The 456059-nt window shown below is 58.6% G+C and carries 431 protein-coding genes, 10 tRNA genes, 16 pseudogenes and 1 riboswitch (2 of these 458 cut by a window edge); of the genes and pseudogenes, 249 read left to right on the top strand and 208 right to left on the bottom strand.

Annotation, left to right across the window (positions count from 1 at the left end):
* The 11 genes from rplF to rplQ form a co-directional block, all read left to right on the top strand.
* A protein-coding gene (rplF, locus tag RBH71_RS21725; protein ID WP_003516129.1) for a 50S ribosomal protein L6 crosses the window boundary here: on the top strand, positions 1 to 218 show its end. Its footprint begins 316 nt before the window's first position; the window shows 218 of its 534 coding nt (coding positions 317–534); the start codon falls outside the window, past its left edge; its stop codon occupies positions 216 to 218.
* A gap of 12 nt (positions 219 to 230) precedes the next feature.
* Positions 231 to 593, top strand: coding sequence for a 50S ribosomal protein L18 (rplR, locus tag RBH71_RS21720; protein WP_003516127.1), 363 nt, complete (start codon positions 231 to 233; stop codon positions 591 to 593).
* Between the two features lie 218 nt (positions 594 to 811).
* Positions 812 to 1381, top strand: coding sequence for a 30S ribosomal protein S5 (gene rpsE, locus RBH71_RS21715; RefSeq protein WP_003516126.1), 570 nt, complete (start codon positions 812 to 814; stop codon positions 1379 to 1381).
* A gap of 11 nt (positions 1382 to 1392) precedes the next feature.
* Positions 1393 to 1599 carry a 50S ribosomal protein L30 gene (gene rpmD, locus RBH71_RS21710; protein ID WP_003495212.1) on the top strand — a complete coding sequence of 69 codons (207 nt, stop codon included), beginning with the start codon at positions 1393 to 1395 and terminating at the stop codon, positions 1597 to 1599.
* Between the two features lie 16 nt (positions 1600 to 1615).
* Positions 1616 to 2095, top strand: coding sequence for a 50S ribosomal protein L15 (gene rplO / locus RBH71_RS21705; RefSeq protein WP_003516125.1), 480 nt, complete (start codon positions 1616 to 1618; stop codon positions 2093 to 2095).
* Between the two features lie 333 nt (positions 2096 to 2428).
* Positions 2429 to 3769, top strand: coding sequence for a preprotein translocase subunit SecY (gene secY / locus RBH71_RS21700; protein ID WP_003516124.1), 1341 nt, complete (start codon positions 2429 to 2431; stop codon positions 3767 to 3769).
* Complete coding sequence (locus RBH71_RS21695) at positions 3766 to 4356, top strand: adenylate kinase (RefSeq protein ID WP_003516123.1); 591 nt, start codon at positions 3766 to 3768, stop codon at positions 4354 to 4356. Before secY ends, RBH71_RS21695 begins: the two co-directional genes overlap by 4 nt.
* Positions 4357 to 4663: 307 nt before the next feature.
* Positions 4664 to 5032 carry a 30S ribosomal protein S13 gene (rpsM, locus tag RBH71_RS21690; RefSeq protein ID WP_003516122.1) on the top strand — a complete coding sequence of 123 codons (369 nt, stop codon included), beginning with the start codon at positions 4664 to 4666 and terminating at the stop codon, positions 5030 to 5032.
* 138 nt (positions 5033 to 5170) lie between these two features.
* Positions 5171 to 5560, top strand: coding sequence for a 30S ribosomal protein S11 (gene rpsK, locus RBH71_RS21685; protein WP_003495225.1), 390 nt, complete (start codon positions 5171 to 5173; stop codon positions 5558 to 5560).
* Positions 5561 to 5755: 195 nt separating this feature from the next.
* The gene (locus RBH71_RS21680; protein WP_003516121.1) at positions 5756 to 6766 is read left to right on the top strand and encodes a DNA-directed RNA polymerase subunit alpha; all 1011 of its coding nucleotides are present in this window, start codon (positions 5756 to 5758) and stop codon (positions 6764 to 6766) included.
* Positions 6767 to 6884: 118 nt separating this feature from the next.
* Positions 6885 to 7310, top strand: a complete 426-nt coding sequence (rplQ, locus tag RBH71_RS21675) for a 50S ribosomal protein L17 (protein ID WP_003495230.1) — start codon at positions 6885 to 6887, stop codon at positions 7308 to 7310.
* A gap of 257 nt (positions 7311 to 7567) precedes the next feature.
* Here the strand turns inward: rplQ and RBH71_RS21670 are convergent, their stop codons facing one another.
* From RBH71_RS21670 to RBH71_RS21655, 4 genes are all read right to left on the bottom strand, one after another.
* Entirely contained in the window at positions 7568 to 9223 is a 1656-nt protein-coding gene (locus tag RBH71_RS21670; RefSeq protein ID WP_323687488.1) for an IS66-like element IS66 family transposase, read from the bottom strand.
* Between the two features lie 45 nt (positions 9224 to 9268).
* Positions 9269 to 9616, bottom strand: a complete 348-nt coding sequence (gene tnpB / locus RBH71_RS21665) for an IS66 family insertion sequence element accessory protein TnpB (protein WP_323687553.1) — start codon at positions 9614 to 9616, stop codon at positions 9269 to 9271.
* Positions 9613 to 10020, bottom strand: a complete 408-nt coding sequence (gene tnpA, locus RBH71_RS21660) for an IS66-like element accessory protein TnpA (protein ID WP_040132299.1) — start codon at positions 10018 to 10020, stop codon at positions 9613 to 9615. The genes tnpB and tnpA overlap by 4 nt, the downstream gene beginning before the upstream one ends.
* A gap of 474 nt (positions 10021 to 10494) precedes the next feature.
* A complete protein-coding gene (locus RBH71_RS21655; RefSeq protein WP_003516116.1) occupies positions 10495 to 11367 on the bottom strand; it encodes a DUF817 domain-containing protein in 873 nt (290 codons plus the stop codon).
* A gap of 57 nt (positions 11368 to 11424) precedes the next feature.
* Between RBH71_RS21655 and RBH71_RS21650 the strand changes: the two genes are divergently transcribed.
* A complete protein-coding gene (locus RBH71_RS21650) occupies positions 11425 to 11853 on the top strand; it encodes a DUF2809 domain-containing protein (RefSeq protein WP_003516114.1) in 429 nt (142 codons plus the stop codon).
* Here the strand turns inward: RBH71_RS21650 and msrQ are convergent.
* The gene (msrQ, locus tag RBH71_RS21645; protein ID WP_003516113.1) at positions 11807 to 12454 is read right to left on the bottom strand and encodes a protein-methionine-sulfoxide reductase heme-binding subunit MsrQ; all 648 of its coding nucleotides are present in this window, start codon (positions 12452 to 12454) and stop codon (positions 11807 to 11809) included. The genes RBH71_RS21650 and msrQ overlap by 47 nt on opposite strands.
* Before the next feature lie 2 nt (positions 12455 to 12456).
* On the bottom strand, positions 12457 to 13398 hold the full coding sequence (gene msrP, locus RBH71_RS21640; RefSeq protein ID WP_003516111.1) for a protein-methionine-sulfoxide reductase catalytic subunit MsrP: 942 nt from the start codon (positions 13396 to 13398) through the stop codon (positions 12457 to 12459).
* A gap of 312 nt (positions 13399 to 13710) precedes the next feature.
* Here msrP and ilvD point away from each other — a divergent pair, with 312 nt between their 5' ends.
* Positions 13711 to 15546 carry a dihydroxy-acid dehydratase gene (ilvD, locus tag RBH71_RS21635; RefSeq protein WP_003516109.1) on the top strand — a complete coding sequence of 612 codons (1836 nt, stop codon included), beginning with the start codon at positions 13711 to 13713 and terminating at the stop codon, positions 15544 to 15546.
* A 264-nt stretch (positions 15547 to 15810) separates the two neighbouring features.
* On the top strand, positions 15811 to 16812 hold the full coding sequence (locus tag RBH71_RS21630; RefSeq protein WP_003516108.1) for a serine hydrolase domain-containing protein: 1002 nt from the start codon (positions 15811 to 15813) through the stop codon (positions 16810 to 16812).
* Positions 16813 to 16815: 3 nt separating this feature from the next.
* Here RBH71_RS21630 and RBH71_RS21625 read toward each other — a convergent pair whose 3' ends face one another.
* Positions 16816 to 17169, bottom strand: coding sequence for a lysozyme inhibitor LprI family protein (locus RBH71_RS21625; RefSeq protein ID WP_003516106.1), 354 nt, complete (start codon positions 17167 to 17169; stop codon positions 16816 to 16818).
* 174 nt (positions 17170 to 17343) lie between these two features.
* Here RBH71_RS21625 and RBH71_RS21620 point away from each other — a divergent pair, with 174 nt between their 5' ends.
* Together RBH71_RS21620 and RBH71_RS21615 are read left to right on the top strand one after the other, a co-directional pair.
* Positions 17344 to 18750 carry a DegQ family serine endoprotease gene (locus RBH71_RS21620; protein ID WP_003516104.1) on the top strand — a complete coding sequence of 469 codons (1407 nt, stop codon included), beginning with the start codon at positions 17344 to 17346 and terminating at the stop codon, positions 18748 to 18750.
* Positions 18747 to 20063: a replication-associated recombination protein A gene (locus RBH71_RS21615; RefSeq protein ID WP_003516102.1), complete on the top strand. Its 1317-nt coding sequence runs from the start codon at positions 18747 to 18749 to the stop codon at positions 20061 to 20063. The genes RBH71_RS21620 and RBH71_RS21615 overlap by 4 nt, the downstream gene beginning before the upstream one ends.
* An 81-nt stretch (positions 20064 to 20144) precedes the next feature.
* Here the strand turns inward: RBH71_RS21615 and RBH71_RS21610 are convergent, their stop codons facing one another.
* Entirely contained in the window at positions 20145 to 20459 is a 315-nt protein-coding gene (locus RBH71_RS21610) for a DUF1883 domain-containing protein (protein WP_003516101.1), read from the bottom strand.
* 251 nt (positions 20460 to 20710) lie between these two features.
* Between RBH71_RS21610 and RBH71_RS21605 the strand changes: the two genes are divergently transcribed.
* From RBH71_RS21605 to RBH71_RS21585, 5 genes and pseudogenes are all read left to right on the top strand, one after another.
* Positions 20711 to 22525 (top strand): methyl-accepting chemotaxis protein, encoded by a 1815-nt coding sequence (locus tag RBH71_RS21605; RefSeq protein WP_323687487.1) that lies wholly within the window; start codon positions 20711 to 20713, stop codon positions 22523 to 22525.
* 303 nt (positions 22526 to 22828) lie between these two features.
* Positions 22829 to 24097: an extensin family protein gene (locus RBH71_RS21600; protein ID WP_003516099.1), complete on the top strand. Its 1269-nt coding sequence runs from the start codon at positions 22829 to 22831 to the stop codon at positions 24095 to 24097.
* A gap of 401 nt (positions 24098 to 24498) precedes the next feature.
* Positions 24499 to 25321, top strand: a pseudogene (locus RBH71_RS21595) (sulfite exporter TauE/SafE family protein).
* Positions 25322 to 25425: 104 nt separating this feature from the next.
* On the top strand, positions 25426 to 26352 hold the full coding sequence (locus RBH71_RS21590; protein ID WP_003516095.1) for an ABC transporter ATP-binding protein: 927 nt from the start codon (positions 25426 to 25428) through the stop codon (positions 26350 to 26352).
* Positions 26349 to 27110: an ABC transporter permease gene (locus tag RBH71_RS21585; protein WP_003516094.1), complete on the top strand. Its 762-nt coding sequence runs from the start codon at positions 26349 to 26351 to the stop codon at positions 27108 to 27110. The genes RBH71_RS21590 and RBH71_RS21585 overlap by 4 nt, the downstream gene beginning before the upstream one ends.
* Positions 27111 to 27224: 114 nt before the next feature.
* Here RBH71_RS21585 and RBH71_RS21580 read toward each other — a convergent pair.
* The 3 genes and pseudogenes from RBH71_RS21580 to RBH71_RS21570 all read right to left on the bottom strand — a co-directional run bounded on the left by RBH71_RS21580 (position 27225) and on the right by RBH71_RS21570 (position 28929).
* A pseudogene (locus tag RBH71_RS21580) lies at positions 27225 to 27933 on the bottom strand (TIGR02281 family clan AA aspartic protease).
* Complete coding sequence (locus RBH71_RS21575; protein WP_003516090.1) at positions 27930 to 28124, bottom strand: DUF1289 domain-containing protein; 195 nt, start codon at positions 28122 to 28124, stop codon at positions 27930 to 27932. Before RBH71_RS21575 ends, RBH71_RS21580 begins: the two are co-directional and overlap by 4 nt.
* 19 nt (positions 28125 to 28143) lie before the next feature.
* Positions 28144 to 28929 (bottom strand): adenosylcobinamide-GDP ribazoletransferase, encoded by a 786-nt coding sequence (locus tag RBH71_RS21570; RefSeq protein WP_080580988.1) that lies wholly within the window; start codon positions 28927 to 28929, stop codon positions 28144 to 28146.
* Positions 28930 to 29060: 131 nt separating this feature from the next.
* Between RBH71_RS21570 and cobT the strand changes: the two genes are divergently transcribed.
* Together cobT and RBH71_RS21560 are read left to right on the top strand one after the other, a co-directional pair.
* Positions 29061 to 30095: a nicotinate-nucleotide--dimethylbenzimidazole phosphoribosyltransferase gene (gene cobT, locus RBH71_RS21565; protein ID WP_003516086.1), complete on the top strand. Its 1035-nt coding sequence runs from the start codon at positions 29061 to 29063 to the stop codon at positions 30093 to 30095.
* Positions 30096 to 30103: 8 nt separating this feature from the next.
* Complete coding sequence (locus tag RBH71_RS21560) at positions 30104 to 30508, top strand: diacylglycerol kinase (RefSeq protein ID WP_003516084.1); 405 nt, start codon at positions 30104 to 30106, stop codon at positions 30506 to 30508.
* A gap of 16 nt (positions 30509 to 30524) precedes the next feature.
* Here the strand turns inward: RBH71_RS21560 and pdhS2 are convergent, their stop codons facing one another.
* A complete protein-coding gene (gene pdhS2, locus RBH71_RS21555) occupies positions 30525 to 32060 on the bottom strand; it encodes a two-component system sensor histidine kinase PdhS2 (RefSeq protein ID WP_111801625.1) in 1536 nt (511 codons plus the stop codon).
* A gap of 108 nt (positions 32061 to 32168) precedes the next feature.
* On the opposite strand from pdhS2, the gene RBH71_RS21550 reads away from it, so the two are divergent.
* The 4 genes from RBH71_RS21550 to RBH71_RS21535 all read left to right on the top strand — a co-directional run bounded on the left by RBH71_RS21550 (position 32169) and on the right by RBH71_RS21535 (position 35206).
* Positions 32169 to 32762, top strand: a complete 594-nt coding sequence (locus RBH71_RS21550; protein ID WP_323687486.1) for a thermonuclease family protein — start codon at positions 32169 to 32171, stop codon at positions 32760 to 32762.
* Entirely contained in the window at positions 32755 to 33390 is a 636-nt protein-coding gene (locus RBH71_RS21545) for a uracil-DNA glycosylase family protein (RefSeq protein ID WP_003516076.1), read from the top strand. Before RBH71_RS21550 ends, RBH71_RS21545 begins: the two co-directional genes overlap by 8 nt.
* A 70-nt stretch (positions 33391 to 33460) precedes the next feature.
* On the top strand, positions 33461 to 33949 hold the full coding sequence (locus RBH71_RS21540) for an Lrp/AsnC family transcriptional regulator (protein WP_003507846.1): 489 nt from the start codon (positions 33461 to 33463) through the stop codon (positions 33947 to 33949).
* A 291-nt stretch (positions 33950 to 34240) separates the two neighbouring features.
* Complete coding sequence (locus RBH71_RS21535; RefSeq protein WP_323687485.1) at positions 34241 to 35206, top strand: aliphatic sulfonate ABC transporter substrate-binding protein; 966 nt, start codon at positions 34241 to 34243, stop codon at positions 35204 to 35206.
* Positions 35207 to 35301: 95 nt separating this feature from the next.
* Here RBH71_RS21535 and RBH71_RS21530 read toward each other — a convergent pair whose 3' ends face one another.
* The 5 genes and pseudogenes from RBH71_RS21530 to RBH71_RS21510 form a co-directional block, all read right to left on the bottom strand.
* Positions 35302 to 36126 (bottom strand): class I SAM-dependent DNA methyltransferase, encoded by an 825-nt coding sequence (locus RBH71_RS21530; protein ID WP_003516072.1) that lies wholly within the window; start codon positions 36124 to 36126, stop codon positions 35302 to 35304.
* 84 nt (positions 36127 to 36210) lie between these two features.
* Positions 36211 to 36477 (bottom strand): usg protein, encoded by a 267-nt coding sequence (locus RBH71_RS21525; RefSeq protein WP_003516070.1) that lies wholly within the window; start codon positions 36475 to 36477, stop codon positions 36211 to 36213.
* Positions 36478 to 36645: 168 nt separating this feature from the next.
* Entirely contained in the window at positions 36646 to 37476 is an 831-nt protein-coding gene (locus RBH71_RS21520) for an ABC transporter permease (RefSeq protein ID WP_003516068.1), read from the bottom strand.
* Entirely contained in the window at positions 37473 to 38276 is an 804-nt protein-coding gene (locus RBH71_RS21515; protein WP_003516067.1) for an ABC transporter permease, read from the bottom strand. The genes RBH71_RS21520 and RBH71_RS21515 overlap by 4 nt, the downstream gene beginning before the upstream one ends.
* A gap of 113 nt (positions 38277 to 38389) precedes the next feature.
* Positions 38390 to 39164 (bottom strand): annotated as a pseudogene (locus tag RBH71_RS21510) (ABC transporter substrate-binding protein).
* 341 nt (positions 39165 to 39505) lie between these two features.
* Here RBH71_RS21510 and RBH71_RS21505 point away from each other — a divergent pair.
* Positions 39506 to 41734, top strand: a complete 2229-nt coding sequence (locus tag RBH71_RS21505) for an OmpA family protein (RefSeq protein ID WP_003516065.1) — start codon at positions 39506 to 39508, stop codon at positions 41732 to 41734.
* A gap of 201 nt (positions 41735 to 41935) precedes the next feature.
* Here the strand turns inward: RBH71_RS21505 and RBH71_RS21500 are convergent, their stop codons facing one another.
* Both RBH71_RS21500 and RBH71_RS21495 read right to left on the bottom strand, forming a co-directional pair.
* Positions 41936 to 42859, bottom strand: coding sequence for a pseudouridine-5'-phosphate glycosidase (locus tag RBH71_RS21500; RefSeq protein WP_003516064.1), 924 nt, complete (start codon positions 42857 to 42859; stop codon positions 41936 to 41938).
* Positions 42860 to 42890: 31 nt separating this feature from the next.
* Positions 42891 to 43832 carry a carbohydrate kinase family protein gene (locus RBH71_RS21495; protein ID WP_003516063.1) on the bottom strand — a complete coding sequence of 314 codons (942 nt, stop codon included), beginning with the start codon at positions 43830 to 43832 and terminating at the stop codon, positions 42891 to 42893.
* A gap of 246 nt (positions 43833 to 44078) precedes the next feature.
* Here RBH71_RS21495 and recA point away from each other — a divergent pair, with 246 nt between their 5' ends.
* The 3 genes from recA (at position 44079) to RBH71_RS21480 (ending at position 48524) form a co-directional block, all read left to right on the top strand.
* Positions 44079 to 45170 carry a recombinase RecA gene (recA, locus tag RBH71_RS21490; RefSeq protein WP_003516062.1) on the top strand — a complete coding sequence of 364 codons (1092 nt, stop codon included), beginning with the start codon at positions 44079 to 44081 and terminating at the stop codon, positions 45168 to 45170.
* A 231-nt stretch (positions 45171 to 45401) separates the two neighbouring features.
* A complete protein-coding gene (gene alaS / locus RBH71_RS21485; RefSeq protein ID WP_003516058.1) occupies positions 45402 to 48065 on the top strand; it encodes an alanine--tRNA ligase in 2664 nt (887 codons plus the stop codon).
* Positions 48066 to 48140: 75 nt separating this feature from the next.
* The gene (locus RBH71_RS21480; protein ID WP_003516056.1) at positions 48141 to 48524 is read left to right on the top strand and encodes a VOC family protein; all 384 of its coding nucleotides are present in this window, start codon (positions 48141 to 48143) and stop codon (positions 48522 to 48524) included.
* A 77-nt stretch (positions 48525 to 48601) separates the two neighbouring features.
* On the opposite strand, the gene RBH71_RS21475 is transcribed toward RBH71_RS21480, so the two are convergent.
* Positions 48602 to 49228, bottom strand: a complete 627-nt coding sequence (locus RBH71_RS21475) for a glutathione S-transferase family protein (protein ID WP_003516054.1) — start codon at positions 49226 to 49228, stop codon at positions 48602 to 48604.
* Between the two features lie 335 nt (positions 49229 to 49563).
* Positions 49564 to 50778 (bottom strand): NADP-dependent isocitrate dehydrogenase, encoded by a 1215-nt coding sequence (locus RBH71_RS21470; protein WP_003516051.1) that lies wholly within the window; start codon positions 50776 to 50778, stop codon positions 49564 to 49566.
* A gap of 216 nt (positions 50779 to 50994) precedes the next feature.
* Between RBH71_RS21470 and RBH71_RS21465 the strand changes: the two genes are divergently transcribed.
* The 7 genes from RBH71_RS21465 (at position 50995) to RBH71_RS21435 (ending at position 57621) form a co-directional block, all read left to right on the top strand.
* Positions 50995 to 51525: a hypothetical protein gene (locus RBH71_RS21465; protein WP_003516050.1), complete on the top strand. Its 531-nt coding sequence runs from the start codon at positions 50995 to 50997 to the stop codon at positions 51523 to 51525.
* A gap of 174 nt (positions 51526 to 51699) precedes the next feature.
* Positions 51700 to 52542, top strand: coding sequence for an RNA methyltransferase (locus tag RBH71_RS21460; protein ID WP_003516049.1), 843 nt, complete (start codon positions 51700 to 51702; stop codon positions 52540 to 52542).
* Positions 52526 to 53347 carry a glutamate racemase gene (murI, locus tag RBH71_RS21455; RefSeq protein WP_003516048.1) on the top strand — a complete coding sequence of 274 codons (822 nt, stop codon included), beginning with the start codon at positions 52526 to 52528 and terminating at the stop codon, positions 53345 to 53347. Before RBH71_RS21460 ends, murI begins: the two co-directional genes overlap by 17 nt.
* 380 nt (positions 53348 to 53727) lie before the next feature.
* Positions 53728 to 53967 carry a DUF1127 domain-containing protein gene (locus RBH71_RS21450; RefSeq protein WP_035252161.1) on the top strand — a complete coding sequence of 80 codons (240 nt, stop codon included), beginning with the start codon at positions 53728 to 53730 and terminating at the stop codon, positions 53965 to 53967.
* Between the two features lie 446 nt (positions 53968 to 54413).
* A complete protein-coding gene (locus tag RBH71_RS21445) occupies positions 54414 to 55052 on the top strand; it encodes a LysE family translocator (RefSeq protein ID WP_003516045.1) in 639 nt (212 codons plus the stop codon).
* Positions 55053 to 55089: 37 nt separating this feature from the next.
* Positions 55090 to 55977, top strand: a complete 888-nt coding sequence (locus tag RBH71_RS21440; RefSeq protein ID WP_003516044.1) for an O-acetylserine/cysteine exporter — start codon at positions 55090 to 55092, stop codon at positions 55975 to 55977.
* A 126-nt stretch (positions 55978 to 56103) separates the two neighbouring features.
* On the top strand, positions 56104 to 57621 hold the full coding sequence (locus tag RBH71_RS21435; RefSeq protein WP_003516043.1) for an ATP-binding protein: 1518 nt from the start codon (positions 56104 to 56106) through the stop codon (positions 57619 to 57621).
* A 3-nt stretch (positions 57622 to 57624) separates the two neighbouring features.
* On the opposite strand, the gene RBH71_RS21430 is transcribed toward RBH71_RS21435, so the two are convergent.
* Together RBH71_RS21430 and RBH71_RS21425 are read right to left on the bottom strand one after the other, a co-directional pair.
* The gene (locus tag RBH71_RS21430; protein WP_003516042.1) at positions 57625 to 58143 is read right to left on the bottom strand and encodes a hypothetical protein; all 519 of its coding nucleotides are present in this window, start codon (positions 58141 to 58143) and stop codon (positions 57625 to 57627) included.
* 131 nt (positions 58144 to 58274) lie between these two features.
* Positions 58275 to 59258: a TerC family protein gene (locus tag RBH71_RS21425; protein ID WP_003516041.1), complete on the bottom strand. Its 984-nt coding sequence runs from the start codon at positions 59256 to 59258 to the stop codon at positions 58275 to 58277.
* Positions 59259 to 59709: 451 nt separating this feature from the next.
* Here RBH71_RS21425 and rpsD point away from each other — a divergent pair, with 451 nt between their 5' ends.
* The 5 genes from rpsD to RBH71_RS21400 all read left to right on the top strand — a co-directional run bounded on the left by rpsD (position 59710) and on the right by RBH71_RS21400 (position 64003).
* Positions 59710 to 60327 (top strand): 30S ribosomal protein S4, encoded by a 618-nt coding sequence (gene rpsD / locus RBH71_RS21420; protein WP_003516040.1) that lies wholly within the window; start codon positions 59710 to 59712, stop codon positions 60325 to 60327.
* Between the two features lie 69 nt (positions 60328 to 60396).
* Positions 60397 to 61326 (top strand): glutaminase, encoded by a 930-nt coding sequence (locus RBH71_RS21415; protein ID WP_003516039.1) that lies wholly within the window; start codon positions 60397 to 60399, stop codon positions 61324 to 61326.
* Between the two features lie 63 nt (positions 61327 to 61389).
* Entirely contained in the window at positions 61390 to 62304 is a 915-nt protein-coding gene (ttcA, locus tag RBH71_RS21410) for a tRNA 2-thiocytidine(32) synthetase TtcA (RefSeq protein WP_003516038.1), read from the top strand.
* A gap of 16 nt (positions 62305 to 62320) precedes the next feature.
* On the top strand, positions 62321 to 63148 hold the full coding sequence (locus RBH71_RS21405) for an inositol monophosphatase family protein (protein WP_003516037.1): 828 nt from the start codon (positions 62321 to 62323) through the stop codon (positions 63146 to 63148).
* A 30-nt stretch (positions 63149 to 63178) separates the two neighbouring features.
* Positions 63179 to 64003, top strand: a complete 825-nt coding sequence (locus tag RBH71_RS21400; protein WP_323571885.1) for an inositol monophosphatase family protein — start codon at positions 63179 to 63181, stop codon at positions 64001 to 64003.
* A gap of 74 nt (positions 64004 to 64077) precedes the next feature.
* Here the strand turns inward: RBH71_RS21400 and RBH71_RS21395 are convergent, their stop codons facing one another.
* The 4 genes from RBH71_RS21395 to RBH71_RS21380 form a co-directional block, all read right to left on the bottom strand.
* Positions 64078 to 65286 carry a multidrug effflux MFS transporter gene (locus tag RBH71_RS21395; RefSeq protein WP_026331057.1) on the bottom strand — a complete coding sequence of 403 codons (1209 nt, stop codon included), beginning with the start codon at positions 65284 to 65286 and terminating at the stop codon, positions 64078 to 64080.
* A 138-nt stretch (positions 65287 to 65424) separates the two neighbouring features.
* Positions 65425 to 65760, bottom strand: coding sequence for a Grx4 family monothiol glutaredoxin (grxD, locus tag RBH71_RS21390; RefSeq protein WP_003516034.1), 336 nt, complete (start codon positions 65758 to 65760; stop codon positions 65425 to 65427).
* 137 nt (positions 65761 to 65897) lie between these two features.
* Complete coding sequence (locus RBH71_RS21385) at positions 65898 to 66329, bottom strand: hypothetical protein (RefSeq protein WP_003516022.1); 432 nt, start codon at positions 66327 to 66329, stop codon at positions 65898 to 65900.
* Positions 66326 to 66577: a hypothetical protein gene (locus RBH71_RS21380; protein ID WP_013636391.1), complete on the bottom strand. Its 252-nt coding sequence runs from the start codon at positions 66575 to 66577 to the stop codon at positions 66326 to 66328. Before RBH71_RS21380 ends, RBH71_RS21385 begins: the two co-directional genes overlap by 4 nt.
* 109 nt (positions 66578 to 66686) lie before the next feature.
* Here RBH71_RS21380 and RBH71_RS21375 point away from each other — a divergent pair, with 109 nt between their 5' ends.
* The gene (locus tag RBH71_RS21375) at positions 66687 to 67835 is read left to right on the top strand and encodes a hypothetical protein (RefSeq protein WP_003516016.1); all 1149 of its coding nucleotides are present in this window, start codon (positions 66687 to 66689) and stop codon (positions 67833 to 67835) included.
* Positions 67836 to 67971: 136 nt separating this feature from the next.
* Here RBH71_RS21375 and RBH71_RS21370 read toward each other — a convergent pair whose 3' ends face one another.
* The 4 genes from RBH71_RS21370 to RBH71_RS21355 form a co-directional block, all read right to left on the bottom strand.
* Positions 67972 to 68205 (bottom strand): BolA family protein, encoded by a 234-nt coding sequence (locus tag RBH71_RS21370; RefSeq protein ID WP_003516012.1) that lies wholly within the window; start codon positions 68203 to 68205, stop codon positions 67972 to 67974.
* Between the two features lie 16 nt (positions 68206 to 68221).
* The gene (gene purL / locus RBH71_RS21365) at positions 68222 to 70456 is read right to left on the bottom strand and encodes a phosphoribosylformylglycinamidine synthase subunit PurL (RefSeq protein WP_003516011.1); all 2235 of its coding nucleotides are present in this window, start codon (positions 70454 to 70456) and stop codon (positions 68222 to 68224) included.
* A gap of 114 nt (positions 70457 to 70570) precedes the next feature.
* Positions 70571 to 71161, bottom strand: coding sequence for an acyloxyacyl hydrolase (locus RBH71_RS21360; RefSeq protein WP_003516010.1), 591 nt, complete (start codon positions 71159 to 71161; stop codon positions 70571 to 70573).
* Between the two features lie 107 nt (positions 71162 to 71268).
* Positions 71269 to 72687: a PLP-dependent aminotransferase family protein gene (locus RBH71_RS21355; protein WP_003516009.1), complete on the bottom strand. Its 1419-nt coding sequence runs from the start codon at positions 72685 to 72687 to the stop codon at positions 71269 to 71271.
* 93 nt (positions 72688 to 72780) lie between these two features.
* Here RBH71_RS21355 and RBH71_RS21350 point away from each other — a divergent pair, with 93 nt between their 5' ends.
* Positions 72781 to 73086: a DUF1127 domain-containing protein gene (locus RBH71_RS21350; protein WP_003516008.1), complete on the top strand. Its 306-nt coding sequence runs from the start codon at positions 72781 to 72783 to the stop codon at positions 73084 to 73086.
* Positions 73087 to 73218: 132 nt separating this feature from the next.
* Here the strand turns inward: RBH71_RS21350 and RBH71_RS21345 are convergent, their stop codons facing one another.
* The 14 genes and pseudogenes from RBH71_RS21345 to RBH71_RS21280 form a co-directional block, all read right to left on the bottom strand.
* Positions 73219 to 73626 carry a hypothetical protein gene (locus RBH71_RS21345; RefSeq protein ID WP_003516006.1) on the bottom strand — a complete coding sequence of 136 codons (408 nt, stop codon included), beginning with the start codon at positions 73624 to 73626 and terminating at the stop codon, positions 73219 to 73221.
* Positions 73627 to 73711: 85 nt separating this feature from the next.
* The gene (purQ, locus tag RBH71_RS21340) at positions 73712 to 74383 is read right to left on the bottom strand and encodes a phosphoribosylformylglycinamidine synthase subunit PurQ (RefSeq protein WP_003516005.1); all 672 of its coding nucleotides are present in this window, start codon (positions 74381 to 74383) and stop codon (positions 73712 to 73714) included.
* Between the two features lie 20 nt (positions 74384 to 74403).
* Positions 74404 to 74646: a phosphoribosylformylglycinamidine synthase subunit PurS gene (gene purS / locus RBH71_RS21335; protein ID WP_003495372.1), complete on the bottom strand. Its 243-nt coding sequence runs from the start codon at positions 74644 to 74646 to the stop codon at positions 74404 to 74406.
* 55 nt (positions 74647 to 74701) lie between these two features.
* The gene (purC, locus tag RBH71_RS21330; RefSeq protein WP_003516002.1) at positions 74702 to 75466 is read right to left on the bottom strand and encodes a phosphoribosylaminoimidazolesuccinocarboxamide synthase; all 765 of its coding nucleotides are present in this window, start codon (positions 75464 to 75466) and stop codon (positions 74702 to 74704) included.
* Positions 75467 to 75649: 183 nt separating this feature from the next.
* The gene (locus tag RBH71_RS21325) at positions 75650 to 76213 is read right to left on the bottom strand and encodes an alpha/beta hydrolase (protein WP_003516000.1); all 564 of its coding nucleotides are present in this window, start codon (positions 76211 to 76213) and stop codon (positions 75650 to 75652) included.
* A 69-nt stretch (positions 76214 to 76282) separates the two neighbouring features.
* Positions 76283 to 77590 carry an adenylosuccinate lyase gene (gene purB / locus RBH71_RS21320; protein WP_003515998.1) on the bottom strand — a complete coding sequence of 436 codons (1308 nt, stop codon included), beginning with the start codon at positions 77588 to 77590 and terminating at the stop codon, positions 76283 to 76285.
* Between the two features lie 107 nt (positions 77591 to 77697).
* Positions 77698 to 78234, bottom strand: coding sequence for a hypothetical protein (locus tag RBH71_RS21315; protein ID WP_003515997.1), 537 nt, complete (start codon positions 78232 to 78234; stop codon positions 77698 to 77700).
* A 61-nt stretch (positions 78235 to 78295) separates the two neighbouring features.
* Complete coding sequence (gene rpe, locus RBH71_RS21310) at positions 78296 to 78973, bottom strand: ribulose-phosphate 3-epimerase (RefSeq protein ID WP_003515995.1); 678 nt, start codon at positions 78971 to 78973, stop codon at positions 78296 to 78298.
* Between the two features lie 132 nt (positions 78974 to 79105).
* On the bottom strand, positions 79106 to 80233 hold the full coding sequence (locus RBH71_RS21305; RefSeq protein WP_003515993.1) for a branched-chain amino acid ABC transporter substrate-binding protein: 1128 nt from the start codon (positions 80231 to 80233) through the stop codon (positions 79106 to 79108).
* Positions 80234 to 81069: 836 nt separating this feature from the next.
* Positions 81070 to 81489 (bottom strand): NUDIX domain-containing protein, encoded by a 420-nt coding sequence (locus RBH71_RS21300; RefSeq protein WP_003515990.1) that lies wholly within the window; start codon positions 81487 to 81489, stop codon positions 81070 to 81072.
* Positions 81490 to 81521: 32 nt separating this feature from the next.
* Complete coding sequence (locus RBH71_RS21295; protein WP_111802482.1) at positions 81522 to 83036, bottom strand: DEAD/DEAH box helicase; 1515 nt, start codon at positions 83034 to 83036, stop codon at positions 81522 to 81524.
* A gap of 219 nt (positions 83037 to 83255) precedes the next feature.
* Complete coding sequence (locus RBH71_RS21290) at positions 83256 to 84572, bottom strand: M23 family metallopeptidase (RefSeq protein ID WP_323687484.1); 1317 nt, start codon at positions 84570 to 84572, stop codon at positions 83256 to 83258.
* 89 nt (positions 84573 to 84661) lie between these two features.
* A pseudogene (locus tag RBH71_RS21285) lies at positions 84662 to 85491 on the bottom strand (ferritin-like domain-containing protein).
* 14 nt (positions 85492 to 85505) lie between these two features.
* The gene (locus RBH71_RS21280) at positions 85506 to 85973 is read right to left on the bottom strand and encodes a peroxiredoxin (protein WP_035252191.1); all 468 of its coding nucleotides are present in this window, start codon (positions 85971 to 85973) and stop codon (positions 85506 to 85508) included.
* A 118-nt stretch (positions 85974 to 86091) separates the two neighbouring features.
* On the opposite strand from RBH71_RS21280, the gene RBH71_RS21275 reads away from it, so the two are divergent.
* Positions 86092 to 89475, top strand: a complete 3384-nt coding sequence (locus RBH71_RS21275) for a DUF3971 domain-containing protein (protein WP_003515980.1) — start codon at positions 86092 to 86094, stop codon at positions 89473 to 89475.
* 45 nt (positions 89476 to 89520) lie between these two features.
* Here the strand turns inward: RBH71_RS21275 and tyrS are convergent, their stop codons facing one another.
* A complete protein-coding gene (gene tyrS / locus RBH71_RS21270) occupies positions 89521 to 90774 on the bottom strand; it encodes a tyrosine--tRNA ligase (protein ID WP_003515978.1) in 1254 nt (417 codons plus the stop codon).
* Positions 90775 to 90924: 150 nt separating this feature from the next.
* Between tyrS and RBH71_RS21265 the strand changes: the two genes are divergently transcribed.
* Entirely contained in the window at positions 90925 to 92046 is a 1122-nt protein-coding gene (locus RBH71_RS21265; protein WP_003515977.1) for an anhydro-N-acetylmuramic acid kinase, read from the top strand.
* A gap of 242 nt (positions 92047 to 92288) precedes the next feature.
* Here RBH71_RS21265 and RBH71_RS21260 read toward each other — a convergent pair whose 3' ends face one another.
* Complete coding sequence (locus RBH71_RS21260) at positions 92289 to 92966, bottom strand: alpha/beta hydrolase (RefSeq protein ID WP_003507952.1); 678 nt, start codon at positions 92964 to 92966, stop codon at positions 92289 to 92291.
* 211 nt (positions 92967 to 93177) lie between these two features.
* Between RBH71_RS21260 and RBH71_RS21255 the strand changes: the two genes are divergently transcribed.
* The 7 genes from RBH71_RS21255 (at position 93178) to sufA (ending at position 100293) form a co-directional block, all read left to right on the top strand.
* Complete coding sequence (locus RBH71_RS21255; protein ID WP_323687483.1) at positions 93178 to 94347, top strand: cysteine desulfurase family protein; 1170 nt, start codon at positions 93178 to 93180, stop codon at positions 94345 to 94347.
* A gap of 200 nt (positions 94348 to 94547) precedes the next feature.
* Positions 94548 to 96017 (top strand): Fe-S cluster assembly protein SufB, encoded by a 1470-nt coding sequence (gene sufB, locus RBH71_RS21250; RefSeq protein ID WP_111801152.1) that lies wholly within the window; start codon positions 94548 to 94550, stop codon positions 96015 to 96017.
* Between the two features lie 72 nt (positions 96018 to 96089).
* A complete protein-coding gene (gene sufC / locus RBH71_RS21245) occupies positions 96090 to 96845 on the top strand; it encodes a Fe-S cluster assembly ATPase SufC (RefSeq protein ID WP_003507958.1) in 756 nt (251 codons plus the stop codon).
* A gap of 24 nt (positions 96846 to 96869) precedes the next feature.
* Positions 96870 to 98141 carry a Fe-S cluster assembly protein SufD gene (sufD, locus tag RBH71_RS21240; protein ID WP_003515974.1) on the top strand — a complete coding sequence of 424 codons (1272 nt, stop codon included), beginning with the start codon at positions 96870 to 96872 and terminating at the stop codon, positions 98139 to 98141.
* A complete protein-coding gene (locus RBH71_RS21235) occupies positions 98134 to 99384 on the top strand; it encodes a cysteine desulfurase (RefSeq protein ID WP_003515973.1) in 1251 nt (416 codons plus the stop codon). Before sufD ends, RBH71_RS21235 begins: the two co-directional genes overlap by 8 nt.
* A gap of 23 nt (positions 99385 to 99407) precedes the next feature.
* The gene (locus RBH71_RS21230) at positions 99408 to 99791 is read left to right on the top strand and encodes an SUF system Fe-S cluster assembly protein (RefSeq protein ID WP_003515972.1); all 384 of its coding nucleotides are present in this window, start codon (positions 99408 to 99410) and stop codon (positions 99789 to 99791) included.
* A 112-nt stretch (positions 99792 to 99903) separates the two neighbouring features.
* Positions 99904 to 100293 (top strand): Fe-S cluster assembly scaffold SufA, encoded by a 390-nt coding sequence (gene sufA / locus RBH71_RS21225; protein WP_003515971.1) that lies wholly within the window; start codon positions 99904 to 99906, stop codon positions 100291 to 100293.
* 21 nt (positions 100294 to 100314) lie between these two features.
* Here sufA and RBH71_RS21220 read toward each other — a convergent pair whose 3' ends face one another.
* From RBH71_RS21220 to RBH71_RS21205, 4 genes are all read right to left on the bottom strand, one after another.
* Positions 100315 to 100596, bottom strand: a complete 282-nt coding sequence (locus RBH71_RS21220; RefSeq protein ID WP_003515970.1) for a hypothetical protein — start codon at positions 100594 to 100596, stop codon at positions 100315 to 100317.
* A 62-nt stretch (positions 100597 to 100658) separates the two neighbouring features.
* Complete coding sequence (locus RBH71_RS21215) at positions 100659 to 101867, bottom strand: ABC transporter permease (protein ID WP_003515968.1); 1209 nt, start codon at positions 101865 to 101867, stop codon at positions 100659 to 100661.
* Entirely contained in the window at positions 101857 to 102576 is a 720-nt protein-coding gene (locus tag RBH71_RS21210) for an ABC transporter ATP-binding protein (RefSeq protein ID WP_003515966.1), read from the bottom strand. Before RBH71_RS21210 ends, RBH71_RS21215 begins: the two co-directional genes overlap by 11 nt.
* A 14-nt stretch (positions 102577 to 102590) precedes the next feature.
* Positions 102591 to 103889: an efflux RND transporter periplasmic adaptor subunit gene (locus RBH71_RS21205; RefSeq protein ID WP_003515964.1), complete on the bottom strand. Its 1299-nt coding sequence runs from the start codon at positions 103887 to 103889 to the stop codon at positions 102591 to 102593.
* A gap of 407 nt (positions 103890 to 104296) precedes the next feature.
* Between RBH71_RS21205 and RBH71_RS21200 the strand changes: the two genes are divergently transcribed.
* Positions 104297 to 105082 carry a DUF429 domain-containing protein gene (locus RBH71_RS21200; protein WP_236776084.1) on the top strand — a complete coding sequence of 262 codons (786 nt, stop codon included), beginning with the start codon at positions 104297 to 104299 and terminating at the stop codon, positions 105080 to 105082.
* Positions 105083 to 105089: 7 nt separating this feature from the next.
* Here the strand turns inward: RBH71_RS21200 and RBH71_RS21195 are convergent.
* Positions 105090 to 105166, bottom strand: a tRNA-Arg gene (locus RBH71_RS21195).
* A gap of 51 nt (positions 105167 to 105217) precedes the next feature.
* Positions 105218 to 105523: an ETC complex I subunit gene (locus RBH71_RS21190; RefSeq protein WP_003495468.1), complete on the bottom strand. Its 306-nt coding sequence runs from the start codon at positions 105521 to 105523 to the stop codon at positions 105218 to 105220.
* A gap of 265 nt (positions 105524 to 105788) precedes the next feature.
* Here RBH71_RS21190 and RBH71_RS21185 point away from each other — a divergent pair.
* Positions 105789 to 105865 (top strand) — tRNA-Pro (locus RBH71_RS21185).
* 54 nt (positions 105866 to 105919) lie between these two features.
* Here the strand turns inward: RBH71_RS21185 and RBH71_RS21180 are convergent.
* Together RBH71_RS21180 and RBH71_RS21175 are read right to left on the bottom strand one after the other, a co-directional pair.
* The gene (locus RBH71_RS21180) at positions 105920 to 107062 is read right to left on the bottom strand and encodes a ceramide glucosyltransferase (RefSeq protein ID WP_003515958.1); all 1143 of its coding nucleotides are present in this window, start codon (positions 107060 to 107062) and stop codon (positions 105920 to 105922) included.
* A 583-nt stretch (positions 107063 to 107645) separates the two neighbouring features.
* Complete coding sequence (locus tag RBH71_RS21175) at positions 107646 to 107915, bottom strand: DUF982 domain-containing protein (RefSeq protein WP_003515956.1); 270 nt, start codon at positions 107913 to 107915, stop codon at positions 107646 to 107648.
* Positions 107916 to 108126: 211 nt separating this feature from the next.
* On the opposite strand from RBH71_RS21175, the gene RBH71_RS21170 reads away from it, so the two are divergent.
* Positions 108127 to 108375 (top strand): BON domain-containing protein, encoded by a 249-nt coding sequence (locus RBH71_RS21170; protein ID WP_003515953.1) that lies wholly within the window; start codon positions 108127 to 108129, stop codon positions 108373 to 108375.
* A 59-nt stretch (positions 108376 to 108434) separates the two neighbouring features.
* On the opposite strand, the pseudogene RBH71_RS21165 reads toward RBH71_RS21170, so the two are convergent.
* Positions 108435 to 108919: pseudogene (locus RBH71_RS21165) on the bottom strand (DUF192 domain-containing protein).
* Positions 108919 to 109497, bottom strand: coding sequence for a cold-shock protein (locus tag RBH71_RS21160; protein ID WP_013636345.1), 579 nt, complete (start codon positions 109495 to 109497; stop codon positions 108919 to 108921). Before RBH71_RS21160 ends, RBH71_RS21165 begins: the two are co-directional and overlap by 1 nt.
* 190 nt (positions 109498 to 109687) lie before the next feature.
* On the opposite strand from RBH71_RS21160, the gene RBH71_RS21155 reads away from it, so the two are divergent.
* The 3 genes from RBH71_RS21155 to RBH71_RS21145 all read left to right on the top strand — a co-directional run bounded on the left by RBH71_RS21155 (position 109688) and on the right by RBH71_RS21145 (position 112429).
* Positions 109688 to 110128, top strand: a complete 441-nt coding sequence (locus RBH71_RS21155; RefSeq protein WP_003515949.1) for a VOC family protein — start codon at positions 109688 to 109690, stop codon at positions 110126 to 110128.
* 157 nt (positions 110129 to 110285) lie between these two features.
* Positions 110286 to 111542: a YcbK family protein gene (locus RBH71_RS21150; RefSeq protein ID WP_003515948.1), complete on the top strand. Its 1257-nt coding sequence runs from the start codon at positions 110286 to 110288 to the stop codon at positions 111540 to 111542.
* Positions 111543 to 111685: 143 nt separating this feature from the next.
* A complete protein-coding gene (locus RBH71_RS21145) occupies positions 111686 to 112429 on the top strand; it encodes a glycosyltransferase family 25 protein (RefSeq protein WP_003515947.1) in 744 nt (247 codons plus the stop codon).
* 11 nt (positions 112430 to 112440) lie between these two features.
* Here the strand turns inward: RBH71_RS21145 and RBH71_RS21140 are convergent, their stop codons facing one another.
* From RBH71_RS21140 to RBH71_RS21125, 4 genes are all read right to left on the bottom strand, one after another.
* Positions 112441 to 112920: a pyridoxamine 5'-phosphate oxidase family protein gene (locus tag RBH71_RS21140; RefSeq protein WP_236735593.1), complete on the bottom strand. Its 480-nt coding sequence runs from the start codon at positions 112918 to 112920 to the stop codon at positions 112441 to 112443.
* Between the two features lie 33 nt (positions 112921 to 112953).
* Positions 112954 to 113241, bottom strand: coding sequence for a hypothetical protein (locus RBH71_RS21135; RefSeq protein ID WP_157998942.1), 288 nt, complete (start codon positions 113239 to 113241; stop codon positions 112954 to 112956).
* 235 nt (positions 113242 to 113476) lie between these two features.
* Complete coding sequence (locus RBH71_RS21130) at positions 113477 to 114058, bottom strand: DUF1003 domain-containing protein (protein ID WP_003515941.1); 582 nt, start codon at positions 114056 to 114058, stop codon at positions 113477 to 113479.
* Positions 114059 to 114368: 310 nt separating this feature from the next.
* Positions 114369 to 114444, bottom strand: a tRNA-Lys gene (locus tag RBH71_RS21125).
* Positions 114445 to 114785: 341 nt separating this feature from the next.
* Here RBH71_RS21125 and RBH71_RS21120 point away from each other — a divergent pair.
* On the top strand, positions 114786 to 115532 hold the full coding sequence (locus RBH71_RS21120) for a cytochrome c biogenesis CcdA family protein (protein WP_025593718.1): 747 nt from the start codon (positions 114786 to 114788) through the stop codon (positions 115530 to 115532).
* Between the two features lie 35 nt (positions 115533 to 115567).
* On the top strand, positions 115568 to 116506 hold the full coding sequence (locus RBH71_RS21115) for an AEC family transporter (protein WP_003515770.1): 939 nt from the start codon (positions 115568 to 115570) through the stop codon (positions 116504 to 116506).
* Here RBH71_RS21115 and RBH71_RS21110 read toward each other — a convergent pair.
* Positions 116490 to 117698: a UbiH/UbiF family hydroxylase gene (locus RBH71_RS21110; protein ID WP_323687482.1), complete on the bottom strand. Its 1209-nt coding sequence runs from the start codon at positions 117696 to 117698 to the stop codon at positions 116490 to 116492. The two genes, RBH71_RS21115 and RBH71_RS21110, sit on opposite strands and share 17 nt — an antisense overlap.
* Before the next feature lie 209 nt (positions 117699 to 117907).
* Here RBH71_RS21110 and pcsA point away from each other — a divergent pair, with 209 nt between their 5' ends.
* The 10 genes from pcsA to RBH71_RS21060 all read left to right on the top strand — a co-directional run bounded on the left by pcsA (position 117908) and on the right by RBH71_RS21060 (position 129264).
* On the top strand, positions 117908 to 118633 hold the full coding sequence (gene pcsA, locus RBH71_RS21105) for a phosphatidylcholine synthase (protein WP_003515766.1): 726 nt from the start codon (positions 117908 to 117910) through the stop codon (positions 118631 to 118633).
* Between the two features lie 212 nt (positions 118634 to 118845).
* Positions 118846 to 120402, top strand: a complete 1557-nt coding sequence (locus RBH71_RS21100) for an ABC transporter ATP-binding protein (protein WP_003515765.1) — start codon at positions 118846 to 118848, stop codon at positions 120400 to 120402.
* Positions 120392 to 121483, top strand: a complete 1092-nt coding sequence (locus RBH71_RS21095; protein ID WP_003515763.1) for an ABC transporter permease — start codon at positions 120392 to 120394, stop codon at positions 121481 to 121483. The genes RBH71_RS21100 and RBH71_RS21095 overlap by 11 nt, the downstream gene beginning before the upstream one ends.
* On the top strand, positions 121483 to 122403 hold the full coding sequence (locus RBH71_RS21090; protein ID WP_003515761.1) for an ABC transporter permease: 921 nt from the start codon (positions 121483 to 121485) through the stop codon (positions 122401 to 122403). Before RBH71_RS21095 ends, RBH71_RS21090 begins: the two co-directional genes overlap by 1 nt.
* 37 nt (positions 122404 to 122440) lie before the next feature.
* On the top strand, positions 122441 to 123514 hold the full coding sequence (locus RBH71_RS21085) for a BMP family ABC transporter substrate-binding protein (RefSeq protein WP_003515759.1): 1074 nt from the start codon (positions 122441 to 122443) through the stop codon (positions 123512 to 123514).
* A gap of 232 nt (positions 123515 to 123746) precedes the next feature.
* The gene (locus RBH71_RS21080; protein WP_003515757.1) at positions 123747 to 124484 is read left to right on the top strand and encodes a FadR/GntR family transcriptional regulator; all 738 of its coding nucleotides are present in this window, start codon (positions 123747 to 123749) and stop codon (positions 124482 to 124484) included.
* Between the two features lie 206 nt (positions 124485 to 124690).
* Positions 124691 to 126052, top strand: a complete 1362-nt coding sequence (gene glmU, locus RBH71_RS21075; RefSeq protein ID WP_003515755.1) for a bifunctional UDP-N-acetylglucosamine diphosphorylase/glucosamine-1-phosphate N-acetyltransferase GlmU — start codon at positions 124691 to 124693, stop codon at positions 126050 to 126052.
* 203 nt (positions 126053 to 126255) lie between these two features.
* Positions 126256 to 128082: a glutamine--fructose-6-phosphate transaminase (isomerizing) gene (gene glmS / locus RBH71_RS21070; RefSeq protein ID WP_003515753.1), complete on the top strand. Its 1827-nt coding sequence runs from the start codon at positions 126256 to 126258 to the stop codon at positions 128080 to 128082.
* Positions 128079 to 128582 carry a GNAT family N-acetyltransferase gene (locus RBH71_RS21065; RefSeq protein ID WP_003515751.1) on the top strand — a complete coding sequence of 168 codons (504 nt, stop codon included), beginning with the start codon at positions 128079 to 128081 and terminating at the stop codon, positions 128580 to 128582. The genes glmS and RBH71_RS21065 overlap by 4 nt, the downstream gene beginning before the upstream one ends.
* A 13-nt stretch (positions 128583 to 128595) precedes the next feature.
* Positions 128596 to 129264, top strand: coding sequence for a DUF502 domain-containing protein (locus RBH71_RS21060; RefSeq protein WP_003515749.1), 669 nt, complete (start codon positions 128596 to 128598; stop codon positions 129262 to 129264).
* A 3-nt stretch (positions 129265 to 129267) separates the two neighbouring features.
* Here the strand turns inward: RBH71_RS21060 and RBH71_RS21055 are convergent, their stop codons facing one another.
* The 4 genes from RBH71_RS21055 to recG are packed head-to-tail and all read right to left on the bottom strand — an operon-like array spanning position 129268 to position 132350.
* Complete coding sequence (locus tag RBH71_RS21055) at positions 129268 to 129651, bottom strand: type II toxin-antitoxin system VapC family toxin (RefSeq protein WP_003515747.1); 384 nt, start codon at positions 129649 to 129651, stop codon at positions 129268 to 129270.
* Positions 129648 to 129905, bottom strand: coding sequence for a type II toxin-antitoxin system Phd/YefM family antitoxin (locus tag RBH71_RS21050; RefSeq protein ID WP_003515745.1), 258 nt, complete (start codon positions 129903 to 129905; stop codon positions 129648 to 129650). Before RBH71_RS21050 ends, RBH71_RS21055 begins: the two co-directional genes overlap by 4 nt.
* Positions 129906 to 129959: 54 nt before the next feature.
* A complete protein-coding gene (locus RBH71_RS21045) occupies positions 129960 to 130232 on the bottom strand; it encodes a hypothetical protein (protein WP_003515743.1) in 273 nt (90 codons plus the stop codon).
* A gap of 12 nt (positions 130233 to 130244) precedes the next feature.
* Entirely contained in the window at positions 130245 to 132350 is a 2106-nt protein-coding gene (gene recG / locus RBH71_RS21040; protein ID WP_003515741.1) for an ATP-dependent DNA helicase RecG, read from the bottom strand.
* 187 nt (positions 132351 to 132537) lie between these two features.
* On the opposite strand from recG, the gene RBH71_RS21035 reads away from it, so the two are divergent.
* The 3 genes from RBH71_RS21035 to RBH71_RS21025 all read left to right on the top strand — a co-directional run bounded on the left by RBH71_RS21035 (position 132538) and on the right by RBH71_RS21025 (position 137069).
* On the top strand, positions 132538 to 132849 hold the full coding sequence (locus RBH71_RS21035) for a succinate dehydrogenase assembly factor 2 (protein ID WP_003515739.1): 312 nt from the start codon (positions 132538 to 132540) through the stop codon (positions 132847 to 132849).
* A gap of 3 nt (positions 132850 to 132852) precedes the next feature.
* On the top strand, positions 132853 to 136350 hold the full coding sequence (gene mfd / locus RBH71_RS21030; RefSeq protein WP_003515737.1) for a transcription-repair coupling factor: 3498 nt from the start codon (positions 132853 to 132855) through the stop codon (positions 136348 to 136350).
* A 374-nt stretch (positions 136351 to 136724) separates the two neighbouring features.
* Positions 136725 to 137069, top strand: a complete 345-nt coding sequence (locus tag RBH71_RS21025) for a hypothetical protein (RefSeq protein ID WP_003515735.1) — start codon at positions 136725 to 136727, stop codon at positions 137067 to 137069.
* A 57-nt stretch (positions 137070 to 137126) separates the two neighbouring features.
* On the opposite strand, the gene RBH71_RS21020 is transcribed toward RBH71_RS21025, so the two are convergent.
* The 3 genes from RBH71_RS21020 to RBH71_RS21010 are packed head-to-tail and all read right to left on the bottom strand — an operon-like array spanning position 137127 to position 140666.
* Complete coding sequence (locus RBH71_RS21020; protein WP_003515734.1) at positions 137127 to 138059, bottom strand: DMT family transporter; 933 nt, start codon at positions 138057 to 138059, stop codon at positions 137127 to 137129.
* A gap of 51 nt (positions 138060 to 138110) precedes the next feature.
* Positions 138111 to 138779: a DsbA family oxidoreductase gene (locus RBH71_RS21015; RefSeq protein WP_003515731.1), complete on the bottom strand. Its 669-nt coding sequence runs from the start codon at positions 138777 to 138779 to the stop codon at positions 138111 to 138113.
* 39 nt (positions 138780 to 138818) lie between these two features.
* A complete protein-coding gene (locus tag RBH71_RS21010; RefSeq protein ID WP_003515730.1) occupies positions 138819 to 140666 on the bottom strand; it encodes an extracellular solute-binding protein in 1848 nt (615 codons plus the stop codon).
* Between the two features lie 322 nt (positions 140667 to 140988).
* On the opposite strand from RBH71_RS21010, the gene RBH71_RS21005 reads away from it, so the two are divergent.
* Complete coding sequence (locus RBH71_RS21005; protein WP_003515728.1) at positions 140989 to 141642, top strand: invasion associated locus B family protein; 654 nt, start codon at positions 140989 to 140991, stop codon at positions 141640 to 141642.
* Between the two features lie 127 nt (positions 141643 to 141769).
* Here the strand turns inward: RBH71_RS21005 and hspQ are convergent, their stop codons facing one another.
* The 4 genes from hspQ to RBH71_RS20985 all read right to left on the bottom strand — a co-directional run bounded on the left by hspQ (position 141770) and on the right by RBH71_RS20985 (position 145033).
* Entirely contained in the window at positions 141770 to 142099 is a 330-nt protein-coding gene (hspQ, locus tag RBH71_RS21000; protein WP_003515726.1) for a heat shock protein HspQ, read from the bottom strand.
* An 89-nt stretch (positions 142100 to 142188) separates the two neighbouring features.
* Positions 142189 to 143112: a DMT family transporter gene (locus tag RBH71_RS20995; protein ID WP_003515724.1), complete on the bottom strand. Its 924-nt coding sequence runs from the start codon at positions 143110 to 143112 to the stop codon at positions 142189 to 142191.
* Positions 143113 to 143210: 98 nt separating this feature from the next.
* Positions 143211 to 144620 (bottom strand): type I glutamate--ammonia ligase, encoded by a 1410-nt coding sequence (gene glnA, locus RBH71_RS20990; RefSeq protein ID WP_003515722.1) that lies wholly within the window; start codon positions 144618 to 144620, stop codon positions 143211 to 143213.
* Between the two features lie 74 nt (positions 144621 to 144694).
* Positions 144695 to 145033 carry a P-II family nitrogen regulator gene (locus RBH71_RS20985; RefSeq protein ID WP_003515720.1) on the bottom strand — a complete coding sequence of 113 codons (339 nt, stop codon included), beginning with the start codon at positions 145031 to 145033 and terminating at the stop codon, positions 144695 to 144697.
* Between the two features lie 89 nt (positions 145034 to 145122).
* On the opposite strand from RBH71_RS20985, the gene RBH71_RS20980 reads away from it, so the two are divergent.
* Both RBH71_RS20980 and RBH71_RS20975 read left to right on the top strand, forming a co-directional pair.
* On the top strand, positions 145123 to 145278 hold the full coding sequence (locus RBH71_RS20980; RefSeq protein ID WP_003515718.1) for a hypothetical protein: 156 nt from the start codon (positions 145123 to 145125) through the stop codon (positions 145276 to 145278).
* Between the two features lie 113 nt (positions 145279 to 145391).
* Complete coding sequence (locus RBH71_RS20975; protein WP_323687481.1) at positions 145392 to 146867, top strand: NAD(P)H-hydrate dehydratase; 1476 nt, start codon at positions 145392 to 145394, stop codon at positions 146865 to 146867.
* A gap of 161 nt (positions 146868 to 147028) precedes the next feature.
* Here the strand turns inward: RBH71_RS20975 and RBH71_RS20970 are convergent, their stop codons facing one another.
* Both RBH71_RS20970 and RBH71_RS20965 read right to left on the bottom strand, forming a co-directional pair.
* The gene (locus tag RBH71_RS20970; protein WP_003515714.1) at positions 147029 to 148066 is read right to left on the bottom strand and encodes a GlxA family transcriptional regulator; all 1038 of its coding nucleotides are present in this window, start codon (positions 148064 to 148066) and stop codon (positions 147029 to 147031) included.
* A 272-nt stretch (positions 148067 to 148338) separates the two neighbouring features.
* The gene (locus RBH71_RS20965) at positions 148339 to 148557 is read right to left on the bottom strand and encodes a hypothetical protein (RefSeq protein WP_003515713.1); all 219 of its coding nucleotides are present in this window, start codon (positions 148555 to 148557) and stop codon (positions 148339 to 148341) included.
* Between the two features lie 239 nt (positions 148558 to 148796).
* Between RBH71_RS20965 and RBH71_RS20960 the strand changes: the two genes are divergently transcribed.
* Positions 148797 to 149735 (top strand): LysR family transcriptional regulator, encoded by a 939-nt coding sequence (locus RBH71_RS20960; RefSeq protein ID WP_003515711.1) that lies wholly within the window; start codon positions 148797 to 148799, stop codon positions 149733 to 149735.
* 64 nt (positions 149736 to 149799) lie between these two features.
* Here the strand turns inward: RBH71_RS20960 and RBH71_RS20955 are convergent, their stop codons facing one another.
* Positions 149800 to 150693, bottom strand: a complete 894-nt coding sequence (locus RBH71_RS20955) for a methylenetetrahydrofolate reductase (protein ID WP_244420498.1) — start codon at positions 150691 to 150693, stop codon at positions 149800 to 149802.
* Between the two features lie 131 nt (positions 150694 to 150824).
* Positions 150825 to 151600: pseudogene (locus RBH71_RS20950) on the bottom strand (formyl transferase).
* A gap of 192 nt (positions 151601 to 151792) precedes the next feature.
* Between RBH71_RS20950 and RBH71_RS20945 the strand changes: the two are divergent.
* Positions 151793 to 151954, top strand: a complete 162-nt coding sequence (locus RBH71_RS20945) for an entericidin A/B family lipoprotein (RefSeq protein WP_003515706.1) — start codon at positions 151793 to 151795, stop codon at positions 151952 to 151954.
* A 134-nt stretch (positions 151955 to 152088) separates the two neighbouring features.
* Entirely contained in the window at positions 152089 to 152856 is a 768-nt protein-coding gene (locus RBH71_RS20940) for a phosphodiester glycosidase family protein (RefSeq protein ID WP_003515704.1), read from the top strand.
* 1 nt (position 152857) lies between these two features.
* Here the strand turns inward: RBH71_RS20940 and RBH71_RS20935 are convergent, their stop codons facing one another.
* Positions 152858 to 153208, bottom strand: a complete 351-nt coding sequence (locus tag RBH71_RS20935; RefSeq protein ID WP_003515702.1) for a hypothetical protein — start codon at positions 153206 to 153208, stop codon at positions 152858 to 152860.
* 390 nt (positions 153209 to 153598) lie between these two features.
* Positions 153599 to 153865 (bottom strand): hypothetical protein, encoded by a 267-nt coding sequence (locus RBH71_RS20930; RefSeq protein ID WP_019566127.1) that lies wholly within the window; start codon positions 153863 to 153865, stop codon positions 153599 to 153601.
* Here RBH71_RS20930 and RBH71_RS20925 point away from each other — a divergent pair.
* Both RBH71_RS20925 and RBH71_RS20920 read left to right on the top strand, forming a co-directional pair.
* Positions 153864 to 155267: an L-serine ammonia-lyase gene (locus RBH71_RS20925; RefSeq protein WP_013636313.1), complete on the top strand. Its 1404-nt coding sequence runs from the start codon at positions 153864 to 153866 to the stop codon at positions 155265 to 155267. The two genes, RBH71_RS20930 and RBH71_RS20925, sit on opposite strands and share 2 nt — an antisense overlap.
* A 65-nt stretch (positions 155268 to 155332) precedes the next feature.
* The gene (locus RBH71_RS20920; RefSeq protein ID WP_003515697.1) at positions 155333 to 155770 is read left to right on the top strand and encodes a DUF1489 family protein; all 438 of its coding nucleotides are present in this window, start codon (positions 155333 to 155335) and stop codon (positions 155768 to 155770) included.
* 95 nt (positions 155771 to 155865) lie between these two features.
* On the opposite strand, the gene RBH71_RS20915 is transcribed toward RBH71_RS20920, so the two are convergent.
* From RBH71_RS20915 to RBH71_RS20905, 3 genes are all read right to left on the bottom strand, one after another.
* Positions 155866 to 156474: a transglutaminase-like cysteine peptidase gene (locus RBH71_RS20915; RefSeq protein WP_019566128.1), complete on the bottom strand. Its 609-nt coding sequence runs from the start codon at positions 156472 to 156474 to the stop codon at positions 155866 to 155868.
* Positions 156475 to 157230: 756 nt separating this feature from the next.
* The gene (locus RBH71_RS20910; protein WP_003515693.1) at positions 157231 to 157848 is read right to left on the bottom strand and encodes a PilZ domain-containing protein; all 618 of its coding nucleotides are present in this window, start codon (positions 157846 to 157848) and stop codon (positions 157231 to 157233) included.
* Between the two features lie 183 nt (positions 157849 to 158031).
* Complete coding sequence (locus RBH71_RS20905) at positions 158032 to 158589, bottom strand: PAS domain-containing protein (protein WP_003515691.1); 558 nt, start codon at positions 158587 to 158589, stop codon at positions 158032 to 158034.
* A 359-nt stretch (positions 158590 to 158948) separates the two neighbouring features.
* On the opposite strand from RBH71_RS20905, the gene RBH71_RS20900 reads away from it, so the two are divergent.
* Positions 158949 to 159722 (top strand): rhomboid family intramembrane serine protease, encoded by a 774-nt coding sequence (locus RBH71_RS20900; protein ID WP_003515689.1) that lies wholly within the window; start codon positions 158949 to 158951, stop codon positions 159720 to 159722.
* Between the two features lie 154 nt (positions 159723 to 159876).
* Positions 159877 to 160311 (top strand): CBS domain-containing protein, encoded by a 435-nt coding sequence (locus tag RBH71_RS20895; RefSeq protein WP_003515681.1) that lies wholly within the window; start codon positions 159877 to 159879, stop codon positions 160309 to 160311.
* A 136-nt stretch (positions 160312 to 160447) separates the two neighbouring features.
* Here RBH71_RS20895 and RBH71_RS20890 read toward each other — a convergent pair whose 3' ends face one another.
* From RBH71_RS20890 to folE, 3 genes are all read right to left on the bottom strand, one after another.
* Positions 160448 to 161374 (bottom strand): patatin-like phospholipase family protein, encoded by a 927-nt coding sequence (locus RBH71_RS20890; RefSeq protein WP_003515679.1) that lies wholly within the window; start codon positions 161372 to 161374, stop codon positions 160448 to 160450.
* A 97-nt stretch (positions 161375 to 161471) separates the two neighbouring features.
* Positions 161472 to 161924, bottom strand: coding sequence for a phosphoribosyl-AMP cyclohydrolase (hisI, locus tag RBH71_RS20885; protein ID WP_003515676.1), 453 nt, complete (start codon positions 161922 to 161924; stop codon positions 161472 to 161474).
* A 27-nt stretch (positions 161925 to 161951) separates the two neighbouring features.
* Complete coding sequence (gene folE, locus RBH71_RS20880; RefSeq protein WP_003515674.1) at positions 161952 to 162578, bottom strand: GTP cyclohydrolase I FolE; 627 nt, start codon at positions 162576 to 162578, stop codon at positions 161952 to 161954.
* Positions 162579 to 162861: 283 nt separating this feature from the next.
* Here folE and RBH71_RS20875 point away from each other — a divergent pair, with 283 nt between their 5' ends.
* From RBH71_RS20875 to thrS, 4 genes are all read left to right on the top strand, one after another.
* Positions 162862 to 163308 (top strand): iron-sulfur cluster assembly scaffold protein, encoded by a 447-nt coding sequence (locus RBH71_RS20875; RefSeq protein ID WP_035252181.1) that lies wholly within the window; start codon positions 162862 to 162864, stop codon positions 163306 to 163308.
* A 3-nt stretch (positions 163309 to 163311) separates the two neighbouring features.
* Positions 163312 to 163671 carry a membrane protein insertion efficiency factor YidD gene (gene yidD / locus RBH71_RS20870; RefSeq protein WP_003515670.1) on the top strand — a complete coding sequence of 120 codons (360 nt, stop codon included), beginning with the start codon at positions 163312 to 163314 and terminating at the stop codon, positions 163669 to 163671.
* Positions 163668 to 164189 (top strand): DUF1697 domain-containing protein, encoded by a 522-nt coding sequence (locus RBH71_RS20865; RefSeq protein WP_003515669.1) that lies wholly within the window; start codon positions 163668 to 163670, stop codon positions 164187 to 164189. The genes yidD and RBH71_RS20865 overlap by 4 nt, the downstream gene beginning before the upstream one ends.
* 131 nt (positions 164190 to 164320) lie before the next feature.
* Positions 164321 to 166324, top strand: a complete 2004-nt coding sequence (gene thrS, locus RBH71_RS20860) for a threonine--tRNA ligase (protein WP_003515666.1) — start codon at positions 164321 to 164323, stop codon at positions 166322 to 166324.
* 57 nt (positions 166325 to 166381) lie between these two features.
* Here the strand turns inward: thrS and RBH71_RS20855 are convergent, their stop codons facing one another.
* Positions 166382 to 167362: a hypothetical protein gene (locus RBH71_RS20855; protein WP_003515664.1), complete on the bottom strand. Its 981-nt coding sequence runs from the start codon at positions 167360 to 167362 to the stop codon at positions 166382 to 166384.
* A gap of 110 nt (positions 167363 to 167472) precedes the next feature.
* Here RBH71_RS20855 and RBH71_RS20850 point away from each other — a divergent pair, with 110 nt between their 5' ends.
* The 3 genes from RBH71_RS20850 (at position 167473) to RBH71_RS20840 (ending at position 169929) form a co-directional block, all read left to right on the top strand.
* Positions 167473 to 168054 carry a nitroreductase gene (locus RBH71_RS20850; protein WP_323687480.1) on the top strand — a complete coding sequence of 194 codons (582 nt, stop codon included), beginning with the start codon at positions 167473 to 167475 and terminating at the stop codon, positions 168052 to 168054.
* Positions 168054 to 168665, top strand: a complete 612-nt coding sequence (locus RBH71_RS20845) for a flavin reductase family protein (protein ID WP_003515660.1) — start codon at positions 168054 to 168056, stop codon at positions 168663 to 168665. Before RBH71_RS20850 ends, RBH71_RS20845 begins: the two co-directional genes overlap by 1 nt.
* 109 nt (positions 168666 to 168774) lie before the next feature.
* Positions 168775 to 169929 (top strand): DUF2336 domain-containing protein, encoded by a 1155-nt coding sequence (locus tag RBH71_RS20840; protein WP_003515659.1) that lies wholly within the window; start codon positions 168775 to 168777, stop codon positions 169927 to 169929.
* Positions 169930 to 169932: 3 nt separating this feature from the next.
* Here the strand turns inward: RBH71_RS20840 and RBH71_RS20835 are convergent, their stop codons facing one another.
* On the bottom strand, positions 169933 to 170367 hold the full coding sequence (locus RBH71_RS20835; RefSeq protein WP_003515657.1) for a hypothetical protein: 435 nt from the start codon (positions 170365 to 170367) through the stop codon (positions 169933 to 169935).
* Between the two features lie 107 nt (positions 170368 to 170474).
* Between RBH71_RS20835 and RBH71_RS20830 the strand changes: the two genes are divergently transcribed.
* Positions 170475 to 170930, top strand: coding sequence for a GNAT family N-acetyltransferase (locus RBH71_RS20830; protein WP_003515655.1), 456 nt, complete (start codon positions 170475 to 170477; stop codon positions 170928 to 170930).
* Between the two features lie 154 nt (positions 170931 to 171084).
* On the opposite strand, the gene RBH71_RS20825 is transcribed toward RBH71_RS20830, so the two are convergent.
* Positions 171085 to 172323, bottom strand: a complete 1239-nt coding sequence (locus RBH71_RS20825) for an AI-2E family transporter (RefSeq protein ID WP_003515654.1) — start codon at positions 172321 to 172323, stop codon at positions 171085 to 171087.
* A 229-nt stretch (positions 172324 to 172552) separates the two neighbouring features.
* Between RBH71_RS20825 and RBH71_RS20820 the strand changes: the two genes are divergently transcribed.
* Positions 172553 to 174286: an ABC transporter ATP-binding protein gene (locus tag RBH71_RS20820; RefSeq protein ID WP_035252137.1), complete on the top strand. Its 1734-nt coding sequence runs from the start codon at positions 172553 to 172555 to the stop codon at positions 174284 to 174286.
* Between the two features lie 22 nt (positions 174287 to 174308).
* Here RBH71_RS20820 and RBH71_RS20815 read toward each other — a convergent pair whose 3' ends face one another.
* Entirely contained in the window at positions 174309 to 174533 is a 225-nt protein-coding gene (locus RBH71_RS20815) for a hypothetical protein (protein WP_003515649.1), read from the bottom strand.
* Between the two features lie 398 nt (positions 174534 to 174931).
* Here RBH71_RS20815 and RBH71_RS20810 point away from each other — a divergent pair, with 398 nt between their 5' ends.
* Complete coding sequence (locus RBH71_RS20810) at positions 174932 to 176257, top strand: Nramp family divalent metal transporter (RefSeq protein WP_003515647.1); 1326 nt, start codon at positions 174932 to 174934, stop codon at positions 176255 to 176257.
* Positions 176258 to 176381: 124 nt separating this feature from the next.
* On the opposite strand, the gene RBH71_RS20805 is transcribed toward RBH71_RS20810, so the two are convergent.
* From RBH71_RS20805 to RBH71_RS20785, 5 genes are all read right to left on the bottom strand, one after another.
* On the bottom strand, positions 176382 to 177125 hold the full coding sequence (locus tag RBH71_RS20805) for a hypothetical protein (protein WP_003515645.1): 744 nt from the start codon (positions 177123 to 177125) through the stop codon (positions 176382 to 176384).
* A 283-nt stretch (positions 177126 to 177408) separates the two neighbouring features.
* Complete coding sequence (locus RBH71_RS20800) at positions 177409 to 181227, bottom strand: vitamin B12-dependent ribonucleotide reductase (RefSeq protein WP_003515643.1); 3819 nt, start codon at positions 181225 to 181227, stop codon at positions 177409 to 177411.
* Positions 181228 to 181904: 677 nt separating this feature from the next.
* Positions 181905 to 182402, bottom strand: a complete 498-nt coding sequence (gpt, locus tag RBH71_RS20795) for a xanthine phosphoribosyltransferase (protein ID WP_003515641.1) — start codon at positions 182400 to 182402, stop codon at positions 181905 to 181907.
* Between the two features lie 113 nt (positions 182403 to 182515).
* Complete coding sequence (locus RBH71_RS20790) at positions 182516 to 183361, bottom strand: universal stress protein (RefSeq protein WP_003515639.1); 846 nt, start codon at positions 183359 to 183361, stop codon at positions 182516 to 182518.
* Between the two features lie 86 nt (positions 183362 to 183447).
* The gene (locus RBH71_RS20785) at positions 183448 to 184239 is read right to left on the bottom strand and encodes a competence/damage-inducible protein A (protein WP_065659320.1); all 792 of its coding nucleotides are present in this window, start codon (positions 184237 to 184239) and stop codon (positions 183448 to 183450) included.
* A 276-nt stretch (positions 184240 to 184515) separates the two neighbouring features.
* Between RBH71_RS20785 and wrbA the strand changes: the two genes are divergently transcribed.
* Entirely contained in the window at positions 184516 to 185115 is a 600-nt protein-coding gene (wrbA, locus tag RBH71_RS20780; protein ID WP_003515637.1) for an NAD(P)H:quinone oxidoreductase type IV, read from the top strand.
* A 510-nt stretch (positions 185116 to 185625) separates the two neighbouring features.
* On the opposite strand, the gene RBH71_RS20775 is transcribed toward wrbA, so the two are convergent.
* Together RBH71_RS20775 and RBH71_RS20770 are read right to left on the bottom strand one after the other, a co-directional pair.
* Complete coding sequence (locus tag RBH71_RS20775; RefSeq protein WP_003515635.1) at positions 185626 to 185871, bottom strand: DUF982 domain-containing protein; 246 nt, start codon at positions 185869 to 185871, stop codon at positions 185626 to 185628.
* Positions 185872 to 185954: 83 nt separating this feature from the next.
* Entirely contained in the window at positions 185955 to 186236 is a 282-nt protein-coding gene (locus RBH71_RS20770) for a hypothetical protein (RefSeq protein WP_003515633.1), read from the bottom strand.
* 698 nt (positions 186237 to 186934) lie between these two features.
* On the opposite strand from RBH71_RS20770, the gene RBH71_RS20765 reads away from it, so the two are divergent.
* From RBH71_RS20765 to exoR, 8 genes are all read left to right on the top strand, one after another.
* Positions 186935 to 187087 carry a DUF3309 family protein gene (locus RBH71_RS20765; RefSeq protein WP_003515628.1) on the top strand — a complete coding sequence of 51 codons (153 nt, stop codon included), beginning with the start codon at positions 186935 to 186937 and terminating at the stop codon, positions 187085 to 187087.
* A gap of 240 nt (positions 187088 to 187327) precedes the next feature.
* Positions 187328 to 187401, top strand: a tRNA-Cys gene (locus tag RBH71_RS20760).
* A gap of 244 nt (positions 187402 to 187645) precedes the next feature.
* Positions 187646 to 188317 carry a protein-L-isoaspartate O-methyltransferase family protein gene (locus tag RBH71_RS20755; RefSeq protein WP_003515626.1) on the top strand — a complete coding sequence of 224 codons (672 nt, stop codon included), beginning with the start codon at positions 187646 to 187648 and terminating at the stop codon, positions 188315 to 188317.
* A 355-nt stretch (positions 188318 to 188672) separates the two neighbouring features.
* Entirely contained in the window at positions 188673 to 189632 is a 960-nt protein-coding gene (gene popZ, locus RBH71_RS20750; protein ID WP_111801154.1) for a cell division protein PopZ, read from the top strand.
* A 194-nt stretch (positions 189633 to 189826) separates the two neighbouring features.
* The gene (locus RBH71_RS20745) at positions 189827 to 192670 is read left to right on the top strand and encodes a valine--tRNA ligase (protein ID WP_003515623.1); all 2844 of its coding nucleotides are present in this window, start codon (positions 189827 to 189829) and stop codon (positions 192668 to 192670) included.
* 449 nt (positions 192671 to 193119) lie between these two features.
* Positions 193120 to 194409, top strand: coding sequence for an outer membrane protein transport protein (locus RBH71_RS20740; protein ID WP_003515621.1), 1290 nt, complete (start codon positions 193120 to 193122; stop codon positions 194407 to 194409).
* A 269-nt stretch (positions 194410 to 194678) separates the two neighbouring features.
* Entirely contained in the window at positions 194679 to 194987 is a 309-nt protein-coding gene (locus RBH71_RS20735) for a hypothetical protein (protein ID WP_233283652.1), read from the top strand.
* Positions 194974 to 195768 (top strand): exopolysaccharide production regulator ExoR, encoded by a 795-nt coding sequence (exoR, locus tag RBH71_RS20730; protein WP_003515620.1) that lies wholly within the window; start codon positions 194974 to 194976, stop codon positions 195766 to 195768. The genes RBH71_RS20735 and exoR overlap by 14 nt, the downstream gene beginning before the upstream one ends.
* Before the next feature lie 129 nt (positions 195769 to 195897).
* On the opposite strand, the gene xth is transcribed toward exoR, so the two are convergent.
* Positions 195898 to 196695: an exodeoxyribonuclease III gene (gene xth, locus RBH71_RS20725; protein WP_003515617.1), complete on the bottom strand. Its 798-nt coding sequence runs from the start codon at positions 196693 to 196695 to the stop codon at positions 195898 to 195900.
* Between the two features lie 222 nt (positions 196696 to 196917).
* Positions 196918 to 197250, bottom strand: a complete 333-nt coding sequence (erpA, locus tag RBH71_RS20720) for an iron-sulfur cluster insertion protein ErpA (protein ID WP_003515615.1) — start codon at positions 197248 to 197250, stop codon at positions 196918 to 196920.
* A 229-nt stretch (positions 197251 to 197479) separates the two neighbouring features.
* Here erpA and RBH71_RS20715 point away from each other — a divergent pair, with 229 nt between their 5' ends.
* From RBH71_RS20715 to RBH71_RS20655, 13 genes and pseudogenes are all read left to right on the top strand, one after another.
* The gene (locus tag RBH71_RS20715; protein ID WP_003515612.1) at positions 197480 to 198697 is read left to right on the top strand and encodes a deoxyguanosinetriphosphate triphosphohydrolase; all 1218 of its coding nucleotides are present in this window, start codon (positions 197480 to 197482) and stop codon (positions 198695 to 198697) included.
* A gap of 76 nt (positions 198698 to 198773) precedes the next feature.
* A pseudogene (gene argS, locus RBH71_RS20710) lies at positions 198774 to 200532 on the top strand (arginine--tRNA ligase).
* Positions 200533 to 200598: 66 nt separating this feature from the next.
* Positions 200599 to 203607 (top strand): SPOR domain-containing protein, encoded by a 3009-nt coding sequence (locus RBH71_RS20705; protein ID WP_003515608.1) that lies wholly within the window; start codon positions 200599 to 200601, stop codon positions 203605 to 203607.
* Positions 203608 to 203849: 242 nt separating this feature from the next.
* Positions 203850 to 204866 carry a beta-N-acetylhexosaminidase gene (nagZ, locus tag RBH71_RS20700; RefSeq protein WP_003515605.1) on the top strand — a complete coding sequence of 339 codons (1017 nt, stop codon included), beginning with the start codon at positions 203850 to 203852 and terminating at the stop codon, positions 204864 to 204866.
* Positions 204867 to 204924: 58 nt separating this feature from the next.
* Positions 204925 to 205773, top strand: coding sequence for a segregation and condensation protein A (locus tag RBH71_RS20695; RefSeq protein ID WP_111801156.1), 849 nt, complete (start codon positions 204925 to 204927; stop codon positions 205771 to 205773).
* Positions 205763 to 206509: an SMC-Scp complex subunit ScpB gene (gene scpB / locus RBH71_RS20690; protein ID WP_003515601.1), complete on the top strand. Its 747-nt coding sequence runs from the start codon at positions 205763 to 205765 to the stop codon at positions 206507 to 206509. The genes RBH71_RS20695 and scpB overlap by 11 nt, the downstream gene beginning before the upstream one ends.
* Positions 206510 to 206639: 130 nt before the next feature.
* Positions 206640 to 206846: a twin-arginine translocase TatA/TatE family subunit gene (locus tag RBH71_RS20685; RefSeq protein ID WP_003515599.1), complete on the top strand. Its 207-nt coding sequence runs from the start codon at positions 206640 to 206642 to the stop codon at positions 206844 to 206846.
* A gap of 54 nt (positions 206847 to 206900) precedes the next feature.
* On the top strand, positions 206901 to 207629 hold the full coding sequence (gene tatB / locus RBH71_RS20680; RefSeq protein ID WP_003515598.1) for a Sec-independent protein translocase protein TatB: 729 nt from the start codon (positions 206901 to 206903) through the stop codon (positions 207627 to 207629).
* Entirely contained in the window at positions 207626 to 208429 is an 804-nt protein-coding gene (gene tatC, locus RBH71_RS20675; RefSeq protein WP_003515595.1) for a twin-arginine translocase subunit TatC, read from the top strand. Before tatB ends, tatC begins: the two co-directional genes overlap by 4 nt.
* Before the next feature lie 104 nt (positions 208430 to 208533).
* On the top strand, positions 208534 to 209817 hold the full coding sequence (gene serS, locus RBH71_RS20670; RefSeq protein ID WP_003515594.1) for a serine--tRNA ligase: 1284 nt from the start codon (positions 208534 to 208536) through the stop codon (positions 209815 to 209817).
* A 156-nt stretch (positions 209818 to 209973) separates the two neighbouring features.
* Positions 209974 to 210744 (top strand): 5'/3'-nucleotidase SurE, encoded by a 771-nt coding sequence (gene surE, locus RBH71_RS20665; protein WP_003515592.1) that lies wholly within the window; start codon positions 209974 to 209976, stop codon positions 210742 to 210744.
* A gap of 8 nt (positions 210745 to 210752) precedes the next feature.
* The gene (locus tag RBH71_RS20660) at positions 210753 to 211394 is read left to right on the top strand and encodes a protein-L-isoaspartate(D-aspartate) O-methyltransferase (protein ID WP_029658770.1); all 642 of its coding nucleotides are present in this window, start codon (positions 210753 to 210755) and stop codon (positions 211392 to 211394) included.
* Between the two features lie 345 nt (positions 211395 to 211739).
* Positions 211740 to 213305: a LysM peptidoglycan-binding domain-containing M23 family metallopeptidase gene (locus tag RBH71_RS20655; RefSeq protein WP_003515587.1), complete on the top strand. Its 1566-nt coding sequence runs from the start codon at positions 211740 to 211742 to the stop codon at positions 213303 to 213305.
* A gap of 188 nt (positions 213306 to 213493) precedes the next feature.
* Here the strand turns inward: RBH71_RS20655 and mobB are convergent, their stop codons facing one another.
* From mobB to moaA, 5 genes are all read right to left on the bottom strand, one after another.
* Positions 213494 to 214009 carry a molybdopterin-guanine dinucleotide biosynthesis protein B gene (mobB, locus tag RBH71_RS20650; RefSeq protein WP_003515585.1) on the bottom strand — a complete coding sequence of 172 codons (516 nt, stop codon included), beginning with the start codon at positions 214007 to 214009 and terminating at the stop codon, positions 213494 to 213496.
* Entirely contained in the window at positions 214006 to 214632 is a 627-nt protein-coding gene (gene mobA, locus RBH71_RS20645) for a molybdenum cofactor guanylyltransferase MobA (protein ID WP_003515582.1), read from the bottom strand. The genes mobB and mobA overlap by 4 nt, the downstream gene beginning before the upstream one ends.
* A complete protein-coding gene (locus RBH71_RS20640) occupies positions 214629 to 215828 on the bottom strand; it encodes a multidrug effflux MFS transporter (protein WP_323687479.1) in 1200 nt (399 codons plus the stop codon). Before RBH71_RS20640 ends, mobA begins: the two co-directional genes overlap by 4 nt.
* Position 215829: 1 nt before the next feature.
* Positions 215830 to 216798: a DMT family transporter gene (locus RBH71_RS20635; RefSeq protein ID WP_003515578.1), complete on the bottom strand. Its 969-nt coding sequence runs from the start codon at positions 216796 to 216798 to the stop codon at positions 215830 to 215832.
* 153 nt (positions 216799 to 216951) lie between these two features.
* Positions 216952 to 218049 carry a GTP 3',8-cyclase MoaA gene (gene moaA, locus RBH71_RS20630; RefSeq protein WP_003515576.1) on the bottom strand — a complete coding sequence of 366 codons (1098 nt, stop codon included), beginning with the start codon at positions 218047 to 218049 and terminating at the stop codon, positions 216952 to 216954.
* Between the two features lie 85 nt (positions 218050 to 218134).
* Between moaA and RBH71_RS20625 the strand changes: the two genes are divergently transcribed.
* The 3 genes from RBH71_RS20625 to RBH71_RS20615 all read left to right on the top strand — a co-directional run bounded on the left by RBH71_RS20625 (position 218135) and on the right by RBH71_RS20615 (position 221197).
* Positions 218135 to 218503, top strand: coding sequence for a gamma-butyrobetaine hydroxylase-like domain-containing protein (locus tag RBH71_RS20625; RefSeq protein ID WP_003515573.1), 369 nt, complete (start codon positions 218135 to 218137; stop codon positions 218501 to 218503).
* Between the two features lie 222 nt (positions 218504 to 218725).
* The gene (locus RBH71_RS20620) at positions 218726 to 220537 is read left to right on the top strand and encodes a monovalent cation:proton antiporter-2 (CPA2) family protein (RefSeq protein ID WP_003515571.1); all 1812 of its coding nucleotides are present in this window, start codon (positions 218726 to 218728) and stop codon (positions 220535 to 220537) included.
* 51 nt (positions 220538 to 220588) lie between these two features.
* Entirely contained in the window at positions 220589 to 221197 is a 609-nt protein-coding gene (locus tag RBH71_RS20615) for a pyridoxamine 5'-phosphate oxidase family protein (RefSeq protein ID WP_323687478.1), read from the top strand.
* A gap of 151 nt (positions 221198 to 221348) precedes the next feature.
* Here the strand turns inward: RBH71_RS20615 and RBH71_RS20610 are convergent, their stop codons facing one another.
* The 8 genes from RBH71_RS20610 to RBH71_RS20575 form a co-directional block, all read right to left on the bottom strand.
* Positions 221349 to 222419, bottom strand: coding sequence for a GGDEF domain-containing protein (locus RBH71_RS20610; RefSeq protein ID WP_003515568.1), 1071 nt, complete (start codon positions 222417 to 222419; stop codon positions 221349 to 221351).
* Between the two features lie 500 nt (positions 222420 to 222919).
* Positions 222920 to 224137, bottom strand: coding sequence for a gephyrin-like molybdotransferase Glp (glp, locus tag RBH71_RS20605; RefSeq protein WP_003515566.1), 1218 nt, complete (start codon positions 224135 to 224137; stop codon positions 222920 to 222922).
* Positions 224138 to 224629: a cyclic pyranopterin monophosphate synthase MoaC gene (moaC, locus tag RBH71_RS20600; protein WP_003515564.1), complete on the bottom strand. Its 492-nt coding sequence runs from the start codon at positions 224627 to 224629 to the stop codon at positions 224138 to 224140.
* Positions 224630 to 224636: 7 nt separating this feature from the next.
* Entirely contained in the window at positions 224637 to 225452 is an 816-nt protein-coding gene (trpC, locus tag RBH71_RS20595) for an indole-3-glycerol phosphate synthase TrpC (protein ID WP_003515561.1), read from the bottom strand.
* Positions 225453 to 225471: 19 nt separating this feature from the next.
* Positions 225472 to 226506: an anthranilate phosphoribosyltransferase gene (gene trpD / locus RBH71_RS20590; protein ID WP_003515560.1), complete on the bottom strand. Its 1035-nt coding sequence runs from the start codon at positions 226504 to 226506 to the stop codon at positions 225472 to 225474.
* Positions 226507 to 226522: 16 nt separating this feature from the next.
* Positions 226523 to 228415: a peptidylprolyl isomerase gene (locus tag RBH71_RS20585; RefSeq protein WP_035252130.1), complete on the bottom strand. Its 1893-nt coding sequence runs from the start codon at positions 228413 to 228415 to the stop codon at positions 226523 to 226525.
* A 270-nt stretch (positions 228416 to 228685) separates the two neighbouring features.
* Positions 228686 to 228820, bottom strand: coding sequence for a hypothetical protein (locus tag RBH71_RS20580; protein WP_003515556.1), 135 nt, complete (start codon positions 228818 to 228820; stop codon positions 228686 to 228688).
* Positions 228821 to 228861: 41 nt separating this feature from the next.
* Positions 228862 to 229041, bottom strand: coding sequence for a hypothetical protein (locus tag RBH71_RS20575; RefSeq protein WP_003515553.1), 180 nt, complete (start codon positions 229039 to 229041; stop codon positions 228862 to 228864).
* A gap of 418 nt (positions 229042 to 229459) precedes the next feature.
* On the opposite strand from RBH71_RS20575, the gene coaD reads away from it, so the two are divergent.
* The 6 genes from coaD to RBH71_RS20545 all read left to right on the top strand — a co-directional run bounded on the left by coaD (position 229460) and on the right by RBH71_RS20545 (position 234700).
* Positions 229460 to 229954, top strand: coding sequence for a pantetheine-phosphate adenylyltransferase (gene coaD / locus RBH71_RS20570; protein ID WP_003515552.1), 495 nt, complete (start codon positions 229460 to 229462; stop codon positions 229952 to 229954).
* A gap of 29 nt (positions 229955 to 229983) precedes the next feature.
* Positions 229984 to 230553: a peptidylprolyl isomerase gene (locus RBH71_RS20565; protein ID WP_003515549.1), complete on the top strand. Its 570-nt coding sequence runs from the start codon at positions 229984 to 229986 to the stop codon at positions 230551 to 230553.
* A 36-nt stretch (positions 230554 to 230589) separates the two neighbouring features.
* Positions 230590 to 231099: a peptidylprolyl isomerase gene (locus RBH71_RS20560; protein ID WP_003515547.1), complete on the top strand. Its 510-nt coding sequence runs from the start codon at positions 230590 to 230592 to the stop codon at positions 231097 to 231099.
* A 194-nt stretch (positions 231100 to 231293) separates the two neighbouring features.
* Complete coding sequence (gene queA, locus RBH71_RS20555) at positions 231294 to 232376, top strand: tRNA preQ1(34) S-adenosylmethionine ribosyltransferase-isomerase QueA (protein ID WP_003515544.1); 1083 nt, start codon at positions 231294 to 231296, stop codon at positions 232374 to 232376.
* Positions 232376 to 233506: a tRNA guanosine(34) transglycosylase Tgt gene (gene tgt / locus RBH71_RS20550; protein WP_003515541.1), complete on the top strand. Its 1131-nt coding sequence runs from the start codon at positions 232376 to 232378 to the stop codon at positions 233504 to 233506. Before queA ends, tgt begins: the two co-directional genes overlap by 1 nt.
* A gap of 36 nt (positions 233507 to 233542) precedes the next feature.
* On the top strand, positions 233543 to 234700 hold the full coding sequence (locus tag RBH71_RS20545) for an aminodeoxychorismate synthase component I (protein ID WP_003515539.1): 1158 nt from the start codon (positions 233543 to 233545) through the stop codon (positions 234698 to 234700).
* A gap of 113 nt (positions 234701 to 234813) precedes the next feature.
* Here RBH71_RS20545 and RBH71_RS20540 read toward each other — a convergent pair whose 3' ends face one another.
* From RBH71_RS20540 to RBH71_RS20520, 5 genes are all read right to left on the bottom strand, one after another.
* Positions 234814 to 236091, bottom strand: coding sequence for a type III PLP-dependent enzyme (locus tag RBH71_RS20540; protein ID WP_003515538.1), 1278 nt, complete (start codon positions 236089 to 236091; stop codon positions 234814 to 234816).
* The gene (locus RBH71_RS20535; protein WP_003515535.1) at positions 236075 to 237607 is read right to left on the bottom strand and encodes an AMP-binding protein; all 1533 of its coding nucleotides are present in this window, start codon (positions 237605 to 237607) and stop codon (positions 236075 to 236077) included. The genes RBH71_RS20540 and RBH71_RS20535 overlap by 17 nt, the downstream gene beginning before the upstream one ends.
* Entirely contained in the window at positions 237604 to 237867 is a 264-nt protein-coding gene (locus RBH71_RS20530; RefSeq protein ID WP_003515534.1) for an acyl carrier protein, read from the bottom strand. Before RBH71_RS20530 ends, RBH71_RS20535 begins: the two co-directional genes overlap by 4 nt.
* A gap of 88 nt (positions 237868 to 237955) precedes the next feature.
* Positions 237956 to 238714, bottom strand: coding sequence for a hypothetical protein (locus RBH71_RS20525; RefSeq protein WP_035252128.1), 759 nt, complete (start codon positions 238712 to 238714; stop codon positions 237956 to 237958).
* A 276-nt stretch (positions 238715 to 238990) separates the two neighbouring features.
* Positions 238991 to 240118 carry an S-(hydroxymethyl)glutathione dehydrogenase/class III alcohol dehydrogenase gene (locus RBH71_RS20520; RefSeq protein WP_003515528.1) on the bottom strand — a complete coding sequence of 376 codons (1128 nt, stop codon included), beginning with the start codon at positions 240116 to 240118 and terminating at the stop codon, positions 238991 to 238993.
* A 407-nt stretch (positions 240119 to 240525) separates the two neighbouring features.
* Here RBH71_RS20520 and RBH71_RS20515 point away from each other — a divergent pair, with 407 nt between their 5' ends.
* The 3 genes from RBH71_RS20515 to RBH71_RS20505 are packed head-to-tail and all read left to right on the top strand — an operon-like array spanning position 240526 to position 243036.
* A complete protein-coding gene (locus RBH71_RS20515; RefSeq protein WP_244420497.1) occupies positions 240526 to 241941 on the top strand; it encodes a pilus assembly protein in 1416 nt (471 codons plus the stop codon).
* On the top strand, positions 241928 to 242461 hold the full coding sequence (locus tag RBH71_RS20510; RefSeq protein ID WP_003515522.1) for a TadE/TadG family type IV pilus assembly protein: 534 nt from the start codon (positions 241928 to 241930) through the stop codon (positions 242459 to 242461). Before RBH71_RS20515 ends, RBH71_RS20510 begins: the two co-directional genes overlap by 14 nt.
* Positions 242458 to 243036 carry a TadE/TadG family type IV pilus assembly protein gene (locus tag RBH71_RS20505; RefSeq protein WP_035252125.1) on the top strand — a complete coding sequence of 193 codons (579 nt, stop codon included), beginning with the start codon at positions 242458 to 242460 and terminating at the stop codon, positions 243034 to 243036. Before RBH71_RS20510 ends, RBH71_RS20505 begins: the two co-directional genes overlap by 4 nt.
* Positions 243037 to 243079: 43 nt before the next feature.
* Here RBH71_RS20505 and trmFO read toward each other — a convergent pair whose 3' ends face one another.
* The 3 genes from trmFO to RBH71_RS20490 form a co-directional block, all read right to left on the bottom strand.
* Positions 243080 to 244537, bottom strand: a complete 1458-nt coding sequence (gene trmFO, locus RBH71_RS20500) for a methylenetetrahydrofolate--tRNA-(uracil(54)-C(5))-methyltransferase (FADH(2)-oxidizing) TrmFO (RefSeq protein ID WP_003515518.1) — start codon at positions 244535 to 244537, stop codon at positions 243080 to 243082.
* Positions 244538 to 244834: 297 nt separating this feature from the next.
* The gene (locus RBH71_RS20495; protein WP_003515516.1) at positions 244835 to 244978 is read right to left on the bottom strand and encodes a DUF1127 domain-containing protein; all 144 of its coding nucleotides are present in this window, start codon (positions 244976 to 244978) and stop codon (positions 244835 to 244837) included.
* 476 nt (positions 244979 to 245454) lie between these two features.
* On the bottom strand, positions 245455 to 245601 hold the full coding sequence (locus RBH71_RS20490; RefSeq protein ID WP_003502992.1) for a DUF1127 domain-containing protein: 147 nt from the start codon (positions 245599 to 245601) through the stop codon (positions 245455 to 245457).
* A gap of 659 nt (positions 245602 to 246260) precedes the next feature.
* Between RBH71_RS20490 and RBH71_RS20485 the strand changes: the two genes are divergently transcribed.
* Positions 246261 to 246343: transfer RNA gene (locus tag RBH71_RS20485), tRNA-Leu, on the top strand.
* A 240-nt stretch (positions 246344 to 246583) separates the two neighbouring features.
* A complete protein-coding gene (tig, locus tag RBH71_RS20480; protein WP_323687477.1) occupies positions 246584 to 248062 on the top strand; it encodes a trigger factor in 1479 nt (492 codons plus the stop codon).
* A gap of 139 nt (positions 248063 to 248201) precedes the next feature.
* Here the strand turns inward: tig and RBH71_RS20475 are convergent, their stop codons facing one another.
* Positions 248202 to 249191: a carbon-nitrogen hydrolase family protein gene (locus RBH71_RS20475; protein WP_080580983.1), complete on the bottom strand. Its 990-nt coding sequence runs from the start codon at positions 249189 to 249191 to the stop codon at positions 248202 to 248204.
* 299 nt (positions 249192 to 249490) lie between these two features.
* Between RBH71_RS20475 and RBH71_RS20470 the strand changes: the two genes are divergently transcribed.
* Together RBH71_RS20470 and RBH71_RS20465 are read left to right on the top strand one after the other, a co-directional pair.
* Positions 249491 to 250030 carry an AAA family ATPase gene (locus RBH71_RS20470; RefSeq protein ID WP_035252123.1) on the top strand — a complete coding sequence of 180 codons (540 nt, stop codon included), beginning with the start codon at positions 249491 to 249493 and terminating at the stop codon, positions 250028 to 250030.
* Positions 250031 to 250312: 282 nt separating this feature from the next.
* Entirely contained in the window at positions 250313 to 250936 is a 624-nt protein-coding gene (locus RBH71_RS20465) for a hypothetical protein (RefSeq protein WP_323687476.1), read from the top strand.
* 201 nt (positions 250937 to 251137) lie between these two features.
* On the opposite strand, the gene sthA is transcribed toward RBH71_RS20465, so the two are convergent.
* The 3 genes from sthA to RBH71_RS20450 form a co-directional block, all read right to left on the bottom strand.
* Positions 251138 to 252541 carry a Si-specific NAD(P)(+) transhydrogenase gene (sthA, locus tag RBH71_RS20460; RefSeq protein ID WP_003515506.1) on the bottom strand — a complete coding sequence of 468 codons (1404 nt, stop codon included), beginning with the start codon at positions 252539 to 252541 and terminating at the stop codon, positions 251138 to 251140.
* A 541-nt stretch (positions 252542 to 253082) separates the two neighbouring features.
* Complete coding sequence (locus RBH71_RS20455) at positions 253083 to 253616, bottom strand: DUF1003 domain-containing protein (RefSeq protein WP_003515504.1); 534 nt, start codon at positions 253614 to 253616, stop codon at positions 253083 to 253085.
* Positions 253617 to 253725: 109 nt separating this feature from the next.
* Positions 253726 to 255666: an LTA synthase family protein gene (locus tag RBH71_RS20450; protein WP_323687475.1), complete on the bottom strand. Its 1941-nt coding sequence runs from the start codon at positions 255664 to 255666 to the stop codon at positions 253726 to 253728.
* A 231-nt stretch (positions 255667 to 255897) separates the two neighbouring features.
* Here RBH71_RS20450 and RBH71_RS20445 point away from each other — a divergent pair, with 231 nt between their 5' ends.
* On the top strand, positions 255898 to 257577 hold the full coding sequence (locus RBH71_RS20445; protein ID WP_323687473.1) for an NAD+ synthase: 1680 nt from the start codon (positions 255898 to 255900) through the stop codon (positions 257575 to 257577).
* A 148-nt stretch (positions 257578 to 257725) separates the two neighbouring features.
* On the opposite strand, the gene RBH71_RS20440 is transcribed toward RBH71_RS20445, so the two are convergent.
* Positions 257726 to 258103, bottom strand: a complete 378-nt coding sequence (locus tag RBH71_RS20440) for a VOC family protein (protein ID WP_003515498.1) — start codon at positions 258101 to 258103, stop codon at positions 257726 to 257728.
* A gap of 192 nt (positions 258104 to 258295) precedes the next feature.
* Between RBH71_RS20440 and RBH71_RS20435 the strand changes: the two genes are divergently transcribed.
* Together RBH71_RS20435 and bluB are read left to right on the top strand one after the other, a co-directional pair.
* On the top strand, positions 258296 to 259126 hold the full coding sequence (locus tag RBH71_RS20435; RefSeq protein WP_003515497.1) for a TolB family protein: 831 nt from the start codon (positions 258296 to 258298) through the stop codon (positions 259124 to 259126).
* A 128-nt stretch (positions 259127 to 259254) separates the two neighbouring features.
* Positions 259255 to 259441: riboswitch (cobalamin riboswitch) on the top strand.
* Between the two features lie 97 nt (positions 259442 to 259538).
* Positions 259539 to 260255, top strand: coding sequence for a 5,6-dimethylbenzimidazole synthase (bluB, locus tag RBH71_RS20430; RefSeq protein WP_003515494.1), 717 nt, complete (start codon positions 259539 to 259541; stop codon positions 260253 to 260255).
* Between the two features lie 69 nt (positions 260256 to 260324).
* On the opposite strand, the gene RBH71_RS20425 is transcribed toward bluB, so the two are convergent.
* Together RBH71_RS20425 and RBH71_RS20420 are read right to left on the bottom strand one after the other, a co-directional pair.
* Positions 260325 to 261425: a DUF2865 domain-containing protein gene (locus RBH71_RS20425; protein WP_003515492.1), complete on the bottom strand. Its 1101-nt coding sequence runs from the start codon at positions 261423 to 261425 to the stop codon at positions 260325 to 260327.
* Positions 261426 to 261560: 135 nt separating this feature from the next.
* Positions 261561 to 263875, bottom strand: a pseudogene (locus RBH71_RS20420) (NADP-dependent malic enzyme).
* A 229-nt stretch (positions 263876 to 264104) separates the two neighbouring features.
* On the opposite strand from RBH71_RS20420, the gene RBH71_RS20415 reads away from it, so the two are divergent.
* Positions 264105 to 264941, top strand: a complete 837-nt coding sequence (locus tag RBH71_RS20415) for a UDP-2,3-diacylglucosamine diphosphatase (protein WP_025593573.1) — start codon at positions 264105 to 264107, stop codon at positions 264939 to 264941.
* A 245-nt stretch (positions 264942 to 265186) separates the two neighbouring features.
* On the opposite strand, the gene dgcA is transcribed toward RBH71_RS20415, so the two are convergent.
* The gene (gene dgcA, locus RBH71_RS20410; RefSeq protein WP_003515484.1) at positions 265187 to 266170 is read right to left on the bottom strand and encodes an N-acetyl-D-Glu racemase DgcA; all 984 of its coding nucleotides are present in this window, start codon (positions 266168 to 266170) and stop codon (positions 265187 to 265189) included.
* 143 nt (positions 266171 to 266313) lie between these two features.
* Here dgcA and RBH71_RS20405 point away from each other — a divergent pair, with 143 nt between their 5' ends.
* The 5 genes from RBH71_RS20405 (at position 266314) to RBH71_RS20385 (ending at position 271392) form a co-directional block, all read left to right on the top strand.
* Complete coding sequence (locus RBH71_RS20405) at positions 266314 to 267474, top strand: ABC transporter permease (RefSeq protein WP_003515483.1); 1161 nt, start codon at positions 266314 to 266316, stop codon at positions 267472 to 267474.
* Positions 267475 to 267484: 10 nt separating this feature from the next.
* A complete protein-coding gene (locus RBH71_RS20400) occupies positions 267485 to 268321 on the top strand; it encodes an ABC transporter ATP-binding protein (RefSeq protein WP_323687472.1) in 837 nt (278 codons plus the stop codon).
* Between the two features lie 8 nt (positions 268322 to 268329).
* Positions 268330 to 269700: an MCE family protein gene (locus RBH71_RS20395; RefSeq protein WP_003515479.1), complete on the top strand. Its 1371-nt coding sequence runs from the start codon at positions 268330 to 268332 to the stop codon at positions 269698 to 269700.
* A gap of 15 nt (positions 269701 to 269715) precedes the next feature.
* Positions 269716 to 270321, top strand: a complete 606-nt coding sequence (locus RBH71_RS20390) for an ABC-type transport auxiliary lipoprotein family protein (protein WP_019566194.1) — start codon at positions 269716 to 269718, stop codon at positions 270319 to 270321.
* Positions 270322 to 270423: 102 nt separating this feature from the next.
* A complete protein-coding gene (locus tag RBH71_RS20385) occupies positions 270424 to 271392 on the top strand; it encodes an alpha/beta hydrolase family protein (protein ID WP_035252178.1) in 969 nt (322 codons plus the stop codon).
* Positions 271393 to 271416: 24 nt separating this feature from the next.
* Here the strand turns inward: RBH71_RS20385 and RBH71_RS20380 are convergent, their stop codons facing one another.
* Entirely contained in the window at positions 271417 to 271851 is a 435-nt protein-coding gene (locus RBH71_RS20380) for a PACE efflux transporter (RefSeq protein WP_003515473.1), read from the bottom strand.
* A gap of 632 nt (positions 271852 to 272483) precedes the next feature.
* Between RBH71_RS20380 and RBH71_RS20375 the strand changes: the two genes are divergently transcribed.
* Positions 272484 to 272735, top strand: a complete 252-nt coding sequence (locus tag RBH71_RS20375) for a hypothetical protein (RefSeq protein WP_003515471.1) — start codon at positions 272484 to 272486, stop codon at positions 272733 to 272735.
* 73 nt (positions 272736 to 272808) lie between these two features.
* Here RBH71_RS20375 and RBH71_RS20370 read toward each other — a convergent pair whose 3' ends face one another.
* The 4 genes from RBH71_RS20370 to RBH71_RS20355 form a co-directional block, all read right to left on the bottom strand.
* Positions 272809 to 272997: a hypothetical protein gene (locus tag RBH71_RS20370; protein ID WP_003515469.1), complete on the bottom strand. Its 189-nt coding sequence runs from the start codon at positions 272995 to 272997 to the stop codon at positions 272809 to 272811.
* A 296-nt stretch (positions 272998 to 273293) separates the two neighbouring features.
* Positions 273294 to 273518, bottom strand: coding sequence for a hypothetical protein (locus RBH71_RS20365; protein WP_003515467.1), 225 nt, complete (start codon positions 273516 to 273518; stop codon positions 273294 to 273296).
* 195 nt (positions 273519 to 273713) lie between these two features.
* Complete coding sequence (locus RBH71_RS20360; RefSeq protein ID WP_003515464.1) at positions 273714 to 273965, bottom strand: hypothetical protein; 252 nt, start codon at positions 273963 to 273965, stop codon at positions 273714 to 273716.
* A 169-nt stretch (positions 273966 to 274134) separates the two neighbouring features.
* Entirely contained in the window at positions 274135 to 274467 is a 333-nt protein-coding gene (locus tag RBH71_RS20355) for a hypothetical protein (RefSeq protein ID WP_003515455.1), read from the bottom strand.
* 441 nt (positions 274468 to 274908) lie between these two features.
* Between RBH71_RS20355 and RBH71_RS20350 the strand changes: the two genes are divergently transcribed.
* Positions 274909 to 275355 carry a hypothetical protein gene (locus RBH71_RS20350; protein ID WP_323687470.1) on the top strand — a complete coding sequence of 149 codons (447 nt, stop codon included), beginning with the start codon at positions 274909 to 274911 and terminating at the stop codon, positions 275353 to 275355.
* 134 nt (positions 275356 to 275489) lie between these two features.
* Here the strand turns inward: RBH71_RS20350 and RBH71_RS20345 are convergent.
* Positions 275490 to 275565: transfer RNA gene (locus tag RBH71_RS20345), tRNA-Lys, on the bottom strand.
* A 155-nt stretch (positions 275566 to 275720) separates the two neighbouring features.
* Positions 275721 to 275975, bottom strand: coding sequence for a GlsB/YeaQ/YmgE family stress response membrane protein (locus RBH71_RS20340; RefSeq protein WP_323687469.1), 255 nt, complete (start codon positions 275973 to 275975; stop codon positions 275721 to 275723).
* Between the two features lie 123 nt (positions 275976 to 276098).
* On the opposite strand from RBH71_RS20340, the pseudogene RBH71_RS20335 reads away from it, so the two are divergent.
* From RBH71_RS20335 to RBH71_RS20315, 5 genes and pseudogenes are all read left to right on the top strand, one after another.
* Positions 276099 to 278769 (top strand): annotated as a pseudogene (locus RBH71_RS20335) (mechanosensitive ion channel family protein).
* Between the two features lie 255 nt (positions 278770 to 279024).
* Positions 279025 to 280332, top strand: a complete 1308-nt coding sequence (locus RBH71_RS20330) for a hypothetical protein (protein ID WP_323687468.1) — start codon at positions 279025 to 279027, stop codon at positions 280330 to 280332.
* Positions 280329 to 280652: a hypothetical protein gene (locus RBH71_RS20325; RefSeq protein WP_035252119.1), complete on the top strand. Its 324-nt coding sequence runs from the start codon at positions 280329 to 280331 to the stop codon at positions 280650 to 280652. The genes RBH71_RS20330 and RBH71_RS20325 overlap by 4 nt, the downstream gene beginning before the upstream one ends.
* Positions 280653 to 280921: 269 nt before the next feature.
* Complete coding sequence (locus RBH71_RS20320) at positions 280922 to 283435, top strand: GcvT family protein (RefSeq protein ID WP_003515448.1); 2514 nt, start codon at positions 280922 to 280924, stop codon at positions 283433 to 283435.
* A 162-nt stretch (positions 283436 to 283597) separates the two neighbouring features.
* Positions 283598 to 284431, top strand: a complete 834-nt coding sequence (locus tag RBH71_RS20315) for a response regulator (RefSeq protein ID WP_003515447.1) — start codon at positions 283598 to 283600, stop codon at positions 284429 to 284431.
* Between the two features lie 31 nt (positions 284432 to 284462).
* Here the strand turns inward: RBH71_RS20315 and RBH71_RS20310 are convergent, their stop codons facing one another.
* Positions 284463 to 286019 (bottom strand): phospholipase D family protein, encoded by a 1557-nt coding sequence (locus RBH71_RS20310; RefSeq protein WP_003515446.1) that lies wholly within the window; start codon positions 286017 to 286019, stop codon positions 284463 to 284465.
* 166 nt (positions 286020 to 286185) lie between these two features.
* Between RBH71_RS20310 and RBH71_RS20305 the strand changes: the two are divergent.
* The 3 genes and pseudogenes from RBH71_RS20305 (at position 286186) to RBH71_RS20295 (ending at position 287510) form a co-directional block, all read left to right on the top strand.
* A pseudogene (locus RBH71_RS20305) lies at positions 286186 to 286499 on the top strand (ArsR/SmtB family transcription factor).
* Positions 286496 to 286855 (top strand): SRPBCC family protein, encoded by a 360-nt coding sequence (locus RBH71_RS20300; protein WP_003515438.1) that lies wholly within the window; start codon positions 286496 to 286498, stop codon positions 286853 to 286855. Before RBH71_RS20305 ends, RBH71_RS20300 begins: the two are co-directional and overlap by 4 nt.
* Positions 286856 to 286898: 43 nt before the next feature.
* Positions 286899 to 287510 carry an ATP-dependent Clp protease proteolytic subunit gene (locus RBH71_RS20295; RefSeq protein WP_035252117.1) on the top strand — a complete coding sequence of 204 codons (612 nt, stop codon included), beginning with the start codon at positions 286899 to 286901 and terminating at the stop codon, positions 287508 to 287510.
* Between the two features lie 43 nt (positions 287511 to 287553).
* Here RBH71_RS20295 and parE read toward each other — a convergent pair whose 3' ends face one another.
* Complete coding sequence (parE, locus tag RBH71_RS20290) at positions 287554 to 289674, bottom strand: DNA topoisomerase IV subunit B (protein ID WP_013636223.1); 2121 nt, start codon at positions 289672 to 289674, stop codon at positions 287554 to 287556.
* A 209-nt stretch (positions 289675 to 289883) separates the two neighbouring features.
* Here parE and RBH71_RS20285 point away from each other — a divergent pair, with 209 nt between their 5' ends.
* The 4 genes from RBH71_RS20285 (at position 289884) to RBH71_RS20270 (ending at position 294112) form a co-directional block, all read left to right on the top strand.
* Complete coding sequence (locus RBH71_RS20285) at positions 289884 to 290765, top strand: dienelactone hydrolase family protein (protein ID WP_003515433.1); 882 nt, start codon at positions 289884 to 289886, stop codon at positions 290763 to 290765.
* A gap of 214 nt (positions 290766 to 290979) precedes the next feature.
* Positions 290980 to 291750 carry a triose-phosphate isomerase gene (gene tpiA / locus RBH71_RS20280; protein WP_003515430.1) on the top strand — a complete coding sequence of 257 codons (771 nt, stop codon included), beginning with the start codon at positions 290980 to 290982 and terminating at the stop codon, positions 291748 to 291750.
* A 115-nt stretch (positions 291751 to 291865) separates the two neighbouring features.
* A complete protein-coding gene (secG, locus tag RBH71_RS20275; protein ID WP_003515429.1) occupies positions 291866 to 292324 on the top strand; it encodes a preprotein translocase subunit SecG in 459 nt (152 codons plus the stop codon).
* A 150-nt stretch (positions 292325 to 292474) separates the two neighbouring features.
* The gene (locus RBH71_RS20270) at positions 292475 to 294112 is read left to right on the top strand and encodes a CTP synthase (protein WP_035198927.1); all 1638 of its coding nucleotides are present in this window, start codon (positions 292475 to 292477) and stop codon (positions 294110 to 294112) included.
* Positions 294113 to 294178: 66 nt separating this feature from the next.
* Here RBH71_RS20270 and RBH71_RS20265 read toward each other — a convergent pair whose 3' ends face one another.
* Positions 294179 to 295111, bottom strand: coding sequence for an alpha/beta hydrolase (locus RBH71_RS20265; RefSeq protein ID WP_003515421.1), 933 nt, complete (start codon positions 295109 to 295111; stop codon positions 294179 to 294181).
* Positions 295112 to 295319: 208 nt separating this feature from the next.
* Positions 295320 to 296711, bottom strand: coding sequence for a class II fumarate hydratase (fumC, locus tag RBH71_RS20260; RefSeq protein WP_003515419.1), 1392 nt, complete (start codon positions 296709 to 296711; stop codon positions 295320 to 295322).
* 498 nt (positions 296712 to 297209) lie between these two features.
* On the opposite strand from fumC, the gene RBH71_RS20255 reads away from it, so the two are divergent.
* Positions 297210 to 299057: a L,D-transpeptidase family protein gene (locus RBH71_RS20255; RefSeq protein WP_003515417.1), complete on the top strand. Its 1848-nt coding sequence runs from the start codon at positions 297210 to 297212 to the stop codon at positions 299055 to 299057.
* Between the two features lie 235 nt (positions 299058 to 299292).
* On the opposite strand, the gene RBH71_RS20250 is transcribed toward RBH71_RS20255, so the two are convergent.
* The gene (locus RBH71_RS20250) at positions 299293 to 299994 is read right to left on the bottom strand and encodes an HAD family hydrolase (protein WP_003515415.1); all 702 of its coding nucleotides are present in this window, start codon (positions 299992 to 299994) and stop codon (positions 299293 to 299295) included.
* Positions 299995 to 300186: 192 nt separating this feature from the next.
* On the opposite strand from RBH71_RS20250, the gene rpiA reads away from it, so the two are divergent.
* The 4 genes and pseudogenes from rpiA (at position 300187) to RBH71_RS20230 (ending at position 304648) form a co-directional block, all read left to right on the top strand.
* The gene (gene rpiA, locus RBH71_RS20245) at positions 300187 to 300882 is read left to right on the top strand and encodes a ribose-5-phosphate isomerase RpiA (protein WP_003515412.1); all 696 of its coding nucleotides are present in this window, start codon (positions 300187 to 300189) and stop codon (positions 300880 to 300882) included.
* A gap of 16 nt (positions 300883 to 300898) precedes the next feature.
* Complete coding sequence (locus RBH71_RS20240) at positions 300899 to 301465, top strand: DUF2059 domain-containing protein (protein ID WP_003515410.1); 567 nt, start codon at positions 300899 to 300901, stop codon at positions 301463 to 301465.
* A 168-nt stretch (positions 301466 to 301633) separates the two neighbouring features.
* Positions 301634 to 303022 carry a glutathione-disulfide reductase gene (gene gor / locus RBH71_RS20235; protein ID WP_003515404.1) on the top strand — a complete coding sequence of 463 codons (1389 nt, stop codon included), beginning with the start codon at positions 301634 to 301636 and terminating at the stop codon, positions 303020 to 303022.
* Between the two features lie 250 nt (positions 303023 to 303272).
* Positions 303273 to 304648, top strand: a pseudogene (locus RBH71_RS20230) (class II 3-deoxy-7-phosphoheptulonate synthase).
* 67 nt (positions 304649 to 304715) lie between these two features.
* On the opposite strand, the gene RBH71_RS20225 reads toward RBH71_RS20230, so the two are convergent.
* The 6 genes from RBH71_RS20225 to RBH71_RS20200 all read right to left on the bottom strand — a co-directional run bounded on the left by RBH71_RS20225 (position 304716) and on the right by RBH71_RS20200 (position 311358).
* Positions 304716 to 306455 (bottom strand): TadG family pilus assembly protein, encoded by a 1740-nt coding sequence (locus RBH71_RS20225; RefSeq protein ID WP_003515402.1) that lies wholly within the window; start codon positions 306453 to 306455, stop codon positions 304716 to 304718.
* A 1-nt stretch (position 306456) separates the two neighbouring features.
* Positions 306457 to 306879: a TadE/TadG family type IV pilus assembly protein gene (locus RBH71_RS20220; RefSeq protein WP_003515401.1), complete on the bottom strand. Its 423-nt coding sequence runs from the start codon at positions 306877 to 306879 to the stop codon at positions 306457 to 306459.
* A 146-nt stretch (positions 306880 to 307025) separates the two neighbouring features.
* The gene (gene radC / locus RBH71_RS20215; RefSeq protein WP_003515400.1) at positions 307026 to 307871 is read right to left on the bottom strand and encodes a RadC family protein; all 846 of its coding nucleotides are present in this window, start codon (positions 307869 to 307871) and stop codon (positions 307026 to 307028) included.
* Between the two features lie 12 nt (positions 307872 to 307883).
* Entirely contained in the window at positions 307884 to 308717 is an 834-nt protein-coding gene (gene map / locus RBH71_RS20210; RefSeq protein WP_003515399.1) for a type I methionyl aminopeptidase, read from the bottom strand.
* 31 nt (positions 308718 to 308748) lie between these two features.
* The gene (gene sfsA / locus RBH71_RS20205) at positions 308749 to 309468 is read right to left on the bottom strand and encodes a DNA/RNA nuclease SfsA (protein ID WP_003515398.1); all 720 of its coding nucleotides are present in this window, start codon (positions 309466 to 309468) and stop codon (positions 308749 to 308751) included.
* 30 nt (positions 309469 to 309498) lie between these two features.
* The gene (locus RBH71_RS20200) at positions 309499 to 311358 is read right to left on the bottom strand and encodes a PHA/PHB synthase family protein (protein WP_003515397.1); all 1860 of its coding nucleotides are present in this window, start codon (positions 311356 to 311358) and stop codon (positions 309499 to 309501) included.
* 138 nt (positions 311359 to 311496) lie between these two features.
* Between RBH71_RS20200 and RBH71_RS20195 the strand changes: the two genes are divergently transcribed.
* Entirely contained in the window at positions 311497 to 311919 is a 423-nt protein-coding gene (locus tag RBH71_RS20195) for a hypothetical protein (RefSeq protein WP_003515396.1), read from the top strand.
* 384 nt (positions 311920 to 312303) lie between these two features.
* On the opposite strand, the gene fnrN is transcribed toward RBH71_RS20195, so the two are convergent.
* The gene (gene fnrN / locus RBH71_RS20190; protein WP_003515395.1) at positions 312304 to 313029 is read right to left on the bottom strand and encodes a transcriptional regulator FnrN; all 726 of its coding nucleotides are present in this window, start codon (positions 313027 to 313029) and stop codon (positions 312304 to 312306) included.
* 212 nt (positions 313030 to 313241) lie between these two features.
* Between fnrN and hemN the strand changes: the two genes are divergently transcribed.
* From hemN to RBH71_RS20150, 8 genes and pseudogenes are all read left to right on the top strand, one after another.
* A complete protein-coding gene (gene hemN / locus RBH71_RS20185) occupies positions 313242 to 314591 on the top strand; it encodes an oxygen-independent coproporphyrinogen III oxidase (RefSeq protein ID WP_025593527.1) in 1350 nt (449 codons plus the stop codon).
* A 114-nt stretch (positions 314592 to 314705) separates the two neighbouring features.
* The gene (locus RBH71_RS20180; protein ID WP_019566223.1) at positions 314706 to 314990 is read left to right on the top strand and encodes an acyl carrier protein; all 285 of its coding nucleotides are present in this window, start codon (positions 314706 to 314708) and stop codon (positions 314988 to 314990) included.
* Positions 314991 to 315079: 89 nt separating this feature from the next.
* Positions 315080 to 315559: a 3-hydroxyacyl-ACP dehydratase FabZ family protein gene (locus tag RBH71_RS20175; RefSeq protein ID WP_003515392.1), complete on the top strand. Its 480-nt coding sequence runs from the start codon at positions 315080 to 315082 to the stop codon at positions 315557 to 315559.
* A 209-nt stretch (positions 315560 to 315768) separates the two neighbouring features.
* Entirely contained in the window at positions 315769 to 316965 is a 1197-nt protein-coding gene (locus RBH71_RS20170; RefSeq protein WP_003515391.1) for a beta-ketoacyl-ACP synthase, read from the top strand.
* A 12-nt stretch (positions 316966 to 316977) separates the two neighbouring features.
* Entirely contained in the window at positions 316978 to 318261 is a 1284-nt protein-coding gene (locus tag RBH71_RS20165; RefSeq protein ID WP_003515389.1) for a beta-ketoacyl-ACP synthase, read from the top strand.
* Between the two features lie 152 nt (positions 318262 to 318413).
* Positions 318414 to 319442: a zinc-binding dehydrogenase gene (locus tag RBH71_RS20160; protein ID WP_003515388.1), complete on the top strand. Its 1029-nt coding sequence runs from the start codon at positions 318414 to 318416 to the stop codon at positions 319440 to 319442.
* 4 nt (positions 319443 to 319446) lie between these two features.
* Positions 319447 to 320377: pseudogene (locus RBH71_RS20155) on the top strand (lipid A biosynthesis lauroyl acyltransferase).
* 279 nt (positions 320378 to 320656) lie between these two features.
* Positions 320657 to 321355 (top strand): hypothetical protein, encoded by a 699-nt coding sequence (locus RBH71_RS20150; RefSeq protein WP_003515385.1) that lies wholly within the window; start codon positions 320657 to 320659, stop codon positions 321353 to 321355.
* 43 nt (positions 321356 to 321398) lie between these two features.
* On the opposite strand, the gene RBH71_RS20145 is transcribed toward RBH71_RS20150, so the two are convergent.
* Entirely contained in the window at positions 321399 to 322202 is an 804-nt protein-coding gene (locus RBH71_RS20145; RefSeq protein ID WP_035252176.1) for a TSUP family transporter, read from the bottom strand.
* Between the two features lie 179 nt (positions 322203 to 322381).
* Here RBH71_RS20145 and RBH71_RS20140 point away from each other — a divergent pair, with 179 nt between their 5' ends.
* From RBH71_RS20140 to recJ, 5 genes are all read left to right on the top strand, one after another.
* On the top strand, positions 322382 to 323341 hold the full coding sequence (locus RBH71_RS20140) for a nucleoside hydrolase (RefSeq protein ID WP_003515380.1): 960 nt from the start codon (positions 322382 to 322384) through the stop codon (positions 323339 to 323341).
* A 300-nt stretch (positions 323342 to 323641) separates the two neighbouring features.
* Entirely contained in the window at positions 323642 to 324862 is a 1221-nt protein-coding gene (locus RBH71_RS20135; protein ID WP_003515379.1) for an LL-diaminopimelate aminotransferase, read from the top strand.
* 61 nt (positions 324863 to 324923) lie between these two features.
* The gene (locus tag RBH71_RS20130; protein WP_323687467.1) at positions 324924 to 326234 is read left to right on the top strand and encodes a homoserine dehydrogenase; all 1311 of its coding nucleotides are present in this window, start codon (positions 324924 to 324926) and stop codon (positions 326232 to 326234) included.
* 187 nt (positions 326235 to 326421) lie between these two features.
* Positions 326422 to 326646 carry a hypothetical protein gene (locus tag RBH71_RS20125; RefSeq protein WP_025593517.1) on the top strand — a complete coding sequence of 75 codons (225 nt, stop codon included), beginning with the start codon at positions 326422 to 326424 and terminating at the stop codon, positions 326644 to 326646.
* Positions 326647 to 326749: 103 nt separating this feature from the next.
* Complete coding sequence (gene recJ / locus RBH71_RS20120; RefSeq protein ID WP_080580966.1) at positions 326750 to 328558, top strand: single-stranded-DNA-specific exonuclease RecJ; 1809 nt, start codon at positions 326750 to 326752, stop codon at positions 328556 to 328558.
* A gap of 129 nt (positions 328559 to 328687) precedes the next feature.
* Here recJ and RBH71_RS20115 read toward each other — a convergent pair.
* From RBH71_RS20115 to RBH71_RS20090, 6 genes are all read right to left on the bottom strand, one after another.
* A tRNA-Glu gene (locus RBH71_RS20115) sits at positions 328688 to 328762 on the bottom strand.
* Positions 328763 to 329213: 451 nt separating this feature from the next.
* Positions 329214 to 329288, bottom strand: a tRNA-Glu gene (locus tag RBH71_RS20110).
* Between the two features lie 447 nt (positions 329289 to 329735).
* Entirely contained in the window at positions 329736 to 330509 is a 774-nt protein-coding gene (locus RBH71_RS20105; RefSeq protein WP_003515372.1) for an amino acid ABC transporter ATP-binding protein, read from the bottom strand.
* 12 nt (positions 330510 to 330521) lie between these two features.
* On the bottom strand, positions 330522 to 331679 hold the full coding sequence (locus RBH71_RS20100; RefSeq protein ID WP_003515371.1) for an amino acid ABC transporter permease: 1158 nt from the start codon (positions 331677 to 331679) through the stop codon (positions 330522 to 330524).
* Between the two features lie 3 nt (positions 331680 to 331682).
* Positions 331683 to 332879, bottom strand: coding sequence for an amino acid ABC transporter permease (locus tag RBH71_RS20095; RefSeq protein ID WP_003515368.1), 1197 nt, complete (start codon positions 332877 to 332879; stop codon positions 331683 to 331685).
* Between the two features lie 107 nt (positions 332880 to 332986).
* Complete coding sequence (locus RBH71_RS20090) at positions 332987 to 334009, bottom strand: amino acid ABC transporter substrate-binding protein (protein ID WP_003515366.1); 1023 nt, start codon at positions 334007 to 334009, stop codon at positions 332987 to 332989.
* Between the two features lie 376 nt (positions 334010 to 334385).
* Between RBH71_RS20090 and RBH71_RS20085 the strand changes: the two genes are divergently transcribed.
* A complete protein-coding gene (locus tag RBH71_RS20085; protein ID WP_323687466.1) occupies positions 334386 to 335573 on the top strand; it encodes a cystathionine beta-lyase in 1188 nt (395 codons plus the stop codon).
* A gap of 2 nt (positions 335574 to 335575) precedes the next feature.
* Here the strand turns inward: RBH71_RS20085 and RBH71_RS20080 are convergent, their stop codons facing one another.
* Positions 335576 to 336745 carry an FAD-dependent monooxygenase gene (locus RBH71_RS20080; RefSeq protein ID WP_003515362.1) on the bottom strand — a complete coding sequence of 390 codons (1170 nt, stop codon included), beginning with the start codon at positions 336743 to 336745 and terminating at the stop codon, positions 335576 to 335578.
* 29 nt (positions 336746 to 336774) lie between these two features.
* Positions 336775 to 337020, bottom strand: coding sequence for a zinc-finger domain-containing protein (locus RBH71_RS20075; protein WP_003495891.1), 246 nt, complete (start codon positions 337018 to 337020; stop codon positions 336775 to 336777).
* Positions 337021 to 337190: 170 nt separating this feature from the next.
* Between RBH71_RS20075 and RBH71_RS20070 the strand changes: the two genes are divergently transcribed.
* From RBH71_RS20070 to RBH71_RS20060, 3 genes are all read left to right on the top strand, one after another.
* Positions 337191 to 337967, top strand: a complete 777-nt coding sequence (locus RBH71_RS20070) for an alpha/beta fold hydrolase (protein ID WP_025593509.1) — start codon at positions 337191 to 337193, stop codon at positions 337965 to 337967.
* Between the two features lie 143 nt (positions 337968 to 338110).
* Complete coding sequence (cysE, locus tag RBH71_RS20065; protein WP_003515358.1) at positions 338111 to 338935, top strand: serine O-acetyltransferase; 825 nt, start codon at positions 338111 to 338113, stop codon at positions 338933 to 338935.
* 151 nt (positions 338936 to 339086) lie between these two features.
* On the top strand, positions 339087 to 339290 hold the full coding sequence (locus tag RBH71_RS20060) for a DUF3126 family protein (RefSeq protein ID WP_003515356.1): 204 nt from the start codon (positions 339087 to 339089) through the stop codon (positions 339288 to 339290).
* A 54-nt stretch (positions 339291 to 339344) separates the two neighbouring features.
* On the opposite strand, the gene RBH71_RS20055 is transcribed toward RBH71_RS20060, so the two are convergent.
* A complete protein-coding gene (locus RBH71_RS20055; RefSeq protein ID WP_323687465.1) occupies positions 339345 to 340739 on the bottom strand; it encodes a cytochrome P450 in 1395 nt (464 codons plus the stop codon).
* A gap of 111 nt (positions 340740 to 340850) precedes the next feature.
* Here RBH71_RS20055 and RBH71_RS20050 point away from each other — a divergent pair, with 111 nt between their 5' ends.
* Entirely contained in the window at positions 340851 to 341516 is a 666-nt protein-coding gene (locus tag RBH71_RS20050) for a TetR/AcrR family transcriptional regulator (RefSeq protein ID WP_080580965.1), read from the top strand.
* Between the two features lie 96 nt (positions 341517 to 341612).
* Here RBH71_RS20050 and fdhA read toward each other — a convergent pair whose 3' ends face one another.
* The gene (gene fdhA, locus RBH71_RS20045) at positions 341613 to 342803 is read right to left on the bottom strand and encodes a formaldehyde dehydrogenase, glutathione-independent (RefSeq protein WP_003515352.1); all 1191 of its coding nucleotides are present in this window, start codon (positions 342801 to 342803) and stop codon (positions 341613 to 341615) included.
* A 304-nt stretch (positions 342804 to 343107) separates the two neighbouring features.
* Positions 343108 to 343980: an ATP-binding protein gene (locus RBH71_RS20040; RefSeq protein ID WP_003515351.1), complete on the bottom strand. Its 873-nt coding sequence runs from the start codon at positions 343978 to 343980 to the stop codon at positions 343108 to 343110.
* 207 nt (positions 343981 to 344187) lie between these two features.
* Between RBH71_RS20040 and yajC the strand changes: the two genes are divergently transcribed.
* From yajC to RBH71_RS20015, 5 genes are all read left to right on the top strand, one after another.
* Entirely contained in the window at positions 344188 to 344535 is a 348-nt protein-coding gene (gene yajC, locus RBH71_RS20035; protein WP_003515350.1) for a preprotein translocase subunit YajC, read from the top strand.
* Positions 344536 to 344614: 79 nt separating this feature from the next.
* Entirely contained in the window at positions 344615 to 347179 is a 2565-nt protein-coding gene (secDF, locus tag RBH71_RS20030; RefSeq protein ID WP_003515348.1) for a protein translocase subunit SecDF, read from the top strand.
* Positions 347179 to 347571, top strand: a complete 393-nt coding sequence (locus RBH71_RS20025) for an Mth938-like domain-containing protein (RefSeq protein WP_003515346.1) — start codon at positions 347179 to 347181, stop codon at positions 347569 to 347571. Before secDF ends, RBH71_RS20025 begins: the two co-directional genes overlap by 1 nt.
* A 23-nt stretch (positions 347572 to 347594) precedes the next feature.
* On the top strand, positions 347595 to 348440 hold the full coding sequence (locus tag RBH71_RS20020) for a phytoene/squalene synthase family protein (protein WP_003515344.1): 846 nt from the start codon (positions 347595 to 347597) through the stop codon (positions 348438 to 348440).
* A 161-nt stretch (positions 348441 to 348601) separates the two neighbouring features.
* Positions 348602 to 349060: a hypothetical protein gene (locus RBH71_RS20015; RefSeq protein WP_003515343.1), complete on the top strand. Its 459-nt coding sequence runs from the start codon at positions 348602 to 348604 to the stop codon at positions 349058 to 349060.
* Between the two features lie 14 nt (positions 349061 to 349074).
* On the opposite strand, the gene RBH71_RS20010 is transcribed toward RBH71_RS20015, so the two are convergent.
* The 3 genes and pseudogenes from RBH71_RS20010 to lipB form a co-directional block, all read right to left on the bottom strand.
* The gene (locus tag RBH71_RS20010; RefSeq protein WP_162632360.1) at positions 349075 to 350010 is read right to left on the bottom strand and encodes a DMT family transporter; all 936 of its coding nucleotides are present in this window, start codon (positions 350008 to 350010) and stop codon (positions 349075 to 349077) included.
* A gap of 75 nt (positions 350011 to 350085) precedes the next feature.
* The gene (locus RBH71_RS20005; RefSeq protein ID WP_003515339.1) at positions 350086 to 351153 is read right to left on the bottom strand and encodes an NAD(P)-dependent alcohol dehydrogenase; all 1068 of its coding nucleotides are present in this window, start codon (positions 351151 to 351153) and stop codon (positions 350086 to 350088) included.
* A 69-nt stretch (positions 351154 to 351222) separates the two neighbouring features.
* Positions 351223 to 351953 (bottom strand): annotated as a pseudogene (gene lipB, locus RBH71_RS20000) (lipoyl(octanoyl) transferase LipB).
* Positions 351954 to 352142: 189 nt separating this feature from the next.
* On the opposite strand from lipB, the gene RBH71_RS19995 reads away from it, so the two are divergent.
* Positions 352143 to 352227, top strand: a tRNA-Leu gene (locus RBH71_RS19995).
* 216 nt (positions 352228 to 352443) lie between these two features.
* On the opposite strand, the gene RBH71_RS19990 is transcribed toward RBH71_RS19995, so the two are convergent.
* Positions 352444 to 352632: a hypothetical protein gene (locus RBH71_RS19990; protein ID WP_080580964.1), complete on the bottom strand. Its 189-nt coding sequence runs from the start codon at positions 352630 to 352632 to the stop codon at positions 352444 to 352446.
* A 196-nt stretch (positions 352633 to 352828) separates the two neighbouring features.
* Here RBH71_RS19990 and RBH71_RS19985 point away from each other — a divergent pair, with 196 nt between their 5' ends.
* Positions 352829 to 353254 carry a PAS domain-containing protein gene (locus RBH71_RS19985; protein WP_003515332.1) on the top strand — a complete coding sequence of 142 codons (426 nt, stop codon included), beginning with the start codon at positions 352829 to 352831 and terminating at the stop codon, positions 353252 to 353254.
* A gap of 76 nt (positions 353255 to 353330) precedes the next feature.
* Here RBH71_RS19985 and RBH71_RS19980 read toward each other — a convergent pair whose 3' ends face one another.
* Positions 353331 to 353498: a Thivi_2564 family membrane protein gene (locus tag RBH71_RS19980; RefSeq protein ID WP_003502827.1), complete on the bottom strand. Its 168-nt coding sequence runs from the start codon at positions 353496 to 353498 to the stop codon at positions 353331 to 353333.
* A gap of 121 nt (positions 353499 to 353619) precedes the next feature.
* On the opposite strand from RBH71_RS19980, the gene RBH71_RS19975 reads away from it, so the two are divergent.
* Positions 353620 to 354048: an OsmC family protein gene (locus RBH71_RS19975; RefSeq protein WP_003515329.1), complete on the top strand. Its 429-nt coding sequence runs from the start codon at positions 353620 to 353622 to the stop codon at positions 354046 to 354048.
* A gap of 3 nt (positions 354049 to 354051) precedes the next feature.
* Here the strand turns inward: RBH71_RS19975 and RBH71_RS19970 are convergent, their stop codons facing one another.
* From RBH71_RS19970 to RBH71_RS19960, 3 genes are read right to left on the bottom strand one after another with little or no spacing between them, the layout of a single operon-like run.
* A complete protein-coding gene (locus RBH71_RS19970) occupies positions 354052 to 354546 on the bottom strand; it encodes a peptide deformylase (RefSeq protein WP_003515327.1) in 495 nt (164 codons plus the stop codon).
* A 17-nt stretch (positions 354547 to 354563) separates the two neighbouring features.
* The gene (locus RBH71_RS19965; RefSeq protein WP_003515325.1) at positions 354564 to 354866 is read right to left on the bottom strand and encodes a hypothetical protein; all 303 of its coding nucleotides are present in this window, start codon (positions 354864 to 354866) and stop codon (positions 354564 to 354566) included.
* A gap of 13 nt (positions 354867 to 354879) precedes the next feature.
* Complete coding sequence (locus RBH71_RS19960) at positions 354880 to 357183, bottom strand: FdhF/YdeP family oxidoreductase (RefSeq protein WP_003515323.1); 2304 nt, start codon at positions 357181 to 357183, stop codon at positions 354880 to 354882.
* 370 nt (positions 357184 to 357553) lie between these two features.
* On the opposite strand from RBH71_RS19960, the gene mgtE reads away from it, so the two are divergent.
* Together mgtE and RBH71_RS19950 are read left to right on the top strand one after the other, a co-directional pair.
* Complete coding sequence (gene mgtE / locus RBH71_RS19955; protein ID WP_013636179.1) at positions 357554 to 358981, top strand: magnesium transporter; 1428 nt, start codon at positions 357554 to 357556, stop codon at positions 358979 to 358981.
* An 85-nt stretch (positions 358982 to 359066) separates the two neighbouring features.
* Positions 359067 to 359453 carry a MerR family transcriptional regulator gene (locus RBH71_RS19950; protein WP_003515319.1) on the top strand — a complete coding sequence of 129 codons (387 nt, stop codon included), beginning with the start codon at positions 359067 to 359069 and terminating at the stop codon, positions 359451 to 359453.
* 159 nt (positions 359454 to 359612) lie between these two features.
* On the opposite strand, the gene RBH71_RS19945 is transcribed toward RBH71_RS19950, so the two are convergent.
* A complete protein-coding gene (locus tag RBH71_RS19945; protein WP_003515315.1) occupies positions 359613 to 360578 on the bottom strand; it encodes a heparan-alpha-glucosaminide N-acetyltransferase in 966 nt (321 codons plus the stop codon).
* A gap of 69 nt (positions 360579 to 360647) precedes the next feature.
* Positions 360648 to 361340, bottom strand: coding sequence for a DUF599 domain-containing protein (locus RBH71_RS19940; protein ID WP_013636176.1), 693 nt, complete (start codon positions 361338 to 361340; stop codon positions 360648 to 360650).
* Positions 361341 to 361846: 506 nt separating this feature from the next.
* Between RBH71_RS19940 and cobU the strand changes: the two genes are divergently transcribed.
* The 5 genes from cobU (at position 361847) to ccoP (ending at position 366008) form a co-directional block, all read left to right on the top strand.
* Positions 361847 to 362368: a bifunctional adenosylcobinamide kinase/adenosylcobinamide-phosphate guanylyltransferase gene (gene cobU, locus RBH71_RS19935; RefSeq protein ID WP_003515311.1), complete on the top strand. Its 522-nt coding sequence runs from the start codon at positions 361847 to 361849 to the stop codon at positions 362366 to 362368.
* A 243-nt stretch (positions 362369 to 362611) separates the two neighbouring features.
* Complete coding sequence (gene ccoN, locus RBH71_RS19930; RefSeq protein ID WP_003515308.1) at positions 362612 to 364234, top strand: cytochrome-c oxidase, cbb3-type subunit I; 1623 nt, start codon at positions 362612 to 362614, stop codon at positions 364232 to 364234.
* Positions 364235 to 364244: 10 nt separating this feature from the next.
* Positions 364245 to 364976, top strand: coding sequence for a cytochrome-c oxidase, cbb3-type subunit II (ccoO, locus tag RBH71_RS19925; RefSeq protein WP_003515307.1), 732 nt, complete (start codon positions 364245 to 364247; stop codon positions 364974 to 364976).
* 12 nt (positions 364977 to 364988) lie between these two features.
* A complete protein-coding gene (locus tag RBH71_RS19920) occupies positions 364989 to 365141 on the top strand; it encodes a CcoQ/FixQ family Cbb3-type cytochrome c oxidase assembly chaperone (protein ID WP_003502810.1) in 153 nt (50 codons plus the stop codon).
* A 3-nt stretch (positions 365142 to 365144) separates the two neighbouring features.
* Positions 365145 to 366008 (top strand): cytochrome-c oxidase, cbb3-type subunit III, encoded by an 864-nt coding sequence (ccoP, locus tag RBH71_RS19915; protein ID WP_003515305.1) that lies wholly within the window; start codon positions 365145 to 365147, stop codon positions 366006 to 366008.
* Positions 366009 to 366056: 48 nt separating this feature from the next.
* Here ccoP and RBH71_RS19910 read toward each other — a convergent pair whose 3' ends face one another.
* Together RBH71_RS19910 and RBH71_RS19905 are read right to left on the bottom strand one after the other, a co-directional pair.
* Positions 366057 to 366413 carry a VOC family protein gene (locus tag RBH71_RS19910; protein ID WP_003515303.1) on the bottom strand — a complete coding sequence of 119 codons (357 nt, stop codon included), beginning with the start codon at positions 366411 to 366413 and terminating at the stop codon, positions 366057 to 366059.
* Positions 366414 to 366424: 11 nt separating this feature from the next.
* Positions 366425 to 366829, bottom strand: a complete 405-nt coding sequence (locus RBH71_RS19905) for a hypothetical protein (RefSeq protein WP_003515301.1) — start codon at positions 366827 to 366829, stop codon at positions 366425 to 366427.
* A gap of 120 nt (positions 366830 to 366949) precedes the next feature.
* On the opposite strand from RBH71_RS19905, the gene ccoG reads away from it, so the two are divergent.
* The 5 genes from ccoG to gndA all read left to right on the top strand — a co-directional run bounded on the left by ccoG (position 366950) and on the right by gndA (position 373062).
* On the top strand, positions 366950 to 368533 hold the full coding sequence (gene ccoG / locus RBH71_RS19900; protein WP_323687464.1) for a cytochrome c oxidase accessory protein CcoG: 1584 nt from the start codon (positions 366950 to 366952) through the stop codon (positions 368531 to 368533).
* Positions 368530 to 369030, top strand: a complete 501-nt coding sequence (locus RBH71_RS19895) for a FixH family protein (protein ID WP_003515295.1) — start codon at positions 368530 to 368532, stop codon at positions 369028 to 369030. Before ccoG ends, RBH71_RS19895 begins: the two co-directional genes overlap by 4 nt.
* The gene (locus tag RBH71_RS19890; RefSeq protein ID WP_323687463.1) at positions 369027 to 371318 is read left to right on the top strand and encodes a cation-translocating P-type ATPase; all 2292 of its coding nucleotides are present in this window, start codon (positions 369027 to 369029) and stop codon (positions 371316 to 371318) included. Before RBH71_RS19895 ends, RBH71_RS19890 begins: the two co-directional genes overlap by 4 nt.
* Positions 371315 to 371473: a cbb3-type cytochrome oxidase assembly protein CcoS gene (ccoS, locus tag RBH71_RS19885; RefSeq protein ID WP_003515291.1), complete on the top strand. Its 159-nt coding sequence runs from the start codon at positions 371315 to 371317 to the stop codon at positions 371471 to 371473. The genes RBH71_RS19890 and ccoS overlap by 4 nt, the downstream gene beginning before the upstream one ends.
* A gap of 158 nt (positions 371474 to 371631) precedes the next feature.
* On the top strand, positions 371632 to 373062 hold the full coding sequence (gene gndA, locus RBH71_RS19880; protein WP_003515289.1) for an NADP-dependent phosphogluconate dehydrogenase: 1431 nt from the start codon (positions 371632 to 371634) through the stop codon (positions 373060 to 373062).
* A gap of 68 nt (positions 373063 to 373130) precedes the next feature.
* Here gndA and RBH71_RS19875 read toward each other — a convergent pair whose 3' ends face one another.
* The 3 genes from RBH71_RS19875 to RBH71_RS19865 form a co-directional block, all read right to left on the bottom strand.
* On the bottom strand, positions 373131 to 373457 hold the full coding sequence (locus RBH71_RS19875) for an RcnB family protein (RefSeq protein WP_003515287.1): 327 nt from the start codon (positions 373455 to 373457) through the stop codon (positions 373131 to 373133).
* Between the two features lie 192 nt (positions 373458 to 373649).
* Complete coding sequence (gene mgrA / locus RBH71_RS19870; RefSeq protein ID WP_003515285.1) at positions 373650 to 374681, bottom strand: L-glyceraldehyde 3-phosphate reductase; 1032 nt, start codon at positions 374679 to 374681, stop codon at positions 373650 to 373652.
* 123 nt (positions 374682 to 374804) lie between these two features.
* The gene (locus RBH71_RS19865; RefSeq protein ID WP_035252173.1) at positions 374805 to 377270 is read right to left on the bottom strand and encodes a beta-mannosidase; all 2466 of its coding nucleotides are present in this window, start codon (positions 377268 to 377270) and stop codon (positions 374805 to 374807) included.
* Between the two features lie 499 nt (positions 377271 to 377769).
* On the opposite strand from RBH71_RS19865, the gene RBH71_RS19860 reads away from it, so the two are divergent.
* Complete coding sequence (locus RBH71_RS19860; protein WP_003515280.1) at positions 377770 to 378822, top strand: LacI family transcriptional regulator; 1053 nt, start codon at positions 377770 to 377772, stop codon at positions 378820 to 378822.
* Between the two features lie 21 nt (positions 378823 to 378843).
* Here the strand turns inward: RBH71_RS19860 and znuA are convergent, their stop codons facing one another.
* A complete protein-coding gene (gene znuA / locus RBH71_RS19855; protein WP_003515278.1) occupies positions 378844 to 379830 on the bottom strand; it encodes a zinc ABC transporter substrate-binding protein ZnuA in 987 nt (328 codons plus the stop codon).
* Between the two features lie 104 nt (positions 379831 to 379934).
* Here znuA and znuC point away from each other — a divergent pair, with 104 nt between their 5' ends.
* The 3 genes from znuC to zur are packed head-to-tail and all read left to right on the top strand — an operon-like array spanning position 379935 to position 382064.
* Complete coding sequence (gene znuC / locus RBH71_RS19850; protein WP_323687462.1) at positions 379935 to 380852, top strand: zinc ABC transporter ATP-binding protein ZnuC; 918 nt, start codon at positions 379935 to 379937, stop codon at positions 380850 to 380852.
* A complete protein-coding gene (znuB, locus tag RBH71_RS19845; protein ID WP_003515274.1) occupies positions 380845 to 381663 on the top strand; it encodes a zinc ABC transporter permease subunit ZnuB in 819 nt (272 codons plus the stop codon). Before znuC ends, znuB begins: the two co-directional genes overlap by 8 nt.
* Complete coding sequence (gene zur, locus RBH71_RS19840; RefSeq protein WP_003515273.1) at positions 381660 to 382064, top strand: zinc uptake transcriptional repressor Zur; 405 nt, start codon at positions 381660 to 381662, stop codon at positions 382062 to 382064. The genes znuB and zur overlap by 4 nt, the downstream gene beginning before the upstream one ends.
* Positions 382065 to 382103: 39 nt before the next feature.
* Here zur and RBH71_RS19835 read toward each other — a convergent pair whose 3' ends face one another.
* The 5 genes from RBH71_RS19835 to RBH71_RS19815 form a co-directional block, all read right to left on the bottom strand.
* Positions 382104 to 382637, bottom strand: a complete 534-nt coding sequence (locus RBH71_RS19835; protein WP_003515272.1) for a gamma carbonic anhydrase family protein — start codon at positions 382635 to 382637, stop codon at positions 382104 to 382106.
* A gap of 37 nt (positions 382638 to 382674) precedes the next feature.
* Positions 382675 to 383364 (bottom strand): fumarylacetoacetate hydrolase family protein, encoded by a 690-nt coding sequence (locus RBH71_RS19830; RefSeq protein WP_003515271.1) that lies wholly within the window; start codon positions 383362 to 383364, stop codon positions 382675 to 382677.
* A 347-nt stretch (positions 383365 to 383711) separates the two neighbouring features.
* On the bottom strand, positions 383712 to 384206 hold the full coding sequence (locus tag RBH71_RS19825; protein WP_003515270.1) for a ferritin-like domain-containing protein: 495 nt from the start codon (positions 384204 to 384206) through the stop codon (positions 383712 to 383714).
* A 370-nt stretch (positions 384207 to 384576) separates the two neighbouring features.
* Positions 384577 to 384981, bottom strand: coding sequence for a hypothetical protein (locus RBH71_RS19820; protein ID WP_323687461.1), 405 nt, complete (start codon positions 384979 to 384981; stop codon positions 384577 to 384579).
* Between the two features lie 8 nt (positions 384982 to 384989).
* Positions 384990 to 385832: a TylF/MycF/NovP-related O-methyltransferase gene (locus tag RBH71_RS19815; protein WP_323687460.1), complete on the bottom strand. Its 843-nt coding sequence runs from the start codon at positions 385830 to 385832 to the stop codon at positions 384990 to 384992.
* 560 nt (positions 385833 to 386392) lie between these two features.
* Here RBH71_RS19815 and dusA point away from each other — a divergent pair.
* Positions 386393 to 387409, top strand: coding sequence for a tRNA dihydrouridine(20/20a) synthase DusA (gene dusA / locus RBH71_RS19810; protein ID WP_111827992.1), 1017 nt, complete (start codon positions 386393 to 386395; stop codon positions 387407 to 387409).
* Between the two features lie 5 nt (positions 387410 to 387414).
* Here dusA and RBH71_RS19805 read toward each other — a convergent pair whose 3' ends face one another.
* Complete coding sequence (locus RBH71_RS19805; RefSeq protein ID WP_003515264.1) at positions 387415 to 388215, bottom strand: DUF72 domain-containing protein; 801 nt, start codon at positions 388213 to 388215, stop codon at positions 387415 to 387417.
* A 56-nt stretch (positions 388216 to 388271) separates the two neighbouring features.
* A complete protein-coding gene (uvrA, locus tag RBH71_RS19800) occupies positions 388272 to 391193 on the bottom strand; it encodes an excinuclease ABC subunit UvrA (protein WP_003515263.1) in 2922 nt (973 codons plus the stop codon).
* A 265-nt stretch (positions 391194 to 391458) separates the two neighbouring features.
* On the opposite strand from uvrA, the gene RBH71_RS19795 reads away from it, so the two are divergent.
* On the top strand, positions 391459 to 392034 hold the full coding sequence (locus RBH71_RS19795; protein WP_003515262.1) for a single-stranded DNA-binding protein: 576 nt from the start codon (positions 391459 to 391461) through the stop codon (positions 392032 to 392034).
* A 65-nt stretch (positions 392035 to 392099) separates the two neighbouring features.
* On the opposite strand, the gene RBH71_RS19790 is transcribed toward RBH71_RS19795, so the two are convergent.
* Positions 392100 to 393248: an HPP family protein gene (locus RBH71_RS19790; RefSeq protein ID WP_003515261.1), complete on the bottom strand. Its 1149-nt coding sequence runs from the start codon at positions 393246 to 393248 to the stop codon at positions 392100 to 392102.
* Positions 393249 to 393371: 123 nt separating this feature from the next.
* Complete coding sequence (locus RBH71_RS19785) at positions 393372 to 394001, bottom strand: MarC family protein (protein ID WP_323687459.1); 630 nt, start codon at positions 393999 to 394001, stop codon at positions 393372 to 393374.
* 217 nt (positions 394002 to 394218) lie between these two features.
* Here RBH71_RS19785 and gyrA point away from each other — a divergent pair, with 217 nt between their 5' ends.
* Positions 394219 to 397011, top strand: a complete 2793-nt coding sequence (gene gyrA, locus RBH71_RS19780; protein WP_003515259.1) for a DNA gyrase subunit A — start codon at positions 394219 to 394221, stop codon at positions 397009 to 397011.
* Between the two features lie 93 nt (positions 397012 to 397104).
* Here the strand turns inward: gyrA and RBH71_RS19775 are convergent, their stop codons facing one another.
* The 3 genes from RBH71_RS19775 to RBH71_RS19765 form a co-directional block, all read right to left on the bottom strand.
* The gene (locus tag RBH71_RS19775) at positions 397105 to 397365 is read right to left on the bottom strand and encodes a hypothetical protein (RefSeq protein WP_003515258.1); all 261 of its coding nucleotides are present in this window, start codon (positions 397363 to 397365) and stop codon (positions 397105 to 397107) included.
* A gap of 84 nt (positions 397366 to 397449) precedes the next feature.
* Complete coding sequence (locus RBH71_RS19770) at positions 397450 to 398964, bottom strand: D-alanyl-D-alanine carboxypeptidase family protein (RefSeq protein ID WP_003515257.1); 1515 nt, start codon at positions 398962 to 398964, stop codon at positions 397450 to 397452.
* Positions 398965 to 399112: 148 nt separating this feature from the next.
* A complete protein-coding gene (locus RBH71_RS19765) occupies positions 399113 to 399823 on the bottom strand; it encodes a hypothetical protein (protein WP_003515256.1) in 711 nt (236 codons plus the stop codon).
* A gap of 137 nt (positions 399824 to 399960) precedes the next feature.
* On the opposite strand from RBH71_RS19765, the gene RBH71_RS19760 reads away from it, so the two are divergent.
* From RBH71_RS19760 to RBH71_RS19750, 3 genes are all read left to right on the top strand, one after another.
* Positions 399961 to 400224: a hypothetical protein gene (locus RBH71_RS19760; RefSeq protein ID WP_003515255.1), complete on the top strand. Its 264-nt coding sequence runs from the start codon at positions 399961 to 399963 to the stop codon at positions 400222 to 400224.
* Between the two features lie 15 nt (positions 400225 to 400239).
* Positions 400240 to 400467 (top strand): hypothetical protein, encoded by a 228-nt coding sequence (locus RBH71_RS19755; RefSeq protein ID WP_035252110.1) that lies wholly within the window; start codon positions 400240 to 400242, stop codon positions 400465 to 400467.
* 584 nt (positions 400468 to 401051) lie between these two features.
* Positions 401052 to 401141, top strand: a tRNA-Ser gene (locus RBH71_RS19750).
* Positions 401142 to 401351: 210 nt separating this feature from the next.
* Here the strand turns inward: RBH71_RS19750 and RBH71_RS19745 are convergent.
* Positions 401352 to 401990, bottom strand: coding sequence for an acyltransferase family protein (locus RBH71_RS19745; RefSeq protein WP_323687458.1), 639 nt, complete (start codon positions 401988 to 401990; stop codon positions 401352 to 401354).
* Between the two features lie 700 nt (positions 401991 to 402690).
* Positions 402691 to 403029: a hypothetical protein gene (locus RBH71_RS19740; protein WP_003515252.1), complete on the bottom strand. Its 339-nt coding sequence runs from the start codon at positions 403027 to 403029 to the stop codon at positions 402691 to 402693.
* A gap of 319 nt (positions 403030 to 403348) precedes the next feature.
* Here RBH71_RS19740 and RBH71_RS19735 point away from each other — a divergent pair, with 319 nt between their 5' ends.
* The 9 genes and pseudogenes from RBH71_RS19735 to RBH71_RS19695 all read left to right on the top strand — a co-directional run bounded on the left by RBH71_RS19735 (position 403349) and on the right by RBH71_RS19695 (position 413555).
* Positions 403349 to 404437, top strand: coding sequence for a septal ring lytic transglycosylase RlpA family protein (locus RBH71_RS19735; RefSeq protein ID WP_025593441.1), 1089 nt, complete (start codon positions 403349 to 403351; stop codon positions 404435 to 404437).
* A gap of 76 nt (positions 404438 to 404513) precedes the next feature.
* A complete protein-coding gene (locus tag RBH71_RS19730) occupies positions 404514 to 405686 on the top strand; it encodes a D-alanyl-D-alanine carboxypeptidase family protein (protein WP_003515250.1) in 1173 nt (390 codons plus the stop codon).
* A 137-nt stretch (positions 405687 to 405823) separates the two neighbouring features.
* Positions 405824 to 406498, top strand: coding sequence for a dTMP kinase (gene tmk / locus RBH71_RS19725; RefSeq protein ID WP_003515249.1), 675 nt, complete (start codon positions 405824 to 405826; stop codon positions 406496 to 406498).
* Complete coding sequence (locus tag RBH71_RS19720) at positions 406491 to 407516, top strand: DNA polymerase III subunit delta' (protein WP_003515247.1); 1026 nt, start codon at positions 406491 to 406493, stop codon at positions 407514 to 407516. The genes tmk and RBH71_RS19720 overlap by 8 nt, the downstream gene beginning before the upstream one ends.
* A gap of 104 nt (positions 407517 to 407620) precedes the next feature.
* Complete coding sequence (metG, locus tag RBH71_RS19715) at positions 407621 to 409171, top strand: methionine--tRNA ligase (protein ID WP_003515246.1); 1551 nt, start codon at positions 407621 to 407623, stop codon at positions 409169 to 409171.
* A gap of 11 nt (positions 409172 to 409182) precedes the next feature.
* On the top strand, positions 409183 to 409965 hold the full coding sequence (locus tag RBH71_RS19710) for a TatD family hydrolase (RefSeq protein WP_003515245.1): 783 nt from the start codon (positions 409183 to 409185) through the stop codon (positions 409963 to 409965).
* 2 nt (positions 409966 to 409967) lie between these two features.
* A complete protein-coding gene (locus RBH71_RS19705; protein ID WP_035252107.1) occupies positions 409968 to 410798 on the top strand; it encodes an MBL fold metallo-hydrolase in 831 nt (276 codons plus the stop codon).
* Between the two features lie 21 nt (positions 410799 to 410819).
* A pseudogene (locus RBH71_RS19700) lies at positions 410820 to 412602 on the top strand (chloride channel protein).
* A gap of 178 nt (positions 412603 to 412780) precedes the next feature.
* A pseudogene (locus RBH71_RS19695) lies at positions 412781 to 413555 on the top strand (class I SAM-dependent methyltransferase).
* A 65-nt stretch (positions 413556 to 413620) separates the two neighbouring features.
* Here the strand turns inward: RBH71_RS19695 and RBH71_RS19690 are convergent.
* Positions 413621 to 414001 (bottom strand): RDD family protein, encoded by a 381-nt coding sequence (locus tag RBH71_RS19690; RefSeq protein WP_003515241.1) that lies wholly within the window; start codon positions 413999 to 414001, stop codon positions 413621 to 413623.
* Between the two features lie 118 nt (positions 414002 to 414119).
* Between RBH71_RS19690 and RBH71_RS19685 the strand changes: the two genes are divergently transcribed.
* The 12 genes from RBH71_RS19685 to RBH71_RS19630 all read left to right on the top strand — a co-directional run bounded on the left by RBH71_RS19685 (position 414120) and on the right by RBH71_RS19630 (position 426572).
* Positions 414120 to 414593, top strand: coding sequence for a ribonuclease H family protein (locus RBH71_RS19685; protein ID WP_003515240.1), 474 nt, complete (start codon positions 414120 to 414122; stop codon positions 414591 to 414593).
* Between the two features lie 300 nt (positions 414594 to 414893).
* Complete coding sequence (locus RBH71_RS19680; RefSeq protein WP_003515239.1) at positions 414894 to 415916, top strand: substrate-binding domain-containing protein; 1023 nt, start codon at positions 414894 to 414896, stop codon at positions 415914 to 415916.
* 119 nt (positions 415917 to 416035) lie between these two features.
* Positions 416036 to 417529, top strand: coding sequence for a sugar ABC transporter ATP-binding protein (locus tag RBH71_RS19675; protein ID WP_003515238.1), 1494 nt, complete (start codon positions 416036 to 416038; stop codon positions 417527 to 417529).
* A complete protein-coding gene (locus RBH71_RS19670; protein ID WP_003515237.1) occupies positions 417526 to 418470 on the top strand; it encodes an ABC transporter permease in 945 nt (314 codons plus the stop codon). Before RBH71_RS19675 ends, RBH71_RS19670 begins: the two co-directional genes overlap by 4 nt.
* A 1-nt stretch (position 418471) precedes the next feature.
* Positions 418472 to 419440 (top strand): ABC transporter permease, encoded by a 969-nt coding sequence (locus RBH71_RS19665; RefSeq protein ID WP_003515236.1) that lies wholly within the window; start codon positions 418472 to 418474, stop codon positions 419438 to 419440.
* Between the two features lie 3 nt (positions 419441 to 419443).
* Positions 419444 to 420466, top strand: a complete 1023-nt coding sequence (locus RBH71_RS19660) for a LacI family DNA-binding transcriptional regulator (protein ID WP_003515235.1) — start codon at positions 419444 to 419446, stop codon at positions 420464 to 420466.
* 33 nt (positions 420467 to 420499) lie between these two features.
* Positions 420500 to 421549 carry a sugar phosphate isomerase/epimerase family protein gene (locus RBH71_RS19655; RefSeq protein ID WP_003515234.1) on the top strand — a complete coding sequence of 350 codons (1050 nt, stop codon included), beginning with the start codon at positions 420500 to 420502 and terminating at the stop codon, positions 421547 to 421549.
* 11 nt (positions 421550 to 421560) lie between these two features.
* On the top strand, positions 421561 to 422730 hold the full coding sequence (locus RBH71_RS19650; protein ID WP_003515233.1) for a Gfo/Idh/MocA family protein: 1170 nt from the start codon (positions 421561 to 421563) through the stop codon (positions 422728 to 422730).
* A gap of 124 nt (positions 422731 to 422854) precedes the next feature.
* Positions 422855 to 423709 (top strand): sugar phosphate isomerase/epimerase family protein, encoded by an 855-nt coding sequence (locus RBH71_RS19645; RefSeq protein WP_003515232.1) that lies wholly within the window; start codon positions 422855 to 422857, stop codon positions 423707 to 423709.
* Between the two features lie 153 nt (positions 423710 to 423862).
* Positions 423863 to 425548: a GMC oxidoreductase gene (locus RBH71_RS19640; protein ID WP_003515231.1), complete on the top strand. Its 1686-nt coding sequence runs from the start codon at positions 423863 to 423865 to the stop codon at positions 425546 to 425548.
* The gene (locus tag RBH71_RS19635) at positions 425548 to 426108 is read left to right on the top strand and encodes a gluconate 2-dehydrogenase subunit 3 family protein (RefSeq protein WP_003515229.1); all 561 of its coding nucleotides are present in this window, start codon (positions 425548 to 425550) and stop codon (positions 426106 to 426108) included. Before RBH71_RS19640 ends, RBH71_RS19635 begins: the two co-directional genes overlap by 1 nt.
* 68 nt (positions 426109 to 426176) lie before the next feature.
* Positions 426177 to 426572, top strand: a complete 396-nt coding sequence (locus RBH71_RS19630) for a c-type cytochrome (protein WP_003515228.1) — start codon at positions 426177 to 426179, stop codon at positions 426570 to 426572.
* A 160-nt stretch (positions 426573 to 426732) separates the two neighbouring features.
* Here RBH71_RS19630 and RBH71_RS19625 read toward each other — a convergent pair whose 3' ends face one another.
* The 3 genes from RBH71_RS19625 to RBH71_RS19615 form a co-directional block, all read right to left on the bottom strand.
* Positions 426733 to 427893, bottom strand: a complete 1161-nt coding sequence (locus RBH71_RS19625; protein WP_003515227.1) for a glucoamylase family protein — start codon at positions 427891 to 427893, stop codon at positions 426733 to 426735.
* A 224-nt stretch (positions 427894 to 428117) separates the two neighbouring features.
* A complete protein-coding gene (locus RBH71_RS19620) occupies positions 428118 to 428501 on the bottom strand; it encodes a response regulator (RefSeq protein ID WP_003515226.1) in 384 nt (127 codons plus the stop codon).
* Positions 428498 to 430693, bottom strand: coding sequence for a GAF domain-containing protein (locus RBH71_RS19615; RefSeq protein ID WP_323687552.1), 2196 nt, complete (start codon positions 430691 to 430693; stop codon positions 428498 to 428500). Before RBH71_RS19615 ends, RBH71_RS19620 begins: the two co-directional genes overlap by 4 nt.
* Between RBH71_RS19615 and RBH71_RS19610 the strand changes: the two genes are divergently transcribed.
* The gene (locus tag RBH71_RS19610; RefSeq protein WP_236735600.1) at positions 430643 to 430804 is read left to right on the top strand and encodes a hypothetical protein; all 162 of its coding nucleotides are present in this window, start codon (positions 430643 to 430645) and stop codon (positions 430802 to 430804) included. The two genes, RBH71_RS19615 and RBH71_RS19610, sit on opposite strands and share 51 nt — an antisense overlap.
* 39 nt (positions 430805 to 430843) lie before the next feature.
* Here the strand turns inward: RBH71_RS19610 and RBH71_RS19605 are convergent, their stop codons facing one another.
* From RBH71_RS19605 to RBH71_RS19580, 6 genes are all read right to left on the bottom strand, one after another.
* Positions 430844 to 431269, bottom strand: coding sequence for a response regulator (locus RBH71_RS19605; protein ID WP_003515224.1), 426 nt, complete (start codon positions 431267 to 431269; stop codon positions 430844 to 430846).
* 11 nt (positions 431270 to 431280) lie between these two features.
* On the bottom strand, positions 431281 to 432390 hold the full coding sequence (locus tag RBH71_RS19600; RefSeq protein ID WP_003515223.1) for a PAS domain-containing protein: 1110 nt from the start codon (positions 432388 to 432390) through the stop codon (positions 431281 to 431283).
* Positions 432391 to 432622: 232 nt separating this feature from the next.
* Positions 432623 to 433399 carry an ABC transporter permease gene (locus tag RBH71_RS19595; protein ID WP_003515221.1) on the bottom strand — a complete coding sequence of 259 codons (777 nt, stop codon included), beginning with the start codon at positions 433397 to 433399 and terminating at the stop codon, positions 432623 to 432625.
* On the bottom strand, positions 433386 to 434153 hold the full coding sequence (locus tag RBH71_RS19590; protein ID WP_416349321.1) for an ABC transporter ATP-binding protein: 768 nt from the start codon (positions 434151 to 434153) through the stop codon (positions 433386 to 433388). Before RBH71_RS19590 ends, RBH71_RS19595 begins: the two co-directional genes overlap by 14 nt.
* A 63-nt stretch (positions 434154 to 434216) precedes the next feature.
* Complete coding sequence (locus RBH71_RS19585; RefSeq protein ID WP_003515219.1) at positions 434217 to 435218, bottom strand: ABC transporter substrate-binding protein; 1002 nt, start codon at positions 435216 to 435218, stop codon at positions 434217 to 434219.
* 48 nt (positions 435219 to 435266) lie between these two features.
* Complete coding sequence (locus RBH71_RS19580; RefSeq protein ID WP_035252102.1) at positions 435267 to 436349, bottom strand: 4-oxalomesaconate tautomerase; 1083 nt, start codon at positions 436347 to 436349, stop codon at positions 435267 to 435269.
* Between the two features lie 105 nt (positions 436350 to 436454).
* On the opposite strand from RBH71_RS19580, the gene RBH71_RS19575 reads away from it, so the two are divergent.
* From RBH71_RS19575 to RBH71_RS19530, 10 genes and pseudogenes are all read left to right on the top strand, one after another.
* A complete protein-coding gene (locus RBH71_RS19575) occupies positions 436455 to 437351 on the top strand; it encodes a LysR family transcriptional regulator (RefSeq protein WP_003515217.1) in 897 nt (298 codons plus the stop codon).
* Between the two features lie 633 nt (positions 437352 to 437984).
* Entirely contained in the window at positions 437985 to 439358 is a 1374-nt protein-coding gene (locus tag RBH71_RS19570; RefSeq protein ID WP_323686985.1) for an ISNCY family transposase, read from the top strand.
* Positions 439359 to 439467: 109 nt separating this feature from the next.
* A complete protein-coding gene (locus tag RBH71_RS19565) occupies positions 439468 to 439860 on the top strand; it encodes a hypothetical protein (RefSeq protein ID WP_323686986.1) in 393 nt (130 codons plus the stop codon).
* A gap of 293 nt (positions 439861 to 440153) precedes the next feature.
* Positions 440154 to 440363 (top strand): annotated as a pseudogene (locus tag RBH71_RS19560) (helix-turn-helix domain-containing protein); the annotation flags it as partial.
* Positions 440364 to 440508: 145 nt separating this feature from the next.
* Positions 440509 to 440796, top strand: coding sequence for a hypothetical protein (locus tag RBH71_RS19555; protein ID WP_075807477.1), 288 nt, complete (start codon positions 440509 to 440511; stop codon positions 440794 to 440796).
* A 554-nt stretch (positions 440797 to 441350) separates the two neighbouring features.
* Positions 441351 to 441917, top strand: coding sequence for a YceI family protein (locus RBH71_RS19550; protein WP_003513002.1), 567 nt, complete (start codon positions 441351 to 441353; stop codon positions 441915 to 441917).
* 110 nt (positions 441918 to 442027) lie between these two features.
* Positions 442028 to 442417 carry a hypothetical protein gene (locus RBH71_RS19545; protein WP_003513000.1) on the top strand — a complete coding sequence of 130 codons (390 nt, stop codon included), beginning with the start codon at positions 442028 to 442030 and terminating at the stop codon, positions 442415 to 442417.
* 5 nt (positions 442418 to 442422) lie between these two features.
* A complete protein-coding gene (locus tag RBH71_RS19540) occupies positions 442423 to 442929 on the top strand; it encodes a sigma-70 family RNA polymerase sigma factor (protein ID WP_003512998.1) in 507 nt (168 codons plus the stop codon).
* The gene (locus RBH71_RS19535; RefSeq protein ID WP_323687456.1) at positions 442926 to 443555 is read left to right on the top strand and encodes an anti-sigma factor; all 630 of its coding nucleotides are present in this window, start codon (positions 442926 to 442928) and stop codon (positions 443553 to 443555) included. Before RBH71_RS19540 ends, RBH71_RS19535 begins: the two co-directional genes overlap by 4 nt.
* 154 nt (positions 443556 to 443709) lie before the next feature.
* Positions 443710 to 444351, top strand: a complete 642-nt coding sequence (locus RBH71_RS19530) for a cytochrome b (protein ID WP_323687455.1) — start codon at positions 443710 to 443712, stop codon at positions 444349 to 444351.
* Here the strand turns inward: RBH71_RS19530 and RBH71_RS19525 are convergent, their stop codons facing one another.
* Positions 444352 to 445002, bottom strand: a complete 651-nt coding sequence (locus RBH71_RS19525; protein ID WP_013636066.1) for a pyridoxamine 5'-phosphate oxidase family protein — start codon at positions 445000 to 445002, stop codon at positions 444352 to 444354.
* Between the two features lie 297 nt (positions 445003 to 445299).
* On the bottom strand, positions 445300 to 445950 hold the full coding sequence (locus RBH71_RS19520) for a glutathione S-transferase family protein (protein ID WP_003512982.1): 651 nt from the start codon (positions 445948 to 445950) through the stop codon (positions 445300 to 445302).
* A gap of 268 nt (positions 445951 to 446218) precedes the next feature.
* On the opposite strand from RBH71_RS19520, the gene RBH71_RS19515 reads away from it, so the two are divergent.
* Positions 446219 to 446875, top strand: coding sequence for a peroxiredoxin (locus RBH71_RS19515; protein WP_003512980.1), 657 nt, complete (start codon positions 446219 to 446221; stop codon positions 446873 to 446875).
* Between the two features lie 63 nt (positions 446876 to 446938).
* On the opposite strand, the gene RBH71_RS19510 is transcribed toward RBH71_RS19515, so the two are convergent.
* On the bottom strand, positions 446939 to 447391 hold the full coding sequence (locus RBH71_RS19510) for a DUF5680 domain-containing protein (RefSeq protein WP_003512978.1): 453 nt from the start codon (positions 447389 to 447391) through the stop codon (positions 446939 to 446941).
* Between the two features lie 166 nt (positions 447392 to 447557).
* Here RBH71_RS19510 and RBH71_RS19505 point away from each other — a divergent pair, with 166 nt between their 5' ends.
* Genes RBH71_RS19505 through fghA form a run of 3 tightly spaced genes read left to right on the top strand, consistent with a single transcriptional unit; the run spans position 447558 to position 449565 of the window.
* Positions 447558 to 448013, top strand: coding sequence for a YaiI/YqxD family protein (locus RBH71_RS19505; RefSeq protein ID WP_003512976.1), 456 nt, complete (start codon positions 447558 to 447560; stop codon positions 448011 to 448013).
* Positions 448014 to 448038: 25 nt separating this feature from the next.
* Positions 448039 to 448698: a DUF1345 domain-containing protein gene (locus tag RBH71_RS19500; RefSeq protein ID WP_003512974.1), complete on the top strand. Its 660-nt coding sequence runs from the start codon at positions 448039 to 448041 to the stop codon at positions 448696 to 448698.
* Positions 448699 to 448731: 33 nt separating this feature from the next.
* Positions 448732 to 449565, top strand: coding sequence for an S-formylglutathione hydrolase (gene fghA / locus RBH71_RS19495; protein WP_003512972.1), 834 nt, complete (start codon positions 448732 to 448734; stop codon positions 449563 to 449565).
* A 108-nt stretch (positions 449566 to 449673) separates the two neighbouring features.
* Here the strand turns inward: fghA and RBH71_RS19490 are convergent, their stop codons facing one another.
* A complete protein-coding gene (locus RBH71_RS19490; RefSeq protein WP_003512971.1) occupies positions 449674 to 450072 on the bottom strand; it encodes a RidA family protein in 399 nt (132 codons plus the stop codon).
* 165 nt (positions 450073 to 450237) lie between these two features.
* On the opposite strand from RBH71_RS19490, the gene RBH71_RS19485 reads away from it, so the two are divergent.
* Positions 450238 to 450831, top strand: a complete 594-nt coding sequence (locus RBH71_RS19485) for a TetR/AcrR family transcriptional regulator (protein WP_003512968.1) — start codon at positions 450238 to 450240, stop codon at positions 450829 to 450831.
* Between the two features lie 24 nt (positions 450832 to 450855).
* Here the strand turns inward: RBH71_RS19485 and RBH71_RS19480 are convergent, their stop codons facing one another.
* From RBH71_RS19480 to crcB, 5 genes are all read right to left on the bottom strand, one after another.
* Complete coding sequence (locus tag RBH71_RS19480; protein ID WP_323687454.1) at positions 450856 to 451344, bottom strand: hypothetical protein; 489 nt, start codon at positions 451342 to 451344, stop codon at positions 450856 to 450858.
* Positions 451345 to 451404: 60 nt separating this feature from the next.
* Positions 451405 to 452199: an ATP12 family chaperone protein gene (locus RBH71_RS19475; RefSeq protein WP_003512964.1), complete on the bottom strand. Its 795-nt coding sequence runs from the start codon at positions 452197 to 452199 to the stop codon at positions 451405 to 451407.
* A 30-nt stretch (positions 452200 to 452229) separates the two neighbouring features.
* Entirely contained in the window at positions 452230 to 452898 is a 669-nt protein-coding gene (locus RBH71_RS19470; RefSeq protein ID WP_323687453.1) for an HAD family hydrolase, read from the bottom strand.
* 6 nt (positions 452899 to 452904) lie between these two features.
* Entirely contained in the window at positions 452905 to 453894 is a 990-nt protein-coding gene (locus RBH71_RS19465) for an RluA family pseudouridine synthase (RefSeq protein WP_003512960.1), read from the bottom strand.
* A gap of 66 nt (positions 453895 to 453960) precedes the next feature.
* The gene (crcB, locus tag RBH71_RS19460; RefSeq protein WP_003512958.1) at positions 453961 to 454338 is read right to left on the bottom strand and encodes a fluoride efflux transporter CrcB; all 378 of its coding nucleotides are present in this window, start codon (positions 454336 to 454338) and stop codon (positions 453961 to 453963) included.
* Between the two features lie 202 nt (positions 454339 to 454540).
* Between crcB and RBH71_RS19455 the strand changes: the two genes are divergently transcribed.
* The gene (locus RBH71_RS19455; protein WP_003512957.1) at positions 454541 to 454831 is read left to right on the top strand and encodes a hypothetical protein; all 291 of its coding nucleotides are present in this window, start codon (positions 454541 to 454543) and stop codon (positions 454829 to 454831) included.
* 117 nt (positions 454832 to 454948) lie between these two features.
* The gene (locus RBH71_RS19450; RefSeq protein ID WP_111802489.1) at positions 454949 to 455377 is read left to right on the top strand and encodes a plastocyanin/azurin family copper-binding protein; all 429 of its coding nucleotides are present in this window, start codon (positions 454949 to 454951) and stop codon (positions 455375 to 455377) included.
* A 62-nt stretch (positions 455378 to 455439) separates the two neighbouring features.
* On the opposite strand, the gene RBH71_RS19445 is transcribed toward RBH71_RS19450, so the two are convergent.
* Positions 455440 to 456059, bottom strand: partial view of a copper chaperone PCu(A)C gene (locus RBH71_RS19445; protein WP_003512953.1) — the 3' portion only. It continues 364 nt past the right edge of the window; 620 of the gene's 984 nt are visible here — the last part of the coding sequence; its start codon lies off the right edge, out of view — the gene reads right to left on this strand; it ends in the stop codon at positions 455440 to 455442.

The raw sequence follows: 456059 nt of genomic DNA, 5'->3' as shown, positions 1-456059 counted from the left end.
CTCTCGGTTTCAGCCACGATGTAGTTTACGAGCCTCCGGTCGGCATCACCATTGCCGTTCCGAAGCCGACGGAAATCATCGTTTCCGGCATCAACAAGCAGCAGGTTGGCCAGGTTGCCGCGGAAATCCGCGAATACCGTGGTCCCGAGCCCTACAAGGGCAAGGGCGTGAAGTACGCTGAAGAGCGTATCGTCCGCAAAGAAGGCAAGAAGAAGTAAGGATCACGCGAAATGGCTAGCAGGAAAGAAGCACTTGCACGTCGCGCGAGCCGTGTGCGCCGCCAGATCAAGGCGGTTGCCAATGGCCGCCCGCGCCTGTCGGTTCATCGCTCGTCGAAGAACATCTACGCTCAGATCATCGATGACGTTGCTGGCAAGACGCTTGCGTCTGCCTCCACGCTCGAAGCCGATCTGCGCGGCTCGCTCAAGACCGGCGCCGACGTTGCAGCAGCAGCTGTCGTAGGCAAGCTGGTTGCAGAGCGTGGCGTCAAGGCTGGCGTCAAGGATGTCGTATTCGACCGTGGCGCATTCATCTATCACGGCCGTATCAAGGCTGTGGCAGAAGCTGCCCGCGAAGGCGGTCTGAACTTCTGAGTGCTTGACCCTTTCGATTGTTCGCAATCGAGAGAAAGGGTCATGCACCACTCAAGATCCTGCAGCGTCCTTTGCGTGTCGGTTTCGACACGCGGCGCTGCAGTTTCCGCCCTGACAACGATCTGGGCGGAATTTCACCGGGCCATGCGGGTCTCTTCATCGAGGCCGGTGGTCTTTTCGTTTGCCGTTCCACCCGTAAAAGAAAAAGGACAAGGACAATGGCACAGGAAAAAAGAGGTTCTCGCGACGACCGCCAGAACCGTGAAGAACGCGATAGCGAATTCGTCGACAAGCTGGTCGCGATCAACCGCGTTGCAAAGGTTGTTAAGGGTGGCCGTCGCTTTGGCTTCGCCGCTCTCGTCGTCGTCGGCGACCAGAAGGGCCGCGTTGGCTTCGGTCACGGCAAGGCTCGCGAAGTTCCGGAAGCCATCCGTAAGGCAACCGAGAGCGCAAAGCGCGATCTGATCTTCGTTCCGCTGCGCGATGGCCGCACGCTGCATCACGACGTCAATGGCCGTCACGGCGCAGGCAAGGTTCTGCTGCGTTCGGCCAAGGCCGGTACCGGTATCATCGCCGGTGGTCCGATGCGCGCTGTTTTCGAAACGCTGGGCGTTCATGACGTTGTTGCCAAGTCGACCGGTTCTTCGAACCCGTACAACATGGTTCGCGCAACGTTCGACGCTCTGAAGCATCAGGTTCATCCTAAGGACATCGCTGCACAGCGTGGTCTCAAGTATGCGACCCTTCAGTCTCGTCGTGCCGCTTCCGGCAACGCTTCTGAAGAATAAGGAGCTGGATCATGGCCAAGAAGACTACTGAAGCCAAAAAGACTGTTACGGTCGAACAGATCGGCAGCCCTATCCGCCGCCCGGCAATCCAGCGTCAGACGCTGGTCGGTCTGGGTCTCAACAAGATGCACCGTCAGCGCACCCTGGAAGATACTCCTGCGGTTCGCGGCATGATCCGTGCGGTCCAGCATCTCGTTCGCGTCGTTGACGAGAAGTGAGACGGAGTAACCTATCATGAAACTCAATGAAATCAGAGACAACGAAGGCTCCACCAAGGACCGTATCCGCGTAGGTCGCGGTATCGGTTCCGGCAAGGGCAAGACCGGTGGTCGCGGTGTGAAGGGTCAGAAGGCTCGTTCGGGCGTCGCCATCAACGGTTTTGAAGGCGGTCAGATGCCAATCTACCGTCGTCTTCCGAAGCGCGGTTTCAACAACATTTTCGCTTCCGAATTTGCTGTTGTATCGCTCGGCCGCATTCAGACCGCCATCGACGCCAAGAAGCTCGACGCTTCCGCAACGATCGATGCTGCTGCTCTCAAGGCTGCTGGCGTTATCCGTCGCACCAAGGACGGCGTTCGCATTCTCGCTGACGGCGAACTGACGAGCAAGGTTGCTTTTGAAGTTGCCGGCGCTTCCAAGCCTGCACTCGAAAAGATTGAGAAGGCTGGCAGCTCTATCAAGCTTCTCGCAGTTGCAGCTGAAGCTTCCGAGTAATATATAGACTTCAGACGCCCGGGGCATAGTCGCTCCGGGCGTTTGCGCTCCCTGGCTTATGGTGCTCTCGATTTAAATCGATTTATTGTGGCATCACGGCAAACTCTTCGCGGTGCAGCTGTTATGCGCGCCACATGCGGCATAAAGTGCCGCAGGGAGAGCCTCACAGTTCTTGAACTTCCTTGAGGGAGGGGATAGGACATAAAAAAACAGGGTGAGGCATGATGGCGGCGCAACGCCGTGTTCGTCCGAAGCCCGTTTTTGAACCGGTATTTTTAGACCTTTCCGCATTGGCCGGTTTCGCTGGCCGGCAAGGGTCATTCGGAGAAATTTATGGCTTCAGCAGCGGAACAACTGGCTTCGAACCTGAATTTTTCGACCTTCGCTAAGGCGGAGGATCTGAAAAAGCGTCTCTGGTTTACTCTTGCCGCACTTCTCGTCTACCGTCTTGGTACCCACATTCCGCTTCCGGGTCTAAACCCAGAAGCCTATGCGCAGGCCTTCCGTGGCCAGGCCAACGGTATTCTCGGTCTTTTCAACATGTTTGCGGGTGGCGCAGTCGAGCGTATGGCGATCTTCGCCCTCGGCATCATGCCTTACATCTCCGCTTCGATCATCGTGCAGCTCATGACCTCGGTCGTGCCTTCGCTCGAAGCGTTGAAGAAGGAAGGCGAAGCCGGACGCAAGATCATCAACCAGTACACGCGCTACGGCACGGTACTGCTTGGCACCCTGCAGGCCTACGGCATCGCTGTCGGCCTTGAGAGCGGCAACGGCCTCGTTGTCGATCCTGGCCTGTTCTTCCGTATTTCCACCGTCATCACGCTGCTCGGCGGCACGATGTTCCTGATGTGGCTTGGCGAACAGATTACCTCGCGCGGCATCGGCAACGGTATTTCGCTCATCATCTTTGCCGGTATTGCGGCAGGTCTGCCCAAGGCGCTTGCCGGCACGCTGGAACTCGGCCGCACCGGTGCGCTGTCGACGACGCTCATCCTCATGGTCGTTATCGTGGCAATCGGCGTCATCGCGCTGATCGTTTTCGTGGAGCGCGCCCAGCGCCGTCTGCTTATACAATATCCGAAACGCCAGGTCGGCAACCGGATGTTCCAGGGCGATACCTCGCATCTGCCGCTGAAGCTCAACACGGCTGGCGTTATTCCCGCGATCTTCGCATCCTCGCTGCTGCTTCTGCCTGCGACGGCTGCCGGTTTTGCCGGAAACACCAACCTGCCGGGCTGGGCAACCTCGATCATCGCGTCGTTGCAGCATGGACAGCCGCTGTTCATGGCGCTCTACGGCCTGCTCATCGCGTTCTTTGCATTTTTCTACACGGCTATAGTCTTCAATCCGAAGGACACGGCCGATAACCTCAAGAAGCATGGCGGCTTCATTCCGGGCATTCGTCCGGGCGAGCGCACCGCGGAGTACATCGATTACGTTCTGACCCGTATCACGGTTGTCGGCGCTGTTTATCTTGTCTTCGTGTGTATCCTTCCTGAGACACTTATCGCACGTACGGGCATTCCATTAGCCCTTGGTGGTACTTCGCTTTTGATCGTTGTCAGTGTAACTCTGGACACGGTTGCGCAAATTCAGGGACACCTGATCGCGCAGCAGTATGAAGGACTGATCAAGAAGTCGAAGTTGCGTGGAGGAAAGAGGGGACGATGAGACTGATATTTTTAGGTCCGCCGGGTGCGGGCAAGGGAACCCAGGCCAAACGCCTGACTGACAAGTACGGGATCCCGCAGCTTTCCACCGGTGACATGCTTCGCGCTGCGGTTAGCGCGGGCACGGAAATAGGCAAGCGCGCCAAGGCCGTCATGGACGCCGGCGGGCTGGTTTCCGACGATATCGTCAATCAGATCGTTTCCGAACGCATCGAAGCTCCGGACTGTGCCAAGGGTTTCATTCTCGATGGCTATCCGCGCACCGTTCCGCAGGCCAAGGCGCTTGCCGAGAACATGCACAAGAAGAACGTCGCCCTCGATGCCGTCATCGAACTGAAGGTGGACGAGGAGGCGCTGATTCGCCGAATCGAAAATCGCGTTGCAGAGACCATCGCTGCCGGTGGCACGGTTCGTTCCGACGACAATCCGGAAGCCTTCCGCAAGCGGTTGACGGAGTATCGCGAGAAGACTGCGCCGCTGTCGCAATATTACAGCGAGCAGGGCGAACTTGTGACACTGGATGGCATGGCTGATGTCGATGCCGTCACTGCGGCCATCGAACGGGTTCTGGAAAAGGCCTCGGCCTGATGGTTGGAGCGGGATGGTGAAAACCGCAGGCGGTTTTCCCGGCAAATCCTGTGCTCCTGATACGGCGTATCCTTTGGATCGCAAAAGAATCTTGGCGGAGCCGGTTGCTTTTTAGCGCTGATTCCGTTAAACACCGCGCCAACTCGCGACATCCCAAGCGACTGGCGCGGATTTCCCTTAAGGGAGGGAAATCCGGGTTCGGTCGTTTTGACTTGTCACGGACATCAATTTTGAACTGGCGGTCGTGTCGGCCGCTCGAATGGAATCACCACTTGCCGGATGGCAACTGGAACCAAGGAGAAAAGACGTGGCACGTATCGCTGGCGTCAACATCCCGACTGCAAAGCGCGTTGTTATTGCGCTGACGTATATTCACGGGATTGGTCCGAAATTCGCGCAGGAAATCATGGACAAGGTCGGTCTTCCGGCTGACAAGCGCGTTCATCAGCTTACGGATGCTGAAGTTCTTCAGATCCGCGAAGCCATCGACCGCGACTATCAGGTCGAAGGCGATCTTCGTCGCGAGACCTCGATGAACATCAAGCGTCTGATGGACCTCGGCTGCTACCGCGGCCTGCGTCACCGTCGTGGGCTTCCGGTCCGCGGTCAGCGCACGCACACCAACGCCCGCACCCGTAAGGGTCCGGCGAAGGCTATCGCTGGTAAGAAGAAGTAATTTTCCGGTTCTCCGGAAAGGAGAGGCTGGTGCGGTCTGCGCCAGCCTTTCTGAGTTTGGCGTGAAGCTCGGAAACGGGTCGATCGCCGGTGTAGCCGCTGGTGTTACGGCGGTGAAGAGATCAATGAAAGGTATAAAATGGCCAAGGAAGCCGCACGCGTTCGCCGTCGCGAACGTAAAAATATCACGTCGGGCGTCGCGCATGTCAACTCGACCTTCAACAACACGATGATCACCATCACCGACGCACAGGGCAATGCTATTGCCTGGTCGTCCGCTGGTGCCAAGGGCTTCAAGGGTTCGCGCAAGTCGACCCCGTTTGCTGCCCAGATCGCTGCTGAAGATTGCGCGAAGAAGGCTCAGGAACACGGCATGAAGTCGCTTGAAGTTGAAGTTTGCGGTCCGGGTTCCGGCCGTGAATCGGCACTTCGCGCTCTGCAGGCTGCCGGTTTCATGATCACTTCCATTCGGGACGTGACGCCGATCCCGCACAACGGTTGCCGTCCGCGCAAGAAGCGCCGCGTCTGACGCGACCGTGGTTCGGAAATTCCGCCTTTCCTTCGGTCTGGCGGAATTTTCGTGTATCTGGCGTGTGCGCGTCGATTTCGATCGACGGACTTGCGCTCAAGAACCCACTGATGAACCGCGGAATTAGGTTCCTCTCAGTGTTTTCATGCTCGGTCCGTCACGATTGGATGGTGGCGGCGAACGGAAGGTTTAAAGATGATTCAGAAGAACTGGCAGGAACTTATCAAGCCGAACAAGGTCGAGTTCACCTCGTCCAGCCGCACCAAGGCAACTCTCGTTGCCGAGCCGCTGGAGCGTGGTTTCGGTCTTACTCTCGGCAACGCGCTGCGTCGCGTTCTGTTGTCTTCTCTGCGTGGTGCCGCTGTTACGGCCGTGCAGATCGACGGTGTCCTGCACGAATTCTCCTCCATCCCCGGCGTTCGGGAAGATGTGACGGATATCGTGCTCAACATCAAGGAAATCGCCATCAAGATGGATGGTGACGATTCCAAGCGCATGGTCGTGCGCAAGCAGGGTCCGGGTTCGGTAACCGCTGGTGACATCCAGACGGTTGGCGACATCGAGATCCTGAACCCCGACCACGTGATCTGCACGCTGGACGAAGGCGCTGAAATCCGCATGGAATTCACCGTCAACAACGGCAAGGGTTACGTACCGGCTGAGCGCAACCGCGCGGAAGATGCCCCAATTGGCCTCATTCCGGTGGACAGCCTGTATTCTCCGGTCAAGAAAGTGTCCTACAAGGTGGAAAACACCCGTGAAGGTCAGGTTCTCGACTATGACAAGCTGATCATGACGATCGAGACCAACGGTTCGGTTTCCGGCGAAGACGCCGTTGCCTTCGCCGCTCGCATTCTTCAGGACCAGCTCGGCGTCTTCGTCAACTTCGACGAGCCGCAGAAGGAAGCAGAAGAAGAATCGGTTACCGAACTCGCGTTCAACCCGGCGCTTCTCAAGAAGGTCGACGAGCTGGAACTGTCCGTTCGTTCGGCAAACTGCCTGAAGAACGACAACATCGTCTATATCGGCGACCTGATCCAGAAGACCGAAGCCGAAATGCTTCGCACGCCGAACTTTGGTCGCAAGTCGCTGAACGAAATCAAGGAAGTTCTCGCTTCCATGGGTCTGCACCTCGGTATGGAAGTACCGGCATGGCCGCCTGAGAACATCGAAGATCTCGCCAAGCGTTACGAAGACCAATACTAACAAACAAGAAGGCAGACCTTAAAGACTGCCTTTCCCCGTCAAACAGCAGATAAGTCATCTGCATGTGCCAGGAAACGGCAGGCCTTAGAGAAGGCACCTGCGTAGAAGGAGAATAGCAATGCGCCACGGTAATTCAGGCCGCAAGCTCAATAGAACCGCCAGCCACCGCAAGGCAATGTTTGCCAACATGGCTGCTTCGCTCATCACCCATGAGCAGATCGTCACCACCCTTCCTAAGGCGAAGGAAATCCGTCCGATCGTCGAGCGTCTCGTGACGCTTGGCAAGCGCGGCGACCTGCACGCTCGTCGTCAGGCGATCTCGCAGATCAAGGATCAGGACGCTGTTCGCAAGCTGTTCGACGCAATCGCTTCGCGTTACGCAACCCGCAACGGCGGCTACCTGCGTATCATGAAGGCTGGCTTCCGCCAGGGCGACAACGCGGCTCTCGCCGTTGTTGAATTCGTCGAGCGTGACGTTGACGCCAAGGGCGCAGCCGACAAGGCTCGCGTTGCTGCGGAAGCTGCTGCTGCCGAAGCTGCGTAAGGTCTGACGCCGTTCAGGCGTCGTGAATTAAAAAGCCGGGTGAGAGATCACCCGGCTTTTTTATTTTCCAAAAGAATAGTCATGAACGACGCAGATAGTAACCGTCAGTGCCGTCGTCACCTTCGATCAACTCGACTGTCCGATTGAGAAGCCATCTAATTCCCTTACCTTCGGCACCAAATTCAGCATTGGATGTGTTCCAAAGATCTCCAATCAAGCTATCTGAAACATCGTAAGCCTCCGGTGAAGGCCACAGGTCAGGCAGCTTGAGCGTTGACGGTCGGCGGCGTCCAATTCCACGGAAGCAACTGCTCCAGCCTGATAATCGGCGTGTCGGCGATGCGGGCAAGAACGTCGGCCAGCCACGCCTGCGGATCGATGTCGTTGAGCTTTGCCGTCATGATCAACGTGGCCATGAAGGCTGCACGATCCGCGCCGCGGTCTGATCCGGCGAAGAGCCAGGACTTCCTACCGAGTGCAAAGCCTCGCAGGGCTCGCTCCGCGGCGTTGTTCGTGAGGCAAATCCGGCCATCCTCCAGGAATGACGTGAAGCCGTCCCATCGCTTGAGCATGTAATCAATCGCCTCGGCGACCGGGGAACTGCGTGAGAGTTTTGCCCGCTCGGTTTGAAGCCAGACCTGCAGACTGTCGACGAGCGGCAGGCTTTCCTTGTGGCGATGCTCCAGGCGTTGATCGGCCGTAAGCCCGTTGATCTCCCGCTCGATATCGAACAGGCCGTCGATCCGTTTGACGGCTTCGAGCGCCATAGGCGAGATCGGCGCGGCGTTCTTTCCACGCTTGGCGTTCGCATTAATGTCTGCGAGCACGAAGAACTTGCGACGCGCGTGTGCCCAACAAAACGCCTGTCTTAGCGGATTTGGATCGCGATCGCCCTTGAACAGCGGATTGTAGCCGCCATAGGCGTCCGCCTGCAGAATACCGGTGAAGGTCTTCAGGTGGCGTTCCGGATGCTCCTGCCGTCGATCGCGCGAGGCATAGTAAATTGCGGCCGGCGGAGAGAGCCCTGCGAACGGTCGATCGTCCCGGACATAGGTCCAGATGCGGCCGGTATCGGTCTTTCCCTTGGCCAGGATCGGCACTGTCGTGTCGTCACCATGCAGGCGCTCAGCGGCAAGAACATGCGCTTCGATCAGAGAATGAAGTGGCTTCAACGTCGCGGCACATGCTCCGACCTGATCGGCCAGCGTTGACAAGCTGATGTCGACGCCCTCGCGGGCATAGCGTTCGCTCTGGCGATTGAGCGGCTGGTGCTGGGCGAACTTCTCGAACAGGATCATCGCCAGCAGGTTTGGCCCGGCAAAGCCGCGTGGCGTTACATGGAAGGGTGCTGGTGGCTGCGTGATCTTCTCGCACTCGCGACAGGTAAACTTCTCCCGTACCGTCTGGATGACCTTCCACTGGCGCGGGATGACCTCCAGGGTCTCGGTGATGTCCTCGCCAAGCTTCGACAATTTGGCGGAGCCGCAGCAGGCGCAATTGGCGGGAGCGGCGATGACGATGCGCTCACGCGGCAGGTGTTCAGGAAAGGGCTTACGTGACGGACGCCTGCGCTCGAAGGCTTTGACGGTTGACGCTTTGGCGGCGATTTCCGCGACCAATTCATCTTCACCGGCGTCTGCTTCGAGCTCCTCGAGCTGCAGTTCCATCTGCTCAAGGAGCCGCGCCTTGCGCTCGGACCGGGTGCCGTAGAGTTCACGTCGAACCTTGTCGATCTCCAGCTTCAGCCGTGCGATCAGCGCCTCGGAATGCGATACGAGTGCCTTTGCACTGGCGGCTTCAGCCTTGGCGGTCGCCGCTTCTGCTTCGGCTGCGACACGGCGAGCACGTTCCTGGGCCAGCAGTGCAAGCGCACTGGCAAGGTCGTCCGGAAGCTCTTCGGTCGCATTGCTCATGACAGGATGGAATCATATTCGAGCCTGTCATTCCAGTGTTTTTGCTTATCCGGCCGACGTCGGCCGCCAGGTCTTTTGTGGCATCCGCCAGTCGATGCCCTCCAGCAGATAACCGAGCTGCGCAGGCGTGATCACCACCGAGCCATCGGCCGCTGATGGCCAGATGAACCGGCCACGCTCCAGCTTCTTCGTGAACAGGCAAGCTCCCTGGCCGTCATGCCAGATCACCTTGATCAGGCCACCACCCCGGCCGCGGAATACGAACAGGTGCCCACACATCGGGTCACGCTTCAGCGCCTCCTGCACCATCAACGACAGACCGGGGAAGCCCTTGCGCATGTCCGTATAGCCCGTGGCCAGCCAGACCTTCACGCCAACAGGAACCGGGATCATCGCAGACCCAATACGCAATCGAGAATCCGGCCAAGCGCGTCCGTGTCGATGTCGCTTTCCACGCGGACGCGTCGGCCCCGACCTAGTTCGATTGTTACATCACTGCGCTTCCGACGAGGATGGAATTTGGTGGGTGGTTCCGGCTGAGCGGGGGAGACTGTCGAAGCGGCCTCGGACACGATTACCGGCACCAAAGCCGCAGTGTCAGATCTTGGCTCCTCGATCCGACAAAGCTCTTTGCGCCAACGGAACAACTGGCTGACATGGATGCCGGCCGCGCGGGCAATCTCCGAGATGACCGCGTCTGGCTCAAAGCACGCAGCGACGAGCCGCTCTTTATCTTCGCGTGACCAACGCCGACGGCGCTCCACAGACGTGATCACCTCAATTGGATGCTTCGCCATATGACTACTCCTAGTGTTACCACTAGGACTGGCAGTCAGCAGGCCGTCATCGCAAGACGGCCTTCACCGTGGGCTTACGAAACATCAGAGCGCAACAGGGATGCAAGGAATGTATTGAGCTCGTTTCGCTCCTTTTTGGTTAAGTGATACAAACCTAAAAGTAAGACGCCATCCAAGCTTTCGAACATTTCGAAGTCTTGGATCATATAGCCTGTAAATTTCAGGAATACGGGTGCGGGTGTAATGGTCTTTTTCACAATATCGGCGTTCCGAGGGTAAGCTGTATCAACATAGAAGCCATTAGGGCGGCTGGCGTCGTGAAAAATAAATACGCCAATTTCGTAATTTTCGCTTGTCTTGTATATCGCTCGATAGATTTTTGGCAGGATTTACTTAATGATATCTAAGTTATTACTCTCTATCGGCTCGATGTCCTGCAATCTTATTTTTTAACGATGCTTGGAAACGCTCGCTTCACTCCGGAACGTGTATACGGGCCTTGATGTGCTTGAGTTGCGCGACAATCGTAAACGTCATGATGACCAGCAGCGACCACGAACTCCACTTGCCGATATGCACCACGGACCAGGCGCCGATCTGATCGGGATATTTCCAGATACCGAAGAATGTGGAGATGTTTTCCGCCAGCCAGACGAAAAACCCTATCAGGACGAAGGAGAGAAGCAGCGGCATCTTTCGATCCCGATCATAGGGACGGTAGACCACTGTTGCGCGGGAATAGAGGCCGATGGCGCAGGCGGCGATGTACCAGCGGTAGTCACCGATAAAGTGGTGGGTGAAGAAGTTGGCGTAGATGGCGATGCCGATCAGCGTTGCCATCCAATAGGTGGGATAATTGCGAATGCGCACATCCAGCAGGCGCCACGCCTGGATGATGTAGCTGCCGACGGCGGCGTACATGAAGCCGGAAAAGAGCGGCACGCCGAGGACCTTGCTATAGGCGAAGTCGGGGTAGGACCAGGACTGGATAGCGCTTGACGTCTTGAACACCTCAAGCGCGAAGCCGACGATATGGAACAGCAGGATGGCCTTGGCCTCGTCAAGCGTTTCCAGCCTGCTCCAGATCATGAAGAACTGGATGCCGAGCGCGACGATCAGCAGCACGTCATAACGCGGAATGCCAAATACCCCACCATGCGGCACTACGAAGATGGAAATGAAGAACAATCCCGCAAACAGGCAGGCACGGGCTTCCTTGATACCGAAATAGAGAAATTCGATGACAAAGCGCCTGATGCCCTTGAGTTCGCCCCAAGGATAGGTATCGCACAGAAGATTGTCCAAAACCGAGAGGCGGGTTGCGGCTGGGCCTGTTGCTATGCTCATGTTCGCGCCTCGATTTGTATCCGTTAAATTTTCATACGAAAACCGGAAGGAACTCGCATGGGTCCGTCACGCCTTTCCCCGCCTTATTTTGCCCGCATCCGGCTTTTGGCGGCGGCCATGATTGTGATCATTGGCGGTCTTTGCTTGCGGGCGTTCGGCTACGAGGTGGGATTGCCGTTCGTGGCGGTAAAATATGGCGGATCCGTGCTCTGGGGGGCGATGGTCTATCTGCTGCTGGCGGCCATCCTTCCGTCCCGCTGGTACGGTTACGAGGTTCACATCGCCGTCATCGCCGTCGTCGTCGTGGAATTGATTCGGCTCGTTCATTTCCCGGCGCTGGACGCGTTTCGCGCAACGGCGGCCGGAGCTTTGCTGCTCGGCCGCGTTTTCTCGGTGTGGAATATCGTTTGCTATATCGGCGGGATCGCGGTGGCGTCCTTTACGTCCGGACGGGGCTTGCGCGCCTTGCCCTCTTCGCCGCCATGATCGAGGGCCGCACCAGCCGATACCCGAGCAACACCACCATCGTACTGATATAAAACACCGGCTCGAGCGTGATCGATTTTCGCGCCAACACGAAATGCAGTACGCCGACGATGAGCACGAGATAGACGAGCTTGTGCAGCGTGTTCCAGCGGCTGCCGAGCTTGCGGATCGACCAGCGGTTGGAGGTGAGCGCGAGCGGCAGCAGCATGACGAGCCCCGCCATGCCGAACATGATATAGGGCCGCTTGAGAATATCAGCGGCGATGGAGCTGAAGACCAGGCCGCGGTCCAGAACCAGATAGACGCTGAAATGTGCCAGCACGTAATAGAAGGCGATCAGTCCCAACGCCCGGCGATAGGCGATGAGGTTTATGTTGAAGAGATCGCGCAGCGGCGTCACCAGCAAGCCGAGGCATAGAAAGCGCAGTGCCCAGATGCCGAGCAGGTGCTCGAAATCCTTGACTGGGTTGAAGCCGAGGCCGCCGGTTGCGGCGAGGTAAAAATACCAGAGGCCGGGACAGAGGCCGATGACATAAAGCGACCAGATGGCTGCCGGCTGGTAACGCTTCGGCAGTGAGGGAAGCGAAAAGGCGAGGGCCATGATCAGTAATTCGCCTTTAGGTCGAGGCCGGTATAGAGGCTTGCCACCTCGTCATAGCCGTTGAACATCAGGGTAGGGCGGTTCTGGGTGCCAAAAAAGCCGCCTTCGCCGATGCGCTGTTCCGTTGCCTGGCTCCAGCGCGGATGGTCCACATGCGGATTGACGTTGGAATAGAAACCGTATTCGCGGGCGTTGGAGTTTTTCCACGTCGTGTCCGGCTGTTTCTCGACAAGCGAAATACGTACGATGGATTTGATGCCCTTGAAGCCGTATTTCCAGGGAACGACGAGGCGAATGGGCGCGCCATTCTGGTTCGGCAGGGTTTCGCCGTATAGTCCAACGGCAAGAATGGTGAGAGGATGGCGGGCCTCATCTAGGCGCAGACCCTCGACATAGGGCCAGGACAGAGGCTGGAACAGGCCGCTCTGGCCCGGCATTTCCTCCGGCCGCACCACGGTTTCGAAGGACACGTATTTCGCGCTGCCGAGTGGCTCCACCTTGTCGAGAAGCGCGGCGAGAGGGAAACCGATCCACGGAATGACCATCGACCAGCCCTCGACGCAGCGCATGCGATAGGTGCGCTCCTCTAGCTGATATTTCATCAGCTCTTCGATGCCGAATTCCTGCGGTTTGGAGACAAGGCCATCCACCTTCACCGTCCATGGGGTGGGCTTGAACTTGCCGGAATTTTCCTTCGGGTCGGATTTGCCCACTCCGAACTCATAGAAATTATTGTAGCTGGTGACGGCATCGAGCGGGGTGAGCTTCTCGTCCAGCTTGTAGGCGCCTGCTTTGGCAGCAAGCGGAGTGGCGACAGCCTCGCGGCCGGAAAGCCCGATTGCCGCAAGCCCCGCCGCCGTGCCCAGGAAGCCACGTCTCGAGAGGTAGATATTCTTCGGCGTGATTTCTCGTGCCGGGATGAGGGGCGGACGATAGGCGGGCATTTCAACCTCCACAAAAGCCGGTTGCATCGGCGATAAATCGATTATGATAGGCTATACGGCCGCTGCACAGATATGTTTCAGCACTCTGCGCAAAAACAGCGGCCGGGCGGCAAAAATCGCGCATTTGTGATGACAGGCGGCGCGAATTGCAACATTCAAACCGGGCGTACCGTACCGAACCGTACTGTTTTGCCCGAAGGTGACAGTGACAGGGCTTACGGTTTGCGCTAAAAAAACCGCAAAATAGGGCGAGGGCATTTTGACCGCGGTGCGGGAATGCGCTCTTTTGCCCAAGAGATCGAGGAAAACACCATGCCAGTCTATCGCTCCAGAACGACAACCCACGGCCGCAACATGGCGGGCGCGCGCGGCCTATGGCGCGCCACCGGCATGAAGGACAGCGATTTCGGCAAGCCCATCATCGCGGTGGTCAATTCCTTCACGCAGTTTGTGCCGGGCCATGTGCATCTGAAGGATCTCGGCCAGCTCGTTGCGCGTGAAATCGAAGCGGCCGGCGGCGTCGCCAAGGAATTCAACACCATCGCTGTCGATGACGGCATCGCCATGGGCCATGACGGCATGCTTTATTCGCTGCCGTCGCGCGAAATCATCGCTGACTCGGTCGAATACATGGTCAATGCCCATTGCGCCGACGCGATGGTTTGCATCTCCAACTGCGACAAGATCACCCCCGGCATGCTGAATGCGGCGATGCGCCTCAACATTCCCGCCGTATTCGTTTCCGGTGGTCCGATGGAAGCGGGCAAGGTCGTTCTGCATGGCAAGACGGTCGCGCTCGATCTGGTTGACGCCATGGTCGCAGCTGCCGATGACAAGATTTCCGATGAGGACGTCAAGATCATCGAGCGTTCCGCTTGCCCGACCTGCGGTTCCTGTTCCGGTATGTTCACTGCCAATTCCATGAACTGTCTGACCGAGGCGCTCGGCCTGTCATTGCCCGGCAACGGTTCGACGCTTGCCACCCATTCGGACCGTAAACGCCTGTTCGTCGAGGCCGGTCACCTGATCGTCGATCTGGCGCGCCGTTATTACGAGCAGGACGACGAGACCGTGCTGCCGCGCGCCATTGCCAACAAGGCTGCGTTTGAAAACGCCATGTCGCTGGATATCGCCATGGGCGGTTCCACCAACACGGTGCTGCATATTCTGGCGGCAGCGCATGAGGGCGGTGTCGATTTCGGCATGGAAGACATCGACCGTCTTTCCCGCAAGGTTCCCTGCCTTTCCAAGGTCGCGCCTGCCAAGCAGGACGTGCACATGGAAGACGTTCACCGCGCCGGCGGCATCATGCGCATTCTCGGCGAGCTGGATCGCGGCGGTCTCCTCAATCGCGATACCTACACGGTGCACGAGGCGACGCTGGGCGACGCCATCGACCGTTGGGACATCACCCGCACCAACAGCGAAACCGTGCGGCAGTTCTTCAAGGCTGCCCCCGGCGGCGTTCCGACGCAGGTGGCCTTCAGCCAGTCGTCGCGCTGGGACGATCTGGATACGGACGGTGAGAACGGCGTTATCCGCTCGGTTGAAAAGCCTTTCTCCAAGGATGGCGGTCTGGCCGTGCTTTATGGCAACATCGCTCTTGATGGCTGCATCGTGAAGACGGCGGGTGTCGACGAATCCATCCTGAAATTCAGCGGTCCGGCGGTTGTTTACGAAAGCCAGGACGCGGCGGTGAAGGGTATTCTTTCCAACGAGGTCAAGGCAGGTGATGTCGTCGTCATTCGTTACGAAGGACCGAAGGGCGGCCCCGGAATGCAGGAAATGCTCTATCCGACCAGCTACCTCAAGTCCAAGGGCCTCGGCAAAGCCTGCGCGCTTATCACCGACGGACGTTTTTCGGGCGGCACATCCGGCCTGTCCATCGGCCATGCCTCGCCGGAAGCGGCGCAGGGCGGCGCTATCGGCCTCGTGCGTCAGGGCGACTTGATCGAGATCGATATTCCCAACCGCACGATCAACCTCAAAGTTACGGATGCGGAACTGGCAGCCCGCCGCGCCGAGCAGGATCAGCTCGGCTGGAAGCCTGCGGAGTTCCGCAAGCGCAACGTCACGACAGCGCTGAAGGCCTATGCGGCTTTTGCGTCCAGTGCCGACAAGGGTGCTGTTCGGATTTTGCCGGAGTAATCTGGCGGGCAGGGTCCTACATTGCAGGCAGCCTGAGCCGCTCTTCTGAGCGGCTTTTTCTTGTTCTGACCCAGATTACGCGCGTCGTTAAGAAACAGATTCAATTGCCTCAGAGCTTGATTCTCCAAGCTCGCGCAACACGCTGTTTCTGCACCGCAAATTCTAAACCATCCGGCCGTCCACCCTCCATGCCAGCAGTCACATTGGAGTGATGTTCCGTCACTTGCCCTTTTCCAACGCGCCGCGATGCCTAACTTCAGCACCATGAAAAGACGAACCGCACTCGGCCTTATCGCATCTTTGCCTTTCGCCCGCCTTGCCCACGGGCAAACACCCGGCAACGGCGCCCGCTTCAGTCCATTGCTCAACGAGGCGGATGGGCTTTCGAGCCTGAAAGCCGTCATCGTCAGTATTGACGGCGAGGAGGTGGCCAGCCGTGCCTATCACGGCGCCAGCCTTATGGGTTCCACCAACATCAAGTCGGCCTCGAAATCTGTGATTTCCGCGCTGGTAGGCATGGCGATCGACCGCAAGATATTGGCCGGGGCGGATCAGCCGATTGCCACGATCCTGCGCAGCGATTTTCCGCCGAACCCCGATGCGCGTCTGGAAAGGGTGACCATCGGCAACCTGCTTTCCATGCAGTCCGGTCTGGAACGAATGTCCGGCCCGAACTACGGCCGCTGGGTCGCCAGCCGCAACTGGGTGCGAATGGCGCTGGGGTCGGGTTTTGCCGGAGAGCCGGGCGGTGGCATGCTTTACTCCACCGGTTCCACGCATCTGCTTTCGGCGATTTTGACCAAGGCATCCGGCCGTTCGACGCTGTCGCTGGCGCGCGACTGGTTCCGGCCGCTGGAGGGCTTCTCAATCGGCGGCTGGGAGCGCGATCCGCAGGGCATCTATCTCGGCGGCAACCAGATGGCGATGACGGCGCGGTCGCTGCTGGCTTTCGGCGAGCTTTACCGGCTGGGCGGGGTAACGCCAGGCGGCGAGCGTTTGATTTCGCAGAGCTGGATCGATCAATCCTGGCAACAACGCACCAATTCCGTCTTCAACGGCGATGGTTACGGCTATTGCTGGTTCATCAAGGAGATGGCGGGCGAGACGGTTTATTATGCCTGGGGCTATGGCGGGCAGATGCTCTATATCGTCCCCGCCAAACGGCTCTCGGTGGTTATGACGTCCCGTGAGGATGCGCCTTCGGCGAGAACCGGTTATCGCGACCAATTGCATGGGCTGATGGAGAATATCATTCGCGTTGCGTGAAAATCAGAGCGGTCTGTTTATGCTCTGGAAAGCTTCCCCGAGCCGCTTCATGCGCTCCTCATAGGCACTTGTGATGCAGGCGACATCCGCGTTGCATTCCTGGCGCTTTTTCAACCATTGGCTCTGTTCTTCGCGCAAGGTGTCGCGTGCGCCCATCGCCATCAGTTGTGTCAGGATGTCGAAGGTGGTGACCATCTTCACGTCCTGGTCGTTGAGGGCGCGGTTGTCGCAGATCGCCTTTTCATCCGCGGCCAGATCAGGCTTCGTGCAATCGAAGCTGGCGGCGTTGGCGGGCGAACCCAGTGAAGCGCAGGCGAAGAGGATGCCGGAGGCAAGGATTGTCTGTTTCATGTGCATGGGTCGTCTCATTTTGAGGACAGGCTCGTGTGGGGGAAACCGAAATGGGGTGCTGTTGGTTCCACCAGCACAAGCCGGTCATCGCATGAAAAAGATCGGCCATCATCTTGCCGCGCTTTGCTTTATAGGCTTTCACGTTATAACTCCATCATACTGATGAGGATGAGGAATCACATGCAGAGCGTGCTGAAGTATCTGTCCACCGGCTTTCTTGCGGCGCTGCTTCTCGTTCCGGTCGGAGCGCAGGCGCAGGACAACAAGACCGTGCCCGCAAGCCACACGGAAATGCAGCTTTCCTTCGCGCCGCTGGTCAAGCGTACCGCAGGCGCTGTGGTGAATGTCTATGCCGAACGCATCGTGCAGCGGCGCTCGTCGCCCTTTGCCGGCGACCCGTTCTTCGAACAGTTCTTCGGCCAGCAGATGCCGAACCGCACGGAGAAACAGTCCTCGCTCGGATCGGGTGTGATCGTAACCGCCGGCGGCCTCGTGGTGACCAATAATCACGTCATCGATGGCGCCGACGACATCAAGGTGGCGCTGGCGGATGGGCGTGAATTCTCCTCCAAGGTGCTGCTGAAGGACGACCGGGTCGATCTTGCCATTCTGCAGATCGACGCGAAGGAACAGTTTCCGGTGCTTTCGCTTGGCAATTCGGATGCCATTGAAGTCGGCGATCTCGTGCTTGCCATCGGCAACCCCTTCGGTGTCGGCCAGACGGTAACAAGCGGCATCGTCTCGGGGCTGGCGCGCAACCAGGTGACGCAGGGCGATTTCGGCTTCTTCATCCAGACCGACGCCTCCATCAACCCCGGCAATTCCGGCGGCGCGCTGATGAACATGGCGGGTGAGTTGATCGGCATCAATACTGCCATCTTCTCCAAGGGCGGCGGGTCGAACGGCATCGGTTTTGCCATTCCCGCCAATCTGGTCCGCGTTTTCGTTGCCGCCGCCGAGCGTGGCGACGCGAACTTCCAGCGGCCCTATATCGGCGCGACCTTCGATCCCGTCACCTCCGATGTCGCCGAGGCGCTTGGCCTGCACCGCGCGCGCGGTGCGCTCGTTGTCAGCGTCGTCAAGGGCGGCCCGGCGGAGAAAGCTGGCATCGAGCCGGGGCAGGTCGTAACGGCGGTCAACGGTTTGGAGGTGGAGCATCCCGATGCACTCGGTTATCGCCTCACGACGGCTGGCATCGGCAAGTCCGCCGAATTGACGCTGGTGGAGAAGGGTAAAGAGAAGAAGGTGACCATTGCGCTCGACACGGCGCCGGAAACCGCGCCGCGTGACGAACGGCTGCTGGAGGGACGCAATCCCTTGGCGGGCGCGACTGTCGCCAATCTCTCGCCGAAGCTTGCAGATGAACTGCGCATGCCTTCGCAGGTGACCGGCGTCGTCGTCACCGATGTGAAGCGCGGTTCGCCGGCCTATCGGGTCGGTTTCCAGCCGAAGGATGTCATCCTGTCGCTAAACGGCTCGGATATCGGCTCCACGGCTGCGGTCGAAAAGGCGCTGGATGACAATCCCGGCTTCTGGCGGGTGGAAATCCTGCGTGACGGTCAACGCATCCGGCAGTTCCTGCGATGAGCGATGACCTCTTTGCCCCACAGGTGCCTGTCGAGGTCGCCAACCGGCGGCCTCTTGCCGACCGCCTGCGTCCGAAGACGCTGGCGGAGGTGACCGGGCAGCCGTATCTGACGGGTGAAGAGGGCGTGCTACGCCGTATGATCGATAGCGGCTCACTCGGATCGATGATCTTCTGGGGACCGCCCGGTACCGGCAAGACGACGGTCGCCCGTCTGCTTTCGGGCGAGGCCGGGCTGGCTTTCGAGCAGATTTCGGCGATTTTTTCCGGTGTTGCCGATCTCAAGAAGGTTTTCGAGGCAGCACGCACACGCCGGATGAACGGCCGGCAGACGCTGCTTTTTGTTGACGAGATCCATCGTTTCAACCGTGCCCAGCAGGACAGCTTCCTGCCGGTCATGGAAGACGGCACCATCATTCTTGTGGGTGCAACCACCGAAAACCCGTCCTTTGAACTGAATGCCGCTCTTTTGTCGCGGGCGCGTGTCCTCACGTTCGGTTCGCATGACGAAGAGAGCCTGGGCGAGCTTTTGAAGCGCGCCGAAGAGGCGGAGGGCAAGCCTCTGCCGCTGACCGAGGAGGCGCGTGTCAGCCTGATCCGGATGGCCGATGGCGATGGCCGCGCCGTGCTGACGCTTGCCGAAGAGGTCTGGCGTGCGGCGCGCAAGGACGAGACTTTCGATACCGAAGGGCTGACGCGCATCGTGCAGCGGCGCGCGCCGGTTTACGACAAGGGACAGGACGGCCACTACAATCTGATTTCCGCGCTGCATAAATCGGTGCGCGGTTCGGACCCGGATGCGGCGCTTTATTATCTCTGCCGCATGTTCGATGCCGGCGAAGACCCGCTCTTTATCGGGAGGCGGCTGGTGCGCATGGCGGTGGAGGATATCGGCCTTGCCGATCCGCAGGCGCTTGCCGTCTGCAATGCCGCCAAGGACGCCTATGATTATCTGGGGTCACCGGAAGGCGAACTGGCGCTGGCGCAGGCCTGCGTCTATCTCGCCACCGCGCCGAAATCGAATGCCGTTTATACAGCCTTCAAATCGGCGATGCGGGCGGCCAAGGAAAACGGCTCGCTGGTACCGCCAAAACATATTCTGAACGCGCCCACAAAGCTGATGAAGGGCGAGGGTTACGGTGACGGTTACCGTTACGACCATGACGAGCCGGATGCCTTTTCGGGACAGGACTATTTTCCGGAAAAAATGGGGCGCAAGACGTTTTACGATCCGCCCGACAGGGGTTTCGAGCGGGACATCCGCAAGCGTCTCGACTGGTGGGCGAAGCTGCGCCGCGAGCGCGGTTCGCGTTAAAAAGCTTTCTTCACAAAAAGAATCAGGCGCTTGCCAAAGTGAGTCGTAAAACCGCGCCATCCAACTGTTTCCAAAGGGAAATCAGGATGCCTTTCGGTGTTGCATGACCTGCGACGGCGCAGGCAGCATCTTGACCGAGGATTCCGCCAGACCGCTATGCCCTTCGGCATCGATCACCAGATGCCAGTGCAAGGTCTCGGGAATGCTGATGCGGATCGGCGATTTTTTCGCGACGCCGCCGAGATATTTGAAATCGAGCAATTCGGTGAAACGCTGGAAGTTTGCGCCTGTCATCAGCCGTACATTGTTGACGGCCGACAGGGACACCTCAATGGTCGTCCCAGCCCGCAATTCCTTCAGGTCATAGTGTGTAAAGCGGAAATTCGGCCGTGACATTGCGCGTCTCCCTGTACCTGTATTTTGGCAAAAGAGGATAGGACGTCAGGGTTAACGAGCTCTTTAAAACGGCAGCACCCTGTAGAATTTCGGGTCGCTGCGCCGGCTTTTAAGGGCCGTGGAGAGTATTGGCGGGTTGGGAGGAGGAGGTCTGGAATAATACTAACGTATAATAAGCGTATTCAGTTATAATAAATTTTTTAACTCTAACATACGCTGGTCGAAGTGCCGTCAGCGGCGTTGGGGGGAATATGAAAAACGTCACGATATCTATGCGCCTTTATGCGCTCGTTGCATTGTTTCTGGCAATATTGACTGCGGCACTTACATTCAGCCTGTTCGAGACTTTTCATGAGATGGAACGCGAGCGTAAAGCGGGGCTCGCATCCATGAACGAAACGGCTGTCGCCATTCTTGAGCAATATTACCGGCTGGAGCAGGGTGGCACACTGACGCGTGAGGCTGCGCAGCAACAAGCCAAGACCACGATTGCGGCGATGCGCTATGGCAACGGTAGCGGCTATTTTTGGATCAACGACATGCATCCCAAGATGGTGATGCATCCGATCAAGCCCGAGATGAACGGCAGCGATCTCACTGCCAACAAGGATCCGAACGGCAAGGCGCTGTTCGTCGAATTCGTCAATACGGTGAAGGCGGGCGGCCAGGGCTTTGTCGATTATTATTGGCCCAAGCCCGGCGCGCCGGACCCAGTCGAGAAATTTTCCCATGTCGCCGGTTTCGCGCCCTGGGGATGGATTGTCGGCACTGGCGTCTATGTCGACGATCTTGAGGCGGTTTTCTGGAGCAATGCCTATTTCAACATCGCAGTGTGTGTTCTGTCCGGCCTTCTGGTGATCGGCGTGGCTGCAGCCGTCGTGCGCAGCGTGACACGGCCTATCGATCGCATCCGGCAGAGTATGAAGCGGATCGCTGATGGTGACGGCGAGGCGGAAATTGAATTCGCCGACCGTCGCAACGAAATCGGCGCCATTGCCAAGACGTTGCTGGTGCTGCGTGACAGCGTCAATGAGCGCAGCGCCTTGCAGGCCCGCGAGGCGGGGCAGCAGCGGGCGCTGGAGGAGGCGCGGCATGGCAACGAGATGGCGTTGCGCTCCGCATCCGAGCTTCAGGCTCATGCCATGAACGAGCTCGGCAGTTCGCTGGAAGCACTTGCCAATGGCGATCTGACCGTCGAGCTTGCCGATATCGGCGGCGAATATGAAAAGCTGCGCATGGATTTCAACCGCGCCGTCGGCGCGCTGCATGGGGCGATCGAGGCGATCGCCAGAACCGGCCATGTCGTCAACGATAGCGCATCTGACATCAGCGGTGCGACCGGCAATCTTTCGCGCCGGACAGAGCAGCAGGCAGCGGCGCTGGAGGAGACGGCGGCGGCTCTTGACGAAATCACCGCGACGGTACGCATCGCTTCCGAACGGGCGAACGAGGCCCGACAAATGGTGCAGGATACAAAAACGAGCGCAGGCCGCTCGGGCGAGATCGTGCGCAATGCCGTCGATGCGATGGGCCGTATTGAGGAATCTTCGCGGCGCATCGGGCAGATCATTTCCGTCATCGACGAAATCGCGTTCCAGACCAACCTTCTGGCGCTGAATGCCGGTGTCGAGGCCGCAAGGGCAGGCGAAGCGGGACGCGGTTTTGCCGTGGTGGCGCAGGAGGTTCGCGAACTCGCGCAACGCTCTGCCAATGCCGCCAAGGAGATCAAGACCCTTATCAATCGTTCCGCGGAAGAGGTCGGCGGCGGTGTCGCACTCGTTCGCTCCACAGGTGACGCGCTGGATGAGATCGTGACGCTGGTCAACCGGGTCGACGGCCACGTCAATTCCATCGCCACGGCGGCACGCGAACAGGCCACCGGCCTGCAGGAGATCAACACCTCCGTCAACCACATGGACCAGATGACCCAGCAGAACGCCGCCATGGTGGAAGAGACGACGGCGGCCAGCCAGACGCTGGCCGAAGAAAGCCGGCAGCTCCGCGCGCTGCTGTCCCGTTTCGAACTCGGGCACGGGGCAGGGCGTGAGGTTTCGCGGGCGGCTTGATTTTTCTCCGCTTGAGATAGTTTACAGGGCGCGGCTTTGGCTGCGCCTTTCTGTTTCGAGGAAGTGCGACAACCTATCCTCCGTCGTGCCGGACCCGTGGTGTGTCTGCGTCGTGAGAGGCGTTGGTTGGCGGAGCTTTGCTGACACCTTTGGTATGATTTCGCTCGAGGCTTCCGCATTTCCCGCTTCACGGAACAGCCCGGTTCGTTATTTCTCCCAACCAATAAGGATCCGTTTACCCCGTTTCTTTAAAATTTACCTGTATTGCCGCGGGTAGCGGCCGCTGAAGGTACAGGTTCTCGTATGGCGTATGTTTCCCTTCCGCGTCGTCTTGTGACGTTGTTGATGATTTCCACGGTCATGGTGTCGTGTTCGGCGGAGGGTCTTGTGCCGCCGGCCGAGGTTGACGGCACGACACGTGTCGGCGCCATCCGGTCGTCGCGACAGCAAGGCTACAGCGCGCCGCCGGGTGCGGTCTATCAGGCCGAGCGGACCGGGCAGGCCACCAATTATCCCGCAGCCGTGTCACAACCGATGCCGGAGCCTTATGCCTCGCAGGATCCCCTGCTGCAATCGCCACAGGGCGGCCAGGGCTATTCCACGCTGGATGGCCAGCATCAGGCGCGGATGGCCGCGAACGGCCAAAGTATGGCCTCCACAACCATGCCTAACCAGCAGGGCGCCGCAAATCAGATCGCCGAAGGCGAGGGCGGGGTGAACATGGATTCCATGCTGGGCGTGGAGCCGGTTCGCGGACTTGCGGAAGAGCAGGACGCCGATATTGCCGAAGGCGCTTCCGCCCAGCCGGTGGTGGACGGCATCGGCACCGACAATCCGGTTGCCGTTTCTCCCGCTCGCCGGCAACAAAGTGCGGGTCAGTCGCGGTTGATACCGCCACCGCCGCCGGGGTCTTCTTCCCGCCGCCAGCCGGTGGAGGAGGTCGCCATGCTGATGCCTAATGATCCGATGGCCCGCGACGGACTGCAAAGCAATCGCTCGGCCATGCCGCCCGGCGTCATGCCATCCTCGGAAGTGGCCTGTCGCTCCGAGCTGCGCCGTCTCGGCGTCGCCTTCCGCGATGTTGCGCGCATTGCAGATGGACCGACCTGCGGTATCGACTATCCGATCGAACTCAGCGGGCTTGCCAGCGGCGTTGCCATCCGCCCGGCAGTGAAGCTCAATTGCCAGGTCACGCTTGCCTTCGCCAAATGGGTAAAGTTCGAACTCGTGCCGTCCTCCCGCTTCCGTTACCTCTCAGGCGTCGGGCGCATCACGCCCATGGGCGGTTATTCCTGCCGCAAGATGAATTCGCGCTCCAGCAATCCATGGTCCGAACATGCGCGCGGCAACGCCATCGATATCGGCACCATAACGCTGAACAACGGCAAGGAGATCGACGTCCGCAGCAAGAACTTCTTCGCCTTCCGGGAAAAGGCGCTGCTGAAGGCAGTGAGGTCCGATAGCTGCAAATATTTCTCCACGGTTCTCGGGCCGGGCAGCGATCCCAACCACTGGAACCATTTCCACTTCGACCTGCGCACCCGCAAGTCCGGTTACAGGCATTGCGACTAGGGGGCGACGAGACGACACGGTGGTGCATGACGATAGGCGTGAGGCATTAGTTGTGGTGCGTCATATCGACCCGTAACTTCCCGTCCGTCCCGGCGCTACCCGGAATGACGGAGTGGGGGATGTGGCCACATTACAATTTGGGCCTGTTGGGTTTGGTGCTAGCCGCCCAAAAAAAGACCGGCCCTAAGGCCGGTTGAAGAAGACTGCCTAAATCGGGGGATATCGGCGTCTTTGCAAGGGCATGCAATGGGAAGAAATCCCATAAAACGGTCCATCCGGTGCGGATATCCGGCAAAAAACATCGCGCCGTACTGACCTGCGGCCAACATGGCTTGCCGCCCTTTTCTGATACGCTATGAGCGTCACATGTTTGTGACAACGGCCCGCTGGAGCCTGCTTTCATGCCCCCTGTTTCAGAGATACTGATCTTTGCTTCGGCGCTTGCGGCCGCGGGCGTGGTCGCTGGACTTCTGGCGGGGCTGTTCGGCATTGGCGGCGGTGCTGTGCTGGTGCCGGTGTTCTACCATGTGTTCGGGCTTCTGGATGTGCCAGAGGCGGTGCGCATGCATCTGTCGCTTGGCACTTCGCTTGCCATCATCGTGCCGACCTCCATTCGTTCTTTCCTGACGCACCGACAGAAAGGTGCCGTTGATATCGATCTCCTGAAGGGCTGGATCGTCGCCGTGCCGCTCGGCACCATCCTCGCATCTGTGGTGGCTGCGCATGCCTCGAGCGTCGCCCTGCGGCTGATCTTCGCTTTCATTGCGCTTGCGCTCGCCTTCCGGATGATCTTCAACCGGGCGAGCTGGCATCTCGGTTCAGACCTGCCGAAAAATCCGGTCCGCTTTCTGGTCGGCACCGGCATCGGCCTTCTGTCTGGCCTGATGGGTGTGGGCGGCGGGGTGATGAACAATACTTTCATGACGCTTTACGGACGCACCATCCATCAGGCGGTTGCCACATCCTCCGGTGTCGGAGTGCTTATTTCGCTGCCGGGTCTCCTCGGCTATATCTGGGCCGGCTGGGGTGATGCAGGTCTGCCGCCTTTTTCCACCGGCTTCATCAACTGGATCGCCGTCGCGCTGCTGATCCCCATCACGCTTGTCGTCGCGCCCTATGGCGCGCGGCTGGCCCATGCACTCAGCAAGAAGCAGCTGGAGCGGGCCTTCGGGGTGTTTCTGGCCTTCGTCGCGGCCCAGCTTTTTCTACAGCGTCTACAGCTGATTTTCCCTCCCCGCCGAATGCAGTGTTCAGGCCGTTGGGCTGGCAATTGCGGGTTGTACGGCCTATATGGCGTGCATCTTACTCGTTTTTTCGAAAGATTCGCGATGAATGCCATTGTTTCGATACGGAATCTGACCAAATCCTACTCAAATGGCTTTCAGGCGCTCAAAGGTGTCAGCCTCGATATCAGAGAGGGGGAAATCCTTGCTCTTCTCGGGCCTAACGGAGCCGGCAAGACGACGCTGATCTCTATCATCTGCGGGCTTGTCAATCCGGGTGAAGGCTCGGTTCTCGTTGGCGGATATGATGTGGTGAAGGATTTTCGCCAGACGCGTGCCCTGATCGGCCTTGTGCCACAGGAATTGACGACAGACCAGTTCGAGACCGTGTGGAACACCGTCAGCTTCTCGCGCGGTCTGCATGGGCAGAAGAAGAACCCGGAACTGATCGAGCGCGTCCTGAAATCGCTGTCGCTCTGGGACAAGAAGGACAATATGCTGCGGGAGCTTTCCGGCGGCATGAAGCGACGCGTGCTGATCGCCAAGGCGCTTGCGCACGAACCGAAGGTCCTCTTCCTCGACGAGCCGACGGCGGGTGTGGATGTTACCTTGCGCCGCGACATGTGGAATGTCGTTTCCGAGCTGCGCTCCAAGGGCGTCACAATCATTTTGACCACGCATTACATCGAGGAGGCGGAAGAGATCGCTGATCGGGTGGGCGTTATCAATGGCGGCCAATTGTTGCTGGTGGAAGAAAAGACCGCGCTGATGAAGAAGCTCGGCCGCAAGCAGCTTTTCCTTGAACTTTCGCACCCCGTGGAGGCGTTGCCGGACAGTCTGTCATCTTTCGGCCTTTCGCTCTCGGATGACCGCAACACCATCACCTACGAGATCGAGGACAACGGCGAGCAGGGGCGAATTGCCGATCTACTGACTGCGCTTTCCGGTGCCAACATCCATTTCAAGGATATTTCGACACGTCAAAGCTCTCTTGAGGATATTTTCGTCTCGCTGGTAGGAGACCAGAAATGAATTTCGAAGCTGTCAAGTCCATCTACCTGTTCGAAATGGCGCGCACCCGCCGCACCCTGTTGCAGAGTGTCGTGTCGCCGGTCATTTCCACCTCTCTCTATTTCATCGTTTTCGGAACGGCGATCGGTTCAAGGATTCAGGAGGTTGGCGGGGTTTCCTATGGCGCGTTCATAACGCCCGGCCTGATCATGCTGACGCTTTTGACGCAATGCATCAGCAACGGCTCTTTCGGCATCTATTTTCCGAAATTCACCGGCACGGTCTACGAGATATTGTCTGCGCCAGTGGCGATGACGGAAATTGTTGCCGGTTATGTCGGGGCGGCGGCGACCAAGGGGCTGATGATCGGCACGATCATCCTGATAACGGCCTCCTTCTTCGTGGATATCACCATCGCCCATCCGTTCATGATGATCCTGTTCTTTGTGCTGACGGCGGTGAGCTTCAGCCTGTTCGGCTTCATCATCGGCATCTGGGCCACGAATTTCGAGCAGCTGAACCTCATCCCGATGCTGGTGGTGCCGCCTCTGACATTCCTTGGCGGCAGCTTCTACTCCATCGACATGCTGCCGCCCTTCTGGCAGACGGTCAGTCATTTCAACCCGGTGCTCTACCTCATCAGCGGTTTCCGCTGGAGCTTCTACGAGATCGCCGACGTCAATCCCGTCATCAGCCTGGCGATGATCACGCTGTTCCTCGCACTCTGCCTCGGCGTCGTCGGCTGGATGTTCAAGACCGGTTACCGGCTGCGCAACTGACCGGAAAGAGGTTTGCCGTGAATGTGATACGCCCGGTTTGCACCGGGCGTTTTCGTATTCGGATAGCGAGACGTTATTTTTGATCGCGAGCAGGAACTGTCTGCCCGGCAGGTTTTACCTGTCTCGCAATCTCAACTCATCGGTCTGCATCTGCATCGAACCAAGCGTCGATAGGAAGCTCATGCCGAGCAGGCTCTGGCCCAGCTTGGCCATCCTGCGCGACGAGGGCGGGGATGTTGCTCCGCGCGATCGGGCCGATGCCGATCTCGGACAGGGTGACGGGCGCTGCCGCCGTGCGGCCGTTCGCGGTCATCACCGGCACGGTGTAGCGCAGTTTCGTGGTGTCGATGCCGATGGCGGCGGCATCGGCATTGGCCAGCACCACGGAGCTCGCGCCGGTATCGACCAGCATGTGGATCGTTTTGCCTTCAATACTGACATTCGCCTCGAAGTGGCCGCTCATCGATTTGTGCAGTATGATCTCCTGTTCGCCGCCAGCGGTCGTCACCACCACCGCGCGGCCGGGCATCAGGCCACCCAGCAGCCGGTCGGCGAAGGATTGCAGGTCGTAGCGATAGAGATAGACGGATACGAGGCCGAGGATGATCACGAGCCAGATGGCGAGTTGCCGGACAACGCTTGCGAAGCTGCCGCGGCTTCCCGCCAGAATGCCGACGGATAGCAATCCCGCAATCGGCAGGAGATAGACGATCTGTCCGAATTTTTCGTTGTCGATGCCGAAGGTGCGGCCGCTGTCGTGATTGACGAGAAGCAGGCCGAGACCCACGGCCAGCAAGAGGAGAACAAAAGTCAGCCTGTTCATGCGGTGTGCGTCTCCCTGGAGGTGTCCTTGCCTGTTTTTGCCAGTCTTTCGGGAAGCGCCTGCATGATCATGCGGCGCTTTTCGTCGCTATAGGTTGCCCAGCCGCCGATCTCGTCCAGCGTGCGTCCGCAACCGATACAGAGGGTGTTTGTGGCGTCGAGGGAGCAGATATGAATGCAGGGTGTTTCCATGGGGATCTATATCAGTCTGTCACGTCGCAAGGGCAAGAGCGACGAGAGTAACGATCTCCGTGATCTGCTGGCTGGCGCCGATTGTGTCGCCGGTGTGGCCGCCGATCTTGCTGACACAGAGCCTGCCGAACAGCATCGTCGCGAGGCAGGCAGCCGCCAGAACGACTACGATAGACACAAAGGGCAGGGCATGCAGCGTGAAAAGCACGAGCAGCAGCAACCCTGTTGCGAGCGCGATGTTGCGCTCGCTTTCCCCGGGTTGGCCGGCGCCGGCGGCGATGCCGGAGGTTTTGGCGGCGGGCAGTGACTGCCAGTGCCATACCATCAGGGCGCGACTCACCACCAGCGCGGCAATCAGGCAGGCGGCGGCGGTCTTGGCAGGCAGGGTTTCTATAAGCGATGCGAGTGCCGTGGCGCGCAGTGCAAAGGACAGGACCATGGCGATCGTGCCATAGCTGCCGATGCGACTGTCCTTCATGATCTCAAGCGTTTTCGGCTTGTCCTTGCCGCTGCCGAAGCCATCGGCCATATCCGCCAAGCCGTCTTCGTGCAACGCACCGGTTATGAGCGCGGTGACGGCGATGGCAAGCCAGCCGGTGAGCTGCGGTGAGGCGTCGAACTTCGCTAATGCCACCACGAGCACAGCAGCGGGCAGGGCGATCAGGAGGCCTGCGGCGGGAAAAGCGCGTGCTGTCCGGCGCATCGATGGACCGTCACCTTCACCGAAGAAGCGCGATGGGACCGGCAGGCGGCTGAGAAAGGCAACGGAATGCATGACATCTTTTATAAAATCCCCGGCCTTCATGCTCTCTCCGCTGCTGTGCTTGCATTTCCGGTTGTTCCGCGGCGCGTCCGCGATTATGAGAGGCGCAACAAAGACCGATTTGCCGGAAAACACAAGTTTCCGCCAATCCGACGACGAGAAAGACAGATACCATGAGCATGAGCGGATTGCCCTTCGACGATTTCCGCGCGCTGCTGCGCGAGCTTCCCGGCCCGGATACGCATGCGCTGGTCGCGGCCAAGGAGCGCAATGCGCAACTGACGAAACCGGCCGGTTCGCTCGGTCGGCTGGAAGAAATCGCCATGTGGCTTGCCGCATGGTCGGGTCGCTCGCCCGCCGTCACCCGTCCGCTGGTGGCGATTTTCGCCGGCAATCATGGCGTCACCCGGCACGGCATCACGCCCTATCCGACGTCCGTGACGCAGCAGATGGTGGAGAATTTTGCGGCAGGCGGTGCGGCGATCAACCAGATTTGCGTCACCAACGATCTCGGTCTGAAGATTTTCGATCTGGCACTTGACTACCCGACCGGCGACATCACCTGCGAGCCTGCCCTTTCCGAGCGCGATTGCGCCGCCACCATGGCCTTCGGCATGGAGGCGATTGCTGGCGGTACCGACCTTCTCTGCGTTGGCGAAATGGGCATCGGCAACACGACCATCGCAGCGGCGATCAATCTGGCGCTCTATGGCGGTACGGCTGAAGAATGGACCGGTCCCGGTACCGGCTCCGAAGGCGAGGTCATGGCGCGCAAGATCGCGGCGGTGAAGGCTGCCGTCGAGTTCCACAAGGACCATCTGTCCGATCCGCTCGAAATCATGCGCCGTCTTGGTGGCCGTGAGATTGCGGCGATTGCCGGCGCGATCCTTGCCGCGCGCGTGCAGCGCATTCCCGTGCTGATCGACGGTTATGTGGCGACTGCCGCTGCCGCGCTGTTGAAGGCTGCCAATCCTTCGGCGCTCGACCATTGCCTGATCGGCCATGTCTCCGGTGAACCGGGCCATCTGGCTGCCGTCGAGAAACTTGGCAAAACGCCGCTTCTGGCGCTGGGCATGCGGCTTGGCGAGGGCACGGGTGCCGCTTTGGCCGCCGGCATCGTCAAGGCTGCCGCCGCCTGCCATTCCGGCATGGCGACTTTCGAAGCTGCCGGTGTCGATACTGGTACCCATTCCCACACTGAGCATTGAGGCCCAAGATGGACGCAACGCCGCAGAAGAAGCAACCGGAACCTGCCTTTCGCAAGGAAAAGGGATGGCGGCATCTTTTTGCTGCTGCCCGCTATTCCTTGCAGGGGCTTGGACGGCTGTGGCAGGAAGCGGCGTTCCGGCACGAGGTTCTCGCCTTCGGCGTCGGCCTTGCCCTGCTTCTGGTCGCCCGCGCGCCGTTTGCGCATCTTCTCGTCTTTACGGTGCTGATGCTGCTTTTGTTCGCGGTCGAGGCGCTCAATACCGCGATTGAGGAGTTGGTGGATCGCATCTCGCCGGAAATTTCTTCCGTCGGGCGGCACGCCAAGGATCTCGGTTCCTTCGCCGTCTTCTGCCTTTTGACGGCAAACGGATTTTTCGTGCTTTATTCGCTGGTGACGACGCTGTTCTTCTGAACGGCAGATTTGACGCTTAGGCGAAGGACCGGCGGCGTGGCTGGATGGCGTGGGTTTCCTCCACGGCTGGCAGGCTTTGCAGCACGCGTTTTGCCGGCAGGATGGCGATGCCTTCGGTGCCTTCACGCAATTTCGATTTCAGGATGAACTGGCCGTCATGCTTGGCAAGGATGGCCTGAACGATGGGCAGGCCGAGCCCGGTTCCCTGTTCGGCGCTCTTGATCGCGATCGATCCCTGACCGAAGGCAGACAACACCACGGGGATTTCTTCCTCTGGAATGCCGGGGCCGTTGTCCTTGATCGACACATATTGCCCGCCACCCGCCGTCCAGCCTGCCTTCACGAGGATTTCACCGCCCTGCGGGGTGAATTTGACGGCGTTGGAGAGCAGGTTGAGGATGACCTGGCGGATCGATTTTTCATCCGCCCAGACCTGCGGCAGGCTGCTTTCAAACTGCTGCGAAATCCTGATGGTCTTGGCGCGGGCGCGAAGCTGGATCATGCCGATGCAATCTTCGGCGATTTCAAGCATCGAGACCGCTTCTTCATTGAGGTCGTAGCGACCGGCCTCGATACGCGACAGGTCGAGGATTTCGTTGATGAGGTCGAGCAGATGCTGGCCGGAACGGTGGATGTCGCCGGAATATTCCTTATAGAGCGGATTGTTGAGCGGACCGAGCACCTCTGCTGACATGACTTCGGAGAAGCCGAGAATAGCGTTGAGCGGGGTTCGCAGCTCGTGCGACATGGAGGCGAGAAAGCGCGATTTCGCCAGATTGGCCTCTTCCGCACGCCGCCGCGCCTCATCCGACATCGAGTTGGCGACTTCGAGTTCGGCGATCAGATCATCTTTTTCAGTCTGCGACGACAGCAGCTTGATGCTGGTCTGGTAAAGCCTGCTGGTGATGCGATGACAGAAAAGAATCGCCATGCCGAACATCAGGGCGAGGCCAACATCGAAGGGATCGCGGGAGACGACGGAGGTGACGCACAGCGCCGCCAGCACCGGCAGGAAGGTCATGAAGGTGGCCCGCCGCAGCATGAAATTGGCCATGGCGGTAAGCGAAAGCGCGATCAGCAGCGTCGCGCCCTTGAAGAAAATAACGAGTGTCGGGTTGTTGCGCACCGGTTCGGCCAAGGCGAACATTGCCCAGGCGCAACCGATGAGGATCTGCATGGCAAGGAAGAGATTGCGCCACTTCGGCAGATTTTCGGCCGTTATCCCCTGTTTGGCGGCTCTTTTGGCCAGCACCAGAGACATGGCATGGAAACTCAGCGCAATGAGCGACCAGATGATCAGCCCTATGTCACCCGTGATATACAAACCGATGATGGAGGCGAATACGATGAAAAGCGGCATGACCATCGCGCCCTGAAGGGCTTCTGCGATGTGCATCGTCAGCATTTCACGTTCATAGGCTTCGCTGCCGCCAGCGCCTTGCTGCAAGCGTTCACGCGTCGTCTTCACCGTGTCGAAAACAGCCTTGTTACGGTGCTTTCGTGAACGGTCGACGATGATCTTATCGGTGGACGTGCTGACGCTTTTACTCATTGTTACAACGCAGGTGACATGAACCCTTTGCAGGCTACGCACAAAATCTTAAGAAGATGCTGCCGTGAAAGGATTTGTTTGCCATTTCTGACAAGGGTTTGTTGTGACATGAGACGAAATGGAGGCAGGCGCGGCTTTTTCTCGACGTTTCGCGACGGCGGGCTTTTCCTTGCCACCGTTTTTCTCGGCATTCTGATTGCCGCCAAGCTCGATCAGATCAATAGCGAGACCCATACCGGCCGTTTCTTTGTGATCGATGGCGATACGCTTTCAAAGGGCGAGGACCGGTTCCGGCTGCTCGGCATCGATGCGCCGGAGCTTTCGCAGACGTGCCGGCGCGGCAGCGAAACCTGGCCATGCGGCGCGGAGGCGCGCCGCGTTCTGCAACAGATGATCGAAGGCACGACCTTTTCCTGTTCCGGCAGTTCCAGGGACCGTTACGGACGTCTGCTGGTCTATTGCTCGGCGGGAGACCGGGACGTGTCCTCGGAAATGGTGGCGTCGGGTTTTGCCATCGCGTCAGGTTATTTCCAGTTCTCCGGCGAACAGGGGCTGGCGCGCAAAGAAGCTCGCGGCATATGGGCTGGAGAATTCGAAAAACCGGCGGAGTGGCGGCGCGAACATCGCGCAGCGGATTTGCAAACGCCCGCCGCAGGTTTCCTCACCATCATCCGTCATCTTCTGGGATGGAATCATGGCTGAGGCGGATCGAGCCCTGCCGATGAATGACGACGGGCTGAGGGGCGCGATTGCCCTCTGTCGCATCTGTCGCGACACCCCGACCTACGGACGCCTGCCGCACGAACCCCGACCGGTCGTGGTGATGTCGACCAAGGCGCGTATCATGATTGCAGGACAGGCGCCCGGGCTTCGCGTGCATGAAACGGGTGTGCCTTTCAACGATGCTTCCGGCGACAGGCTGCGCCAGTGGCTGAATGTTGATCGTGAGACATTCTACGATCCGGACCGCTTCGCTATTGTGCCCATGGGGTTCTGTTTCCCCGGCTATGACGACAAGGGCAGTGACCTGCCGCCTCGACGCGAATGTGCGCCGCAATGGCGGGAGAAGGTGCTGGCGGCGATGCCGCAGGTGGAGCTGGTCCTTGCCATCGGTCAATATGCCCAGGCCTTTCATCTCGGCGAAAGACGGCGGAAAACCATGACCGAGACCGTGTACGACTGGCGCAGCTATTTTCATTCAAATTCGGGACCGGCCATTTTGCCGCTGCCGCATCCCAGCTGGCGCAACACCGGCTGGCTGAAGAAGAATCCGTGGTTTACCGAGGAGCTGCTTCCTGTTCTGCGAGAACATGTGGAAATGCGACTTTAGTGAAACAATTTTCTGTTTTTCTCTAAAAATTAGTGTATTGAAAGGAAATTAATTCAGGAGGGTAGACGCATTGGATCGCCTAGACCGTAAGATTTTGCGCATTCTGCAAGAGGATTCCACGCTGGCTGTCGCTGATCTGGCGAAAAAGGTCGGCCTTTCCACGACGCCCTGTTGGCGGCGTATCCAGAAGATGGAAGAGGACGGTGTCATCCGCCGGCGCGTGGCGCTGCTGGATCCGGTCAAGGTCAACACCAAGGTCACCGTTTTCGTCTCCATCCGCACTGCCTCCCATTCCATCGAATGGCTGAAGCGGTTTTCCGAGGTGGTGTCCGAGTTCCCCGAAGTCGTCGAGTTTTACCGCATGAGCGGCGATGTCGATTATCTGCTGCGCGTTGTCGTGCCTGACATCGCGGCCTATGACGCCTTCTACAAGCGCATGATCGCCAAGATCGAAATTCGTGACGTGTCGTCTGCCTTTGCGATGGAACAGATCAAATATACGACGGAACTGCCGCTCGATTACATGCTGCTGGATAATCCCAAATCCGGCGAGGAATGATCCCGGCTGATCAGGCTTTTTGAATAATGCCCTTTCCGGCTGCCGGGGAGGGCATTTTTCGTTGGGCAGTTTGCTTTTCCGCAAGCACTCAAGTCGGCCATCCGGCGGTTGTCCGGGGAATGCACACTCCTGGCGTGCCGAGGCGGCCAGGCAATCTTATTCCGCCTGCGACGGCAAATTAGCACATTCAATTCTCTTTGCACTCGTGCCGCGCAAAGTGGGATTTTGATAAAATCACTCGAATATCTACGCTTTGTATATCTGATGATGGCAACAGCGAAGGATATCCACATGCTCACACGACGCGGAACATTGGGACTGATTGCGGGTGCAACGGGGGCGGCGTTCCTGCCGCATATCCGGCGGGCTGGAGCCGCGACCACCACATTACGGATCGGCTGGCAGAAGAATGGCGTGATCGCGTTGGCAAAGAGCCAGGGCGCGCTTGAAGCGCTGTTGAAGGATCGCGGCATTGAGGTCAAATGGTCGGAGTTCTCCTCCGGGCCGCCGCTTCTTGAAGCGTTGGGCGCAGGTGCGCTGGATATCGGACCGACGGGCGATGTGCCGCCACTTTTCGCGCAGGCTGCCGGTGGCAATCTGCGCTATGTGGGAACTTACAAGGGCGCCGCCGGCGGATCGGCAATCCTTGTGCAGAAGGATCCGCCGCTGAAGACGCTGGCCGACCTCAAGGGCAAGAAGGTGGCTTTCAAGCGCGGCTCCAGCGCCCATAACGTTACTGTCAAAGCATTGCGAAAGGCCGGTCTGACGCTGAACGACATAACATCCATCGACCTTGCCCCGCCGGATGCGGCGGCCGCTTTCCGCAGCGGCAGCATCGATGCCTGGTCGATCTGGGATCCTTATTTTGCCGTGGCGGAAAAGGAGCCGACGACACGAGTTCTCGCGACTGCCGAAGGTATTGTCGATCCCTGGAGCTATTTCCTCGCCAATGGCGACTTCGTGGAAAGCAATCCCGACCTCGTGCCGCTGCTCCTCAAGGAACTCGCAAGCGTCGGCGCAAAGGCTCAGGCCAACATCGATGAGACTGCAAAATTGCTGGCGGCGATAACCGGCGTCCCGCAGGATGTAACCAAGGTGTCGCTGACGCGTCCGGGAGCGGATCTGGGGCGTGTCTCGCTGGTTTCGGATGAGGCCATCAGCTATCAGCAGGCGCTGGCCGACGAGTTCTACGATCTGAAAATCGTGCCGAAGAAACTCAAGGTTACCGATATCGTCTGGCGTCCGAAAGCGAGTTGATCCGGGCGAAAGCTGAGTCTCTTCAATCGTCTGGCTGTTGTTGCTGAGAGATTGATTCAGGCAAGCGCTCCATGTCAGGAGCGCTTGCCTCTACCTCAGCCCTTGAGCCTGGCAATCACCAGATGGCCGGGTGTGGGGTTGCCGTCCTGCATGCGCACGTTGATATCGGTGACTTCGACTATGTCGAAACCGGTCGCTGCCAGTCTTTCCCGAACATAGGTTTCGGCGTGGGCGAAACGCTGGTGCGGGCCTACCATATAGGGGCGTCCGGCCATGGTTGCTTCGGGCAGCGTTTCCGACGAGAAGATCAGCAGGCCACCAGGGACGAGGTTTTCAGCGGCGCCGAAAAACAGCGGTTCCAGCGCGCCGAGATAGGGCAGCACATCGGTTGCGGTGATGATGTCGAAGGGCTCGTCGTCATTGTCTTCGAGAAAGTCCTCGGCTTCGGCGACATAGAGCGTCTCGTAGAGGTCCTTCTCATGGGCGATCTCGACCATGTTTTCGGAAATGTCGATGCCGGTGATGTCATCAGCCATGTCGCGCAGCGCTTCGCCGGTGAGGCCGGTGCCGCAGCCGAGATCGAGCAGGCGCTTGAAGGGGCCGAGTTCAAGCGTTTGCAGGCGCTGGCGCACCATCATCGGCACTGCATAACCGAGCTGTTCGACAAGAATATCCTCGAAGGCTTCGGCGTGCTGGTCGAACAGGGTTTCGACATAGGCGTCGGGCGCTTTGGAAGGCGGTTCGCCGCGGCCCATGGCGGCGATGCGAACGGCTGCGCCACCGTGATCGTCCGGATCGATGGCCAGAACCTCTTCATAGGCCTTCACCGCCGCGTCAACATCGCCGGCCTTTTCATGCGCGAGCGCGCGGTTATAGGCTTCGGCAAGCGCCTCTTCGTCAATTTTCTGGTTCTTCGTCATCGTGCAGTATCCGTCAGCATCTTCAGTTGAAGTCTGCTGTAAGCCGCAAGACGGACGGGCGCAATGCTTATGTGGCGATGGGCCTCAGTGGAGAATGAACTCTCCTTTCAATGCGCGCCATTCCTGCGCCGAGATCACCTGCCGGTGCACATAGCGGACCGAGTGCAACGGACCGTCTAGCTTTTCCTGCCAGAATTTGAGGAAACCGTGCATTTCGGGGAAATCCGGGGCGAGATCATAGTCCTGCCAGACATAGGTCTGGAGAACCAGCGGATGGTCCGGCATGCGATAAAAAATCTGGGCGGTGGTGAGGCCGTAGCCCCTCAGCATCATTTCCATTTCCTTGTTCATGTCGGCTGTTCCCGTTCTCATGATTGCCGATCACAGCGTTGTCGCTGTATCTGATATGGGAACACGACAGGGTTAACCCAACCTTGTCAAAGGTCTGGGTTGTCACAAAATAGTTATATTTTTCAAAATGTTGGCAGTCTTCTCTGTTGAGTGCTGCCAACGGTGTCCCTAGCGCTTGAGATGGCGCGTCAGGCGGGCTTCGAGCCATGCCCAGACATGCCGGAGCGTCTCGACGATCGTCAGGTAGAAGATCGCCGCCCAGAGATAGGCCTGATAATCGAATGTGCGGGAGAAGGCGTAGCGCGTCTGTCCCATCAGGTCGAAGACCGTGACGATGGAGACCACTGCCGAACCCTTGATCATCAGGATGATCTCGTTGCCGTAGGGGCGCAGAGCCACGATGAGGGCCTGCGGCAGAATGACCTTGCGGAAGGTGATGAATTTCGACAGGCCGAGCGAGGCGGCACCTTCAATCTGGCCGCGTGGCACGCTTCGGATCGCGCCCCTCAGAATTTCGGCCTGATAGGCGGCGGTGTTGAGGGTGAGCGACAAGAGGCCGCAATACCAGGCCTCGCGGAAGAACCACCACAGGCCAACGGTTTCCAGCCCCTGACGGAAACTGCCGAGGCCGTAATAGATCAGGAAAAGCTGCGCCAGCAGCGGGGTGCTGCGAAAAACGTAGACATAGGCATAGGCCAGCGCGCTGATGACGCGATTTTCCGACATGCGGGCGAAGGCGATCGGCACCGAGAGAAGTGCGCCGAGGATGATCGAACTGCCAACTAGCGTAATGGTGGTGATGAGGCCATCGATATAACGCGGCCCGTAACGTTCGAATTTCGCCCAGTCCCAGCCTTCGATCATCGCAAAGATCAGCCCGGCGGCCAGCAGCAGCCAGAGCGTTATGACGGCGATGCCGACGACGCGCGATATGTTGAGGGGCTTGTCTGTGGCAACCGGCGCGGGGCGCGGCGGAATGAGTTCCTGAACATGGCTCATCGGCTTGCCTCCGACTTGCGCGACCAGCGATCGATGAAGCCGATGCCGATGGAGGAGAGCAGAGCGAGGATGAGGTAGAGCAGACAGGCGATGCCGTAGAAGAAGAAGGCTTCCTTGCTGACGCGGGCAGCGATGCCGGTCTGGCGCACGATATCGGCAAGGCCGATGATCGAGACGTAAGAGGTATCCTTGAGCAGGATGACCCAAAGGTTGGTCATGCCGGGCAGGGCGATCCTGACCAGCTGCGGAATGATGACGAGCACCATGGTGTGGCCGCGCGAGAGGCCGAGTGCATGGCCCGCCTCATATTGGCCCTTTGGGATGGCCTTGAAGGCGGATAGCAACACTTCCGAGGAATAGGACGAAAACACCACTGACAGCGCGACCATGCCCGCCACGAAGGCGTTGATCTCTACCGGGCCGGTTATCCCGACATAACCGGCGGCCGATTGCAGCAGCATCTGTATGCCGTAATAGACGATGAACAGCGTCAGGAGTTCCGGCAGGCCGCGGAAGATGGTGGTATAGACACCGGCCGCCAGTCGCAGCGATTTTTCCTCCGATTGCGCGGCGAGCGCAATGAGGAAACCGATCACAAGCCCGACGGGCAGGGTGGCGAGCGCCAGCGAGATCGTTACCTTGACGCCGAAGGCGATTTCGTCGCCCCAGCCGGCATCGCCACAGGTGACGAGGGTGCCGTTTCCGAAAAGCGTGAAGAGACCGACCGGCCCACAGAAAGGGTCGAGAAGTGTCGAGACATAGGTCCAGAACGCACCTATGGCGGAAAATGCTCCGCTCATGCCAGTTTTCCCCCGCGGTCTTAAGACGCCGTGATTGTTATGGTTACGTTTTCAAACAAAAATGGCGGAAGGGCAAGCCTTCCGCCACCAGATTTCAACAGGCGACGCGCCGCTTACTGGCCGTAAACGTCGAAATCGAAGTATTTCTTGTTGATTTCCTGGTACTTCCCGTTGGCGCGGATGCCGGCGATGGCAGCCGTGAACTTGTCGGCGAGCGCCGTATCGCCCTTGCGAACGGCTACGCCTGCACCATTGCCGTTGATCTCGACATCCACCGGAAGCGGCGTCAGGATCTTGCAGCACTTGCCTGCATCCGACTTCAGCCACTCCGACAGGACGACGATATCGTCGATGACGGCGTCGATGCGGCCGTTGGCGATGTCGAGTTTATATTCGTCGGCGGTCGGGTACATTTTCAGGTCGGAACCCGGGAAGTGCTTTTCGGCATAGTTGGAGTGGGTCGTGGAACCCTGCGCGCCGAGCGACTTGCCCTTGAGGTCGTCGACGGACTTGATCGGCGAATCCTTCGGTACGGCGATTGCCGGCGGGGTGTTGTAATATTTCTTGGAGAAATCGACCTTCTGGAGACGCTCCGGCGTGATCGACATGGACGCGATGATGGCGTCGAACTTCTTTGCCTGCAGGGCGGGGATGATGCCGTCCCAGTCCATTGGTGACGAAGGTGCATTCAGCCTTCATTTCGACGCACAGCGCCTTGGCGATGTCGATGTCGAAGCCGGTCAACGTACCGTCGGCTTCCAGATTGTTGAAGGGCGGGTAGGCGCCTTCCGTGCCGATGACGATCTTGTCCTGCGCGAGGGCCGCGCCGGAAAACAGGGAGATGGCGGCAATCGATACGGCTGCGAGCAGACGGGTGGAAATAGGCATTTCGATCCTCTCTTTTGGTCGTTCATCCGCAGTCTGTTGTTGTTTTCAGTGCGGACGTCGTGAGCGCAGGCGCAACAGAACGGTTTGACATTCGTGGCCTTCAGCGCGCGGCAATTATTCGTCCGGTTGGTCAAAAAATGCAACTGCAATATTAGCGCCCTCTTTTTCGTCGCGGAGCTTTCACGAAATGGCCTTGATCTGTTCATTTCCGGTACAGAACGCTTTGGTCATCATGGGAACCGAAGCGTATGCAAGGCGTTGACCAGCGCCTGCACGCGCGGCCGGATTCACAATGTCGCGGCATAAGCGGCGTACAACGATTGGCAGATGAGGAAGCACCGATGCTGAAGAAGAACACATTGCTGACGGGGGTGGTTTTCCCCCTCATGTCGCTGGCGATCGCGGTGGAGCCGGCCGCCGCCGGTTATGCCGGCGCCGCACGGACGCAAACGCAAATGCCCCAGGCACAGGCCCCCGTGATATTGGCGCAGGCGCAGCCGCAGGCGGAGGAGCAGAACCCGGAAGAGCTGCTGCGCAAGCAACGCCAGCAAGCAGAAGAGGCGCAGCCGAAACCAGAGCCAGAGCCGAAAAAGCAGGAGCAGGCTCCGGAACCGCAGCGCGAACAGCCGAAGGCTGAAGCCGCACCGGCCGAACCGCGTCCTGAACCCAAGCGTGAAGCTCAGCCCGAGCCGCAACGCGAGCCTCAGCCAGAACCGAAACGGCAACCGCAGCAGCGCGAAGCTCAACCGGAACCGGCGCCAGCTGAACAGCCACCCGCCCGCAAGCAGCGCCCGCAGCCTGAGCCCGAAGCCGCACCTGCACCCGCCGAGCAGCAGCCGCAGGAGCGGCCGCGCAAACCGGCTCGGGCCGAGCAGCCGGCAGGCGAGGGCGAGCAGCGCCCCGCACGTCCGCGCAAGCCGGAGCCGGCGGCCGAACAGCCAGCCGCACGCCCTGAAAATACCGAGCAGCCGGCGAAACAGCGCGAGCCCGCCGCCGAGAAAAAGCCGGTAGAGGAAAAGGCGCCCGCTCCAGCACCAGAACCGAAATCGGAACCCGCCGAAAAGGCCGTTCCGGAGAAAAAGCCAGCGGCTCCTGAGCCAGCTGTAAAGGAGGCTCCTGTTCCAACGGAAGCGCCGACACCGGCACGGCCACCGGCTCCGGAAGCTCAGCCCAATCCTGCGCCCGGCCAGCAGCCTTCTGAGAAGCAGCCGGTAGAAGGCCAGGGCAAGACGGAGCCTGCAGCGCCGCTGCCGGGTACTCCGACACCTCCGCCGCCAAGCGGTGCCACGACAGGACAGGCGCCTGCCGGCGAAGCCGTTCCCAATCAGGTCGCCATTCCGCAGACGGAAGCGCCTCCGACGACGAAGCAGGAACTGGACAAGGCCAAGGCTATCGCCAAGGACCCGTCCAAGACTGCCGACACCGTCATTCTGCCCGTCGACAAGGGTGCCGCCGTTCTCGACAGCGACAAGGAAGTGGAGCGCTCCGGTAACAACCAGGCACGCGAGCAACGCCGCCGCGAGCGTGAGCAGGCCGGTGACGTGAAGGTGCCGACTTCCGACGCCGAAGCGCAGCGCGCCGGTGCTGCCGGAGGCAAGGCTCCGCCGCCCGTAAAGATGGAGGCGATTACCTCTCAGCAGGGCGAGCGTGTCGACCGCCGTCCGCAATATGACCGGCCGGAAGGTGCGCGGGAATGGCAGCCGCGCGAAGGCGGCCGGCGCGATCAGGATCGCGATGCGCCGATCATCCTGCAATTCGGTGACCGCGTGGTTGTGCGCGGCGACGACAATCAGCGCTTCATCCGCGATGGCGGCGAGCCCTATTACGAGCGCCTGCCCGGCGGACGTGTCCGCGAGACCGTCGAGCGTCGCGACGGCACGCAGGTGGTGACGATCCGCAACCGCTATGGCGACGTCATCCAGCGTTCGCGCATCGATGACCGTGGCCGGGAATATGTGCTGTTCTATGCACCGGAGCTGATGGACGAACCGGACCGTGAATATGTCTATCGCGATCCCGGCCTCGATCTGCCGCCGATGCGTCTGCGCATTCCGGTTCGTGACTACATCATCGACACGTCGAGCGATCCGGACCGCGATTACTACCGCTTCCTGGAGCAGCCGCCGGTCGAGCCGGTGGAGCGTGTCTACTCGCTGGATGAAGTGCGTTATTCGGCCCGTATCCGCGACAAGGTGCGCCGTATCGACCTCGATACGATCACATTTGCCACTGGAAGCGCTGATATTCCGATGGCGCAGGCCCGTTCGCTGCGGAAAGTAGCGGATGCGATCAACAAGGCGCTGGCAAAGAACCCGGCGGAAACCTTCCTGATCGAAGGCCACACCGATGCCGTTGGTTCGGATGAAAGCAACCTCGTTCTTTCCGACGAGCGTGCCGCTTCCGTCGCCAATGTCCTGACCGATGTTTACGGCATTCCGCCGGAAAACCTGGCGACGCAAGGCTACGGCGAGCGTTACCTGAAGGTTCAGACACTCGGCCCGGAACAGCAGAACCGCCGCGTCACCATCCGCCGCGTGACACCGCTGGTAAGACCGGTCGCCCAGAACTGATAAGGTTCAGGAACTGAAAATGAAAGCCCGGAAAGCGCAAAGCTTTCCGGGCTTTTTTATTGGTAGCAAAGTTCCCAGTCCGACACATTATCCGTAACGCCGGACCAGATCCGGGGGCCAGCGTGATCAAGTCCGGCATGACTGGGATGCTTCTCACCCTGCCATCATCCTCAAATTTGAGGATAATCCAGCCTCTAACGCTTAGTTCAGCGCCACAGCAATCTCTGCTGCGAGCTGGGCATTGTTGCGTACCAGCGCGATATTGGTCGCGAGGCTGCGGCCGTCGGTCAGGCGGAAGATATCGCCGAGCAGGAAGGGCGTGACGGCCTTGCCGGTGATGTCCTCGCGCTCGGCGTGGGAAATGGCGCGATTGATGTAGATTTCCATCTCCTCGCGCGGAATTTCGTCCTCTTCCGGCACGGGATTGGCTATCAGCATACCGCCATCGATGCCGAGCTGTTCGCGGGTCGTCTGGAAATTGGCGATGGCTGCAGGGCTGTTGAGCGACAGCGGGCTGGGAAGGCCCGAAGAACGCGACCAGAAAGCCGGGAACTCTTCCGAACCGAAAGTCACGACAGGCACGCCGTTGGTTTCGAGAACTTCCAGCGTCTTCGGGATGTCAAGAATGGCCTTGGCGCCGGCGCAGACGACGATCACGCCGGTTTTGGCAAGCTCGGTCAGATCGGCGGAAATATCGAAGGTCTCCTCCGCGCCCTTGTGTACACCGCCGATGCCGCCGGTGGCGAAAACGCGGATGCCGGCGCGGGCAGCGGCGATCATGGTGGCTGCCACTGTCGTGGCACCGGTGCGGCGCTCGGCAATCGCAAAGGCAATATCGGCGCGCGAGACCTTCATGGCGTCGGTGGTCTGGGCAAGCGCTTCGAGCTGCTCCTTCTCGAGGCCGATATGCAGCGTACCGTGAATGACGGCGATGGTTGCCGGAACGGCTCCCTGATCGCGGATGATCTGTTCGACGCCTTCAGCCATCTCGATATTGCCGGGATAGGGCATGCCGTGGGTGATGATGGTCGATTCCAGCGCGACGATCGGCGCGCCGCGCTGTTTGGCAGCGGCAACCTCTTGCGAATAGACGATGGGCAGGAGCGGGGAGATGGGGCGGGTCATTCTGTTTGTTCCAGACTATAAAAAAACGGGTTCATGCCAGCATTTCGGCCTTGGGGACAAGCCCCAACATGGTCTCGACACTGTCTTTTGACAGGTCTTGGGCGGTGGCGAAAGGCGATTGCACGGTGATGGCGGCCGCCGCGGCACCCAGCCGCAGGGCCTCAGTGATGGCTTTGCCCTCCGTAATCGCCGCGAGATAACCTGACGCCATGGCGTCTCCGGCGCCGGTTACGTCTTTCACCTCGCGGATGATGGGTGGGTGGAGGCTTGCGGTTTGCGTCGCGTTGAAGGCTACCACTTCGCTTGCGCCACGGGTGATGACGCCGCCGGCAAGGCCTGCCCTGCGGAGAATGCCCGGCCAGTCGCGAACATTGTCTGCCGTCTGTCCCGTCAGCGCGCGCGCCTCTGCCTCGTTCATGAAGAGAATGTCGATATCGGCGAGCATGTCCTTCAGTTTCACCGCCTTGGCGGGCGAAATGGCGATGGCCGCGAGCGGCTTTTGGCAGGCGCGGGCAATGAGACCGAGCGCCTTCAACGTATCCTCCGGCAGATTGGCATCGCAAAGCAGAAGGTCGCTCGCGGTAATCGCGTCACGCACCGCGCGAACTTTGAGGCGGCGCGGCGAAAACAGCTTGTAAAGGTCCATATCCGCAAGTGCGATGACAAGATTGCCGTCGCGCTCCAGAATGGCGGTGTAGCTTGGCGTGCGGCGATCGAGGAAAACGAAGGGCGTATCTTCCACGCCCGCCTGCCTTGCTGCCTCTGCCACCGCTTCGCCGGTCACGTCGCCGCCGCGCGGTGCGATGATACGGACGGCAAAACCGAGCCGGGAAAGATTGCGCGCCGCATTGAAACCGCCGCCGCCAGCCTCTTCCATCCATGAGCCAGGATTGCTGGCGCCGGGCGCCGTTTCAGTCTCGATCATGCCGCGCCTGTCTATATGCGCGCCGCCCAGAACGAGTATCTTCTTCACGCTTGTGTTTCCCTCTTTCGCGGATGGAAAAGGTGGACGATCTGTCCCAATCTTCTGTTCGTTCCCCTTCACATCCGGTTCGCAGCGATAGGCCGGACCCGGAAAAACGAAAGCAGAACAAACCACTTATCGCTATTTGTTTTCAATATGCTGGCTGCGCCTTGCGATATGAGAACAAATAGAGTACATCCTATTTCCATACTGCTTCATTGCCTGTGCGGCTTCAATAACCTAAAGGTGGATCGGATGGCACAAAATTCTTTGCGTCTCGTAGAGGATAAATCGGTGGATAAAAGCAAGGCACTGGAAGCGGCGCTCTCCCAGATCGAACGGTCGTTCGGCAAGGGATCGATCATGAAGCTCGGTTCCAATGAAAACGTGGTTGAAGTAGAGACCATTTCGACGGGTTCTCTCAGCCTGGATATAGCGCTCGGTATCGGCGGCCTGCCGAAGGGGCGTATCGTTGAGATTTACGGCCCGGAAAGCTCCGGTAAGACGACGCTTGCGTTGCAGACGATCGCGGAAGCCCAGAAGAAGGGCGGCATCTGCGCCTTCGTGGATGCCGAGCACGCGCTCGATCCGGTCTATGCCCGCAAGCTCGGTGTGGATTTGCAGAACCTTCTGATCTCGCAGCCGGATACGGGCGAGCAGGCGCTTGAAATCACCGATACGCTGGTGCGCTCCGGTGCCGTCGACATTCTGGTCGTGGACTCGGTTGCGGCGCTGACGCCGCGTGCCGAAATCGAAGGCGAGATGGGCGACAGCCTGCCGGGCCTTCAGGCACGTCTGATGAGCCAGGCGCTGCGCAAGCTGACCGCCTCGATCTCCAAGTCGAAGTGCATGGTGATCTTCATCAACCAGATCCGCATGAAGATCGGCGTCATGTTCGGTTCGCCGGAAACGACGACGGGCGGTAATGCGCTTAAATTCTACGCCTCGGTGCGTCTCGACATTCGCCGTATCGGCGCCGTCAAGGAGCGTGAAGAGGTTGTCGGCAACCAGACCCGCGTCAAGGTCGTCAAGAACAAGATGGCACCGCCTTTCAAGCAGGTGGAATTCGACATCATGTATGGCGAAGGCGTTTCCAAGACCGGCGAGCTTGTCGATCTCGGCGTGAAAGCCGGTATCGTCGAGAAATCCGGTGCATGGTTCTCCTATAACAGCCAGCGTCTGGGACAGGGGCGTGAAAATGCCAAGACCTTCCTGCGCGACAATCCGGAAATGGCAAGCGAGATCGAACTGGCGCTGCGCCAGAACGCCGGTCTGATCGCCGATCGGTTCCTGCAGAATGGCGGCCCGGAAGCTGGCGAAAGCGACGACGGTCCCGACGAGGGCTGATGCATTCGAAGGTCCGGGCGTTCGCGTCCGGTGGCTTTGCCGGCATGAGCCGGTATGGATCAAAAGGGTCGTGCGATTTTCCTCGCGTGGCCCTTTTTCTTTGCCTAGACGCCTTGGTGCGCCTCCATGGCTGGACAGGGCAGGATGCGGACGATAAAAGCCTTTGATTTTGCAAGATAGCCATCATTCGGGATGGCGGTGATGGACTCCAGCTGTGAGCGGTGTGTGGGCATGAGCGGTGTGAATGAAATTCGGTCGACCTTTCTCGACTACTTCAAGAAGAACGGACACGAGATTGTGCCCTCCAGCCCGCTGGTGCCGCGCAACGATCCGACGCTGATGTTCACCAATGCCGGCATGGTGCAGTTCAAGAACGTCTTCACCGGTCTCGAAAGCCGTCCTTATTCCACCGCCGCCTCGGCGCAGAAATGCGTGCGCGCCGGTGGCAAGCATAACGACCTCGACAATGTCGGTTATACGGCCCGTCACCATACGTTCTTCGAAATGCTCGGCAATTTCTCCTTTGGCGACTATTTCAAGGAAGAGGCGATTACCCATGCCTGGAACCTGATCACCAAGGAATTCGGCATCGATCGCAACCGTCTGCTGGTCACGGTCTATCACACCGACGACGAGGCTTTTAATCTCTGGAAGAAGATCGCCGGTTTCTCCGACGATCGCATCATCCGTATTCCGACCAGCGATAATTTCTGGGCCATGGGCGATACCGGTCCGTGCGGTCCCTGCTCGGAAATCTTCTATGACCACGGCGATCATATCTGGGGCGGACCGCCCGGTTCGCCGGAAGAGGATGGCGACCGTTTCATCGAGATCTGGAACCTCGTCTTCATGCAATATGAGCAGCTGACGAAGGAAGAGCGCATCGATCTGCCTCGCCCGTCTATCGACACCGGCATGGGTCTCGAGCGCATTTCGGCGTTGTTGCAGGGCAAACACGACAATTACGACACCGATCTGTTCCGGGCGCTGATTTCGGCCTCCGTCGAAGCGACCGGCGTTCCGGCAGAGGGCGAGAAGCGCGCCAGCCACCGCGTCATTGCCGACCATCTGCGCTCCTCCGCTTTCCTGATCGCCGATGGCGTTCTGCCGTCGAATGAGGGCCGTGGTTACGTTCTGCGCCGCATCATGCGCCGCGCCATGCGCCATGCCGAGCTTCTCGGTTCGCGCGAGCCGCTGATCTACAAGCTGCTGCCGGCGCTGATACAGCAGATGGGCCGCGCCTATCCGGAACTGGTTCGCGCCGAGGCGCTGATCTCCGAGACGCTGAAGCTTGAGGAAACCCGTTTCCGCAAGACGCTGGAACGCGGCCTGTCGCTGCTGTCTGACGCGACTTCGACTCTGCACAAGGGCGACATGCTGGACGGCGAAACCGCCTTCAAGCTTTACGATACCTATGGCTTCCCGCTCGATCTGACGCAGGATGCGCTGCGCGCCCGCGAAATCGGCGTCGATATTTCCGGCTTTACCGATGCCATGCAGCGCCAGAAGGCGGAAGCACGCTCGCACTGGGCTGGTTCCGGCGACAAGGCGACCGAAACGGTGTGGTTCGAACTGAAGGAAAAGCTCGGCGCGACCGAATTCCTCGGTTACGACACTGAAACAGCCGAAGGCGTCATTCAGGCGATCGTCAAGGACGGCAAGTCGGTGGACAGTGCTGCCGAGGGCGAGACGGTGCAGATCGTCGTCAACCAGACGCCATTTTATGGCGAGTCCGGCGGTCAGATGGGCGATACCGGCGTAATCTCTGGCGATAACGGCACCTTTACCGTTTCAGAAACCCAGAAGAAGGGCGAGGGCCTCTTCGTGCATTCCGGCACGGTGTCCAAGGGTGGATTGAAGCTCGATGACGCCGTGCAGCTGACGGTCGATCACGACCGCCGCTCGCGTCTGCGCGCCAACCACTCCGCCACCCACCTGCTGCATGAGGCGCTGCGCGAGGTGCTTGGTACGCACGTTGCTCAGAAGGGTTCGCTGGTCGCACCCGAGCGTCTGCGCTTTGACGTTTCGCATCCGAAGCCGATGTCGGCCGAGGAGCTGAAGGTCGTCGAGGAAATGGCAAACGAGATCGTCTTGCAGAACTCGCCTGTCGTGACGCGTCTGATGAGCGTTGACGACGCCATCGCCGAGGGTGCTATGGCACTGTTTGGCGAAAAATACGGCGATGAAGTCCGCGTTGTGTCCATGGGCACCGGTGTTCACGGTGCGAAAGCCAACCGTCCGTACTCGGTCGAGCTTTGCGGCGGCACCCATGTTGCCGCAACCGGCCAGATCGGCCTTATCCGCATTCTAGGCGAAAGTGCCGTCGGTGCGGGCGTGCGCCGTCTTGAGGCCGTAACGGGTCAGGGCGCGCTTGCTTATCTCTCCGAGCAGGATGAGCGCGTAAAGGCACTGGCCTCGTCGCTGAAGGTTCAGCCGGGCGATGTGCTGTCGCGTGTCGAGGGACTTCTCGACGAGCGCAAGAAGCTGGAGCGCGAGCTTGCGGATGCCCGTAAGAAACTCGCAATGGGCGGCGGCTCGTCGGATGCCGGCGCAAACGACGTACAGCAGGTTGCGGGCGTCAATTTCCTCGCAAAATCCCTGTCCGGCATCGATGCCAAAGACCTCAAGGGTCTTGCAGATGAAGCCAAGGCCAATATCGGCTCCGGCGTCGTGCTGCTGATCGCCGTGTCCGAAGACGGCAAGGCAAGTGCTGTTGCTGCCGTGACCGAGGATCTAACTGGCCGTTTCAGCGCCGTCGATATCGTCCGCACGGCCTCTGCGGCCCTCGGCGGCAAGGGCGGCGGTGGACGCCCGGATATGGCGCAGGCCGGCGGCCCCGATGGCGCCAAGGCACAGGACGCCATCAACGCGGTGGCAGCGGCCCTGGCGGCCTGATCTGGATGAATTGAAAAAAGGCGGGGTTCTACCCCGCTTTTTTGATTCTGGATGTTGAAATCCGAAAGGAACGTGATGCGCTTTGTAAATCCCATCCCTTTCGTGTGCGATATCAACCGCTCCAGGGAGTTTTATCGTGACAGGCTCGGCCTGAAGGTTTTGGACGATTTCGGAAATTTTGTCCTCTTTGAAAGCGGCTTTGCAATCCATGAGGGGTGTTCGCTCGAACAGACGGTCTGGCGGACATCGCCGGACACGGACAAACCTTACGGCAGACGGAATCTGCTGCTCTATTTCGAACATGAGGATGTCGATGCGGCATTTCGGAACATTGCGCCGCATGTGGAGTTGATCCATCCCGTTGAGCGGCAGGCATGGGGACAGAGAGTGTTCCGTTTTTATGATCCGGACGGGCATGCAATCGAGATCGGCGAACCACTCGCCCAGCCCAACGAATAAGCCCGGTTCCAAAATCCGTTTTGTGACTCTTGTAAGCGCTCGTGCTCCGCTTTCAGGCGAAATGCCTGTGAGTTTCCTCAACCCGCCGCCTGCATATCCTTCGCTGCCGCTTCATCAAGCTGGGTGGCCCGCTTGAAGGCGGGGCGGTCGGTCAGATGCGCCATATAGTCCGTGAAGGCCGGACGTTTTTCGATTGTGCCGAACTGCAGGCCCCAGCCGACATGGGCACCTACATAGACATCCGCCGCAGTGAAGTGATCGCCGGCAATGAAGCGGTTTTCGCTGACGGCACGTTCGAGCGTGTTGATCGCATCCGCATAGCTGCCGCAGCCAGCCATACGCAGCTTTTCCTGCGGCACCTCGAAACCCATCGCCTTCATGCTGGTTGTCATTTCCAACGGACCGGCAGCAAAAAACATCCAGCGGTAATAAAGTCCGCGCGCTTTCGGCGTCGGCGCAAGGTTGGCGCCCGGAAAGGCATCCGCCAGATAGGCGCAGATCGCTGCCGCTTCGGTGACAATGGTGTCGCCGTGTTTGATGGCGGGCACCTTGGCCATCGGGTTGATCAGCCGATAGGCCGGCGATTTCATCGACGTCGAGAAGCCCAGTATCTCTGTCTTGTAGGGAACGCCCACTTCCTCGAGCATCCATCGCGCAATGCGTCCGCGCGACATGGGATTGGTGTAGAAGATCAATTCACTCATTGCTTTGCCTCCCCAAGCAAAATTGCAAAAGCATCATTGAAAACCCGCGCGCAGTTCGCGCTGACACGGTGCGTTTTTATAGTCCACAGCATTATCGGTTTTCCCGAAGGATCGCGCTGGTAACCACATGAATTTTTGACAGTGCCGGACAAGTTATGTGTCGTTTTATGCTGTTTCAGCTATATATTTTTATTTTTCTGACTGCGGCACGCTGTGGAATCGAAGTCTGCGCCTAGTGCAACATCTAAGCAAGATACTGTGAACAAAAAAAGAAACCCGGCGTTGCGGCCGGGTTTCCTTTTGTCGATATTTCAAACGGGCAGTGCGCTGTTCTTTTAAGCCGCCATCGCCGTCTTGAGGTTTTCATCGATCTTGTCGAGGAAGGCGGTGGTGGAGAGCCAGGGCTGGTCCGGACCGATGAGGAGCGCGAGGTCCTTGGTCATGAAGCCGCTTTCGACGGTGTCGACGCAGACGGTTTCGAGCGTTGCTGCGAACTTTGCGAGTTCTGCATTGTCGTCCAGCTTGGCGCGGTGGGCGAGGCCACGGGTCCAGGCGAAGATCGAAGCGATCGAGTTGGTCGAAGTTTCCTGACCCTTCTGGTGCTGGCGGTAGTGGCGCGTGACCGTGCCGTGTGCCGCTTCAGCTTCAACCGTGCGGCCGTCCGGCGACAGGAGAACGGAGGTCATCAGGCCGAGCGAACCGAAGCCCTGGGCAACCGTATCAGACTGAACGTCGCCATCGTAGTTCTTGCAGGCCCAGACGTAACCGCCGGACCACTTCAGAGCGGAGGCGACCATGTCGTCGATCAGGCGGTGTTCATAGATGATGCCGATTTCATCGAACTTCGCCTTGAACTCGGTCTGGTAGACTTCTTCGAAGATGTCCTTGAAGCGGCCGTCATAGGCCTTCAGGATGGTGTTCTTGGTGGACAGGTAAACCGGCCACTTGCGCATCAGGCCGTACATCATGGATGCGCGGGCGAATTCGCGGATGGATTCGTCAAGGTTGTACATTGCGAGTGCAACGCCAGCGCTCGGAGCGTCGAAGACGTCCTTTTCAATGACCTGACCGTCTTCGCCGACGAACTTGATCGTCAGCTTGCCCTTGCCGGGGAACTTGAAATCGGTTGCCTTGTACTGGTCGCCGAAGGCGTGGCGGCCGACGACGATCGGCTTCGTCCAGCCGGGAACGAGGCGGGGAACGTTCTTGCAGATGATCGGCTCGCGGAAGATGACGCCGCCCAGAATGTTGCGGATCGTGCCGTTCGGGCTCTTCCACATCTGCTTCAGGCCGAATTCCTCGACGCGCTGCTCATCCGGCGTGATCGTCGCGCACTTGATGCCGACGCCGTGCTTCTTGATGGCGTGTGCCGCATCGACGGTTACCTGGTCGTTGGTAGCATCGCGGTTTTCGACCGAGAGGTCATAATATTCGATGTCGAGATCGAGGTATGGCAGGATCAGCTTGTCCTTGATGAGCTGCCAGATGATACGGGTCATTTCGTCGCCGTCGAGATCGACGACTGGATTGGCTACCTTGATCTTTGCCATGAATTCCTCACCTTCGAAGCTGTGGCGCCTGGTGACGCCGGTATTCGGAAAAATATCCGGTGCGGCTATAGCATCGCGCGCGCCTGAGGCAAAGCCATGGGGGGCGCTTTTTTGGCGCGGTGCAATAACGCTTTGCGCATTGCCAAACCATATTGCCGGAATACAGTCAGGCGAATCGCTTCGCCCGCGCGTCGGGCCTACCTCCGGGATCACATCATGCGGAATATTCTGCTTCTGACTGCCGCCGTCCTCTTTTCCCACAGCGCCCTTGCGGCCGGCCCTGCCGATCCCGTCCAGAAGGTGATGGACATTACCGTCAAGAACTGGTCCGGCGATGCGGAAAACTGGAAATATATCTTCGACGAGGACATGCTGACCAGCCTGTTCAGCAAGGACTTCGTTGCCCAATACCGCGAAGCTTCCAAGAAGCCGGCTTACGAGGCGGAAAGCGGCGAGACCGGCGATCCCTTCGGCTACGATGTGGTGACCAACTCGCAGGATGGCTGTCCGCTGGTGGATGTTTCGGTAACGCCCGGTGAGGTGAAGGACGGCGTGACTGACGTGACGGCGAAGTTCAAGCTCTGGGCCTGCATGGATGAGGCAGAGATGAAGGCAACGGTCGACGAGGTGCATTTCGATGTCATCGAGGAAAACGGCCAGCCTGTCATCAGCGACATTCACCGGGTTGGAGACGAGGGCAGGGATTCGCTGCGCGCAGAGATGGCGGCGATCATCAAGGGCGAATAACAGGGCGTTCTGCCTGCCCCGGCTTTGATTTTGGCGCCGATCTGTGCCAGTGAAGCGCGCTTTAGAGCATTTTCAGGAAAAGCGGCGACCGGTTTTCAGTCTGGAAATGCGCGAAAACCATAAAACGCATCGGCCTGAAAATCGATGCGGCGCTTCAGAAACTGGAAAACGACGATGGCAGGCACAAACAGCGAGCTTGAACTTGTGGCGGAAGGCCCGGCGATCATTCTGGTCGAACCGCAGCTCGGCGAAAATATCGGCATGGTGGCACGGGCAATGGCCAATTTCGGTCTTGCCGAACTTCGTCTCGTCAAGCCGCGTGACGGCTGGCCGAACGAGAAGGCGCGCGCCGCCGCTTCCAAGGCCGATCATGTTATCGACGGGACTAAGGTGTTCGAGACGCTGGAAGAGGCGATCAAGGATCTCAATTTCGTCTACGCCACGACCGCGCGGGAGCGTTACGGTTTCAAACCGGTTCGTGCCCCCGTCACCGCAGCCGGCACGCTGCGCGCGAAGTTCAAGGCGGGTGAAAGAACCGGCATCCTGTTCGGGCGTGAGCGCTGGGGCCTTACCAATGAAGAAGTGGCGCTGGCCGATGAGATCGTGACATTTCCGGTCAACCCCGCCTTCGCCTCGCTCAACATCGCGCAGGCCGTTCTTTTGATGTCCTATGAGTGGATGAAATCCGGCATGGACGATCTGGACGAGACGCTTTTCCAGCCCATCGAGCAGCGGCCCTCGACCAAGGAACAGGTCTTCGGCCTGTTCGAACACATCGAGGAGGCGCTCGATGCGCGCGGATATTTTCATCCGCCCGAAAAAAAGCCGAAAATGGTGGACAATCTGCGTGCGGTGCTGTCGAGACGCGGCTTTTCCGAGCAGGAAATCAGTGTTTTCCGTGGCGTGATCAGGTCACTCGATCGTTTTCCCCGGCAGTGGCCTAAGCAGGCAGGCCGGGCTGGAACGGCGGAGGGACCATTGTCGGAGAGGGCTGGGGAGAATGCTGAAGACGACTGAGGCTCTGGCCGATGTTCTCAAACCGGTGCTGGTATTCGATTCCGGCATTGGCGGGCTGACGGTACTGCGCGAGGCGCGCGTGCTGATGCCCGAGCGCGGTTTCATCTATGTGGCCGACGACGCCGGTTTCCCCTATGGCGGCTGGGAAGAGGAGGCGCTGAAAGCGCGCATTCTTTCGCTCTTCGAAAAGCTGCTTGAAGACTATAGCCCTGAAGTCTGCATCATTGCCTGCAACACCGCCTTCACACTGGCAGGCGCCGATCTTCGGGCGCGCTTCCCTGATATGACTTTCGTCGGCACCGTTCCAGCTATCAAGCCTGCGGCCGAACGCACCCGTTCCGGTCTCGTTTCCGTGCTGGCAACACCCGGCACCGTCAAGCGCGCCTATACGCGCGATCTCATCCAGTCATTCGCCACGCAATGCCATGTTCGCCTCGTGGGGTCGGAAAATCTGGCGCGTATGGCCGAAATCTGGATCAGGGGCGAACCGATCTCCGATGAAGCCGTGCTGGCGGAAATCGAGCCCTGCTTCATCGATAGCGACGGCAAGCGCACCGATATCGTTGTTCTCGCCTGCACTCATTATCCCTTCATGGCCAATGTGTTTCGCCGGCTGGCGCCATGGCCGGTGGACTGGCTCGATCCGGCGGAAGCGATTGCCCGTCGCGCGCGCCACCTGGTTCCGCTGCCGCAGGATGCGGAGCATCCAGATGGTTTCGATTTCGCCGTCTTCACTTCCGGCAAGCCGGATTTCGCCACACGGCGGCTGATGCAGGGTTTTGGCCTCAGCGTCTCGCTGAGCTGAACGGCTTGTTGCATTTTTGCATCTATTCTGCCGGACTTTTGCAATTCGAGATTGCGACCTCTTGTCGCGTCCGGCATCTCGTGTAAGATGCATCTTGTCTGTAACCGCTATAAAAAGGAGGCGTGGAATGACTGACTATATGAATATGCGCCTTACCGGCATGTCTGGCTTTTCCGGCATGGTCATCGGCGGTTACATGTCCCGAGGCATCGACCTCCGATAAGGCTTCCTGCCTGATTTCCCTGCCGTTTGGCATCTTCACTTCGTCTGACAGCTGAATTGTGCGTCCGCGCTACCGCGTGTTGCGCCCGCCGTTCCCGCATGTCGTTTTATCATCGATAAAGGACCTGGCTGCTTCGCCGCGCCGGGACGGATTCCCCATGCAGAAAAATCAACCATTGGTAGCATATGCGCTGCCGGATGCGGTCGACCGCCTGTTCGTCACATTCGGCGTCTGGAAAACCCTGAAAGCGGTTCTCGTCGCGGCAATGGTGCCGCGCCCGCCGCCGACCGATCTTTCCGATCTGCCGGAGCGTCTTCTGGACGATATCGGCCTGGAGCCGTCCGACCGCAAAAAACGGCGGGAGTGGGCCCCTCCTTACTGGGCGCCGCGGTTTTGATGGCGACAGTCTCTCCGGCGAGAAAATGCCGGGGAGGCTCCGTTGTCCGTTTCACACTTCTAATGATGTTCGAAATGCGCGCCTCCGTCATGCCGGACTTGACCCGGCATCCACCCACGGCGCGTCCGCGAGGAGTTCATCGCCGCACTTCAGTTTTCCGTAACGGAAGCTGCGGAAAGGCCTGGCATATAGCGCGTTGCACTATCCTCCTGAACGTCCGGGCGGGCGTTACCCCTGATCTTGCCCTGCGGCTGGAGCGGGCAGGGGGCAGCGCGGCGCGGCATGGCTTGCCATGCCGTCAAATTACGATCTTGCACAGGCGATGAAGCGGCAGCAGCAGCCCCTTCGTCCGCTGGATGACAAAGCGGCATAGTCTCCGAAAATTTGGCTTGATACCGGGCGCTTTTGGTGTCTTGCTCCAAAGACCGAACCGGGGAGATTGCATCATGCCACTGGAGAACTGGCTGGCCTTCGTGGCCGCATCCGCCGTCATGCTTGCCGTTCCGGGGCCGACGATCCTGCTGGTGATTTCTTATGCTCTGGGGCATGGCCGTAAGGCGAGCACCGCGACGGTGATGGGTGTGGCGCTTGGTGATTTCACTGCGATGACGGCCTCCATGCTGGGGCTCGGCGCGCTGCTTGCCACATCGGCGGCCCTTTTTACCGGCCTGAAATGGATCGGCGCGGCTTACCTCATCTATCTCGGCATCAAGCTGTGGCGTTCGCCGGTCGGCGGAGAAGGTGCCGAAGGGACGGGCGTGACCGGCCGTGAAAGGCCGCTCAAAATCGTCCTGCATGCCTATGTCGTCACGGCGCTGAACCCCAAGAGCATTGTCTTCTTCGTCGCCTTCCTGCCGCAGTTTCTGGTGCCGACGCTGCCTTTCTGGCCGCAGGTGCTGATTTTCGAAGCGACATTCCTTGTGCTTGCCAGCTGCAATGCGGCCCTTTATGGACTTCTGGCAAGTGCCGCCCGCAATACGATCCGCAAACCCAAGGTTCAGCGCATCGTCAACCGCACGGGCGGCGGTCTCCTGATCGGCGCCGGTCTCATTACATTTGGCTGGAAGAGGGCGGTTTCGGCGTAAAACGCCCGTCGATCGCCTGAAATTCGGACATAACAAAATGGCGTTGCCGCATATTCTTCTTGCCCTGATCACCGTGTTTTTGTGGGGCTTCAACTTCGTTGCCATCAAGATCGGCGTCGCCGACATGCCGCCTCTGTTTCTGACGGGGGTGCGCTATCTGTTTGCAGCCGTGCCGTTGGTGTTCTTCCTGCCCAAACCCAATGTGCCGTGGCGGCGTATGATCGTTTACGGCATGGCGATGGGTTTCGTGCAATTCGGCCTGCTTTACCCGGCCATCAAGCTCGGCCTGCCGGCTGGGCTTGCTTCGCTCGTCATGCAGTCGCAGGCCTTCTTCACGCTGGCGCTGGCCGTGGTGTTTCTCGGCGAGCGGCCGTTGCCGTCACAGATCGTCGGCGCAATCGTTGCCTTTGGCGGGCTGGCGGTCATCGGCGTGGAGCGCATGACGGCTGCAGCGTTGATACCGCTGCTGATGGGCGTCGGCTCGGCCATTGCCTGGGCCTGCGGCAACATCGTCAATCGCCGCATCGGCCAGGTGAATGCGGTCTCCTTTGTCGCATGGACGAGCCTTGTACCCGTTCTGCCGTTGGTGCTGCTTTCGCTGGTGGTGGAGGGACCTGATGCGATTGCGGAAGGGCTGCGCAATGCGACGCCTACGATGGCTCTCGTGGTGATCTACATGGCCTATGGTGCGACCATCGTCGGCGCGGGTATCTGGAGTTACCTGCTTCTGCGTTATCCTGCCGGAACGGTGGCACCGTTTTCGCTGCTGGTGCCGATTGTCGGTTTCGTCAGCGCCTATCTCGCTTTTGCGGAGCATATTACCGTCTTCGAAGTGGTTGGTGCCGCATTGGTCATCATCGGGCTGATGCTGAATGTGTTCGGCAGGCGGCTATCATTTTCGCGCGTCTCGTCCGGGGCCGCATAGATGTGGCGCAATTGCCTGTGCATTATCGGCACGGGGCAGACGCAATCGGTGATTTTTTGGTAAAGAGCATGTTCGGCCGCCGTTACGGGAATCGGCCGGATGACATGCAGCACGAGGAACGGAACATTGCAGGTCGGCATCGACATGGGAACCCTATCGGGCGGGCAGCAGGCGAAGCTCGATATTGAGGAATTGCTTGCAACGCGTTTGCTGGTGCAGGGCAATTCCGGGTCCGGCAAGTCACACCTTCTGCGCCGGCTCCTGGAGCAATCGGCGCAATGGGTGCAGCAGGTCATTATCGATCCCGAGGGTGATTTCGTCACGCTGTCCGACAAGTTCGGCCATGTGGTGGTGGATGGAGAGCGCACGGAAGCCGAGCTTGCGGGCATTGCCAACCGCATCCGCCAGCACCGCGTTTCCTGCGTGCTGACGCTTGAAGGTCTTGATATCGAACAGCAGATGCGGGCCGCTGCCGCTTTCCTCAACGGTCTGTTCGATGCGGATCGCGAATTCTGGTATCCCGTGCTTGTCGTTGTTGATGAGGCGCAGATGTTTGCGCCCTCCGTCGGCGGCGAGGTGACCGAGGATGCGCGCAAGGCGTCGCTGGGCGCCATGACCAATCTCATGTGCCGTGGGCGTAAACGCGGGCTTGCGGGCGTTATCGCCACGCAGCGCCTTGCCAAGCTTGCCAAGAACGTAGCGGCTGAAGCCTCGAACTTCCTGATGGGCCGCACCTTTCTCGATATCGATATGGCGCGCGCTGCCGATCTGCTCGGCATGGACCGGCGGCAGGCGGAAATGTTCCGCGATCTGCAGCGCGGCAATTTCGTGGCGCTTGGACCGGCGCTGTCGCGCCGCCCGTTGCCCATCGTCATCGGTGCGGTGGAAACCTCGGCGCGGTCTTCCTCGCCGAAGCTTATGCCGCTGCCGGATGCACCGCAGGATGTGGAGGATCTGATCTTCACGCCGGACCCGGAAGAGTTCACGCGACCCGCCACGCGCCGCACGCCGCCGGCGCCGCGCCCGACAACCGATATTCTCGCTGAACTCTCCCGCTCCACCCCCGCCGCCGCCGGTCCTTCACCGGAGCAGTCGCCGCGTGCAGGTCAGCCGGAGCTGACGCCGGAGGAGCGCGAAGAGAAGATCGCGGCGGTGCTGGTCGAAATTCTCGACGATCCGCAATCGGCCTATCGCACGGACGCCGTGCTGTACCAGGATTTTCTGGTGCGCGCCCGCATGCGTCGTATTCCCGGCACGCCGATGACGCTGGCGGATTTCCGCCGGCAGGTGGCGATTGCCCGCTCCGGCGTGGATGCGGCAATGGCGGCCAGCGAAGGCTGGGAGAAAGCGCTGGAATTGTCGATGTCGGTCTCCGACGATCTGCAGGGGGTTTTCCTGCTGTTGGTCAAGGCGGCGCTCAATGAGGAGCCTTGCCCATCCGACGCCCGTATTGCCCGCGCTTACGGTACCCATTCCGCCCGCCGTGCGCGCCGTCTTCTCGGTTATTTCGAGGAGAAGGAGCTTGTGGTGGTACACGCCGATTTCTCCGGCAAGCGCATCGTGGCGTTCCCCGATCTCGACGCGAAGACCGCACCTGGCGATGCGGATGCGGCTGATGATGATGCGAGGCTGGCGGCGGAGTAATCGCTATTCAGTCAAAGTCCGCACTGCGAAACTGATCGTCGTGTAGAGACCACTGAGGCTCAGAGCCAGTACGCAAACAATAACGGCTATAAACAGTGCCGAGGTCAATCGATGCGGCCGTTGATAGGGGCGGGTGCTGACATGTGTTTGCAAGGGAGCGAGCCGGGAGAGCTGGGTCGCTGTCCATCCGTCACGTTCGAATTCCGGCGAAGCGATAAAATCAGCAAGATGCCGTTGTCGTCTAATAGAAGAAGGCAATTGCGCCAGAAAGCGTTGCGGTTCACGCCTGTTGCTTCTTGACAGGAATATAGTGATCGCTTCCCTGAAACGCTCGTCGCGTGCGCCTGAGCAGAACAACATCCGTCCCGCTTCAATGAGATCGTTCATCTCAAGCAGCACTTCACCGTATTTTTGAAAGAGTGCCAGATCGACGTCGGGATGGCTGAGCCTGCCCTGAAGGATTTCCTTCGCTCGCCAAAGTTTCTTTTCTGAGATTGCCTGATCAGCGGTTTCAAAAGTCATTTTTGCGATGAATTGGACGTTTGTTTTAATATTGAGAAAATAGATTTCGGTCTAGCTAACAATAATACAGATTATATATTTCATCATCAAAAAAGAAAGAGGAGGCGTAATCGCCTCCTCCTTGCTCATCATTACTCGATAGCCTTTGTTTCCTTGCGCGTCGCAATCAGCGAACCGATGATGCCGGTTGCGAGGATGGCGACGGTGACGCCGAGCGAGACGGCGGGCGGGATCTTGGCGATGCCGAGCATATCCGCGACGAAAATCTTCGAGCCGACGAAGACCAGAACCGCAGCCAGCGCGTATTTCAGATAGGCAAAGCGGTGGATCAGGGCGGCAAGTGCGAAATAGAGGGCGCGCAGGCCGAGGATCGCGAAGATGTTAGAGGTATAGACGATAAACGGATCGGTGGTGATCGCGAAGATCGCCGGGATCGAATCGACCGCGAAGATAAGGTCGGCGATTTCGACCATGATGAGCGCCAGAAACAGCGGCGTCACAAAGGTCTTAAGCTTGCCTGTGGCAGCATCGGTCTCCTTGACGAAGAATTTCTCGCCATGCAGCTTCTCCGTTACCGGAAGGCGGCTACGCAGGAATTTCAGGATGCGGTTATTGCCGATGTCGTTCTCGTCATGGTCGGATGAAAACAGCATCTTGAGGCCCGTGAAGACGAGGAAGGCCGCAAAGAGATAAAGCACCCAGTGGAAGTTTTCGACAATGGCGGCGCCGCCGGCAATCATGATGCCGCGCAGAACGATCACGCCGAGGATGCCCCATAGCAGCACGCGGTGCTGATATTGGCGGGGAATGGCGAAATAGGAGAAGATCATCGCGATGATGAAGATATTGTCCATGGCGAGGCTTTTTTCGACCACGAAGCCGGTGACATATTCCATCGCTGACTGTTCACCGGACTGGTACCAGATCCATCCGCCGAAGGCCAAGCCGATGGCGATATAAAAGCCGGACATCAGCAAGCTTTCACGGATGCCGATTTCCTTGGAATTCTTGTGCAGCACGCCGAGATCGAGCGCCAAGAGGCCAAGGACGAGAGAAATGAAGACCGCCCACATCCATGTGGGGGTACCGAGAAAATCGTTGAGGAGGAACTCCATCAGTCAACCTTTAGCCGGACGAGGTTGGCTTTGCGGATGGGGACGCGTATCAGGAATAAACGTGGGCCCCAACCTTCAAGAGACTCGACATCGCGTGTTGTCCGGTAACACGCCAGAGGGGCCCGAGTCCTGATTACGGCTTAGAAGTGGGTGGGCCTTCCAGCTTTTCAAGGGGTGGTTCGAGAAAAAAGCGGCGGGCTTTGTTTGACAAATTTGTAAAACGTGTTTAGAAGCCGCCCCAACGCCGGGCAGTCATGTCCGGTGTGTTTCGTTGACTGCCTTGCAGTTTATAAGCTGACGTTCGGCGGTCAACATCACCGACATGTCCCGTGGTCTCTCCATTCGCATGTGAGAAACCTGTCAGAGGTCCTGAAACGGGCTTCAGAGGAGGGCGTGTTTCCTCAAACCGGTTTGGCAACAAACCGGCATAACCTATTGAGAAGGAAATACGATGAGCAAGCGCGAATCGGCTAAGTATAAAATTGACCGCCGTATGGGCGAAAACATCTGGGGCCGTCCGAAGTCCCCGGTAAACCGCCGCGAATACGGCCCGGGCCAGCACGGCCAGCGCCGCAAGGGCAAGATGAGCGACTTCGGCACGCAGCTGCGCGCCAAGCAGAAGCTCAAGGGCTACTACGGCGAACTGCGCGAAAAGCAGTTCCGCGCCACCTACGACGAAGCAAACCGTCGCAAGGGCGATACCTCCGAGAACCTGATCGGCCTGCTCGAGTCGCGTCTGGACGCCATCGTCTACCGCGCCAAGTTCGTTCCGACCGTTTTCGCATCGCGTCAGTTCATCAACCATGGCCACGTCACGGTTAACGGCGTTCGCGTCAACATCGGTTCTTACCGTTGCAAGCCGGGCGACGTTATCGAAGTTCGCCAGAAGTCCAAGCAGCTGGTGACCGTTCTCGAAGCTGTTCAGCTCGCAGAACGCGACGTTCCTGATTACATCGAAGTCGATCACAACAAGATGGTTGCGACCTATGCTCGCATCCCGGCTCTGTCTGACGTTCCGTACCCGGTCGTCATGGAACCGCATCTGGTCGTCGAATTCTACTCGCGTTAATCGGCGCGTTTCAGTATTGAGAAAGCCGCCCCTCGGGGCGGCTTTTTTGTTTGCTGGGGAAGGCTTTGCATGCAGGACATTCAGGCGATCGTCGATTCCATTTACGACAGCATGGTGCCGCGCCTGGGCGAGGGCAAGGTTGCGGATTACATTCCGGAACTCGCCAAGGTCGATCCGAACCAGTTCGGTATCGCCATCACCACTGTCGACGGAACCACCTATACGGGCGGCAATGCGCTCACGCCGTTTTCGATCCAGAGCATCTCCAAGGTCTTCATGCTGACGCTGGCGCTCGGTAAGGCGGGCGAGACGGTGTGGAACCGGGTGGGGCGTGAGCCGTCGGGGTCGTCCTTCAACTCCATCGTCCAGCTGGAGCATGAGCACGGCATTCCGCGCAATCCCTTCGTCAATGCCGGTGCCATCGTGGTGACGGATATCGTTCTTTCCGGCCACCAGCCGCGCGAGGCGATTGGCGAGCTTCTGCGTTTCGTCCGTTATCTCGCTGATGATGACACGATCAGCATTGATGACACCGTGGCGAAATCCGAGCAGGCGACGGGTTTCCGCAATTTCGCGCTTGCCAATTTCATGCGGTCCTTCGGCAATCTGCATCACCCTGTTGAATATACGCTGGGCGTCTATTTTCATCAGTGCGCGCTGTCCATGACCTGCGCGCAGCTTTCACGGGCCGGTCTTTTCCTTGCCAATCGCGGCCGCAATCCGCTGAGTGGTCATACGGTTGTGTCAGACCGACGCGCGCGGCGCATCAATGCGCTGATGTTGACGTGCGGCCATTATGACGGATCGGGCGATTTCGCCTATCATGTCGGCCTGCCGGGCAAGAGCGGCGTGGGCGGCGGCATCATGGCAGTGGCGCCGGGCAAGGCGTCGATTGCGGTCTGGTCGCCGGGTCTGAACAAGGTCGGCAATTCGGCGCTTGGGTCGCATGCGCTGGAAATGCTGGCGACGAAAACCGGCTGGTCGGTATTCGGGGCTTGATATTGCGGGCGGATGCGGGCATTTCCTGCATTGAAAATGGCTGAACGCCAGAGCGGGCTAATCATGAACATTGTCACCAGCATCGCAGATGAGGTCGAGGCCGATCAGGACCTGGCCGGAGAAAATGGCGCTTCGCATCCGCTGTTCGACGCGGCGCCCCGTTCCGTCTCCTTCAACAAGCTGCGCAAGCGGCTGTTGCGCAATGTACGTCAGGCCTTCGGGGATTTTGGCATGCTGAACGGCCAGAAGCGCTGGCTGGTAGGCCTTTCCGGCGGCAAGGACAGCTACGGCCTTCTGGCGCTGCTGCTTGATTTGAAGTGGCGCGGCCTTTTGCCCGTGGAACTCATTGCCTGCAATCTGGATCAGGGCCAGCCGAATTTCCCCAAGCACGTCCTGCCGGAATATCTGGCGAAGATCGGCGTCGCACATCGCATCGAATATCGCGACACTTATTCCGTTGTGAAGGAAAAGGTGCCGGCGGGTGGCACCTATTGTTCGCTCTGTTCGCGGCTGCGGCGCGGCAATCTCTACCGTATTGCGCGGGAAGAGGGCTGCGACGCGCTCGTGCTCGGCCATCACCGCGAGGATATTCTCGAGACCTTCTTCATGAACTTCTTCCATGGCGGCCGTCTGGCTGGCATGCCGGCAAAGCTGATGAACGACGAGGGCGACCTGATGGTGCTGCGTCCGCTTGCCTATTGCGCCGAAGAGGATATGGCGAAATTCGCGGCGGCGATGGAATTCCCGATCATTCCCTGTGACCTCTGCGGCTCGCAGGACGGGCTTCAGCGCAATGCCATGAAGGAGATGCTGGCTGACATCGAAAGGCGTATGCCGGGCCGCAAGGACGTGATGCTGCGGGCGCTTGCCCATGTCAATCCATCGCATCTGCTCGACCCGAAGCTTTTTGATTTCTCGGCGCTTTCTGTCACCGGGGCGTCACCTGAAGAGCGTACGGAGGCCAGCCCTCCCTTATGAAGAAGTGCCCTTAGCGATGACCCTTTCCGATAAAGATATCGACTTTCTGATTTCCACCGTTGCCGCTGCCGGCCGCCAGGAAATCATGCCCCGCTTCCGCAATCTCGACGCAGGCGCGATTTCCGAAAAGACCTCTGCCGTCGATCTCGTCACCGAGGCGGATATTCTGACGGAAAAGGCGATAACCGCCGCTCTTCTGCAACGGTTTCCGAAGGCCCATATTGTCGGCGAAGAGGCCTATGACGCGGATCAATCCGTTATTCCTGCCCTTGCCGATGCACCATTTGCCTTCGTGATCGATCCAATCGACGGCACTTTCAACTATGCCTCCGGTTTTCCAGCTTTCGGCACGCTGCTCGCCGTCACCGTCAAGGGTGAGACGGTCGCAGGCATCATCCACGATCCTGTCATGGGTGATACCATCCTTGCTCTCAAAGGCGAGGGCGCTTATCTCCACCGCAAGGACGGCTCACAGGCAAGGCTCAAGGTTGCCGATCCCCTGCCATTGTCTGAAATGGTCGGCATATTTTCCTGGGGTCACAGCCATGAAGATCGCCGCCCGGTGATCGCCGCCAATATGGCCAAGATCAAGATGGCGCTTTCAATCAATTGCTCGGCTCATGAATATTGGCTTGCCTCGACTGGCAAGCTGCACTTCATCGGCCACGAAAAGCTGATGCCCTGGGATCATCTCGCCGGCGTTCTCATTCATCAGGAAGCGGGCGGCTACACGGCCCGTTTCGACAATACGCCCTACCGGCCAGGACAGACGACAGGCGGCATCCTGTCGGCACCCGACAAGGAAAGCTGGAAGATGCTGCGCCGGGAAATCGTGGCCTTATAATATTGATGCTTAAATAGAAGGATATCGCCCATGGCTATCGAACTCGACATCGCCTCTCTCGCCAATGCGCTTCAGGAGGCGGCGGCAGTGGAAATCCTGCCGAGGTTCCGTAATCTGGGTGAGGGCGACGTCAGGATAAAGAGCGAGGCGATAGACCTCGTAACCGAGGCTGACGAGGCTGCTGAGCGGCTGATCCGCGCCCGCGTGCAGGAAATCGTGCCGCAGGCGCTGTTCATCGGTGAAGAGGCCGTTGCGGCGGATGCCTCGCTGCTTGGCAAGCTTGCGGATGCGGATCTTGCCGTGGTCGTCGATCCGATCGACGGCACCTACAACTTCGCGTCGGGCCTGCCGCTGTTTGGCGTGATGATGAGCGTCATCTCCAAGGGCGAGACCGTTGCCGGTCTCATTTTCGATCCGATGGGCAATGACTGGGCGATTGCCGAAAAGGGTTCCGGCGCATGGCTTTGTGCCGCCGATGGCTCGCAGACGCAGATGTCCGTCGTGCCGGCACCGGCACTGTCGCAGATGGTCGGCATCGCCAACACCGGTTATTTTGACGTGGAGACCCGTCGCAAGATTCTCATGAACCTCGCGGATGTGCGGCTCTTCACCAGCTACCGTTGTGCTGCGCATGAATACCGCGTGTTCTGCGGCGGCCACATGCATTTCCTGATGTACAACAAGCTGATGCCCTGGGATCATCTCGCTGGCACCCTGCTTTCGCAGGAAGCGGGCGCCTACGCCGCCCGTTTCGACGGCTCGCCTTACCTGCCGCGCCACCTTGAAGGTGGCCTGCTGCTTGCGCCTGATCAGGAGACATGGGAATTGCTGCGCGAGAAGATTTTCACGGTTTGAGTGAAGTTCGGCTTTGATCAACAAAAAAGGGCGCGGAACCGAGTTCCGCGCCCTTTTTATTTGTCTGTCCGCCCTTAGTGCGTCGGCTTGTTGTGGGCCTGAAACAGCACGCCCTTTTCTCCGATCAGCACGAAGACGAGGCCGATAATGGAGACGGCGAAGAAGCCGGCTACCATTGGCAGCGCCGTGCCATCGAAAGCCTGACCGATAACGGCACCGATCAGCGAACCGCCGACGGTTCCCATAAAGCCAATGACGGACGAGGCCGTGCCGGCGACATGGCCGAGCGGCTCCATGGCGAGCGAGTTGAAGTTCGAGCCGATCCAGCCGAACTGGAACATGGCAAGCGCGAAGAACACGATGAAGATCGCAAAGGGCATCGGTTCCGGCCCGACCATCTGTACCACCAGCCACACGAAGGTGATGGCGATGAAGCCGAGCAGCGACCCGTGCGACAGCTTGCGCATGCCAAACCTGCCGACAAGCCTTGCATTGATGAAGGACGAGAAGGCCATGAACAGGGCGACGCCCGCAAAAGCGGCCGCAAACCATGCGCCCAGCCCGTAGATGCCCTTATAGACCTGTTCGGCGGAATTGATGAAGCCGAACAGCGCACCGAAGATGAATGTGCTGGAGAGCGTGTAACAGAGCGCAATACGGTTGGTGAGCACGATCTTGAAGCCACCGAGGATCGAACGAACCGTGAAAGGCCTGACGTCATCGGCATGCAGGGTTTCCGGCAGGCGGAAATACATCCAGGCGGTCACGACGGCGGCAATTCCGGCCATGAAGGCGAAGATAAGGTGCCAGTCACCGAAAAACAGCACGATCTGGCCAGTGCCGGGTGCGATGACCGGAACGACCATGAATACCATCATGATCAGCGACATGACTTCCGCCATCTGACGGCCGCCATAGATGTCGCGCACGATCGAAATGGTGATGACGCGCGTCGCCGCAGAGCCGATGCCCTGAATGAAGCGCAGAACCAGCAGGCCAGTGAATGACGGTACGAAGACGACGGCAATAGCCGAAACGATGTAGATTGCCAGCCCGACGAGCATCGGCTTGCGGCGCCCGAAACGGTCCGAGATCGGTCCGTACAGAAGCTGGGCAATGCCGAAGCCTAGAAGATAGCTGGAAATGACGTATTGACGGTGGTTTTCATTCACGACGCCAAGTGACGCGCCGATTTCCTGAAGGCCGGGAAGCATGATGTCGATGGCAAGCGCATTCAGCGCCATCAGCATCGCGGCAAGCGCGATGAATTCCGTGCGCCCCATCGAAACGGCGCGCGAAGTGGTGGATTGTGAAAGTTCTGTCACAGGATTGCCCCAAAAAGAACGGCAAAGGCGTTGCATGAAGCAACGCCTGGCATAAGTTTTCTGACAATCAGGGTGGGCCGGATGAACCGGCCGAAATCAGGCCGCGCCGCGGACGCTGATACCCTGTTCTTGGAAGTGATTTTGAAGTTCACCGGACTGGAACATCTCTCTTACGATGTCACAGCCGCCGACGAATTCGCCCTTGACGTAGAGCTGCGGGATGGTCGGCCAGTTGGAATAATCCTTGATGCCCTGACGGATGTCGGCATCGGCGAGCACATTGACGCCCTTGTAGTCGACGCCGAGATAATCGAGGATCTGTACGACCTGACCGGAAAAACCGCATTGCGGAAATTGCGGGGTGCCCTTCATGAAAAGAACGATGTCGTTGCTCTTCACTTCGCTGTCGATCATATCGTGAATGCCGCTCATAGGCCTATTCCTTTCACATGCGGTTCAAGGCCGCTGCTTTGACTTTGTCCCTAAATAACATGTCGCGGCGCGATTTCCACCCGGGAAGCGTAAAAAATGCGCTGGTGTGGTATCGCTAAGTGAAGGTCGCAACCCCGCTACCAGCGCGTCGTCCCGGGCGGGTAAGAAAAGTTGAGCATTATCTTCCCGATAGGCTCCCGCCGCCTGAAGACTGATTTTATTATCGGACCTGATCTGCCGTTATAAATATTGAGTTCCTGTTTGTTGTCGAACGTCATGGTTTCGTGCCCGCTATTTAGTGAGCAGTCATCCTTGCACTTGATTTCGATCTCGCTAGAGAAGCGACCCGCTTTGATATCGATAATTAGTTTTGGACTTTTCTGGTCCACCAGGCGGCAGGTGTTGCCGGTTTTGCAGAAGGCTGTGCCGGATATCCGATCAGCACCATCAAGCTCCACGACGAAGCCGATCTTGATCTCTTTGCTGCTCTTAACCTCTGCGGCACCTTGTAGCGGCCCCGAAATCGCCAACACCAAAAAGGTGGGAAGCACGCTGAGGTGATGCATCATCGAAGCCGCTGTCTGCTGCGGGCGGCGGCGGTGCGTCTTTTGCTCACCTGTTTTTTGGCCGGCTTGGGTTTGACGGCTGCTTTGATTGCCGCTTCCAGCACGGAGCCGACAATGCCGCCTGCGAGGGACGTGTTACTTTTGGTCCGGCGGCGGATGCGGCGGGTTTTGCGAAGGCCTGTCTTGGCGAGGACTTCGGACAGAGCGCCTTTGACGACGCCGTTTAGCAATTGATCGACGATCCCAGACAAAATTCCCTCGCAACAAATAAATCATATTTCCGTCGCGTTTTTTACTATACGTGCATCGCCCACTGTATCAAGCGATCCTTTCGGGTGTCTCCAGCCCGAGGGTTTATGCATGCCGACCGTCAAGTCACGACTTGTTCTTTATTTCCCTGGCTTCGATCCGCTCGATGCGGCTGCGCATCATCTGCGCTATCAGCGGGCGGCAGCGCTTGCCGGCAAGACGTGGGGTGTCAATTATACCGTGGGTGCGCTGGAGAACTCGCCGGCTGGCGAAACATTCTCGGTTGAGGCCTCGGCGGGCGATTGGCGGACGCGTTCCACCATCTTCGTCTACGACCACAATGCGGTGATATCGCGCCTGCGGGATGCGCCACTCTGGCGGCAGATCGCACTAGGCTTTGCGGCTGCGGCCGGTATCGTCGCGGAAGGTGGGGCAGGGCGTTACCTCCGTCATGCCTGGCGTTTCGGCCTGTTCTTCATTTTCCCGTTTCTGCTGATGCTGGTGGGGGGTGCGCTTGCGGCGGGGATCGCGCTCTCGCCGTGGCTGTTCGGTTTGCCGCTCTGGCTGCTTGCGATCAGTCTTCCCGCTGCGGCCTTGTTCTTCGTGAAGGCGTTTCTGCCTTTCGCCGAGCGGTTTCATACGTTGCATCTTTATGCCGACTGGCGCTTTGCGCTGGCCGTAGGGCGCGATGAGCCGATTGCCCGCAACTGGATCGAAGAGAAGGCAGCCCTCGTTCTCAAGGCGCTGGAGCAGCCGTCTGAGGAGGTTCTGGTCGTGTCGCATAGTATGGGCGCCAGCCTGGCGCTCGCCGTGATAGGCCGTGTGCTGGAACTGCGGCCAGATGCGCTGGATGGCCGGAAGCTGTCCTTTGCGACGCTCGGTGGCGCTGCGCTGCAATGCGCGCTGCTGTCGAGTGCGGACAGGCTTCGCCAGAGCGTCGGCGTGATTGCGCGTCACCCTGAAGTGACATGGTTTGATATCCAGTGCCTGACGGATCCGATCCACCTCTACCGCTGCAACACCGTTGCGCTGACCGGGCACAAGGATGCGCCGCAGCCGAAGATCGTGCCGATCCGTTTCAAGCACTCGCTTTCACCCGACCGCTACAAAAAGAACAAGCGCAACTTCCTGCGCATGCACCGGCAATATGTTCTGGGGCCGGACCGCAAGTCCGGTTACGATTTTACCCTGCTGACGGCTGGGCCGTTGCCGGCTGCCTCCTTTGCCGATCTGGAATCGCAGCAACCACCTCTTTTGTAAGCGGCACGCGCCATTTGCCGGAAAAGAAAAGGCCCGCGTGACTGTCTCACGCGGGCCTTTTTCAATCCATAGCTTCAAGCGTTGCCGCGGCAAGGACAGTGAAACCGTTCTGCCGGAGACGCTTTTCCGGGCGCAGTCATTCGGGAGCCGAGGTCTGCAGGGCAAGGGCGTGCAGAACACCGCCCATATTGCCCTTCAGCGCGTCATAGACCATCTGGTGCTGCTGCACGCGGGTCTTGCCCTTGAAAGCATCCGCGACGACTTCCGCCGCGTAATGATCGCCATCACCGGCCAGATCGCGGATCGTGACCTTTGCCCCGGGAATTCCCGCCTTAATCATGTCTTCAATGTCGCCGGGTTTCATGGGCATGGTGTATCTCCTTAATTCATTCTGCGGCGATTAGAGTTTCGCCATCCATGAATTGAGGGAACCACGATTCATAGGCCAAGTGCAATTCTTTAATCTCGATAGCGCGTGCCGTGCCCAGCTTTACGCTTGAGCCGCCGGTGACGCCGATCGCCGGGCAGGAAACGCCCGCTGCCTTCGCTGCCGCGCGCACTTCATCCAGATCGCTCTTCTTGACGGTCAGCACATAACGTCCCTGATCTTCGCCATAGAAGGTGAGGACGGGGTTATGGCCCTCGACCGCGTCGATCGTCGCGCCGATGCCGGAGGAAATTGCCATTTCGGCAACCGCGAGAGCCAGGCCGCCCGAGGAGCAATCGTGAACCGCTGTGGCAAGACCGTCTGCGATAAGGGCGCGGACGAAATCGCCATTTCTCTTTTCAGCTTCCAGATCGACATGCGGTGCCGGACCATCGATGCGGCCATGCACGTCGCGCATGTAGACGGACTGGGCAATATGGGTGCCAAGACCGGCAGGCGCGCCCGCCAGCAGCACGACTTCGTCCGCGGCGGCAAAGCGGATGCGCGCCATACGGCCCCAGTCCTTCAGCAGGCCAACGCCGCCGATGGTGGGGGTGGGCAGGATCGCCTGACCGTTGGTCTCGTTGTAGAGCGAGACGTTGCCGGAAACGATCGGGAATTCCAGTACGCGGCAGGCTTCGCCGATGCCCTTGATGGCATGGACGAGCTGGCTCATGATCTCGGGCTTTTCCGGATTGCCGAAATTGAGGTTGTCGGTGGCCGCGAGCGGCAAAGCGCCGGTTGCGGTGATGTTGCGCCAGCATTCGGCCACGGCCTGCTTGCCGCCTTCAAAGGCGTCTGCCTCGACATAACGCGGTGTCACGTCGGAGGAGAAGGCGAGCGCCTTCTTGTCATGGCCTTCAACGCGGACAACGCCGGCATCGCCACCCGGCAGCTGCAGGGAATTGCCCTGGATCAGCGTGTCATACTGCTCGTAGACCCAGCGGCGCGAGGAGTTGTTGGCCGAACCGACCAGTGACACCAATGCGTCGGCAATGTCTGCATCAGGAACGTCGTTCTCCGCAAGCGGAGCCTGAACCTTGGCGGGCGTCCACGGGCGGTCGTATTCCGGAGCCTGATCACCGAGATCCTTGATCGGAAGGTTGGCGACTTCCTCGCCATTGTGCAGCACGCGGAAACGCAGGTCGTCGGTGGTCTTGCCGACGATGGCGAAGTCCAGGCCCCATTTGACGAAGATCGCCTTGGCGACTTCTTCCTTGGAGGGCTCGAGAACCATGAGCATGCGCTCCTGGCTTTCCGACAGCATCATTTCGTAGGCCGTCATGCGCTCTTCGCGCACCGGTACGGCGTTGAGATCAAGTTCGATGCCGAGATCGCCCTTGGCGCCCATTTCGACGGCCGAGCAGGTAAGGCCTGCGGCACCCATGTCCTGAATGGCGATGACCGCGCCTGTTTTCATCAGCTCGAGGCAGGCTTCCAGCAGGCACTTTTCGGTGAAGGGGTCGCCGACCTGAACGGTTGGGCGCTTTTCTTCGATCGACTCATCAAATTCGGCAGAGGCCATGGTCGCGCCGCCGACGCCGTCGCGGCCGGTCTTCGCACCGAGATACACCACCGGCAGGCCGACGCCCTTGGCTTCCGAAAGGAAGATCGCATCGGACTTGGCAAGTCCGGCGGCAAAGGCGTTGACGAGGATGTTGCCGTTATAGCGGGGATCGAATTCCACTTCGCCGCCGACGGTCGGCACGCCGAAGGAGTTGCCGTAACCGCCGACACCGGCGACGACGCCAGCCACGAGGTGGCGGGTCTTCGGATGGTCGGGTGCGCCGAAACGTAGCGCATTCATGGCTGCGATCGGGCGTGCGCCCATGGTGAAGACATCGCGCAGGATGCCGCCGACGCCGGTTGCCGCACCCTGATAGGGCTCGATGTAGGACGGATGGTTGTGGCTTTCCATCTTGAAGACGACGCAGTCGCCATCATCGATATCCACCACGCCGGCATTTTCGCCGGGGCCTTGAATGACACGCGGGCCCGTGGTGGGCAGGGTCTTCAGCCATTTCTTGGAGGACTTGTAGGAGCAGTGCTCGTTCCACATGGCCGAGAAAATGCCAAGCTCGGTAAAGCTCGGCTCCCGTCCGATCAGGTCGAGGATACGCTGGTATTCGTCGGGCTTCAGCCCGTGGGATGCAACGAGTTCCGGGGTGATCTTGATGGAGTTTGGAATCGACATAGGTCTCACGCGGTTCGAGCCGAGGAAAGTTTCCGGTTCTTTAGCGCAAGAGGCCTCTCCGTGCGACAGGAAAATGCGCAGTTTTGCCAGCAAAACGCTGCTTTGTTGGGTTATTCAGAACTTGTAGCCGACCATAAGTCCGACACGCGTCAGCCCGTCATTGGGGCCGTCGCACAGATTGGCATGGGAGGCATGTTCGATCTGGGTCGAAATATTCCAGTTGCTGTTGAAGCGATATCCGATGGCGGCATATTCATGAAAAAGCACGCGGCAACCGAATTCCGCGCCAGTTTCGCCCGGACCGTTTCGCAGCCTGCCGTCATGCCACAGGCCGCCAAAGCCTAGGTCGACGAAAATCTTCGGATTGAGATCGAAGGTCCAGTTGATACCGCCGTAAATGGTATTTGCTTCGCCCTCGGTGCCGATTTCCGCACCCAGATGCAGACGCGGTCGGGCAAGCTTTTCGCCAAAGGTGACGGCCGAGGCGCTCGCGAAAGGATCGAAATAGGCAGTGAAGGCCGGGAATACACCATCTTCGCCGCCACCATTGCGATCGGCGAGCGAGGTTGTGACCCCGAAACGCAATTCATCGAACACCGTGCCGTCTGCGGCGGCGGCCGGCGTCATGTCACTCAACACACATGCTGCGAAAACCATCGCGAGAGCAACAAATGCCCTGGCGGATATGGAACTGAATGCTGCCATCGAATCATTCCCCGCTCCGAAGTAGTGAAAGGATGGCAGATCTGTCGACGTGGTAAATAATGAGTTACTGAATTAGGGGGCGTGTTGCAGGAAAGACTCGTTCCCGCTCACGCCTCGCTTTCGTAGCCGGCTGAACCATTGTCGAGCAGATGCCGCAGGATACCCAGGGCATGCTTCAGTTCTTCCTGGTTTGACGGCCCGGAAAGGCTGATGCGGACACGGTGGTAAACCTTCTCCGTGCGCCCGGCCTTAAACTCGTCCTCGTCGTCTATCAGCACACCTTCCTTCATGGCGGCGCTGCGGAAGGTTCCAGACAGCCACGGTTCAGGCAGCCTCAGCCACAGAAAGGCGATGTCCGGCAGGGAGTTGAATTCCAGCCCCGCAAAGATGCGTCTGGCGAGGGCCTCGCGCTGGTTGATCTCGGCGATACAGTCCTTGCGGATGTCGTCTGCGTCGCCGCTGTTGACGAGGCGTGCATTCAGTTCGGCCAGCATAAACGGCAGTCCGCCGGTTATCATCGAATGCGAAATGCGAATTCTCGAGGCGAATTGCGCCGGGCAGGCGACCCAGCCACCCCTGACGCCGGCGGAAACGGATTTCGACAGGCCGCCGACGACGAAAGTAAGATCGGGCGCGAATTCCGCAATGAGTGGGATCGCATCCCGCGTCATGGCGCCATAGAGATTGTCCTCCACGATCCATACGCCGTATCTGCGGGCGATATCGGCGATCGCCCGCCGCCGCTCCTCGGGCAGGGTGGCGCAGGTCGGGTTCTGGCCCGCCGACATCAGGAAGATCATCTTTGGATGCTGTTGGGCGCAAACGCGCTCGAAATCATCGGGGATAATGCCTTTCTCATCCACTTCCACCAGTGTCACCCGCCGTCCGGCAAGGGCGGCGCTGCGGCTGATATGGGAATAGGTGAGGGGTTCGAAAACGATACGGTCGCCCGGCGCGGTCATTGCCGTTACCACACTCATCACCGCAGCATGGGCGCCAAGCGTCGAAACGATGTTTTCCGGTTTCGGCGACCAGCCATTCTGGGAAAGCCAGCGAACGCCCGCCATGCACCAGTTGTCGGGAAAGGAGCGGGTGTAGTTGGAAATTTCGAACGGATGCTCTCTCGTCACGGCCTCGACGTGTTTGCTGACCAGCGCGCTCTGCCCGACATCGGGAGCAGCCGTGGTGTTCAGGCGGAATTCGGCGCTGGTGTCCACCGCGTAGCGCGTGCCGCCGAATGCCGATGCCGTCGGTTCCACGCGTGATAACGGGGCGGCAGCCTTACGCTCGTTGACATAGGTGCCACGGCCGACTTCGCCGCTGACGAGGCCGCGTTCGTGGATTAGGGCATATGCCCGGCTGATTGTACCGATTGTAACGCCAAGATCGAAAGCGAGATTGCGTTGCGGCGGCAATTTCGACCCGGCCTGCAAGATGCCATCCGAAATTGCGCCTTCGATCTTGTCCGCGAGTCGAAGGTAGATGGGGCCGTTGCCCTCGGTGATATCAGGAAGCCAATTTGTCATGGTGACAATTTATGCATTGTATCTGTCCGCAAGTCAATTGTATTTATCGGATGCAGTCAATGAGATCAAACGCACGGAGACAATAGGTGCAATATGCGCAAGATGGATCAATACCTTTCGACAGCGGATACGCTATATCCTGACGGCTACGAACGGGAACGCGTGTTCCGCGATACCGGCGACATGGTCGCACCGTCGCCCTTTCCGGCCCGGATCGCTCACACGCTTATTGGCCGCCTGATTGCGGGATTGTCCAACTGGCATGGCAAACGTCAGGGACGGCTTGCCTTGCGGGAATTGTCCGACGATCTTCTGGACGATATCGGCGTTACGCGGGACGAGGCCTTGAAGGAGGCCGCGAGATCGCAGCTGTTTTCATGGCCGTCGCGGCCGCTTTGATTTTCTGCCGGAGAGCGGCGCCATCTTTCCCCGGTGCCTGAACAGCCATTCGGCAGGCCCGCCACGCCAGTCCCAACCGGCGTCGGCGGGTCTTTTTTGTATTTGGCCGGCTTTTAGCGCAGTTTTGCCCGATCAGCAGCCCTTGCCGCCATTCGCCCAGCGTTTGACGTCGGTTGCGATGCGGCCGGAGATGGCTTCGTTCATAACGGGGCCGAAAGCGTCGAGCTTTGCCGGGTTGCCTTCTGCCTGAATAACCAGCATCGGGCGCGATTCCGGGCTGTTGCGCGGTACGAGCAGAATGCGCGGACGGCCCGAGAAGGAGTTGAGTTCGGGCGCCAGGCGATAGGCCTTGAACGCCGGATCGCCCGATTTGAACCAGCAGGCATTGGCGCCAAGCGCGATTCGCTCCATCGTCGGTAATGCCGCACGGGATGCGGAGGACGATGCCGGTTGCGGCTTGGGCTGGCACGCAGCAAGCGCTGCTGCGGCGAGAAGCAATCCAGCGGCCTTCGGGGCGTGGGAACGGAGCAGGCGGTTCATCGCGTCATCCAAGGTAAGGGCCAAAAACTGGAGCCATAAAAAGCATCATCGGGAAGAGGGCAGGCGGGGATGGCCCGCCCGCTTGTCAGGCTGCGATAACGCCAAGCGCCGAGGCGAAGAGGCCACGGCCGTCATTGCCGCCATGGGCAGCTTCGATCAGGTTTTCCGGGTGCGGCATCATGCCGAGAACGTTGCCCTTGGCGTTGATGACGCCGGCAATGTCGTTCAACGAGCCGTTCGGATTGGTGCCATCTGCATAACGGAAAACGACCTGACCGTTGTCTTCGACGGACTTAAGCTCATCCGTATCGAGGAAATAGTTGCCATCGTGGTGGGCGACTGGGCAGCGCAGAACCTGACCCTTGTCATAGGCGCGGGTGAATTCGGTGTCGTTGTTGACGACTTCGAGTTTCACTTCGCGGCACACGAATTTCAGCGAGGCGTTGCGCATCAGCGCGCCCGGCAGCATGCCCGCTTCGACCAGAATCTGGAAGCCGTTGCAGACGCCGAGAACCTTGACGCCCTGTTCAGCCTTTTCGCGAATGGCCTGCATGACCGGCATCCGTGCAGCAATCGCACCGCAACGCAGATAGTCGCCATAGGAAAAACCGCCCGGAATGACGATCAGGTCGACATCCGGGATAGTCGTCTCCGTCTGCCAGATGGTGACGGGCGCCTTGCCGGAGATTTTCGTGAGTGCCGCGATCATGTCGCGATCGCGGTTGAGGCCGGGAAGTTGGACGACAGCGGATTTCATGGTCGGCGGCTCCTGCGGCTTTAGAGAATGGCGATAGAGTAGTTTTCGATAACCGTATTGGCCAGGAGCTTTTCGCACATCGCCTTCAGGTCGGTCTCGGCCTTGGCCTTGTCTGCACCTTCCAGTTCCAGATCGAAGACCTTGCCCTGACGGACATGGCCGACGCCACCGAAACCGAGGCTGCCGAGTGCGCCTTCGATTGCCTTGCCCTGCGGATCGAGAACGCCGTTCTTCAGCGTAACAGTCACCCGTGCCTTGATCACCTGATCTTCTCCTGATTTTACCTTGCTAGGCCGATATTATTTCACGAGGCCGAAATTACTTTACCAGGACAGGGCCGGTGCCGCGGATCGGTTCGTTTTCATTGATGATGCCGAGACGGCGTGCCACTTCGGAATAGGCTTCCACGAGGCCGCCCATGTCGCGGCGGAACAGGTCCTTGTCCATTTTTTTCTGGGTCTCGATGTCCCACAGGCGGCAGCTATCGGGCGAAATCTCGTCGGCGAGGATGATGCGCATCATGTCGCCTTCGAACAGGCGGCCGCATTCGATCTTGAAGTCGACCAGCTGGATGCCGACGCCCAAGAACAGGCCGGACAGGAAGTCGTTGACACGGATCGCCAGTGCCATGATGTCGTCAAGCTCGGCAGGGTTGGCCCAGCCGAAGGCCGTGATGTGCTCTTCGGAGACCATCGGGTCTTCCAGCTCGTCGGACTTGTAGTAGAACTCGATGATGGAGCGCGGCAGAACCACGCCTTCATCGATGCCGAGTCGCTTCGACAGCGAGCCGGCGGCGACATTGCGCACGACGATCTCGAGCGGGATCATCTCGACTTCCTTGATCAACTGCTCGCGCATGTTGAGGCGGCGGATGAAGTGTGTGGGAATGCCGATCTTGTTCAGATGCGTGAAAACATATTCACAAATCCGGTTATTCAACACACCTTTGCCGTCGATGACTTCGTGTTTTTTCTTGTTGAAGGCAGTCGCATCGTCCTTGAAGAACTGGATAAGCGTGCCTGGCTCCGGACCTTCGTAGAGGATCTTGGCCTTGCCTTCGTAAATACGGCGGCGACGGTTCATAATGGCAGGTCTCTTGGTTCACGCCGATTCTGGTGGCGTTGCGTTTCTGTCTTTGAGCGGTCCCATAAAGGAAAAGAGTGCATTCTACAATGCGGCTCGCATATCTTCCCTTCAATTCTTGTGTCGGGCGGAAGAATGTTGCCCGGCCGAAAATCGACCGGCTTCAGCGGCTGGCCGCGATGGTCAGGGCTCGTTCACCTTGAGGCGGCTCAGGAACTGGGCAAATACCATGCCACCCTCGGGCCAGGGGCCATGGCCAGACTCGGCGTTGATATGGCCGGACATGCCTGCATCCACCAACATCGCACCCCAGGCGGCGGCAATATCGTCGGCATGTTCGTAGGATCCGAAGGGATCGTTGCGGCTGGCAATTGTGATTGCCGGAAACGGCAAGGGATCGCGCGGATAGGGACCGAAGGTCATCAGATGTTTCGGCCTGATATCGGGATTGGCGACATCCGGCGGCGCCACCAGAAGCGCGCCTGCAACCTTCTTGCCGATTTCCGGAAGGGCGTGGATGACGGTCGGCACACCAAGCGAATGAGCGACGATGACAACGGGCTTGGTCGAGGCGTTAACCTCTTCCACCAGCCGCGCGATCCAGTCTTCCTTCACCGGTTTTGACCATTCAGCCTGCTCGACGCGGCGCGCTGTCGAAAGCTTGCGCTCCCAGCGTGTCTGCCAGTGGTCAGGACCGGAATTGGTGTAACCCGGTACGATGAGAATATCTGCTTCTGAAACTTTCATGGGCCCATATCTGTGGTTTCATGCCGTCACGATCAAGGTCGCGACGGCATTAACTTCGGGAGCCTCGCCTCAGGCGTTGCCGAAGACGCGGGCGAAGATCGTGTCGACGTGCTTGGTGTGGTAACCGAGGTCGAATTTTTCACGGATGACGCTTTCGGGAAGGGCGGCGCGCACTTCCTGGTCGCCCAGCAGTTCCTCAAGGAAATCCGCACCCTGTTCCCAGACCCTCATGGCATTGCGCTGCACCAGACGGTAGGCGTCCTCGCGGGAAACGCCGGCCTGCGTCAGCGCCAGAAGAACGCGCTGCGAATGCACGAGGCCGCGGAACTTGTTCATGTTCTTCAGCATGTTGTCGGGATAGATCACCAGCTTTTCGATGACGCCGGCAAGGCGGTTCAGCGCAAAATCGAGGGTGACTGTCGTGTCGGGGCCGATGGCGCGCTCCACGGAGGAGTGGCTGATGTCACGCTCATGCCAGAGCGCCACGTTTTCAAGCGCGGGAACGACCGACATGCGCACCAGGCGGGCAAGGCCCGTGAGGTTTTCGGTGAGAACCGGGTTACGCTTGTGCGGCATCGCCGACGAACCCTTCTGGCCGGGAGAGAAGAACTCTTCCGCTTCCAGAACCTCGGTGCGCTGCATGTGGCGGATTTCGATGGCGACGTTTTCGATCGACGAGGCGATGACGCCGAGGATGGCGAAGAACATGGCGTGGCGGTCACGCGGGATGACCTGCGTGGAGACCGGCTCGGGCACGAGGCCGAGCTTTGCGCAGACATGTTCCTCGACGCGCGGATCGATATTGGCGAAGGTGCCGACAGCACCGGAGATCGCGCCCGTGGCGATTTCCGCGCGCGCATTGACGAGACGCTCGCGGTTGCGATGCATCTCGGCGTAGAAGCGGGCGAAGGTCAGGCCCATCGTGGTCGGCTCGGCGTGGATGCCGTGGCTTCGGCCGATGCGTACCGTGTTCTTGTGTTCGAAAGCGCGGGTCTTGAGCGCCGCCAGCACGCGGTCCATATCGGCCAGCAGCAGATCGGCGGCGCGGACGAGCTGGATGTTGAGGGTTGTGTCAAGCACGTCGGACGAGGTCATGCCCTGGTGGATGAAGCGGCTGTCGGGACCGACGAATTCCGCAAGGTGGGTGAGGAAGGCGATGACGTCGTGTTTGGTGACGGCCTCGATCTCGTCGATGCGGGCGACGTCGAAAGTCGCGCTGCCGCCTTTTTCCCAGATGGTCTGTGCGGCCGATTTCGGAATGACGCCGAGTTCGGCCAGCGCGTCACAGGCATGCGCCTCGATCTCGAACCAGATGCGGAATTTTGTTTCCGGCGACCAGATGGCGACCATTTCCGGCCGGGAGTAACGAGGGATCATGGCAATGACTTTCTTTGTGGAGGAATTTTGCTGCCCGTTTAGCAAAGTGTTCCGCGAATCTCAATCTATCAAGCCTGCGCATCGGCTCGATGCGTACATTCAAAATTCTAGAGCGTCCGTTGTACGTCCGAACGGACGCGTGGCGCTCTGTGCGCACGGCGGCAAAGGATTGCGCCTGCCAGCGCAAGCGGAATGGCGGCAAACGGAAAATAGAGGCCGAGGCCGAGAATGCAGAACTGGTAGATCGCGCCAAGCGAGGTGAAAAATTGCTGGAAAAACCAGATGCGGGAAAATGCCGGCGCGTGCCATTGCGCATAAAAGATGCGGTACTGGAGCGCGAAAAATGCCGCCGCCACCGCGATCGTGAAAAAAGCGATGGCAAGGCAGCTTGCCGCAAAACGCAGCGGCAGGCTGGTGGATGCGGGCAGGAAGCGCAAGGCAACCATGGCCAGCGGCCAGCCCAGGAGACCGCCGAAGAAGAACAGAACGGCGATATCGGCGGCATGGTCGGTTTCCAGCCGGTTGCGGAGATAGAGGCCGAGGGTAGCGGTGGCTGCCGAGATGGCGGCCCAGACAAGCGGAGCGAGGAGCGAAAACAGCGCTGCCGGGATGACGTCGTGGAAATTCCGCCTGTCGCTGTTCATCAAAGCCCCCACCCAAACGTCCTGCCGTCCCGTCTCCGGTGTATCCGGCTGCTGTGGCGGGTCAGGACCGGGCGGCTTCCGACACCGAGCGCAACAACGAAACCGTCTTGCGATAGTCTGCGACGCCATCACCCTTGAAGACGGCCGAACCGGCCACCAGTGCGTTGGCACCGGCTGCGACGATGGCGCCGGCTGTCTCCGCCGTCACGCCGCCGTCCACTTCAAGTTCGATCGGCCGGTCGCCGATCATGGCCTTTGCCGCACGGATCTTGTCGAGCATGGCCGGAATGAATTTCTGTCCACCGAAACCGGGATTGACGCTCATGATCAGCACGAGATCGACATCGTCAAGCACGTTTTCGATGACCGAAAGCGGCGTGGCGGGGTTGAGCGTTACGCCGGCCTTCCTGCCGAGCGTGCGGATGGTCTGGAGTGAGCGATGGAGATGCGGGCCTGCCTCCGCATGGACGGTAATGCCGTCGCAGCCGGCCTTGGCGAAGGCTTCGAGGTAGGGATCGACGGGGGCAATCATCAGGTGGCAGTCGAAAAAGGCATTGCTGTGCGGGCGGAGCGCCTTGATGACGTCAGGACCGAAGGAGATGTTTGGCACGAAATGGCCGTCCATGACATCGAGGTGGATCCAGTCTGCGCCCGCTTCCGTCACATCGGCGACTTCCTGTCCCAGCTTGGCGAAATTGGACGCCAGAATGGACGGTGCAATCCGGATGGGCAGGGACATGGGGCAAACTCCTCTCGACGCGTTGCGTAAGCTGCCTTTAGCATCAAGTACCAGGGTTTGAAACGGCTTGTCGCGCGGTTGCCGCCGGTTTTCAGCCGCGGCTTACTGAATTTCCAGCGATACCGGCTTCACCTATTGTCTTTCGGCCTTGTCCGCCTGTTCGAAACGCTGGCCGTTCCAGCGCTGCAGGCGATAGGGATTGTCTGCAAGCTCATGCGAAGGGTTGAAAGCGATATCGCCTAGCACGGTTTTGAAGACGGTACCGTTCGCCAGTATCTCCGGTGCGGGTTTCCCTTGGGATTGGGCTGCTTCGGCAAGCGCCGCAGTCAGTTCCGCAGCCGCATAGGAGGGCAGGACGTAACCTTCCGGCTCGATATTGGCGGCACGCAATTCGCCGGCGACGGCCTGTGCCGAAGGCAATGTGTCATAGGCCGGGCGCGTGACCGCTAGCACATTTGCCGCAAGTGGCACGGGGTTGTTTGCCGCATTCATGGCGTCGCCGCTCATGATGGTGAGCGGAATGTTTTCGGAGCCGGCGTCTCTGGCGACAATCGCCACGTCGTTGCGTTCCGCGCCGATGAAGACATGGGTGATGCCGGTGCGCCCCAGCCGGCGTACAAGCGCCACCTGTTGCTCCTGTGCCGGGCGCAGCGTATCGGTGAGTGTCGGTTTCAGCCCGTTCTCCTCCAGCGCCGAACGGATGCGATCTACCAGATCGCGACTGAAGATCGTGCCATCATCCACGAGTCCAATGGAATGTCCCTTCCAGTCGCGCAGGATGATTTCTGCGGCCCGGTCCGATTCGGCCTTGTCCGATGGCGCTAGGCGGAAAAGCGGCCAGCTATATTTCAGAGCGTCTTCCATCAGGATCGGGGCACGGCTGGAAAGCGTGATTGCTGGAATGGCGGCTGACTTCAGAGGCGGCAGAACGCCCTGAAGCGTTTCCGTGCACAAAAAACCGATTGCCGCGCTGACCTTGGCGGCCACGAGACCATCGGCAATCGCGCCGCCGCTGCCGTCTTCGCAGCTTTCATGGATTTCGACGACATCTAGCCCGAGCTTGGCGGCTGCGGCCTTCGCGCCCTGCCTAACCTGTTGCCCCAGCAGTTCGTATGGGCCGTTCTGTGGGGCAACGATGCCGATCGACGCCGCGCATGCTGAGCCCGCAAAGGCAAAACCGGCGATGATCGTTAGCAGGCGAAGTGAAAGCATGACGTGCGCGAAATCCTGTTGTCCCGGTTTGATGTTTATCGGCAACAACTGGTTTTCCAAAGGAAAAATCGCTGATACCCATCATAATCGCACATCATCGTTCACGGCACGGCGGTTTTGATCGCAACTCATCCAATTTGAAACAACAGTCTACAATTACGCGTTATGGTTGTATATATTCGATGTGATCGCGCGCGATTGTTTTTTGCCGAGATTCATCTTTTTTAAGGTCGGCAATTCACTCTGTAATTTCATAAGAGCGGAAGTACTGCTCGTCATGGTTTAGAGCATTTTTACTTTATAAAACTGTAACATGCAGTGCGTATAAGCACAGTTTTATAAGGGCGCGTTTGCGATTTTGCCTTTTATAGTGCACCCCAATAAAATGCACATTTTATTTCCACTAATCTAATTTATTGATATAAAAAGAGAATATACATATTTCCCTGCGCTTTATTTGTGCTTTGCCATGTTTTTTTCGCATTTGCGAGAAGATCTGCTTGACGAAAAGTAAATGGTTAGATTAGATATAGGTGTTTCAGGGGACGACTGAAATTGGCTGTAACAAGCCTCGGAAGTGTTCCGAACGTAAGCACTGCCAAACTATATTACATTCTATATTCTATTATTTTCATTACGTATAAACCGCTTCGGGCAACCGGGGCGGTTTTTTATGTGATGCTAATTTAAGCAATTTTAAATTGCATTCGAAAAGCTTCGCGAAAAGATATTCTTCCAGCATTGGGTTTTCCGAAAGCAAATCGCGCAGGAGCGTCGCGTCTGTCGCAGGCGAGGCCTGTTTTTAGTAAAGCTCAAGACGCCGTTGAGTGCCGCGAAAAGCCCACGCCGGTCAGCGCTGATGCTGCTTCCGTCCGCTAGCGACTCTATTTCGTCAGAGCAGCCAGCGCGTCTTTTGCAAAGGCAGAGATGGGTTCGGGAAGGTTATCGGGGTCGAACCAGCCGATATCGGAAAGCTTGTCCGGTTCTGTCAGTACCGGCTCACCCTGCGTGTCGCGGGTGACGAAGATCAGCGAGACCCAATGGTGCCGGTCTGCGACATTGATATATTCGCTATGACAGAGAAATTCGACCTTGCCGATTGTCAGCCCGGTCTCTTCTTCAGCTTCTCGCCGTGCTGCGGCGAGGGATGATTCAAGGTGATCGACTTTGCCGCCCGGAATATTCCAGTATCCGGCTTCCGGCGCTTTCAAGCGCCGGCATAAAAGCAGGCGGCCATCACGCAATATGGCAAGCCCAACGCCGACGCCTGGAAAATCTTGTCCTGGCTTGATCGTCGGCGTCATGCGTATTGTTTCCTGCGTCAGGCCGTCGGGGCTCAGCCCTTGGCGTTGGCCACGATCAGCATGAATGCGGGAATGTCATCGCCGAAACCAACAGGCGTCGGGCCATCGTCATGGTCACGGTAATGGCGGCGACGGTCACGGTTGTCGTCATTGGCGTGCAGCGGGTTCAGGTTGCGGCTGTTGCGCTCGGAATTGCGCGGGGTCTTTTCCGGTCTGCGTTCTGCCTTCACCTTGTCTTCTCCGTGAGCGGCGATGTCCTTATCCACAGTGGTGGATTGTGCACCCTGATTGATGTTTTCGACCGGCGATGCAGGTGCATCGCGACGGTTTCTGTCGCGGCCTCTGCCGCCACGTTCCTTGGTGCCCCGGCGGCCGGTATTGCTTTCAAAGCTTTCCATGGGCGCGGGGAGGGAGGACAGGTCACCGTTCAGCCATTCGACCTTCTCGGTGATCAGCTTTTCGATCGCGTCGAGATATTTCGCATCGCTCTTGGTGACGAGGGTGAAGGCCTTGCCCGAACGGCCAGCACGACCGGTACGGCCAATGCGGTGGACATAGTCTTCGGCATGAATGGGAACGTCGAAGTTGAAGACGTGGCTGACATCGGGAATATCAAGACCGCGGGCTGCAACGTCGGAAGCGACCAGCAGCGTCAGCTGACCGTCCCGGAAGTTCTGCAGCATGGTCGTGCGCGAACGCTGGTCCATGTCGCCATGCAGCGCGCCAACGGAAAAGCCGTGACGATCCAGCGAACGGAAGAGGTCGGCAACGTCCTTTTTGCGATTGCAGAAAATGATCGCGTTCTTGAGTTCGGCTTCTTCAGCACGGACGAGATCGCGCAGGACAGCGCGCTTCTCATAGTCCTTGTTGTGCGAAGCGACGATGCGCTGGGTAACGGTCTTCGCCGTGGAGGAGGGCTTGGCAACCTCGATACGGGTCGGGTTCTGCAGGAACCTGTCGGCAAGCTTCTGGATTTCCGGCGGCATGGTGGCCGAGAAGAACAGGGTTTGCCGGGTAAAGGGAATCATCTTGGCGATGCGTTCGATATCGGGAATGAAGCCCATATCCAGCATGCGATCGGCTTCATCGATCACGAGGATTTCAACGCCGGTCATCAGGAGCTTGCCGCGCTCGCAATGGTCGAGAAGGCGGCCGGGCGTGCAGATGAGAACATCGGCGCCACGCTCAAGCTTGCGGTCCTGATCTTCAAAAGAGACGCCACCAATCAGAAGGGCGACGTTCAGCTTGTGATTCTTGCCGTATTTCTCGAAGTTTTCGGCTACCTGTGCCGCCAGTTCGCGGGTCGGCTCGAGGATCAGCGTGCGCGGCATTCTTGCGCGTGCGCGGCCTTTTTCCAGCAGTGTGAGCATCGGCAGAACGAAGGATGCGGTTTTCCCCGTGCCGGTCTGTGCGATACCGCAGATATCACGCTTTTCGAGAGCGGGCGGAATTGCGCCAGCCTGAATGGGTGTCGGCGTCGTGTAGCCGGCATCTGCAATAGCGGAAAGAACTTTTTGGCTCAGGCCAAGATCAGAGAATGTTGTCAAAGGAAGAACTTTTTCCGTTCTGGTTCGGTAAGAATACCTGCGTGCCGCTGCGACACTTGCAAAGACTTGGCGCGGGGATATGCCCAAATTGCCAGAAAGTCAAGGAAACAACCGGAAATGCGCGCGAAACGGCGAGACGTTGGCGAGGCTTTTGAGCCTTGGACGCGGTTTCGGGCGATTTATCGCAAAAAGGGCGAAAAAAGCGTTAAAATCGGACTGCTATTTGAGATAGGTTTTAAGCTCGGCCCCGGCGACCAGAAACCGCATCGGATCAACAGGCGTGTCGTTGCGGCGGACCTCGTAATGTACGTGCGGACCGGTGGAGCGGCCGGTGCTCCCAGCACGGCCAACAATGTCGCCGGCCTCCACGTTGTCGCCGGCTTTGACCAGAATGGTGGAGAGATGGCCGAATCGCGTCGATACGCCCTGGCCGTGATCGATCTCGACCATATTGCCGTAGCCGCCTGAATTTTCCGCAACCGTCACCTTTCCAGCGCCCGTTGCCTTGACGTCGGCGCCTGTTTCGGCGCGAAAATCGATGCCGGTATGTAAGGCAGGCCGTCCGAGGAACGGGTCGAGCCGGTTTCCGAATCGGCTGGTGATCGCCCTGCCGGGGGCCGGATTGCCGAAGGGCAGGGCGGTTGCGGTTTCCTTGACGATATCCAGCCGGTTGAGCGCATTGTCTAGATTGGTCAGAGACATATTGAAGGGATCGGTTTCATTCCCCTGCGGGTCCGCATAGGGGCCGCCGACACCGTCCGTGCCACTTTCGTCGATTTTCAGACCCGCCTGCCGGATGATATCCTGCATCGCGCTTGCCTTGTCCTCGGCGTCGCTGGTCAGTCTGGCGATCCGTGATATCTGCTGGCGTTCGATATCCTTCAACGACAGCGTGACCTTGGAAAACACGCGGTCGGCGCGGTCGGAAGGCGTTTCGCCGTTTTCGGGCACATAGGACGCCCGCTTGTCGGTTCCGGCTGGCTTTTCCGGCTGCGACGGGCGGGGCGCCATCAGATTTTCTATGGCGGAGAGGCCACCTGTCAGATCGGCGCGTTTTTCCGGTGCCATCGCGTTCGAGAGCGAGGAGGGCGCGGTTTGAATGGGGGCCGTGGCCGTGGAGGCGGCGATGCCGGAATTTTCCGCGCGCTCCAGCAATTCGCTCATCCGTCCGTGTCTGGACGTGAGTGCCGCCTGCTGTTGGAGCAGCTTTTCCACTTTCTTTTCAACCACCTGCTGGTCGAGCAATTGTCTTGAGGTAACGCGGTCCACCTGCGCCCTCAGCGCTGCGATACGGTCTTCGTAATCGTGCTGCATGCGGGTCTGGCGCGCCATGGTCGCGCCGATCAGGTCGTCACGCAGGATGAGATAGCCGGTGGCGCCCAGATAACCGAGCGAGAAAAGGCCGATCGTGCAGCCGGCAAGCGCCGTCATCCAAGGCCGGATCGTAATGTGCCGGACCTTGTCACCGCTTGCCAGCACCAGAACGTGCTGCTGCCGCTTTTTGCCGAATACCCGGTTTTCCGCTGTATCAGTCAAAATCTCTCTCCGGACTGGCCGATTTCTCACAGGAAATCATACTTCGTTAAGGTTAACGAAGTTTTGCACCATGCGCCGGGCTGCGGGCGTCAGCCGCTGTTGCTGACAGCGGTGAGGGAGCGGTAAAAGGATGGCGTCAACCCGGCTTCGGCGCGGGCGAGGTCGTTGAAGGGCGGTTTCAACGGTCCGCGGAAATTGGCACGCACCAGTTGCCTGAAGGTTGCTGCCGGGTCCTTCTTTTCACGGGCGCACAGGAAGCGAAACCATTTGGCGCCGATGGCGACATGGCCCTTTTCGTCATTGTAGATGACATCGAGAACGGCGGCGCTTTCAAGGTCTCCGGTTTCGCGCATCTTCGCCTGCAGGGAGGGCGTCACGTCCAGTCCGCGCGCCTCGAGGATGAGCGGCACGACTGCGAGCCGCGCGGTGAGGTCGTTGCGGGTTGAATGCGCCGCCTGCCAGAGCCCGTCATGGGCGGGCAGATCGCCGTAATCCGCGCCGAGGTTTCGCAGCCTTTCCCGCACCAGCCGGAAATGTTTCGCCTCCTCGAAGGCAACCTGCATCCAGCCGTTGAAAAAGGAATGCGGCACCGGCTCGCTGGCATAACGGGCGACGATGTCGAGCGCGAGGTCAACGGCGTTCAACTCGATATGGGCGATGGCGTGCAGCAGCGCTATGCGACCCTTGACGCTGTGGAGGGAGCGGCGCTCGACGGCGGTCGGCGGAACGAGTTCCGGTTTATCCGGCCTGCCCGGACGTTCGGGCAGGGGTGGATCTAGGGGGAGCGCAGCGACAGGCGGCGCTCGAACCATCGTGTCGCCGTTTCCTGCGCCAGTGCGGTTTTTCTCTCGAGATCGGCGCAGGCAATCGCCTCGGTGGCGCCGCCGCGCAGCGAGATGATCCTGAAGGTGGGCGTCACGACAGGGGCGTTTCTCAGAGCTTCCGTGCGGCGTCGAGAACGGCCTGTGCGTGGCCCGGAACCTTCACCTTGTTCCAGATTTCCGTGACCGTACCGTCAGGTGCTACGAGGACGGTGGTGCGTTCGACACCCATGTATTTTTTGCCATACATGCTTTTTTCCTTCCAGACGCCGTAGGCCTCGAGCGCCTTCCGTTCCTCGTCGGCGGCCAGCATCACCGAAAGCTTGTGCTTTGCAGCAAACTTGTCGTGGCTTTTGACGCTATCAGGGGAAATGCCGATGACGACAGTATTGGCGGCCTCGAATTCCGCGCCAAGGGCACTGAAATCTATCGCTTCGGCGGTGCAGCCGGATGTGTCGTCCTTCGGGTAGAAATAGAGAACGACCGCCTTGCCTCGCAGGCCGGACAATGTCACCGTTCCTTCACCGTTGCGGGGCAAAGTAAAATCCGGGGCAGGGCTGCCAATCGTCAGTTCTGTCATAATCATCTTTCTTTCGCCGGGATGTTGAGTGAAAGTCGCCACATTCGATATATAGCGAAACCGGGCGTCGTCCAGTGTTGAGGCGAAACAAAAGCTATTCAGGGGCAAACACGGGCGTATGGCTGAAGTAAGGGGTGAAAAGGTCAAGTTCAGCAAGCGCGATATCGTTGCGCTGCATGATCTTCCTTCGGCGCAGGCCGAAGATCCTCTCATCGTGCATTGCCCCGCGCCGCGCTCCATGGCGCGTGCTCTCATCAAGATTTTCGCTGCTCTTTTCGTACTGGCCTTCCTGTCCATCGGCGGCATCATTGTCTCCGTCGAAACCGGATCGATCGACAATGCCCTTTCCAGCCAGGCGCAGCAGGCGCTCGAACGGGCGCTCGGACCCCACTACAGCGCGCGGATCGGTTCTTCGGCCATCAGGTTCTCGACCGGGCTGCGGCTTGCGCTGGTGGCGGAGGATGTGGATATCGTCGAGAAGGAATCCGGCCAGCATTTGAGCCGGGCGAGGGCTATCGGCATGGCGCTCGATCCGCTAGCGCTTTTGACCGGACGCGTCTCCGTGCAAAGTCTCGAGGCCGACGGGATGGAACTCGATACGGCCCTTTTGCCGAAGGGTAACGGTTTCGACCTCGCCAGCATCCGGCTTGACGCGGTGCCGCAGCAGTTGCAGGCGGCGTTTTCCCAGCTGGACAAATTGGCGCAGGCGTTTTTAAGCAGCGGAACAGAGGAAATCGATATTTCCAGCGTTTCGATCCACTTGCCGCCGAGCGAAGCCGGCAAGCCACGCGTCGTTGAAGTGCGTGAACTTTCGTTGACCCCTGACCAGCAGGGCGGATATTCGCTTGAGGGTGAAACGCTGTTTAACGGCGAAATCGCCAGCCTGTCGCTAAAGACATCGGGATCAGGCGGTGTGATCGACGGTTTCGACGCGCGCATCGACGGTTTCGACATCGGTCCTTTTCTGGAAAAATTCGATCCTGAAGGCAATCTTCATGAGGGTCTGAACGTCAAGACCGGTGTCAGCATCCTCGCCCGGCGTTCCATGCCCGGACATGAGCCGCGGCTGGAAATCTCGCTCGGCATGGGCAATGGAATGCTTCTTATCGGCGGCGAGGCTCAGCCCTTCACGGCCGGCACCGTCAATGCGCGCTACGATTTTCAGAAAAGCAGTCTTGTTATTGGGAATTCGCGGATCGACCTTGGGCGAACGGCTATTCCGGTCACTGGGGAAATCACGGATACCCAAGAGGGCTTCGGTCTTTCGCTGCGGATCGACAATGCGGTTGCCTCGGCCGAAGCCTCTGGCGAAGACCCCGTTCCTTTCAGCTTGAAGGCGGACGGGCAATTCAATGTCGCGACCAAGCAGCTCGAGGTTCCCTCGCTATACGTTACCGGCCCGCTTGGAGACATGGCAGGCTCGCTGAAAATCCGCTTCGGTCAGGGCTCGCCTGAAATCAGTTTCGCCGGACAGATTCCCAAGATGGAGGCCACGGCGGTAAAGCAGCTTTGGCCGTTCTGGATGGCGCACAAACCGCGCGAGTGGGTGGTGTCCAATCTTTATGGCGGCACGGTCACAAACGGCTCGATTGCGATCTTCATTCCGCAGGGACGGATGTGCGGTCCCGGTTGCCCGCTGGTGCTGGGCGAGAGCGAAATGCAGATCCGCTTCGATATCGACGGAACGCGTCTCAATACCACCGGCGACATTCCGCCGCTGCGCGACGTTGATGCGCATTTCAATCTCGTCGGCAGCCGGATGAATGTCGATCTCAAGAACGCGACATCCTATTTCGCCTCCAATCGGTCGCTTGCGCTGAAGGACAGCCGGTTCTCCATGTCCGACGTCTATGCAAAGCCCCTGCTTGGAAATCTCGAGTTGAACGTTTCGGGCTCGGCCGATGCCGTGGCGGAGCTTGCGACGCTGAAGCCTATCAATGCGCTCAAGGATACGCAGTTCAAACCGGATGACTTCACCGGCGACGTGACGGCGAATGCAAAGCTGACCGTCGGCATGCTTTCCAGCCAAAATCCACCGCCGCCCGTGTGGACGGCCGATCTCGATCTGAAGAACCTGTCGCTGACAAAGCCGTTTGCCGGCCGCAAGGTGACCGCGCTTGACGGTTTCATGTCCATCAACGACCGGCAGCTCAAGCTTGAAGGCAAAGGCCGGGTGGACGATGTGCCGATGTCTATCGAGATGACGGAGCCGGTGCGCAAGAACAGCGACGTTGCTCCAACGCTGTCGCTGAAAGCAACCCTTAACGAGACGCAGGTCGCCAAGCTTGCACCGGAGCTTTCCACGGTTCTTGGCGGCACGACCGTTGTGGAAATCGATGGCGCGGATACGAAAAGTCAGGAGATACAGCTCGATCTGGCGAAGGCGTCTATCATTCTGCCGGGGCTTGGATGGAGCAAGGGCGTCGGTATTCCGGCAAAAGCGACCTTTACCCTGGAAACCAGTGATGGCCGCACGACGATCAGTGATTTCTCCCTAACCGGGGACGGCTTCGGCGCGGCCGGAGATGTCACCTTCACCAAGAACGGGCTGATTTCCGCCGATCTCAGCCGCGTGCAATTGTCACCTTCCGACAATTACGCCGTCGCCGTCACTGCCTCCAAAAACGGATACAGCGTCAACGCTTCGGGAAAATCTGCCGATCTCCGGCCTTTCCTGTCAAAGCTTCGCAGTTCCTCAGGGGCAGATGATGGCACGTCGCGTTCGCAGCCGTCCCTTGCCATCAAGGCGCAACTCGACAAGGTCTACGGCTTCAATGACGAGATCCTTTCCAATGTCAGTGCCGATGTCAGTGTGCGTGACGGCAAGGTCCGTTCGGTTGATTTTCGCGGCGTCACCGGCAGGGGCCAGGCGGTTGTGGCTCAGACGACCAATCGCGGCGCGACGGGAACCGTGACGCTTACCAGCAGCGACGCCGGTTCTCTTGCCCGTTTCACCAATATCTACACCCGCATTCGCGGTGGTCTTCTCAATCTCGCACTCTCGACCGTCAACGGCAGCGACTGGAGCGGCTCGCTCGATCTGCGCAATTTCGCCGTCGTCAACGAAGCGAAGCTTCAGGATATCGTCGCCACGCCGACGGGCGATGACGGCCGGAGCCTCAACACGGCGGTCCGCCGTAACATCGATGTCAGCTCGGAGAAATTCCAGCGCGGTTTTGCCCGGCTCGTTTACGTCAACGGCTCGGTTGCGGTGGAAAACGGCGTGGTGCGCGGCGAACAGATCGGTGCGACCTTCCAGGGCCTGCTGAAAGACCAGAACGGCCGTATGGACATGACCGGCACCTTCATGCCCGCCTATGGCCTGAACCGGCTGTTCGGCGAGCTGCCCTTTATCGGCATCTTCCTCGGCAACGGCCGCGACCGCGGTCTGCTCGGCATCACCTTCAAGCTTTCCGGCCAGACGGACCAGCCGAAGCTGACAATCAACCCGCTGTCGCTGATAGCGCCGGGCGTCTTCAGGCAGATTTTCGAGTTTCAATAAAAAGGGCCGCTTCCGCGGCCCTTCGTCTGATGATTTGCGCGGGTGTTACGCCGGGCGAACGAGAACGTGCTTCTTCTTGCCAACCGAAAGCTTGATGATGCCATCGCCGGTGATCTCGGCGGAACCGATCATCTGGCGATCGTCGGATACGCCCTTGTCGTTGATCTTTACCGCGCCGCCCTGAACGTGACGGCGGGCTTCGCCATTCGAGCCGGCAAGGCCAGCGCGGACGATGAGCGACAGGACGCCGACGCCGGCATCGAGTTCGGATGCCGGAACCTCGATGGAGGGCAGGTTTTCAGCAAGCGCGCCTTCCTCAAAAGTCTTGCGCGCCGTTTCGGCAGCTTCTTCGGCAGCGGCACGGCCATGCAGAATGGCCGTCACTTCCGTTGCGAGGATTTTCTTCGCCTCGTTGATCTCAGATCCGCCAAGGGCGGCGATGCGTGCGATCTCATCCATCGGCAGCGTGGTGAAGAGCTTGGCGAACCGAACCACGTCCGCGTCTTCCGTGTTGCGCCAGTATTGCCAGAAATCATAGACCGGCAGCAGGTCCTTGTTGAGCCAGACGGCACCGGACGCGGACTTGCCCATCTTCGCACCCGAAGACGTGGTCAAAAGCGGGGAGGTCAGCGCATAGAGCTGCGGTGTCCCCATGCGGTGACCGAGGTCGATACCGTTGATGATGTTGCCCCACTGGTCAGAGCCGCCCATCTGTAGGCGGCAGCCGGTACGCTGGTTCAGTTCCACGAAATCGTAGGCCTGGAGGATCATGTAATTGAATTCGAGGAAGGACAGCGACTGCTCGCGGTCGAGGCGCGTCTTCACGCTGTCGAAGGACAGCATGCGGTTGACCGAGAAGTGGCGGCCGACGTCGCGCAGGAATTCGAGGTAGTTGAGCCCACGCAGCCAGTCGGCATTATTGATCATCAGCGCCGGATTTTCCGCGCGATCGTAATCGAGGTAGTTGGCGAAAACGTGCTTGAGCGAGGTGATGTTGTCCTCGATCATGTCGATCGTCATCAGCTTGCGGGCCTCCTCCTTGAAGGAGGGATCGCCAACCATGCCGGTGCCGCCGCCCATCAGCGAAATCGGCTGGTGACCGGTCTTCTGCATCCAGTGCAGCATCATGATCTGGGTGAGGTGGCCGACATGCAGGCTGGAGGCCGTCGGGTCATAGCCGATATAGGCGGTCACGGTTTCCTTGGCGAACAGTTCGTCGAGACCCGACTCGTCGGAGATCTGGTGAATGAAGCCGCGCTCATCGAGCGTGCGGAGGAAATCGGACTTGAACCTGGACATAACCTTTTTCTTTCTGGTTGGACCTTTGCCGTCATTGTCTGTCAATGAACGCGGGGGCTTTACCATTGTTTTTTGAAAAGTGCACCCGTTTCGGCCATGAATAACGGCGATTCATCTCCGCATGATCTCGATATTGAAAGGGAGCAGCGCGTGGGCGAGGTCAAAACTGCAATCGGGCTGATGAGCGGGACGTCGATGGACGGCATCGATATCGCCCTGTTGCGCACGGATGGCGAAAACGTGGTCCGGCATGGGCCGAGCGGTTATTTCCCCTATGATCCGGGCCTGCGCGCCACGTGGCAGAAGGCGCTGGTTACGGCCAAAGCCATTCGCGAACGGCGCGAGCGTCCGGGTGACCTCGCGGATGCGGAACGCAAGCTAACGCTTGCCCATGCGGCGGCAGTCAAATCCTTCCTCCACCGCCACCGGCTTGAAGCCAGCGATATAGACGTGATCGGTTTTCATGGCCAGACGGTGCTGCATCGGCCGGATGAGGCGTTGACCGTGCAGATCGGCGACGGCGCGCTTCTGGCCGAGGAAACCGGTATCGATGTGGTGTACGACATGCGTGCCAACGACATGGTGCACGGCGGGCAGGGCGCACCGCTCATTCCTGCGTACCACATGGCGCTCTCCGCCAATCTGCCTGAAGGCTTCGAAACGCCCGCCGTCTTCGTCAATATCGGCGGCATATCCAATCTCACCTATATCGGGGAGGGAGGGCGGCTTGCGGCTTTCGACAGCGGTCCCGGCAATATGCTGATCGACCAGTGGATCGAGGCGCATACGGGCAAAGCCTTCGACAAGGGCGGCAGGACGGCGGCGGGCGGCAGCGTCGTTGCCTCGCTCGTCACGCGCTACATGGAAAGCCCGTTCTTCTCGGCCAATATCCGCCGCTCGCTTGACCGCAGCGATTTCGTGCCGCCGCAAAAGGGCGAGGTTTCGCTGGCGGACGGCGCACGCACGCTGTCGCATCTGACGGGTGCCGCGATCCTCAAATCGGCGAGCTATTTGCCGGAAGCGGCTAAGACCTATGTGATCTGCGGCGGCGGGCGGCTCAATCCTGTTATCATGGAAGAGTTTGCGAGCCTTGCTGCCAAGCAGGGTGCGCGGGTAATCGCGGCGGAAGAGGCGGGGTTCGACGGCGGGGCGATGGAGGCTGAGGCCTGGGCCTATCTGGCGGTGCGATCGCTGAAGGGGCTGCCGCTAACCTATCCGGGGACGACCGGTGTGAATGAGCCGGTTACGGGTGGGGTTTTGGTCAGGGCGTAATAGACGACGGCGGGCTTGGCCCCCCCCCCCCTCTGGTCTGGCGGTCATCTCCCCCACAAGGAGGAGATTGGCCAGACGCCTGATCTCCGCCTGAGTCGCTACGTTAAAGAGCGTCGGGAGGTCACCACGATCTCGATCTCCCCACCTGTGGGGGAGATGCCCGGCAGGGCAGAGGGGTGCAGCCAAGCCCGTTGTCGATCATTGCAGCCAGATCAAAACCTGTCGCGACACCGGGCGGCTTGTCACCGAATGCGCTTCGCTGCCGGTTCCGGAACCAGTTCGCCATTCAGGCGGCGGTCGAGGTAGTCCTCGCATTCGCTCATCAGCTCATCAACCTTGCCGTTGAAGAAGTGGTTGGCGCCGGGAAGGGTGCGGTGGGTGATGAGGATGCCCTTCTGGGTCTTCAGCTTTTCGACCAGACCGTTGACGTCCTTCTCAGGCGCGACCTTGTCGGCGTCGCCATTGATGATGAGGCCGGAAGACGGGCAGGGGGCGAGGAAAGAGAAGTCGTAGGTGTTGGGCTGCGGCGCAATCGACATGAAACCTTCGATTTCAGGGCGACGCATCAGAAGCTGCATGCCGATCCAGGCGCCGAAGGAATAACCGGCGACCCAGCAGCTTTTCGAATCGGGATGCAGGCTCTGCACCCAGTCGAGAGCGGATGCGGCATCGGAAAGCTCGCCGGCGCCATGGTCAAACTCGCCCTGGCTGCGGCCGATGGAGCGGAAGTTGAACCGGAGCGTCGTGAAACCGCGCTTCTGGAAAAGATAGAAGAGCTGATAAACGATCTGGTTGTTCATCGTGCCGCCGAACTGCGGGTGCGGATGAAGGATGATCGCTATCGGCGCGCTCTTTTCCTTGGAGGGTTGATAACGGCCTTCGAGGCGACCCGCAGGGCCGTTAAAAATGACTTCGGGCATTGGTACTCCGGTCGTGTTTTTTCATTCTCCAACCGCATTCTTCCGACGAGAAGACTTGACGAACTGTGTCATCTTTTCTAGAACGCAGTTTAGAATAATTCGAAACTTTGCGTGTGCTTAAGCACTCGGACCGTGTCATAAGGCAAGCGCAACTGTAATTTCAAGAAAAATGCGTTTTGGCGCATGGAAGATTGAGCGAAGCTTTTCCGCGATGACGGTTTTGACGCGCACATATATGGACTGGAACGCCACGGCGCCGCTTTTGCCTGCCGTGCGGGATGCTCTTGTCCGCGCTCTCGATATCACGGGTAATCCGTCCTCCGTACACCGGGAAGGGCGCGCAGCCCGTGCGGCCGTCGAGGCCGCGCGTCGTGACGTTGCTGTGGTCTGCGGCGCCCAGGCGTCGCATGTGACCTTTACGAGCGGTGCGACCGAAGCGGCCAATCTGGTGCTTTCGCCTGAATTCAAGATGGGGCGCGCTCCCGTGCGCTATGGTCGTCTTTACGTTTCGGCGATCGAACACCCGGCTTTTCGTGAAGGAGGCCGGTTCGGCAAGGCTGACGTTACGGAAATTCCCGTTACGTCAACGGGTGTCATCGATCTTGCGGCCCTTGAGGCGCTGCTGTCAGCGCACGACAAGTCCATTGGTCTGCCGATGGTCGCCTGCATGCTGGTCAATAATGAGACCGGCATTCTTCAGCCGGTGGCTGAAGCGGCGCGGCTTGCACATGCAGCTGGGGGATTGATGGTCGTCGATGCCGTGCAGGCTGCTGGCCGCGTTCCGCTCGATATCAATGCATTGGATGCCGATTTCCTTGTGATCTCGTCCCACAAGCTTGGTGGCCCGAAGGGTGCTGGGGCGCTGGTGTCCCGCGGCGAGGTGATGATGCCGAAGCCGTTAATCCATGGTGGCGGCCAGGAAAAGGGACATCGTTCCGGTACTGAAAATAGCCTGTCGGTCATCGGTTTCGGTGCCGCCGCCGCTATTGCTGCGCAAAACCTCGAGACCGAAGCGACGCGTCTTGCAGCACTGCGCGCAAGGCTGGAAGACGGCATGCGGGCAGTCGCGCCTGACGTGATCATCTACGGTGAGGATGTCGGCCGTGTCGGTAATACCACGTTTTTCACCTTGCCCGGTTTGAAGGCGGAAACGGGCCAGATTGCATTCGATATCGAAGGCGTTGCGCTCTCGGCCGGTTCGGCCTGCTCGTCCGGCAAGGTGGGTGAAAGCCATGTGCTGACGGCGATGGGACGCGATCCCAAGCTTGGCGCACTCAGGATTTCCCTTGGTCATGCGACTGATGAGGCGGATATCGAGCGCGCGCTCGCAGCCTTTACGAAAATTGCCGGGCGGCGCAGGCTGACCGGTCAGGCCGCTTAAAATGCGGCAAAGAATTGCGGAATAGCAATTTTCCGCTTGCCGGGATGTGTGAAAAGCGCCATCCCGCACTTACATGGGTATAAGCTCCGTCCCGTTTATACGGGCCCGGATTATTTGCCCGAAGATGGATGAAGGCGGCTATCCGCCTTGATACGTTGACAAGCCACCGGACCTTGGCTCCGGCGAGATTGGAGAACGACATGGCAGCGGTTCAGGAAACGATCGATCAGGTTCGCCAGATCGATGTGGACCAGTATAAATACGGCTTCGAAACCGAAATTGAAGTCGACAAGGCCCCGAAGGGCCTTTCGGAAGAGGTGATCCGCTTCATCTCGGCCAAGAAGCAGGAGCCCGAATGGATGCTGGAATGGCGTCTTGAGGCTTACAAGCGCTGGCTGACGATGGAAGAGCCGACATGGGCGCGCGTCAGCTACCCCAAGATCGACTTCAACGATCTCTATTATTATGCCGCACCGAAAAGCACGCCCGGCCCGAAGTCGCTGGACGAAGTCGATCCGGAGCTGCTGAAGGTTTACGAGAAGCTGGGCATTCCGCTGAAGGAACAGGAAATCCTGGCCGGCGTGGAAAACCGTCGTGTGGCCGTGGATGCCGTGTTCGACAGCGTCTCCGTTGTCACCACCTTCAAGGCGGAACTGGCAAAGGCCGGCGTGATCTTCATGTCGATCTCCGAAGCCGTGCGCGAATATCCTGATCTGGTGAAGAAATATCTCGGTTCGGTCGTGCCGCAGACGGACAATTTCTACGCAACGCTGAACTCGGCCGTCTTTACCGATGGTTCCTTCGTGTTCGTGCCGAAAGGCGTTCGGTGCCCGATGGAGCTTTCCACCTATTTTCGCATCAACGAAAAGAACACCGGACAGTTCGAGCGCACGCTGATCATCGCTGAAGAGGGCGCCTACGTCTCCTATCTGGAAGGCTGCACCGCGCCGCAGCGCGACGAGAACCAGCTTCACGCCGCCGTGGTGGAACTGGTGGCACTCGACGATGCCGAAATCAAATATTCCACCGTCCAGAACTGGTATCCGGGCGACAAGGACGGCAAGGGCGGCATCTACAACTTCGTGACCAAGCGCGGCGATTGCCGTGGCAACCGTTCGAAGATTTCGTGGACGCAGGTTGAAACCGGCTCGGCCATCACCTGGAAATACCCGTCCTGCGTTTTGCGCGGCGACGACAGCCGTGGCGAATTCTATTCGATCGCGGTTTCCAACGGCCATCAGCAGATCGACAGTGGCACCAAGATGATCCATCTCGGCAAGAACACGTCGAGCCGCATCATCGCCAAGGGCATTGCCGCCGGTTTCTCGGAAAACGTCTATCGCGGGCAGGTCTCGGCTCACCGCAAGGCGACCAACACGCGCAACTTCACGCAGTGCGACTCGCTTCTGATCGGCGACAAGTGCGGCGCGCATACCGTGCCCTATATCGAGGCGAAGAACTCGTCTGCTCATTTCGAGCATGAGGCGACCACGTCGAAGATTTCCGAAGACCAGCTGTTCTATTGCCTGCAGCGCGGCATCCCCGAGGAGTCGGCGATCGCACTGATCGTCAATGGCTTTGTGAAGGATGTTATCCAGCAGCTGCCGATGGAGTTTGCGGTTGAAGCGCAGAAGCTGATCGGCATTTCGCTGGAAGGTTCGGTCGGCTGATCGTCATACGAATACGCACTTTGAGTGCGCGGTTTCGCGCACCTTCGCTCACACTATTCTCAGGATAAAACCATGCTTGAAATCATCGACCTGCACGCAAAGATCGCCGATACCGAAACCGAGATCATCAAGGGCCTCAACCTTAAGGTTGCTGCCGGTGAAGTTGCGGCCATCATGGGCCCGAACGGTTCCGGCAAGTCGACGCTGTCCTACATCCTGTCGGGCCGCGAAGACTATGAAGTCACCTCCGGTGACATCCTCTATAACGGCGAAAGCATTCTGGAACTGGATGCCGCCGAGCGCGCTGCCAAGGGTATTTTCCTGGCCTTCCAGTATCCCGTCGAAATTCCGGGTGTTGCCACCATGCAGTTCCTCAAGGTTGCTATGAACGAGCAACGCAAGGCGCGCGGCGAGGCCGAGCTTACGACGCCGGACTTCATCCGTCGCGTCAAGGAAGCTGCCGGCGATCTGAAGATCGACATGGACATGCTGAAGCGTCCGCTGAACGTCGGTTTCTCCGGCGGTGAGAAGAAGCGCGCCGAAATCCTGCAGATGGCACTGCTGGAGCCGAAGCTCTGCGTTCTCGACGAAACCGATAGCGGCCTCGACATCGACGCGCTGAAGATTGTGGCTGATGGCGTCAATGCGCTGAAGTCGCCGGATCGCGCCACTGTCGTCATCACCCACTACCAGCGCCTGCTCGATTACATCGTGCCTGATAGCGTTCACGTTCTCTACAAGGGCAAGATCATCCGTTCGGGCGACAAGGCCCTGGCGCTGGAGCTGGAAAACAATGGTTACGCCGACATCATCGGTGAAGCGGCCTAAGCCAGAGGCCAGGAGGTGATGTCCATGAACATTCAAACGACCAATCGGCTGACGCCAGCGGAAACCGCGCTGATCGACGCCTATACCGCCAAGTTCAGCGAATTGCCGGGCAATGGTGCGGTTGTCGCCGCCCGTGACGTGCTGTTCGACGATCTGAAGACCGGCGGTCTTCCGACCCGCCGCATCGAGGCGTGGCACTATACCGATCTCAAGAGCCTGTTGCGTGCCATTCCCGAGGACCAGCCCGCACCTGTTATCGAAAAGCAGGCGTCTGTTGTCGCCGGCTCGTCCGTCGCCTACGTGCTGCATGGCACGGCCAATGTCGGCAAGATCGAAGATATCAGCGTTTCCAGCTTTGCCGAGAGCCTGCTTGACGGCTCGGCCGCCACAGGCCTTGCGGAAGCCAGCAAGGACGACGTGATCGGTCGTATCAACGGCAGCTTCGTGCGCGACGGCCTGACGCTCGACATTCCCGCCGATGCCGAGATCGAAAAGCCGATCGAATTGCAGGCGATCCATGGCGCAGGTCAGGTTCACAGCCGCTTCCCGGTGCGCTTCGGCAAGGGTTCGAAGGCGACCGTCATCGAGCGTCACCTTTCGGTGACTTCGGATGCCGCCCTGGTTTCCTCCGTCACCGACATCGTTGTCGAAGACGGTGCGGAAGTGACCTGGATCATCCTGCAGCAACAGGGCGCGGCCGATATTCATCTTGGCCAGCTGCGCATGAAAATCGGTGCGGACGCCAAGATTCGTCTGTTCGTCATCAATGCCGGCGGCAAGCTGGTGCGGCAGGAACTGCGCATCGACGTGGACGGCGAGGGTACTGACCTCACCGTTCGCGGCGTCAACCTGTTGGGCGGCGAAACCCATACCGACGTGACGATGGTTCTTGGCCACAACGTGCCGAACACGACCTCGACGGAAGTGTTCCGCAACGTGGTCTTCGACCGTGCAAAGGGCATTTTCCAGGGCATGATCCGGGTTGCCCCCGATGCCCAGAAGACCGATGCGAAGATGGCGTGCAATACGCTGCTGATGTCTGACGATGGCGAGTTCTCGGCAAAGCCGGAGCTTGAAATCTTCGCCGACGACGTTCAGTGCGGTCACGGTGCGACGGTTGCCGATATTGACGACAACCATCTCTATTATCTGATGGCGCGCGGCGTGCCGCGGGCAAAAGCGCGGGCGATGCTCGTCAATGCCTTCGTCGCTGAGATCGCCGAGGAACTGGAAGAAGAAAATCTGGTAGAGGCGCTAGAGACTATCATCTCCGGCTGGCTGGAACATCATGCCTGAGAGCGAACGCGCCGCATTGGCGGCCCCTTATGACGTTGAAGCCGTGCGGAAGGATTTCCCGATCCTGTCGCGCGAGGTCTATGGCAAGCCGCTGGTCTATCTCGACAACGGCGCGTCCGCTCAAAAACCGCAGGTGGTCATCGACGCCGTTTCGCATGCTTATTCCAATGAATACGCGAATGTGCATCGTGGCCTGCATTTCCTCTCCAATGCCGCAACCGACGCCTATGAGGCGGCGCGCGAAAAGGTGCGCCGTTTCCTGAATGCCGGTTCGGTGGACGAGATCGTCTTCACCAAATCCTCCACCGAGGCGATCAATACCGTTGCTTACGGTTACGGCATGCCAAAGATCGGCGAGGGCGACGAGATCGTCATCTCGATCATGGAACATCACTCCAACATCGTGCCGTGGCATTTCATTCGCGAGCGGCAGGGCGCCAAGCTTGTCTGGGTGCCTGTCGATGATGACGGCGCGTTCCATATCGAGGCTTTCGAAAAAAGCCTGACGGAGCGCACCAAGCTCGTTGCCATCACCCATATGTCGAATGCGCTGGGCACCATCGTGCCGGTCAAGGAAATCTGCCGCATCGCCCATGAGCGCGGCATTCCGGTGCTTGTCGATGGCTCTCAGGGCGCGGTTCACATGCCGGTCGACGTGCGTGATATCGATTGCGACTGGTACGTCATGACCGGCCACAAGCTTTACGGTCCCTCGGGCATCGGCGTGCTCTACGGCAAGGCTGACCGCCTGAGCGAGATGCGGCCGTTCCAGGGCGGCGGCGAGATGATCCTCGACGTGTCCGAAGACAATGTGACCTATAACGAGCCGCCGCATCGTTTCGAAGCGGGAACGCCGCCCATCGTGCAGGCTATCGGTCTTGGCTATGCGCTTGATTATATGGACAATCTCGGCCGTGCCGCGATTGCAGCCCACGAGGCTGATCTTGCGGCCTATGCTGCCGAGCGGCTGCGCGAGGTCAACTCACTGCGAATCATCGGCAATGCGCCTGATAAGGGCGGTATCTTCTCCTTCGAACTCGAGGGCATCCATGCCCATGACGTGTCGATGGTGATAGACCGGCGCGGCGTTGCCGTGCGTGCCGGCACTCATTGTGCCATGCCGCTCTTGAAACGGTTCGGCGTCACCTCCACATGCCGGGCATCGTTCGGCCTTTACAATACCCGCGCCGAAGTAGATCGTCTTGTCGAGGCGCTTGATTATGCGCGCAAATTTTTCGCCTGATATCAGGATTGAGGTTCAGGACCATGACTGCCGAAGCCACTGCAAAGACCCATGATGTGACCGAAGACGCTGCAAAGCCGTCTTCCATTGCGCCCGACGAGCTGGCGCGTCTTAGCGACGACGTGATCGCGGCGCTGAAAACCGTGTACGATCCGGAAATTCCGGCCGATATTTTCGAACTCGGTCTCGTTTACAAGATCGACATCGAGGACGACCGGATGGTCAAGATCGTCATGACGCTGACAGCGCCCGGCTGCCCGGTGGCCGGCGAAATGCCGGGCTGGGTGGAAAATGCCGTCGGCGCGGTCGAAGGTGTTTCCGGTGTCGAAGTGTCGATGACCTTCGATCCGCCGTGGACGCCGGACCGCATGTCGGAAGAGGCTCAGGTCGCCGTCGGCTGGTATTGAAACTGACGTGATTTTGACAGGCGTCATCCCTTGATGGCGCCTTCAAGCGCTATTAAATTGAAATCCATAAACATCGAGCCTTGAACTCGATTGTCGAAGGAGAATTAAGCCCATGGGCTTTGCGATCATGACCATGACCGGGGCTGCTGCCTCGCGCGTTAAAGCAATCGTCGAGAATTCCGGCCCGGACGCCAAGGGTGTGCGCGTCGGCATCAAGAAGGGCGGCTGCGCGGGCATGGAATATACCATCGACCTCGTGACGGAGGCGGATGCGAAGGACGATCTGGTCGAATTCGATGGAGCCAAGGTGTGGGTTCAGCCCTCCGCCGTGCTCTATCTGCTCGGCACCCAGATGGATTTTGAAGTGACCAAGATGCGCTCCGGCTTCACCTTCAACAACCCGAACCAGACGTCCGCTTGCGGCTGCGGTGAGTCGGTGGAACTGAAGCCTGCCGATCTGGCGGCGCTGGCGAAGCAGCGCGAGGCTGAAGCCAGCGTTTGATTGGCTGCGCCATTTTTCCGATCAGCGGGATGATTGCTGTTTCAGCGTATCGATAAAATCTGCCAGCGGATGAATCGATGGCGTCGTTGTCAAAAGCGGCTCGAGAGCTGCTGCAATCTTCCCGCAATCCTCCTCGGCAAGTGGTCGAAGGCTTGAGCTGACTTTGTTGTAGTCGGGCGTTCCGCGTGACGCGAGGGAGCGATTGATCACAAACAGTTCCGTTTGTCCGTCAATTCGTTCCACGAAGAGCGCAAGCGAACCGCCGTCTGCAGCGGCGGCGCTATCCGATACCGATTTGAACATCGAAACTCTCCGTAAATCATGAACCTATTCGGTCTAGGCCGTTGCAGCTTCGACGACTCGTCTCACTCGTGCCGCAGCGCCTCGATCGGGCTCAAACTCGCTGCCCGCCGCGCCGGGAAATAGCCGAAAATCACGCCGATGGCAGCCGAGAAGGCGAAGGCGAGGAAGATGATCGACGGGCTGGTGACGAAGGGCACGTTGAGGAAGCTGACGACGCCATAGGCAAGGCCAAGGCCCGTTAATATGCCGACCGTGCCGCCCAGGGCAGAGAGCATGACGGCTTCCACCAGAAACTGCGTCAGTACCTGTTTTTCCAGTGCGCCGATGGCGAGGCGAATACCAATCTCGCGGGTGCGCTCGGTTACCGAAACCAGCATGATGTTCATGATGCCGATGCCGCCGACCAGCAGGCTGACGGCTGCAACCGCACCCAGAAGCCCGGTGAGCAGCGTCGTCGTGCCGGTCATGGCCGAGGCGATCTGCGTCATGTCGTTGACGGTGAAATCATCCTCGCGGCCAATGTTGATGCGCCGCCGCTCGCGCAGCAGATTCTGCAGGTCGCTTTGCACCTTGGCGGTGGAAACGCCGTCCTGCGCGGAGACCATGATGGAGGAAATGGTAGTGGTGCCGCCGATGCGCCGCTGGTGGATTTTGAGCGGCATGATGATCGTGTCATCCTGATCGTCGCCAAGGCCGGATTGGCCTTTTCGGGCGAGAACACCGATGACGGGGCAGGAGATGTTGCTGACGCGGATTGTCTGTCCGACCGGGTTTTCAGCGCCAAATAGTTCCTGCCGCACCGTTTCGCCGATGATGCAGCCTATCTGCCCTCCGCGATCTTCGGCCGGCTGGAAGTCACGGCCCAGCGCAAGCGTCCAGTCCTGTGCCACAAGATAATCATTGGTGGTGCCGATGACGCTTGTCTGGTGGTTCTTGCCGCCGAAAATGACCGTTGCGGCGGAGCTGCGGTTTTGCGGAGCAACGGCGCGCAGGCCGCTGATCTGGTTGCGGATCGCCTCGACATCGCGATCATCGAAACGTTTGGCTTCCGTGCTGGCGCGGCCGGGCCCGAACTGGCCGGGGCGCACGAACAGCATGTTGGTGCCGAGCCGCGACAATTCCGATTTCACCTGTTCGGTCGTGCCGTTGCCGATGGTTACCATGGCGATGACGGCGGCAACACCGATGACGACGCCGAGCACGGTGAGGAAGGAGCGGAGCAGGTTGCGGCTGATGGCACGCAGCGCAAGACGCGACGTTTCAAAGAACATCGGCAGTCTCCTTGTTTTCCGCTGCGCTGTCGGAGGCGAGATGGCCGTCCACGAAACGCAGGAGGCGTCCCGCATGGGCAGCGATATCCTCTTCATGCGTGACCATGACGACCGTAATGCCCTTGTCGCGGTTGAGCGTGGTGATCAGCTCCATGATCTCGGCGCTGGTTTTGGTGTCGAGGTTGCCTGTGGGTTCGTCGGCGAGAAGCAGAGCGGGGCGGGTGACGATGGCCCGTGCAATGGCCACACGCTGCTGCTGACCGCCGGAAAGCTCCTGCGTCGTGTGGTGCTCGCGGCCCTTCAGACCCACCTGTGCCAGCGCCTCCATGGCGCGCGCGCGCCGTTCCGAGGCTTTCATGCCCCGGTACACGAGCGGCAGCTCGACATTCTCCACCGCCGAGGTGCGCGACAGGAGGTTGAAGCCCTGAAACACGAAACCCAGCATGTGGCGGCGCAGCAGCGTCAGATGTTCATTGTCGAAACCGCTGGTCGGCACGCCCTGAAACAGATATTCGCCCGATGTCGGCACATCCAGGCAGCCGATGATGTTCATCGAGGTGGATTTGCCGGAGCCGGATGGCCCCATGATGGCGACGAATTCCTTCTCGTGGATCGACAGGCTGACGCCGTCAAGCGCGCGGATCGTCGCTTCGCCCCGGCCATATTGCTTGACGACATCGCGGAATTCTATGAGCGGCGGCTGTTGCATGCGGTTTTCCTCCGTCAGCCGGCGTTGCGGGCTGAGGCGTCGGTAATCACCAGATCGTCGGCCTTCAACTCGCCCGATTTTACCACGGTATGCTGGCCATCGGTGGAGCCGGTTTCGATCGAAACCGAGACGGGCGTGTTGTTACGCAGCACCCACACCGTTCTTTTGCCTGTCGCGGCCGGACCGGCATCGCGGTTCTGTGACCGGCTCATGCGGGGAGGGCGGAACAGGCTCATCAAGCCACCGCCACGGGAGGCGGATTCGCGCGGCGGCGTATATCGGAGCGCGGAATTCGGCACCAGCAGCGTATTCTTGATCTCCTCAACGACGATATTGGCGGTTGCCGTCATGCCGGGGCGCAGCAGCAATTCCTCATTGTCCACCGTCAATATGCCCTTGTAGGTCACTACGTTAGACACGGTCTCGGAGGCGAAACGCACGGTCTCTATTTCAGCCGGGAAGCTACGGTCGGGATAAGCATCGACGTTGAAGGTGGCCTTCTGCCCGGTTTCAACCTTGCCGACATCCGCCTCATCCACCGACACCTGCAATTCCATATGGCGCAGATCGCCAGCAATGGTGAACAGCACGGGAGCGTTGAGCGAGGAGGCAACGGTGGCGCCGGGATCGACACTGCGGGTGAGGATGACACCATCGATGGGCGAGACGATCTTCGCCTTGCCGAGATTGACCTCGGCCAGCCGCAAATCCGCTTCCGCCGAAAGCACGGTCGCCTCGTTGACCTGTAGCGTGGCGCCGGCGGCATCGTGGTTGAACTGCGCGGCATCCAGATCCTGCTGGCTGGAGACCCGGCTCTGGACGAGGGACCGCAGACGCTCCATCGATGTTTTTGCCGAGCCGAGATCGGCGCGCGCCTTCAACACATTGGCCTTGGCGGAGGCAAGCTTGGCGCGGGCGCTCTGCACGTCGGCCTCCAGCTTGTTGGTGTCCAGTTCCGCCAGAATATCGCCTGATTTGACCGGGCTGTTATAGGTAACGTTGACCTTGCGAATGGTGCCGGACAATTCGCTCGATATGTCGACCTGATCGGTCGGCTGGACTGAGCCGGTGGAGGTTACGATGACGGAAAGGTCGCCCTGTTTCGCCGCTTCCGTGGTGTAGGTATAGGCGACGCCTGCGGCACGCGACTGGTAATAATAACCAAGGCCCCCACCGATCAGCACCACGGCTGCTGCGGCATAGAGATAGCGGCGCGACTTCTTCTTTCTACCTGACCTGCTGGTACCCAGAATGTCCCGCAGATCGGGCTGGCTGTTTTCCGTGTCGCGGCCATTGGTGTTGGCGTCATTCATTTTTGTCACCCGCAAAATTCAAAATACCACAGAGGATTGTTTCCAACCCCTGTTTCCGGTCCGTCTGTCGCTGTTTGTATTCCTCTGATTGTGGGAAGTGACATAGCTTGCCCAAAGGGGGAAGTGAAAACTTGGTAATATTTATGATAGCTCTGGTCTGCTAGAGATAAATCCGAAAAGGCCGATGCCATTGATGTGGCGCCGGTTTCAGCAGCGATATGCAGGACGATGATATAATGAACGACAATGTGGTGAAGTTCCGCAAACCGGCGCCCCCGAAAAAGCCGCGCCAGCCGCTTGGGCCAAAATCGAAAAAAGCCCTGACGATCGCCGCCATCATCGCTTTTTCGCCGCCGCCTGGGGGTATTTTACGCTGTTCGGGCAGGGGTGACGCTCTGAAAGCCGTATTGGGTATAGACGCCGCATGGACTGTTACCCAGCCAAGCGGGGTCGCCTTGGTCATCAACGATGGAACAGGCTGGACGCTGCGTGCCGCCGCATCTTCCTACGTAGGCTTCCTTGCCTTTGGAACCGATATCCCGGTTCTCGCTGATCGCCCCAGGGGATCAGTTGCCGAAGCATCGGCGCTTCTGGCGGCCGCAGAAGCCCTTGCGGGATGCAAGATCGATCTCGTTACGATTGATATGCCGCTCTCGCATCAACCGATTACTGCCCGCCGTGCTTCTGACAATCTGGTGTCTTCCGCCTATGGTTCCCGGCAATGCGGCACCCACACCCCAAATGCAATCAGGCCCGGCAAGGTCAGTGATGATCTTAAAATGGGGTTTGAACTTGCGGGATATCCGTTATTAACCAGGGAAATCAGCAGTCCCGGTCTGCTCGAAGTCTACCCGCACCCTGCGCTCGTTGAACTGACCAACGCCGCGAAACGGCTTCCGTATAAGCAGGGAAAAGTCGGCAGCTACTGGCGGTCGGATACGTCCGCAGACCGTCGCGCCAAACTCCTCGAGGTCTGGTCGTTCATCATCGCACATCTGGATCGACGGATAGGTGGGGTTGCCGATGCACTCATCATCCCTGCGACGAACGCAAAGGGATGGGAGATGAAGGCTTTTGAGGACAAGATGGATGCCGTCGTGTGCGCCTGGGTCGGGATTTGTGCTTTGGAGAGTGAGGCAGTGCCGTATGGCGACGACATTTCCGCGATCTGGATCCCGAAAGCGGCAGTTTAGATGGAGATGGCGACCCCTGCAGGATCTGAACCTGCGACATTCGACTTAGAAGGTCGACGCTCTATCCAGCTGAGCTAAGGGGCCGTCGTGCCGGACTATTGTTGCTCCGGCTGAAAATCGTTCAGTGCGTCTTCTTCAATGCGTCCAGGGCTGGGTGCGGTTGAAGCGGAAATTATCCGTGTAGGATACAACTTTGCGGGTTGCTTCCTTTGGCTGGATGACGCGGTATTCGATGCCCTTGCGCTGCGCATAGGCTTCGGCCTGTTCCTGCGTCTCGAATGTCAGCTTTACCTGCTGCTTCATGTCGGATGTCGAGGTGTATCCCATGATCGGATCGATCTTGCGCGGGACCTCAGCGTCGAATTCCAGAACCCAGACATTGGTTTTCGCCTTGCCGGATTGCATGGCGGTCTTTGCAGGGCGGTAAATCTTCGCAGACATGTCGAAACTGCTCCGGTTGGGCGGTGGGGCATGCGCCCCGGATTACTATTCACGTACCTGAATAGAATAACCAAATCGTGTCAGGAACGCTGAATTTGAAATGGACCGACTCCATGTGAGAGTCAAGACGATTATCCTTTGCGACCTCTTCACGGTCCCACCGCGTTGCATGAGTTTTCAATAATCGAGACAATGGGCTCAACAAAGATGAATTTCCCTGTTGCGGACTGCGGGTGAACCGTGTATTCCCCAGCCATCGCCTCGGCGGAGTGTAGCGCAGTCTGGTAGCGCATCTGGTTTGGGACCAGAGGGTCGGGAGTTCGAATCTCTCCACTCCGACCATTTAAAGCGAAACATTCGCTTGTCGATGTAACCCCTTCAAATAATAGCTTCCGTTCAGTCCGCTGAAGGTCCGGCCAATGTGCTTTCGGCCGTGCCGATCGTCATGACATTGCCGCGCCATGCAACCGCGCTGCCGATCCAGCTGCGTACCCAGACGAATGGCATGATGACATCCCGCGCGACCATTGCCGGAAGGGTATAGAGTGATACCGGCCACCGGTTGAGAGCTGCGAGCGCCAGTTCCGGGCCATACATGATGGCGAGTACGGCAATCGCGGTGACGGCAAGGTTCGCATCCGCGGCAACGGCGGCAGCGAGCGCGAAGAGGAGCGGGGGAAGCGCGCCGGTGAGGATTTCCGGGGCGAAATATTGCGGGAAGGTGACGCGCCGCAGCCGCGCCCAGCGGGTCTGCCGCGACCAGATCTCACCGGCATGGCGCTGTCCGAGAGGCTGCTCGAACGGGGCCGACACCAGATGTACCTTGCGACCGGCATTTCTGACCAGCTTCGTGGAAGCGGCATCTTCGGCGATTTCGGCGGCGAGCGCGCGGATGCCGCCGCGCTCTTCCAGGAATGGCTTGTTCCACAACATCGATTTGCCCTGCGCGAAGCCCATGCCGATGGCTTCCGCCGCATATTGCCAGCGGCCTTGCGAGCCGTTGAGGAAGGCGCATTCCACATGCGCCCAGAAGCCATCCGGCCGGGAGCCGAGCGGTGGCGAGCAGACCAGTCCGCTATCCGGCCGCCAGGCCGACATCATGGTTTCGATATAGGATTGCGGCATCAAAACATTGGAATCGGCCAGAATGATCCATTCGTGCCGAGCAGCACGCCAGCCCTTGACGCAATTGTTCAGTTTGGGATTGGCGCTGATGCGATCATCGCCGATGAGCAATTGCGCTGAAACTGCGGGGAAGGCCGCGCTTGCCTTGCGCACTTCCTCGATCACGGGATCGAACTCGTCGGCGACGCAGAACAGCAGCTCATAGTCCGGCCAGTTGAGCTGGAAGGCGCGCGACAGCGTCAGCGGTGTGAAAGTTTCGATGCCGCGTAGCGGCACCACCAGCGATACCGGCGGTTTCTGTCGTACAAGTGCGTTGTCCGTATCGCGTCTTTTAAGCCGCCAGCCTGCCAGAACGACGCCGAGAAGATTGAAGGCGAGGAGCAGAATTGCGCAAAGGGCAAAAACAGTTTCCATGTTGGCCAGTTCCACTCCCAAGCTTTCAGCGGTTCACCCGCCAACCGATTCCATGGAATTCGTCATTGCGGATTATAACGTTTGCATGACAGTTACATGTCATGTTCCGCAGGCAGGATCCGACTTCGGTCGTTCATGCGCCTCTGGCGCACGGGTCGATGCCGCGTTTGTTACCGAGAAAGCGTGAACGGTTTTTGCAGACTACCTCTTCGCTAGGGGAGACGGTTGTTTGCCTGGTTGAATGCCATAACGACGAAGCGGGCCTGCCGCGCTATCAGGAATAGTCACGTCGAAACACCGATTGTAAGACCGAAATCTTTCCGAGTATTGACTGCCGGTGCATGGGGAAAACTAAGACGGTGTATCTCACAGCAACCTCCCGATCCCTGTGCACCCGGCCATTTGAATAGGACGAAGTTCAGCCTTCAATCAAACGGGCGATCCACGCAGGTGGATTGCCCGTTGTTTTGACCTCTGGAGGCATGTTGATGAACGCAGATCGACTTGTCGCCCATCCGGTTGTCATCACCGTAAGCGACTGATATTTAGTCGATAATATTCACAAAGCCTTCCGCGTGGCGACCTAGTGGATATTCAGAATATGCGCGTGGCTGCTTGCGACCAGAAACGATTCCCGCGCTTTTTCGATGTCGCATTTTCCGGCGATAGCATCGAGACAGTTTCTGCGTGCGTCCTCATATTCCGGTCCGTGTTCGTCCGGCCAGCGGTACATCAGCATGTCCAGCGCCACCAGAGGGCTGTAGATTTCCACCGCTGCGGATAGCGGCAGGTGGATCGCCACCGGCTTCATCCACGAGGCGTGGTGACACGGCTCCGTTTTGTTAATCAGCATGTCATTCTCCTCCCTGTTTCATGCGCCTTGACGGCAGATTTCACTCCCATGCGCGAAATGCTCACCTCACGAAATGGTTCCCGATCACCTAAAATGTGATCGGGCAGGGGGTTCCAATTTGCCAAGATGAATGGAAGATGAACGAATTGATGAACCGGAGATGAACAAAACCGTGATTCGGGCGTTGTAATAGCCAAGAAGGAGAACGCACATGTTCAATTTGTCAGGCATTCAGGAAAGCTTCTTTGGAGACCGCATGGCGGGTGTATGCGAGGCCATCACCTCTGCATTGGCTTTCGAAAACGGTCTCGAGAAGTCGCGGATTTCCGCAACCGTCGAAAATGACGTGATCTATCTTGAAGGGACGGCGGATTCGGTCGAGGCAATCGACATTGCCATCAATCTTGCCGCATCCATTTCCAATTGCCGGATTTTGAGCCATATCGAGCCGGTCTACTGAGATCTTGCCGGCCGGGCGAAACGTCGTCCGGCCTTTTCAAACGCAGTAACGCGGCAATGTCATTTCCGGTTGCCGATTTGCGCACTGCGAACCACATCGCCCGGTTTGATGCCGTAGCGTTTGGCAGTGCCGCCATTCAGTTCAAGCACGAATTTGACCGACCCACGGGAGCTGATGATCGCTTCTGAATGTGGCACGGCGTTTTCGTGGATATGGGTTATGCGCCCGTCCCGGGCGATAAACAGCATGTCGAGCGGAATGAGAGTATTCCTCATCCACATGGCTACATCCCGCTCCTTGCCGAAATCGAACAGCATACCGCTTCCAAGCGGCATGGACTTGCGAAACATAAGGCCCTGTTCGCGCTGGGCGTTGTCCAGCGCCAGTTCCGCAACAAATTCGTGGGTTTCTCCGGAGACGGTTTCTATCGTCAGCGGTTCGGATTGAAACGTCTGCTGCTGTTGAGCCTGCGCTGCGCTTGAGAGCGTGAAAAAAGAAGCGCCAGAACGGCGCTCTTCATCAAGTTGTGAAACACAGCGGCCATCAGTGCGACATCCCGATCGGGGCCGGGTTATCGGGGTGGATTTCCGCCGCCATCAAACCCTTGTCGCCATCGCCGAAGCGCACCAGCACCACCTGGCCCGGACGCAGTTCTGTGAGGCCGAAGCGGCGCAGCGTTTCCATATGCACGAAAATATCTTCAGTGCCTTCGCCGCGCGTCAAGAAGCCGAAACCCTTGGTGCGGTTGAACCACTTGACGATTGCACGCTCAAGCCCGCTTGACGGCGTGACCTGCACATGGGTGCGAACCGGCGGCAGCTGCGACGGGTGAACGGCGGTGGACTGATCCATCGACAGGATGCGGAAGGCCTGAAAGCCGCGGTCACGCCGCTGGATGAGGGCAACGATGCGCGTACCCTCGAGAATGGTCTGATACCCATCGCGGCGCAGGCAGGAGACATGCAGCAGCACGTCCTGCATGCCGTTGTCAGGCACGATAAAGCCGAAACCCTTGGCAACGTCGAACCATTTCACCGCCCCAGTGATTTCGGTCAGGTCCACGGCATCGGCCGAAAGGTCCTCGACATCGACTATCGTTTTCGATGACATCCTATCAGCCATATCCTGCCAACCCCTCGATTACGCGCCACACACCGGTCAACTGATTCCTGTGTACCAGATTAACATCTTGGTAACGGTTCCACGCAAGCCCTAGTTTTTGATTTGCGTAGCTGCTTTTATGTCGCCGTCCTTGTCCGGGGCTTGCGATCATGCGTTTATGGCCCGGAAAAGCGTATTGGAGAGGAAGAAAATGCGGTATCTGCACACGATGGTTCGCGTCAAAGACCTTGGCGAATCAATGAAATTCTATTGCGACCTGATGGGTCTCGAGGAAATACGCCGGATCGAAAACGAAAAAGGCCGTTTCACTCTGGTTTTTCTTGCAGCGCGCGACGATATCTCTGCGGCGCGGGAAAAAAAGGCGCCTTCCCTTGAACTCACCTACAATTGGGACACCGAAGATTACACCGGCGGCCGCAATTTCGGGCACCTGGCCTATGAGGTCGACAATATTTACGACTTCTGCGCCCACCTTCAGCAAAATGGCGTCGTGATCAACCGGCCGCCGCGTGACGGTCACATGGCCTTCGTTCGTTCGCCCGACGGTATTTCTTTCGAAATCTTGCAGAAGGGCGAAAGCCTCGCGCCAGCCGAACCGTGGATATCTATGCAGAATACGGGTTCCTGGTAGGGGTTTTCCCGACCAGAAGCGACGATTTCGGTCACTCTTGCCTTGTCTGGATGGGTTGAGGCATAGTCCGCGAATCGAAACGGCATGTCCTGTTTTGAAAAAGCAGACGATTCCGTTCCCGTGCTGCTGTTGTAAATGCAAGATACGGAGGCCACCCATGAAAGCTGTCGATAGCGCGAAAGGACGCGTTGCCTGTCAGCGTCTTGTTGTCGCGGTTTCGTTGCTCGGGCTTGCCGGATGCGTTTCAGCGGTGACGGATGACGACATGGCTGCCAATAGCAAAAAGCCGGCGATTTCCGCCGAGCAGAAGGCGCAGGCGGCATCGGCGGTTCATAATCCGGCCGCCAAACAGCAGCAGGGGCATTATGTGGATCCCGCCGTGGCCTCCGCAACCGGCGGGGCCGTTGCGGCCCAGCCGCAGGCGCCCGGTGGCCCCGCACAAGGCTACGGTGCCGCCGCCGATATTGGCGGCCTGACGACGCAGCCAACGGCGATTTCCGCGGGTACATCAAGCATATATTCAAGCAGACCTGCCGTTGCGGCGGGGGCTACAGCCGCAGCGGGTGCACCTTCCCAGGGTATCGCGCCCGCCGTCAGCAGCGTCTATTCGGCACCAGTGCAGGCGACACAGCCGCAACCGGTATCCGCAACGGGACAAGTGCCGACTGCCGTGCCGGTACCGGCAGAACAGCACAGCGAAAACCGTCAGGCGGTTCCCGTACCAGCGCCGCAAAATGCGTCGGAACAGCTCGCAGCTGCTTCAGCGCAGTCTTCTGGAGCCGGGAAACGGGCAGGCGAGGGGCAGGAAAGTGAGGGCACAGTCGTGCCGCTGGCAGCTTTCTTCGCCGGTGCGGCCAAGAAGCGCCTTCCGAAAATGATCGAAAACGGTACGGCGGAGAATACGCAGGTTGCGGCGCTCTCCGGCGGGTCGGACAGGACAATGGGTATAGCGCTTTCCGGCCGTTCGATGATGTCTGACGAATTCGACGATGCGCATCTCGAAGACGAGGATGACCAGCCGGCCGGCCTGATGAAGCTTGCCTCGCTCTCCGGCCTCACCCGAGTGTCTCCGAACGGGCTTTTCCTGCAGACCGATCATGTTGAAGTCGGTTGTTTTAAGCCGGAACTGGTGCGCATGATCAAGGATGTCGAGCGCCACTACAACAGCCCGGCCATCGTCACCTCGGGTTATCGCCCGCCAAAGGGCATAAGGCAGGGTTCCAAGCACTACACCTGCGATGCAGCCGACATCCAGATCAAGGGCGTTTCCAAATGGGAGCTTGCGTCCTATCTGCGCTCGATGCCGCAGCGTGGTGGTGTAGGCACCTATTGCCACACCGAATCGGTTCACATGGATACCGGCGAAGCCAGAGACTGGAACTGGCGCTGCCGCCGCACCGCCCCGCGTAAATAATCTCGCGCCGCATTCTCAAACCATCAAAGCTTGCGCGTTGCTCGCCTGAAATTCTGCCGGCGTGGAAATCACGGCATGCAGACAGGGTGCGCCACATGCTGTAGGAGACGGTTTCCCGACCCTATGCGCATGGTGCTTTCCGAATGCTGCCGATATCCGCTTTTCCCGTTTACATCATCTCCATCGCCAGAGCGCGCGCCCGTCTTGAAAAGATGCTGAACGGAGCATCAGGTCTTGGGCTGGATTTGCGCCCGGTGGAAGGTGTTGACGGTAAGACCATTCCCGCTGCCGAATGGACGGATTTTAACAGGCGCGGCTTTGAGCTTCGCAACGGCCGTCATGCCTTGCCTGGGGAGTATGGCTGTTATGCCAGCCATATCAAGGCACTGGAGATTTTCCTCGCCACGGATGCGCCGGTTGCCGTGATCGTTGAGGATGATGTTGCCTTCACGCCTGACTTCTCCGATCGGGTCAAGGCAATGGTCGCGATCATGCCTGAGAATTCCATCGTAAAGCTGACCAATCACCGCCACAGAGGTTTCAGAGCCAGGAAGACCAGCGCTCTCGGAGACAAGCTGGGGCGCTGCATATACGGGCCACAGGGCTCGTCGGCCTGCTATATCATCTCACGCGGTGGAGCGGAGGAGTTTCTGAAAGCGGCAAGGGTGATGACGCTGCCTTTCGACCGGGCGCTGGAATGCGGCTGGGGTTACGGCACGCATGTCTACGTCACCGAAAAGGATTTTCTGCCTTTCGGCGATCCGGACACGCTGGTCGGCACGCGCGCGGAATATCGCGGCAGCAAATTTGCCCGGTTGAACCGGGTGCCAGCCTATCTCTCCAGTTTCTATGACAATATTGCGCGGTATGTGTACGCCTATCTGTAGAGGGAGGCCGCTTAACGCACGAAATCTTCCCTCTGGACTGCTTTGCGGCCCGTGAGGCTTTCTTTTTGGATGCTGAAGAAAATCGGCTTGGTGGAGTCCGTTCCATTTTCGTGCGGATGGATCGTTGAGCCTCCCGGCTCCCACCAGTTCGGGTGTTTCTGGATCAGAGACCAGGCGTAGATCCGCTCGCTTTGCCATTGCTCGTTATCTTCAAGCTCCTGATAGAGGCCATGGAGAATTACGCTTGTCCACGTACTGGTGTTTTTGACCTCATCGACCTGAAGGCAAACATGAGGGTTCAGGCGCATATTCTCTATCTTGGCTCCCATCATCGAGAAGCTGTAGACTCCACCCTCGTGAAACACGAAATGGATCGGCACCACATAGGGTCTGTCATGATCGATACAGGCAAGATGCCCGAAGCTCATCCGGGAAAGGAATGCGATGCATTCCGCCGATGTCATTTCTTCCAGATGGACACTTGACGCCATGATGATCACTCCGTTCTGGGCAGGTGACAACGATCATCTGATCGCGCCGCCTTCATTTTCCCATCTCTCGACAGCCGGGCTTCCGGATTTTTGGGTAAACTGAAATATTTCCCGGTTCTTATGGTGAGGAGCCGACGCAGCCGGGATTGGTTTACGCCTGCCGGAACTACGCCGAATGGCGGCGATCAGAACTCGCCTGCACGCGTCGAGTTTCGTGGAGCCGCATAACGTTGCAGCACCTTTTTCAAGCCTGCCGATCGCCTTGACGAGCAGGGGCGCACGATCTGGATCGACATTTCGTTTTCGATTGATGGAAGACATTTCGTCCTCCTTGGTTGGGGCCAAGGCAGATGCACTTTAACACAACAGCGCCCGCTTCAAATGCTGCCATTGGTTTATTCTGCGCTCTATATGAGGGATGTGCAAGCACATAGCTTGTCTGGAAACCATCCATGAAGTGCTGCAGCTGCTACTGTACGACCGGCACACAAAGCGCGTTCCGTTGCACATGGAATCGGCGCGCGGGCGCGATTTTCCGTATTTTGGCGTAAATTTTCTAGCCTGTTTGTTTCAGCACGAGTTTTGTCAAAAGGTCGATCTGCTGCTGCTGTTTATCGACGAGGGCTTTCAGCTCGATAGAGCGCATCCGATCGAACTTATCGTGCAGCGCCATGATTTCGATCTCTGCCTTCAGATTGACCTCGTAGTCATGTGCGGCGTCGATCCGATCCTTGGCCGCATGGCGGTTCTGGCTCATCATGATCACCGGCGCCTGAACCGCTGCGAGCATGGATAAGATGAGGTTGAGGAAAATGAACGGGTAGGGATCGAAGGCGTTCGAAGCCGCGATAATGTTTGCGCTCAGCCATATCGCAAGCAAAGCCGCAAATATAAGGATAAAGGTCCAGGAACCACCGAATTTGGCAACCGCATCCGCAAGCCGCTGGCCGGGCGTCAGTCTCTCGTCGAAAACCGCATTCGCGTCCGCCGAGATGGTGCGCCTTGCTGCAAGACGACGAAATATTGCTTTTTCCCTGTCTGGCAGCAGCTCAAGCGGTTTCCCCAGATAACGGCTCGCTCCCTCCGCCAGGTCCTGAGGTATGAGCATGTCACTGTCGTCTTCGATATGGGTTGCCATTGTTCTTTCTCCCTTGGCTCGCGCCAATCCGACAACCGACTCCGGACCGAAGGCCGCCCCTACACGGATCAGGTATTAGCACACGCCATCGTACCATGCTTTGCATTGAGCGGCCTTATCGGCCGGTTCGCGAGCCAGGGGACGGCGTGTCGGGGAGGGCGGCGATTTGCGTTATTCTGGGAGGCAGTTTCAGGGACGAGGTCTGTCGGGACGCAACTTCAAGTCACGCGGCGCAAGCGCATATCGTTACCGCCAGCGAACATATCGATGGGCATTATGCGTCTTAACTTACTGATATCTTTTATGAAGGTGGTGAGAGCGCAGGGATCCGAACCCTGGACCTACTGATTAAAAGTCAGTTGCTCTACCGGCTGAGCTACGCTCTCCCGTGTCGGGGCTGGGATGCCCTTCGGAAGTGCGCGGAACATAGGTAGAGCGATCCGTTCGGTCAACCCAAAAAAAGCGCTTTCTACAATCAATCCGGTTTTTTTTGTCGCACCCCCGAAAAGGTGATTGGAGAGAGGGGGCGGCTGGGGATAAAAGCGGCTTCAGACATGTCTGGCAAACGGGTGAAATCGTTTTGCGGCAATGGCATGCGCCAAAATGAGAGCGTGAAACGCGGCGAATCTCGGGAATCGCGACGTGCCTTGCTGATCTTTTTGCGCGTGACGTTATCCCAAAACCGATTCCCGCTTTTGGGAGACATGCGTCAATGCGGAGTTCTTTCTTGTCGATTGCCGATATTTCCCTGTTCAGCGCGCTTCTGGCCGGTGCCCTGTCATTTCTGTCGCCCTGCGTCCTGCCGTTGGTGCCGCCTTACCTCTGCTATATGGCCGGTGTTTCGGTGGAGCAGTTCAGGACGGAGAATACCGCGCCGCGGCCTGAAATCCGCCGGGCCGTGCTGTTTTCGGCTTTCTTCTTCACGCTCGGTTTTGCCACGGTCTTCGTGGCGCTGGGTGCCGGTGCTTCGACGATCGGCACGCTGTTGCGCCAGAACCTCGATATTCTCGCCAAGATTGGCGGTTTCATCATCATCCTGATGGGCCTTAACTTTCTCGGTGTTTTCCGCATTGGCCTGTTTTCGCGTGAGGCGCGGTTTCAGGGGGCGGGCAAACCGGCCACGCTTTCCGGCGCCTATGTCATGGGCCTTGCCTTTGCCTTCGGCTGGACGCCCTGCATCGGTCCTGTCCTCGGCGCGATCCTCGGCGTTGCCGCCTCGCGTGACACGGTTGGAGATGGCGCGATGCTGCTTGCGGTCTATTCGCTTGGCCTTGCGGTGCCATTCTGGATTGCTGCAGCCTTTTCCGGTTCCTTCATGCGTTTCCTCGTCCGTTTCCGCCGCCATCTCGGTCTTGTGGAAAAGCTGATGGGTGTGTTGCTGGTGCTCACCGGTCTCGCTTTCATGACCGGTTTCATCACCAATGTGGCGATCTGGTTCCAGGAGACCTTTCCGATCCTGATGAAAATCGGCTAAGCCTCCCCGCGTATTTCATACGCGGGGGAAAGACTGTGGCCGATATCGTCGGATTGCTTTTGCCGTTTTTCGGCCTGATCTTCATCGGCTATGGCGCGGCGCGCATAACGAAACAGCCTGTCGAGGCGATGGGCTGGCTGAACACCTTCATCATTTATGCGGCGCTTCCGGCGCTGTTTTTCAAGCTGGTGTCGAAAACGCCGGTGGAAGAACTGACGCGCATGGATTTCGTTGCCGCCAGTCTTGCCTGCACCTACGGCATTTTCTTGGCTGTGTTCCTGATCGGCCGGTTCGTGAGAAAGAACAATCTCGCCGAAACGACGATCCAGAGTTTCGCGGCAAGCTACGGCAATATTGGTTATATGGGTCCGGGGCTTGCGCTTTTGGCGCTCGGTGAAAAAGCGGCAGTGCCCGTCGCGCTGATCGTCTGTCTCGAAAACGCCGCCCATTTCATCGTCGCACCGGCGATGATGGCGGTTGCGGGCGGTGACAAGCGCTCTGCAGCAAGGCTTGCGCTGGATGTGGCGCGCAAGGTCATTACTCACCCGTTCATCGTGTCGGTAATCGCCGGTTTTCTGGCCGCTTCGCTGTCATGGCAGCCGCCGGAGGCGGTGCAGCGGCTGGTGGATTATCTGGCGCAATCGGCAGCACCCTGCGCTCTGTTTGCCATGGGTGTCACGCTGGCGCTGCGGCCAATGAAGCGGGTGCCGGTCGAAATCAGCTATATCGTCCCGGCAAAGCTTATCCTGCATCCGCTTGCCGCTTATCTTGTGCTCTCGTCGCTCGGGCGGTTCGAACCGGTATGGATCTATTCCGCCGTGCTGCTTGCGGGCTTGCCGACCGCGACAAATGTCTTCGTCATCGGCCAGCAATATCACGTCTGGCAGGAGAGGGCGTCGGCGACGATCCTGATCTCGACGGTGCTTTCGGTCTTCACGCTGACGGGCGTGGTTTATTTCATCCAGCCTTTTTGAAGCCGCCGAACAGCAGCGAGGGCAGGGCCTTCAGCCCGCGCCCCGGCTCGATGCCTTCGCGCATGACCATGCTTCTGAGCGTGCCGATGCCGGATAGCACATGCAGACCAGCCGCACGCGCCATCTGCACCGGCAGTAGATCGGAAAGCAGCGACCGGTTGAGGAGATCGACGCTGAGGGTGCGGGTGTAGACATCCGCCCGCCGCTTGCGGTCGAAGCTACTGCCGGCATCCGCCGCAATCGGGCGGTCGGAGACGGCGCCGAGCAGGTCGGTGAGGGCGATGATGTCGCGCAGGCTGAGGTTCAGACCCTGTGCGCCGATGGGCGGGAAACCATGTGCGGCCTCGCCGATCAGGGCGACGCGGCCCTTGCCGAAGCGATGCGCGGTCATGGAAGACAGTGGCCATGCCTGCACGCTGTCTTCCACCGCAACGGCGCCGAGCATGGATTGCATGCGCTCCTCCACCCTGAGGCTGAGCGCGCCAAGCGGCAGTGCCGTCAGCTCTTCCGCTTGCGCTGGAGTGACAACCCAGACGAGGCTGGAGCGGTCGGCGGGCAGGGGAACCTGCGTGAAAGGGCCCGTGGGCGTATGGAATTCTGTCGAGACATTGCCGTGCGGCCGGCTATGGCTGAAGTTCAAAACGATGGCCGTCTGCGGATAGGACCAGGATTTGACGCCGATTGCGGCTGCATCCCGCACCATCGACTTCCTGCCATCCGCGCCGATCAGAAAATCTGCGGAGAGCGCTTCACCATCGCCAAGTGTTACCGATACACGGTCGTTGCCGATATCAATCGTCTCGGCGGTGGTTTCGAAGCGGGTAATATTGTGTTCCTGTTCGACCGCTTCGCTAAGCACGCCAAGCAGCGCCTCATTGGGAATATTCCAGCCGAATGCATCCAGCCCGATTTCAGAGGAGCGGAACTGCACGGTGGGCGCGCGCAGCAGGCGGTCGGTGCCGTCAATGATCTGCATGGTGGAAAGACGGGCTGCGGCAGGGGCTATGCGCGACCAGAGGCCAAGGCGGTCCATGAAGCGGATCGACTGGTCCATCAGCGCCGTCGTGCGCCGGTCCTTCTTTTCGCTGGAGGGCGCAACAAGCGCCACGTGGCGGCCCGCCCGCGCAAGAGCTATGGCCGCAATCTGGCCCGCAAGTCCCGCACCGGTGATGGCGATATCGAAGTGTCTCATAGTCCTGATCCGTTGTTATTTCCAAGGCATCATAAAGGCTTTGCGCGGGTAAATCCACTTTGACCCCGGAACATCCCGGCGTAAACATTCGTTGGTTGTACCGCTATATTAGTCCTAGGATAAGCCAGATCAGCCGGTTGCAAAGCGTGGTGAATGGCCGCATACCGGAATGAACAGGGCGGATGAAAAGCGGGGCGCAGACGCTGACCATGAAAATTTTCAACTACAGGCGTGTTCCCTACGCGGAAATCCGCGCCTTTTCCGTTCATATTTTGACGGCATCCGGGTCGTTTCTGGCTTTTCTTGGCGTCGTCGCCGCTTCCGAACACCGCTTTGTCGACATGTTCTGGTGGCTGGGGCTTGCGCTGCTGGTGGATGGCATTGACGGGCCCATCGCCCGCAAGGTTCGGGTGAAGGAAGTTCTGCCCAACTGGTCCGGCGATACGCTCGACAATATCATCGACTATGTCACCTATGTGCTCTTGCCCGCCTTTGCGCTTTACCAGAGCGGCATGATCGGCGAGCCGCTATCCTTCGTTGCGGCTGGCATGATCGTGGTGTCGAGCGCCATCTATTACGCCGACATGGGCATGAAGACGGACGAATATTTCTTCTCCGGCTTTCCGGTGGTGTGGAACATGGTGGTGTTCACGCTGTTCGTCATGGATGCCAGCGCCACAACAGCCATGACTGTTGTTACCGTTTCGGTGTTCCTGACATTCCTGCCGATCAATTTCCTGCATCCGGTGCGCGTGAAGCGATTGCGGCCGCTTAATCTGGCAATCGTGTTCGTCTGGTGTGCGCTTGGCGGTTATGCGTTGCTGATGCATTTCGAAACGCCGACCTGGGCGGTGATCGGCTTCGTGGCGAGCGGGCTTTATCTCTATTGCATCGGCGGAATATTGCAGTTTTTCCCCGCGCTCGGCGCGAAATAAGAGAAGCGTAAAGCCGTTTATTGCTTGTGCAAATTGCATTTAAGCAACGTCTTTTTCAGTTGTGCGGAGCAGCAAAACAGTTATCAATAAATCATGATCGCGCAGCATTGCATACGTGTTGTAGCCTGATTGGGAACAATGACCACGGTTGCTGAAATGCTTCGAAGAAAGCATGGGTAGCCGGTGTAGAGAGGGAATTCGTGACTGGAACTATGGCGCCGGAGGCCGTGCCTCTCCTGTCCGTTCGCAAGCTGACCAAGCTGTTCGGCAATTTCGCCGCATGCAACGGCATCGACCTCGATATAGCGCCGGGCGAAATCCACGCGCTCCTGGGTGAAAACGGTGCGGGCAAGTCCACGCTCGTCAAGATGCTGTTCGGCGTGCTCTCGCCGAGCGAGGGTGATATCGTCTGGCAGGGTCAGCCGGTTTCCATAGGTTCGCCAAGCGAGGCCCGCAGGCTCGGCATCGGCATGGTCTTCCAGCATTTCTCCCTGTTTGAGGCGTTGACGGTTGCTGAAAACATCGCCCTGTCGCTGGACCCGAAAATTTCATTGAAGGAAATCGCCAAGGAAGCGGAACAGCTTTCGCGCGCCTATGGCCTGCCTCTCGATCCCAATGCGCATGTCGCAGATCTTTCGGTTGGCGAGCGCCAGCGTATCGAGATCGTGCGCGCCCTGTTGCAGAACCCGCGCCTTATCATTCTCGACGAGCCGACCTCGGTTTTGACGCCGCAGGAGGCGGACAAACTGTTCGAGACGCTGGCGAAGCTGAAGGCCGAAGGCCGTTCGGTGCTTTATATCAGCCACCGGCTGGAAGAGGTGCAGCGTATCTGCGACCGCGCCACCGTTCTGCGCCATGGCAAGGTTACGGGCGCCTGCGATCCGCGCAAGGAAACACCGGCATCTCTGGCGCGCATGATGGTAGGCAGCGATGTCGCAAGCGTTTCGCGACCGACGGGCGATGCCCTCGGTCAACCGCAGATCGAAGTCATGGGGCTTTCCGTTGCGCCACGCACGCCCTTTGCCGTGGCGTTGAAAGCGGTTTCCATGACTGTGCGCGCCGGCGAAGTGCTGGCGATTGCCGGGGTCGCCGGAAACGGGCAGGGCGAGTTGTTCGATGCGCTCTCCGGCGAATATCCCGTCTATAATAATGATGCGATCCATCTCCGCGGCAAGCCGGTCGGTCGCATCGGCATCAATGGCCGGCGGCTGATGGGCGCCGGTTTCGTACCCGAGGAGCGCCACGGCCATGCCGCCGTTCCCGGCATGAGCCTTTCCGACAATCTTCTGCTGGCGCGGGCGCGCTCCGACCGTAAGGCCTTTCTGACGGGCGGTTTTCTGCGCATCGTCAGGGGTTCAGCTATCAAGGCGGCGGCGCGGCGCATATCGGAAACCATGGATGTGCGCAAAAGCGGGGCAGATCCGCTGGCGGGATCGCTGTCGGGTGGCAATCTGCAAAAATTCATCGTCGGGCGCGAACTCGATCGTCAACCGGCCGTGCTTGTTGTCAACCAGCCGACATGGGGTGTGGATGCGGGGGCGGCGAGCCGTATCCGGCAGGCGCTGGTCGATCTTGCCAAAGCCGGCTCGGCCGTCATCGTCATCAGCCAGGACCTCGATGAAATCTTCGAGGTCGCCACCAATATCGCGGTCATTTCCGATGGGCAGCTTTCGCAGGCCTATCCGGTGGAAGACATGACGCTTGAAAAGATCGGCCTGCTGATGGGCGGCGTCCACACACAGTCAGGAGCCGCCCAGCATGCGCATTGAGCTTGAAAAACGGGCAGGGATCTCGAAGCTATTTACCCTTCTCTCGCCGCTTCTGGCACTGGTGCTGACGCTGCTCGTCGGCGCCATCATGTTCGCCATACTCGGTAAAAATCCGCTCGATGCGCTTTACGCCTTTTTCATCGAGCCACTGCTGGAGGTCTGGTCGCTGCACGAGCTGGCGATCAAGGCCGCACCGCTGATCCTGATCGCGGTTGGCCTGTCTATCTGTTATCGCTCCAACAACTGGAACATCGGCGCGGAAGGACAATTCACCATCGGCGCGATCACCGGTTCCATCCTGCCGGTGCTTTATCCGGACTGGCATTCGCCACTCATCCTGCCATTGATGCTGCTTATGGGCGCCATCGGCGGCGCACTCTATGCCGGTATTCCGGCGCTGTTGAAGACGAAGTTCAACACCAACGAAATCCTCGTCAGCCTGATGCTGGTCTACGTCGCGCAGCTTTTTCTCGACTGGCTGACGCGCGGCATCTGGCGCGATCCGGGCGGCTATAACTTCCCGCAGACGAAGCCCTTCAACGAGAGCGCAGTGCTGCCGGAAATGCTGGCATCGGGCCGGGCGCATTGGGGTTTCGTGTTTGCCATCGTGGCGGCCATCGCGCTGTGGTTCATGATGCGTTACATGCTGAAAGGCTTCGAGGTCACGGTTCTCGGCCAATCGGCGCGGGCAGGGCGTTTCGCCGGTTTCTCATCGAGCCGCATGGTCTGGTTTTCGATGCTGCTTTCCGGCGCGCTTGCCGGGCTTGCGGGCATTTCGGAAGCCTCCGGCTCCATCGGCCATCTTCAACCCAGCATTTCTCCGGGTTACGGCTTCACCGCCATCATCGTCGCCTTTCTCGGCCGCCTCAATCCGCTCGGTATCATCCTCTCCGGGCTGGTGCTTGCACTGACCTATCTTGGTGGTGAGGCGGCGCAGCTTTCCATCGGTGTGTCTGACAAGGTGACGCGTGTGTTTCAGGGGTTGATGCTGTTCTTCGTACTCTCCTGCGATACGTTGATCTTTTACCGCATCAGGATCGTCTTCACCGGCAAGGCGCGTAACAGCCAAGGAGCGGCATGATGGATATGCTTCAGGCCATCCTTCTCACGATCATCACTGCCGCCACACCGCTCGTCCTTGCCGCCTCGGGCGAGCTGGTGGCGGAACGCTCCGGCGTCCTCAATCTCGGCGTCGAGGGCATGATGATCATGGGTGCGGTCTGCGCTTTCGCTGCCGCGCATATGACCGGTTCGCCCTATCTCGGCATTCTGGCCGGTATCGCGTCGGGCGCGGTTTTCTCGCTGCTCTTCGGTTTCCTGACGCTGACGCTCGTTACCAACCAGGTGGCGACGGGACTTGCGCTGACCATTCTCGGTCTTGGCGTTTCCGGCATGCTGGGCGAAAGCTTCGTTGGCCTGCCGGGCGTCAAGCTGCAGCCCATCGTCTTTCCGGTGCTGTCGGAGATACCCTTCATCGGCCCCTTGCTGTTCCGGCAAGACCTGATCTTCTACATGTCCATCGCGCTCGTTGCCGGCATAAGCTGGTTTCTGTTCAAGAGCCGCACGGGTCTCAAGATCCGCGCCATCGGCGACAATCACGGTTCTGCCCATGCGCTTGGCATCAATGTCATCCGCACACGCTATCTGGCTGTCATGTTCGGTGGTGCGTGCGCGGGGCTTGCCGGCGCGCAGCTTTCGCTGGTCTATACGCCGCAATGGGTGGAAAACATGTCGGCCGGGCGTGGCTGGATTGCACTGGCGCTCGTCGTCTTCGCGTCCTGGCGTCCATGGCGTGTGCTCGCAGGCGGTTATCTGTTCGGCGCTGTCACCATAGGGCAGTTGCACGCCCAGGCATTCGGCATTGGCGTGCCGTCGCAACTGCTTTCGGCGCTGCCCTATATCGCAACTATTGTCGTGCTGGTCATCATCTCGCATAATCGCCGCACGACCTTGATCAACACGCCGGCATCACTGGGCAAATCCTTCGTGCCGGACCGGTGAGAAAAACTTCCAGTCTCCAAACCAAACAGGGGTAAAAATGAAAAAACTGGTCATCGCACTTGCTGCTTCCATAGCGGCTCTTGGAGGCGTCGTTTCTTCGGCTGAGGCCGCCGACGCAAAGAAGGTCTGCTTCATCTATGTCGGCAGCCGCACCGATGGCGGCTGGACGCAGGCGCATGAAATCGGTCGCGAAGAGCTGCAGAAGCATTTCGGCGACAAGATCGAAACGCCGTTCCTCGAAAGCGTTCCGGAAGGCCCGGATGCCGAACGCGCCATCGAGCGCATGGCACGTTCCGGCTGTGAGCTGGTCTTCACCACTTCCTTCGGCTTCATGGATGCGACCGTTAAGGTTGCCCAGAAGTTCCCCAAGGTGAAGTTCGAGCACGCCACCGGCTTCAAGACCGCCGAAAACGTCGCAACCTACAATTCGCGTTTCTATGAAGGCCGCTACATTCAGGGCCAGATCGCCGCAAAGATGTCGAAGAAGGGTGTTGCCGGCTACATCGCTTCCTTCCCGATCCCGGAAGTGGTGATGGGCATCGACGCTTTCGTTCTTGGCGCGCAGTCCGTCAATCCTGAGTTCAAGGTCAAGGTCGTCTGGGCCAACACCTGGTTTGACCCCGGCAAGGAAGCCGATGCCGCCAAGGCGCTTATCGACCAGGGCGTCGATATCCTGACGCAGCACACCGATACGACTGCTCCGATGCAGGTTGCAGCCGAGCGCGGCATCAAGGCCTTCGGTCAGGCTTCCGATATGATCAAGGCCGGTCCGGAGACACAGCTGACCGCGATCAAGGACACCTGGGGCGCTTATTACATCAAGCGCACGCAGGCCCTGCTTGACGGCACGTGGAAGTCCGAATCCATCTGGGACGGCCTGAAGGACGGCATCCTGACCATGGCGCCTTACACCAACATGCCTGATGACGTGAAGAAGATGGCTGAGGAAACCGAAGCCAAGATCAAGTCGGGCGAGTTGCACCCCTTTACCGGTCCGGTGAAGAAGCAGGACGGTTCGGAATGGCTGAAGGCGGGTGAGAAGGCTGAAGACGGCGTTCTGCTCGGCCTCAACTTCTACGTTGCCGGCGTGGACGACAAGTTGCCGCAATAATATGACACGCAGGTACTAGCTGCTAACGGGACCGCGCATGCAATTCATGCGCGGTCTTTGTTATTTTGATGTGTTTTATTGTTCGAACGAAGTTTGGCTTTGCTTTTCACGCGCGTTGATGTTTTTCACTGTATTCTGCGTTGAAAATCGGGCTGCTTTCCTGGATTACACAAGTCAGGCGCGATTTTTACATCTTCAACCGAACGGAAGGACATGGAATTTGCAGCGCGGAATGCTCGATGCGGCGATCGGTTTTCGAAAGTTGCGGACAAATCATGCTCAGGTCGTTCACAAGCTCGGTCTCGATATCGTGTCTGGAGTTTTCAAGACGGGTGACATCCTGCCGGGCGATGCCGAGCTGATGGAGCGGCTGAAAGTCTCTCGAACGGTGCTTCGCGAGGCGATGAAGACGCTCACCGCCAAGGGCATGATCTCCCCCAAGGCGCGCATCGGTACCCGTGTGACGGAGCGCGAAAGCTGGAACATGTTCGACAGCGAGGTGCTGCTCTGGCACTTCGAGGCTGGTGTCAGCGAGGAATTCCTGCTGCATCTCTACGATATCCGCCAGGCGTTCGAACCCTATGGCGCGGGTCTTGCTGCCGCCAGGGCAAAAGACGCCGATATCGCAAGGCTTGTCGCTTACGCCAACGAGATGGGCAACACGGCTTATTCCAAGGAAAAGCGCGCGCTTGCGGATATGAATTTCCACGTTCTCATCACCGAAATGTCCGGCAACCCGTTCATGCGCACCGTCGGTTCGCTGATAAAGGCGGCGCTGGCGGGCATTTTCCGGATGAGCAACCCGGAAGCCGATCCCAACGAGATTTCCGACGTGTCTGCCTCTCACCTGCGACTCGTCGAAGCGTTTCGCCTGCGCGATGAGGGGGCAGCCCGGCGCGAGATGGAAAGGCTGATTGAAAACGGCCGTCAGCAGATACTCGAATTCACGGCCCGTAACTCCCGCCCATAGATCATGCCAGCCTGCCGCTGATCACGTTTGATGAAAATCGGCGTGGAAATTTGGTGGAGATTTGCATGGTTTCTTAAGTGGGGCGCCGTTATAGCAGTGCCGGAAAGAAATCACCCATACGCCCGTCCGCAGTGCCGGCCGGCGTAAAGTCAAACATTGCTCCTGTCCGGGCCGCCTGTGGCCGGTGACGGGGTGTTGGAGGTCTTATGGAGCGCAGCTCTCTAGCCGTTATTCTCGCAGCGGGCGACAGCACGCGCATGAAGTCTTCGAAGTCCAAGGTGCTTCATCCGGTCGCTGGACGCCCGATGATCGGGCATGTGGTGGAGGCTGTTGCTGGAGCGGGCGTCGGCGCGGTGGCGCTGGTGGTCGGGCGCGATGCCGACAATGTCGCTGCTGCGGCAAGTCTCAAGGGCCTGCAGGTCGAGGCTTTCCTGCAAAAGGAACGCAAGGGCACCGGTCATGCGGTTCTTGCCGCACGCGAGGCGATCGAACGCGGTTTTGACGATGTCATCGTCGCTTATGGCGATGTGCCGCTCATCACCTCAGCCACGCTCGACAGGGCGCGCGAGGCGATTGCCGACGGTGCCGATGTCGCCGTTATCGGGTTCCATACCGACCGTCCCACGGGTTACGGGCGGCTTCTGGTCGAGAATGGCGAGCTGGTCGCGATCCGCGAGGAAAAGGACGCCACCGACGAGGAGCGCAAGGTCACCTGGTGCAACAGCGGATTGATGGCCATCAACGGCCGCAATGCGCTGGATCTGCTGGATCGGATCGGCAACAGCAATGTTAAGGGCGAATATTATCTGACTGACATCGTCGAGATCGCCCGTTCTCTCGGCCGCCGCGCCATTGCCATCGATGCGCCGGAAAAGGAATTGACCGGCTGCAACAACCGCGCCGAACTCGCCTTCATCGAGAGGCTCTGGCAGGAGCGCCGCCGTCACGAATTGATGGTCGACGGTGTTTCGATGATCGCGCCTGAGACAGTATTCCTTTCCTTCGATACGAAGATCGGTCAGGATGTCCTGATCGAGCCCAACGTCGTTTTCGGTCCCGGCGTGACGATCGAGCCGGGTGCGATCATTCATGCATTTTCGCATCTGGAAGGGGCCTATCTGGCCGAGGGTGCGGTTGTCGGTCCCTTTGCGCGGTTGCGTCCGGGTGCAAACCTGCATGCCAATGCCAAGGTCGGCAATTTCTGTGAGGTCAAGAAGGCCGAGATCGGCGAGGGCGCAAAGGTCAACCATTTGACCTATATCGGCGATGCTTTCGTGGGTGCAGGCAGCAATATCGGCGCGGGTGCCATCACCTGCAATTATGACGGTTACAACAAGTCCGAAACGCGGATCGGAGCCAACAGCTTCATCGGCTCGAATTCGTCGCTGGTTGCTCCCGTCTCCATTGGAGAGCGGGCCTATATCGCCTCCGGCAGCGTGATTACCGATGACGTGCCTGCCGATGCGCTGGCTTTCGGGCGCGCGCGCCAGGAGGTGAAACCGGGCAGGGCGGTGGCCTTGCGCGAGCGGGCGAAAGCGCTGAAGGAAGCGAAGAAAAAATCCTCTTAGATGACGTTACCGAGCGATACTGAAAGTGACCGGCGGGATAATTGCCGATTTCAGAGAAACGGTTAAAGCATTTCCAGTAAAGGTGCGCAGCGGTTTTACGTCCGGAAATGCGTCAGAACAAAAAGGTGGTGTATTTTCGCATTTCAGGGAAGGCGGAAATACTCTGGAAGTTTCGGTGAAGAGATCGCCGTCTGGAGAAATATATGTGCGGAATTGTCGGAATTGTCGGAACGCAGCCCGTTGCTGAACGGCTTGTCGATGCGCTGAAGCGCCTCGAATATCGCGGTTACGATTCGGCGGGTGTCGCCACCATCGACAATGGCGCCATGGACCGTCGCCGGGCGGAAGGCAAGCTGTTCAATCTGGAAAAGCTGGTCTCTGAAAAGCCGCTGCCAGGTGTCGTGGGCATCGCGCATACGCGCTGGGCGACGCACGGCGTGCCAAACGAAACCAACGCCCACCCGCATTTCGTCGAAGGCGTTGCCGTCGTTCATAACGGCATCATCGAAAACTTCTCCGAATTGCGCGAGGAACTGAGCGCCGAGGGTGCAACCTTCACCACCCAGACCGACACCGAAGTGGTGGCGCAGCTTCTGGCAAAATACACCCGCGAAGGGCTTGGCCATCGCGAGGCGATGCTGAAGATGCTGAACCACGTGACCGGTGCCTATGCGCTGGTGGTGATGTTTCAGGACGATCCCAATACGCTGCTTTCGGCGCGCTCCGGCCCGCCGCTTGCCGTCGGTTACGGCAGGGGCGAGATGTTCCTGGGGTCCGACGCGATCGCGCTTTCGCCTTTCACCAATGAGATCACCTATCTGGTGGATGGCGACTGCGCCATCGTGACCCGTGACGGTGCGGAAATCATCGATTTCTCCGGCAAGCCGGTGAAACGCGAGCGCCAGATTTCGCAGGCGACGGCTTTCGTGGTCGACAAGGGCAACCACCGCCATTTCATGGAAAAGGAAATCTATGAGCAGCCGGAAGTCATTTCCCATGCGCTTAGCCACTATGTGGATTTCGCCTCCAAAACCGTGAAGGATGCCGATAAGGCAATCGATTTCGCCAGGCTTTCCGGCCTTGCCATTTCCGCCTGCGGCACGGCCTATCTTTCCGGCCTGATCGGCAAATACTGGTTCGAACGTTACGCGCGCCTGCCGGTGGAAATCGATGTCGCATCGGAATTCCGTTACCGCGAGATACCGCTCGTTCCCACGCAGGCCGCGCTGTTCATTTCGCAATCGGGCGAAACCGCCGATACGCTGGCGGCCTTGCGTTACTGCCAGCAAGAGGGACTGAAGATCGGCGCAGTGGTCAATACACGTGAATCGACCATGGCGCGCGAATCGGATGCGATCTTTCCGATCCTCGCCGGCCCGGAAATCGGCGTGGCCTCCACCAAGGCCTTCACCTGCCAGCTTGCCGTGCTCGCTTCGCTCGCGGTTGCCGCGGGCAAGGCGCGCGGCACGTTGAAGCCAGGCGAGGAAAAGGAGCTGGTGCAACAGCTTATCGAGATGCCGCGCATCATGAGCAAGGTGCTGAACCTCATCCAGCCGCAGATCGAGGCGCTCTCGCGCGATCTGTCGCGCTTCAAGGATGTACTTTATCTCGGCCGCGGCACCAGCTTCCCGCTGGCGCTGGAAGGCGCACTGAAGCTCAAGGAAATTTCATATATCCATGCCGAAGGTTATGCAGCCGGCGAGCTGAAGCATGGGCCAATCGCACTGATCGACGAGAACATGCCTGTCATCGTCATCGCGCCGCATGACCGCTTTTTTGAAAAGACCGTTTCGAACATGCAGGAAGTGGCCGCGCGCGGTGGCCGCATCATCTTCATCACCGACGAGAAGGGCGCCGCTGCCTCCAAGCTCGACACCATGGCGACGATCACGTTGCCCAATGTCGACGAGCTGATCGCGCCGATGGTCTTCTCGCTACCGATCCAGCTGCTGGCCTATCACACCGCCGTCTTCATGGGCACGGATGTGGACCAGCCACGCAATCTGGCGAAATCGGTGACGGTGGAATGATCATCCGGCCGGAGCGGCAAGGTGATGAAGAGGCGATTGCTCGCGTTACGGAAGACGCCTTCCGTAACGTCGACTACAGCGACAAGACGGAACATGTGATCATCGAACGGCTTCGCAAGGCCGGTGCGCTGACTGTTTCTCTGGTTGCCGAGGACAGCGAAGGCATCATCGGCCATATCGGTTTTTCACCGGTAACACTGTCGGGAGGCGAGACCGGCTGGTTCTGTCTTGCGCCCTTATCGGTGGCGCCGGACCGGCAAAGGCAGGGTGTCGGCTCAGGGCTGGTTCGGGAAGGGCTTGCCGCGCTGGACCGTCTGAGTGCTTCTGGCGCAGTTGTCGCTGGCGATCCGGACTATTACGGCCGCTTCGGTTTTCGCCATGTTGAGGGCCTGAGCGGCAAGGGGATTCCTGACGAATATTTCACAGTTCTTCGCTTGCATGGCGGAACTCCATCCGGCATTGTCGGTTTTCATCCGGGTTTCGATAGCGACAACGCTTAATTCCGAACGGTAAATGACCGATATTCCAGTCAAAATTTCATTCGCAGCCCGTCTGCGCAACAGCTTCCTCACGGGCGTCCTCATCCTTGCGCCTGTCACCATCACCATGTGGCTGGTATGGAGCTTCCTGCAATGGGCGGATAGCTGGGTTAAGCCCTATATTCCCGCCCGTTACGATCCCGAGCAATATTTCGATGTGGCGATCCCCGGCTTCGGCCTGCTGATCGCCGTCATCGGCATCACACTCATCGGCTTTCTCGGCAACAACCTCATTGGCAAATGGATCGTCGGCGTCGGCGAATCCGTTCTCAACCGCATGCCGCTGGTGCGGCCGATCTACAAGAGCATCAAGCAGCTGTTCGAATCCGTCCTGAAAGAGCATTCGAACTCTTTCAAGAAGGTCGGCCTGATCGAGTTTCCGTCACCCGGCACCTGGGCGATGGTATTCGTATCCTCGGAGGTCAAGGGAGAGCTTGCCCATCGCTTCAACGAGATGGGCCAGGAGATGGTTGCCGTCTTCCTGCCACCGACTCCGGTGCCGACGGCGGGTTTCCTGCTGTTCGTGCCGAAGGACAAGATCGTGATGCTGGACATGACACCGGAAGACGCGGCGAAACTGCTGATTTCAGGTGGCCTGGTGGCTCCGGATTTCACGCCGCCGAAAATGATTGCGCCGGTTTGAGCGTTACAGGAGGCCGCTGATATCTGTTTGCGAAAAGTCGTTGCCGACATAAAGCAAAGGGCAGCCTTCAGCTTTTGCCAGCTCATAGGCAAAGCAGTCTCCGAAATTCAGCCCGGCGGGGTGGATACCCTTTCCCCAGATGCGATAGGCTTCCGAAATGCCACGGATTGATTTAGCAGTAACGGGCTTGATTTCGACGCTCAGCCCTTCGATCAGCATCTCGAGTTCCCGGCTGCGGCCACGTCTTTGCGCTACGATCACAGCTTCGGCAAGCGTACCGGCGGATATCAGCAATGGTTCATCCGTATCGAGAGCCATGGCACATGCATTTGCTGTGGGTTCATCAAGCAGGATTGCAAGCAGAGCAGATGTATCGATGACCATCATTTTGGAAGGCCGTGCTCGTCATAAAGGAAATCCTGACTATGCGCGGCATCCGGGCCATCGTCGCTCTTGGTCGCGACGGCCGCGCGCACTTTATCAAGCACGGCCCTGCGGGATTTTTTATCCGCCACAACAACCACTGGAACCAGCCGCACTGCTGCATGACCATGCCGGGTGAGAATGATTTCGTCCCCGGCCTCGGCGCGTCGTACCAATTCTGTCAGTTGGCCTTTTGCATCAGTTACGGATATCTGCATGGCTAACCTTAAGCGTTAAATCTCGCTTTAGATTAGTCTATTGAATGGACCAAATCAATCCTCGTCATCGAGATCATCCACCTCTGTTCCCGTCGTGGTCGCATGGAACACGGGGACGAAAAGCCGCATGTAGACCAGCCGCACGCTCCAGCCCTGTTCCAGTGCCTCGGTCCATGCCTTCTTGCGGCCGGGCTTTTTGAAGGCCTTGCCGATCGCTTTCTTCTGGCTTTTGGCGAAGGTGTCGGGTTGCAGGATGTTTTGCGGCGAGCAGAGCGCGTAGCCCTTTCTGAAGGCGGGCGGTGGGCGGCGTGGGTCGATCATGTTCATGGCGGTTCACTTTCAGCCGGCGTGCAGGAAGCGGATAGCTTCGTCGCGGCGGTGCAGATAGAGCAGGGTGCGCAGGCTTTCGCCGCGCGGGCCGGTCAGTTCGGGGTCGCGCTCGATGACATAGGCGGCGTCCTTGCGGGCGATTTCCAGGAGATCGGCATGGGCTTCGAGGCTGGCGATGCGGAAGCCCGGGGTGCCGGACTGGCGGGTGCCGAGGAGTTCGCCTTCGCCGCGCAGCTTCAAATCCTCTTCGGCAATCAGGAAGCCGTCCTCGCTGTCGCGCAGGATGGAAAGTCGGGCGCGGCCGTTTTCGCTGAGCGGCCCCTTGTAGAGCAGGATGCAGGTGGAGGCCTCGTCACCGCGTCCAACCCGGCCACGCAGCTGGTGAAGCTGGGCGAGGCCGAAACGTTCGGCATGTTCGATGACCATGATCGTGGCGTCCGGAACGTCGACACCCACTTCCACCACTGTCGTTGCCACCAGCAGCCGGGTTTCGCCGTTCTTGAAAGCCAGCATGGCGGCGTCCTTCTCCGGGCCGCTCATGCGCCCATGGATGAGACCGATATTGACACCGAGCATCTGCGAGAGAACCGCATGTCGTTCTTCCGCCGACATCAGGTCGGACTCTTCCGTCTCCTCCACCAGCGGGCAGATCCAGTAGGCCTTCTTGCCCTCCTTCAGCGCGGCGCGCAGCCGCTCGACGATGTCGCCGATGCGCTCTGTGGGGATTGTCACGGTCTGGATGGGTTTTCGGCCAGCCGGTTTTTCGGTGAGTTTTGATACATCCATGTCGCCGAAGGCGGCCAGCACCAGCGTGCGCGGAATGGGCGTGGCGGTCATAACAAGCATATGCGGCGTGATGCCCTTGGCGGTGAGACGCAGGCGCTGGTGTACGCCGAAACGGTGCTGCTCATCCACCACGGCCAGCACGAGGTTCTTGTAACTCACGCTGTCCTGGAACAGCGCGTGGGTGCCGATGACGATCTGTGCCTCACCGGAGGCCACGCGTTCTTCGATCTCGCGACGCTCCTTGCCCTTGGTGCGGCCGGTCAGCACCTCAACAGTGATGCCCGCGGCATTGGCGAGTTTGGAGATGGTGGCGAAATGCTGCCGGGCAAGAATTTCGGTCGGGGCCATCAACACCGCCTGTCCGCCGGCCTCGACGGCGGTTGCCATAGCCATCAGCGCCACCAGCGTCTTGCCCGCGCCGACATCGCCCTGCAACAGCCGCAACATACGGTCCTCGCTGGCCATATCGGTCAGGATATCTTTCACCGAGGCATTCTGGCTCGGCGTCAGGGAGAAGGGCAGTTGCGACAGGATTTTTGCAGCAATGTCCCCCTTGGCGCGGATCGGCTGGCCCGCGACCTTGCGCAGTCTTTGCCGCACCAGCGCCAGCGATAATTGTCCGGCGAGGAATTCGTCATAGGCAAGCCGTCTGCGCGCCGGGGCCTGAGGATCGATATCGGCGCTGTCGCGCGGATCGTGCAACTCACGGAAGCTCGATGCCACGTCGCCGAACCCCTGCCGGGTCTTCAGCGTTTCGTCGATCCATTCGGGAAAGACCGGCAGTTTCGAAAGTCCGCCTTCGATTGCCCGCCGCAGCACCTTCGGAGACAGTCCGGCTGTCATCGGATAAACGGCTTCGACCAGCGGCAGGTTCTCGGATTCGGAAAGCTTCACCATGAAATCCGGATGCACCATGGAGGCGCGGCCGTTGAACCAGTCCACCTTGCCGCTGACGAGAACCTCTTCATCGACGGGCAAGGCCTTGGAAAGCCAGTCTCCCTTGGCGCGGAAGAAGGTCAGCGCCAGTTCCCCGGTCTCGTCATGCAGGAAAACACGGTAGGGCGCGGAACGATTGCCTGGTGGAGCTGGCTGATGCCGGTCGACACGTCCCTGGATGGTGACAATGGCGCCGGGAGCGGCAAGCGCGATGCCGGGGCGGTTGCGCCGGTCGATGACGTTTGATGGTGCGTGGAACAGAAGATCGATCACGCGGGTGTCGTCGGCATTTTCCCGGCTCAGCAGTTTGGCCAGAAGGTCGGCAAGCTTCGGCCCCACACCGGCAAGGGTGGAGACGGAAGCAAATAGCGGATCGAGAATGGCGGGACGCATGCTCAGCAAAATCGGGGAAGGGGACGCGTTATGCAAGACGTGGCGCCCGACAAAGGCTGTTTATCACCGGCAGATTTTAGCCGCCGTGGCATTATTTCGATAAAAACCGGTTCCAAGCGTTCGCCTCCTGTTCTATAGGAGGGCGCAATCAACATCCTGTTGAATAGCCAACCGAAAGGTGAATGCGATGACTGGACTGGTGCGCACGAGCGCCGACCTCGATCCGAGGCGCAGGCGGATACTTTACCGCTGCTGGCACCGGGGCATTCGCGAGATGGATCTGGTGCTCGGGCAATTTGCGGAAGACAATATTGCCGGGCTTTCCGACGATCAGCTCGACGAGCTGGAAATCATCATGGCGGAAGAGGATAACGACCTCGTCAAGATGGTGACGGGTGCCCTGCCGGTGCCGGAAAAATTCCAGACCCCGTTGTTCGAGAAGATCGCCTCTTACCGTCCCGATTTCGATCTCGTCACAGCCGAAACCCTGAAGGCCTGAAACATGATAGCCGGATTCGATGCAAAGCTGGTGGCGTCGGCCGATACGCCGCTGACCATCGGAAACGTGCCCTCCGGCATGGAAGCCCTGCTGCTCGCCGATATGGCGCGGGCGGGAACATCGGTGGCTTACGTGATGTCGGACGGCCAGCGGGTCGCCGATCTCGAACAGATTCTTGGTTTTGTCGCGCCGGATATTCCGGTGTTGACGCTGCCGGCCTGGGATTGTCTGCCTTATGACCGCGTGTCACCGAGTGCGGACACCTCGGCGCGCCGGCTCGCGGCACTTGCCGGCCTCATCAATCACGCCAAGAAACCGCATCCGGCCATCGTTCTCGTCACCGTCAACGCCATGCTGCAGAAGATGGCGCCGCGCGACGTTATCGAGAGCCTGGGCTTTTCGGCCAAGCCCGGCAACCAGATCCGCATGGAGGACATCGCCGCGCGGCTGGAGCGCAACGGTTTCGACCGGGTGGCGACGGTGCGTGAAGTGGGTGAATTCGCCGTGCGCGGCGGCATTCTCGATGTCTTCGTGCCGGGCACCGAAGAGCCGGTGCGGCTCGATTTCTTCGGCGATACGCTGGAAAGCATCCGCACCTTCGATCCGGCCAGCCAGCGCACCATCGCACAGGCGCGCTCGCTTGATCTCAATCCGATGAGCGAAGTGACGCTGACGCCGGATACGATCGGCCGGTTCCGAAAGAATTACCTGTCGCTATTCGGTGCGGCGACGCGCGACGATGCGCTTTATCAGGCCGTCTCCGAAGGTCGCCGTTATGCCGGCATGGAGCACTGGCTGCCTCTGTTTTACGAAGAGCTGGAAACCGCCTTCGATTATCTCAGCGGTTTCCGTATCGTCACCGACCATACGGCGCGGGAGGCGGCGAAGGAACGCTCCAAGCTGGTCCTCGATTATTACGACGCGCGGCGGGCTTCCGGCGAGACCAAGGGCTCGACGCAGGGCGCGCCTTACAAGCCGGTATCGCCTGGGCAAATCTATCTCGACGGCAAGAGCTTCGAGGCGGCGCTTGCAAGCGTCAATGCGGTGCGGCTGACGCCCTTCAACGAACACGATAGCGAAGGTCGCCCGGTCGCGACGCTTGATGCCCATGTTGGTCCGCGCTGGGCACGTCCACCGACGGAAGGCGACAGCGAAGAGCGGGTCAATGTTTTCGATCTGGCGGTAAAGCACATTGCCGAGCGCCGGGCCAAGGGCTGGAAGGTTTTGATCACCGGCTGGTCGGAAGGTTCGCTCGACCGGCTGTTGCAGGTCTTGAACGAACACGGGCTTGAAAAGATCAAGCCGGTGACATCGCTGAAAGAGGTGGAGAAACTCGGCAAGGGTGAGGCGGCTTCGGCGGTGCTGAGCCTCGAAGCCGGGTTTGAGACCGGAACGCTCGCTATCATCGGCGAGCAGGATATTCTTGGCGACCGCATGGTGCGCCGTTCCAAGCGCCGCAAGCGCGGCGCGGATTTCATCGCGGAAGTGGCGGGGCTGGATGAAGGCTCGCTCGTGGTTCACGCCGAACACGGCATCGGTCGCTTCGTCGGTTTGCAGACCATCGAGGCAGCGGGCGCGCCGCGCGCCTGTCTGGAACTGCATTATGCCGACGACGCCAAGCTGTTCCTACCGGTCGAAAACATCGATCTTCTCTCGCGCTATGGTTCTGATGCCGCGGAAGCCACGCTCGACAAGCTCGGTGGCGGCGCATGGCAGATGCGCAAGGCCAAGCTCAAGAAGCGCCTGCTCGATATGGCCGACGAGCTTATCCGCATTGCAGCCGCGCGTCTGGTGCGCCACGCGCCGGCGCTTATCGCACCGGACGGGCTTTACGACGAGTTTGCCGCCCGTTTCCCCTATGACGAGACCGAGGACCAGCTGAACGCCATCGACGCTGTTCGCGACGATCTCGGTGCCGGGCGGCCGATGGATCGCCTGATCTGCGGCGATGTCGGTTTCGGCAAGACCGAAGTGGCCTTGCGCGCCGCCTTCCTCGCCGCCATGAATGGCGTTCAGGTGGCGGTGGTGGTGCCGACCACGCTTCTGGCGCGACAGCATTTCCGTACCTTTTCCGAACGGTTTCGCGGTCTGCCGATCCGGGTGCAGCAGGCCTCGCGCCTTGTGGGTTCGAAGGAGCTTGCGCTCACCAAGAAGGAAGTGGCTGATGGAAAGACCGACATTGTCGTCGGCACCCATGCGCTGCTCGGTGCGGGCATAAGCTTCGCCAATCTCGGCCTGCTGATCATCGATGAGGAGCAGCATTTCGGTGTGAAGCACAAGGAGCGGCTGAAGGAGCTGAAAAGCGACGTGCATGTGCTGACGCTGTCGGCAACACCCATTCCGCGCACCTTGCAGCTGGCCATGACCGGCGTGCGCGAGCTATCGCTCATCACCACGCCGCCAGTGGACCGCATGGCGGTTCGCACCTTCATTTCGCCCTTCGATCCGCTGGTAATCCGTGAAACGCTGATGCGCGAGCATTATCGCGGTGGCCAGAGCTTCTATGTCTGCCCGCGCCTTGCCGATCTCGCCGATATCCATGCATTCCTGCAGTCGGATGTGCCGGAACTGAAAGTGGCGGTGGCGCATGGCCAGATGGCGGCGGGTGAACTCGAAGACATCATGAACGCCTTCTATGACGGCAAATACGATGTGCTGCTTTCGACCACCATCGTCGAATCCGGCCTCGACGTGCCGACCGCCAATACGCTGATCGTGCATCGTGCCGACATGTTCGGTCTCGCCCAGCTTTACCAGCTGCGCGGTCGTGTCGGTCGTTCCAAGGTCCGCGCCTTCGCGCTGTTCACCCTTCCAGTCAACAAGGTATTGACGACGATGGCGGAGCGGCGGCTGAAAGTGCTGCAATCGCTCGACACACTCGGCGCCGGTTTCCAGCTTGCCAGCCACGATCTCGATATTCGCGGCGCTGGCAATCTGCTTGGCGAAGAACAGTCCGGCCACATCAAGGAAGTCGGCTTCGAGCTTTACCAGCAGATGCTGGAGGAGGCCGTGGCCGAAGTGAAGGGTGACGAAGAGGTGCGCGACAGCGGCTGGTCGCCGCAAATCTCGGTCGGCACCTCGGTGATGATCCCGGAAGACTACGTGCCGGATCTGCATCTGCGCATGGGTCTCTACCGCCGTCTCGGCGAGCTTGCGGATATAGGCGAGATCGACGGCTTCGGCGCAGAAATGATCGACCGTTTCGGCCCGCTGCCGAAGGAAGTGCAGCATCTCCTCAAGATCGTCTACATCAAGTCGCTCTGCCGCACGGCCAATGTCGAGAAGGTGGATGCCGGGCCGAAAGGCGTGGTTGTGCAGTTCCGCAACAAGGAATTCCCAAATCCGGCAGCGCTTGTCGGTTACATTGGCAAGCAGGGCTCGATGGCGAAAATCCGCCCGGACCACAGCCTGTTCCTGAACCGCGATCTGCCGACGCCGGAAAAACGGCTGGCGGGTGCGGCGATGGTCATGACGCAATTGGCGGAGCTGGCTCGGTCGTAGATTTAAGCCTTGGGGGGGGCGTGGGTGTGGCTTACCCCCCTCTGCCCTGCCGGGCATCTCCCCCACAAGGAGGGAGATCGGCAAGACGCGCTGTCACCACTTCATTCTCTAACGTTGATATAGGCAAAACCTTGCCGGATATCGATCTCCCCACCTTTGGGGGAGGTGCCCGGCAGGGCAGAGGGGGGTAAACCACACCCATCTTCGGCTCATTTCCGTTAGCCAATCCCTCGAAAACTACACTCACTGCCTTCAGCGAAAATTACCGCGATGTAACGAAACGGACGTGTATCGGTAGTCTTCGCGGGCGTAATCTTTCCTTCATACCCGGTGCGGCGGATCGTAAAGCCGCCGGGTCTTGAAGGAGCAGGACGATGTGGACCAGCATCAACAGGTTTGCCACCGCTAGTCTGGTTGCTTTGACAATTGCGGGCACCACAATTGCCACCACCAGTCAGGCGGAAGCGCGCAATAATTTCGGCCGCGGCCTTGCCGCCGGGATCGCAGGAACGATCATTGGCGGAGCGCTCATCGCCGGGGCAAGACATCCCGGTTACGCTTATGGCCCCGCTTATTATGCACCGGCCTACGGTCCACCCGTCTACGCCGCGCCAGCTTATGGACCGCCTGTTGTTTACCAGCCGGTTTATCCTCGCTGCCACGTGGCCTGGCGACAGAACGCCTGGGGCGACATGTATCGGGTCAGGGTTTGTGATTGATCGAATGCCATGCCAGCGACGCAAACATGCGTCGCTGGTTCTCATGCATTTTCGACTTTAGCGCTCGTCTTCCGGCGTGATCCCGACAGCCACATTCTGGTCGGTTGCGGCGATGGAGGCGGGAAGCGGCACTTTTCGCTGCTTCTCGCGGATCAGCGTCAGCAGGCCGGAGCCGACGATCAGGGCGATGCCCATCAACATCCAGCCATCAATACGGTCGCCGAAAATCAGGTAACCGAACAGGATGGCCCAGAGCATCTGGCTATATTGCGTTGGGCCGATCATGGCGGCGGGTGCATATTGGGCAGCATACATGACAAGCACGTTGCCAAGCGCGCCGAGCAGGCCGTATCCCGCCAGCAGCAACCATTGTTCGCCGCCCGGCATGATGAAGGTCGGCACCATGGCGATGCCGCTGATGGTAAGACAGCCCAGTACGCCGGCCCCATACAGCGAGACGTTCTTTTCCGACGGACCCATGGCGCGGAAGATGACGATGCTGAGTGCGCCGCTGAAGCCACCGATGATGGCGCCGATATGGCCGATGCCGAGTTCACGGAAACCCGGCCGCAGGATGACCAGCACACCGAGGAAACCGATGATGACCGCAGACCAGCGGCGGATGCCCACCTGTTCCTTCAAAAACACCACCGACATGATGGTGACGAACGAGGGAAGCAGGAAGATCAGCGCAAAGGCTTCGGCCATAGAAAGATGGGTGAAAGCGGTGACGCTGCCGACGGCACCCGTACCGGCGGCAAAAAATCGGATGATCCATAAAGGCCGGTTGGTCGTCTTCACCACATCCACCCAGCGATCATTGCGCTTGCGGATGAAGGGCAGGGCGATGAGGCCGAACAGGGCGCCGAAGAAGGCCGATTCGATCGGCGAAATCTGGCCTTCTATGAGTTTAACGCTTGCGTCGCTCCAAGCGTAGGCAGCGAAGGCGGCAAAGGCAAGCAGAATGCCTTTCAGGGTCTGGTCGGACACGGGAAAACACCAACAGTTTATCGATTACGGCAAGCTGCCGGTGTTCGCCCGTCAGTTCATCGACTTATGCTCGTCCGCCTTGATTTTTGCAATATCCCGCAGTGCAGCAATCAATACATCAGGCGTTTGTGCACCGCTGATGGCGTACTTCTGGTCAACGATAAAGAACGGTACGCCGGAAACACCCATTTGCTGCGCCGCGTCAATTTCGGCAATCACCGTGTCCTTGTCTGCATCCGACGCCAGAAGCCGTGTTACCACCTTGGCGTCCATGCCCGCCTTTTCGGCGATATCGGTCAGCACGGCGTGATCGCCGATATTGCGGCCTTCCTCGAAATTCGCCTTGAACAAAGCGGTGACGATCCTCTCCTGAACGTCACGGCCTTCAGCATGGGCCCAGAGCGACAGGCGATGTGCGTCGAGCGTGTTCGGGCCAATCTTGATTGCATCGAAATCGTAGTGGATGCCGACCTGTTTGCCGAGTTCCACCAGCGAGGCATGGGCCTGCTCGAGACGCTCCTTGCCGAGCTTTTCCTCAAGCGCGGCCTTCTGGTCAACGCCTTCAGGCGGGTAATCCGGGTTGAGCCGGTAAGGTCGCCAGTTCACGTCGACGCTGATTTCGTCCTGCACCTCGGCAATGGCAAGATCGAGCCTTGCCTTGCCCAGATAGCACCAGGGGCAGACCATATCCGATACGACGTCGATAACGATGCGTTCCATGGCTTTATCTTCCGTTGTCTTGGACCGGGCAGGGGCGGGTTATTGCGCCCGCGCATCCCACCAGGTCTGTTTCTGATTGCCTGATATCGGGGTCATATCCGGGCGGTCGATATATTTCCAGCGGGCTATCCATTGCGCGCCGATGTAGTAGAGCGGAATGACATAGTGGCCGGCGACGAGAAGACGATCATAACCACGCACTGCCGCCTGAAAATCCTCCGTGGATCGGGCCTGCAACAGGGCCTCGATCATGCGGTCGATGTCGGGGCTGGCCGCACCCGCATAGTTGAAGCTGCCCTGCGCATCCCGCGACAGTGAACTCCAGCGGTTGAGCTGCTCGGCGCCGGGCGAGAGCGATGAGGGTAGGGACCGGATGATCATGTCGTAATCGAAGCTGTTGGAGCGTGCCTGATATTGGCCATCGTCAACGGAGCGGATGCCCATGGCGACACCGATCAGGTTCAGCGAACGCTGATAGGCAAGCGCTATGCGTTCCTGCGCCGGGTTCTGCGTCATGATTTCGAATGCGAGCTGGCGGCCATTGGCGTCGGACATCCTGCCGTTCTTTATGCTGTATCCGGCCTCTTTCAGCTTATCGACGGCGAGCTTCAGGACCTTGCGGTCCGCGCCGGTCCCGTCGGTGGTGGGCATGGCGTAGGTTCCCGCCAGAAGTTCCGGCGGCATGCTCTTGGCCGCATCGCCAAGCAGCGCAAGTTCGCGCTCATCTGCGGCATTGCCATAGGCACCGAGCGCGGAGTTCTGCCAGTAGCTTTGCGTACGCTTGAAGGCGCCGCCGAGAATGTTCTTGTTCATCCACTCGAAATCGAGTGCATAGGACAGGCCCTCGCGCACCTTTTCGTCTGCAAAGACCGCGCGGCGGGTATTGAAGACAAGGCCGAACATGCCCGATGGCAGACGTGGCTGGAACACATCCTTGACAATATCGCCGCGATGAACGGCGGGGAAGTTGTAGGCCTGGCCCCAATGGGACGTATCGGAGGTGCCGTTGATGGCGTCGCCTTCGGGATAGATGTCGATATCGCCTTTCTTGAAGGCCTCGAACATGGTGGTGACCTGAAGGAAATAGGTGATGCTGATCTCGTCGTAATTCTCGAAGCCGACCTTGCTCGGGATATCCTTGCCCCAATAGTCCGGGTTCCGCTCCCAGATGATTCGTTCACCCGGCCGCAATGTCTTGATTCGGTATGGACCCGACCCGACAACAGCGCCGAGGCCCGCCTGCTCGAATTTTTCCGGATCGATCGCGTGTTTCGGCAAAATCGGGGTGGAAGAGGCGAGAATGAGCGGCGTTTCGCGGTTCGCCTTTTCGTTGAAGGTGAAGCGGACGCCGTGTTCGCCGATCTTTTCCAGCTTCGCCACGCCGTCTAGACGGCTGTTGAACGGCGGACGGCCTTTTTCCTTCAGGAGATTGAATGTGAAGATAACATCGTCAGGCGTTACCGGCTCGCCATCCGACCACTTGGCCTTGGGATTGATGTTGAACTGGGTGAAGGTGCGTTCCTCGTCCCACTCCACGGTTTCCGCAAGCAGGCCGTAAAGGCTGAAAGGCTCGTCGCTCGAGCGCTGCATCAGCGGCTCGTAGAGGAGATTGCCGAATTCAGGATCCCAGACGCCGCGCGCCGTGGTGCGCATTCCCTTGAGAACAAAGGGGTTGAGGCTGTCGAAGGTGCCGACGACACCGTAGGATATGCGACCACCTTTTTTCACGTCCGGATTGACATAAGGGAAGTGCCGGAAGTCGGCGGGAAGTTCCGGCGTGCCGTGCATGGAAATGCCGTGAAGCGGCTGCGCCAAGGCAATTTCCGGAGAAAGCAGGGCCGTTCCCCAAAGAAACAATGCGGGGATGAGGGCCGCAAGCTTGCGCATGTCACTATCCTGTCTCAACTGTCGGTCCGTTTTGTCGTCGTGGTCGGTTATCGTCATGATTGGTTTTTTGTTATGATTCTGGCGAATATGTAGCACAAGCCCATGGCTGGACCCATGTGAGGGCGGGAAATCTTGGGTTGCCTCAAGAAAAAGTTAAAGAAGTGCTGGATATCGCCGCGAACGGCATGTAACAGGGTGGCCGGAAGAGACGGGTCACGCATTTGCCTCATTTAAACGACAGTTGAACGGGCAGAAGGATACCGCCATCGGCGAGCAGGACCCGCGGTTCTGTTCTGGCAGACATTCAGGAGACGGAACTCTTATGATGCAAAAGGCAAACACATTCATCCGGACAGCTCTGTCCGCTCTCGTTCTTTCCCTGGGCGCGGTTTCCGCTCCGGCCATCTCGCAGGCACAGGATGCTCCCGCCAATCAGGGCGCTGGCGCTCCGCCGCTCGGCTGGTTCAAGACCTGCTCCAAGCAGGAAGACAACGATGTCTGCGTCGTGCAGAACGTGGTTCTTGCCCAGAACGGCCAGATGATCACTGCCGTCGGCCTCATCACTGTCGAGGGCAAGGTCAACCGCAAGCTGCTCCAGGTTTCCGTTCCGACCGCGCGTCTCATTCCCCCGGGTGTGATGATGCAGATCGACGGTGGCAAGGGTCAGAAGCTCGATTACGCTGTTTGCCTTCCCGACAAGTGCACGGCCGAAGTTCCGCTGACGGACGCCATGATTGCGTCGCTGAAGAAGGGCAACGAGATCGTCTTCACCTCGATCAACTTCCGCCGCGCGCCGAACCCCATCAAGATCGCGCTTACCGGCTTTACCGGCGCTTATGACGGTGCGGCTATCACCCAGTCGCAGCTCGCAGAAAGCCAGCGCAGCCTTCAGGAAGGCATGCAGAAAAAGGCCGAAGAGGCTCGCAAGAAGCTGGAAGCTGCTCAGGACGCCGCAAAGGGCGCGCCGAAGCCCTGATCTCTTTACGAGAACACGAAAAAACCGGCCTGTTTTCAGGCCGGTTTTTTTATGCGCGGTTTTGATCCGACGTATTTTCAGTCAAAGCGCACAGCGCCCTTATGATTGTTGTCAAATCGGGCGTGCGCTAATGCGCCAGCGACATCTTCGGCCGCCACTCGCCGTTGGGCGCCTTGTCGAACATCCGCTCGATATTGCGGTTGCGGAGCGGCGCCTCGTTTTCATCGTGGACGAGGTTCTGTTCGGAAACGTAAGCGACATATTCCGTCTCATCGTTTTCCGCCAGAAGATGGTAGAAGGGCTGGTCGCGCTCCGGGCGAATATCGGCGGGGATGGCGTTCCACCACTCTTCCGTATTGGCATATTCCGGATCCACGTCAATCACCACACCGCGGAACGGAAACACCTTGTGGCGGACGATCTCGCCAAGCGTAAATTTTGCGTCTCTTTGTTTCATGGTATGAACTTCCTTTCCCACTAATAGTTGGGTGCGGAATGGGAAATATCAAGGGCTAGCGGTATTCGACCCTTTTTCCCCTGATGCTCTTAAGCGACCCTGCGGCCGATCGGTGCGGTGGCGATGACGACGCCGCCGGTAACCAGCACGATGCCGATGGCGTGATATGTTTCAAACGTTTCACCAAGGAAAAGCGTGGCCATGACAATCGAGACGGGTGGCATCATGTAAAGCGTGATGCCTGCCGTGGCGGGGCCAAAAACGCGGACCGTATGGGTGAAGCAATAAAAGGCAAGCAGCGAGGCGAACAGGATGATGCCGCCGATCTTGGCCCAGGCGATGGCCGTGGCCGGCAGCAAGCCACCATGCGCCAGTTCGACCGCTGCCGGCGGGAGCAGGACCAGCGCGCCGGAGAAGGCGATGAGGCCGAAAAGGCTGAACGAGGCCATCTGCCGCGCCTCGGGATCGCGCAATAGCAGCGAATAGACCGCAAACGCAATCGCTGCCGTCAGAATGGCAAAATCGCCAATGTTGAATTTCATCTGCCAGAGAGCGGACATATCGCCCTTGAGCACGATTGCCGCCACGCCCGCAAAAGCGATGATCATGCCCGCCACTTCGAGCCTGCGGATCGGGCGGCCCTGAAAGATGCGCTGGAACAGGATGATGAATAGCGACGAAGTCGTGTAGATCAACGTACCGTTGGCAGCCGTCGTCATTGTGAGGCCCCAATAGACCACGCCGCCGCAGACGCCCATGCCGAGAATGCCAAGAACGAGCCAGAGTAGCGTTTTCTGGCGCACGAAGGCGAGGCAGTTCCGCCAGTCGGCGATCATGAACGGAGCGATGATGAGGCTCGATCCGATCCAGCGAATGAAGGCGGCAATGAAGGGCGAAACCTCGCCGATGACGCCGCGGCCGAAAATGATGTTGCTGGAGAAAAAGAACGGTACCGCCAGAAAGATGAGCCAGTCCGTGAGGCGCGTTTGCTGAGAGGCTGGCTTGATCGACATTGTTCGCGACATGGCTGGGCATCAAAAGAAAACGGCGGCTTTCCAGGGGAAAACCGCCGAGCGGGAAGGGACGCCTCTAAAGGCGTCCCAAATGCCGGTCAGGCCGAGTAGTACATGTCGAATTCGACCGGATGCGGGGTCATTTCGAAGCGCATGACTTCCTGCATCTTCAGCTCGATGAACGAGTCGATCTGGTCGTCGTCGAACACGCCGCCGGCGGTCAGGAACTTGCGATCCTTGTCGAGGCTCTCCAGCGCTTCGCGCAGCGAGCCGCAGACGGTCGGGATCTTTTTCAGTTCCTTGGCAGGAAGGTCGTAAAGGTCCTTGTCCATCGGCTTGCCGGGATGGATCTTGTTCTTGATGCCGTCGAGGCCGGCCATCAGCATGGCTGCAAAACCGAGATAGGGGTTCTGGGTCGGGTCCGGGAAGCGGACTTCGACGCGCTTTGCCTTCGGGTTGGAGCCGAAGGGAATGCGGCACGATGCGGAGCGGTTGCGGGCGGAATAGGCCAGCAGAACCGGAGCTTCATAACCCGGCACCAGACGCTTGTAGGAGTTGGTGGTGGGGTTGGTAAAGGCGTTGATGGCCTTGGCATGCTTGATGATGCCGCCGATGTAGTACAGGCAGTTTTCAGACAGGCCGGCATATTCGTCGCCAGCAAAGGTCGGCTTGCCGCCCTTCCAGATCGACTGGTGCACGTGCATGCCCGAGCCGTTGTCGCCGAAGATCGGCTTCGGCATGAAGGTTGCCGTTTTGCCATAGGCATTGGCGACCTGGTGCACGACGTACTTGTAGATCTGCATCTTGTCGGCGCTGGATACCATGGTGTCGAACTTCACGCCCAGCTCGTGCTGCGCGGAGGCGACTTCGTGGTGGTGCTTTTCGACGACGACGCCCATTTCAGCGAGAACCGTCAGCATTTCGGAACGCATGTCCTGCAGGCTGTCGATCGGCGGAACCGGGAAGTAACCGCCCTTGACGCGCGGACGGTGGCCAAGGTTGCCGGTTTCGTAATCCGTGTCGTCGTTGGACGGCAGTTCCGATGAATCCAGCTTGAAGCCGGTGTTGTAAGGGTCTGCCTTGTATTTCACGTCGTCGAAGACGAAGAATTCTGGCTCGGGGCCAACGAAGATGGTGTCGCCGATACCGGAGGCCTTGAGGTAGGCTTCTGCCTTCTTGGCGGTGCCGCGCGGGTCGCGGTTATAGGCTTCGCCGGAAACCGGGTCGAGAATGTCGCAAAGGATGACGAGGGTCGACTGGGCGAAGAACGGATCGGTATGGGCAGTTGCCGGATCGGGCATCAGCACCATGTCGGATTCGTTGATGGCCTTCCAGCCGGCGATCGAGGAGCCGTCGAACATGACGCCATCGGCGAACATGTCTTCGTCTACGCAGACAACATCCATGGTGACATGCTGCAGCTTGCCCTTGGGGTCGGTAAAGCGCAGGTCCACGAACTTGATGTCGTTATCCTTGATCTGCTTCAAGATATCGTTTGCGGTCGTCATTTAAACGTTTTCCTTGAGTGTGGTGGTGACGAGGTGAAAAACCTGAGCCTCCCCGGCTCAGGACCTGGTTCCGATTATATGGCGTCCACGCCTGTTTCACCGGTACGGATTCGGATGACTTCCTCGACGTTGGAAACGAAAATCTTTCCGTCGCCGATACGTCCGGTCTGTGCCGCATTGCGGATAGCCTCAATGACGGCTTCCGCATTTTCGTCCGCCAGTACGACTTCGACTTTCACTTTCGGCAAAAAGTCCACAACGTACTCTGCTCCGCGGTAGAGTTCCGTGTGGCCCTTCTGACGACCAAAGCCTTTTGCTTCCGTGACCGTGATTCCCTGAAGTCCGACTTCCTGAAGGGCTTCCTTCACTTCATCGAGCTTGAAAGGCTTAATGATCGCTTCGATCTTTTTCATGAGAAAATATCTCTCCGCTTCTCCCGTTAAAGCAGGTTATTCCCGCTCTGCCACAAGAATGCACGTATTGTGCCAGATCGGAAGCGGGCTTGAAGAAAAAACTTCGCTTGCCCGGCTTTCTGGCACAAAATGCATTCGCTTTTTGTGGTTTTCCAGCCAATTTCTCGCCAAAACCCGAAAAATCCGTCATCAATTCTGTCGGTTTTCCTTATTTTAGTTATGTTGAATATTTCGGAATGCACTGACGGCGTGTTGTTGATTTGTTTATATTTTATGCATTTGATTATTATTTCGCCGCAGCCATTTGCTTATTTTTGTATCGATTGCCTTTCCGGCGTTTTGAAGGGATGATCGCTCCATGAAATCCCTATTGAATCTCGCTCTTATCGACCCTGCTGTGATGGCCCGCATCGATGCGGCCTCAGGTCAATCCGGCATTCCCCTATACGATCTTATGGAGCGGGCAGGGCAGGCGGTCGCTGCTTCGGCCCTTCGCTACTATCCGGACGCGCTGCGTTTCGTCGTGCTCTGCGGAGGCGGCAATAATGGCGGTGATGGTTACGTTGCGGCACGCTCGCTTGTGCAAAGCGGGGCGACAGTTGCGGTTCATCATCTTGGCCACGTTACGGCCATGAAAGGCGATGCCCGCACGGCTTTCGAGGGCAGCGGCGCCACAGCCCTGCCGCTTGGCGACTATGTGCCCATGGCTGGTGACGTGGTGATTGACGCGGTGTTCGGTGCCGGATTGTCCCGCGAGATTCCGTCGGAGCTTCGGCGCGTGATCGATGCGGTGACGCATGCAGCCGTGCCGGTTCTCGCCGTCGATCTGCCGTCTGGTCTTTGCGGCAGGAGGGGCGTGCCTCTGGGCGCATCGTTCAAGGCGGTGCGGACCGTAACCTTCATGGCGCGAAAACCCGGCCATCTGTTGATGCCGGGGCGGGAACTGTGCGGGACGCTTGAGGTGTTCGATATCGGTATCCCCTCCCGTATTCTCGCCGCTCATGCGGGATCGGTTGCGGAAAACGATCCACTTGTCTGGCGCGACGCCTTGCCCCGCTCCGAAATGGAAACGCATAAATTCCGCCGTGGGCATCTGACCGTCTTTTCCGGACCGCCACATGCGACGGGAGCAAGCCGCATGACGGCAATTGCAGCGCTGAAGGCGGGGGCGGGCATCGTCACCATTGCCGCGCCGAAGCAGGCGCTCGACGTGCTTTCGGTGACATTGACGGCGGTGATGAGCTCCGGTCTGGATGATGCGGACGATCTGCGCCACTGGCTGGACGACAAACGCCACGGCGCTTTCGTCCTCGGTCCCGGTTTCGGCGATCTCGAAAAGGCGCGGCAATTCGTGTCCCTGCTCGGGGACAAGGTGGTGGTGCTGGATGCCGACGCGATCACCGCTTTCAAGGACTGCCCGGAAACCCTGTTCGACCGGATGATTTCAGGCGCGGGGAAATTCGTATTGACGCCGCATGAGGGCGAGTTTGCTCGGCTCTTTCCCGATCTCGCCGCTGACACGTCACTGAGCAAGATCGAGAAGGCGCAGACCGCATCGGCGCGCAGCGGCGCAGTGCTGGTCTACAAGGGGGCGGATACGGTCATCGCCGCGCCGGACGGCCGCGCGCTGGTCAATACCAATGCGCCGTCGAGCCTTGCGACGGCGGGGTCAGGCGATGTGCTGGCTGGCATCATCGGCGCATTGCTTGCGCAGGGAACGCCTGCCTTTGAGGCCGCCGCTGCCGGTGTCTGGCTACATGGCGTGGCGGGCAGCAGGGCTGGTGCAGGTATGACGGCAGAAGATCTCGCCCACGCGGTGCGGCCGTTTGCGTGACCTTGAGCTGGTGTCCACTCCGTCACCGGACTTGATCGCAGGAGATACCTTTCGCTGCGCAGACGCGTCGTGGCTGTATGCCGGATCTAGTCCGGCATGACGGAGGAAAGGTTTTCATTCCTGAAGCGAGGGCTTTTTCGCCCTAGAGGTTTAAAGCCGCGTCAGTGCGCGGCTTTGCCCTGGCTCGCGGTTGCCATCCGCGAAGCGCTGATCAGCAGCTTGCGTTCCGCCCGTTCCTGTTGCGGCGTGCGATTGTAGATTTCGCGATAACACTTGGAGAAATGCGAAGCGGAGACGAAACCGCAGGCAACGGCAACCTCGACCACCGGCATGGCCGATTGCACCAGCAGGTGGCGGGCGCGGTCCAGGCGGATTTCAAGATAGTAGCGGGCGGGTGAGCGGCCCATTTCCTGCCGGAAGAGACGCTCCACCTGTCGGCGCGACAGATCGGCCGCATCGGCGATGTCGAGCAGCGACAGCGGCTCGGACAGATTGCCTTCCATCAATTCGATGATCGACAGGACCTTGCTATTCTGAACGCCGAGGCGCGCACGCAGCGGCAGGCGCTGGCGGTCGTTGGGGCTGCGCACCCGGTCCGTCAATTGCTGCTCGCAGACGCGGTTGACAAGATTTTCGCCGAAATCCTGACCGATCAGGCTCAGCATCATATCGAGCGATGCGGTGCCGCCGGCGCAGGTATAGATGTTGCTGTCGACCTCGAAGAGATCGGCATAGACTTCCACCTGCGGGAAGGCCTCGGAAAAACCAGGCAGGTTCTCCCAGTGGATCGCACAGCGTTTGCCATTTAAGAGACCGGCCTGCGCGAGGATATGCGCGGCGGTACAGAGGCTGCCGATGGCGATGCCGCGATTATAGGCTTCACGCAGCCAGGCATTGACGGATTTGTTGATGTGCTGGTCGACATCGATGCCCGAACAGATGATCGCCATTTCAACGCGGTTTTCGCCGCTGACATATCGGCGCTCATCGGCAAGACAGGTGTCGACCTCAAGACAGATGCCGCTTGATGACATGACCTTCTGGCCGTCGAGCGAGGCGAGGCGCCATTCGTAAGCCTGATACCCCAGCATGCGATTGGCGATGCGAAGCGTTTCAACCGCTGCGGCGAACGGCAGCATGGTAAATTGCGGAATGAGAAAAAAGACGATTGAGCGTTTCTTCTGGGAGTTCCTGCTCATTTGCCCGTGCTCCGTTGCGAATACGCAATTCCTCCCTTGGAATCGGTCTTCTGGATGTCCTGTTTCCGACATCTTTAACGAAAAATACGCCGTGAAATCCGGGCTGTCAAAAAATAGCTTTTGAAATATGCAAAATTTGCGACAAGCCTTTTTAAAGGGCGTCGTGTCGCATGTAAAACAGGCAGGTCATTTTACGCCTTTGCCGGGGCGTCTCGGGATTGACGGGGATGGCTCGCAAGTCCTGGGACGGTTGCGAGCCATGGGGTTGCGCATCATTTGCGGACGACCCTGATGCGATTGCTGTCGGTTGTCGGCCATCCAATGTCCTTCAATGTTTCAGGCGGCAAACCTTCCAGCGCGCGGAGCATTCTTGCGCGCTTCCATGACGTATGGAAAGCGGAAATCTGGCCGGACAGGCGCTGGAGCCAGCTACCGGTCGAGGGGCGTTGCGACGAACGGCTCGCTGCGGGGTGATAATGTATCATGGCCATGTCTTGTTCCTTTCGTGAACCACGATCCTGTTTACGACTTCGGTATGCGCTTACATATCTCATCAAACAAGGGAATGAATTTTATGTCATTCATCAGTTTTAGGAATGAATCGCGTTCGCCGCCTGCCGGAATTCCTGTCATTCCGTGATGGGCCAGCGCTTCATTCCGACAAGGCGTTAGTTGCCCTGTCATTCGATGTCCCGGATGGTGCGCCTGTGTTGACATTCAATCAAACGAAATGATATCCATCTATAAATCAAAATATTTGAAGGTTCGTGCCATGACCGTAACTTTCCGCCAACCGCTGCCGCTGCTGGATAACGACATTCTGAGAACCTTCGTCGCGATTGCCGAGACCGGGAACTTCTCCACCGCTGCAGAGGTGGTGTTCAGAACGCCGTCCGCCGTTTCCATGCAGATAAAGAAGCTGGAGGAACAGCTGAAGACGACGTTGTTCCTGCGCGATGCCCGCTCGGTTACTTTGACGGCCCATGGCGAAACGCTTCTTACCTATGCGCGCCGCATGATCGCGCTGTCTAACGAGGCCGTGTCGCGTTTCGTCATGCCTGAACTGTCTGGCGTCGTCAGGCTCGGTGCGCCGGAAGATATTGGCGAGCGCGGTTTGCTACCGGGTATCCTCAAGCGTTTTGCCGAGGTTTTCCCCGGCATCATGATCGATGTCACGATCGATTCCAGTTCCAATCTCTACAAGCGCATGGATGAACGGCGGCTGGATCTGGCACTGGTCAACTGTGCGTCGCATCCGCTGCGGGATACGGGCGAGGTGCTGATGCGCGAACGTCTCGTCTGGGCCGGGGCAAAATGCGGTACGGCCTATCTGCGCGATCCGCTGCCTATATCGATCTGGGAAGAGGGCTGCATCTGGCGTTCGGAAGCGATCAACTCGCTTGAAAAGCGGGGTCGCAATTTCCGCGTGGCCTATCTCAGCGGCCATACCATGGCGCAGCGCGCAGCAATTGCCGCCGATCTCGCCATCGCACCCCTGCCGCGCTCCTATGTGCAGAACGACATGGTCATTCTGAGCGACAAGGAAGGCCTGCCGGAACTTGGTTATTTCGATATTCGCCTGATCACGGGCGAAAGACCCTCGCGCCCCATCCTTGCGGTCGCGGAAAGCATCCGCAACGCCTTTGTCGAGGTCGCCAAGGCGGCCTGAGGTAGATCTTTATAACGGGAATGCGCGACGGCGAGCGTCCGTCGCGCCATAGGCAAAGGTGGGCCTAGATCGCTACCGTGCCCCGCTTTGCAGAAAAGTCCGCATCGCCGGTTTGCCAGCTTCCACGACCGGCCAGCCAGTCTGCCGAATTCTGTAACCCACCAAATGGGAAAACGTGGATTTGCCGGATCGGCCCTGCCGGATTTGCCTGCCAGTGCCGTTCGATAGGGCCGACCACGCTTTCCGGTGAATGCCCCTTGGCCAGCGTCGTCAGGGAGAGCGCGTTTTTTTTCAGATAGGCAATGGAATTGCCGACGCCGCAGAGTGCTGCATACTTCAGCAGCGTCGTGATCCTGGCCGGACCGGAGACGCCGATATGCACCGGCAAGTCGATGCCGGAGGCGGCAAGTCCTTCCGCCCAGGCGATGAAGCGCGCGGGGTCGAAGCCGAACTGGGTGACGATGCGCATTGCCGCATCGCTTCTTTCGGCAAAATCATACTTCAACTTCAAGGCGGCCGTAGCCGTCTCTTCGCTGAAATCGGGGCTGCCTTCGGGATGGCCGGCGATTGCAATCTGATTGATCCCGCAGCGATCGAAGATGCCGGTCGACAGCATATCCATGCTGGATGCGAAGGGACCAGCCGGTGTGGCGACGCCACCGCCGACTACCAGCACATCCGACACACCCGCTTCGCCTGCCAGCCGCTTCACCTGCTCCTCGAATTCCACGCGAGACGATATGCGCCGTGCCGCGAGATGCGGCACTGGTGTGTAGCCGAGATCGCGAAGATGTTTTGCAGCGTCGACCAGCCTGTCCTGCGAGGCCTGTCCGGTGTCTGTCAGATAAACACGCACGCCCTGTGGAAAGATACCGGCAAGACTTGCCGGGCCGAGCACCTGTGCGGGTGAGGCTTCAATGGAGGCGGCAATGGCGGGAGAGGTCGAGATATCGTGCAATTTTATTTGGTCCTTTTCCTTATCATGCACCGGTTTTTTGCCCACGTCTTTGCCTGTTGCGGCAAGACAGCCCTGCATCTGCGACGAAGCTTGATTTCATGCGTTTGGCTGGCGGCAATGGCTGTTTGTTCTCACCAGACACGTTTGGTGAGGCCGTTCCACAGCCATGTCCAGATCGTCGGCGGAAACCGCAGCACCGATTTGCCAGGCAAGGGCGGTTGCGGCGCAAGGCTGCCGGAAAGGGCGTCCTCGATAGCGCTGACCGCAATATCGACCGAGGCGGCGGTCAGAAGCAAGGGGTAGGTGGCTATGGTATCGGAAGGCGAGGGCTTCAGCCGCTTTTCGTAAAGGGTTGCGCCGGTATCCACGCCCTTGTCGACCAGATGCACGGTCGCACCGAAATTACCCCGGTCCTTTTCCACCAGCGCCCAATAACCGCCCATCTGGCCGCGATAGGCGGGATTGATGCCGGCGTGGAAATTGATGACCGGGCAGCGCAGGGCTTTAAGGGTTGCCGGTGTCAGAAGGCGGCAGGAAATGGTGAAGATCGCCGCCGGTTGCAAGGTGTTGATGGCCTTGTGGCACTCTTCGTCGTTCAGGGAGGCAACGTGTGTAACAGGAACTGCCTGGCCGAGATCGGCAGAGAGGCCATGTTCGGCAATGATCTCATTGGTGCGCCGAACAGTGAAGCGTTTGCCGAGCCGGGAGGCGATCATCGTCGCCATCTGGCCTGCGGCTGTCATCCAGCCGAGCCGCCGCGCCCGTCTTTTCAGAATGGCCGATTTGCTTTCCGCCTGCTCCACGATGACATGGATATCCGGAAACCGGGCGGCCAGCGCATTGATCATGACATTGGGGTTCAGCCCCCCGCCGTCATCACCAGTAGCCGATTGTTTATCTCAGTCATGTCACCCACACGATTTTCCCGATCATGATCCCTGCGCCCGAGTTTCCCTCGCGAAGTTCAAAACCATGTTAATTTTCACCGACGGGATTTTTTCAAACGCCGGTGGAACCGATTTCCAATGCTCACGTTATTGTGACGCATATCACATCGGCGCTTGCCTTTGGACGGCAAGTCATAGGGGAGTTATTTCAAATGATCACACGTATTCTTTCGACAGTTTTCGTGGCTTTGTTGACCGTCGTGACCTTGAGTTCCTGCGGTAATACCATTCGCGGCGTTGGCCGGGATACGGCAAATGCAGTGGACGCCACGCAGGACGCAGGTCGTAGCGTAGACCGCGCCGCGCGTCGCTAAGTCTCTCCCCTCCAAGGTCTGGCGTCTCCCTGAATGAAGGGGACGCCTTTTCTTTGACCTGATTTCACCGTCACAGTTCATGTGTAAGAATCGCGCCGTACTAAGATGGGGCGAGAGGGCATGAGCGGGCGTTGATGAAAAGACTGGTGACGAAAAGACTGATTAGCTTGCTGCTGCCATTGCTTTTGCCGTTTTCGGCTAAGGCGGGCGGACAGGTGGATTTCTGCAAAACCATGGAGCATGCGGGCGGACGTTACATCGTCTGCAGTTTCGATCCGGCGAAAAGCATGATCCGGATTTACGACCGCGATCATGTCTCGGGTGAGGGATATCGCTCCTTCTCCGATCTCTCCTCCGCCCTGTGGCGGCAGCACATGTTCAGCGTCTTCGCCATGAATGGCGGCATGTATCATTCCGACTATTCTCCCGTTGGCCTCTTTGTCGAAAACGGCGTCGAACGTTCGCCGATTATTACCGGCGGCGGGTGGGGCAATTTCCATCTTCTGCCGAATGGCGTGTTTTATCTGAAGGGTGCAATGGCGGGCGTTCTGGAAACGCGGGCCTATGTCTCTGCCGGCTTGAAGCCGGATTTTGCCACCCAGTCCGGCCCGATGCTGGTGATCGATGGAAAGCTGCATCCGCGATTTCTGCCCGATAGCGACAGCCTGAAACGCCGCAACGGCGTCGGCGTGTCGCGCGACGGCACGGTGCATTTCGCGATTTCGGAAAACACCGTGCGTTTTTACGACTTCGCGACGTTGTTCAGGGATGCGCTGGATGCGCCAAACGCGCTGTATCTCGACGGGACGATTTCCAGTGTCGACATTCCTGCGATGAAAAGGCGCGATTCCCTGTTTCCCATGGGGCCAATTATCGCTGTCGTCGACAGGGTGCCTGACTAAGTCAGATCGGCGCCTTGGGGTAGGCTTTTTCGAGGCCTGCCGATGCCGTCAGTCCCTTGCGGAAGGCCAGATAGGCAGGATGCTGGCTGGCCTTGGCCGCTTCCGTGATGCGTATCTGCAGGCGGGCAGGGGCGTTACAGCCCAGCCATTCGCCTGATGTCTCCAGTTTCAGACTGTTGAGGAAGCGGGCATTGGCCTGTTGATCGAGATAGAGATTGAGGCCGGCCAGCAGGTTTTCATCCTGCAACACGTTTTCCATCAAAAGCAGCACCCACGCCTTGTCCTCGCTTGCAAGCGAGGCAAGTTTCGATGCGACCGTCTCGCGGTCCGGAAAAGATGATGCCTGCTGCATGTAATGACGAATCCCGTTGCCGTTTTGTGTCGATAAGGCACAGCCGAAAGGCTTTCAAGGCACAACAGTCCGGACACTGAAATTCAACTCTGGAATGCCGATTGCCGCTGGCTTCAACAGGCGTTTGTGCGAAACCTTCATAAATCAGTTACACTTTGGTTCAAATTGAGGCGAACGGCAAAAAGGGGTAACCCGAAAGCCCCGATCTAAAGCCTTGTTTTTTCACACACCTATGCAGCTGACGAATGGCAGCCCGTCAAAAACGCCTTCATTTAGCCGCTTTTTGCATTTGCGTTCTGCGCCGGATTTTAATAAATGCTTCCCCCAACGGGCCCGGTCTTGAAGATCGCCCGGAGAGTGAATAGCTGGAGTAATCATGGAAGAAACCGCTCAGAAATCCTGTTGGGCCGTCACCTTGCGCGCGCTTGCAGGCTTTGCCGCATTTCTCGCATTGACGTACATTTTTGGCAGCCCATAAGCACTTCTCATGAATGACGGGTTTTGAAACGGCGCGGTTTCCTCTGGAAACCGTGCTGTTTTCGTTTCTGCGGCCTGTATGTCGCAGCTGCAAAAGCCGGTGCCGCTCTTTTGTGGCGATCCGTCGCGGCTTTGGATATGATGGCGGTGGAATCCATTCTTATTCAAGGTAAGCCTCATGTTTCTTTCGGTCTTCGACGTCTTCAAGATCGGTATCGGTCCTTCCAGCTCGCATACGATGGGGCCGATGACGGCGGCGAACCGCTTTCTTGCGCTTATCCTCGGTGATGAATGGCCGCGTCCGGCGGGTGCTTCCGTGTCGCGCCTGAAGGTCAGCCTGCACGGTTCGCTTGCCTTTACCGGCATTGGCCACGGCACCGGCCGTGCGGTCATCCTCGGCCTGACGGGCGAGCGGCCGGATCTCGTCGACCCCGACGCCATGGACCCGATCATCGAAAAGGTTGAAAAGGCCGGTACCGTGTCGCCACCCGGCCACCCCTCCTATGAGTTCAACCCAGCCGAGGATCTGGTCTTCGACAAGAAGAACCCGCTGCCCGGCCATGCCAACGGCATGACCTTTTCCGCCTTCGACAATCAGGGCAGGCTGCTTCTCAAGCGCATCTATTATTCCGTCGGCGGCGGTTTCGTCGTGACCGATACGGAACTGGAGGCGATCAAGCAGCGCGGCAAGACCATCGATAATGGTCCGCGTGTGCCTTATCCGTTCGCCACGGCGCGGGAAATGCTTGAGATGGCGGGCCGCTCCGGCCGCACCATCGCCCAGATGAAGCGCGCAAACGAAGAAACGGTGATCTCTCGCGACGAGCTGAACGAGCGCCTCGACCAGATCTGGGAGGCGATGAACGGCTGCATCGAGCGCGGGCTGAAGGTGGACGGCATCATGCCGGGTGGCCTGAAGGTGCGCCGCCGTGCCCGCTCCATCTACGAGAAGCTGAATGAGGAATGGCGCAGCAACCGGCTCAATCCTGTCATGGCGAATGACTGGTTGAGCGTCTATGCCATGGCCGTGAACGAGGAAAATGCTGCGGGCGGGCGCGTGGTGACAGCGCCGACCAACGGCGCTGCGGGCGTCGTTCCGGCGACAGTCCGGTATTTCCGGCATTTCCACGAGGATGCGACCGTTGACGATGTTCGCGATTTCCTGCTGACGGCGGCCGCGATCGGCGGCATCATCAAGCATAATGCATCTATTTCAGGTGCCGAGGTCGGCTGTCAGGGCGAGGTTGGGTCCGCTGCCGCCATGGCGGCCGCAGGCCTTGCCGCCGTCATGGGCGGTTCGCCCGAACAGGTGGAGAATGCCGCCGAAATCGCGCTCGAGCATCACCTCGGTATGACCTGCGACCCGATCGCCGGTCTGGTGCAGGTGCCGTGCATCGAGCGCAATGCGCTGGGTGCGGTGAAGGCGGTAACGGCGGCTTCCCTGGCGCTGAAGGGTGACGGCCAGCATTTCGTGCCGCTCGATGCCTGTATCGAAACCATGCGCCAGACCGGCAACGACATGAGCGACAAGTACAAGGAAACTTCCACCGGCGGTCTTGCCGTCAACGTTGTGGAATGCTGAGCGGGCAGGGCGTCAGGCATGGTCCACATGCTTGACGCCCGACGCAAAAAGGCATTCATAAGCACATGCCTCTACATCTTATAAAACTTTGCGTCGGCGCGGATTCACTCCAGGATTTGAGAGACTGGGTCGCGCATCGCTCGCTGACCGCGATCGCCGCTGGCCTTGAGCCGCACAGCGTCCACACCACGCGGATGATCCCGAAACGGCTTGAAGAATTGCTGGAAGGCGGTTCGCTCTATTGGGTCATCAAGGGCCAGGTGCAGGCACGGCAGAAACTTCTCGACATACGTTCCTTCAAGGGCGACGACGGGATTACCCGCTGCGATCTCATTCTCGGCCCCGAGGTGATCGAGACGTCGCCTGCGCCGAAGCGGCCGTTTCAGGGCTGGCGCTACCTCAAGGACAACGAGGCCCCACGCGATCTCGGCGGCGGTGATTTCGGCGGCGAGGAGATGCCCTCCGACCTCAAGCGGGAACTAGCCGAGCTAGGCCTGCTCTAATCGTCAATGGATGTGATTGAAATGAAAAAGCCGGCTTCCTTGCGGAGCCGGCTTTATCATTTGGGGAGACGGTATTTGCGTGGGTTTGGATGGCTTCAGTTGATGCCGCCAACCGCAGTGGTGGCGCGGCCATCCTGTATTTTCACCCAGCGTCCGGGATTGGCGGTGTCCTGACGCTTCAGGTAGGTATATTCGGTCTCCGACCAGTTCATGACCTTGTTGCGCATGTTGTCGAGGACGAAATCACCGCGATCGGTGCGAACGGTCAGAACTGCATGGCCTTCGCCATTCGGCTGCAGAACAACCGTGATCAGCAGGTTGTTGGCGGAGAAGCCCTTGTTCATTAGCATTTTGCGCTTCAGAAGCACAAAATCTTCGCAATCGCCGACCGTGGTGGGGTAGGCCCAGCGCTCTTCGACGCCGTAGATTTCCATGTCGGTCATCGGCGTGATCGTGGTGTTGGCGGTATAGTTGACGTCGAGCATCGTCTTCCAGCGCTCTTCGGTCAGTTTCATCGGGCCGTTGTCCAGCGATGTCGGCTGGCATTCGCTCTGATAGGTCTGGCAGAACTCGTAGTGGCCGATCGGCGGGTTGGCCTTGCCGATCACGCGCATGGCGGCGGATGGCGAAGCGCTGGCCTGGTGGGCGATGGCGCTGACGATGAATGCGATCAGAAAGAAACCGAAACGGTTGTTTTTGTTCATTGCTTGTCTCCCCGTGTTGAGGAGACACTCGCATGTATATTTTGACCCCGCGGAAAGATGCGCGTGTCAATTTTAGCTTATATTTCAGCAAATTATCGCTTGTTTTGAACTGTATTCGAGTTAGTTTTTACGCGTGTTTGAAGCAAATTTTATTACAATTTTACGCATCTCGACCTTAGGTTTTTGGTAGCCATTTAGGCCGCTGTATTGAAAGCGATTTTCGCCACAGAGATATTTTTGCGATGCTGGGTAGTCAGGCTGCGGAGCGTATCGAAGACGCGGATTTCCCGTTTTGGGATTGGTGTTTCAAGTCGGGACAGGGCAAAAAGGCAGCGAAAAAAACTTCAAGAAAACTGTTTTTTTCTTGGAAAAAATGCCTGGAACGGGATTTTCCAGTGCGGTTTTGCGCGAGAACTAACGCGAAATGGAGCGCGCCGGGCACTCTGACCGGATAGCACGGAAGTCAGCTTCAACGGAATCCCAAGTGCTGGAAAGCAGTATTTTAGACTGTCAGCGCAAATGCACGAGCGGCATTTTTGTAGACGAAAGCAGTCTGCTCCCATTATTCCGGCCTTGAGCAGGAATCGGATCGATGTGCGCCTGCGTGGCGGGAAAAGTTTTTTCGGCCAAGAGACCTGGGCTGGCTGTATTCCGGCTCACGGCCGGAGCGCCGGAAAGCGATAGCCGTGACAAGATCTGGCGAATGCCGCACTTGCCGCACGGACATACCGCTCCACGGTATTACTGAAAGATGATCTAGAGAAATTCGATCAGGGCGTCGGGCGACTGGACCCGGTCGAATTCTACCGCAACGCCTTCCATGAAGTGGCGTACGATCTTGCCGCTCATGTTCTTGCCAAGCTGGACCCTGGTGCCGAGTGGAGGTCGGTTTTCGATCTCGATGGCTGCGCCCGACAAGGAAAGGTCGATCAGCCGGCAGGCGAGAAGCACGCCGTCTTCCAGCATCAGATGTGCCCGGGTATTGCGTGGTGTCAGGCGGTCGTGGCGGCGGTCTTCCGGCAGGCCGAGCAGCTGGCGCTTGGCGATCCATGCGAGCTGGGCGGCCAGCTTTTCCCGCTTGCGTTCGGGCGCATTGATGGCAATGACGAAGCCCGACGCGGTAAGCGCCGTAACCGTTCCTTCGATGCGGCCGATATGCTGGAGATAGGAGATGACGCGATCACCGTTGCGCGCAATGCCCGAGCAGGCGAACAGCGCTCTTTCGGCGGTCATCTCGGTTGCGGTGCAATCATATTCCTGGTGATCGGGCAACATGAGGCGGCCGGTGAAGGACACACGGACGGGATCGTCGAAGTGAACCTCTTCAACCGGACGCAGGGTTTGGGCAGTGTTGACCGAACGTGATGAGAACATGGCAGCGCAATTGTAACCAGTGATGATGACAAATCTCTACGCCGCCCGGGTTAACAGACTGTATTGTTTAACCCTTACAATTTTTGCAATCGTCAAAATCGTTACAGCTTTGACGTATTTCGTACGAAATTCCGGCGCGATCATACCCGATCCACCCTCAACATGCGGGGTGGGATGCGGCAGTCAGCGGGTTACCGCATGCGGCATGACAGCGGTTCGCGCATTCGTAGAATACGTTGTCGGCGCGATATCCATGCGTAGCAGGCGGCTGCTTTTCATGACGAGGCAACTGATCGGTGCTGCGAATTCGTGACGGGGCCGCTCCGGCAGCAGCGCTCCGAGCAATCTCGGGGCTGTGTCATTATCCGAACTTAGCGGCAACAGCAGCATTTCGAAAGCAAGCGACGCCGCGCCATGGTCGTCCTCCGCTTCTATATCGAACACCACGGGCAATTGATGTTGCAGGATGCCGCGTGCGACACGGCAGGGGAAGGTGGCACTTGCCGCCGGCCACAGATCCGAGAACGGGCTGTCGCGCAATTCCCGGCCGAACAGGTCGCACAGGTGCGTGCCTGCAAGGCGGAAGAATGGCGTCCTTTCTCCCTTGTCCACCAGGATGAAGAGGTCGCCGAGATGATGTTTCAGCTTTGTGGGATCGAAGTCTTCTCGGCGGGGCGCAGGTTTATTGCCGCGCAGCGTGTCCCAATAGGCATATATCTCCAGTCCGGCCATGCTCTTCATAGCATCGTTCTCCATGTTCGTTTTTGGGACATCATGTCCATCCGAACGTCTGTTACTTGTTGTGTAGCGAATTTCGTGCCAAGCGATTTTGTTAAGGTTAACAAATGGTTGAGATTGCGCGACGACCAAGGTCGTGGCATCGCTGCGGCCATGTCGGGGACATGCTCCCAGTCAGCACAATTGATGCTTTCGCCCGTAACTTTACGGCGGGCGCGCAGGCCGGACTGCTCCTGGGTACAGGCGCTTGAACCGATTGCGGTTTTTGCGTCGTGGCCCGAAAAGCAGGACGGCTTTTTTTTCGCCCGGGCTTCCTATATTGCTCGGGAGACGCAAATTTCCACAAAAACAGGGATGGAATCATGTCCAACGGCGACGGCGAACAGCCGCCGGTTTCGGAAAGTCAGGAACTGAAAGAGGACGCACATAATCCCGTCTTCAACCTGCCGCCGCTTCTGGTCGGCATATTGGCGGCGCTGCTCTTGGCCTTTGTGGTTCCGGCCTATCTTCTTTCGGAGGATGGCAACGGCTGGTTCATCTTCACCTTCGGCTTCATTCCGCTGCGTTACGCGGTGCCATTATCCCAGCAGGGGCTGGAATGGCTCTGGACGCCGGTGACATATTCTTTTTTGCACGGCGGCATCGAGCATATTCTTTTTAACGGATTGTGGTTGATGGCCTTTGGCGCGCCGGTTCTGCGCCGGATCGGAACGCTTCGCTTCGTACTGTTATGGTGCATATCCGCCGCCGTTTCAGCTTTTGGCCACGCGGCGCTGAACTGGGGCGATGTGACGGTTCTGATCGGAGCATCTGGGGTCGTTTCGGCGCTGATGGGAGCCGCATGCCGTTTCGCTTTCCCGTCACGCGGCGGCTACAGCGCCTCTTTCGGCCATCTGATGCCGAGGCAGAGCATTGTCGCGGCGCTTTCGAACAGGACCGTGCTGATCTTCACGCTGATGTGGCTTTTCGGCAATGTCCTGATCGCGGTCGGCGTGCCGCTGTTTGGCGATGTCGGCGGTGAAGTCGCCTGGGATGCGCATGTCTTCGGCTTTCTGCTCGGCTTCCTGTTCTTCGGCCTGTTTGATCGCCCGATCCGCGGGAACCTTTCCGGTGAGAGTGTGGAACACCCGGTCTAGGGCGATCACGCTCCTTGTCGGCCGTGGCGCAAATTTGCTTGTGCAGGTCCCATCCGGGATTGCATTCGCATAGGCCTCAGCGCACCATGTTCCATGATTTGCAACCGCGGAGAGACTTCGCCGCGTTGCAGATTGCTGACAGGAGGAGGAAGGCATGGCAACATTCGTAAAAGATCTTCTCGACCGCAAGGGCCGGAATGTCGTGACTGTGGGACCGAGCGTAAGCATCGGCGAGGCGGCAGCAACGCTGAATGCGCACAAGATCGGTGCACTCGTCGTGACCGATGCCGACGGCGTCGTTCTCGGTATTTTCACGGAACGCGATCTGGTGAAGGTCGTGGCAGGCGAGGGCGCTGCCTCCCTTCTGCAATCCGTTTCGGTGGCCATGACGAAGAACGTCATCCGCTGTCATCACAATTCCACCACCGACGAATTGATGGAAATCATGACCGGAGGGCGGTTCCGCCATATTCCGGTTGAGGACGACGGTCGTCTTGCCGGCATCATCTCCATCGGTGACGTTGTAAAGGCGCGGATCGGCGAGATCGAGGCGGAAGCCGAACATATCAAGGCCTATATCGCCGGATGAGGTTTCGTTTCCGGCGCGTCCGCAATAGTCATTTCGAAACGACTACGTCATTCCTGTGACACGCGCAGGAATGACGGCCTAGGAGGCTGCGGCTACCGCAAGCTGGAATGCTCAGCACGAATATTTGTAGTGTACGTTAGCGTCGGAACGCCTGCTGCATGCGCTCCAGCTCGGGAACGCGGGCGCGTGTTTCCTCGTATCCCCTGTCGATGGCTTCGCTGGCGCGATGGAATTCCGACAGGCCGATATCGTTGATACGGGGATGCAGCATGAGGTCGGGCGGGTCGCCCGCCAGACGCGAGCGCGAAATCCGGTCCTGAATGATATTGAAGGCCTGCACCATGACGCCCGGCAGGCCGGGGCGCGGCGGACCTTCCAAGGAAGGTGCTGCGCCATTAGGGGGCGAAGAGGAATGTTTGACCACGGCAGAGCGGCCGAACAGATCGTAATTGAGATTGACGGCGACGACGAGCGCCTGTTCATAGGCCCTGCAGACCGAAACCGGCACGGGGTTGACGAGAGCGCCGTCGATCAGGGTGCGGCCGTTGCATTGCACGGGCTCGAAAATTCCGGGCAACGCATAGGATGAGCGCAGTGCGGTGACGAGGTCGCCCTGGTGAATCCAGACCTCGTGGCCGGTGCGCAATTCCGTGGCGACGGCGATGAAAGGGTGCTCGAGGTTTTCGACGCGCAAGCCTTCGAGATGTTCCTGCATGCGCTTGGTCAGCCGCATGCCGCCGAAGAGACCGCCGCCGCCAATCGTCAGATCGAGCAGGCCAGCAATGCGCCGCATCGTCAGCGAACGGGCAAATTCCTCCAGCTCATCGAGCTTTCCGGCGAGATAACAACCGCCGACCAGCGCGCCTATCGAGGTTCCGGCAATCATGCCGATCTTAACCCCGGCCTCGTCTAGTGCCCTCAGGACGCCGATATGGGCCCAGCCGCGCGCAGCTCCACCGCCGAGCGCAAGCGCAATCCGGCGCGTATCAACGACCTCGTTGACGATTGTTTCGGTGTTGCCAGCCGCAAGAGCATTGTGACGATTGCTTCCCCAGCCCAACATGACCGTACACTCCCTGCCTGCTCCCAGGACCCGGTCTGTTCCTCCCCGATCCTGAATTATTGGTAGCAAATTGGTGCGGCGGATGGAAGGTGGCCGTTCACGTGCCAGAATAGGTAGTCGCCGGGTCGAAATGGCGGATATCGTCGGTGATTCTGGTGACGGCATTGCCATCGGCCAACTCGACCGTGCGGTAGAAGCAGGAGCGGCGGCCGGTATGGCAGGTTGCGTCATGACCGGCGACGGAGACCTTCAGCCATACGGCGTCCTGATCGCAATCGGTGCGGAATTCCTTCACCGTCTGCAGGTTGCCGGAGGTTTCGCCCTTTTTCCAGATCTTGTCGCGCGAGCGGCTGTAATAGTGGGCGATGCCCGTTTCCAGCGTCAACGACAGGGCTTGCGCATTCATATGGGCGACCATAAGCAATTCACCATCACGCGCATCGGTGACCACGGCGGTGACAAGGCCGTGGGCATCGAATTTCGGTGAGAAGAGACCTGAATTTTCAAGCACTTCCTTGTCCGCAGGCGCGGACGGAAACGAAATGGACATTGCTACCCCGGGGAAAAAGCGGAACCGTTAGCGGTTCCGCACCATGGTCATGAAGCGCACCTGCTCGGCCGGGTCGTTCTTGAAGGTGCCGGTGAAGCTGGTGGTGAGGGTCGTGGACCCCTGCTTGTTTACGCCGCGCATGGACATGCACATATGTTCGGCGTCGATCATGACGGCCACGCCGCGCGGCTTCAGAGTCTCCTCGATGGATCTTGCGATCTGCGCGGTCATGTTTTCCTGCGTCTGCAGGCGGCGGCCAAAGATTTCGACGACGCGGGCGATCTTCGACAGGCCGAGCACGCGCCCAGCCGGAAGATAGGCGACATGCGCCTTGCCGACGATCGGAACCATGTGATGTTCGCAATGGGAGAAGAAGGGGATGTCGCGCACCAGCACCACATCGTCATAACCGCCAACTTCCTCGAAGGTCGTGCCGAGAACGTCCTGGACGTTCAGCTCATAACCGGCGAAGAGTTCGCGATAGGCCTTGGCAACGCGCTTCGGCGTGTCCAGGAGTCCTTCGCGGGCGGGATTTTCTCCTGCCCAGCGCAGAAGAACGCGCACTGCTTCTTCCGCTTCCGTCTGGCTTGGGCGAGCCTCTGCCACATCGGGTTTTGCGCCAGCGCCGGGGAAATTCTTCACGATCGCATCCATTCCGTCTCTCCCGATGCGGGTCAAGGCCGCACCTGAACTTTGTTTTTCGTAGCGGGGACTTCGTCCACCGTTGCTGCTATCTGGTTGTTTTACAGCATTTTGGCAAGGCCGATGCTGATATTTCGGTATCGGAGCCGTTAATTTCATATCGGCTTGATGTCCAGAAAGCTCGTTAGCATATAATGGGAATGAAGGGCAGGAAAGCTCCACTGCGACAAACGCTGTGTTTGAAAAATATATCCTGTCCCGTTTTTGGGCATTCTTGAACGCCGGATACCTGATGATGGACGATATCTACAACAACCGAATTCTGGAATTTGCGGGAAATATTCCGCTGACCGGCGTGCTTGATGATGCCGATGCCAGCGCTGAAAAACACTCGCGGCTGTGCGGCTCCAAACTCAAGGTCTATCTGAAGGTGGAAGGCGGCATCGTCACGGCTTTTTCACATGAGGTTCGCGCGTGCGCGCTCGGCCAGGCATCCGCCTCGATCATGGCGCATCATGTCGTCGGCGCTTCCAGCGGTGAGATCCGGCAGGCGCGGGAAGACATGCTTGCCATGCTGAAACAGGGCGGCGAGGGGCCGACAGGCCGTTTCGAGGATATGCGGGTGCTTTCACCCGTCCGGGATTTCAAGGCACGCCACGCATCCACCATGCTGACCTTCGAAGCGGTGGTCGATGCTCTCGACCAGATCGAAGCCCGGCCGGTTCTGAACGTTGCGGGTTAGGCGATGTGCGGTGAACCGGACTGCGGACATCAGAAGACGGGGGAGAAGGTCGGGCGATCCCGCAACTGGGGTGGAGTCTTTGCGAAGACCCCAGGCCGTCTTTTCGGTGTTGGCTTCATCCGGCTCTATCAGCTGACGTTGTCGAGTTTCGTCGGCAATTCCTGCCGCCACATTCCCACCTGTTCCGAATATGGCTACGAGGCGATCGCCCGCCACGGACTTTGGCCGGGCGGGTGGATGACGCTGTTTCGCGTCGCGCGTTGCGGTCCGGGCGGCACCAGCGGGCTGGACCCGGTGCCGGAAACGCTTGGCGCTGACAAGCACTGGTGGACGCCCTGGCGGTATTGGATGCTGCATAGATGAGCTATGTCGCTCTTCTGCACAGCATCGTGCTCTGGGCGGGCAAGCGGCTCATCATGGCCGATCTGCGTGAAATGGCGCAGGAGCTGGGCTTTGAGGAATGCAGGACGCTGGTTGCGACCGGAAATCTGGTCTTCCGTGCACCGGAGGCGCCTGTCTGCGAGATCGAGGAGGCGCTGGAGCGCGCCTTTGAAAAACGGTTCGGCAAACACGTCGATATTCTCGTTCGCTCAGCGCCTGATTGGCTTGCCCTGACTGCTACAAACCCGTTTCCGGATGGCAATCCACCGGATGTCTGCGTAAGGGTGATGCGCAAGCCGCTTGCCGGGGATTATCTTGGAATCTTGGAGAAGTATTGCAAGAAGGAAAAGATCGCCATTGTCGGCGGTGACCTGTGGATCGACTTTTGCGGCAAGCCAAGCGAAAGCCGGCTTCTCTCTGCGCTGACCACGAAGAAGCTCGGCATCGGCACGACCCGCAACGCCAATACCGTCAATGGAATTGCCGAAATGCTTCGCTGAGCCGCCGTTCACCTTTGACTGGAACGGGAAAATTCTTTATCAGCCTGCCTGCCCATCTGCGAAAGAGGGCGTTATTTTTATTCCAACACCACCCGCATTCGTTGGCGGGACTGGATCAGGAGCATTCGACGATGTCACAAACCGTTTCCCTTACATTTCCCGATGGTTCCGTACGCAGCTATCCCGCCGGCACGACCGGCCGCGAGGTCGCCGAATCCATCTCCAAATCGCTTGCGAAGAAGGCTGTCGCCATTGCGCTTGATGGCACCGTGCGCGATTTGTCCGAGGCAATCACCGATGGCAAGATAGAAATCGTCACGCGTGAGGACAGCCGCGCGCTGGAACTCATCCGCCACGATGCCGCCCACGTCATGGCCGAGGCCGTGCAGGAGTTGTGGCCCGGCACGCAGGTGACGATCGGCCCTGTCATCGAGAACGGCTTCTATTACGACTTTGCCAAGAACGAACCTTTCACGCCGGAAGATCTGCCGAAGATCGAAAAGCGGATGAAGGAGATCATTCAGCGCAACAAGCCGTTTACCCGCGAAGTCTGGTCGCGCGAGAAGGCCAAGGAAGTGTTTGCCGCAAAGGGCGAAAACTACAAGGTCGAGCTGGTCGATGCCATTCCCGAAGGTCAGGACCTGAAGATCTATTATCAGGGCGACTGGTTCGATCTTTGCCGCGGCCCGCATATGGCGTCCACGGGTCAGGTCGGTACGGCCTTCAAGCTGATGAAGGTAGCCGGCGCCTATTGGCGTGGTGACAGCAACAATGCGATGCTGTCGCGCATCTACGGCACCGCCTGGGCGACCCAGGAAGAGCTGGACAATTACCTGCACGTTCTGGCCGAAGCCGAAAAGCGCGACCACCGCCGTCTTGGCCGGGAAATGGACCTGTTCCATTTCCAGGAAGAAGGTCCGGGCGTGGTCTTCTGGCACGGCAAGGGCTGGCGCATGTTCCAGACGCTGACGGCCTATATGCGCCGTCGGCTTGCCAATACCTATCAGGAAGTCAACGCGCCGCAGGTGCTGGACAAGTCGTTGTGGGAAACCTCCGGTCACTGGGGTTGGTATCAGGAAAACATGTTCGCGGTGAAATCCGCCCATGCCTTTACCCATCCCGATGACGAGGATGCGGACCAGCGCGTCTTTGCCTTGAAGCCGATGAACTGCCCCGGCCACGTGCAGATCTTCAAGCATGGCTTGAAGTCTTACCGCGAAATGCCCGTTCGCCTTGCTGAATTTGGCAACGTCCATCGCTACGAGGCTTCAGGTGCACTGCATGGCCTGATGCGCGTTCGCGGCTTCACGCAGGACGATGCGCATGTCTTCTGCACGGAAGAGCAGATGGCGGCGGAATGCCTGCGCATCAACGACCTGATCCTCTCGGTCTATGAGGATTTCGGTTTCAGCGAGATCGTCGTCAAGCTTTCGACCCGTCCGGAAAAGCGTGTCGGTTCCGACGATCTCTGGGACCGTGCCGAAAGCGTCATGATGGAGGTTCTGAAGACCATCGAGGAACAGTCCGGCGGCCGCATCAAGACCGGCATTCTGCCGGGCGAGGGCGCTTTCTACGGGCCAAAGTTCGAATATACGCTGAAGGATGCCATCGGTCGTGAATGGCAGTGCGGCACGACGCAGGTGGACTTCAACCTGCCGGAACGTTTCGGCGCCTTCTATATCGACCAGAACTCCGAAAAGACGCAGCCGGTGATGATACATCGCGCCATCTGCGGCTCGATGGAGCGCTTCCTTGGTATCCTGATCGAGAACTTTGCCGGTCACATGCCATTGTGGTTCGCGCCGCTTCAGGTCGTGGTCGCGACGATCACTTCGGATGCGGACGATTATGGCCGCGAGGTTGCCGAAGCACTGCGCGAGGCGGGCATGGCTGTCGAAACCGACTTCCGCAACGAGAAGATCAACTACAAGGTCCGCGAGCACTCGGTGACCAAGGTGCCGGTCATCATCGTCTGCGGGCGCAAGGAAGCGGAAGAGCGCACTGTCAACATCCGCCGTCTCGGTTCCCAAAACCAGACGCCGATGTCGCTCGAAGATGCGATTACAAGCCTCGTGGAAGAGGCGACGCCGCCGGATGTGAAGCGCAAGCTTGCGGCGAAGAAGCAGGTTGCGTGACAAAAAACAACGGCCCCTTCGGGGGCCGTTTTCGTTACTGGCTGAGGGTATTGACGCCTATTCGAAATCGCCGGTCATGTCCTCCGGCGCCTGATCCTTCATCAGCACTTCCACATCGGCGTCCCGGCCTGACGTGACCTTGAAGTTGCGCTGGTAGACCTTGTCCTTGTTGCGGGCCATGGCGGTATATTCGCCTTCCGCCAGAACCATGGTCGAAAACGCGCTGACGCTTTCGTTCACAACGTCGCCGCCGCCGTTCAGCACCGACCAGGCCGTATCGGCAATGGCTTCGCCGCCCTGTTCGGAGACGAGCTTGAGCGTGATCTGTGCCGCCTGATGCTGAAGGGTCGCTTCGGTCAGCTTGCCTGCCTCCACCTGAATATCGGCGCGCACCACCGCATTGACGTTGCCGTATTCGGAAACGACATGATAGGTGCCGGCATTGAGGCGAACGACGGTGTTGGGCTTGATGTCGGCCATGACAAGGCCGCGCTCGCCATCCGGTCGGGCGTCGGAGGAATAGACGGAAAACTTGAGCTGGTTAGCGGAGATCTGTTTGTCGGAACCCGCGATCGCATTCAGAACGAAACCGCCAGCATCGAGAATCAGCACCTGTTTCTGGACATTACCGGAGCTCGGAACATTGAGTTTCTTGGTAACACCTGCGCGCCCGAAGGCAACGTTGACGAAATATTCGCCGGGTACCAGATGGAACTGCGCCGAACCACCCTCGGAGCTTGCCAGCATCGGCAATTTGCCGTCAGCGCCCGGAATGGGGCTGAAGACGCGCCAGGAAAGGCCTTCCTTCACCGCTTCGCCTTCACTCGTCAGTTTCGCTTCCATGTCAATATCACGGGCGGTGCTTGCGGGGGCATTCGGGGCGGTAGGAGCGGTGAAAGCATTGAGTTTCGGCATTTTAGGCGTGCCGCCAAGCTGCTTGAAGTCCTTGAAAGCGTCTTGCGAAAAGGCTGCCTGTGATAAAACGCCGATCGCGGCGAACGCAATGGCCAGACGTGCCGCGATTTTGATTGCAGACATTTTCGATACCGATTGACTTCTTGATTTTCCCGCATCACTTCAAAACCAATGCCGTGGCTATTTCAAGGCCCATAATTTCGCGATGACAGCACAATGGAAGAATTTTGATCATGACAAGTGACATCAAGCTCCTCGACTATCTCAAGGTTCGCCGCTCCACCCCCGCCCTGCAACTTGCCGAGCCGGGTCCATCGAAAGCGGAAATCGAGGAAATCCTGCGCCTTGCCGTGCGCGTGCCTGACCATGGCAAACTGGCGCCGTGGCGCTTCATCGTTTATCGCGGCGAAGACCGCGTGCGTCTGGGGGAAGAAGCGCTCCGGATCGCGCTTGAGAAGAACCCGGAACTGGACCTGCAGCAGCAGGACGCGGAGCGCACCCGCTTCACGCGCGCTCCCGTCGTCATCGCCGTCATCAGCACCGCCAAGCCGCATTTCAAGATTCCGGAATGGGAACAAATCATGTCCGCCGGTGCGTTGTGCCTCAATCTCATCTTCGCCGCCAACGCCAATGGTTTTGCGGCGAACTGGCTGACGGAATGGCTTGCCTTCGACCCGGCCCTCCTGTCGGAACTGGGGATTGCCGCAGACGAGAAGGTCGCCGGATATATTCATATCGGCTCAACGACATTCCCGCTTGTGGAGCGGCCACGGCCGGAGCTTGCGGATGTGGTAACCTGGGTTGGGGACGTCTGATGTTCTACACCGCCGATACTAACCAGCACGGCCTGCCGCATGATCCGTTCAAGGCTATCGTCGCGCCCCGGCCGATCGGCTGGATTGGCTCTAAAGGCCGGGACGGCTCTTTCAACCTGTCGCCCTATTCGTTTTTCAACGCGATTTCGGACCGGCCGAAGCTGGTGATGTTTTCCTCCAGCGGGCGCAAGGACAGCCTTCGCAATGTCGAGGAGACCGGTGTCTTCACCGCCAACCTCGTCAGCCGCCACCTCGTCGACCGGATGAACGCGTCTTCTGCGCCGGTGAACTATGATGTCGACGAGTTCCGGCTTGCCGGTCTGACTGCCGTTGACGGGCGGGTGGTGGATGCGCCTTTCGTGGGGGAGGCGCTGGCCGTTCTGGAATGCCGCGTGACCGAGATCATCCAGCTGAAGGACATCGACGGCACGCCGGCGGATTCCTGGATGGTGATCGGGCAGGTCATGGCTATTCACATCGACGATGCGATCATTCGTGATGGTCGCATCGATATGGGACTGGCACGTCCGGTGGCCCGTATGGGTTACATGGACTACTGCGACGGCGGCAGCGACGTGTTTCAGTTGAAGCGTCCGTCTACTGCGCCGTAGAACTTCTTCGCCGGCAACTGTTAAATTTTATGGTGAACCAAACGTAAACTATTTGCGCCTAGAGTTTTATACATGGCGGCGGCAATGATGCCGTCGTCCATTGTTGCGAATGTGTTTCGAGGCTCAGGTGATCGTACAGGCATTTCTTCGCTGGTCTGAAAAGGCTGGATCGACCGAGCGGGCGAAAGCCGCCAATGCGCTTGGCCGTGCCTATCTGCATTCAGACATGGCGCGGGAGAACCGTGACGCCGCCTATATGGCGATGACCTATCTTCTCGACGACCCTTCTCCGCGCGTGCGGCTGGCACTTGCCGAGGCGCTGGCGGATGATCCCGATGCGCCGCGCGCCATTCTCGTTTCGCTTGCCGAAGACCAGCCGGAGATTGCCTGCACCGTGATTGCCCGCTCGCCGGTTCTTGGCGAGGCCGATCTGGTCGATCTCGCCGGGCGCGGCGAAAGCCTGACACGCGCCTTCATTGCGGCAAGGCGGGGCCTGCCGCGCGGTGTCTGCGCAGCACTTGCCGAAGTCGGTGATCTGCCGGAAACGATGATCCTTCTAGAGAACGACGAAGCCTTCATCACACCGTTTTCGCTGCGCCGCATTGCCGAGCGGCATGGCTGCAACGCCGAAATTCGCGACCTGCTGCTGTGCCGGGAGGTGCTGCCCGCCGATACCCGCCATCTTCTGATGGCGCGCGTCAGCGAGGCCCTGGCAGGTTCGGCGCTTGTTCATGCCCTGATCGCGCGCAACCGCGCCGACAGTATTTTCCGCGAAGCGGAAGATTCCGCCACCATCCTCATCGCCGCCAATGTTTCGTCGCCGGAGTTGCCGGCGCTGGTGGAGCATCTGCGGCAAAGGCTGGAACTGACACCGGCGCTTCTCATCCATGCCGTCTGTTCGGGCAGGCTGGAGTTTTTCACGGCGGCGATGGTCAATCTCTCAGGTCTCGATGACCGCAAGGTGCGCGCCATTCTGGCGACCGGACGGCCGCACGCGCTGAAGGCGCTGTTCCAGTCCGTCGGTCTTTTGGGCGATGTCGTTGATGTCTTCATTGAGGCGACGCTGATGTGGCGCCGCGCCGCCCGATCGCATCTGTCGCAGGCCGCAGCCTCTGTATCGGCCGAACTGCTTGCGCATTTCCGCAACGTCGATGGTTCCGAAACGCTTTTCGAACTCTTGCACGCCGTGCGTAAACTGACCATTGCCGAGGAACGGCAGAAAGCGCGGCACTATGCGGAAGCGCTGACGGTAGAGGCGGCCTGAGGCCTACTTCTCGAACCGCTTGGCAATCCACGAATAGCTGTTTTCCACCATTCTGACCGGCGTTCCGAGCAGGTGCTTCACGCCTTCAGTGGAAGGCAGGATGCGGCTGACGCGGCTGATCGCCTGTTTTGTCAGGCTTTCCTCTTCCTTTTGCGTGACCTGTGCCGGTGGCTCCTCCGTTCCGGCCGGGGCCGTGGCGGCGGGAGGCTGCGTTGCGGGCGCGTTGCCCGCAGTCTGGGGCGTCTGCTCGCCCGGTGTCTGGCACACGGCCACCACGACCGGGTAGGACGCATTTGCGAAACGTTCCAGCTCTTTCTCCGACACGGCGTCGCATAGTTCGATGCTCGTCCAGCGCTGCTGCGAGGTGGCGAGGTAATGGCAATCGGTGGCGGTGTCGTCACAGCCTAGGAAGGTCATGAGAACGAGGGCTGTTTTCATGGTGTGTGTTGCCTCTGTCGGGAATTATGCTCTAGAAACTCATCTATCTCGATTGCAGTGACATTACGACGAAATACGCATTTTTTTGAGAGAAAGCAGGCATCGCATTGGCCCCCGAAATCAAGCTTGAAACACCCCGGCAGGAAGCGGTTCTGCGCCTTATCGATCTGTCTAACGTCTATATGGCATCGCTTTATCCCGCCGAAAGCAATCATCTGGTCGATATCGGCCAGCTGGAAAAGGACAATGTCTCCTTTTTCGTGGCGCGGCATGATGGCCGTGTCGTTGGCTGCGGCGCGCTGGTGGAGGCGGGTGACGGTACGGCGGAGGTCAAGCGCATGTTCGTCGATCCGGAGGCGAGGGGATTGCGGATCGGCAAGCTGATCATGGATACGCTCATTGCGCGCGGCGTCGAGCTCGGGCTTACCGCCATCCGGCTTGAAACCGGCATCAGCCAGCCGGAGGCGATCGGTCTTTACCGCAAGGCGGGGTTTGTCGAGATTGAGGCGTTTGCGCCCTATAAGCCGGACCCGCTCAGCCTGTTCATGGAGAAGACGCTTTAAAGGCGAGGCGGGCGCTATCGGCGCGCTTTGCAGAACACTCGATGCCGCCCTTGGCGATGTCATCCTCGGCCTCGTGCCGGGGATCTGCCGACGTCTGGTAACATCGTTGGGTTGCAGATGCCAGGGACAGGCCCGAGCATGACGAAGACGAGGTTTAAGACGCTGCTTTTCGGAACGCCGTCGCTTCGTTGCTATCCTCTTCACGCGCAACGATGTCGTCGAGCGGGTCATTTTCAGCGGTAGGGGTCGGCGGAACGTCGACGGTGGCGCCAGTGGAGATTTCCACCTCTCGCACCCATTCCCGCCAGATTGCCACCAGCAGCGCCATCAGCACCGGGCCGATGAAGAGGCCGAGGAAGCCCATGGTCTTGACGCCGCCGACGAGGCCGAAAAAGGTCGGCAGGAAAGGCAGCTTGATCGGGCCGCCGACGAGTTTCGGACGGATAGTCTTGTCGACGATGAAAAGCTCGACCGAACCCCAGATGAATAGCCCCAGGCCATAAGCGGGAGAGCCGCTGGCGACCAGATAGATCGATACGAGAGTGAAAGAGAGCGGCGCGCCGCCCGGGATGAGCGCCATGACACCGGTGAGCACGCCGAGTGTGACGGGCGAGGGGACGCCGGCAATCCAGTAGGCGATGCCGAGGATTATGCCTTCGCCGATGGCGATCAATGTCATGCCGGTGACGGTGGAGCTGATGGTGGCGGGCACGACGCGGGAAATGCGCTCCCACCGCGTCGGCAGGATGCGTTCTCCCACAAGATCGACCTGATGGGAGAAGCCGGCACCGTTGCGATAGACAAAGAACAGCGCGATCAACATGAACAGCAGGGTCAGCACGAGGTGGAACGCGCCGTTGCCCGCGGCGAGGATCGCCCGGTAGATATTGCCGATATTGGCACCGCTGACGAGCTGGATCACTTCGCCGATCGCACCCGGTGTGCCGATATATTTCACCCACTGCTCGCCGAGCCAGGAGCCTACGCCGGGGAGCGCCGCGATCCAGTCTGGCACGGGTGCGCCCACCTTGTTGACATGCACCGCCCAGCCGAACCATTCGCGGATTTCGCTGGCCGTATAGGAAGCGGCGATGAAGATAGGCACCACGAGGAAGGTGAGGATGAGGATGATGGCGATGGAGGCGCCGAGCGTGGTGTTGCCGCCCACCTGCCGCAGAAGCCGCGTGTAGACCGGCCAGCTGGCGAAGCCGATGACAAGGGCTGCCAGAACCGGAACGAGAAAGCCGTGGAAGAAGTAGATGCCCGCAAGGGCGACGAGAACCAGCAGCCAGCGCGCAGCCGATATTGGCGGGATCAGGGCGATCCGCGTCGGGCTTGCAGGACCAAGCCATCTCGGTTCGCCACTGGGCTTACGACTGTCAATATTACTCACGGCAGGCTCTTTCTCGCATTCTCCCCGAAGGGTGCATTCACTCTGTCACACCAATACATATAAGTGCAATATAGCCGTATCACATTACCGTTGTGTGTTTATCGCTCAGCCTATTGAACGATTTTGGTAAAAATAGAACATCGGTCTTGGCGCGCGCATTGAAATATGACAATTGAACTCCGTTTTTATTGCGGCCTCCGCTTGCCGCGCCCGCTCTTCAGGTCACGCCATGCTGCGCCGTTTCTTCGCCTATTACCGTCCCTATCGCGGTCTGTTCATTCTCGATTTTTCCTGCGCGGTGCTGTCGGGCGTGCTTGAGCTCGGTTTTCCGATGGCGGTGAAAGCCTTCGTGGACGTGCTGCTGCCGGGTGGCGAATGGGGCATCATCCTCGCCGCATCGGTCGGGCTGCTCGTCATCTATGTCCTGAATACGGGTCTGATGGCGACAGTCACCTACTGGGGACATATGCTCGGCATCAATATCGAGACCGACATGCGGCGGCTGGCTTTCGACCACCTGCAGAAGCTCTCCTTCCGCTATTTCGACAACCAGAAGACCGGTCATCTGGTTGGCCGGCTGACGAAGGACCTGGAAGAGATCGGTGAGGTGGCCCATCACGGCCCCGAGGATCTGTTCATCGCCATCATGACCTTCATTGGCGCATTCCTGCTGATGCTGTCGGTCAATGTGCCGCTGGCGCTCGTCACCGCCGCCGTCGTGCCTGTCACCGCCTGGGTGACGAGCCGTTACGGTGGCCGAATGACGCAGAACTTTCGCGCGCTCTACGGTCGGGTAGGCGATTTCAACGCCCGTATCGAGGAAAATGTCGGTGGCATGCGGGTGGTGCAGGCCTTTGCCAATGAGGACCACGAACGCGCGCTGTTTGAGAAGGACAACCAGAAATACCGCCGCACGAAGCTGGATGCCTACAAGATCATGGCTGCCAGCACTTCGCTCAGCTACATGAGCATGCGGCTGACGCAGATGATCGTGATGATCTGCGGCGCCTGGTTCGTGCTGCATGGCGGCCTGACGGAAGGCGGCTTCGTTGGCTTCCTGCTTCTGGTCGGCGTGTTTTTCCGCCCGGTGGAAAAGATCAACTCGGTCATCGAGACCTATCCGAAGGGCATTGCCGGTTTTCGCCGCTTTACCGAGCTTCTGGACACGGCGCCGGATATCATCGACGCACCGGATGCGATCGAGGCACCGGCGCTTTCCGGCGCCATTGAATATCGCCATGTCGGTTTCGGTTATGCCGAGGGCAAGCAGGTTCTCGACAATATCGACCTGAAGATCAATGCGGGCGAGACGGTGGCTTTCGTCGGGCCTTCGGGGGCGGGCAAAACGACGCTTTGCTCGCTGCTGCCGCGCTTTTATGATGTCACCAGCGGTTCGATCACCATTGACGGCATCGATATCCGCAAGATGAAGCTTGCCTCGCTGCGCAACCAGATCGGAATCGTGCAGCAGGATGTGTTCCTGTTTGGCGGCACGATCCGCGAGAATATCGAATATGGCCGGCTCGGCGCTTCCGATGTCGAAATCATGGATGCGGCGCGGCGTGCCCGGCTGGATGGCGTCATCGAAGCGATGCCGATGGGGCTCGACACTGTCATCGGTGAGCGTGGCGTGAAACTTTCCGGTGGTCAGAAACAGCGTCTTGCCATTGCCCGCATGTTCCTCAAGAACCCGCCTATCCTCATTCTCGACGAGGCGACCTCGGCGCTGGATACCGAAACCGAGCGGGCCATCCAGCAATCGCTGACGGAGCTTGCCAAGGGCCGCACAACGCTCGTCATCGCCCACCGGCTGGCAACGATCCGCGATGCGTCACGCATCGTTGTGGTGGACCAGACGGGTATTGCCGAGACCGGCGCCCATGCCGAGCTTCTGGCCGCCAAGGGCCATTATAGCCGCCTGCATGAGGCGCAGTTCAGCGGGCATCTTCAGGGTCTGAGTTAAGCGACGCATCTTGCGCCGCATATCAGCCATTCTCCGCTGCGTTTTCCTCGATGATGCCGGTATTCGGCTCGGGCTTGCCGGGATGGCTGGTGACGAGATAACCCATGGCGACAGCGGCGGCGACGATGACCAGCAGCACCACGCCGCTGATGGTCATCAGCCAGTCGCGCGGCCTTCGCTGCGCCATGATATATTTCGGCCACCGGTAAGGCTGGTTCGCCACGCTGAATTTATTGCCGTCTCGCATGAACTTCCCCGGACTATTGTCGCTTCGTGACAGACAAACGCGGGCATGCACGCGGCTGTTCCGCAATGGCGGGGCAGAGGCGATGACAACGCCGTGAGGTTTCGCGGTAGGATTGGCCGTGGGTCCCCCTTGTTCGCTGGTCACTACACGACGGAGAAGAGTCTTTTCAGCCCAGAGACTTTGGCTTGCTGGCTTCCGGCTTAAGGCTGGAATGACCGAGGAGGGGTCTCATTTCATTAAATCCATGAAGCGTTGCGCCGGTGCTTGCGTTCAGGCCGAATGTTACTGCGGCCTCTCGCGCCGGCACACAGCTTCGAAACTCCACTTGCCAGTCCACACCCTTTTATGCGAATGATTTGCAATTGCATTAATTCTATTTCCATTTGAAAGTTCGCTAGATGGACAAGCCTGTCTTTGGATGGCGGCGGAATGGCGACGATCTCTCGCTGTCCGACGTTCACAGCTCGATCAAGATAAGCCCGAATGCCGGTACGTTTCGCCGGGCGATGGCGTTCTTCGGACCCGGATATCTCGTCGCGGTCGGTTACATGGACCCCGGCAACTGGGCAACGTCGCTCGCCGGCGGTTCCAAGTTTGGCTACACGCTGCTGACGGTGGCGTTGATATCGAACATCATGGCCGTCGTTCTACAGGCGCTCTGTGCCCGTCTGGCGATTGCTTCCGGGCGCGATCTGGCGCAGGCCTGTCGCGATGCCTATCCGAAACCGGTGGCGATGGTCCTCTGGCTGCTGGCCGAAATCGCAATCATCGCGACTGATATCGCCGAGGTCATCGGGACGGCTATCGGCCTCAACCTGATTTTCGGCATTCCGCTCGAACTGGGCGTCCTCATCACGGCGCTTGACGTGTTCCTGATCCTTTATCTGCAAAGGCTTGGCTTCCGCTGGGTGGAAGCGCTTGTCATCACGCTTCTCGGCGTCATCGCGGTGTGTTTCGCCATTCAGCTGGCGCTGGCAGACCCCGACTGGAGCCAGGTGATTCGTGGTTTTGCGCCGACGACGGAGATCGTCACCAACCCCGAGATGCTCTATCTGGCGCTTGGCATTCTGGGCGCGACGGTGATGCCGCATAATCTCTATCTGCATTCAGGGATCGTGCAGACGCGCGCCATCGGCGAGACGCTGGCCGAAAAACGCGAGGCGCTCAAATTCGCGACACTCGATTCAACCATCGCCCTGACGTTTGCTCTCGTCATCAATGCCGCGATCCTCATCCTCGCAGCGGCGACCTTCAACAAAACGGGTCAGACGAATGTTGCCGAACTGGGTGAAGCGCATAGTCTGCTCGCGCCGCTGCTCGGCCTTGCGATTGCGCCGACGCTGTTCGGGGTGGCGCTTTTGTGCTGTGGCATCAATTCCACCGTTACGGCAACGCTTGCGGGCCAGATCGTGATGGAAGGTTTCCTCAAGATGCGGCTTGCCCCGTGGCTGCGCCGCCTCATCACCCGAGGCATCGCCATCATCCCCGCCGCCGGCGTCACCATCGCCTTCGGCGAAAGCGGCACGTCTCAGCTGCTGATACTGACGCAGGTGGTCTTAAGCCTGCAACTTTCCTTCGCCGTCTTCCCGCTGGTCATGTTCACCGCCGACCGCGCCAAGATGGGCGAACTTTGCGCCCCGCGATGGCTCTCGGCGTTTGCATGGCTTATCGCCATCGTCATCGCTGCGTTGAATGTGAAATTGCTGTTTGATTTTGTGGGGTGAGGAACGCGTCAGGCCGCGCCTTTCCGAAGCGAGGCCGCCGTTCCTGTATGGATCGACGGCTATGACTCTTAGATAGGCGCGGGCGGGTTGGTTGCCATTTGCATTGAATGACCAAGCAATGGTGCTATTTTTGAACCGAAGCAGAACGGTTTACATCTCTTTTTTGTAAACGCTCGGAGATAGGATCCCATCGATCCGCGATTTCTTGTGCAAGTGCTTCAAGTTGCTTTCGTCGTTGCTTATAACGTGTCGCCGCGAAATACGTTCTTTCGTCAAACACATCCGCGACAATGCACATATTTGTGTCAGCGGTGCCCAAAGAGCTCAAATTTTCCTCGGTAAACCAATGTAGAAGAGTTCCGAAGAGTACACCTCTTTCCGAATTTTCTCCGATGCGAAGTGGATTGGTTTTGCCGAAATATGTCTTCACTATTCCTATGAACGGATACTTGAAGCCACTCTGCCGTCTTTTTATTATTACGCACGGCTTGATGCGAACGGTGATGCCGCAAAATTCCATATCTGTTGGTATGCCCTGCGTATTCTCTACGCTCCAAATGTCGTTTAAAGGCCAATCCATTGTTTTTACATGTGAAATTGCATCCATCGCATTTAATAGACGCTGCTCATGATGATCGCTATGAGCCTCTCGTTTCTGATAGATTTCGTCCAACCTGTCCAGATGACTTGATTTGTTGCAGTTCGACATAAGAAAATGCCCTGCCGCTCTTTCAACATCTGGATACATTGTGTCCATAATAAATGTTGGAGGTTGAAGCGCGTTTTCAATGATTGTGACGCGCTTTTGCGGGCTAGCAAAAGCGTATTCGATTAGTTTGTGTGCACTGATTATCTTTCTCGTGTCCATTCGCGATCTTCCTGCGCTTTGCGCATAGGGATAACGCTGAGCCCAACTCGACTCCAAGAGAGACTCTTCGTACAATGACCTTGCTACAGGGCGAAGAGTTTCTTTTTGCCCCACGAGAGCGTCAGCTTGTTCGTGGTATTCAAAGCCGAGACCGACAAGTCTCGGCTTTGTTGTTTTCAGGAGACACGAGAACTAGATCGTCCTTTCCCCTGCAAACAAGAAAGCCCAAGGGTGTGAGCCTCGGGCTTTCAAAATTCGTAACTTTAGTCCCTTAATACTCCCATCAAGAGCAACCGCTCGTCGCACCGCAAGTATCGCACTTCTCGCAGGTGCCGTTGCGCACCATCGTGAAGTTCTGGCATTCCGAGCACATGTTGCCGGTATAGCCTTGCGCGATCGAGCGCATGCGGCGTTCGTTTTCCTTCTTCTTGGCTTCCGCCTTGGCCGATGCCGCGTCGGCGGCGGCCTTGTCGGAGAAGAGGGCGGTAGCGGTCTGCTTGGCTTCCTGGACCACGTCGTCGATTACCTCTTCGGCAATCTCTTCCGCCAGTTCCTTGGCGCGTTCTTCATAATCGCGCTTGAAGGAGACGATTTCCGAGGTGGAGATCGCGACTGTCGGTTCCAGCTTGCGGGCGGCTGAGCCTGCAAAGGAAGTGACGTTGGCCGAGGCGCGGGCGGGCGCTGCCGTTGCCGAGCCCTTGGGTTCGGAAGCAGCACGTTCGCCTTCGTTGTTGGAAACCAGCGTCGGCTTGTAACCGCGTGTCCAGCCGGTGGAGAGCAGATTGGTCTTGCCTTCCTGGATACCCTTGCCGAGTGCGGTATTGGAGAAATCCGACGTATCGACATGAGCGAGGTCGTGGCGGCCGAGATAGGATACGGCGAGTTCGCGGAACACGTAGTCGAGGATCGACGTGGCGTTCTTGATCGCGTCGTTGCCCTGCACCATGCCGGCCGGTTCGAACTTGGTGAAGGTGAAGGCCTCCACATATTCTTCCAGCGGCACGCCATATTGCAGGCCAAGCGAAATGGCGATGGCGAAGTTATTCATCATCGCACGGAAGGCAGCGCCTTCCTTGTGCATGTCGATGAAGATTTCGCCGATGCGGCCGTCACCGAATTCGCCGGTGCGCAGATAGACCTTGTGACCGCCGACCGTTGCCTTCTGGGTGTAACCCTGACGGCGGTTCGGCAGCTTTTCACGCTCGCGCGATACCCGCTCGATGACGCGCTCGACGATCTTTTCGGTGATCGTCACGGCCTGCTGGGCGAGCGGCTGCTGGATCAGTTCTTCAACGAAGTCTTCGTCGTCCTCATCTTCCACCAGCGAAGCGTTGAGCGGCTGGGAAAGCTTGGAGCCATCGCGGTAAAGGGCGTTGGCCTTGAGCGCCAGCTTCCAGGACAGCATGTAGGCTGCGCCGCAATCTTCCACGGTTGCATCATTCGGCATGTTGATCGTCTTGGAGATCGCACCCGAAATGAACGGCTGTGCTGCCGCCATCATGCGGATATGCGATTCGACCGAGAGATAACGCTTGCCGATCTTGCCGCAGGGGTTGGCGCAATCGAATACGGCCAAGTGCTCGTTCTTGAGGAACGGTGCGCCTTCCAGTGTCATCGCACCGCAGACGTGCACGTTGGCCGCTTCGATGTCCTTTTTGCTGAAGCCGAGGTGCTCCAGCAGGTTGAAGCTCATGTCGGACAACTGCTCATCGGAAACCTTGAGCGTGCCCTTGAGGAAATCGGCGCCCAGCGTCCACTGGTTGAAGACGAACTTGATGTCGAAGGCGCTTTTCAGCGCGCCGTTGACGGCTTCGATCTTCTCATCGGTAAAGCCCTTGGCCTTCAGCGTCGAGGGATTGATGGCAGGTGCCTGGTTGAGATTGCCGTGGCCAACGGCATAGGCTTCGATTTCGGCGATCTGGCTTTCCGAATAACCGAGCGAACGCAGGGATTCCGGCACGGCGCGGTTGATGATCTTGAAGTACCCGCCGCCGGCGAGCTTCTTGAATTTCACCAGCGCGAAGTCCGGCTCGATGCCGGTCGTGTCGCAATCCATCACGAGACCGATCGTACCTGTCGGCGCGATAACGGTGGTCTGGGCGTTGCGGTAGCCGTGCTTTTCGCCAAGCTCCAGCGCCTTGTCCCAGGCGGCGGTAGCGTGGGCGACAAGGTCCTGATCCGTGCAATCGGAATGGATGAGGGCAACCGGGTTCACCGACAGGCCTTCATAACCGTAGGAAAGGCCATGGGCGGCGCGGCGGTGGTTGCGGATGACGCGCAGCATGTTGTCGCGGTTCGGCGCAAAGCCCGGGAAGGGGCCAAGCTCGCCAGCCATTTCAGCCGAGGTGGCATAGGAAACGCCGGTCATGATGGCGGTCAACGCACCGGCGATGGCGCGGCCTTCGTCGCTGTCATAGGGAATGCCCGACGACATCAGCAGGCCGCCGATATTGGCATAACCGAGGCCGAGCGTGCGGTATTCGTAGGAGCGTTCGGCAATCTGGCGCGAAGGGAACTGCGCCATCATGACCGAGACTTCGAGAACGACGGTCCACAGGCGAACCGCATGTTCGTAATCGGCGATGTCGATGCGCTTCGTTGCCTGATCCTTGAACTGAAGCAGGTTCAGCGAAGCAAGGTTGCAGGCCGTGTCGTCGAGGAACATATATTCCGAGCACGGGTTGGAAGCACGGATCGGGCCTTCGGCCGGCGAGGTGTGCCAGTCGTTCATGGTGGTGTTGAAGTGCAGGCCGGGGTCGGCCGATGCCCAGGCGGCGTGGGAGATCTTTTCCCAGAGGTCGCGGGCCTTCAGCGTCTTCATGACCTTGCCGTCCTTGCGGGCGGTCAGGTTCCAGTCACCGTCGTTTTCAACAGCGCGCAGGAAGTCATCCTTCAGCGATACGGAGTTGTTGGAATTCTGGCCTGAAACCGTGAGGTAGGCTTCGGAATCCCAATCCGTGTCGTAGGTCTTGAACTGGATGTCCTTGTAACCCTGCTGCGCGAACTGGATGACGCGCTTGACGTAGTTTTCCGGCACCATGTCCTTCTTGGCAGCGCGGATTTCGCGCTTCAGGGCAGGGTTCTTGGCCGGGTCGAAGCAATCGCCGTTATCTGCCTCGCAATTGACGCAGGCCTTCATGATTGCCTTGAGATGCTTGGCAACGATCTTGGAACCAGTGACGAGAGCGGCAACCTTCTGCTCCTCGTTCACCTTCCAGTCGATATAGGCTTCGATATCGGGATGGTCGGCATCAACGACGACCATCTTGGCCGCACGGCGGGTGGTGCCGCCGGACTTGATTGCGCCGGCTGCGCGGTCGCCGATCTTGAGGAAGCTCATCAGGCCGGAGGACTTGCCGCCGCCGGAAAGCTTTTCGCCTTCGCCGCGCAGGTAGGAGAAGTTGGAGCCGGTGCCGGAACCGTATTTGAACAGGCGCGCTTCACGCACCCACAGGTCCATGATGCCGCCTTCGTTGACCAGATCGTCTTCGACAGACTGGATGAAGCAGGCATGCGGCTGCGGATGTTCGTAAGAGGACTTGGACTTGGTCAGCTTGCCGGTGAAGGGGTCGACGTAGAAGTGGCCCTGGCCCGGGCCGTCGATGCCATAGGCCCAGTGCAGGCCGGTGTTGAACCATTGCGGGCTGTTGGGGGCTACACGCTGGGTCGCCAGCATATAGGCAAGCTCGTCGCGGAAGGCGAGTGCGTCTTCCTCGGTGGAGAAATATTTGCCCTTCCAGCCCCAGTAGGTCCAGGTGCCGGCCAGGCGGTCGAAAACCTGACGCGCATCGGTTTCGGAGCCATAACGCTCACCCTCGCGGAGGTCCTTCATGGCCTTCTCATCGGCAACCGAACGCCACAGGAAGGAAGGAACATCGTTTTCCTCAACCTTCTTAAGCACCTTCGGCACGCCGGCCTTGCGGAAGTATTTCTGCGCCAGAACGTCGGTCGCGACCTGGCTGAACTGCGCGGGAACGTCGATATCCGCCAGACGGAACACGATGGAACCGTCCGGGTTCTTGATTTCACTGACGGCCTTGCGGAATTCGATTTCCGCATAAGACGATTGGCCGGGCTTCGTGAAGCGGCGTTCGATGCGCATGGTTTCGTGTCCTCGTCCATTGGGCGCCCGGCAAAGGGCGCAAAAATTCGTTCCAGCCGTGCGAACTATGCGCGCAGCCGGTTTTTGCCGATCTGTAAGGGATGTTCATCCTTGGATGTGATCCCTGTATCTCGTGGCTTATTCGGCTGCAAGAGTCATGTGAGTACTAAATATAGTATCAACAGCTTCCTGCCGCCAGTCCCCGCGTCATGTTTTTGGCGGTATCCGCAAGGCACGCAAAATCCACCGGCGAACCGCCCCCTGATGGTCGGGACGCCCCTTCTGGACTTGCGAACTGAGATTGAAAGGAACCGGCCTCGTTACTTTCCGGTCCGTTGCCGCCGCAACATAACTGTCACTTTCCTCCTGCGGCATAGATTCGTCAAGCCATAGATTGAAACCGTTTTTTAACCACAAGATATTGTGTGCAGTGCCTGTGGAAAACGGGGATAGCAAAAGCGTTCAAAAAAATCAGTGACTTGGCGCGAGACTTTGAAGCTTGCGCGAGGCAGGTTTCCGCAGCGGAAAGCGAAAACCCCGCATTTCCGGGGTGCGGCATAAAGGCGACACTGCGGTTTTTCCGTGTTTTTTTGCCGTTACCAAAAAAGCATTTCCACACAAAAAAACCGCCCCGAAGGGACGGCTTTTCAGGCATGGTTTTGGGTTGCGACAGGCGATCAGCCGCGCGATCCCTTGGCGATCGGTTCCTGATAGGTGAAGCCCATGTCCCAGGGAAAATAAATCCAGGTGTCCTGGCTGACCTCGGTGACAAAGGTGTCAATGGTCGGCACGCCCTTCGGCTTGGCGTAAACGCAGGCAAAATGCGCCTTCGGCAACATTTCGCGCACTTCCAGTGCGGTCTTGCCGGTGTCGGTCAGATCGTCAACGACGAGCACGCCTTCGCCGCCGTCGGACATCAGTTCCGGCGCCACGCCCTTCAGGAGAACCGTGTCGCCCTGGTTGACGTAATCGTGGCGGGTGGCGATGCAGACCGTATCGATCAGGCGGATGTTCAGCTCGCGGGAAATGATCGCTGCCGGCACGAGACCGCCGCGGGTGATACAGACGATCGCCCGGAACTCCCGGCCAAGGCCGGCAAGACGCCACGCAAGCGCGCGGGCGTCGCGGTGAAACTGATCCCAGGTTACGGGAAAGGCTTTATCGGGAAGGGACATGTCGTCTACCATCTGGTCAAAATTGTCGATGGCTTTGGCTAATAGCCGCAAGACCTGCAAAAAGGCAAGCATTGCGCGCAGGCTCTTGCGGCTTCATCCACGGCTACCGGTGTTTAACGCGACAAAAGCGTCATCGCCGTCATGGAATCGAGCAGCGTGCGCGTCACGCCGCCGAACAGCAATTCCCACCAGCGGGAATGGCCGTAGGCGCCCATGACCAGAAGGTCGATGCTGTGGTCTGACAGCCGGTTTTCGATAGCCGCCTGCGGCGAGATGCCGGCGATTTTTTCCTGCGAGGTTACCGTGACGTTGACGCCGTGGCGGGCGAGTGTTGCGGCCAGTTCGGTTCCGGCAAGTCCAGACGATTGCGTTTCGCTCTCGGCCTGATCGACGGAGAAGATCTCGACGCTCTCGGCTGCAATCAGGAAGGGCAGGGCATCGAAGGTGGCGCGTGTTGCCTCGCGGGAGCCGTTCCAGGCGATCAGTACACGCTTGACCGGTTTGGCAACCGTCAGCACATGCGGAACGAGAAGAACAGGGCGGCCGCTTTCATGGAGAAAGCCGTCAATATCCGAGCGGCTGTCGGAGAGTGCGGAGGAGTTGCTCTGGCGGGCGACGATGAGATCGGCGCAGCGCGCGCTATCGATTGCCGATGACGAGGCGTAACCCACCGAGGTTACAAAGCTGCGCCACTCATGCGAGATGCCATTGGCAGACAGCGTGTGTTCGAAGAGGTTTCCAACATCCGTGGTTTCCTTGTGCGCCACGTCCTGAAGCACCTGAACGGTAGCGGGGTCGGGAATTTCCATCGGCGCGACGAGCGGAACGGCGGCCAGCGTTTCCATGTGCAGGCCAATCACATGCGAGGAAAACTGGTTGGCAAGACTTACCACGAAATCGCCGAGCTTTTGCGTGTTCTCCACATTGTCGATCACTGCCAGTATCGTTTTGTAACCCATTTTTTAGCTCCTCGGTGACGCGTCGTTTTTGGGAGAGTGGCTGCCTTTGCCGGGTGCCACCTTGATTTTGGTCAATCCGCTTCGTCTCAGGCGGTTGCATCGCCCTTGCTGGCCGACAGTGTTTTTTCCTGACCAATGGTTTCGATCATCGTCGCCACTGCATCCGCCGCCGCTTTCAGGACGGTGGCATCACGGGCGCGCACGACGATCTCCGTCGAAAAGCGTTGTCCGTCATATTTCGGGTAGGAGCCGATGCTGGTTTCCGGGTGCGCTTTCTGGATTGCGGTCAGCGGCGTGCCGATGTCACCTTCGCCATAGGGAGACCGCACCGACTGCGACATGACTTTCGCGCCGGTGCGCAGCGTTGGCATGACATTGTCCAGCATGGCCTGAAACACCTGCGGAACGCCGGCCATGACGTGGACGTTGCCGATGACGAAGCCGGGGGCGACCGAGACGGGATTGGCGATGTGGCTTGCCCCCCTTGGCATGCGGGCCATGCGCTTGCGCGCTTCGGTGAATTCCATCTCGCGCACACGGTACATGTCACCCAATATCCGCAAAGCCTCGGGATCGTGCTCGCAGGGCAGGCCGAAAGCCACGGATACTGCATCAGCGGTGATGTCGTCATGGGTCGGGCCGATGCCGCCGGAGGTGAAGACATAATCATAGCGGGCGCGCAGCGCATTCAGCGCTTCGACGATTGCATGCTCCTCGTCGGCGACGATGCGCACTTCCTTCAAGTCTATTCCGGACATGGTGAGCACATCCGCGAGGTGCCCGATATTCTTGTCCTTGGTGCGTCCCGACAGCAATTCGTCGCCGATGGCGAGCATGGCGGCGGTCACGACAGATGGGGTGGGTGAGGGATTGGACATGGGGTACTCGTCAGCTGTTTTGTCCGACGTTAGTCCGCCGCCCGGTGAATGCAAAGCGGTTTTGAAAAAATGTCTATCTGTGAAAGGTTGACGTTCCGGCGTTTCGTTCACTGATTGCGAACAGTGCGTATGCGGATGCACCGCTGGTGTGGGACCGGCCTCTGGGCTACCTTTGCATCACATGCTTGTAACGGGTCACCACTAATGATCATCGCGTTCTTAAAAAGGCTTCTGGCTGGTACGCCTGAGACGATTAACCCTAAGGATACAAAGAAAATGACAAAAGTTCTGGTGCTTTATTATTCATCTTACGGCCATATCGAGACGATGGCATATGCCGTTGCCGAAGGCGTGAAGTCTGCCGGCGCGGAAGTTGTCGTCAAGCGCGTTCCGGAACTGGTTCCTGAGGAAGTCGCCAAATCCTCGCACTTCAAGCTCGATCAGGCTGCCCCCATCGCGACTGTTGACGAATTGGCCGAATACGATGCCATTATCGTCGGCGCCGGCACGCGCTTCGGCACGGTTGCCTCACAGATGCGCAATTTCTGGGACCAAACCGGCGGTCTGTGGTTTGGCGGCAAGCTTGTCGGCAAGGTCGGCTCGGCCTTCACGTCGTCGGCTACGCAGCACGGCGGTCAGGAATCGACGATCCTTGGTTTCCTCCCCACCTTCCTGCACCACGGCATGGCCGTTGTCGGTCTGCCCTATGCCTTCCAGGGCCAGATGGGCGTCGATGAAATCAAGGGCGGCTCGCCTTATGGCGCCTCCACCATCACCGATGGCGACGGCTCGCGTCAGCCTTCTGCTATCGAACTGGAAGGCGCACGCTATCAGGGCGCACATGTCGCCAAGCTGGCCGCCAAGCTTTCCGCTTGAGCCTGCATTGCTGAAAAAAGAAATGCGGCCCGAAAGGCCGCATTTTCTTACTCCGGCTTCTGACGTCGCCGGTGCCGCAGGGAATGATTTTTAAGGCGGGTCAGATCGGCAGGTTGACCATGAAAAGGCAGCTTGCAATCACGACGCCGAGCATGGAAATTTCGAGAAAACCATTCAATCCGTCACGCATTTCAATCCTCCTTGTTTGATCGAAGAGAGAACGGAAAAGATTTATCGCGGTTCCATAACAGCAGAATGAAATTTAGGAAATTTTAATGCCCTGCCGCTCCGCCACAATACGGAGTGGACATCGGTGCTTCAACCTGTAACGACGAAGGCGACCACGAGGTGGCCGAGAAGGCCGATGGCGAGGCAGGAGAGGAGAAATATGAACAGGGCTTTTTTCATGTTTCCAGAAGCTTCCATCTGTTTTTACCCTTTAAACCTGTTGTCCTGACTTGTTTCGCCTCAGGACGCCATTTTAATTCTCGACCATGGGTCTTGATGCCGTCAGGCCTTGATGTCGAGACCAGCCTCGATTGCGGCGGCGATGAAGGCCTTGCGCGCATCTTCCGGCTTTTTCCTGCCGGCATCGACGGCGGCGCAGACCAGCAACGCCGCGTCCAACGCATCGCCGTCCTCTATCGGCCAATCCTCGATCATGGCCCAGGACGCCGCCTGCGTGGTCTCGATGCTCGTATAGTCGCCCGGCGTTTCGAACGCGATCAGGACGGGTTTTTGCCAGCGCGTGTTCATCGCTCATCCGTGTTGGTTATCGTGCCCGGCTCTAAACCAAGCGGGCAGGATGCGCAATTGGTTTCGGTTGGCTTGCGGTGCGGTCAGTCGTCGCGTCCGAACAGCCAATCGCGAATGATGCGGCGGTCTATGAGTTCGAGCGAGCGATCGGGCGCAATGCGATAGGTTTCCACCGCCCTCGTGCTGCCGTCGATGCGGAACTCGTGGCTGAAGGTACTGCCGATCGGCGATTTCGTCAGCTTGGTGCGCGGCTGGCCCTTATAGGTGATGCTGCCGGGGATCGGTTCGACATAAGCGGCCGGGCCTGAGGTCGTGCAGCCCGCAAGCGTAAGCGCGATTGCGGCCAATGATACGAGCGTTTTCATCCTGTCCTCCGAAGTGCGTCTGCGAAAACGATATGGAGGCGCAACGGTTCCCCGCGAGTGATAGAGGGCAGAGCTATTCGCACCTGCTACTTGCGTCTCGGATTTTGAGTGTCGCGCGCGACCCAGCGGAAGAAAGCGTAGACGAACAGGCCGAAGATAAAAAGCGGGATGAGGTTCGCAAAACCGGACATATGATTCTCATTTCTCCCTCCCGATCCGGGGTCTAACCGGAGAGAAAGAGGCAAGGCAAGCGTGGCGTGCAGCGCCGCAGGTAAAATGTCCGTGTGCCTGTTTGGGGAACGGTTTGCGTGCGGCGGGAAGATCGCCGGAGAAGAAGGAAACAGGTGAGACCTGGCGCACTGCCAGTGATACCAGGTCTCCCAGTCCCCCGCCAGTTTCAGGGAACGGGTGACTTGATTTAGTATGACGAACGGCACCCGATATACATAGACTGAGAAATTACCTCGAATAAATCGCTACCATGGTCGATCACCCCGGGGCCGGAGCGTAGTGCGTCGCCAATCGCAGCCGCCGTGCGCGCGCACGACCCGCCGCGTTGTCCGCAAATGCCGTTTAACCCGTTGAATCGGCTGGAGATGCATTCTCGGCCCACGCCATAAGCGGATGGAGGAAACGGAACTTTTTGCATGTTTGGTCATTAAATACAGCGCATACCTATTATTCATGGAGGGCTAAACATGATCGGCACCATTCTCGTTATCCTCATCATTCTTTTCCTCATCGGTGCTTTGCCAAGCTGGGGTTACCACAATTACGGTTATGGTCCTTCGGGTGGCCTCGGACTGGTTCTGGTCATCGTCCTCGTTCTTGTTCTGCTGGGTCGCATCTGATCGATCCGCATTGAAGATGCAGCGACTGCCCGCACCCGCGCAAAGCACCGGCTGCGGGCATTGTTTATTCTGGAATATGAGTGAGATACAAAAAATGTCGGAATCCGAAGGGCTTAGGACGTGGACGATTGCCCTTTGTCCATCGGATCGGAAAAAACAGCACATTCGGAACGAACCCTCTTGCGCGCATAATGGATTCGTTCTAAATGCCCGCCATCGCTCGAATTCATGAGCGTGTGAGGCCTCGTGGCGGAGTGGTGACGCAGAGGACTGCAAATCCTTGTACCCCGGTTCAATTCCGGGCGAGGCCTCCAAAAATTTCACCGAATAGAACCTGTTTTTTTGAACGTTTGGCTTACCCGCGGTCATCGGCTGCCCTTGCTGTTCTAAAAAATCCCGGCCATTTCGCTTTTTCCAGCACTTAGGGCTCACCGCGCTTGAAAGCGCAGGCTTGGGCAATTATGAGATTGTTTAAAGGCGAGGGGAGACCCGTGCCGTTTTGAGCTTTTGGGGCCGAGGCTTCCCGACCGGCATCCGCGAAATTGAGGCGATAACGATATGATGGATTTCGAAACCGCACGCGCCAATATGGTCGACAGCCAGTTGCGCACGACCGACGTGACGTCGCATTCGGTGCTGAAGGCGTTTTTGAGCGTGCCGCGCGAAGCTTTCGTGCCGGCGGGTGTGCGGCAGATTGCCTATGTGGACGAGGATCTGCAGATCTGTCCCGCCCGGGATGGTCGCCCGGCCCGTTACGTCATGAAGGCCTCGCCGCTGGCGAAGCTTTTGCAGCTTGCGGCGGTGACCAAGGAAGACGTGGTCCTGGAAGTCGGCGGCGGCGCCGGTTATACTGCGGCCATCCTGTCCCAGCTCGCCGGTTCGGTGGTTTCGCTCGAATGCGACGAAACGCTGGCAGCTGAGGCGACTGAGACGCTGGCCTCGCTCGGATATGACAATGTTGCTGTTGTCACCGGCGATCTCGAAAAGGGTTATGCGGGCGAAGCACCCTATGACCTGATCTTCATCAACGGCTCTGTAGAGGAAGTGCCGGCGGCACTGACCGATCAGCTGCGCGATGGCGGACGTCTGGTCGTCGTAGTTGGATACGGTAACGCTGCCAAGGCAACCGTTTACCGTCGCGATGGCAACAGCACCTCGGCTGCAACCTCTTTCAACGCGTCGATCAAGCCTCTGCCCGGTTTTGCCAAGGCGGCCGAATTCGTTTTCTGATCTTTAAAAGCGATCATTGTTTTGGACGCCGGGGTGGACTTTCCGCCCCGGCGTTTGTTTTTGCGGGTGCCGCACCGGCAGACCCGCTTCGCCCACCCAATTGCCCAAAAAGACCATTCTCACAAAGCTGTGCATCACGGCGAAACTTGTCGAATCAGTGATTTAGTTCCTGACTATCCTGCCCTAGACTAATGGTGATTCGGGGTGTGCGTATTTCTACCCCTTTTCAGGCCATCGGCCCGAAAACCGGAAGCGATTTTCGACAGGAACGGTGTGCAGATTTAAAATGTTGGAGCGTCCTTTTGGCGTCCGTATGGACGCAAGGCGGTCTAGAGAGTGGAAACCGGGGATTGATATGGCTCAGCCAAGCGTAGCGCGTGAACCGTCCATGGAAGAGATCTTGGCGTCGATACGCCGGATCATCGAAAGCAACGAGACCGGGCCTACCGGCGCGTTTTCCGGGCAGTTGCCGCCTGTCTATGACGACGAAGACGATGGCGCAGGCGAAGCGTCCTTCGTGACGGAGGCCATCAGCCCGCCGGCGCGCGTTCCCCCCGCCGCAAACCAGGCATTTGGCGCAAGGCCGGTGCAGGATTTTTCCACGGCCGCCGAAAAGCAGACGCCAGAACAGCAGGAAATCTCGGCCGAGAAAAGCATGTCGCTTGCCGATGTTGCCGCCCGCGTTCGCGCTGCCGCCGACCGCAACGCTGCCATGGGGCCGCAGGCATTTGCCGCCCAGGCGCAGCGTGAGCCCGCGCAGGCATCCCCGGCCGCTCATTCCTCCAGCGTACCGCAGCCTTCGGCTGCGCAACAGGTTGAACGCCCTGCGCCGCAGCGCCCGACGGATGTGCGGCCGCTGCTGGCGGCCGCTGCCGCGAGCACCAGTGAACAGCCGGCAGCTTTTGCCGCCGAGGATCGTGCTGCTGCTGCCGCTGTCGAAAGCGTAGCTTTCGAGAACCGCTTCGACCAGCTGACGCTGCGTGGCGCCATCGAAACGCCTGTAGCCCAGGATCATTTCGAGATTTCGGTGCAGGAACCTGCTGTCGAGATGCCTTCATTCGATCTGGCCGAACCCAAGGAAGAGGGCGGTTTGTCGCTCAACCTCATTTCCGAGGCTGCCGGTGCGCAGATCGCCCGTTCCTTCAGCGAACTTGCGGAAATTTTCGATGGCGTCGAACGACGCTCGATCGAGGATATGGCCGCCGAAATGCTGCGTCCGATGCTGCAGGACTGGCTGGAAGACAATCTGCCGACCCTGGTGGAGCGTCTCGTGCGTGAGGAAATCGAACGTGTGGCGCGCGGCTCGCGCCGCTAGGCTCTGTTCGTCCGCATCTTGTAACATGCGCAAGATAATGAAACAGAGGCCGCTCCGGCACCGGGGCGGCTTTTTTGTTGAAGATGAAGGCGCTATGGGGTCATAGTCGCTGACGGGTCGGTTTCTGTTGACTCTCGACCATCCATCCTTATTTAAAAAAATCCACACAAGAACTCTAAAATTCAGGTCAGGAAATGCTCGAAAAGACCTACGATTCCGCATCCGTCGAACCGAAAATCGCCAAAGCCTGGGACGAGGCGAACGCTTTTCGTGCCGGCGCCAACGCCAAACCGGGCGCGGAAACCTTCACAATCGTCATCCCGCCGCCGAATGTCACCGGCTCCCTGCATATGGGCCATGCGCTCAACAACACGCTTCAGGACATATTGGTCCGCTTCGAGCGCATGCGCGGCAAGGACGTGTTGTGGCAGCCGGGCATGGACCATGCGGGCATCGCCACGCAGATGGTCGTCGAGCGCAAGCTGATGGAACAGCAGCTTCCGGGCCGCCGCGAAATGGGCCGTGAGGCCTTCGTGGACAAGGTCTGGGAATGGAAAGCCGAATCCGGCGGCTTGATCTTCAACCAGCTGAAACGTCTCGGCGCGTCCTGCGACTGGTCGCGTGAGCGCTTCACCATGGATGAGGGTCTGTCCGAGGCCGTTCTCGAGGTGTTCGTCACCCTTTACAAGCAGAACCTGATCTACAAGGACAAGCGCCTCGTCAACTGGGACCCGAAGCTGCAGACCGCGATTTCCGACATGGAAGTCGAACAGCTCGAAGTGAAGGGCAACCTTTGGCACTTCCGTTATCCGCTGGAAAAGGGTGTGACCTATCAGCACCCGATCGCATTTGACGAGGAGGGCAAGCCCACCGAGTTCGAAACGCGCGATTACATCGTTGTTGCTACCACGCGGCCAGAAACCATGCTCGGCGATACCGGTGTTGCGGTGAACCCGGAAGACGAGCGCTACAAGGGCATCATTGGCAAGCATGTCATCCTGCCGATCGTTGGCCGCAAGATCCCGATCGTTGCGGATGACTATGCCGATCCGACGGCCGGAACTGGCGCCGTGAAGATCACGCCTGCGCACGACTTCAACGATTTCGAGGTCGGCAAGCGTTGCGGTCTGCGCGCCATCAACGTCATGAATATCGATGGGACGATCTCCATCAAGGAGAACGAGGATTTCCTCGAGGGCCTCAATCATCCGGCGGCGCTGCACGGCGCATGGGATCGTCTGGAAGGACAGGATCGTTTCTTCGCCCGCAAGGTCATCGTCGAAATCTTCGAGGAAGCCGGCCTCCTCGACAAGATCGAGCCGCACAAGCACGTCGTGCCGCATGGCGACCGTGGCGGCGTGCCGATCGAGCCGCGCCTCACCGACCAGTGGTGGGTTGACAACAAGACGCTGGCTCAGCCGGCCATTGCCTCGGTTCGCGAAGGCCGCACCAATTTCGTGCCTAAGAACTGGGAAAACACTTATTTTCAGTGGATGGAGAACATCCAGCCCTGGTGTATCTCGCGGCAATTGTGGTGGGGACACCAGATTCCGGCATGGTACGGCCCTGACGGGCAGGTCTTCGTTGAAAAGACCGAGGAAGAGGCGCTTCAGGCCGCTATCCAGCATTATATTGCCCATGAAGGTCCGTGGAAGGCCTGGGTCGAGGAGAAGCTTGAAAACTTCAAGCCGGGTGAGATCCTGACCCGTGACGAAGACGTTCTCGATACTTGGTTCTCATCGGCGCTGTGGCCGTTCTCGACGCTCGGCTGGCCGGAAAAGACGCCGGAACTGGCGCGCTATTATCCGACCAACGTGCTTGTCACCGGTTTCGACATCATCCCGTTCTGGGTCGTCCGCATGATGCAGATGGGTCTGCATTTCATGAAGGACGATGCCGGCAATCCGGTCGAGCCGTTCAGCACCGTCTACATCCACGCGCTGGTTCGCGACAAGAACGGCCAGAAGATGTCCAAGTCCAAGGGCAACGTCATCGATCCCCTGGAACTGATCGACGAATACGGTGCGGATGCGCTACGCTTCACGCTCGCCATCATGGCGGCGCAGGGTCGTGACGTGAAACTCGATCCGGCACGTATCGCCGGTTATCGCAACTTCGGCACGAAGCTCTGGAACGCCACGCGTTTTGCCGAAATGAACGGCGTAAAGCGCGATCCGCATTTCCTGGCCGAAACCGCATCGCTGACGATCAACCGTTGGATCCTGACCGAGCTTGCCAACACCGCGCGCGATGTGACGGCGGCTCTTGAGAACTTCCGGTTCAACGATGCATCCGGTATCCTCTACCGTTTCGTCTGGAACCAGTTCTGCGACTGGTACCTGGAACTGCTCAAGCCCGTGTTCGGTGGCGAGGATGAGGCGGCAAAGGCGGAATCGCAGGCCTGCGCGGCCTATGTTCTGGATGAGATCTACAAGCTCCTGCATCCCTTCATGCCTTTCATGACGGAAGAGCTGTGGGCGCATACGGCGGGCGAGGGCGAGGAGCGGGCTGATCTTCTCTGCCTTACCGACTGGCCGACTCCGGAATTCCGCGACGATGCCGCGGCTGCGGAAATCAACTGGCTGATCGATCTGGTTTCGGGCATCCGCTCGACGCGTGCCGAGATGAACGTGCCGCCGGGCGCCACCGCATCGCTGGTGGTGGTCGGTGCCAATACCTCGACAGAAGCGCGGCTGGACCGCCATGCCGCCGCTATCCGGCGCCTGGCGCGTGCCGATGAAATCCGTGGTGCCGATGTGGCGCCAAAAGGTTCCGCGCAGATCATCATCGGTGAGGCCACCGTCTGCCTGCCGCTCGGCAACCTCGTCGATCTCGCGGCCGAAAAGGCCCGTCTCGAAAAGGCGATCGGCAAGGTGGATGCGGAAATGGAACGCATAGACAAGAAGCTGTCGAACGAAAAATTCGTGGCCAATGCCGATCCGGAGGTTGTGGCCGCCGAGCGCGACCGCAAGGCGGAGCTGGAAGTTCAGCTGACAAGTCTTCGAACCGCCCTGCAGCGGGTCAGCGAAGCAGGATAAGGTTCCTGTTGCGTGTAAAATCAAAACGCCCCGTGAAAACGGGGCGTTTTGCGTTCTGTCAGGGCCGGCTCAATTCATTGCTGCGTTGCAATGGCGAATCATGCACTGCGTGACAGCGCGATTATTTCTGCCGCGAGGCGCACAAAACCGCGCAGGAAGACGAAAAAGATCAATAAAAACGGCCTGATAAGCGATTTTCTTCGGAAACGTCCAACTGTGGTTATTTGGCGACATTTCCGGTGCGGATTGGGAGTTTGTTTCGTTTTGTGTCGTTTTTTCTAATTGGATTAGAATAATAGCCTAAAATGATTATGTAAGATGCCAAACATCAAAAACTTACGTAAAAAAATGGCCATCCGGTGGCAACCGCGCCGCGCCACGGCAGATTGTCATTTGCCGCAAAGCATTTCACTCTCTCAATGATCACATTGCCTTGATTGGGGAGAGAGATGGCAAAAACTGCATTTTTTCGCGGCGCAGTATGTTTCGTAGCCAGCATCGCGGCGGTCACGCCTTCACTGGCGGGCGGCCTCGAGCGCGGTGGCTACAATATCGACCTGCTGTTCGACCCGTCCGACTATGTTCTCGACAGTTCCGCTACATTCGTTGCGCCACAGCGCAAGGTTGAGAATGCGCGTGACAATCCGCTGAAGAGCGGTCCGCTGCCTGCGACTTGGTCAAGGAGCGCAGATGACTCTGAAAACTTCTGGTCGACCCGCATCGGCGCCAAGGCGGCAATCGGCGATTTCGGCGACTGCATGTTCGATTATTCGCAGCCTTGGGGCGCGCACCTCAATCCGGGCATCTGGCAGGGATCGAGCTACAATATCGAAACCAAGGTAAAGTCGCACAATTACGCCACCACCTGCCGTGTGAAGTTTGATCTTGGCAAGGGCGACTTCTCGATTATTGGCGGCGGCTTTTACCAGGAGATCAGCGGTTATAAATACCGTCAGGTTCTTGGCCCAGCTGTTCTTGGCCTCAATCCGGCCTGGTCCAGCTTCAGCGGCGTCGGCAAACTTGAGATGGAAGGTGACGGTTGGGGTTGGCGCGCCGGCGTTGCCTACGAAATCCCCGAGGTCGCCTTCCGGGCGAGCCTTGTTTATAACAGCGCCGTCGATCATGACCTGACCGGTTTCGCCGACGTCAGAGGAGTTCCGCAGACGCCGCCGTCCATCTCTCCGACGCTGGCGAAATACGGCGGCAAGCTGGTGCCGATATATGGCTCCGTTTCGATGCCAGACAGCATCGAACTCAAGGTGCAATCCGGCATAGCTCCGGACTGGCTGGCTTTCGGTTCGGTGAAGTGGACTGACTGGAGCCAGATTCAGGTCATTCCTTTCTGCGCGGTAGGGACGTCCCCCTGCGTTCCGAGCGGCGCTGACACGCTGAACACGCTAGACCTGTTTTATCGTGATGGCTGGACGATTTCCGGCGGCGTTGGTCACAAGTTCAACGAGCAGTGGAGCGGTGCTGTGAGCCTGACCTGGGATCGCGGTACATCGACTGTTATCGGCACCCAGACCGACACCTGGACGCTGGGCACGCAGATCGTCTACTCGCCGAACAAGAATATCGAGTTCAAGGTTGCCGGTGCTCTCGGCCTCCTGACCTCCGGTAGCTCATCCATCAACGGTGGACCTTGCGGTGCGGGCTTCACCTGCGGCAATGAGGCGGGCTACGACTTCGGCAACGATCTCGTGGCTGCGATCTCTACGGGCGTCAAGGTCAAGTTCTGACACCATTCGCCACACCTGAACGAAAAGAAAGGTCCGGTTTACCAACCGGACCTTTTTTCATTCCCGACTATGATTCCTGCTCGATAAAAATTTCTAGCCCGAAAGTTTTGTGACGATTTGGCAACACTTTTCTGCAAGCGTGGTGCCGCGTTGGAATGTGGGCATATCTGTCCATTTCCCGCCACAAACAAGGTGCTTGGCTTCTGTTTATGGACGCGGGGATGGAAGAACATGCAGGCGTTTGATGTGGGCCTGCGGAGTTGCGAAGAGTGAAAACGGGTTTGGATTCAGGGTTTAAGCAAGTAATACGGGAATTTGATCCGGGTTTCTTGTTTGGCGCTGACCGGCAGGCGGTCAAACGCCGTTATATTGCCGGAAATTATGCCTATATCTGTCTCACTGAAAATTTGGAGCAATTACCGCATATGACCACCGGCAGTGCGCTGGAAAGTGCTGCCGGAAAGACGCAGTGTGTTCGAAAAATCGCGACCCGGCGGGGTTCAGCTTTGCAGTATTCCGCAAGTATTGGCTATATGCCGGGAAGAGTGAGAGAAGTTCGCCTAAATGCTGAAATGTGAAGCACATGTTCTAAAGCCGCTCATCATGAGCCTTTTGCTTGCGTCGCTCGCAATGCCGGTGCTGGCTTTTGACATCAACGCAGGCGTTACCAAGGAATCCGGGCCCTTCGACCTGTTCAAGTTCGGCTTCAAGGCCTACAAGAACGGTAACAAGGACGAAGCCGTCGAGGCCTATCGCTATGCGGCCGAAAAGGGCCATACCGGCTCGCGCTGGGCGCTTGCCAATATGTATGCCTTCGGCGATGGCGTTGCCAAGAACGACTTCGAAGCCTTCAAGATTTACAGCGAAATTGCCAGCCAGGGCGTCGAGCCGGGCTCCGAGGATACCGGCTTCTTCGTCAACGCGCTGCTTTCTCTTGCCGATTATTACCGCCACGGCATTCCCGGCACTCCGGTAAAGATGGACCTGTCGCAGGCCCGCCAGCTCTATTTTCAGGTGGCTTCCACCTTTGGCGTGGCCGAGGCCCAGTTCCGTCTGGCGGAAATGATCCTTGCGGGTGAGGGCGGCCGGGCGGATGTGCAGCAGGCCAAGAAGTGGCTCAATCAGGCACGCAAGCACGGCCATGCCGGCGCCATGTCGATTTTCGGTAATCTGCTTTTCCAGGAAGGCCAGACGACGCAGGGGCTCGCCTTCATGACGGCCGCGCTCGACAAATGCACGGCGGTGGATTGCACCTGGATCCAGACCCTTCAGGAACAGGCTTTTTCGCTCGCGGGTGAAAACGATCGCCGCGCGGCTATCGCGCTGGCGCAGAACATGCAGATCGATGATCCGAACTGACAATTATGTCTATTTTGGCTGAGGCGACTCAGAGCACGTCCTGTTTAAACGGAATCGTTTGACGTGCTCTAACTCTTTGTTTCGGCGTACTTTTACCGGAAATTCTTTAACTCGCCCGGCGAGCGCCGTTCAATTGATCGGCGTAAAATTGAAATAACCGCAGACCGGTACGTGGTCGGACGGTTTTTCCCAAGCCCGCACATGTTTTTCGATGCTGACCGATTCCAGCCTGTCGGCCGCTTCCGCCGACAGCATGAGGTGGTCGATGCGGATGCCGTTATTCTTCGGCCATGCGCCAGCCTGATAATCCCAGAAGGAATAAAGTCCGGGTTCATCCGTCGTCGCGCGTGCGGCATCGGTAAAGCCGAGATTTTCCAGCCTGCGGAATGCCGAGCGCGTCTTGGGCAGGAACAGCGCATCGCCCGCCCAGACCCGCGGATCGTGGCAATCGAAGGGTTCGGGGATGACGTTGTAGTCACCCGCCAGAATAAGCGGCTCCTCAAGCGCAAGGCGATCTTCGGCGAAGCGGCGCAGCCGCTCCATCCATGCGAGCTTGTAGGGATATTTGACCGGATCGTCAGGCGGATTGCCGTTCGGCAGGTAGAGCGAGCAGACCCGGATCGCACCGCCATCAACGGAAAACACGCCCTCGATGAAGCGTGCCTGTTCATCGGCATCGTCGCCCGGCAGGCCGCGATTGATCTCGTCGGGCTTCATCTTCGACAGAAGGGCGACGCCGTTGAAACCCTTCTGACCATGGGTCTCGACGTGATAGCCGAGCGCCTCCAGCTCAAGGCGGGGAAAGCCTTCGTCAACCGACTTGATTTCCTGAAGGCAAACGATGTCGGGCGATGAATCCTTCAACCACTGGCAGAGGTTTTCGATACGCGCCTTGACGCCGTTGATGTTCCAGGTGGCAATCTTCATCGGAGTTTCCCTTTTGTGAGGTTACTTTTACCCGATGCAAAAGCGATTGCCACCGTTTTTGGAAACGGCGGGTGAGGATGTGGTGGATAGAAGCCGGGGCAGGGTAGATCAACAGCTATGGATGCACCGCAGCTCCCCAAACCCTCATTCCTGTGACGAGCGCAGGAACGAGGGCGGAGAGAAAGGCGTGAATGATCTCAAGCTTGGCGCTTGATATCACCATCAAATAGAAAAGCTGGTGCCGCAGCCGCAGCTTGCGACCGCGTTCGGGTTCTTGATCTGGAAGGACTGGCCGAGCAGATTGTCGACGAAGTCGATTTCAGAGCCGGCCATATAGACAACCGACAGGCTGTCGATCAGCACCTTGGCGTCTCCGCGCGCAATCACGATGTCGTCATCGGCGGGGTCTTCCGCCAGGTCGAACTTGTAGGAGAAGCCCGAGCAGCCGCCGCCTTCCACCGAAACGCGCAGAGCCTGCTTGCCCGCATCCGCTGCGACGATCTGGGCGATTCGCTTCGCTGCGGCTTCCGAAAGTGTAATGTCGCTGTTTTCCATGTCGTTCCTCGTGCCGGGGTCAAGAACCGGAGAGCAATAGATTTGTCGTCACCATTATAAACCAGTCAAATAAACGGTCTATAGCGATGTCCGCAACGGCCTTTGCCGCGATGATGCTTTGCGCCGACCTTTGCGATAGGTATGAAGGGTGGATGAAAAGGTCAATGGTCAAAGGCCATGGACTTCGGGTCAAATGAAGTCCTGGCCAGAGAACAGTACAGGTGGATGAATGATTATAGACCAGCGCGCATTGGGTTTCGGAAGTGGCGAGAGGGCGGTTTTCGCCTCTGATCCATGGACCACGCGCGGGCGTCTTTTTGCCGAGGAGGGGAGCCTGACGCGCTCGGAGTTCCAGCGCGACCGGGACCGCATTGTCCACACCACGGCCTTTCGCCGGCTTAAACACAAGACGCAGGTTTTCATCAGCCCTGACGGCGACCATTACCGCACCCGGCTCACCCACACGATTGAGGTGGCGCAGATTGCCCGCGCACTCGCACGTGCTCTGAAGCTGGACGAGGATCTGGCCGAGGGCGTGGCTCTGGTGCATGATTTCGGCCACACGCCGTTCGGCCATACAGGTGAGGATGCGCTGGATGCGGTGTTGTTGCCCTATGGCGGCTTCGATCACAACGCGCAGTCGCTGCGCATCGTCACCAAGCTGGAGCGCCGCTACGCCGAATATGACGGCATCAACCTGACATGGGAGACGCTGGAGGGGCTGGTGAAGCACAATGGCCCGCTGGTCAATGCCGAGGGCGAGGGCGTGAAGGGCCCGGTTCCGCTGCCCATCCTCGAATATTGCGAGCTGCAGGATCTGGAAATCGGCAGCTATGCCAGCCTTGAGGCACAGATGGCGGCTATTGCCGACGACATCGCCTATAATACCCATGATATCGATGACGGCCTGCGTGCCGGTTATCTGAGCTTCGAGATGCTGGAAGAGGTGCCTTTCCTCAGCAAGCTGATGGCTGAGGTACGTGCGAAATATCCCGTGCTCGACAAGGAACGCTTCGCCAATGAAATCATGCGTCGCCAGATCACCCATATGGTCGAGGATGTAATCGGGGTCGCGCAGCAGAATCTTTCCCGGCTGAAACCGAAGAGTGCGGCCGATATCCGCGCCGCCGATTTTACCGTCGCGACTTTCTCGCCGGAAATGGCTGAAACCGACAGGCAGATCAAGAAACTGCTGTTTGCCCATATCTACCGGCATCCGGAAATCATGCGCATCCGCGCCGGCGCTACGCAGATCGTTACCGACCTTTTCCACCGTTATATGGAAGTGCCGGCAGAGATGCAGAGTCACTACTGGGTGGACAGCATTTCCGGTATGAGCAAGGCCGCAAAAGCCCGCCATGTGGGGGATTATCTGGCCGGTATGACCGACAGTTATGCACTGCGCGCCCACCAGCGGCTGTTTGACCACACCCCCGATTTGCGATAGGGCAGCGGGCGATCGCGAAGCCAACCCGGTTATGATGGCCGGACATGAACAGAAGCCCTTCGCGCAGGTTGGAACGATGAACATTTTTGCCGATTTCGATACCAGGATCAAAAACGCGCTCGAGACTCTCGATCTCGTGAAAGAGAACCGCGAAAAGGTCGATTTCAGTCGAATTACGGTCGAGATCCCCGCGCGATCTGAGCCATGGCGATGTCGCAACCAATGCCGCTATGGTGTTGGCGAAGCCGCTCGGCACCAATCCCCGGGCGCTGGCCGAACTCATCGTGCCAGCACTTCAGGCCGATGGCGATGTCGATAGCGTCAACGTCGCCGGTCCCGGCTTCATCAATCTCAAGGTCTCTGTCGGTTACTGGCAGCGTCTTCTTGCCGACATGATCGGGCAGGGCATCGATTTCGGCCGCTCGAAGATCGGCACGGGCCAGAAGATCAACGTCGAATATGTCTCCGCCAACCCCACCGGTCCGATGCATGTCGGCCATTGCCGTGGTGCTGTCGTGGGTGACACGCTGGCGAACCTGCTCGCCTTTGCCGGTTATGGCGTGACCAAGGAATACTACATCAACGACGCCGGCTCGCAGATCGACGTGCTCGCGCGTTCGGTCTTCCTGCGTTACCGCGAGGCGCTTGGCGAAGATATCGGCGCCATTCCGTCGGGCTTCTACCCCGGTGACTATCTCGTTCCAGTCGGCCAGGCGCTGGCGGATGAATATGGCATCAAGCTGCGCGCCATGCCCGAGGAAAAGTGGCTACCTATCGTCAAGGACAAGGCGATCGCCGCAATGATGGTGATGATCCGTGAGGATCTGGAGACGCTGAACGTCAAGCACGACGTGTTCTTCTCGGAGCGCACGCTGCATGAGGGCAATGGCGGCCCCATTCTCTCGGCCATCAACGATCTCACCTTCAAGGGCCACGTCTACAAGGGCACCCTGCCGCCGCCGAAGGGCGAGTTGCCGGAAGACTGGGAAGACCGCGAGCAGACGCTGTTCCGTTCCACCGAGGTGGGCGACGACATGGACCGCGCGCTGATGAAGTCGGACGGTTCCTACACCTATTTTGCCGCCGACGTCGCCTATTTCAAGAACAAGTTCGATCGCGGTTTTTCCGAGATGATCTATGTGCTCGGCGCCGACCACGGCGGCTATGTGAAGCGGCTTGAAGCGGTTGCGCGCGCCGTTTCGGAAGGCAAGTCGAAGCTGACGGTTCTTCTGTGCCAGCTCGTGAAGCTGTATCGCGATGGCGAGCCGGTGAAGATGTCGAAACGCTCAGGCGATTTCGTCACGCTGCGCGATGTGGTGGACGAAGTAGGTCGCGATCCCGTGCGATTCATGATGCTCTATCGGAAGAATTCCGAGCCGCTGGACTTCGATTTTGCGAAAGTGACCGAACAATCGAAGGATAATCCGGTCTTTTACGTGCAATATGCACATGCCCGTTGCATGTCCATCTTCCGCCAGGCGCAGGAAGCGTTTCCGGGTCTTGCGCTCTCGCAGGACGACATGTCGTCTTCCGTTGCTTTGATTAGCGATATCAACGAGTTGCAGCTGGTTGCAAAGCTTGCTGAGTACCCGCGCCTGATCGGATCCGCAGCCCTTGCGCACGAGCCGCACAGGCTTGCTTTTTACCTCTACGATCTCGCCAGTTCCTTCCATGGACACTGGAACAAAGGTAAAGACCATCAGGAATTACGTTTTATTAACGATAAAAACCGAGAATTGAGCATTGCCAGACTCGGGCTGGTGAATGCTGTCGCGAATGTTTTGAAGTCTGGTCTTACGCTTTTAGGAGCGGACGCGCCTGACGAGATGCGATAACATATCACCATTATTTGCTCACAATACGCTGGCAAGAGCTGCAATGCGTAGATGGTGGAACACGTAATGGTCGAAAAAAATGTCGCGTATAACCGGGACGCCCGGTCTGAAGGGTTCGCTGACAACGATCCTCTGGCAGAACTGGCGCGTATCGTCGGTTTCGATGAGCGTCCTTCGCATGCGGGTTCCGAAGCTGCGCCACGCGCCGGCTCTGCGGCAACCCGCCGCGAACCCGAATTCAATCTCGAAGACGAGCTGCTTCGAGAGTTCGAGGTTTACGACGCGCCGCATGCCGATCCGGTCGTTCTTGACCCGGCAAACGATGTGCGTGCGGGCATCCACCCCAGCGACTTCATGCAGCGCGTCGAATCGGTTTTCGCCCGGCGCGAGCCTGAGCTTGCGCCAGCGGACGAACCCGTGTTCGAGGCAAGCCCTACACCCGAAGTGAGCCAGGAGCCACTTCCCGAGGCCGATCAGGCCTACATTCACAATTACGTCGAGACGTCGACGCAGGACATCCGCGCGGATTTCCGTGATGATGCCGGTGCGGTTGCCGAGGTTTTCGATGTGCATTCGCGCCAGTCGCGCCCTGCCGAGCCGGTAGTTTACCAGCAGGCTGCATGGGAAGAGCCGCAGGCTGTCGAGCCGGCTCAAAGCACCTGGCACGCCATGCCTGAGCTTCCGGCCGATGTTTCGAGCAATATTGCGCATTCCGATCAGAGCCATGCGCCTGAGCCGCAGGCTTTCGATCTTGCGGATGAGGTAGAGATCGCCGTCGCCGAAGCGCCTGCACCGATTTCCGTGCGTCCGCCTTCGCATGGTGGCCGTTCTTCGCTGGAATTTTCCAGCCTGCGTCTGCCGCTTGCCAATTTCGGCGCGCGCCGCGATGTTGCGGCAGGTGATCCCAAGCGGATCGAGCCGAGGGCCGAAGCGCTGCCTGCAGCCCGGATCGAGCCACAGGCCGAACCAGTTCCGGCGCCTGAGCCCGTCTTCGTTCAGGCGGAAGAAACTGCACCTACCTTTGCTCCTTCGGTTGCAGAGAAGCCGGTTGAAACAAATCTTTCGCCGATGGACGAGCTGATCTACGGCGTTGCGAAATATTCCATTCCCGGACGCGGCGAAGAGCCTGTCGTTCAGGATGCCCCCATCGCACAGGCTGCGCCTATCGTTCCGGCTGCAAGAGTGGAGCCGCCTTTGGTTGCCACGGCGCCGGTTGCCGCAGCCCCTGTAAAGGCAGCCCCGGCCGTAACAGCGCCGCCCGTTCAGGAGCCGGACTTTGGGGATTTCGCAGGTTTCAACGACGATGATTTCGAGCTTGCGCTTGATGATCTCGATCTTGACCTCGACCTGTCCGAAATCGCTGCAGCGGAAGTCGCACCTGCGCCTGTGCCGCAGCCCGTTCGCCAGCAGCCGGTCGCTCCGGTAGCGGTTGCTGCCGCCGCGCCGCAGCCGGTGCGGGAACAGCCAGCACCTCAGCCGCGCCCGGCCCCGGTTGCTGCAATTCCGGTAGCCGCCCCTCCGGTCCAGCCGCGTCCGGTTGCAGCCGCACCGCAGCCGGTTGCACCACAAACGCTGGAAAGCCTGCCTTTCGATCCCTCGCAGATCGGTGAGACGGAAGAACATCCGGAAAATATTACCGAGATGGACGTGCCGGAATTGCCGGTCGGCGTTTTCGAACCCAAGCCTGTCGCCCGTCGTCACGAAGAAGACCTCGATATCGACACCGAGCTCGCAACGCTGTTTGCCCCGGCGGTTGCCGGTGGTCTTGACCGTCACAAACATGCGGAAAACCGGGCTGCTGCCCCGCAGGCGCGTCCTCAGGCACAGGGTCCGGAGGAGGTTGACGAATTTGAGCGGGCGCTAGAAGAAGATTTCCGCCGCTCCATGCAGGAGGCTGCTGCCTCGCGTGGCAATGCGCCGCGCGATGCCGAGAATACTTATGTCGACCATCAGCCGGCCTATCGCGAAGAAGAAGAACGCGGCGGTCGCCGCTGGATCATGCCGGTTGCCGCAGCAATCGGTCTGGTGCTTGTCGGTGGTGGTGTTTACGCGCTGATGTCGGGCGGTTCGTCCGGTGCGGGCTCCAATGGCGCGCCGGTCATCATTTCCGCCGATAACGACCCGATGAAGGTGGTGCCGGAAAATCCGGGTGGCCGCGTCGTGCCCAACCAGGACAAGGCGGTTTACGACCGCGTGGCCGGTGGTAGCGCTGCCGATCCGAAGCAACCGGCGCTGATCTCCAGCAACGAAAAGCCTGTCGATGTGGTCCAGCGTACGCTGATACCCGAACAGCTGCCGCTGGAAGGTGAAAACGACGCGGACATGGAAGCCACCGGCACGCCGGTTGGCGAGACTGAAGATCCGCGCCTGCTTTCGCCGGAAGAAAAGGCCAGCCAGAACGAAGGTGCCGGTGCGACGGGCGTTTCGCCGCGCAAGGTCCGCACCATGATCGTCAAGCCTGATGGTACGCTGGTTGCACAGGAAGTCGATGCGCCTGCTGCCCAGCCACCGAAGGCAGACAAGGTCGCGGAGCTTGCTGCACCGCAGGCAGCCAAGCCGGGTGAGGGTGCTCCCGCCGTCATCGCCGCTTCACGTGTTCCGGTTGCGCCTGAACACCCGCAGGCCAATACGCCAGCCGCTTCCTCCACACCGGCCTCGCAGTCGGCTGCGCCCGTTCCTTCGGCGCGTCCGTCTGCACAGCCTTCCAATGTGGTGGCAACGGTGACCAATCAGGGCAACGTCCGTCCTGCTGCAACTGCTCCGGCCCAGCCGCAGGCTGCACAGCAGCAGACAGCCGCCGCCATGCCCGCAGCAACGAGCGCGCCGTCTTCGGGTGGTTATTACATCCAGATCGCGTCCCTGCCGAGCCAGGCGGAGGCCCAGAAGTCCTACCAGAACATGTCGGCCAAGTTCGGTTCGGTCATTTCTGGTCGGGGCGTCGACATCAAGGCCGCTGAGATCGCCGGCAAGGGCACGTTCTACCGCGTCCGCATCCCGGCGGGGGACAAGAACGAAGCCGTGGCGCTGTGCGAAAAGTTCCGCGCAGCTGGCGGCAGCTGCCTGGTGGCGCGCTGATAGCGGCTGATCCGGTTGAGTGAAGATTGGGGCTGCCGTCTAAGGCAGCCCTCGCAGTGGGGAAAAGCTTTCCTCACATTCGACGTCATCCTCGGCCCCGTGCCGAGGATCTGCCAACGTTTCGCCAACCGGTCGGTTGCAGATGCTCGGGAAAGGCCCGAGCATGACGGCGGAGGGGTTGTCGACTTATCCCCGACGCCTTGCGGTATAAGGCCATTTCCCCATTCTGTGAGCGTGACATCATGACCGATTGCAAAGCTATGATCCTCGGATGCGGCGGGCTTACGCTTTCCGCTGACGAGATTGCCCTTTACCGCAATGAGCGGCCCTGGGGTTTCATCCTGTTCGGGCGCAATATCGGTGATGCGCAACAGATTACCGATCTCGTCGCCTCAATGCGCGATGCCGTCGCGCGGCCGGATGCCCCGGTTCTGATCGATCAGGAAGGCGGGCGCGTTCAGCGCATCAAGCCGCCGCTTTTGCAAGCCTATCCGAATGCCCGCATTCTTGGCGAGATATACGAGCGTGACCGGGAGGAAGGCCTGCGCGCGGCGTGGTTGATGTCGCGTCTGCATGCCTTCGATCTCATGAAATTCGGCATCAATATCGATTGCCTGCCGGTGCTCGACGTGCCTGTGGAAGGCGCCAGCAACGTCATTGGCAACCGGGCCTATGGCTACAGCCCGACCATGGTGGCGGAGATGGGGCAGGCGGCGGCTGACGGTCTCAAGGCGGGCGGCATGTTGCCTGTCATGAAACACATGCCGGGCCACGGTCGCGGCATGGTGGATTCGCACCATGAATTGCCTGTTGTCGATGTGCCGCTGGACGAGCTGGACGCCCATGATTTTGTGCCATTCCGCGCGCTGAACCGTGAATTGATGGCGATGAGCGCGCATCTGGTGTTCAACGCCGTCGATCGGGAGCGTCCGGCAACGACCTCGCCAAAGGTGATCGAGGAGATCATTCGTGGGCGAATCGGCTTTGACGGTCTGTTGATGTCCGACGACAGTTCCATGAATGCGCTGAAGGGCACGCTTGGCCAGCGTGCCGCGAATATTGTTGCGGGTGGCTGCGATATAGTCTTGCATTGCAACGGCGTGATGGGTGAAATGCTTGAGGTCGTGAAGGAAGTTCCCGTTCTTTCCGGCCGTTCGCTGGAGCGGGTGCGGGCCGTGGAAGCGGGTTTTCCCGCCACTGATGCCTCCGACGAAGCTGAACTGAGAGCCGAATTCAACGCCATGTGGGCCGTTTCCTGACAATCGGGCGGCGGCCCGGTACTCGGGACGACAGGCCGGACGCCCGGCGGATGGAACAATGGCAGCAGACAAGTCTCGTACTTCAACGCCTATGGACAAGCTCTGGCAGGATGTGACGCCGGAGCGGCTGACGGGCGAGGCCGGGCTGGTGATCGGTGTCGCGGGTTTCGAAGGCCCGCTCGATCTGTTGCTACACCTTGCTCGCACGCAGAAGGTCGATCTGTCGCGCATTTCGGTGCTGGCGCTTGCCGAGCAATATCTGCAATTCGTGGAAACAGCCCGCCGCGTGCGCATCGAGCTTGCTGCCGACTATCTGGTGATGGCGGCCTGGCTTGCCTTCCTCAAGTCCAAGCTTCTCATTCCGCAGCAGGCGAAGGATGACGGCCCCTCCGGCGAAGAAATGGCCGCGACGCTGGCCTTCCGGCTGAAACGTCTGGAGGCGATGCGGGAGGCGGCTGAACGCCTCGTCAACCGCGCCCAGCTTGGCCGCGATATCTTCGCCCGTGGCGCGCCGGAGCATATTCCGCATATCAACCGCTCGGCTTACGAGGCGAACCTCTACGATCTCCTGAGCGCCTATGCCAATCTGCGGCAAAGGCAGGCCATCACCCAGGTCACGATTGAAAAGCGGCAGGTCTGGTCGCTGGTGGAAGCCCGGGAACTCCTGAACAGTCTGCTCGGGGATGTCGGCGAGTGGACGGTGCTCGACCAATATCTGCTGCAATATGTGCCTGACCCCGCGATGCGCGTGACGGCAATCGCCAGCGCTTTCGCCGCCTCGCTGGAGCTGGTGCGCGAGGGATCGCTGCAAATCCGGCAGGAGGGCGCGTTCCAGCCCATCTATATGCGCAGGAGCGAGCGAGATGACCGCGCGCCTAATGCGGAAAGGACTGATAATGACGCATGACGACGATACCGGCGAAGCCGCCATCGTGGCAGATGGGGCGGCGGATGTGGTTGGGGCCGAACCTGCGGTATTTTCCGAGCGTCAGCTGAAGGAAGCCGAGCGCATTGCCGAGGCGCTGGTCTTTGCCTCGGCCGAACCGGTTTCAGTTGCCTTCATTGCCGAGCGGCTGCCGCGCGGCATGGATGTCGTTGCCATACTCCACGGGCTGAAGGCCGCTTATGGCGAGCGGGGTGTCAATCTGGTGCAGGTTGGCGGGCAATGGGCGTTCCGCACGGCCGGCGATCTCTCCTTCGTCGTCCATTCTGAGGAAAAGGAACCTAAGAAGCTTTCGCGTGCGGCGCTGGAGGTTCTGGCGATTGTGGCGTATCATCAGCCGGTGACACGCGCCGAAATCGAGGAAATCCGTGGCGTGCAAACCTCACGCGGTACCCTCGATGTGCTGATGGAAGCGGGTTGGGTGCGTTTCAGGGGCCGAAGGCGCACGCCGGGCAGGCCGGTGACGATCGGCACCACGGTGGAGTTTCTCGACCATTTCGGCCTTGAGGAATTGCGGGACTTGCCGGGCCTTGAGGAACTGAAGGGTGCGGGCCTGCTTTCGGGCCGTATTCCTTCCAATTTCGGCGTGCCTTTGCCGATGATGAGCGACGAATTGCGCGAAGACGAAGACCCGATCACGCAGCTCGATCTGGAAGAGTTGGGCCTGCTTGCACCTGGTGGCGGCGATGGCGACGATTGATATCGTCTTCATGCGGGTGACAAGGCACGAAAACTTTATGCCCACAGCCTGTTGAAGCAACGATTTGTTGTTTGAAAAAGCCTTTCAAACGTCTTACATCGTCTGAAAGCGAAATTCAGGAGTTTCAGTTATGGGTTCTTTTAGTGTGTGGCATTGGCTGATCGTGCTGGTGATCGTTCTCGTTCTCTTCGGACGCGGAAAGATCCCGGAACTGATGGGCGATGTCGCCAAGGGCATCAAGAGCTTCAAGAAGGGCATGGCTGACGAAGATCAGACTCCGCCGCCAGCCGATGTCAACGCGAAGACTGTTGACCACAAGGCTGACGAGATCAAGTAAGCGGCTTGAACCTGCTTGTTTTGAGACTGGCGCTAGGGTCTCGGGAGCGTTTTGATGTTTGATATCGGTTGGAGCGAGCTTCTGGTGATCGCGGTCGTTTTGATCGTGGTCGTCGGTCCCAAGGACTTGCCGCCCATGATCCGCGCCTTCGGTAAGACGATGGCCGGCCTTCGCAAGATGGCGGGGGATTTCCGCACGCAGTTCGACGAGGCCTTGAAAGAGGCAGACATGGACGATGTGCGGCAGACAATCTCCGATGTGCGCAATCTCAACCCGACCAATTCCCTGCGCGATGCTATGAACCCGCTTCGCCAGCTCGGCAACGAAATCAAGTCTGATCTCCAGAAGGCGACATCCGCTCCCGATGCGATTTCGTCGACAGCAGCACCTGCAACAAGTGAGCCGGTGGCTCCTCTTGTCAGCGTGCCGGAGCCCGAGATGAAGCTTCCGGATGTGGCGCCTGCGGTGGTTCCCACGCCTTCTGCATCTGGGCCGGTTACTGCGGTTGCTGCTGCGGAAGAAAAGCCGAAGCGTGCGCGTGCGAAATCTGTTGCGACCGTTGAAGCCGAAGCGGTTGCCGCCAAGCCGAAGCGCACCACCCGCAGTAAGCCTGCCGCAGCGCCTGTTGAAGAAGCTGCTGTCTTGAAGCCGACCGTGAAGGCTGTCGCCAAAAAGGTTGCTGTCAGGAAAGCAGCAGCTGAGAAGGCGGTTGCCGTTGCGGATGCCAAGCCGGCCAAACCGGCAAGAACCAAGGCTGCAAAGCCCAAAAAGGATGAAGCATGAGCGGGGACATCGAGGACAAGCCGCAGCCGCTTATCGAACATCTCATGGAGTTGCGCACGCGGCTGATCTGGTCGCTCGGCGCGTTCTTCGTCGCCTTCATCGCCTGTTTCGCCGTTGCCAAGCATCTCTTCAACCTGCTCGTCATTCCCTATAAGTGGGCGGTCATCTGGGCGGGCCTGGATGTGGCGAAATCATCGCTAATCTATACGGCACCACAGGAATTCTTCTTCACGCAGATCAAGGTTGCCATGTTCGGTGCCATGGTGATCTCCTTTCCGGTGATTGCCTCGCAGCTCTATAAATTCGTGGCGCCGGGCCTCTACAAGAACGAGCGCGCCGCCTTCCTGCCGTTCCTGATCGCGTCGCCGATCCTTTTCCTCATCGGCGCGGCGCTCGTCTATTTCTTCTTCACGCCCATGGTCATGTGGTTCTTCCTCGCCATGCAGCAATTGCCAGTAGATGGCGAGGTGGCGATTTCCCTGATGCCGAAGGTGTCGGAATATCTCAGCCTCATCATGACGCTGGTTTTGTCCTTCGGCCTGGTATTCCAGCTGCCTGTCGTCACCACGCTTCTGGCGCGGGTCGGGATTCTGACCAGCGACTGGCTGCGGGAAAAGCGCAAGTTCGCCATTGTCATGGCCTTCGTGGTTGCGGCCGTGCTGACGCCGCCAGACCCCATGTCCCAGATCGGTCTTGCGCTACCTGCGATCATTCTCTACGAGATTTCCATCTACATGGCTCGACTCGTGGAGAGGAAACGTGCTGCGGAATCCAAAAGCACGGAGCTGGAAGAGACCTGACGCTTCGCCACGGTCTTCCTGCTCATCAAATCTCCTCGCGCCGGGCCTTTCGCCCGGCGTTTTGCTGATAAAACGCGAGCGACCAACAATAGTCTGGAACGACGATGCACGACATTAAATGGATACGCGAAAACCCCGAAGCCTTTGATGCAGCACTTGCACGGCGCGGCGCAGAGCCTGCCGCAAGCAGCCTGATCGCTCTCGACGAAAAGCGCCGGTCCGTCATCCAGTCCCTGCAGGACATGCAGTCGCGTCGCAATGCCGCTTCCAAGGACATCGGCGCCGCCATGGCGCAGAAGAACATGGAGCTGGCGGAAAAGCTGAAAGCGGAAGTCGCCGACATCAAGGAGAACATGCCGCGCGCCGAGGAGGAGGACCGCCAGGTCACCGCCGAGCTTAACGACGCCCTGTCGCGCCTGCCAAATATACCTTTCGACGATGTTCCTGACGGCAAGGACGAACACGACAATGTGGTGACCCGCGTGGTCGGCCAGAAGCCAGGCTGGAACCATGAAGCAAAGGAGCACTTCGAGATTGGCGAAGCGCTCGGCTACATGGATTTCGAGCGGGCTGCCAAGCTTTCCGGCTCGCGCTTCACCGTGCTGACCAGCCAGCTGGCGCGTTTGGAACGGGCGCTCGGCCAGTTCATGATCGACCTGCACACCTCGGAACATGGCTACACGGAAGTCTCTTCGCCGCTGATGGTGCGTGATGAGGCGATGTTCGGCACCGGGCAATTGCCGAAGTTTTCCGAGGATCTGTTCAAGACCACTGATGGCCGCTGGTTGATCCCGACGGCGGAAGTGACGCTGACCAACCTGGTCTCCGGCGAAATTCTCGAGCAGGAAAAGCTGCCGCTACGCTTCACGGCACTTACGCCGTCCTTCCGTTCGGAAGCTGGCTCTGCCGGCCGTGACACACGCGGCATGCTGCGCCAGCACCAGTTCTGGAAATGCGAACTCGTCTCCATCACCGACGCGGAAAGTGCTGTTGCCGAGCATGAGCGCATGACGGCCTGCGCCGAAGAAGTGCTGAAGCGTCTTGGCCTGCATTTCCGCACCATGACGCTGTGCACCGGCGATATGGGTTTCAGCGCGCGCAAGACCTACGATCTGGAAGTGTGGTTGCCCGGCCAGAACACCTACCGCGAAATTTCGTCCTGCTCCGTCTGCGGCGATTTCCAGGCGCGGCGCATGAATGCGCGTTATCGCGGCAAGGACGACAAGGCGACGAAGTTCGTGCACACGCTGAACGGCTCCGGCACCGCCGTCGGCCGCTGCCTGATCGCGGTTCTCGAAAATTACCTGAATGACGATGGTTCCGTCACAATTCCAGACGTGCTGCTGCCCTATATGGGCGGTCTGACACGGATCGAGAAGGCGGTCTGAGGGAGCGCAGCGTCGCGCTATTGGAGGGAGAATCTTCCAATTACGCCGACGTCATCCTCGGGACAGGCCCGAGGATGACGTTGAGAGAACTGCACACCTCACTGCCGGTGGGGAGGATGCTCCGTCCCGGAAGATATGAAAAGCGGAGAGAGAAACATGCGGATTTTGCTGACCAATGACGACGGTATCCATGCCGAAGGGCTGGCGGTGCTGGAACGTATCGCCCGCACGCTGTCCGATGACGTCTGGATCGTGGCGCCCGAGACCGACCAGAGCGGTCTTGCTCACTCCCTTACTCTCTCCGAGCCGCTGCGGCTGCGCAAGGTTTCCGACAAGCATTTCGCGCTGCGCGGTACGCCGACCGATTGCGTCATCATGGGCATCCGTGAAGTTCTGCCGGAAAAGCCCGATCTCGTACTCTCAGGTGTCAATGCCGGTGCCAATATGGCTGACGATGTCACCTATTCCGGCACGATTGCCGGCGCCATTGAAGGTACGCTGCAAGGGGTACGCTCCTTCGCACTCAGCCAGGCTTTCAGCCATTCCGAAGGCCGCGTCGTGCCGTGGGAGGTGACCGAGACCCATGCGCCGGATCTGCTGCGCAAGCTGATGAATGTGGAATTGCCTGATGGCACCTTCCTCAATCTCAATTTCCCCAATTGTGCACCTGATGATGTGCAGGGTGTATCCGTCACCGGGCAGGGCAAGCTCGATTTCGGCCTGACGGTAGAAGAACGCCAGGATGGCCGTGGTCTTCCTTATTACTGGCTGCGCTTTGGCGAACGCCTCGGCACCTTCCGCGAGGGCACGGATATCCACGCTTTGAAGCACGGCAAGATTTCGGTCACGCCGCTAAAGCTTGACCTTACGGATTACACGGTCAAGGATCGGGTTGCGCAAGCACTTGGATTCGGAGTCGCCGATTGAAATCCGCAATGGTTGAAAAGGAAGGTTTTGCCGCTCTCGTTCTCCGCTTGCGGGGCGAGGGGATTTCCGATCTCGACCTTTTGACGGCGGTGGAACAGACGCCGCGCTCCAGATTCGTGCCGCCGCAATTCGCCGCTGATGCCTATTCCAGCCGTACAATCCCGATCGACTGCGGCGCCTTCATGGAGGGCGCTGACATGGCGGTGAAAATCCTGGCTCGCCTGCAATTGAAGCCGGGCCAGCGCGTGCTGGAAATCGGCACCGGCAGCGGTTTCATGACGGCGATCATCGCGCGCCGGGTGGAGCGGGTCTTTTCGCTGGAGCGCTACAAGACGCTAGTGCAGCAGGCGCAGAACTGTCTGGACGATCTTTCCATCCGCAATGTCGTCATCCGCCAGGCGGATGGCAGCAACGGTCTGGTCGGCGAGGGCACCTTCGACCGAATCGTCGCCACCGCCGCCTTTACCACCATGCCCCGCTTTTTCGCCGAGCAGATCGTCTCCGGCGGCATGATGATCGCGCCGATCATTCTGGAAGACGGGCGCTGCGTGATGACGCGCTTCTCCAAGACCGGCAGCCGCTTCGAGAAGGAAGAGCTGTTCGAGACGCCCTATCTGCCGCTTGGCAGCCATATTGCCCGGCATTTGTGACAAAATGAAAATATCGAAGGCGATTAATTTTCGTCTTAGAATATTCTAAATCATCACAACCAACTGATTTTCCATAATAATATTGTTCCGACATGACACATGCCGTTTTCGTCATGGTTATCGAAGTGTCAAAAAAGCGCCGAGCGGCTTAACGTTTTAACGGCGTGGTAACACTAACGCGCTTTAATCATAAACATCGACGCATGGTTTTCCCGGGATCGGGAAATGGGCCTTGCAAGAAGTGAAATTTGTGCCGGATCGACCTCGATGCGGCGGGTTGGCGTCAGTGTAGATCGAGTTATGCGTATGAGACATTCGTCTAAAATCGGAAAATCAGTCGCAAAAATGTTCGCAGCGGCATTGCTGGCAAGCGTCGCAACGGGCTGTAGCTCGGATGCAACGCGGTTCAGCGGCCTCTTTTCCAGTGGACCGGATCGGATGACGACAGCGTCAATTCCAGCCCGCCAGGGCGGCGGTGCTTATGGGCAGGCCCCGGTCCCGCAAGGCGACATGAACGGTGGTTATGCCTCTGCGGCACCCCAGGGCGGCTACGCCAATCAGAACATGGCGGCCAACTCCTATCCGTCTTCCGGCGGTTACGGCGGTGGCGTTCAGCCTTCGACGGCCCGTTCGGCTTCGGCCTCTCCGGTGCAGCGCTCCGAGCTGTCGGCTCCGCCGGCGGTGGCAAGCCGCGACCCGTCGACCCGCAACGAAGCCATGGCCCAGCCTTTCCCGTCCGCACAACGACCAGCCGCTCCGTCTCTCGCAGCACCTTCACAGCAGGCTGCCGCTCCCGTCGCCGACAATCTCACCACCGCAACCGTCCGTTCCGACAAGAACGGCTGGCATACGGATGGCGCCTCTTCGGTAACGCTGCGTCCGGGTGAAAGCATCGCGACGATCTCCAACCGCTACGGCGTTCCCGAAAAGGAACTGCTGCGGGTCAACGGTCTGAAGACCGCGGCGTCCGCGCAGGCTGGCCAGTCGATCCTTATTCCGAAATTCGGTCAGGTCCGCAATGCCGCTAAGGCTGCGGCTGGTGACATTGCGCTCAACCGCAACGGCGACGAGCCGAACCCGCTGCGTGGTCCAGACCAGAAGGTAGCCGTGCTGCCCTCGCAGAGTGTTGCCCGCGACAAGGTTTCGGCTGAAAACGGCAAGCTCACACCTCCCGGTGGCAAGCCTATGCCGCCAGCCGGTGGTTACAAGGTTCAGCCGGGCGACAGCCTGGCAAAGATCGCCCGTGAAAACGGCGTTTCGGTTGCAGCCCTCAAGGCCGCGAACGGCATTTCCACCGAAAGCATCCGTGTCGGCCAGACACTCGCCATGCCGGGTGCTTCGACCGACGCCATCAAGACAGCCTCCGTACCCGCAAAGGAAGCGGCCAAGGCAGTGGAAACCGCATCCGCCAAGCCGGAACCCTACAAGGCTCCTGCCGCAGCTGCGACCGTACCGTCCGCTCCTGCCGCAACGGCAAGCGTCGGCGATATCGAGAAGAAGTCCGATATGGCCTCGCTCGCTCCGGAATCCACGGGCATCGGCAAATATCGCTGGCCGGTTCGTGGCGCCGTCATCAACAATTTCGGCGACAACGTCGAAGGCAGCCGCAACGATGGCATCAACATCTCCGTTCCGGAAGGCACGCCGATCAAGGCCGCCGAAAACGGTGTGGTCATCTATGCGGGCAATGGCCTTAAGCAGCTCGGCAATACGGTTCTCGTCCGTCATGACGACGGTAAGGTCACCGTTTACGGCAACGCCGCCAATCTCGACGTGCAGCGCGGCCAGAAGGTTCAGCGCGGCCAGACCATTGCCACGTCAGGCATGACTGGCAGCGCCAAACGTCCTCAGGTTCACTTCGAAGTTCGCAAGGATGCGACGCCGGTGAACCCCTCCGGTTTCCTTGAATAGGTATTGCGTCTCAAGGAATGATGAAGCCGGGCCGAACGCCCGGCTTTTTCATTTTTGGGGTAGGCCAAACGTCCTCACACATTCGACGTCATCCTCGGGCTTGACCCGAGGATCCATGGTGCGGTCGGTTTGCGGCCCTCGGGTCAAGCCCGAGGATGACGGAGGAGAGGAGGTTGCCGAAACGGCAGTCACGCCCTCACCAGCCCAACCGTCTTTTCGATGAAGTCCGCAATCGTGGCGGTATCGTCGAGGTCGAAGACGGGAAGGGCGGTGTCGGTCACCGCGTGGTCGGCGGCAATTGCGATGATGTGCGGATCGCTTCCGGCAAGCGGTTCGGTCTTGGCAGCTTCCAGCCGTCGCGCCTCGATCTTCGGCACCGGCTCGTATTTGTAACCCTCGATCAGTACGAGATCGCAAGGGGCGAGGCGGGCGAGGATTTCCTCGAAGGACGGTTCGGCTTCGCCGCGCAATTCATGCATGATGGCAAAGCGGGTGCCGGAGACGATGGTGACCTCGTGCGCGCCCGCCTGACGGTGACGCCAGCTATCGGCGCCAACTTTGTCGATATCGAAATCATGATGGGCATGCTTGATGGTCGAGACCCTATAGCCCCGGGCCGTCAGCTCGGTGACGATGCGGACCGCAAGGCCGGTCTTGCCCGAGTTTTTCCAGCCGGCAATACCGAAGACCTTTTGGCTCATCATGGTTCCATGCTCTCCAGATAGCTTCGAGCGAGCGCCAGTTCATCCGGCGTGTTGATGTTGAAGAACGGATCGAGGCTGCCCTTGGCCGTTTCCAGCGGCGGGAAGGCGATACCGATCGTGACGTGTCGTGCAAGATAGGCGCGGATGCGCCGGTTTGCATCGTTCTTCAGCCATTCCTCCAGATCGTCCGCGAGCGCCACGGGCCATAGCGCGAAAACCGGGTGCAACTGGCCGCTGGAGGCGGCGATGACGATTGCATCTTCGGCCATGTGTTCGCAGAGGCGGTCGACGATATCTTCGGGAAAGAACGGGCTGTCGGCGGGCACTGTCAGGAAGTGGCTTTTCCGGGCGCGATGGTTCTGGAAATGCCGCATGCCGGCGAGAACGCCAGCGAGCGGCCCGGCATGGCCGTTCACGGTGTCAGGCAGCAACGGCAGGCCAAAGCTTTCGGCCCAGCCATTCGCGGCATTGATGGTGACATCTGACACCTGTGGCGCGATGCGGCGCACGACATGGGAAAGCAGCGGTTCGTCGCCCAGCATCACGGTCGCCTTGTTGGTGCCCATCCGTCGCGACAGGCCGCCGGCAAGCACAAGACCGGGTATTTCAAATCGCGCCGTCATTGCCGCTTTTCCTGCAGCCTTACGATATAGGTGGTGAGGAGGGCGACAAGGCCGGTCGCCAGCATCACGAGAAGAAGCGGCCAGGTTCCGTCCTCTTTGGACAGAACCGAGGAGGCAAGCACGGAAAGTGCCGCACCGCCGCCGATGGTCATGGCGCCGCCAAGACCGGAGGCGGAGCCTGCCAGATGCGGCTGGACGCTGACCATGCCTGCATTGGCACTCGGCAGGGTCACACCGTTTCCGACACCAATTAGCGCAAGCGGCACGAAAAACGCATAGGGGCTTTCCGCCCCGGTTGAGATCAGCGCTATGGCTGCGACAATGCCGGCGATGGCGACGACATTGCCCGACAGCATCATGCGGGTGATGCCGATCTGGCTCGCATAACGGCCGGAGACGAAGTTGCCGAGCATGTAGCCGCTGGCCATGAAGAAGAATTGCAGGCCGAGCATGGCCGGGGCAAGGCCATAAAGCACGCTGCCGACGAAGGGGGCGCCGCCGAGAAACGAAAAGAACATGCCCGACGAGAAGGTCGAGGTCAGCGCATATCCCCAGAAGAGTGGCGAGCGCAGAAGTTCCGGCCAGGCGTGGAACTGCTGCGTAAAGCTTGCCGATCTGTTGTGATTGGTTTCGCCGAGATCAAACCAGGCGAGCACCAGAATGCCGACCCCGAGCAGGGCAAGAAGCGCAAAGCTGGATTGCCAGCCGGAGATATCGTTGAGCAGACCGCCGACCGTTGGGCCGACCATCGGCACCACCGACATGCCCATGGTCACATAGCCGATCATCGAAGCGGCCTGTTCCATAGGGACCATGTCGCGCACGATGGCGCGCGCCAGCACGAAGCCGGAAACGACGGCCGCCTGCGCCACACGCCCGAACATGAAGACGGTGATATCTGGCGCCAGCATGCAGACGAGCGTGGCGACGATCATCATCCCGATGCTGGCAAGCATGACGGGTCGGCGTCCGAAGAGATCGGATAGCGGGCCGATGAGGAGTTGCAGGCAGGCGGTGGCGGCAAGATAGCCGGACACGGCAAATTGCATCACGGCGTAATCGGTCTCGAAATGGAGCGCCATCGCTGCAAGCGAGGGCAGGAACAGGTTCATGCAAAGCGCCGCGACGCCGGCGATAACGACGAGCGTGATGATGTGGGGCGGGGTGGTGCGATCCAGAAAGCGGGCGTTTTTCATGTCATTCTCCCGCTTTTTCCGTAACGGCAGCTTTCGTTACGGACGCTGGTCGCACGGTGGTCGCGGCAGTGGGCGTGGCGGCGGAGCGCTTGGCCATCTGCGAGCGCTTGCGCAGGCTTTCACGGTAGAAGGTGTAGAGGCCCGAGCCGATGACGATCACGGCGCCGACGATCGTGAAACTGTCGATCTTTTCGTTGAAGAAGAACACGCCGATCATGAAACCCCAGAGCAGGCTGGTGTAACGGAACGGCGCGACGAAGGAGATTTCGCCGGTTCGCATTGCCAGAATGATTGCCTGGTAACCGACCAGCACCAGAACGGCAGAACCGGCCAGATGCGACAGGATCATGAAGTTCATGGGCTGCCAGCCGCCGAAGGGCTGGATCAGCAGGCCACCCACCGCCATGTTGACGGAGGCGGTAACGAAGGTGACGGCAAGCGAGGGGACATCCGCATACATCTTGCGGGTCAGAAGATCACGCGCGGCGGTGACCGCAAGCGAGGCGACGACCAGCAGCGCGCCTGAGGTGAAGCCTTCCGGGCCGGGCCGGATGATGACGAGCACGCCAATGAAGCCGACGATGATCGCCGCCCAGCGCCGCCAGCCGACGGGCTCGCGCAGGAACAGTGCGGCACCCAGCGTGACGATCAGCGGCAGGGACTGCAATATGGCCGAGGCGTTGGAAAATTCTATGAGTCCGAGCGCCGTCAGATAGAGAACGGCGGCTGTCACTTCGCAGAGACAGCGCAGGATGATGATGGGGCGCATCAGGGTTTTCAGCGGCCGGAGCGCGCCGAAGTGCCGGGCGGCGATATAAATCAGCACCACCGTCATGATGCCGCGCACGAACATGATCTGGCCGGTATTGATGTAGGGGGTGACGGATTTCGTCAGGGCGTCGTTGGCCGTAAAGCTTGCCATGGCGAGCGCCATCAGAAGGGCGCCGCGCGTATTGTCCGTCAATGCCATTTCATACTGTCCCAGACCATGCGCAGCCTAACCCCAAATTCCTCTCAGGGGTCGCCCGCCGGGCGGGACTGCGCATTCCTCCATGCTAAGAGACCTGACACGGCCAAGCCGGCATTTCAACCGCTTAAATGGGTGGGTGGACGAGAAACAGGTTCAGCCGCCGGTCACACTCATATGGCGGGCGACAGCGGGGCGCTTGTGGGTGCGGTCAATGATGAAATCATGCCCTTTCGGCTTACGCAGAATGGCCTCGTCTATGGCGCCCGAGAGATAGGCGTCGCTGTCGGAAGCGCGCAGCGCCGTGCGAAGGTCGGCGGCATCGTCCTGCCCGAGACACATATAGAGCGTACCGGTGCAGGTGAGGCGGACGCGGTTGCAGCTTTCGCAGAAATTATGGGTCATGGGTGTGATGAAACCGAGCCTGCCACCGGTTTCCTTCACCGTCACGTAGCGGGCAGGGCCGCCGGTCTGGTAGTCGTTGTCAACAAGCGTGAAGCTTTGTTCCAGATCGGCGCGCAGCCTGGAAAGCGGCAGGTAGCGATCGGTACGATCTTCCTCGATCTCGCCCATCGGCATGGTCTCGATGACAGTCAGGTCCATACCGCGACCATGGGCGAAACGCATCAGCTCGGGAATTTCAGTCTCGTTGAAGTCCTTCAGCGCGACGGCATTGAGCTTGACCTTGATGCCGGCGGCCTGTGCGGCATCCAGCCCTTCCATCACACGGTCGATATCGCCCCAGCGGGTGATCTCGCGGAATTTCTGCGGGTCCAGCGTATCGAGCGAGACGTTGATACGCCGCACGCCGCAATCGGCGAGTTCGGCGGCGAATTTCGCAAGCTGCGAACCGTTGGTGGTCAGCGTCAGCTCATCCAGCGCGCCGGTGCCAATATGGTGGCCGAGGTTCCTCACCAGCATCATGATGTTCTTGCGCACCAGCGGCTCGCCGCCGGTCAGCCTCAGCTTGCGCACGCCCCGTTGAATGAAGACGGAACAGAGCCGGTCGAGTTCCTCCAGCGTCAGAAGGTCCTTCTTCGGCAGGAAGGTCATGTGTTCGGACATGCAGTAGGTACAGCGGAAATCGCAGCGGTCTGTCACGGAAACGCGCAGATAGGTTATGGACCGGCCGAAAGGGTCCACCATCGGTGCATTGTTTTCCGTCAGGGACTGCGCTCTTTCGAGCGATCCGGGGAAACTGTTCACGTCTCCGTCCTCACTGCGCGATGCGCCGGGCACAAGATTGCCGGGCATGTGCTTTACAGGTGATGTAGTGACTTGCCTATCGCGAGGCAAGTCCGTAATTCTGACGCATAAGACGAGCTTGCGGAAGTGAAAAATGAGTGATGCCTGGCCGACTGAACTGCTTGTGTCGAAAGACCGGCGGCAACTGACCGTTTCCTTCGATGATGGAAGCGTCTATCGCCTTGGTGCCGAGATGCTGCGCGTGCTTTCACCCTCCGCGGAAGTGCAGGGCCACGGGCCGGGCCAGAAGGTCACTGTTCCCGGCAAGCGCAACGTGACGATCCGCTCCATGATGGCGACGGGCAATTATGCCGTGCGCATCGTCTTCGACGACGGCCATGACAGCGGCATCTTTACCTGGAGATATCTGAAGGAACTGGGAGAGACCGGCGACGCATCGTTTGCCGATTATGAGCGACAGCTCGCCGAAAAGGGCTTGAGCAGGGAACCGCTATCCCGGTAGGCGGGCGCAAGGCCTGCGGATACTCCCCACCCTCATTCCTGTGACAAGCACAGAAATGAGGGGAGGAGAGCAGCGGCATCTGAAGCCCGCATGCCTTATGGACAAATAACCCGTTGAATCTGCGTATCGTCCTTCTGTAAAATCATTTTCGATTTTCATACTGATGCGCTAGGAAGTGAGGGAGGGAACACCCTCGTTCTATCAATTTAAACGGGGTGATGTGTGGCGGTCGAAGCGAACGGAAATGATCTGGCCCAGGTGGTCGTGCTTTTGGCGGCGGGCGTGGTGGCCGCGCCGATTTTCAAGCGCATAGGCCTCGGTTCGGTGCTGGGTTATCTGGCCGCCGGCCTGGTGATCGGGCCATATGGCTTCGGTTTCTTCTCCGATTCGCAGGCGATCCTTCATATCGCCGAACTCGGCGTGGTGATGTTCCTGTTCATCATCGGCCTTGAAATGCAGCCGTCACGGCTGTGGTCCATGCGGCAGGATATTTTCGGGCTTGGCGCGCTGCAGGTGCTGGTCTGTATGGCGGGTCTGACGATGGTTGGCGTCAGTCTCGGCTTTCCGCTCATCATGTCATTTGTCGCCGGTACCGGCTTCGTGCTGACTTCCACGGCAATCGTCATGCAGATGCTGCAGGAACGCAACAGCATGTCCAGCCTCAAGGGCCAGCGCATCATCGCCATCCTGCTGTTTGAGGATCTCGCCATCGTGCCGCTTCTGGCGCTCGTTGCCTTCCTCGGTGCTGGTGGCGAGCACGTCACACCCTCGGAGCGCTGGATTTCCGTCGGCATCGCGCTCGCCGCCGTCGGCGCGCTCATTCTGGCCGGGCGTTATCTTCTCAACCCGTTCTTCCGCCTGCTGGCGGCGTCCGGTGCGCGCGAGGTAATGACGGCCGCGGCCCTGCTGGTGGTGCTCGGTTCGGCGCTGTTGATGCAGGTCAGCGGTCTTTCCATGGCGATGGGCGCGTTTCTGGCTGGTGTGCTGCTGTCCGAATCGTCGTTCCGCCATCAGCTGGAAGCGGATATCGAGCCGTTTCGCGGCATTCTGCTCGGCCTATTCTTTCTTGGCGTCGGCATGGCGATCGATCTTGCCGTCATCGCATCGAACTGGCAGCTCGTGGTCGTCAGCGTCGCAGGTTACATGCTGCTCAAGGCATTGCTGATCTACGGCGTGGCGCGGGCGCTCGGCACCACCAGGCGCGAAAGCCTGGAGCGGGCTGTGTTGATGGCTCAGGGTGGCGAATTCGCCTTCGTGCTCTATTCCGCCGCTGTCAGCGCCGGCATCCTCGACCGCGAAGCCAACGCCATCCTGACGGCGACCATCATCATCTCGATGGTGCTGACGCCGCTGATGGTCATTCTGCACGACCGGCTGGTGCCGGCGGCCGTTCCCAAGACCGATGATCTCGATGTGCCGGAAAATGTCGAGGGCAGCATTCTGCTGATCGGTTTCGGGCGTTTCGGCCAGATTGTCAGCCAGCCGCTTCTCGCGCGTGGCTACACGCTGTCGCTGATCGACAAGGATGCCGACTTTGTGCGCGATGCCGCGGAATTCGGTTTCAAGGTCTATTATGGCGACGGCTCACGCGCGGAAATCCTGCATGCCGCCGGGGCAAGCACCGCGCGTGCGGTGCTGATCTGCGTCGATGACAAGGAAGCCGCTGTGCGGATCGCGGAGATCGTCAAGCACGAGTTTCCGCTGGTTCCCGTTCTTGCCCGTGCCTATGACCGTGGCCACGCAATCGATCTTGTGAAGGCCGGCGTGGATTACCAGATCCGCGAGACTCTGGAATCGGCGATGAATTTCAGCGAGGAAGTGCTTGGCGCCATGGGCGAGGAGCGGGAAGATGCTGCCCGCTTGGTGGAGGAATTCCGCGACCGCGACGAGGAACGTTTCGCGATGGAAGTCGTCGGCGGTATTTATGCGGGCCGGTCGCTGATCCGCGGCAATTCCCAGCCGGCGGACCTCGTTGCTGCACGCACCGCGCGCGAGCGGGCGGAGCGGGAAAAAGCGGAAGCGGCAGAGGAATAACGCGCCCTGATTTATGGGGGGGCAGATTGATTGCAGGAGTTGGAGCGCACAATGACGGTCATTCGCACGGTTGAGGAATTGAAGGCCATTTACGATGGCACAAGCGAGGCATCTATAGCGAAGGTGACAGCCACGCTGACCGCCGAATACCGGCAGATGATCGAGGCTTCGCCATTTCTGGCGCTGGCGACTGTCGGGCCGGAAGGCATGGACTGTTCGCCGCGCGGCGACAAGGGCGGTGTGGTAAGGGTGGCCGACGACAGGACGGTGCTTTTGCCCGACTGGCGCGGCAACAACCGCGTCGATCCGCTTTTGAACATCGTGCGCGATCCACGCGTGGCGCTGATGTTCCTGATCCCGGGCTCGAATACAACGATGCGCATCAACGGCCGCGCTGTCGTTTCGGTCGCACCCGATCTGCTGCAAAGCTTCGAAATGGACGGAAAACACCCGCGCACCGTCATTGTGGTCGAAATCGACGAGGTCTATTTCCAGTGCGCGAGGGCCTTGATGCGTTCGGAACTGTGGAACCCCGACAACTTCGTGGAACCCGCGTCACTGCCCACACCCGGCAGCCTGCTCAAAGCCGCCAAGGCGGAGTTCGATCAGGAGACTTATGACCGCGAATGGGCGGTTCGGGCGGCGAAGACCATGTGGTGAGGGGTGGCGGTGCGGCTTTCGTCCTGACGAGACCAGCACATTCGCCCGTGAGCCATTGGCTTCTCTCCGCCCTCATTCCTGTGACAAGCACAGGAATGAGGGAAGAGGAGAGCGTCCGTTAACTGCGCCCCCGATAAGGACGCACGACGCCCTAGGTACGGTAGATCAGCCAGTTCTTGCCGATATAGTTCTTCTGCATGCCGTCCTCGTAAATGACGGAACGGTTCCTGCCGGTTTCCTTGGCGTGGTAAAGTGCCATATCGGCATGTCCGTAAAGTTCGCCCGGATTGTTTGCCTGCGAGGCGGAGGCGAAGCCGATCGAGATCGTCACCGTACCGTAGTCGGCGCCCGATCGTGAATTGCGGAACGGCGTGCTTTCCAGCGACAGGCGGATGCGCTCACAGATCACCATGACTTCTTCCGGCGTGTTGCCATCAAGAATGATGGCGAATTCCTCGCCGCCGCTTCTGGCGACGAAGCCGTCCTTGCGGACATTGGCGCGGATGACGGAGGCGACGGTGGCCAGTATCTTGTCGCCGACCGGGTGGCCGAACGTATCGTTGATCCGCTTGAAATGGTCGATGTCGAGCAGGATGAGCGTCGTATATTGCAGGCCGATGGAGCTGTTGTAGACGGAGGCCAGCCTGTCATCGAAAGCGCGACGGTTGGAAAGGCGCGTCAGCGAATCGGTATTGGCGATGCGCTTGTATTCATCCAGCTCCAGACGCACCTGTTGCATTTCCTCGGCATGGCGGTTGACGTCGTTGAACGCCTTTTCGCCATCGATGATTTTCGAGCCGGTGGCCTCGGCCAGCAGCGAGACCGCATTTTTCAGGATATTGGTGCTCGATACGGTCTTGTCGTCAATGCGCTGACGGGTTTCGCCGAGAATTCTGTTGTAGTTCTCGATGGAGGACTGTTCGCGCCTCAGCGTTCCGAGAAGTGCCTCCAGTTCACGCCGCAGCTTCTCATGCGCGTCGTCGATCGAGGCCGTGGGGTTGCCTTCCCCGTACCGTGAGGACAGTTCGTCCAGATCCTCCTGCGTCACCCGGTTTCCCAGTGCCGCCAGATCCCTCGTCAGCGCCGGGTTCGAGCCGATATAGGCTTCGTAAAAAAGGCTATAGTTGCGCGGGATCGGCGACACACCCATGCTCCGCATGGCGTAGGCAATCTGCCCGGCGATGTCGGGCCCCGTGGATTTGGGCGTGGATGCCGTGTTCATCAAGAAACTCCAGTGAGTCTGCTTATCGACTATGATTATTATTATGTAGGCCGTTTTGAAAAGCTTAATTTATGGGAAACTAATTTTTGTTCCCTGAAATTTGATCTTCGGCAATTTTTATCTTATTTAGCTGATAATTATAAGTAATTCTCATTTCGAGGAAGTTCCGGAGTTTTTTGATTTCTACTGCTCGTCTTGGTGCCAGCTTCGTATTTATTCTGTCAATCCCGATAGTGATTTTAGGGTGATTTATTTCGGCACAACAACGCAAGGTGATAATCGGGAGATGGTTGAGGCACGGAGTTTTTCATCTGGCAAGACGCCGCTTATAAGCAACGAACTTCTTCGCGCGTGTCCGGATACAGCAACGTTACAGTTTTTATTACGTCGTCTCAACAGGAGTGGCTGCAGCCCGTCTCATTTCTGTGACTACTTGCGGTGGAAATTGCGCAAGATTTTGAAACAATGCGTTGTTTTGTCCGCCGCCGGAATATGTCCCGTCAGGCTCTAAGCCGTATCACCGAGCATTCCGCACCTGCGTCAACTGCCGGCGCATTTGGCGGGCGCACGATCAGGCCGTCTGAATGTGCCAGTATGTTCATCATGGATGAATCCTGTTTGGCATAGGCTTCCGCCAGCAGAGCGCCGTTGCCATCGGCGCTGAAACAGGCGCGAAGATAATCCTGCCGGTGGTCGTTCGCCTTCAGCGGTGTGGCGGTTCGGGCCGTGGTGACGCGTTGCGGCGGAATGCGGCGGGCGATTCTATGGAGCAGTGGCTCGAGGAACAGCAGGCCGCAGACGAGGCTCGCGACTGGATTTCCTGGCAGGCCCAGAACCTGCATGGCATCGATGGCGCCGACCATCAGCGGTTTTCCAGGACGCATGGCAATGCGCCAGAAATCGAGCTGCATGCCTTCGGACTTAAGCGCCGCCTGAACGAGATCATGGTCGCCGACAGAGGCGCCGCCGAGCGTCACGAGCACATCGGCCTTTGCCGCGACAGCCTTGCCGATGGCGGCGCGGATCAGCGTGTCGTTATCGGGTATAATGCCGAGATCGAGAACCTCGGCACCGGCTGCCCGCGCAAGTGCGGCGACACCGAAGGTGTTCGAGGCGATGATCTGGGCGGGAAGGGGCGTGCTTCCGGGCGGCAGCAATTCGTCGCCGGTGGCAAGGATGGCGACCAGTGGCTTGCGATAGACGGCAAGCGTTGCGTGATTCATCGCCGCCGCAACGGTAAGATCGGTGAAGCAGAGTCCGCGCCCGGACTTCAAAACGGTGTCGCCCTCGGCAAAATCCTGTCCGCGCGGGCGAATGTGGCGCCCGGCGGTGATGTCGAAAGCGGTGCGGATTTTGCCCTCGCCGAGAAGCTCGGCATCTTCCTGAATGAGAATGGCATCCGCACCCGCTGGCACCGGTGCGCCGGTAAAGATACGCACGGCCTCGCCTTTACCCACCGTGCCTGGGAAAGCGTGGCCTGCGGCAGCCTGGCCTATAACGGTGAGGACTGACCCGATTTGTGGCGCATCGGCACTGCGCAGCGCATAGCCGTCCATGGCCGAGGCATCGAAAGGCGGCTGGGTCAGACGCGCCGCAAGGTCAGCCGCAAGGACGCGGCCATCGCATTCGGCGAGCGGAAGGGTTTCGCTGTCAACCACAGGAACCGCCGCCTCCAGAAGGCGCGTTACGGCCTCATCCACGGGCAGCAGTGGCTTCATTCAGGTCTCCTGTCGCCGGAAATCGCCCGACTTGCCGCCGCTCTTTTCGAGAAGGCGGATATTGACGATCTCCATCGCCTTGTCGGCGGCTTTGGCCATGTCGTAAATGGTCAGGCAGGCGATGGACACGGCGGTCAGCGCCTCCATCTCCACGCCCGTCTTGCCGGAAAGCTTCACCATGGCCTCTACCCGCAGGCCAGGCAGGGCAGCGTCTTCGGTAATGTCCACCGCCACCTTGGTCAGCATCAGCGGGTGGCAGAGCGGAATGAGGTTTGCCGTCTGCTTGGCTGCCATGATGCCCGCGAGCCGGGCTGTGCCGATGACGTCACCCTTCTTGGCATTGCCATCGCGGATGAGCGCCAGCGTTTCCGGCTTCATCTTCACGAAGCCTTCGGCAACGGCGACACGGACGGTCTCGGCTTTGTCGCCGACATCGACCATATGGGCCTCGCCGCTCGCATCGATATGGGTGAGCTTTGTCGCCTCGCTCATCGGCGCATCATTCCGCCGCCAGAACGCCGGATTGGCCGGTTAGCAGGGTTTTGGTAGCTGCCGTCACATCGTCCTTGCGCATCAGGCTTTCGCCGACGAGGAAGGTGCTGATGCCGCTCTTTTCGAGGCGCTGGCAATCCTCATAGGTGAAGATGCCGCTTTCGCCGACCAGCAGCTTATCGGCGGGCACGAGGCCAGCCAGTTTCTCGCTGGTTTCGAGGCTGACCTCGAAAGTGCGCAGATTGCGGTTATTGATGCCGAGAAGCGGCGAGGCGAGCTTCAGCGCCCGTTCGGTTTCTTCCGCATCATGCACCTCGACCAGCACGTCCATGCCGAGTGAAAAAGCCTCGTCTTCAAGGCGTTTCGCCTCATCGTCGGAAAGAGACGCCATGATGAGCAGGATGCAGTCCGCGCCCCAGGCGCGGGCCTCATGCACCTGATAGGTGTCGAACATGAAATCCTTGCGCAGCGCAGGCAGCGCGCAGGCATTGCGGGCAGCCGTCAGAAATTCCGGCGCACCCTGAAAGCTCGGCGTGTCCGTCAGCACGGAAAGACAGGCGGCGCCACCAGCCTCATAGGCGGCGGCCAGTGCCGGCGGATCGAAATCCGGGCGGATCAGCCCCTTGGAGGGGCTGGCCTTCTTGATTTCGGCAATCAGACCGAATTTGCCCTCAGCCTGCTTTGTCCGCAGCGCTTTGTAAAAACCGCGCGGCGCAGTCTGGCCTGCGGCCATCGCCTTGAGATCGGCAAGTGAAACCCTGGCCTTGGCGGCGGCAATTTCCTCGCGCTTGTAAATCTCGATATTTTTCAGAATGTCGCTCATGGTTTCGCTCTCATTCCTTTTAGTGGTCGGCCTGCCCGGAGACTGTTTCATTGGAGACGGCGACCAGGCGGTCGAGCGCTGCCGCCGCCGCGCCGCTGTCGAGCGCTAGGCTCACGGTCGTCATCGCCTCGCCAAGCGTTTCGGCCTTGCCGGCAATGACGAGGGCTGCCGCGGCGTTGCACAGCGATACGTCGCGATAGGCGTTGCGCTTGCCGGACAGAACCTCGCGAAGTGCCGCTGCATTGGCAATGCCGTCGCCACCCTTGAGGTCTGCCATGGAAGCGGGTTCAACACCGAAATCCTTCGGCGTCAGGTCGAAGGTGCGGATCTTGCCGTTTTCAAGCGCCGCCACATGGGTGACGCCTGTCGTCGTGACTTCATCCATGCCGTCGCCATGTACGACCCAGATGCTTTCCGAGCCCAGATCGCGCAGCACTTCGGCAAGCGGCACCAGCCAGCGCGGCGAAAAGACGCCGAGCAATTGGCGCTTCGCGCCCGCCGGGTTGGAAAGCGGGCCGAGCAGGTTGAAGATGGTGCGCGTGCCAAGTTCGACGCGGCTTGGACCGACATGGCGCATGGCGGAATGGTGCAGCTGCGCGAACATGAAGCCGAGTCCTGCCTCACTGATGCAGCGGGCGATAAGGTCAGGGCCGATATCCAGCTTCACGCCGAGCGCGGACAGCGCATCCGCCGTGCCGGATTTGGAGCTTAGCGCCCGGTTACCGTGCTTGGCAACGGGAAGGCCCGTGCCGGCAACGATGATCGAGGCGAGCGTCGAGATATTGTAGGTGCCGATGCCGTCACCGCCGGTTCCGACGATGTCGATCGCGTTTTCGGGGGCCGAAACCGGCAGCATGCGCGCGCGCATGGAGGAGACGGCGCCGACAATCTCGTCCACCGTCTCGCCGCGCACGCGCAGTGCCATGAGGAAACCGCCGATCTGCGACGGGGTTGCTTCGCCCGACATCAGAATGTCGAAAGCGGCCCGCGATTCCTCACGGTTCAGGCTTTCCCCGTTTGCGACCTTGGCGATCAGCGGTTTCAGTTCGGCCATCGTTTCCGCCCCCCGGTTAGAAGCCGACCATCGCCTGATCGGCGAGGGCCTGATTGATGGTCACACCGTAGTCGTTCTGAAGGCGGTTGACCATCTGGTCGAGCATGTCGTCGCCGGCCGCGCGGGCGATGGCGGCGAACTGCTGATCGTCATTGGCAAGCGCATCGGCAGGGGCGTTGGTGTCGACTGCCGTGACCTTGAAGAGGATGCGGCTGGAACCATCGGCGTCTGCCGCGGTGCCCGCCATGCCTTCAGCGCCGGAGAATACCGCCGTAATCGTCTGGCGACCGAAAATCGCGTCCTCGCTGGTGCGGCGCAGGCCGGATTTCTGCTCGACGGCAAGGCCGAGTTCGCCAGCCACCGCTGCCAGTGTCTCGCCCTTTTCAACGCGTGCCTTCAGCTCGTCGGCCTTGGTGGCAAGCGCCGTGCGCTGCTGCTCTGCCGTCCAGTCGGCCACGACATCGTCGCGCACTTCGGCAAGCGTGCGGTCGCGGGCGGGGATGATCTGATCGACGTCGAACCAGATGTAGCCTTCGCGGCCGAGATTGATCGGCAGGGCTTCGGTGCCGGGTTCGGTCTTGAAGACTTCCTGGGCAAGCTGCGGCGAGGGCAGGTCCTGAATGGCGTCGCCCTTTTCATCAAGACCGGCGGCATCGATGGCGTCGATGGTGACGGGCTTGAGGTTCAGCTGCTTTGCCGCATCGGCAAGCGAGGAGCCGCCGGCACGCAGGTCTTCGTAACGGTCATGCACATTGGTGACTTCTTCGGCTGCAGCAGCGGTGGCGAGGTCCTTGCGGATGTCCTCTTTCGCTTCTTCCAGCGTGCGGGTGGTTTCCGGCTTGATGCCGGTGATGCGCAGGATGACCGGGCCGAAGGAGCCTGCCACGACCGGAGACACGCCGCCATCCTTCTGGACGGCGAAAGCAGCATCGGCAATCGACTGGTCGGGGATCGTGTCCTTGGTGAATTCGCCAAGCGTCACGTCGGAGGCGGTCTTGCCCTGATCCTTAACCACCTGATCATAGGTGGTGTTGCCGAGGCGGATCTGCTCCGCGGCGGCTTCTGCCATTTCCTTTTCCGGGAAGGTCAGCTGCTCGACGGTGCGGCGACCGGCGGTGCGGAAGCTGTCCTTGTGGCTGTTGTAATAGTCGGCGATCTGCGCATCCGTCACCGAAGCCTGATCGGCAATGTCCGATGGTTCCAGCTTCACATAGGTGAACTTGCGGAATTCGGGCGCGCGATATTTCGCCTTGTTGGTTTCAAACCAGGGTGCAAGCACGTCGTCGCCCGGCGCCTTGACCGGCGCAATGACGGCGTTGGACAGGATGACGTAATCGACCGAGCGCTGTTCGTTGCGGTATTGCTTGAGTGCGTCCACCAGTACCTGCGGTGCCTTGAAACCATCGGAAACGGCTTCAACGATCTGGCTTCTGACCGCGACCTTGCTGCGTTCCTTGATATAGTCGTCTTCGCGCAGGCCGGAGTTGCGCAGCCGTTCGGTGAACAGGGTGCGATCGAACTGACCATTAACCGATTTGAATGCCGGGTCTTCTGCGATGAGATTGGCGAGGCGGTCTTCCGAAAGGCCGAGATTCATCTTCGACGCCAGTTCGTCCAGCGAGGCACCCGCCGCAAGCTGGCTGAACACCTGACGGTCGATGCCGAAGGCCTTGGCCTGCTCGGTGGTCAGTCTCGCACCGAACTGGCGGCTGAGATCGGAAACCTGACGCTGATAGGCGAGGCGGAATTCCTGCGGGCTGACCGTCTGGTCGCCGACGGTCATGACCGCATGCGAATTGGAGGTGACGAGTGATGCGGAGACGCCCCAGACGCCAAACGAAACAACAAGCAGGAGAAGCAGCAGCTTGGCTGCCATGGTTCGAGAAGCATTTCTCAGGGAATCGAGCATCGTTATGCAAACCTCACAGGAACGTCATTGCGGTCGCCAGCCGTCCGGCCCGCAACGTATGGGCGTTCCTTAAATCAATCCAATGGGAAATTGAAGGGAATTTGCCTTGGAAAAACGGGGTTTTGAAAACGCTTATGTGATTGGGGCTAGGTTTTTACGCCTTCATCTTCGCCATACTGGCCCTTAAGGCGGCAAAATAAAACCGCCCGGAGCGTCCAGGCGGTTGCGGAGAACCATATTCTGAAAGACGGCTAAGTCTGATGGTTGCGGTCAGAACGCGCGGTTGCGTCTTACCGAGGCCTTGAATTCCTCGTCTTCACGTCGCATCTCGGCGACGGCGGAGATCATTGACGTCACGAACATGATGCTGATCAGGGCAAGAAGCAGAGTCAGGAATGTGAACATGATATCATCTCCGTTGGTAGCGAGGAAATCCTAGTTCCTCATCAGTAATAGGTCATGGACTGGTAGCGGGCGGTCATCTGCGGATAGTCCGGTCCCTGGGCGGCAGGCTTCTGATCATAAAGGCTAAACGTTGTTGCTACCATTGCGATGACCAGCACTGTCCAGGCGGTGCTGATGACGCTGATTTTCGCCGAAGTAGACTGTTTTTCTCTTACAAACATCTGTCTGTTCCTTTGGTTTGATATTAACGCGCCACGTCCAATCATGTTCCGCGTCAACCTTAAAAATCGATTAGCATCGCGCCTGTGAAACTTCCTTGAATGGCTTGTTCATCTGGCGTTCAGGAAACCGGCGACTGGCCTCATTCGAGGAAAAGATACTCGGCTGCGAATGATGCGATGACCGAAAAGACGATCATAAAGGCCAGCATTTTCATTTCTCCGGGGGCTTAACGAGGTGAGGGGCATTTCGGTTTCCCGATGCCGTGTATTTATATAAATGAGCCCTGAAACCGCACTGAACGGCGCATTCATCCGTTGTTCAGACCGCACCGGGAGGGCGTCCGGGTTGTAAAAGTCTTGCGCCGCGCCCATCTCCATGACAAAAGGCGGCACATAACGCCCACCACTTGAGAGCGATATGACGATTGCCTTTTATCCAGGATCCTTCGATCCGATGACCAACGGACATCTGGATGTGCTTATCCAGGCGCTGAACGTGGCGTCCAAAGTCATCGTCGCCGTCGGCATCCATCCCGGAAAAGCACCGCTGTTCAGCTTCGAGGAGCGGGCGACGCTGATAAGCCGGGCGCTTTCTGAAAGCCTGCCTGGTGAAGCGGCGCGCGTCGAGGTCGTTTCCTTCGACAATCTGGTCGTCGATGCAGCCCGCCAGCATGGCGCGCGCCTTCTTCTGCGCGGCCTGCGTGACGGCACCGATCTCGATTATGAAATGCAGATGGCCGGCATGAACCGCCAGATGGCACCTGATATACAGACCGTGTTCCTGCCGGCGGGTACGTCGTCGCGACCCATTACAGCCACATTGGTCCGGCAGATCGCCGCCATGGGCGGCAATGTGGATGCCTTCGTTCCCAAAGCCGTGCTTGAAGCCCTCAACGCCAAGCTGAAGCGCTGACTTCAGCCTCACATTCCGGAGCCAATCCAATGAAACTCGTTCGATTTGCCTTTGCCGGCGCCCTGTTTGCGGGCGCGCTTGCCGCCAGCACCTTCGCTTCGGCTGCCGAATTCCTGACCGTCCAGCTGAAGGACGGCCCCGTCGTCATCGAACTGATGCCTGAAGTCGCGCCCAAGCACGTGGCGCAGATTGAAGCGCTGGCGAAAAAGGGCGCCTATGACAACGTGGCCTTCCACCGCGTCATTGACGGTTTCATGGCGCAGACCGGCGATGTGCAGTACGGCAACATGGAGAAGGGCTTCAACGCCCAGCGTGCCGGCACCGGCGGCTCTGACCTGGCCGACATTCCGGCTGAGTTCTCCAAGACACCATTCACGCGCGGCGTTGTCGGCATGGCCCGTTCCAGCGATCCGAATTCCGCCAATTCGCAGTTCTTCATCATGTTTGCCGACGGTCCGTTCCTGAACGGCCAGTACACCGTGGTCGGCAAGGTCGTGTCCGGCATGGAAGCCGTGGACAAGATCAAGCGTGGCGCCGGCGGCAACGGCGAAGTTTCCAACCCCGACCGGATGATCAAGGTCACCGTCGGCAAGAAGTAAGGTAGGGCAATAGAGCCCGAACAGAGGAGAATAATCATGGCCGAGATCAAGGATCCGGAAAACACCATCATCATGGAAACGACGACCGGCAAGGTCGTGATCCAGCTGCTTCCGGAAGTTGCTCCGGGCCACGTTGCCCGTATCAAGGAACTGGTATCGGAAGGCGCTTACGACGGCGTCGTGTTCCACCGCGTCATCGAAGACTTCATGGCCCAGACGGGCGATGTGAAGTTCGGCAAGAAGGGTTCGGAAAGCTTCAACCCGGCCCGCGCCGGCATGGGCGGCTCCGAGAAGCCTGACCTCAAGGCTGAATTCTCGGCTATTTCCCACGTACGCGGCACCTGCTCGATGGCCCGTTCGCAGAGCCCGAACTCCGCCAACTCGCAGTTCTTCATCTGCTTCACCGATTCGCCGTGGCTGAACAAGCAGTACACCGTGTGGGGCCAGGTCATCGAAGGCATGGAAGCCATCGACAAGGTCAAGCGCGGCGAGCCTGTGAAGGACCCCGATTCGATCGTTTCGATGAAGCTTGCTTCGGCGGCCTGATAATAGCGTATAAAGTGTTTACCCGCTCCGCAGGAAACTGCGGGGCGTTTCACATTGATGATGGCGTCAACCTCTCAGACCTCATCCTCGCGACAAGCCGAGGATGACTTCGAGTGTAGTCGGAAGCCTTGTCATCACCCACCACCCGCCCCATGCCATGCAGGGCGGGTTTTGATATTTCGAGAGCCATTGCAATGCGCGTAGACCTGTTCGATTTCGATCTCCCCGAGGACAATATCGCCCTTCGCCCGGCGAACCCGCGCGATAGTGCGCGTCTTCTCGTGGTCGATCCGAATGCGAACCACATGGAAGACCGCATCGTATCCGACCTGACTTCCTTCCTGAAGCCCGGCGACGCGCTGGTATTCAACGACACCCGCGTTATTCCAGCCCAGCTTGAAGGCGTGCGGCTGCGCGAAGGTGCGCCTGAAACGGCAGTTTCAGCCACGCTGCACATGCGCGCCGACCAGTCGCGCTGGAAGGCTTTCGCGCGGCCGGGCAAGCGCATCAAGCAGGGGGACCGCATCCGTTTCGGTTACGAGCGCGACAATGCCTGCGGCCTTGCCCATCTGGAGGCCACCGTCGAGGAAAAGGGTGAGGAGGGCGAGATCACGCTGCTGTTCGACGTTTCCGGACCTGTTCTGGACGAGGCGATCGCCTCCGTCGGCCATATTCCTTTGCCGCCCTATATTGCCGCGAAGCGCCCGGAAGATGCGCAGGACCAGACCGATTACCAGACAATTTATGCCCGCGAGAAGGGCGCCGTTGCCGCACCAACTGCCGGCCTGCATTTCACGCCCGATCTGTTTGCGGCGCTGGACGAAGCCGGCATCGAGCGACATTTCGTGACACTTCACGTTGGGGCAGGCACCTTCCTTCCAGTTAAGGCCGACGATACCGACGATCACAAGATGCATTTCGAGATCGGCCATGTTTCGCAAGAGACTGCAGCAAAGCTCAATGCCGTCAAGGCGCGCGGCGGGCGGATCGTTTCTGTCGGCACCACTTCGCTGCGGCTTATCGAAAGCGCCACTGATGAGAATGGCGTCATTCAGCCATGGTCGGGCGCGACGGGCATCTTCATCACGCCCGGATACCGTTTCCGCGCGGTCGATATTCTGATGACCAATTTCCACCTGCCGAAATCGACGCTGTTCATGCTCGTTTCGGCTTTTTGCGGTCTCGAGACGATGCGTGCCGCTTATGCGCATGCCATCGAAACCGGATACCGTTTTTATTCCTATGGCGATTCCAGCCTGTTGTTCCGGAAGAACTGATGCACGACAAATTCACTTTTACCCTGAAAGCCACGAGCGGAGGCGCCCGCCTTGGCGAAGTCGCCATGCCGCGCGGCGTCATCCGCACACCTGCCTTCATGCCTGTTGGCACTGTCGGTACTGTCAAGGCCATGTATCTCGACCAGGTGCGCGAGCTCGGGGCCGATATCATTCTCGGCAATACCTATCACCTGATGCTGCGGCCCGGCCCGGAGCGCGTGGCAAGGCTTGGCGGGTTGCATGAGCTTATCCGCTGGCCGCATCCGATCCTCACCGACAGCGGTGGCTTCCAGGTCATGTCGCTTTCAGGCCTGCGCAAGCTGGACGAGAAGGGTGTGACCTTCAAGAGCCATGTGGACGGTTCGCTGCACCATATGTCGCCGGAACGCTCGATCGAAATTCAGGGCATGCTTGATTCGGACATCCAGATGCAGCTCGATGAATGCATCGCGCTGCCGGCCGAGCGCAAGGAAATCGAGCGCGCCATGGAAATGTCGCTGCGCTGGGCGGAGCGTTGCCGCGTCGCCTTCGGTGAACAGCCCGGCAAGGCCATGTTCGGCATTGTGCAGGGCGGCGACCAGCCGGATCTGCGCATTCGCTCCGCCGAAGGGCTGAAGCAGCTTGATCTCAAGGGTTACGCTGTCGGCGGCCTTGCCGTCGGCGAGCCGCAGGATGTGATGCTGGGCATGCTCGACATCACGCTGCCGGTGCTGCCCACCGAAAAGCCGCGTTACCTGATGGGCGTCGGTACGCCTGACGATATTCTGAAATCGGTGGCGCGCGGCATCGACATGTTCGACTGCGTGATGCCGACCCGTTCCGGTCGTCACGGGCTTGCCTTCACCCGTCGCGGCAGGGTCAATATCCGCAATGCCCGCCATGCGGAGGATATGCGGCCGCTCGATGAGCAGTCAAACTGCCCGGCCTCGCGTGATTACTCCCGCGCCTATCTGCATCATCTTACGCGCTCCAACGAGGCGCTGGGCGGTATGCTGCTCTCCTGGCACAATCTTGCCTATTATCAGGAGCTGATGCAGGGTATCCGCAAGTCGATCGAGGAAGGCCGTTTCGCCGATTTTTATGCGGAAACCATAGAGATGTGGGCGCGGGGCGACATAGACCCGATCTGATTTTTCCCGACCCTTTCTCCTGTTCGGACGCTTTCCTTGGCACATGCGCCTTACGTTCTTTTCCGGGATGACACGACCGGCACGGTGACAGCCTTCACCGAGCCGGAGGAGATCATCGTCGCGGATGAGCCAGAGGCGTTTTTCGCGGCGCTGAAACGCATGGAGCAGCTGCGCCGCGCCGGGAAATACCTTGCCGGCTATATGTCCTACGAGGCGGGTTTCCTGTTCGAGCCGAAACTTGCGGACTTTGCTGCCGAGCCTCGCAACGTGCCGTTCCTTCGCTTCGGCGTCTTTTCCGGCCCACAGCCGGATGAGGGGCGATTTGCACGGCCCGAAAGTCTGCCTGATGCCGATGCGTTTCTGTCCGATCCCGCGCCCGTATGGAGCCTTGAAGACTATTGCCAGCGCTTCGAGCGGCTGCACGGGCATCTGCGTCGCGGCGACTGTTATCAGGGCAATCTGACGATGCCCGTTCATGCTCGCTGGAGCGGCGATCCGCTCACGGCTTTCTGGTCGCTGGTCGCGCGCCAGCCGGTTAAATATGGCGCGCTGGTCGATCTCGGTGGACCGGTGATCCTGTCGCGCTCACCGGAACTGTTTTTCTCGGTGGACGGGGAAGGTTTCATTGAAACCCATCCGATGAAGGGAACGACGCCGCGCGGTGCGAATGCGCAAGAGGACCGGGCGATCATCGCGGCGATGCTTGAGGATGAAAAGACGCTTGCCGAAAACCGCATGATCGTCGATCTCCTGCGCAACGATATTTCCCGCATCACCGAAGTCGGCAGCCTCCATGTGCCGCGACTGTTCGATATCGAGACCTATCCCACCGTGCACCAGATGGTCAGCCATGTGCGCGCGAAGCTTTTGCCTGACGTGACGGTGGAGGATATTTTCGCGGCGCTTTTTCCCTGCGGTTCGGTAACCGGCGCGCCGAAAATGTGGGCGATGAAGATCCTGCGCGAGCTGGAACAGACGCCGCGCGACGCCTATTGCGGTGCTATCGGTTTCATGTCTCCTAATGGTGAAATGCGCTTTTCGGTGGCGATCCGCACGCTGACCCTGTTCGATGGCGGCCGCGCGATCTTCAATGTCGGCGGCGGCATCGTTTTCGATTCGGATGCCGAGTCGGAATATGATGAGTGTCTGCTGAAATCGAAATTCGCGGTTGGGGACAGGCTGTTACGGGGGTGATCTCCTTTCCTGTGACTAGCACAGGAATGAGGGAGGTTGGAGGAGGCTCCGAGGTAAGCAGCCAAAAGTGTGCCCTTAGGAAAACCGGGTACGGGTTTCGCGACCACACATCCTCAGCGTCCTATCACCTCAAACGCACCATTCTCCACCAGCACTTCCTTCGCCGCCGGATGGCTGAGAAAACCCGAAGGGCTGGCGGTGGCGCCATAGGCGCCCGATTGCAGGATTGCCAGGAGATCACCAGCCTTCAGCTTCGGCAGGGCCGCATTGCGTGCCAGCGTGTCGAGCGGTGTGCAGAGCGGGCCGACTATGGTTGCAGTTTCCTCATAGTCTGCCTGCATCATGGCCGGTGCGACGATGGGGTAGTTGCGCTTGACGATCTGGCCGAGATTGCCGGAGGCTGCCAGATGGTGATGCATGCCACCATCCGTCACCACGAAGGTGGTGCCGCGCGAGGTCTTTACCGAATTGACTTCCGCCACATAGATGCCGCCGGGACCGGCGAGGAAGCGGCCGGGTTCGACAATGATATGGGCATCGGCGATCAGCGGATGTGCCTGCACCAAGGCCTTGAGGTCGGGAATGGCGGCACTGACCGCTGCAAGATCGAGCGGCGTCTCCCCGGCGAAATAGGGGATGCCGAGACCGCCGCCGAGATCGATGGTTTCAAGGGGCCTGCCGAGCATTTCGGCCATGCGTGCGGCAAGCAAAATGGAGTGTCTCCATTGGGAGACAAGCATGTCGGCATCGAGGATTTGCGTGCCACCGTAAATATGGACACCGACGAGATTGATATGCCTGATGTCCCTGAACAGCGGCAGGACGTTTTCGAGTTCTTCCTCGTCGAAACCGAAGGCGGTGGCCTTGCCACCCATGCGCATGGCGCCTGCCTGCGCATCCGGCACCGGATTGATGCGGATCGAAGCCTTGACCGGTTTGCCGATCGCCTCGATGCGGGCAATTTCCTCGGCGCTCTCGATATGGATTTCGCCGATACCGCTCTCGATCACCTCAAGCAATTCAGCTTGGCGCTTGCCGGGACCGGCAAAGATGATCTTTTCCGGTGGCACACCTGCCTTGATGGCGGCGCGATATTCACCGACGGAGGCGATTTCTGCGCCAGCGCCTTCTTCACGGAAAAGCGAGATGATGGCGGGCAGGGGATTGGCTTTCACCGAATAGTAGATATCGGCAAAACCACTGAGCGCGGTTGCGAGATCGCGATAGGCGCGGCGCATGGCGCTGGCATCATAGAGGAAGCACGGCGTTCCGGTCTCAGCGACGATATCGCGCACGGCAAGGCCGCCGATGACAAGATTGTTTTCGTCGACTGCGAATTGCGCGGCGGCAAGGGCAGGGCCGTGGCTTTGGGGTTTATCCGTGGGCGCCATTGTCCGTCCGTTCGCGCACCAGCGCGCGGTAATCCACCTTGCCATTGGCCGTGACCGGAAGCCGGTCGACCAGTTCGATGGCGCGCGGAATCATGAAGGGGGCAAGCATTTCGGCAGCTTTTTTGAGAGCTGCCGAGGTATCGATATTCTCGTTGGCGGCGGTTGCCACGGCATGCACCTTCTCGCCTGCAAAGGGGTCCGGCAGGCCGATGACGGCGACCTGCTGGAAAAGGCCAGTCGACATCAGGCTTTCCTCCACCTCGGTCGGGCTGATGCGATAGCCTGAGGATTTGATCATCGCATCGTTGCGGGCAACGAAACTGAAAAAGCCGTCCTCGTCTTCAACCGCCAGATCGCCGGAATAACACACGGTCTCGCCGCCGCGTGCAGCCGGAATGAAAGGGTGAGGGCGCAGCACCTTGGCGGTATCTTCCGGCCGGTTCCAGTAACCCAGCGACACGGTCGGGCCGCGATGGACGAGAATGCCGGGCTCACCCGGTTTTGCCCTCTGTCCCTCGGCGGTGACGATGAAGATTTCACATTCCGGGATTGCCTTGCCGATGGAAGTCGGGCGGCGGTCGATTTCATCAGGCGGCAGGAAGGTGGATCGGAAGGCTTCGGTTAGGCCATACATCAGATAGATTTTGGTGTCCGGCAGCTTTTCGCGCAGCGCCCTCACGGTTTCCTGCGGCACGCGTCCGCCGGAGTTGGTGATGTAACGCAACTGCGGCAACGGCGTTTTCGCCAGCAACGGCGCGGCCCTCGTCAGGATAGCCCAAACGGTTGGTACGCCGGCAAGCCCGGTAATGGCATGGTCGCGCAAGTCCCTGACAATGTCGTCGCCGAGCCTGAAGGTGGAGATAACAGTGGTCGCACCCTGTTCAACCGCCGTCAGCAACTGGTTCAGGCCGTAATCGAAACTGAAGGGCAAAATGGAGAGAATGCGGTCTTTTCCGGTGATCTCCAGATAGGTGCGCACGATGCGCGCTCCGGCCAGAAGATTACGGTGCGACAGCATCACGCCCTTGGGCGAGCCGGTGGAGCCGGATGTGTAGAGGATTGCTGCAAGGTCCTCGCCAATTGACGGGGAGACTTTGGCAGGCACGGGCGGGCGGCGGTCTATTTGTTCCGCCAGCAGTACAGTGACCTCGGGCAGGTCTTCCACAGCCGCGTTCAGCTCATCCATCATCGTAGCACTGCTGATGACGATTTTTGCGCCGCAATCCGCGACGATATGGCGGATTTGCTGCGCCTTCAAAAGCGCATTGACCGGCACGAAGACGCAGGAAGCCATGCTCACGCCGAAGATCGACCAGCATTCCTCGATGCCGCGCGGCAGGAAGATGACGACACGGTCGCCGCGCTCCGTTCCTGCCTCCTGCAATGCCGCCGCACAACGTGCGGCCGCTTCGGAAAATTCGCGATAGCTCAGTGATTTTTCTTTGTAGACAAGCGCCTCATCGCCGCTTTCCGCCCGCGCGGTGAGCAGGTGGTGCAGCAGGATGTGGGTTGTCATCTGCGCCGTTCCTGCGTGACGAAGGCAATCAGATCGGCCGGCGTGCTGAGATTTTCCGGGGTGAAATGTTCATCATTGAGAACGATGCCGAAACCTTCGCCGAGAAAGATCATCAGTTCGAGAAAACCGAGCGAATCGATCACGCCGCCTTCGAGCAATTGCGTATCTGCGGAAAACGGGGCATGAGCCGGGAAACGCTGCGAGAGGTAGGAATAGATGGTCTCGGAGACATCGACTTCCCTGGGTTTCGCTGAAAGCATGCTTATTCTCCGCTCGTTCGCGCAGTCGGGACTAGTCTCGGCCGAAGCGCATTTTCTTCTTTTCAGGCAAGGTTTAAGCGCGCGTCTTTTAAGAGCGTCCCAATACCCAGGGTGGCAATAACACCAATTCTGAATATGTTTCGTTAATAAACCGTGGGTTCCATGCTCCCTTTACTTGTATTGGCGAGGATTTGAGTATGGCAAATCCGCCGGCGTCTCGCTTCTCATCGGAAGCCGCCATGGTCAATGCAAGCCGGCCTTTGCCAAGAAGATGGCGGGCAATTGCCGAAATTTGCTTCTGGGCGACTTGCCTGTCCTCGCAATAGATGAGGCGGGCGGAGGGCAGCCTTTTGGTTATGGTTTTTAAAAACACCAGCGGATAATGGCTTCCATCCGCCTCCATGACTGCCACGATGCAGCCGAAACGCGCATGATCTTCCAGCATGTCGCGCGTGGCGGCAGACAGCGTGCCCTGGGGCACTTCGGCAAGCGGGCGCAGCCGCACCCTGGCCGGGCCGAATGCCTTTAAAGGCAGGGGATAAAAAAGCGTGCAATTCGTTATCGTTGTGAACCCCAGTCTCTCGTTCAGCCTGCAGGCTTCTGGAGACGGGGTGAGATCGGTGAAGATGTCTTCTTCGGAGGATGTCGCCATTTGCAGCATACGCGGTGCAAACCAGCGGCTGGAAGGTTCGACATACCAACTGGACAGGTTGACGACTGTCCTGCCGGTCTCGGCCAGGCGGCTTCGTATCGTCAGAAGAACGCCAACGGTATCGTCGCCCTTCATCAGCAATTGCCCGATGGGGCCGAGATCCTGCCGCTGATGATGGTCGCTTATAAGGGACACGCCGAGCGCCCAGAAAGCCTCGCTCTTTTCCGGAAAACCTTTCGCCAGAAGTGCAACGGCAGCGACGCGGTTTCCGTTGTCGATCGGTACGGTTTTCAGAGGTCGCTCCCGCTATCTGGCGTCGTTTCGGGCAGGGAGGGATTTTTCAACTCCACCGCGCAATATCGGCATACGACGATAGATTTACCGTCCCGTTAATCGGCACGGCTGTAAGCGGAAAGGTCGGTCAATTCATATGGCAGACGCGCGGTGCGCGCCTGCCATTTTGTCAGCCGATCAATAGACCACGACGCCGCGGATGCTCTCGCCCTTGTGCATCAGGTCAAAGCCCTTGTTGATGTCTTCGAGCGGCATCGTGTGGGTGATCATCGGATCGATCTGGATCTTGCCTTCCATGTACCAGTCGACGATCTTCGGCACGTCGGTGCGGCCACGCGCGCCGCCGAAGGCCGTGCCCATCCAGTTGCGGCCGGTGACCAGCTGGAACGGACGCGTGGAGATTTCCTGGCCGGCACCGGCAACGCCGATGATGACAGACTTGCCCCAGCCGCGATGCGAGGCTTCCAGCGCCTGGCGCATGACCTTGGTATTGCCGGTGCAGTCGAACGTATAATCCGCGCCGCCGATCAGGTCGCCATTGCGCTTCGTCATGTTGACGAGATAGGGCACGATGTTGTCGCCCACTTCCTTCGGGTTGACGAAGTGGGTCATGCCGAACTTCTCGCCCCAGGCCTTGCGGTCATTGTTGATATCGACACCGATGATCATGTCAGCGCCGGCAAGACGCAGGCCTTGCAGAACGTTGAGACCAATGCCGCCGAGACCGAAGACGATTGCCGTCGAGCCGATCTCCACCTTGGCGGTGTTGATGACGGCGCCGATGCCGGTCGTCACGCCACAGCCGATATAGCAGACCTTGTCGAAGGGCGCATCGGGATTGATCTTGGCAAGAGCGATCTCGGGCAGGACGGTGAAGTTCGAGAAAGTCGAGCAGCCCATATAGTGGTGGATCTTGTCCTTGCCGATCGAGAAGCGCGAGGTGCCGTCAGGCATCACGCCCTGGCCCTGGGTGGCGCGGATGGAGGTGCAGAGATTGGTCTTGCGCGATGTGCAGGAATAGCACTCGCGGCATTCCGGCGTGTAAAGCGGGATGACATGATCGCCCTTCTTGACCGAGGTGACGCCGGGACCGACATCAACGACGATGCCTGCACCCTCATGGCCGAGGATGGCCGGAAACAGACCTTCGGGATCGGCACCGGAGAGGGTAAAATCATCGGTGTGGCAGATACCTGTCGCCTTGACCTCGACCAGCACTTCGCCAGCGCGGGGACCTTCGAGTTGAACGGTCATGACCTCAAGCGGTTTTCCTGCCTGAATGGCAACTGCGGCGCGAACGTCCATATTCTATCTCCTGGCATGGTCTCGTGATTGGAAAAGGCTGTTTTGCCCGAGCTTGGCGGCAGGGGCAAGGTACAAATCCGTCTTGCCGTATTCAAAAGACGGCAATGCCCCTCACACCTGTGAGGAATTTGCGCATCGTCGCGGGCCTGCCATCAGGGCAATGTTTCGCGTTGTCTTTATATGGTTTACTTCAGCTATTCTAAATTATGAATACGTGATTTAAGTGTATGTTTTTACATATATTTTTCGGAATAAAGGTGACTATTAATTTACAAATTTGGTGTTTATACCACAATATAGAATTTCGAATGGAGCATAACCCGCAGTCGGTGCTGTATTTCGGCGGCTGTTATTAGTTTTTGCATCTCTTGCTTGCAAGTGGTTCGGCTCATTTGCCGCGTGCCGCCATGATCGCGGTACATCAGCCTTTGCTGAGTTTGTTTGCTGCTGCCCCAATATTCCCTCCGGCTGTGGCGTTGTGTCTGTCCGGATGCGTGGAGGGAAACTGGGCGATTTATTTTAAGGCGGGTGATAGCCAATTTCATGAAGCGGCATTTTCAATGTTGAATTTTAAGACAAAACTGGACGGTCTGGCGGAGATTTTCGGGGCGTTTTTGCACGACCGGAGGGCCAGTTTCGCCATTATGACGGCGTTGCTGTTGCCGGTTTTCCTGCTTTTTTTCGGGTTTCTTTTCGAAGGCGGCCGGGCTTTGGCATATTATAGCCAGTCGAAGCGGGTGGTTGCACAGGCATGTGAGCGTTCGACAAAACCGACGCGCACGAACGTACCCCTGGATGAGGTGCGCCGTAAAAACGTGCTCGACACGTTCGACGCACTGATCCGTTCCACCAAACAGGATGTGGTCAGTCGCGATGTTAAAATCGACTGGCTGACGACGGATATAGACGCAAAGTTCAGCTACAAAACCGTGTTCAGTGGCATGTTCGGGGCGGAAAAACTGGACTATCAGCTGTCGTATCGTTGTGGCGGTATACCGCCTTATCCACATGACGGTGAGGTCGTTGTCAACAACACCTTCGAAAAGACGCTGAACGGCACGGAACGTATGCTGAAAAACGGCAGAACCGCCAAAACACCCAACGGTTGCTGGGGTGTTTATACCTATGCCGAACTGGGGTGGGATGGCGGTACGGGGCCGGGCATCGAACTTCAGGATTGGAGCAATGCGGATTGCCGGAAGAACCATGGCTGGCAGGGCTACGGGGATCAGGAAAAGGAGAAGGAGACAAGCGCCGGGATGACATGCACCCCAAAGTCACAGGCTACTCTTCCCAAAGAAAACAACGATCCGAAAAACGGCAGCAAGGCGCAACCGGATGGCAAGGACGCCTTGAATTCCGAGCAGGGGCAGCAGTGCACTACAGAAGAAGAGAAGAACAACACGCCCTCGATGCGCAACGGCCAACATGAGCGAATACCGCCAACCCGCTACGCTGTCGAACTTGATAGTCACTGGGAAGGGCAAAAAAGACGCGACGCCAACAGCTCGATCTTCAAATATGTGGAAATGCATCCCGGCAAATACGAAATCTCGGTTTGGTACAACGGGCGAAACCAAAATTACGAAGGCTCGAACGACATCGATATTTCGCTGCAGGTGTTGCGGCCCCAAATGGGTGTAGAGAAAAAAATTATCCAGATGAGCCAGAAGGCGAATGAAATTCGATGGGAGCGCCGAAGCTACGAGGTCACTGTCGATACTTATTCGCTATACAAGCTGTCGATCGCCGCCGCTGGAACGAGCGACAGTCTGGGTGGCATCATAACGGCATTCGAGGTCACTTATCTTGACTCGTTTTAAGATATCGCATCGTGACTTCCCCAGTCTCATCCGGTCGCTTGCCACGGATATCCGTGCGGCTACCGCCGTTGAGTTCGGTTTGCTTTTGCCGGTCTATCTCCTGCTGATCTTCGGTATCATCGAAGTTAGTCTCGTGCTTTTCTTCAGCCTCAATATGTCGACGGCGGCCACTGCCGGGACTGAATATCTGCGCAAGGCGGCGGCTGGCCGAACGTCCGTTACCGCGGCGGAGTTCAGGCAGGTTATTGCCTCGAATTTCCTGCTCGCGACAACTGAAGATGACCTGAAAATATCGCTCATTGCCATTGCTGATGCCAACCTTGCTACTACACCGGTGACATTTCCGGTCGAGAACAAATTCGAGGCGCCAAGCAAGGCCGCCGGGCAATATCTTCTGGCGCTGGGGTATGACTGGAAATTCATTCTTCCCACCACCCATCTGCTCGTTCCCAGTTCCGGGGGCAAGCCGCAATTGCAAAATCTCTCTCTGGCGATCACCGCGGTTCGGGTGACGGAATGATTGGTAAGAGATTGAAATATCTATCCATCTCGCTGATAAGTTCGCGCTCTGGCGTTGCCGCGGTGGAATTAGCGCTATTGATGCCTTTGCTCATTCTAGTACTGGCGATGGTGATCGAAATCGGGCGTGGCTGGATGAGCTATGACCGTTTCGTAACAGTTGTGGACAATACGGCCCGTTGGTCGGCCCGATTCCCGGAATTTGAGGAACGCGTCAGGACGGGCGTCAAATCCTTTGTCATAGCTGCCGGGCGCCCGCTCGAATCTGAAAAGCTTGATCTGACGCTCAGAAGCGCCAAGCTTGTGGGTGGGGTCGCCGTGACCGAGTTCGCCCCATACAATTTTTTTGGCAACGCCGAAAACGTGAAGTGGGACAAGATATTGACGCAAGGAAACTTCAAGACCGAAGAAGCGGTAATCGTAATTTCGGGGCGTTACAAATACCGCCCGCTCATTTCGTTGCTGGGCAATACGGATATCGAGTTCGAATACGTGACGGCGGTAAACCCGTATTTCTCCCGACACTACAAATATCAGAAGGGAAAGTCGGACTGGCTTTTCTGGAATGTTCGCTGACGGCATTGGTCAGGGGCTTCACCCTAGCCAATCCCGTGGCGTTTCAGCGATAGTGATCGGTGACGGTTTCTAGGGTGACTTCGCCCCCGTTCAACCACGTCGCACAATCCCTCAACGCCCGCGCTGCAACGAGCTGGCGTTTCATTATTGTCTTGTCCTTGCCGCGAAAACGTTTCACGCCTTCCGGCTTGACGATGGAGCCTGGCTCCAGTTCCGGGAAGAGACCGAAATTGATGTTCATCGGCTGGAAGGAACGTTTGCCCGGCTCATCATTCGAGGAAAGATGCCCGCCGGTGATGTGGTTGAGAAGTGAGCCGAGGGCTGTCGTTGCGGGCGGCAGGCTCGGGGTCTCGCCTTTCCGTTCAGCGGCAGCGAAACGGCCGGCCAGAAGTCCGACGGAGGCGCTTTCCACATACCCTTCGCAGCCGGTGATCTGGCCTGCAAAACGCAGGTCAGGCCGGGATTTCAGCTTCAGCGATGGATCGAGTAGGACGGGGGAATCGATATAGGTGTTGCGGTGCAGGCCGCCCAAACGGGCGAATTCCGCATTTTCTAGACCCGGGATCATGCGGAATACATCCGCTTGCGCGCCGTATTTCAGTTTGGTCTGGAAACCCACCATGTTGTAAAGCGTGCCGAGCGCATTGTCCTGGCGAAGTTGGACCACGGCATAGGCCTTGACGGTGGGGTTGTGGGCGTTGGTCAGGCCCATCGGTTTCATAGGGCCGTGGCGCAGCGTCTGGCGGCCGCGTTCAGCCATGATCTCGATTGGCAGGCAGCCGTCGAAATAGGGTGTGCCTTCCCATTCCTTGAAACCCACCGTGTCGCCCGCGATCAGCGCGTCGATGAAGGCGTTGTATTGTTCCTCGTCCATCGGGCAGTTGATGTAGTCCTTGCCCGTGCCGCCGGGGCCAACCTTGTCGTAACGCGACTGGTACCAGCAGATATCCATGTTGATGCTGTCGCGGTGCACAATGGGGGCAATGGCGTCAAAGAATGCCAAGGCATCCTCACCCGTCTCGGCCTGAACCGCCGCCGCCAGATCCGGCGAGGTGAGCGGGCCGGTGGCGATGATGCTGCTGCCCCATTCCTTCGGCGGCAGGCCGGAAACCTCTTCGCGCAGGATCGTCACCAGTGGGTGACTTTCGAGCCGGTCTGTTACGGCCTGAGAAAATCCGTCGCGATCGACGGCAAGCGCGCCGCCGGCAGGCACCTGATGCCTGTCGGCGCAGGCCATGATCAACGAGCCGGCAAGCCGCATTTCCGCATGGATGACGCCCACTGCATTGGCGGTCGCATCGTCGGAGCGGAAGGAGTTGGAACAGACCAGTTCCGCCAGCGTATCGCCCTTGTGCGCTTCCGTGCCGCGCACGCCGCGCATTTCGTGCAGGATGACTGGAACGCCGCTTTCAGCGATCTGCCAGGCGGCTTCCGAACCGGCCAGTCCGCCGCCCACGACGTGAATGGGAGAATAGGTCTTGTCTTGCATGCTGGCGCCCATAGGCCGCGTGGGGGCAAAAGCTCCCCCTCCGGCGGCTGTCTTTCGAGTGATTGTTCCGCGCGGGTCCCGAAGGACGCGTTTTTCAGGGCGATGCACTACCATGCATGGCTGCGACAGCCAAATGTTTTTGCGGGTGGGACGATAGGGACGGAGGGAATGTGGTCTCTATGCTTGTAAGGCAAAAATCTCCGGCGAATACCGCCAGAATCAAAAACGGCGCCAGAGGCGCCGCTTTCTTTTACCTGTCGCTCAATCGTCGCGCCCTGGAGGTCGGGCAGCGGGACGATCTTTTACGCCTTAGCGGAACGAACGGGAAGCTACGTTACGGATGTCGTAACGTGTCAGGCCGATGTCGCTCAGGGCCTGGTTGGACAGGCTGCCAAGTTCGTTGATCGTGCGACGGTAGGAGATCCAGTTCTTTGCGATGCGGATAGGGTTCATGATTGTTTCCTCAATCTTTCTTTGATTTCGTCGGCCGGCTCAGTGTTTCTGTGCTCTCGGCTGTTGAGGTTTTATATATAGACATTGAGCCATGTTGTGCAGTGCAGAATTTAGGCGACTGCCATGCATTTGTGCACTATGTCGGCTAAATTTGCGGCTTTGACTACCGCATGAGCAAAATATGAGCGGAAATGCCTGTCTTTCGGGCGGTTTTGAAGGGGTTTGCGGCCATTGGCGGTGTTGGACCGGCTTTTTGCTCCCCTCAGCGGTGCTTGAAGGGCGTTCGGGCTCTCCAGACATGCCGGATGCAGCCGCCTAATCGATGCATTTTTCATCTGTTTGTCACGCGCACATGCCGGTGGGGCGGCGCGGCTCGATTCCGAGAGGGTGCCAGAACGAAAAAAAGGCCGGAGGCGGGAGCCTCTGGCCTTTTGGGAGGGTCGTCTCGCATCCGCCGCCTCAAGCGGCGGAGCGTATTAGATGCCGACGGCGGTGCGTGCGACGCGACGGATGTCCTGGCGGCCAATGCCGAGGTCATTCAGTTCGCGGTCGGTCATGCGGCCGAGTTCGGTTACGGTCTGACGATACTTGCGCCAGTTGGTGAGCGAGCGTGTAATGTTCATTGTCATCTTCCTCTTCGTGCTGTCCAGCATTTCCGGCCCGTCTTGGGAGGATTAGGCTCGGGGCTGAACTCGATCTCTGTATGACCATGAATATAATCGGTTTAATAAAAACAAAAACAGACAAAGCAAGATGCCACCTATGCATGGAACGCAAAGCAAGCCGATAAATGACCCCAATTGCGGCGGCTACTGCATAATTTGTGACCAATTTGTGTGCTTTTAGTGAACTTGGCGGCATCTGTCGCTGCCAAGCCGTGCGGTCCGGCTGAATACGAGGGGTCGGGCAGGGCAGAGGCAAGGATGGGGATGCAAAGGTCGTCCGTATAAGGGATTCGGCTGGAGGCGCACATTCTCGTAAAATGACGGGCGGCGTGTCCTATATATAATGTCATGTAGCCGCATAAATGTTGCGCGTTTTTCCTGTCGGAACATGTGAAGCCGGACGGGAAAGAGGGAGACGGCGTGCGCAGTTTTGCGGCCCCTCGTGTCATCGTCTGCGGGCGCGCCGTTCTCTTTCGTGCGGGCACGAAACGGCAAGAACGTACCGGCCGGCTTTTGCGGCTGGGGCGGGGACCCAATAAAAGTCCGGGCGAAACGGGACGCGGCGATAAGGCGTGCTTGACCCTTCCAGAACATTGTGACATACCGCCGCCCAACGTGCGGGTATGGCGGAATTGGTAGACGCATTGGTTTTAGGTACCAACGCTTCGGCGTGGGAGTTCGAGTCTCTCTACCCGCACCACAAGTAAAGCATGGCTGTGCCACGCTTGTGCCAGAGTGCATCCTTAGTGATGCAGGGAGCTTCGGGGTTCATCATCCCCTCCGCGCCCTTGTCTCCGGCGCGAGCGCAATTTTGTCCGGCAGGCGCTTGTGTGAAGAAATAATGGAAGCCACGGCCGGGGAACGACGTTTCCGGCGCAGTGCTCGAAAGTAAACCAACGGCTGTCTGAGCACCGCCGCCATGATGTGAAGGTTTGAGAAAATGCAGGTTATCGAAACGCTGGCTGAAGGCCTGAAGCGCGAACTCAAGGTCGTTATCCCGGCTACCGACATGAAGGCCCGTCTGGACGAGCGCCTGGTTGACGCCAAGGACAAGGTTCGCATCAACGGTTTCCGTCCCGGCAAGGTGCCGATGGGCCATCTGAAGAAGATGTATGGCAAGTCCATCATGGCCGACCTCGTCAACGAGCTGGTTCGTGAAAAGCCTTCCGAAATCCTTTCCAGCCGCGGTGAGAAGTCTGCAACGCAGCCGGCCATCTCCATGACCGAGGACGAGCAGGAAGCCGAAAAGATCCTTTCGGCTGAAACTGATTTCGAATTCACCGTTGCCTACGAAATCATTCCGGCCATCGAACTGAAGGCCAATGACGGCATCAAGGTTACCCGCGAAGTTGTTGAAGTCTCCGAAGACGAAATCAACGAGCAGATCCTCAAGATCGCTGAGAGCGCCCGTACCTTTGAAGCCAAGAAGGGCAAAGCCGCCGAGGGCGACCGCGTCACCATGAACTATCTCGGCAAGGTTGACGGCGAAGCCTTCGATGGCGGCGCTGCTGAAGACGCTGAACTGGTTCTCGGTTCTGGCCGCTTCATCCCCGGCTTCGAAGACCAGCTCGTTGGCGTCAAGGCCGGCGACGAAAAGACCATCACCGTGACTTTCCCGGCCGACTACCCGGCTGCGAACCTCGCAGGCAAGGAAGCCAACTTCGACATCACCGTCAAGGAAGTTGCTGCTGCCGCTGCTGTTGAAATCAACGACGAACTGGCGGAAAAGCTCGGTCTGGAATCGGCTGAAAAGCTGAAGGAAATCGTTCGCGGCCAGATCGAAAGCCAGTACGGCAACGTAACCCGCCAGAAGGTCAAGCGTCAGATTCTCGACCAGCTCGACGAAATGTACAAGTTCGACACGCCGGCTGGCCTCGTCGATGCCGAATTCGACAACATTTGGCGCCAGATCAACACCGATCTTGCCCAGTCCGGCAAGACCTTCGCTGACGAAGACACCACGGAAGAAGAAGCCCGCGAAGAATATCGCAAGCTCGCTGAACGCCGCGTTCGTCTCGGTCTCGTTCTCTCCGAAATCGGCGAAAAGGCCGGCGTCGAAGTGACCGAAGAAGAAATGCAGCGCGCGCTGTTCCAGCAGCTGCAGCAGTTCCCCGGCCAGCAGAAGGAAATCCTCGATTTCTTCCGCAACACCCCCGGCGCTTCCGCTTCGCTGCGCGCTCCGATCTTCGAAGAAAAGGTCATAGACAAGCTGCTCACCGAAATCTCGGTAACGGACAAGACCGTTTCCAAGGAAGAGCTTCTGGCTGACGACGGCGAAGAAGCAACTGAAACCAAGAAGAAGGCGCCTGCCAAGAAAAAGGCTGCTGCCAAGGCTGACGACGCCGCTGAAGGCGAAGAAGCCGCTCCGAAGAAGAAGGCTCCGGCCAAGAAGAAGGCCACTGAGGCCGACGCCGAATAATCTTGGCTGGCGAAAGCTGAATGAATGGAAGGGCCGTGGCGAAAGCTGCGGCCTTTTTTGTTTCGTCTGGGCGATGCGGTCCATCCGCCTTGCGCGGTGGCCAGCGGGCCCAAACCGCGCCGCTGACCGATCTCGCCTGTTAAAATTGCTCCCGGCTATCGCTTCTGGGATCATTATTCACCTGATGAGGCGCATATAGATCGCTGCGGGCTTTTCGCCGCCATGGTCGTGCGGGATTTTCACGATCAATAGCAATGTCTGCTATTGCGATAGCCGGTAAACCGTTCATCGGGCATTGCGCCACCCAACGGCCATCCGGTGCGGCGATTCCCGAGGGAGCAGCTGTACTCTGAGCCGCCAGGGTGGAATAGCTGGCCCAATAGGTGTTGCTCACCGCATGCCCCAATATTTCGGCTGCAAATGCCGGGGCATTGGACGGGCCATCACCTGCGGTGGAAAACAGCACGCAATCGACGTTCAGCGTCTCGTATTCCATGAATATTTCTGGGTAGTGCGCCTCCATGCCGAGCGCGCAACCAAAACGGAAGCCATCGATTTCAAACGTCACCGGTACAGTTCCCGGCGAGTACATGAACGAGATTTTGGTGTTCGACAGCAGGCGCTCATCGTAGCGAGTTATAAGCTTCCCGCGATCGGAGATGACGTACAGGCTGTTATACGGTCGATGTGGCGCAGTAAGCTGATGGACGGACCCGAGAATCGTCCAAAGCTTCAGCCTTCGCGCCAGTTTTCTGCTCGCTTCCAGTTCTCTGCGCAGAGTTTCCCACTCAAAGCGCGTCCAGTCGGAAGGCCCGATTTCTCTCGGCCCAGTTTCGGACATGATGCGTTTATTGGGCCAGCACGTTGCCCCTTCCGGGAAATGGATGAGACGGGCGCCGGCCTTATGGGCATCGCACATGAGGCGACGTATTTCTTGCCCGGCTGCTTTCAGTGCCGAAACCATACGAGGGTCGTCGACCAGCGACGTTTGCGCGACAGCCATTCGTAAAGAAGGGCTAACTGGCATGTCGGGAGTTCGGCGGATATGCTTGAGCGCCGCCGTATAGGACTCGCCGGTTTTCGCTGCACGAGCTCTCACGCGGCGTTTGAAATTATTATTTTGCGTCATGATCAGGCCTTTCACGTCCCGGACGCGATTCCCCAGCAACCCGCCCGAAACGATCGGACCAAGACAGTAGCCTGAGACAACGACAGTCCCTTTGCCTCCGTTCAAGACCATGCTGGGGAAGGTCTGGGAGGTTAGGCGCAGGCTTCGCCTTTTTGTCACTATCAGTGGGAAAACGTTGGGTCGTCAAGCGACCGCAATTTCGCATTACATGAACCGGAGAATTCGACACTCCGACATCTTCAAGTCTTTCTCGACTATTATCTTCAGAAGGCATGACAGGGCGTTGGGCAGTCGCGGCGATGGGAAGAAGAAATTATTTGATCGAGGGTGTCTCCGGGGCTGGTAAAACCTCGGTTGCAACGGAACTTCAGCAACGCGGCTTTCATGTGATTCACGGCGACCGTGAACTGGCTTACAAAGGCGACCCCGAAACGGGCGAACCCATGGATGTCGCGCTGTTTCAGAGCGACGACACAAAAATCGCCTTCCGTCACCGACATCACATCTGGAATGTCGAAAAAGTTCGGCAGCTTGTGGCTGATCAAGAGCACGCGGTCACCTTCTTCTGTGGCGGATCGAGAAATTTTCGACGCTTTGTAGATCTGTTCGATGAGGTCTTCGTTCTGGATGTCGATGCAGCGACCTTACAAAGACGGCTGGCTGCCAGGCCCGAGGATGAGTTCGGTGGCAATCTGGCCGAAAGACAATTTGTCCTGCAACTCCACGCAACGAAAGAAGACCTTCCAGTCGGTGCATCTGCCATTGATTCATTGAGGTCTTTGGGAGTGGTGGTGGATGATATTCTGGCTCGTTGCAATGTTCCGAAGGCAGGAAATTAAGACGCTGATCTTCCCGTCACCTTCGTTTTGATCACAATGCAGTGCAGCATGATTTTTTGCTGCATCTGCTCTTGTTCATCTCCCGTTCATCTGGCACCCTGCGCAGCATGATTTGCCTTGGCTGCCTGTGCAGCCGTCAAGGAAACATGGCCGCCAACGCGCGGCTATCATCGCTGCCAAAACCTTTGGCCTTAAGCTTTTACCGTGCCTGCCGGGTTCACCCGGTGCGCCCTTAATTTGCCAGGGGACAAGATATGTCGCCACCGAACGGGCTTCGCCCTGTTGTTCTCTCTGTTCGCCGCGATTGGCACCAACGCCCATGCCGATGAGGCTGGTTTGATCTGGAAGCCGGTCAAGAATTCCGATCGTTCCTATACGGCGCGTATCGGCGCGAAGCTGCCGGTCGAGACGCCGATCCGGGCGGGGCTGGAAATGGGCATGAATGCCTCCAGGACGGGGCAGGTGGTGGATACGCCAGTAAGGTTGTGGGGCAATGTCACGCTGCTGGCGGAGCAGCTGCCCGGTGTTTCGCTTGCCCGTGATGTCGGTGTCCTCTTCAACGCGTTGACGGGGTCGAGCAGCGTTTCCATGACGTCGCGACAGAAACGCATCGTTACGCCGGAACTGGATATCGAGGCCAACCGAAATTTCACGGTGCGTTATGACGGCACGGCGCAGCAATGGAACGGCCTGGATGTATCGCAGTCGCTGCGCCTTTCCCGCTCGGAAACCGGCACGGCTTTCGTGCTGACGGGGGCAAGCCGCAACAGCTTCAACGAGTTCAGCAGCGGCGTGGCCGTGGAGCAGAAGATCGGCGATCACCTGACAGTGCGCGGAACGCTCGATCAGGGATATGCGGATCATTTTCGGCCGGGTGTGAGTGCGCGGTATAGTATTCGGTGGTGAGGGGCGTCACCGGTTATCGTATGGATGAGCAGAAAGTGATGGACGTTCTTGCGTCGCATTCGGCGTCATCCTTGGGCTTGTCCCATGGATCTAATCACGTCGCATAAAATCGCGACGTTGCAGAGGCTCGGGGCAGGCCCGAGCATGACGGAGGAGAGGTTTGCGCACATTGCAAACGATCTCCACCCGCAACAGCCAACCTCAATCCTTCTTCAGCTCACCCATGCGGTTCCACGCGTCGAGACCGGCAATCTTGTAGGCCTCGGCAAGCGTGGGATAGTTGAAGGTGTTCTCGACGAAATACTCCACCGTACCCTTCAGGTTCAGCACCGCCTGGCCGATATGCACTAGTTCGGTGGCACCTTCGCCGACGATGTGGACGCCGAGCAGACGGCGGGTTTTCAGCGAGAAGATCATCTTCAGCAACCCGCTGTCGAGACCCATGATATGGCCGCGTGAGGTTTCGCGGAAATGGGCGATGCCGCATTCATAGGGAATGTGGCGTTCAGTGACTTCTTCTTCCGTCAGGCCGCAGGTGGAGATTTCCGGAACGGCATAGATGCCGTAAGGGAAGAACTGCGGCGGTTCACCGGCCGGTGCACCGACCGCGTGGCGGGCGGCGATACGGCCCTGTTCCATTGAGGTGGAGGCGAGGCTTGGAAAACCGATGATATCGCCGGCGGCGTAAATGTTCGGCACTGTTGTCTGGAAGGTCTCGGGATTGACCTTCAGGCGGCCGCGGCTGTCGGCTTCCAGCCCACAGGCGGAAAGATTGAGCGTATCGGTTGCGCCGACGCGTCCGGCGGCGAACAAAACCGTCTCGGCTTTAAGGACGCGGCCGTTGCTGAGCGAAACGAGGCATTTGCCGCTGTCGTCGCGCTCCACCTTTTCCGCTTTCTGGCCGAAGATCAGCTTCATGTTACGGTCGCGCAACTGATAGGTGAAGTCCTCGACGATTTCCTTGTCGATGAATTCCAGCATGGTTTCGCGCGGTTCCACCACCGTTACCTGCGTGTCGAGCGCACTGAAGATCGTGGCATATTCGATGCCGATGACGCCCGCGCCGACAACGACCATGGAGCGCGGCAGTTCCTTGATCTCGAGTATCTCGTCCGAATCGAGCACTGCCGCGCCGTCGAAGGGAATATGCGGTGGCCGGTAGGGCCGCGTGCCGATGGCGAGCAGAATGGAAGCGCCGGTGACGTTCATGACTTCACCGTCGTTCTTCACCACCTTCACCGTGTTGGCATCGACGAAGCTTGCCGTGCCGCGAATGTGCTGCACGCGGTTGCGGGCGAACTGGTGTTCCAGCACCTCGACCTCGTGGTCGAGCGTGATCAGCAGGCGGCGGCGCAGATCGTCCGCGTCGATTTCCTGCTTGACGCGGTAGGAGCGGCCATAAAAACCGCGTTCGCGCCAGCCGGTGAGATTGAGCGCGGTTTCGCGCAATGTCTTGGAAGGGATGGTACCTGTGTGCACCGAAACGCCGCCGACGCGGCTGCCCTTCTCGATGACCAGAACCCTCTTTTCGAGCTTGGCGGCCTGGATGGCGGCGCGTCTTCCCGCCGGACCGCTGCCGATAACAATCAGATCGAACTGGTACATGAAAACCCCGGAACAGAATGTATTGCAATGACCGGATGTCGCATCCGGGATGGCGCTGCCGCGAAATGGTCGTGATGCCATTTTGACCAGGGGAAGTGATTCCTTGTCAGCCTTGCACACGAGAGTGCAATGCAACAAACGCCTGCGTCAATCTGTAGCGCAATAATCTGACGGATCCGTAACCGTTTTGCCCGCTTGTCGTTTTGCGACGCAAAGATGCGCCTTTGCGCCCGGCACGGCCTTCGCCGTCGGGTTTTCGTAGTTTCAGACGGGTTGTGCCCGGTCACGCGCTGATTGGGGTTGGATTGTACGGATGCTTGCGCAACCGGGCATTCCAGAAAGCCGTATTTCGCAAGAGGCAGTGCACGGCCTTTTGCGAAATGGTCCTGTCACCATGAACGTGCCACCGTTCCCACCACCAGGACCGTCCTTCGGTTTACGCCACGTCTGGCGTCTACCCGGCAGGACTGCATTCAAGATAACAGGGTAAGGAGGCGCGGGGAAAAGCGGGGATGGATTTTCGCGCGCCGGTTCTTTTTCGTCAGTCTTCTTTCCGGGTCACATGGCGGTGAAGGGCAGCGAGGTCCTGCCTGAGTGCTGCCAGTTCGGCCAGTACCTTCACGTCGATCTTTTCGTGCAGAGACAGCACCTCAAGCTCGGCTTTCAGGTTCACCTCATAATCCTTGGCGGCCTCGAAACGGTCACGAGCGGCCTGCCGGTTCTGCGACATCATGATGATCGGCGCCTGGATGGCCGCGAGCATGGAGAGCAGAAGATTGAGGAAGATGAAGGGGTAGGGGTCGAAGGCCCGCGTCGTCAGCACGATGGTGTTGATGATTGCCCAGAACACCAGGAAAAAGCAGAAGCTGAGGATAAATCCCCAGGAGCCGCCAACCCTTGCAATGCTGTCGGCCAGCCTGTCGCCCAGGTTTGCCCCGGCGGAAAATTCCGCATTGGTGTCGGTCGAGACCAGCTTTTTCTGGTGCGACAGTTCCAGAATACGACGCTCGACCTCGCCGATTTCCCGGGAGGAGCGCTTGAAGTGCGAAACGATATAGTCGGAGATGTCTGACACGGTGCTTCTCGTGGTGCTGATGGTTCGGTAAGGCCCTGTCGAGATAAACCCGCATGGCAATGGAATTCAAACGATTTCCGCTGCCATGCCGTTCAGCCATCCAGACCCATCAGACTGACGGCGTGGCGTCATTTACCCAGTTGAAGCCGGGGAAGAAGCGCTCTCGGCCATATTGCTCGCCGAACATCATGTCGAATTGCAGCAGGCGATAATTGCGCACCACGTCCGGAATGGAATTGGGTGAAATCGACCAGTCGGGCAGCGCCTTGCCATCCGTTGCCACCAGCATATGCCGGTCGAGGACGGAAAACGCATCCTGCACTTCACCCAAAGTCCCCGTATAGAAGGGGTCTGAGAAACCGGCTGTTTTCAGTACGTGATAGGGCAACAGCGCCGGGCTGATGGTGCCGATATTCTTGCGCACCCCCGTCTTCGAGGACCAGACGACGAGCGGCGTCTCGTGTTCCTTTTTCATGATTTCCAGCGGCGCGCGGCGGCTGGCCACCATGCCCGGCATGTAGCCGCTTTCCACGAATGTCTGGCCAAGCGGCGGCAGGTGATCGCCGAAGAGCACGATGATGGTTTCGCGCTCGCGCTTTTTTGCCCAGCGCATCAGCTTCAGAAGGGCGTCGTCGGCCTCCGCCACACCCTGCGCATAGGTACCAAGCGCCTGCGATGCGGAAGCGGAGAGATTGCCCTCTATGCCGATGGTGTCGCTGGCATAACGGCCCGCCTCGTAAGGTCCGTGTCCCTGCAGGGTGACGGCGAAGAGGAAGAGCGGGTTGCGCGCATCGTCCGCGGCCACCATGATCTGGTCCATCAGCGCGTCGTCGGAGGCGAAGTTGCCGCGCTTTTCCATGGGCGGCAATGTCTCTTCCGAGCGGAACTCCTCGAAGCCGAAATTCCTGTAAACTTCCTTGCGGTTCCAGAACCATTCCTGAAACGGATGCATGGCGATGGCCGAATACCCTTCGCCACGGAAGAAGCTGGCAAGCGAGGGCACCGGGCGGCGGATATATTGCTGGTAGGGAATGCTGCCATAGGGCAGGAAGGCGTTGGAAAAGCCGGTCAGCGCCTCGAATTCCACATTCGCCGTCATGCCGCCGAATTCCGGCGAGAACACGTTGCCGGATTGCTTGGCGCGGATGTTGGGCATCGGATCGGCAGAGAGCTTCACGTTTTCAAGCCGTGTCGGATCCCACAGCGATCCGCTCATCAACATGATGACATCAGGGTAATCGCCCGTGTTGGCGGCAAAGGCGGCGGGTTCCGAGGTCAGGTCTGCGATGCTGTTTTCGCCGTAACCCTGCGGCGCCGAGACGTTGGCCATGGGAATATTGAAGGCAAAGGCCATCAGGAAACCGTTATGGCGGTAATTCTCCTGTTGATCCCACATCATGGGGATGATGTTGAGACGATCGCGCACCCACGAATAATGCGAATAGTCCATGAGCGAGGCGAGGCCGGCCAGAAGCGGCAGCGCCAGCACAAGACCTGCGGCGCGTTCGCGCCAGCTCAAGCCCGGCGAATAACGCCGCGCCAGCAGCCACAGGGTGGAAAGGGCCGCAACCGTGGCGCAAAGGCCAAGGCCGACCAGCACGGCCGTCACCGGCTGGGCTTTCAGCATGGTGGGCAGAAGCTCGAGGATCTGCCGGCCGAACAGCAGGTCGGAGGGATAAAGCGGATCGGAGAGATAGGTCTGTTTCTGCGCGGAAATAAGCCCTGTCAGCGCGCAAAGCGGCGCAACGGCGATGAGCGACAGGTAACGGCGGCCGAGGATGGAATCCAGCGCTACGAGCAGCAGCAGCACGGCGGCGATGGTGGTCATGCCGGGGCGGGCGGATGAGGTGAGGAAGGTGCCGACATCAACTAGCGAACCGCGGGCGATCCATTCCAGCGCGACGACAAGCACGACCGACGAAAATGTCAGATTGGCAAGCGTGTAGGCCTTACCCGAAAGCTTGGAAAGGCTCCGCGTCCATGCAGGCGAAAAGACAAAATCAGCCTTTTCGGAAGCCGTTGTTTTTGGCGCCGAATTTCTCAAACTCATACTCCGGTATTACGAGGCGACACCGCGCAATTCGGGGAGGTGAATCGGGGCGTCGCAAAACTGTCATGTAACTGTCACATAAGCGCGATGAACGCGACATGAACTTTGCGGAGTGTGGCCGGTGCGGTGATAACCTTAGCGTGAATGCCGGTTGCGGCTTCATCCTATCAAGGTGGTGCGGCATGCAATTGCCGCGTTGCGGAGCGGGCACGGGCGCGGTATTGAAAAGCCATGAGCGACAGACACGACATCAAAAACCATCTTCGAATTGCCGTCGGGCAGTTCAATCCGACTGTTGGCGACGTGGCGGGCAATCTCGCCATGGCGCGTGAAGCACGGGCCGATGCGGCGACGCAGGGTGCCGATCTCCTGCTTCTGACCGAGCTGTTCATATCCGGCTATCCGCCGGAAGACCTGGTATTGAAGCCGGCTTTTCTGAAAGCGTGCCTGAAGGCCGTGGAAGAACTGGCGGCGGAAACCGCCGATGGCGGGCCGGGCGTCGTCATCGGTTTTCCGCGTCAGGGTGAAACGGGCCGGCACAATTCGGTTGCGCTTCTGGATGGCGGCAGGATCATCGCGCTGCGTGACAAGATTGACCTGCCGAATTACGGCGAGTTCGATGAAAAACGTGTTTTCGCCGAAGGTTCGATCTCCGGTCCCTATAATTTCCGCGGTGTCAGGATCGGCATTCCGATCTGCGAGGAAATCTGGAACGATATGGGTGTGTGCGAAACGCTTGCCGAAAGCGGGGCGGAAATCCTGCTGGTGCCGAATGGTTCGCCCTATTATCGCGGCAAGCTGGATGTGCGCCATCAGGTGGCGCTGAAGCAGGTAATCGAAAGCGGCTTGCCGCTGGTCTTCGCCAATCAGCTTGGCGGGCAGGACGAGCTGGTTTTCGACGGCGCGAGCTTCGGTTTCAATGCCGACAAGACCCTTGCCTTCCAGATGAGCCAGTTCGAGGCGACCCTTGCCGTTACCGATTGGAAACGCACCGCAGAAGGCTGGCGCTGTGAGAGCGGTCCTTTCTCGAAAATCCCTGAAGGCGAGGAGGCGGATTACCGCGCCTGCATGCTGGGCTTTCGCGATTACGTCAACAAGAACGGCTTCAAGAGCGTGGTTCTCGGCCTTTCCGGCGGTATCGATCTGGCGATCTGCGCTGCGCTTGCTGTTGATGCGCTGGGCGAAGAGCGGGTGCGCTGCATCATGCTGCCCTATCGTTACACCTCCGAGGATTCGCTGAAGGACGCAGCCGATTGCGCCAGGGCGCTCGGCTGCCGTTACGATATCGTGCCCATTGCCGAACCGGTGGATGGGTTCCTTTCGGCGCTTTCGGAAATGTTCGAAGGCACGGAAGAAGGCATTACCGAAGAAAACCTGCAGAGCCGTACACGCGGCACCATTCTCATGGCCGTTTCCAACAAGTTCGGCTCGATGGTGGTGACAACAGGCAACAAGTCGGAAATGTCGGTGGGGTATGCGACGCTTTATGGCGACATGAATGGCGGTTTCAATCCCATCAAGGACCTCTACAAGATGCAGGTCTACGCCATCTCCAGCTGGCGCAATTCCCATGTGCCGCCGGGCGCGCTCGGGCCATCCGGCGAAGTGATCCCCGCCAATATCATCTCCAAGGCGCCATCCGCCGAATTGCGACCCAACCAGACAGACCAGGATTCGCTACCGCCCTATCCGGTGCTGGACGATATTCTGGAGTGCCTGGTGGAAAAGGAAATGTCGGTCGAGGAAATCCTCGCGCGTGGCCATGATATCGCGACGGTGCACCGGATCGAGCATCTGCTCTATCTCGCCGAATACAAACGCCGCCAATCCGCGCCCGGGGTGAAGATCACCAAGAAGAACTTCGGCCGCGATCGCCGTTATCCGATTACCAACCGGTTCAGGGACAGGTAGTCGAAGGAGGGCATGGGGGAGCTTGCTGGACCCCGAATCTAGTTCGGGGTGACGGAGTGCGGATGCTGCGACTTCGCCATATATCGATGGCGAAGAAGCATCCTTTTCCTCCAACGGCGCGGACACGCCGCGCCGTCTCCCTATCTCGTTAAATAACCTGCCCCACATCGATGCGGTTACCATCCGGGTCTTCGAAAACGAAGGCCCGCAGGCCATAATCCTTGTCCTGCAGACTTTTGATGATGCGAAGCCCGTGGCTTTTGCAAAGCGCGTGCAGCGCGTCGGCGTCGCTGACCAGCATATGCGCCACATTGAAGGGGGCCGGTTTGTGCGTCGACTGCAATGTCAGGTGCAACTCGGCATTACCTTGTTTCAGGATCATGAAACCGACAGGGTTGCCGTTTTCGAAGGTCTTTTCGAAGCCCAGCACACGGACATAAAAGTCATGGGCCTTCTCGATATTCTTGACAGGAAGCATTGCGGCGATCCGACCGAAGCGGATGCCGTGATCGGCGATGGTGTTCATCGCGGAACCTCGGATCTGGGAGAAACGGGCAGGGGTGCGGGCGGTGCCGGAACGCTGCTGTTTTTTCCTATTTGAATTTGCAGGGCGGTGCCTGCGGCAATAGGATCATAATCACGGCGGTGGCGGATGCAAACGGAATGTTTGTGCCATTCAACGCTCCACGCCAGACGATCGACAGGCCCGGGAGGCAGCATGCGCAGTTCCATCGAAATCTTCAACATCCGCAATCGGCAGATGCGGGTGGTGTGGCAGACGCCGGAGCTGTTCGAGGCTCCGAACTGGTCGCCGGACGGGAAATACCTGCTTCTGAACTGCGACGGTCTGCTTTATCGCCTGTCACTTGCCGGCGACCCTTCGCCGGAAAAGGTCGATACCGGCTTTGCGACAATCTGCAACAATGACCACGGCATTTCGCCTGACGGTTCGCTTTATGCCATTTCCGACAAGGTGGAGTTCGGCAAGAGTGCCATCTATCTGCTGCCTTCGACGGGCGGAACGCCGCTTCTGATGACTAAGAACCTTCCGTCCTACTGGCACGGCTGGTCGCCGGACGGGAAAGGTTTCGCCTATTGCGGTATTCGCGATCAGGTTTTCGATATTTATTCCATGGACATAGACAGCGGCGTTGAGACACGCCTTACCCATGGTGAGGGCCGCAATGACGGGCCGGATTATTCGCCGGATGGAGAATGGATCTATTTCAACTCCAGCCGCACCGGCCAGATGCAGATCTGGCGCGTGCGGGTGGATGGCTCGGCCGTCGAGCGTATCACCGACAGCGTCTATGGCGACTGGTTCCCGCATCCGTCTCCCAGCGGTGACAAAGTCGTCTTCGTCTCCTACGACGCCGATGTCTTCGACCATCCGCGCGACCTCAACGTGCGCGTGCGGCTGATGGATATGGATGGTGGCAACGCCGAAACGCTGTTTGACCTTTTCGGCGGGCAGGGAACGATGAATTCGCCCAACTGGTCACCGGGCGGGGATGAGTTCGCTTATGTGCGGTATTTTCCCGTTGGGTGATGCGGTAGGGAGTGCTTCAGCCGGCGCGCGTCCGCGCGGCGGCTGAAGGCCGCAATACGCAGGTGAGGTGGCCACGGTCACATTGCCGCATCGCTGCGCAAGATACTTGTATTTGCAATCTTTGTTGCTCATAAGCTTCTTCGTCAGGTGCCTGCCCTTTACGGCGGGAGAATCGGGAATCCGGTGCAAGACCGGAACGTGCCCAGCGCTGTGAGGCGGATGCCCTTTTTCTTGATGCCACTGAATCCATTCGGGAAGGCGAAAGTGGGCGGATGAAGCCGAGTCAGAAGACCGGCCTGACAGAATAGACCAGACCGCGTGGACGGCGGCAGGTTGTTGCAGCAGCGCGTCGTGCAGGCGAAAACCGGAGCCGGTTTTCGTGGCGGCGCGCCAGCATTGTTGGGGATAGACGATGCCGACCGATCCACTCGCGACCAGTTCGCTCGACGCCGATGCATTCGATCACGCGCTTTCGCCCGCCTACCCGTTTTCCGAGGGGGAGCGAGAGGCGATCTACCGTGCCATCGAAACCCGCCGTGATGTGCGCGACCAGTTCCTTCCGGATCCATTGCCGGAAGATGTGGTCGAGCGCTTGCTGAAGGCGGCGCATTCCGCGCCCTCAGTCGGTTTCATGCAGCCGTGGAATTTCACGCTCGTCACTGACGGTGCGGTCAGGCAGGCAGCTTGGGTTGCCTTCAGCCGCGCCAATGGCGAGGCGGCGGCGATGTTCGAGGGGGAGCAGCAGGCGCTTTACCGCAGCCTCAAGCTTGAGGGCATCCGCAAGGCGCCGCTCAGCATCTGCGTCACCTGCGATCCGACGCGTGGCGGCAAGGTGGTGCTGGGCCGTACCCACAATCCGCGCACCGATGTCTATTCCACCGTCTGCGCCATCCAGAACCTCTGGCTTGCAGCGCGCGCCGAAGGCATCGGCGTCGGCTGGGTCAGCATTTTCCACGATAGCGACATTCGCACCATTCTGGAGATCCCCGACCACATCGAGATCGTCGCCTGGCTATGCCTCGGCCGCGTCGATACACTTTATACCGAGCCGGAACTGGCGGTGAAGGGTTGGCGCCAGCGCGTGCCGCTGGAGGATTTGGTATTTCGCAATCGCTGGGGCGGGCGGTAAAGAGAACACGCGACCGTCTTGTGAGTGAGATAGAGCGTTGCCAACTCCATACCGTGTGCTTGATGGGAGCTATTGCTGCGGCTGTATACCCTTCAGCGCCGGGTTCTTCAGGTCGATCCGGCCTGTCTGGTCGGGCAGGAATTTAGGGCCGATGACGCGGACCCTGCTGTTGTTCGGGTCATAGTCGCGTTCCGGAACCGGTTGTTCCGGCGGCTTTGCGGCCTGCTGCAGTTCGGTGGGTTTTTTGGGGGTGTCACCTTGCGGTGATGGAATGGTCGTGATGCTGGAATAGGGTTTCTCAGCTTCCGGCCGCGCAGCCTCCTGCTGCTTCATCTCCTCGTGATAGGCGGCCATGTTGCAGGCGCAGCCTGGGGCTTTGGTTGAGGCATTTCGATAAGCAAAGGCGGTCGGCAGGTCCTTATAGGGCTTTCCTGTTTCAGCCGAGACCATGTCAGCCGTTTCCTGCTCCGTCATGGAGTGGAAATAAAGCTCCGTCTGCGTACCCGGACACATTTTCTGGCATTGTTCGGCCTGCGCACGGAAATCGAGCGGCGAGGCATTGGAAGCGATGGGGAAGAACGAGCCGTCGCAGGTGCGCACGCACAGCGTCCTGAGCCCGCCTTCCGCAGCGGCATTGGGGTAGGGCGAAAGCCCTGCCTGTCCCGGCGGATTGCTCTGTTCGCCGAAGGCGTCGGGGTAACGTGTCACATCGGGTGCCGTCGGCTGGCGCGCTTCCGTTTCCGGAATGGCGCTGCAGCCATTGGCGTCAAGGGCGGCGAGAATGCGCTGGCGTCTGATGTCGCCATCATCGCTGCCCTGGGCCGCCATGGCATCGTCGCGGTCACGGATGATGGCATCGCGTTCGCTCTGCGCATCCGCCATCGCGTCGCTGATCTCCGCGCAGAGTTCGGCATTCGGGCTGCCATAAACGGTGACGCTTGCGGATGAACAGCCGTAACGGCGCAGATCGTTCCTGATCCTGCGGATCTCGATGTTCTGGCGGGTGAGCGCATTGGCGTAACGCCGTACCTCGGCGGTGTTGCCGATGACACGCGGCGGTTCGCGCAGCTGCGCATAAAGCGTATCGCAGACCTGATCCGCGAAAGCAGCGGCCGGGGCGATGAAAACAAGGGGAAGCAGGAGGCCGATAATGCTGCGGCGCCGGGTCAATGGTGCGATCCGTTCGATGTCCCCGGCCGGTGGCGAGGGTGTTATGCTTCGGGAAATCCGTGTTTCAGGAAGATAACATAAGCTGTTGCCGCAATGCGGCAACAGCATGTTCAAAACTGCGTTAATGCGCCTTCATCAGACCGAAGGGTGCGATGCCTGCACGACGGCAAAGGCCGCCATGTTGACAACGCCGCGCGAGGTGACGCTGGGCGACAGGATATGGGCGGGAAGTGCCGTGCCAAGCAGGATGGGGCCGACATGCAGGCCCTCCGTCAGCGTGCGGGTGACGCCGAGCGTGATGTTTGCGGCATCGAGGTTCGGGAAGACCAGCAGGTTCGCTTCGCCGGTCAGCACGCTGTTGGGCATGGCGCGCTTGCGCAGCGCTTCCGAAAGTGCCGAGCCGCCCTGCATTTCGCCGTCCACTTCCAGTTCGGGTGCTGCTGCCTGCACGATCTTCAGGGCGCGGCGCATCTTGCGGGCGCTTTCAGAATCGCGCGACCCGAAATTGGAGTGGCTGGCGAGCGCGATCTTCGGCGTGATCCGAAGCGGCGGATTTCCTTTGCCGCGAGAATGGCCATTTCAGCCACTTCTTCGGAGGTCGGATCGTTGTTGACGAAGGTGTCGGTGAGGAACAGCGCGCCCTGCTGGGTGATGAGCAGGCTGAGGCCTGCGAAAGAGCGAACGCTTTCCTGCTTGCCGATGATCTGGTTCACGTCGCGCAGGTGCCGGTCGTAACGGCCTTCCAGACCGCAGATCAGCGCATCCGCCTCACCACGCTTCACCGACAGCGCGCCGATGACCGTGGAGTTGGTGCGCACGATGGTGCGGGCCGCCTCCGGGTTGATGCCAGCGCGGCCGACGAGGGCGAAATAATCATCGACGTAGTCGCGGTAACGCGGATCGTCTTCGGGATTGACCACCGCAAAATCGGTATTCGGGCGGATACGCAGGCCGAAGCGCTTCAGGCGCGTTTCGATGATCTGTGGGCGGCCGATGAGGATCGGGATGCCGGTGCCTTCTTCCAGAAGCACCTGGGCGGCGCGCAGCACGCGCTCGTCTTCGCCTTCAGCAAAGATGATGCGCTTCTTTTCGGCAACCTTGGCGGCGTTGAAGACCGGTTTCATGATGAAGCCGGAACGCCAGACGAAGCGGTTCAGCTGGTCGAGATAGGCTTCGAAATCGCTGATCGGCCGGGCGGCGACACCGCTTGCGGCGGCAGCACGGGCAACGGCCGGCGCGATGCGCAGGATGAGGCGCGGATCGAAAGGCGAGGGAATGAGGTAGTTCGGGCCGAAGATCGGCGTTTCGCCGCTATAGGCCTTGGCGGCGACTTCCGAGACTTCCTCGCGGGCAAGCTCGGCAATGGCCTGCACGGCGGCCATCTTCATTTCCTCGTTGATCGTGGTTGCGCCGCAATCCAGCGCGCCGCGGAAGATATAGGGGAAGCAGAGCACGTTGTTGACCTGGTTCGGGAAATCCGAACGGCCGGTGCAGATCATCGCATCCGGGCGGGCAGCACGGGCCACTTCCGGCATGATTTCCGGATTGGGGTTGGCAAGCGCCAGGATCAGCGGATTTTCCGCCATACGCTCCAGAAGTTCCGGCTTCAGCACGCCTGCCGCCGAAAGACCGAGGAAGACATCCGCGCCGTCGATCGAGTCGGCCAGAACCCGCTTGTCGGTCTTTTGCGCGTAAACTTCCTTCCACTCGTCCATCAGCGAGTTGCGGCCGTCATAAACGAGGCCCTCGATATCGTGGACCCAGATGTTTTCTTTCTTTGCGCCCATGGCGACAAGCAGGTTGAGGCAGGCGAGGGCTGCCGCACCGGCGCCTGACGCAACGATCTTGACGCTCGAAAGCGATTTTCCGGCCAGTTCCAGCGCGTTGGTGACGGCGGCGGCGACGATGATCGCCGTGCCGTGCTGATCGTCGTGGAAGACCGGGATGTTCATCTTCTCGCGCAGCTGGCGCTCCACCTCGAAACATTCGGGCGCCTTGATGTCTTCAAGGTTGATGCCGCCGAAGGTGGGTTCCAGCGCTGCGATGGTGGAGACCATGTCGTTGATGCCGGGCGCATCGATCTCGATATCGAAAACGTCGATGCCGGCGAATTTCTTGAAGAGGACGGCCTTGCCCTCCATAACAGGCTTGGACGCAAGCGGGCCGATATTGCCAAGGCCAAGCACTGCCGTACCGTTGGAAATCACTGCAACGAGATTGGCGCGGGCGGTATATTCCGCCGCCATTTCCGGATTTTCATGGATGGCGAGGCAGGGGGCGGCGACACCCGGCGAGTAGGCAAGCGCCAGATCGCGCTGGTTGCCAAGGGGCTTGGTGGCCTGGATTTCCAGCTTGCCGGGGCGCGGGTAGCGGTGGAAAAAGAGCGCCTGTTCCTCGATGTCGGCCTTTGCCGTGTTGGCGGGCGTGTTGTTCTTATCGTGAGAGGTCATGTCTTCCACCGTCATGTCTGGTTCAATTCCGGCCCTCTGAATACAACAAACTTTCCCGTGGTACAGCCGTTATTTGCCGCCCCCTTATGCAAATGCGGGCATGGCTTATTCGCGTTTTCGTGATGCCATCAGTCATATTCCATACAAAAACCGGCCATTGTCATGTTGCTGCAACACGAGTCTGGTTCTGAGAGGGAAGAAAGCCGCAGGGACGCAACCGAACAAGGGGATTAAATCCGTGGCCGGTCAAATTGAAACCAGACAGTTCAGAACGCTTTTCATTTCGGATGTCCATCTCGGTTCCAAGGCGGCCAAGACGGATTTTTTGCTCGACTTCCTGAAACATCACGAGGCCGATACGATCATCCTGGTCGGTGACATCATCGACGGCTGGCGCCTGCGCCGCAGCTGGTACTGGCCGCAGGGCTGCAACGACGTGGTGCAGAAGTTGTTGCGCAAGGCCCGCAAGGGAACGCGCATCGTTTACATTCCCGGCAACCACGATGAATTTCTGCGCGAGTTTCCGGGCATGCATTTCGGCGGTATCGAAGTGGCCGAGCGCATGATCCACGAGGCGGCAGACGGCAAGAAATACCTCATCATCCATGGCGACGAGTTCGATGTGGTGGTGCGCAATGCCCGCCTGCTCGCCTATCTCGGTGACTGGGCCTACGACGCGGCGATTGCGATCAACATCGTCCTTGCTGCGGTGCGCCGCCGCATCGGTCTGCCTTACTGGTCGTTCTCGGCCTGGGCGAAATTGCAGGTCAAACACGCCGTCAACTTCATCGGCGAGTTCCAGCGCGTAGTGGCCGACGAGGCGCGCCGCAACAATGTGGATGGTGTGATCTGTGGCCATATCCACCACGCCGTGATGGAAGACATGGACGGCATCCGCTACATCAACACCGGCGACTGGGTGGAAAGCTGCACGGCGATTGCCGAAAATGCCGATGGCACTTTCGAGCTGATCACCTGGATGCAGACGAGCGATGTCCCTTCGCAGACATCGGACGAGATGGAGCCGGTGGATATTCCAGGTCTGATTGGCAAGCACGCGGCCTGATTGGGGTTTGTTCAACAGGCAGGGCGATCCCTAAGCGCGGGATGGTTCAGCTCTCTGTAGTCATCCTTGGGCTTGTCCCAAGGATCTGCAACCGATTGATTTCGCGCGACGTGGATAGATCCTCGGGACAAGCCCGAGGATGACGCCGAGTGTGAGGCAAGGCTGGTCATACAGTTTACGTGATACTGCAAAGACTATTGCGATGTGCGGCGTAGTGCTTTCACACGAAACCCGAACGACGGCTCTTATCCCCACAACTCCGGCTGCGGCGGATAAACCAGCGAACCCTCGTAAACGAGGCCCGGCTGCCGGTCCTGCCTGAGAATCAGCGGGCCGTCGAGATCGGAGAAGGCGGCTCCCTGAGCGGCCAGAACGGCGGGAGCCATGCCGAGCGAGGTGCCGAGCATGCAGCCGACCATGATGATGAAGCCTAGCCGCTCCGCCTCTGCCTTCATGACAAGTGCTTCCGTGAGACCGCCAGTCTTGTCCAGCTTGATGTTGATCGCATCGTAACGGTCGCGCAGGTCTGCGAGGTCCTTGGTGGAATGCACGCTTTCATCGGCGCAGATGGGGACCGGGTGGTCGATGCGGGCCAGGATGGCGTCCTTGCCGGCGGGAAGCGGCTGTTCGATGAGCGCGATGTTCAGTTCCGCTGCGAGTTTCAGATAATATTCGATATTATCGTCGTTCCAGCCCTCATTGGCGTCGATGATGATGCGCGCGTCAGGTGCTGCGGTGCGCACGGCCCGCAGGCGCGCCTCGTCATCCGCCGTTCCGGTCTTGATCTTCAGCAGCGGGCGGCCAGCGTTTTTCGCCGTTTTAGCCGCCATGGTCTCGGGGTCGGCAAGCGAGATGGTATAGGCGGTAACGAGCGGTTTTGCCGCGTGTCCGAGACTATGTTCGGCAGCACTTTTGCCACTCATCTTGGCTTCGAGGTCCCATAGTGCGCAATCCACTGCATTGCGGGCGGCGCCGGGTTTCATCACCTGCTGCAATTCATGCCGTGTCAGGCCGCCGGCAATCTGCTCAGCCATCGCTTCGATATCGGCGATAACGCCTTCGATGCTTTCGCCATAACGCGGGTAGGGCACACATTCACCTCTGCCGGTAAAGGAACCATCGCGGATGGTGCACGTTACGACATCCGCATGTGTGCGAGTGCCGCGTGAAATAGTGAAGCTGCCAGCAACGGCGAAACGTTCTGTTGTGGCTTGAAGGTAACGGGGCATGTTTTTTCACTTCCTGAAAGGCGTTAAAAGACACATGACGCCAAATTTATCGCGAATTGTCGGCTGTCACTGTGGCTTGCCGAAGGCCAAACCGTTATGAAACCTTTAAGAATCTCGTGACGGCTGCACTCGCTCGGAGCATTATGCAAGAACAGGATATACGGCAACAGGCGAACCCGGCCGCAATCACCGAAGACGACGCCGTCTCCGGCGGCGGCCAGCGGTATGCCTTGAGCGGTTCCTGGCGTAACAGCAATCTTTCCGGCATTTTTGCACGCCTCGAAAACATCGAGAAAAGCGGCCCTGCCGGTCCGGTGGAGATCGATCTTTCCTCGGTGGAGGCAATCGACACGACCGGCGCCTGGGTCATCCGGCGATTGCGCGAAGATATGGAAGCGAAGGGCGTTACCGTCACGCTTACCGGAAACGAGCGAATCGAGGATCTGATCGGCCAATTGCCGGATAAAGCGGCGATGGAGGGCGAGCCTGCCGCCAAGGTGGGACTTGCCGAACGCTTCTTCTCGCCGATCGGCCAGGCTGTCGTCCAGAATGGTGCGGATTTCCTCGCGGGCATGTATATTCTGGGTTCCGCCGTGCGCGGCGCGCAGATGAAGCTCGGGCGCGGACGCGGCGTATCGCCGGCGGCCATCGTCAACCAGATCGACCATATGGGCGTGCGCGCCGTGCCGATCATCATGCTGATGTCGTTTTTGATCGGCGCCATCATCGCCCAGCAGGGCGCTTTCCAGCTGCGGTATTTCGGCGCGGAAGTTTTCGTCGTCGATCTCGTCGGCATCCTGCAATTGCGTGAAATCGGCGTGCTTCTCACCGCAATCATGATCGCCGGTCGCTCCGGCAGTGCGATCACGGCGGAAATCGGCTCGATGAAGATGCGCGAGGAAATCGACGCGCTGAAGGTGATCGGTCTCAACCCTGTCGGCGTGCTGGTGTTTCCGCGTCTCGTGGCGCTGACAATCGCACTGCCGCTTCTGACCATCCTTGCCAATTTCGCCGCACTTTTCGGCGCCGCCATCGTCACGCTTCTCTATTCCGGCATCACCTTCGAAGTGTTTCTGTCGCGTCTGCATGGCGCGGTCGAGGAATCGACCATCGCCGCCGGCATGATCAAGGCGCCGTTCATGGCGCTGATCATCGGCATCGTCGCGGCGGTTGAGGGTATGAAGGTCGGCGGTTCGGCGGAATCGCTCGGCAAACACGTCACGTCGTCGGTGGTCAAATCGATCTTCGTCGTCATTCTGGTGGATGGCCTTTTTGCCATCTTCTACGCAGCCATCGATTTTTAAGGAGGGCGCGTTGGAAACTTTGGACCAGAAGCCGCAAGAGACAAAAACTGCAAAGGACGGCCGTGAGACGGTTCTTTCCGTCGAGGGTGTGACTGTGGGTTTCAACGGCAGGAACGTGCTTGAGAATCTCGATCTGGATGTCTATCGCGGTGAAATCCTTGGCTTCATCGGCCCATCCGGCGCGGGTAAATCCGTCCTGATGCGTGCGATCTTGAGGCTTCTGCCACGCCAGGCGGGTGCAATCCGCATTCTCGGCACCGATTACGACAAGGCCAGCGAAGACGACCGCATGATGCTCGACCAGCGGCTCGGCGTGCTGTTCCAGCAGGGGGCGCTGTTTTCCGGCCTGACGGTGAAGGAAAACATCCAGCTGCCGATGCGGGAATATCTGGACCTGCCGAAAAAGCTGATGGACGAGCTTGCCTATCTCAAGATCGAGATGGTGGGCCTGAAGCCCGATGCGGGCGACAAATACCCGTCGGAGCTTTCCGGCGGCATGATCAAGCGTGCGGCGCTTGCGCGCGCGCTGTCGCTCGATCCCGACCTTGTCTTCCTCGATGAGCCGACATCCGGCCTCGATCCCATCGGGGCGGCGGAATTTGATATGCTGATCGCGCGCTTGCGCGATCTGCTCGGTTTGACCGTGTATATGGTGACGCACGACCTCGACAGCCTGTTCTCCGTCTGCGACCGCATTGCGGTGCTAGGGCAGAAGAAGGTGCTGGTGGAAGGGACCTTGCAGGACATGTTTGCCTGTGACGACCCCTGGGTGCAGTCCTATTTCCGTGGCAAACGGGCGCGCTCTGTCGTTCTTCCGGACGACAGACACGAAAATCCGGTGGAGTAACAAGAAGCATGGAAACCAAGGCGAACTACACCATAGTCGGAATTTTCACGCTGATCGTGATCGCCGCCGCATTCGGCTTCGTTTACTGGATGGCAGAATTCGGCCGGGGTGGACCGACGGCGCAGCTCGTGGTGCGTATTCCCGGCTCGGCAAACGGCCTTTCCGTCGGCTCTCCGGTACGCTTCAACGGCATTCCTGTCGGCACGGTGCGCGGTCTTGCGATCGACCGTGACGATCCGGCCTATTCCATCGCCTTTACCGAAGTGCAGGCGGACGCGCCGGTTTTCCCGTCCACCCGCGCCGTGCTTGAAATTCAGGGCCTGACGGGCGCTGCCTATATCGAGCTATCCGGCGGCAACAAGGATGGTGAGCGCATTCTGCAGAAATCCGTCGAAAGCGGCGTTCCCGCCGAGCTGACGGCCGATCTTTCCAGCGTCACCAACCTTCTTGCCACCGCCGACAAGATCCTGAAACGCGCCGATGGCGCCATCGGCGAATTGCAGGGTTTCGTGCAGGATGCCCGCGGGCCGCTGACGCAGACGGTGCGTAACGCCGAGAAATTCTCCGATGCGCTGGCCGCAAATTCCGATGGTATCAAGAGTTTCATCGCCAGCCTCAGTTCGCTTTCCACCACCGTTCAATCGGTCTCGGTACGCCTGGACGGCACGCTGACTGCTGTCGAAGATCTGGTGAAGGCGGTGGATGCCGGCAAGATCGATTCTATCCTGTCTAATGTCGACAAGGTGACGAAGGACGTCGCTTCCGCTTCGAGCGATATTCAGGGTATCATGGAAACGGTGCAGAGCACGGCGCGCAACTTCGAGGCGGCGAGCACGGAAGTGCAGACGGTGGTGAAGCGCGCGGATGAGCTTTTGGCGTCGGTCGATCCCGCAAAGGTCAGCACCGTGGTGGGTGATGTTTCCGCAGCGACTGCCGATGCGCGTGATGCCGTGGCGAACTTCAAGCGAATTGCCGACGATGTCGGCGCACGCCGGGCCGATATCGACCAGGCGGTCTCCGATTTCACCGACATGGGCCGCAAGCTGAACCTTGCCTCAAGCCGTGTCGATGGCATTCTTGCCAAGGTGGACGGGATGCTTGGAACCGACGATGCCAATTCGCTGTTTGCAAAGGCGCGCGAGACTTTGACCTCGTTCAAGGCCGTGGCCGACAATCTCAATGCCCGAATCGGGCCGATTGCAGACAATCTCACGCGCTTCTCCAGTTCGGGCCTGAAGGATTTCCAGGCGCTTATCGGCAGCACGCGGCAGACGGTCGACAATCTCAACAATGCGATCACCAATATCGACCGCGATCCGCAGCGGTTGATTTTCGGCGGCGAAACCGTGAAACAATATGACGGCAGAACAAGGCGCTAAAAGGGGTATGGGCCAATGACACGATTGATGAACGGCCATAAGCGCCGTGCCCTGCTTTTGGCTCCGCTGCTTGCGGTTGCGATGGCGGGCTGTGCGGGAACCCCATCGAACGATACGTTCGACCTTTCCGTCTCTTCGGCGACTGTAACGCAGGGGCCGTCGCTCAAAGGCCGGCAATTGCTGATCGCCGATCCGACGGCGCTGAAAGCGCTTGATAGCGAAAACATCGTGGTGCGCCTTTCCGGCTCGGAAGTGCAATATCTCGGCAATTCGCAATGGAGCGACCGCCTGCCGCGCATGGTGCAATCCAAGCTGGTGCAAGCATTCGAGGATACCGGCAAGCTCGGTGGAGTCGGACGGCCGGGGCAGGGGCTGGCGATCGATTACCAGGTGGTCAGCGATATTCGCACCTTCGAAATCGATACGGCAAAAAACACCGCCGATATCGAGATTTCGGTGAAGCTCTTGAACGATCGCAACGGCACGGTAAAGGCGCAGGAAGTATTCCGCGCCAGCGCACGCGTCAGCGGTTCCGGAAATGCCAATTTCGTCAAAGCGCTGGACCAGGCTTTCGCCGCCGCCACCCGCGAAATCGTGGCCTGGACGCTGAAGTCGCTCTAAGTCTGACGACGGTCATTTCCGCTACAAGAGATTGCTCTATGTTGCGGGCGAGGCCTGTTGGTGACGGCCTTGCATTCAATGTTTCCGATCCGCGGGTCCGTGATGCGATTTCTGGTGTTGCTTTGCCTTTCCCTTGTTTCCGCCATGTGCGGAACGGGCACCGTTCTGGCAGCCGGTCTTCGGTTGATCGAGATTACCTCGGCAGGCGGCAACCCTTCCATGAGGGCGGCGGTGTGGTCGCCCTGCGCGGCGACTCCGGTGGAGACCCGCATCGGCCCCTTCGCTCTGCAATCGGTGCGTGATTGCCCTGTTGTCGATGGGCAATATCCGCTCGTCATCATCTCCCACGGTTTCGGCGGTACGTATTTCAGCCATCGGGATACCGCGGCGGCGCTGGCGGATGCCGGTTTCATCGTCGCGGCGATCAATCATCCCGGCGATAACGCCATTGACATGAACCGGGCAGGCGATCTTTCCGCGCTGACCGAACGACCGGCCGATATCGTCCGCCTGCTCGACCATATGCTGGCGAACTGGAACGATGCCCGTTTTATCGATGCTGGAAGGATCGGGGTGTTCGGATTTTCGCGCGGCGGTTATACGGCGCTGGTGCTTGCCGGTGGCGTTCCGGATTTTCCAAATACCGGATTGCCGTGCCCTGATGGGCAGGCGGCGGTGTGTGCTCAGATGCTGGAAAGGTCTGCTTCGCCTGAGGACCGGGTCTACGATGCGCGGGTGAAGGCTGTGGTTGTTGCAGACCCCCTCAACGCCTTTCCAGGGCGGGCCGATCTGCGAGATATCAAAATCCCCGTTCAGCTCTGGAGTTCGGAGCGCGGCGGCGACGGTGTGGCGCCGGAGGATATTTTAGGGCTGCGCGACGACCTGCCGGCAAAACCGGACTATCAGACGGTGAAAGGGGCAGGGCATTTTTCGTTCATAACACCTTGCCCCGCCGAGATGGAAAAAGCCCTGGCCGAGATATGCGGCGATATTCCGGGGTTTGACCGGGCGGAGTTTCATCGTCGACTGAACAGCGAAGTCATCCGCTTTTTCACGGCTTCGCTACGCTGAAGCACACGCCGGTGCCGCCGCCGATCAGACGGCGTCCTGCGACCGCCATTCCGGCAGCGGGAAAAGCCGGTCGTAGCCCCAGTTGAAGACGAAGGCATAGACTACGTAGAACAGCGCAAACGAGATATCCATCACCAGCGCCTGGGCAAGGCTGATGCTGAGATACCAGGCGATGAAGGGCATCAGCACGATCAGCAGACCAAGTTCGAACAGCAGGGCATGGGCGACGCGGATAGCAGGCGTCTTCAGCGTCGTGCCTTTCAGGCGCTGCATGGCATGGTCGAAGCCGAGATTGTAAAGATAGTTCCAGGCGGTGGCGAGCGTGGCGCTGACCAGACCGACAATGCCGATATCTTCCATGGGCATGTGAAATACGAATGCACCCAGCGGCACGACCAGCAGAAGGCCGATGATTTCGAAGCTGAGAGCGTGGCGGATACGATCGGGCAGGGAACGCAATTTATTCTCCGGTATGTGACCGGGCCGTCCCGCATGCTGTCGCCATAATGGCCGAGGTCGTCCTCTCGCAAAGCCATATAGCGGTTTCGGGCAAAATTTCAAGCCTTGGGTCATGGTTGGGTTTGGGAGCGCTCTTCTCAGCGGGAGCGGGATGAGGTGGCGAGGCCGGAGCTATGCGGCGAGACTTCGCCTTCATGCGACTATTCGTGCCACCGTATCACCGGCGTGGAGACGAAGCACGCGGCGGTGCCTTATCTTTTCAATTGTCCGCCGTTTCGCCGCTGCGGAACAAGACCGCTGTTTTTTCGTTATCGCTCATGGAAGGAGGCGTGCCATGCAGCATAATTCTCCAGATGGACGAACGATAAAGGCCGCCAACGCGGCACAGGCCACAACTTACAAGCCTAGCCTCATTTCCCTGAAGGGAAGTTATGTGGCGATGATATTCCGCAGGCCGCTTTGCCAAAATCCGCTGGATTTGCGGAAAAAATAAAGCGGCACGCCTCACCCATTGCCACCGATGACGACTGCCGCAATGACAGAGAGCTTTAGATGTCTCTAAAGTGTGATTTTCAATCCGGACCGTCTCCCCTTAGATTGGGAGATCGCCACGAAAGCGAAGGGAGAATGACATGAAATCAGTTCTCATTATCGCCGCTGTACTTGGTTTTTCCGCCAGTGCAGCGTTGGCGGAGTGCGCGGGTCATGAAAAGATCAACGCTTCCGTTCCTGCTGTTGACCGTGAATTCAAAACTGCGAGCATCGTTCCGCCGACGGATCCGGTGGACAAGCCCATCGTCATACTGAAAAAGACCGATCGCCTTCCGGCGGCAACGGTTGCGACGACTGGCGAACCCGAAGCCGCAATGCAACGCATGCAATAAGACAAGACAATGATCGTTTCATTCTGAAAATCCCGTGTGTGAGGTAATCCGCACGGGATTTGCTTTTCGCCATCTAGCTGTCGAGTTTCAGCGACAATTGCTTCGGGCCTTCATTCTTTTTCAGCACGTAGAGCGGCCGGGCGATGATGACTTCCGTTCGCCGCTGCAATTCCCGTCGCCTTTCAAGCGCGCGCTCGCGCATATCGCGGGAGCGAGCGACCACGGACAGGGCATTTTCTATGGTTGCGTCTGCTGCGTTCATCGCTGACCTCCATAATGTTCACTTTATGTTCTCATTATCGGTCGCTTATGTCAACACTGTGGCAGCGATACTTAAAGGGCAGCTGAAATGCCCTGGAGATGGTCTGTGACGGGGAAGCTACCGGCTGCATTGAGGGGGCAGGGTTTTGCCTGGAGCGTTTTCTCCCCTCGCGCTTGCGACGGAGCATCGAAGGCCCTTGCGGGCGCGACGGGGGATACTCCGGCCTGCTCAATCAATTTTCGGGATGCTTTGGCAATCATGCCGGGTGCCGATCGGCTCCGGCGGGAGGGAGGCTGTCAGGACAGGGGGCGTTGATCGGGTACGGTGAGGCCTGGAAGCAGGTCACTCAGATGTTCACTGGCGAGCGCGACGATGGCAAGCGCGGCCTGCTGGCGGTTCCAGCCAGCGTCTTCCGCTTTTTCGATGAGCCCTTGAATGGAGGGCTCCAGCGCGAACTGGCACTCGGCCTGATAGTCCATGGTATCGATAGAAAGCGATGGAGAATTAATTGCGGCCCGCATCGTTTGGTCTCCCTGTTTTCCGCCATGCACGTCGTTAAGCGACGCGCAAATCGGAAACATGCACATTCAGAGGCCTATGATATCGGGCAGGCCCGTATATCAATGGCAGCGAATCCCCCAGCAGGCGGGACGTTAACGGCAAGTCTCGATGGCTGTCAACGAACGTCCGGTAGCGACGGCGCCGTCTTACCTATTTCAGAGCCTTCCGTTCCGGAAAGGTTTTCGTCTCCAGACCAGCAATGCCATGACATAAAGCGCAAAAAGCACGAACCATGTGACGGGCAGCACCATGAAAAGCGCCGCATAGGCACAACTTCCCTCGAAACAGGAACCGAGAAATCCGGAATCGGCAAGCGTCCCCGACAATAGAAACGCACATACGCCGCTTCCGACTGCGCCGAGGGCGAAAAGCAATATGTTGACGATCAATCTCATCACGACAATCATAGGCATGATTAAGACCGCTTTGCGGAGCGGGTGGCACTGCCGCGCTGATATTTCGTCGTTTCAGTAGATGTGTTGCAAAACCGGCGTTGCCGGAGCGGCTGATTTTTTTGAAGGCCGCTTGTCGGTGCAGGCCCCGCCATGATCGGGCAGGGCCGTTATTGCCGGATTATTACTCGGTGATGGTATATTCGCCGAGTTCGCACAGGTTCTGCGTATCCTCGAGGTCTTCCAGCTCATCGCCCTGGAATTCGAAACGCATGTCGTATTTGCACACGCGGCGGCCATCGGCGATGGTGATCTCCATCGTTTCGCCCGGACCAAGCGCCTTCTTTCCGAACACGTCGTCTTCCCAGTCATCGACGCCGACCGGCGAGGTGTAGAAGGCATTGAGAACGGAGTTCGTTCCGTTCTTCAGCGAAAAGACGAGGTCGTCCGCCTGCGCTGCACCCGCAACCGTCAACGTAGCCCCGAAAAATACCGCCGTTACCCATTTTGATGTCATGATATCCCCCTTTTGCGCCATCGTTCTGGCTGGGCAATGCATACAACCAAACCAGTGGCTTGCAATGCAAACTGCGGGTTTTGGTTAAATTGCGAAGGGTTCGTTATGGGTAACTTTTCGAGATATCCAGTCTATTTTAAATATTACAAATACATATAAATAAATATTTCGAATTTTTGCCTTTATTTGTAATTTTATTTCTATGAAACAAATATATTATTCTTATATTTCGAAAATGTTTTTTTATTTTCAATTCTTTTTTCATTTATTTTGATTTTTATTTTGATGTATTTATGATTTTTCTGTGTGTATCGTGGACTTTATTATTTTGTATATATCGATTGCTGAATCAGCGAAGAGTTTTTACTAACAAAAATATTCTTTCAAAAAATGACGTTAATTGGTGGATGGGCCAGGCTGATCGCTTTCCGACAGAGGATAATGGATTTGATCAAGCGTTCGTTTTTATTCTTCTGCGGCCTCAAGCTGCCGGGTATCGTGGCACTGGCCACCCTGTACGCGGGTTTTCTGACGCAGGCTTTGGGCCAGTCGCGGGTCTGCAACGATCCTGCTCCGGTCAGCAACCTCAAAGAAATGTTCGATGCGATTTACGCATGCTGGGTGCCGCCGGAAGACACGGAGGGGCTTGTCGTGACGCTTCAGTTCATTCTGCATAAGGATGGGCAGATAAGGGGCAAGGTGGTCGTCACAGCCGCGCGCCCGCAGGAAGACAGTCCAAGACGGCAAGCCTTTATCGATCCCGCCATCGACGCGGTGAAGCGGGCAGCGCCTGTTCCTTTCACCGAGGAATTCGCAAGCCGTATTGCCGGGCGGCCCTTGGGGCCACGTTTTATCGGGACAAAAATCATACCCGAAACGAAGTTGTAGGTTTTCTTGGGAGCTAGGTCCGCTGTCGCGGCCGCATGTTTTGGGGCGCCGAATGCGAACTGTTTTTTCAGTCCCCGGCGCCGAAGGCGATGCTTTAACTTAGCACCGCAACGTCTTGTCATTTTTGAAGAATTTGGTGGGTGATGTAGGGCTCGAACCTACGACCCGCTGATTAAGAGTCAGCTGCTCTACCAACTGAGCTAATCACCCGACCGACACCGTGTGGCGGTGTGAGGGGGGCTATAAAGGGGAAGTTTCGGCTTGTCCAGCGCGGAAATGAAATTTCTTCGATTTTTGTGACGAAAAAATTTCAGTCGCGCTGGAAAAGGCTGGAAATCCGGGATTTTACGGATTTTTGTCTTTTGCTATCCTCGCCGGAAGGCTCTGCCGATAACGATGAGGATGCAGGCGCCGATGAAGCCGGCGATGAGATAACCGATCCATCCGGTCAAAACGATTCCGAATACCGAGAGAATGGCGTTGGCGACGATGGCGCCGACGATTCCAAGTAGGATGTTCATGAAAACACCCATATTGCTTTTCATGAATTGTTCGGCGAGCCACCCGGCGACACCACCGATGATGATAGCTGCGATCCAGCCAATACCAGCAGATCCCATGATTTCCTCCCATGATTGCTGCACTATTGAAGGTGATGATTCTCCGGGTGAAAAGCAAGGTAAACTCCCGAAAACCTCGCTTTTTGCGGGTGGTTTTCCGCGCAGCAGGCGATAAATAGCCTGATGCTGGGTGAAGATATGAAAGGCATGGATGTGCGGTTGATGTTTGGCGGAATGATTGACGGTAGGCGGATGTTTGGCGGGCCTTTATCCGGCCGGCGGCGAAAGGCCGCCCTGGCTGCAATAATGATCGCGGTATTCACCCTCCTTGGCAGCTTTCTGTCGTCCGCAACCTTGGCGTCGGCACAGGATTCGCCAGCGGCCGCACCAGTCGCTATCCAGGCTTCCATCGTCGAGCAGGCACGCACGGATCTGGAAAAATGGAAGGCCGATATTTCGGCAATCGCCAAACAGGTTGAGGCGGGCGGCAGCGATGACGTGCAACTGGTGGACCTGAAGGGACGCGCCGATACCATTGCAGCCGATGCTGCCGCCGCCAACACCAAGTTGCGGACCCGCCTGGACCAGATCAAGACGCGTCTCGACGCGCTTGGCGCTGCTCCGGCGGAAGGACAGCCACCCGAAGCGAGCATGGTGACGGAGGAGCGCTCCCGGCTGACGGCGGAGCGTGCCGAGGTAAATGCCATTGCCGGCGAGGTGGAGAGCACTGCCACCAACGCCGCGCAGATTTCCAACAACATTACGGCGGTTCGGCGGGCGCTTTTTGCCGCGACCCTGTTCAAGCGCACCGAAGTCTCTTCCCAGACGCTGGGCGACGCCTCTTCCGCCTTCGTGAGCGAGCTGACCAATCTCAACAACGCCTTCAGCAGTTGGGCGGGTTTCGTCTGGAACTACAAACGCCTGCCGATGTTCGGGGCGGTGATGCTGTCGATCATGGCGGCGCTGCTGTTTCTGGTGGGCGGTTATCGCTTTTTCGGCAGCCGCATGGAAAGGCGGGCCTTTTCCGGCGAGCCTTCCTATCTGCGGCGGCTTTCGGTGGCCTTCTGGTCAACCATGGTGCAGTCGCTGTCGCTTTTCCTGTTTCTGGTAACCTCGGCGTTTTTCCTCGATAATTTCAACGTGCTTCGTTCCGATATCGCGCCGATCCTGTTCGGGGCCATGGCAGTTACGGGCTTCGTCTATTTCGTATCGCGGCTGAGCTACGCTATCTTTGCGCCGACGCAGCCGGAATGGCGTCTGTTGCAGGTTTCCAATCGCGGAGCGCACACGCTGTCCTCGGCCGTGCTTTTGATGGCGCTCGTCAACGGTCTCGATTATCTGTTCGGCACGATCAGCGAGACGCTCTATTCGCCGCTGATCGTCACCGTTGCCAAGAGCTTCATTGCCTCCATCATCATTGGCATCATCCTGCTCACCGTGTCGTTCCTGCGCCCGGTGATCGGTGAGGGGCAGGACTACGAGACCGGCAACCAGCGCCTGCCGCGCTGGCTGGTCATTCTGCTCAGGGTCGGCGGGCTTGTTCTCATCGGTGCCTGCCTGACGGGTTATGTGGGGCTGGCGCGGTTCCTTGCGACGCAGATCGTCGCCACCGGTGCGGTGCTCGCAACAATGTATATCGGCATTCTTTCCGGCAAGGCGATTTCGCGACAGGGCGCCTTTTCCGAATCCCTGGCCGGTCGTTATCTCGGGCGGCGCTACGGTCTCGGCCCGGTTGCGCTGGATCAGGCCGGTCTTGCGGCGGGGCTCGGCATCTATGTCATCGCACTCGCCTTCGGCGTGCCGCTCATCCTGTTTTCCTGGGGGTTCCAGCCGGGCGATATCGAAAGCTGGGCCTATCGTCTGCTGACCGGCATCACCGTCGGCAATGCCTCCATCTCGCTGATCGGCCTGTTCGGCGGCGTCCTTGTCTTTGCCATCGGCTACATCATCACACGCTGGTTCCAGAAGTGGCTGGACAACAACGTCATGGCGCGCGGGCAGGTGGATGCGGGCGTGCGCAACTCGGTCAAGACCGGCATCGGTTATCTCGGCATCGCGGTTGCGGCCATTTTCGGCGTCTCTTCCGCCGGTCTTAACCTCTCCAGCCTGGCGCTGGTGGCGTCTGCCCTTTCGGTCGGTATCGGTTTCGGCCTCCAGAACATCGTTTCGAACTTCGTCTCCGGCCTCATCCTGCTGGTCGAGCGTCCCTTCAAGGTGGGTGACTGGGGTGGTGACAGGCACGACTGAAGGCACCGTCAAACGGCTTTCGGTGCGCGCGACCGAGATTGAAACCTTCCGCGGCCAGTCGATCATCGTACCGAACTCGGAATTCATCAATTCCTCGGTCGGCAACTGGACACACCGCAACCGTATTATGCGTGCGGAAATTCCGGTCTCCGTTGCCTATGAATCCGATCCGCAGCAGGTGATGGATATTCTGCTGGAACTGGTGCGCACCCAGCCGCCCGTACTGCGCAACCCCGAACCGCACGTGGAATTCCTCCGTTTCGGCGACTTCTCGCTGGATTTCGAATTGCGTTTCCACCTCGCCGATCTTTCGAATGGGCTTGGCGTGAAAAACGCGCTGAGGATCGCGATCCTGAAACGCTTCCGCGAAGAGGGGATCGCCATCCCGTTCCCGCAGCGTAACCTCAACATCCACGTGGAAGGCGATGCAAATCCGCAAATGCTGGCGGCGCTGCTTTCGGAAGAGGGTGACAAGGCGGTGGCGGCGCATACGGGCGCGGCGGCGCCTGCCGCGGCAACTGCACCGGAAAAGGACGCGGGCAAGGCGGGTGACAAAACCGTGGTGGAGCCGAAGGCGACGTTGAAGGCGGCCGGCAAGGACAGTTAATCTGCGGCTACCGCGGCTGCGGCGACGCAGCCGATACGGGCGTTGACGGGCGCGGGGAGTTATCCTCGCGCCCTATTTGCATTGTGGCGGATGAGACGCCAAACACAGGAAAGATCTTATTGGGAGGGAAACCGGATTTTGTCGGTCGTCTTCATGAAATACAGTGAAAATTCCCTCGATGACTGTATTGTTTTTTAAACTTTAAGTTGATATGCTGGGTTATATTTAGTTCATTTCTTTCCTGTCGGGGTTCACATGCCGGATCCAGTCGATGAGAATGCCCAGCCTGCCCAGCCTGCCCAGCCTGCCCAGCCTGCCCAGCCTGCCCAGCCTGCCCAGCCTGCCCAGCCTGCCCAGCCTGCCCAGCCTCCGGGCGAAGTTCCCGCGAAAACGTCTTTGCGGGAAAAATTGAGGAGTGCGTGGAGGTGGGTGACACTCCATGCCGCCCGAGTATCCTTACTGGCGACAGGTGTCGTTATCGGTTCTGCCGGTCTGTTTTTCCTGATGGGCGAAACCGATGTGACGGATGATTACCTGCCGAAACGCTGGAATGAATCCATCCGCAGACTGGGCATCGAGCCGGTCTATCCTCCACAGGAGGATATTTATGTCGGAGACATCATCGCCGAGGTCGTGGATTCGGGCCACAAGTTCAAGTCTTTGCCGACCGACCTCGAAAGCGAAGCCTTCATCGGTCGCTACGTCAAGATCACCCAGATACCTAATTTGCGGGGATATCTCGGGGTCAAGTCTGAGGCGCCTTATTTCGGCGACAGCACCTGGTCGGAGGATAAAAAGTCTCTGTCGATTGCTCAACCGCGTACGGAGGTTGCTGTGGATGGGACGACGTCTGGCCTGCTGGTGAAGGACGCGCTGTTTCCCATCGTCAGGATAGAACGCAAGGAAGGAATGGCAGGACTTTTACGCCATATCGCCTTTGGCGGCGCACGGGCGGATATCGAGGAAATCGAGCTTCAGAATGTGCAGACCTATGCGATCAATCCCTTCCATGCACAAAATGCGCTGATGCGGTTTTGCAATGATGACGACACCAAGGTCTATTGCGCCGACGACTATCTTCGCGAAAAACTCTCGTACATTCTCAGCCGCAATATTCTGAGAACCGCGGAGACAGAGGACTGTGGTTCGCGCTATATTTACGACATTCGCTTGCTGGTCGTGCGTCAGGCGTTTCTGACACGCGGGGTAAAGGTCACTAACGGCCGGGCACGCTCGGGTTTCATCGATGCGAGGGGAAACAAAGGTGACGTCCAGAAGACTGTGGATGGTGCGGACGTTGCCGCGACCACAGGCCCGCAGGGCCAGCAGCCGGCGGCCGAAAACATGGCCGGCAATGACAACACCATTCGCAGCACGAACAGTTCCGGCCTCTTTTCCGATAGCCAGTTTGCGAGGCCGCTCGTCATAGGCTTCAACAGCGTTTCCATCGGTATGCGCAACAGCACGCCCGCATGGCTGGACGCCGCGGCAAAAGCTGCCGCTGGCAAGGACGTAAAAGACCGCGCCAAGATTTGTGCATCTTCGCAGGAGGTTGCGAAATGAGATTGGCTATTTTTCTCTTCGGTATGTTTTTTCCGTTTCTGGCAAATGCGCAGGATGTGGTTCGCCCGTCTGCGAGTGGAGATATTGCGCAATTCAACGATGATTGCATTTATCGCATTCCACCTTGCAGCAAGGATGATGGTGGCGGCGTTTTTCCGCCGCCACCACCTCCGCCCGGTGGCGGCGGCGGGATACACAATCTGCCAGGCGGTCCTGTCCTCAAGAACTCGATTATCGTTCCCGGCAATGACGTTATAAAGGGGTTAAACTTGGACGGCCCGGATGTGCGGGGAATGCAATTGCAGCTTCAGACCAGATAGACGGTTTATCCGGCGGTTCAGGCTCCAATCCGTCTTGGCTGACACTTGATCTGTTCCGGTTGGTATTTTCCCATATGTGCACCACCGTCGTCTTCAAAAGGCGACGGTGGTTTGAAACCCGCCTCCAGCGACGGCATTTTCTCCCCTGTCGCAGCACCCTATGGCCATGTCGCAATCAGGCGGCTGAACGGCCGCCGGGCGCTTCATATTCCATCCCATCGATTTGGCAGCACGACAGGCAATGCCGGCGCTTTTTAGGGGTTCTGTAAATGAAGACACATGCACGGGCGGTGGTGATCGGTGGCGGCGTCGTCGGCGTTTCGACGCTTTATCATCTTGCCAAGAAGGGCTGGAGCGACAGCGTCCTTATCGAGCGCAAGGAACTGACCTCCGGTTCCACCTGGCACGCAGCCGGTCTTTTGCCGCTGTTCAACATGAGCTACTCGGTCGGCCAGATCCACAAGTATTCCGTGAAGTTCTACGAGGAGCTTCAGGAAGAGACCGGCATGAATGTCGGTTTCTCCAAGGTCTCGAACATTCGTCTCGCCCGCACCAAGGATCGCTGGGACGAATATATGTATTATGCCGGCATTGCCGAGACCATCGGTGTGCGGGTCAACATGCTGACGCCGGAGCAGGTGAAAGAAATCTGGCCGCTTTGCGAGACGGACGGCCTGCTGGGCGCCATCCAGCACCCCGATGATGGATATATCCAGCCCGCCGACCTGACGCAGGCGCTGGCGAAGGGCGCGCGAGACCGTGGCGCCACCATCTATCGCAACACCACCGTCACCGCCATCGAGCAGCTGGAAGACGGTCACTGGAAGGTGACGACGGATAAGGGCGAGATCATCGCCGAACATATCATTTCCTGCACCGGCTCCTTTGCCCGCAAGACCGGCGAGATGGTCGGCATCAATATTCCGGTCATCCCGGTTGAGCACCAATATATCGTCACCGAGCCGCACCCGGCCATTCTGGAGCGCCGCCGTCAGGGTCTGCCGGAAATGGGCGTTCTGCGTGAATCGGATTCGGCCTGGTACATGCGCGAGGAGGCCGGCGGTCTGATCCTCGGCCCTTACGAAGTCGGCGCTCCGGTCTGTTATGTCGACGGTCCCTCTGACGATAGCGAATATGAGCTGTTCCAGGAGGAACTCGACCGCCTTATGCCGCATATCGAAACGGCGATGGTGCGCGTTCCGGCTTTCGGTGAAGTCGGTATCAAGAAGGTCTATAACGGCGCTATCGCCTATACGCCTGATGGCAACCCGATCGTCGGTCCGGCACCGGGCCTGAAGAATTTCTGGCTGAATGAAGGCCACTCGTTCGGCATCACCGCTGCCGGTGGTGCTGGCTGGCAGCTTGCCGAATGGATCGTCGATGGTGAGCCGACACTCGATCTGATGGGTGTCGATCCGCGCCGCTTCGGCCCTCACGCTACGGAAGGTTACCTCATTGCCAAGAATGAGGAAGCCTATGCCAACGTCTTCACCATGCATTACCCTGATGAAGAACGTTCCGCTGCCCGTCCGCTGAAGACGACGCCGGTTTACGACCGTCTGAAGAAGCTTGGCGGCGTGTTCGGTTCCGTTTACGGCTGGGAACGTGCCAACTGGTATGCGCCGGAAGGTTATGCGCTGCGCGAAGAGGACCTCGGCGTCGGTGCGGATGTCATCACCAGCCACAACTATGCGCCGCCACTGGATGATGGCCGTATCGTTGAGAAGTGGTCGTTCCGCCGCTCGAACTATTTCGAACATGTCGGCAACGAGGTGAAGAACGTCACCCAGAATGTCGGCGTGCTTGACATGTCGGCCTTCGCCAAGATGGAAGTCTCCGGTCCAGGCGCGCGCGCCTGGCTGGACAGCATTCTCGCCAATATCGTGCCGAAGAAGCGCGGCCGTATTGCGCTGACGCACCTTCTGACGCCGAATGGCGGCGTGAAGGTGGAGTTCACCGTCTATGAATGGGCACCGGGCCGGTTCTATCTGGTGTCCGCCGGTGGTCTTGAGGCGCACGATCATGACGTGCTCCAGCGGCTTGCGCCCACCGACGGTTCCGTCGTGCTGCAGCCCATCACCCAGAAATACGGCGTGCTGGTGCTTGCCGGTCCGAAGTCGCGCGATCTCCTGAAGAAGCTGACCCGTACCAGCCTCGAGAACAAGGATTTCCCGTGGCTGACGGCGAAGCAGATCTCCGTGGGTGTGGCGACGGCGCATGCGCTGCGCGTCAACTTCGTCGGTGAACTGGGCTGGGAGTTGCACCATCCTATCGAAATGCAGAACTACATCTTCGACCGGCTGATGGAAGCGGGCGCCGAATTTGGCATCAAGCCATTCGGTATTCGTGCGATGGTGTCGATGTCGCTTGAAAAGTCGTATCGCAACATGGGCCGCGAGCTTTCGGTCGAATATAACGCCTATGAATCCGGTCTCGACCGTTTCCTGCGTCCGGAGAAAAACTTCATCGGCCGCGACGCGCTGGTGGCATACAAGGAAGCCGGCTTGAAATCGGTATTCTCGACGCTGACCGTTTCGGGCAATACGGATGTCGATGCCCGTGGTTCTGAAGCTATCTTCGATGCAGATGGCGCACTTGCCGGCCGTGTGACGAGCGGCGGCTTTGGCTGGCGTATCGGAAAATCGATTGCGCTTGCCATGCTGAAACCCGAATATGCCACGATTGGCACAAAGCTGAAAATCCGCATTCTTGGCACGCTTTATGACGCCGAGGTGGTGGAAGAAAGCCCCTTCGATACGGAAAACGCGCTGCTGCGCGCCTGAGGGATTTTCCTGGAAGCATTCGAAACACGGCCCTCCCTCGGGGGCCGTGTTTTCTTTTGGGTAAGCATGTATGCCGACTATTTTCGGGCAAAAGTGTTATTAATCATTCTGAAAAATACGCCTGCTAATTTCCCGTGAAAGACGACGGGGGACTGGGACAAAATGAATTTTCTGGGCATCACGGGCATGCAATATTCGGGTGTGCCATTTACCAATTGCCGCATTTTGCTTGCGGAAGATACCAATGTGTTCACCCAGATGGTGAGCATGCGCCTGAAAGAATTGCTGGGCGTTTCCGTGGAGGTGTGCCGCAACTTCGAGGAGTTGCAGGCGTGCTACGAACACTCGGCCGAACCCGTGACGCTTGCGATTTCCAACATCAATCTTCCGGGGGCGGAAAATGGCGAGGCGCTGGAATATCTGATCGATCTTTCGATCCCGACCATCGTTTTCACCAGCACGTTCCATGAGGCGACCCGCGAAACGCTGATCGCCAAGAATGTGGTCGACTACATTCTGAAAGACAATATCTTTGCCGTGGACATGCTGACGGAATCCATCTGTCGGTTCCTCACCAACCACCGCCACCATGTGCTGATCGTGGATGACAGCCCAACGGCGCGGGCGCTGCTTTCCAGCCGCCTCAAGCGTTATAATTTCCGCGTCAGCCTTGCCGATAGCGGTGCGAAGGCGCTCGAAATCCTGAAGGCCAATCCCGATATCGGGCTGGTGGTGACCGACTACAATATGCCCGATATTGACGGTTTCGAACTGACACGGCGCATCCGCACCGTGCGCGGCTCGCACGAGTTGCGCATCATCGGCGTTTCCTCGTCCACCAACCGGCTTTTGTCGGCGCGGTTCCTGAAGGCGGGTGGCAACGATTTCATGCTTCGGCCCTTCATCGACGAGGAATTTTATTGCCGCGTCAACCAGAACCTCGACACGCTGGTGCAGATACAGCTGGCCAAGGCTGGCGTGAGACCGGCGGCCTGACCGGACTTTTCGTTATCAAAGCCGCGATAAGTCAAAGCTGAGACTCGAGCGGCAGGAAACGCATGATGCCCGCGACGATCCGGCGGCTGATGGCAGCGTCCGGTTCACGCCTGTATGTCTTCGGCTGGCCGTGTTCTTCGGTCATCCAGACGATGCGATTGCCGTTGTCTATATCCAGCTCGAAGCTCATTGAGCGGCGGATCTCTTCGCTGAATATCTCGTCCATGCGCGCAACCAGCGGGGCTGAGGTGAAAACGACGCCCATTTCCGTGTTGAGAGACGCGGAGCGTGGATCGAAATTGAGCGAGCCGATATAGCCGGTCTTGCCGTCGCGGGAGAAAGCCTTGGTGTGGAGGCTCGCCTGTCCTGAACCGCGAAGCGTAAAGCTTGGCTGGTCCGCCTGTGCCCGCAGTTCATGCAGTCGCACCCCGCCCAGCAGAAGCGGCTTTCGATACCGTGCGTAACCGGCGTGAACGGCGGCAACATCTGTTGCAGCCAGCGAGTTGGTGAGGATGGCAACCGAGACGCCGCGCTCGGCAAGGTTTGCGAAAATGTCCAAGCCCTGTTTGCCGGGAATGAAATAAGGGGAGGTGATGTGCAGGCTGTCATTTGCCGCCTGCATCAGCGGCAGCAGGCTCTCCATCAGGAAGTTGTGGCCGTTGCGGCGTTTTCCCGCTGCTTTTTCCGGCGGGTCGGCAAGCACGTCGGCTTCATCGACCCAGTGCAGGCGGTCCGACATCAGGAAATGTCCGCTGCCATATTGGTTTTCGACGCGCTCGAGATAGGGTTTGGCAGCCTCGCTTTTCGGTAGCGCAGCAAGCTCGCGCCGTAACCTGGCAAGCTTGCTCGGCCTGCGCGCCAGAAGCGAGCGCACGGGAACGGAAACGGCGCTGTTCCAGTAGTCGTCGAAGATTTCGGTGGCATCCGCAACGATCCTGCCGAAACCGAGAATGTCGAAATCGTGGAAATTGGCCCGTTCGGCGGCATCGAAATAGGCGTCGCCAATATTACGGCCGCCAACGATCGCGGCGCGTCCGTCGGCAATCCACGCCTTGTTGTGCATGCGCCGGTTGACGCTTCGGAACCGGAGGACCAGTTCCAGGCTTCGATACAGGATGTTTTCCCGCGCCCTGGTTGGGTTGAACAGCCGCAGCTCGATATTGGGATGGCTGTCGATGGCGTGGAAGATGCGGTCGGACATCGAGACGCCGAGATCGTCCAGAAGCAGCCTCACGCGCACGCCGCGATCTGCCGCGGCAATGACCTCGCGCATCATCAGCCGACCGGTCAGGTCGGCATTCCACATGTAATACATCAGATCAAGGCTGCGCCCAGCCGCCCGCGCGGCCGCCATACGCACCGCAAAGGCATCCAGATTGGAATGCAGCAGGCAGAGCGCGTTTTTCTCGTTCCAGCCGTTCCTTATTGACTGCCAGTGGCGGTCGAGCCCGGTCGCATCCTCGGCAACGGGTAGGGCAGTTGAGGGGCGTTTGGGAATGGCCTTTTCCCGCTGCTTGCTGATGACAACAAACAGGGCTGGTCCGACGACCAGCAGCACCATGGCGATAAAGACCGTAAATGCAGTCACTTGTTTTGATCACTCCCGGCCTGAAGATTATCAGGCCGGGTGAAAACGCGCGAGCACATAAAGCGTTCACGGCAGAAGAGGGTGCGGCAGCGAAAAAGCCTGCCTTGCGAAGCGAATGCAGGAGGCGGGACTTGTGAATCACATAAGTCTATGCTTATCTGTTGTCATGACAGAGAATGATATTTTCCGGGCGCTGGCCGATCCGACACGCCGCGCTATTTTCGAAAAGCTCGCGGATGGTGCCCAGAACGCTTCCGCCTTGCGTGAGGGTTTCGATATCAGCCAGCCGGCCATGTCGCAGCATCTTGCCGTGCTGCGGGGGCGGGGCTGGTCGTCGAACGGCGGCAGGGTCGTTTCGTCAATTACGAGGTCGATCCGGATGGGCTGACACGGATTGCGACATGGCTTGGCAAATACCGCGCCTACTGGCCGCAGCGCGTAGAAGCACTGAAGCTCTTGCTGAAGGATATGGATCAATGAACAGGGAACTGCCCGCAGCACCGAAACCCGGTATCGAGCTGGAATATGATCTCGATGAGCCGCCGCAAAAAGTCTGGCGTGCGATCAGCATTCCGGCCTTCCGTGAACACTGGTTGCCGAAGGAGGCTTTGGCTGAACCCGAGGCGATCAGGATCACCCCGGGGAAGGAGGTCTGTTACAGGATGCGGGATGACGTTCCGCCATTTCTGGAAAGCACCGTCACCTTCAGGATTGCACCCAACGCGAGCGGCGGCACCAGCCTGCGGGTCATTCATGAGTTGCCCATCACCGGTTCCGGTCGGATGACAAAGGCCGCCGCAAACCACAACCGTTCGCCCATCAAGCTCGCCGCCTGATCCACCACATTTCCTTACATTTTCAAACGACAGGAGTTCGCCGATGCGCGAAGCGATGCAACTCGTCCCTATGGTAGTTGAACAATCCGCTAGGGGAGAAAGGTCCTTCGACATCTATTCCCGGCTGTTGCGGGAAAGGATCATCTTTCTCAACGGTGAGGTCAACGACGCTGTTTCCGCACTTGTCTGCGCGCAACTGCTGTTTCTGGAGGCGGAAAACCCGAAGAAGCCGATCCATCTCTACATCAATTCTCCAGGCGGCGTCGTGACCAGCGGTCTCGCAATGTATGACACCATGCGCTACATCCGCGCGCCGGTTCATACTCTGTGCATGGGGACCGCCCGTTCGATGGGATCGTTCCTGCTTATGGCGGGCAAACCGGGCGCGCGGGCGGCATTGCCCAACGCCAGCATCCTCATTCACCAGCCGTCCGGCGGGTTTCAGGGGCAGGCGTCGGATATGCTCATCCATGCTGAAGAAATCAGGCAGACAAAGCACCGAATGACGCGGCTTTATGCCGAGCATTGCAAACGCAGCTATGACGAGTTTGAAGCGGCAATGGATCGCGACCGTTTCATGACGGTGGAAGAGGCACTGGAGTGGGGTTTGATCGACCGCGTTCTGGACGTTCGCGAAGATGTGGCGGCGGCATGACTCAAATCGTCCCGGTTGGCGCATGGCTGGCCGGGACGGTTGATCAGATATCCAGATTATCCGCGAAGGCAGCGCGTTCCTGAATGAAGCGGAAGCGGGCATCCGCCTTGGTGCCCATCAGATTGTCGACCGCCTCGCGGGTGCCTTCGAAATCCACGTCGTCGATCTCGACGCGCAGCAGGGTGCGCTTTTCGGGATCCATGGTGGTTTCCTTCAGCTGTGCCGCCATCATTTCACCAAGGCCTTTGAAGCGGCCGATTTCGACCTTCTTGCCTTTGAAGACGGTTTCCATCAATTCGGCGCGGTGGGCGTCGTCACGGGCATAGGCGCTCTTGGCACCCTGACGGATGACGTAGAGCGGCGGCACCGCGAGATAGAGGTGGTTGCCACGAATGAGTTCCGGCATTTCCTGATAGAAGAAGGTGATGAGCAGCGAGGCGATATGGGCGCCATCGACGTCGGCATCCGTCATGATGATGATGCGTTCGTAACGCAGATCCTCTTCGCGGTACTTGGTGCGCGTGCCGCAGCCCAGCGCCTGGATGAGATCGGCGATCTGCTGGTTGGCGGAGAGTTTTTCACGGCTGGCGCTGCCGACGTTGAGGATCTTGCCGCGCAGCGGCAGGATGGCCTGATTGGCGCGGTTGCGCGCCTGCTTGGCCGAGCCGCCAGCCGAGTCACCCTCGACGATGAAAAGCTCGGCATTCTCAGCCGTGTTCTGCGAGCAGTCCGCCAGCTTACCGGGCAGGCGCAGCTTGCGCACCGCCGTCTTGCGGTTGACTTCCTTTTCCTTGCGGCGGCGCAGGCGTTCTTCGGCGCGCTCGATCACCCAGTCCAGCAGCTTCGCCGCTTCGCCCGGATTGCCGGTGAGATAATGGTCGAAGGGATCGCGCAGCGCGTTTTCGACGATGCGCTGGGCCTCGACGGTCGCGAGCTTGTCCTTGGTCTGGCCGACGAATTCCGGCTCGCGGATGAAGACGGAGAGCATGCCCGCTGCCGAGATCATCACGTCATCGGTGGTGATTTCCCTAGCGCGCTTGTTCTGGGTCAGCTCCGCATAGTTCTTCAGGCCCTTGGTGAGCGCGATGCGGAAACCGGCCTCATGCGTACCGCCTTCAGGCGTCGGGATGGTATTGCAATAGGAATGGATCTGCGTGTCGCCGCCATACCAGGTCACAGCCCATTCCAGCGCGCCGTGGCCACCGGTCTTTTCGGTGCGGCCGGAGAAAATCTCGCGGGTGACGGTGAATTCCTTGCCGAGCGTGGCGGCCAGGTAGTCCTTTAGACCACCGGGGAAATGGAACACGGCCTTTTCGGGGATTTCGCCACCGGCGGGCACCATGCCGGGATCGCAGCTCCAGCGGATTTCGACGCCGCCGAAGAGATAGGCCTTGGAGCGGGCCATGCGGAAAATGCGCGCCGGTTCGAATTTTGCGTGATCGCCGAAGATCTGCGGGTCCGGATGGAAACGCACGCGGGTGCCACGACGGTTGTGCACGTCACCCAGTTCTTCGAGACCGCCGATGGGCGCGCCGCGCGAAAAGCGCTGGCGGTAAAGCTTGCGGTTACGGGCGACTTCCACTTCCAGAAGATCGGACAGCGCATTGACCACGGAAACGCCGACGCCGTGCAGGCCGCCGGAGGTCTCATAGGCCTTGCCATCGAACTTGCCGCCGGCATGCAGCTTGGTCATGATGACTTCGAGCGTCGACTTGCCCGGAACCTGCGGATGGTTTTCCACCGGAATGCCGCGTCCGTTATCGGTGACGGTCAGGAAACCCTCGGTATCGAGATGGACCTCGATGAAATTGGCGTGGCCTGCGACGGCCTCGTCCATGGAGTTGTCGATGACTTCGGCAAAGAGGTGGTGCAGCGCCTTCTCGTCGGTGCCGCCAATATACATGCCGGGCCGCATGCGCACCGGTTCCAGCCCCTCGAGCACGCGGATCGACGAGGCACCGTAGTCGTCACCGGAAGGAGACACGGGCGCTGGGGGTGGGGGCGTCGTGACGGCCGCAACGGCTGCTGGTTTCGGCTGCACGTTCACGTTCGCGGCTGCGGACACCGGGGCCTTCACGGGTTTTGCCGTGTCCTCGTTCTTTTCCGTTTCGCTGTTTGGTGCCACCGGAAGACCGGAGAAGAGATCGTTGCTATCGTCCATCATGTCCAAGGTTCAAAAAAGCGTGTCGTCAGAATTTCGCCAAGCGAATCAGTATGCCAATAGGGGCGAGTATAGCGCCAAACGTGCAGGGCGTGTGGCCTAACGCGGCGCACCCTATGCCACGACTATGTCAGGGTTTCGCAACAGGAGGATTGCGCTGCCGCCCTGGCAATGGCAAGTCTCGCAGCCACGAATGAACGGTTAACCAAGTCATGTCCACAGCTCATTTCACGTTTTGTACTCTTTTCTGCCTGACTGTTGCGGCGATGCCGGGCGGTGCCGGGGCGGCGGACGGGCCGCTGCGGCCGTTCAAGGACGAGCTGTTTTCCAGCCAGACAGTGCTTTCCACGGCCGATGGCGGCGCATCTGAGGTGATCGATTATCAGGAGATGCGCGATATCAACGGCCGCGACGAGGTACCGGAACGCCGGGTGAAGCGGCAATATGTGGATATGGCGCCCAAGACAGCGCAGGCGATGGAATCCGTGGCGGTTGAGGGCAGGGCGCTTGAGGTGGGCCGCGTCGGGCCATCATCCGGGCAGGCCTTCACCGTGATCTTCATTCACGGGCGCGGCGGCGACCGGCGGCTTGGCATGAACGACTATACGTTCGGCGGCAATTTCAACCGGCTGAAAAATCTGGCTGTCGCCAATGGCGGCACCTATTATGTGCCGAGCGTACGATCCTTCGATGCCAATGGCGTTGCCGACGTTTCCGCGCTGATCGCCTATGCTGCCAGCAAATCCGGCGGCAAGCCGGTGGTGTTGGCCTGCGCCTCCATGGGCAGCTTCATCTGCTACGGCATCAGCCGCGACAAGGCGACGGTCGGCAATCTCAAGGGCATGGCGATCCTCGGCGGCGCGGTCGACCCCGATTTTCCGAAGAGCGCCTTTGCGAAAGCCAAAAAGCCGGTGTGGTTCACCCATGGCAGCGCCGACAAGGTCTATTCCGCCGACAGCCAGGCGACCATCTTCCGCACCTTGCTGAAGGCGGGAGAGCCGGCGCGCTTCACGCTTTTTGAGACAGGCACGCATGGAACGCCGGTGCGCATGACCGACTGGCGGGCGGTTTTGAACTGGATTTTGAGCCGATGAGGTCCAGTTTTGGTTCGACAGGCGCGAATTTCGGCAAATTGACCGACGTTTTGAAGCTTATGACTGCTTTTTTGTACCAATTGTCATCAGCTGCGTTTAAGGAAATATTCCGGGATTTCCGGCAGGGTTTCTGTCGCGATTAGGGGCCGCCTGGCGGCTGAGGTAAGGGGTGTTCGCGCAAGCGGCTCTCCGAGACAAAGGGAATGGGATACGCATGACGCCGAATGTTCGACCGCTTGTAGCCGGAAACTGGAAGATGAACGGCACCCGTTCGTCGCTCGATCAGATCAAGGCCATGGCAGAGGGCGTCAAGGGCGCGCTTTCCGAAAAGGTGGATGCGCTGATCTGCCCGCCATCGACGCTTCTTTATGTGGCAACCGCGCTCTGCGACGACAGCCCGCTGATGATTGGCGGACAGGATTGCCACCAGAATGTTTCCGGCGCGCATACGGGTGACATTTCCGCCGAGATGATTGCCGATTGCTTCGGCACCCATGTCATCGTCGGCCACTCCGAGCGTCGCACCGACCATGCCGAGACGGATCATCTGGTCCGTGCCAAGGCCGTTGCCGCCCATCAGGCCGATCTTATCGCCATCGTCTGCATTGGCGAGACGGCGGACGAGCGCAAGGCGGGCCAGACGCTCGATATCCTCAAGCGCCAGCTCGCCGGATCGCTTCCGGACGAGGCAACCGCCGAAAACACCGTCATCGCTTATGAGCCGGTCTGGGCGATCGGCACGGGTCTGACGCCGACCACGCAGGATGTGCGCGAGGCTCATGCCTTCATGCGCGACGAGCTGGTCAAGCGCTTTGGTGATGAAGGCAAGACCATGCGGATTCTCTACGGCGGCTCGGTGAAGCCTGCCAATGCGCTGGAACTGATGGGTGTCGAGAATGTCGACGGCGCACTGATCGGCGGCGCGAGCTTGAAAGCCTCCGACTTCCTTTCCATCTATGCGGCATACGAGCAACTGACGGCTTGAGACACGCTTTCCTGCCACAGTGGCGGGAAAGGGGCTTGGAATAAGCCTTCGCCTCATGTAAAGAGCCGCGAAACCTTCTTTGTAGTGCTCCGCGCGGGGCATGGAATGGATTGTCATGCAGACCGTTTTGATTGTTATTCACCTCATGATCGTGCTGGCACTTGTCGGCGTGGTTCTGATCCAGCGTTCCGAAGGCGGCGGCCTCGGCATCGGCGGCGGTTCGGGCTTCATGTCCGCGCGCGGAACGGCCAATGCGCTGACCCGCACGACGGGTATCCTTGCCGCGCTGTTCTTCGTGACGTCGCTCGGACTTGGTCTTCTGACCCGGTACGAATCGCGCCCGACGGATATTCTGAACCGTATTCCGGCCACGCAGGGTCAGGGCAACGGCATTCTCGACACGCTCGGCCCGGCACAGACGCCGGCAACGCCGGCTCCGGCTGAGAATGGCGTTCCGACCAACAGCGGCGCTGCAGCACCTGCGCAGACCGCGCCTGCGCCGGCCACTGCTGGTGAAGCCGCTCCGGCACCGGCCAAGCCCGCCGATCCGAACGCAGTTCCGACCGGTCAATAAGCCCGGTTATGATTTAACGCTCCGGCAGGCCAAAAGCCTGCCGGTTTTCTTTTGTTCGCATTTCGCCACATCCCATTGCCAATTCGTCAACAGCGAATTTGCAACAGCATGAAATTTGGGCTGGCGGAATCAGAGGTAAAAAGGTATCCGGTGAATCCCATGGCGCGATATGTATTCATCACAGGCGGCGTGGTCTCCTCTCTCGGTAAGGGCATCGCAGCTGCGGCACTCGGAGCATTGCTGCAATCCCGTGGTTATCGGGTGCGGCTTCGCAAACTTGACCCCTATTTGAACGTCGATCCCGGCACGATGAGCCCGACACAGCACGGTGAAGTGTTTGTGACGGACGACGGTGCCGAGACGGACCTCGACCTTGGCCACTATGAACGCTTTACGGGGCGTTCGGCGACCAAGACCGACAACATCACCACTGGCCGCATCTACAAGAACATCATCGACAAGGAACGCCGCGGCGACTATCTCGGCGCGACCGTTCAGGTCATTCCGCATGTCACCAACGAGATCAAGGATTTCGTGACCGAAGGTAATGACGAGTACGACTTCGTCATCTGCGAAATCGGCGGCACGGTGGGTGATATCGAGGCGATGCCGTTCATGGAGGCGATCCGCCAGCTCGGCAACGACCTGCCGCGCGGCACTGCAATCTATGTTCACCTGACGCTGATGCCTTACATTCCGGCAGCCGGCGAATTGAAGACCAAGCCGACCCAGCATTCCGTGAAGGAACTGCAGGCGCTTGGCATTCATCCCGATATCCTGCTGGTGCGCGCCGACCGGGAAATCCCGGAAGCGGAACGCCGCAAGCTTTCGCTGTTCTGCAACGTGCGTCCTTCCGCCGTCATTCAGGCGCTGGATGTTGCCAACATCTATGACGTTCCGATCGCCTACCACAATGAAGGTCTAGATTCGGAAGTGCTGGCCGCTTTCGGTATCGAACCGGCGCCGAAGCCGCGTCTGGAACAGTGGGAAGAGGTCTGCAACCGTATCCGCACGCCGGAAGGCGAGGTAACGATTGCGATCGTCGGCAAATATACCGGCCTCAAGGACGCCTACAAGTCGCTGATCGAGGCGCTGCATCACGGTGGTTTTGCCAACCGCGTCAAGGTCAAGCTGGAGTGGATCGAGTCGGAAGTCTTCGAAAAGGAAGATCCGACGCCCTATCTCGAAAAGGTCAACGGCATTCTGGTGCCGGGCGGTTTCGGCGAGCGCGGTTCGGAAGGCAAGATCATGGCGGCACAGTTCGCCCGTGAGCGCAACGTGCCCTATTTCGGGATCTGCTTTGGCATGCAGATGGCAGTCGTGGAAGCGGCGCGTCATCTGGCCGGCATCGAGAATGCCTCCTCCACCGAATTCGGTCCGACGGCTGAGCCCGTCGTTGGCCTGATGACCGAGTGGGTAAAGGGCAATGAGCTGGAGAAGCGCTCCACCAAGGGTGATCTCGGCGGCACCATGCGTCTCGGCGCTTACAAGGCAGCGCTGAAGAAAGACACCAAGATCGCCGAAATCTACGGTTCCACGGATATTTCCGAGCGCCACCGCCACCGCTACGAAGTGAATGTGGACTACAAGGACCGGCTGGAAGAATGCGGCCTCGTCTTCTCGGGCATGTCTCCTGATGGTGTGCTGCCGGAAACGGTGGAATATCCTGACCATCCCTGGTTCATCGGTGTGCAATACCACCCGGAACTCAAGAGCCGCCCGCTCGACCCGCATCCGCTATTTGCCAGCTTCGTCGAAGCGGCGGTGGAGCAGAGCCGGCTGGTTTGACGGTTTGAATGAGATGAAGAGGGCCGCTTTTGCGGCCCTTTTTTATTGGGGTGCGCACAGAAAGCGTCAGGCCAGAAGGTTGTGCTTCCTCAGCCATGCCTCATACCATCCAGGCAATTCTTGCGTGGGGGTTCCGGGCTTGCCCATGCCGAAGCCGTGGCCACCAGAAATGATTGGGTGAAATTCGACATCCACATCCGCCTTCTCGCACGCCTGCTGCATTATACGGCTATTGGCGGGATTGGAAATCCGGTCGTCATCCGCCTGCGTGAGGAAGACCGGAGGGCAATCTTTGCTCACATGGCTTTCCACTGACCACTCTCGTGTTGCCTCGTCTGTCGGGTGCCTGCCGATAAGTGACCTCCGGGTCGATGTATGGTCATAGGGCGCTGCAAGCGTGATGACCGGATAGATCAGTGCCGCAACATCCGGCCGGGCTGATTGCCTGTCGATGTCATCGACTGCTTCGTAAGACGCAAAAGCCGAGCGGGCGGCGGCCAACCCCATCAAGTGCCCGCCGGCAGAAAAACCAAGTGCGCCGATCCTGTACGGATCGATCTGCCGGTCCGAAGCGCGTGCACGCACCAGACGAAATGCGCGCTGCGCATCCTGAAGCGGTGCCAGCGGTCCAGCAGCCCATCCTTCAATCGGCAGACGATAGGTGAGGACAAAAGCATAAATGCCTCTGGCCGCGAGCCAGCGTGCGGCGGGATAGGACTCCTTGCCTTCCTCGATGCGTTTATATCCACCGCCACCTGCAATGATCATTGCGGAACCATTTGGCTTTGCGGGAGCGAACACCTCCAGGCTCGGTACGGCAATGTTGGTGACAGCGCCTTTTTTGCTTATATCCGGGACGCCGTTCGGACCACCGCCACCCGGAGGCGGGCCGGGCCAAAGCGAAATCCACTGCCGATCGCCTTGCGCAAACAGACTTGGGACTTTCATGGCCGTGGCGAGGAAGGCACCACCAAGAAGCAGGCTGCGGCGGCAGATCATGATGTCATCCTCAATCGTGCACCTGGTTTCGGCATTCTCTGCGGAAGAACAGCTTACGGGGACGATTTAAAAACACCAAGAGTAGTCAGTACCGGGACATCCCGATGCTTTGGCCCTACACCACGGTCTCATCGCTCATCCGTCAATCGAACAAACAAAAAACGGGCCCGAAGGCCCGTTCTCTATGCCAGCGATAATCCCGACCGGCTTACTTCGGGCCGATCATGTTTTCCGGGCGCACATACTGGTCGAATTCCTCGTTCGTGAGGTATCCGCCGCCGACGGCCTCGTCGCGCAGTGTCGTGCCGTTCTTGTGCGCGGTCTTGGCGATCTTGGCGCAGATGTCGTAGCCGAGCTTGCTGTTGAGAGCCGTGACGAGCATCAGCGAGTTCTCGACGCCCTTCCTGATGTTGTCTTCGCGGGCTTCGATGCCGACGACGCAGTTGTCGGTGAAGGAGACGGCGGCATCGCCCAGAAGCTGGACCGACTGCAGGAAGTTGTAGGCCATCATCGGATTATAGACGTTCAGTTCGAAGTGCCCCTGCGAGCCTGCGAAGGAGAGCGCTGCATTGTTGCCGAAGATGTGGGCGCAAACCTGCGTCAGCGCTTCCGACTGCGTCGGGTTGACCTTGCCCGGCATGATCGATGAGCCGGGTTCGTTTTCCGGCAGCGACAATTCGCCAAGACCGGCGCGCGGGCCGGAGCCGAGGAAGCGGATGTCGTTGGCGATCTTGAACAGGGCTGCTGCTGCGGCATTGATCGCGCCATGCGAGAACACCATGGAATCGTGCGAGGCAAGCGCTTCGAACTTGTTCGGCGCCGTCACGAACGGCAGGCCGGTGATCTTGGAAATCTCTTCGGCAACCTTTTCAGCGAAACCGACGGGGGCGTTCAGGCCCGTGCCGACCGCCGTGCCGCCCTGGGCAAGCTTGGAAAGTGCGGGCAGGGTGAGTTCGATATTGGCAATCGCCGAGGCGACCTGCGCGGCATAACCGGAAAACTCCTGGCCGAGCGTCAGCGGCGTGGCATCCTGCGTGTGGGTGCGGCCGATCTTGATGATCTTTTCGAACTGCTTGACCTTGGCTTCCAGCGCCGAGTGCAGGTGCTTGAGGGCCGGCAGCAGGTGGTGAACGATTTCTTCCACGCAGGCGATGTGCATCGCCGTCGGATAGGTGTCGTTCGAGGACTGGCTCATATTGACGTGGTCGTTGGGGTGAACCGGCTTCTTGGTGCCCATTTCGCCGCCGAGCATCTCGATTGCGCGGTTGGAAATCACCTCATTGGCATTCATGTTGGATTGCGTGCCGGAGCCGGTCTGCCAGACGACCAGCGGGAAATGCTCGGTCAGCTTGCCGTCGATGACTTCCTGTGCGGCTGCGATGATGGCGTCGCCTACCTTGGGGTCGAGGCCTGCAAGCGCCATGTTTGCACGGGCGGCGGCCTGCTTGACGATGCCGAGCGCGCGAACGACAGAGGCGGGCTGCTTTTCCCAGCCGATCTTGAAGTTGCCGAGCGAGCGCTGCGCCTGCGCGCCCCAATAGCGATCGGCCTGAACTTCAATGGGTCCAAATGTATCGGTTTCCGTCCGTGTGGCTGTCATCAATCTTGCCTTTTTACTCGTTTTCCTCCGCCAAAACGGCACTTCGCCCGCCTTGCGCGCGCCGATATATAGAATCATCGCGCTGGCAATGAAAGCGTTGCGAGGCATGCCTGGCAGATATTTCCCTTGGGACACGGCAATTTTGGCGCTCATCCTGCCCGGTTAAGAAAAAGACCTTGGCGTGTCATTTTTACTACGTCGATAAAAGCCCGGAAAACTGGGGTTTCATCGGCTTGGAACGGCTTGGCCAACCACGGCAAAGTGAATGAAATAAATAGAAATTTAACCATTCTCGCCAATTCTGGAAATTACGTTTTTATGGTTTTGGCCGTAATATGAGGTTCATTTCGGGTGCGTTCTGGACTTCGGCGTTTTCTTTTCAACGGGCCGGCTATCGGCTAGACAAGCATGAAACTGGATGCTCCGTCTTCGTTGGCGGCGCTGGGTGCTACGAGGATCAAATTGCAAGTCACATCTGGAAAAACATCGGCAGCGCTGGTGCTGGCTCTCGGTCTTTCCGTTTCCACCGCTCTTCCCGGCAGCGCCGGCGCGGTAACGCTGATGGACCTTTTGCGTGGCGGGCCTGGCAAGGTTGCGCGCGATCGCGGTGAAATGCCGCCAGCCGGTATCGTCACCTCGCCGCCGACGGTCGGACCGAGCGCCGATGCATCCGATCCCGAGCCTCTGCCGCGTGTTTCCGGTCCACGTTATTACGATTACAAGGCCGATACCGCACGCGCTGTGAACACCGCCAATTTCGGCGATGGTCTTGCCAATGTGAAGTTCAGCGCCACCCCCGAAATCGGCAAGGCTCTGGAAGCCTATTACGGTGCCGGCGGCAAGGCGCTCTGGGTTTCGGAAGGTGAGCTGACTGCCCGCGCGAACGCCGTCATGGCGTTTTTGGAGACTGTTGGCGAAAGCGGCCTCGATCCGGCCGATTACAGCATTTCAGTACCCGCAAAGGACGTGACCGCCAGCATCAGCGCAGGCGCGAACGCATCCGGCACGCCGGTGGAAGTGGCTTCCGCATCGACCTCCGACGCCTATCAGCGCGCGCAGATGCAGTTCGAGCTTGCTCTTTCCGCCAAGGTCCTGGCCTATGTGCAGGATATGACGCGTGGCCGTGTCGATCCGAACCGGCTGTCCGGTTACCACGATTTCAAGCGCAAGACGGTAAACCTTGCGCCCGTGCTGAAGCTTGCAGGCCTCAGCCCGAATATCGCAGCCTATCTGCGCAGCCGTGAACCTTCGAACGCCGAATATCTGGCGCTGAAGGCCGAACTGGCCCGGTTGCGCAGCGAGGGTGATGCGGCCAACACGGTCAAGGTTCCCGCCGATCTGGTGCTGAAACCCGGCAACAGCAGCGGCGACATGGCGAGCGTCGTCAAGGCAATCGAACATCGCGCTTCGCCTGCCTTCAAGGCGGAACATGCGGCGATCATTTCCGGCTACCAGCAAACGCCGGATTATACGCCTGATCTCGTTGATCTGGTGAAGGCATTCCAGAGCGAAAACGGCCTGAAGGCCGACGGCGTCATCGGCCGCGCGACCGTGCGTGCCATGGTCGGCGAAAGCAACGACGCCCGGATTGCCAAGGTGCAGGTGGCGATGGAGCAGATCCGCTGGCTGCCGGCCGATCTCGGCCAGCGCTATGTCTTGATCAACCAGCCCGCCTTCATGGCCTATTACCACAACGACGGACAGGAACAGTTTGGCATGAAGGTGGTCGTCGGCTCCAAGGCCAACCAGACCTACTTCTTCCAGGACGAAATCCAGACCGTCGAATTCAACCCCTATTGGGGCGTTCCGCAGTCGATCATCGTCAACGAGATGCTGCCGAAGCTGCGCCGCGATCCGTCCTATCTCGACCGTCTGGGTTATGAGGTGCAGGTGGGTGGCCGTGCGGTTTCTTCCACCAGCGTCAACTGGTTCGGCTCGACCAATGCCATTTCGGTGCGTCAGCCGCCAAGCAGCGACAATGCGCTGGGCGACCTGAAAATCCTGTTCCCGAATGCGCATGCCATTTACATGCATGATACGCCTGCCAAGAGCTTCTTCAACCGCGATATGCGGGCGCTGAGCCACGGCTGTATCCGTCTGGTCGACCCGCGCCGCATGGCGGCCGCTGTTCTTGGCACCAGCGTCGACAAGGTCAACGAGCAGATTGCAGCGGGCAAGAACCGCGCCGTGCAGGTGCCGGTGAAGATACCGGTCTACGTGGCCTATTTTACTGCCTGGCCGGACAAGGCCGGCAAGGTGCAGTTCTTCGACGACGTCTACGACCGTGACAGCTACGTCCAGAAGGCGTTTGCGGTAACGACGAAGGCGCGTGCCGCGTCGATTTGATAGAAATCACATTGAGAAAAAGAAAGCGCCGGAAACGGCGCTTTTTTTGTTTGATGGCAAGGTCGCCACATGAATGATAGCGTTAAGCGGCAGCATCCGCACTCCGCCATCCCGGACATGGTCGGGGTCCAGTACGATCAGGTCTTTGATCGCGAAAGAGTTGTATTACGGCGCAGACGCGCCGTGGCTCGATACCGGGTCAAGCCCGGCATGACGGTGGGAGAACAGCGCCGTCTCAAGCCGCAGCGGCGCCCTTTGCGACCAGCTGCTCGAACAGCGCGGGCGTCAACGCAGTGAAATCATCTATCACGACATCCGGTTCGAGTTCGACCATCGGCACATCCGAGTAACCGAAGGTGACGCCGATCGACGGGACGGCCGCATTTTTGGCGGCGAGAATGTCGTTGATGCTGTCACCTACCATGACCGAGCGCTGCGGGTCGCCGCCAGCCTTTTCGATGGTGCCGAGAATATGGCGCGCATCAGGCTTGCGGAAAGGGAAGGTGTCGCCACAGGTGATGGCGGCGAAATATCGGGTGAGATCCAGTTTTTCGAGCAGCGGGAGCGCAAGGATTTCGGTCTTGTTGGTGCAGACCGCGAGCGTGATGCCAGCTGACGAAAGCGCATCCAGTACGCTGACGATGCCGGGGTAGGGGCGGCTGTCGCCGGGCATTTCCGCGCGATAATGGTCAATGAAACGCTCGTACAGCGGCTCCAGCTCGGCTTCCGGCAATTCTACCTGACGCAGCGCGAAGGCCCGCTTGATCATCACGCGCGCGCCCTGGCCGACGAGATGCGTCAGGTCGTCATAAGTAACGGGGGCAAGACCGGCTGCGGCAATGGTGTGGTTGAGGCTCGAAACGAGATCGGCGGCGGTGTCGACGAGCGTACCATCGAGGTCGAAGATGGCGAGCGGGGAGAGCGGGCGAGATGTCACGGGAACTGGCCTCTTGAGAGAATGCTTTTGGCGATGATATCGGTGCGTTCGTTGTGGCCAAGCCTAGGCAAACGGCTTTGTCTTTGCAACCGCGCCACAACGTTCTGTTCGTTGCCTGCAAAAATGCTTTCGTTTGGCTTTCGACCCGTGTAAACAGCACGGCGACGACAAAGCTACCGGAGTTTCAGGCACATGGATGCCCGCCAGATGAAGATCAAGGCCGCCGAGGCCGCATTGTCCCATGTGCAAGACGGGATGCGACTTGGTATCGGCACGGGCTCTACAGCTGAGGAATTCGTCAGGCTTCTGGCGGAAAAGGTTGCTGCAGGCCTGAAGGTCGAAGGCGTGCCGACATCCGAGCGTACCGCGCGCCTTTGCGTGGAGCTTGGTGTGCCGCTGAAATCCCTCGATGAATTGCCGGAACTGGACCTTACCATCGATGGCGCGGACGAAGTGGATCACGGCCTGCGACTCGTCAAGGGTGGTGGCGGTGCGCTTCTGCGCGAAAAGATCGTGGCGGCGGCATCCGCCCGCATGATCGTCATCGCCGACCAGAGCAAGGTTGTGGAGACGCTTGGCGCCTTTCCGCTTCCCATCGAAATCAATCCGTTCGGTCAGGTGGCGACACAGATAGCCATCGAGAAACTGGCGGCGCGGTCCGGCCTCTCGGGCGACCTGACGATGCGTTCGTCGGGCGACGGCGCCTTCATGACGGATGGTGGACACCTCATTCTCGACGCATCTTTTGGCCGTATTCCTGATGCAGAAGCGCTTGCACGCGAGCTGAACACTATCCCCGGTGTTGTCGAGCACGGACTTTTCATAAATTTGGCATCGCTTGCCATCATTGCGGGTCCTGAAGGCGCCCGCGTGATGCAGGCAGTATAACAGGAGCGAGATTTTCATGATCAAACTAGCGGGACTGGGCAAAGCTGCCGCTGCTTCGATCCTCATTTCCGGCATCGTGTTCGGTACTGCCGCACGCGCTCAGGAAATTTCGGAAGCGCATATCGCCGCCGCACGGCAGGCGATCGCCTCTCTTGGCGTTACTGACCGTTTCGATGATATCCTGCCGGGTCTGGCGGAACGTCTGAAGGCCGAACTCATTCAGGCATCGCCGAATGTGCAGGACGTGATCACCGCGACTGTCGACGCCAAGGCACTTGAGCTTGCGCCGCGCCGCGCCGATCTGGAACGCGAGGCAGCACTCACCTACGCGCGCGCCTTCTCCGTCGAAGAGCTGAACGCCATCTCCACCTTCTACAGCAGCGAAGCCGGCAAGAAGCTTCTGAAGGACGGTCCGATCGCCACGCGCGAACTGATGAAGGCTGCCGACATCTGGGCCGCGGGCATCAACCGCGATCTGAACACCTCCAGCATGACCGAATTGCAGAAGGTGGCCGGCGCTGATCTGAAGCCGCTTCCGGCCGATCAGGGCAACACCGGTGGCGCTCCGGCTCACAAGCCCTGAGTGAAATAGATAAAGCGTCGGGTCCCAAAACTCACGTTCAGAAATATTCAAAGCCCGGCCGCAAGGTCGGGCTTTTCATTTGTGCATCGCAGCACCTATATGTGCCATGAATACGCCACAGCCCGCCTTGAGGCCGATGGCACGTGGTTTTGATCAGGGGTTTTGACTATGACAGCTTATGACTACGATCTTTTCGTTATCGGTGGCGGCTCGGGCGGCGTGCGCAGCGCTCGCGTGGCCGCCTCACTCGGCAAGCGTGCGGGAATTGCCGAGGAATACCGTTACGGCGGAACCTGCGTCATCCGTGGTTGCGTGCCGAAGAAGCTGTTCGTTTATGCCTCGCAATTTCCTGAGCATTTCGAGGATGCCGAAGGTTTCGGCTGGAGCGTTGGCGAGCGTCGTTTCGACTGGAAAAAACTGATCGAAGCGAAAGACAGGGAAATCACCCGTCTCGAAGGGCTGTACCGCAAGGGTCTGGATAACGCCAAGGCCGATATTTTCGACAGCCGTGCAGAGCTTGTCGATGCGCATACCGTGAAGCTGACGAAGACTGGTGAGACCTTCACGGCCGAGCGTATCGTGATTGCCGTTGGCGGTACGCCGAACGAACACAAGGCGCTGCCCGGCCACGAGCTGACGATCTCCTCCAACGAGGCTTTCGACCTGGAAGAACTGCCGAAATCGATCCTGATCGCTGGCGGTGGTTACATCGCCGTGGAATTCGCCAATATCTTCCACGGACTCGGTGTCGAAACGACGCTGATCTATCGCGGCAAGGAAATCCTTTCGCGCTTCGATCACGATATGCGCAAGGGCCTTCATGAAGCGATGGAAGCCAAGGGCATTCGTATCATTCTTGAAGACGTCATTCAGGAAGTGAGCAAGGACGGTGCGGGCGGCTTTGTGGCACGGACGAAGCAGGGCAACTCGCTGCATGTCGGCTTGGTGATGCTGGCGCTCGGTCGCGATCCGAATACGCATGGTCTAGGCCTTGAAAATGCCGGTGTGAAGGTGGATGCGCGCGGCGCAATCATCGTCGATGAGTATTCGCGCACGAACGTCCCTAGTATCTTCGCACTGGGCGACGTCACCGATCGGGTACAGCTGACGCCGGTGGCGATCCACGAGGCCATGTGCTTCATCGAAACCGAGTACAAGAACAACCCGACCAAGCCGGACCACGAGCTTATTGCCACTGCGGTGTTCTCGCAGCCGGAAATCGGCACGGTTGGACTTTCTGAAGAGGAAGCGGGCAAGAAATACCCGCAACTGGAGGTCTATCGCGCGCAGTTCCGTCCGATGAAGGCAACGCTGTCCGGGCGACAGGAAAAGACGATCATGAAGCTGATCGTCAATGCCGCCGACCGTAAGGTCGTCGGCGCGCATATTCTCGGCCACGAGGCAGGCGAAATGGCGCAGCTTCTCGGCATCACGCTGAAGGCCGGATGCACCAAGGACGATTTCGATCGCACCATGGCGGTTCATCCGACAGCGGCCGAGGAACTGGTGACGATGTATTCGCCAAGCTACCGCGTGGTGAACGGCGAGCGCGTGTAACGCCGTCGCTTGCGCGACGTGATCACGTCTCCGCTTCGCTCGCCACCACTTGAAAACCGTTGTTTTCCGTGTGGTGGCGGGTTTATTAAATCGTTTGAATTGACTTTTATGCACGTTAAACGCCCAAAACGGGCGGAATGGGCCCGATGGCCCTGACATCGGCTATGCAAAGCCTGTGCTTGGAGCTATAAGCCGCTCAATTTTTCGAGGCGGTCGTGCACAAATGCGCGGGCGAGAAAAGGGTAAGGACATGGCACAGAATTGGACACCCGGCAGTTGGCGGCAGAAACCGATCCAGCAGGTTCCCGAATATCCTGACGCGGCAGCGCTTGCGGCGACGGAAGCCACGCTTGCGACCTATCCGCCGCTCGTTTTTGCCGGTGAAGCCCGCCGCCTGAAAAAGCAGCTTGCCAATGTGGCAGACGGCAACGCCTTTCTGTTGCAGGGTGGCGATTGCGCCGAAAGCTTCCTCGAGCATGGCGCGGATAATATCCGCGACTTCTTCCGCGCTTTCCTGCAGATGGCTGTCGTCCTGACCTATGGTGCGCAGCTGCCGGTGGTGAAGGTCGGTCGTATTGCCGGTCAGTTCGCCAAGCCCCGCTCTTCGAACGTGGAAGTGCTCGATGGCGTGACGCTGCCGTCCTACCGCGGCGACATCATCAACGGCATCGAGTTCAATGAGACCTCGCGCGTGCCGAACCCCGAGCGTCAGCTCGACGCGTACCGCCAGTCGGCGGCGACGCTTAACCTGCTGCGCGCTTTCGCAATGGGCGGCTACGCCAACCTTGAAAACGTTCACCAGTGGATGCTCGGCTTCATCAAGGACAGCCCGCAGGCGGATCGTTACCGCAAGCTGGCTGACCGGATTTCCGAGACCATGAACTTCATGCAGGCAATCGGCATCAGCGCAGAAAACAATCCTAGCCTGCGCGAAACCGATTTCTTCACCAGCCACGAGGCTCTGCTGCTCGGTTACGAAGAGGCGCTGACCCGCGTCGATTCGACCTCCGGCGACTGGTATGCCACGTCGGGCCACATGATCTGGATCGGCGACCGCACGCGTCAGCTCGACCATGCGCATGTGGAATATTTCCGCGGCATCAAGAACCCGATCGGCCTGAAGTGCGGACCGTCGCTGACGCCTGATAATCTGATCGAGCTGATCGACGCGCTGAACCCTGCAAACGAGGCAGGTCGTCTGACGCTGATCTGCCGTTTCGGCCACGACAAGGTTGCCGACAGCCTGCCGAAGCTCATCCGTGCCGTGGAGAAAGAGGGCCGCAAGGTCGTCTGGTCCTGCGATCCGATGCATGGCAACACCATCACGCTCAACCACTACAAGACGCGTCCTTTCGAGCGCATCCTGTCGGAAGTCGAAAGCTTCTTCCAGATCCACCGTGCCGAAGGCACACATCCGGGCGGCATCCACATCGAGATGACCGGCAAGGACGTGACGGAATGCACCGGCGGCGCGCGCGCCGTGACGGCAGATCGCTGTCGGATCGTTACCACACCCATTGCGATCCGCGTCTCAACGCCGATCAGGCACTGGAACTGGCCTTCCTTCTGTCCGAGCGCATGAAGAGCGGCCGTGACGAGAAGCGTCTGGCAATTGCTACTGCCTGACAGAGGCAGATCAAACAAAAAAGCCGCCGGATACTGCCGGCGGCTTTTTTTATGGTTGTCGGCCTGATTACTGGACGAGTGCCGGCTGCTGGCAGCGAACGTCGGTGACGCGCACATCGGCTTCGCCAATCTTGACGCCGAGTACCAGCAGCACGTTGTAGAGCAGCTGATCCACGGGCGCCGTGACTGCCGCGAGCGTGTTGGCAAGCGCTGACTGGATGCCCGCCAGACCTCCCAGATCGATGTTGAGGAAGAGAAGCCTGATATCCAGATTGAGGTTCTTCAGCAGTGAACTGACAAGAGTGGTAACGGTATCCTTCGTGGAAACACTCTTGATCTTGGCCTGGGTGATATCCGACTGGGTAAAGGTCAGCTTGGTCTTCGTCATGTTCGTGGCATTGATGAGGGCGCTGCCATTGATGGCGAGCAGGGCCGAATCCACGATCGCGGTCTTGGTGACGCGCGGATCCTTGCCGAAATTGGCAAAGGCCGTGGTATCGACATTGCCAAGCGCGATTTCTGCGACGCCGGGAACGACTTCGACATCGACCGTACCCTGTCCGCCGCCCGTGCAGCGAATGTCGGCGAGCCGCGCTTCGGCATGGGCGACTTCCACATAGAGCGGAATATTGACCTTCAGACCGGCAATCGCCTGAAGCCCGTCAACCACGACACTGACCGCCAGCCGGGTTTGTGCGGTGCGCACCACCGTGCCCTGGCCGCCGACGGCAAGCGACGGCGTTTCGACGGGTGGCTCACCGATGGCGAGCGTCGTCTTGACCGAGGCGAGACCGAGAAGATTGGCGTTGAGGTTGAGTGCCAGCTGGTTGCCGCCATTGCCTGCCACGGCGGCGGCGTTGAGAAGATCGAAGACGCCTGCGGTGACCTTTAGGTTTTCGCCGCTACCGATCAGCTTGTCCGAGAACGGGCCGAGATTGAGGATTTCTTCAAGCTTGAGCTTGATGTTGCTCTTGTTGGCGGTTTTTGCCAGCGTCTTCAGAATGTTGGCCACAGCCGGCTGCAGGCCGGTGGTCTTCGTCAGCGCGTCCAGGAATTTGCCGTAGGTGATTTCCGTCTTCAGGACATCCTTGTAGGTGCCGGCTGTCAGGTTGAGATCGACAGCCAGCGCTTCGACGACATGCAGCGCGTTGACATCAGCAGCCACAAGCGCCTGGTAATCCATAACCTTGAGCGAGACCGTCGTACCGAGCAAGCCGCCGAGCAGGCTGTTCAAAATGCCTTCATCGAGGCTTGCCAGTCGCGAGCCCACCGAAAATGCCGCGATCTTTTGGGATGAGGCCGTTCCAGCCGCGGAAATCTTGGGCGGCGTGGTGAAGGCGGAGGCAAAGAATATCTGGCCCTTTTCGACGATATTCACTTTCATCGCATTGGTGGGAAGTGCATTTTCGACGAAACGCTGGCCGACAGGCAGGGTCGCGTCCGGCTCATAGTGACCTTTGACGACTTCGGCATAACCGTTGCTCTTGGCAAATTCGTTCAAGGGGTCGAAAGGTTGAAGACCGTCTACGGTCAAGAGGCCATTCGGTGTCTTGACCCCGAGATTCATGCCGTTGAGGGCAAAATATTGCTGGACCGCCTTTTCGGGATCAGCGGCATTGGCCGCCGCTGATATGGCCGCAAGATCGGCGGTCTGCTGCAATTGCCGCTTCTGCAGGGTCAGATAGCCATAATCGACGCCAAGCGCCAATATGCCGATGAAAAGCGGTGCGGTAAGCCCGGCCGAGATGGCGATGTTGCCTGTGCGATCCTTCAGGAAACGGGGAAGCAAAGAAGAGATATTTTGCATGTCATGCTCCTCCGATCCGGATTGTGGAAAAACGCCGGATGACCGGCTCGGGCAGGGTGTAGCTGTAGAGGCTCCAGATCGGCAGATCACGGGCGTCATATTCCACCTTGACCGTGAACTGGTTGGCATTGGCGGGATCGGTGGCGACGTTGACCGTGAAACGCGTCTTGTCCATGAAGGCGTAGCTGAGGTCACTTTTGGTGACGAAATCACGGGCCAGCTGCTGGCGCTCGGTCGTATTCAGTCCGGCAACTGCCGTCCTTGCCGCGTCGGCGGCGATCTGCTGCACAGAATAGGCGGCCATCAGGTAGATACCGTAGGCAATCATTGTCAGCAGGACGAGAAAGAAAATCGGCGCGACGATAGCGAACTCGACAGCGGACGAGCCGGATCGATCACGAAGGAAATGCACTCCATTACGCATAAAGCACCCCCGTTTCTTCAGGCACCAAAGTCAGATGCCTTTATTCTTATTTTCGGAAATGCTAATTTATAGGTGTTAATTTTGTATTGATGTCGCTCTTATGGGTTGCAGGCCGGGAAAGCCCTTCGCGTTAATACCCATGGATTTCAGATCAGCCGAAGCCCTTTGAAGCTGGCGTGGCCGTCTTTGCCGATGATGATGTGGTCGTGCACCGCTATCCCCAGCGGCTTTGCCGTATCGATGATGGTTTTGGTCATCTCGATATCGGCACGCGAGGGGGTAGGGTCTCCACTCGGATGATTGTGGATTAGAATCAAAGCTGTAGAGGAAAGTTCGAGGGCGCGGCGCACCACTTCGCGCGGGTAAACCGGCGTGTGGTCCACGGTTCCCTGACCCTGCACCTCGTCGGCGATCAGGACGTTGCGCTTGTCGAGGAACAGGATGCGGAATTGTTCGCGGGTTTCATGGGCCATGGCGGCATGGCAATAGTCGATGACCGAAGACCAGGAGCCGAGAATCTGCTTGTTGCGGAGTTCGCCTTTCAGCATGCGCTGGGAAACGGAGGCGACGAGCTTCAGATCGAGCGCCACGGCCTCACCCACGCCCTTCACCTCCTGCAACAGCGGCAGCGGCGCGCCGAGCACCCCGCCAAGGGTACCAAAGCGGGCGATCAACGCCTTGGCGATGGGTTTGGTATCACGCCTCGGTATCAGCCGGAAAAGCAGAAGCTCCAGCAGTTCGTAATCGGCAAGGGCGGTATCGCCGCCGTCGCGATAACGCGCCCGCAGCCTGTCCCGATGGCCGTGATAGTGTGCGATCTCCGCTTCCGGCTCCGCAACGGCTGCGGGGTGTTCCGAGGTCTTCTTCACCGCACTTCGCGGTTCGGCAAAGAAGCCGCGCTCATCCGTTCCGTCGAACAGATCGCCGTTTCCCGCCTGAAAGCCAGAGGTCGATGGAAGATCGGCGGAAGGCGGGGCAGGGCGTTTTGCCATGGCGGTCTGGCCTTATGCGAGTGGCGGCAGGCCCGGACGGTCAAAGCCGCCCGGCGACAGTGTGAAGATTTCGCAACCGGTCGCGGTTACGCCGACCGCATGTTCGTATTGCGCGGAAAGGGAGCGGTCGCGCGTTACTGCCGTCCAGCCATCGGAGAGTACCTTCACATGCGGCTTGCCGAGGTTGATCATCGGTTCGATGGTGAAGATCATTCCCTCGCGAATCTCCGGGCCTTCGTCCGGGCGGCCGTAGTGCAGGATATTGGGGGTGTCGTGGAACAGGCGTCCAACGCCGTGGCCGCAGAAATCACGCACCACCGAGCAGCGTTCCGCCTCGGCATAGGCCTGAATAGCCGCGCCGATCGCGCCGGTGCGCGCACCCGGTTTCACTGCCGCGATGCCGAGCATCAGGCATTCATAGGTCACTTCCATCAGGCGTTCAGCCGCGCGCTTGATCGTGCCAACCGGATACATGCGGCTCGAATCGCCGTGCCAGCCGTCCAGAATATAGGTCACGTCGATATTGACGATTTCGCCTTCGCGCAGCGGCTTTGCGTCTGGAATGCCGTGGCAGACCACATGGTTGATAGAGGTGCAGACGGATTTCGTATAACCGCGGTAATTCAGTGTTGCCGGCAAAGCGCCATAGTCGGCGCCGAACTCGAAGACGAAACGGTCGATGGCATCAGTCGTCACACCCGGCTTGACGATTGCCGCCAGTTCGTCGAGGCAACGCGCCGTCAGCTGGCACGCCTTGCGCATCCCGTCAAAATCCTCAGGGGTATAAAGGCGGATGACGCCGGTATTCTTGAGGGGGGCGGAGGCTGCGTCTATATAGGTGACCATCATAGTGCTTTCTGTCTCTTTACGTCCCTGTTCATAAAACAGCCGGACGCCATTCGTCCATCTTAACCGTTCCCGTGACTGAAATTTGTGCCGGGGAAACGTCGCATTTCACCGCATAGGCCTCCACGCCGCGCGACATGGCCCGCTGAAACGCCAGCGCATAGACCGGATCCAGATCATCGCAGATGCGCATCCGGTCGCAATCGTTGCGCTGAATGAGATAGAGCATCACCGCGCGGTGACCCGCCTCCGCTGCGTCGCCTAGCTCCTCCAGATGTTTGGCGCCGCGTTTGGTGGCGGTATCAGGGAATTCGGCCAGACCTTTTTCGCGCATGAAATGCACGTTTTTCACTTCCACATAGGCATCCGGCCGCCCAATTTCGGAAAGCAGGAAATCGATGCGGGAATTGCGGCCGTATTTCTGCTCGCGCCGGATCGTCGAATAGCCGGCAAGCTGCGGGATGCGGCCATTGAGGATCGCTTCTTCCGCCAGCCGGTTCGGCATGCCGGTATTGATGCCGACCACGGTGCCATCGGCCTCGACCATTTCCAGCATATGCCGGTACTTGCGGGTTGGGCTGTCATGCTCGGACAGCCAGATACGCGAGCCGGGCGTGGTCAACCCGCGCATGGAGCCGGTATTGGGGCAGGAGCCTGTAATCGCCGTGCCGTCCTCCAGAACAGCGTCGAAGAGGAAACGCTTGTAGCGGGCGATCAGCGTGGCGGGAACGAGTGGGGGCGTGAAGAGCATGTGGCCTGAAAGGTGAGAGGTGGGGGCTGGTCAGGACAGGACGTAGGTTCCGGGTGCATCACCGAGCACTGGTCGCTTGCCGTCTCCCGGCGCCCTTGCCTTTACCTTCTCGCCATTCTGGCTTTCGATCCAGTTTTGCCAGTGCACCCACCATGATCCCTTGTGGGCCGTGGCTGCGGCCTGCCAGGCATCGAAGTCTCCGGATGGTGATGCGCCTGTCCAATATTGGTATTTTTCGGATTGCGGCGGATTGACCACACCGGCTATGTGGCCGGAAGCGCCGAGCACGAATTCCACGGGGCCGCCGAACAGTGCCGCCCCCGTGAAGACCGATTTCGCTGGCGCGATATGGTCGTCGCGGGTGGCTAGATCATAGACGGGGATTTTTATGTCGCCGAGGTTGATCCGCTTGTCCGCCACGCGCATCAGCCCGCGAGCGAGATTGTTGTCGAGATAACAATTGCGCAGATAGAAGGAATGGCAGGCAGCGGTCACCCGGGTCGAATCTGAATTCCAGTAGAGGAGATCGAAGGGCAGGGGTTCCGTGCCGCGCAGATAATTATCGACCATATAGGGCCAGATGAGATCGGAGGCGCGCAGCATGTTGAAGACTGTGGCCATGATCGAGCCATCGAGATAACCGACGGCCTGCATGTGCCTGTCGAGCGCGGCGAGCTGGCCTTCATCGATGAAGACCTTGAGGTCGCCCGCATGGATGAAATCCGTCTGGGCGGCGAGAAGTGTGGCGCTGCGAATGCGCTCATTGCCTTCCTGCGCATGCAATGCCAGGGCCGAAGACAAAAGCGTGCCGCCGACGCAATAGCCGATGGCGTTGATCTCTTTTTCGTCGGTTTGCTCCTCGATCGTGTCGAGGGCAAAATCGATACCTTCGCGGATATAGTCCTCCCAGCCCTTGTCGGCCAGCCTGGCGTCCGGGTTGATCCACGAGACCATGAACACGCTGTGACCCTGATCGAGACACCATTTAACGAAGGATTTCTGTGGGTTGAGATCGAGGATATAAAATTTGTTGATCCATGGCGGCACGATGAGCAGCGGCCGTTTGAGGGCCTTTTTCGTCGTCGGCGCGTAATGGATGATCTCGCAGAGCGGGCTTTTGGCAACCACCTTGCCTGGTGTGATGGCGATGTTCTGGCCGATGACGAATTTGCTGTAATCGGTCTGGCGCAGTTTCAGATGGCCGTGGCCGGCCGCGACATCTTCGGCAAGCTGTGCCATGCCCTTGACGAGATTGGCGCCGCTGGACGCGACCGTCTCGCGGAAGACCTGCGGATTGGTGAAGACGAAGTTGGCCGGCGAGAGGGCTTCCGTCACCTGGCGCATGTAAAACAACGCCTTGGTGCGGGTGTGCTCGTCCAGCCCTTCGGCTTCCATAACCATCCGGTCGGCAAAACCGACGGTGGTCTGATAGGCTTTGAGGAGAAAATCGAAAAATGGATTGGCCTGCCAGTCCGCGTCGGCAAAACGCCTGTTCTTTCGCTCTGCCGGGCCGGTCTCCGTGGCCTTTTCCGAGCGGGAATCGGCATCTTCCGAAAACTGCGCCACGGATTTTGTCCACAGATCGAAATAGCTGGAAAGCAGGTGGGTCTGCGCTTCGAGTGAACGCTTCGGTTCTGCCATCCAGTATTCGGCGACATCGGAGAGCGTCTTGACGATGTCGGTCATCGGATCGGCGCTGGTCTGCGGAATTTCACCGCGTTCGCGGGGCGCCAGCCATTCGGACGCGGCTTTGCCGAGGTTTTCCAGCGCGCGGGCGATGTTGACCGCAAAGGCTTCCGGGTCGCGGATCAGGTAAGCCTCGGCGGATGTGGCGTCGAAACCGGGCGTTTTGCCACCCTTTTTCTCTGCCCCGCCGTCAACACCTGCCATGCGCTGTCCTCCACCAAATTTGTGTTTGCACATTCTGCATGAAAACGAATACAAGTTCCACCAGCAAGGGGAGGCCACGAAGAGCCGAACCGCAGTCGAATTCGATATCGGCGATATCCTTACAGGCGGAACATGACGATGGGCAAGCACATGGGTACATGGGGAAGATTTGCGGAAAATGCTGGAAGGATCGCCCTTCTTTCGCTTTCCGGCGCCATGCTCGTTACAGTACTTGCCGCCTGCAAGACCCCGGCACCGATCGTCGCACCGGCCCATATGCCCCACCCGCAAGCCCAAATCGTCGGCCCGCGTCCCGTCAGCGACAATGTGGTGAGCCAGAGACGCGATACCGGCACCTATCCAAGCTTTTCAGCACCGATTACGGCTGCCGGCAGCCAGATGGGGGATGACGAGGCGTCCAAAATGGAATCGAACCTGTCGCGCCTCGGTGCTGCACGCCGCAACGGCCAGATTTCGGAAGCTGAATACAAACGCCGAGTCGCGGAATTGCGGGCGCTTGGCGAAAACCAGAAGCCGGTTGCGACGCCTGTTACGCAGTAAGGTTCTTCCGTTCGTCGTTCTGGGGCCTTTACCGAGAATCGACAACCTGTGGATCTCGAGATTCGCTCGGCACAAGGCCGAGGATAACGGCAATCCTTGTGCTTCATTCTATTACCAAGCAGCTCTCATAACCCCTTATTTACCCTGCCTTTGAACCATATGCTTACTGAAGATGTTAAGCGGATGGATGCGCTTTGCCGCTTATGATGCGGTCATAACAAACAGGCCGCTGAAAAAGCGGTAGACAGGGTGAAATATCATGAGATGCATCGCTGCTTTGCTGGTTCTTGCCGGTTTTGCGCTCGCACCCGCGCAGGCGCGGGCGCCGTACATCAACATCGGAACGTCAGCGCCTCAGGGACGATGAAAGTTGAAAAACGCCGGTCAGTCGTTTCCGGCGGCTTCGCTGAGCATATCGAGGTCCGGCACTGTAATATGACGGTTGTTCTCGATGCTGATCGTGCCTTCCTTGCGCAGCTTAGTCATTTGCCGGCTAACTGTTTCGATGGTGAGACCAAGGAAGTCAGCTATGTCTGCGCGCGATAGCGGCAGGTCGAACGTTGATTTATCGTCCTTTTCCGGATCGATATGCGTGGCGATCATATAAAGGAAGCTGGCAACCTTTTCCTGTGCCGATTTTCGGCCAAGTGTCAGCATCCAGTCGCGCGCCTCATCCAGTTCCTTCAGAGACTGGCTGTGAAGCTTACGTTCCATATCCGGCACTTCGGAAACCATGCGGTCGACGATGCGGCGCGGGAACAGGCAGATTTCCACATCGGTTGCGGCTTCCGCTGTCATCTTGCTTTCCGCCATGAACGGGCGGCCGAGAAAATCCGGTGCAAATTGCAGGCCGACGATCTGCTGGCGGCCATCCGACATCATCTTCGAGAGCTTCACCACGCCGTTGAGAATGTTGCCGTAGGAGCTGACGAGCTCCCCCTGGGCAAGCAGCTCGTTGCCCGCTTCCAGCTTCTTACGGCTGGAATGACGGTTGAGGTCGCAGAGCTGCTGCGGCGTCAACGTGCTGCAAAGACCACCGTGACGCGCCTCGCAGGAGCGGCATACGACGGGATATTCCGAATTGTGGATGGTCTTCTGTAGCGTGTCCATCAGCCTTTTCCGATGCTGGCTTTAAGGGACGAATGCGACCGCAGGTGTAAAATCCGGTCTTTTCGAAGGCTTGCGCCGCGTAGTCGTCGCCCCCGCGTCTACTTTAGCAAGAACTTAAGGTGCAATTTGATTGAAGTCAAAGTTGCAAACTGTCGCAGCCGTTACTCAAGGGGAGGAAATCGACATTTTCTTGATAAAAGGCAAATCCGGGGATGAAAACCGAACTTCTTCGCAAATATTCGGGCGCCGTGCCGCGTTACACGAGCTATCCTACCGCGCCGCACTTTCACGAGGGAATCGATAATGGCACCTATCGCCGCTGGCTCGGCGAGCTTGGCCACAGGAACCGGATATCGCTTTACCTGCATATTCCCTATTGCGACCGGCTGTGCTGGTTCTGTGCCTGCCACACCAAGCACACGCTGAAATACGAGCCGATTGCCGTTTATCTTGAGGCACTTAGGCGGGAGATAGAAGCCGTCGGCTCGCTTGTTTCCCCCGATGCAGTGGTCAGCGCGGTGCATTTTGGCGGCGGTTCTCCCACTATGCTGAGGCCTGAAGACATGGTGGGCCTGATGGACTGTCTAAGACGCCATTTCACCTTTGGTCTGGCGCCCGAAATCAGCGTGGAAATGGACCCGAACGATCTTGACGAAAGTCGCTATGACGCGCTTGCCGTCATCGGCATGACGCGCGCGAGCCTCGGTGTGCAGGACTTTGATGACAAAGTGCAAAAAACCATCAACCGGATTCAGACCTTCGAGCAGACGGAATCGGTGGTAGATGCCGTGCGGGCAAGGGGCGTTCACTCGGTCAATTGCGACATTCTCTATGGCCTGCCGTTCCAGACCTGCGAGACATTGCAACAGACGGTTGACCAGATCATCTCACTCGACCCCGACCGGATCGCGCTGTTCGGTTATGCGCATGTTCCGTGGATGAAAAAACACCAGTCGCTGATCCCTGAGCAGGCATTGCCAGATATTGCCGAGCGCTACCGCCAGATGACGATGGCGGCGGAGATGCTCGGCAAGGCGGGTTACCGGGCAATCGGGATCGATCATTTTGCCAAGCCCGCCGACACTCTGAGCCGGGCGGTCGAGACGGGGGAGCTGCGGCGGAATTTTCAGGGCTACACCACTGACACGGCTGATGCCCTGATCGGGCTTGGTGCATCCGCGATCGGCCGGTTGCCCCAGGGCTACGTGCAGAACATGGTGGCGACAGGGGAATATCAGCGGATGGTGGGCGAGGGTGGTTTCGCGGTTCTCAAGGGAATAGAATTGTCTGACGAGGATCACCTGCGCTCCTATGTCATCGAGCGGCTGATGTGCGATTTTTCGCTCGATCTGGGCGATTTGAAGCGGCGTTTCGGCAAGGCCAGCCATTCCGTCAGCATGGAGGCGCAGCTTTTCGCTGGCGGCGACAGGGACGGTGTGGTGCGGATGGATGGCGATGTTTTTGCCGTGACGGAGGCGGGAAAACCCTTTGTCCGTCATATCGCGGCAACCTTTGACGCCTATCTCGGCAGCGGACGCGGCCGTCATTCGGTTGCTGTTTAGGCAACAGTTTTAAGGCAAATTTCAAAGTTACGTCACGAAACCATTGGCTTTTTTGTGCGACTTGCCTATGTGGTGCGTCAGACAGGATATTTAATACGAACGACAATAAGGATTATGGGCGTGACAGCTACATTCGACAAGGTTGCCGACATTATCGCCGAAACCAGCGAAATCGACCGCGAAACCATTACGCCGGAAAGCCACACGATCGACGATCTGGGCATCGACAGCCTCGACTTTCTGGATATCGTTTTCGCCATCGACAAGGAATTCGGTATCAAGATTCCGCTCGAGCAGTGGACGCAGGAAGTCAACGAAGGCAAGGTTACCACCGAAGAATATTTCGTGCTGAAGAACCTCTGTGCCAAGATCGACGAATTGCGCGCAGCCAAGGGCTGAGGCGATAATGCCCGCTTCGAGCGGGCATTCCTTTTTCTGGACCTGACCTTCAGGGACGGGTCGTAACCGACCAGAAACGGGCCGGACGGATGCTGCTTGAATATTTTCAGATGATCGACAAGGTCGAAGCCGTGGATATGGCGACGCGCACATTGAAGGCGCGGTCTGTCGTTCCCGACAAAAGCCCGGTTTTCGAGGGACATTTCCCCGGCATGCCGCTGGTTCCGGGCGTGCTTCTGATCGAGACCATGGCGCAGGCTTCCGGCATGATGGTTCTGGCGTTCAGCGATTTTTCCGCCATGCCCTTCCTGATGTCGGTTGACGGCGCCAAGATGCGCACCTTCGTGGAGCCGGGCGCGGTTCTCGATATCGAGGCGGTGTTGGAACATGACGGTTCGGGTTTTGCAGTCACCAAAGCGAAGATCACTTGCGAAGGCAAGAAGGTCTGCGATGCGCAGCTGAAGCTCAGGACAATGCCTTTCAGCGAAATTCCGCTCGCGCCTATCGTCAGGAAGCGGGCCGAGGAAGTCGGCCTGATGGCGGCGATTGTCGCGGATGCGCAAAAATAAGCGCTTCCGCTGATGCCGGGAGACGGCATTTTTCCCCTAGACCCGGTTTTGATTCACGAAAATCGTGGGCTTGTGCTGGCGGATCGGGCCTTCACCATTGCCAATCCGCATCGCGCGCTTTATTCCGCAACGCATGGAGTGGTCGTTTGCGACCGCTGTTGGATAGCCGTGACCGCTTCAATGGGTCAGGCTGCAAAGGATGACAGACGATGAAATCTGACAATGATGTGGTGATAACCGGGGTCGGCATCGTGACCTGTCACGGCGTCGGCAGCCAGGCGCATCTTGCGCTTCTTTCGGGAACTGCGGCGCCGGCAACGGTGATCGAGACCGAAAAGTTCAAACCCTATCCGGTTCATCCCATGCCGGAGATCGACTGGTCCACGCAGATTGCCAAGCGCGGCGACCAGCGCCAGATGGAAAACTGGCAGCGTCTCGGCGTTTTTGCCGCCGGCCTCGCGCTTGATGATGCAGGGCTGAAGGAAAACCCGGAAGCCTGCGCTACCATGGACATGATCGTGGCTGCCGGCGGTGGCGAGCGCGACATCAATGTCGATACGCTGATTGTCGATGAGGCGCTGAAACGCAACGACCGCGAAGTGCTGCTCAACGAGAAGCTGACGACGGAATTGCGTCCGACCCTGTTTCTCGCCCAGCTTTCCAATCTGATGGCCGGTAACATCTCCATCGTGCATAAGGTCACAGGGTCCTCCCGCACCTTCATGGGCGAGGAAGCAGCCGGCATTTCCGCAGTCGAGACTGCGTTTCACCGTATCCGTTCCGGCGAATCCAGCCACGCCCTGGTGGGCGGCGCCTTCTCGGCCGAGCGCCCGGACATGATCCTGCTGTTTGAAGCGATCGGCGCGCATGCGCAGGGCGATTGGCAGCCGCTTTGGTCGCGTGGCGGCCAGGACGGCGGCGGCATGATTTCCGGTTCGCTGGGAGCCTTCCTGGTGCTGGAATCGCGCAAGCACGCCAGTGAACGCGGCGCACGCATCTATGCCCGTATCGACGCCATCGAGGGCGATCGCGGTAGCCGTGATGACGGCAAGATGGAAAAGCGCATGGAACGGCTGCTTGCCCCTGCAAAGGACAGTGCTGCGACCGTCGTGTTTTCCGGTGCGAGCGGTTACGACGCCGTGACGCAGCGTGAAAAGAATATTCTCGAAAAAGCTTTGCCGCAGGCCGTCATTCGCGGTTTCGGCGGTATCACCGGCCATGGACTTGAAGCACAGTTCCCGCTTGGGCTGGCGCTTGCTGCCCTGACGCTTGAAAGCGGCGCGAAGGTTCCTACTTTCGATGGCGCCGCGGAAAAGCCTATGGGCGAGGCGGCCAGCGAAGCGGTCGTCACCACCGTCGGCCATGTTCGCGGCGAAGGTGTTGCCGTTCTGTCCCGTGACGTGTGAGGAGAAAAGACCATGACTTCCAACTTCAAGGATCATCTCGGTCGCCCGATCGTTGCAGTCACCGGTATGGGCATCATCACATCGCTCGGGCAGGGTCTTGCCGATAACTGGGCGGCTCTGACTGCGGGCAAGTCGGGCATCCACAAGATCACCCGTTTCCCGACGGAGGGGCTTTCCACAAGGATCAGCGGCACCGTCGATTTCATCGACATCCCGGTTCCGAATTCCGTCGAGCGCTCTTATGCCTTTGCACGCGAGACAACCATTGAGGCTTTGGCGCAGGCCGGCATCTCGGGCGATTTCGATGGCCCGCTGTTTCTGGCTGCACCACCGATCGAGCCGGAATGGAGCGCCCGTTTCGAGCTTGCCGACCGGTCTCCGCCGGCCGCCCAGCCGGGTGATGCCTATGAACGGTTCCTGACGGCTTTCCGTCAACGTCCGGACCCGGCGTTTCAGGAAGCGGCTCTTTTCGGCGCGATTTCGGAGCGTCTTTCGGACCGCTTTGGTACACGCGGCCTGCCGGTCACGCTCTCGACGGCCTGTGCATCCGGCGCGACCGCCATCCAGCTTGGTGTCGAGGCTATCCGCCAGGGCCGCACCGAGCGCGCGCTGACGGTTGCGACAGACGGTTCGGTCAGCGCCGAAGCGCTGATCCGCTTTTCGCTTCTCTCGGCGCTGTCGACCCAGAATGAGCCGCCGGAAAAGGCATCCAAGCCGTTCAGCAAGGACCGCGACGGTTTCGTGATCGCCGAAGGTGCGGCAACGCTGGTGCTGGAATCGCTGGAATCGGCAATTGCGCGCGGCGCGAAGGTTCTCGGCATCATCAAGGGCGCCGGTGAAAAGGCGGATAGCTTCCACCGCACGCGTTCCTCGCCAGATGGCGGCCCGGCGATCGCGACGATCCGCGCCGCACTTGCAGATGCGGGTGTTGCTGAAAGCGATATCGGCTACATCAACGCCCACGGCACCTCGACGCCGGAAAACGACAAGATGGAATATGGCTCGATGCTTGCCGTCTTCGGCGAAGGCCTGAAAGACATTCCGCTGTCATCCAACAAGTCGATGATCGGCCATACGCTGACGGCGGCCGGTGCTGTGGAGGCGGTGTTCTCGTTACAGACCATGCTGACCGGCACCCTGCCGCCGACGATCAACTACAACAACCCTGATCCGACCATTTCGCTCGATGTGGTGCCGAATGTGAAGCGGGACGCGACGGTCAATGCCGTGCTTTCCAACTCCTTCGGGTTCGGCGGGCAGAATGCCAGCCTTGTCATGACGCGTGAACCGGCCTAACCGGTTCCGCCAGAAGACAGGGGCGTTTCCGGCCTGAACGAAGCCCGGGAACGCTCTCGCTGGTGTGACTACACATTCCGACCGCAAAACCGTTACAGAGTTTTGCTGGAATTACTCTTGAGATAGACGCCTCCGGGCGAAGGACTAAAAACATGCGCGCTCTTCAACTCGTGGACGACCGGAAGCTCGAAAAAGTGGACCTGCCTGAACCCGATGCACCAGGTCCGGGCGAGGTGACGCTGCGCGTCAAGGCCGTGGCGCTGAACCACATCGACGTCTGGGGCTGGCGCGGCATGGCTTTTGCCAAGCGCAAGATGCCGCTGACGATCGGTGCTGAGGCTTCCGGCGTGGTGGAGGCCATTGGCCCGGGCGTTTCGAATGTGCTGCCTGGCCAGCTCGTTGCGATCTACGGCGCGCGCACCTGCGGGATCTGCAAGCCGTGCCGTGAAGGCCGTGACAATCTTTGTGAACATGTTCAGGGCGTGCACGGTTTCCATCTCGACGGCTTTGCGCAGGAAAAGATCAATATTCCGGCCCGCCAGCTCGTTCCGGCGCCGCATGGCGTCGATGCCATCGGCGCGGCTCTGGCGCCTGTGACCTTCGGCACGGTCGAACACATGCTGTTTGACAATGCCAAGCTGGAATCGGGCGAAACGATCCTCGTGCATGCCGGCGGTTCCGGCATCGGCACGGCGGCGATCCAGCTTGCAAAGAAGATGGGCTGCACCGTCATCACCACGGTCGGCTCCGACGACAAGATCGAACGGGCGAAGGCTCTGGGTGCAGATCACGTCATCAACTACCGGACCGACCGTTTCGAAGGCGTCGTGCGCAAGCTGACGAAAAAGAAGGGTGTAGACGTGGTGTTCGAGCATGTCGGCAAAGACACCTGGGCGGGATCGATGTTCTCGCTGAAGCGTGGCGGCCGTCTCGTCACCTGCGGCTCAACCTCAGGCGTATCGACCGATATCAACCTGATGATGCTGTTCCAGCAGCAGCTGAAGCTGCTCGGCTCCTTCGGTTGCCGCATGGAAAACATGGCCAACGCCATGCAGAAGATGGCGCGCGGCATCGTTCACCCTGTTATCGACACCGAAGTCACCTTCGAGGATATCGACCGGGCGCTGGAGCGCATGGAAACGCGCCAGGTATTCGGCAAAATCGTTCTGCGGATGGATTGACGCCTTGAAACTGTTCATTACGCGGATCGTCCTGAAGCTGGACCATTTCCGGCAATGGCTGATTGCGACGTTTGCCTTCGGCCTTCTCAATCTGCTGAAGATATTTCCAGCTGACGCGGGAATTCGCGCTGCCGACAGGCTGGCGCGCTTGGTGGGGCCGAAAACCGGCCGCCACAAGCTGATGCTCTACAATCTGGCGCGCGCCTTTCCGGAGAAATCCGAAGAGGAGCGGCTTACCATCGCAATGGACAGCTGGGGCAGCATGGGGCGGCTTGCGGCGGAATATGTCTTTCTCGACAGGCTGTTCGATTTCGATCCGGAAAATAGCGAGCCGGGCCGTATCCGGGTCGAGGGTATTTCGACCTTTATCGAGCTTCGCGATAACCCGCGGCCCTTCATCGTATTTACTGCCCATAGCGGCAATTTCGAATTGTTGCCGGTGGCCAGTTCTGCCTTCGGTCTGGATGTGACGGTGCTGTTCCGGCCGCCGAATAATCCTTTCGTGGCCGACAAGGTGTTCAAGTTCCGCAAGGAACGCATGGGCAATCTCGTGCCGTCGCATGCCGGCTCTTCCTTCGCGCTTGCGCGGCAGCTGGAAAGGGGCGGCGGTGTCGGCGTGCTCGTCGACCAGAAGTTCGGCAAAGGCTTGACGACGAAGTTCTTCGGCCATGAGGTGCGCACCAACCCGCTTCTTGCCAAGCTGGTGCGGCAGTTCAATTGCGATGTCTATCCCGCCCGCTGCGTGCGTCTGCCTGATAACCGCTACCGGCTGGAAATAGAGCCGAGGGTTGAAATTCCGCGCGATGAAAAAGGAAATGTCGATATTCAGGCGACGGCGCGAGCTTTTGAATGACAAGGTGGAAAGCTGGGTCCGCGAATATCCCGAACAATGGCTGTGGTATCACGACCGTTGGGACGTTAAACACCAGATCTGATTATTTGCAGCGCGGCCGAATTTCTAGTGATTTTTTACAGAATTCGGCCGTAAAATTGCGTTTTTAAGTATTTTTACTTATTAGTGGAACCTTATTTTTCGTTCATGGATTATCGAAATTGAAAAAATAGCAGTAGCTATGATATTTTAGAGATTAATCCCTGCGGCGGTCCTGCGTGTCGTTACGTCATTTTTTAATGCACAGACGCTACAATGAGGGGATAAGTGTCTATCCATTCGGATTGGGAGCGGGCTGTTTGCCCGTTCAGGGAGAGTTGGGTTGAAAGATTTGATTGAGCTGTTCTGGCTGCGTTATACGGAACTGCAATCAGCGGTTGGTAAGAACGAGGCCGACAAGATCGCAGTGCTGGAGCGTGAACTGGAGCTGCTGCTTGATCGGGTCATCGGGCGTAAGACCGGCAGTTCCGAGGACATTCGTGAGCAATTCCGTTTCGCCATCGACCTCCTTAATCACGAGGCGGAAGATCTCGGCTGCGTGCAGCGCAACTCCGATCTTTTGAGAACGCTGGTTGATCGCTATGTCGGCATGCCGCTCAAGGCAAAGGTGATCGGCGACGAGGACGAGGACATCCTGGAGTGGCATCACCGCCATCTCATTCTCGATGAGGATATGCTGAACGACCTCGATGAGCCGGTGGTCGTCGTCTCTCCCGGTTATCGGGTATCATTCGCCAATGGGATCGATGCTTTTCCGCGCAATACGCCGGAAGGGCCTTTGGGATGTCATATCGCCGAGCTTGTCGGAGTGCACCGTTTTCAGAACGATCTGCGGGAGAGGCTCGACAATTGCTTCAAGGGCGGTACGTCGAAATACACCTATGCCGAAGATCATGACGGCCATACGATCGTAAAATCGCTGGAAATGTCGCCCTGCTATTCCTCCAACTACAAGCTGGTTGGCGCAATGGTGGTCATCCGCGAAATCGCCGATCGCAGGCGCCGTCGCGCCACGGCATAAATTCACGGTTCGAACGCAAGCTTCGAGCCGTGTCCTTTTCCTGTCATTTCGGGAAGATGGTTTCCCAGATCGTGGAGATTGACCATGCGGATGATGCATCCGCAAGAAGCTTCGTCGCCATTGCCAGACAGGAAAGAACCAAAAGCGGGCGGATGATCTTCGCGCCGTTTTTCATCGCGAAACGCGATCCGATCTGCGCGCCGACGAACTGGCCGATGCCCATGGCGATGCCAAGCTTCCAGAGAACCGCGCCTCCAGCCGCAAAAACAACAAAGCCGCCGAAATTCGAACCCAGGTTCAGAAGCTTGGTATGGGCGGTTGCCTTCAGCATGCCGAAGCCGGCAAGCCCCACGAAGGCAAGCATGTAGAAGGAACCCGCGCCGGGGCCGAAAACGCCATCATAGAAACCCACGAGCGGTGCGGCGGTGAGGCCGAACACGAAAGGCGTGATGCGGCGATGGCTGTCGATATCGCTGAGCTGCGGCTTGAAGGCGAAATAGAGGGCAATCGCGATCAGCAGGAAGGGCATGATGGTACGCAGGAAGTCTGACGGCACGAAGGCGGCGGTGAAAGCACCGAGCCCGCCGCCGATCATCGCCATGATCGCCATCGGCAATTGTTCCCTCAGATTGACATGGCCGCGGCGGGCATAGGCAATGGTGGCCGACGCCGAGCCGAACTGCGATTGCAGCTTGTTGGTGCCGAGCGTATCGAGCGGCGGAATTCCCATGATCAGCATGGCCGGGATAGTGATGAGACCGCCGCCGCCGGCGATGGAATCGATAAATCCGGCAAAAATGGCGACGCAGAAAAGAACGAGGAAAACGTTGAGGGCGATGTCTTGCACTTGGCATGTCCAGGCGGGCTTAAGGGAGAGGGCCTCTTCTTTCACCGAAAAGATCGCCACGCAATATTTTTCTCTCCGATCCGAGACGGGCAGGGGGATTGCGGTGTTGCCGCTTATGGTTATGTTTCCGTGGCGCACCGCCAGACGCGGCGATGGCGAGACATCAGGATGAGGGCATTATGCATAAAGTGATATTCGATACGGACCCCGGTGTAGATGATGCCATGGCGCTTCTTTTTCTGCACCGTCACCCCGATATCGATCTGATCGGCGTCACCACCGTCTTCGGCAACGCGCCCATCGATATCACCACTCGCAATGCGCTCTTCCTGAAACGGGAATGGCAGATGACGGCGCCGGTAGCGAAAGGTGCGGGCGTGACCTTCGATCCGGCCCGCAAGGAAGGCCACTGGCCGACTTTCATCCATGGCGAAAACGGTCTCGGCGATATCGATATTCCAGAGACCATCGATCTGCCGCTCGATCCGCGTCCCGCGCATCGCTTTATTATCGAGACGGTCAAGGCCAATCCCGGCGAGGTGACGCTGATCGCTGTTGGTCGCATGACCAATCTGGCCTTGGCGCTGCGTGAAGAGCCGGATTTTGCGGCATTGGTGAAGCAGGTGATCGTCATGGGCGGCGCCTTCGATATCAACGGCAATGTGTCGCCGGCGGCCGAGGCCAATATTCACGGTGATCCGGAAGCGGCCGATCTCGTCTTCACCGCGCCCTGGCGCGTGGTCGTCGTCGGCCTGGACGTGACGACGAAAACGGTGATGACGAGCGCCTTCATGGCCGAGATGGCAGAGGCGGGCGGCAAGCCGGTGCGGCTGCTTTCCGATCTGTCGCAATTCTACATCGATTTCTACAAGACACGCACCGGCGATGGCATGGTGGTGCATGACAGCTGCGCCTGCGTTTACCTTGTCGCGCCCGAACTGTTCGAGACCCGCAGCGGCCCTGTACGCGTCGTCTGCGGCGGGCTTGCCGATGGCCAGACCATTCAGAAGCCGGATGGCCGCGCCTTTCCGCCGGGCGACTGGGACGGGCATCCGAGCCAGCTCATCTGCACCGATATCAAGCCGGAGCGGGTGCTTTCCGTCATCCGCGCGGCAATTGTGAAGGGCGAGCGTGACTGAACGGCCGGAATGGCCGTTCTTGACCATGGTCTGCCTTGCAATTTCCAAGAATCTGGCGTTATGCAGGTTTCCTGATTACATTGCGCAATTCGCCTTGCCTGTGGTCTGAAAAGGCCGCGCCGGAGCCACAAGGCGGATGATCGCGATGCCGCGTGGACCGAGAAAACCGCTGTAGGTTTTCTTGTGCTTTGCGGTACAATGAATAGCGCCCGCCGGATCGGTTCGTGTCGGCGGCGTTTAACAACAAGAACGAACTTCGTTATGGGCCGGTAGAACCGGTCCATTTCCATGAGGAAAGTGATGGAAGAGTTTCATAAGGTCCGGCGTCTGCCGCAATACGTCTTCGAACAGGTCAACCGTTTGAAAGCGAGCGCGCGAGCGGCCGGGGCCGATATCATCGATCTCGGCATGGGCAATCCCGACCTTCCGACCCCCAAGGCGATCGTCGACAAGCTGTGCGAAGTCGTTCAGGACCCTCGCACCCATCGCTATTCCTCGTCCAAGGGCATTCCCGGCCTTCGCCGCGCGCAGGCTGGTTATTATGCCCGCCGGTTCGGCGTGAAGCTGAACCCCGATACGCAGGTCGTCGCGACCCTTGGTTCCAAGGAAGGTTTCGCCAATATGGCGCAGGCCATAACCGCGCCTGGTGACGTGATCCTGTGTCCGAACCCCACCTATCCGATCCACGCTTTCGGATTCCTGATGGCGGGCGGCGTTATCCGTTCCATGAATGTGGAGCCGGACGAGAGCTTCTTCGGGCCTCTGGAGCGGGCGGTGCGCCACTCCATTCCGAAACCGCTGGCGCTGATCGTCAACTATCCGTCGAACCCGACGGCGCACGTTGCCTCGCTCGATTTCTACAAGGACGTGATCGCATTTGCGAAGAAACACGAAATCATCGTGCTTTCCGACCTTGCCTATTCGGAAATCTATTTCGACGACAACAATCCGCCGCCTTCGGTTCTCGAAGTTCCCGGTGCAATCGACGTTGCGGTGGAATTCACCTCCATGTCGAAGACCTTCTCCATGCCGGGCTGGCGCATGGGCTTTGCCGTTGGCAACGAGCGGCTGATCGCGGCGCTGACCCGCGTGAAGTCCTATCTCGATTACGGTGCCTTCACGCCGATCCAGGTTGCGGCGACGCACGCGCTGAACGGCGACGGCTCCGACATCGCGGAGGTACGCAGCGTTTATCGGCGCCGTCGCGACGTCATGGTCGATACGTTCGGCAAGGCGGGCTTCGAAGTTCCGCCGCCGGCGGCAACGATGTTCGCCTGGGCGAAGATCCCGGAAAAGTTCCGCCATCTGGGCAGCCTGGAGTTTTCCAAGCTTCTGGTCGAGAAGGCAGACATTGCCGTTGCTCCCGGCATCGGCTTCGGCGAAATGGGCGATGATTACGTCCGCCTCGCGCTCGTTGAAAACGAGCATCGAATTCGTCAGGCAGCGCGCAATCTGAAGCGTTTCCTGTCGAGTGCTGACGAAACGATGCACAATGTCGTTTCGCTCAATGCCCACAGATAAGGGCAACCGAAGGCGGCCGGGCCCCGGCCGTCACCATCACCAGCAAATCAGGAACATACCCATGGCAGATTCATTGAGAATCGGCATAGCGGGGCTCGGCACTGTCGGCGCTTCGCTCGTGCGCATCCTCCAGCAGAGAAGCAACGAACTTGCGATTACCTGCGGACGCGCGATTGAGATTATTGCAGTGAGCGCGCGCGACCGTTCGCGTGACCGCGGCATCGATCTCAAGGGTATTACCTGGTTCGATACGCCGGAGCAGCTTGCCAACGAAGCCGATATCGACGTGTTGGTGGAACTGGTCGGCGGTGCTTCCGGCCAGGCGGAAAAAGCTGTGCGCGCAGCACTTTCGCGCGGTCTCCATGTGGTGACAGCCAACAAGGCGCTGCTCGCCAAGCACGGCGTCGAGCTGGCCACGATTGCCGAAGACAAGGGTGCGCTTCTCAATTTCGAAGCGGCTGTGGCCGGCGGTATTCCCGTCATCAAGGCGCTGCGTGAATCTCTCACCGGCAACAACGTGTCGCGCATCTACGGTATCATGAACGGCACCTGCAACTACATCCTGACCAAGATGGAGAAGGAAGGGCTGTCGTTCGAGGTCTGTTTGAAAGAAGCGCAGCGGCTGGGTTATGCCGAAGCCGATCCGGCCTTCGATATCGAGGGTAACGACACCGCCCACAAGCTCGCCATTCTGACGACGCTTGCCTTCGGCAACAAGATTTCGGCCGACGACATCTATCTCGAAGGCATCACCAACATCTCCAGCGAGGACATTCTGGCGGCCGCCGAGCTCGGTTATCGCATCAAGCTTCTCGGCGTGGCGCAGGTGACCGAATCCGGTATCGAGCAGCGGGTGCATCCGACCATGGTGCCGCTCGATTCCGTTATTGCGCAGGTTGATGGCGTCACCAATGCGGTGGCGATCGAGTCCGATATTCTTGGCGAGCTTCTGATGGTTGGCCCAGGTGCGGGCGGCAATGCCACGGCCTCTGCCGTGCTCGGTGACATCGCCGATATCGCCAAGAGCCGTCCCGGTGCCCAGCAGGTTCCGGTGCTCGGCCGTCCGGCGAAGTCGCTGACCGATTATCGTCGCGCCAAGATGAAGAGCCATGAAGGCGGCTATTTTATCCGGCTGACGGTGAAGGACCAGGCGGGCGTCTTCGCCTCCATCGCTACCCGCATGGCGGATAACAACATCTCGCTGGAATCCATTGTGCAGCGCCAGCGCGTGCATGTGGAAGGCGCGCCGCAGACGATTATCCTCGTGACCCACGCGACGATGGAAGATGCGATCCGCAAGGCCGTCAAGGCGATCAAGAACGAGAAATATCTGGTTAGCGAACCCCAGGTCATCCGCATCGAGCGGACCTGAGACGCTTTACAATTTTTCTGAATTTGAGGGCCGCGCCACCATATGGAGGCGCGGTCTTTTTTCTCCCGAAACCCGTTTTGGTGACCACCGGATAAGCCGCCATAAAATTTGAGGGGATCGCCTCAGAACCGCTGGAAAACAACGCGATTCGGCTCTATGGTTAATCATGTTACCAAGCGAGGGAGGCGTGGCTGTGACATCGATTATCCTTTTCAAGGACAGTAAGCGCGAAAGCGTTCTGGCCGCCCATCATCGGGCGAGGCCTCACAATGCCAACGACAATATTCGAGGCATGGAATTCGATATTGCCGAATATGAGCGCAACTGGTGTTCACTTGCGGTGTTTTCCCTGTTGCTGCTGGTCGGCGCGGTATCGATCGTCAGCCCGTTTTTCTCGATTTTCTCGGTGTGAAACCTCATACGGGCGTTTTTGCTTGAAAAAGGCGCCATCGCCATTTAGCCCGTTGTCATGACAAGGCGCGGATACGCATTCGCATGACAGGACGATGGACAGGATGGCAATGATGGAGCCGGCCGATACCGTGGTCCGCGCATTTCTAAGCGTGGAGCGGTCGGCGACAGAGCAACGTTGGGTTTCGCGGCTGGATCAGGCCGCACAGAACCGTGCGCTGGCCATGTCCCAGATCCATGCCATTCCCGAACTGATTGCCCGGGTGCTGGCCGGGCGAGGGGTGGGGGTGGATGAGGCTCTCGCTTTCCTCGATCCGACCATTCGCTCATTGATGCCCGACCCGCATGTGCTGACAGATTGCGAAAAGGCTGCCGAAAGGCTGGTCCGCGCCATCGAGACCGGTGAGAAGGTGGCGATCTTCGGCGATTATGACGTTGATGGCGCCGCGTCTTCCGCGCTGATGTATCGGTTTCTCGCGCATTTCGGGCTGACGCCGGAAATCTATATTCCAGATCGTATTTTCGAGGGTTATGGGCCGAACCCGGCGGCGATGCAGCAGCTTGCCGCCAATGGCGCGACCCTGATCGTGACGGTCGATTGCGGCTCCACCAGCCATGAATCGCTGAATGCCGCAAAGGATGCGGGAACAGATGTGGTGGTGATCGATCACCACCAGGTCGGTTCGGAACTGCCGCCGGCGGTGGCGCTGGTTAATCCCAACCGCGAAGACGATCTTTCGGGGCAGGGGCATCTCTGCGCCGCAGGCGTGGTGTTTCTGGTTCTGGTCGCCACCCTCAGGCTATTGAAGGACAGGCGCAACAGACAGGCGTTCACGATCGATCTGCTGGCGCTGCTGGATATAGTCGCACTCGCAACCGTATGCGACGTGGTGCCCTTGAAGGGGCTGAACCGCGCCTATGTGGTAAAGGGGTTGATTGCCGCGCGCCATATGAACAACGCCGGGCTGGCGGCGCTGTTCAGGAAGGCGGGGTTGGGTGGGCCGGTGACACCGTATCATTTCGGTTTCCTGATCGGGCCACGCATCAATGCCGGTGGCCGTATTGGCGATGCCGCACTGGGTAGCCGTCTGCTTACACTCGACGACTCGTCACAGGCGGACGTGATTGCCGAAAAGCTGGATGAGCTGAACCGCGAGCGACAGGCGATGGAAGCCGTGATGCTGGCGGAAGCCGAAGCGGAAGCGCTTTATGAGTATGGCGACGGGTCTGGCGCTGGCGTCATCGTTACCGCACGGGAAAACTGGCATCCTGGCATCGTCGGACTGCTTGCCTCACGCCTCAAGGACCGTTTCCGCCGTCCGGCCTTTGCAATCGCTTTCGATCCCTCTGGCAAGGGTACAGGCTCCGGCCGCTCGATCAATGGTTTCGATATGGGCAAAATGGTCCGCGCCGCTGTGGATGCCGGCCTGCTGGTCAAGGGTGGCGGTCACGCCATGGCCGCGGGCCTGACGGTGGAACGCGCCAATCTCGGCAAACTCCGGACCTTCTTCGAAGAAGCTGCCGCAAAGACGGTGAGCGAGCTGGTGGAAAGCAGCGTGCTGAAGATCGACGGTGCGATTGGTGCGTCCGGTGCGACCCTGCAGCTTGTCGATCAGCTGGAACAGGCAGGTCCTTATGGCTCCGGCCATTCTCAGCCCATTTTTGCCGTGCCTGCCCACCGGCTGCGTGATGTGCGTCTGGTCGGCACCTCACACGTCAAGATCACGCTGGAGGCCATGGATGGCTCACGGCTGGACGGCATCGCATTCCGCGCCGCAGAGGCCCCTCTGGGGCAGATGCTGCTGAATGCGCGTGGCAGGTCCATCCACGTGGCAGGCACCGTGGGTGCCGATCTCTGGCAGGGCCAGAGGCGTGTGCAGCTGCGTGTTCTGGACGCGGCTTTCGCGCCCTGACAGTCGGCACAGATCGAGACTTGACTTTACGGGAAAAGCTGAAGGACGGCCGGAAACGGCATGCATCCTCTATCTCACACATCACGTGAAGATTTGAACGCATAATACTGATTTTCAAGGAGAAGCAAGTGGCACGCCCTAGGGGAGTCGAACCCCTCTTTTCAGAATGAAAATCTGACGTCCTAACCGATAGACGAAGGGCGCGTGCGCTTGTGGTGTGGCGCCCTTATAGTCAGGCTCCCGTTGCTCCGCAAGCGGAAAAATTGATTTTTTCCGCTTCGTGACGAGTTTTTTTATGGAGGCCGGAACGGCTGTGGAAAACTGCGCCGGGACTGGCCAAGGCCTTGAAATTTCGCCGCTATCACGGCGCGCCGGCAATGCCTTCATGACTCGTGGAAGGCCTCGGGGTGTGGTTCTCCAACCCTTAGCTGACATCTGCTGCCCGCCAGAAAGAACCGATACTGTGATTTGGCTGGAAGGGGAAAGGCAAGCCGGTCGATTTGCCCGCTGGCGCTTCATCCGGCTCGCCTTCCATCGGGGGGACAGCACTCAAACGTATCGCCCGGGAATCGGTTCCGGCGCATCGATCACGCGTGACGAATTCGCTGTCTGCGAAGCTGCTTTATATTTTCGAAGGGGCAAACACGAAGGCAAGTGGCACGCCCTAGGGGAGTCGAACCCCTCTTTTCAGAATGAAAATCTGACGTCCTAACCGATAGACGAAGGGCGCGTGCGCTTGTGGTGTGGCGCCCTTATAGTCAGGCTCCCCGTGGTCCGCAAGCGGAAAAATGCATGATTTGACAAAAAAATGACATTGGCTGTCAGAACCCTTGGAAAACAAGGATTTCCGTTTCGTAACAAATGGTTAAACCGAGGTCAGCTTGGCAGTTTCAGTGCTTCTCGCGGATGAAGAACGATGTGAAACGACGATTTGCAGGGGCCGGTGATTCACTCAACGGGGCTTCTGGTGCGAAAGAAGCCATCAAAATGAATGGCGAACCTTGCCAAACATTCCGGCGTCACCCTTGGGGTTTTCCCGAGATCTGCAACCACTCGATTTTGTTGACTTAGATCCTTAGAACAAGCCCATGGATGAGGTCGAGCGTGGAGAGGCTGTCGTCAAATGAAAACGGGGCCGAAATGGCCCCGTTCCATGATGTTAGCTGATTGCAGCGTTTCAATGCAGGATCTGGCTGAGGAACAGCCTCGTGCGCTCGTGCTGGGGATTGTCGAAGAATTCGGCAGGCGAATTCTGTTCGACGATCTGGCCCTGGTCCATGAAGATGACGCGGTTTGCGACCTGGCGGGCAAAGCCCATTTCGTGGGTCACGCACAGCATCGTCATGCCGTCTTCGGCGAGGCTGACCATGGTATCAAGCACTTCCTTGACCATTTCCGGGTCAAGCGCCGAGGTCGGCTCGTCAAACAGCATGATCTTCGGCTTCATGCACAGCGAGCGGGCGATCGCCACGCGCTGCTGCTGACCGCCGGAGAGCTGGCCAGGGTATTTATGCGCCTGTTCGGGGATCTTGACGCGCTTTAGATAGTGCATCGCCACTTCTTCGGCTTCCTTCTTGGGCATCTTGCGAACCCAGATCGGCGCCAGCGTGCAGTTCTCGAGAATCGTCAGGTGCGGGAAGAGGTTGAAGTGCTGGAACACCATACCGACTTCACGACGCACCTCATCGATCTTCTTCAGGTCGTTGGTGAGTTCGATACCGTCGACGTTGATCGTGCCCGACTGATGTTCTTCCAGCCGGTTGATGCAGCGGATCATGGTCGATTTGCCCGATCCCGAAGGGCCGGCGATGACGATACGCTCGCCCTTCATCACCTTCAGGTTGATGTCGCGCAGGACGTGGAAGTCGCCATACCACTTGTTCATGCCGACGAGTTCGATTGCCACGTCCGTTGTCGAAACGGCCAGTTTTTTTGTTTGGGTTTCTGCCATTTTGAGCGTCCCTTATCGTTTATGCCCGGTGTCGAGGTGCCGTTCCATGAACAGCGAATAACGCGACATGCCGAAGCAGAATATCCAGAATATGAACCCGGCGAAAATATAGCCCGTCATTGCGGTGACAGGTGTCGCCCAGTTCGCATCCGATTGGTTGAGTGTGACAATGCCAAGCAGGTCGAACATGCCGATGATCGAGACCAGCGACGTGTCCTTGAAAAGACCGATGAAGGTGTTGACGATGCCCGGAATGACGAGCTTCAGCGCCTGCGGCAGCACGATCAGCCGGGTTTTCTGCCAATAGTTCAGGCCGAGCGAGTCTGCCCCTTCATATTGCCCCTTCGGGATGGCCTGCAGGCCGCCACGGATCACCTCCGCCATATAGGCGGACGAGAAGAGCGACACGCCGACCAGAGCGCGCAGGAACTTGTCGAAGGTCCAGCCGTCGGGAAGGAACAGCGGCAGCATGATGCTGGCGAAGAACAGGACGGTGATCAGAGGAATACCTCTGATAACTTCGATGAAAAGCACGCACAGCATTTTGATTACCGGCAGGTTCGACCGGCGGCCAAGCGCCAGAAGAATGCCGAAGGGCAGGGACACTGCAATTCCGAAGAAAGACAGGATCAGGGTGACCATCAGGCCGCCCCAGAGCTGCGTTTCCACCACGGGCAGGCCGAAGACGCCGCCGATGAGGAGGAAAAACGCAATGACTGGCAGGATGATGAAAAGCGCCAGCGCATTGAGCCGCTTGAATGGCGCTTTCGGAATGAGCATTGGCACCAGGAGGATGGTGAACATGACCATCACAAGGATAGGACGCCAGCGCTCATCGATCGGGTAACGGCCGAACATGATCTGGCCGAACTTCGCCGAAACGAAGGCCCAGCATGCGCCGGACTCGCCATCGGCCAGCGCACCGCCCTGGGAGGCGGTGAGGCAGGCGATGCGATCCGTACCGGTCCATACCGCGTCTACGAACAGCCACTTGAAGATTGGTGGCAGAAGATAGGCGAGGAACGCGATGGCAAGAACCGTAAGGACGGTGTCCTTCGGCGTGGCGAAAAGTTTAGTGCGCAGCCAATGGCTGATACCAACCGCGCTTGAAGGCGCGGGTTTGGCTTCTTCAATGGTGTGGCGCACGAACGCGTGGTTGCTGATCGTCATCTATTATCTCTCCACCAGGGCCATTTTCGCGTTCAACCAGTTCATGACCACGGCCGTGAGAATGGACAGCGAGAGATAGAGAACGAGCCAGATAGCGACAACTTCGACCGCCTGTCCCGTCTGGTTCAGGATCGTGCCGCCAACGGAGACGATGTCGGCGAAACCGACCGCGACCGCAAGCGATGAGTTCTTGGTCAGGTTGAGATACTGGCTTGTCAGCGGCGGGATGATGATGCGCATCGCCTGAGGAACGACGATCAGACGTGTCGTCGTGCTGGCGCGAAGACCCAATGCCTCCGCTGCCTCGGTCTGCCCTTTTGCCACGGCCTTGATGCCGCCGCGAACGATCTCGGCGATAAAGGAAGCAGTGTAGAAGGAGAGCGCCAGAAACAGCGACATGAATTCAGGTGCGACGACCGAACCGCCTGCAAGGTTGAACCGCCCGGCAATCGGGTAATCGAATGTCAGGGGTGAGCCGAGCGCGAGGAATGTCGCAGCCGGAAGGCCGATGATGAGAAGTGTTGCGGTGATGCCGGTGCGGAACTGCTCACCGGTTCTTTCCTGCCTGGCCTTCGCCCAGCGATAAATGAAGACGCTGATGACGATGGCGACCACAAAAGCGAGCGGTATCAGCCATGTCCCTTCGCCCCAGAGAGGCTTTGGAAAGAAGAAGCCGCGATTGTTGAGGTAGGTCCCAAGTGGAAGCTGCAGCGAATCGCGGGCCTGAGGCAGAACGGAGATGACGCCCTTGTACCAGAAGAAGATAACAAGCAGGGGCGGGATGTTGCGGAAGATTTCCACATAGGCCTGCGCCAGCTTCGAGATTAGCCAGTTGTTGGACAGCCGGGCGATACCGACGATGAAACCGATGATCGACGCGGCGATGATGCCAAAAAATGCGACCTGAATTGTGTTGAGAATACCAACGAGCAATGCCCGGCCATAGGTCGCATCGCTGGTGTAAGCGATCAGCGACTGGCCGATATCGAAGCCGGCTCTTCCATTGAGGAAGCCGAAGCCGGACGAAATGTTTGACCGTTGAAGATTTGTGATCGTATTCGTCACGATGATCCAGACGAAGGCGGTCAGGATGACGACTGTCAGAACCTGATAAAAAATTCCGCGTATGCGTGGATCGTAAATGAGTGACGACGCGCTTTGCGCGCGCGATCGTTGCGAACTGACCGCGTTGCCTGCCATAGGCACCTTTCCCTTTTATATGCTCTTTGCGAGCTTATTCTATAATTTCAAGTGGAGGCCGGGCATTGCCCAGCCTCCCTTCAGTCCTTAACCAACGATAGTGCCGATCAACGAACCGGCGGTGCGTATTGCAGGCCGCCCTTGGTCCAAAGCGCGTTCTGGCCACGCTCGATCTTCAGCGGCGAGCCGGCACCAACGTTACGGTCGAAGACTTCGCCGTAGTTGCCGACCTTCTTGACGATGTTGTAGGCCCAGTCGTTCGTCACGCCGAGATCGGTACCGATCTTGGTGCCTTCTTCAGTGCCAAGCAGACGCTTGATATCAGGGTTGGCGCTGTTCTTCTGCTCGTCGACGTTTTTCGACGTGATGCCCAGCTCTTCTGCGTTGACCATCGCGTAGTGAACCCACGTCACGATGTCGAACCACTGGTCGTCGCCCTGGCGAACGGCCGGTCCAAGCGGCTCCTTGGAGATCACTTCAGGCAGAACGATGTTGTCATCGGGGTTCTTCAGCTTGAGACGGATAGCGTACAGACCGGACTGGTCGGTGGTGTAAACGTCGCAACGGCCGGAATCATAAGCCGAAGTCGCATCGGATTCCTTTTCGAAAACAACCGGGTTGTACTGCAGGTTGTTGGTCTTGAAGTAGTCGGCAAGGTTGAGCTCGGTGGTCGTGCCGGTCTGAACGCAGACGGCGGCGCCGGAAAGCTCAAGCGCGGACTTCACGTTGAGGCCCTTCTTGGCGATGAAGCCCTGGCCGTCATAATAGTTGACGGTACGGAAGTTGAAGCCGAGCGATGTGTCGCGGCTGATCGTCCAGGTGGTGTTACGGGTCAGAACGTCGACCTCGCCAGACTGGAGAGCCGGAAAACGGTCCTTGCTCGAAAGAGCGACAAATTTAGCCTTCGTAGGATCGCCGAAAACCGCAGTGGCAATACCGCGGCAATAGTCCACGTCGATGCCGGACCATTCGCCCTTGTCATCGGGATTGGAAAATCCCGGAATGCCAGCGCTCACGCCGCAGGTGACGAAACCTTTCGACTTCACGTCCTGAAGCGTCGCAGCCGAAGCGACCGAGGCTCCTCCCAAAACTGCTGCGCCGATAACGGCCGACAGAATTGCCTTTTTCATTTTTCCCAACCTTTGTTTGTTATCGTCAATCGGAAGAGGACCGGCATATTGTTTTTGCCCCAGCTCCCCCCTTCAGCAGATCTTTTCGATCCGCTTTTTCTATCACAATCGTAATTGGCAGCGGGGTCAAGACATGCTGACAATAATTGTGCCTATAAAACGGAATTTTCCAAATTTTGGTCGGGAAGTGTGCAAAGGGTGAAAATATAAGCATATTTTTGCGGAAAAATACACTTGCACGATTTTTGTATACTTCTTGTATGCTGTTGCCGGGTGGATCAATCCTCCCATCTACGAATGTTCTGCGGGACTTGACCTTGCCTCCGGCTCTCCGCATTGTCGCTCGCGTCAATATCCCTTCGAAAGCTGATCTGAAATGACCAAGACCAATGACCTGCTTTCCACCGCAGGTATGAATACGCGCCTGACCCATGGCGGCAACGATCCCGCCGACTGTTTCGGTTTCGTCAATCCGCCCATCGTGCGCGGTTCTACCGTGCTTTTCCCCGATGCCGAGACGCTTTCGACCGAAAACCAGAAATACACCTATGGCACCCACGGCACGCCGACGACCGATGCGCTATGCAATCTCGTCAACGAGCTGGAAGGTTCTTTCGGAACCATTCTCGTGCCATCGGGCCTTGCAGCGATCACCGTGCCGTTCCTCGCCTATCTTGGCGCCGGCGATCATGCGCTGATCGTCGATCCGGTTTATTTTCCCACACGCCGCTTCTGCAACACGATGCTGAAGAAGCTTGGTGTGGAGGTGGAGTATTACGACCCGGCCATCGGGACGGGTATCGAAGCGCTGATCCGCCCGAATACCAAGCTGGTGCATCTTGAAGCGCCGGGTTCCAATACCTTCGAGATTCAGGACGTTCGGCTGATCACCGAGATCGCCCACAGGCACGATTGCGTCGTGACGATGGACAATACCTGGGCGACACCGCTTTATTTCAAGCCGCTCGATTTCGGTGTCGATGTTTCCATCCATGCCGCCACCAAATATCCGTCAGGTCATTCCGATGTCCTGATGGGCTTTGTTTCCGCCAATGAAAAGCACTGGAAGACGCTTTATCAAGCGAACACCAATCTTGGCATCTGCGTGACGCCTGATGACGCCTATCAGATCCTGCGCGGCATGCGCTCCATGGGCATTCGGCTTGCGCACCACCAGAAAAGCGCCCTCGACATCGCCACCTGGCTGGAAAGCCGCGACGACGTCGTGAGCGTTCTGCATCCGGCGCTGCCGAGCTTTGCCGGGCACGAACTCTGGAAGCGCGATTTCAAGGGCGCGAGCGGCGTATTTTCCTTCGTGCTGAAGGCCGAAGAGGGCAAATACAAGCAGACTGCGGCGGCATTCCTGAATGCGCTGACCTTCTTCGGGCTCGGCTATTCCTGGGGTGGATACGAATCGCTTGCCGTGTCGGTGTCGCTTGTCGACAGGACGATTGCCAAAGGCCCGTCGGAAGGTCCGGTCATCCGTCTGCAGATAGGGCTTGAAGATATCGCCGACCTCAAGAAGGATCTCGAGGCCGGGTTTGCTGCGGCAGCCGCGGTCTAACCTCAGCCTTTGGCGCGGTAGCCGTATAGCCAGTCGAAGTCCTTCAGGAAGGCTTCCCTCGGACGTGTCGAGAAGACGAAGTCCCGGGCAAGCCGAACCGGGCCTGTGGCGTGATAGGCGAAACGATTGAGAGAGGCCCGCTTGCGGGCCTTTTCTATGCGCGGCAGACGCAGGGCTTCGAAGGCGGCAAGGGCCTGTGGTACGGGCAGGGATGTTCCGGTCAATGTGCCCGCCAGTTCAAATGCATCCTCGATGGCCATCGCCGCCCCCTGTGCGGCAAAGGGCATCATCGCGTGGGCAGCGTCGCCGATCAGCACCGTATCGCGACTATTGTGCCAGCGTCCGGGACCGGCCTGATAAAGTGGCCAGAAGGTCGGATTTTCCGACGATGCCAGCAGCCGAACGATATCCGGGCTCCAGCCGCGAAACTGCGCGAGCAGCATGGCTTTCTGTTGGCCGCTCGATTCCGCCCGCCATGTTGCGCCGGGATCGGCGCCGAGCGCGATGGCGACGATGTTGAAGCCGCCGACTTCCTTCAGCGGGTAGGCGACGATATGGCCACCCGAACCGAGATAGGCGGTGACGGCGCTTTTGTTGATGGCTGACGGCACATCTTTTGCCGCGACCGTGAAGCGCCAGGCAATATTGCCGGAGAAGGTGGCTGTGGGGGCGGAGGGGACAGCGAAACGGGCCGCGGACCAGACACCGTCTGCGCCGACGATCAGGTCGTGATCGCGGAACGTGGTTGCAGCGATGACGTCTGTCGTCGCGTTTTCGATACGTTTGCCAAGATGCAGGCGGCAGAGCGGATTGCGCGTTACCGCATTGAGAAGCGCGTTTTGCAACGTCGAGCGATGCAGCACGCCGTAAGGTGCGCCCCAGCGTGTGCGGGCCGTCGCATCCACGGGCAAGGACAGCAACGTGGCAAGCGATTTGCCATCGGCCAGATCGACACTGACCGGCTCGGTCCAACGCGCCTCTATCTCAGCCATCACGCCGAGTTCGGCAAGGATGCGGGCGGCATTGGGCGATACTTGCAGGCCCGCACCGACTTCCGTCAGTTCGCCGGCCTGTTCAACGATGTCAGAGCTGATGCCCTGGCGGGCAAAAGAGAGCGCTGCGGTGAGACCGGCGATGCCGGCACCGACGATGGCTACGGATTTGATGGGCATGTCGCGCCCCGATCAGGAAATGTGGAAGGTCAGGCGGCCTTCACATGGAAGACGCAGCCTGGAGGATTGGTCTGCTCGGCCTTCAGCGACGGATTGTAGCGGTAAAGGGTGGAGCAATAGGAACAGACCTTCTCGTTGTCGTCGCCCATGTCGATGAAGATGTGGGGATGATCGAAAGGCACCGAAGCGCCGGTGCACATGAATTCCTTGACGCCGATCTCGATCACGCTGTGTCCGCCATCGTTCTGGAAGTGGGGAATGGAATGCCCGGCCATGTTCGTCTCCAAATGCAATATCGTGGTTAAGCCGCAGGTCGTCATCGAGCATGGGCTTATTGCTGCGGATATGTAGCCTCAAACGCATTGCATCTCCATAAAAATCGTCAGGAAAACATGTTCAAAATTGCGATTTCCTGCCATATGGTCCGGCAAAAAGGATGTCCTTGATGAATCTCAACATGCCGCAATTTTCCGATTTTTCCCATGACGGCCTTCGCCTTGCCTATTTCGATGAGGGTGATCCGGCGGGCGATCCGGTTCTGTTGATTCACGGCTTTGCCTCCAGCGCCAACGTCAACTGGGTGCATCCAGGCTGGCTGAAAACGCTTGGTGACGCCGGTTACCGGGTGATTGCTATCGACAATCGCGGCCATGGCGCAAGCGACAAGCCGCATGATCCGCAAGCCTATTATCCGCCCGTCATGGCCGGCGATGCGGTGGCGCTGCTTAATCATCTCGGCATCGCGGAGGCTCATGTGATGGGCTATTCCATGGGCGCACGCATTTCGGCCTTTCTGGCGATGGCACATCCGGAGCGTGTCCGCTCACTGGTTTTCGGCGGACTTGGCATCGGCATGGTGGAAGGTGTGGGCGACTGGGATCCGATCGCCGAAGCGCTGCTGGCCCCCTCGCTCGATGTCGTCACGCATGAGCGCGGCCGCATGTTCCGCGCCTTTGCCGACCAGACGAAAAGCGACCGGCTGGCACTCGCCGCCTGTATCGAGACGTCGCGTGTCCTCGTCAGCCGCGAACAGGCCGCAAAGATAGATGCGCCGACGCTGATCGCGGTCGGAACCAATGACGATATCGCCGGATCAGGTGCCGAACTTGCGGCGATCATGCCGCATGCGCGCGCTATCGACATTCCCGGCCGTGACCACATGCTGGCCGTTGGCGACCGGGTGTTCAAGGCGGCGGTTCTGGAATTTTACCGCAGCCTTTGATGGGTGGCGGCAAGAAACGGTTTTTCATGCTGCATGAAGAAAAACTGAAGCCTTGCCGCCTTTAAAGTCGTCATTCGAATCCCATTTCTTATGCACGTCTTTTTCTGTATAAAGAACGACTACTGCAAACGAGGAGACCATTCATGGTCGCACGTACCGAGGCCCGTCAGCCGGAACAGCTGGCGATCGTCGATCCGATCTGGGGCAGCCTGCTGCATGAAGCGCGAAGCGCCGTGGCGCAGGACCCGCTGCTTTCGGCTTTCCTTTATTCGACAATCCTCAATCACCGGTCTCTGGAAGAATGCGTGATTTATCGCATCTGTGAACTCCTCGATCATCCCGATATGCAGGCCGTTCTTCTGCGCCAGACCTTTCAGGACATGCTGGATGACTGGCCCGAATGGGGCAGCGTGCTGCGCGTCGATATCCAGGCGGTTTACGATCGCGATCCGGCCTGCACGCGCTTCATGGAGCCGCTCCTTTATTTCAAGGGGTTTCAGGCCATCCAGACGCATCGCCTTGCCCATTGGCTGCTGCAAAAGGGCCGCAGGGATCTGGCGCTTTATCTGCAAAGCCGCTCGTCCAGCATTTTCCAGACGGATATCAATCCGGCAGCACGCATCGGCAAGGGCATCTTCCTCGATCATGCCACCGGGCTTGTGGTCGGCGAGACGGCCGTTATCGGCGACAACGTTTCCATCCTGCATGGCGTGACGCTTGGCGGCACCGGCAAGGAGGGGGCGGACCGTCATCCGAAGATCGCCAATGGCGTGATGATCGGAGCGGGCGCGAAAATCCTCGGTAATATCGAGATCGGCAGTTGCTCGCGCATCGCCGCCGGTTCTGTGGTGCTGAAGCCGGTCCCGCCGAAGACCACCGTTGCCGGTGTGCCGGCGCGGGTGGTGGGAGAGGCAGGGTGTTCCGAACCCTCGCGCCTGATGGATCAGGTCATCGGAGCCGATATCTGACGGGTCCGATATTTCCTCAATCGTCCGTGTGGAAGGCTCCGCGTGAAAGACATGGCCTGTGAAAGACATTGGCGATGTGCCGCTTTCACTTTACTTTCGCCTTTGTCCCATGCCAAAAGCGGCGCAACCCGAACCGCACAGGAGAATAGTGGTGAAAGCCGACGAAATCAAAAAACTCGACGCCTATTTCAAGCGCACCTTCAATGAAAAGATGGTTGTGAAGGCGCGTCCCCGTAAGGACGATTCCGCCGAAGTGTATCTTGGCGAAGAGTTCCTTGGCGTTGTCTACATCGATGACGAGGACGGCGACCGCTCGTACAACTTCTCCATGGCAATCCTCGACGTCGATCTCTGATCGTCACTGCCCGGTGACGGGTGTTTTCCCGGATTAATAGTCGCCCGCGGTGGTTCACGCCGCGGGCGATTTGTTTTTGCGGTCGGTGATACGCATCATCAAGCGGCTTTGCGGCCGCAACGTCACCCTCATCAGTGGCTCCGCCGGACTTGCCGATCTGTTTTCGAGATGGACGTTCTGCAACAGCACCGCCAGGATCGACACGGCCTCCATCATCGCAAATGCATTGCCGATGCAGACACGCGGACCTGCACCGAAGGGCATGTAGGCGTAACGGTGACGCGCCTTGGTCTTTTCCGGCTCGAAGCGGGAAGGGTCGAAACGTTCCGGTTCGTCCCATAGCGCCGTGTGCCGGTGGACAGCGTAGATCGGCACATAAAGAACGGTTCCGGCAGGAATATCATGGTCGCCGAGCTTGAAATCCTGCAACGCCGTGCGGGTGACCACCGGGGCAGGTGGGTAAAGCCGCATCGCCTCGGAAAATACCTGTCTGGTATAGGTCAGTTGGGCGATGTGCTCGGCGGCGACGGGATTTCCACCCGTGACGGCTGCGATTTCCTCAACGACTTTCCGCTCCACGTCGCTGTGTTGCGACAGCAGATTGAACGTCCATGCCAGACCGAGCGCAGTCGTTTCGTGACCGGCGGTGATGAAGGTGAGCAGATTGTCGATGATTTCCTTGTCGCTCATCATGCGTCCCGTCTCGGGGTCCTTCGCCTGAAGTAGCATGGACACCAGATCGTTTCTCTCGACGGGGTTCTGCCGCCGGTCCGCAATCACCGTCGACAGGCTGGAGCGCAGATAACCGACAGCGGCCCGGGCCTTGCGCCGACCGGGGTGAGGGAGCCATTCCGGTGCGCCCAGCATGGCGAGCGCGAAGGTCCAGCCTGTCGGTTTCAGATAGTCGGTGATGCTTTGCTCCACGCGCCCGATATCGATCCCGTGGCCGCCGGACATCATGGTCTCAACGATGATGTCGAAGGTGGTCCGCATCATTTCATGGCCGATATCGATGTCACCGAAAGGAGATCCGCGCCAGCGTCTGCCGGTTCGCTCCGCCGCCTCGATCATGACGGGTAGCAGTTCCAGCAGTTTTTCGTGCCGGAAGGCGGCGGCAACGGATTGCCGTTGCCATTTCCAGTGATCGCCATCGGCGGTCAGAAGGCCCTGTCCGAGAGCGGGGCCAAGCGCGCGGCGCACGTCCTCACCCTTGCCGAGCAGATGAGCGTTCTTGACGAGGGCCTCATGAATAAGGACAGGATCGGCAAGATGGACGCGCATCGTACCGCCGACACGGATAAACACCGCCGGTTCGTAGAAAATCTCCGGTGGCAATGCGTTCAGCGGATTGCGGATGAGTGAGAGGGCCAAACGTGCTGTGGCGAATTTCGATACGGGTGCCGCAGCGGATGTATCCGGGAGCGGGGTGCGAAGGTCGGTTCCGGGCATGGACAGGTCCTTTATTCGCGTTGAACACTCAAATTTATTTGTTAAGGTGTGTACCTTATTTTATTCATTTAAGGTGTGCACCTTAGGTTTCAATAGCGGGGTCCGATATCAATGAAGAAAAGCGAGGCCGGACGATCGACGGGGCGTCCTTCCCCCACACGACAGAGAATAATCGCTGCCGCACTCCAACTATTTAACGAGAGGGGGCCTGATCACGTAACCACAGCCGAGATCGCAAGGGCAGTGAATATCAACGAGGGTAATCTTTATTATCATTTCCGCACCAAGGAGGCATTGGTGCTGGCGCTGTTTGCCCTGTTCGAGACCGACGCGCTGGCGGTTGTCGCAAAGATCGACGAAGAGGACGAAGTTGCCGCATCGACATATGCTGGCTTTCTGCGGCTCTGGTTTTCGCTGGTGTGGAACTACCGCTTCCTGTTTCGTGATCTTGTCGGCCTTCTTTCCTCCGCACCTGCGCTGGTGGAGCCGGTTCGCGGCATAAGCGCGGCAATGCGATTTGCCGTTGATGATATCGTCAGCCGGATGGAGAGGGCAGGGCTTGCAGAGATTCCAGAAACCGAGCGGGCGGCCCTTCTTACCAATCTATGGATCGTCTCGACCTATTGGGCGGCTTATCTCAACCTTCAGGAAGGGGTCACCGAATTCGGGCCGCAGCAACTGGACTGGGGACTTCGGCAGGTGTCCAGCCTGTTTCGACCCTATCTCTCACCATTGGCCACCTCCGAGCTGGAGGCGATGCTTGAAGTTGATCCATGATTTCACCTGATGGTGACAATGTGAATGCTGGCAAAAACGCCCGCGACAATATCTATCGCGGGCGTTTCCCATCTCGCGGGTCTTAAGCCGCCGTTATCAGGCCGACTTCAGCAGATCGCCGTGCGGATCGAGCACGAACTTGGTTGCGGCACCCTGGTCGAAGCTTTCATATCCCTGTACGGCGTCGTCGAGTGCGATGATCTTGGCGTTGACGATGTCGGCAATGGGCAGGCGGTCGTGCAGGATCGACTGCATGAGCTGGCGATTGTATTTCAGCACCGGCGTCTGGCCGGTATGGAAAGATTGTGCCTTGGCCCAACCGAGACCGAAGCGAAGCGACAGGCTACCCTGTTTTGCTGCGGCATCGACCGCACCTGGGTCTTCGGTGACGTAAAGGCCGGGAATGCCGATCGAGCCGGCGGCACGGGTGATTTCCATCATCTGGTTGAGAACGATGGCCGGCTGTTCGCCGCCCGAATGGCCACGCGCTTCGAAACCGACGGCATCGATGGCGCTGTCGACCTCGTTGGTGCCGACGATCTCGGCAATCATGTCGCCCAGCCGGTCGCCCTTGGAAAGATCGATGGGCTCGAAGCCGACCTTGGCGGCGTGCGCAAGGCGATCCTTGTTGAAATCACCGATCATGACGACGGCGGCACCGAGAATACGGGCAGACGCGGCAGCCGCCAGACCGACCGGACCGGCGCCAGCGACATAGACCGTGGAGCCGACACCGACGCCGGCCTTGACCGCGCCATGAAAGCCGGTCGGCAGGATGTCCGAGAGCATGGTGAGGTCGCGGATCTTGGACATTGCCCTGTCGCGGTCGGGAAATTTCAGAAGGTTGAAGTCGGCATAGGGAATGGTCACGTATCTGGCCTGTCCGCCGATCCAGCCGCCCATATCGACATAACCGTAGGCGCCGCCGGCACGGGCGGGGTTCACCGTCAGGCACACGCCGGTATCCTGCGACTTGCAGCAGCGGCAGCGACCGCAGGCGACGTTGAACGGCACCGAGACGATATCGCCGATATCAAGCATCTCGACGTCGACGCCTTTTTCAATGACTTCGCCGGTGATCTCATGGCCAAGGACGAGGCCGGGCATCGCCGAGGTGCGGCCGCGCACCATATGCTGGTCCGAACCGCAGATATTCGTAGAAATAACCTTGAGAATGACACCGTGCTCGATACGGCGGCCATCCGGCGCCTCCAGCTTCGGATCATCGATGTCGCGGACCTCGACCTGGCCGGGGCGCAAATAGACGACGCCTCTGTTTTTGCTCATATCCATCTCCTCCTTGGGTTGAACACCAATACCGGCCCGCTCCTCCGCGGACAGGATATCGTCAAAACTCATGCGCGGACCCGTATGCGGCTCGCGTGGAATCTCAATCGGCGAAGGGATGGAAAGAAGAACAATCGGCGCGTCTGGACAAACGTCGCCTGCCTCTTGATCACCGCCCGCCGCAGATACCCGGCATTATGCCGGATATGTGCAGCAAACCATTTGGCGGGCGATGTGGCGGTCGGGAATACGACAACGCCTATAGCCGCAACGACACCGGCTCTCGCCAGATGTCACGGTGGCGTTATCTGTCGATCGATTTTCTCAGGCGCCCGGCGGCATCCTGAATATATTGCCAGGCGACGCGACCGGAGCGGCCGCCGCGCGTGGTCGCCCATTCCAGCGCCTCGTGATGCAGGGTTTCGCGATCAAGGCCGAGATCGAAATGTTCGGCATAGCTGTCAATCATCGTCAGATAGTCTTCCTGGCCGCATTTGTGGAAGCCGAGCCACAGGCCGAAGCGGTCCGAGAGCGAGACCTTTTCCTCAACAGCTTCCGAAGGGTTGATGGCGGTCGATTGCTCGTTCTCCATCATGTGGCGCGGCAGAAGATGACGGCGGTTGGACGTGGCATAGAACAGCACATTGTCCGGACGCCCCTCTACGCCGCCATCGAGGGCTGCCTTCAGCGACTTGTAGGCCGTGTCGTCGTGATCGAAGGAGAGGTCGTCGCAGAAGACGATGACGCGTTCGCCGGAAGCTTTCAATATATCCAGCAAGGCGGGCAGGGTGTGGATATCTTCGCGATGCACCTCGACCAGCTTCAAGGGAACGCCGCTTGCGGCGCGCACATCTTCGTGAACGGCCTTGACCAGCGAGGATTTGCCCATGCCGCGTGCGCCCCAGAGCAGCACGTTGTTGGCGGGAAAACCATCGGCAAAACGCAGTGTGTTCTCGTGCAGGATATCGCGCACATGATCGACGCCGCGAATGAGTTTCAGCGCAATGCGGTTCGGACGCGAGACCGGCTGCAGAAAGGAATTGACCGGCGTCCAGACAAAGCAATCCGCCGCATTCCAGTCGTTCACGGCAGGTGCCGGGCCTGCCAGCCGTTCCATGGCGACGTTAAGCCGGCGCAGTTCGGCAAGAAGCAGGGTGGCCGTCTCTTCTCGAATCATGGTGCTTCTTCCGCTTATCCGATGTTCATAACGATGTTTTCAACCCGGCCTAGCATGGCGTTTCAGGCCCATAAAGGTTAAGAGGTCCGGAATCGGTACGGCGTGGCTTCTGCATCTGTTGCATTCCCGGCGTTCCCCACTATATTCCGGCGGCTTGAAAGCTGGGGCGGCATACGAGGTCGTGCTGTAATCGTTGAGGAGTTTTATATGTTCATTAGTCAAGCTTTTGCCCAGGACACGGCGGGCGGCGCGTCTGCATTCGGTTCCGGCCTTGAGATGCTTTTCCTGTTTGCACCGCTTATGGTGGTCTGGTACTTTTTCCTCATTCGCCCGCAGCGCGCGCAGATGAAGAAGCGTCAGGAAACGTTGACCAATATTCGCCGTGGCGATCAGGTCGTTCTTGGTGGCGGCATCGTTGGCAAGGTGACCAAGGTCATCGACGACAATGAACTCGAAGTCGAAATCGCCGAAGGCGTGAAAATCCGTGCCGCTCGTGCTTACATTGCCGAAGTGCGCGTGAAGGGCGAAGTGGTCAAGACGGAAGCCGCTTCCTGATCCTGCCGGATAATTGAACGTCCGCTTCCGAATTTGACGGGTTGCGCATCGCGCAACCCCAACCCTGACCGAGATCGAAATGCTTCATTTTTCCCGTTGGAAAACAGTCTTTATCTGGTTGCTTGTGCTGGCAAGCGTCTTCATCGCATCTCCCAACCTGTTTTCGGACAAACAGCTGGAGGGCATGCCTGCCTGGTACAAGGACAACAAGGTAACGCTCGGTCTCGACCTTCAGGGCGGCTCGCACATCATGCTCAAGATCGAGCGTTCCGACATCGTCAAGGAACGGCTTGAAACGATCGTGGGTGACGTGCGCACGCAGCTTCGCGACGCCAACATCCGCTATTCGGGGCTTACCGGCAACGGCCAGCAGATCCAGGTTCGCATCAGCGATCCCGCTCAATATGAAGCGGCGAAAACCGCGCTTCGCGACCTGACGCAGCCGGTGTCCGCCGGAACGCTGGTCGGCGGTTCCATCACAGAAGTGACGATGAACGACGGCGGCGACAATCTGCTGCGGCTCAACCTGACCGATGAAGGCGTGGATTATCGCCTGTCCTCGGCCGTGTCGCAGTCCATCGAAGTCGTGCGCCGCCGCGTTGACGAAGTCGGCACCACCGAACCTCTCATCCAGCGTCAGGGTTCCGACCGCATCATCGTACAGGTGCCGGGCCTCCAGGATCCGCAGCGCCTGAAATCGCTTCTCAACCAGACGGCAAAGCTGTCCTTCCGCATGGTCGATACCACCATGCCGGTGCAGGAAGCGATGAATGGCCGTCCGCCCGCGACCTCAGAGGTTCTTTATTCGCAGGACGATCCGCCGGTTCCCTATCTGGTGGAACGCCGCGCGCTCGTTTCCGGCGACAACCTCGTCGATGCGCAGGCAAGCTTCAACCAGCAGACCAACGAACCCGTCGTCACCTTCCGTTTCGACAGCCGCGGTGCGCAGCGCTTTGCGCAGGCGACGCAGCAGAATGTCGGCAAGCCTTTCGCCATCGTGCTCGACAATCAGGTCATTTCCGCACCTGTCATCCGTGAGCCGATCATCGGCGGTTCGGGACAGATTTCCGGCAGTTTCTCGGTTCAGGGCGCCAACGACCTTGCAGTCCTGCTGCGTGCGGGCGCACTTCCGGCCACGCTGACCGTGGTTGAGGAACGCACCGTCGGTCCGAGCCTTGGTAACGACTCCATCACCGCCGGCCTCACGGCAAGCGCCATCGGCGCCGTCGGCGTCCTCATCTTCATGTTCGTCTTTTATGGCTTCTTCGGCCTGCTTGCGAACATCGCCCTCATCGTCAACGTGGTCATGCTGATCGCCGTCCTCAGTGTGATCGGATCTACGCTCACCTTGCCCGGTATTGCGGGTATCGTCTTGACGATCGGTATGGCGGTGGACTCCAACGTTCTGATCTACGAGCGAATACGCGAAGAGGTGAAGAGCGGAAAACCGCTGATCCAGTCACTGGATAATGGTTTCACACGCGCCTTTGCGACCATTATCGACGCCAACCTGACGACGCTGATCGTTGCAAGCGTGCTGTTCTACATGGGCACGGGTCCGGTCAAGGGCTTTGCCGTTACGCTTGCGGTCGGTATCATCACCACCGTCTTCACGGCCTATACGCTGACGGCCTGGATGTTTGGCTACTGGGTTCGCCGCAGCCGTCCGAAACATCTGCCGAAGGGTGTACGCACCGCCATGTTCGACGGTCGCGACATTCCGTTCATGCGTTATCGCCGTGTAGTTTTCATGATCACCGGTGTGATCATGCTCGCCTGCGTCGGTGGCTTCGTGGCCAAGGGCCTGAACCTCGGCATCGATTTCCAGGGCGGCTCGGTTATCGAAGTGCGCGCCAAGCAGGGTGAGGCCGATCTCGCAGATATTCGCGAGCGTCTGAACCAGCTGAACCTCGGTGAAATCCAGGCACAGAATTTCGGCACGCCGCAGGACGTTCTCATCCGCATTCAGGCGCAGGACGGCGGCGAAAATGCCGAGCAGTCGGCAATCACCCTGGTGCGCGGCGAGTTGCAGGACAAGTATGATTTCCGTCGCGTGGAAGTCGTTGGTCCGGCCGTGTCCGGTGACCTGACCGTGACCTCCACGATCGGCGTTGTGCTCGCCATGGCGGCGATCATGATCTACATCTGGGTTCGCTTCGAGTGGCAGTTTGCACTGGGTGCGGTCATCTCGATGGTGCACGACGTGGTCTTCACCATCGGCCTGTTCGTCTTCCTGGGTATAGAGTTCAACCTGACCAGTATCGCGGCGATCTTGACGATTATCGGTTATTCGCTGAACGATACGGTGGTCATCTACGACCGTGTCCGTGAAAACCTCCGGCGATACAAGAAGATGCCACTTTCGATGATCATCGACGTCTCGCTGAACCAGACCCTTTCGCGCACGATCCTTACTGGTCTGACCGTGCTTCTGGCACTGCTGGCACTGTATCTGTTCGGTGGCGAGGTCATCCGTTCATTCACCTTCGCCATGTTGTTCGGCGTCGGTATCGGCGTGTTCTCCTCGGTCTATATAGCGGCTCCGGTGCTGATCGCCTTCAAGCTGCGTCCCGACAGCAAGGATGCGGAAGACGAGAAGGATGAGAAGTCCGGCAATGCCATTGGCGGCAAGCCTGCCGTCTGATGGCCGGCGGGATTGAAATACGCCCGGCCCATTTTCCCGGCCGGGCGCCCATCGATGCCTATGGCAATGGCGGTTTCCGTTTTGCAGACATGTCGCACCGCGGCTCTCTCCTGTTGTTGCCTTCCGGCATTCACGGCTGGAGCCCGGTTGATGTGAAAGAATTGACGCTTGAGCATTTCGACAAGGTTCTGGCTGATGCGCAGGATATCGAGGTGCTTTTGATCGGCACGGGTGATGGCATGCGGGTCTTGCCGAAGGAATTGCGCGAAGCCTTCAGGCAAGCGGGCATTTCGGTCGATCCGATGAGCACGGGTGCTGCCGTGCGCACCTATAATATCATGCTTTCGGAATCGCGCGCCGTGGCTGCGGCGCTGATTGCCGTCGAAGGCTGACAGGACGTTTCGCGCGGGGAAACATGGCACCCACAGAGAATCTAGACGTCTGCCTCGCGACGCTGCGCGACACCGATCGCGACCGCTATCTCGCGTGCCTTCTGTCTCCGGCCGACAAGCGCGCAGCGCTTGCCGCGCTTTATGCCTTCAATGCCGAAATTGCCCGAATCCGCGATTCCGTGCGCGAGGCGCTGCCTGGCGAAGTTCGTATGCAATGGTGGCGCGATCTCCTTGATGGCAATGCGCATGGGGACAGCCAGTCTCACCCCGTTGCTGCCGCTCTTTTGTTGGCGATCGAGCAATATCGCCTGCCGCGACCGGTTCTTGCCAATATGATCGAGGCGCGCATCTTCGATCTTTATGACGATCTGTTCGTGGATCGTAACGCGCTCGAAGGCTATGCGGGGGAGACCGCCTCGGCATTGATCCAGCTGGCGAGCCTTGTGCTTTCGCCGGAAGACACTCCAGCAAGTGCGGAAGCTGCGGGACATGCGGGGGTTGCGCAGGCTATGGCCGGCATTCTAATGCTGATGCCGCTGCACCGTCGTCGTGGGCAGGTCTATATCCCCGCGGATATGCTTGCGGCTGCCGGGCTTGATCGCGAGACGTTTCTGGAAGGCGACGACAAACAACGCATCGGCATCGCCATCGAGATTTTTGCAACGCACGCGCTTGATCACATCGAGAAGGCGAGACGCGCCAAGATGTCCCGGAATGTCTTTGCGGCCTATCTTCCCGTTGCCTTGTCCGGCCCGGTCATCGCCGCTGCCAGAAAGGCGGGAGCGGGCGTGTTTGAAGGCGAAGTGCAACTGTCGCAGCTTCGCCGGCAATGGCTGCTGGCAAAGGCGTCTTTCCTCAAGCGTTTCTGATTGCTCGAACTGCACATCGCGCAGACAGATCGGAGCAATTTTCGCGTCGAGGCAGGAAGAGCCATACTTCACGCAAGCCTCGGTGTTTAAGAGCTTGAGCCGGGTTCGCATCGTTTCGATCCGCGAATCGCGATGTTTCGGTGCTGAGGGAGCCTTCCCGCATGAATATGGCGGTCTGGATAATCGTTTTCGTGCTGCTTGCGGTCTTCGCTGTTTATGCCTGGCGCATGACACGGGCAACGGATGAGGACAATAACCACGATGTGGGGCAGGCGATCATGGATTTTGCCCGCGCGTTTCCCACCGAGGCGATCAGAAGCCTGCATATGACGGTGGATGGCGGCGCAGCCTTCGTGCGGCTGCACGACAACAAGGCCGGCTTCATGCGCAATATGGGATCCCATTATGTGTGCCTGATGATCGATCCCGAGCGGATAAGGGTCGAGAGTCTGGAAAGCGGTGACGGTTTCGTCGTCACGTTTTTCGATACGCCGAAATATAGCGGCTCATACCGCTTCAAATCCGCCGGAGAGGCCGCCGAGGTTTCGCTGTGGCTGCTCGGTAGCCTTGTGGAGGCGCAGGACCATCACGACGAAGGACCGCAGCCCTCGGGCGCCTGAAAGCGTTCTGGGCGTCATTGTCCGTCGAGCGGCGGGTTCGCTTCCGTCTGCACACGCTCGCGCCAGATGATGAAAAGGCCGGATGCAACGATGATGAGGATGCCGAGCCATTTCGATGGCGTCGGAAAATCCGAAAACAGCGCATAACCGAGAACCGTCGCCGAGATGATTTCGAAATACTGGAATGGTGCCAGAAGCGACAGCGGCGCCAGCCTGAAGGCCCTGACGATCAGGAGATGCATATAGCCGGATATCGACCCTAACACGATGAGCAGGGTGAGGGTGAAGCCGGATTGCGGAAGCGAGATCGCGAAATCCTTGTCACCGTAGGCGTCGCCGGCCAGAAGGGCTGCCGCCATGAACACCGTGCCGGCAATGCCGGACATGGTCTGCATGACAAGCGGACTGTCGGCATCGCCGATGGCGCGGTTAAGGAACAGGTAGAGCGTGTAGAGAAATGCGCAGGCGACGGGCAGGAGCGATGTCCAGCCGAAATTCTCAAAACTCGGCTGAATGACGATCAGAGCGCCGCCGAAACCCACCGCAATCGCTGTCCAGCGTTTCCAGCCGACCCTGTCGCCGAGGAAGAGGGCCGACATCATCGTCAGCATGAATGGCTCGACGAAATAGATGGCAAAGACATCGGCAAGTGGCATGTATTTGACGGCGGCGAAGAACATCAGGCTGGCACTGGCATGCAGCACGCCGCGCAGGCAGTTCATCCACGGTCGTCTGGCGCTGAACAGCGCTTTGGGTGAGACCAGCAGCAGCAGGGGCAGGGTGCACAGAAGCTGGAAAAAGAAGCGGTAGAAAGTGACCTGCGCCGGTGACATTCCGCCGCTCACCGCCATGTATTTGGCGATGGCATCCATGACGGGCAGCACGAACATGCAGCCCGCCATGATCATCATGCCCTTGGCGACATCGTTCAAACCGGTCTGGCTGGTCATGGGTAGGGCTGCGCTTTCAACCAAAAGGTCCGACGAGGAAACGGGAGCGCCAGAGGGCGCTCCCCCTCGACGAGGTCAGGCGGCCTTCTGGCGTGGCAGGCTCTTCATATCAATGACGAAGCGATAACGCACATCGCTTTTTATCATGCGTTCATAAGCCTCATTGATCTGATCGATATTGATCATCTCGATTTCGGCGGCGATGCCTTTTTCGGCGCAGAAATCCAGCATTTCCTGGGTTTCGGGAATGCCGCCAATCATCGAGCCGGCGAAGGTCTTGCGGCCGGGGATGAGGCTGAATGCGTGCACCGATAGCGGCTTCTCAGGCGCTCCGACCTGCACCAGTGCGCCATCCCGCTTCAGCAACGCAAGATAGGCGTTGATGTCGTGGTCGGCGGCAACCGCGTCGATGATAAGATCGAGGCTGGAAGCCGCTTTCTTCATCTGGTCGGCATCGCGTGAAACGATCACCTCATGGGCACCGAGCTTTTTCGCGTCTTCTGCCTTGCCGGGGGAGGTGGTGATCATCACGACCGTAGCGCCCATGGCATTGGCGATCTTGACTGCCATATGGCCGAGGCCACCGAGACCGACGACGCCGATACGCTTGCCGGGACCTGCATTCCAGTGCCGCAGCGGCGAATAGGTGGTTATGCCGGCGCAGAGCAGGGGTGCTGCGGCTGCTGGATCGAGCCCTTCGGGGATCCGCAGCACATAGCGATCATCGACGACCACATGGGCAGAATAACCACCAAGCGTATGTGCGCCGCCGCCCATGGCCTTGTCAGGCGAGTTATAGGTGCCGGTCATGCCGTTTTCGCAATATTGCTCCAGCCCTTCGGCGCAGCTTGCGCATTCACGGCAGCTGTCGACGATACAGCCGACGCCGACGCGGTCACCCGCCTTGAATTTCGTGACCTGCGCGCCCACCCGACCGACGCGGCCGATGATTTCGTGGCCGGGGACGCAGGGGTAGAGAGAACCCGGCCATTCGCTGCGGGCCGTATGGATATCGGAGTGGCAGACGCCACAGAACTCGATTTCGATTTCGACATCGCGCGGGCCGGGATCGCGACGCTTGATGGTCGCGAGCTTCATCGGCGAAGAACCGTCATCGCAGGCATAGGCTGACGTTGTGAACATTGTCGTTCCTCCTCTTGTGGTGATCGATATTGCATGCACTGGCAGGCGATAAAAAAGTTGCGGCGGGTTTCAGCCGCCGGAGCCGGCTTCGGGCACTGCCGGGCCAAAGACCTCCTCAAAGGCTTCTCGCAGCAGAACATCGACATCGCCGATCATAACCGGCAATCCAAGATCGACAAGGCTGGTCACGCCATAGGCGCTGATGCCGCAGGGAACGATGCCGGAAAAATGCGCGAGGTCGGGATCGACATTGATCGACAGCCCGTGAAAGCTCACCCATTTGCGCAACCGGATGCCGAGCGCGGCGATCTTGTCCTCGGCCATGCTACCATCGGGAAGCAGGGGTTTTTCCGGACGCCTGACCCAGACGCCAACCCGGTCTTCGCGCCGTTCGCCACGGACATTCATCTTGTCGAGCGTGCGGATGATGACATTCTCCAGCGCGGCAACATAGGCGCGGACATCCTGGCGCCGGCGTTTCAGGTCGAGCATGACGTAAACGACGCGCTGTCCCGGCCCGTGATAGGTATATTCGCCACCGCGACCGGTGGCGAAGACCGGAAAACGCTCCGGCTCGATGAGGTCGGCAACATCGGCACTGGTGCCTGCCGTGTAGAGTGGCGGGTGCTCCAGAAGCCACACGAGTTCGTCGGCCTCGCCATTGGCTATGGCGGCAACTTCGCGTTCCATCTCTTCTATTGCCAGTTCGTAAGGCACGAGACCTTCCGAGATCGCCAGCGAACAGGCGGCGAGCCGGGAACGGGCAGCATATTTGTCTCGATATCCGTGCGTGTGAGCATGAAAAAGTCCTTTCCACAGCCTTCTCGCAAAATGATGAGAAGGCTGCAACCCCAGCATTTCCGGGCTTCCTGCATATAGGGTGGGCCGGGCCGATTTTTAATTTCAAAAAACTGTCACGACGCTCTTGTGCACCCAAAATCCTTTTGCTACATGCACCCCCGTCGGCGCAAGTCGACGCCTACCACGATGCGGTCGTGGCGGAATTGGTAGACGCGCAGCGTTGAGGTCGCTGTGGGGCAACCCGTGGAAGTTCGAGTCTTCTCGACCGCACCAAAGAAACCCGCTTCGGCGGGTTTTTTCTTTTTCTGCCAATCGTTTGGCGCTGCATTCTCCCAAAAAATTTGAAATATTTGACGTCGATGAAATCCGTCAATTGCTTTAGACGAGCTGAAGCGCGTCCGGTTTAAACAAACCACTGGACGCGCTCGTGATCTCTGGTTCCACGTATTTTGGCACGTGAAACCGTTATGCAATTTTGCTGGAGCTGCTTCAGCGCCGAATGATATTCGAAGCCGTGCCGTTGTCCTGATGATTACCGTCACCGACCCGGTAAGGATCGCCATCCATGACTTGATCCATCCGCCATCCGCTTCCGCGATAAGGACTTTCCCATGTCTGGCACCCGGCGAGAAAAACAGTTACCGACAGCAATCCAAAAGTAAGAGCGGTTCGCAGCATATGAGCCTCCTTCGAAATTTCATTACTTGCTCATGTAGGTGCAAGCGGTTGGCTTTGCGACGGTTTCCCTGAAATTATCGTGCTTTCAAAACCGGCCCACTGATCATTCGTCAATAAATTTCGGTGGATATCGATACACGTTGTAGTAGCCGGTTAAATACCCCCTCAAAACAAGGGGTGGAATATTAGAGGTCTGATGTTAGCGTTTGTCAGAAAAAAAGGTCTGGAGGTTTTCGTGCAGGGGGACAAGGCGGATTCAGACAATGCGCTCGGCTATTATATGTGGAGCATTTCCGACAATAGGTTGATCATGGACACCGTCACCGCGGAGTGTCATGGCTTTTCCGAAGCGGTGGCATCGCGAGGTGTGTCGATTGAGGATATTCTCGAAAGAATTGATGTGGAAATGCGCGATCAGGTGGCGCGGGCAATTTTCGAAAGCATCACTACCGGCGTGTTTTTCGACCAGCGCTACAAGGTGCATCTGCCTGATGGTTCCATCCGCTGGATCGTGGCGAAGGGCAGGGCGATTTTCGATGCTGAAAATACGCCGTTTCTCGGTCTTGGCAGCGTTCGTGATATCACTCTCAAAAAAACCTACCAGTTCGAGCCGCGCCAATAGCTATCGAGTGTCATGAAAAATGGCGCAAAAAAGAGGCGGCTTTCGCCGCCTTTTTCTGTTCGCACGCTACGGGATATCAGAAGACGGCGAGATATTTCAGCAGAGAAATAATGCCGATGATGATGACGATGACTTGCGCGATCTGTTTCGCGCCGCCGCCGACTGGCAGTCGTGCGATGAGCCACAAGACGAGCACGATCACCAGGAAGGTGATCAGAATGCTGACGAGCGTAGATGTAACCATAGGTCCCAGCTCCCTGTATAATAAAGGTTCAACGGTCGTTCACCGTTGTGTGAGTAAAAAGCGCCAGACAGGTTTTGGTTCCATGCGATTGGTTGCACGCGATTAAATTAGGAATATTTGAATGATAGATGGTGGAAAGGTGAAGTTGAGGCCGGTTGGCGCCACCGCCAAGGTCGGGCGGCTTGGTCGCCCACTGATTTCGACAGTGACCGGCGGCGCCCTGGAAATTGTGACGGGTGTCTCTGAACCGGGCTTCAATCCGATCGACCTCCTTTATTCGTCGCTTGCAGCATGCCTGGCGCTCAGCGCCCGGATTGCGGCGAGCCGCATGGGGTTACTGGACGGCTTCGAGAGCGTGCTCGTTGACGTTTCCGGTGAGAAATCCGCGCAGGAGCCCTATCGCATCATCCGTTTTGATATCAGGATGGAGATTGCCGGGAGTTTCGATGAGGCGACGCGCGCCGCAATTGCCCATGCGGCCGAAGATATCTGCACCGTCAGCAACACTTTGAAGGGCGACGCGGACTTTGCTCTTTCGATCGCTAGCTGATCGTCACGGCTTTCGGGATTTTTCCCATTTCTTCACAAGCCGGTCGCGTTTCAGCTTCGACAGGCGCTTCAGCCAGAACACACCATCCAGCTGGTCGATCTCGTGCTGGATGCAGATGGCGTGAAATCCCTTGGCGCTCTCTCGATGTTCCACGCCCGCTGCGTCCTGAAACCTCACCTCGACCTCAGACGGACGTTCCACCTCTTCGGTGAAGCCCGGCATTGAGACGCTGCCTTCCACATGCCGCATGGTCTGCGCGGAGTGACTGACGATTTCGGGATTGATGTATGTCAGCACGGTTCCCGGTGTCAGCTCAAGCACGAAGACGCGCTGTTTTACACCGATGTGAGCCGCTGTGATGCCGACGCCGGGGGCGGCGCGCATGGTGTCGATCAGGTCCGTGACCAGATTTTGCAGGTGGTCGTCAAAAACAGTGACCGGCGCGCAAATCTCTGAAAGACCGGCATGGGGGTAGGGCAGGATCGGCCTGATTGCCAAGGAATGCTCCGTTCGTTTCAGGTTTGAGAGGATAGCGCGGCAAGCGCCTGTCCTTCCGCTGTGACCTCCAGCCAACTGCGCTGGGTGCGGGCGTCGCGTTTCGTCACCCGCACAAAGCGCGGTGACAGGACGGAGATTTCGCGCAGGACGAGGGCATGCGCAAGTCCCAGCCGATTGGCGATGCTGCGGCTGTCGGTGGCGATATCCATATTGATGGCCAGAAGCATCGCCGCGCCCGTGGCCGAAAGCGCCTGCGACGATCCTTGCACGATCTGCTCCACCGCTGCCATGAAAGCCGCTGCAGATTGTTCCTCACCCATCAAGCCATCCTGTTCAAGAGGCGGAATCGGCAAGCAGCCGGAAGGAGACGAGTACCGATTTCGAAGTTGGCGTAAAGCTGCCTTCGCCATAGCTTGACAGCGGCACCAGCACGTTCAGTTCGGGATAATATCCTCCGACACTGCCGCGCGGAATATTGTAGGGGACCAACCGGAAATTTTGGGCGATCCGCTCCACGCCATCGCCATATTCGCCGATGACATCGACGCGCTGGCGGGAGTGGGCGCCCAGCCCTTCCATATCCGCAGGATTCATGAAGATGACCTGGCGTTCGCCATAAACGCCGCGATAACGGTCGTCCATGCCGTAAATTGTGGTGTTGTATTGGTCGTGGCTGCGGAATGTCTGCAGCACGAAAAGATTATCGCCCGTGAGCGCCTGCTGATGCTCGGTCTGTTCGGGAAGCGGGCCGCTATAAAAGACGGCCTTTTTTGCCGGCGTGTTCCATTCCCGTTCGGAGGCCGTATTGCGCAGGCGAAAACCGCGCGGCACGCGGACGCGTTCGTTGAAATTGTCGAAACCCGGGATGACCCGCTCGATCATGTCTCGGATGAGATCGTAATCCTCGGCAAGCGCTTTCCAGTCGACCTGCGCATTGCCAAGGGTCGCTTGCGCAATGCCGGCAACGATGGCGACTTCGGAGCGTAGTTCCTCCGAGGCAGGCGGATTGATGCCGCCGGAACCATGCACCATGCTCATGGAATCCTCGACCGTGACGATCTGCGGCTTGCCCGCAGAATTACGGTCGATTTCCGTTCGGCCAAGGCAGGGCAGCACGAAGGAGATTTCGCCCGGCACCAGATGCGAATGGTTGAGCTTGGTGGCGATATTGACCGTCAGTTTCTGATTTTCAAAAGCCTTGACGATCAGCGGACTGTCGGGCGTTGCCCGCATGAAGTTGCCGCCGAGCGCGATGAAGGTTTGCGCCTCGCCAGCCAGCATGGCGGCTACTGCTTCGACGGTGTTGTGGCCGGGTTTGCGCGGCATGGCGACGCCGAGTTCTTTTTCCAGTGCGTCTAGCAGCGCCGGCGGCGCTTTTTCATCGATACCGACGGTGCGGTCACCCTGAACGTTGGAATGGCCGCGTACCGGGCAAAGACCGGCACCGGGGCGGCCGATATTACCGCGCAGCAACATGAAATTGGTGATTTCGCGAACCATGATGACGGAGTGGCGATGCTGGGTGACGCCCATGGCCCAGGTGGCGATGACGGAGCCGGCATTCATGTAGATGCGGGCGGCTTCTTCGATTTCTGCGCGGGCGAGGCCGGACTGGTCGAGAATGCTTTCCCAACTGGTCGCCTCGACGGCATCACGATAAGCCTCGAACTCGACCGCATGTTCGGCGATGAAGTCGTAATCGATGATGGCAGATTCTCCGGCAGTCCTTGCGGCGTCGTCGGCTGCAAAGATCGCCTTGCTCATGCCGCGCACCACCGCCATGTCGCCGCCTTGCCGGGGCTGGTAATAATTGGTGGCGATCTTGGTGTTGCCGCCGGTGATCATCTCGATCTTGTCCTGCGGATCGGCGAAGCGCTCCAGCCCCTTTTCCTTGATTGGATTGAGGACGACGATTTTCGCGCCGCGAAGCGCTGCCCGGCGCAGGTCGCCCAGCATGCGCGGGTGGTTCGTGCCAGGATTTTGGCCGATTACGAAGATCGCGTCTGCCTGCTCGAAGTCTTCCAGGAGCACCGTGCCCTTGCCGACGCCGATCGAGGCTTTCAGGCCGACACCGCTTGCCTCGTGGCACATGTTGGAGCAGTCGGGAAAATTGTTCGTGCCGTAAAGCCGAACCATCAATTGATAGATGAAGGCTGCCTCGTTGGAGGCGCGGCCGGATGTGTAGAATTCCGCCCTGTCCGGGCTGTCGAGGCTGTTGAGAACGCCGCCGATTTCGGCAAAGGCGTCGTCCCAGGAGACCGGCAGATATTTGTCGCTCGCCCGGTCGTAACGCATCGGGTGGGTGAGGCGGCCCTGTTTTTCCAGATCGTAGTCAGACCAGCCGCGCAGTTCGGAGACGGTTCGGGTGGCGAAAAAATCCGGCGGCACCCGGGCTTCCGTCGCTTCCCAAGCGACCGCCTTGACGCCGTTTTCGCAGAATTCGAAGGAAGAGCCATGCTCCGGATCGCCCCATGCGCAGCCCGGGCAATCGAATCCATCCGGCTGGTTTGCCTTCAGCAGCGTGCGTGCGCCGGAAATCGGCGCGCCGGATTCCATCAGCCGTTTGCCAACGCTTTTAAGCGCGCCCCAGCCACCTGCGGCGGCGGAAGCCTTGCCGATGAAATCTGCCTTGCTCATTGTCGTGATTTTCCTGAAATTTTCCTGGCCGCCCAGGGATACTTACCGTTTGGCAACGGCCAATCATATATAAAAAAGCTCTTTCAGAATCGTCTATGGGCGACATATGTCAATCTCTATCTTACCGGTTCCGACGGAACGGCAAGGGCTTTCCGGACGTTGTGCGGATTGAGGTGCACTGCCTGCCGCTGCATCATCATGGAGTGCCGCGCTCTTCGATCATGGTCTTGCGAAAGGGCGGTCCATGACATTTTCGTCGCAGTTCCGAAGCCCGTTGTTTTTCACCTATCCGGTTGTTGACAATATACTTTTTAACGCCATTCTGCCTGCAAATTCGTGCACTGCGGCATTTAAAGAAGGGGGACGCCAGATGACAGACCGTGACGACGATCTTCTCGCGCCCGAAGAGTTGAAACCGACAGAGGCACCCTCCGATATCTACGCCGAGGACGGCTCTGTCCGCTCCGACTTTCTGGCGATGGTGGGGGCAGCGATTGCCGACCGCGATCTGCTTTTCCTGCGCAAGAATGTGGCGCGGCTGCATGAGTCTGAACTCGGCGACGTGCTGGAGTCCATCATGCCGGAGCAGCGCCACGCGCTCGTGCGGTTGCTGGGTTCTGATTTTGACATGACGGCGCTGACCGAGGTGGATGAAGGCATCCGTCTCGATATCGTCGACCAGATGTCGAATGAGCAGATCGCTGCCGGTATCGGCGAACTGGATTCGGACGACGCTGTCTACATTCTCGAGGATCTCGACGACGAGGACCGCGAGGACATCCTCTCGCAACTCCCGTTCACCGAACGGGTGCGGCTGATGCGGGCGCTGGATTATCCGGAAAGCTCTGCCGGCCGTCGCATGCAGACGGAATTCGTTGCCGTGCCGCCGTTCTGGACCGTGGGACAGACCATTGATTATCTGCGTGAGGAGGAGGAGTTACCGGATTCCTTCACGCAGATCTTCGTCATCGACCCCACGTTCAAGCTTGTCGGCGCTCTCGATCTCGACAAGGTGCTGCGCGCCAAGCGTCAGGTGAAGATCGAAACGATCATGCACGAGACCAACCACTCCATTCCGGCCGAAATGGACCAGGAAGAAGCGGCGCAGCTTTTCGAACAATACGACCTTCTATCCGCCGCCGTGGTGGACAATAACGGCCGTCTGGTTGGCGTACTCACCATCGATGACGTGGTCGACGTCATTCAGGAAGAAGCCGAAGAGGATTTGCTGCGCCTTGGCGGTGTGGGCGACGAAGAACTGTCTGACAGCATCACCAGCACCTCGCGCTCGCGTGTGCCGTGGCTTGCGGTCAACCTCCTTACCGCCTTTCTGTCTGCCTCCGTCATCAGCCTTTTCGATGCGACGATCCAGCAGATCATTGCGCTGGCGATTTTGATGCCGACGGTTGCCGGCATGGGCGGCAATGCCGGATCGCAGACCATGACCGTGTCCGTGCGGGCGCTGGCTACTAAAAGCCTAGATATTCACAACGCTGCCCGCATTATCAGACGTGAAGCGGGCGTTGGCATCCTGAACGGACTGTTGTTCGGCTGTGCCATCGGCATCGTTGCAGGCGTGTGGTTCCAGGATGTCCATATCGGCGGCATCATTGCCGCCGCCATGTGTCTTAACATGCTGGCGGCGGCGCTGGCAGGCATTCTCATTCCGCTGGTTCTCGACAGGTTCGGGGCAGACCCCGCCGTTTCCTCTGCTGTCTTCGTGACGGCGGTAACGGACATTGTCGGCTTTTTTTCGTTTCTGGGCATCGCTACCTGGTGGTACGGTATTTCGGGATAGGCCAGAACAGGCGAAAGCGGCAGGAAAAATTGACTTTTACGTGAAGGTCAAATAATAATTGTCCGGTTATGAATCGGATAGGCCCTTGGACAAGTATTATAGCATAACCGAACTGACGCGCGAATTCGGTGTTTCCACCCGCACCTTGCGATTTTACGAGGATGAGGGCCTCATTCACCCTGAGCGACGCGGGCGTACGAGGCTTTTCAGGTCTGCGGATCGACGTCTCATTCAGGAAATCCTGCGCGGCCGCCGTATCGGTTTCACGATCGCAGAAATTCGCGAGATCATTCACGTCTACAAGGAGCCGCCGGGCGAATCAGGCCAGCTTGTGCTTCTGATGAAGAAGGTCGATGAGAAGCGCGCCGATCTCAGGCAAAAGCGCAAGGATATCGAAGAGACGCTGGCCGAGCTCGACAATGTCGAAGAGGCCTGCCTTACGCGCCTTGCCGAAATCGGCGTAGGGACCTGATGCAGGTTTCCCGCCGTCGCGCTTGACGTGATGGCCCTGGATTTCCCGCGGAGAGGAAAACCTCTCACTCCGTGATGCTTTTGATTTTACGCGACGTGGATAGATCCTCGGGTCAAGCCCGAGAATGACGCCGAGCGTAGATTGGGCGTGTGTCGTTCTTTATTGCGCCTCAACCGTGCACTGTTGCGCCACGTCGCTGACTTTCGTCTGCTGCTCGGCACTGAGCTTGCCTTCCATCATGATGTCAAACAGGCTTTCTGCCTGCAGCTTTTCAAGCGTGCAGCCGCAGAAACGTTGGCACAATTCCTGGCCGTTAGCCTGCTGGACGCAGCTTTTTTCACAGCTCGATTTGTAAAGCTCCACCTGGTCGACAGGAGGAGGCGGTGCCACAAGTGATACCGCGTAGACGAGGCCAATCAGCGCCGGCTGGTGGATTAGGTAAAACGCAAGGCTGTGACGGCCCGCTGTTGCTATCAGATTGCGGGGGGAGCTTGGGTTGCGAAAGCGGTCCAGCCAGCTGCGCGGTGTGACGAATTGCGAAACCGCAAGTCCGGCAAGAAAGGGCGCAAGCCACGGCAAAAGCGGCACATAATCGTTCGAGCGCGGCGGCATGGTGGAGAAACCGACCCATGCCAGCCATTTGCTGTTGAAAAAATCCGACTGGACGTATTGCGGCAGCGCAAAGGCAAGAGCCGCGAAAAGCAGCGTCACCAGCGGGGGTGCCCGCAGGAACAGCAGCCCGACAAGGCTTGCAGCGGCTATGTTGTGCAGGATTCCGAAAAAGATGAAGCTATCCGGAAAGGCGACATAGGTGGCGATGGTGATGAGCAGCGCCGAGCCCGCCACCATTGCAAAACGCTTGCCGAAGGACGGCCAGTTTATGGCTTTGCCATGGGCGAGAAACAGGCTGAAACCGGCGAGGAACAGGAACGAGCTTGCAATGGCGCGCGCATAAAGCTTCCACAGGCCGGTGGTTGCCGTACCCGGCTCCAGATAGCCGAAATACTCCAGATTCCATGTGAAGTGGTAAGACGCCATGGCGATGAGCGCCAGCCCGCGCAGTGTATCGAGACCGCCCATGCGGCCCTTGCGGCGGGTGTCGATTGCAGCTGTTTCTGTTTCCATAATTCCCGCTGTTTCAGCTGTCTGAAGCCGTTGTCTACTCAAGGGCTTGGCCCGTGAAGTAAGGCTATTTCAAGGCCCGGGCCTGTCCATGATGGCGCGGCGTGCCTCGGAGAAGAACTGGCGGCGCAACAGCGCCACTATGATGATGACCGTGCTTGCGATGAAGACATAGGGGCTGATGAACCAGCCGAGATAACCGATCGACAGGAAGATCGTCCGCAGCCCATCATTGAAGTTCTTAGCAGCGATGATGTTCATCTTTATGACGTTTTCAGCGGCACGCTCGGCAGCGTCGCGATCCGCGTTGACATCATGGACCATGGGTATGGCACCGAACAGGATCGTGCAATAATTGAACAGGCGGTAGGACCAGCCGAACTTGAAAAACGAGTAGCCGAAAAGGCAGGTTAGCCCCATGACCTTCAGTTCGAAGGCCGTGCGCCCGGCATACTGCACGAAGGGCAGGTCGCGAAACACGGTTTCGACCCGATCTGTCGCCCCCAGAAGAGCAAAGCAGCCGCCGATGGCAAAGATCGAGGTAGACGCGAAAAAAGCGGTACCATTCTGCAAACCTGCCATGATCTGAGTGTCGATCATCTTCAAGTCGCGTTTGAGAGAATTGTAAATCCAGTCGCGCCGGCGCTCCGCCATCGCCTGATTGAGGCTGGTTCGCGAAAACAGCGTCGTTCCCGTCGTGAGGTGGGTATAGGTGGCCCATAACACGATAAAAACGACGATCGAGATATAGTCCATGACGGTCATCACGGGCAGGTCACCTTGCTGTTTGCGAATCTTCGCGGCCATATTGATTTGAAGGCCATGGCAAGGCAATGGCAGCGGCCTACATGGGCAAACATTCTCCCGCCGCGTTGCAGCTTCGCCATTTCGTTTTCTGCTAACGTTCCGGTAACCAAGTGGCTTTATCAATCCCGTCGCGGACGGAAAGGTCTGCCGGTTCCGGGTCAAGGTTTTGCGTACCGGTTCCGCTTGATTTTTCGTAGACACCGCTCGCCGATTGACAGAATGACCGTTCGCACCTAGCTTTTTGTCAGGACCGGTGTTTCCGGCATCCGGAGTTGTCAAGGCTGTCATATGTCCCGCATCGTGCGGACAGGTTTTGTCGTCTCCGACCCGGTATCATCGGCAGTCCGGCGTGAATAACCGGGGGACGCCTTTTTCTACGAATCGTTCCCTTCATGTACGGCTGTCTCTGGCTTGCGACACCGCAATGATGCCGGTCCGTCTTATTCTTTTCTTCCAGGTTCTTCATGACAGATAAAAACCGCTCCGTTTTCATTCTAGGCGGCGCGCGCTCCGGCAAGTCCCGTTTTGCCGAGGACCTTGCGGGCAAAGCCAACGGGCGCCTGCATTATCTGGCCACCGGCCGGGCATGGGATGACGAGATGCGCGATCGCATCGACCATCATCAGGCCCGGCGCGGCGAGGAGTGGACGACACACGAGGCGCCCGTTGATATCGCTGCCGTGCTCGCGCGGCTGGATGCGCCGGACAATGTCATCCTGATCGACTGCCTGACATTGTGGCTCACCAATCTGATGATGGAGAACGCCGATATCGAGACGGCGTTCGCCACGCTGGCAGCGGCAATCGCGTCCACCAGGGCGAAACTGATTCTCGTCTCTAACGAGGTTGGCCTTGGCATCGTGCCGGAAAACCGCATGGCGCGCGAATTCCGCGATCACGCCGGAAGGTTACACCAGCGCGTCGCGGCCATCGTCGATGAAGTCTATTTCGTCGCAGCCGGGCTGCCGCTGAAAATGAAGGGCTGACGCAAGCCCTATAAAGCGGGTGTCGCGCGTCGGCGTCCGTTCTTTCAGTTTCTATGCACTTCTTATCGCCAAATCCCGGCTCGGTTTTGCCGGTGCTGCGACAGCTTCTCTTTCTTGATCTGGATCAAGGTGGCTTCCCCACGCCGGTGGCAATGCTCCAACCGACGCAAAGGCCCGTTTCCGCTTCGTAAAGCGCGCGCCAAGCCTTTCGTCGGTCTGCTTGCACGTTGGGGGAAACCAACAATGAATTACACGTTAGAAACCGCGATCGTGGCCCTTGGGGCTTTTCTCGCGCTGCTCGGGGCTGCTTTCGCTCACGACAGTCTTTTCGCCGCCCATATGTGGGTGCTGTTCTTTACGCTTCTGGTCAGCACGGTGCTTCTGCTGCGCCGTGTTTCTTTCGCGCCTGTCGATCAGGCCGCGCGCGCCCGGCTGAAATCCGAATATTTCGATGAGGTCGTGAAATACGGCGTCGTCGCTACCGTGTTCTGGGGCGTGGTCGGGTTTCTGGTCGGGGTCGTGGTGGCGCTTCAGCTCGCCTTTCCCGATCTCAACATCGCGCCCTATTTCAATTTCGGCCGGATGCGGCCGCTGCACACCTCCGCGGTGATCTTCGCTTTCGGGGGAAATGCGCTGATTGCCACGTCATTTTACGTGGTGCAGAGAACCTGTCGCGCACGCCTGTTCGGCGGCAATCTCGGCTGGTTCGTGTTCTGGGGCTACAACCTCTTCATCGTCATGGCTGCCACTGGCTATCTGCTTGGTATCACGCAGGGCCGCGAATATGCCGAGCCGGAATGGTATGTCGATATCTGGCTGACGATAGTCTGGGTCGCCTATCTCCTCGCATTTCTCGGCACGATCCTGACGCGCAAGGAGCCGCATATCTATGTGGCAAACTGGTTCTATCTGAGCTTCATCGTGACGATCGCCATGCTGCATATCGTCAACAACCTCGCCATTCCGGTGTCGTTCCTCGGCGTCAAGAGCTACTCCGCTTTCTCGGGCGTGCAGGATGCGCTGACGCAATGGTGGTACGGCCATAACGCCGTCGGCTTTTTCCTCACCGCCGGCTTCCTCGGCATGATGTATTATTTCATTCCCAAGCAGGTGAACCGCCCGGTCTATTCCTACCGTCTGTCGATCATCCACTTCTGGGCTTTGATCTTCATGTATATCTGGGCCGGTCCGCACCATCTGCACTATACGGCGTTGCCGGACTGGGCGCAGACGCTCGGCATGGTGTTCTCGATCATGCTGTGGATGCCGTCGTGGGGCGGCATGATCAACGGCCTGATGACGCTTTCGGGCGCATGGGACAAGATCCGCACCGATCCTATCGTGCGCATGATGGTGATGGCGGTGGCCTTCTACGGCATGGCGACCTTCGAGGGTCCGATGATGTCGATCAAGGCCGTTAACTCGCTCAGCCACTATACCGACTGGACCATCGGCCACGTGCATTCCGGCGCTCTCGGCTGGAACGGCATGATCACCTTCGGTGCCATCTATTATCTGACGCCGAAACTGTGGGGCAGGGACCGTCTCTACAGCCTGCAACTGGTCAACTGGCACTTCTGGCTCGCCACGATCGGCATCGTCATCTACGCCGCCGTGATGTGGGTGGCCGGCATCCAGCAGGCCTTGATGTGGCGCGAATACGATACGCAGGGCTTCCTCGTCTATTCCTTCGCGGAATCGGTCGCAGCGCTGTTCCCCTATTACGTGATGCGTGCGCTGGGTGGCCTGATGTTCCTCAGTGGCGCGCTGATCATGGCCTACAACGTCACCATGACCATCCTCGGTCGTCAACGCGAGGAGGGCGTCCGCAATGACGCCGCACCTTCGCTGCAGCCCGCTGAATAAGGAGAGGCCGATGTCCATACTCGACAAACACGGCGTCATCGAACGCAACGCCACTCTGCTTCTGGTCGGTTCGCTGCTCGTCGTCTCAATCGGCGGTATCGTGGAAATCGCGCCGCTTTTCTATCTCGAAAACACCATCGAGAAGGTGGAGGGCATGCGGCCCTACTCGCCGCTGGAACTGGCCGGGCGCAACATCTACATCCGCGAGGGATGTTATGTCTGCCACAGCCAGATGATCCGGCCGTTCCGCGACGAGGTGGAGCGTTACGGGCATTACAGCCTGGCGGCGGAATCCATGTACGACCACCCGTTCCAGTGGGGTTCCAAGCGCACGGGGCCGGACCTCGCACGCGTAGGCGACCGCTATTCGAATGAATGGCACGTGCAGCATCTGGCCGATCCGCGCTCCGTCGTGCCGGAATCGATCATGCCGTCCTACGCGTTCCTCAAAACCACGCCGTTGAAGATTACGGATATCTCGATGGAGCTGAAGGCTAACCGCGCCGTTGGCGTGCCCTATAGCGACGAGATGATCGAGAAATCAGCGGCTGATCTTCACGCGCAGGCCGATCCGAACGCCGATACGACCGAGCTTCTGGCGCGCTATCCGAAGGCGAAAGTCGGCGATTTCGATGGTGATCCAGCCAAGCTTACCGAAATGGATGCGCTGGTTGCCTATTTGCAGATGCTCGGCACGCTGGTCGATTTCTCGACCTATGACGATGCCGCCGGATATCGGTGAGGAGGCGATACGATGGAAACCTACACGGCCATGCGCCACTTCGCCGATAGCTGGGGCCTGCTTGCCATGACCCTGTTCTTCGCCGGCGTCGTCGTTTTCACCCTTCGTCCCGGATCGAAAAAAGCTGCGGACGACGCCGCCAGCATTCCGCTTAAGGAGGACTAGGATATGTCCGAAAAACACATTGATGACATCAGCGGCGTCGAAACCACCGGCCATGAATGGGACGGTATTCGCGAGCTTAACAATCCGATGCCGCGCTGGTGGGTCTGGACCTTCTACTTCACGATCCTCTGGGCCATCGGCTACACCATCGCCTATCCGGCATGGCCGCTGATCAATGGCGCAACGCAAGGGTTGCTCGGCTGGAGCAGCCGTTCCGAGATCGCCGCCGATATGGCGGACGCCAAACAGGCGCAGAGCGTCTATTCCGACAGAATCGCCAGTTCCTCGCTCGCCGAGATTGAGGCCGATCCGACGCTAAGGCAATTTGCGCTTTCCGGCGGTGCCGCCGCCTTCAAGGTCAATTGCATCCAGTGTCACGGTTCGGGTGCGGAAGGCGGGCAGGGATATCCCAACCTCAACGACGACGATTGGATGTGGGGAGGCAGCGTCGAGGATATCTATACGACGGTAAAGCACGGCATTCGTTTTGCCGACGATCCCGATACGCGCCTGTCGGAAATGCCGGCCTTCGGCGATATCCTCAAGTCCGAGGAAATCCGCGAGGTCGCCGCCTATGTCGTCAGCCTGACAGGAACGCCTTCCAACCCGGCACTCGTAGAACCCGGTAAACAGATTTTCGCCGACAATTGCGCCTCGTGCCACGGTGAGAACGCCAAGGGCAACCGCGAGTTCGGCGCGCCCAACCTGGCCGACGCGATCTGGCTGAAGGCCAGTGGCGAGCAGGGGATCGTTGCGCAGATACGGTCGCCAAAACACGGGGTCATGCCCGCCTGGGGTGAACGGCTTGGTGATACCACGGTCAAGCAGCTTGCGATCTTCGTGCACTCGCTTGGCGGTGGCGAGTGAACGTCACAGCCAACAAATGGAAAGGGCCGCTCGATGCGGCCCTTTTTCTTAGCGATCAGACCAGACGGCCAGTTCGTATCCATCCGGATCGGTGAAATGAAAACGGCGTCCGCCGGGAAAGGCGAATATGGCGACGCTGATCTGCCCACCGGCTGCCTCGACACGCCGGTGCGCATTCTCGATATCGGCGGCGTAAAGAATGACAAGCGGTCCACCCTTGGCTGACACAGGTGCCGTGGTGGTGAACCCGCCGGTCAGCCGGCCGTCGGAAAACTCGCAATATTGCGGGCCGTAATCCTTAAAGGACCAGCCGAAAGCGCCGCCGTAAAATTCCTTGCTGCGCTCGATATCGGCGACGTTGAATTCGACATAGTCGATGCGCCGGTCATTCGTATTCGTGGTCATCGTTTTATCCTTCAATCCGTTTCGAGCAGCGACTTCAGTTTCTCCAGATCGACCCGGACCGTCTCCGCATCCCGTTCGAAATCCTCGTCCGTCATGTCCGGCAGGCGAAGCAGGGTAAAGCTGACTTCGGCACCGCTGCCATTCGGTGTTACCCGCAGCGCGTTATACACCTTCATGCCATCCGGTAATGTCACGACGTGGTCTATCACGCCGAATTTGTTTAAGGGCGCGAAATTGACGCGGACCTCACCCAACGGGCCACCATCGGCGATCCAGTCCTCGCCGTCTGGTTTAAGACCGCCTGCTAGACCGGCGGCCCAGTGCGGCATGTTTTGGGGGTCGGAGGCGAAATCAAAGACATGGCTCCATGGTTTTTCCACCGACAGATGAATGATTTTTGACTGCATGACTGGCATCTCATCCTCCCTGTTTAATGCAGGCCGCAGGCTGCGCCACTTTGTCCGCGCTTGATGTAAGTCAAGGATGTTTCGCCGGTGAGATGGGAGAAAGCAAGGAGATAAAAACGGACTGCAATCATGAACATCTATCCCGTCGGACAGGACCGCCCGCAACAGCCCGTCGAAAGGCTGGAAGCGGAGGCTGTCAATTCCGCAAAAACGCGTAAACCCCTTTATGAAGCGCGCAAGAAAATTTTCCCGAAGCGCGCGGAGGGCCGGTTCCGGCGGTTCAAGTGGCTGGTTATGCTGGTCACGCTCGGCATTTATTATCTGACGCCGTTTCTGCGCTGGGATCGCGGTCCCTATGCGCCCGACCAGGCGGTGCTGATAGATATTGCCAACCGGCGCTTTTATTTCTTCTTCATCGAAATCTGGCCGCAGGAGTTCTTTTTCGTCGCGGGATTGCTGGTCATGGCGGGTCTGGGGTTGTTTCTCATCACCTCCGCCGTGGGACGCGCGTGGTGTGGTTATACCTGTCCGCAGACCGTCTGGGTGGACCTGTTTCTGGTCGTCGAGCGGGCGATCGAGGGCGACAGGAATGCCCGCATGAAGCTCGATGCAGCAGCTTTCACGTTCGGCAAGCTGCGCAAGCGGGTGATGAAACACGCAATCTGGCTGGTGATCGGCGTTCTGACCGGCGGCGCATGGATCTTCTATTTTGCCGATGCACCGACGTTGGCGAGAGAGTTCATGACGGGGCAGGCACCGATGATCGCCTATACGACTGTCGCGATACTCACCGCCACGACCTATGTTTTCGGCGGGCTGATGCGGGAGCAGGTCTGTACCTACATGTGTCCCTGGCCGCGCATTCAGGCGGCGATGCTGGATGCGAACTCGCTGGTCGTGACCTATAATGACTGGCGCGGTGAACCTCGCACGAGGCACGCCAAAAAGGCTGCGGCCACAGGGGAGAGCGTCGGCGATTGCGTCGATTGCAATGCTTGTGTCGCAGTCTGTCCCATGGGCATCGACATCAGGGACGGGCAGCAGCTGGAATGTATCACCTGCGCGCTCTGTATCGATGCCTGCGATGGGGTGATGGACAAGATTGGTAAGCCACGCGGGCTGATCGCCTATGCGACGCTGTCCGAATACCAGTCCAACATGGCGCTTGCGACCGGGAACGGCCAGCACGCAATCCGGCCTGCGAATGTGCGCAACGAGGACGGCGGGTTCAAAAGCAGCATTCGCCATTTCGACTGGCGCATCGTCTTTCGCCCACGCACGCTTCTTTACACGGCAATATGGGCTGCAGTCGGCATCGGCTTGCTGGTGGCTCTGATGACGCGCGAGCGGCTGGCTCTTAACGTGCTGCACGACCGCAACCCGCAATATGTGCTGGAATCGAATGGCTCGATCCGCAACGGCTATACCGTTCGCATCCTCAACATGGTGCCGCAACCGCGCCTAATGAGCCTGACGATAGAGGGCATTCCAAGTGCGGTGATGAAGATAAACGGCGTGCCGGATGCAGCCTCTCGCAGCTTCGAGGTGATGGTGGAACCGGACGAGGCGACAACGCTGAAGGTGTTCGTCACCCTGCCGGGCAGTCACGTCGCGCGGGCTGCTGAAAATTTCGAATTCATCGTCAGCGATACGGGCGGCCATGAGACGGCCCGTTACGACGCCGTCTTCAACGCTCCGGGAGTGAAAAAATGACAACGACCAATCGCCAGACGTCCGGTTTCATTTTCACCGGCTGGCATATGCTGGGTGTTATGGTGATGTTTTTTGGCATCGTCATCACCGTCAACATGGTGATGGCCTGGAACGCTGTCACCAGCTGGAGCGGGCTGGTGGTGCCCAATACCTATGTTGCCAGCCAGCAGTTCAACGCCAAGGCCGAGGCCGCCAAGGCAAGGGCCGCGACCGGCATCAAGGGCAGGCTCGTGGTGGATGAAAAGACCGTGCGCTACGAGGTGTTTCATCCAGATACCGGCCCTGTGGATACGGATTCGGTAACGGCGCGTTTTCGCCGGCCGGTCGGCGAGCACCAGAATTTCGACATGGAGCTGACCCCGGTGTCTACCGGGGTCTTCACCGGCCCGCATGACATGCTGCCCGGCCAATGGATCGTTGAGGTCACTGCCGTAAAAGACGGCAGGATCATCGTGCATGAGGGCACGCGGATCGCGGTGATCAGGGGGCGTCAATGAGCTGCTGTGCACCGGGAACGGAAGGGTCACTTCAACTCGGCGAACCGGTCAACCCACCATCATCAGAGGAGCTGATGCTGGCAAGCCGCGATCTGGGGCAGGGGCTGCGCCAGACAGATCTCAGCGTGCCCGGCGTTTATTGCGGCGCCTGCATCACCACCATCGAAACGGCGCTGCGCCGTCTCCGCCAGGTGGAGCAGGCGCGCGTGAACCTGTCCTCAAAACGGGTGGCGATTGTCTGGAAAGAGGATGTCGATGGCATCAGGACAGATCCCGCCGAACTTGCCCGCGCAATCCTTGCAACCGGATACCGGACGCATCTTTTCGCGAGCGGACAGGATGCTTCGGACGTGTTGCGCTCGCAACTGATCAGGGCGGTGGCGCTCTGCGGCTTTGCTTCCGCCAATATCATGCTTCTATCCGTGTCCGTCTGGTCCGGGGCCGATGCCGCGACGCGTGACATGTTTCACTGGATTTCGGCGATGATCGCCGCGCCGGCACTGATCTATGGCGGCCGGTTCTTCTATCAGTCGGCCTGGAATGTGCTGAAGCACGGGCGCACCAATATGGATGTGCCGATCGCGCTCGCCATCACGCTATCCTACGCAATCTCGCTGTGGGAGACGATTCATCATGGCGAACATGCGTGGTTTGACGCGACCGTGTCGCTGCTGTTCTTCCTGCTGATCGGCCGCACGCTTGACCATATCATGCGTGACAGGGCGCGCTCGGCCATTGCGGGCTTGGCCCGGCTTTCACCACGCGGCGCGACCGTTATCGGTGAGGACGGAACGCGGGAATATCGCCCGCTTGGCGATGTGCTACCCGGTATGACGATTGCGATTGCTGCCGGTGACCGCGTGGCGGTGGATGCGATGGTCATTAGCGGAAGCAGCGATCTCGACATGTCCATTGTCAACGGCGAAAGCGCGCCGCGTCGGGTGGAGGCGGGCCATCTGCTTCAGGCAGGCACGCTCAATCTCACCGGTTCGCTCGCCGCGCGGGTGACCGCATCGGCAAAGGATTCGTTTCTGTCGGAAGTGATCGGGCTGATGGAGGCGGCGGAAGGGGGGCGTGCGCGCTATCGGCGGATTGCCGACCGTGCCGCGAGCTATTATTCGCCCGTCGTACATCTTCTTGCTCTCATGACCTTTCTCGGTTGGGGCGTTTTGGGCGGTGACTGGAAGCAGGCGATGCTGATCGCGATTGCGGTTCTCATCATAACCTGCCCCTGTGCGCTTGGCCTTGCTGTTCCGGTGGTGCAGGTTGTGGCGGCAGGCCGGCTCTTTCGGCATGGCATCATGGTCAAGGAAGGCTCGGCGATGGAGCGACTGGCCGAAATCGACACCGTTTTGTTCGACAAGACAGGCACCCTGACGGTCGGGAAGCCGCGACTGGTGGAAACCGGCGATGTGAACCCCGCCACGATGGCGATTGCGGCTGGCCTTGCCGCCCATTCACGCCATCCGCTGTCCAAAGCCGTGCATGCAGCCTATGGCGGAATTTTACCGGTCTACGAAGCGGTGCGTGAAATTCCCGGCTCCGGTGTTGAGGCTCTCACGCCGGCGGGAACCTACCGGCTCGGCAACCGCCGTTTTGCCTGCCCGGATGAATCGCAAATGGAAAACGGCGACGCTCGATCGGAAGTGGTGCTTTCGCTTGACGGCGGGTATCTGGCGAGTTTCGGTTTCGAGGACAATCCGCGTCCTGGCGCCGTACAGGCACTGCGCAGCCTTTCTGCGCGAGGACTGGTGCTGGAAATCGTGTCCGGTGACCGGGTCCCGGCCGTGAAGGCCATGGCGCAGCGTCTGGGCATTGCGAAATGGAACGCCGACCTGTCGCCGAAAGACAAGGCGGGGCGCTGTGCGGCGCTGGCAGGCGAGGGACGCAAGGTTCTGATGGTGGGCGACGGCATCAATGATGCGCCGGCGCTGGCCGCAGCACATGTTTCCATGGCACCGGCAACCGCCGCCGATATCGGCCGGCAGGCCGCCGACTTCGTGTTCATGCACGAGAATCTGGATGCCGTTCCTGTCGCCATCGAGACATCGCGGCGGGCCGGACGGCTTATCCGGCACAACTTCGCGCTTGCCATCGGCTACAATGTCATTGCCGTGCCGATTGCGATTGCCGGTTATGCGACGCCGATGATCGCGGCCATCGCCATGTCGACATCGTCGCTCATCGTTGTTGCAAATGCGCTGCGTCTTGCCGGAACGGCTGAAGCCGTTTCTGCGCAACAAAGCGTGCCGACCGGATTTGCGGGCGAGGGGGCGCAACCGGCATGAACATGTTGATCTATCTCATCCCCGTCGCCCTGTTTCTTGGAGCGCTCGGGCTTTTCGCCTTCCTCTGGTCGGTGCGATCAGGGCAATATGAGGATATGGACGGCGCTGCCTGGCGAGCGCTGGACGATGGCGACGACCGGCCACGACCTTCCTAGGGGAGGCGCATTGGTTACGACACTCCCCCGACCTGTCGCAAATATGCAAAGCTGATTTGCGTCATCAAAATTTAATCGTTTCAGTCGCCCCTAGCCTTGCCGTTTGTTCATTACAGTGCCACAACACGACCACCTAAAAGCAAGATGGAGGCACATCCGTGGAACAGGCAGAAATCGGTTTGATCGGTCTCGGCGTCATGGGCTCGAACCTGGCGTTGAACATCGCGGAAAAGGGCAACAAGATTGCCGTATTCAACCGAACCCCTGAAGCGACGAAAAAATTCTACGCCGAGGCTGGGGACTTGCAGGGGCAGTTGATCCCTTGTGAAACCATCGAGGAATTCGTCGCCGCCATTCGTCCTCCGCGCCCGATCATCATCATGATCAAGGCCGGCGATCCGGTTGACCAGCAGATGGAAATTCTGAAGCCGCATCTCTCGAACGGCGACATCATGATCGACGCCGGCAATGCGAATTTCCGCGATACGATCCGCCGTTTCGACAATCTGAAGGATAGCGGCCTGACCTTTATCGGCATGGGCGTTTCCGGCGGTGAAGAAGGTGCGCGTCACGGACCGTCGATCATGGTCGGCGGTACCGAAGATAGCTGGAAGCGCGTCGAGAAGGTTCTGACCTCCATTTCCGCCAAGTATAATGACGATCCGTGCGTGGCATGGCTCGGCAACGACGGTGCCGGTCATTTCGTCAAGACGATCCATAACGGCATCGAATATGCCGACATGCAGATGATCGCCGAAATCTACGGCATCCTGCGTGACGGCCTGAAGATGAGTGCGTCTGAAATCGCCGATGTATTCGGTGAATGGAACAAGGGCCGTCTCAACTCCTACCTGATCGAAATCACCGAGAAGGTTCTGCGCGCTGCCGATCCGATCACCGGCAAGCCGATGGTCGATCTGATCCTCGACAAGGCCGGCCAGAAGGGCACAGGCAAGTGGTCGGTTATCGAGGCGCAGAACATGGGCGTCGCCGCAACTGCCATTGAGGCCGCCGTGGCTGCCCGTATCCTGTCGTCGCAGAAGGACGAGCGCGAAGCTGCCGAGAAGATCTTCGGCCTGCCGACCGTTGCAGCTGCACCGGCTGACAAAAAGGCCTTTATCGCCGATCTGGAAAGCGCGCTTCTGGCCGCCAAGGTCGGTGCTTACGCACAGGGCTTTGCCGTCATGTCGGCCGCATCGAAGGAGTTCAACTGGAACCTGCCGATGCCGACGATCGCCCGCATCTGGCGCGCCGGCTGCATCATCCGCTCAGAATTCCTCGATGAGATCACCTCGGCCTTCACCAAGGATCCGCATGTGGCCAACCTCATCGTGACGCCTGCCTTCTCCGGCATCGTCAAGGACACCGACGCCGCCCTGCGCCGTGTCGTTTCCTACGCGGTTCTCTCCGGTCTGCCGGTTTCGGCACTCGCTTCCGCGCTTGGTTATTTCGACGCCTATCGTCGCGCCCGCGGCAGCGCAAACCTTATTCAGGCGCAGCGCGATTTCTTCGGGGCGCATGGCTTCGAACGCACCGACGGTGTCGACAAGCCGCATGGCCCGTGGGGCAGCGGCGCCGACATTTTCTGATCGGCTATAACGATAAACGACAAAAGGCCCGCGCAAGCGGGCCTTTTTCATATCATCCGTCGATTTACTCAGCGTGCCGCAGAAAGGCCGACGATCAGGCCGGTGACGGCGTTGATGAGCAGGAACTGGTTGTCGACGCGTACCCAGCGCTGGTCGCGACGCGGCTCTGCCAGGCGGTAACGGCGATAGTCGCGGCGGTCGACGAAATGACGACGCTCTGCCGGCGAGAGGCGCTGACCGCGATCCCAACGGTGCTTCTTGACGATGACCTTTTTGGTGGTCGTGTGACGCTCGACGGTTACACCGCGATGACGATCGTCGTGGCGGCTTTGTGCCTGGGCCATTGGAGCAGCAAGAACAGTTGCGGCCAGAAGAATGGTGACGAACTTTTTCATGAATGTTTCCTCTCGTGTTTCGATAAGGAGAACTTACGAATAAACGAATGAACGGAAACTGAATTTAAAATTACATTTATGTAATGGTTGTTAATGGTTAGACGGGGACGTTAATCTTTCTGTTGGAGATTTCAGTCCAGCTTTTGCGTCGATCAGGCTGCCCGGTGGAAACCGGGCACCCTGTTTCAAGTATTAAACGCGTTCAGCGGATTTTGCCCAGAGGTTGATATCCGCGTCCTTCGCGTAACCGTCGATTTCCGCAAGCTCCTCTGTGGAGAAATCGGCATTGTCGAGCGCCTTGACGCAATCCTCGACCTGTTCGACACGGCTCGCACCGATGAGCGCCGACGTGATGCGACCACCGCGCAGCACCCAGGCGATAGCCATCTGCGCGAGCGTTTGGCCACGCCGCTCGGCAATGCGATTGAGCGCGCGGATGTTTTCGACATTGCGCTCGTTGAGGAAGGCGGGGTTGAGTGACTTGCTCTGCGATGCACGGCTGCCATCAGGCACGCCACCCAGATATTTCGTCGTCAGCATGCCCTGCGCCAGCGGCGAAAAGACGATGGAGCCAATGCCAAGATCTTCCAGCGTATCGACCAGACCGTCTTCCTCGATCCAGCGATTGATCATGGAGTAGCTCGGCTGGTGGATGATGCAGGGCGTGCCGAGATCTTTCAGGATCGCGGCGGCCTCACGGGTGCGTTTCGAGTTGTATGACGAGATGCCGACATAGAGCGCCTTGCCCGAGCGCACGATCTGGTCCAGTGCGCCGCAGGTTTCCTCAAGCGGCGTGTTGGGATCGAAACGGTGGGAGTAGAAGATATCAACGTAGTCCAGCCCCATGCGCTTCAGGCTCTGGTCGCAGGACGATATCAGATATTTGCGGCTGCCCCATTCGCCGTAAGGACCGGGCCACATGTTGTAGCCCGCCTTGGACGAGATGACCATTTCATCGCGGTAGCCTCTAAAATCCGTCTTCAGGATTTCGCCGAAGGCAGTTTCGGCGCTGCCGGGTGGTGGGCCGTAATTATTGGCCAGATCGAAATGGGTAATGCCGAGGTCAAAGGCGCGGCGGCAAATGGCCTGTTTGGTCTGGTGCGGTGTGTCGTTGCCGAAATTGTGCCACAGCCCGAGCGAGATCGCCGGCAGCTTCATGCCAGTCTTTCCGCAATGATTGTATTTCATGGATGTATATCGGTTTTCGGCCGGTTGCCAAACCATGGGTCTTCCTCCACTTGCTGATGAATGGTTGCCGGAGAAGCCGGCAAACCTTTGAAAGATGAGGGCAGGCGCAACGTTGCCTGCCGTTCCGCTAAGGATGGTTAAGCCTTTCGCCGCGTGGTTTCAATGCGAGGATTGGCAGGTATAAAGATCGAAGATACGGAACTGCGGCTGCCCGCTGCCCGCCTTCGGGGTGAAGATGATCCGGCGTGTTTCGCCCGCTGCGAGATCGAACAGATTGTCGGAATAACGCCCGGGCTGATCGGCCTCCAGCATGACGAAGAGGGCAAGACCTGCTGCGGTGACATCGATTTCGAGCTGGCCGTTTTTCAATGTGCCGGTGGAGAACGTCAGTCCAGAGGGCTGTAGCTCCAGAGACTTGTAGGTGTCGCGCACATGATGGCCTTCGCCTGTCATGCCGTTGGATGCTATGAAGTTCCAGGCAAGAATGGAACCATCAGGCAGGCTGTCCATGTCGATTTCGGTCAGCGTCGCCGCCTTGTCCGTACCGCACGTGCCGTTGGCAGATTTCAGCGGCACGCGGTTACCCTCCATGGTGAGGGCGACAATATTCATGTCGATCTCGACATCTTCCGCCGTGTCGTTGACCATGGAGAAACTTAACCGGCGCCCGTCTTCCGAGGGAATGGCGGAAACCGAGACCGGTTGGAAGAACCGGCGGGCAGCATAGTGCAGCGCCTTCCAGCCGCCGCCGTAGTCCAGGCTCGACCATGAGGCAACCGGCCAGGTGTCGTTGAGCTGCCAGTAGAGCGTTCCCATGCAATGGGGTTTCAGCGAGCGCCAGTAGTCGACCGCGGTTCGGATGGCCAGCGCCTGCTGCACCTGGCTCAGATACACGAAATTTTCGAAATCCTTCGGAAAGCGGAAATAGCGGAACATGGTGCCAGCGATGCGCTCATTGCCGCCGACATTCTTCTGGTGCAGTTCGATCACCGGGGAGGCGATGTTCATGTCTTTCTCTTCCGCATAGGTGCGGATGACAGGCATGGAGGTGTAGGACTGAAAACCGAATTCGGAGCAGAAGCGTGGCTTGACCGAGCGGTAATTGTCGAACGATTTGTTTTCGTGCCAGACGGACCAGTAATGCATGTCGCCGGAACCATCCGCATGCCAGGCATCACCATAATCGAGGTAGCCTGAAGCCGGGCTGGAGGGCCACCAGAGTGCTTCGGGGGCGGCTTTTTTCAGCGCCTTTTCGATGGTGCGGTTGAGGCGGTCGTAAGCCACGAGATAACGGTCGCGGTTGTTGCGGGGCTCCTCGAACCAGGTGAGGGCACCCACCAATTCGTTGTCGCCGCACCAGAGCGCGATGGACGGATGGGAGGACAGGCGTTTTACCTGATAGTCGACCTCGTGTTCGACATTGTCGAGAAAGTCTTCGCTGCAGGGGTAAAGATTGCAGGCGAACATGAAATCCTGCCAGACCAGAAGACCGAGACGGTCACAGAGATCGTAGAACCAGTCTTCCTCGTAAAACCCGCCGCCCCAGACGCGGATCATGTTCATATTGGCCTCGACGGCCGAACACAGAAGGTCTTCGGTTTTTTCGCGGCTGGTCAGCGAATAAAGCGCATCGGATGGAATCCAGTTCGCGCCACGGCAGAAGATTTCCCGGCCGTTGATGCGGAAGGCAAATCGGCTACCTGCCTCATCCTTGTCCGTCAGAAGTTCAATGGTCCTGAAGCCGATCCTGCGGGTGACGGTTTCATCCGGCAACTCCACCGCCAACGTGTAGAGCGTCTGTTCGCCGCTGCCCGCCGGCCACCAGAGCGCGGGATCTTCCACGAAGAAGACGTGGCGCACCACCGTCTCACCCGCACCCACGCCGCAATCGAGCCGCAGCCTTTCGTCGTTGAGGGAAAGGTAGAGCGGAAGGCTCGCCGGACCTTCGGCAAACAGCGTGATGGCCACATGCAGCTCGACGCCGCCCTCGACATGATGTTGTGAGGTGACGACGTGTTCGACCCGTGCCGTATCGAGGCGCTTCAGCAGGATTTTGCCGTAAAGGCCGAGCGGAGCAATCGCAATATTCCAGTCCCAGCCGAAATGGCACTGTGGCTTGCGCAACATGTTGCCGTTGGCAATCGGCGAGTTGCCCTCATGATAGGGAATGTAAAAAGGTTGCCGCGCCTGCCGTTCCGCCCCGGCTGCGATGGTGGAGTGGAAATGGATACGAATGGTGTTTTCACCGGGCCGCACGGCGCGAGACACATCGGGACGGTAACGTCGGAAGCAATTGTCCGAACTCAAGACCGGGACATCGTTGACGAAGACGATCGCGACGGTGTCGAGATAATCGATATCGAGATACCAGCTGGCATCGGCGTCATCGAGGATGAAGGTCCGCTCTATGATCCAGTCCCGATGCGCGACCCATTGCACCGCATTTTCATTGGCACCGTGATAGGGGTCTGGAATGATGCCCGCGTTTTTGAGTGCGCTGTGAACGTCTCCCGGCACGGTAAGGTCGGTCGTATGGTCTCCTTCCAGCGAGGTCAGGCGCCAGCGCCCGGCCAGATCGATGACGGTTTCGGGCGTGGAGGAAGAAATCATGATGGGACCCTGCATGGACGAATTCAAATAGGATAAGCTGGCCATTATGACGCAGGCTTGTGTCGGAATCTGGGGAAGATGCATGCCCGCCAGCCAGCCGTTATCCAGCTCGCTCAGCTCGGCAATTTCCTCCCTCCGGCAACGTTACCGTAAAACGATCGTTCCGTCATGTCTTCGGAGTGAAACTTCATGCGCGAAAAATGCCCGTTGGTACTATTGGAAAACCACGGGTACGGGTGCCTTAATATTTATTGACTTTTATTTATAAATATCAAATAATTATTGGTATTATTTAATCTATTTTCTTGGCATTGTTTCTCTCTTGAGCGGAAGTTTCGAGAGCGCGTAAGGTCGGTAATCAGGAATAAGCCCGTTCGATATTTTCCACGCCCTACATCGTTATAGCCAAAGGCCCGAAGACCGGATCGGGTGTGACGGCGACCGGCGACGTTTGCCTTTGCAAGAAACAAAAAGCTATCTATGATTATTGTTCTGCAAAGCGTGGCGAAATGACATGAACGATACTGGTAATTCAGGCAGGGACGAAGCGAAGGCGACAACGGGCGAGCGCCCGACCTTGAAGACCATCGCCTACATGACGGGTCTTGGCATCACCACCGTGTCACGCGCGCTGAAGGATGCGCCTGACATCGGCGCGGAAACCAAGGAGCGCGTGCGGCTGATTGCCCAGCAGATCGGTTACCAGCCGAACCGAGCTGGTGTGCGCCTTCGCACCGGCAAGACCAATGTGATCGCGCTGGTGCTGAGCGTCGACGAGGAATTGATGGGCTTCACCAGCCAGATGGTATTCGGCATCACCGAGGTTCTTGCGACGACGCAATATCACCTCGTCGTTACCCCTCACACCCACGCCAAGGATTCCATGGTGCCGATCCGCTACATTCTCGAAACCGGTTCGGCGGACGGGGTGATCATCTCCAAAATCGAGCCGAACGATCCGCGCGTCCGTTTCATGACGGAGCGCAAAATGCCCTTCGTTACCCATGGGCGGTCCGACATGGGCATTGAGCACGCCTATCACGATTTCGATAACGAGGCTTATGCCTATGAGGCCGTGGAGCGGCTGGCGCAATGGGGGCGAAAGAGGATCGCCATCATCGTGCCGCCATCGCGGTTTGCGTTCCACGACCACGCCCGCAAGGGGTTCACCCGCGGTATCAGGGATTTCGGCGTTTCCGAATTCCCGTTGGATGCCATCACCATCGAGACGCCGCTCGACAAGATCCGCGATTTCGGCAAGCGCCTGATGCAATCAGACGATCGCCCTGACGGCATTGTCTCCATCAGCGGCAGCAGCACGATTGCGCTTGTGGCGGGGTTTGAGGCAGCCGGTGTCAGGATCGGCAAGGATATCGATATCGTGTCGAAACAGTCCGCCGAATTCCTGAACTGGATCCAGCCGCAAATCCACACAGTCAACGAGGACATCAAGCTTGCGGGCAGGGAGCTTGCCAAGGCTCTGCTGGCACGCATCAACGGTGCGCCGCCAGAAACGCTGCAAAGCGTCAGCCGCCCGGTCTGGTCCTCAATGGCGCCGAAGCCTTGATAGAAGGAACGCCTGTCCGGATCAGGACAGGCAATCCTTCAGCGAGCCGGCGATGCCGCGCATCATCTTGAAGTATAGATCGGGACCCGGTTCAAGCGTGGCCGCTTCGGGATCGAGCGTCGCAGACTTTGCCGCCGTGCCTTCGGTTATGACGGAGATCAGTTTCGGCTCGAATTGCGGTTCGGCAAAAACGCAGGTCGCGCCAAGTTGGCGAACCTTTTCCTGCATCTCCCTGACGCGATCGGCACCGGGCAGGGTTTCGGGGCTGACGGTGATCGATCCCGCCGTTTTTACGCCGTAGCGATGCTCGAAATATTGATAGGCATCGTGGAAGACGATGAAGGGCTTGTCCTTCACAGGCTTGACCGTTTCCGCAATTTCGCTGTCGAGCGCATCGAGATCGTCGATCAGTTTTTTCGTATTGGCCTGATAGGTTTCCGCGTTGCCGGCATCGGCGGCAATCAGCGCGGTTTCTATCGTCTGGGCCATGGCCTTGGCGTTGGCCGGATCGAGCCACAGATGAGTGTCGTACGCGCCGTGTTCATGGTCGCCGTCATCGTGCGCATGATTATGAGCATGAGCGTCTTCGCTGTCCGAATGGCCGGCATGTTCTCCATGGGCCTCTTCGCCATCGTCATGCGCCTCGAAAGGGCCGCCTTCGCGGAAGGGAAGCTTTTCCAGCCCCTTGGCGTCTTCCAGTTCGACCACTGTTGCCTTGCTGGTCAACGCCTCCAGCGGCTTTTGCAGAAATGCCTCCAGTCCAGGCCCGACCCAGAAGACCAGATCGGCCTTTTCCAGCGTGCGGGCATTGGAAGGCCGCAGATTATAGGTATGCGGTGAGGCTGCGCCGTCGACAATGAGTTGCGGTTCGCCCACGCCACGCATGATTGCCGCGACGAGGGAATGGACAGGCTTGATCGAGACCACGACATTTGGGGCGGCGGTGGCGCCGGAGGCGGCCGCCGCTATTGCTACCGATGCCATGAGCGGGATCACGAACGATCTCATGAAATGCACTCCACTTGAAGAAGTATAGTTATGTTATTACATTTATTGCGTAACTCTATAACGTATGCGATAGCGGTAAGCAACATCGCCGATCGGACAATCCCATGCTTCATTCCGCCCATGCGGGCAAAGAGATACTGGTGTCACTTTCCAATGCCGGCGTGCAGCGCAACGGTCGCTGGCTCGTGCGCGGCGTGGATTTTTCCGTCAGCAAGGGTGAGATCGTCACGTTGATCGGGCCGAACGGTTCAGGCAAATCAACCAGCGCGAAAATGGCGATCGGTGTCTTGAAGCCGAGCGAAGGCGCGGTATCGCGCATTGCCGGTCTGAGGGTCGGATATGTGCCGCAGAAGCTTTCGGTCGACTGGACTATGCCGCTTTCTGTGCGCCGGTTGATGACGCTGACCGGGCCGCTTCCCGCGCGCGAAATCGACGCCGCGCTGAACGCCACGGGTATCGCGCATCTGGCAAACGCGGAGGTGCAGCATCTTTCTGGCGGAGAGTTCCAGCGGGCGCTTCTTGCCCGCGCCATTGCGCGCAAGCCCGATCTGCTGGTTCTCGACGAGCCCGTGCAGGGCGTTGATTTCTCCGGGGAGATCGCGCTTTATGATTTGATAAAAAATATCAGGAATTCAAACAATTGCGGAATTCTGTTAATCTCGCATGACCTGCATGTGGTCATGGCTGAAACCGATACCGTAATATGCCTGAACGGTCATGTCTGCTGCCGGGGAACGCCGCAGGCGGTGAGCCAGAGCCCGGAATATATGCGACTTTTCGGTGGGTCGGCCGCCAAGGCGCTTGCCGTTTACAGCCACCATCACGACCACACCCATCTGCCCGATGGCCGGGTGCAGCACGCGGATGGTTCGGTGACCGAACATTGCCACCCCGATGATGGCCATCATCATGCGCATGAGCAGCATCACGACCATCATCATGACCATGGGGATTGCGGCTGCGGCCACGAGCATGACGGACATGCCACTTCAAGCCACCAGCAGGGAGAGCGGCATGTTTGACGATTTCTTCGTTCGCGCCATGATCGCCGGCATCGGTGTTGCGCTCACCGCCGGTCCCCTTGGCTGCTTCGTTGTGTGGCGGCGCATGGCCTATTTCGGCGATACGATGGCCCATTCGGCACTGCTTGGCGTTGCGCTGTCGCTGCTGTTGCAGATCAACCTCATCGTCAGCGTCTTTCTTGTAGCCTCGGCGGTTTCGATCCTGCTGATTTTTCTGCAACGGCGGCAGGCGCTTTCCGCCGATGCGCTCCTCGGCATACTCTCTCATTCGGCGCTGGCGATCGGCCTCGTCATTGTTGCCTTCATGAGCTGGGTGCGCATCGACCTCGTCTCCTTCCTGTTCGGGGATATTCTGGCCGTTACCCGCAGCGATATCGCGCTGATCTGGGGCGGCGGGCTGGTGGTGCTGGTTTCCATGGTGTTCCTGTGGCGATCTCTGCTGGCCTCCACAATCAATACCGAGTTGGCCGAGGCCGAGGGGTTGAACCCTGAACGCGCCAAGCTCATCTTCACGCTGTTGATGGCGCTGGTGATTGCCATCGCCATGAAGGTTGTCGGCATCATGTTGATCACATCGCTGCTCATCATACCGGCGGCGACAGCCAGACGTTTTTCTTCCACGCCTGAGGTGATGGCTGTGGTCGCGTCTCTGATCGGAGCGGTTGCCGTCGTTGGCGGCCTGTTCGGATCGCTGAGTTACGACACGCCATCAGGACCGTCCATCGTGGTTGCCGCCGTGATCCTGTTCGTTATAAGCCTGTTGCCGGCACCGGGTTTTTCCCGCTCCGCAGATGAAGGAGGCAAGTCATGAATGCGCAGAACCTTACCAAAAACCAGTCGCTGGTCATGAATGCCCTGTCGAATGCGAATGCGCCGCTCAGCGCCTATGTGATCCTCGACAAGCTGCGCGATGATGGTTTTCGCGCGCCGCTGCAGGTCTACCGGGCGTTGGAAAAGCTGGTGGAATATGGTCTCGTGCACCGGCTTGAAAGCCTCAACGCCTTTGTTGCCTGCACCCACACGCAGGCAGAATGCTGCTCGCATCATCATGGCACCGTCGCCTTTGCCATTTGCGAATCCTGCGGCCAGGTGAACGAGTTCCACGATCACGAGATCGACCATCGCCTCGAGCGCTGGGTCAAGGACAGCAAGTTCAAGGCGGAAAAGACCACTATCGAAATTCGTGGTCTGTGTGCCGCCTGCGCGGGGTAACACCGTTTGGCGACAGCGGGCGTTCTTGCCCGCCATCCGTCATTTTTCGATGACTTCCAGATCCTTCGAAAAACGTTTCCAGTTTTCGATGTAATTTTCCGCCGAGCGGCGGATGCTGGCGGCGGCCTCGTCATCCAGCGTTCGGACGGCACGCGCCGGCGATCCGACGATTAGGGAATTGTCGGGAAACTCCTTGCCCTCCGTCACCAGCGCATTGGCGCCGACCAGGCAGTTGCGGCCGATCTTTGCGCCGTTCAGGATCGTTGCGCCCATGCCGACGAGCGAATTGTCGCCGATGGTGCAGCCGTGGATGATGGCGTGGTGGCCGATAGTGCACATTTCGCCGATCGTGGCGGCAAAACCGAGATCGCTGTGAACCATCACGCCGTCCTGAATATTGGTGCCGCGACCGATGCTGATTGGATCATTATCGCCGCGCAGCGTCGCGCCGAACCAGATGCCGACATCCTCGGCAAGTATCACCGAGCCAATGACATTCGCATCGGGTGCGACCCAGTAGCGATCCGTGGCGGGGGTCTGAGGCACCCGATCTGCGAGGCGATAAAGCGGCATGGCGGTTCTCTCCCTTTGGATTATGCGCCGATAGCGATCAGGCGACCGTTACGGACAGAGTGCCGACACCGTCTACACCACACTCGATCCGATCGCCGCGCACAATGGGGCCGACGCCTGCAGGCGTGCCGGTCATGATGACATCGCCAGCGGCAAGCGTGAACAGCTTGGAAAGCTCGGCAATCACTTCCGGCACTTTCCAGATCATCTGCGCAAGATCGCCTGTCTGCTTGCGCTCACCATTGACATCGAGCCAGATCGCACCGGTCGACGGATGGCCGATCTTGTCTGCGGGAACGATGGCGGAGACCGGCGCGGAATATTCGAACGCTTTTGCGCCCTCCCACGAGCGTCCCATCTTCTTCAAACCATCCTGAAGGTCGCGGCGTGTCATATCGATGCCAACCGCGTAACCCCAGACGTGGCCTAGCGCATCGCTTGCCAGAATATCCGCACCGCCGCTTTTCAACACCACGACGCATTCGACTTCGTAATGCACGTTCGACGACAGCGAAGGGTAGGGGAAATCCTGACCCGCAGGCAGAAGGTTGTCCGGATTTTTCTGGAAATAAAACGGCGGTTCCCTTGAAGGATCGTGGCCCATCTCGATGGCGTGATCGGCATAATTGCGGCCGACACAATAGACCCGCCGCACGGGGAACATCTCGTTTGTGCCCTCTACAGGCAGAAGAACGGGTTCTGGAACTGGAATGACGGTGGCGGCCATGGGATTTCCTGTCGTCTTTTTTAGAACTGCAAGTCTTGTCCCGCGATTCCTGGGCGATTTCCAGTTCAAAATGACCGCAGCCGTAAAGAGGTAGTTCCGGTACAGACAAGCGCTTGCAAACGGCGAAAAAATCTTTGCCTTGGCCCACGATGATCGAATTTGCTCAGTGAAAATAGCAGCTCTTACAGGTCTCTCGATCTGGCGGTTACGAGGTGTGAAATTTAGGCTCGCGTCGAGGCTGCAGTAAGGTGGGCTCAAGATGAGACTTGAAGGAGGGGTAGGGCTCGCGTTTTAAGTGTTCAAAAAAGTAAGGTCTCCCAAATTGGGGAGACCTTCGCAAACGCGAGTTACGCAGCTTTCTTGGCGGCGGACGTCTTATTGATGGCCGTCACCGCAAGGTTAGTCAGCTTGTTGTTGGTTGCTTTCTCCTGGTCAAGGATTTCGCTCAGAATTTTGTGGGCTTCATCGTGGCCGAGATCCTTCGCCCATTCGCGGAGCGAACCGTAGCGAGCGATCTCGTAGTGCTCGACTGCCTGGCAGGCCGCCAAGAGGCCAGCGTCGAGCGCAGTTCCTTCTGCCTCCTCCATGAGACCTTCGGCCTCCTTGATCAAGCCCTCAATGGCGTCGCACTTTTCCCCGGAGGCTTTCTTGCCAATGGATTTAAAGACCTGGTCAAGCTTCTTGATCTGATCCCTGGTCTCTGCAAGGTGATCCTCGGCGGCCTTCTTTAGTTCGGCACTTTTGGCTGCCTTCGCGACTTTGGGCAACGCTTTCGTTATAGCGTTCTCCGCGTAGTAGACGTCCTGCAATGTGTGCTCGAAAATGTCCGCAAGTGTTTTCATGGGATTCCTCCGGTTTGTTGATTACCATTTAGACAACGCGCAGTTGCGGGCTTAGTTCCCTTCCCGTCACCACCTGGTAGCCGAAACACAAAGACAATCACATATTCGCGCCCGACCTCCTTGTTAGACGAATTCCCGGCTGGCCGACCGAACTTAATCTTCTTTTGCGGCAGGAGCAGGTGGGTACCGCCAGCGACCAGACGATCGTTCAGAGGCCGAGTTCTCCGCCCTGATATATGTGCGAGTTTGCAAGACGATCGCTCGGAAAACTCAATCGTTGATCATTGCTTGCCGGTAGCGTACCCCGTCAGAAAAGCCAGCGGCAAAAAAGACCCGAGACCTTCTCGAAATGGGGCAATGGCCAGTTTCTCTACTCAACCTCTATCTTCAATTTGTGAATCGCAAGTCCAAGTGGACGCGTATCCTCACTTGATGGCTTCAGGGAATGTGGAGATGTAAAAAACTCGGGTCTAAATTCGAAGAAAATTGTCGGGGGAGATTCATCATTCTGGTCCCTTCGCAGCAAGTGTAAAGGAATGATCAATTCCCGATCGCCACGTTTATTTTTGGATGTAAATTTCCACTCGGCAACATTGGTACCATCGACCAGAACGGCAACAGTCTGCTCTATCTGTCTGCCAAGTAATAGAGCATCGACATCAAATATTAGTCTAATGGCCGTTTCCGGTACGAATGGAATTATCAAGGACATCGTATGGCGTTCGCCCAGGCCCCAGACGCCCCAGTCTTCAACTTCCGCCCATCCGTCTTTCAAATAAGTTTTTAAAACTCGGGGGGAACCCAGGCTCCTACCGACAAATCATGAAGTCGCTTTATTCGCCAATTGTTGAATTTATCGGAAGATGCCCGTGCCTTTCGCACTATCGCACTGCCGCCGCTGTCCGCTAATGGTATCAAGCATTCAGGCTTGTCTGAAAAGAACTCGTCAGCTGCGTTCTCGGCGCCATCCCAGTGCAAGCTCGAATAATCATGGACAACGATAAACCCACCTTCGACCATTCTTGGGTAGAAATAGTTCAGCGCACTCATCATCGGATTGTAAAGGTCGCAATCAAGATGAACGACGGAAAACGTTAGGTTGTCCGGAATTTGCGTAGCCGACTCTGGAAAATACCCTTTTACGTAGACGACATTGTCCTCGCCTACAAATTCCCGCACCTTTTCAAGACTGGTATCGGAAAACTGCAAGGGGATCGATGAATCAATGCCCTGGATATCTTTCGGATCGAAGCCTTCGAAGGTATCAAACAGATACGCCGTACGCCCCAGCGCCCTTGCGAAATTCGCCAATATATAAGATGTGTTTCCCTTATATACTCCAAGTTCAGCGATATCACCCGATATATTTTCTTTTTTAATTTGATCATATATGAGGCAAAACGTGAAGAAGCGGTTCATGTCACGTTTATGATGCTCTTCATTGTGAGTAAAGCCGCTCGACAATGCTTTGGGATCGAGCTGATCCTCTATCTTTTTGTACCTGTGAAGATTTACGGAATAGCGATGTGGAACAGTTGAGTAAAAATCAGTCGGCCATGATTTTTCAAGCTCCGCCTCACGAGAACTTTGAAACAAACTTTTCAAAAATTTCGAACCAAAACTCATCCGCGCCCCACAAAAATTAATATTACGTCGATCAGAGAATACTGGTCAGGCGATTATATAATTTCTCATTTCGGAACCGAACTTCGGTCCGACTCTATGAGCCCGAAAAGTAATCTGCATTAAGAATTGGACGACGCCCGCGCTGCTTGGCGTATTTATACGTGTTTAGTGCCGTCTACGACCACTAATGCGCGACCTTGGGAATTGTTCCCAGAACGAGCTGAGGCTCGTCACGAGCGGCAGCATCGCCCACAATTTTTGACCTAGCGGTCGCTCGCATCGGATAGCGATAAGCGATCCGAATTCAACCGTTCAAGCCCACCAGCCTCATCGATTTCGCTCTAGAGAAACCGTGTATTCTTCAGCGTTAGGGTTGTGGTCGAATTTCTTCGCCTTGTTAAAAACTACACGCTCGCCTTTTTTTCAAAGGATCTGCGCGGTATAATCAATCGAGACGTCTATTATCTTCTCGCCGTGATAGTGACCGACAATCATGAACATTGGTGCTGCTCAATGAAAAACTATCACAGAATTTTACCCTAGTAAGCGAGCGTAAATAGTTGAATTTCTATAAAAAAGCGGTGACATCAGGGTCTCGCATCTTTGCCGTGGCCCCGATGATCGACTGGACCGATACGAGGTGCAGATTTCTGCACCGGCAATTGTCGAAGCGTGCGCTGCTTTATACGGAAATGATCGTTGCCGACGCCATCATCCATGGCCAGCGCGACAGGTTGCTCAACTATCACACTCAGGAACATCCAGTTGCATTGCAACTCGGTGGGTCGGATCCGGTAAAGCTTTCGGAGGCGGTGCGGATCGCCAGCGATTATGGCTATGACGAGATCAACCTCAATGTCGGCTGTCCTTCGGACCGGGTGCAATCCGGCACTTTCGGCGCATGTCTGATGCGCGAACCCGAGATTGTCGCGCAATGCGTGACGGCGATGAAGGCCGTTGCGAAGGTGCCGGTCACGGTCAAATGCCGCATTGGCGTGGACGATCAGGAGCCGGAAGCCGTGCTGCCGGATTTTCTTTCGCGGGTTGTGGCGGCGGGCGCGGATGCGGTCTGGATCCATGCGCGCAAGGCTTGGCTGCAAGGGCTTTCGCCGAAGGAAAACCGTGAGGTGCCGCCGCTCGATTATGATCTCGTCTATCGCATGAAGCGGGAAAATCCTGACATCTTCATCGGCATCAACGGCGGTATCTCCGATCTCGATCAGGCAAGCCTCCATCTGCAGCATATGGACGGCGTGATGCTGGGCCGTGCGGCCTATCACAATACGTCCATCCTTGCCGATGTCGACCATCGCATTTATGGCGAAGAGGCCCGGCAAGCTGACTGGATGGGGCTGCGTGATGCGATGATGGCCTACGCCGCCGACTATATCGCCGCCGGCGGGCGCCTCAATCACGTCACCCGCCACATGGTCGGCCTGTTTCAGGGCATGCCCGGCGCGCGCCGTTTCCGGCAAATCCTTTCCAGCGACGCCACACGACCGGGAGCTGGAACCGAGGTGATCGAGGCGGCGTTCGCGGCAGTCGATTTCAACCCGGCGAAAGAAATGGCTGGCTGAGCCAGTCAGACCAATTTCTGCAATACCTGTGCGCCGTTTGGTGCATTGACCTTGCCGCCGGTGATGAAGAAAGCGAAGACATCGCGAGGGGTCTTCTCGACTTTTCTATCGGGAGCGATCAGCGGCAGGTCATCCGGAACACCGCCCGCCGCATAGGTCTTGACCCGTTTTGCCCAATGGTCGATCTCGGCCTTCGGATAACAGGTCTCGATATCGTCTTCGCCCTTTTGCAGGCGGCAATAGACGAAATCGGCCGTTACGTCAGCCAGCATCGGATAATCGTGATGGTCGGCGCAGACGACCGCGACCTTGTGTTTGGCGAGAAGATCGATGAATTCCGGCACCTGAAATGTCGGGTTTCGCACTTCCACCACGTGGCGAAGGCTAATGCCGTCCTGTTTTTCGGGCAGCAATGCCAGAAACGCGCCAAAATCCTCGGCGTCGAATTTTTTCGTCGGCGCGAATTGCCACAGGATGGGACCGAGATGGTGGCCGAGTTCTGTCAGTCCCTGCGTCAGGAACTTCGTCATGGATTCACCCGCCTCGGCCAGGACCTTGCGGTTGGTGACGAAGCGGCTTGCCTTCAGGGAGAAAACGAAATCCTCAGGCACGTCCGCCGCCCATTTGGCGAAGGTCTCGGGTTTCTGGCTGCTATAATAGGTGCCGTTCACCTCGATCGCCGTCAATTGCCGGCTGGCATGTTCCAGCTGGCGTTTCTTCGGCAGTTTTTCCGGATAAAACGTGCCTTCCCACGGCTCGAAAGTCCAGCCGCCGATACCGGTGCGGATCGTGCCTGATGTCGACATATACTGTTCCTCCTCGGGCTATCGGCCTTACGTACCCTTGCTGCGAAAGGTGCGGATTACTCCGCAGCCTCGCGTTTTCCGGCTGGCCGGCGTTCTAGAAGTTCCTTCAGGAAATGGCCGGTATAGGAGCGCTCGTTCTTGACGATGTCTTCCGGCGTTCCGGTTGCCACCACTTCGCCGCCGCCCGTGCCGCCTTCGGGGCCAATATCGATGATCCAGTCGGCCGTCTTGATGACTTCGAGATTGTGCTCGATTACCACGACGGAATTGCCCTGATCCACCAGCGCCTGCAGCATTTCCAAAAGCTTGTTGACGTCGTGGAAATGGAGACCCGTCGTCGGTTCATCGAGGATGTAGAGCGTGCGACCGGTGGAGCGTTTTGACAGTTCCTTGGCGAGCTTGACGCGCTGCGCCTCGCCGCCGGAGAGCGTATTGGCCTGCTGGCCGACCTTGATGTAACCAAGGCCGACATCGAACAGCGCTTGCAGCTTGTCACGCACGGCCGGAACGGCGGCGAAGAATTCAACGCCTTCTTCCACCGTCATATCAAGCACGTCGGCAATGGACTTGCCCTTGAAGGTCACATCCAGCGTCTCGCGATTGTAACGCTTGCCGTGGCAGACGTCGCAGGTGACATAGACATCAGGCAGGAAGTGCATCTCGATCTTGATGACGCCGTCGCCCTGGCAGGCTTCGCAGCGGCCACCCTTGACGTTGAAGGAGAAACGGCCAGGTGCATAACCTCGCGCCTTCGCCTCCGGCAGACCGGCGAACCAGTCACGGATAGGCGTAAATGCGCCGGTGTAGGTGGCGGGGTTTGATCGTGGCGTGCGGCCGATTGGCGACTGGTCGATATCGATCACCTTGTCGATGAATTCGAAACCATCGATGCGGTCATGCTCGGCCGGAATTTCGCGCGCGCCCATCACCCGGCGTGCTGCCGACTTATAGAGCGTCTCGATCAGGAAGGTGGATTTGCCACCACCCGACACGCCGGTAACGGCGGTGAACACGCCAAGGGGAACGGCCGCAGTCACATTCTTCAGGTTGTTGCCGCGTGCGCCAAAAACCTTGATTTCGCGGCCCTTCTTCGGCTTGCGGCGTTCTGCCGGCACGGCGACGCCAAGTTCGCCGGATAGATATTTGCCGGTCAGCGATTTCGGATTGGCCATGACCTCCTGCGGCGTGCCTTCGGCGATGACCTGACCGCCGTGAATGCCGGCGGCGGGGCCGATATCGACAACGTAATCCGCCGTCAGAATGGCATCCTCGTCGTGTTCGACCACAATCACCGTATTGCCGATATCACGCAGATGTTTCAGCGTATCGAGCAGGCGGGCATTGTCGCGCTGGTGCAGGCCGATGGAGGGCTCGTCCAGAACATAGAGCACACCCGTGAGGCCGGAACCGATCTGCGAAGCAAGCCGGATGCGCTGGCTTTCTCCGCCGGAAAGCGTTCCGGAATTGCGTGACAGGCTGAGATAATCCAGCCCGACATCGTTGAGGAATCGCAGACGTTCGCGGATTTCCTTGAGAATGCGAACCGCGATCTCGTTCTGTTTGGCGTTCAGATTTTCCGGCAGCGTCTCGAACCAGTCGCGTGCCATACGGATCGACATCTGGGTGACTTCGCCGATGTGCATCCTGTTGATCTTGACGGCGAGCGCTTCCGGCTTCAGGCGATAGCCGGCGCAGGCCGGGCAGGGGGCCGCCGACATATAACGCTCGATTTCCTCGCGCGCCCAGGCGCTGTCAGTCTCTTTCCAGCGACGCTCCAGATTGGGAACGATGCCTTCGAAATTCTTCACCGTCTTGTAGGAGCGCGCACCGTCCTGATAGTTGAACTCGATCTTGTCGTCAGTGCCCTGGAGAATGGCGTGCTGCGCCTCTTTCGAAAGGTCCGTCCATTTGCTCGACAGCTTGAAACCGAAGGCCTTGCCCAGCGCCTCCAGCGTCTGGTTGTAATAGGGGGAAGACGACTTGGCCCAGGGGGCGATCGCGCCATCCCGCAGGGTGCGTGCAGGTTCGGGCACGATCAGGTTTTCGTCCACCTTCTGCTGCGAGCCGAGACCGTCACAGGTGGGGCAGGCGCCGAAGGGATTGTTGAAGGAGAAAAGCCGGGGCTCGATTTCCGGGATGGTGAAGCCGGAGACCGGGCAGGCGAATTTTTCCGAAAACAGCATACGCTCGTGGGTCTCATTGAGCGATTTGTTTGCGGAGCCGCCAGCCGAGGTTTCTTCCGGCGGCAGGGGCTTGTCGGCAAATTCGGCCACTGCCAACCCGTCGGCAAGCTTGAGGCAGGTCTCGAGACTGTCGGCAAGGCGTGCTGCCATATCCGGGCGCACGACGGCGCGGTCCACCACCACATCGATATCGTGTTTGTACTTCTTGTCGAGGACGGGAACGTCAGCGATCTCGTAGAACTGGCCATCCACCTTGACGCGCTGGAAGCCCTTCTTCATCAGCTCGGCGAGTTCCTTTTTATATTCGCCTTTGCGGCCGCGCACGATCGGCGCGAGAATATAAAGGCGCGTGCCTTCCTCGAAGGCAAGGATACGGTCGACCATCTGGCTGACCGTCTGGCTCTCGATCGGCAGGCCCGTCGCCGGCGAGTAAGGCACGCCGACACGCGCAAACAGCAGGCGCATATAGTCGTAGATTTCCGTGACCGTGCCGACCGTGGAGCGCGGGTTCTTCGAGGTGGTTTTCTGCTCGATGGAAATCGCCGGAGAAAGCCCCTCGATGCGGTCTACATCCGGCTTCTGCATCATTTCGAGGAACTGGCGCGCATAGGCCGAGAGGCTCTCGACATAACGGCGCTGGCCCTCAGCATAGATTGTGTCGAAGGCGAGCGACGACTTGCCCGAGCCGGAGAGCCCGGTCATGACGATCAGCTTATTGCGCGGTAGATCCAGATCGATACCCTTGAGGTTATGCTCACGGGCACCACGGATGGAAATCGTCTTCAGTTCACTCATGATAAAGCTCGGACAAAATTAACAGGCCTGATGGCGGCGCGTCCTTATGTAGTGACGCAACCGGACGTGTCGAGGTTTATTCCCTATCGATCGATGGCTTTTCGGCTCACTTGACTCGAATTTCGTGATTTAATAGAACAAAAAAGGAACAAATTGCAAGTGCGAATGTACTCTCTGAGAAAGTCGGGATTATTCGCTGTGGATTGTTCCCCGTTGCGGTGCCCTTTGCGGGCGGCGATGGTTATTGTGTGCGGGATTTTTTGAAATGCAATTGCCGGTCACGATGGCTGGCGGACAGGATGACGAGATGGCTGGTAGCGTAAACAAGGTAATTCTGATTGGGAACGTTGGCGCCGATCCCGAAATTCGCCGGACGCAGGACGGCCGTCCGATTGCCAATCTGCGTATCGCCACGTCGGAGACGTGGCGGGACCGCAACAGCGGCGAGCGCAAGGAAAAGACAGAATGGCACACGGTCGTCGTTTTCAACGAAGGCCTGTGCAAGGTTGTCGAACAATATGTGAAAAAGGGCGCCAAGCTCTATATTGAAGGCCAGCTGCAGACGCGCAAGTGGCAGGACCAGACCGGTAACGACCGTTACTCCACCGAAGTGGTACTGCAGGGCTTCAACTCCACGCTGACGATGCTCGACGGTCGCGGCGAAGGTGGCGGCGGCAGCCGCAGCGGTGGCGACATCGGCGGTGGAGATTATGGCAGCGGCGGCGGTAACTACGGTGGCGGTTACGACCAGCAGCCGGCGGCCCGCGGCGGTGCCTCGCGTGGCGGCAGCCAGCCTTCCGGCGGCTTCTCCAGTGACATGGACGACGATATCCCGTTCTGATCGGGACCGAGATTGACGGGGCGGGCGCCGGTCGAACCGGTTGCCCGCTTCAAGGTCGCGACGACCTATGCCGCGGCTTTGTCCGCCAGCATCGCAACCATGACATCGGACTGCGAAAGAATACCCACCATCTTGCCGTTGGCGTCGATCACCGGCAGGTAATGCAGGCCTTCCTCCGCAAAGCGGATGATTGCTTCCTCGATCGCCGTTTCCGGCCGCACGGTTCTAACAGGCGATGTCATGATATCCTTGACGGTATCGTTAGGTGCGCTTTCGCCTGAGAGGATAAGGCGCAGGCGCTGCAGGAAACCGATGGAAGGGCGGCCGTTTCTCCAGCTAGCCTTTTCAAGAAAATCCGTCTGAGTGACGATGCCGACGATTTCGGCCCTGTCGTTGGTCACGGGCAGAGCCTTGAAATGGCGGTTGCGCATCAGTGAATGGGCGTGGCGCAGGCTATCATCCGGGGCGACGCCGACCACATCGCGCGACATGACGCTGGCGCAATCGAGGTGGAGGGCGCGGCGGCGCCAGGAGCGCAATTCCGTCTTGCGCAAAATCATCTCCAGCACATCGCGATCAATATCGAGAACCTCGTCATATTCCTTCAGCACCTCGTCCAGATCGGCTGAGGAAAAGCCGATTTTCTGTATCGGCGTCGGGTCTGCCGTGCCGTGGCTGGCCTTTCCAAACCTCAGGCCGTGCGGATAGGCGCGGCCGGTGGCATTGTTATAAACGAGCGCGAGGATGAGAAGGATGAGCGAGTTTCCGGCGACCGGCCAGAGAATAAAGCCATAGCCGAGACTATGCACGGCGGGACCGCCGAGAACGGCCGTCAGCGCCACCGCGCCGCTTGGCGGGTGCAGGCAGCGCAGCGCCATCATGGCAGCAATGGCAAGGCTTATGGCAAGCGCGCTGGCAAGGAAAATATCCGGAACGAGTAGAGCCACCGTCACGCCCACGAAAGCCGACACGATGTTACCGCAGAGGATCGACCAGGGCTGCGCAAGGGGGCTGGATGGCACGGCGAATAAAAGCACCGCCGAGGCGCCCATCGGCGCGATCATGGCGGGCAGGGTAGGGTCTAAGCGGAAAGCAAGGCTGCCCAGAAGTCCCGTCAGCGAAATGCCGACGAAGGCGCCCGCCGCAGCGCGCAGCCTTTCCCGGTTACTGACGGGAGCGGCATCCGGGATGAGGCGGCGCAGCGTGGATCGCATGGAAAGAGCTTTCTGGTGCGGAAAAAAGATGCGCGTCTTTTAACCGAGGCAGGAGCCGGATTCAAAGGGCGGATTTTTCGCAAATCCGGCCGGTTGCGGCATTTTGTTGCGAACCGATGGTCGTCAGAATGCGAAGGCCGATTTTATACCGTCCACTACGAACTGCACGGAAAGCGCGGCAAGAAGGACGCCGAGCAGCCTTGTCAGGATCGCGCGGCCGGTATTGCCGAGAAAACGGTCCATGCGTTCCGAGACGATCAGGGTGGCGAAGACGAGGGCCATGGCGAAGGCGAGGATGAGAATAAGCACGACCATTTCGAGCGTCGTCTTCATCGTTCCCGCCAGGAGCACGGTCGCGGAAATGGCGCCAGGCCCGGCGATCAACGGCAAGGCGAGCGGAAAGACCGCCAGATTGTGCAGATGGTCCTTGGTGATGGCAATCTCCGAGGTCTTTTCCTTGCGCTCCTGGCGTTTCTCGAAAATCATCTCGAAGGAAATCCAGAACAGCAGCAGGCCACCGGCGATGCGGAAGGCACCCAGCGAAATGCCGAGAAGGTTGAGGATGGTGAGACCGAACAGGGCGAAGATGGCGAGAATGCCGAAGGCGATGATTGAACCGCGCAGGGCCACCTGGGCGCGCTGGTCGCGCGTCATTCCAACCGTGAGTGCGAGAAATACCGGCGCGAGACCGGGCGGATCGAGCGTGACCAGAAGTGTTGTAAGCGCGTTGATGAGCGTTTCGCTGCTGGCCATTCTTTCCCCACATGTTTTGTTTTTATGCCGGAGCGTACGCAAGTCGTACACGCTTTGAAAGGGAGCGGCGTCGCTTTTGCCAACCTAAATGGCGAAAAGCGGGGTATGTCTTGCAAATGACGCAAAAGACTGTTCAAAACTCGCCTGGAAATTGGCTTAACGTGGCTGTTTCCGCTATAAAAATCCATCCGATTCTTAACAGAGAATGTGATCCGTTTTGACTGACCAGAGCCCCCCCGGCGGCGGAAAACTTCCGCCAGGCATTGAACCGATTTCCATCATTGAGGAAATGCAGCGGTCCTATCTCGATTACGCCATGAGCGTTATCGTTTCCCGCGCGCTTCCCGATGTCCGTGACGGTCTGAAGCCGGTTCATCGCCGTATTCTTTACGGCATGTCCGAACTCGGCATCGACTGGAACAAGAAATACGTCAAATGCGCCCGCGTCACCGGTGACGTGATGGGTAAATTCCATCCGCACGGCAATGCGGCGATTTACGATGCGCTGGCGCGCATGGCGCAGGACTGGTCTCTGCGCCTGCCGCTGATCGACGGACAGGGCAACTTCGGCTCCATCGACGGCGATCCGCCGGCGGCCGAACGTTACACCGAGTGCCGTCTCGAAAAGGCAGCGCATTCGCTTCTCGACGATCTCGACAAGGAAACGGTGGATTTCCGCGACAACTATGACGGCACCTTGCATGAGCCGGTCGTCATTCCCGCGAAATTCCCGAACCTTCTGGTCAACGGGGCAGGCGGCATCGCCGTCGGCATGGCGACGAATATTCCGCCGCACAATCTTTCCGAAGTCATCGACGGCTGTATCGCCCTCATCGACAATCCGGCGATTGAGCTGCTTGAACTGATGCAGATCATTCCCGGCCCGGACTTCCCGACCGGCGCGCTCATCATGGGCCGTTCCGGCATTCGCTCTGCTTATGAGACGGGTCGCGGATCGGTCATCATGCGCGGCCGTGCGACCATCGAGCCGATGCGCGGCGACCGCGAGCAGATTATCATCACCGAGGTTCCCTATCAGGTGAACAAGGCGACGATGATCGAGAAGATGGCCGAACTGGTCAAGGAAAAGCGCATCGAGGGTATTTCCGATCTGCGCGACGAGTCCGACCGCCAGGGTTATCGCGTCGTCGTCGAGCTGAAGCGCGACGCCAATGCCGAAGTCATCCTGAACCAGATCTATCGCTACACGCCGTTGCAGACCTCCTTCGGCTGCAACATGGTGGCGCTGAACGGCGGCAAGCCGGAGCAGATGACGCTGCTGGACATGCTGCGCGCCTTCGTGTCCTTCCGTGAGGATGTCGTCAGCCGCCGCACCAAGTATCTGCTGCGCAAAGCGCGCGACCGCGCGCATGTGTTGGTCGGTCTGGCGATCTCGGTTGCCAATATCGACGAAGTCATCCGCGTCATTCGTCATGCTCCCGATCCGGCTTCGGCCCGTGAGGAGCTGATGACGCGGCGCTGGCCGGCGCAGGATGTGGAAAGCCTGATCCGTCTCATCGACGATCCGCGCCACCGCATCAATGAAGACGGCACCTACAATCTCTCCGAAGAGCAGGCACGCGCCATTCTCGAATTGCGCCTTGCCCGCCTGACGGCGCTTGGCCGCGACGAAATCGGCGACGAGCTGAACAAGATCGGTGCGGAAATCAGCGAATATCTCGAAATCCTGTCTTCACGGCTGCGCATCATGCAGATCGTCAAGGATGAGCTTATTGCCATCCGCGACGAGTTCGGCACGCCACGCCGGTCCGAGATCGTCGAAGGCGGTCCTGACATGGATGATGAAGACCTCATCTCCCGCGAAGATATGGTCGTCACCGTTTCGCATCTCGGCTACATCAAGCGCGTGCCGCTGACCACCTACCGGGCACAGCGTCGCGGCGGCAAGGGCCGTTCCGGCATGGCGACGCGCGACGAAGATTTCGTCAACCGTCTCTTTGTCGCCAATACCCATACGCCGGTGCTGTTCTTCTCCTCGCGCGGCATCGTGTACAAGGAAAAAGTCTGGCGCCTTCCGATCGGTACGCCGCAGTCGAAGGGCAAGGCCCTCATCAACATGCTGCCGCTGGAACCAGGCGAGCGCATCACCACCATCATGCCGTTGCCCGAGGACGAAACGACCTGGGAAACGCTCGATGTGATGTTCTCGACGACGCGCGGCACGGTTCGCCGCAACAAGCTCGGCGATTTCGTGCAGGTCAACCGCAACGGCAAGATCGCCATGAAGCTGGACGAGGAGGGCGATGAAATCCTCTCCGTCGAAACCTGTACCGATCAGGATGACGTGTTGCTAACGACGGCACTCGGCCAGTGCATCCGCTTCCCCGTCGACGATGTCCGCGTCTTCGCCGGCCGCAACTCGGTTGGCGTGCGCGGTATCAACATGGCGGATGGCGACCGCATTATCTCCATGACCATTGTGGGCCATGTGGAAGCTGAACCGTGGGAGCGTGCGGCCTACCTCAAGCGTTCGGCCACCGAGCGGCGTGCCGCCGGGGTCGATGAGGAAGATATTGCACTGGTTGGCGAGGAAGTCGCGGAAGAAGGCGAACTCAGCGAAGAGCGTTATCAGGAACTGAAGGCACGCGAAGAATTCGTGCTGACCGTCTCTGAAAAAGGCTACGGCAAGCGTTCTTCGTCTTACGACTTCCGCACATCGGGTCGTGGCGGCAAGGGCATTCGCGCCACCGATACCTCGAAGACGACGGAAATCGGCGAACTCGTTGCGGCCTTCCCGGTGGACGAAGGCGACCAGATCATGCTGGTTTCCGATGGCGGCCAGCTGATCCGTGTGCCGGTAAACGGCATCCGTATCGCAAGCCGCGCCACCAAGGGCGTGACGATCTTCTCCACCGCCAAGGACGAGAAGGTGGTTTCCGTGGAACGTATCAACGAGCCTGAAGGCGACGAAGAGGCGGAAAACGGCAATGGCGAAGATGTGGCAGACACTCTGCCGGATACGCCAGAGGCACCGGAGAGCGAGGCGTAAGCCGTCTCGTTTCTTCATTGTCAATCAACAAAAACCCCGCGGTGCACAGGCTCCGCGGGGTTTTCTTTGTCTCGTCCGGTTATGTTCGTTTTGTCAGCGGATCCGGATATGGACCGGTGCACGCCCGGAGCGGCGGCCGACATGAAGGTGGATATTGGCTTCCGGCTGATTGGCACGCCAGGCGCGGGCGCCGTGCGACAGAAGCAGGCTGACGAGATCACGCGTCTTTGCCTTGGAGCGGTTAAGACCGAGATCGGCAATGCGCATTGCCGCCTCGTGAATGGGATGCAGAACCGACAGACTGCCTTGCCCGTTGCCAGACGCAATGTCCGAATAGTTCTCGTTAACTGCCATCTTGGAAAGCCTCGCTACACATTACACAATTCGAGGAGACAGGCGATGTTTCAACAAATAAGACACCGCCTGCACGAACGTCGATTACTGGAGTGACGCCCAGCAGCTGACGCCTTTCTTTTTCAATGCATTGCATGCATTTACCGCGGCGGCCTGGCCGTCGAAGCCGCCGAAGCGGGCGCGGTATACCTGGGAGCCTTCTCTGCTGAAGGCCACCGTGAAGGGTTTTGCGGACCGAAGGGCGGCGCCGCCTTTTTCCTGCGCATTCTGCAACAGGCCACGTGCCGAGTTTTCATCCGGCGATGCGCCAATCTGGATCACCCAGCCGCCCTGCGGAGCTTCAGCCTTTGCCGAAACGGAAGGGGTGGAGGGCACAGATGCCGGCGTGGACGCGGTGACGATATTGTCCACCTTGGTCGAGTTGGTAATCAACTTGCGGTCAGGCGCGACGGCTACCTGAGAAATAGGATCCTTGCCCTTCTGCCAGGTGGCGGCTTCCATGGCCTTTACGGCCGCATTGGAAGAGGAGCCTGCAAAGGCGGTAACCGGCGCGTCCTCGTAACGGGTCTGCGGTACGGGGCCGGCATGGGGCAGGCCGGAATCTGTCGCAGCGACAGCTGCGGACGGAGCCGCGACTGCCACAGGTGGAGCAGCAACAGCCACAGCGACTGGCTCTTCGACAGGTGCCGATCTCGTCTGCGCAATCAGGTTGCTGTTGCCGCTGCGGGAGGCCTGCGGCAGGTAGGTCGCAACAAGCTTGCGCATGGTGGCGTCACGGGCAGCGCTCGAGCGGCCGCCAAGAACGACGGCGACGATGGAGCGACCGTCTAGCTGTGCCGATGTTGCAAGATTGCTTCCGGCGGCACGGGTATAACCTGTCTTGATGCCATCTACGCCGCGAACGGTTCCCACTAGACGATTGTGGTTGCCGATGACCTGCTTGCCGAAATTGAAGGTGCGCGTGGAGAAGTAGCCGTAATATTGCGGGAAATGCTGGCGAAGGGCTATTCCGAGGCGGGCCTGGTCACGCGCCGTCGTCATCTGCGCCGTGTTAGGCAGGCCGTTGGCGTTACGATAGGTCGTGCGCGTCATGCCGAGCGCACGGGCCTTGGCGGTCATCATTCTGGCAAAACGGTCTTCGGAGCCGCCGATATATTCACCTAGTGCGGTGGCCATGTCGTTGGCGGAACGGGTGACGAGCGCAAGAATTGCCTGCTCGACCGTGATGCTGCCACCGGCGCGCACGCCGAGCTTGGAAGGAGGCTCCTTGGCGGCGTTGGCCGAAACCGGCACCTTGGAATCGAGCGAAATGCGCCCGGAATTGAGCGCCTCGAACGTAAGATAAAGCGTCATCATCTTCGTCAGCGAGGCAGGATAGCGCAGGCCATCCGGATCTTCGCCGTAGAGAACCTTGCCGGTCTTGGCATCAATGACGATGCCCGCATATTTCGGGTCCGCCTGTGCGGTGCCAACGGATGTTGCGGTTATGAACGCCGCAGCAAGGGTCAACGCAACGAACCTCACCAAAGACGTCGCACCCGCTTTGCGCGAATCTGCCCCAAATAGACTTTTCAACACTGCTGAACTCTTCAATCGCATATTTCTGTTCCGCTCGGACGCGCCCCGCCCGAGTGCTCCGGGAAGAAACTTTATCGGGATGGCGTTACCAAGTGGTTTATGAAAGGTATCCACGCTCCATAAAATGCGACTTTTCGGGCGCAATCTGTCTCACGCCTTTTCACGGATTTCAGTCTTTTACGAGGCGCTGCTCGATGTAGCGTTTCACGCCTGCGTCGAGTTCTTTCCATTGCGGTAGCAAGGTTGCGGAGAATCGGTAGAACAGGCTGAGGTCCTGGCCGGCGTGGATGTCCCTCTGGCAGTCGCTGCCCGTCGACTCCTGCTGGGTTTGCGGCAGAAGGCAGCGCACGACATAGTCGCTTTCGCCTACGCGCTGCCCGGTCAATATGACTTCCTTGCCGTAACCTGCGTCGGAACGCAGGCGGTGCAGTGTGAGGCCGTGTTTCAGCGGCACAGGCTCTCCTTCCGTCAACCGGGCATAGATCGGCCCGAAACGGCCGGACATGTCCTCAGACATCGTGCTTTGCGATAGCTGGATGAAAATAAGCCCTGCTGCCTGCGCCGGATCATCGAAAACAGCGCGATTGGAGTCTTCATATCCCTTGAGATCCGGCCAGGTGAGATAAAGATCGGCCCGCTCTCGCTCTCCATCATGGCGGTCGGAAGGTACACGCAGCGTGTTTTTCGCAAGTTTCAGCCGGTCATTGCCGATTGTGATCTCCACCGCATCGGTTGCTGTCGTGTGGCCCGCCTGAAGGATCCGCTCGCCGTACCATTTAACGCCGATATTGAGGGCAGCAACAAAGCATATAATAATGACGGCAATGATGACGGCGCGCCGTATCAGGGAGGATGAAAGCAGGGGGGCTTCGTTGTGCATGAGCTTCCGACTTGTTCTTGCCACTGGACGCGTTTTCCACACTGAAAACAGACGGGCAAAGCTTTAACCTGCGGCGATCGCCATTGAAATGCTGTTTTGCCGCTGCTACCTGATAGGGTGCAAGCAAAGGACGGCATATGGCAGCGCGCGACAGATATTCCCGGAAACTCGAATGTTCCAAATGCGGTCATCAGGGTTTTGCCGAGGTGTCAGAATCGGATGAGAAAGACCGCCGTAACCTTGATTTTCGCGTTGATGAAATGCCGCGTGGCTTCCGCACCGAGCGTGCCTCGGTCGATCCAACGGAATTCATGATCCGCTGCGGTCAGTGCGGTAACATATTCCGTTTCCTGCAAAAAACCGCCTATGCGCCGGGAGGCGAACCGCGCGTCAAGGCCTGAACGGAAGGTACCGGGATGACTGTACCGCAACAACCCAATGGGGCGCCGCCTAGGCGCAAGCCAATCTGGCCGTGGATAGTGCTGCTGGTGCTGACACTTTGCGCCATCTATTCCTACAATCGCGCCAACGAGATCATACTAGAGCTGTCCGACACGTTACCGCCGGCGCTGCTGAACCTTTTCGAGGATATTTTCCGGGGCGGTTTTCGGCACGGCGATGGCGGACCGAGCATCGGTGTCTGAACCGTAAAGCAGGTAACGCACACCCAGCTTTTATCCGCCGGTCGCAGTTTTTCGGTAGCATAAAAGAAAAAAGCCCCGCAAACGGGCGGGGCAGGTTGATCGCTCGGGGAAAGTTGGGCAATGCCCGGGAGCGATGCGGCTATATAAATGACAATATTACTGACGCGATAGGCCACTTCCGTCCCAAACAGTACGCCGACACATAAAATTTGCTCAAGCAGGAAGAATTTAGGAATATCAACTGTCCAAATCTGTCAGGCAACTTGACAGGACGTCGTTTTATTCTTCGATTGCCTCGAATTGCACATATTCGCGCCTAACATAATGGGACATGAGCAGACGCATGGATAAATCCGGAATCTTCTTCGTGGCGCTTTTATTGGTGCTTGTGGCAATCGTGCTGAGTCTGGCGCTATTCCACTCGCCTCAGCAAAGTCCGGCACTTCCTTCGGGCGAGGGGTCTCTGCTGCCGCCTGCAACGACACAAGGACAATGAGGTGCTGACGGATGCGAAGAGGCTGTGCGCGCGTGCGCCATCGGGATTGACGGCCTTTTTCAAAACGCTATAAAGCCTCACCACCGATGGATGGGTGTCCGAGTGGTTTAAGGAACCGGTCTTGAAAACCGGCGTGCGTGAGAGCGTACCGTGGGTTCGAATCCCACCCCATCTGCCACTTTCGTTTTGCATATGTTCTCATTGGCCCTTGCGCGGCTCCCGTCGCAGCAGGTTCCAAACCCTGCGACCACGATCCTCTTATCGTCCAGCGCGTGCTTATCACTGAGGGATTGCCGCCGAAGGGACTGCTTGCGGTCTGAGATGGCATGCTCATTTCGCGATATTCTCACAGTTCCACCCGTTGTCGATCGGCATCCCTACGTGTGGCCTAAGCGGTGGCACTTATTGTCCGATGCTCCTGTGCCGCCGGCTTGAGACGCTTGGCCAAAGGTCGCTCGACAAATCTCTCAAAGACATAAGCCGCGGCAACGACTATCAGGGGGAAAGTCAGCCAAAGCGTTATGTACGCGCCATCCGTCCTATCTAGACCAGCAATTCTTCTGATGATTGGGAAATAGACATAGATCATCGGAACGTGCAGCAAATAGATTGCGAAAGATAGACGCCCGAGGGCATGCATGAGCCTCCCACTGCGTAGATCAGAACATAGTAACACTAGCCCCGACGTCAGCAGCAAGATGATAGTGTCTGCTATGGCTCCTGACGATGAATGCGCGACGATTAACGCAAAGATTACCAAGAAAATGGCGCGCGTGCCCCGATTTTTTATGTGCAACGATCCAATCGCCAGTGAAAAATGGCCTAATATCGCCCCGTAGAAAAAAAGCGGTATGGCGCGAACAAGAGCCAAGTGCTCATGTAAGTGCGCAATCGACTTTCCTAATAAAACAAAAACGACGATCGCCGCTGCAGACAACCAAAAAGTAGCTCCCACCAAGATATGGTGCGGACTGCCAACCTTTGGGAAATAGGGAATGGAAAAGGCATAGATCGCGTAGCAGACCAAGAGTGCAGACAGCGTCCACGTGGGTACGTTCCAAGCCTGATCCGTAAAATAAAACTATTAGTCAGTAATAGTTGCGACACGAATGCGGAGGGCGCAAAAAATGAAGGGTCGTTAGTTGTAAATCCAGCCGCCTTTGTGAGCAGAAAGTAACATAGAAAAAGCATCATGATTATTGCGTGTGGTGGCCACAAGCGAAGTAATCGACCCCTCATGAAATCACCGGGAGAAAGTTTTTTCGATTGGAGTTTTTCTTTATATGCGATTGCTATGATGAAACCCGACAAGATTATAAAGAAGTCGGTTCCGATCCAGCCTTTGTGGAAAATTGGAGAGACCACCCGCAAATCCCACGGTGAAACCACCAGCATGTGATAGACAACAATATACAATGAGACCAAAAATCTAAGTGCTGACATAATAATTACCTCAAATATAAGTAATATATTAAATCAGCATTTTCTTACGGGTCAACATCTTTCACTAGGCGCTCGATCGCATCGCAATATTCTTCGCATGGACGATTTCAACGCGGTAGGTGCTTAAACGTGACAAACACCCCATCTGCCATAAAATTCCAAACAGACAGTTTGAAATCAACAGGACCGGCAGCGTTAGCGACGCGGTGTACTTTAGCTCGGAAATTTCTTGTATCACCGAAATGAAGAAACCCGCCTGTCGGCGGGTTCCTTTGATTAATGTATTAGAGTTCAGGACAGCCGCGTTCGTTCGCGAATGTGATGCGCTCCGGTCCTCGGCGGGTGAAGCCCTGGACGACGACGCGACCGGGGGTGACGCGCACGATTTCGGGGTCGCGCAGGCCTGCCTCGCGGGCGGCGGCGCGGGCTTCGCGTTCGCCGCAGCCACGCATGCGCGGAGGTCCTCGTCGGTCCATGTCGCGGTCGCGATCACGTATAACCGGGCGAACGCCGTCGGGGCCGATCCGCAGCTCCATGTCCTGCGCACTTGCGTGAATAGGAGCGGCAATGGACACCAGCGCGATGCCTAGTGCCAGGCCGGCGGTTTTTATTGACTTGATCATGTTCCCTCACTCAGCCGAAAACCGGCGGAAGCTCGTGTGTTTGCGAGGGGAAAACGCGGTCGGGCTTCGTTTGTTCCTTGAGCAGGAGACATCTCGAGACTGCGCGTTTACAGGCGCGTCGGGCTTCCCGCGCTGCGGAAAAGACATAAATCGTTAACCACGTTCATTACAATTTTATCGAATTTGCAGAAGTCGTTCGCATTTTTGCCACGTTATGCACAAGATTAAGCGACTGTTAGGTGCTTCGATGGCAGGGGCATGCATCGAGGCAAATGAGGGTGCGGTTCTTCGAGCCTGCAAGCAGCGTGGGGCAGACGATTTGAAATCTACGGTCAAGAAACTCGGCATCAACGCCAGATCGGGCGTGAAGTGGCTTGCAATTTCCGTGCTTTGCGCCGCGACAGCCTCGTGTTCCACCACCTCTGAGACCAAACCGAAGCAGAAGCGCAGCAAGGAATATTTCTCCGAATCGGAATATGGCGTCAAAGCCAGCCCGCGCGTGGCCGACGGCCAGAACATTCCCAAGGGCGGCGGGCGCGAGCTTCTCGGCAATGCCTATACCGTCAAGGGCCGACGTTATTTTCCGAAGGAAGAGCCGGGTTACAACAAGACCGGTCTTGCCTCCTGGTATGGTTCCGCTTTCCACGGCCGCCTGACGGCAAATGGCGAGGTCTATGACAAGGAACATCTTTCCGCTGCGCATCCGACATTTCCCCTGCCGAGCTATGCGCGCATCACCAATATGGAAAACGGTGCATCGGTTCTGGTGCGCGTCAACGATCGCGGACCATTCCATGAAGGTCGCCTGATCGACGTTTCCAGCAAGACCGCAGATCTTCTCGACATGAAGGGCACTGGAACGGCGAATGTGCGGGTGCAATATGCAGGCCGCGCGCCGCTTGATGGGCACGACATGCCTTATCTGATGGCGTCCTATGTTCCGAAGGGCTCTCGTTCTCCGGGTGTTGCGCCGGAAGGGCAGATCGCGACTGGTGTCATGGTGGCTTCGGCTTCGCCGAATTTCGTGCCGGCCCCGACATCCAACCCGAATTACGGTGCTTCGACGCAGACGGCGCTGGTTGGCACCAAAAAGAATGCAGCGCTCCAGGCCATGCCGCTGGTCAACGGCCCCGCACCGGCTTTCGAACAATTTGCAATCCTGCCGGAAATCGGTCCGTTCCTGGCGGAACGCCCGGAAGGCAATTTTACGCGTGAGCCGGCAGCACCTGGCGGCAACTATCTGCGCGTGCCAACGCCGTCGTCCAAATATGCAGCGGCTTATTCCGAGGAATCCTCTGCTGTTTCGAGAACCTCACGTGCGTTCGACAGCGTGCTCGTCGATCGCGGAGCGCTCAACGAGGATTCCATACTTGCCCATGTGAAGCGTCAGCAGGCGAAGACGCGCTGACGGGTTGAAGAGTTTATGGCTGACTTGCGTTTTCGTCGCGAGCGGCGGGTTGCGGCAGGGAAAGCTGGGCGGTTTCATGCACAAGGCCATTCATCGTTCTTTTCTCCCGGTCGCGGCAGCGCTCGCATTTGCGTTTTTCGGTAACGGTCCGGCGCAAGCGCAAACGCAAACAGCACCTTTCATCGCCAAGGCCGAACAGGCCTATATGATCGATGCCGAAACCGGCACGGTGCTGCTTTCCCAGAATGAAAATCAATCCTTTCCGCCCGCTTCGCTTGCCAAGCTGATGACTGTGGAGGTGATGCTGGATGCGCTGGCCAAAGGGCAGGTAACGCCCGAGACAGCTTATCCCGTTTCTGAATATGCCTGGCGCACGGGTGGTGCTCCGTCGCGGACCTCGACCATGTTTGCAGCGCTGAAATCTTCCGTCAGCGTCAACGATCTTCTGACGGGAATTATTGTGCAGAACGCCAATGATGGCTGCATCATTGTCGCCGAAGGCATGGCAGGGTCCGACTCCGCTTTCGCCAAGCGCATGACGGTGAGAGCCGGCGAACTCGGCATGAACCGCAGTGTCTTTGCCAATTCGACGGGTCTTCCCGATCCGGGCAACCAGACGACCGCGAAAGATATGGTGCTTCTCGCCCAGCATCTGCGCGATACCTATCCCGATCGCTATGGGCTTTTCACCAAGCCGGATTTCGAATGGAACCGGATTTTCCAGCGTAACAAGAACTCGCTGCTGGGTAACGGCATAGACGGTCTCGGGCTTGGTTTTGCGGAAGGAAGCGGTTTCGCGGCAGTCGTTTCGGCAGAGCGGGAAGGGCGCCGGGTCTATCTGGCGCTTGGCGGCATCGCTGACGACAAGACGCGGCAGGACGAAGCACGTCGGGTGGTTGACTGGGGGCTGACGGCCTTCGAAAAACGCCATCTTTTTGCAAAGGACGAAGCCGTCGGTTCGGTCAGCGTCTACGGTGGCGACGTCTCGCATATAGACCTGTCGCCCCGGGAAGATGTCAGCGTGCTGGTACCGGTCAATAATCCCGAGCGTATTTCCGGGCGGATCGTCTATCGCTGGCCGCTCAATGCACCGCTCGACACTGGTGCGAATGTCGGAACACTCAAGGTTTTTTCGGGCGAAAGGCTGTTGCGGGAAGTGCCGCTTTATACGAGAACGGCAGTCGGCAAGGGCACGTTGACCCAGAATGCAGCCGGGGCGCTCAAAGAATTGCTGCTGTTCTGGCTCTGATGCCTATCCCGCAAGCCGCAACTTTCCCTATGCTTTTGTTCAGACACCGGATTTTCTGAAAAGCGCTTCACACTTTTCGGTTCGATGCTGTAAACAGGCATTTCGATATTTCTGAGAATTCCTCACAGGACGTGACATTGGCCGAAAAGACCGGATTGTTCATCAGCTTCGAGGGCGGCGAAGGCGCTGGCAAGTCGACGCAGATTCGCACGCTTGCCGAGGCGCTTCGCGACCGTGGTTTCGATGTGATCGTAACCCGTGAGCCGGGCGGTTCGCCGGGGGCGGAGGCCGTTCGCCATGTTCTGCTGTCGGGTGCTGCCGAATCCTTCGGCGTGCGCATGGAGGCAATCCTGTTTGCGGCAGCGCGCAACGACCATGTCGAGGAGGTCATTCGCCCGGCACTGGAACGTGGCGCAATCGTGCTTTGTGACCGGTTTCTTGATTCCTCACGTGTCTATCAGGGTACGACCGGCAATCTGGAGCCGGATTTCATCGAGACGCTGCAACGCGTTGCTATTGATGGCGTCGTACCGGAACTGACGTTGATCTTCGATATCGCCGCCGAAAAAGGCCTTGCCCGGGCCAGAAAGCGTGCGGATGAGGGTGCCGCACCGGACCGTTTCGAAAAAGAGGAAATCGAGACCCACGAGAAGCGGCGTGAAGCCTATCTGGATATTGCGCTTGCCGAGCCGCGTCGTTGTCGGATCGTCAATGCCGATCAGCCGGAAGAAAAGGTGACGGAAGACGTCATGTCATTTGTCGAGCCTTTGCTCGAGCGGCTGGAGACTGCGGCGGGCACGGCGCATGAGTGAGGTTCAGGGCGTTCTCGACGGCGCAATTGCGCCGCAGCAGAACACGAAGCTTTTCGGCCATGGCGAAGCGGAGGCGTTTCTTGCGCAGTCCTATCGCTCCGGCAAGGGCCACCATGCGATCCTGATCGAAGGCCCGGAAGGCATTGGCAAGGCAACACTCGCTTTCCGTTTCGCCAACCACGTACTTACCCATCCCGATCCAGCCACAGCACCGGATTTCCTGGCCGATCCCGATACGGAATCGCTTGTCAGCCGGCAGATCACCTCCGGTGCGTCGCATAATCTGCTGCATCTGACCCGCCCGGCGGATGAAAAGACCGGCCGCGTGAAATCCGCCATCACGGTGGATGAGGTGCGGCGGGCAGGGCACTTCTTCTCGCAAACCTCGGGCACCGGCAATTGGCGTATCGTCATCATCGATCCGGCTGACGATCTCAATCGCAATGCCGCAAACGCCATTCTGAAAATACTGGAAGAGCCGCCAAAGCGGGCGATGTTCCTCGTTTTGTCGCATGCGCCGGGCAAATTGCTGCCGACAATCCGCTCGCGCTGCATGCCGCTCCGGCTGCTGCCGCTTTCGGATGCGGATATGGTGCAGTCGCTCGATCATCTCGGTATCAGCACGGCTGGCGAAAAGCGGGATGCGTTGCTTTCCGCCTCCAAGGGCAGCGTCGCGCAGGCGTTAAAACTGATGAATTACGGCGGCTCCGACATTGTGGAGGCGCTCGCCTCCGTCATGACGGCCGAAGGGCCCGGTGCACGCAAGCAGATGCACAAGCTTGCCGAAGTTCTGGCACAGAAGGATGGCGATATCGTTCTCGGCTTCTTCATGGAGCACGTGACGGAGGAGTTGATGACGCGTGCAAAAGCGGCGGCGATGGCCGGTGATATCGCAGCGGCAGAGAAACATGCGCGCCTTTCGTCGACGCTTTCGGAACGAATTACCGTGGCGCAGGCCTATAATCTCGACAAGAAGCAGATGGTGCTTTCCATTCTGGAAGATGTTCGCGGCGTGTGAGACCCAAGAGATCGTACGGAACGTACGCTTTTGCTTTCGCTGTTGCGAACAATCGTTTAAGAGCGGTCTATCCAAAAAACAGCCTGTAAAGTCGATAGAACGTCATGACAGACAAGACACCCTTCTACATCACCACCGCGATCTCCTATCCTAACGGCAAGCCGCATATCGGCCATGCCTACGAGCTGATTGCGACGGATGCCATGGCACGCTTTCAGCGCCTGGATGGAATGGATGTTTTCTTTCTGACCGGCACCGACGAACACGGCCAGAAGATGCAGCAGACAGCGAGGGCGGAAGGCATTTCGCCGGAAGAGCTGGCGCAGCGCAATTCCGACCAGTTCCGCGAGATGGGCAAGCTGCTCAACGCCTCGAACGACGATTTCATCCGCACCACGGAAGAACGTCATCACGAGACCTCGCGCAATATCTGGAACCTGATGGCCGACAGCGGCGACATCTACAAGGACAGCTATGCCGGCTGGTATTCAGTGCGCGACGAGGCCTATTACGGCGAGGACGAGACGGAAGTGCGCGCCGACGGCGTTCGCTATGGGCCGCAGGGCACGCCCGTCGAATGGGTCGAGGAGGAGAGCTATTTCTTCAAGCTCTCCGAATATCAGGACAAGCTGCTGAAGCTCTACGAGGAGAACCCGGATTTCATCGGTCCCGCTGAGCGTCGAAACGAGATCATCTCCTTCGTCAAATCCGGCCTCAAGGACCTGTCGATTTCCCGCACGACATTCGACTGGGGCATCAAGGTTCCTGATGATCCGAAGCACGTCATGTATGTCTGGGTCGATGCGCTGACCAACTACATTACCGCTACGGGTTACATCGAAGACAAGAACGGTCCGCGCGCAAAATATTGGCCGGCCGACGTGCATATCATCGGCAAGGACATCATTCGCTTCCACGCGGTCTATTGGCCGGCTTTCCTGATGAGCGCCAAGCTGCCGCTGCCCAAGCGGGTTTATGCGCACGGCTTCCTGCTCAACAAGGGCGAGAAGATGTCGAAGTCGCTTGGTAACGTCGTCGATCCGGTCAATCTGGTCAACCATTTCGGTCTCGATCAGGTCCGCTATTTCTTCATGCGCGAAGTCTCATTCGGCCAGGACGGCAGCTATAGCGAAGAGGGCATCGCCACCCGCATCAACGCAGATCTTGCCAATGGCATCGGCAATCTGGCCAGCCGCTCGCTGTCGATGATCGTCAAGAATTGTGACGGACAGATCCCGACGCCCGGGCCGTTGACCGATGAAGACAAGGCGATGCTCGCCTCCGCCGATGGGCTTCTGGCACTCTGCCGTGAGGAAATGGGCAAGCAGCTCATCCATCGCGCGCTTGCAGCCATCATCGCCGTCGTTTCGGAAACCGACCGCTATTTCGCGTCGCAGGAGCCGTGGGCTTTGAAGAAGACCGACCCAGAACGCATGGGCACCGTGCTTTACGTGACGGCGGAAGTCGTCCGCCAGATCGGCATTCTGTTGCAGCCCTTCATGCCGGGATCCTGCGAGAAGCTGCTCGATCTGGTTGCTGCCCCTGCCGACAAACGGGATTTTGCCGCACTCGGCGAAGCCGGACGTCTGGTTCCGGGAACGCCGCTTGAGGCACCGAAGCCGGTCTTCCCGCGTTACGTCGCACCGGAAGCGTGAAGGCGACGACCATGCTGATCGATACGCATTGCCATCTGGATTTTCCCGATTTCGAGGCTGAGCGCGACGATATCATCGCCCGCGCCCATGCTTCCGGCGTTGCCCAGATGGTGACGATCTCGACCCGGGTGCGCCGTCTGCCCGAGCTTCTGAAGATTGCGGAAAAATACCCGTCGGTTTTCTGCTCGGTCGGCACGCATCCGAACAATGCCGACGAAGAACTCGACATTTCGGCCGACGAGCTTGTGCGGCTTGCCGAGAGCCACGACAAGATCGTGGCGATCGGCGAGGCGGGGCTGGATTATTTCTACGACACGCAAAAGCCGGAAGACCAGAAGACCGGCCTCGTTCGCCACATCGAGGCGGCGCGGAGAACCAAGCTTCCGCTCGTCATCCACAGCCGCAGCGCTGATGAGGACATGGCTGCGATTCTGCGTGAAGAAAGCGACAAGGGTGCTTTTCCCTTTATCCTGCACTGCTTTTCCGCAGGTCCCGATCTCGCCAAAACCGGCGTCGAACTTGGCGGTTACGTATCCTTTTCCGGCATTCTGACGTTCCCGAAATCGCAGGATATCCGCGATATTGCAGCCACCGTGCCGCTCAACCGTCTCTTGGTGGAAACGGATGCGCCTTATCTCGCGCCCAAGCGTTGGCGCGGCAAGCGCAATGAGCCTTCTTATGTGGTGAACACGGCGGAAGTGCTGGCCGAGGTACATGGCATCTCGTTCGAGCGCATGGCCGAAATCACCACCGAGAATGCTTTCCGCTGCTTTTCGAAGATGACAAGGGTGTAGGCGTGGCAATCTACCGTCGCCGCTTTACGGTTCTCGGATGTGCGTCGTCTCCCGGCGTACCGCGCATCAACGGCGACTGGGGCGCCTGCGATCCTGAAAACCCCAGGAATCGGCGTACTCGTGCGGCCTTCATGGTGGAGCAGATCGGACCCGATGGCGGTAAGACCACCGTCGTCATCGACACCGGGCCTGATTTTCGCGAGCAGATGATTGCCGCCAAAGTGGAGGCAGTCGATGCGGTTCTATACACTCATGCCCATGCCGACCATTTGCACGGTATTGACGATCTGCGCATCTATTTCGCCATTCAGCAGAGCCGCATTCCCATCTATGCCGATCCAGTCACCATGGCGCGCATCTGGGATGGTTTTGCCTATTGCCTGGAAACGCCTCCGGGCAGCAATTATCCGCCGATCGTCGAGCCGAGGATCATCGCCGACATCGACGCGACCCTGATCATCGACGGGCCAGGCGGGGCGATACCTTTCAACGTGCACATGCAGCAGCATGGTGACGTGCACTCGCTCGGCTTTCGGATTGGCGATGTTGCCTATTGCACCGATGTCAGCGATTTTCCGACCGAAAGCGTGCCCAAGCTTGCCGGTCTCGACGTCCTCGTCATCGATGCGCTGCAGCACCGTTATCACCCCAGCCATCTCTCGCTCGAACAGGCGCTCGGCTGGATCGATAGATTTGCACCAAAAAGGGCGATCTTGACCCATATGCACATTCCGCTCGATTATGACACGGTGATGCGCGAAACGCCTGATCATGTTGAACCGGCTTACGACCAGATGCGTTTCGAAGTCGAACTCGAGATTGAAGCGCCCTAATACCGCCTGAAAAGGAACAGCATGTCGACCCGGCCTTTCCGTGCACCCAGTATGGCGAGCTTCTTCGACAATCTGCGCTCCAGTCGCCTGCGGGCGATGTTCCGGCGCGGCGAGCTGGGGCTGGTGGCTCTCGCCGTCCTCATCGGCATTGCGGCCGGCCTTCTGGTGGCGCTGATCGGCGGATTGAGTACGGCCCTGCATGTGCTGGTCTTCGGTGTCGAGCGGCTGAGCAGCAGTGAACTCTCCGGCTGGATCGTGCTTACCGGGCCGGTCATTGGCGGCATCGTACTCGGCCTGATCCTCTTCATTCTTTCGAAAACCCGCAAAAAGCCGATGGTCGACCCTATCGAGGCGAATGCGCTGCATGGCGGACGCCTTTCTCTGACGGACAGCATCATCGTCTGCGTGCAGAACATCGTCTCAAACGGTTTCGGCGCATCTGTCGGGCTTGAGGCAGGCTATACGCAGATCGCCAGCGGTGTGGCCTCCAAGATCGGCATCAAGCTGAAGCTGAGACGAGGAGACATGCGCATCCTCGTCGGCTGTGGTGCTGCTGGTGCCATTGCCGCTGCCTTCAACGCGCCTCTGACCGGGGCATTCTATGCCATAGAACTCATCATCGGCACCTATACCGTCGTGACACTCGCGCCGCTCATTGTCTCGGCGCTGGTGGCCAGCATCGTGGCAGGGCTTATCGGCGGACATGGTCTGTCCATCGATATCTACGATGCCAGCCGTGTGACGCCTCCGGATTATGTACCGGCCATCTTTCTCGGCGTGGTATGTGCGTTTATCGGCATCGTGCTGATGCAGACGGTCTCCCTTATCGAGGAGACGGCCCGCAAAAGCGCCATTCCCGGCTGGCTGCGTCCAACAATCGGTGGCGTGGCGGTGGGCGCACTTGCGCTGATTTCACCGCAGGTCCTGTCGAGCGGCCACGGTGCGCTCCATCTCAACATCGATGCCGATCTGACGATATACGGGCTGGCCGGGCTTTTCCTGCTGAAGGCTGCGGCGAGCGCTATTTCCATCGGCTCGAATTTCCGCGGCGGTCTGTTTTTTTGCCTCGCTGTTCATGGGGTCGCTGGTCGGCAAGATTTTCGCACTCTGCGCACCCTATATCGGCTATGGCTCGACAGCACCCGTGGTCTACGCCGTGGTCGGCATGAGTGCTTTTGCCGCCGCCATTATCGGCGGTCCTCTGACGATGACGTTTCTGGCGCTGGAACTGACCGGAGACTTCCAGATCACGGCTTTGGTGCTGGCGGCCGTCATCACGACATCGCTCGTGGTACGCACCACCTTCGGTTACTCCTTCGCCACCTGGCGTTTTCATCTGCGGGGCGAAAGCATCCGCAGCGCCCACGATATCGGCTGGATCCGCGATCTGACGGTGGGCAAGATGATGCGCGCCGATATTCGCAAGGCTAATGTCAGCATGGGACTTCCGGCCTTCAAGGAGAAGTTTCCGCTAGGCTCGACGCAGCGGGTTATCATGACACATGATGACGGGCGTTATGCCGGCATGGTCCTCGTGCCGGAAATCTACGCCGATCCGATGGATCGCGATCCCTCCAAGATCAGCCTCGAGACCTACCTCAATTACAAGAACGACGTGCTGCTGCCGGCGATGAACGCACGTCAGGCGGCGGCAGCCTTCGATGCTACCGAAAGCGAAGCTCTGGTTGTCGTCAACGACAAGATCGAAAACCGACCCGTGGGCCTGCTGACGGAAAGCCATACGCTGAGGCGGTATAGCGAAGAGCTCGAGCAAAGGCGCCGGGAGGCGTCAGGAGAGTTATAAATCACATCAGGAAACTGCACTTATATCTTGAAATATATAGGTTTATTATGATCTATATCTCGGGACGACAGACTTCTGATTTTCCAGCGATGTCGCATGGGCTAACTTGGCATCACATTGTGAAGCAAGCTGTCATTCGCCGCAGCGGATGCGATTTGAGTACTCAAAGGAATAGACCATGGATGGCGGCAACTTCGATCTCAAGGAGGAAATCCGCGATTATTGGTCGAAAAGATCAGAGACTTTCGATCTGGCCTTTGGACACAAGATAGCAGCTGGCGCCGAGGCCAATGCATGGCAGAAGCCGATCCGCGACCTGATGGGACCTGAGCCGAAACATATCCTTGAACTGGCCTGTGGCACCGGCGAGGTGACGCGGCTTATTCATGATCTCGGCCACGAGGTCACGGCACTCGACTTTTCAGAAGCGATGTTATCCGTAGCGCGCGCCAAACATGCGGGAAAACCAAGGCTACGTTTCGTGATGGCGGATGCCGAAAACACCATGGAGCCGGATGCGTCCTATGATGCGATCATTTGCAGGCATCTGGTCTGGACACTGACGCAGCCTGAGGAGACCTTCCGCGAGTGGTTCAGGCTGCTTCGTCCGGGCGGTCGGCTCTTGTTTTTCGATGGTGACTGGGCAACGCCAAAACCGGCAGGGCGTCTCGCCAGCCTTTTGATCCGGCTCATCGATCTTTCGGTGGGGGCCGACAAGAATTACGATGGTGCCCAAAGCAGCCATCATGCCGCTATCATGAAGGCGCTTCCGTTCGGGCAGGGGTTGCGCCCGCAGATGCTGACGCCGCTCCTGATCGCCGCCGGCTTTACCGGCATCGAACTGCACTCACATGCCCCGATTGCGAGAGCGCAGCGGAAAAAACACCAACCTGCGCAACAGGCTGCGAACTTTCGTCTACCGTCGTTTCATCCTGACCTGCCGCCGTCCTTGAAACGGGACTGGTAATGGGAAACGGGAAAGGTGAGGGGCCGAATGTGAAATCACACAACCACAAACTCAGCGGTCCTTTACAATAGCACCACCCGAGAAATGGTCGCGGTACCAGGGCAGAAACCATATTGCGAGCGGGCCGAAGACCATGCGATAGAGCGCTTGCGTAAAAGTCAGTCTTTCGCCGGTGCGCCGGACGACCTTTAATCGCATTAGCAGTTTTCCGGGAGTTGCCATGAAGGCGCTGCTTTCGAAGGCCGGGAAATAGCAAAACAACACGGATGCCAGCCATAAAAGCGTTACGCCCATCAGAGGTGTCGGCGGTTGCCCCGCTGGAGCGTCCATATACTGCGGTAGCCACTCTGCGGCGATGAATGTCGGTGCAAACGCCACACTGATGAGCAAGATGAGATCGACTATTCCTGCGACGATGCGTTTGAAGACCATGTTTCATCCCTGGACGTGAATCTGACTCGAATAAGATGATTGTACAAGCTATCTACAGAAAACACCCGAAAGCGCTGTCATTCTTTCCAAGCGCCTCTGACGCAAGGAAACGAGCTCCATGACTGCTCCACTCGTCATCTACGCGGATGGTTCATACGACCCCGTTGCAGTATCGGGAAGCTGGGCATTCATCGTGTTTGAAACCGAGCGGCAGATCCATGCTGCGCGAGGAACGGAAATCGGACTTACGAACAATTCGTTTGAAGTCATGGCGGTCATGAATGCACTTTTATGGCTCGATGCACAGGCTCCAGGTCGGCCAGCCAAGCTCTGGACAGACTCCGCTCACGTGATGGAAGGTTGCCATCGCTGGCGCGAAATTTGGCGTAGCAACGGGTGGAAACGCATCAATCCAGATTCGCGAAAACGCAAACGAAAGATACCAGATGGCGGTCTGTGGCAGAATGTGGATCGTTTGCTCCTTTGTAATCCGAACGTGGAGATAGCGTGGTGCAAGGGACACTCCGGTATAGCCGGGAACGATCTCGCGGATACTTTGGCCCGTACCAAGATGGTGGATGGGGGCAATTAGTCTCACGCCAACCGGTCTATAGACGCACGCCAGCAGCTTGTTCTTGTTGAAGTAGCGGAGCCTCAAGCTGTCCGCACATGAACAAAATTTGGGCGCTGTCGGCCCTGAAATCCACGCCAGTATGATGCCGCTGTTCCTCCTTAAATTGCCGTCCCATCTCTCCGCCAAGGGTCTGCAATTTGCTGTGGCAACGGGTGCATAAAAAATCCCAGCTGGGTTGACTCATTTATGAAACCGGTTACATTCCCTCATGTAAACGGTTTCATCGGTTAAAAACCGTGCTTGGAGGAGCAAATTTTCATGTTTAAACATTTGATGGCTGCTGCCGCTATGGTGCTGGCGGCGGGCACGTCCGTGCATGCTCAGGAACAGAGCTTCAAGATCGGTCTTTCCAATTCTTTCGTCGGCAGCGAGTGGCGCACGCAGATGATCGAGGAAGCCCAGGCTGCCGCAAAGGCGTGGGGCGAAAAGGGCGTGAAGGTCGAAGTCGTCGTTCAGAGCGGTAATGTCGATGTGCAGGGGCAGATCGGCCATATCCGCAATTTCATGAACCAGGGCGTTGATGCGATCCTCATCAATCCCGGCAGCCCGACTGCCTTTGATCCGATCTTCGCTCAGGCGAAGGCACGCAACATTCTCGTCATCGCAACCGACGCGGAAGTGTCCTCTAAGGACGCGATCTATGTCGGCATCGACCAGAAGGCCTGGGCGGCACAGTCCGCACAGTGGCTTGCGGATTCGCTGAAGGGCAAGGGAAGCGTCGTCGCGATCAACGGTATCGCCGGCAATCCCGCCAACGAAGCCCGCGTCGCCGGTTACCGCGAAGTGTTCAAGAAATATCCTGATATCAAGGTGCTGAACGAAGCCAATGCGAGCTGGGATCAGGCGCAGGGTCAGCAGGCAATGCAAAACCTTCTCGCCACCTATCCCGATATCAGCGGTGTGTGGGTGCAGGACGGCATGGCCGATGGCGCATGGCGCGCAATCGAAGCCGCCGGCAAGACCAAGGACATCGCCGCGACAGGTGAAATCCGCAAGGACTTCATGACGCGCTGGGAGAAGGAAAAGTTCAACTCCGGCGCCTCCGTCAATCCTCCGGGTGTCATGGCCAGCGCGCTCAACGTTGCGGTTCTGAAGCTGCAGGGCAAGGAATTCAAGGACGGCATTTTCGGCGGTACCTACGGCAACGCCATCTATATTCCGATACCCTTCGTGAGCAACGACAACCTCGCGGACAACATCAAGTCCGCCGAAGGTAAGCCGGGCTATTGGTCTGTCACGGCAACCGTGACGCCGGAACAGGCTGGCGAGTTCTTCAAGTAAGATCAGTCTCGGGCTGGCCGCAAACGCCAGCCCGAAACCTGAAATTCGAATGTGGACCGCGTATTGCGCGCGTCCGCCAGTGACGAAGCACAATGACAAGTAAAATTCGGGGACATGCGATGGCGAACGCTCTGGAAGCGGCCGGCATACAGAAGAATTTTGGCGCCGTGCGTGCGCTTTCCGACGGCAGGCTGACCGTTGGTCGCGGTGAAATTCACGCGTTGCTCGGTGCGAATGGTTGCGGCAAGAGCACGCTCTGCAAGATCGTTGCAGGTGCGGTCGCGCCGACCAGCGGCACCATCCGGTTCAACGGCGAAAACGTGCGCTTCAAAAGCCCGCGTGACGCCGAAAATGCCGGCATTGCGCTGTTTTATCAGGAGCTAAGCCTCATTCCGCAGCTTTCCGTCGCTGACAATATTTTTCTCGGTCGCGAACCGAAGCGCGGCGTTTTTGTCGACAGCAAGGCCCTGAAAGCCGAGGCGCGCAGGCTGATCGCGCTGTTTGACGGTGTTGCCGGCACCGGTCTGGAGCCGGATGCGATCGTCGGCAATCTGCCGCCCGATCAGCGCCAGCTCGTCGAAATCCTGAAAGTTTTCGCCCAGAATGCCAGACTCATGATCATGGATGAGGCGACAGCGGCCCTCGATGGCCGCCAGTCTGAGCGTTTTTTTGAGATACTCAGAGCCAAGAAGGCGGACGGTATCTCCACCATCATGATTTCCCACCGGCTCGATGAGGTTTTTGCTGTCTGCGACCGCATCACCGTCATGCGTAACGGTGCGACCATTTCGGAACTCGACACCGCCGCTACCACCCGCGAGGCCGTGGTGCATGACATGGTCGGCGATGTCCGCGCCGCGCCTGCCCGCCAGCAGGGACGCGCAGGTTCAGCGCCCAGCCTGAAGGTGACGGACGTTGCGGGCGAGGGTGTTCGCGGTGTCAGTCTTGAAGCCTATCCGGGTGAAATCGTCGGTTTGGCGGGATTGCAGGGGCAGGGCCAGTCGGCCTTGCTGAAGGGCCTGTTCGGCGCAAGCCCCTTTGCCGCCGGGCAAATCCAGTTCGAGGGCCGTGATGTCGCCATCGGCAAGCCTTCGCAGGCGGTTCATAACGGTTTTGCCTATGTGTCGGGCGACCGCGGACGTGATGCCTCGCTTCAGGGCCGGTCGATCTTCGAAAATCTTGTTGCAGCTCTGATGGTGCGCGAAAAGATGAGACTGGTCCGGCCCGCGACGCTGAAGCCGCGTGTGCAGAAGGTCGCGGACGACATGAAGACGAAGTTTGCTGGCATGGATATGCCGATAGGCACGCTCTCAGGCGGCAACCAGCAGAAAATCTTCATTTCCCGCTGGCTTGCCACCGCACCGAAACTGCTGCTGCTCGATGATCCGACCAAGGGTATCGATCTTGGCGCCAAGGCCGATCTCTTCGCGCTTATGCGCCAGCAGGCTGACGCGGGCGCGACCATTCTTCTCTATTCCTCGGAAGATGCGGAAATCCTCGAATATGCCGACCGCATTCTCGTCTTCAACGGCGGACGCATTTCTGCGGAGCTGACCGGAGCCGACATGACATCCGTCAACATGACCCGCGCCGCCTATGGAGACGCCGCATGAATTCCCTCGGTTTTATGCGTAAGCAACCCTGGATCATAACTCTTGTGGTTTTGGCCGTTCTCATCGGCGTCAACACGTTTCTGCAGCCGTCTTTCGTGCAGCCGGCCGTATTGCAGTCGAACCTGACGACATTTCTTCCCCTTATCCTGGTCGCCATCGGTCAGACCTATGTCATTCTGGCGGGGGATATAGATCTGTCGGTCGGAAGCATCGTAGCGCTCGCCAATGTCGTTACCGTCAGCGTCATCGCTGCACTTGGCGGAACGGCAGGTGCCGTCTTCGCAGGTATGGGAGCGGGAGTTGCGGTTGGACTGATCTGTGGGCTGGTCAACGGCCTGTTCATATCCGGCCTGCGTTTCCAGCCCATCGTCACCACATTCGCGACGGGCATCATCTTTGCCGGTCTGGCGATCTGGGTTCTGCCGCAGGCCGGTCTTCCCGTGCCGGAAGCCTATTGGCAGACCTATTCCGGTAGTTTCATCGGTTTGCCTTTCGTGCTGTGGATGCTGTTGGCTGGTATTGCCTTTACGCTCGTTGTGTCGCGCATTCCGTTTCACGTGCATTTGTTGGCCGTGGGCGGCAATCGCACGGGCGCTTTCCAGACGGGCCTGCGCCTCTCCGGCATTCGCATTGGCGCCTACATGATTTCCGGTCTGTTTTCGGCGCTCGCAGCGCTGTGCCTGACGGGCGAGACCGCCTCCGGCGACCCCTTGCTCGGTGCAAGCCTGGCGCTCTCCTCCATTTCGGCGGTCGTTCTTGGCGGCACAGCACTTTCCGGCGGGTTCGGCAGCTCGACAGGATCGATCGCCGGCGCGCTGGTGCTGGGCATGATCGGCAATGTGATTTTCTTTGCGGGCTTGCCCTTCGAGTACCAGACATTGGTGCAGGGGTTGATCGTGCTGACGGCACTTGCCGGTGGCGTTCTGGTGACGAGGCGTTGAGATGACAAATTCCGGTTTGAAAATCAAATCCATCATCACCGATCCGCTGACCATTGCGATTGGCGCGTCAGTCTTCCTGCTGCTGGTCGGCGAACTGTTGTCGCCCGGCTTCGCACAGGGGTCGCAGATCGTGCGGCTGCTGACGATCGCCGCCATTCTCGGCATCGTCGCGGCGGGCCAAAATCTTGTGATCCTCGGCGGACGCGAAGGCATCGATCTGTCCGTCGGCGCGATGATCTCGCTCGGCGCGGTCCTTGCCGGTAACATGATGAACGGACAGAATGTCGGAATACCGCTCGCCATACTGGTCGCAGGTGGCATTCCCTTCCTGATCGGCCTCATCAATGGCCTCGGCATCACCTTCGTGCGCATTCCGCCGCTGGTCATGACACTCGGCATGACAGCGGTGATCCAGGGCGGGCTTGTGGTCTATTCGCAGGGCGTTCCATCAGGTGCGGCGGCGCCCCTCCTGGCGGGTTTCATCAACCGGCCTCTCGTTTTCGGTATTCCCGGCGTCCTCTTCGTCTGGCTTGGCATTGCCGCGATCATGCTGTTCGTGCTGCGCCGCACGGCCTTCGGCTTCTCCATTTACGCCATCGGCTCCAACGAGCGGGCGGCGACGTTGGTCGGATTGCCCGTGTCTTTGATCCGCACGCTGCTTTACGGCCTGTCCGGCCTGTTTGCCGGTCTGACCGGGGTCTGCGTGATCGGTTATACCGGCACCTCCTTCATTTCTGTCGGCGACCAATATGTCCTTCCATCGATCATCGCTGTTGTCATCGGCGGCACTTCGCTTGCCGGTGGTGCGGGCGGATATATCGGAACCATGGCCGGGGCAGTTGCGCTCACCATTCTGCAAAGCGTACTGATAACGCTCAACCTCGATGTATGGGCCCGGCAGATCATATTCGGTGTCACGTTACTTGCGCTGATGCTGCTTTATGGCCGCCAAAAGCAGTTGCGTGTGTGACAGATGAGCAAAGACCAAGGTTCGAATATCAGGGAAGTTGCAGCTCTCGCGGGCGTTTCGATCGCGACCGTGTCACGGGCGCTGCAACAACCCGACAAAGTCCGCCCGGAAACGAGGAAGAAGGTTTTCGATGCCGTCAGGCAGGCGAACTTTGTTCCCAACGCCCAGGCCGCAAGCTTCAGGCGTCAATCCAACAATACCGTCATTCTTCTCGTTCGCGATATCGGCAACCCGTTTTATCTCGAGATCTACAAGGGCGTGGAGGAAGCGGCGGGGGAGGCGGGCTTCAAGGTGCTCATGGGCGACGCCCGTAACGACGAAAACCGCGTGGCGACACATATCGACATGGTCAGGCAGAAACATGCTGACGGCCTCATCCTGATGACCGGCCAGTTTCCTTCAGAGCTTCTCGGTCAGGGTGACGCGCTGCCGCCGATCGTCATCGCTTCGGAAACCGTGCCAGGCATCGCGCTGCCCACCGTCAAGGTCGATAACCGCGCCGCGTCCAAAAATGCCGTGCATCATCTGATCGAAGCAGGGCACACGAAGATCGCACATCTCGCCGGACCTTTTCCGGAAAGTCTGGCACAGGAGCGTTTCGAGGGCTACCGCGACGCGCTTGAGGAAGCGGGTATCGGTTACGCGGATGAACTCGTCGTGACAGGCGATTACAGCATCGAAGCCGGTAGACAGGCGATTGCCGGACTTCTCGAAAACGGCATTTCCTTCACCGCCATCTTCGCCTCGAGCGACCAGATGGCGATTGGCGCGATCAGCGAGCTGCGCGGGCGCGGGCTGTCCGTGCCGACCGATGTCTCGGTCATTGGCTTCGACGATATAATTTTCGCCAATGCCTTCGAACCACCGCTAACGACAGTGCGCCAGCCCCGGCAGGAAATGGGCCGCAAAGCCATGGCGCTGATGGTCGACCGGCTTAATGGCAAACGCACGGCCGAAACCATCGTGCTGGATACGGAACTGGTGGTGCGCGGCTCGGTCGCGCCCTGCCGTTCGCCGCACCGGTAGCGGCCAGACTGTGAATGCAAGGAGTGTAAGGACATGAAGACGATCAAAGGCCCGGCAATTTTCCTCGCGCAATTTGTCGGGGACAAGGCACCCTTCGACACGCTCGACAATCTCGGCCAATGGGCGGCTTCCCTTGGGTACAAGGGCATTCAGGTGCCGACCGATCCCAAGCTCTTCGATCTTGAGAAAGCTGCCGCTTCCAAGGCTTATTGCGATGATATCAAGGGACGTCTGGCCGAGACAGGCGTCGAGATCACCGAGCTTTCAACCCATATTCAGGGCCAGCTCGTCGCTGTTCATCCTGCCTATGACAAGATGTTCGACGGTTTTGCGCCCGCCGAAATGCGCGGCAAACCGCAGGCGCGTCAGGAATGGGCGGTCAACCAGCTGAAGTGCGCGGCGAAAGCCTCGCAGCATCTGGGCCTCAAGAGCCATGCGAGTTTTTCCGGCGCGCTGGCGTGGCCTTTCGTTTATCCGTGGCCGCAGCGCCCCGCAGGTCTTGTCGAAATGGCCTTTGCTGAACTCGGCAAGCGCTGGACGCCCATTCTCGATACATTCGAGGAGAATGGCGTCGATCTCTGCTACGAGCTGCATCCCGGCGAAGACCTGCATGACGGCATTACCTTCGAGCGTTTTCTGGAGGCGACCGGCAATCATTCCCGCGCCAACATCCTTTATGATCCCTCGCACTTCGTGCTTCAGGCGATGGATTATCTTGATTTCATCGATATCTATCACGAGCGCATACGGGCCTTTCACGTCAAAGACGCCGAGTTCAATCCGACCGGCCGGTCCGGCGTCTATGGCGGTTATCAAGGCTGGGTCGACCGGCCGGGGCGCTTTCGCTCACTCGGCGACGGGCATGTCGATTTCGGCGCGGTGTTTTCCAAGCTCACCCAATACGACTTCGAAGGATGGGCCGTGCTGGAGTGGGAATGCGCGCTGAAACACCCGGAGGACGGGGCGCGTGAAGGTGCCGGCTTCATTGAAAATCACATCATCCGCGTGACTGAGCGGGCTTTCGACGATTTCGCTAAAAGCGGCGTCGATGATGCCGCCAACCGTCGCCTTCTCGGGCTTTGAAAGGGATAGACATGTCCTCCACAACAGCAAGATTTAATAGCCGCCGCATTCGTCTCGGCATGGTGGGTGGCGGTCAGGGTGCCTTTATCGGCGCGGTGCATCGTATCGCCGCGCGGCTCGACGACCGTTACGAATTGGTCGCCGGTGCGCTTTCCTCCGACCCGGCACGCGCCAGCGCTTCGGCAACCCTGCTAGGCATAGCGCCCGAGCGGTCCTACGCTTCGTTTGAGGAGATGGCGTCGGCCGAGGCCGGTCGTGAAGACGGTCTCGAGGCGGTCGCCATCGTCACTCCCAATCACCTGCATTTCGCCCCGTCCAAGGTCTTTCTCGAATCTGGCATCCATGTCATCTGCGACAAGCCCGTCACCGCGACGCTGGAGGAGGCCAAGGAGCTGGCGAATATCGTGAGGGCATCCGACAGGCTGTTCATCCTCACGCATAATTACACCGGCTATGCCATGTTGCGGCAGATGCGGGAGATGGTGGCCAACGGTGCCATCGGCAAGCTGCGCCATGTCCAGGCCGAATATGCGCAGGACTGGCTGACCGAAGCGGTCGAAAAGACCGGCGCAAAGGGAGCGGAATGGCGCACCGATCCGAGCCGCTCTGGCGCGGGCGGGGCAATCGGCGACATCGGCACCCACGCTTTCAACGCCGCCGCCTTCGTGACCGGTGAAATTCCCGCGAGCCTCTACGCAGATCTCACTTCCTTCGTTCCGGGCAGGCAGCTGGATGACAGCGCCAATATTCTGCTGCGTTACGAAAGCGGCGCGAAGGGCATGCTCTGGGCAAGCCAGATCGCTGTCGGCAATGAAAACGCCCTGTCGCTCAGGGTCTATGGCGATAAGGGCGGCCTTGAATGGCACCACCGCGTGCCGGACGAGCTGTGGTTCACACCTTACGGCGAGCCCAAGCGGCTGATTACGCGCAATGGCGCGGGCGCAGGCGCTGCCGCCAACCGCGTCAGCCGTGTGCCATCAGGGCATCCGGAGGGATATCTCGAGGGTTTTGCGACGATCTACCGTGAAGCCGCAGACGCAATCATCGCAAAAAGGGAGGGAAAAGCAGCCGCCGGGGATGTGATTTATCCCGGCATAGAGGACGGCCTTGCGGGTCTCGCGTTCATCGATGCGGCCGTGCGGTCCAGCCTGACCTCGTCCTGGGTAGAGATCGACATATAGATCACTGGATATCGGGGACTGACGACGCAGGGCATCGGAGGTTGTGCTCAGCATTACCTAATTGTTCGGAAGAGCACGGGCAGGCGTGTCGTCATATTGATCAAACGGAAAGGGAGTTACGCGTTTGAAAACGTTCAAGTCAAAATTCGCAAAGATGGCATTCGTCGTCGGACTGGCGGCCGGTATCGCAAATCCGGTTTTTGCCGATGACAGCAAGACGCTGCCGATTGCCGCGCAGATGTACACACTGCGCAACGCCGGAACGCTTGAAGAGCAGCTTGCCATCCTCAACCGCGCGGGCGTTTCCGCCGTGGAAACGGTGGATATGCAGAAGGTCAGTGCCAGCGAGCTGAACGCGCTTCTGGAAAAGCACAAGATCAAAGTCATTTCCTCGCATGTGCCGATCGACAAGCTTCGCGGCAACCTCGACGAGGTCATCACCGAGCAGAAGGCTGTCGGCAATCCGGTCGTGACCGTGCCGTTCCTCAAGCCCGAAGACCGCCCTAAGGACGCCGCAGGCTGGACAGCCTTCGGCAAGGAACTTGGCGGATATGCCGACAAGCTTTCCGCGGCTGGCCTCTCCATGGCCTATCACAACCATGATTTTGAAATGGTCAAGTTCGACGGCAAGACGGCGCTTGAACTGCTGCTCGACGCCGCAGGTCCGAAACTGCAGAGCGAACTCGACGTCGCCTGGGTGGCGCGCAGCGGCAATGATCCGGCTGAGTTCCTCGGCACTCTGAACGGTCGGGTTTTTGCAATCCACGCCAAGGACAATGCACCGGCCGGCACGGCCGAAAACGAGCGCGGCTTTGCAACGATTGGTACCGGCGTTCTCGACTGGAAGACGATCCTGCCCGCGGCCAAACATGCCGGCGCACAGTGGTTCATTCTTGAACACGACCTTCCGCTCGATGCCGAGGCGGTCGTGACCAAGGGCAACGCGTTCCTGAGCGAGCGCCTGCCGACCATTCAGTAAACACTGCCAGTAAAACCAGAACCGCACCCCGGCGGCCGGTTTCGCCGGGGTGCATAAGGTTCGACAGACGCATGATGAGGTTTCCGCCGCGTTGCGACGGGGAGCGCATTGTCTCGTCGACTTTTTACCCAAGTACCAATCGGAGGAGTTATCATGGCGGACAATCATTATGATGCGATTGTTGTCGGTTCAGGCATAAGTGGAGGCTGGGCTGCAAAGGAACTCACGGAAAAAGGCCTGAAGGTTCTGCTGCTGGAGCGCGGCAGAAACATCGAGCACATTACCGATTATCAGAATGCCGACAAGGAAGCCTGGGACTATCCCCATCGCAACCGCGCCACGCAGGAGATGAAGGCGAAGTATCCGGTTCTCAGCCGCGACTATCTGCTGGAAGAGGCGACGCTCGGCATGTGGGCCGACGAGCAGGAAACGCCCTATGTCGAAGAAAAGCGTTTCGACTGGTTCCGTGGTTATCACGTCGGCGGCCGTTCGCTGCTGTGGGGACGCCAGACCTACCGCTGGTCGCAGACCGATTTCGAGGCCAATGCCAAAGAAGGGATCGCCGTTGACTGGCCGATCCGTTATCAGGACATTGCTCCCTGGTATGATTATGTCGAGCGTTTCGCCGGCATTTCCGGCAGCCGCGAGGGGCTGGACATTCTTCCTGATGGTGAATTCCTGCCGCCTATTCCGCTGAATTGCGTTGAAGAGGATGTGGCACGCCGGTTGAAAACCGCCTTTAAAGGCACGCGCCACCTCATCAATTCGCGCTGCGCCAACATCACCCAGGAACTTCCCGATCAGGAGCGCACGCGCTGCCAGTTCCGCAACAAGTGCCGGTTGGGCTGTCCTTTCGGGGGCTATTTCAGCACGCAGTCATCGACCCTGCCGGCGGCAGTCGCCACCGGAAATCTTACGCTCAGGCCTTTCTCCATCGTCAAGGAAATCCTTTACGACAAGGACAAGAAGAAGGCTCGCGGTGTCGAGATCATCGATGCCGAAACGAACCTGACCTATGAATACACCGCCGATGTGATCTTCCTCAACGCTTCGACGCTCAACTCTACCTGGGTTCTGATGAACTCGGCCACAGACGTGTGGGAGGGAGGGCTCGGCAGCAGCTCGGGCGAACTCGGCCACAATGTGATGGACCACCATTTCCGCATGGGCGCCACCGGCGAGGTGGAAGGTTTCGAAGAGTTTTATTTCAAGGGCCGCCGCCCGGCGGGATTTTATATTCCCCGTTTCCGCAACACCGGCGACGACAAGCGGAACTATCTGCGCGGTTTCGGTTATCAGGGATCCGCCAGCCGTTCGCGCTGGGAGCGGGAAATCGCCGAACTCAACATCGGAGCCGACTACAAGGAAGCGCTGACCCAGCCGGGCGCCTGGACTATCGGCATGACCGCCTTCGGTGAAATGCTGCCTTATCACGAGAACCGCGTGAAGCTGGACCACGACAAGAAGGACAAATGGGGCCTGCCGGTCCTGTCGATGAATGTCGAGATGAAGCAGAACGAACTCGATATGCGCGAAGACATGGTCAATGACGCAGTCGAGATGTTCGAAGCGGTCGGCATCAAGAACGTCAAACCGTCGAGGGGCAGCTATGCGCCGGGCATGGGCATCCATGAAATGGGTACGGCCCGCATGGGACGCGACCCCAAAACTTCCGTGCTTAATGGCAACAACCAGGTCTGGGATGCGCCGAACGTCTTTGTCACTGACGGTGCCTGCATGACTTCGGCCTCCTGCGTCAACCCGTCGCTCACCTACATGGCGCTGACGGCGCGTGCCGCGGAATTTGCCGTTTCCGAACGCAAGAAGGGGAACCTGTGATGAACAGACGTGAACTGCTGAAACTGATAGCCATTGCCTCCGGTCTTCCGCTGATCGGCGCTGACGTGGTCAATGCGGCGGAAAACGCCGCCAAGCCCTCCGGCGACGTCCACGTGTTCAGCCCGGAGGAAATCCGGCTTCTGGACGAGGTGGCTGAAACGATCATCCCTCGCACATCCACCCCGGGTGCGAAGGACGCTGCCGTTGGCGCATTCATGGCAGTCTATGCGGCCGATTGTTACACGGGCGAACAGCGGAAACTCTTCCTCTCCGCGATGGCTGACATCGAAAACCGCAGCCGAACGGAATACAAGAAGGCGTTTCTGGAGCTGACGTCGCAGGAGCGGCAGACGCTGATTTCTGCACTGGACAAACAGGCTCGGGCGGAACAGACACCGACCGCACCGCATCCCTTCACACTCGTCAAGCAGCTGACGCTGCTCGGTTTTTTCACCTCGAAGATCGGCGCCACCGAGGTTCTCGTTTACGACGAAATCCCCGGCGGCTTTGAGACCTGCGTTCCCTACAAGAAGGGTACGCCCGCCTGGGGCACGACCTGAATTGAGAACAAGCCGCCCGCCTGCATTCGCAGGCGGGCGCGTTCATACGGCAGAACAAGGATGACACGATGCGCAAGAGAATGATCATCACGGCGGCAATGCTGGCAGCAAGCGCCATTCCCGCTTTTTCAGAGGGCGATGTTGCCAAGGGGGAGGCGGCCTTCAAGCGCTGTTCCGCCTGTCACGCCATCGGCGAGGGCGCGAAAAACAAGGTCGGCCCGCAGCTTAACGGGATCATCGGCCGCACTGCGGGTGGCGATCCGGACTATAATTACTCGAATGCGATGAAAAAAGCAGGCGGGGAAGGGCTGGTGTGGACACCGGAGGAACTGCGAGACTTTCTCAGCGCTCCCAAGAAGAAAATCCCCGGAAACAAGATGGCCTTGGCGGGCATCAGCAAACCGGAAGAACTGGATAATCTTATCGCCTACATCGAAAGCGCGTCTTCGAAACCAGCCGAATGACAGCACGCCGTTTATCGAACATCAAAACTCCCGCAGTTTTGAGACGATGACCACGACTTTACCCCAGCATATCCTGCGCGCCGAAGGCCTTGCCAAGGAATTGCCAAGGCCTTCCGGCGTTGTCTTCAAGGATGCATTTGCGCTACTCAAACACCGGTTCTCAGGGGTCGGTCCGTCCTTCCTGCAGGCTCGACTTTTCGAACGACTTGTCCTGATGGAAGCCCAGTTTGGCCAAGCCGTTTTTCACCTCCGGCGCGTTCATGAATAAATCCCAGATCAGGCCGCTGCGATAGTTTTCCATCATCGCAACAACAGGCCCTTGATTGATCGCAAGATGCGTTCCGGACACCCAGCCGGTTGAGGGCTGGAATGAATCCATGAGGCCAAAGCGGCCGATGAGTGCACCATTGTTCCATTGCAGAAAACGCAACGCCGCCTCGCGTGAGCGATGAGAAAAGAAGGGCATGCTAGAGAGGGCTGCCGTTGTCGCAATGATGCCGTCATCGTCGGTCGGAGAGTTTACGACATAGCCCTTTGGCCCATCACACGCAGACAGACCCCACCCGGCCTCACTTGGGTAGCGCGTGCGGCAGTAGCGGTAATTGATCATGCAATGCGCGTGAACCTGCTCCAGATAGTCGTGACAATAAACATCGCCGAGACCGCGCGGATCGAGTGTGCAGAAGGAATAGTGCGACAGGAAAAGCGGTCCTCCATACGGCTGGCCAAGCGGCAGCCGAACACCGAGATACATCGATCCGTTCCGGATTTCGCCATCGCTTGCCCATCCGGAATGATAAGACTCGGCGCTGATTGCATGCGTCGTTGAACCCGCCGCGAGCACATAACAGACGAGGGCCTCGTTCCAGCCCACAATCGGCAAGTTTTTCGCCCAGGCATACCGACGGCTCCAATGCCAGAACAGCGGCCCGGGCTTTCCCCTGGTAAACCAGCCCCACTCCACCGTCTCGACGATTTCATTTATGGACCGGCGTAAATCGATTTCGGAGGATGTCTGCGCGCCAAAAAACTGTCTGACGCAGATCAGCGCCTGAACCAGAAGAGCGGTTTCAACGAGATCTCCGCCGTCGTCGAATTTCGCGAAGGGTATCGTTCTTCCACTGGACGCATCGATGAAGTGAGGGAAGGCGCCATGAAAACGCTTCACACTTGCCAGCGATCTCAACATCCGGCTCGCCCGCGCGATGGCTTCCTGTTCGGTTATCCAAGAACGGCGGACACCAACGATGAGCGAAAGAAAACCAAACCCGATACCGGAGACCGACGCGATTTCATGGATCGAGAGACCATCGGATCGCATACGATCCCGCGGTAGGCCACTCTCCGGGTGGCTCCCGGACCAGAAATATTCAAAGGTGTTGCGATGCAAACCATGAAGTTCAGCAGGTAATTTATCCGTCAATTCCAACCTCAGGGACCAGCGGCAATCAGTCTGCAGATCGACTGCCAAGCCTTATCCGACTCTGTCACCATCTCCAAATTTCAAGCGGAGCGGTGAATCCCGGTAGCCTCAAAAATTCTCGGCTACCGCAGCATCTGTCTTATCGTCTCAACGATCTGCTCTTCGCAGTAGGGTTTCGTAAAGAAAGCCGTATCTGCCGCGATCATATGACCGGGATCTGCGAGATGGCCGGAAACCAGGATAACTTTGATAGGGGGCCACCTGTCACGAACAATGGCTGCCAGTTGCAGGCCGTCGACGCCGCGTGGCATATCGATATCAGTGAAGACAATTCGTATGTCTGCGCGTGCCTCAAGGATATTGACCGCCTCCGTAGCATCTGCCGCAGCAATTGCTGTGTATCCTGCGGTTTCAACCAGATCCACGGCGGCAAGGCGTAGCAGCGGCTCATCCTCGACGACGAGTATGGTTGCCACATCGGCAGCATTCGAGGTCACGGTCATCATGACTGTCTCAAATGGGAAACCAGTCCCTGCATCGTTACCCGCAGGCCGTCAGGATCAAAATTGACCTCGACACCGCCTGTACCCATCAGACCAAGCTGGATGAGCTTCGATCCGAAACCTTTACCCGATGGAGCGGTCACCGGCGGGCCGTCCTGCTCCTTCCATTCCAGAACAAGCGCGTTCTCGCCGCCTGCATCTTCTATCGTCCATGAAATAACGACGGTTCCGGCATCAGAAGACCAGGCTCCATATTTCAAGGCGTTTGTGCCAAGCTCGTGCATCAGGAGAGCCAGCGACAGTGCAGTCCTGGGCCCGATTTCCATGTCGGTGCCCGATATGCGGTATCGCTCGGGAAGAGAAAGTTGGCGAAGCACGGAATCGATCACTGCCACCATGCGCGCCGACGACCAGTCCTGGTTCAGGAGAACCTCATGCGCATTGGAAAGCGCGCGCAATCTGCTCGTGAAGGCTTCGACAGGGGCTCTGTCGGTAACAGGGCGAAGCGTCTGTGTCGCAATCGCCTGAACCATGGCCATCGTGTTTTTGAGCCGGTGGCTGATTTCGTGATTGAGAACCTGCTGTTCCTGCTCGGCCCGAATCCTGGAGATCGCCTCACGCGTGCGGTCCGCTATCGCACGCACAAAATCACGCTCCTCGGACGAGAATTCATGCGGCTTGTCGTAGTGTACGAACATGACCCCCGCGAATGCACCTCTTTCGATGATTGGCACATTCACGAGGACGGAGATGCCTAATGAGTGTAGAAGCTCGGCTGAAGCGGAGGTTCTCGGATCTGTCGCCACATCGGGTATGATGACCGTCTCGCCGCGCTTCAAATCCTGGATATAGGATCCGTAATTCCTGAAATGATGGAGCCCCGCGACAGTGAACATTCCCTCCGCACACCAGTCGGGAAGCATCTGCACCGTCTCGGCGATAGGGTCAACGATGCCGTAGCCCGCCCGCGTCGCGCCTCTCAGACTCCCTGCCAAAATCTCGGCGGCGGCAAATGCCACTTCCGCAACAGTATCCAGCTCGCGGATCTTTTCGCCGAGTTCCAGGAATGCAAGCTGCCTGTCCTCCGACAGTTTTTGAGCGGTAGCGTTGCGTGCGACCTTGATATATCCCGGGACCTTGGGCGACGAATGGTTGGCCATCGGCCGGATCGTGCCGTCCAGAAAGATGCTGGAGCCATCAGCAGCGAGGTGCCATCGGCGGTCGGGTGCAACCCCTTCGGACGTGGCTCTGCTCACTTCAGCCGCAGGAACGCCGGCTGCCCGGTCCTCCTCAGTAAAAATCGACTCAAACGGCCGTCCGAGCATCTCGGCTTCCGACCAGCCAAATGTCTCCTGCGCTCCACCGAACCAGCTTGTAATGCGCTGGTCTTCATCGATCGTCATGATAATATAGTCTTTGGCGCCTTCGACGATCAGGCGAAGCTTCGTTTCGCTGTCGCGTAAAGCCTCCTGGGCTTGCATACGGTCAGTGACTTCAACAAACATGATGACGAACGCGTCTTCACCAGTGGCTTGAACATAGCCGTCAAACCACCGGTCCATCGATCCGATCTTGCGGGTGAAACGCTTGCTTTGTTGGGTCTCGACGGCCTCCACCACATCGGAAACCCACTCATTCTCGAATTCTGGAAAGAGTTCGCGCATGGTTCGACCAGGCACATCATCGCCTGGCAATCCAAGAAGAGTGCTCCATGCGGGATTGACCGTCTCGTACCGCCAATCGACAATCGTTCCGTTGACGTCACGGATCACCGAGCCTACGACGATGCCTTCCTCCAATTGCTGGAAAAGCGCACCCCAGCGTCGCTCGGAAAGGAAGGTCGCAATCTGGTTCGAGGCGACCCTTCCGATCTGGTTCAGTAACTGCAGCTCGCTTTCCGTCCATGTGCGTGGTTCGCCATCGATTGCTGCGAGCGCGCCGATCACCATGCCATCAGGGAGGGTTACAGGCACTCCCATGTAGGAGATCACACCCAGATCGGTTATGGCCAGATTATTTCTAACGAGATCATGAACCGTCGCATCCCCGATGATCAAAGGCTGTCTGTCACGAACCACATGCTGACAGAATGAATGCGTGAGTGGCGTTTCCGCTGCTTCAGCCCATTTGGGTGGCAACCCGACATGAGCGATGAAAACCTGCCGGTGCTCGTCCAGAATGGAGATCAAAGCCACTGGGCATTTCAGGCCGGTTTTGACGACCTCGATAATATCCTGGAATTCGGGTGGGCTCTGGACATCAAGCAGCCCAGAGTTTCGAACTGCGTCAATGCGTTCCGACGGTGAATTCAAGGTCAATCCTTATCCGCACAGGGGCGGCGTTGGTCAAGCCGACAAGGCGGCAAGCAGTTTGGGCGAAACAACAAGGCTGGGAGGAGGGGTAGCGGAGCGCTCTGCGCCAATAACGATGCCTTCAATGAACTGCAAGGCATTTTGCAAACCGTTCATCGTGTAGGGTTTCTCGATCGCTCCAAGTGCGCCTGCAAAGTCCTCAGGTATTCTCTTCAGGTTACCCGAAACAAAAACATAGGGGATGGAGCTCGAGGAAAGATATCGGCCGACTTCTATGCCCGTTGGACCATCCAGCAATTGAATGTCTACAAATGCGAATTGCGGCAGTGCCTTATTGGCAAGCTCGATAGCTTCCTTGCTGTCGGCAGCGATCCCCACAATCTCGTGTCCGGCATCTTCCACTTCGCTTTCAAGTTCCATCGCCAGCAGAGCTTCGTCCTCTACGATCAAGATTTTCACAGGAGATCCTTTCAGTCTTTTACAGAAAGCGTGACACGAACATCCGAGAGGCAACCTTCAACCGTCCGAACTATCGTAGCACGCAATTGTTTTACGCACGCTTCCAGCATCTTTTTGCTAAAGGCTGCTTCTTCCTTGTCCACTTCGCCCGGCGTGACGGTATCGGCAACCCTCACAAGGAAGTGGCCGTTGAGGCGCTTGACCTCCAGGTGCAATTGCCCGCCACGGTCCTTCAATCCTCTGCGAATGGCGTCGCCGATGAGTTCGTTGATGATCAACGCAAGGGGAGAGGCCTTGGTCGCCGGAACCACAACCTCGTGAAGATCGGTGGTGAGGATGATGTCGGTTCGCTTCAAGGCGCCGATCTTGTCGAGCATCAATGTATTGGCAAAATCCGCGACATCGAAATGCCCTACATCTTCATCGTTCAGAAGCTTGCGCTGGACGGTGCTGAGTGCTTCGACCCTGTTCAGCACAGACATCAATGTCCGCTCCACAACATCGTTATCAGTCATTCGCGCCTGAAGCTTCACGATTGAGGCGATCGTCAGGAGGTTGTTTTTTACGCGATGATCAACTTCGTGGACGAGGGTTGTTTTTGCCCGCAATGCCTCTGTCAAATCCGCCGTTCGCAGCGCCACCTCTCCCTCCGCGATGTGGCGGGCGCGAGCGAGTTCGGCTTCCTTGCTCTTGATATCGGTGAAGTCGAGTTGCGAGGCGAAAAAATAGATGACGGTTCCGGCAGCATCGCGAACAGGACTTACGAAGAGAGCATTCCAAAACTCTGATCCGTCCTTGCGATAATTAAGGATGTCGATCGCCAAATCCTGCTCGGCTGCGATTGCCTCACGCAGTTTCGTAACTGAACCAGGATCCGTGTCTGGACCCTGGAGCAGACGACAATTTTGACCAACCAGCTCTTCGGCGGAATAGCCCGTCAATCTGCTGAAAGCAGCATTGCAGAAGATGATTGGATTGTCGTTGAGGAGTGGATTTGTGATGATCATGGGCATGCGGGTGGCCTTGAAGGCTGCCGCAAACGGATCTTCAGAAGCGTGGCCAGATACTAGACGCTCTCCAGCGTCTTGAGCATCCTGCCGGAGGAGATCATTATCTTTCATGCAAGGTCCTGAAGGTAACGGTTCCCTAAAATGTTTGAATGGGAATTTGGTTCCAACGACAAAGTGAATTATTCCTGTTTTACAGGGTAGGGGATCCACGATCTTTTTGCATATTTTCCGTGAGCAGGTCTGCCGGCGTCCGATAGCCGAGAGATCGGCCTGATGACGTCAGTAGAACAAAAACGGGGCGACCAACTGGCCGCCCCGCTTGATATGAGACTGGGTCGAAACCTCAAGCAGGCCGCTCTTCGCCCGCGTTCGGCCTCCAGGTGATCAGCTTTCTCTCGGCGACATCGAGAATGAGATCGATGACGAGAACAAAAATGGCGAGAATGATGATACCGGCGAAAACGCCGACCGCGTCGAAGTTACCTTCCGAACGGGCGATCAGGTAACCGAGGCCTGCGGAAGACCCGAGATATTCGCCGATGATCGCGCCAACCACCGCAAATCCGACGGATGTGCGCAGCGACGACAGAATCCAGCTAGCTGCCGCCGGAAAATATACATGACGCAAGAGATCAGAGCGCTTTGCACCGAGAATGCGCGTGTTGGAAAGCACGACGGGGTTTACTTCGCGAACACCTTGCATGGCGTTGAAGAACGTCACGAAGAAGACGAGGGTGACCGCAAGAGCGACCTTTGACCAGAGGCCAAGCCCCAGCCAAAGGACGAAAATTGGCGCGAGGACCACACGCGGGATGGCATTCACGGCCTTGATGAACGGGTCCAACACACGGGCCACAAAGGGACTGAGGCCCAGCCAGACACCGGCGCCGACGCCGAGACCTGTACCGATGAGGTAACCGAGAACCGTTTCACTCAAGGTGATACCGACATGTTTGTAAAAGCCGGCATCGGCAACCCAGGTGATGACCTGCTTGACGATGTCGATGGGTGCCGGGAAGAAGAAGCGGTCGATCGCCCCGGAGCTTACCCCGAGTTGCCACCCACCCAGGAGCACGACCAGAAGCACGATCTGGATGATGCGAACATTAACGGCTTGCATAGCTTTTCTCCACTTCGCCGCGCAAAGACGCCCATATATCGCGATATAGGGTCATGAATTTCGGATCGAGCTTGATTTCGGCCACGTTGCGGGGCCGTTCCAGATCAACCGGGAAGCTCTCGATAACCCGGCTCTTGGGGCCGGCAGCAAGGACGACAACCCGGTCGCCGAGTGCAATCGCCTCTTCGAGATCGTGCGTGATCATGACCACTGCACGGCGATCTTCTTGCCACAATCTCAGGAGTTCATTCTGCATGAGGTGGCGCGTGTGAATGTCGAGTGCGGAGAAGGGCTCGTCCATCAGGATGACCTTCGGCTCGGTTATAAGCGCCTGCGCCATCTGGACACGTTTGCGCTGTCCGCCTGAAAGTTGATGCGGAAAGCGCTCTTCAAACCCCTTCAGGCCAACTTTTTCCAGCCAGGCCAGAACTTTGGTACGGCGCTCGTGTTCGGATACGCCGCGGAACAGCACGCCAAGCTCGACATTCTGATAGGCCGTTTTCCAGGGAAGCAGCGCATCCTGCTGGAAGAGATATCCGATGTTGTTCTGCACGCCCTGCACGGGAGAACCATCGATGGAGACCTTTCCCTGCGCCGGTTTCAGCAAACCCGCGATGGCATTGAGAATGGTGGACTTGCCGCATCCGGTTGGGCCGACAATCGAGAGAAACTCACCATCTCCAACTTTCAGGTTCACATCCTGGACCGCAACGAACGCGCCAAAGGCCATTGTTACGTTCTCGATTGCCACCATTGGCTGAAGATTGAGTTCCGCCACGGGTTCTAACTTTCTAATTGGCAAAGACATTGAAGACCCTCAGTTTACGCCCTTCGAAGCCGCAGCCTCGACGAACTTGTTGGTGTAGGTCGTGTTGAGATCGATCGTGGCCTTCGCGACTGCGTCGTTGAAGCTTTTCAAAACCGCCAACGGGGTTTCCAGATCGGCCTGGTTGAAGGTTCCATCTTCGGAGAAGATCGCCTTGGCGGCTTCGACCGCCTTGATGTAGGTCTGCTTGTCGCCGGACACGAAATCATCGGGAAGCTTTGCAACGATTTCCTCGGCCGAATGCTCCTTCATCCAATGCAGCGCCTTTACCGTGGCATTGGTAACCTTCTGGATCACCTCGGGATGTGCATCGATGTATTCCTGCGTCGCATACAAGACGGAGGTGGGGTAGATCCCGCCGTAGACGTCCTTGGCTCCCTGATCGCTGCGGGCATCGATCAAAATCTTGCCAAGACCACGCTCAACCACGATCGTCGCAGCCGGATCGTAATTGACCAACAGGTCAATCTTGCCTTGCTGCAGAGCGGCAACAGCAGCAGCGCCAGAGCCAACGCCGATGATGGCGATGTCATTGTCGCTCAGATTGTGCTGCTTCATGTAATAACGAATGAAGAAATCGGACGAAGACCCGGGCGAGGTGATCCCGACCTTTTTGCCCTTGATGGTTTCAGGTTTTGCCGGATCGAAGTCTGTATCGTTCTTTCCTGCGAGAACCAGCCCGGAATTGCGGGCGAGCTGAACGAAGCCAACCACGTGCTTGTTCTGGGACTGCATCTGGATCGTGTGATCGTAGAAACCGACGGCTACATCCGTGGACCCTGCGACGAGCGCCTGCAGGACTTTCGAACCGCCTTGGGCAAAGTTCTCGGTCGTCACCTCAAGGCCCTCGTCCTTGTAGAAGCCGAGGCTGGCCGCCACCGGAAAAGGCAGGTTGTTGAGGTTGTACGAACCAACACTCATTCTGACAGATTCTGCATTTGCCGACGCTGCCAGCGCACAGAGCGCCGCTGTTGCAAGCAAGTATTTACGCATGAGGGTCTCCTCCCAGTTTTGCTATGTTTTGAGCCAGTATGGCTTTGTCTAGGCTGCGTCTTCAATCGCAGCGTTTGGCTTGGCGAAGGCAAAGCCTTCGAAAAGTCTGCGGGCCGTTCTCACAAGCCCGGCTGTTATTGCTCCATTCCGCATCTCAAGTTGCACGTCCAGCCGACCGGCGGGATGCTCGATGCAGATCTGGGTCGGAACAGATCGATTTCCCGCTTGTTCAAATACCACGGAGCCTTCCGTGATCGCTGCGGTTGCTATGCCAACGGCGCCGGTCGTTGCCAGGGCAGGGTGGCACTCATTGGGCATGAAGTACCGGACAGACAAAGTGCCTCCCTTGCGGGCCGGCGCTACGATCACGGGTTTTGGTATGACCATATCCGTTACATCCCCAATCCCCATCAATTTGCCTGCCTGAATGCGTATGCGGGTCAATCGTTCGATGAGATCGCTATTGGAAGTCAGGGTCTGCGGATCTTCATATCCCGTGACGCCGAGGTCTCCCGCACGCATGAGGACCATCGGAATTGCGCAGTCTATCGCCGTCACATCTATTCCCTCAACCGTGTCGACAGGGTTTCCGGTGGGCAACAGTTTTCCGGTTTTCGCCCCCGCCGCATCCACGAAAGTCAGGGCGATCGGTGCAGCCAGACCCGGAACGCCGTCGATGGATGCGTCTCCGAGATAAATTACTTCGCGACCACGCGTCGGCACCTTTGCCTCGATCAATTTTCCGGTGTTCACGTTGTGGATGCGAACCACGGTATCGCTTCCCCGAGCCTCGACAAGTCCCGCTTCGATCGCAAAGGGACCGACAGCGGCCAGCATATTTCCGCAATTGGGCGAATAGTCGACATACTGCCTGTCGGTACGAACCTGGGCGAAGAGATAGTCGATGTCTGCGCCTTCGACGGTGGAAGGACCTATGATCGCCACTTTCGAGGTGACCGGATTGCCGCCTCCAATCCCGTCTATCTGCAGCGGATGACCGGAACCCATGATGGACAAAAGTGCCGCATCCCGTTCCGCTCGATTACGCGGAAGGTCAGACGCCAGGAAGAACGGTCCACGAGATGTTCCGCCGCGCATCAGCACACAGGGTATCTTAAGCAGGTCGTTCATTTATCGCCTCAATCTTGCATTTGGTGGATCAATCCGCCTTGTTGTTGCAATATGAGCAAAAGAATCTAATCTGTTAAATGCAATGTTCGGAGGTATTATTGCGATATGAGCATCAATTGCGAAATTCTGGATCTAAGAGCATTTCAAGCAGTAGTTGAGCTTGAAAGTTTTCATAGGGCTGCCGACGCGTTGCATATTTCGCAACCGGCGCTTACCCGGCGCATCCAGAAACTGGAACAGGCCATTGGCGCGCCACTCTTGGAAAGGACCACACGCCACGTTGCCCCGACAGCGATGGGTCAGGAGGTAATGCCGCTTGTCCGGCGCATGCTGGAAGAGTTCGACGGATCGCTTTTTGCGATGAAAGATGGTGCACATCGGCGCGGCCTCATCACGATGGCCTGCGTTCCAACCGCAGCGTTTTATTTTCTACCCACCGTGATCAAAACATTTAGCAAGCAATATCCGCATATTAGGCTGCGTATCAGAGACCTTACGGCAAACGAGGGGCTGCAGGCGGTTGCGCGGGGCGAGGTGGAGTTCGGGATAAACCTCATGGGTAATTCTGATCCAGACCTGGCATTCGAACCTCTCATCGATGACCCATTTGTGCTGGCGATGCGGAAAGACCATCCTCTGGCGGCTTTCGAAACGATCCAATGGAATCAACTGGAGCCTTACCCGCTGGTTGTCGTCGATCGCTCCAGCGGCAATAGAACGCTTCTGGATGGCGCACTCGCGCGGCACAATCTAAAGCTGAACTGGTTCTACGAGGTGACCCATCTCAATACGTCGCTTGGCCTGGTGGAGGCTGGGTTGGGGATTTCCGTGTTGCCGCGACTGGCTACCCCACAGGATGACCATCCTTTCCTCGTCACGCGGCCGATCGTTAATCCCGTGGTCTCCCGAACCATCGGTATCGTGCAAAGAAGAAGCAGTGCCTTATCTCCCGCCGCAGAGAAATTCGTGGAAATGCTGTTGAAGACCTGGAAAACGCCTTAGGGTTCACAATCGTGTATCTCGCCGCGAAGGGCCCGGGTCTGAAGTCACCTGGTGGAAGGTCGAGAAACGGGCGAGGGTGACGCCGTCTTCTCAGAGATGGTTGCGTCGTCACGCCGCCTTACCGGCTCTTCTAATAGCGGACCGCCTTGGCGTTCTGGGTCATAGATATGGGTTTTGCTGTTGCCATTTTGGCTGTTGAAGGAAACGGCGACGTGCGCCGCGCCGATTGACGTCAGCAAGCTCAATACTGATCAACCGTACAATGTAGATGTGGTTGAAGATCATAGCCTGCTTATCGACTGACAAGGCATACTCGCAGCAAGAGCGACCTCCATCAGTATCGCTTGAGGCAATAATGTGAGGCGGAAATTGAGTGGTGTTTTGTTTAGAGCGAAAGGATGCGTTACGCTTCGACTCAGCGTGATAACGCAACAACCAGATAAGGTTCAAAACAAGTTCTAAAGGTTGCCCAAACGGTCATTTGGACTGAAAACGCAAGACATTTCAATCAGCATAAGTTCCATAATCTATCTTATGCGATTATCGTATGTAGCCGCAAAGTTAAAGTGTCCTGTTTCTGCAAAGTTGGAATGTCACACTCCCCGGATCTGAATGATACCGGGGAGATTGCGGATGGGATTGATCACGATGAGCGAGCGCGATTTGCAGCGGATCGAGGTTTTGTCGAAAGTCGTTGATGGCCGCATGACTATCGTCGCAGCGGCGCATGTGCTGGCAATCAGCGACCGGCATGTTCAGAGACTGATTGGTCGTATTGAGGCTACCGGCGCTGCCTCGATCAGACACAAGGCAATTGGTCGCCCGTCGAACAATAAAATCGCCACCGGCGTCCGCGATTACGTTTTGATTCTGGTGCGCGAACGCTACCTTGATTTCGGGCCAACGCTGGCGGCCGAGAAGCTTCAGGAAGAGCATGGCGTCACAGTCTCGCGTGAGACGCTGCGTAAGTGGATGCAGGATGCTGGCATATGGCTTTCGAGAAAACAGCGGCGGGCGTTTCATCAGCCGCGGTTGCGGCGCGAGGCTTATGGTGAACTGGTGCAGATCGACGGCTCCGAGCACCGCTGGTTTGAGGACCGTGGCCCTGCGTGCTCTCTGCTGGTCTTCGTCGACGATGCGACCGGAAAGCTGATGCAGCTGCGGTTTGTTCGATCGGAGAGCGCTTTTACCTATTTCGAGGCGCTTTCGCTTTACCTTGAAGAGCATGGCGCACCTATCGCCTTTTACTCCGACAAACATTCCGTTTTTCGTGTCGCCCGGAAAGACGCCAAGGGCGGGCAAGGCATGACGCAGTTTGGTCGCGCGCTATCGGAGCTGCACATCGAGATTCTTTGCGCCAATTCCAGCCAGGCCAAGGGACGCGTCGAGCGTATGAACAGGACATTGCAGGATCGGCTGGTCAAGGAATTGAGGCTTGCCAATATCAGTGACATGGAGACCGGCAATGCGTTTCTGCCAGCCTTCATCGAGCGATACAATGACCGCTTTGCGGTGACCCCTACCCGCCCCGACAACCTCCATCGGCCTGTCAATCTGGCGCCAAGCAGGCTGAATGACGTGCTTTGCAAACGCGAGCAAAGACACGTCGGCGCACAGCTTTCATTCTCCTATGAGCGCAAACGCATCATGCTTGAGGAGAACGACGTCACGCGCGGCCTGGTTGGAAAGTATGTCGAGACATTCGCTTACGTTGATGGTCGACTGGATATTCGATGGAAAGGTCACTCGTTGCCTTACAAGATCTTCGACAAGGACCAGCGCGTGACCCATGCGGCTGTGGTCGAGAACAAGCGTCTCGGCGAAGTGCTGGCCTACATCAAAGAGCAGCAAGATCGAGAACATGCACTTGCGCCAAAGACCAACAGTGAGAAGATCGGCTACAAGCCGAGAGGCCGCAAACCCGGTCCGCGCACGGATTTCGTGAATGATCCGGAGGTGATTGCAAAAAGGCAACGAGCGCTTGCTCGAATGGAGGCGGCTGAATGAAGGTAGCTTTTGGCCCTAAGCCGTCATTCGCTGTCATAGAACCTTCATGGTCTGCATCGTATTCGGCATCCGTTGCCACGCCCATTCTTCTATCACCGGGGAACCTTCGATGAAGTGCCTGCGCATCTACGCCTCAGCGGATGGAGAGTCTCATTTCGATGAGATTGATTTGCCAACGACCGCCCGGCCCGTTCACCCTAACACCGTACCCTTCGATGTTACAGCAAACTACCCAGCCTCTCGGGTACGCATTGCGCATATTCCCGCAGGAATGCGGGAAGTATCGTGGCATGGAGTGCCTGAGCCTGTGCTGACGGTAAGGCTTGATGGCTCTGTGGAGTACGAGACTAGCGATGGTGAGGTGCGTTACGTTTCGACGGGCAGCTTCGTGCTTGTCGCGGATACGCATGGCAAGGGACACCTCTCGCGCCACTCGCCAGAGGCGCAGACCGTTCTCTGGATTTCTCTGCCGAAGGGCCTTGAACTACCCCCTACAAAATGACCCCTATTGGCGCAAAGCAGTCGCCACAACTGAGGAAGCTAAAGCCGAAGAGGGGGGTTCCATCACCCGCCCCCTCCCTGCCCTTGCAACCCGGCCCAGCCGGTCCGGTCGGCGGCTGGCCGTCGGCGCCAGTGTCGCATTTCTAACTGGCTGGCAGAGCGACAGATGACATTTTAACTTTGCACGATCCGCGACATTCCAACCTTGCTGCCACATCGTATGTAGCGAGGTACATTCTATTTTCAAGTGCGACATGCCAATGATTTCAATGGCTTCACTTTGGAGATTTTGGCATGTCCCGATGCTATACGCAGATCACCCTTGCCGATCGCCGCCGTCTTCATCATCTGGTGGCGGCAAAGGTTCCCGTCAACGAGATGGCGCGTCAGCTTGGCCGTCATCGCTCGACCATTTACCGTGAGATCAAGCGCAACACGTTTCATGACCGTGAACTGCCAGATTATGACGGCTACTACAGCACGGAAGCGCGGCCGCAAGCCCGACCGGCGGACGGACTTCATGAACGACCAGGAGGTGATTGCCAAAAGGCAGAAGGCGCTGGCGCGGATGGAAGCGGCGGAATGAACTGGCGACGTTGAATGCCAGCGGTCTATTGCAGACGTCAGCGGCGCATGCGAGTTTCGCGTTATGAAAGACGAACAACAAACTTCTTCCGATCATACACAAATCCACCTTGCTCCAGACGAAGCTCTGGTTCTTTTTGAGCTTCTTTCTCGTTGGTGCAAAGAGAGCAGCGCTCCCACGCCAAGCGCGTCCTGTTTCGAGAGCCCTGCCGAATGCGCTGTGCTGCACGGACTGCTTGCCGGTCTCGAAAAGCAGCTGGTTGCACCCTTCAGGGCAGACTACCTTGACCTTGTAAAAGAGGCCCGTCGCCGTTTGCAGTCATCGTGGGATTATCCTGCACTTAGGGTTTGATCTCATACCCGGAATGCCTGTTGATTGCCAAGGCAGATTATGCACCCTGCTGAGGAAGCTAAAGCCGAATAGGCATTCCCTCACCCGCCCCCGCTCCTTCCTTGCAACCCGGCCCAGCCGGTCGGATCGGGGGCTGACCGTCGGTGCCTGTGTCGCGTTTCTAAACAGCTGGCGAAGTCGCGCCTCTAACCAGCTTTGACATCGTATGTAGCAGCCAGATGAAGCTTTCTATGGTCTTGAGCGCCTCACCTTCATCAGCGCCGCCTAGACACTCTGTACATCGCTTGAGCACCATAGCGAGCAAAGGATTTAGAGAAAGCACCTATCCTTTATTTTTCGAGCCAAGGTGAAGCAGTGCTCCAGAAAATGCCATCACCGCCAAGAAAATCTTCCGTGAGTGGGCTTTGAACCCATGAAAGACATTGCTGACGAAATGCCCATGCATTGGCTGATGCGGCAAAGATTTTGATGATCTGTCGGAACTGATAGGGATTAAATAGTCGCCAGCGGTGTTCTCACGGGTACGACCACGTACTCATGAAGGAGCCTGCGCCGTGAAGCACCTTTACTCCATCACACTCGTTATTGCCACATTGGCCTGCATGCCTGTATCTGCAAGCCCGTTTTCGTCCGCCGCCGGACGTTACCGTATCGATCCCGCCTCGCGCATCGGATTTTCGATTGCACAGGTTGCCGGTCCGGGCATTAACGGCACTATTCCCGATATATCCGGCCGCTTCGATATCGATCCGGACCAACCGTCCAAGTCCTATGTGGAAATCAGTTTGAACCCTTCCAGCGTGAAGACAGGCCAGGAACGGGTGGAAAATTTCCTGCGGTCCAGCGCGGTTTTCAACATCGCCGCCTATCCGCAGATCGTGTTTCGCTCCAACCGCGTTACGCAGGACGGGCCGCGCAGCGCGGTCGTTGAAGGCGTGCTCACGGCCCGAGGCGTCTCCAGAGCCGAGACGTTTCACGCAACATTCGTTGAGCAGCAAAAGGGTTCTGTTACCTTCCATGTCACCGGAAATATCCCCCGCCTGCCCTATGGCATGGGCGTTGGCGTGCCGCTCTATTCGAACACGGTTGCCTTCGACATAGATTTGAAGGGCGTCAGATAAAAACGACGGAACGTCAAAAAATCGGTGGGACGGGATTAATTGTCGCTGGCCGGTGTTCTGTCTTGTATCGGACATGGTGTCCGCACCGTTACCTCTCAAAGGACGATCTCATGCGTGAACATCATTTCATTCTGGCAGGCGCTCTCGCGCTCGCCTCCACTGCCGCGCTTGCCGAACCATACGCCGGTGGCGCGGTGGTTGAAACGGCGACGGCAAAGGGCACGATCCTGACTGACGCCAAGGGCATGACCCTTTATACGTTCGACAATGATGGCAATGGCTCGTCAGCCTGCTATGACGGCTGCGCGAAGAAATGGCCGCCGCTTGCGGCTGCCAAAACCGACAAGGCGGATGGCGACTACAGACCACTCGCCCGCAGGGATGGCACGATGCAGTGGTCGCATGATGGAAAGCCGCTATATCATTGGCAGATGGACAAGAAGCCCGGCGATGTCACGGGTGATGGTGTTGGTGGCGTCTGGCACGTTGCCAAGGAATAGCACCTATGCCTGATTTTCTTGACGAGATCACAAGTTGCATACCGGCGCTTCGACGTTACGCGAATGCGCTCACGCACGACCGTGACACGGCTGACGATCTCGTTCAGGACTGCCTGGAAAGAGCCATCCGCAAAAAGGCGCTATGGCGGCCGCAGGGGCCGTTACGTCCATGGTTGTACCGTGTGCTGGTCAACGTTTACCGCAACAATCTGCGAGGCAGAAACCGCCGGCCCTCGCAAATCCCGATTGATGATGTTGCCGAACAGATGTTTGTGCCGGCGCCGCAGACGGGCCGGATCGCGCTTGCCGAAATGGCACGTGCCATCGAAAAGCTGTCAGGCGAGCACCGTGAGGCCCTCCTCCTCGTCGTCGTCGAAGGTCTGAGTTATGCGGAAGCGGCAAAGGTTCTGGAAATTCCGTTGGGCACTTTGATGTCCCGTCTGGGGCGTGCCCGAACAGCCTTGGCCCGCATGACCCAAGAAGACCAGCCAAATCTCAAGGTGATAAAATGACTGGCAACGAGCCGCAGATAACCGAAGCCGATCTGATATCCTATGTCGATGGGCAGCTCGAAGACCAGCGACGTGATGTCGTTCGTTCCCACCTCGCCTCCAATCCGGCCGATGCGCGCAAGGTCGAGATATGGCAGCGGCAGAATGCGACACTTACGGCTCTCTATCGTCCTGCTGATGTCGATGTTTTACCTGATCGCCTCGATGTTTATCGGATGGAGCGGCGCTTGCGATCGGAGCGTGCAAATTGGCGCAATCTGGCAGCGGCTTCCGTTCTCGTTCTGGCAGTTGGACTGACAGGTGGCTGGTTCGGGCGCGGACTTGTGTCGGAGGTCGATGCACCTGCCCATTCCATCGTGGCGGATGCGACGCAGGCGCACAAGTTGTTTGCAAGCGAGGTTCTGCACCCTGTCGAAGTTCGGGCTGATGCCGAGAACGCCTCCAGTCTGCCGAAATGGCTGTCAAAACGGCTCGACCGTAAACTGAACGTGCCGGACCTCACCCGCCATGGCTTGTCCCTTGTCGGCGGCCGGGTGCTGCCCAGTTCCGGAAGGCGCCGCAGCTCAGCTGATGTACGAAGACAAAAGTGGGCAGCGTGTCACTCTTTACATCGTGGCCGCGGCTGAAACGAGCGATACCGCCATGCGGCGCTCCAATGTCGACGCGCTGGAAACAGTGTCCTGGGATGACGAAACAATACGCTGCGCCCTGGTCGGCGGCCTGCCGTCCGACCGCATGGACGCTATTGCCAAAGACACCTATCAACAGCTGAGTTAGCCGATGCAATATCTCAAGGGTCATTCCGATAGAGCGACGAGAGGCGTAAGAAGATGGCGAAACACGTCCGCCTCCTTTGGTTTGGTGGCGATCGTTTTCCATTGGACAATCGCGCTCCAATTCCTCGCGCAGCTTGCGCTGGGATATCTCATGAGCCGCGACATCGATCCGGTGCTTCAGTTCAATCTTTTTCAGTATCACAAGTCGATTGGGTTTCTGGTTCTGGCCCTCGCCGCCCCCCGCTTCATCTGGTCGGTTTTCAGCAGGAAACCGCGGGCTCTGGATGGTGAAGGGATGGCTTCGAGGTTGGCCGCACGGTCGGCTCACGCCGCGCTGCTGTTCCTTACTCTTGCCGTTCCCCTTGCCGGTTGGGCCGTCGCGTCGACGTCTCCTCTGCAGATCCCCAGTTACGTCTTCGATCTTGTCGTCGTGCCGGGACTACCCATGGCGATCTCCGACCAAGCCGAGGCCTTCTGGACTAAGGTTCACGCCACTCTGGCCTATCTTGCCGCAGTTATCGTCGTTCTTCATGTGGCAGCGGCGCTGTGGCACCATTTCGTCCGCAAAGATCCAACGCTTCGGCGCATGATCCCTTTCAGGGCTGCTGCTGATAACATGGGCCGCACCGCCTCCCCTCGAAAATAGCTAATAAAGTGTTCTCTGGTAGTCCTTTTCCAGATCGTCATCCAATTTCCGCATCTCATCCTTGTTGCTGGGCGCCCCCGTCGTTTCGTCAAGGATGATTTTGATGAGCGACGGCATCTCGGAGCGATCCTGAAAATGATCCGGGCTCCACAAATGAGACCGCCGAAACGCCTTGGCGCAATGCATGAAAACCTCACTCACCCTGACGACAATCGCGAGTTTGGGCGCACGATCATTGATGCTCATGCTTCTCAGAAGTTCCGGGTCGGTTGCGAGCTTTGCCTGCCCGTTCACACGCAACGTGTCGTCAAATCCCGGTATGACAAACAGCAGCCCGACGCTTGGATTGGCAATGATATTGGTCAACGTATCCAGACGATTGTTACCCGGTCGATCCGGTATCGCGAGTGTGCGTTCATCAAGAATCTTGACGAACCCCGCAGGGTCGCCGCGAGGGCTTACGTCAGCACTTCCCGCCAAATTCTGCGTTCCTATGCACAGGAACGGAGAGCGTCTGATAAATTCCCGCGCATGCTCGCCAATGGTGTCCTGACACTTCAATATCGCCAACGCGTGGGTGGCCTCGAACAATCCTCGAAGCGATGGCTCATCTGTTATTGCAAATTCCGGATCAAGTTCAAACGCCGTCATCATCCTCACCCTTGTGACGTTGCCCCGTTGTTCCCATCAGCTTCACCAGACGAAAACGCCTGGATATTGCTGACATATCGATTGTTCTTCTCTGTCCGCATTTGAGCTGCTTCTAAATTTGAGGTACGTACCTCAATATTAGCACTATCGCAGATTTCCATTTCAATCAAGCAGTAGAACCGGCTGCGATAGAGGCACAACAATCACCGAAGCGGCTGCGGGAGCCTTTGAGGGCGGGCAATCCTGTACAGACAGTGTAGTTGGTTCTTACCTAAGGCCCTCGCTATTCACCGACGTTCAAGCGCTCGAGGCGGCCTTGAAGACGGCAAGCTGGTCGGCAAAGGCGCGTTGATAGGCCGGACGCGCCTCACCGCGAGCCACATAGGCTGAAAGGTTTGAATATTCGTCGAGGATGCCTGAGCTTTTTATCCTTTGCAGCACCGATATCATCAACAGATCTCCAGCGCTGAACGCACCGTCGAGCCAGTCGTCGTCACCGAGGCAGCGGGAGAGTTCGCCGAGCCGCTTGCTGATATTTTTATCGATCATCGCTAAGCGCTCTTCGTACCAGCTCTTGTCGCCCTCCAGAAACCGGGCAATCGAGCGGTCAACGATTGGCGGCTCCACCGTGTTGAGCGCGGCGAACATCCAGGTTATCGCCCGTGCCCGCGCATTCACATCCCGCGGCAACAGGCCGGCATTGCGCTCCGCGATGTGGAAAATGATCGCGCCGGATTCGAACAGTACAAGGTCGCCCTCCTCATAGGTCGGGATCTGTCCGAACGGCTGAAGTGCCAGATGCGCAGGTTCCCGCATCGCCTTGAAGGAGAGAAGGCGAACATCGTAGGGCAGTCCCGCTTCCTCCAGCGCCCAGCGGACGCGCATGTCGCGGGCCAGACCCTTGCCGCCATCGGGCGAGCGTTCAAAAGCGGTAATCGTGATCGTCATTGCTGTTCCCCATCGCGTGTGTTTGGAGACTATTGGCTCATTGTGGTCGAGCATCAGCTTTTTGCGCCGGCCGGAAAAGGCAGCGCGTCAGAATAGGCGTTTGCCAGAACGAAAACAATCCTTGTACGTTTCCATGACAGGTCATTAGCGTGCCGTTTGCCGTGGAAAGGGCTGGCCATTTCACGCAAAAACTCTAAGCTCCTGCGCCGGACGCGGATTGCCAAAACCTTCAGGATTTCAATTTAAATCATTAGGGAGAAACCATCAGATGAGCCTGCGTATAAACGACATCGCACCCGATTTCACCGCCGAGACCACACACGGTCCGGTGAGCTTTCACGAATGGATCGGCGACGGCTGGGCGGTCCTGTTTTCGCATCCGAAGAATTTCACGCCGGTCTGCACCACGGAACTCGGCGCGATGGGCGGCCTGCAGCCGGAATTCGAAAAGCGCGGCGTCAAGATCATCGGCATTTCGGTCGATCCGGTCGAAAGCCATGAGAAATGGAAAAACGACATCCGCACCGCGACCGGCTTTAATGTCGATTATCCGCTGATCGGCGACAAGGACCTGAAAGTCGCGAAGCTCTATGACATGCTGCCAGCGGGCGCTGGCGACAGCTCCGAAGGCCGCACGCCGGCCGACAACGCCACCGTGCGCTCCGTCTTCGTTGTCGGTCCCGACAAGAAGATCAAGCTGGTCCTCACCTACCCGATGACCACCGGGCGCAACTTCGACGAAATTCTTCGCGCGATCGATTCCATCCAGCTGACTTCTAAACATCAGGTGGCGACACCGGCAAACTGGAAACAGGGCGAAGACGTCATTATCACCGCCGCCGTCTCCAACGAGGATGCGATTGCCCGTTTCGGCTCCTATGACACAGTTCTTCCATACCTGCGCAAGACGAAGCAGCCCGGCTGATTTGAAATCGATAAAGGGGCGATGGATCTCCATCGTCCCTGTTTGATCTTACTCGCGGCGCGGCTACGGCTTTATCACGCCGCCGTGGTAGTCGAGCCGGTACACCTCAACGCTGTCCCGATATATGCGCTCCACGCCAGTAAAAGTCCGAAATTCGCCCTCATTGGTATCGACATAGATCATGTCTTCGACCTCGTGGGTGAAGCCGCCGAGGAAGCGCCCTTCCCTGTATAGCGTGGAAAGCGATCGCTGGATCACCCTGCCCGCCACCGTGCCGTCGATTAGCTCAGGGCGGATGATGCGGCCGTAATAATTCATGGCCCAAAGTGGAATTCCCTGATGCCAGACGACCTCCTGACCGATGAAGTCGGTTCCGCCGAAATAGCTATCGATATAGTTCCAGTCGCCGCTTTGAAAACCTAGGTCGTGTGAGCCGATGCGGGTGGGCGTCGAGGATTTGTTGCCGCCGCCCACATAAGTGGCGGACTTGGCCTGCACGATGAATTCTTCCAGCATCGGGAATACCTCACACCAGGAACATAAAGTGAACATACTGGACTTGTATGAAGGTCGCAAGCGTATTCATTACCCTGCCTGTCGCCATATTTTCACGGATGGCGGGCTTGGTAATCGCAGCGTTTGCCCTTAAAAGCGATGCATAAATGATCCTCGAAGAGTGCCCATGTCGCAGACCCCGCAAATCTATGTCGATGCCGACGCCTGCCCCGTGAAACCCGAGATTCTCAAGGTGGCGGAACGGCATGGGCTGGAGGTGACATTCGTTGCCAATTCCGGTTTGCGCCCGTCGCGCGATCCGATGGTGAAAAATGTGATCGTATCGGCCGGTTTCGATGCGGCGGATGACTGGATTGCGGAGCGTGCGGGCGAAAACGATATCGTCATTACCGCCGATGTGCCGCTCGCCGGGCGTTGCGTTGCCAGGGGCGCGCTGGTGACAGGACCGACCGGCCGCGTTTTCGACCAAACCAACATCGGCATGGCAACTGCGATGCGCGACCTTGGCGCACACCTGCGCGAAACCGGTGAGAGCAAAGGATATAACGCGGCTTTCTCGCCGCGCGACCGGTCTGCTTTTCTGGAGACGCTTGACCGTTTCTGCCGCCGTGTCAAAAAATGACCGCGTAAACAGGAAGGCGCAGCCCATGACCCCGGCCAATCCGCATAGCAACACCTACAGCCGCCATAAGCCTTTCTTCGTCGCTCTTTTCGTTGGCGCATTCGGCCTTGGCTTGGCGCTGGCATTCGCACGGCCGCTCGCCATCGAAATTGCGGCCATTCTGTTTTTCCTGACCTATCTCGGGCTGGTGGCCTTTCGGCTTCCGAAATTAACGGCCCAGCACCTGAAAGCGCATGCCGATAGTGATGACCTGCCGGCAATGGCCATCATCGCCATTACGCTGATCGCCGCCACCGTCGCCGTCGTTTCACTTTTCCAGGCACTCAACCATTCCGGCGAAACCGTCTGGACGCTGCTGCTCGCCTTCGGCTCCGTGATTTTCGGGTGGCTGACAATCCACACCATGACCGCCTTGCACTATGCCCATCTTTACTGGCGTCCGGAAACCGTTGATGGCAAGCGCAAGCATCGCGGCGGCATGGATTTCCCGGCAACGAAGGAACCCTGCGGTTACGACTTCCTCTATTTCGCTGTTGTCATCGGTATGACGGCGCAGACCTCGGATGTTGCTGTAACCACGACACCGATGCGCAAGGTCACGCTGTTGCACTCCATCGTCTCCTTCTTCTTCAACACGGTTCTGGTAGCAGCGGCGGTCAATGCTGCGGTCGCGCTTGCGGGCTGAACCGAAAAAAACTCTTCATAAAGGAATGGCTTCATGAATATCATCTCGCAAAATACGGCCTTTGGCGGCATGCAGGGCGTATTTTCGCACCCATCCGAAACCCTGAAATGCGAGATGACCTTTGCAGTCTATGTGCCGCCGAAGGCGATCAGCGAGCCGTGCCCGGTTCTGTGGTATCTTTCCGGCCTCACCTGTACCCACGCCAATGTCATGGAAAAAGGCGAATATCGCCGCATGGCGTCCGAACTCGGGCTGATCATCGTCTGCCCGGATACCAGCCCGCGTGGCAACGATGTGCCTGATGAAGTGACCAACTGGCAGATGGGCAAGGGCGCCGGCTTTTATCTCGACGCCACGCAGGAGCCTTGGTCGGAGCACTACCATATGTACAGCTACGTGACGGAAGAGCTGCCAGCCTTCATTGGCCAGCATTTCCGCGCGGATATGAGCTGTCAGGGCATTTTCGGCCATTCGATGGGCGGCCATGGCGCCATGACGATTGCGCTTAAGAACCCAGACCGCTTCAAGAGCTGCTCCGCCTTCGCCCCAATCGTCGCCCCCTCCTCTGCCGACTGGTCCGAACCGGCGCTGGAAAAATATCTCGGAACGGATCGTGCCGCATGGCGGCAATACGACGCCTGCTCGCTGGTCGAAGACGGCGCCCGTTTTCCGGAATTCTTGATCGACCAGGGCAAGGCCGACAGTTTCCTCGATAAAGGCCTGCGTCCCTGGCTGTTCGAAGAGGCGATCAAAGGAACCGATATCGGCCTGACGCTGCGCATGCACGAGCGTTACGACCACTCCTATTATTTCATCTCCAGCTTCATGGATGACCATCTGAAATGGCATGCCGAGCGACTTGGCTAAGCCTGCGAAAGTGGAAGCTTAACCTGCGCGGTTTGGATTCGTCCGACATCTTGAACAGCGACGTGACGGCGTTTTCAGTACGCCGTCTTCGCCATGGCTTTCGGAGATTTATGCATCCAAAGGAATGCGGGCAATGACCTTAATCTCGAAATCGAAGCCCGCGAGCCAGTTCACGCCTATTGCAGTCCAGTTCGGGTAAGGCTTCGTGCTGAAAATCTGCTGCTTGACGGCCATGATGGTTCCGAACTGTTTTTCGGGGTCCGTATGGAATGTCGTCACGTCGACAATATCATCAAATGTACAGCCCGCTGCATGCAGCGTGGCTTTGAGATTTTCGAAAGCCAATTTTACCTGACGTTCAAAATCGGGTTCTGGCGTTCCATCGGAACGGCTGCCCACCTGCCCGGAAACGAACAGAAGGTCCCCGGATCGGATAGCCGCCGAATAGCCGTGCTCCTCGTAAAGAGCATGTCTGTTTGCGGGAAAGATTGCTTCGCGCTTCGCCATTTTTAAATCTCTCTTCTTTGTAATCAGGTGCACTCTCTGGGCGGAACGTTACGCTTCGAGCGCTTCACACAACGCCTTATTTGATATACGGTGCGTATTTGAACTTGGTGGCATACATGCCGTATGTCAACCCATATACGTCACGTATGTAAAATTGAGGAGAGAATGGCGAAACGACGCGCGGAAACGATGGAGGAAAATCGCGTAAAACTGATCGCGGCTGCACGAAAGATTTTCGCCGAAAAGGGATACTCTTCCGCATCAATGGACGAGTTGACTGCTGAGGTTGGTCTGACGCGTGGGGCGCTTTATCACAATTTCGGAGATAAGCGTGGGCTGCTGGCGGCGGTGGTCGATCAGATCGATTCTGAAATGGCGTCTCGCGCTCAAGAGATCGGGGCACTGGCCGAGGACGATTGGCAAGGTTTGCTCGCCGAGGGCGCTGCCTATATCGAAATGGCGCTTGATCCGGAAGTACAACGCATCGTTATGCTCGACGGGCCTGCGGTATTGGGTGATCCGTCGCAGTGGCCTAGCCAGAGCAGTTGTCTGCAGACGACCAAGGGAACGGTTCAGAGCCTCATCGAACAGGGGGTCATCAAGTCAGTCGATGCGGAAGCTGCTGCCCGGCTTCTAAGCGGCGCTGCACTTAATGCTGCGCTATGGATCGCCGCCAGTGACGATCCCGTGAGGGTGCTGCCGAAGGCTGTCGAGGCTTTCCAGTCCATGGCCACCGGCCTTCTTGTGAAACCAGTTTAAACTCTATCTGGAAACCATACTTGTTCACGGAAACAACGCCGTCGCCAGCGTTGTCGGTCCGGGTCGGCTCAGACGGAACTCGCGGATCACGCGCTCCGCGACGCCGTAAGCGAGATCCTGCTCGATCGACTGATTGTCGAAGCTGACGACGGTGGCTGTGAATTTGGCCTCGGCGATAACCTCGCCCGTTGCCACGGCGGCCGCACGAACGATGACACGGGCCGATGCCCATTCTCCAAACAGGAAGGGGCCGCGGGTGACGGATGCGAGGCGAATGGTCAGCACAACGCGCGGTCTGATTTCGCCGCGTGCCGTCGTTTTGATGGCATTCTGTAGTTGCGCATGAATGGATTGCATCAATGCTGGCGCTACATCCGGCCGTGCCGCTACAAAGGCGCCGCGCACATCATAAAGCAGCCGGTCGGCATTGGTCGCCTCCGGTTGCAGCCTGAAAGACATGAGCGTGAAACACGCCAGCACAACAATGCCAAGGCGTTTCAATCGAGTGTTCATGATCTGCGGCTCCCCTAACGTGAGGTAACCGCATATTCGGTCATCAGGGTTAGAAAAGCGTTAAGGCGCGCTCTTCAACGCCTCCAGAACGTTGAGTGCTGCACGCATGTCGATGAGCCTAGTGGCGCGGCGCTCCAGCGCCTCCTCGTCCTCGCCCCAATGTTCGGCGGTCCAGTCCTCGTCAAGATGAGCCAGCGCCCAGGTTTCCTCCAGCGTCAGCTGCCCTTCCGCCAGTGCCAGCGCCAGAATGGCGGAGCCGGTCAGCGACGTCATGGTGTGCAGGGCGGCAAGCGCGATCGGCGTATCGTATTTTTTGAGCGTCACGGCAAAGGCTGCAACGGCTTCCCGAGGCTGATCGCGATGCATGACGCCTTCGACGAGAATGAAGCGTGCGCCGAGAACATTGGCCGCCCAGTCGATCACCGGATCCCAATGGTCCGCCTGCCGCGCCACAAGCGCTTCCGGTTGACCTGCGCGGTAGCACAGGAGATCGGAAGAGGAAAAGCGCAGTATGTCCTCGAAAACCGCCTGGGTGTCGCTGGCGATGCCGTCGATGGCGGTGTTCACATGTCGCGAGACCGGCATGACGACCGGGTTCACCACTTCTTTCTGCGCATCCCATTCATCGCGAAGCAGATCCGCAAGCGCCTTCGATGGCAAGACAAGCGGCTTCTTGGCGGGCGTGCGCAAAGGTTTGCCATCGAGATGGATGGTGAAGCCGCCGTCTTCCACGTCAGCAACGGTAACGTCCTTATAGAAACGTTTCGGCAGGGGCCGCTGCATCTGGATTTGGGCGCGAAGGATCGGATCGGGGTGGCTGAGGCCTTCCGAAAGGTCGTTCAGGAGATCACGCATGGCACGTCCTCATCAGTCGAATAGAAAGGATCATTCAAGAATATCGGCGGGAACATGGGCCGGAATTTCGCTCGGATGGCTGACGACGGCGTCTGCGCCTGCCTTCCAGAGATCATCGACCGAGGCGTAGCCCCAGGCAACGCCGATGGCCTTTGCGCCGGCGGCCTTTGCCATCTGCATGTCATAGATAGCATCGCCGATGACGACAGTGTCGGCCGGAACCATGCCGGTTTCATGGCAACATTCCATCACCATGGCCGGATGCGGCTTGGAAGGGCAATCATCCGCCGTGCGCGACACGATGAAATGCTCGGCAAAACCATGCGTTTCGAGAATATGGGTCAACCCGCGACGGCCCTTGCCGGTGACCGCGCCGATCAGCACCTCATCCCGTCTGGCGAGCGTGTCGATCAAGGGCGCGATACCGTCGAACAGCGGCTCGATCATGCCAGGTCGGGCGCGGATCGGGTGATAGATTTCCCGATAGCGCTCAGTCATCGCGCGCGCCTCGTCATCCACATGCGCCTTACCGAGCATGCGGGCGATGGCGATGTCGAGCGTCAGGCCGATAATTGCCTTGGTCTGTGCAATATCAGGCCGTGGCTTTCCGAAATCGGCGAAGGTATCGACCATGACGGCATGGATAAGGCCGGCGCTGTCGACCAGCGTGCCGTCACAATCGAAAAGAACGAGGTTCATCTGATATCAGCCTTCCCTGTCGCCGTCGGCCACGTCGAGGCCGAGCAGGTTCCAAGTCTGTACCATATGCGGTGGCAAAGGCGCGCTGACGCGAAGCCGGCCGCCATTCGGGTGCGGAATGTCGATATGGCGTGCATGCAGGTGCAGACGCTTCTGGACGCCGCCCGGAAAATCCCAGTTCGGATCATCGATGTAATATTTCGGATCGCCGATGATCGGGTGCCCCATATGCAGTGCGTGAACGCGCAGCTGGTGGGTACGGCCGGTATAGGGCTCCATTTCCAGCCAGGCGAGGTTCTGCGCGGCGGTATCGATGACACGGTAATAGGAAATGGCGTGATCTGCCCCCTCCTCGCCGTGCTTGGCAATGCGCATGCGGTCGCCGTCGGGGGTCTGCTCCTTGACCAGCCAGGTGGAAATCTTGTCCTGATGCTTGCGCGGCACGCCGCGAACCAGCGCCCAATAGGTCTTCTTGGTATCGCGCTCGCGGAAAGCGGCCGTCAGCTTCTGTGCAGCACCTCGGGTGCGGGCCACCACCAGCACGCCCGACGTGTCACGGTCCAGACGGTGCACCAGACGCGGCTTTTCGCCCTTCGGGCTGGTCCACGCTTCCAGAAGCCCGTCGATGTGACGGTTGACACCCGATCCGCCCTGAACGGCAATGCCGGCCGGCTTATTGAACACCAGAACCTTGTCGTCCTCATGCAGCAGCATGCGCGCCAGAAGTTCACCGTCTGCCGAATGTTTGAGGTCCCTGGATCCGATCGGTCCGCTTTTGACCTTGAGGTCGGAATCAACAGGCGGCACACGCACCATCTGTCCCGGCTGCACCCGTGCGTCCGTCTTCACCCGGCCGCCGTCCACACGCACCTGTCCGGAGCGCAGAAGCTTTTGCAGCTGCCCGAACCCCAGACCCGGATAGTGAATCTTGAACCAGCGATCGAGGCGCATACCGGCCTCGTCGGCCTCGACCTTGATATGCTCGATACCTGCCATGAAATTTCCAGTCTCTCTGTCTTGATCGCGCGCCCTGTTATCCGGCGCACCGTTTGGAGCAAGCCTTTAGAACAAACTGCGGCCCAAGGCCAGCCCGGCGAAAACCGCCGCGATGGAAACCACAAGGCTTGCCGTGATGTAAACCGCTGAAAGGCCGAGCGCGCCGCGTTCGAAAAGCGCTACCGCATCCAGCGAGAAGGACGAAAAGGTGGTGAAGCCACCGAGAACGCCGGTGACCAGAAACAGGCGCATCTCCATGGACGCGTTCAGCCGCCTTGCAACAAGCTCAACCAGGAAACCGATGAGGAAGGATCCGACCACATTCACCGCCAGCGTTCCCCAGGGGAAAGTCACGCCTACAAGGCGCACACTCAACAGACCGACGAGATAGCGGAAAACCGAACCGATTGCGCCGCCTGCTGCGACAAGAGCGATATTCAGCATTTGGGGAATGTCTCCGGAGAAATGCCCGACGGGTCTGTTGAAGACGTTTTCTAGAACATAGCCACGGGTGGTGAAACCCCCTCGTCCCGACCTTTTTTCGATTAAAACTCGATTAAATTGCACGTCCGCGATTTAGGCTTCCAACAAGACGCAGCTGCTAATCTGCGGTTTTACGGGTCGGCGAAGGATGGCCGGAGGTTGGATGACACAGGTTCTTTCCGTTTCTGCAAACACTGCGGCCTACGCACTGGAGGCCGTGAAGCCGTCGCAGCGTGTATCGCGCAGAAGCGAGGTTGAGGAAGCCATTCACGAATTGGCGCGCAAGGCCGAACAGGGAGACGATTTCCAGTTGAGAGCCTTGCTCACCGCCATCAAGCCGCCGGCCTTGACCCTCTATTTCCTGACAAGCGCCAGCCAGCGGCACGCCCCCCAGACAACACTCGATCAGGCCGTGCAGGCCTATGAGGAAAATCAATCCAATAAAAACTTATAATATCAATTCTATATCCATACTTATTAAATCGATTTATAAGTTTTTTAGTGAGCTTCGCCCGTTCAGGTTGTTGTCAGATTCAAATTTTAGTCCTTCGGTACCAACTGGAGGAAGATCATGATTTCTATTGCTCGTCACGTCACAGCCACCACGATCGCGCTCCTTGTTTCGGCGCCGGCTTTCGCGGCCACGACCATCAAGGTCACCGAAGGCGGTGAAGGTGGCGGACCAATGACACTCGTTATGGACCAGACGACGGTCAAAGCCGGTGAAGCCGTGTTTCATGTGCATAACGATGCCATGAGCGAGCAGCACGAAATGGTGCTCGTCAAGCTGAAGTCTGCAGACGAAAAAATACCGCTCAATACCGCGAAACACCGTGTCGATGAAAAACAGCTTAAAAGTCTTGGCGAAGTGGCCGACCTGAAGCCCGGCGGCGATGGTCAGGTCAAGGCAAAGCTTACGCCCGGCACATATCTCCTCTTGTGCAACATAAAAGGTCACTACGAAGCGGGTATGCAGGCCAAGCTGACTGTTACAAAATAATATTGGTCGAACAAGCTGAGCCTGCCGGATGAGTATTGCGTTCCGGCAGCCTCTTTTTTGCGTCAGTTGTGCTGGTGAGCGTTCTTGTCGTCACCACCCTTGGCCGAGCCTGCGGAAAGCACAATCTCGACCTTGCCAGCCTTTTCAAAGATCAGCGTCACCGGTACCTTGTCGCCTTCGGCGAACGGCTTCTTCACGTTGAAGAACATCATGTGCAGGCCGCCGGGCTTCAGCTCCACTGTCTCGCCGGCGGGAATGACGATGCCGTCATCCAGCTTGCGCATCTTCATGACGTCGTTGACCATGGCCATTTCGTGAATTTCCGCACGGCCGGCGGCGGAGGATTCGACGCCGATCAGCTTGTCGTCGCTGGAACCGGTATTCTTGATCGTCACATAACCGCCGCCCACGGGCTGACCGGGCAGCATGGCCTTTGTCGCGCCAGCCGAAAGCTCGAGACTGCCAGCCTTCACCACGTCCATATCCATGGCCATAGCGGAATGGTCATGCCCGCCGGCATGGGCTTTTGCGGTAACGCGGATGGTCGGCGCCGGGCTTTTCAACGAATGCGGATCGACGCCTGCGGCCGCCACCTCGTCCCAGGAAACCTTGCCTTTGTCGCCGCAAAGCTGCGTCACCTTGAAGGGAAGGTCCTGCCCGGCATCTATGCCGGAGATTTTTC

This window comes from Rhizobium sp. AN68 (assembly GCF_030758035.1).
Lineage (GTDB): Bacteria > Pseudomonadota > Alphaproteobacteria > Rhizobiales > Rhizobiaceae > Agrobacterium > Agrobacterium tumefaciens.
This window is presented reverse-complemented; position numbering and strand designations above follow the sequence as displayed.

Coding starts and splice junctions, on each gene's coding strand:
- RBH71_RS19610 (WP_236735600.1), top strand. CDS start 430,643: ATGAGCGATGAAAACCTGCCGGTGCTCGTCCAGAATGGAGATCAAAGC.
- RBH71_RS19895 (WP_003515295.1), top strand. CDS start 368,530: ATGACAACGACCAATCGCCAGACGTCCGGTTTCATTTTCACCGGCTGG.
- ttcA (WP_003516038.1), top strand. CDS start 61,390: ATGAACATTGTCACCAGCATCGCAGATGAGGTCGAGGCCGATCAGGAC.
- RBH71_RS20520 (WP_003515528.1), bottom strand. CDS start 240,118: ATGGACGTTCGCGCCGCAGTTGCCATTCAGGCAGGAAAACCGCTTGAG.
- RBH71_RS19980 (WP_003502827.1), bottom strand. CDS start 353,498: ATGGTTACATCTACGCTCGTCAGCATTCTGATCACCTTCCTGGTGATC.
- RBH71_RS19480 (WP_323687454.1), bottom strand. CDS start 451,344: ATGAACACTCGATTGAAACGCCTTGGCATTGTTGTGCTGGCGTGTTTC.
- RBH71_RS20075 (WP_003495891.1), bottom strand. CDS start 337,020: ATGGCCGGGCATTCCATTCCCCACTTCCAGAACGATGGCGGACACAGC.
- RBH71_RS19730 (WP_003515250.1), top strand. CDS start 404,514: ATGCACAAGGCCATTCATCGTTCTTTTCTCCCGGTCGCGGCAGCGCTC.
- RBH71_RS20325 (WP_035252119.1), top strand. CDS start 280,329: ATGAGATTGGCTATTTTTCTCTTCGGTATGTTTTTTCCGTTTCTGGCA.
- RBH71_RS20365 (WP_003515467.1), bottom strand. CDS start 273,518: ATGCGGGCCGCAATTAATTCTCCATCGCTTTCTATCGATACCATGGAC.
- RBH71_RS21110 (WP_323687482.1), bottom strand. CDS start 117,698: ATGAGACACTTCGATATCGCCATCACCGGTGCGGGACTTGCGGGCCAG.
- RBH71_RS20695 (WP_111801156.1), top strand. CDS start 204,925: ATGGCAGCAGACAAGTCTCGTACTTCAACGCCTATGGACAAGCTCTGG.
- fdhA (WP_003515352.1), bottom strand. CDS start 342,803: ATGAGCAAAAACAGAGGCGTCGTCTATTTGCGCCCCGGCCAGGTCGAG.
- hspQ (WP_003515726.1), bottom strand. CDS start 142,099: ATGAAACAAAGAGACGCAAAATTTACGCTTGGCGAGATCGTCCGCCAC.
- RBH71_RS20530 (WP_003515534.1), bottom strand. CDS start 237,867: ATGCTTTCAGCGAAACCCAGGGAAGTCGATGTCTCCGAGACCATCTAT.
- RBH71_RS19565 (WP_323686986.1), top strand. CDS start 439,468: ATGAAGTGCCTGCGCATCTACGCCTCAGCGGATGGAGAGTCTCATTTC.
- RBH71_RS21395 (WP_026331057.1), bottom strand. CDS start 65,286: ATGGGGCGCACGGAATTCATCGCGCTTGCCGCGATGCTGATGGCGCTG.
- folE (WP_003515674.1), bottom strand. CDS start 162,578: ATGGATGCGATCGTGAAGAATTTCCCCGGCGCTGGCGCAAAACCCGAT.
- RBH71_RS21190 (WP_003495468.1), bottom strand. CDS start 105,523: ATGTCTGCGAAGATTTACCGCCCTGCAAAGACCGCCATGCAATCCGGC.
- RBH71_RS19640 (WP_003515231.1), top strand. CDS start 423,863: ATGGCGGACAATCATTATGATGCGATTGTTGTCGGTTCAGGCATAAGT.
- trpD (WP_003515560.1), bottom strand. CDS start 226,506: ATGGCCGAACTGAAACCGCTGATCGCCAAGGTCGCAAACGGGGAAAGC.
- tig (WP_323687477.1), top strand. CDS start 246,584: ATGCAGGTTATCGAAACGCTGGCTGAAGGCCTGAAGCGCGAACTCAAG.
- RBH71_RS19555 (WP_075807477.1), top strand. CDS start 440,509: ATGAAAGACGAACAACAAACTTCTTCCGATCATACACAAATCCACCTT.
- RBH71_RS19595 (WP_003515221.1), bottom strand. CDS start 433,399: ATGCAAGCCGTTAATGTTCGCATCATCCAGATCGTGCTTCTGGTCGTG.
- RBH71_RS20660 (WP_029658770.1), top strand. CDS start 210,753: ATGGTTGAAAAGGAAGGTTTTGCCGCTCTCGTTCTCCGCTTGCGGGGC.
- RBH71_RS20450 (WP_323687475.1), bottom strand. CDS start 255,666: ATGAGTTTGAGAAATTCGGCGCCAAAAACAACGGCTTCCGAAAAGGCT.
- tgt (WP_003515541.1), top strand. CDS start 232,376: ATGCACGACAAATTCACTTTTACCCTGAAAGCCACGAGCGGAGGCGCC.
- glmS (WP_003515753.1), top strand. CDS start 126,256: ATGTGCGGAATTGTCGGAATTGTCGGAACGCAGCCCGTTGCTGAACGG.
- RBH71_RS21620 (WP_003516104.1), top strand. CDS start 17,344: ATGCAGAGCGTGCTGAAGTATCTGTCCACCGGCTTTCTTGCGGCGCTG.
- znuB (WP_003515274.1), top strand. CDS start 380,845: ATGTTTGACGATTTCTTCGTTCGCGCCATGATCGCCGGCATCGGTGTT.
- RBH71_RS20470 (WP_035252123.1), top strand. CDS start 249,491: ATGGGAAGAAGAAATTATTTGATCGAGGGTGTCTCCGGGGCTGGTAAA.
- RBH71_RS19505 (WP_003512976.1), top strand. CDS start 447,558: ATGTCGCAGACCCCGCAAATCTATGTCGATGCCGACGCCTGCCCCGTG.
- RBH71_RS21615 (WP_003516102.1), top strand. CDS start 18,747: ATGAGCGATGACCTCTTTGCCCCACAGGTGCCTGTCGAGGTCGCCAAC.
- RBH71_RS19585 (WP_003515219.1), bottom strand. CDS start 435,218: ATGCGTAAATACTTGCTTGCAACAGCGGCGCTCTGTGCGCTGGCAGCG.
- RBH71_RS21100 (WP_003515765.1), top strand. CDS start 118,846: ATGGCGCCGGAGGCCGTGCCTCTCCTGTCCGTTCGCAAGCTGACCAAG.
- RBH71_RS20100 (WP_003515371.1), bottom strand. CDS start 331,679: ATGACGATCAGCAACCACGCGTTCGTGCGCCACACCATTGAAGAAGCC.
- purQ (WP_003516005.1), bottom strand. CDS start 74,383: ATGAAATCCGCTGTCGTCCAACTTCCCGGCCTCAACCGCGATCGCGAC.
- RBH71_RS19805 (WP_003515264.1), bottom strand. CDS start 388,215: ATGTCGACATCAGGCACGATCCGCACCGGTATCGGCGGCTGGACTTTC.
- RBH71_RS19520 (WP_003512982.1), bottom strand. CDS start 445,950: ATGACGATCACGATTACCGCTTTTGAACGCTCGCCCGATGGCGGCAAG.
- fghA (WP_003512972.1), top strand. CDS start 448,732: ATGAATATCATCTCGCAAAATACGGCCTTTGGCGGCATGCAGGGCGTA.
- rpsE (WP_003516126.1), top strand. CDS start 812: ATGGCACAGGAAAAAAGAGGTTCTCGCGACGACCGCCAGAACCGTGAA.
- RBH71_RS19625 (WP_003515227.1), bottom strand. CDS start 427,893: ATGCGATCCGATGGTCTCTCGATCCATGAAATCGCGTCGGTCTCCGGT.
- RBH71_RS20355 (WP_003515455.1), bottom strand. CDS start 274,467: ATGACATCAAAATGGGTAACGGCGGTATTTTTCGGGGCTACGTTGACG.
- RBH71_RS20180 (WP_019566223.1), top strand. CDS start 314,706: ATGGGCGTGACAGCTACATTCGACAAGGTTGCCGACATTATCGCCGAA.
- cysE (WP_003515358.1), top strand. CDS start 338,111: ATGGTCGCACGTACCGAGGCCCGTCAGCCGGAACAGCTGGCGATCGTC.
- rpmD (WP_003495212.1), top strand. CDS start 1,393: ATGGCCAAGAAGACTACTGAAGCCAAAAAGACTGTTACGGTCGAACAG.
- RBH71_RS21155 (WP_003515949.1), top strand. CDS start 109,688: ATGCGGTATCTGCACACGATGGTTCGCGTCAAAGACCTTGGCGAATCA.
- RBH71_RS20175 (WP_003515392.1), top strand. CDS start 315,080: ATGCTGCTTGAATATTTTCAGATGATCGACAAGGTCGAAGCCGTGGAT.
- RBH71_RS20925 (WP_013636313.1), top strand. CDS start 153,864: ATGTTTCTTTCGGTCTTCGACGTCTTCAAGATCGGTATCGGTCCTTCC.
- RBH71_RS20625 (WP_003515573.1), top strand. CDS start 218,135: ATGAGTGATGCCTGGCCGACTGAACTGCTTGTGTCGAAAGACCGGCGG.
- msrQ (WP_003516113.1), bottom strand. CDS start 12,454: ATGGCCCTCGCCTTTTCGCTTCCCTCACTGCCGAAGCGTTACCAGCCG.
- RBH71_RS20715 (WP_003515612.1), top strand. CDS start 197,480: ATGATTATAGACCAGCGCGCATTGGGTTTCGGAAGTGGCGAGAGGGCG.
- RBH71_RS20685 (WP_003515599.1), top strand. CDS start 206,640: ATGGGTTCTTTTAGTGTGTGGCATTGGCTGATCGTGCTGGTGATCGTT.
- RBH71_RS20020 (WP_003515344.1), top strand. CDS start 347,595: ATGGCACCCACAGAGAATCTAGACGTCTGCCTCGCGACGCTGCGCGAC.
- RBH71_RS19685 (WP_003515240.1), top strand. CDS start 414,120: ATGACTGCTCCACTCGTCATCTACGCGGATGGTTCATACGACCCCGTT.
- RBH71_RS19720 (WP_003515247.1), top strand. CDS start 406,491: ATGAGTGAGGTTCAGGGCGTTCTCGACGGCGCAATTGCGCCGCAGCAG.
- RBH71_RS21625 (WP_003516106.1), bottom strand. CDS start 17,169: ATGCACATGAAACAGACAATCCTTGCCTCCGGCATCCTCTTCGCCTGC.
- RBH71_RS20360 (WP_003515464.1), bottom strand. CDS start 273,965: ATGATTGTCGTGATGAGATTGATCGTCAACATATTGCTTTTCGCCCTC.
- RBH71_RS20475 (WP_080580983.1), bottom strand. CDS start 249,191: ATGACGCAAAATAATAATTTCAAACGCCGCGTGAGAGCTCGTGCAGCG.
- RBH71_RS20770 (WP_003515633.1), bottom strand. CDS start 186,236: ATGAAAACGCTCGTATCATTGGCCGCAATCGCGCTTACGCTTGCGGGC.
- RBH71_RS19975 (WP_003515329.1), top strand. CDS start 353,620: ATGATAGATGGTGGAAAGGTGAAGTTGAGGCCGGTTGGCGCCACCGCC.
- RBH71_RS21350 (WP_003516008.1), top strand. CDS start 72,781: ATGCGCAAGATGGATCAATACCTTTCGACAGCGGATACGCTATATCCT.
- RBH71_RS21215 (WP_003515968.1), bottom strand. CDS start 101,867: ATGTTCTTTGAAACGTCGCGTCTTGCGCTGCGTGCCATCAGCCGCAAC.
- RBH71_RS19755 (WP_035252110.1), top strand. CDS start 400,240: ATGACTGTACCGCAACAACCCAATGGGGCGCCGCCTAGGCGCAAGCCA.
- RBH71_RS19470 (WP_323687453.1), bottom strand. CDS start 452,898: ATGAACCTCGTTCTTTTCGATTGTGACGGCACGCTGGTCGACAGCGCC.
- glp (WP_003515566.1), bottom strand. CDS start 224,137: ATGAAGCCACTGCTGCCCGTGGATGAGGCCGTAACGCGCCTTCTGGAG.
- RBH71_RS19455 (WP_003512957.1), top strand. CDS start 454,541: ATGACACAGGTTCTTTCCGTTTCTGCAAACACTGCGGCCTACGCACTG.
- RBH71_RS21520 (WP_003516068.1), bottom strand. CDS start 37,476: ATGAGCCATGTTCAGGAACTCATTCCGCCGCGCCCCGCGCCGGTTGCC.
- RBH71_RS19535 (WP_323687456.1), top strand. CDS start 442,926: ATGACTGGCAACGAGCCGCAGATAACCGAAGCCGATCTGATATCCTAT.
- recG (WP_003515741.1), bottom strand. CDS start 132,350: ATGCGTCCCGCCATTCTCGATCCGCTATTTGCTTCCGTCTCCACCCTT.
- moaA (WP_003515576.1), bottom strand. CDS start 218,049: ATGCCCGGCAATCTTGTGCCCGGCGCATCGCGCAGTGAGGACGGAGAC.
- RBH71_RS19660 (WP_003515235.1), top strand. CDS start 419,444: ATGAGCAAAGACCAAGGTTCGAATATCAGGGAAGTTGCAGCTCTCGCG.
- RBH71_RS20340 (WP_323687469.1), bottom strand. CDS start 275,975: ATGGGATCTGCTGGTATTGGCTGGATCGCAGCTATCATCATCGGTGGT.
- fumC (WP_003515419.1), bottom strand. CDS start 296,711: ATGACAGCCACACGGACGGAAACCGATACATTTGGACCCATTGAAGTT.
- RBH71_RS20775 (WP_003515635.1), bottom strand. CDS start 185,871: ATGAACACGCGCTGGCAAAAACCCGTCCTGATCGCGTTCGAAACGCCG.
- RBH71_RS21235 (WP_003515973.1), top strand. CDS start 98,134: ATGCCTGAGAGCGAACGCGCCGCATTGGCGGCCCCTTATGACGTTGAA.
- RBH71_RS21175 (WP_003515956.1), bottom strand. CDS start 107,915: ATGCTGATTAACAAAACGGAGCCGTGTCACCACGCCTCGTGGATGAAG.
- RBH71_RS19570 (WP_323686985.1), top strand. CDS start 437,985: ATGGGATTGATCACGATGAGCGAGCGCGATTTGCAGCGGATCGAGGTT.
- RBH71_RS20010 (WP_162632360.1), bottom strand. CDS start 350,010: ATGACCAGCCAGACCGGTTTGAACGATGTCGCCAAGGGCATGATGATC.
- RBH71_RS21135 (WP_157998942.1), bottom strand. CDS start 113,241: ATGTCTTCCATCAATCGAAAACGAAATGTCGATCCAGATCGTGCGCCC.
- rplO (WP_003516125.1), top strand. CDS start 1,616: ATGAAACTCAATGAAATCAGAGACAACGAAGGCTCCACCAAGGACCGT.
- RBH71_RS19860 (WP_003515280.1), top strand. CDS start 377,770: ATGAACGATACTGGTAATTCAGGCAGGGACGAAGCGAAGGCGACAACG.
- RBH71_RS20835 (WP_003515657.1), bottom strand. CDS start 170,367: ATGAAAACAGCCCTCGTTCTCATGACCTTCCTAGGCTGTGACGACACC.
- secG (WP_003515429.1), top strand. CDS start 291,866: ATGCAGACCGTTTTGATTGTTATTCACCTCATGATCGTGCTGGCACTT.
- RBH71_RS19710 (WP_003515245.1), top strand. CDS start 409,183: ATGCTGATCGATACGCATTGCCATCTGGATTTTCCCGATTTCGAGGCT.
- RBH71_RS20195 (WP_003515396.1), top strand. CDS start 311,497: ATGGGCAAGCACATGGGTACATGGGGAAGATTTGCGGAAAATGCTGGA.
- RBH71_RS21480 (WP_003516056.1), top strand. CDS start 48,141: ATGCGCTTTGTAAATCCCATCCCTTTCGTGTGCGATATCAACCGCTCC.
- RBH71_RS19740 (WP_003515252.1), bottom strand. CDS start 403,029: ATGATCAAGTCAATAAAAACCGCCGGCCTGGCACTAGGCATCGCGCTG.
- RBH71_RS20025 (WP_003515346.1), top strand. CDS start 347,179: ATGGCCGGCGGGATTGAAATACGCCCGGCCCATTTTCCCGGCCGGGCG.
- RBH71_RS20965 (WP_003515713.1), bottom strand. CDS start 148,557: ATGGCCATGATACATTATCACCCCGCAGCGAGCCGTTCGTCGCAACGC.
- RBH71_RS21150 (WP_003515948.1), top strand. CDS start 110,286: ATGAAAGCTGTCGATAGCGCGAAAGGACGCGTTGCCTGTCAGCGTCTT.
- secDF (WP_003515348.1), top strand. CDS start 344,615: ATGCTTCATTTTTCCCGTTGGAAAACAGTCTTTATCTGGTTGCTTGTG.
- RBH71_RS21630 (WP_003516108.1), top strand. CDS start 15,811: ATGAAAAGACGAACCGCACTCGGCCTTATCGCATCTTTGCCTTTCGCC.
- RBH71_RS20855 (WP_003515664.1), bottom strand. CDS start 167,362: ATGTCTGCAATCAAAATCGCGGCACGTCTGGCCATTGCGTTCGCCGCG.
- RBH71_RS19990 (WP_080580964.1), bottom strand. CDS start 352,632: ATGCTGCGAACCGCTCTTACTTTTGGATTGCTGTCGGTAACTGTTTTT.
- RBH71_RS20225 (WP_003515402.1), bottom strand. CDS start 306,455: ATGCAAAATATCTCTTCTTTGCTTCCCCGTTTCCTGAAGGATCGCACA.
- RBH71_RS21025 (WP_003515735.1), top strand. CDS start 136,725: ATGTGGACCAGCATCAACAGGTTTGCCACCGCTAGTCTGGTTGCTTTG.
- map (WP_003515399.1), bottom strand. CDS start 308,717: ATGGTCACCTATATAGACGCAGCCTCCGCCCCCCTCAAGAATACCGGC.
- ccoN (WP_003515308.1), top strand. CDS start 362,612: ATGAATTACACGTTAGAAACCGCGATCGTGGCCCTTGGGGCTTTTCTC.
- RBH71_RS20540 (WP_003515538.1), bottom strand. CDS start 236,091: ATGGCGCCCACGGATAAACCCCAAAGCCACGGCCCTGCCCTTGCCGCC.
- RBH71_RS19600 (WP_003515223.1), bottom strand. CDS start 432,390: ATGAAAGATAATGATCTCCTCCGGCAGGATGCTCAAGACGCTGGAGAG.
- RBH71_RS20910 (WP_003515693.1), bottom strand. CDS start 157,848: ATGTTCTCATCACGTTCGGTCAACACTGCCCAAACCCTGCGTCCGGTT.
- RBH71_RS20960 (WP_003515711.1), top strand. CDS start 148,797: ATGATATCCATCTATAAATCAAAATATTTGAAGGTTCGTGCCATGACC.
- radC (WP_003515400.1), bottom strand. CDS start 307,871: ATGGCAAAACGCCCTGCCCCGCCTTCCGCCGATCTTCCATCGACCTCT.
- RBH71_RS20785 (WP_065659320.1), bottom strand. CDS start 184,239: ATGTCCAATCCCTCACCCACCCCATCTGTCGTGACCGCCGCCATGCTC.
- rplR (WP_003516127.1), top strand. CDS start 231: ATGGCTAGCAGGAAAGAAGCACTTGCACGTCGCGCGAGCCGTGTGCGC.
- hemN (WP_025593527.1), top strand. CDS start 313,242: ATGAAAACCGAACTTCTTCGCAAATATTCGGGCGCCGTGCCGCGTTAC.
- purL (WP_003516011.1), bottom strand. CDS start 70,456: ATGTCGATTCCAAACTCCATCAAGATCACCCCGGAACTCGTTGCATCC.
- RBH71_RS20070 (WP_025593509.1), top strand. CDS start 337,191: ATGAATCTCAACATGCCGCAATTTTCCGATTTTTCCCATGACGGCCTT.
- RBH71_RS19865 (WP_035252173.1), bottom strand. CDS start 377,270: ATGCAGGGTCCCATCATGATTTCTTCCTCCACGCCCGAAACCGTCATC.
- RBH71_RS20435 (WP_003515497.1), top strand. CDS start 258,296: ATGCGCAGTTCCATCGAAATCTTCAACATCCGCAATCGGCAGATGCGG.
- RBH71_RS19540 (WP_003512998.1), top strand. CDS start 442,423: ATGCCTGATTTTCTTGACGAGATCACAAGTTGCATACCGGCGCTTCGA.
- trpC (WP_003515561.1), bottom strand. CDS start 225,452: ATGAGCGACATTCTGAAAAATATCGAGATTTACAAGCGCGAGGAAATT.
- uvrA (WP_003515263.1), bottom strand. CDS start 391,193: ATGAGTGAACTGAAGACGATTTCCATCCGTGGTGCCCGTGAGCATAAC.
- RBH71_RS19760 (WP_003515255.1), top strand. CDS start 399,961: ATGGCAGCGCGCGACAGATATTCCCGGAAACTCGAATGTTCCAAATGC.
- RBH71_RS19510 (WP_003512978.1), bottom strand. CDS start 447,391: ATGCTGGAAGAATTCATCGTGCAGGCCAAGTCCGCCACTTATGTGGGC.
- RBH71_RS20200 (WP_003515397.1), bottom strand. CDS start 311,358: ATGGCAGGTGTTGACGGCGGGGCAGAGAAAAAGGGTGGCAAAACGCCC.
- RBH71_RS20265 (WP_003515421.1), bottom strand. CDS start 295,111: ATGATCTGCCGCCGCAGCCTGCTTCTTGGTGGTGCCTTCCTCGCCACG.
- exoR (WP_003515620.1), top strand. CDS start 194,974: ATGCTGAAATGTGAAGCACATGTTCTAAAGCCGCTCATCATGAGCCTT.
- RBH71_RS20535 (WP_003515535.1), bottom strand. CDS start 237,607: ATGACAACCCACATCCTGCTGCACCACCTGCTCACCGCGCGGGCGGAA.
- RBH71_RS19910 (WP_003515303.1), bottom strand. CDS start 366,413: ATGACCACGAATACGAATGACCGGCGCATCGACTATGTCGAATTCAAC.
- RBH71_RS21015 (WP_003515731.1), bottom strand. CDS start 138,779: ATGGAACGCATCGTTATCGACGTCGTATCGGATATGGTCTGCCCCTGG.
- RBH71_RS21180 (WP_003515958.1), bottom strand. CDS start 107,062: ATGGAAACTGTTTTTGCCCTTTGCGCAATTCTGCTCCTCGCCTTCAAT.
- RBH71_RS21140 (WP_236735593.1), bottom strand. CDS start 112,920: ATGGCGTCAAGTGTCCATCTGGAAGAAATGACATCGGCGGAATGCATC.
- RBH71_RS19515 (WP_003512980.1), top strand. CDS start 446,219: ATGAGCCTGCGTATAAACGACATCGCACCCGATTTCACCGCCGAGACC.
- pdhS2 (WP_111801625.1), bottom strand. CDS start 32,060: ATGAGTAAAAGCGTCAGCACGTCCACCGATAAGATCATCGTCGACCGT.
- RBH71_RS20135 (WP_003515379.1), top strand. CDS start 323,642: ATGGAAGAGTTTCATAAGGTCCGGCGTCTGCCGCAATACGTCTTCGAA.
- RBH71_RS20900 (WP_003515689.1), top strand. CDS start 158,949: ATGTCCAACGGCGACGGCGAACAGCCGCCGGTTTCGGAAAGTCAGGAA.
- RBH71_RS20090 (WP_003515366.1), bottom strand. CDS start 334,009: ATGAAAAAGGCAATTCTGTCGGCCGTTATCGGCGCAGCAGTTTTGGGA.
- RBH71_RS19580 (WP_035252102.1), bottom strand. CDS start 436,349: ATGAACGACCTGCTTAAGATACCCTGTGTGCTGATGCGCGGCGGAACA.
- tatB (WP_003515598.1), top strand. CDS start 206,901: ATGTTTGATATCGGTTGGAGCGAGCTTCTGGTGATCGCGGTCGTTTTG.
- RBH71_RS21055 (WP_003515747.1), bottom strand. CDS start 129,651: ATGATGGTCATCGATACATCTGCTCTGCTTGCAATCCTGCTTGATGAA.
- RBH71_RS20895 (WP_003515681.1), top strand. CDS start 159,877: ATGGCAACATTCGTAAAAGATCTTCTCGACCGCAAGGGCCGGAATGTC.
- RBH71_RS21560 (WP_003516084.1), top strand. CDS start 30,104: ATGGACGCAACGCCGCAGAAGAAGCAACCGGAACCTGCCTTTCGCAAG.
- RBH71_RS21275 (WP_003515980.1), top strand. CDS start 86,092: ATGGCTGAAGTAAGGGGTGAAAAGGTCAAGTTCAGCAAGCGCGATATC.
- RBH71_RS19475 (WP_003512964.1), bottom strand. CDS start 452,199: ATGCGTGATCTCCTGAACGACCTTTCGGAAGGCCTCAGCCACCCCGAT.
- tyrS (WP_003515978.1), bottom strand. CDS start 90,774: ATGTCCAGGTTCAAGTCCGATTTCCTCCGCACGCTCGATGAGCGCGGC.
- RBH71_RS20865 (WP_003515669.1), top strand. CDS start 163,668: ATGAGCTATGTCGCTCTTCTGCACAGCATCGTGCTCTGGGCGGGCAAG.
- RBH71_RS19825 (WP_003515270.1), bottom strand. CDS start 384,206: ATGAAAACACTTGCGGACATTTTCGAGCACACATTGCAGGACGTCTAC.
- RBH71_RS21590 (WP_003516095.1), top strand. CDS start 25,426: ATGAATGCCATTGTTTCGATACGGAATCTGACCAAATCCTACTCAAAT.
- RBH71_RS20240 (WP_003515410.1), top strand. CDS start 300,899: ATGATCAAACTAGCGGGACTGGGCAAAGCTGCCGCTGCTTCGATCCTC.
- RBH71_RS21600 (WP_003516099.1), top strand. CDS start 22,829: ATGGCGTATGTTTCCCTTCCGCGTCGTCTTGTGACGTTGTTGATGATT.
- RBH71_RS20315 (WP_003515447.1), top strand. CDS start 283,598: ATGAATTTTCTGGGCATCACGGGCATGCAATATTCGGGTGTGCCATTT.
- RBH71_RS20395 (WP_003515479.1), top strand. CDS start 268,330: ATGGAAACCAAGGCGAACTACACCATAGTCGGAATTTTCACGCTGATC.
- RBH71_RS21220 (WP_003515970.1), bottom strand. CDS start 100,596: ATGTTCAAATCGGTATCGGATAGCGCCGCCGCTGCAGACGGCGGTTCG.
- surE (WP_003515592.1), top strand. CDS start 209,974: ATGCGGATTTTGCTGACCAATGACGACGGTATCCATGCCGAAGGGCTG.
- RBH71_RS19785 (WP_323687459.1), bottom strand. CDS start 394,001: ATGGCCAGCAGCGAAACGCTCATCAACGCGCTTACAACACTTCTGGTC.
- RBH71_RS19650 (WP_003515233.1), top strand. CDS start 421,561: ATGTCCTCCACAACAGCAAGATTTAATAGCCGCCGCATTCGTCTCGGC.
- RBH71_RS20740 (WP_003515621.1), top strand. CDS start 193,120: ATGGCAAAAACTGCATTTTTTCGCGGCGCAGTATGTTTCGTAGCCAGC.
- RBH71_RS20930 (WP_019566127.1), bottom strand. CDS start 153,865: ATGAGGCTTACCTTGAATAAGAATGGATTCCACCGCCATCATATCCAA.
- RBH71_RS21345 (WP_003516006.1), bottom strand. CDS start 73,626: ATGAACCGCCTGCTCCGTTCCCACGCCCCGAAGGCCGCTGGATTGCTT.
- znuA (WP_003515278.1), bottom strand. CDS start 379,830: ATGAGATCGTTCGTGATCCCGCTCATGGCATCGGTAGCAATAGCGGCG.
- pcsA (WP_003515766.1), top strand. CDS start 117,908: ATGAAAATTTTCAACTACAGGCGTGTTCCCTACGCGGAAATCCGCGCC.
- RBH71_RS20560 (WP_003515547.1), top strand. CDS start 230,590: ATGGCCGAGATCAAGGATCCGGAAAACACCATCATCATGGAAACGACG.
- RBH71_RS21430 (WP_003516042.1), bottom strand. CDS start 58,143: ATGACTTTTGAAACCGCTGATCAGGCAATCTCAGAAAAGAAACTTTGG.
- sufD (WP_003515974.1), top strand. CDS start 96,870: ATGAACATTCAAACGACCAATCGGCTGACGCCAGCGGAAACCGCGCTG.
- RBH71_RS19635 (WP_003515229.1), top strand. CDS start 425,548: ATGAACAGACGTGAACTGCTGAAACTGATAGCCATTGCCTCCGGTCTT.
- RBH71_RS21045 (WP_003515743.1), bottom strand. CDS start 130,232: ATGAACATGATCGACCCACGCCGCCCACCGCCCGCCTTCAGAAAGGGC.
- RBH71_RS20040 (WP_003515351.1), bottom strand. CDS start 343,980: ATGATTCGAGAAGAGACGGCCACCCTGCTTCTTGCCGAACTGCGCCGG.
- RBH71_RS20505 (WP_035252125.1), top strand. CDS start 242,458: ATGATTGGTAAGAGATTGAAATATCTATCCATCTCGCTGATAAGTTCG.
- ccoO (WP_003515307.1), top strand. CDS start 364,245: ATGTCCATACTCGACAAACACGGCGTCATCGAACGCAACGCCACTCTG.
- RBH71_RS21360 (WP_003516010.1), bottom strand. CDS start 71,161: ATGGCAGCATTCAGTTCCATATCCGCCAGGGCATTTGTTGCTCTCGCG.
- RBH71_RS20095 (WP_003515368.1), bottom strand. CDS start 332,879: ATGGCAGGCAACGCGGTCAGTTCGCAACGATCGCGCGCGCAAAGCGCG.
- RBH71_RS20130 (WP_323687467.1), top strand. CDS start 324,924: ATGGCAGATTCATTGAGAATCGGCATAGCGGGGCTCGGCACTGTCGGC.
- RBH71_RS20845 (WP_003515660.1), top strand. CDS start 168,054: ATGTTCTACACCGCCGATACTAACCAGCACGGCCTGCCGCATGATCCG.
- RBH71_RS21355 (WP_003516009.1), bottom strand. CDS start 72,687: ATGACAAATTGGCTTCCTGATATCACCGAGGGCAACGGCCCCATCTAC.
- RBH71_RS20945 (WP_003515706.1), top strand. CDS start 151,793: ATGATCACACGTATTCTTTCGACAGTTTTCGTGGCTTTGTTGACCGTC.
- RBH71_RS20815 (WP_003515649.1), bottom strand. CDS start 174,533: ATGCGAGACGGCAATAAATTCAGCGTGGCGAACCAGCCTTACCGGTGG.
- RBH71_RS20745 (WP_003515623.1), top strand. CDS start 189,827: ATGCTCGAAAAGACCTACGATTCCGCATCCGTCGAACCGAAAATCGCC.
- yajC (WP_003515350.1), top strand. CDS start 344,188: ATGTTCATTAGTCAAGCTTTTGCCCAGGACACGGCGGGCGGCGCGTCT.
- xth (WP_003515617.1), bottom strand. CDS start 196,695: ATGAAGATTGCCACCTGGAACATCAACGGCGTCAAGGCGCGTATCGAA.
- ccoP (WP_003515305.1), top strand. CDS start 365,145: ATGTCCGAAAAACACATTGATGACATCAGCGGCGTCGAAACCACCGGC.
- sufC (WP_003507958.1), top strand. CDS start 96,090: ATGCTTGAAATCATCGACCTGCACGCAAAGATCGCCGATACCGAAACC.
- sufB (WP_111801152.1), top strand. CDS start 94,548: ATGGCAGCGGTTCAGGAAACGATCGATCAGGTTCGCCAGATCGATGTG.
- RBH71_RS21695 (WP_003516123.1), top strand. CDS start 3,766: ATGAGACTGATATTTTTAGGTCCGCCGGGTGCGGGCAAGGGAACCCAG.
- cobU (WP_003515311.1), top strand. CDS start 361,847: ATGACAGATAAAAACCGCTCCGTTTTCATTCTAGGCGGCGCGCGCTCC.
- RBH71_RS19830 (WP_003515271.1), bottom strand. CDS start 383,364: ATGGCCGCCACCGTCATTCCAGTTCCAGAACCCGTTCTTCTGCCTGTA.
- RBH71_RS19905 (WP_003515301.1), bottom strand. CDS start 366,829: ATGCCAGTCATGCAGTCAAAAATCATTCATCTGTCGGTGGAAAAACCA.
- bluB (WP_003515494.1), top strand. CDS start 259,539: ATGCCGACCGATCCACTCGCGACCAGTTCGCTCGACGCCGATGCATTC.
- mobA (WP_003515582.1), bottom strand. CDS start 214,632: ATGACGGCGCGATTTGAAATACCCGGTCTTGTGCTTGCCGGCGGCCTG.
- RBH71_RS19450 (WP_111802489.1), top strand. CDS start 454,949: ATGATTTCTATTGCTCGTCACGTCACAGCCACCACGATCGCGCTCCTT.
- metG (WP_003515246.1), top strand. CDS start 407,621: ATGACAGACAAGACACCCTTCTACATCACCACCGCGATCTCCTATCCT.
- RBH71_RS20375 (WP_003515471.1), top strand. CDS start 272,484: ATGAAATCAGTTCTCATTATCGCCGCTGTACTTGGTTTTTCCGCCAGT.
- RBH71_RS20985 (WP_003515720.1), bottom strand. CDS start 145,033: ATGAAAAAGATCGAAGCGATCATTAAGCCTTTCAAGCTCGATGAAGTG.
- RBH71_RS21160 (WP_013636345.1), bottom strand. CDS start 109,497: ATGGCTGATAGGATGTCATCGAAAACGATAGTCGATGTCGAGGACCTT.
- RBH71_RS19500 (WP_003512974.1), top strand. CDS start 448,039: ATGACCCCGGCCAATCCGCATAGCAACACCTACAGCCGCCATAAGCCT.
- RBH71_RS21130 (WP_003515941.1), bottom strand. CDS start 114,058: ATGGCAACCCATATCGAAGACGACAGTGACATGCTCATACCTCAGGAC.
- RBH71_RS20640 (WP_323687479.1), bottom strand. CDS start 215,828: ATGAAAAACGCCCGCTTTCTGGATCGCACCACCCCGCCCCACATCATC.
- RBH71_RS21655 (WP_003516116.1), bottom strand. CDS start 11,367: ATGAGCATAGCAACAGGCCCAGCCGCAACCCGCCTCTCGGTTTTGGAC.
- RBH71_RS21005 (WP_003515728.1), top strand. CDS start 140,989: ATGATGCAAAAGGCAAACACATTCATCCGGACAGCTCTGTCCGCTCTC.
- RBH71_RS20765 (WP_003515628.1), top strand. CDS start 186,935: ATGATCGGCACCATTCTCGTTATCCTCATCATTCTTTTCCTCATCGGT.
- tnpB (WP_323687553.1), bottom strand. CDS start 9,616: ATGATCCCGGTTCCTGTTGGCGTGAAGGTCTGGCTGGCCACGGGCTAT.
- rplQ (WP_003495230.1), top strand. CDS start 6,885: ATGCGCCACGGTAATTCAGGCCGCAAGCTCAATAGAACCGCCAGCCAC.
- RBH71_RS20085 (WP_323687466.1), top strand. CDS start 334,386: ATGACCAAGACCAATGACCTGCTTTCCACCGCAGGTATGAATACGCGC.
- RBH71_RS21500 (WP_003516064.1), bottom strand. CDS start 42,859: ATGACCCGCCCCATCTCCCCGCTCCTGCCCATCGTCTATTCGCAAGAG.
- RBH71_RS21525 (WP_003516070.1), bottom strand. CDS start 36,477: ATGAACAAGGAAATGGAAATGATGCTGAGGGGCTACGGCCTCACCACC.
- cobT (WP_003516086.1), top strand. CDS start 29,061: ATGAGCATGAGCGGATTGCCCTTCGACGATTTCCGCGCGCTGCTGCGC.
- RBH71_RS21385 (WP_003516022.1), bottom strand. CDS start 66,329: ATGATGCATCACCTCAGCGTGCTTCCCACCTTTTTGGTGTTGGCGATT.
- RBH71_RS20705 (WP_003515608.1), top strand. CDS start 200,599: ATGGTCGAAAAAAATGTCGCGTATAACCGGGACGCCCGGTCTGAAGGG.
- RBH71_RS21680 (WP_003516121.1), top strand. CDS start 5,756: ATGATTCAGAAGAACTGGCAGGAACTTATCAAGCCGAACAAGGTCGAG.
- RBH71_RS21605 (WP_323687487.1), top strand. CDS start 20,711: ATGAAAAACGTCACGATATCTATGCGCCTTTATGCGCTCGTTGCATTG.
- RBH71_RS20170 (WP_003515391.1), top strand. CDS start 315,769: ATGAAATCTGACAATGATGTGGTGATAACCGGGGTCGGCATCGTGACC.
- RBH71_RS21035 (WP_003515739.1), top strand. CDS start 132,538: ATGACTGGACTGGTGCGCACGAGCGCCGACCTCGATCCGAGGCGCAGG.
- RBH71_RS20005 (WP_003515339.1), bottom strand. CDS start 351,153: ATGTTCACAACGTCAGCCTATGCCTGCGATGACGGTTCTTCGCCGATG.
- RBH71_RS20385 (WP_035252178.1), top strand. CDS start 270,424: ATGCGATTTCTGGTGTTGCTTTGCCTTTCCCTTGTTTCCGCCATGTGC.
- tnpA (WP_040132299.1), bottom strand. CDS start 10,020: ATGGCGAAGCATCCAATTGAGGTGATCACGTCTGTGGAGCGCCGTCGG.
- RBH71_RS20015 (WP_003515343.1), top strand. CDS start 348,602: ATGAATATGGCGGTCTGGATAATCGTTTTCGTGCTGCTTGCGGTCTTC.
- RBH71_RS19875 (WP_003515287.1), bottom strand. CDS start 373,457: ATGAAAAAGTTCGTCACCATTCTTCTGGCCGCAACTGTTCTTGCTGCT.
- RBH71_RS20050 (WP_080580965.1), top strand. CDS start 340,851: ATGAAGAAAAGCGAGGCCGGACGATCGACGGGGCGTCCTTCCCCCACA.
- RBH71_RS19590 (WP_416349321.1), bottom strand. CDS start 434,153: ATGGTGGCAATCGAGAACGTAACAATGGCCTTTGGCGCGTTCGTTGCG.
- RBH71_RS21170 (WP_003515953.1), top strand. CDS start 108,127: ATGTTCAATTTGTCAGGCATTCAGGAAAGCTTCTTTGGAGACCGCATG.
- RBH71_RS21370 (WP_003516012.1), bottom strand. CDS start 68,205: ATGCCCATGAAACCCGGCGACATTGAAGACATGATTAAGGCGGGAATT.
- RBH71_RS20585 (WP_035252130.1), bottom strand. CDS start 228,415: ATGCTCGATTCCCTGAGAAATGCTTCTCGAACCATGGCAGCCAAGCTG.
- RBH71_RS21450 (WP_035252161.1), top strand. CDS start 53,728: ATGCAGAAAAATCAACCATTGGTAGCATATGCGCTGCCGGATGCGGTC.
- RBH71_RS20580 (WP_003515556.1), bottom strand. CDS start 228,820: ATGTTCACATTCCTGACTCTGCTTCTTGCCCTGATCAGCATCATGTTC.
- RBH71_RS21065 (WP_003515751.1), top strand. CDS start 128,079: ATGATCATCCGGCCGGAGCGGCAAGGTGATGAAGAGGCGATTGCTCGC.
- RBH71_RS20300 (WP_003515438.1), top strand. CDS start 286,496: ATGAACAGGGAACTGCCCGCAGCACCGAAACCCGGTATCGAGCTGGAA.
- RBH71_RS21205 (WP_003515964.1), bottom strand. CDS start 103,889: ATGAATGACGCCAACACCAATGGCCGCGACACGGAAAACAGCCAGCCC.
- serS (WP_003515594.1), top strand. CDS start 208,534: ATGCACGACATTAAATGGATACGCGAAAACCCCGAAGCCTTTGATGCA.
- RBH71_RS21315 (WP_003515997.1), bottom strand. CDS start 78,234: ATGAACAGCGACAGGCGGAATTTCCACGACGTCATCCCGGCAGCGCTG.
- moaC (WP_003515564.1), bottom strand. CDS start 224,629: ATGAGCGAGGCGACAAAGCTCACCCATATCGATGCGAGCGGCGAGGCC.
- RBH71_RS21300 (WP_003515990.1), bottom strand. CDS start 81,489: ATGACGCCGACGATCAAGCCAGGACAAGATTTTCCAGGCGTCGGCGTT.
- RBH71_RS21280 (WP_035252191.1), bottom strand. CDS start 85,973: ATGACAGAACTGACGATTGGCAGCCCTGCCCCGGATTTTACTTTGCCC.
- coaD (WP_003515552.1), top strand. CDS start 229,460: ATGACGATTGCCTTTTATCCAGGATCCTTCGATCCGATGACCAACGGA.
- RBH71_RS19920 (WP_003502810.1), top strand. CDS start 364,989: ATGGAAACCTACACGGCCATGCGCCACTTCGCCGATAGCTGGGGCCTG.
- RBH71_RS21425 (WP_003516041.1), bottom strand. CDS start 59,258: ATGGAGTTCCTCCTCAACGATTTTCTCGGTACCCCCACATGGATGTGG.
- RBH71_RS20220 (WP_003515401.1), bottom strand. CDS start 306,879: ATGCGTAATGGAGTGCATTTCCTTCGTGATCGATCCGGCTCGTCCGCT.
- RBH71_RS20905 (WP_003515691.1), bottom strand. CDS start 158,589: ATGAAGAGCATGGCCGGACTGGAGATATATGCCTATTGGGACACGCTG.
- wrbA (WP_003515637.1), top strand. CDS start 184,516: ATGACAAAAGTTCTGGTGCTTTATTATTCATCTTACGGCCATATCGAG.
- RBH71_RS20495 (WP_003515516.1), bottom strand. CDS start 244,978: ATGAACCCTATCCGCATCGCAAAGAACTGGATCTCCTACCGTCGCACG.
- RBH71_RS20655 (WP_003515587.1), top strand. CDS start 211,740: ATGTTCGCAGCGGCATTGCTGGCAAGCGTCGCAACGGGCTGTAGCTCG.
- RBH71_RS20915 (WP_019566128.1), bottom strand. CDS start 156,474: ATGAACAAAAACAACCGTTTCGGTTTCTTTCTGATCGCATTCATCGTC.
- zur (WP_003515273.1), top strand. CDS start 381,660: ATGAATGCGCAGAACCTTACCAAAAACCAGTCGCTGGTCATGAATGCC.
- RBH71_RS21575 (WP_003516090.1), bottom strand. CDS start 28,124: ATGGAAACACCCTGCATTCATATCTGCTCCCTCGACGCCACAAACACC.
- RBH71_RS21255 (WP_323687483.1), top strand. CDS start 93,178: ATGACGGTTTTGACGCGCACATATATGGACTGGAACGCCACGGCGCCG.
- RBH71_RS21585 (WP_003516094.1), top strand. CDS start 26,349: ATGAATTTCGAAGCTGTCAAGTCCATCTACCTGTTCGAAATGGCGCGC.
- dgcA (WP_003515484.1), bottom strand. CDS start 266,170: ATGCCCCGTTACCTTCAAGCCACAACAGAACGTTTCGCCGTTGCTGGC.
- queA (WP_003515544.1), top strand. CDS start 231,294: ATGCGCGTAGACCTGTTCGATTTCGATCTCCCCGAGGACAATATCGCC.
- RBH71_RS21260 (WP_003507952.1), bottom strand. CDS start 92,966: ATGCCCGAAGTCATTTTTAACGGCCCTGCGGGTCGCCTCGAAGGCCGT.
- RBH71_RS21080 (WP_003515757.1), top strand. CDS start 123,747: ATGCTCGATGCGGCGATCGGTTTTCGAAAGTTGCGGACAAATCATGCT.
- RBH71_RS21375 (WP_003516016.1), top strand. CDS start 66,687: ATGCCGACCGTCAAGTCACGACTTGTTCTTTATTTCCCTGGCTTCGAT.
- RBH71_RS20160 (WP_003515388.1), top strand. CDS start 318,414: ATGCGCGCTCTTCAACTCGTGGACGACCGGAAGCTCGAAAAAGTGGAC.
- RBH71_RS21405 (WP_003516037.1), top strand. CDS start 62,321: ATGACCCTTTCCGATAAAGATATCGACTTTCTGATTTCCACCGTTGCC.
- RBH71_RS19945 (WP_003515315.1), bottom strand. CDS start 360,578: ATGGAAACAGAAACAGCTGCAATCGACACCCGCCGCAAGGGCCGCATG.
- RBH71_RS20995 (WP_003515724.1), bottom strand. CDS start 143,112: ATGTCGATCAAGCCAGCCTCTCAGCAAACGCGCCTCACGGACTGGCTC.
- RBH71_RS21475 (WP_003516054.1), bottom strand. CDS start 49,228: ATGAGTGAATTGATCTTCTACACCAATCCCATGTCGCGCGGACGCATT.
- RBH71_RS19485 (WP_003512968.1), top strand. CDS start 450,238: ATGGCGAAACGACGCGCGGAAACGATGGAGGAAAATCGCGTAAAACTG.
- trmFO (WP_003515518.1), bottom strand. CDS start 244,537: ATGGGCGCCAGCATGCAAGACAAGACCTATTCTCCCATTCACGTCGTG.
- RBH71_RS21550 (WP_323687486.1), top strand. CDS start 32,169: ATGAGACGAAATGGAGGCAGGCGCGGCTTTTTCTCGACGTTTCGCGAC.
- RBH71_RS19670 (WP_003515237.1), top strand. CDS start 417,526: ATGAATTCCCTCGGTTTTATGCGTAAGCAACCCTGGATCATAACTCTT.
- RBH71_RS21010 (WP_003515730.1), bottom strand. CDS start 140,666: ATGCGCAAGCTTGCGGCCCTCATCCCCGCATTGTTTCTTTGGGGAACG.
- RBH71_RS20140 (WP_003515380.1), top strand. CDS start 322,382: ATGCATAAAGTGATATTCGATACGGACCCCGGTGTAGATGATGCCATG.
- RBH71_RS21440 (WP_003516044.1), top strand. CDS start 55,090: ATGGCGTTGCCGCATATTCTTCTTGCCCTGATCACCGTGTTTTTGTGG.
- gor (WP_003515404.1), top strand. CDS start 301,634: ATGACAGCTTATGACTACGATCTTTTCGTTATCGGTGGCGGCTCGGGC.
- RBH71_RS20350 (WP_323687470.1), top strand. CDS start 274,909: ATGGATTTGATCAAGCGTTCGTTTTTATTCTTCTGCGGCCTCAAGCTG.
- RBH71_RS20975 (WP_323687481.1), top strand. CDS start 145,392: ATGAAATCCCTATTGAATCTCGCTCTTATCGACCCTGCTGTGATGGCC.
- RBH71_RS20840 (WP_003515659.1), top strand. CDS start 168,775: ATGTGTTTCGAGGCTCAGGTGATCGTACAGGCATTTCTTCGCTGGTCT.
- grxD (WP_003516034.1), bottom strand. CDS start 65,760: ATGAGCGGCATTCACGATATGATCGACAGCGAAGTGAAGAGCAACGAC.
- RBH71_RS20055 (WP_323687465.1), bottom strand. CDS start 340,739: ATGCCCGGAACCGACCTTCGCACCCCGCTCCCGGATACATCCGCTGCG.
- yidD (WP_003515670.1), top strand. CDS start 163,312: ATGTGCGGTGAACCGGACTGCGGACATCAGAAGACGGGGGAGAAGGTC.
- RBH71_RS21210 (WP_003515966.1), bottom strand. CDS start 102,576: ATGCAACAGCCGCCGCTCATAGAATTCCGCGATGTCGTCAAGCAATAT.
- RBH71_RS19620 (WP_003515226.1), bottom strand. CDS start 428,501: ATGATGACCGTGACCTCGAATGCTGCCGATGTGGCAACCATACTCGTC.
- znuC (WP_323687462.1), top strand. CDS start 379,935: ATGCTTCATTCCGCCCATGCGGGCAAAGAGATACTGGTGTCACTTTCC.
- RBH71_RS20445 (WP_323687473.1), top strand. CDS start 255,898: ATGAGCGACAGACACGACATCAAAAACCATCTTCGAATTGCCGTCGGG.
- purB (WP_003515998.1), bottom strand. CDS start 77,590: ATGATCCCTCGTTACTCCCGGCCGGAAATGGTCGCCATCTGGTCGCCG.
- RBH71_RS20390 (WP_019566194.1), top strand. CDS start 269,716: ATGACACGATTGATGAACGGCCATAAGCGCCGTGCCCTGCTTTTGGCT.
- RBH71_RS19675 (WP_003515238.1), top strand. CDS start 416,036: ATGGCGAACGCTCTGGAAGCGGCCGGCATACAGAAGAATTTTGGCGCC.
- ccoG (WP_323687464.1), top strand. CDS start 366,950: ATGAACATCTATCCCGTCGGACAGGACCGCCCGCAACAGCCCGTCGAA.
- recJ (WP_080580966.1), top strand. CDS start 326,750: ATGGCAATGATGGAGCCGGCCGATACCGTGGTCCGCGCATTTCTAAGC.
- RBH71_RS21570 (WP_080580988.1), bottom strand. CDS start 28,929: ATGAAGGCCGGGGATTTTATAAAAGATGTCATGCATTCCGTTGCCTTT.
- RBH71_RS20330 (WP_323687468.1), top strand. CDS start 279,025: ATGCCGGATCCAGTCGATGAGAATGCCCAGCCTGCCCAGCCTGCCCAG.
- RBH71_RS20935 (WP_003515702.1), bottom strand. CDS start 153,208: ATGCAGCAGGCATCATCTTTTCCGGACCGCGAGACGGTCGCATCGAAA.
- RBH71_RS21230 (WP_003515972.1), top strand. CDS start 99,408: ATGACTGCCGAAGCCACTGCAAAGACCCATGATGTGACCGAAGACGCT.
- scpB (WP_003515601.1), top strand. CDS start 205,763: ATGACGCATGACGACGATACCGGCGAAGCCGCCATCGTGGCAGATGGG.
- RBH71_RS21650 (WP_003516114.1), top strand. CDS start 11,425: ATGGGTCCGTCACGCCTTTCCCCGCCTTATTTTGCCCGCATCCGGCTT.
- secY (WP_003516124.1), top strand. CDS start 2,429: ATGGCTTCAGCAGCGGAACAACTGGCTTCGAACCTGAATTTTTCGACC.
- RBH71_RS21535 (WP_323687485.1), top strand. CDS start 34,241: ATGCTCACACGACGCGGAACATTGGGACTGATTGCGGGTGCAACGGGG.
- RBH71_RS19680 (WP_003515239.1), top strand. CDS start 414,894: ATGTTTAAACATTTGATGGCTGCTGCCGCTATGGTGCTGGCGGCGGGC.
- rpiA (WP_003515412.1), top strand. CDS start 300,187: ATGGATGCCCGCCAGATGAAGATCAAGGCCGCCGAGGCCGCATTGTCC.
- parE (WP_013636223.1), bottom strand. CDS start 289,674: ATGATGGACGATAGCAACGATCTCTTCTCCGGTCTTCCGGTGGCACCA.
- RBH71_RS21610 (WP_003516101.1), bottom strand. CDS start 20,459: ATGTCACGGCCGAATTTCCGCTTTACACACTATGACCTGAAGGAATTG.
- RBH71_RS19530 (WP_323687455.1), top strand. CDS start 443,710: ATGCAATATCTCAAGGGTCATTCCGATAGAGCGACGAGAGGCGTAAGA.
- RBH71_RS19940 (WP_013636176.1), bottom strand. CDS start 361,340: ATGACCGTCATGGACTATATCTCGATCGTCGTTTTTATCGTGTTATGG.
- RBH71_RS20805 (WP_003515645.1), bottom strand. CDS start 177,125: ATGGACACGAGAAAGATAATCAGTGCACACAAACTAATCGAATACGCT.
- gpt (WP_003515641.1), bottom strand. CDS start 182,402: ATGTCCCTTCCCGATAAAGCCTTTCCCGTAACCTGGGATCAGTTTCAC.
- RBH71_RS20800 (WP_003515643.1), bottom strand. CDS start 181,227: ATGCGCATCGAACGCCGCTTCACGAAGCCCGGCCAATCGTCTTATGCG.
- RBH71_RS20575 (WP_003515553.1), bottom strand. CDS start 229,041: ATGTTTGTAAGAGAAAAACAGTCTACTTCGGCGAAAATCAGCGTCATC.
- RBH71_RS20080 (WP_003515362.1), bottom strand. CDS start 336,745: ATGCCCATCAAATCCGTAGCCATCGTCGGTGCCGGCATCGCCGGTCTC.
- mgrA (WP_003515285.1), bottom strand. CDS start 374,681: ATGGTTTGGCAACCGGCCGAAAACCGATATACATCCATGAAATACAAT.
- RBH71_RS21530 (WP_003516072.1), bottom strand. CDS start 36,126: ATGACGAAGAACCAGAAAATTGACGAAGAGGCGCTTGCCGAAGCCTAT.
- RBH71_RS21095 (WP_003515763.1), top strand. CDS start 120,392: ATGCGCATTGAGCTTGAAAAACGGGCAGGGATCTCGAAGCTATTTACC.
- RBH71_RS20405 (WP_003515483.1), top strand. CDS start 266,314: ATGCAAGAACAGGATATACGGCAACAGGCGAACCCGGCCGCAATCACC.
- RBH71_RS19630 (WP_003515228.1), top strand. CDS start 426,177: ATGCGCAAGAGAATGATCATCACGGCGGCAATGCTGGCAGCAAGCGCC.
- RBH71_RS19790 (WP_003515261.1), bottom strand. CDS start 393,248: ATGCGATCCACGCTGCGCCGCCTCATCCCGGATGCCGCTCCCGTCAGT.
- glmU (WP_003515755.1), top strand. CDS start 124,691: ATGGAGCGCAGCTCTCTAGCCGTTATTCTCGCAGCGGGCGACAGCACG.
- tatC (WP_003515595.1), top strand. CDS start 207,626: ATGAGCGGGGACATCGAGGACAAGCCGCAGCCGCTTATCGAACATCTC.
- RBH71_RS20370 (WP_003515469.1), bottom strand. CDS start 272,997: ATGAACGCAGCAGACGCAACCATAGAAAATGCCCTGTCCGTGGTCGCT.
- RBH71_RS21145 (WP_003515947.1), top strand. CDS start 111,686: ATGCTGCCGATATCCGCTTTTCCCGTTTACATCATCTCCATCGCCAGA.
- popZ (WP_111801154.1), top strand. CDS start 188,673: ATGGCTCAGCCAAGCGTAGCGCGTGAACCGTCCATGGAAGAGATCTTG.
- mgtE (WP_013636179.1), top strand. CDS start 357,554: ATGACAGACCGTGACGACGATCTTCTCGCGCCCGAAGAGTTGAAACCG.
- RBH71_RS19490 (WP_003512971.1), bottom strand. CDS start 450,072: ATGGCGAAGCGCGAAGCAATCTTTCCCGCAAACAGACATGCTCTTTAC.
- RBH71_RS20890 (WP_003515679.1), bottom strand. CDS start 161,374: ATGTTGGGCTGGGGAAGCAATCGTCACAATGCTCTTGCGGCTGGCAAC.
- ilvD (WP_003516109.1), top strand. CDS start 13,711: ATGCCAGTCTATCGCTCCAGAACGACAACCCACGGCCGCAACATGGCG.
- RBH71_RS20755 (WP_003515626.1), top strand. CDS start 187,646: ATGATGGATTTCGAAACCGCACGCGCCAATATGGTCGACAGCCAGTTG.
- purC (WP_003516002.1), bottom strand. CDS start 75,466: ATGAACCGTCGCCGCCGTATTTACGAAGGCAAGGCCAAGATCCTCTAC.
- RBH71_RS19525 (WP_013636066.1), bottom strand. CDS start 445,002: ATGACGGCGTTTGAACTTGATCCGGAATTTGCAATAACAGATGAGCCA.
- RBH71_RS21505 (WP_003516065.1), top strand. CDS start 39,506: ATGCTGAAGAAGAACACATTGCTGACGGGGGTGGTTTTCCCCCTCATG.
- RBH71_RS21545 (WP_003516076.1), top strand. CDS start 32,755: ATGGCTGAGGCGGATCGAGCCCTGCCGATGAATGACGACGGGCTGAGG.
- RBH71_RS20820 (WP_035252137.1), top strand. CDS start 172,553: ATGCTGCGCCGTTTCTTCGCCTATTACCGTCCCTATCGCGGTCTGTTC.
- RBH71_RS21090 (WP_003515761.1), top strand. CDS start 121,483: ATGGATATGCTTCAGGCCATCCTTCTCACGATCATCACTGCCGCCACA.
- mfd (WP_003515737.1), top strand. CDS start 132,853: ATGATAGCCGGATTCGATGCAAAGCTGGTGGCGTCGGCCGATACGCCG.
- RBH71_RS19775 (WP_003515258.1), bottom strand. CDS start 397,365: ATGGCAGTTAACGAGAACTATTCGGACATTGCGTCTGGCAACGGGCAA.
- RBH71_RS21470 (WP_003516051.1), bottom strand. CDS start 50,778: ATGGCAAAGATCAAGGTAGCCAATCCAGTCGTCGATCTCGACGGCGAC.
- RBH71_RS21325 (WP_003516000.1), bottom strand. CDS start 76,213: ATGAAAGTTTCAGAAGCAGATATTCTCATCGTACCGGGTTACACCAAT.
- RBH71_RS21060 (WP_003515749.1), top strand. CDS start 128,596: ATGACCGATATTCCAGTCAAAATTTCATTCGCAGCCCGTCTGCGCAAC.
- mobB (WP_003515585.1), bottom strand. CDS start 214,009: ATGATGAGCCAAAAGGTCTTCGGTATTGCCGGCTGGAAAAACTCGGGC.
- RBH71_RS19690 (WP_003515241.1), bottom strand. CDS start 414,001: ATGGTCTTCAAACGCATCGTCGCAGGAATAGTCGATCTCATCTTGCTC.
- tpiA (WP_003515430.1), top strand. CDS start 290,980: ATGACGCCGAATGTTCGACCGCTTGTAGCCGGAAACTGGAAGATGAAC.
- RBH71_RS19965 (WP_003515325.1), bottom strand. CDS start 354,866: ATGGGTGAGGAACAATCTGCAGCGGCTTTCATGGCAGCGGTGGAGCAG.
- RBH71_RS19835 (WP_003515272.1), bottom strand. CDS start 382,637: ATGCCGCTTTATCGCCTCGCAGATCGGGTGCCTCAGACCCCCGCCACG.
- RBH71_RS19545 (WP_003513000.1), top strand. CDS start 442,028: ATGCGTGAACATCATTTCATTCTGGCAGGCGCTCTCGCGCTCGCCTCC.
- RBH71_RS20320 (WP_003515448.1), top strand. CDS start 280,922: ATGAAGACACATGCACGGGCGGTGGTGATCGGTGGCGGCGTCGTCGGC.
- nagZ (WP_003515605.1), top strand. CDS start 203,850: ATGACCGATTGCAAAGCTATGATCCTCGGATGCGGCGGGCTTACGCTT.
- RBH71_RS20490 (WP_003502992.1), bottom strand. CDS start 245,601: ATGAACATTACACGCTCGCTCACCAACTGGCGCAAGTATCGTCAGACC.
- RBH71_RS21400 (WP_323571885.1), top strand. CDS start 63,179: ATGGCTATCGAACTCGACATCGCCTCTCTCGCCAATGCGCTTCAGGAG.
- sthA (WP_003515506.1), bottom strand. CDS start 252,541: ATGTACCAGTTCGATCTGATTGTTATCGGCAGCGGTCCGGCGGGAAGA.
- RBH71_RS20635 (WP_003515578.1), bottom strand. CDS start 216,798: ATGGCATTGACGGACAATACGCGCGGCGCCCTTCTGATGGCGCTCGCC.
- RBH71_RS20790 (WP_003515639.1), bottom strand. CDS start 183,361: ATGGGTTACAAAACGATACTGGCAGTGATCGACAATGTGGAGAACACG.
- RBH71_RS20875 (WP_035252181.1), top strand. CDS start 162,862: ATGGACGATATCTACAACAACCGAATTCTGGAATTTGCGGGAAATATT.
- murI (WP_003516048.1), top strand. CDS start 52,526: ATGCTGAAGACGACTGAGGCTCTGGCCGATGTTCTCAAACCGGTGCTG.
- RBH71_RS19665 (WP_003515236.1), top strand. CDS start 418,472: ATGACAAATTCCGGTTTGAAAATCAAATCCATCATCACCGATCCGCTG.
- alaS (WP_003516058.1), top strand. CDS start 45,402: ATGAGCGGTGTGAATGAAATTCGGTCGACCTTTCTCGACTACTTCAAG.
- RBH71_RS21085 (WP_003515759.1), top strand. CDS start 122,441: ATGAAAAAACTGGTCATCGCACTTGCTGCTTCCATAGCGGCTCTTGGA.
- sufA (WP_003515971.1), top strand. CDS start 99,904: ATGGGCTTTGCGATCATGACCATGACCGGGGCTGCTGCCTCGCGCGTT.
- RBH71_RS19655 (WP_003515234.1), top strand. CDS start 420,500: ATGAAGACGATCAAAGGCCCGGCAATTTTCCTCGCGCAATTTGTCGGG.
- RBH71_RS20165 (WP_003515389.1), top strand. CDS start 316,978: ATGACTTCCAACTTCAAGGATCATCTCGGTCGCCCGATCGTTGCAGTC.
- crcB (WP_003512958.1), bottom strand. CDS start 454,338: ATGCTGAATATCGCTCTTGTCGCAGCAGGCGGCGCAATCGGTTCGGTT.
- rpsD (WP_003516040.1), top strand. CDS start 59,710: ATGAGCAAGCGCGAATCGGCTAAGTATAAAATTGACCGCCGTATGGGC.
- RBH71_RS19765 (WP_003515256.1), bottom strand. CDS start 399,823: ATGCACAACGAAGCCCCCCTGCTTTCATCCTCCCTGATACGGCGCGCC.
- glnA (WP_003515722.1), bottom strand. CDS start 144,620: ATGACGACCGCAAACGATATCTTGAAGCAGATCAAGGATAACGACATC.
- RBH71_RS20610 (WP_003515568.1), bottom strand. CDS start 222,419: ATGAACACGGCATCCACGCCCAAATCCACGGGGCCCGACATCGCCGGG.
- msrP (WP_003516111.1), bottom strand. CDS start 13,398: ATGCCCGCCTATCGTCCGCCCCTCATCCCGGCACGAGAAATCACGCCG.
- RBH71_RS20105 (WP_003515372.1), bottom strand. CDS start 330,509: ATGGCAGAAACCCAAACAAAAAAACTGGCCGTTTCGACAACGGACGTG.
- RBH71_RS19985 (WP_003515332.1), top strand. CDS start 352,829: ATGTTAGCGTTTGTCAGAAAAAAAGGTCTGGAGGTTTTCGTGCAGGGG.
- RBH71_RS19960 (WP_003515323.1), bottom strand. CDS start 357,183: ATGAGCAAGGCAGATTTCATCGGCAAGGCTTCCGCCGCCGCAGGTGGC.
- RBH71_RS20970 (WP_003515714.1), bottom strand. CDS start 148,066: ATGAGCAGGAACTCCCAGAAGAAACGCTCAATCGTCTTTTTTCTCATT.
- fnrN (WP_003515395.1), bottom strand. CDS start 313,029: ATGGACACGCTACAGAAGACCATCCACAATTCGGAATATCCCGTCGTA.
- RBH71_RS21460 (WP_003516049.1), top strand. CDS start 51,700: ATGGCAGGCACAAACAGCGAGCTTGAACTTGTGGCGGAAGGCCCGGCG.
- RBH71_RS21670 (WP_323687488.1), bottom strand. CDS start 9,223: ATGAGCAATGCGACCGAAGAGCTTCCGGACGACCTTGCCAGTGCGCTT.
- RBH71_RS20940 (WP_003515704.1), top strand. CDS start 152,089: ATGAAAAGACTGGTGACGAAAAGACTGATTAGCTTGCTGCTGCCATTG.
- RBH71_RS19815 (WP_323687460.1), bottom strand. CDS start 385,832: ATGAGTTTTGGTTCGAAATTTTTGAAAAGTTTGTTTCAAAGTTCTCGT.
- RBH71_RS19890 (WP_323687463.1), top strand. CDS start 369,027: ATGAGCTGCTGTGCACCGGGAACGGAAGGGTCACTTCAACTCGGCGAA.
- recA (WP_003516062.1), top strand. CDS start 44,079: ATGGCACAAAATTCTTTGCGTCTCGTAGAGGATAAATCGGTGGATAAA.
- RBH71_RS20920 (WP_003515697.1), top strand. CDS start 155,333: ATGCCTCTACATCTTATAAAACTTTGCGTCGGCGCGGATTCACTCCAG.
- RBH71_RS20615 (WP_323687478.1), top strand. CDS start 220,589: ATGACGGTCATTCGCACGGTTGAGGAATTGAAGGCCATTTACGATGGC.
- RBH71_RS21050 (WP_003515745.1), bottom strand. CDS start 129,905: ATGCAGATATCCGTAACTGATGCAAAAGGCCAACTGACAGAATTGGTA.
- RBH71_RS19465 (WP_003512960.1), bottom strand. CDS start 453,894: ATGGCAGGTATCGAGCATATCAAGGTCGAGGCCGACGAGGCCGGTATG.
- hisI (WP_003515676.1), bottom strand. CDS start 161,924: ATGTCCATTTCGTTTCCGTCCGCGCCTGCGGACAAGGAAGTGCTTGAA.
- RBH71_RS19770 (WP_003515257.1), bottom strand. CDS start 398,964: ATGCGATTGAAGAGTTCAGCAGTGTTGAAAAGTCTATTTGGGGCAGAT.
- erpA (WP_003515615.1), bottom strand. CDS start 197,250: ATGGAAAACAGCGACATTACACTTTCGGAAGCCGCAGCGAAGCGAATC.
- RBH71_RS21445 (WP_003516045.1), top strand. CDS start 54,414: ATGCCACTGGAGAACTGGCTGGCCTTCGTGGCCGCATCCGCCGTCATG.
- RBH71_RS19575 (WP_003515217.1), top strand. CDS start 436,455: ATGAGCATCAATTGCGAAATTCTGGATCTAAGAGCATTTCAAGCAGTA.
- RBH71_RS20565 (WP_003515549.1), top strand. CDS start 229,984: ATGAAACTCGTTCGATTTGCCTTTGCCGGCGCCCTGTTTGCGGGCGCG.
- RBH71_RS19795 (WP_003515262.1), top strand. CDS start 391,459: ATGCAATTGCCGGTCACGATGGCTGGCGGACAGGATGACGAGATGGCT.
- RBH71_RS20810 (WP_003515647.1), top strand. CDS start 174,932: ATGGACAAGCCTGTCTTTGGATGGCGGCGGAATGGCGACGATCTCTCG.
- rpe (WP_003515995.1), bottom strand. CDS start 78,973: ATGTCCCTGCCCATCCGGATTGCACCGTCCATTCTGGCGTCCAATTTC.
- RBH71_RS21465 (WP_003516050.1), top strand. CDS start 50,995: ATGCGGAATATTCTGCTTCTGACTGCCGCCGTCCTCTTTTCCCACAGC.
- rpsK (WP_003495225.1), top strand. CDS start 5,171: ATGGCCAAGGAAGCCGCACGCGTTCGCCGTCGCGAACGTAAAAATATC.
- ccoS (WP_003515291.1), top strand. CDS start 371,315: ATGAACATGTTGATCTATCTCATCCCCGTCGCCCTGTTTCTTGGAGCG.
- RBH71_RS20295 (WP_035252117.1), top strand. CDS start 286,899: ATGCGCGAAGCGATGCAACTCGTCCCTATGGTAGTTGAACAATCCGCT.
- RBH71_RS21415 (WP_003516039.1), top strand. CDS start 60,397: ATGCAGGACATTCAGGCGATCGTCGATTCCATTTACGACAGCATGGTG.
- RBH71_RS20850 (WP_323687480.1), top strand. CDS start 167,473: ATGACAAGTGACATCAAGCTCCTCGACTATCTCAAGGTTCGCCGCTCC.
- RBH71_RS20285 (WP_003515433.1), top strand. CDS start 289,884: ATGTCCACAGCTCATTTCACGTTTTGTACTCTTTTCTGCCTGACTGTT.
- RBH71_RS20515 (WP_244420497.1), top strand. CDS start 240,526: ATGATCGCGGTACATCAGCCTTTGCTGAGTTTGTTTGCTGCTGCCCCA.
- sfsA (WP_003515398.1), bottom strand. CDS start 309,468: ATGCTCTTCACGCCCCCACTCGTTCCCGCCACGCTGATCGCCCGCTAC.
- RBH71_RS21515 (WP_003516067.1), bottom strand. CDS start 38,276: ATGAGCGGAGCATTTTCCGCCATAGGTGCGTTCTGGACCTATGTCTCG.
- RBH71_RS20440 (WP_003515498.1), bottom strand. CDS start 258,103: ATGAACACCATCGCCGATCACGGCATCCGCTTCGGTCGGATCGCCGCA.
- thrS (WP_003515666.1), top strand. CDS start 164,321: ATGTCACAAACCGTTTCCCTTACATTTCCCGATGGTTCCGTACGCAGC.